A 458,104-nucleotide genomic window follows, 5' to 3' on the forward strand; every position below is an offset into this window, starting at 1 on the left:
CGTTGCTCAGAACAATTGTGATTAATCTGCTGAGATTGAATGGCTTCCAATCGCTCAAAGCCGCTATGACAAAGCTTGCTAATCGGGTTGATGTTATTTTTTCGCTGTTAACTTAAAACAACCCTGTGTCTTCTGGATTGCATCTAGGTTTATTCCCCTCTATATTATGGGGAGTAGACCAGCGCACAACGAGAATTTCCAATTCATTATTTGTATTATGAGTGTTGGTTGCTGTATGCCCTAGGATCTGTCGTGTTCACAGATCTTCAAGTCGATCGCAAAAGTACAGTTTATACAATGTACATCGCACCTCAACCTCATTCCCCTTCAGCCGCACTAATCCCAATAAACCCCTGCTCCGGTTTGATTCGTACCGGCTCTGACGCCTGCGCCACCGTTTTCATTGCGATCGCAAGTTCAGGATGCGCCTGCAAGTGCGACCACAAATCCCGTAGATGCTGGGCATAGTGCCCATCAGCATTAGAACTTCAGCCCTGAATATCCGCAAAGAGATCAAAAGCTATCCCTCATTGCGTCGTCATTGTATTGAAAGCCTTGAAGTGACCTATACGTATGCACAAGAACTCGTGTCACTTGAGTCTCAACTTGACCTCGAAGCCTTCCCTGTGCCATGTCCTGCTGTAAGCAGCAAAGAGATCTAAACCTCTAATAGCGACTACTTTCTGCCCAAGGTGTCAGCCAGTGAGATAAAAGCTTAAAGGAAAAATCCGTCAGCAGCCCAATCAGCCCAATCACCGCGATCGCAAATAAGACTTTATCCGTTTGCAAAAAACGCTGGGCCTGCACGACCCGAAACCCTAAGCCATTGTCCGCCGCAATGAGTTCAGAAATTACCAAAAAGTTCCAGGCACCGGCAACATTGACCCGCAGCGTATCGATAATCCCCGGCACGATGCCCGGTAGAATCACGCGAGAGAGTACATCAACACGATTGGCTCCCAAGGTATAAGCCACGCTAAACAGCTCATTGGGGATGAACTTCACCGTATCCGCCACCATAATCGCGTTGTAGAACACAATGCCCAAAAAGATAATTAAAATCCGGGCTAGCTCTCCCAAGCCTGCCCAGAGAATAATCAACGGTACAAAAGCAGCCACCGGCATATAGCGAACCGTGCCGACAATAGGACTAAAGAGTCTCTCCATGCTTTGAAATGTTCCCATCGCAATTCCCATCGGAACGCCAATGGCGGCAGCCAGTCCAAAACCCAGCAGGACTCGATAGCAGCTACTCCAAATATCGAAGAGCAGATTATCTTCAAACAGCATCGTTCTCCCAGCCTGCAGTACGGCGGTAGGCGTAGGTAAAAAGATGGATTCAACGATGCCGCCATAGCTGAGGGCAGACCAGATCGCCAACGGGAAGGCTAGAGCAAACACCACAAGGGCAACCCCTAACCCGTTGGGAAAAGGTTGACGAATACTCCAAAAGACCGAGGGACGCAGATAGCGCTTGGAGGAATTTGATGGCAGCACGTTGATGCTCCTGAGTGATTGTAAAGAAACTCTGACTCAAAAACCGATTATTCGCGGCCATGGAGCCTGACACTGTATAGAAACGAACATTTATGATGCCTCGCCCCGACTTTAATGAAGGTTGAGAAAAATAGCGATTGTTAGTGTCTGTCTCGCGGGCACCCGTTTTCTCGAAATTGCGGACTGCAGATTATTAGGAATGGTGGTTTCAGGATGCTTCTAAACGCAACCGATATTAGTCGGCCCCTAACCCCGCCCACCCCGATTGCCAAGCTACAGGTGCAGGGAATCACCAAAAGCTTTCGCCGCAGCCGAAAGCCTTTGACCGTCCTTGACGATGTCAATCTACACCTAAGCAAGAGTGAGTTTGTCTGCATCGCTGGAGCCTCAGGCTGCGGCAAGTCAACCTTGCTGAACATTATTGCGGGCCTACTGCCGCCCTGCGAAGGCCAGGTTTTAGTGGATGGTGAACCTGTCCCTGGCCCCGGTGCTGATCGGGGAATGGTGTTCCAGAGCTATACGCTCTATCCCTGGCTCACGGTGGCCAATAATGTCGCCTTTGGCCTCAAGCTCCGTCGTTTACCTAAAGCACAAATGCGGGAGCGCGTGGGGTACTTTCTCAATATTGTCGGCCTGAGTGCTTTTGCTAGTGCCTACCCCAAAGAGCTTTCTGGAGGGATGAAGCAGCGGGTTGCCATAGCACGTGCCCTGATCAACGGGCCAGAAGTCCTGCTGATGGATGAACCCTTTGGTGCCTTAGATGCCCAAACAAAGGAAAAAATGCAGCAGTTCATGCTGGAGCTATGGGAGAAAACCCGCACCTCGATCTTGATGATCACCCACGACCTTGAAGAGGCCATTTATTTGGCCCAGCGCGTCTACGTCATGAGTGCCCACCCCGGCAGGATCCAGCAGGAGATCAAGATTGATCTGCCTCCAGAGCGAGAACTCGATCTCAAGCTCAGCCCTAAATTTATCCAGACCAAGCGTGAGCTGATTGAGAGCTTGCGGGCCGTTGCCTAGCGTTTGATTTTTTCTGCAAGAGTGACCCTAAATTCGATCAAATAGAAGGTTGATATGACTGCCGCTGCCTTAGAGATCAAGCAATTTATACAGAGTAAAAATCGTCTGTGGAATGCGTTTGCGATCGCATATACAGGGTTAACCTACCTAGGCGGCATTGCTCTTTTTTTGCTGCCGCAGGTGGGACTGAACCTACTCGGCGTGGTCGTTTTGACCCATAGCCTGTTGGTTTCGGCCTACTTGGCCCATGAGTTGATGCACAGTAATTTGTTCGAGAGTCGAGCGCTCAATGTGGCCTGGGGCAACGTCATGTTGTGGATCAACGGAGCCATTTATACACCGTTTGATGAGCTGATGCGGCTGCACATTGCCCATCATGTTGATCGGGTTGATTTCTATCGGTTTGATCTAGAGACCTTTTTAAAGGATTTACCCACGCCTCTACGCCAGATTTTGCTAGGACTGGAGTGGCTCTATATTCCGTCCCTGGCTTTTTTGCTGCGCTTCCGGGTGATGCTGGCCCCCTTCTGGAACCCTGAACATAAGGAGGAGCGCCTACGCACGGCTTTGTTAATGTTGGTGCGGGGCAGTCTATTTGCCCTGCTGGGGTTTCTCTCTCCTAAAGCGTTGGGGCTTTACTTTCTTAGTTATGTCGGCATGATCACCGTCCTGCGGTTTATGGATGCCTTTCAGCACACCTATGAGGTTTTTGCCCTGGGTGAACCACTGCCGAAACGCGATCGCATCTACGAGCAGGCGAATACTTTCTCAAACGTGGTTTCCCTGCGTTATCCCTGGCTCAATCTATTGCTACTCAACTTTGGCTACCACAACGCCCATCATGAACTGATGAAATGCCCCTGGCACAGCCTGCCCGAACTGGACAAGACCCTATTCACAGGTGCAGAACCCCACTACATTCCCCTGGGGCGTCTGCTCGGAAACTATCATCGCTATCGTGTCTCACGTATTTTCTCCGGCCAAGGCAGCGCGATCAACGAAACGGGAGAGCCAACGCTGGATCGTTTCTATGGTGGAATTGAGGTCTCATTTCTGCTACCGTCTTAAAGCTCTTTCCCTGGCCTACGCTTGTCCTCTCCCTTGCCCCAATCTCAAAAATCGACGCTCTCTGGGATTGGATTTGCGATCGCAACCGCTCTTCTTTTTGGTTCTGGCACGCCCCTCTCCAAACTACTGCTAGATCAAACAGACCCCTGGATGCTGGCGGGCCTTCTATTTCTGGGGGGCGGCTGTGGCCTCCTGCCTATCGTCCTATTGCGGCACCCATTCCAGAAGCCAGACTATGTTCAATCCGGAGAGTGGCGCTGGGTTTGGAGTTCAACGCTGGCCGGAGGCATCGCGCCTATCCTGTTAATGGTCGGTCTAAGTACAGCATCGGCTTCATCGGTTGCGCTACTGCTGAATTTTGAAGCCGTGTTCACTGCCATTTTGGCCTGGACCGTTTTCCGAGAACGCTGGCAGTGGCCGGTCTTTCTGGGCATTATCCCGATCACGGTGGGGGGCATTCTGCTTTCTCAATCCACTGAGGCTAAAGGAGCCGGATGGAGCTGGGGGTCGCTAGCGGTGCTGGGTACCTGTCTCGCCTGGGCCATCGACAGCAATTTGACGTTCCGAGTGTCTCATCGTGACCCGTTTCAGATTGCCTTGATCAAGAATGGGGTTGCGGGGATAGTGAACGTTGCGATCGCATCCTTGATTGGCCAGCAATTTCCCGACGGGTCTACGCTCATCCAGATCGGTGGCGTCGGCTTTCTTTGCTACGGACTCACCTATTGCTGTTTTGTCCTCGCGCTTCGATGCATTGGTTCCTCACGCACAGCGGCTTTCTTTGCCCTTGCCCCTTTAGTCGGTTCTGCCATCGCCGTTGTTGTGTTGCATGAAACGGTGACAGCAGGAGTTGCGATCGCAGCCCTAATCATGACCGGGGGCGCACTGCTCTGTGCATGGGAGCCGCAAGCACGATGATTAGGGAAGCCAGCGATCTCATGGGTTAGAAAGTTATCGCTTTTTGTATGGCTAACGAAAATTACAGGCGATGCCAGACCACAAATGGGTAATGACACCCTTGGGCTGATTATTAGAAAGCAAGCCAAATAAGCTATCGGAGGCATTAAACTCTGTGCCTAAACTACTTTCGATCACGTCAACGCGATAGCTTGCTTCCAAATCAGTCAGCGTTTTGCCTAAGCCAATACCATCAACGGTTGTCAAATTGGCACTCTCCGCCTCTGGACGCACTGACCAACCCACAAACTGATTCTGCATGGCGTTCATGGTTAAGCCATTCGGCCAACTGATAAAACTCATGGGGCCAGCACCGCACTCATTCTCTTGTGCTATTTCTGTTGGCTGTCCTAGAGTCGCAGAAACAGCAGCTTGGGCAGTGGCCAGATCTGTATCGAAAGAAATGGATCGAGCTTTGCCAGACTGCTCTTCGATGACTAACAAGCCCTCTCCAGACAGGGCGAGAACTAAGTCTGCCGAGCCTTCTGCTGATGCCTCAACTGCGCCATCCGTGGCAGACTCCCTCTCGACAGATGTAGAGTCTGAACGTTCTAACGGCTGCTGAGATAGCTCTGGGATATCATTATCAGCACCTCCAGAGTTCTCATCACTACAGGCCATCATCGGCAACATGAGAAATAGATTCAAGGGCAAGAGCATCAAGAATCTGTTTGGTCTAGGCATAGTCCTTACAAGAGTAAGAGGTTGATCAGAAAGATATTGCAAATCTCATTCAATATGTAGCAGTTTATACGTCTGAGTGAGGACAACCTGACTTTATCGCGGTACACATATTGATTAGGGCATAAAAATGGCTGAGCCCCATCTGTGCTAAAGAAGGGCTGTTCTGACTCCGCCGGGTGCTGCTTGGCATAGTGTTCGGCCTTTGGGTGCCCTTATCAGCTATCTGGCGACAATACTAGCGACACGAGCATGCGCTTGCCCTGTGCCTGCAGCCAAAGAAATTGACGGTACAAAGAGACGCAGGCTAAACTGTGACCCTTCAGTCACATGACTGTTCGGTCACAGCTCTACGCAAGCCATGCCCACCCAAACCTTTTTCAATCTTCCGGACAACAAGCGTCAGAAATTCGTTGAGATTGCGATCTCAGAATTCGCGCGTCATGACTACAACAGTGCTTCGATTACCAAAATTGTGGCGACGGCAAAAATCGCTAAGGGCAGCGTCTATCAATATTTCAAGGACAAAAAGGGACTCTACCTGTATCTGATTGAGTTTGCTACCGAAGAGAAGCTGACCTTCTTGAAAAATACAGAGCAACCCGAATCAGCAAATTTTTTCGACTATCTGCGGTGGCTGTTCCACGCCAGCGTTCTCTTCGATTTTGAACACCCGACGCTGAGTCAGTTGGTCTATCGGGCTAGGTATGGCACGCTGCCGTTTCGAGATCAGGTGCTAGCGCAAACCAAGAAAGCCTCTAGTGGCTATATTGAGCAACTCGTCGAGCGCGGCATTGCCCAGGGCGATATTGACCGCGATATTGAACCGGATCTCGCAACCTACATGGTCAACACGCTGGCCAGTGAGATCGGAAGCCTGATTTTCGACCGTTTAGAGATCGATCCACATCGCCTGGCTGAAGAAGGCCCCCTGGCTGACATTGATATGAAGGTAATTGAACAGATTTTTGATGAGTTGCTTCAAGTTCTCGAGCGAGGGATGGGGCGCAAAACTAAGCCATCAATGAAGCAAGCAAAGGCCCCATCTTCAGCAAAAACCTGAGCGCTTCTGACCCAAAATTCCCTATAGCCTTTCAGCTCTTTTACGGCATGGGCTAGGTCTTTGGTATTCACCGGACTGATTGTCTAATGTTCAGTCTCTTCTTTGCCATGCGTGGTGACTTGATGGCCTTATCCCGCGTGGCGTCGCTGCTGGCTGAGGCCACTAAGCGCACGCGAATGCAATTAAGCATGAATTGGCAAACCTAGGTTCATTCGCTAGAATGTGACCAGCTGGTCACGTGGCTGAAGGGTCATGTCGCCATTTAGCGTTTTAAGTTTCACAAGGTAACGACCATCATGGTTAGCATTAAGCGCTTCATCAAATCAATCCGGGACTACTACGCTGAAGGTCAGGTCGGAGACATTGCATTTTTAAAAATCAAGCTCTTGGGCCTGAGCGCGACGCCTGAACTCTTGGCTCAACTGCAAGACTTGGCAGGCTACGCCCCTGAAATCGATCTCGACGCGCTCAGTCAGCTTCCTAAAGGAACGTTGGGGTACGAGTATGCTCAGCACATGCACAAGAACGGGATCCTCCCTCTTGTCATCAGCCCCGATTTGCAGATAGAAGCTCAGCAAGCCCCCTTTGCGCTGCGCTATACCACTACCCACGATATGTTCCACGTGCTGCTGGGGTTCGATACTAGCTATGCCGGTGAAGTTGGAGTGTTTGCTTTTATGGCTGCTCAAAACTACAGCTCGTTCATCAATGCAGCTCTCCCTATTATGAGTAAGATTTATCCGCTGATCTTTTGGGGGCAGAGACAGTCAATGATTGCCAATATCCAGGCAGGAAAGGCGTTGGGTGAACAGGCCAAATGCCTACTGGCTTACCGCATTGAAGATCACTGGGCACGCCCAATTGCCGATATTCGCTCTGAATTAGGGCTGGTTCTTGAAGGGAGCGACTTGGCTCAGGACATGCAAGACAATCTCTTATACAAAGCGGCAGAAAGTATTGCCTGACATCTCTTCTAATAGATGTTTTCAGCCTAACTGAAGCATCCAAGCTGTTCAAGCACTGAGGAAAACCGCAATGACCAGTATTAAGCGCTTCATCAAAGCCTATAAAGACTACTTAACGGAAGGAGAGACCGGAGACGCTGCACTCCTCGAAAGCCAGCTTTATGGATTCGGCACCCATCCTGATCTGCTGAAACAACTGCAGGGGTTAGCAGACTACTATCCCACGATTGATTTAGAGCAACTCCGTCAACTCCCCAAAGGCACTTTAGGGCATGAATATGCCCAGCACATGCAGGACAACGGAATTCAACCGTTAGAAGTCAGTGATGATCTGAAAGAAGAAGCCAAGCGTCATCCTTTCGCGCTGCGCTACACCGTCACCCACGATATCTTTCACATTTTGCTAGGGTTTGATACCAGCTATTCTGGTGAAGCTGGCGTATTCGGGTTTACCGTGGGGCAGAACTATACAAAAACGCTGAATCTAACCTATCCTCTCATTAAGCTAATTCTCGTACTCATTAAGCCGTGGCAAGCGCAGGACATCTTGGCCAGCGCCCGCAGAGGTAAAAAACTGGGTGAGCAGGCGGACTGCTTGTTGGCCTATCCGTTTGAAGAAAACTGGACACGCTCCATTACCGATATCCGAGCTGAGTTAGGGTTAGTTTCAGGAGGCAAACCGTCAAAGCGATCGGCAAGGGAAATTGCGAATGTTCTGCCTAGCGCCGCAGCTTGATGCCCTAGCCTGAGGCCGTATCACCCAACCAAGGAGACTTCCATGCTTGAGTACCGCAATAACCCCACAGACAATATTGTTGAAATCATCGTTGAAGGCCAGCTGACGGAGGCAGACCTTGACCAGATTATCGCTCAGCTCAAGATTGACCTTGATAAGCACGGCAAGCTCAGGCTACTGGAAGAAATTCGCAGCTTTGAAGGCATCGACCCGATCGCACTCTGGAAAGATGCTCAGTTTGGGTTGACCCACGTGGATGACTTTACCCATGCGGCGGTGGTTGCCGAGGCTGAATGGGTACGGACCATTTCTGCGGCAGCAGACAACATTTTATCGGCTCAGGTAAAAGCCTTCGAACCCTCTCAAATTGAGGCCGCCCGGACCTGGCTGCAGATGGCGCCGGAGTTAGATCAGCTATCGGGCATGGAGTACAGGAGCAACGCTGAAAATAACGTTATCGAGATTATTGTCGAGGGCAAGATTACGGTGGCAGACTTTGATCGAATTGTGCCTTTGATCAAGACTGACTTGGCGAAGCATGGCAAGGTGAAAGTCCTAGAAGAAATCCGCAGCTTTGAGGGCATGGACCCGATGGCGCTGTGGCAAGATTTGCAGCAGGCCTACATGGTCAAAGACATCACCCATATCGCATTGGTGGCCGATGCCCAGTGGATGCGGACCATTGCGGAAGCCGTGAGCGCGATTTTCCCGGCTGAGATTAAGGCGTTTGAGCGATCGCAAATAGAAGCCGCGCGGACGTGGCTCGCAAATGCCTGATTAGAGAGGCGCAATGGTTCGTAGTTGTCAGATTAGAGTCGCCCAGCTGGCGCTCTACTCTCTTGATCTCGAAGCATCAGCAAGCAATCTCTTCCAGCTCAGGTCACCCGTTTTGGGATTTTGATGCCAGCGCAATAGGGCCGATGCAGGTTGCCCTAGTCCAATACCTGGTAGTCCGATGGCTTTGCGGGGGGCTTCCGTGGCTAAAGCAATCGCCTGTTCCACAGAGCAAATGCGCCAGCGGACGAGGTTCTGGACACCCTGCAGTAGCGATAGTGTTGTCCCCGAGAGGGTCCCATCCGGCAGACGAGCGGTCCCATTCTTCACTTCGATCTGCCGCGTATCCCAGGGATAAACGCCATCCGGGAGGCCCAGGGGAGAAAGAGCGTCACTGACTAGGAATAGTCTCTCAGGACTGGCCTGCAGTAAAAGCTTCAGCATTAACGGATCAATATGCTGGCCGTCGGCAATAAACCCGCACCAGACCTTTGGCTTCACTAGAGCTGCCGCTAACAGCCCTGGCTGGCGATGGTGGAGGCTGGGCATCGCGTTAAAGGCGTGGGTGACCATTGTGGCTCCCTTGTGAAACGCAGCCTCTGCCTGCTCTGCTGTTGCTTGAGAATGACCTAGGCTGACGATGATATTGCGATCGCAAAGATATGAAATCGCATCTCCCTCTACATCTAACTCGGGCGCTAACGTCATCACCTTAACGACATCTGCGTGTGGACCCAGCACCTGCTGCAGATCAGAGATTGTTAACGGCCGCAAATATTCTGCGGGATGAGCCCCTCTCTTTTCAAAATTGAGGCAGGGACCTTCGAGGTGGACCCCAAGAATTTTAGCCGTGGGCTGTGTGGATGAAGATGGGCCATGATTCACCACTGCCAGCGCTCGATGAATCTTTTCGACAGCGGTGGTCACAACGGTCGGCAAATAGCCATCGACACCCTGCCGCCAAAGCAATTGTCCAATTTCTTGAAGCTTCGGCTGATCGGCCTCTGTGAGATCAGGGAAGGCTAAACCCAAGGCACCATTGATTTGCAAATCAACGCCGCCCAAAGACAACCAGTCTTCTTCAAGATCAAGGTGGCTAAGGGCTAGGGGAGACTCAATACCAGTCAGCGGGTGGATGGCCTGAATAAGATTTTGCTGATCAACCCAAACCTGCTGCAGTCCTTGACAACCCGGAACCTGCGCTCGGTCAATACAAAGCTTCAGCATTGGTCGTTGATGCTAACTAGTTTGAACCGCTCCTGACGGGGGTGTTGAGTCCGCTGAGGCACCGCTGGCCTTCGTTTCTTCAACCGGTGATAGTTGAATGTGGTTTAACAGGGTGGTGACGAAGGCAAAGAGCAGGAAGGGTAGCGAAAGCACCAGGATCAATCCCCCGGTCAGAAAGGCGTAGACTGGATTTTGGTACATGGCGACGGAGGTTGCTAAGCTCAGGAAGATCACGATTAGCCAAATGATCACCTGCGCGTAGATATCGCCAAAGGTGAGGGTGCAACGAAATTGATACCCTTGTAACGGATTCATTGGAGAGTCCTCAAAAAGAATTAAAATCTTTCAATATCAGCTATGAAAGCATCTGCTGCTGCGTTCTAGCAAAAACTAAAGATCAATGAAGATTTGTTTGTCTAAATTTTAAACAAAATTCCAAGAAAACTTGATGCTTTTACATAAAACGATAGGTCTTGCTCCTGGATGGCTGAGTCTGTGGAGCTGTAGTGCAAGGATAGTGAGTGTATGAGTCAACCCGAAGTTGCCGTGATTATGGGGAGTGACTCCGACCTGCCCACCATGCAGGATGCGATCGCAACCCTAACAGCCTTTGACCTCCCCTGCCACGTTGAAATCATCTCCGCCCACCGCACCCCGGAACGGATGGTGGACTTCGCCAAGACCGCTCACCAGAACAACATTAAAGTCATTATTGCCGGGGCCGGTGGCGCGGCTCATCTGCCGGGGATGGTGGCCGCTCTCTCTCCTCTGCCGGTGATTGGGGTGCCGATCAAAAGCCGCGCCCTACAGGGAATCGATTCGCTATACTCTATCGTCCAAATGCCCGGTGGGATTCCGGTGGCGACGGTTGCGATTGGCAATGCTAAGAATGCGGGACTACTGGCCGTTCAGATTTTGGCCGCTCAGCGTCCTGATTTGTTAGATAAAGTGATGGAATATCGCCAAAATCTAGCAAATTCGGTTCATACTAAGCAAGAGCAGTTAGCTGAGCTAGGTTACGAGAAATATCTCGCAGCGCAGACTTGTTAGCCTTCATTAAGGTCGTTGCTTGAGACTGAGGGACCTATGCCAACACAGCCAATCGGATCTCTATTCTGTGAGCGCGCCTGGATCACAATTGATTTAGATGCATTGGCTCACAACGCTCGGCAGCTCAAAAAGAGCCTGCTGCCGCAGACAGAACTGATGGCGGTGGTCAAGGCTGACGGCTATGGGCATGGGGCCGCAACGGTGGCCCGCACGGTGCTTGAGCAAGGCGTGACGTGGCTGGCGGTCGCCACAATCCTCGAAGGGAAAGAGCTGCGTCAGGCTGGAATTACCGCGCCAATTTTGCTGCTGGGAGCGGTGCAGGCCCCGCAGGAGGTGGATGCGATCGCATCCTGGCAGCTTCAGCCCACGCTGTGCAGTCCGAAGCAAGCGCTGGCGGTGTCTCAATATGCCAAGCAGCCCACTTCCGTACACATCAATATCGACACCGGTATGTCTCGGCTCGGGCCGCTGTGGCAGCAGGGGGCCGCTTTTATTGAGTTTGTGGCAACGCTGCCTAACCTGCAGATCGCCAGCATTTACTCTCACTTTGCAACCGCAGATGATGCCGATTCCAGCTTCATGGAAACGCAGCAAAGCCGTTTTCAGACGCTCACGCAGCAGATTCAAACGGCAGGTATTCTTCAGCCTAAGCTACATTTGGCGAATTCCGCAGGGACACTCAGCGGCCCGCAATACCATTACGATCTGGTGCGGGTTGGCTTAGCGCTCTATGGTTTATACCCCGAGGCAAAATTCCGGCAAGAGATTCACCTGCAGCCGGTCATGCAGCTCAAGGCCAGGGTGACACAGATCAAGACCCTGCTGGCAGGTACTGGCGTTAGCTACGGTCATACCTACGTGACGCCCCAAAAAATGAAGGTGGCCGTCGTGGGGATTGGCTATGCAGATGGGGTGCCTCGACCGTTATCGAATCGAATTACGGCCCTGATTCGGGGGCAGCGGGTGCAGCAAATTGGCTCGATCACAATGGATCAGTTGATGATCGATGTCAGTCAGGTTCCGAATGTGGGTATTGGTGATGTAGTAACGCTGCTGGGGCAAGACGGCGAAGCAAAAATTCCAGTGGAGACTTGGGCCGATCTGTTAGGAACGATTTCCTATGAAATTGTCTGTGGTTTTAAGCCTCGCCTGCCCCGAGTGAGCGTTATGAAGACGCTCTGATCGCAAAGAAATTAAGCAGAATTCTCAAGTTTGCTCTCAGCCACGCCAGTCTACGATCTCTGGCTTGGTAACCAGATTTTTTCTAAAACCGATAGGAATGAAGGATAAAGCGCACGACTCCCATATGAACTCAGGTGGTCCCCATCATAAAATAGAGGTTGATTCCCATCAAATGCGGAGCACTCGTCAGCTTTACACAGGATAGGGAATGGATCCCAGATAAAGACATTACTGGAATGACTCGCTAACTTGTTCAACTTATCCATCACTGGCTTTCTATAGCCTAAAAGAAAGTCACGCTCAGTCGTAAATGCAGAAGAACAAACTGGATTTGATGCATTAAACCAGTCAGAGCAACGAAATGGAGGAGAGGAGAACACTGGCTTGGGCGCATCAATGACAACAGTCATTGAGAGGTCACTAAATTTTTTGACAATCTCTTTGGCTTCAGTCAGGGCTGTTTCTCGATCACTGATAGCTTTTTTTTCTGACTGCTCAGCCATCACATCCTCGATGGGTAAAGGACCATGAAAGTTACTCCCAATGCGATCAATTTTCAGGGCGGCTAGAAACAAAATATCGCCAGGCGAAGCTAGTGTCTCGATTGTAGAGAGAGCGTCTTCAATATGCAGTGAGCAGGAGCGCTCCCCAGACAAAGCAGGTTTTCTTAAACTAAAACCGCACCCCCCCTTTTGATAAATATGAACATCAACACCCTGATCCTTCGACAACTGCCGAAGCATAGGCCGGTAGGCTCCGGCATGTGAATCTCCAAGCACAAACAGCTTGCGATTATTAAAGCCTTTATCTTCATTGTTTATCTGACCCGTATAGGACGAGTAAGGATTCCATACGTCTTGGTTCTGGGATACTACACTAAAACTTAAATATTTTTGACCTCGAAAGGCCAGTCTAGTGAATCCATAGGATAGAGCGACTGTCACAATCCCTGCGACAACCATTTTCCAGTTCGGTAAGCTAGCCGCGTATTTGTTTTTTCTAGCAGGTATTTCAACATAGTAATAAGAAATATTGGCTAACAAAAATGTCAAGACAGTAGCGCTGGCTATTGTAATAGCAGACTCAAAGCCAACCGTCCATCTAAAAAATACGAAGATAGGCCAATGCCATAGATATAGAGAATATGATTTTTTCCCGATGTCTACCATTCGCCCGTCTTCAAGCAGTCTTTGTATAATCGGTTTTTGGCAAACACCATCAAGGATGCCGGAAATCAAAAATAGTGTTCCAAGAACAGATGGGAGTGCCCATGGGAAAGGGAACAGTGTTGAATCAGAGAAGAAGAATGCACCTCCAGCTAGAGCAATCCCGATCAGCAAGCATAAATTCTTGGCTTTGCTTGACTGAGGAATAAGTATATTCCTTGAATGCAAATCAAATAGCAAAGCACCACAGGATAATTCCCAAAAACGACTAGGAAGTAAATAGAACGCATTGTCTGGTGAAGCTGATGTCTCATAAGCTGAATAAGCTAGAGATATGCCTAACAGAGCTGGTAACAGAAAATTAACGATGACTCCAAAAATATCGCTTCTTTTCTTGTGCTTTGCCCAAACAAAAAATAGCAGCGGGAAAATGACGTAAAACTGTTCCTCAATGCCTAAGCTCCAAGTATGAGAAAATGGGTTCAGTTCAGTTCCAGGTGAGAAATATGCGTTGCTATTCCATGCAAGAGAGAAATTACTGATACCCAAAAAGGCTGAAAGCGCAACGTTTGTGTTTGCCCTCGCTATTGGTGATGCTGGGACGAACAATATAGAAAAAATGCTAACTAAAACAAGGCATACAAGTAACGGAGGGAAAATTCTTTTTACCCTCCTTGAATAAAAGCTAACAATAAAGTCTGAAAAGTTCAGCGTAGAGTGTCTGATTAAAGAGCCACAAACGACATATCCTGAGATGACGAAAAATATATCCACTCCAGAAAATCCACCTGGCAGGTATGCAGGAGAAATATGAAAGATAATCACTGCCAAGACGGCTAAGGCTCTTAATCCATCGATTCCTCTGATATAGGTGGTTTTTTTGCTAGCACTATTCTTGACTGAATGGTTCATTCACAATGTTCCTTCTAAGTGCGTAAGACACTCACTTTTTTCTGAACTATCAATTAGCGCTTTGCCAATCTTGATAAATATGGATGCTGGATTAAGCTAGTATCTAACAGAAATAGTTCAAATTTCAACACGCTAAAATCGAGAAAATATTTAGTGATAGTTGGCAGATAGCTTTACCCATATGGGCATATCTTCGCTAGGAATACTGTGGCGTCAAGGAGCGGCTTTAATTGAGTTTGCAGAACAAAAAGCTATCTTATTCGCAAATCCCTAGGGGATCTTCTCTCTTCGTGACAGCAGATGATCCAGATGCAAGCCTTGGTTTTTTATCGAAATACAGCAAGGATGCAACAGTGCCGTAATATATGCCAGTAAGCCCTTTCAAGCCTTTATTTGGCACTGCGTTATGAAACTCTCGTTAGCGACCCTGATTTTTGCCCCCCGACATCAACTGTTGCAAGTCTTTGCGATCGCAACCACAACCCTTCTCGGCACTCTCATGGTTCCCCAGCTTGCCTCTGCCGAAAGTATTCTTGAAAAAGTGAACCGGACCGGCACTTTAACCGCAGGAACCAATGCAGACGCCTTGCCCTTTGCCTTTGCCGATGACCAAGGTGAACTGCAGGGATACTCCATCGACATGCTGAAGCAGATTCAAGCCCAGTTAACCAAGGAGTTGGGTAAAGACATTGAGCTGCAGCTTACGGCCCTGACGCCCGAGCAACGGATTCCGAAGCTAGTGGCGGGTGAAGTGGATATCGTTTGCGATGCCAGTAGCTACACCTGGAAGCGAGAAGAGCAAATTGACTTTTCCGTGAGCTATGGCTTCACCGGTACCCGCCTCCTGACCAAAAGAGGGAGTGAACCGCTGGTGCCTGAAGCCTTTGCCAACAAGCGCATTGCTGCCGTTGCTGGCACCACCAATGAAATCGCAATTCGCCGCACTCAGCCCGAAGCTCAAATTGTGGTCGTAGACAGCCATGACCAGGGGTATGAGGCTTTGAAGCAGGACACCGTTGACGCCTTCGCCGCCGATGGTATTTTGCTAGAGGGCTGGCTACAAACAACGGATAACCGTGACAGTTATGGGGTTGTGGGTTATTTCTCTAGAGAAGGCATTGCCTGTATGGTGCCGGAGAATAATTCTAAGTTTGTCGATCAGGTGAACTATTCGCTCGTGCGGTTCATGGGGGGATATCTAGAGGGTAAAGAACCCTATGTCGCTATCTTTGACCGCTGGTTTGGACCGCAGGCCAATGTTCCCTTATCCAAGGATTTACGAGCTTTAGTGTTAGAAACTATGCAGCTTGTGATTGACTTCAAGCAAGCCGTTCCTGAAAGCGACCTTTAGTAATCTGACGGGAGCGAAGAACGTTCTTCCTCGATCGCTTGCGAATAGCCGACGGCTAGAGCCGCGCTTGCTGGGTTACCTTCGCCACTTGCTGGGGGGCGTTCATCTGCGTAAATAACTTGATGGCCTGATCAAAGCTGTCTTGACTTTGATCAGCACGCTGTTGCAGTTGATGGGTGACCCCAAGCTGGAACCAAGCTTCAGCGAGATCGCACTGGGCGCCGATGGTTTGCAAAAGCTCTAAAGCCTGCTGTTGTTGCCTTAGTGCCGCCGTTAGCTCTCCCTGCCTACGATTAATATCTGCGAGGCCGATGAGCGTTTTGGCCTGTATCTGAGTGTAGCTACTAGATTCTACATGGGTTAGCACTTGCTTAAAGATGAGTCTAGCTTGCTCAAAGCATTCCACATTCACGTAGGTCTGACCCAAGATTTGCATGAAGTAGGCTGAACGCCCTGTAGCTTGAGACATTTGACGGTAGGCAGTGTCAGCCAGCGATTTCGCCTCTTGCAACTGACCCTGGTAGGATTTTGCCAGTGCTAGACATAAAGATGCTTTTTCGGCCCAGCGATGGTGATCGGTATGGGTTGCCGCTAGCGCAGTTCCTTCTGCGGAGGCGGGCCGATCGTAGACCATTGCAACCAGTGCTTCAAACCAACCCGCCGCTGTTTCTAGCTCCCACAGATCAATGTGATAAAGTCCCAGACTGAGCAGTGCATCTACCTCCAGCATTCTCAGGTAATAACGCTGATGGGATGTGAGCGACTCCGCAGCTTGATATTGTTGAATTGCCTGTTCTCTCGCCTGCTTTTGGCAATCAATCGCCGCGTGAATCTTACCTGCTGTCCAGTAGAAATCACCGAGGATATTGTACAGCTCACTAAAGCTAGAATCAGAGCCAATACGCTCTAGAATTACGGGAATTTCAGTGAGCAAAGATTGGTGTAGCCCGAACCGATACAGCGTACTGCCCAAAGACAGATACTGATTCCATTGATTCGTGCGGCTGTTGAGAATCACCTGTGCGGCTGCGGCATAGTCGTCAATCGCGACGTAGTGGTAGTAAGCCTCTAGGGCTTGCAAAGCGTCCTGCGGTTGGGTAATTGTATCCACGCTATCAGTCCAGTAGGCTGCCGCCGCTTGGTTTGTGGCTTGCCATTGATCGCTGTTTCTCAGTCGGGCAATGGCCTCAGCTCGCAGGACTGGATGGAGCCAATATTGTCCTTTGTGATAGTCTGCCAGCGAGCGATTACGGAGAGAAACCATCGCTTGCCGACGATTAGCCTCAGGAACATCCCACAAAAGCGTCGTTAGGGCTGCTGTTGGCACAGTGGCTGGATTCTGATAGCGATAGCACCCCAAACGACAAAACAAGCGATAGGACTCAGGGGCCTGATGCTGCAGTCGGTTGACTTGGTTGGCGACCAGGTTTTTGAGGTCAGCAGCCACCAATAAATCATTCCGATGGTCTCGCCAGTAGGATTTGAGGTCGCCGTCATAGTCTTCTGAGATGGTGCCGCGCAGGACTCGCATGGCTTTGGCGTTGCCGCCGTAGGCGTGGTGCATTTCCTGGAGACTGGCCGTCTCAATTTCAAGCTCACCCATCTCGAAGAACTGTTGCCAAGCCAGATAGCTGAGTCCCGGTAGGCGATAGTGGGTGACGTTGAGGCTGGCTTCAGAGATGCGATCGCAACTCGTCATCAAAATAACCGTCTGCCCCTGGCCTTCTGTGAGGACTCGCAGCAGCTCTACGTAATGGCGGTGAGGTTCAATAAAGCGTCCCTGATGATCTAAAGCAGGTTCTAGATTATCGACCAACACTCCCACCCGCCGCTGCCGCAGATGTCGCCGCAGTCGCCCCAGCGAAATGCCAAGCTCTAGTCCCGGCTCATCATTAAAATCTCGCTGCAGCCATTCTTCAACCACCCGTTCAGCCGAAGTAATGTTGGTCGTTTCCTTGGCCATCAAAAGCTCCAGCACCAGATCGAATCCCTGACTATGGAGATATTTCTGAGCCAGGGCCGTTTTGCCAACGCCCCCTTCTCCCTGCAGAACGATAGCTTTTTGCCCTTTTCCTACCAGAGAATTGAGGCATTCGATGGCTTCGACTCGCCCCACCAATCCCCTGAGCGTTGGACGCTCTACGCTAGGTTTGAAATCTACAGGGATATGGCGGGGCAAAATAATGCCCAAGTTTTTCTTGGTGACTTTTTCACCCAGTAGCTCAGACAGCAGCTTCCATAGAGCAGAGCCGACATCTTTGGCGTGGCCTTCAGTGCAACCGTAGGCATCGGCAATCTCAAGATAGGTCTGGTCGCAGCGCTCTAGGATTAGGAGTTGCAGCTCAGAGATGCGATCGCCTGTCTTGCGGAAAACTAAATCGTCCAGCCAAGCCGTATTTGCAATCATGACTCACCCAGAGCTCCGCCTCACTCTCTAGTCTACCCATCTACATTGATCGTTCCCTCCAGTCCATTTGTTCACGGCGAACGGGTGCAGCTAAGCTTTAATCTGCTGCTGTACCCACTGGCGAAGGCCAATCTCAGCAGCGACTTCATCTAGTAATGCTGCTTCTAGAAACTGATATAAATCTTGCTTTGCAACAGCAGGGAAGGTCGGGGAGCGATCGCACTCAACGTACTTGCCGTCCGTTAATTGCAAGACTTTCCACTCACGCCCATTGAACCGCCAAAATTCAGGCACTCCGAGGCTGGCGTAAAGAGTGTCTTTATTCAAGTCGGTATGGGTAATATCGACCTCTACAACCAGATCAGGGGGGGGATCAACTTCTAAGTTAACTTCGTGATCTGCAACCAGGGCGTAGTTCTGAATGTAGTATTCGTTGTCGGGTTCAGCGCTTTTGAGTAAGTCTTCTCGATCTAGGGTCGTCGAACCCATGGTCTTGATTTTCATTCCCATCTCAACCACCAGAACTCTGATAAAGAGTTCGATCAGGCGGGCAGACCGCTCATGGCCTTCGAGGGGCATGGTGATTTCTAAGACTCCGTTGTCGTAGGTGAAGCGAGCGCGAGTTCTCTCTGTCAGCAACGTCTGAATTTGCTTGAACTCATGCCAATCAAGGTTGCGAAAGGTGAGACGCTTTTCTCCAACGAGTTTGGGGGGTGGCTCTAGTAACATCACAATTGCTGAGCGAATTGATCAAGCACTCATTGTTCATACCTATAGTGATACTAACGTTGAGCATGCTGCTGAGGTCACTGATGACTGTGTTATCTCTGAGGCAACGTCATCCTAAATGTCCTGTAAAAACAGGTTCTGCTGGGCCTGTCATATAGACTGGCTCCTCACCCCCGGCCCAAGCAATCTCTAAAGGACCACCCGGTAATTCAATGGTTGCTGCCGACTGACATCGTGCCGTCAGCACACCCGCCACTAGCACTGCACAGGCTCCTGTGCCGCAAGCCAACGTGCTTCCTGCCCCTCGCTCCCAGACGCGCATTTTTAGGTAGTCTGGGCGTACAACTTCAACGAATTCAGTATTGATGCGCTGTGGAAAAGCGGAGTGGGTTTCAAACTGCGGTCCTAATTTCTCTAGATGGATAGACGCGACATCCTCGACAAAGGTAATGCAGTGCGGGTTGCCCATGCTAACGCAGGTCACGAGCCAGTTCTGATCGTTAACGGCTAAGGGTCTTTGAACAACCTGCTCTTCAGGGCTATTGAGCGTCGTGGGAATCTGTTCTGCTAGCAAACGGGGCTGCCCCATATTCACCTTGACCTGACCATCAGGCAGTAGCTCTGGCACAATCACGCCGGCTAACGTATGAATACGGTAGCTGTGGGATGCACCTGCCGCTTTATCTTCGAGTTCCGCAATAAAACGGGCCAAACAACGAATGCCATTGCCGCACATTTCTGGTTCAGAACCGTCGGAGTTATAGATCCGCATGGTGTAGTCGGTATCGCCCTGACCGGGCAGGACAAAAATCACGCCGTCTGCCCCAACGCCAAAGTTGCGATCGCAAACCTTCTGAGCCTGTTCTGGCGTCAGCAAGGGTTCAGCCTGCTGCCGATTGTCAATCAGGACAAAATCATTGCCCAGACCTTGGTATTTCGTAAATTCGACCGTCATAGTGTGGCTCTATCTTTCCTTCAATATCCCCTACTGTTAGCCTACCGTAGGAATTATCGATTCATCCCAAATTGTCGCTATGATGGCACGGTGAGTATTCTCTCTACATCAGCACGTCTGTACTGAATTAAACTATGTCAACTGAACTTGATGTCGGGCTCCCTAGCGTTCGTCAACTCCAAACGCTCATCCAGGACGGCTCAGAAGTCGAAGTCAAAGTGATCACCAATGATTTGCTAGTGGGTAAAATCCGTTGGCAAGATGCATTCTGCCTTTGCTTGCTTGATCACTACGATCAGCCCACCGTGATCTGGAAGCAGGCCATTGTTTTTCTGAAACCCAAAGCATAGGTCGTTTGGGAACTTTCTTCCCTGAATCATCTGTCTTCAAACGTAGGCTCTCTAAGACTCATCTCGCTATGAGCGACAGGATTGAGATACCCTAGAGCGCAGCTACAGCATCACTCAATTTCACAAGATACGAGACATGATTCAAAAGCCACAGATTGCCTGGGGAATTTTATGGGCAGCCTGCAGCACTCTCCTCGGGAACGCTGCGCAAGCCATTGAAGTTAAAGTTCAACCCACAAAAGTCAGACTCGGAGATACGGTCTCTATTCTGGTGACGCCTGACTCGGGCGAAACTTTGACTGAAGCGCCTACTGTTAAAGTCGCCGATAAAACTTTCCCTGCCTTTCAAGTAGCGCCTAATCGCTGGCGAGCCTTGGTGCCCACGACGCCTCTAGAGAAACACGGTCGCCGCAGCCTCACCGTGACCGGCAACCAGCAAACTCGAAATATGCTCCTATGGGTTGGCAGTCGGCGGTTCCCGACGCAGCGTATCTGGCTGCCCCCCAAGAAGAAAATCACCGTCAAAGACCCAAACTATGAGTTTCGGCAGGCTGATAAGTTCAAGGCAGTGGTGACACCTCAAAAGTACTGGAACGGGACTTTCGTTCGACCGAATGCCGGACGTTCCAGTACCGGCTACGGCGTTCGTCGCTACTACAACGGTGTGTTCGCCAAGGACTACTATCATCGCGGTTTAGACTACGCCAACAGCACAGGTTCGCCAGTTAAAGCGGCGGCGGCAGGAAAAGTCTCCCTGATTGGCCGTGAGTCTGAGGGATTTAGAGTGCATGGCAATGTTGTGGGTCTTGATCATGGACAGGGCGTCGGCACCATCTATCTCCACTTGAGTCGTATTGATGTCCAGCCGGGACAAACGGTGGCCTCTGGTCAGGTGATTGGTGCCGTCGGCTCCACGGGAGCAAGTACGGGACCGCATCTGCACTGGGGCCTGTACGTCAATGGTCAGGCCGTCGATCCTTCGCCGTGGTTGTGGCGTGGGTTTGATTAATTGGTCCTCAGTATTCCTTAGTCGTTGGTAGCCAAGCCGTTGATTTCTGAGTTTTGTTAGTGACAGGTATGTGTTTGCTCGTTCAGGTGGGCAAACTAAGTCAAGTTAGATCTCAAACTGACTGTAGGTAACTGTGACAATGACGATCGAAGAAATTGTAGAACAGGCGTTATCCAATGGATATTTGACGCCGACGATGGAAGCTGAAGTGGGTCGCATTTGCGATCACGCTGCTGACTTAGCGGTACAGGAGTATCAATCCCTAGATCGCTTGATGGGAGCCTTGCTCACCGGTCAGGTTGTGGCGGTGCCCCGCAAGCAATTCATTAATGTAATGGAAGAACTCGTGCTGACCGAGGCGATTACGCGGGTCTCTGAAATCGAAGCATCTAGCGATCAGACACTGGATTTAGGCGATATTGCCGCCTATGCGCTCAACCGCCTGCCGCCCCTCTACGCTACGACCGAAGAAGGAGCGACCTATCAACGTCATCGGGCCATAGAAGAGCTCAGTGATTTGATTGCTCAGCAGGTCATGGCAGCCATCTCTCGGAACCTTGACCAGCCTGAGTTCTTCCCAGAACGTCATGCAATTGGTACCCATGAGCAGGCTGATGTTGTAGGCCAAATGAGTTCTTTGCTGCAGGCGTACGCACCTAAATTTGAAGAACCCGTTAAGGTTTAAGACCAGCGCTCAGCGGACTTTGGCGAAACTGTTACGCTAGGTTGTGCTGCCTTGAGCCACGGCTGAAGGACAGTGCGCTGATTTGCACGGCCTAAAATATGCCTCAATCTGAAAAGGTTTGGATTTACGATACGACGCTGCGCGATGGCGCTCAGACCGAGGGGTTGTCGTTATCCATTGAGGATAAGCTGAAGATCTCGCTTCAGCTTGATCGTTTAGGTGTGCCCTTTATTGAAGGTGGGTGGCCAGGCGCGAATCCAAAGGATATCCAATTCTTTCAGCGACTGCAGGAGAATCCGCTGCAGCAGGCTGAATTGGTGCCTTTCTGTTCGACTCGACGGCCTGGACTGACAGCGGCAGAGGATCCGCTATTGCGTCCTATTTTGGCTGCACAGACCCGCTGGGTTACGCTTTTCGGGAAGTCTTGGGACTTGCACGTCACCACGGGCTTAAAGACGACGCTAGATGAGAATCTAGCGATGATTGCTGATTCAATTAGCTATCTAAGCCGTCAAGATCGCTGCATTATCTACGATGCAGAGCATTGGTTTGATGGCTATAAAAATAATCGAGCCTATGCTCTAGAGACTTTGAGAGTTGCGATCGCATCCGGCACCCAGTGGATTGTCCTTTGCGACACCAACGGCGGTACTCTACCCCATGAGATTTCAAGTATTGTCGATGAAGTGTCCCAAGCCATGCAGCCCTGGCAAGAAAAAGCAGGACACGACGTTCAACTTGGCATTCATACCCATAACGATTCGGGGACTGCGGTAGCCAATGCGATCGCAGCCGTCCAGCAGGGTGCAGCTATGGTGCAGGGCACCATCAACGGCTATGGCGAACGCTGCGGCAACGCCAATCTCTGTACGTTAATCCCCAATCTCCAGCTCAAGCTGGGTTACGACTGTCTGCCACCGGATCAGCTCAGTGGCTTGACGCCCGCCAGTCGATTGATCAGCGAGATTGCCAATTTAGCGCCCGATGAACACGCTCCCTTCGTTGGCCTATCAGCCTTTGCTCATAAAGGCGGCATCCACGTGAGTGCTGTTCAGAAAGATCCGCGCACCTATGAGCACGTCACCCCAGACGTTGTCGGTAACCGCCGTCGCATCGTTATTTCAGATCAGGCCGGGCTGAGCAACGTCCTAGAAAAGGCCAGCCTATTTGGTTTGACCTTAGACAAAGCCCACCCCGCCAGTCGTCAGATTCTTCAAGAACTCAAAACTTTAGAGCATCAAGGTTATCAGTTTGAAGCGGCTGAAGCCAGCTTTGAGTTACTGATTCGTCAAGCTCTTGACCAGCGTCCTTCTTTCTTTGACCTACAGGGCTTTGACGTACTCTGTCGCACCCATGATGTACCCCAAAACTATGCAGCCTGCAGCAATAGTTCAGTGCTGGCCACCGTTAGTGTCAAAGTCGGAGACCAAAGAATTCTGACTGCAGCCGAAGGTAATGGCCCCGTTTCAGCTCTGGATTCTGCGCTCCGAAAAGCCTTGGTGGCGTTTTACCCCGCAATGGTGGAGTTCCATCTCACTGATTACAAGGTGCGGATTTTAGACGGTCATACAGGAACGTCTGCCAAGACCCGAGTACTAGTGGACTTTACCAACGGACATCAGCGTTGGACCACAGTGGGCGTTTCCACTAATATCATTCAGGCTTCTTATCAAGCGGTGACAGAAGGGATTGAGTATGGGCTGCTGCGGCAGAGCCAACAGGCGGAGGCTGAACTCAAATCTACGCCTTTGCCGCTGGCGACATAATATTGGGGCATCCTAAGAGTGAACCGGAGAAAATTCCGTACTGTAAATGTGTCTCTCTTACTCAACTCGCATGTACAAATTTAGTGCGGCTATCAATACTGAACGTTTTGTGTTCGGTTCTGCTCAACCTGGATACACCGAACCCCAGATCGAGCAGTGGATTGAGTTTATGCAAGACCAAAACATTCAACGCGTCTGCTGCCTATTGCCAACAGACCAGCTCAGCAAGTATTCAACAGACTTACTGAACACGTATCGACAGACTTTTGAGCATCGTCAAGTCTGTTGGGCACCGATTAAAGACTTTCGGTATGCTAATCCAGATGTTCTCATCTATCAAATTTTGCCGTTTTTGATGATCGCCAAACAGAAGCAAGAAAAAGTTGTGATTCATTGTTCTGGCGGTATTGGTCGAACAGGACATATCTTAGCGGCTTGGCTCGTGGCTGAGCACGGATTTTCTAGTCAATCTGCGATCTCTGCGATCAAGCAATCTGGTCGAAATCCTCATGAAGCGGTTGTTGCAGCCCCGCTCAAAGGTCGAAGCCCTCGAAAAGTCGCCGCAGAACTCGATATGCTGCTGAACAAGTGTAGTAACTTCCAACACGAATTAAGTTAAATATTGCCATCAATAGTGCCACTCACGCATCTGTCTGTGGCGATGACACTTGCTTTAGTCTAAATCTCAACTATTCTAGCGACCCACATATCGGAGAAATTTGGGTAGTAACTTATCTCAAGGATTTTGTAGTTTATACAGTTATAGGTATGACTGACAATAATAAGATCGTTTACCTTGACTCCAGGCCTTTGAGAAGTCATGCAGAACTCAGTTGAGTTTTCTGAACACTCTTCCAGATAAAAATCCAAACCTGTTCTAGATGCCTGATAGTAGTGACTTCTAACTTGTGTCTGCCAGCTCTGAAGCGAGGACGAAACACGCTTTTTTATTGACTCTACGATGAATTGAAGTGCAGCCCAAATGTAGGGATGATCAGCTTGATTGATGAGGGCAGGCCGTTGCGTAGGCTGCTGCTCTTGATGGGTAAACATAGGGATGCTCTACTTTGCTTTGGCTATAGCCGGTAGAATTCACGTGACTTTGACGGAAATGAAAAAGAGACCATCTGCGGGATGATAGGTCTGCCGTACAATTCACTGTCTAGAAGCAGATCCAATATTGATGATTGGATCTGCTGCCATAGAGGTGTTAAACCACTACGAAATCAGTCGTATCAATAGCACCCGTCTGTACACCTTCTAAAAGCACAGTGTTGTTGGGCGAGAAGGTCAACAAGGTATCGCTCCCAATTTGCTGAGCGCCATCAATGACAGCCTGGAGGTCAGCCGTCCCAAAGTTGAAGGCACCGATGTCTAGCAGATCTGTCCCGTCTTGAAAGTCGGTGATCACATCTGCACCCAGCTCGATCGGTTCAAAGATAAACGTGTCTCGACCGCGTCCCCCCGTCAAGGTATCGTTATTCTCACCTCCGGCTAAAATGTCACCTCTGCGAGTCCCGGTAATGATGTCGTTACCCCCTAGACCCGAGATAGTGCCGTTGTCTGTTCCCCGTGAGGCGTCAAAGACATCATCAAAGTTACTAAGCAAAACATCGCCATTAAGAGCACCGCTGTTGTTGACAGTGATGGCCGCATCCGCTTGACTAGCATCAATGGCATTGAGTCCACCTGAGATAACACCAGCGTTGTTGATGGTGCCTGTAATAGCTCCCGCGACGAGAATGCCATTATCACGACCTGAGATGGTGCTACGCCGTTGGTTGTTGATGTCGCCGGCTAGTGTGACCCCTTCACGAATGTCGATACCGTCATCAGTTGCCAAAATGCGCCCTCGGTTATCGATATCTGACTCTAGGGTCACAGAACCATTCGGAACTTCAGTGAACAGCCGGATGCCATCGCCCTCAAGGTTTTCCTCGCCATTACCGCGACCTTGAATGCGACCGCTATTGCGGAGAGAAGCCGTGACCACGTCACTATCAACATCACCCGTTTGTAGAGAGAGCCCTGCACCTTGATTGCCCACACCTGCATCAATCACCCCACGGCGGCTGTTGAAAATCGAGTAGTTGTCAGCCGTTCCATCCGCGTAGACGTTACCATTGCGTTGGTTACCTGTTCCCAGAATTTGACCAGAGTTTGTCAAAGAGACCCCTGAACCGTCGATGTTAACCGCTCGGCTGCCACTTTGAATCGTGCCCGCATTAACTACTCTGGCTTCATGTTCAGCCTCTCCGAAATACAGGCCATTTTGGGCACCATCAATGAGGCCACCTCGGCCATTGATGAGCGTCCCCTGATAGGCTAGACCGTTAGAAAATCTGACGCCAGCAGTCGGCCCCTGCAGACTTTCTGAAAGAATGCTGCCTCGGTTGAAGATATCACCGCGATAGATAGTGCCGCCGCCTTCAATACCCGAGAAAATTCGGAGTCCGTCTCCCGCAAGCCCGAGGTTGGCTGCTGCCTGACCACGTCCTTGAATGGTGCCAAAGTTCCTCACTGTCGCGTTAACGATATCCCCTGCAGCATCACCTGTTTGCAGCGCAATACCTGCTCCTTGATTGCCGTCGCCGGCATCAATCACACCGCGACGCGTGTTGAGGATGGAGTAGTTATCGGCTGTTGCATCTGAGTAGACGGTGCCGTTTCGCTGATCGCCTGTCCCGAAAATGGTGCCAGAATTAATCAAGTTAACCCCTGTGCCATCAATATTGACGGCACGACTTCCAGATTCAATGCGACCTCGATTAATGATGTCTAAATCATGAGCAGCGTTGCCGATGTATAGACCGTTGCGAGGGCCAGAGATCAGGCCACGGCTATCATTGACAATACGACCGTCGAAGGCAACACCATCTTCGACAACGAGTCCGCCCAAGAAGCCCACGTTTGCCTCTGAGGTAATTGTCCCCCGGTTGACCACTGAGCCGGATACCGATGCTTCCGGTTGGTCTGAGCCGTTGAAAAAGCGTAGACCGCTAGAGCCATTGGCCGCGACCCGAGCACCATCGGCAAAGACCTCAGGACCATCACCCCGTCCTTGAAACAGGCCGCTATTAACGATGTTGATATCCTCATTGCTGGGGTCTCCGGCAGCACCAACCTGCACGGAGACAGCATCCCCTAAGTTACCTTCACCGGCATTAATGACACCGCGACGAGTATTGTTTAGTCTCAAATCATCAACGGTGCCGTCCACATAGAATGTACCGTTGCGTTGGTCGCCAGTGCCTAAGATAGTGCCGGAGTTTGTGGCTCTAATGCCATCGCCATCGCTGAGGTCAACGGCACGGCTATCAGATGAAATTGTGCCGGAATTTGTCAATCTCAAATCATCACTCGTTGAACTGATGCCGTTGAGCGCACCGGAAATCGAGGCGCGGTTAGTAATGCGGGCATCCTCTCCACTCGATATGACGGCGGTATTGTCGGCGTCGGGGGCAGAAATTGAACCTTGACCCAACACGCGTAGGGTCGCATCTTCACCCACGATGTTGACGGCAGGTTCTCCAACGGGAGCGATAACAGCCTCCTGGATTGTGACTCTCTGATTGTCGTTGAGAACAATAGTTTCATTAGGTTGGTTTGCCATGATTCAGTCTCTTGGTTTATGAATTTGAGTAGATTCGAATTTAGAAATTCGGTTTGGCGTTACTTTCTGACCAGCCTCAGTGCGAACAAAATATGAGGGCCGGAATCAGGGTATTTAGACAGATGCTTTCAGTTCCGAAGAACAGGTTTTGCATCTCGTTGGTTGAATCATACGCAGGGCCAACCTTAGAAATCTTGAGGCGTAGGACCCAAATCTTATCTGGGACTTTAGGCCCAAAACATCAAGGAGCAACGACTTTATACAAGTAAATAGAACAGGCAAAACACTGTACCCGTAGATATTCGGCTTGCTTGATAATTGGAGAATCTTGTAGCGAATGGTAGGAAAATATTGGGTTAGAGGGCTAACAACTTAGACTGCCTCGATGAACACGGTTTGTTCACAGCTCTTTCTAAGTCCTCTCTCATGTAAGCTAAGGGACTGCATCCTACTATTTTGAATAGAGAACAGAGTTCCTTCCTGTTCTTCTGCCGGAATATGGGAGCGGGAGCAAGATTATGGCGAAATCTGAGAGTCCAGTTCGAGTTTTATTGGTGGATGATGAAGCAATTGTCCGCTATGGGCTTAAAGCTGTTGCTCGATGTACTGCGGAGATAGAGATCGTTGGGGAGGCTTGCGATGGTGAAGATGCGATCGCAAAAGCTAAATCACTTCAGCCTGACGTCGTTCTCATGGATATCAGTATGCCTTTGATGAATGGTGTTGCGGCAACTGGACACATTTGTCGAGCACTGCCAGGCGTGAAGATTATGATTCTAACGACACATGATGATGTTCAACATTTAACAGAGGCGATGCAGCAGGGCGCAGTGGGATACTTGCTCAAGAATACGCCGCCTGAAGATTTTGTCCAAAGTATCCAAAGTGCTTATAAAGGCTACATGCAGTTTGGCCCTGGTTTAGGTCAAAAGCTCCTGCAGCAACGCCAGCCCGTGACCCGTCAGACACAGCTTGATAAGCTAGTGGATGTAACGCCTCGAGAGCAGGATGTGTTGAAGCTAATTTGCGAGGGGGCGAGCAACCGAGAGATTGCTCAAGCACTTCACATCACTGAAAAGACAGTCAAAAATCATGTCAGCAGTATTTTGAGCCAGGTTGGTGTGAAGTCGCGGACGCAGCTTGCGATTTGGGTTAATAACGGCGGCGCTCACTCTTCTCAGCTTTTATCTGTCTGATGATCGTTGTGCTTGTGACCCGCTCCATATTAGGAAGCAACTTTAAACACCGATAATGATTCGCTGGAAGCTAGGTGCTAAATTCAGTTTGTTTTTGGTCATCATTTTCTTGCTCGGTAGCTGTTTGACCGTTTTCACACTCTCGCAACAGCTCAATCAGCAGGCTGAAGACGTTGTTAAAGAAAGGGCAGAGCTACTGCTAACCGCGATGCAGGCGGCCCGTAACTACACTCAAAACAACATTCAACCGATTCTTGAAAGCGATACAGAAAGAGAGAACGACTTTGTGCAGGAGAGTATCCCCAACTTTGCGGCTCGAACTATTTTCTCTGATTTTCGAGATCAGGACTCTAACTTTCAAAACTTTTCCTATAAAGAAGCAACGCCTAATCCAACTAATTTGGATGACCTTGCTGACTCGCTGGAAGTGGATCTCTTCAACCAATTGACTCAGCTAGCGCCAGAGTCCTCCGACGAAGTTTTATCTGGCTATCGAACACTAGAGGGGCAAAAGCTATTTTACTTGGCGCGGCCTCTGTTCATGAATGATGTTCGTTGCCTAGACTGTCACGGCGATCCTCGCGTAGCACCGAAGTCTTTACTGAAGATGTATGGCAGTCAAAATGGCTTTGGATGGAAGTTAAATGAAGTCGTGGCGACCCAACTTATTTATGTGCCTGCGGACAATATCTTCAGCCAAGGACGCCGGAATTTGTTGTCTGTTACAAAAACGCTAGCGGCCATTTTCGGAGCGCTCTTCTTGGTTATTAATCTGTTGTTATGGAAGACGGTAACGCAGCCTCTTGAGATTTTGACCAAGGTTGCCAAGCAGATTAGCAGTTGCTCTCTCAACCAACAGCCCAGTCACGATTCGCAAAATCTAGAAGCTTTGACGATGCGAAAAGATGAGCCTGGACAACTGGCGCGTGCTTTTCAATATATGGTGACTGTGCTGAGCCAGCGCGAGCAGGATCTCCAGCTGGCTGTTCAAGAACGCACGCTGTCGCTAGAAGAAGAAATGCATGAGCGTCAGACAGCGCAGGAGGCGCTACAAACCTATGCCCATGCTATAAACCATGACCTACGGAATTTGGCTATGGGTATTTCTAGTCTGGTTCAGGGGCTGCTGTCCTACTCGTTTACGGGGCGTTATTCAGAGGGCAAGCAGAATCGACTGGAGCCTTCTGTCATTGAGATAGAGCCGGAGGCATTGACGATGATCAAAAAAAGTTGCGATCGCCAGCTCAATCTGATGAATTCTCTGATGACAGCGGAGTCTTCAAATCTTTGGCAAACGGCCCTAAAACCTGAGTCCGTCAACCTTCGCCAGCTTGCAAAAGAACTGCAGGTCGCTTGTGATTATAGGCTCACAGACTCGGCATCGACTTTAAACAATCAGATTGCAGCTGATTTACCCAACATTTATGCAGACTCTCACCAGTTGAGACGGGTCTTCGAGAACTTAATCGATAATGCACTCAAATATAATCCTGAGGGAATCACGATTTTGCTCCATGCTGTGGTTCAGAGTGATGCGATGATTCGATGCACGGTCAAAGATAACGGCGTTGGCATCGATTCTCAGAGAAGTCAGATGCTCTTCGGAATGTATGCCCGTGGTCAGGGTGATTTTCAGGTCAAGGGATATGGCCTCGGTCTCTATATTTGCCGAAAGATCATAGAGGCCCACGGCGGAGCCATCGGTGTCGAAGCGCCTGTTGGCGGCGGAGCTGAATTTTGGTTCACGCTACCCTGTTGCCAATAATTTATCAGCGTCAGCTTTCCTGTAGTCCCGTCGGTAAACCATCGATACTTGTTTGATTTTTAGTCGTTCGATACTCTTTTAATCCGTCTTCTCCCTTCTTCTCAGCCCACTGCAAAAGCTGATCCCGATGCCCGATGAAGTCATATTGAGGCACGCCGAAGCCGCAGGAGGTCTGAATGGATGCGATCGCAAGTGTAATAATTTGCCTCTGCCCAGGTAACGCCTCAAAATGCCGTAAATAATCAGGCCAGTCTAGATCGCCGACGTGAAGCACCCGTCCTTGACCATAAAGTCTCAAAATGAGTGGCGAACCCGTAAAGCTACAGAACATCATCGTTAGCCGACCGTTCTGCTGCAGATGAGCGCTGGTTTCGTTGCCGCTGCCCGTTAGATCCAGATAGGCCACCTCACGCGAACTCAAGCATCGAAAGGTATCCATCCCCTTGGGAGATAAATTGGCGCGCCCTGATTCAGGTGCAGAAGCAGTGAAAAAAATCTGCTGCTTTCCAATAAATTCTATAAGCTGATCGGTGAGTTCAGAATAAAATTTAGCCATTTTCAAGCAGTCCTTCTGATACCAAAACAATCCCGCTATGTCTAACTTAACTGACAAGAATTCCTAAGAGTTTGGAGTCCACCATGTTTGTTAATGTTCGATGATATTATCGGTAGCGTCCAAGCAACTACAGATATTTAAAACTATGCTGAGACTCACAACATTCTTGACCATTGCCCTGTTAAGCATCCTGCCTCTCACCGGTTGCCAACAAGCTCAAGATGCTGCTGACCAAGCTCAAGATACGGCAGGTACCGCTGTTGATCAAGCCAAAGATGCTGCGACTGACGCAACAGATAAAGTTAAAGAAACGACAGATGGTGCGGTTGACCAAGCTAAAGGGTTTGCCGGAATCAACGAGATGAAAGATGGTGTGACCGAAACGATTTCGTCAGTGCAGGCTGGAGATTTCCCTAAAGCTAAAGAAGACTTTGCCAAAGTCCAGGAGTCTTGGGGAAGCGTCAGTGAGACCATGAAGGATAATAAAAATTACTCCGCGATCAGCGAAGGAGTTACAAACGTCCAAGCTTCTTTAAGCGGCGACAACCCAGACTCCGGTGCAGTTGTGGGCCAGCTGCAGGGGCTGCTGAAAAATTTGGGTGAAGCTGCCAAAGGCTAAATCTTGCTCCTTGCAAGTGTCACTTCTCAGCGCCCGACGTGAAGACGCGGCCCACAGTTCTTATATTGTGAGCCGCCCTCAGTTCTAAGAGGCAAGAACGGCTTCATTTGCTGCTGTGACAACGGGCTCGGCCACAGAGGAACACAGAATCTCACAGGAATTGTTGGGACTTTCTATGAGCTTAATGCGATGAAGTTGGGCACCTAACTGACGAATCGGTTCCTGTAGCAGGTGAGAGATATGCACGGCAATATTCTCGGCTGTGGGCACCACCGTTGCAAAGAACGGAATATCTTTGTTCAAAAAAGTATGGTCAAAAGGCTCAATCACAGCCTCATCTACGGCTTTTTCGAGAGCGACTAAGTCCACAATCATGCCGGTTTTCGGATCAATATCGCCAGTCACCGTAACTTCTAGGTGATAGTTGTGTCCGTGACCATTGGGTCGGGCGCACTTGCCATAGATTTCACAGTTCTCTTCGTAGCTTAAGTCCGGGAGCGCTAGCCGATGTGCTGCGCTGAAGTGAGTGCCCACGGTGAGAGTTGCTTCCATACCAGATCCTTCATAGGTAGCCCAAAGCTTGGGATGTTCAAAAAGTTGAATTTTAAGCAGCGGCAGATGTGGCGCTAATCGCTGCCAGATGACTTTCGCGATGTGTTCAGTGGCGGGTAAGGTCTGCTTAAACTCTGGCCAGACCTCGTTGAGAAAGGCGTAGTTCAGATGGTCGGTTACTTCTTGGGCAATGACCTTCTTAACATCAGACAGGTTTAAGACCATGCCGTACTGATCGAGATCGCCCAGCATTGAGACGTATAGAACGTAGTTATGCCCATGGCCAGGGAACTGACTTCCCTTACCAAATTGCTGCACGTTGCCCAGCTCTGATAATTCAGGCAGCCAGTAACGATGGCTGGCGGAGAATTCGGCACGGCGATTAATAATACACTGCATAGGAATGCAATCTTAGGTCTAAATAACAGGAAAAATTTGAGTTGACGGTAAAAATGCTCAATGTTCCTTAATACTCTAGCTCAATTGTTGCGATCGCGTTTACTAGGCGTCATGTCAGACCTTTCTCCCTACTTTCAGCCGCCCTCGCGCATAGATGCTCTAGTCTAGCTCAGGGCTAAGATTCCCTTGCTCATAATGGCAACACAGCAATTTATTGTGATACGATAAATTGCTGTTGAGAGATAACGTGGGTCGGTGCCCGAGTGGTTAATGGGGGCGGACTGTAAATCCGCTGGCTACGCCTACGCTGGTTCAAATCCAGCCCGGCCCATATCCTCAGCTGCCCGTGTGGCTCAGTGGTAGAGCACACCCTTGGTAAGGGTGAGGTCACGAGTTCAATCCTCGTCACGGGCTTGGTCTAAAACTTAACTTCAGCAAGCGTTCTAGCGGGTTTCCCTAGAGCGATTTTTTCATGTTTGTGCATCTACTGAAAGTAAGGATAAATCGACGATAAGCGTCAGCCTTAGAGGCCATTTATAAAGCAAAGCTGAAGCCAGCGTAATTAATTGTCTATTGAGCATAGATTTCAAGTATCGCTTTGCTTTGAACTCCATGTCTGATAAACCTTATGCCACCGACCTCAGCGATACAGAGTGGGCTATCTTATCGCCTCTGATTCCCAAGGCAAAGCCAGGAGGACATCCTCGTACGGTAGATATGCGCTCGGTTTGTAATGCTATCTACTACCAACTCAAAACGGGCTGTCAATGGCACCTTCTCCCCCATGATTTTCCGCCCAGTTCAACGGTCTACTTCTACTACCGCAAATGGCAGCGTCACGGTCACTGGGAGCACATGAACCATATATTGCGTGAGCAGCTGCGCCGAAAGCTCGGTAGAGCAACCCATCCCAGTGCACTCGCAACGGATAGTCAGTCGTTTTGACCGACTGAAAAAAGCGATTGTCTTAGCTGTCAAGCTCCCCCTGCTATTTCGGGATTCCATCGCTGATTGCTTTTGACCATGGCATTTAAAATCACCAAGAGCTTCCGCATACAGGCTGTCAATGCTACTTTCTTGGGCTTACCTTGTCCAACCAAACGTTCATAGAAAGTTTTGAGAACGGGGTTATAGCGAATAGCAACTAAAGTTGGCATATACAGAGCAGTGCGGACTCGGCTCCGCCCGCCCCAGATCATCCGCTTCCCCCGGGACTTTCCACTGTCTCGATTAAGCGGAGCTAAACCGACTAGACAAGCAATTTTCCTCGAATCAAGCTTTCCAAGTTCGGGCAAATCGGCAAGCAGTACTGAAGACAACACCTCTCCAACACCAGGAACGCTCTTGAGCAACTTTGCCTGCTCACACCATACGGGGGTTTTACGAATCGTTTTCTGAAGCTGCTCATCTAACTCATCAAGTTGCTTCTTGAGCCATTCGATATGCTGCTCAATATGCGCCTTCATAGGACCATGCATGGCCGCTAAGCGATTCTTCTCAGCGGTGATCATATCTACAATTTGATGACGTCGTGTTACCAACTCACCGAGAAGCTGACTCTCTTCACTCGCTAGAGGTCTGGTCTCAGGCTGGATCGCTTCTGCAAAGTGGGCCAGTACTGCCGCATCAATCGTATCTGTCTTGGCAATCTGTCCCGTTGCTTTAGCAAAATCTCTGGTCTGCCGGGGATTAACCACAGCGACAGCTATACCAGATTGGCTCAGTTCCACTGCTGCAGGTAGCTCCATACCACCTGTTGCTTCTAATACAATCCGCTCAATTGAGACAGATTCAAGGGAGGCGACAAGGGCATCAATGCCATCTTTTTCATTAGCGTATTGGAAGATGTGGCCACTAGGACGAATGTGAACATCCAAGGTCTGTTTGGAGACATCAATCCCTACCCAACATTTTGTGTCAATCATCGTTAGTGTCCCGCAATGTTGCTCTAAAAATTCCACTCATCCTTGCCAGATTCGGGTTCTATGACCCAGGCGATTGTTCGAGTTAGATGGAACTTAAGAGTGTGGCGGCCCAAGCTTTTTTACGGTTTTCTCAACCAAGGGGGAGACGGCCTACCACACCTTCCACAATACAAGGGGGAGGTCTATGGCTTTGATGGCGGCAAGAAAGTGAAAGGTAGAAAGCGTCATGTGCTCGTTGATAGTCTCGGTTTACTCTTGAAAGTAGTTGTCACGGCAGCCAATACCAGTGAACGCTTGGCCAGTGCCTATGCCCTGCTGGAGTTATGGGATGAGTACCAACAGTGTCTCAATCGAGTCAAAGTATTGTGGGTTGATGGCGGCTATAGCGGCGATAAGTTTGCACTGGCGGTATGGCTGATGATTCAGGCGCGGGTCGAAGTGATTCAACGCATGGGGCCAGACTTTGAGATTCTACCGAAGCGGTGGGTCGTTGAGCGCACCTTTGGATGGCTCAATTGGTATCGACGTTTGAGCAAGGATTATGAAAGGTTAACCGAAATGAGTGAGGCGGCTATCTACGCCGTAATGACGCGAATCATGTTGAAACGATTAGCAGCCTAAAGATTCACTTTATAAATGCCCTCTTAGAGATCGTGAAGCTCGAAAACATTAAGAAGCACCCACTTACACTCAATAGAAGTCCTGTGCATAAGTGGGTGTTTTCTAGGTGAGAGTATCCGAGGCCTCACCTATCTTTTGACGTCAAATAGCATATTAAGAGAGGTCTGCCAGTTGAGACTCTGCAGCATTCAGACTGCTCTGATTACCAAAAACGTTTACGATATCCTCACCATTGAGATCAAGACGCAGCAAGCCTGGTGTGACTCTGGTGGCTTCAATTGAGCCTCCAGCACCTAGATAGTCCGTGAAATCAAATGAGTCTTGAGTCTGGAAGTTCTCAATCGTGTCAACGTCAGCCTGACCCTCCAGCAACTCTCCCCCAAACCGGAAGATATCAGCGCCTCCGTCGCCTATCAGAACATCACTACCCTGGCCGCCTGTAAGGATGTCCGCACCTCCACCACCGATGAGCGTATCGCTATCAATACCACCGATCAGTTCGTCTCGACCAGCTTCTCCAAACAGCTCATCTTGATCACTGCCGCCGAAAAGAGTATCTCTGCCATTGCCGCCTAAGATAGTGTCATTACCTGCGCCGCTATTAAGACTATTGGCTTGATCGTCACCCAGTAAGCGATCATCTCCACGGCCCGTTTCAATCTGCTCAAAGTTTTCAAAAAGCTGGCCACCACTTCGGCCATCTCCAACAGAGCCTTGCGCGAGGAAGATAGTTAGGTTACGACCGTCAGTCGGCTGGAAGCGAATTAGATCAGTGCCAGCACCACCATCGAAAGAGTCAACTCCGCTGAAATCGTTAACGATTACAGTATCATTGCCACCGCCACCGTTTAAGACGTCATTACCTGCTCCCCCCTGTAATGTGTCATCACCTCGATCCCCGAAGACCTGGTCATTGCCAGAATTTCCATTGAGGGCATCATTCCCGCGATTCCCGAATAGTGCATCATCGTCACTGCCACCATTGATAATGTCGCTACCATTGCGGCCACGAATAATATCATTACCCCCAACACCATTAATGAAGTCAGCTTCAGCCGTTCCATTGAGGATATTGTTGTCGTCATCCCCCGCAACAATGTTGGATGGAACAGACAATGTCCATAATTCTTCCCCCGTTGTTCCATCATTAGCGGTAAAGAATAGTTGGTTACCAACAACGTTGAAGTTGCTTGGGCTAGATCCATCACTCCCAGGATTAATGTCTTGGAACAATTGGGTTCCCTCTGTGGTGCCGTCACTGATCCAAAGCTCACGGCCGGAGGCGCCATCATCAGCCGTAAAGAATAGAAGGCCGCCTACTGCAGTTAAGTTATAGGGTGCTGCATAGCTGTAATAGCCGTCACCGCTGTTGTCTGGATTAATATCTCTGACCAGTTGTGTTCCTTCTGTGGTTCCATCGCTGACCCATAGCTCCCGTCCCGTTGTGCCATCATCAGCCGTGAAGAAGAGCTTTCCATCTACTTCGATGAAATTATAGGGGGCAGGATAACTGTTGCTGCTGGGATTGATGTCTCTGACCAGTTGTGTTCCTTCTGTGGTTCCATCGCTGACCCATAACTCCTGTCCCGTTGTGCCATCGCTGGCCGTGAAGAAGAGCTTTCCATCTACTTCGATGAAGTTATAGGGGGCAGGATAACTGTTGCTGCTGGGATTGATGTCTCTGACTAGTTGCGTTCCTTCTGTGGTTCCATCGCTGACCCATAACTCCCGTCCCGTTGTGCCATCGCTGGCCGTGAAGAAGAGCTTTCCATCTACTTCAATGAAATTATAGGGGGCAGGATAGTTATCACTGCTGGGATTGATGTCTCTGACCAGTTGTGTTCCTTCTGTGGTTCCATCGCTGACCCATAGCTCCTGTCCCGTTGTGCCATCGCTGGCCGTGAAAAAGAGCTTTCCATCTACTTCAATGAAGTTATAGGGGGCAGGATAGTTATCGCTGCTGGGATTGATGTCTCTGACCAGTTGTGTTCCTTCTGTGGTTCCATCGCTGACCCACAGCTCCCGTCCTGTTGCTCCATCGCTGGCCGTGAAAAAGAGCTTTCCACCTACTTCGATAAAATTATTTGGTGTTGGATAGTTATCGCTGCTGGGATTGATGTCTCTGACCAGTTGCGTTCCTTCTGTGGTTCCATCGCTGACCCATAGCTCCCGTCCTGTTGCTCCATCGCTGGCCGTGAAAAAGAGCCTTCCATCCACGTCGATGAAATTATAGGGGGCAGGATAGTTATCGCTGCTGGGATTGATATCTTGGACCAGTTGCGTTCCTTCCGTGGTGCCATCGCTAACCCATAATTCACTTCCTGTTGTGCCATCGTTGGCTGTGAAGAAGAGCGTTCCATTTACTTCTGTGAGATTGGATGGAGAAGGTGAATAGTAGTAATAGTTGTTGCTGCTGTTGTCTGGGTTGATATCTCTGAGAAGCTGAGTGCCTTCGGTTGTCCCGTCACTGACCCATAGTTCGCGTCCCGATGTGCCATCATCAGCCGTGAAAAAGAGCTGCCCGTCAACCTCAACAGCGTTGTATCCGCTTGGATAGCTGCCACCATTCGGGTTGATATCTCGAACGAGTTGAGCACTGGTAAAAATGCCAGAGTAGGAAGCTTTTGCCTTTGCTGTAAAAGGCTGCTGAAATTCTCTGTTTTGACGACCAACTCTAACCTCTAGCTGCCAATTTCCGCCTAATGCACTATTACCTGTCTTTGTGCGAGAAGCTGCGATGGGCATGTGGGCAATATGATGCAGTCTTTCAATAAACTCAGCTCCAGCATCACCGGCTGCGAGATTACAGCCGTATAAATACAGTGCAGAAGCATCGGACAACTCTTTCCAGCCTGAAATTGTTTGAGCATAATGGCTGAGAGTTTCTAGACTTAACTCTGTATTGCCCAGATATAGACAACCAGGTGAACCGTGAGAAACAATGTGAAGTTCGCTGATACCCGATTGCGAACGCAGTGTCTCGGTAATTTGTTCAACTCCATCATGGTCAGAGCGTAATAGAACGACCTTGATGCCAGGTTGGACACCCTCAATTAACGTGTCTACATTGTCTACTGCTGAATCTATAAATAAAATAGGTGATACGGAAGTCTGAAGGCGTTGCATCTTAATAACGTCTGGGCTTTTGATAACTGTTCCATTCTGAGTGGATTGACTGTTATTTCCAGGACCAATACTGGCTTGTGTTGCTGTCAAAAAAGTATCGTTAGATTCCATTTTTCTTATCTCACTTGAGTTTGGTTGAGTAAAAGTTGCATGGATATATCCCATCAATGATGGAAAAACAGTGTTGTGAGGCTGCAAGAAGTCTTTCGCCTACGACTAAGCAAAACAGCAAAAAATGGTAACAACTCATGCCAGTGCTTGCCCTCTGCAAGATGGCCCAAATTGCATTAGATCGCCCAATTGCTACAAGCAGCAACCCCTACTCTGCTTTTTGCTTATGCATACTGATACATACCTTAGGGTTCGTGCCTGCTATTTGCAAGTATTCTGTTGTTCTTATGCAATTCAATGGTGTAGAGATGCTTGAAAGTTAGGTCTTTGCATAGATTTTGGAAATAGAATCTATTCTTACGAAATATATACTGCAATCAAATAAAAAAAATAAGTCTCACAATCTAGATAATTTAGTATTTTTTAGTATGTATTCAGGTGGCGTGAAATGAATGCTTCGGTGACAAAATTACCCATTCAAGAAGAGGCTGCCTCCAGTGATGCTGCACGGCGAGAGGTTCGCTATGAGTATTCAGATAATCTAGTGCCGATCTTAGGGCAGCTGGGAACGTCGCTGATATTGTCTACCTATCAGGCAGGCAAGCTAGTTGTTGTTGGTGTTCATGAAGATGAGCTAAAAATTTCATTCCATAACTTCGAGCGGGCGATGGGCGTTGCTGTGGGGCGTAACCAAATTGCTGTGGGGGGTAAGGATTGGATTTACTTTCTCAAAAGTGCCCCAGAATTAGCGTCCCGGGTTGGAGTGCAGGACACGCATGATGCCTGTTTTTTGGTTCGTGGTGCCCACTATACGGGTGAAATTGCGGTTCATGAATTGGTGTGGGGGCAAGAGCAATTGGTGGTTACCAATACTCGCTTTTCCTGTTTATGTGCTTTGGATAATAATTCTAGTTTTGTCCCTCAATGGAGACCTCCTTTTGTGAGTGCATTGGCTCCTGAGGACCGCTGCCACCTCAACGGGATTGCCTTAGTCGATGGTCAGCCAAGGTACGCCACTGTTTTGGGCCAGGCTGATACCGCCGGAGGCTGGCGACCGGGTAAGTCAACAGATGGTTGTGTTCTTGAGATTCTTACTGGCAAGGTGGTTGCCAACGGCTTTGCGATGCCACATTCTCCCCGCGTAAGTCACGGGCGTCTTTGGGTGCTCAACTCAGGGATGGGAGAATTGACTACGGTGAATTTGTCTTCAGGGCTGGTGGAGTCAGTGATTGAGCTGCCGGGATATCCCAGAGGGTTGGCGTTAGCTGGGCGATTTGCGTTTGTGGGACTTTCGCAGGCCCGTGAAAAAGATACGTTTGGGAATTTGCCGATTTGCGATCGCAACACCTCCCCAAAATGTGGCCTTGCTATTATCGACCTCCAGACCGCAACACAAGTAGGACTTTTAGAATTCCAGAGCGGCGTAGATGAAATCTTTGACGTACAGCTCCTACCCGGAATCCAGAATCCATACTTCTCAGGTCCCTATGCAGCTACAGACGGCAATCCCCCCATCTGGAAAGTACCGGCTCCCAGTCGATGAATTAGGCTCCATCAACCTTAGTAAGTTAGGGTTTATAACCTACATTAATTTGGTGAATCCAGCCCACGTAACGGGTGGGTTGTGTCCGATAGCCAAGAGACTGCATCCAATCTTCTACTGACTCTGCCGCATACAACTTAGAGTAGGGTTCTCGAAAGAGTTGAATCAGCCAATCCAAGCGTCGAAGTTGGGTTTGGTTTCCGTCTAGCGTCAGTACCTGCCCCCCTGGTTTACAAAGACGTAAAGCCTCGCGCAAAACCAATTGAGACTGGCTCGGCGGCAGCTCATGGAACAGCATCGACGCTGTAATCAAATCGAAACGACCTGGTTCTCGGTGGGTTGTCTCTGCCAGTCCCTGCTGCCACTCAATACTGATGCCCGCTGCCTGTGCCTTGCGGCTAGCCATCACGAGCATGTATGGCGATAAATCTACGCCTATCACCGTTGCCGTCGGGAAAGCCTGCTTCAGCTTTACTGTTGTTGAACCTGTTCCACAGCCGAGGTCGAGAATGTGCCGAGGCTGTCCAGCTACCTGTTGAATCAGTTGATGTCTCAATCCCTCTTCGCTGGGAGGAGAGGCTAGCGCCGTTACTGCATCGTAGGTGACCGCCGCCACAGGCGTTAAATAGCCCCCTTTAATGCCGTGAAAATCCTGAGCATAATAATCGGGGTACTGCAGCTCCCTTTGTTGAAATGCTGCACAGGCTTGTGCCCAGTCAAGACTATGGTAGAGGTGCTGATTTTGGTCGCCGATCAGTTGCCGCACAGCGGTTTGCAAAATCTGGCGTTGAAGCTTACCCACTATCCCCCACCTCGTCGGATACTGCCCTTCCTCTAAGATGAGCAATGTACGCCACCCCTATTCCTATGTCTAGCCAATCTTTGACCGTGATCAAGGGCCTTTCTATTATGCTGATTTCCGCTGCCCTGGGCATAACGTTATGGAATCTTGTTGCCCCTGCTCAACTTCCTAGCGCTCTGCACTCAACGCTGCGGTTTGCCTATGGAGCACTTGTCGCTCACGCGATCGAGGGACTCGTTGCCGCTGTCTACGCACCCTCTCGCCAAGAGCCGCCGATCCGCTATGGATTCTACACATTTTTCACCGGTTTCCCTAGCCTCGTCGAGCTTTTCAGTCGCCAGGAGCGCCCGCAGTGAAGATCTGGGTCGATGCTGATGCCTGTCCCAATGCCATTAAAGAGATTCTCTACCGCGCCTCGAACCGAGTCCGGGTGCCGCTCATTTTGGTCGCCAATCACTATTTGCGGCCCCCTGCTTCGGATTACATCAGCGCCATCCAGGTTCCAAAAGGCTTTGATGGGGCAGATAAGCATATCGTCGAACACTTAGAACCTGGTGATCTGGTGATTACAGCCGATATTCCGCTTGCGGCTGATGTGATTGCGAGTCAGGCCCATGCTCTCAACCCTAGAGGCGAATTCTACGACTCCAATAATATTCGGGAACGGCTGGCGCTCCGCAACTTTATGGATGAACTCCGCAGTGGGGGCGTTGATACGGGTGGCCCACCGGCCTTGCACCAGCGAGATCGTCAGGCCTTTGCCAATCAGCTTGATCGATTTCTGGCTAAGCAGAATCTCTCATAAAAGTTGTTTCGATGGGCTGAGAGGTGCGATTGGCGCACCTGCCTTGGCTAGGGCTATTCTCATTGTCCGAGGCTAGTGGGGGACAGGGGGTTTTTAGCGTCACAGAACTGGATCCAGGTCCTTTTCTTGCGGAACTGTTAAAACAGGGACTTCCCTGGTATACCAAGGATTTACAGGAGGGAACCTTTGACTCAGTGGCTTAGTCGGGTACAAACCCCGGCCTATGTAGCCGATATCGAGGCACTTAAGCAGAACCTTGCTGTCGCTGCTCATATTAAGCACGAAACGGGGTGCCGAATTCTACTGGCAACTAAGTCCTTTGCTATGTTCGAGCTGTTCCCGCTTTTCGCACAGGGCTTGGATGGCACCACTGCTAGTGGTCTCTATGAGGCGCGACTAGCTCACGAGCATTTTCACGGTGAAATCCACGCGTATTCTCCGGCCTATAGTGATCAAGAAATCAGGGATCTACTGCCGTTTTGCAACCATCTGTACTTTAACTCTCTGTCTCAGCTTGAGCGCTATGGCCCCCTCTGTCGAGCTGCTCACGGTGAGCGATCACAACTGGGTCTGCGGGTAAATCCACAGCTTTCTCTGGTGAAGAATAATCCTGATCTCTATGACCCTTCTGCTCCGGGTTCTCGCTTTGGTGTCTTCAAGGAGAGTCTGACGCCTGAGGTCTTAGCGACGGTTGACGCGCTGCACGTGCATAATCTATGCGAAAACATGGCTGAAGATTCCGTGCGCCTCATTCATCACCTCATGAACGTGATGCCGGATGCGCTGGAGGCCGTGGAGACGGTTAATCTTGGGGGTGGTCACTATTTTACGCATCCTGACTACGAGGTCATGGCTCTTATTGAAGCAATCAATATGCTGCAGGCCCGCTTTAACGTCAACACTATCTTGGAACCGGGCGGAGCGTTGACCTTTAACGGCGGGTATCTGGTCGCCAGCGTTCTAGATATTGTTGATGATCGAGCAGTGCCCATTGCCATTTTGGATGTCTCTCCGACCTGCCATATGCCGGATGTACTGGAAATGCCGTATCGACCGGAGGTCGTAGGGGATAGTCCGCAGGGACGCCACCGCTACGTGCTAGCAGGGAAAACTTGTTTATCAGGGGATGTGGTGGGTACCTATGCTTTTGATGCTCCGCTGCAGGTGGGCGGGAAGGTGGTGATCAAAGATATGCTGCAGTACACGATCGTTAAGACGACCACGTTCAACGGTATGCCGCTACCCGATTTGGGGGTATTGGAGGAGGATGGTACCTATCGAGTGGTGCATTCCTTTGGGTATGAGGATTTTAAGCATCGGCTGTCTAAGATGCCTATGCCATTGCTTACTGAGAGTACGCTCCAAGAGTTTCAAACTGCTCTGCATTGGCCCCCGTTCGGCTGAGCGCTCGCGTCGAAGCCCGGCCCCCAATTCTAGGGGGAGATGAAATTAAATTATGGTTTAATCTATAAGTCCTGAGCTTTTGGGTTTCGCCAATACTCTCCGATGAATTGGCGACTGCTGCTGGCAACTAGTATTGAGTCAAGTATTGACTGACGAGTTTGTTTATAGAATGGTTCTGATCTCGTCAGCATCAGTGTGCTAGAGCCACCCTCTGACAAAGAAAAGTAGGAGCGGGATCACTTTGAACTGACGTCAAATACACCCTGTCCACGCTGAAATAGCAGGACAGAGATGGCGGCAACCCAGCCAATCATGATCAAGGAAAGGAAGCGCTCGTAGATACCATCCCAGCTCGTTGGAATGAAGAAAAAGATAGGGGAGAGAATACCCCATGCGATCGCAGTTCCTAAACTCAAGCGAAACCACTTGCGGCTGACTTTGCGTAGCCCGAATGCAAGCAGAAGTGGTACCAACGTAAACAAGATACCCAGAGCGTATACACAATAGATATGAATGGCAGCTCCGCTCACATCTTCTCTGCCCGCGTACTTGTTGTGCTCAGCAATGAGCAAGACATCAATGCCTAACAGCGCCAGCATCAACGTTCCTGCTTTCCATTTGGTTTTACCGAGGTGCCAAGCGTAAAGCGCGATCGCACAGGCAATCAGTCCCGCTGCGAATAAGTCTAGACCCGTATCCTGAATCCAGGCGGCTTTCTCAATGGCGAGGCTGCTGATCGTGTCGCTAATCGGATTGTGCTTTTCGACCACGATGATGCCGATGAAGTCAGTTGCGATCGCAGCGATACACCCCACTAATCCAATGCAACCGCAGATTAATGATAGTTTCGAGCTTTGTCGCTGCTCGTACTTTAGAGTCATGCTGACACCTCACCCATCAAGTCTTTTCACTCTAAGTACCAAGCAAGAATCACGAAGATCGTAGTGTAAAGATCGTCAGTTCTGGAGGGCAGAATATCCGTATTGGAACCATGCTCATCCCAATGCCAATATTGACATAGAGATTGTTGCCGGGTTTGCCATATCCCTTGGCCCAACCATCAGCATAGACTTTGTCGTCTTGCGTGAATCTTAGCCACGACCATTGAGGTGAGGCAGGAAGACGCATCTGTCCGCCGTGGGTATGGCCCGCGACCGCAAGGGGGGCTGAGTTGGCCGGAAATAGCTCGAATGTATCGGGATTATGCATCATGACAACTCTAGGACTATTGGCAGGAATTCCCTCTAGAGTCTTGCTGACATCATCCTGCTTGGCCCACAGTGAACCAACCGCGGCTAAATACAACGGCTCATCGCTGTTGGGTAACCGCATTTGAGTCGATTCATTTTTAAGAACAACAATACCAGCCGTTTCTAGCTCCGTTTCTAGATTGCTCGCAAGCTCTGTGTCAGGAGGCGCTTTCTTGCTGCTCATACCGTAGTCATGGTTTCCTAGCACTGCGTAGGTCGGGATGCCCGCTTCGACCAATGGCCTGACAATACTGACTGCTTCTTCAATCTCGGCGGCGGGGTCAGGCTTAGCATGATAGATAAAGTCTCCACTAATGAAAACTGCCGCTGGCTGAACTTCTATGAGCTTCTTGACTCCTCGATGCCCGGTATCAGGGTTGTCAGCCCACAGCCCAACCTGAAAATCCGAAAGCTGACCAATTTTTTGTCCTTCCCATGCCTTTGGTAGATTAGGAATGACGGCTGTCTCTTCTTCCACATTGAGGAAGTGAGGTTCAATCAGGCCCCACAGCACCAATAAACAGAGGAGTCCTAACGGTCCAAGCAAAAACCACTTGAGGCTTTTCATTATAAATATTCCAAATAACGTCGTGAGAGCCTACTCTGTAATCCAGTGCAGTAATCCCAGCGAGTTGAGGCTCCCCAGTAAGTGAGCGCCGAGAATATTGATATTTGCCAGTACCAGCAAGATGTCGAGCGATCGCACAATTGCTTGTGGGGTATACATCGCAACACCCTGGGGCTGAGCCAGCGTTTTACCCAGAACTGCAACAGCCGTTGCTTCAGAGGCCAGAAACGCCAGCAGCATTCCTACAAAACTCATCGCTAGGCCCGTTTGCAGTACCTTTACGATTTCTCCTCGCTGAGGGCGCAGATCAGCATTGGTCGCTCGTAGTTGCTTCGCTAGACGGGTGTATCGAAATGCCCAGTAGGTTCTGAATCCTAGTACTAGCAGCGCACAAACAGCACAGAGAATGCCGACACCAATAAGGGGATTCCGTGTCTGAGCACTAAAGCCACGACTCAGTCCTGCGATCGCCAGCAAAACCACAGAACTACCCCCCAAAACGAGGTGGAACCAAAAGCTAATGCGGCTCAACCATCGAAACGGGCCAGAAAACTGTTTACGGCTGGGGACAGTATTCTGCATGGCTTGCAGAAGGCTCCTGAAAAAAAGAGTAGTAAAACACGATTATCGACAAAGAAGGGTCTTCTGGCCCTTCTTTACTGAGGTCTAGATACTACTGGGCTTTTGGGTATAGAGCATCAGCAACGAAGACGGGTTTGTCAGAGTACTCAGCCTCTAACTTCTCTTTGATATCTAGATCCCAGGTCAAATCGTAATCTCGCTCAAATTCAGCAAGGACAAACTTACGAAGCTGACCTGTGACTGTAACAGTTTCACCATCCAGCGCATCAGTGATAGGGGTATTAATGACGAGCAGATCAGTGGCTCCGAAAAGCTGTTCTTCATCCAGGGTGAATGAAGTACCGTCAATCACATCTTCAACTTCGCCTTCAACTGCGATGGGCAAATCATAAAACCGCGCTGGATTTTGGGTGATCTCGCCTGGATCAGGCGCTAGGGCTAAAGACTGGGCAATGATAGCAGGCTTACTTTCATAATCAACATAGAGATCTGCATCAAGACCCAAGCTATATTCTCGTTCAATATCTGCCAATACGAAATTTGTAACTTCCCCAGTCGCCTGGATCTCATAGTCATCTTCAGCAGGAAGTACGAAGGGCTTGCCAGAAGCATTAACCACAACAATTTCTTCACCCTCATTGTCCAGCGTAAAGGAACTATCACCTATCTTTTGCTGAACTTCGCTGCGTACCGTAACGACCTGACCGTCTACTGCTTCTGTTTGCTCAGCGACCTCTTCAGTCGTGACGTTACTGTCTGCATTAGGGTTTTCCTCTGCAGGTTCACAAGCCGTTACTAATGTTGCCAATGCTAAGAGGACCGACATCATCGAGCCTTTCCCGATAAGGCGCAGGGTAGTAGGGGTGCTCAGGCTGGAGCTGCGATCTCGCTTTTTAATGCTCATATGTAAAGTCCTTTATTTGTTGATTTAACACCTTGGGTAACTTGAATGCTCAGCATTTTGCCCACGGGCCAAAGAGAAAAACTCTGGATTAATGTCAAGTTAAATATGGATTAACCTTTCGTTAGACATGAGCGACATCTTAACAGGGGCCAGATCTGCTCCGCCTCTACCTCAAGTAAGTAGCTTGGTCGTTTAGAAATGAAAAAGATCTGCCTAGAGATAGACTCTGTCCCGACCCAGCAGATATTGTTCCACGATCAGACCGAAGAAACCGATGGCGATCTTGCCCGTTAGCGAGAAGGGTGGCCTGCAGGGAAAAACGGCAACAACTCTAAACCTCGTCGCATTGCCGATTCCCTGGGACAGCTGGCAGCGGCCCGTAGAGGGGCCTCAGAACAGGGGGGGCGCAAAGGGCAGATGGATGGAATCAAGAGGAGTGATGTCATGGGACAAATCTTTGTCATCAATGACATCTTTGAAGTGGTGGTTTAGTAATGATGTTCTATCTTTCCTTCCCAGCAGAATCTGGGGGCTAACCATTGTCCGTCTAGCAGTATAGTCAGTGGTGCCAGAGCAAACAATGCCCAGAAGATAGCGGTGGTGACTGAAAAATAACTCTGTAAAACAAAGGTGAGCAGTGAGATCGCAACGCCCCAAACAACTCTTCCACTCCTGGCATCGGGAATTGAACGCGGGTCGGTCAGCATAAACAGCGCAAACAACAGCAGTGAACCGCTCATAAGCTGATGGGTCAAAACATCCCAGCTCCAGCCCAGCCATAGATTGCGGATTGCTCCTAACAGCGTATAGGTGCTCAGAAACACAGCGGTGGTGTCCCATCTTCCGACGCGCTTTAAGACAATGCCGCCTGCACCTACGAATAATAAACCGTACCAGCCTACTTCACCCCACTGGCCCGGTGACACCCAGGCGTCCTGCGTGAACAGCAGCACGGCAATGATGCCAAAATTGGCCGGGTTGAAGAAATGCTTGTGGTTGACGCGTAGAATGAACTTGCTCAAAATCGCTAGGGTGGCCGCTAGTGCCATGGTGGTCCAGTGGCCCGTCCGTAGTAAGAGACTCAGGCCGAGGGCTGTGATTAAGGCACTCCTGAGAGCAGGGTCAAAGCTGGCTGCTGGTTTTATACGTCGATGTATATAAAGTGAAGCGAGCAGTTGAACCGTGAGAGAGGTTGCGATCGCAACCCCAATGATCAGCGGCTGCAGCGTCCAATCTCTTGTGAAGATTCCCAGGCCCAAGAATAAGGAGAGGAAGAGAATCTGGTAGTCTCGGGCATCCTGCAGCATGGCATGACTGGGGGTAGGGCAGTTCTAGACTAGCTTGCCCCTCCTTTTTACAGGCAACGGTTACCAAAAGCGTTACCGTACCGCATCCAATCTGGAACGTGACTCGTATATAAGACAGGGGTGACTCACAGCGATCGATGTATATTTTTTCGGTACATGCTGCCTCTTTCGATCATGGAAGCTAATCTCTATGGAAAGATTGTAGGGCTTGCCGTCCGGCTGCGATCTCCGCGCCGTGATTGGCCCAGGCAGAGGCAGGAGCAGCTGAATGTGACCGATGCGGACCTAATTGAGAAGCTACAGGCCGGAGACACCGATGCTCTGGGGGATATCTACGATCGCTATTCCCCTTTAGTGTATGGGCTCTCGTTGCGGATGCTAGGCAATCGTCAAGAGGCTGAGGATTTGACCCACGAGATTTTCCTGAAGCTCTACCAAGGGGGTCGCTATAATCACCAGCGCGGAACCTTGGGTAGCTATCTGATGACGTTGACCCGATCTCGAGCGATTGATCGGTTGCGATCGCACAGTAACCGTCGTCAAATCTTGAACCGCTGGCAGCAGGATCTATGCCAGACGCGCATCAAACTTCCTGCTGAGCAGGCCTCTCTACTGGAGCGCCAAGCACAGGTCAGGCTGGCGCTATCGCAGCTTTCTGAGATGCAGCGTCAAGTTTTAGAACTCAGTTACTACGAAGGGCTGAGCCAATCTGAGATTGCTAAACGACTTCAGAAGCCGCTGGGCACCGTGAAGAGCTGGGCTAGGAAAGGGTTATTGCAGTTGCGCAATCAGTTAAAGGATGAGTCCGACGATGTTTGAATCCCTCACGCCAGAGCAACGGGAACTAATGGCTGGATATGTCCTGGGAGAGATAGATCCAGACGAACTGGCGCAAGTTCGGGAACTATTGCGCCAGTATCCCGTCCTAGAACAAGAAGTACTGAGTTTACAGGACGCTCTCGGGGCTGTGCCTCTGGGATTAGAGACAGAAAAGCCGCCCGCAGAGCTAAGGTCTCGTTTGTTAACTTCAGCCACGCCGATCTCAACAGGCGTCAGCAAAAAACGCAGCGTTCCGTGGGGACGGATGGTGGTTGCTTTAGCCGTGGGGGTGTCGGTTTTATTGGGGTTGCAAAACTGGCAGCTCCGACAGCAGTTAGCGACGCGGTCACCCAAGGGTGTCTCAGACAAGTCTCAGGTGTCTGCACTCCGTATTGAAGAGTCGCTCACCTTTGAAGAAATATTGCTTGACCATCAAAACTCCCTGAGCCGCAGTCAGGGGCCAGCGGACTTTGCAACTCAAGATATTGCAGCCGTGCGTTCAAAGTACGCCTCGCGCTTCGAATTGCCGACCCAGTTACCTCAATTGCAGAAAGCGCAGCTTTTAGGCGGCAGCTTTTGTGAGCTGAGCCAGATCAAGGGCATTCGGTTCTCGTATCGGGTCAAAACCGGAGAGACCTTGTCGTTCTACCAGTTGACGAGATCGGAGGGGCTTTTAGAGCGCCTTGATGCTGATTCAGAGCAGCCCGTTTTGGTCTCTGAGGAACCCAATACTTTTATCTGGGATGATCAGAACTATCTCTATATCTTAGTGGGGGATTTGCCCGCATCGGAAATGCGTCAGCTCGCTCCATCGACTCAATCGATCTAGGCTTTGAGATGCCAGTTTTATACGCGGGCAGCAGGACTTACTGCAGGCTGCGGTTGAACATTTTGGGTAAAGCCCACTTTTTCCGCTTGCCCTTCTCTTTTTCTAAGGTGTCTAACATCCGCTCGACATGCTCTGCCCGTAAGTCAGCTTCTTGAAGCTGGATGTCGCTGACTGCTGATGAATCGAATTTAATGAGCTGTGATTCGTTGACGACCTGATGATAGAGATGTGCGATCGCATCATAAAGCCGCTCCAAGTACTTATCGGTAAACCACAGCTCTTGCTGAAGATCATGGGTTAAATCTGCTGAATCCATGCCCGAACTCGAAGACAGATCCTGTTGCGCTTTCAGCTTCTCTCGCTTCGCCAGCAGAGTCACTACAGACTCAATGAGAGGCTTGCCTGTCAAAATTAAGCGGCAAAGTGAACGGGGCAAAGGTCGCTTTTGACCCACTTCAGTAGTATCGGCGTCAAACTCAATTTCCTCTCGACTGAGCACAACCCGCTTCTTGGGAGAGGCGCTAATCACCCCATAGATCAAGACTTGATCACGCTTAGATCGAAGCGCGAAGGCAAAGAAATGCTGCGAGGGTAGCTCGAGATGCGTCACTTCCCAGCACCTAGGAACCTCTGAACGATAGATGGGCGACATGGTTCTTCTTTCGCTCTTCATCAACCCACTGCTGTGACCAATGTCAACGTGATGGAGGTGCCCTCCCTGAGCCAATCATTCCCTCCCTGGGTCAGAAATTGATCAGGGTATGTTCTCTCTATTTGAAGATGCCTAAACCATGGGCTGTTGCTCGTTGCTCTTGCCGTAATCTCTCTCAACCTTTTATTCTCTTGCTTAGTGGACAAGCGCAGGGCCGCCGAAGTTGATGTAGCTGGTTCCCCAGAGCATTTTTATGCTGATGAATAGGAGCAAGCAAGCAAAGATCGTGCGTAATTTATCGGCAGGTACGATGCGAGAGAGCTGAGCGCCGATGGGGGCACCCAGCATTGTTAATGGGGCGATCAGGGCCACGGCTGGCCAATAAATATATCCTGTGGACCAAGGAATTAGCTCTGTGTTACCGCTCAAGAGCATAAACGAGAGCGTCCCGGTGATGGCAATGGGGAGTGTAAAGGAGGCTGAAGTGCCGCTAGCTTTCGGCATTGGTAAGCCACAGTACAGCAAAAACGGGACGCTCAAAGCGCCGCCGCCAATGCCCAGGATGCCTGACTTAAAGCCAATCACCATCCCTATCCCGCTGGTCGCCGCAAAACTTGGGGCCTGAACCGCTTCACTTTCTTCGTTAGACTTCTGCTTGCCTAAGAAAATTTTGAATGCGATCGCAAGTAAAAACACCCCGAAAATCAGCTCAAGCAGATCCGTTGGCAGCCGATTGGACAGCAAATTTCCCACCACGACCCCCAATCCAATCCAGGCAATGACGCTGCGAAAAATGGACCACTGGATATGTCCTTTTGTGTGGTGTGCCCACGTTGAAGACGATGCGGTGAAAATCATGACACACATCGAGGTTCCCGCTGCCATGTGCATGAGGGATGCTTCAGGCAGATGAATCACCCCAAATAAATAAAACAACCCCGGTACAATCAACATCCCGCCCCCAATTCCAAGGAGGCCCGCCATTACGCCTGCGGTAATGCCTAGACCGGCAAATAATCCTAGACTTAAAGGTTCCATATCCCAATCATAGGCTTGATTGGGCCGGTATTCTCTAGAATCAAGCGAGATCGCACACGCGGTTACTCGTCTCTCGCCGCCGTAAAAACTGAGCGGTAAATCAATGAGGGCGAGATTGAACGCTGCCCCAACGATCGTTACGCTGAAGCAAAGTCATGGTGTCTGCAAACGTGTCTTCTAATGAACAAGCCCGCCGTCTGTTAGTTGCAACTGACTTAGATGCGACGTTACTCGATCATCAAACCTACAGCTATCGTGCAGCCCTGCCCGCCATTGAGCAGCTCAAGGCTCAGGACTGTCCCATTATTTTTAACTCCAGTAAGACTCAAGCAGAGCAGGCTGTTCTACGAGATGCTCTCGATATTCAAGATCCATTCATTATTGAAAATGGGTCTGCCGTCGTCATTCCGTCCGGCCAGCTCGAACATCCAGCCCATGCCCTGACGGCCCAGATCAAGGTTTTCGGCCCCCCCTATGCTGAGCTGACGGCGCAACTCGATCGCATACGCCAGCAGCATGGGTTTTGCTTTCGGGGGTTCGCAGACCTGAGTGCAGAGACCATTGCTGAGATGACGGGACTTTCCGTGCCCGAAGCGACAGCGGCCAAGCAACGCTCTGGTTCCGAGCCGCTGTACTGGGACGATAGTGAATCCGCTTATGATGCTTTTGTCGATGCTCTTGCTGAGCTGGGGCTGCAAACAACGCAGGGGGGACGGTTTCGGCACGTTATGGCTAAGACAGATAAGGGAATGGCTTTGAAGTGGCTCTTAGACCGCTATCGGGCTGTTCTCCCGCACCTAGACTGGACTGTGGTGGCCCTGGGCGATAGTCCTAATGATCTGCCGATGCTGCAGGCTGCTGATATTGGCGTCTTGATTCCTAACCCGCATCGCGCGAAGTTCGAGATTCCCAATATCCCCCATTTGGTGACGCCAACGCAGTCGGGGCCGGTGGGCTGGTCAGAGGCGATTTTTTCTATTATTCAAGGGCCGTTGAAAAAAAATATAGATTAGCCTGAAAATCTGTGTGTTAGACATCAATGTTGTGTCCTTGAGTCACGCTACGCTTAGCCCTGGTACCTTGTATAAAAATTATGGCCGACCTCTTTCAGCATGGTGCGATCGCAACCCTTCACAACCTTACCGATCGCCCCACCGAAGCTTTAGAAGCTGACCTACTCAAATTTTCTAAACAGCGTCCTCTGGGTTTGATATTGCCAACCCTATTCTCAGAGCTAGAGTCCGACGCCCTGCAGCATATTGTCGAAGAACTCCGGCAGGTGCCCTATCTGTCTGAGATTATTATTGGCCTAGACTGCGCCAATGCCGAACAGTGGCGCTATGCTCACCAGTACTTTTCCAAACTGCCCCAGCACCATCGAATTTTGTGGCATGATGGTCCCCGCCTGCAGGCCCTTGACCAAGAACTGGCCGTCCAGGAACTTGCGCCCTTGGCCCGAGGTAAAGGCCGTAATGTTTGGTATTGTCTCGGCTATATGATGGCCTCTCAGCGCAGTGGGGCCATTGCCCTGCATGACTGCGACATTACCACCTACGACCGCAGTATGTTGGCCCGCCTCCTGTATCCGGTGGCGAACCCGCAATTCGACTATCGATTCTGTAAAGGCTACTATGCCCGCGTCAGCGAGAATCAGCTCAAGGGGCGAGTGACACGGCTGCTGGTGACCCCGTTATTGCGGGCTCTAAAGCTAACCCTCGGCACCACAGACTATCTCGACTTTCTTGATAGCTTTCGGTATCCACTCTCAGGGGAGTTTGCACTCCGAACTCTGATTGTGCCAGGTTTGCGGATTCCCAGTGATTGGGGTCTAGAAATCGGCATCCTCTCCGAGATTCAGCGGAACCATGCCCACCACCGGGTTTGCCAGAGCGAGATTCTGGATATTTATGATCATAAACACAAAGAACTCTCGGGCGGGGACCGAGCGGCAGGTCTCTCTAAGATGAGCATGGACATCACCAAGGCGCTGTTTCGGAAGCTAGCTATTCACGGCCACATCCTCACAAAAGAGACCTTTCGCACCATTAAGGCAACCTACTATCGCACGGCTCTGGATTTAGTGGCGGTGTATCAAAATGACGCTCTGATTAATGCTCTTGACTTCGATCGCCATGCTGAGGAGCGCGCCGTGGAAGTCTTTGCCGAATGCATCATGGAAGCGGGTGATGTGTATATGTCAAACCCAAAGGAGACCCCATTTATCCACTGTTGGGAACGGATTCAGAGCGCTTTCCCCGACTTCCTCACTAGATTTACGAAAGCTGTCGAACTAGACAATATGGAAACTGAGCTTTGAACGGCAGGCTGAGCAATGTTAGTGAGAACTGCAGTGACAGAAAGTGTTGGTGAGAGTTGCGATGCTTTCTCTCGCAACCGATTTAGATTACAGCAGCCCAATCAGATGCAGGGGGCCGTGGCCACTCACAAGTTCCACGATCAGGCCAATAAAGCCCACCATTGCGACACGGCCGTTCCAGCGTTCGGCAGCTCTTGTCATTCCCCAAGCTCGTTGCTCCTGCGGATAGATCTTGACCTGTTTGGCTGGATGCATCACCTGTGAAAAGTCGAGCGCAGGTTTTGCTAGCGCGTTAAGCACCAAGTTACTGAGTGCACTAATAAATGTAGGTTCAATGTTAGGAGCCGGTACCCGTCTAAATTCTTCAACACCAGATTCTAAAGCTAGCTCCCGGTACTCCATATCAATTTCCTGCAGCGTCTCGATGTGCTCAGAAATAAAGCTGATCGGCACCACTACCATTCGCTTCACGCCCTGCTCTGCGATCTCTACGATCACTTCGTCGGTGTAGGGCTGCAGCCATTCTTTTGGACCGACTCGACTCTGGTAAGCCAACACAGAGGGATTGGGCCGCTGCAGCGTCTGCATAATTAGCTTTGTACTGCTCTCAATCTCTTTCTGATAGGGATCACCATCTTCTTCGACATAGCTTTTTGGGACACCATGGGCGCTAAAAAATACGGTCACATCATCGGGGTTTTCAAACTGATCGAGTTCTTCCTTCAGAAGATTCGACATTGATGCGATATAACCTGGATGGTCATACCAAGATGGAATCACGCTGTATTTGATATTTTGCAGATCTGGATCGTCAGTCCATAGCTTTTCAAGGAGCCGAAAGCTAGACCCGCTAGTGCTAATCGAGAATTGCGGATAGAGCGGCAGAATAATTAGCTCTTCGATGCCATCTTTTTTGATATTTGCGATCGCATCATCTGTAAACGGATGCCAATACCGCATTCCAATATAGATTTTGGCCTCTTGTCCCTTGCTCTTAAGATCGTCCTGCAACGCCTTGGCCTGCGCTTCTGTGATGCGACGCAGCGGTGAACCCCCTCCAATGCGCCGATAGTTCTCTTGGGATGTGCTGGCCCGCAGGGTTGAAATAAACCAAGCAAAAGCCTTCTGCAAACCCTGGACCGGCAGCCTGAGAATTTCGGGGTCAGAGAACAGATTGTAGAGGAATGGACGAACATCCTCTAATTGCTCTGGGCCTCCTAAATTGAGTAGTAAAACCCCGACACGGCTCATAGACTTTAGATTTAGACCTACCTTACGATAACGTAACCAATTGTAACAATATATCTTTTCTTAAGTATTGAAGCGCTTCAATCCCCTCTATTGAGAGGGGCAATTTTTCGTAAACAATTGCAGCTTACACCGCTACAGGTCTTCAGAATTACGTTAAGATCGATACATATCTTAATGATGAACTGCTCTTGGAGGTAGCCGATGGTTGCGCTGAACGAAAATCGCCCTGCAACTCAGAATCGACTCACGACTCAAGCTCAAGAGATTGCGGCTGACACCACGGTGCTGCGCTCGTTAGACTGGGACCGCGATCGCTTCGATATCGAATTTGGCCTCCAGAACGGAACAACATATAACTCGTATCTGATTCGAGGGGAGAAAACTGCACTGGTTGATACCTCTCATGAAAAATTCCGCGATCTGTATCTGAAGCTTCTCAAGCAAGAAATTGATCCGGCTGACATTGACTACCTTGTGATCAGCCACACCGAACCCGATCACAGCGGTCTCGTTCCAGATATTTTGGCGCTGGCTCCCGACGCCACGGTTGTAGGTGCAAAGGTAGCGCTCAAGTTCCTTGAAGACCTCGTGAACCAGCCTTTCCCTCAGCAGGTTGTCAAAAGCGGCGAACAGCTCGATCTTGGCAACGGTCACGTTCTAGAATTCATCAACGCCCCCAACCTCCACTGGCCGGATACCATTTTTACCTACGATCATGCGTCCGGGATTCTATACACCTGTGATGCTTTCGGTGCCCACTACTGCAAAGATGATGTCTTTGATGAAGATTTAGAAGATCTATCGCCGGACTATCGTTTCTACTATGAGTGCCTGATGGCTCCCAATGCTCGCTCGGTGCTGTCTGCCATGAAGCGGATGGACAAGCTAGAGGGAGAAGTTGAAACCATCGCCACAGGACATGGCCCCCTGCTGCGCCACAATCTGACGGAATTAACCGGGCGATATCGTGAGTGGAGTCAGGCTAAAGCCAAGGCCGAAAAGACCGCTGCTGTTTTCTACATTTCAGACTATGGGTATAGCGATCGCATCTCCCAGGCCATCGCTCGAGGGATCTCAAAAACCGGCGTCGCTGTTGAAATGATGGACCTCAAGGCCGCAGATGCGCAGGAGATTCAAGAACTTGCGAGTCACGTTTCTGCGATTGCCATTACGCCACCGCCTGCTTCTGGTCCCCATGCCACAAAGGTGCAAGCTGGCCTTGCCACTATTCTGGCCGCAGCTAACAACAAACAAATCGTCGGCGTCTTTGAATCCTATGGCGGTGATGATCAGCCGATTGATCCGATCGTGACCCAGTTCCGTGACCTGGGCCTTAAAGAAGGATTTCCGAGTGTTCGCGTTAAAGATACGCCCGGTGAAGGTATCTATCAGCAGTGCGAAGAATCAGGGACTGACCTAGGTCAAAAGCTAACGCTCAAGGATAATATCAAGAAGGTCAAGGCCATTGATAACGACCTAGAGAAGGCGCTAGGCCGGATTAGCGGCGGCTTGTATATTATCACCGCCCAGAAAGGCAAGCTGACGGGGGCGATGTTGGCTTCATGGGTGGCTCAGGCCAGCTTTGACCCGCCAGGGTTTACGGTGGCCGTCGCAAAAGATCGCGCCATTGAATCATTGATGCAGGTGGGTGACAGCTTTGTTCTCAATATTTTGGAAGCTGATAATTATTCACACTTGATGAGTCACTTTCTGAAGCGATTTCCGCCCGGTGCCGATCGCTTTGCGGGGGTGAAAACCCGCGAGGCCGAAAATGGGTCTCCGATTTTGGGTGATGCTTTGGCTTACTTAGAATGTGAAGTTGTGAGCCGCATGGAATGTAGCGATCACTGGCTAGTTTACAGTCAGGTCAAAGCGGGCAAGGTCTCTAATCTAGATAGCCTTACGGCTGTACATCACCGACAGGTCGGAACTTACTACTAGTAAGTTGCGATGTCGAATAAAGCCCTTGTGAATCGATTCATTCACAAGGGCAAATAAATTGTACGGAAATTGCGCAGCGTTGAAGCTGGCACTTTCTAACGATAGCTGGTCTATATAAAGCGTAAGTTAAGGTTTTGAGCCAATGCAGTGCTCATGGCGGCAGTCAGACTTTCTGAACACGATAGATTTCATGCCTGTGAAAAAAGTTTGTCCGGTATGTTAGATCGAACAAGGCAGACGGGCATACTTGAGTCGTAACGCAGATTTAAGGACAACTCAATCGCTTTCTAGGGCTTCCAATCTCAAAAAAGCGGCTGAGTGAGAACAACTCTCTGTGTTCCCCAAATAACCAGATGCCCCTAGCTTCACCGCTGGGGGTTTTTATTAGCTTAGCGTCTGCTCAGCCGCTTCCCCTGAGTAGATTTACTGATCTCGATCGATTTACCGTTAGCGCGGCTCTTCTGATGTTTCTCGCCGCTCACAGAGGATTCGTGTTGCTCAACGGCAAGATGACATTCAGTTGCCTCCCTTGAAGCAAAATGCTCTATCGTCGGTAATCTCTTAATCGGGCTTGGACTCCCTCGGGATAATTTTCGCAGTAGACACCACAGGTGTTATCAACTCGGTAGTCACGCAGTCTGGCCCCAGAATAGCCATCTGGATAATTCTCACACATTGCACCACTACAGCTAGTCGCTGCGTTGACGGTTGAGACAAGTAGGGTCGGGAGCGCAATGAGGCTAATCGAAAAGAGGATTTTTTTCATAGGTGATTCTCCGATAGCGGATGAAAGCAGCAGAAACTGATGCCCGTTTGGGCATGGGTCAAAACACAAATTAAGAATCTCTCAACTGTTGTCTCAAGCCATTGCTCTAAGAAGCGATGGAGTCAGGGAAAATTCTTGTGTTCCTTAAACAACAGGCTTCTCTTGCCTGACCGTTCAAAGCTTTTATTAGCCTAACAACTGCCGATCTACATCATCCTGGGTGCTTACACGGAACTTTGAGACGCTATCGATTTGCTGGGCAGAATGTCCCACCAGCTTTATTTATAAAGGCATAGGAGCTTTCTCTCAAAGGCACAAATGATGCCACTCATTCTCTACGGCGCTAAAATCGACGTAAAAATACTGAGTGTCTCAAGTTTGTCAGATTGTTTAATTGATTGTGTCGTCGTTAATCAGCCTGGGTACAACAATTCCCTGTCCCGTTTCGGGACTATGTCGCCACTCCGAAGATTTCATTGATAGAAGAGAGATGTCATAGGACAGCATCCTATCCCTGGCTTCGTCAGGCGTTTTATAAATCGATGATCTTGTATAGAAGTGGTGCCACTTGAATGGTTCAGTCGGATTCATCTCGGAAAAAGCAGGAGACAGGCAGACTCTCTAGATTACAGACCAGTGCTGATTGCACCTATGTTTTGCCGTTTAATTCACCTCAGGCTCTATCGTGGGTGCAATAACATCTGAGATCATTTGTGCCCTACCCGCATGAAGAAAGCAGGCATCTGGACTTGCTCACCGCTGGGCCACATTGTATTGGTGCTGATCGATGTTTCTCCCTGATCTAGAATCCCATAGCGGTTCTCTGGAAAAGCGCTGCGAACATTCTCGGGCGTGATCGCCGCTGGAGCGATTCCATGCTGGAATACCCTGGCAAGCTGGGGCGGTGGAGCGCCTAGTTGTTCTGTCAGGCTCTCAAACAACTGCTTGGCTTTCGGACTCAGCTCTATGAGAAACAGTTGACCGTGATTCCCTAATAAATGCTGTAGCGAGGCGATGACGGGCGGGCGATCCTCTGCCTGAATCTGGTGGAGAACACCTCGAATAAAGATATTCGCATCTCCAATATTTTTGTGTAGGGTTTGAGCCTGCTGTAGATCCGTTGCATCCAGTACTACAAACGTGGGTTGGTTTCCCTGAATACCTGAGCGGGCTTGTTGAATCGCTGCGGCTGAGACATCTAGTCCCAATACCTGCGGAAAATGCTCGGCCAAAAAGAACGTCTGTGTACCGTTGCCACAGCCAAAATCTACTAAAGGGAGCTGTGGGTCAAACTGATCTTTAAAGTACTGTAGCAGTCCAGACAATTCAGTACCTGAGGGGACATCCCAAAAAGCTTGTTCTTGATCATCGGCAAGCGTACGCCAGTAGTTTTCCCAGGCTGTTTGATATTGACTCTCACTCATGGGATGTCTGACTGTTTAACTACTTCTATAGAATAATTGAACACTGATCCAGAGATGTGAAAGGCTTCGTGTTGAACTCTAGAGAGCTAAAGCCGTTTGATGGCTATATCGATAGCACAAAGATTGCTGTGATTGGCTGCTGCGGTGCTGGGAAATCAACCTTAGCGCGACGTCTGGGCAAGACTTTAAGTCTGCCTGTTCTTCATCTAGATGCTTACTACTGGCAGTCTGGCTGGATCGAAACCCCTGAACCCCAGTGGCGAGAGATTGTGACTGATTTAGTCGAGGGCCAAGCCTGGATTATGGATGGCAACTACAGCAGCACCTTTGACATCCGTTTTTCAGCGGTGGAGACGATTATCTGGCTAGACTTTCCGCGTTGGCTTTGTTTGGGGCAGGTACTTAAGCGTATCTGGCGGTATCGAGGTCGGACGAGGGCTGATATGGCTGCGGGATGCCCTGAACGTTTTGATTGGGACTTTCTCCGATGGGTGTGGGATTTTCCGAAAAGGAGCAGGCCGAAGATTTTAGAGGCGTTAGATCGTTATGCTGAAGGGAGGCAGGTAATTGTGCTGCGTCATCCTTCAGATGTACGACGATTCTTGTCCGAGATTCAATAGGCTGTTCTTCGCAGATAGGAGTAAAAGCATGACTTCGACCGTTACTAAGGCTGCGTCAGCAACACAGGCGCGGGATGTACAGGTCTTCCCGATTGGAACTGATACGCTAGCGTTGCGATCGCGAAGCTGGAACCGTCTTCGCTTTGAGGTCGAATATGCTCTAGAGCGGGGCACGACTGCTAATTCCTATATTATTCGCGGTGAGAAAACGGCCCTCATTGATCCGCCTGGAGGTACCTTCACTGAAATTTATCTTGCTAAGCTCAAAGAGCTTTCTACCCCAAATGGTTCTAGCCAGCAGGGTGATTTCTTTGGTCGCCTTTGGGCGCAGGTGCGCTGGGTGACTCAGGAGACAATTGATGTCGATCAGTTTGGCTTCAATCTGAAACAGCTTGACTACCTGATTTTGGGGCACGTTAATCCCAACCGGGCAGAAACGCTGGATGTACTGCTGAAGCTGGTGCCTGACCTAACGATTGTTTGCTCTAATGCTGGGGCTGCGGTTCTGAAAACAAACCTGCCTGACCGAGAGTTGAAGTTAGAAATCATCAAAAATAGTGAGACCCAAACCCTTGATCTGGGTAAGGGACATCAACTCCAGTTTGTGCCGACGCCTACTCCGCGCTGGCCCGGTAGTTTGCTCACCTATGATGCCCGTACTCGAATTTTATTCAGTGATAAATTCTTTGGTGCCCATCGCTGTGGAGAGGCGGGCTTTGACGAAGATGCAGCGGGTCTGCGAGAAGACCGGCGCTACTATTATGATTGTCTGATGGCGGCCCACGTCCGGCAGGTGAATGCTGCCCTTGAGAAGATTAAGCCCTTGGGGGCGCGTATGTATGCTCCTGACCACGGGCCGATTGCCCGCTATGGTGTTCAGGAGCTGATGCAGTCCTATGAAAATTGGGGTAAGCAGCAGCAGACGAATACGGAGATGGTGGCGGTGCTGTACGCTTCGGCCTACGGTAATACGGCGACGATTGGAGATGCGATCGCAAGGGGGATCACCAAAGCTGGAGTTCAGGTTGAGTCGATCAACTGTGAAGCCGCCACAACCGAAGAAATTCAGGCTGCCGCAGACAAGTGCGATGGTTTCATCATTGGTTCTCCCACGCTCGGGGGGCATGCGCCCACTCAGATTCAAGCGGCGCTGGGTCTGATGCTTTCCACCGTGCCCAAAGATAAGCCCGTCGGTGTATTCGGTTCCTTCGGCTGGAGTGGAGAAGCCATTGACTTGCTCCAGGACAAGCTGCGGGATGCAGGCTACAGCTTTGGCTTTGAGCCGATCAAGGTTAAATTCAAGCCCACCGCCGCCACCCTCAAAACCTGTGAAGAGGCCGGAACAGACTTTGCTCAGGGACTGAAAAAGGCGAAGAAGGCCAAAGCCCGTCGTCAGGGCACCACAAAGCTAGGGGGCAGTCAGATTACGCCGACAGAGCAGGCAATGGGACGAATTGTCGGTTCTCTGTGCATCTTGACGGCTCAGCAAGGCGAAGTCAGCAGCGGTATGTTGGCTTCTTGGGTGTCTCAGGCCACGTTTACGCCACCGGGTCTAACGGTGGCAGTGGCAAAGGATCGGGCCGTAGAGTCTCTGCTGTATACGAAAAATTCTTTTGTTCTCAATGTTTTACCAGAAGACAACTATCAGGGGTTGATGAAGCATTTCTTGAAGCCCTTTGGCCCTGGCGAAGATCGGTTTGCAGATGTTGAAACAGAGGAGGCTGACAATGGCGGTCCGATTCTCAAAGATGCGCTGTCCTATCTAGAATGTGAAGTCGAGAACCGCATGGAATGTGGTGACCATTGGGTCATTTATGCCGTTGTGAAGAACGGACAGGTGCTACAGCAGAATGTGAAGACAGCGCTGCACCACCGCAAGTCAGGGCGAACCTATTAGATGTCGTTTTGAGCTAAACGTAATTGAGTAGAACGCGGATGTTGGCTGATCTAAATCGATATCGATCTATGCAATAGACCTCTCGCATATGCCCGCGGGCACCTCTGCATCCGCCCCCCGGTCCCCATGCCACTTGCTCCAAGTCAGGAAACCCGCCCAACGCAGTGGCTCCACTTCTGGGGGGAGAGTCCTTTTGGTCTTGCTACATAGTAGAGGAGTAGTAATCACAGCTAAGGATGCTGGCAATTTCGAAAGTGAGCTTTTTCATTTCAGGGAACCAGGCGAAGGTGCCGAGCTGTTCCCATTGTTTGAAGTAGCGATCGCTAATCTCCACCATCGTCTCTAGATAGCCTGCCAGCGCCCTGCCGTGAAAAGCGGGTCTGAGTAGTTTGCGGTTGCGGCGGTGTTGCTCTCCTTCCTGTAGAAACAGTGATTCCCCGAGCAAGGTTTTGAAGGTGATGGGCCAGCCGTCTTGCCACGAGAAATGATCCATGTGGGAGGAGAGGATAAAGCGATTGGCTTCGGGACCGGCCATGACGACGGTGCGGCGACCAGCGATGTGCGATCGAAAAATGTTACCGTACTTGGCTTGCCGCTTGAGGGCGAAGTTGGGGTCGAACAGGAAGCTGAGGGTTTAGCCTATGAGGGGGAGGCCAAAGTTGCCTGGGGGGAGGGATTGTGAAGACATTGAGGGTATAGGAAAGGTATTGGAATTACTTGCTTTACTATGACTAATATCAAACGGGAATGACGGAGGATTACCTGCGCTTCGTAGTAGATGTATTGTCTACGATATTCATCACCGAAAGGCTGGGTAATTTCCAGTCAATTTAATTCTTTTCTGACCCTTCTTGTGTTGTACATCAATGTCATCGTCACAGCAATCTATTGCAGAACAACGAATCCAGAAGGCTCTTGAAACCAATGCAACTGCACTGGACTTATCAAGATTTGGTTTAACTTGTTTGCCAGCATCAATTGGGCAGTTGGTCAATCTGGCGACGCTTCGCCTCGACAGCAATCAATTGACGACCGTCCCCCCCGAATTGGGACAACTGTTCAATCTGACTGAGCTTGACCTCGGCAAAAATCGACTGACGACGGTCCCCTCTGAATTGGGACAACTGGCCAATCTGACACAGCTTGACCTCTACAACAATCAGCTAACGACCGTCCCCCCTGAATTGGGACAACTGGCCAATCTGACAAGGCTTGACCTTCGCGTAAATCGACTGATCACGCTTCCCCCTAAATTGGGGCAACTGGCCAATCTGACGACGCTCGACCTCTACAGAAATTGGCTAACGACCGTCCCCCCTGAATTGGGACAACTGGCCAATCTGACACAGCTTGACCTCTACAACAATCAGCTAACGACCGTCCCCCCTGAATTGGGACAACTGGCCAATCTGACACAGCTTAACCTCGCCAACAATCAGCTAACGACCGTCCCCCCTGAATTGGGACAACTGGCCAATCTGACACAGCTTAACCTCGCCAACAATCAGCTAACGACCGTCCCCTCTGAATTGGGACAACTGGCCAATTTGACACAGCTTGACCTCGCCAACAGTGGCCATCTGGTGTCTCCACCACCTGAAGTGCTGAGGCAGGGAACTCGGGCAATCTTAACTTACTTACGGGAGCAACAAGAGGCTGGCGAACGCCAGTGGCTATCCAAGTTGCTAGTGGTTGGGGAAGGTGGCGTCGGTAAAACCTCTTTGCTCCGTGCTCTACGGGGCGAATCGTTTCAAGAACAGCAGTCATCTACTCACGGGATTGACATACAAGCTCTTAACCTCGAGCATCCGAATGAAACGGATGTCACCATGACCCTCAACACCTGGGATTTTGGTGGCCAAGAGATCTACCATGCCACCCACCAATTTTTCCTCACCAATCGCTCTTTATTCCTACTCACCTTCAATGCCCGTCTCGGCTACGAGCAAGGGAAGCTAATCTACTGGCTTAAAACCATCCGCGCCAACGCGCCAGAGTCCCCCATCATTCTTGTGGCCACCTGGACGGATGAACGCGACGCCGACTTGCCCCTTTCAGATCTAAAGCAGCAATTTCCCCAAATCCGTGCCCTTCTCGAAGTCAGCAATAAAACTGGCAATGGAGTGCAGGCACTCAAACAGTCCATTACCCAAACCGCAGCCGATTTACCCCTGATGGGCGAACTATGGCCCAAATCCTGGCTTCAACTGGCTCAATCTGTTCGCCAAGAAGAGGGCCAATACACAACCCCCAAGCAGCTATGGGAGCAGATGAAGCAGTGCAATGTCTCTAAAGATAGCCAATCTTTACTGGCCACCTATCTGCATGAGCTAGGCGACATTCTCTTTTTCCAAGATAATCCTGAGCTTAACGACTTGGTCATTTTGAAACCCCAATGGGTAACGCAAAAAATCAGCAAAGTGTTATCAGCCGAGGCGGTGATTGAGGCCAACGGCATTTTTACCCGTCAGTGTATGGAAGAACTCTGGCACGACCTTCACCCCAGCTTGCGCGACCACTTTCTCGAATTAATGGAGCAGTTTGATCTCTCCTACAAAATTCCTGAAGACCCCGACGACAAAAGCCTGGTGGTTGAACGCCTCGAATATGAGCCACCCGAATTCCAAACTCTCTGGCAGCAAAAGCAGCAAGAGCCGAACTGCAAAGAGATTTCCATAAAATTTCAGCTCAGCGAAATCTTAGCAGGCATTCCCACTTGGTTTATCGCCCGTCAACACCGGTTCACTCAAAATCTACACTGGCGCACTGGCGTCCTATTTGGCGATCACCGTGAAAATCCTCGTCATCTTGGACTCCTGCGCGTTGAGCGCGATACCCTCACCAATGCTGACTATGTGCGCCTCACAGTCCGTGGCCCTATGCCTCACAGCTTTTTCGATGTCTTGCGAGAAGGCTTTGAACTCACCCTCAGCCGCTATCCAGGCTTAAAAATTACCCGCCTCATTCCTTGCCCAGACCCGATCCACGAAGAATGTAAACACGAGTTCAACTACGCCAACCTGATTAAGCGTCTAGAACGCACACCCCCTATCGAAACAATCTCTTGTGAGCAATGTCTGGAGAATATTTCAGTCACCCGCCTACTCTTTGGTCTTCACTACACCACCCAAGATGCCGTGATCGCTGAGATCGAAAAACTTCGCGTCTCTAACCAAGGAAGCTTTGATAACCTTCAAAACGCAATAGAAGAAGGGTTTACTGAACTGCGAGAGCTGGTACAACGCGAGCTACTCCGGGAAATTCGTGCCGTGCAAAAGCAGCTTGAGTCCCCCTGTCCCAGCGTATTTGTTCTCCGCCCCGACGATCGCTCCTTCTGGCAAAAAGATATCGGCTCCCAACGCATCAACCTCCAGCTCTACTGCGAACATCCCGGATGTTTCCATCCGGTACAGAACGGCGGCCTCTACGCCATTGATAATCCCAAGAAATGGCTAAAAGCGATGGCCCCCCACCTCAACCGCCTCTTTGGCATTTTGAAATACGTCACCCCCGTCGTCGGCCCCTGGCTCAACATCTCAGCCCCCGTCTACAGCGAACTGATCAAAAATGACCTAGCCCTCAGCAAAGCCTTAATCGATAAGCTACCGGAAATCACCTTCGACGATGACAACCGCAGTTTTATCGACCCTGACGACCCTAGAGCCAATGTACTGGGTGACAGCTTAAAAACTCGCAAGATCAGCGGCGCAGCCCTACGCACCCTAAACGAATTCCTCAAGCGAAAAGATCCCGATCAAGTTTGGGGCGGCCTAACGCGCACCAAAACCCCCGAAGGCGATGTACTGTGGCTTTGCCAAGAGCACATCAAAGAAATTTATCCCTCCTCCAGATGAAAGAGCGGTACGGCTTTCGCGCTGAGCAATAGTCAGCCTTCTGATCTCTGCAACTGCAGCTCAAAACATGAATGCTATGATCTTCTATAACTGCTTATAACTGTTCGCCCATGAACTTTAACGTTTACGTCGAAGATCAGCTCGTAGAACGCCTAGAACTTCTTGCAAAACAACAAGGGAAAAAACGCAACACCATTATTCGAGAAGCGTTAGAAGCGTGGACCACGTTGAATCTACCTGCGGCTTGGCCTGATAACGTTTTGACCTATTCAGGTAGCACCGACGGGATTGTTTATGAGTCCTATCGCAATGAGCTATTGCCGCCCACCGATCCAGAGCTTTGAGGAATGGCCTATTTACTGGATACCTGCGTGATCAGTGACTTTTCCCGAGGTGATCCCAACACGCTACAGAAGTTGAAAACCACGCCACCAATCGAGATCTTCATCTCAGCCGTAACTTGCATGGAAGTGTACTACGGTTTTAAGCTCAACCCCAATCGAGCAGCCAAGATTCAATCAGTGATTAATAGCCTATTGGCCTCTGTGACTGTTCTACCCTTTGACATTAAATCAGCAAAACAGGCCGCACACATTCGGTGTGTACTCAAAACTGCCGGAACGCCAATTGGAGCTTACGATGTTCTGATTGCTGCAACTGCTCTCGTTCATGGATTAACCGCGGTCACATCTAACGTTCGAGAATTTCAGCGGGTTTCAGGTTTAGAAATAGAAAACTGGCGATAGGCTTCAACGTTACCTATCGCCAACGAAACATTAAAGAGCTGATGTTAGGTGGTTACAGAACAGAAGGAGCCTTCAGAGATGAGACGTCGCTGCTGATGATATCATCGCCAGAACTGAGCGATGAATCAGTAGGTCATGATGACAACGATCAAGAACATTACGAATAGCACAACAGCAGCTCGAAGCCGATCAATTGGCATCACTGTGTTATCGACGTCGTAGCTGCTTACTGATCATCTTGCGAGAAAACTGAATATTAATTGAGGCTTCAGTAGACCAGTCCTGAACCATGCGGTAAAACATTCTGCGATCGCAAGCCTGCAGCACTGCCACCTGATCAGCGGTTTCAATCACGTAGGGATACCCGCCACCAATAATGATTTCTCCCCGTATATAGTCTAGTATCCGGTCAAATTTTCCTTCGTCAAAAATCCAGCGGGGAAACTCCAAACGCACGGGGGGATTGTCGTTGGCTTTCATGTATAAAAATGCGATCGCATCTTCTTGTTCCTCGTATAAACTCAAAATTCCCTGCCCCCGCGCATCGCCCGATCTGGCACAGGAGAACACAGGGGTGCGATCACCCCACTTCATCGCTGGTCCTAAAAGCTGAGCATCGTTGAGGAGCGTTGTTTCTGGCAAAACCTCCAGGCACTGCAGCATTTGCAACACATCACAGGCCTGAGACGTATCGATATAGCCCACTACCGGCACCCGATATTGCTCACTGGCCCGCAGCAAATTCACAATCTGTTCGGCATAGAACGCACGACACTCCAGATCAAACGCCTCAGCAAAGGTGACCACCAAAGAGCCATCAAAGAAGACCAGACAGTCATCGCATCGGGGATGAGCCTCCATAAACTCAATGATCCGCTCTACCTCCATCTGGAAGCGCCGCATCCCCACCTGACGATCGAGGGGACGACCGTTTCGTTTAACCTGAAGCTCAGAAGGGGGCATCACCAGTAGGCGAATGTCTTTCTGGTAGTCGCCTGCCGCAGAGTGGGGATTCTCAAACCAGCCCACCTGCACCAGCGCAATGGGTGGAGAAACGTCCTTGCTGGGGAAAATTTGAGAGCCATCCACCGCAAAGGTTGTGACGTCTGCGAGGTGATTGCGGACCCACTCTAGGCTCTGTTCGCGGTTGTCCCACTGCAGGCGTGAGGGAATCAGCCAGTTTGACCAATGCCCCAATGCTTCTAGGGGACGCGCACCCGGATGTTCGTAATCAGAAAGCCGTTCGGTCAGTTCAGCCTCGGCTTGGTTTGAAACCTTCTTAAGCGCTCGGCGATAGTCTTGGTAGACATCGGTGGAGTGATTAGAAAAGTCCGTAAATTCAGTTTCAAGTTGCCCTAGAACCTGCCTCAATTCAGATGGCTTCATCGGCATGATAGAAATCCCCGCGAAGGTCCAAATCTGGCGAAAGCATCACGCTGCGCCCATTGCACCTGATTTCCCCATAAAATAGCGCGTCTTGGGCATTTCTGTACACCAGATGTCAGAAAGAATACAGACAAGCCCACGGATTCAAGGCAAGCTACTCACCAGACATTCTTCACATCCTCAAGCGCAAAGTGTTGCCCCACCGCGTTTTTCCTAGTGTGGCTGTTTGTTGCGCACGCGTGAAGATGCGGTCCAGCGATCCTAACTGATTGAGAATCATGCCTACCCCAATCATTTCAAAATCACCACAGAGAGCAAAATCAAGTAGCCCTCCCCGTCAAAGTGAGCAGCAACGTGCCCAGCAGCATGAGCGACCCATTCGTCCCTACTGGCTGAATATGGCGATTGGCTCAACGCTTCAATATGCACTTGAACGTGAAGCTGAATGGGCTAGAGGCTAGGCGGAGTGGGGACTGCACTATGCTCTCAGGGTCCTCATGAAAAGCTCTCTCAATTCTCAGCAAAGCTGAGATTGTTCCTAGATGCCTTTCATCTGGGACGCTTAGAGAGGAAATATTATAGATAAAGTGAGGTCAGAGCGGGGGCCGGCCTCACTAACAAGAATGGCTCTCTAACAGTATCGTTTGGAGCGATGCTTAACGGCTGCTGACGGTTGGACGACCACTTTGAACCAATTGCAGAGCGTTCATCTGAGCTTGAGCAAACAGCCCCAGGCTTGCACCCGTTAGTAGATAGAGGGCAACGGCTAGGCTGGTTTTTGAACGTAAGCGTGAGGTAAGAGAGTTCATGCGAGCGTAAAACCTTTTCAAAGAGGTTGAAGTGACAGTCGGTTTATTGAATTTTCATATTGATAACGCTAATTATAGATGCGTTGCTCATCATTCTTAAAAAATAATGATCTTCTTGTAAATAAGCTTAAAGAAATATTGATTTATGCCTCTGTTATTGTGTCGGCGAGCATTAGGACTCGCTACTTGTGATCCATGCTCATGGGGCTTTCTGAGGACGGATGTATCGGTAAAGTCTCGCAGAACCTGAGAGCTGAAGTTCATCTAATAGAATAATTCTTTGACGTGAAATAAGTATAAATACTCTGCAAGGGCGTCGAGAGATTTTAATTTTAGCTATCTAGAAAAATGCATCGTTTAACTTGCGACGCTGCTGTTTACGATGCGTCTGCGGCATCTGAATCGGCACTAGAGGAGCGTCGGCGACAGCGTTCAGAGCAGTATTTAACGTCATCCCAGCAGTTGGCCCACTTTTTGCGCCAGGTGAAGGTGCGATCGCAAACCAAGCAAACCTTCTCCGGCTTTGGATTTGATCGACCTTGTCGAGCCATAAAACTATCCCCTTTGAACTGTAAGGTGCTTGGATGAGCGGTAACCGACTGAAGAGGTCGACTGTAATGCTTGGCAAACCACCCTCAGTCCAAAGGAGTTCTGCGAGGAATCGGGTGATGAGCGGTAGCGAAATGCAGAGCGACAGGTGTGTGGGCCTTCATACCAAGATCCGCCTCGCCTGACTCGGCGTGTGTTGGTCTCCCCGCTGTTGATCCAGGCTGTACCGTCGGTGGGGGCACCCTCATAGGTGTCATGCCAGTGGTCTTGGCACCATTCCCAAACTTGGCCGTGGATGTCGTAGAGGCCGAAGGTATTTCCCGCAAATGTTCCGACTTTAGTTGTGGTCTGCCTGAATGTGCCCTTTGCGCCTCGACCATAGGTATAGCGGCCATCATAGTTGGCTAAGGCTGTGGTTAGAGTTTTGCCAATTGTGAACGGTGTGTTGGTGCTGGCCCGAGCCGCATATTCCCATTCTGCCTCGCTCGGTAAGCGATAGGCTTGGCCCGTGGCGGCAGACAGTTTTTGACAAAATTCCACTGCCGCTAGCCAGCTCATCCCTTCTACTGGAAGGTCAGCGCCCTGAAATTGCGAGGGGTTGTCCCCCATTATGATCTGCCATTGGGCTTGGGTAATCGGGTATTTCCCCATAAAAAAGGAAGGGACTGTGACGGTGTGTCGCGGACCTTCATTTTTTTGCCGATGGGCTTCTGTGACGGATGAACCCATGCTAAATTGCCCGCCCGGTACGTAAACCATCTCTAGGTCCACTGTATCCTTGAGGCTCTGGCGATAATATTGGGCTGACTGAATTCGACGTTTTCGCACTTGGCCCTGGTCGTCAACGCCCAAGACCTCAAAGGTAAAGCTGGATAGCTGTGGTGCTGACGGTGTTTCCGGCGCAGCGTCTGGGGGCGGTTCTTCTGCTGCGGCAGCCTGAGCGGGTTCGGCGGGTGGCTCAGTCGGGGGCTGATAGTTTTTTCCTAAACCAAAGGCTGCAATAGCCGTGTCTACGGGAATACCTAGATTAAGGCCATCTTTGATGCGAACGTCCTGGAGACGCTGTCCTGCGGCCCGACCATGAATGCCAATTAACTGACCCCCTTGATCTAGAACAGGGCCACCACTCATGCCTGCTTTGGTCACGGCTGTATAAGAAAAGCCGTAGCCGTCCTCAAAGCTATCAATAGAAGCCACCTCTCCCCGCGTCAAGGTAAGAGTCGAAACGGAGATTGCCTCGTCGGCCAGAGGATAGCCGATCACGTAAACCGCATCTAAGACATCTAGGGATTTAAACTTGCCCACATTGGTCACGCGATAGGATTTGTCGCTGGAGAAGGTTGCGATCGCAATATCTGCTTCAGCCCCCATCTTGACCATCTGGGTGTTGAGAGGGTGAGTTTCGCCATCATAGGTCGTGATATAGGCCTCTTCCTCTGGGTTAGAGTTTTTGACCACATGGGCTGCTGTCAGTACGGTATAAATCGAGCCGTTCTTGTGAATCAAAACGCCAGACCCAGACGGACCTTGGGTAATTACCTTTACCGTAACCTGACGGGCTATTTTGCGGATTTCTCTCACTGATTTAGCTGCAGCCCATCTTGGAGAAGCGATGCTGAGAAATACGGTGCCTCCGAATAGTAAAAACTGTCTACGCTTGATTCCCATACCCGTTGTAATTTGCTTGTGGGTTAACAAAAGCACTCCAATCTGTGGTGCTCTATATTTTGATCGTCATGAAAATCTAAATTGCATGCTCAGAGAAAACGTGAGCATACGTTATCGGCTATAGGAGGAATCCATGAGCCTATCTTTGCCTAAAATCAGTTCATTTGGATGACTGGCATGCGCCAATAGGCTTGTAGGGTCGCGTCTTGAGCTTTAGTGCAACAACCTGATTCAGTGTTAACGGTTAACTAGCTCTCAAGTCAAGTTCTTTGATGCGACTCTAGGGCTTTGAATTATTCTTGAGATTAAAATAATTCTAAAAAAGTAAATTTCTTGAATTAGATTCGAGCCTTTATTATTGATTTGATCTTATCATTTTGTGGCTTTTATTAACTCTATTAAGCCTAAATATTGCTGGTAAGAGTAATTGAATTCCATGCTTTTTTCTCTGGGAATACTAAATAAAATTATTGCAGCCTTCGCCACTGTTGCCCAGGCTGGCTCTGATCTGCAGAGAATTGCGCTCTCCCCTCTTCTGTCATTTCTGTTGTCGGGTATTGAACAGCATATCAATATGGAATTTAGAATCTCAGGCATTCTCGGAGACTCTAGAAGACGTTAGCGGGCCATCAAACTATCCCTGCTGAACGGCAAAACGCTTTTGATTGGCGGCAATCGACTGCTGGAAATCCACCATTGGCTGAGGGTAGTCCTGGCCGAGTCGAAGGTTCAGGCGCGCTTGCTCTTCTGCCGTCAGCCGCCAAGGCTCATGGACCTTGGCGCGAGGCACCTTTGCCAGTTCTGGGAGCCAATGACGAACATAGTCTCCCTTCGCATCATAATCACGGGACTGCTTGAGAATATTGAAATAGCGGAACTCTCGGGCATCGTTGCCCACTCCAGCGGTGTAGTTCCAGTTGCCCCAGTTGCTGCAGACATCGTAGTCAATCAGCTGCGATTCAAACCACTCTGCTCCCCACTGCCAGTTAATGCCCAGATTTTTAGTCAAAAAGCTTGCTACATTTTGACGACCGCGATTGGACATAAAGCCCGTTAGCTTCAGCTCTCGCATATTGGCGTCCACTAGCGGATAGCCCGTTTTTCCCTGCCGCCAGCATTCAAAGGCGTCAGTATCGGTTTGCCAGGGCAGATCAAGTCCCCTCAGCCCGGATTGACGGAATAGGTGAGTGCCGTGCTTTGCCGCGATCAGCCGGAAGAAATCTCGCCACAGCAGCTCAAACACCATCCAGTAAGTCGAGTCATTGCGAACCCGTTCGGTTTCGTAGGATTGGACATGCTCATAAATTAGACGAGGTGAGAGACAGCCTAAGGCCAGCCAGGGCGAAAACTTAGAAGAGTAGTTGGCCCCCAGCATCTCGTTACGGGTTTGCTTATAGCGCCTGAGGCAGTCCTGCCCCCAAATATAGTCATGGAGTCTGGCTCGCCCAGCCGTTTCGCCGCCCTGAAAAGACAGTACGGCGCGTGGATTAGGTTCAACGGGCGATAAATCTAGTGCTGACAGTGTGGGGATTGCGCCTGCATCGATATTGGGCAGCGGTGGCAGATTCTTGGGTGTCGGGAAGCTGGGGCGCACCGTCGATTGCTTTTCCACTTGCTTACGGAAGTGCGTGAAAAGTTCTGGAATTCGTGAGATCTCCACGGGCAAATCATCGGGGTGGTACAGTGTTGCTCCCCAAAAGCGCTGGCAGGGAATCTGGACAGCCGCTTCAACGCCTTTTGCGACCGCCAGTTCCTCAGACGTTGCCTCTCGGTGGAAATAGATAGCAGAGAGATCTAAAGCTTGAACAAGCTGTGGGATGACAATCTCAGGGCGTTCGTGGCGCACGATTAGGTTGCTACCTAGAGCTCGTAGCGAGTTCTGGAGATCGGTCACGCTTTCTGTGAGGAATTGCGATCGCATCGCCCCTGTCTTATCAAAACCAAAAGGCGTCGTCGTAAATTGCCGAGGGTCAAAGCAGTAAAGGGGAATAACCTGTGCCCCCAGCCTCAGCGCCTGCGTCAGCGGCTCATGGTCATGGAGCCGCAGATCGTTCCGAAACCAGATCAGAATTCGGTGAGCACCCATGATTGCTGTCTTGCCCTTTTAAATTTTAGGTGTGTTTACAGAAACACATACTAACCTGAGAATAGGCGTGAGAGCCTTCATGTCAAATGTGCAAAGGATTATCAATTAATGAAAGTCAAGTTCAAGCAATTTTGTAAATCACTCTTGGTCACCGTCTGCATGGCGGGGCTACTGCTACTCACTAGCGTCAATACTTTGACCCCAGCAGCCGTTGCCGCAAGCGACCAGGTGCAGCTCTATACCGATAGTGTGCAGTCCCTTAAAGATCGCGTCCCTGAGCTAGAGCCACTCATTCAATCACAGAACTGGAATGGTATTAAAACCTTCCTCCGTGGTCCGTTGGGTGAGCTAGGGATCCGTCTGAGTCGATTAGAAGGTGCATTGCCAAAATCTGACCTGACCCAGTACAGACGCTCTGTCCAAAATTTGCAGGATCATCTTCAAAAACTAGACGTTGCCGCCAGCAAAAGAAATGTAAAAGTTGCCGCAACGGCCTATCAATCAATACTGAATGACTTTGAGCAGATTCTATAACGCTAATCTTAAACCTGTCTTTCTCAAGACCTGTGCAGAACGTCATAGCTGGTAGCGTCGGTCTGTATTGACACATTCTCAAAGCAGTATTCCCCCGGTCTGCCTTCCGATTTTGGAGGCGCTGGGGGAGTTTTATTATTCTGTCTAGGGAGCTTCATGCCATACCTTTGTTCCGAAGTCCTGTCGCGGTCTGAACTCTGTGTCAAGATTGTCCAGATAACCCGGAACAGAACTGGCTAGTTTTTAAGATTGAGATGACGATTGGTGTTTGGATATTAGGTGATCAGCTCTGGAGTGAACAGGCTGCCCTACGGACTTGTGAAGAAAAAGGACCGGTGCTTTTCATTGAGTCGGCCCAGCAGGGGCAAGAGCGCCCCTACCATCGACAAAAGCTGATTTTAGTTTGGTCAGCCATGCGTCACTTTGCTGAAGAGTTGCGTCAGGCAGAGTGGTTGGTTACCTATGAGATTGCCTCAGATTTTGTGAAACCGCTCACAAATTGGGTCAAGGCTCAGCAGATCACAGAACTGCGGGTAATGGCTCCCAACGATCGCCCGTTTGCAGTATTTCTGCAGTCTTTAGCGTTGCCCTGCTCGCTAACGCTCGTGCTCAATAACCACTTCCTCTGGAGCGATGCTGAGTTCCAAGACTGGGCAGAGGGTCGCAAGACGCTGCGTATGGAAACCTTCTACCGAGAGGGTCGCAAGCGCTTTCAGGTTTTGATGGAAGGCAAGCATCCCGTCGGGGGGCAGTGGAATTTCGATAAGGAAAATCGGAAGCCGCCTTCCAAGCAGCTCCAGCCTCCTGAACCGCTGTGGTTTGAACCAGACACGATTACTCAGGAGGTGATAGACAGGGTTGAATCGGAGGACTTGTCTAATTATGGTGCCGCGCAACCTTTTCGTTGGGCCGTCACTCGGGCACAGGCGCTACAGGTTCTAGATTCTTTCATTGAGCATCGACTTCCGACCTTTGGTGCCTACCAAGATGCAATGGTCACGGGGGAGGACACGCTGTGGCATGCTCTACTGTCGCCTTATCTTAATTTAGGATTGCTGCAGCCCCTTGAGGTGGTTGAGGCTGCTGAGCGGGCCTACCATGAACGCCAAATTGCGCTTAACAATGTTGAGGGTTTTATTCGTCAGGTGCTGGGGTGGCGGGAGTATATGCATGGCCTCTACCACCATGCCGATCATAGCCAGAGTAATTGGTTTGGGCATACGCGTGCGCTACCCGATTTCTATTGGACGGCTCAGACCGAGATGAACTGCCTGCACCAAACTCTATCCCAGGTGGAGCGAACCGGCTATGCTCACCACATTCAGCGCTTGATGCTGCTCAGTAACTTTGCTTTGATTGCGGGGCTATCGCCCCAGGCTGTCGAAGATTGGTTTCATGCAGCCTTTATCGATGCCTATGACTGGGTGATGCAGACTAACGTCATCGGCATGGGACTTTTTGCTGACGGCGGTGTTCTAGCCTCTAAGCCCTATGCGGCGTCGGCTAACTACATTAACCGCATGAGCGACTACTGCAAGGGCTGTCAATATAATCCCAAGGTGCGAATCGGCGAGACGGCCTGCCCATTTAACTTTTTTTACTGGGACTTTTTAGATCGCCATCGAGATAAGCTTCAGTCCCAAGGACGCATGAGCTTTATCTTGGCGAATCTCGACAAAATGGCAGCAGAGGAGCTGGCCGCGATCCGGCAGCAGGCCCAAAACTGGCATCAAAAGCATCAGCCCGTGCAGTCAGATTGAGTGAAACACCATTAAATCGGCCACAAGCGCCATTCAAGCATCTGCGCAGATAGCAAACAGCTACTGCAGAGATGCTGAGGGCAGTTAATCTTCTGTCTCTACTTGCTTGCCGGCTGGAGCGTCATCACAATATCTGTTTTTAGGGTGGAGTTATCCATTTGTGAGGTTGTGGCACCGACAGCCCGAATGGATTTGAGAATGGCCTGTGTTTCGGGCGTGAGCCAACCGCTTTGGGCGATGAGTGGATTGCTGGCTAGGATGCCGGAGGCCTGCTCCATATTGAGGTAGAAGTAGCCTGAGTTCTCTTTAGGGAAAGAGGCTGTTGCTTCTTGAAAGACTTTGCTGCTGCCCAGGGTCCGCTCAGGCTCGGAAACTAAGATATCAGCCATCGGTCCACCCAGCGCCATAAAAGAGGTGTCTTGGTCGAGCCAGCCATGACTGACCAAGGTTCCCTGGACGGGGATTTGCCATTCTGTGACTGAGGTGCTGTCAATGTCGCGTTGCTTGAGCTGTAGTAGGTTTTTCGTGGCTAGGGTATCTAGCTTGCCAAAGGTCTTTTCGGCAGTGTTGCGATCGCTAGTCTCCAGCAGCAGCGCCCCACCAAATCCCACATCGGCGAGCAGACCCTCTTTGGAAGGAATGAGGCCGAGGGCAAATTCGCCATCCATCCATCCCAAAAGATCCTTGTCGAGATCCAGTTGGGTGAACTGTCGTAGTTGCTGCCGTGTTTGATCTAGTCCCTGCTTAAACTCGGGCACTTTATTGAGCTGCTCCACGCTGGTGGCCCAAGACTCACTGATGCCGCTGCCGCTGACCAAGGCCAGCGTATTTTCTGGAAACTCCGCAATCACCTTGCCGGGGATTGGTTTGTAGTTCCACTGCTTTGTCTCGGGATTCATGGCTGTAATTGCCCGCATCTGTAAGCCCTGATCATCAATGCCCATGCCGACAACGACGGACTCAATCTGATCAAGCTGGTCGAGCACCTGAGGCGGTACAGGGGATGCGGATGCTGCGGAAAACTGCTTAAAGAAAGCACTGTAGTTGGGGATGTAGACCTGAGCAACTGGATTATTGAAGTCTTTCAGGGCATCGGCCATTGCCCCCTTCGATTGCGTTGCAAGGGATGGATCACCCTTGGAAGTGTCAATGGCAAGCTCTAGAGTTTTGCGATCGTTGGTAATGAGCAAATGGTTCTCTAGAACGCCCAAAAATGAAGATGATTTGGTATCAGCTAAGACCTTAATGCCTTTGTACTCTTCTTCTTCGATGGTGGATTCAGCATTCTCCTTCATTTTGTTGGCGAATTTGAGGGCTGCCAGTTTGTCTTTGATACCCACAACAAGTAGGGACTGCGGCTCAGCTTCTTTTTCTGATGGCATTAGTGCCACCATGATGCTGCCGAGCCAAGGTCGTACATCTTTCTCGACATCAATCTTCTGGTCCGTGGCAGATTTCTCTAGACTGCCGATGAACTCTTCGTATCCCTTAGAGAAAAGTGCCTGAGCTTCAGGAGTGCCAAATTTTTTCAGCTTGCTCCATGCCTGATCATCTCCGGAAACGAAGCCGGTCATCAATGCTTCATCGGGCACTATGGCGGCGCTGGCGCTGGGGTCAATCCCAACTTGAGCTGGAATGCCTTTGAAGTAGAAGTAGGCTGCTGTTCCACCTGCGACGACGCTCCCTCCGAGAAGAGCGGGAACAATGAGCTTCCACTTTGCCATAAAAATTCTCCATAGTTAGTCTTAAGGGTTCCCCATTGGGAACGGAATTATTCAACGGTGAGCAATCCATGTAGGCCAATGGCGGCTAAAAGGCTGCTCAATAGGGTCCAGGTGCCGTCTGCGAATAGGTTGATGCGCTGAGTCGTTTGGGCTGCATTCGCTTTAAACAGCGTTGACAGGTCTGATGTTGCTACCACCACCCGCTTGAATTCTGCATAGTCTTGCTGGAGCTGATCCCAGTCCTGGAGGGCATAATGGCCGAAAACAGCCATCCCTGCTATTCCGGGCACAATCAAGAGCAAAGCGAGCAGAACTTTCTTCATTCGTGGGTGTATCGGGAGAACATGACACAATAGACGACAGTAATTAAAAACTGTTGCCACTCACGCGGACCATAGCAGAAATGCGGTGGTTTACGGGTCTTTTAGGTTAAGCCGCGATGCCAAACAGCCGTATTTATCACCTTGCTCCTGTCTCTGAGCTGCAGTCTGGGCTAACCGAGGTTTCATACAAGCCCCAAAGATTTGCGCTAGATGGGTTTGTGCACTGCGCGGAGACGCCCGTTACGACTGTGGCAGTGGCAAACGACTACTTTGCAAGTCTCAAGGAGCCGCTGGCTGTTCTTGAGATTGATCCGCTGCGGCTCACTGCTCCTCTAAAGTTTGAGGCTCCTGCGCCGCTGCCGGGTGGCGATGCACACTTGAAGATGGCTTCGCTTTTTCCCCATATCTATGGCCCGATTGATGTGGGGGCCATTCAGTCAGCCGCTTTGCTTGTACGGATGAATAATCATTACGTGTGGCCTTCTGCCTTCCATTCTCTCCCTAACTTTATGGAACAGCATGGGGCGACTGGATAGAGTTGGTTTCAATTGCTCACGCCGGTCTTGCAAAAATACAAGCGTCCCAGTTACGGTAGTGACTATTCTTTGAAGTTTGCCATCTTGACTCCTATGGATAAAGTCGCGTCTGTAGCTCCGTCCGAACGCTTTGTCCTGCGAGTTAAGCCCCTTGTGGAGTCTGTTTATGGGCCGCTGGGGATTGATGTTGATGGGGTTTGCGATCGCATCCAAACTCTCCTTGCCCCACACCTCAGCAACGCAGCGAGAGATCTCAATCCCATCGACCGCTGGAGTCAAGATGATGTCTTACTGATTACCTACGGCGACAGCATCCTCAGATCAGATCAGAAAGAATCTCCCCTTCGTACTCTGCATGACTTTTTGAGTAACTATCTGCGCGACGTGCTCACGGGCGTACATATTCTTCCTTTCTTTCCCTACAGCTCAGACGATGGCTTTGCCGTGATTGATTATCTGCAGGTCAACCCTGAGTTGGGGGACTGGAAGGATGTCGGACGCATCGCTGAGCAGTTCGATCTGATGACTGATTTGGTCATGAATCACGTCTCCAGTCAGAGTCAGTGGTTCCAGCAATTTAAGCAGGGCCAGCCACCGGGCTGCGACTACTTTATCGCCATCGATCCAGAAACAGATGTGTCTGGAGTGGTGCGTCCTCGCAATACCGCTTTACTCTGCCCGGTGGAGACACCGGATGGCACTCAGCACGTTTGGGCTACCTTCGGCCACGACCAGATCGATCTGAACTTTGCTAACCCCGATGTGCTGCTAGAGTTCATTGGTATCATTCTGCATTACCTGAACACGGGGACTAAGCTGCTGCGCTTAGATGCGATTGGTTATCTCTGGAAAACCCTAGGCAGTCCCTGCATTCATCTGCAGGAGACCCATACGCTGATTAAACTCATCCGGGAGATTGTGGCTCTGGTGAAGCCGGACGCAAGCTTGGTGACTGAAACTAATGTCCCCAATCGCGAGAATCTGAGCTACTTTGGCAACCGCAACGAAGCCCACCTGATTTACAACTTTAGCCTGCCGCCATTGGTGGTCAATGCCTTGCTGCAGGAACGCTCTGATCACCTCAAAACCTGGATGATGAGTATGCCGCCCGCTCCTCTGGGCTGCGCCTACTTTAACTTCACGGCCTCCCATGACGGTATGGGAATGCGACCCACAGAGGGGTTATTAGAGGCTGAAGAATATGAGACCTTTTTACGCTGTATGAAAGCGTTTGGCGGCGAGATTAGTATGCGTGCCCAGGCAGATGGCTCCGAAAGCCCCTATGAGGTCAATATCTCTTTATTTGATGCCATGAAAGGCACGGCCCAGGGAGAAGATGAGTGGCAGATCCCTCGCTTTCTCTGCTCTCAAACCATCATGATGTCTTTAGAGGGAATTCCGGCCTTTTATATCCATAGTTTGCTGGCGACCTCCAATGACCATGAAGCAGTACAGCGGACGGGACGGAAGCGATCCATTAATCGCCACCAATGGAATTATGATCACCTGCTGGCCCAGCTCCAGACACCAGACTCGGCTCAGTCCCTTGTGCTTCGCGATCTTTCTCGATTGATTCAACTCCGACGTCAACAGCCCGCTTTTCACCCCAACGCGACCCAATATACGCTGCATTTACAGCCCGCATTGTTTGGCTTTTGGCGACAGAGTATCGGTCGAGATCAGAGTATCTTTTCCATTCACAATTTGACGCCGAGACCCCAAGTCTTGAATCTCAGAGACATTAACCTCATCGGCATCGATCCTTGGTTTGATCTGATTAGCGATACCGTCATCCCAGAGGGAATGTATGAGTTCAGTCTGCCACCTTACCAATCAGCCTGGATTACCAATAAAGTGCAGGCCAAAGCATAGACTTCATGCATCAAAACGCACTATGGGCTTTCGTCGGTTGTTGAAGTCTCGAAGTGCTGAAAGCCTTGACTGAGCGATAGCGTTCGAGGAGCTTCTATGCCTCGCGGGTCAACGAACTGCACATCGCTACCCCTGACAATCTGGCCAATGATTTGAGCGCTGTCTCCGAGGGAATTCACCATCGCTTCTGCAGCGTTTGCAGGCAAACAGAGCACCAGTTCAAAATCTTCACCACCGTAGAGGGCCCAGTCAAGCGCTTGTTCTGGGGCTATCGTTTGTAAACAAGTCGGAATGGGGATACGGTCTAGAATGGCTCCGACGCCGCTAGCCCGACAGATCTGTAAAATTGCATCCGCTAGTCCATCACTGCTGTCCATTCCTGTGACGCACAGCTCAGGGTAATGCTGTCGCAGTAGCGGTGACACGTCCAGTCGGGGCTGAGGTCTTTGATGAATGCGACACAGTGCGGTTCGTTCTGCCTCGCTGAGTGACTGGCCCCACTCAGGTTTAAGTAAAATTTCTAGACCTGCTCGAGAGCCACCGTGTGCCCCTGTGACTAAAATCGCGTCTCCGAGTTGAGCCGTTGTGCGGCGGATTTGTTGCTGGGGGCTGACTTGCCCCAGCGCGGTCATACTCAGCGTTAGGCAATCACTACGGCAAATATCGCCGCCAATGATTGTGGTGCCGTAATGCTGTAGACAGTCGCGAATGCCCTGATAAATCTGTTCGAGCTGGGCAACCAACAGGGCGGGCGGTAGCCCTAGGCTGACCGTTAATCCTAGAGGCGTTGCTCCCATGGCGGCGAGGTCAGAGAGATTGGCCGCAGCCGTACGCCAGCCGATATCGAAGGGAGATGTGGTGCGATCGCTAAAATGCACCCCATCGACTAGCATGTCTGTCGAGATAACCAGCAAAAAACCTGGCTGTGGTTCTAGAACGGCTGCGTCGTCGCCCAGCTTGTCGCGAGAGCAATAGGGTTGCAGTCGCTGCAGAATAGCCTGCTCCCCTAACTCAGCAACCGTTTCTGACATCCTGAGCTAGACCAAGTTCTCTAAACCTTCTACGACTTTTGCTGACTTAATCTTGTCACCTTTCGTCAGCTCTCCTAGGACCTCTTGACCTTCAACGACATAGCCAAACACAGCATAGCGACCATCCAGCAGATTGGCTCCTGCGGGGGTTAGATCAGCTTCAAACGGCAAGAAGAAAAACTGAGAAGAAGCACTATTGGCGTCATCAGGAGACGTTGCCATGGCCATCGTTCCATAGGCGGAGAAAGGCAAGGCGGGTTTGGCAGGGTAGAGACCCAGCTCTTCCGTCGTAAACCCATAGATGGGTTCAGAGTCGCCTTCGATTAAAACTTCTAGGGGAATCGTGCGATCTTTGAAGCCCTGCTCTGGGCCTTCTGGATCACCTGTTTGAATGACGTAAGAAGAATCTGTGCGCGTAAACGGCAAGCCGTCATAGAAGCCGCGCTTGACGAGATCGACAAAATTTCCTGCTGTGACCGGAGCGCTGTAGCCATCTACAATCGCGGTCATTGGTCCCTTTGTGGTGTCAATGACCACCGTTGCTCGACCTTTAAGCTGCGGTAGGTTACTGTACTCTGCTGGCACCTCGAAGGGGTACCCCTGCACCATCATTTCTTCTAAATCGCCTACGTTCCTAAGCACAGGTGCTCTCGCATCTTTGAAGGGCTGCGGATCCTGCTGTGCAGCTAGCGTTTTAAGTTCGCTGATCCCAGTCCCAATCTGCTCGATCAGGGCCTCGGCTTTATCTCGATCTGCCGCAGGTACATCATCGATAATGCCTGCCTTCCTCACTGCCAAAGAAGAAGAAGCTTTGTCGAGATCCTTCGAGATCTCTGTCCAGCGTTTGCCCCGCAGTTGCGGTGACGTTCCCTCTAGATAGAGCTGCACTTTGCGAATATCTTCATTCTCAAGGGGCAAAGAAAGCCGCAGCAAAGCTCTTGGATCGTTGACTGCATTACCGGGGGGCAAAGCAGCGGTTGCGGGTGGAGAAACGGTGGCCCATAGGCTAAAGGACAGCATCAGACCCAACGCAAATGTGAGGGCTTGTCTGAACCGTTGATGAAGCATATGCATGATTTGAGGTGTCACAGAACGTCCAGCTAGAGCTTTGCCTCACGCGAGAACAATGATCGACCACCGCCGATCCCCTAACTCCTTTGCTAATCTTGACAGATTAGCTGCGCGGTTGAGACAGAACTATAAAACTATTTTTTCAGCAGTGGCATCCGCTGTCGAGATCTCTGGGGTCGTTTCTGGCCCGTCGGCAAAAATCACTTGGTCAACCCAAGGACGTCTGCCTAACCATTGTTTTGATAGGTCGGCAAATTGTTTCGGGCAGCCGCTCACAAAAAATCTGGGGCGCTGGGGACGACGACTGGTATGTAGCTGTAAAATGCTCAATTCTTGGGCCGTGGCGGCGGCCATCCGGACGGCTGGATTAACGATATGAACAGACTTTGGCAGCAGTTCTTCGATGACAGGGGCAAGGTGAGGATAGTGGGTACAGCCGTATACAAGGGTATCAATCTGGGCCTCTAGCAAAGGCTGTAAGCGCTGCCGCACAATCTCAAGAGTGGCGGGTTCATGAATCAGGTTGCCTTCGATGAGAGGGACAAATTCAGGGCAGGCCACTTGAAAAACTTCTGCCTGGGGATTTTTTTCTAAAATAGCGCGTTGGTAGCTGTCGCTGGCAACGGTTGCGGGTGTGGCAATGACACCGATACGCTTTCCCTGGACCGCCGCTGCTCGGGCGCCGGGGAGAATAATCCCGAGAATCGGAATGCTGAATTCAGAGCGAACTGCGTCTAGGGCTAGGGCTGAACTGGTATTGCAGGCCATGATTGCCATTTTGACTGGGTACTGCGTCATCCAGTCTAGGATTTGTCGGGAGTAGCCGAGGATATTGGCCTGTGGCTGTGTGCCGTAGGGAACGTTGGCGGTGTCGCCAAAGTAGAGAAAAGATTCGCGGGGCAGTTGGGCCTGAAGTTCTTTAAGGACTGTTAGTCCACCTGAGCCACTGTCAAAAACGCCGATGGGCAACTGCTGGCGTGATTTACGCCCTCGATGAGGCTGGCTCAACCCTTCAGATACACGGGTCGAGCGGCCATCCTTAGATAAAAACGCCACGGGCAACTTTCCTCACACACCAGAACTTTGTCTCCTCAGTACGTATTATTACTCATTGAGCGCCAAAAACGTACTCCAAGCACCAAAAAGCTTGACTTTTCGGTCTGTCTAGAACCTATGTTTTACAGCATAGATATTGATGAATCTTCAGGCTGTGATTTTGGCCGGAGGGTCCGGTGATTTAAATCATTTGCCTTGCAAAATAATCCTGACCATAGACCTGCCCGTAGCGGTTGCATGGAGTAGGTTGCGGCCTGTGATTGGCCTTGAGCATAGCCGACTCAATCCCAAGCTGCAACCCCTAATTTTGAGTTTTAATCTTTGGTTAAGCAGCGGGGGCTGTTTCAACCTGAGTAAGGACTCGTTCTGCGACTTTATCGGGGACGATTTCTAGATGATCATCTTGCCAGTTGAAGAAGCCGACGCCTTGGGTTTGCGATCGCAACTCAATAATCAAAGTCTGCATTTCCGCCATCGGTAGATAGGCCGAAATCTCATCCCAGCCGCTCCAGTCTTTCTTGGGTTCATAGCCCAGAATCTGACCGCGATGATGAGTGATCACGCCCAGTACCTTAGACGTCAAACTTGCCGGGGTCGAGAGCGTTACCCGCTCAATCGGCTCCAGCAAGACCGGATCGCAGTTCGCTAGCCCTGACTGCATGGCAATCCGAGCCGCCTGCTTAAAGGCCTGCTCTGAACTATCGACGGAGTGGTAGGCTCCATCGGTGAGGGTGACCGACACGTCTACGACTGGGAAGCCTAGCGTTCCTTGCCGCAGGAACTCCCGCACGCCGGTCTCGACGCCAGGAATGTACTGCCGAGGCACAGAGCCGCCCACAATCTTTTCCTGAAACCGGAAGCCCTCACCCCGAGACTGGGGCTGGATGTCAAGGTGAACGTCGCCAAACTGTCCGTGGCCCCCGGTCTGGTGCTTGTAGCGACCGTGGCTGTGGGCGGCTTTGCGAATGCTCTCTTTATAGGGGACGTGGGGGGTGTTGGTGCTAACGGGCAGGTTGAACTTGCGGCCCAGGCGATCCTTGGCAATCTGAAGATGGATGTCTCCCTGGCCCCAAAGGATCATTTCGTGGGTGGCGTCCCGATGCTCCCAAGAAAGGCCGGGGTCTTCTTGGATCAACTTTGCGATCGCACCGCTTAGCTTCACCTCATCCTTCCGGTTCTCCGGCTTAATTGCCAAAGAGAACACTGGCTCTAATGGATTGGCCTTCGGCAGCGACAGCGCCTTACCCGCCACTGTCAGCGTATCGCCGGTCTTAATGGGTTCCATCCGGCTGAGAACCACAATCTCGCCCGCCTCAGCCTGAAGCGTGCTTTTTTGCTGCTGACCTGTCAAGTGATAGATGCCACCAATCCGCGCCTCATTGAGTGTCATCCCGTCGTTGAGCTGTCCCTGCCAGATCCGCACCAGCGATAGCTTCCCACCTTGAGAGGACAGGAATGTCTTCAAGACCTGCGCCACAGGGCGCTCTGCTTCTGCATGGAGGCCACGACGGGCTGCGGTCTCACTTGAATCGGGGGCTTCTTTGACGAGGGCATCTAAGAGCGGTCGAACTCCGAACTCCTTGTCCGCTTCGCCGATGAACACCGGCACAATTTGGTCTGCCCCTAGCTCTGCTTTAAAGTCCTGCAGCACTTCTTCCTGGGGTGGCTCTACATCTTCTAGAAGCTCTTCTAGTAAATGATCGTCGAAGTCAGCCAGCGTCTCTAGCATGGCTGCATGGGCCGCTTGCTCCTGCGCCTTCAGCTCTGCCGGGAACGGAATCGGATCGGCGGCGGCATCAGGATGGTACTGGTAGGCTTGCTCACTGACGAGATCGATAAAGCCCGTGAGCGTTTCGCCATTGCCGATTGGATACTGGTGCATCACCAGCGGTCGACCGGAGACTTGCTTGAGCGCCGCTAATACCTCATTGAACTCAGTGTGGGACCGGTCCATTTTGTTGATGAATACTAGGTGCGGAATTTCCCATTCATCTAGCGTTTGAAATAGGGGGGCCAGGGTTAAAACGCGATCGGGTTCGGGTTCGCAAACCACCACGGCGGCGTCCACGCCTACCAAGACGTTCAACGTCTCCTGGAGTAGCTCCACAGAACCGGGACAGTCTAAAAAGTTAAAAGAAAGGCCGCCATGCTCAAGGCTGGCAGCCGTTACTTCTGTACTCATCTGGCGGTCGCGGGCTTCTGCCGCAGCATCACCCACCGTATTTTTGTCTGAGATGGATCCTTTACGGGTAATCACTCCACTAACGTAGAGTAGACTTTCCAACAGGGTAGTTTTACCACTAGAGTAAGGACCCACAATCGCAATATTGCGGAAAGTGGTCATAATTGCCTCGCTGATGGACTATAGATAACCGTCCTGACATCGTATTCAGCGGAAAATCTGCCAAACTTGAAACTAGAACGGCAAGATTTAAGTCTTTATGGGGAGAGACTTAATTTAGATGTACTTCTGGTGTAACCCAAACTTGGGGAATTCTAGTCAAAGGTGCCTTTTGTTTTAAGGACGGGTTAAAAACCATGAAGTATGTTGCTTTTTTATGACTATCTGCGGTTGAGATATAGGAGACATTTGTGCGTTACTCTCGGGTCGTTTTAATGGGGCTATGTTTGGCTTTGAGCGGTGGTATAGTGCTGCCGCTCTCCGCGCCCGTTCAGGCTCAAAGTCAGGCCAACAGTGAACGGCTGTTCAAGCTCTTTCAAGAGGGAAAAAAGCTTGTCGAGCAGAAAGATTTGCCGGCTGCGCTGACGAAATATCAGCAAGCGGCTCAGCTCGATTCTAAAAACGCCCGGATTTTTTCTGCGATTGGCTATATCCAGGCAAAGCTGGGTGAATATGATGAGGCTGCAAAGGCCTATCGTCAGGCCATTGCGATTGATGGCAAAGACGCCAATTTTCATTACGCTCTGGGCTATAGCCTCGGCAACACGGGTGACAACGAAGGGGCTGCCGAGGCCTATCGTCAGGCTGTGCAGCTCAACCCTAAAAACCTGAAGGCGCTGGAGGGACTCGGCGTGATTCAGAGCCGCCAAAAAGACTTTGAGGGGGCCGTTGAAACCTTTAATAAAATTGTTGCGATCGCACCTAAAGACTGGCAAGCCCACGATGCTAAAGGTCGGATTCTGCTGCAGCAGGACCAGCTGCCGGAAGCGATTGCCGCCTTTCAAGAAGCATCGAAGCTTTCACCCAATACGGGCGATATTCAGATCAACATAGCGATGGCCTACCTGCGACAGGGTAAGGTCACTGAAGGCTTAGCAGCCCTTGAATCAGCGGCGAGTCTTGACCCGCGTAACAGTCGCGTTCACTACCGCATCGGGCAGTTACTCAGCCAGCAGAGCCAGCTTGATGAGGCGATGGCCTCCTATCGAAAAGCCCTGCAGTTTGAGCCTCGATATGCTGATGCTCTCATTGGGCAGGGAGATATTGAACGATCTCGTGGCAATGATCTGGCCGCAGTGGTGGCCTATCGTCAAGCTATTAATGCTGATTCCCAAAAGCCCGAAGCACACTACAGTCTTGGGTTAGCTTTAATCGAACGGGATCGCAAAGAAGAGGCCATCAAAGCGCTCAAAATGGCCCGTCAGCTTTATCAAAAGCAGGGCAATCGCGATGCGATTGAAAAAACTGATGAAGCACTAGAGCAGCTGGAGTAAGTTGATTTATCTCGCTTCTGCAACTTGTTGGAGCTTTTGCGCCTCTGAATGAATATTTATTAGAAAATCCTGACTTACAGATTCTCGGCTGTGCGGTCATGCTCTTGCTGTTTAACGAGGTTGTTCTCGAGATCTGTTCTGGGGCCGAATTATTTAACTGCAGCCAACCATTATAAATGTGGTATGAGTTGTGAGCGTTGACCAATTATTATGGGTGTTCCATGCCTTTCCCGAGAGCCAGCGGCCTTCTTCTACACCCCACGTCTCTACCCGGTTCTATGGGAATTGGCGATCTAGGCCAAGCCGCCTATGATTTCGTTGACTTTATGCATCAAAGTGGTCAGCGACTCTGGCAGGTATTGCCGCTAGGGCCCACTGCCTTTGGACATTCTCCCTACATGAGCTATTCGGCGATGGCCGGAAATGTTCTGCTCATTAGCCTTGAACGGCTGCGGGACCAAGGACTGCTGGAATCATCGGATTTAGAGGTGGGAGTCGGCTTTCGTCCGGGTACGGTCTCCTACGAGCTAGTGGATCAGATTAAGCTGCCTTTGCTGTTAAAGGCGTTCCAGAATTTTCGCCGGGTCGCAACCGTTGCGACCCGGCAAGCCTTTGCTGAGTTTTGTCGAACGCGGATCCACTGGCTTGATGATTATGCTCTCTTCATGGCACTCAAGGCTGTGCATCGGGGCATGGCTTGGAACACATGGGAGCCTGGATTAGTTCATCGGGATCCAGAGACCTTGAGGCAGTGGAAGAGTAAGCTGGCTAACGAGATTGAACTGCATAAGTTTCTGCAATTTGAGTTTTTTCGGCAGTGGTCGTCTCTGAGGCAATATGCCAACGAGTGCAGTATTCAGATTATTGGGGATATTCCCATTTACGTCGCCCACAATAGCGCTGATGTCTGGTCGAATCCAGAGCAGTTTCACCTCGATCCGCAAACGGGGGAGCCTGCCTTGATGGCCGGGGTGCCGCCGGATTATTTCAGCGAGACCGGGCAGCTTTGGGGCAACCCTATTTACCGATGGGATCGGATGCAGGCGGATGGTTTCAAATGGTGGCTGCAGCGCTTTCGCACCATGCTTGACTATGTTGATCTCATTCGGGTGGATCACTTCCGAGGCTTTGAATCCTACTGGCAGATCCGGCAGGGGGAAAATACGGCGATTAATGGTGAGTGGGTTCCTGCACCGGGTGTGCAGCTCTTTGAGGCTCTCAACAATGAGTTGGGCCGCTTGCCCATTTTGGCGGAGGATTTGGGCATCATTACGCCAGAGGTTGAGGCACTGCGGGATCGATTTGGCTTCCCGGGCATGAAAATTTTGCACTTCGCCTTTGGCTCTGGTGCAGGCAATCCTTATCTGCCCCATAGCTGCCCGCGTAACTGCTTGATTTATACGGGCACCCACGATAACGACACGACGGCAGGCTGGTTTTCATCGATCTCAGCGGATGAGCAGCAGATCGTTTCTGATTATGTGGGCGGACTCTCTGACGAGGGAGTTCATTGGGATTTAGTCAGGCTAGCCCTGCGTTCTGTTGCCAACCAAGTGATTATTCCGGTACAGGACTTGTTGGGATTGGGCAGCGATGCCAGGATGAATCTCCCGAGTACGGCGGGCGGAAATTGGGTCTGGCGTTATGACACCCACGATTTGACGGATGAGATTCGCGATCGCCTTTTGCACCTGACGCAAATCTATAACCGCGTTTACTGAACTCAAGTCTTTTTTTGATGCTGCTTGATCGCTAAGCTGACCGTCATAACAACTGCTCCTGCTCCAAGAGGAAGAGTAGTGATTGCTGGTTTGTTTTTTGCTGTTTGATTTCGACGCTAGGTCCGGCAATGTTTGCGATCGCATCTTTGGCCTCCGCCAACGAAGACACCGGCTTTCCTTCTCGAATGTGTTTCAGCATACTTTCCTCAGAGACATGCCGATGGTCGTGCTTCAGGAAAAGGTAGGGATATAAACCGGGTAATAAGCGACCCTCTTGCACCGGAAACGCAGCCTCATCGCTAACGCCAATTGGATACCAGAGTTGTGACTGTGGTTCTGAGTCCAAAAACATTAGTATCTGCTGGCCTTGGGAAAAGCGATTCCCCTGTATGGGTGTTAACGGTGTGCAGGAGGGGCCCGTATCGTAAACCTGATTATCAATCAACAGCTTGGGTTCTCGATGCTCGCCTTTGAGATAGGACTCAACAGCTAAAGTTGCTGTCGTTTCGCTGGCTTGGATGACGGTGCCCACCACCACAATTTCACTATTTAATACGTAGCCGACTAGCGGTGGGGCAATCCAGGAACAGGCGACCGCCTTTGTCGATGTCATCAACGAACTAGCGATCAGGACGCCGCAGAAGAGAGACTTAAAATTCATGATCATTGCTCTCCAGATCCATCTGAATATTAGGACTGGCTTGACTGTGACTTAGTTTCTTCTGTTTCTACTATGGCTGCAAATAACTGGGGTATCGTCTATGATTGGAAAGTTCTCTGCAGCCGGTGAGCTGGGTCATTCCGTCGCCACAAGCTGGCCCAGGTATAAGCTCACCCTTCTTAAGGGCCTATCGGTTTAGGTCCTCAACTGTTGCCCGACGCGGCTGTGACGCTGCGGGCTGTTCTTCTATCTCTGTACTTCATGTCTGATACCCCAACAATGCCTCGGTTCGCTGATCTTGCGATCGCACCTCCCCTATTGCAAGCCATCGACGACGCTGGCTATGAAGCTCCGTCTCCTATTCAAGCGCAAAGCATTCCCCCCTTACTGGAAGGGCGCGATCTGCTAGGGCAAGCCCAGACCGGCACGGGCAAAACCGCAGCCTTTGCTCTGCCTTTGCTCAGCCGCGTTGATCTCTCCTGCAAGCAGCCGCAAATCTTAGTTTTGACCCCCACCCGCGAACTGGCAATTCAGGTCGCTGAAGCGATGCAGGGCTATGCTCGCCATCTGAGTGGGTTCCAGATTGCGACCCTCTACGGTGGTCAGAACATCAGCACTCAACTGCGCCAGCTGCGGCGGGGCGTCCATACCGTTGTCGGTACGCCGGGACGTTTGATCGATCACCTGAAGCGCGGCACTCTCAAGCTCGACAGTCTTGCGACTATTGTCCTTGATGAAGCTGACGAAATGCTGCGGATGGGCTTCATTGAAGATGTTGAAACTATTCTAGAGGAGACGCCCAAAGGGCGACAGGTCGCTCTTTTCTCTGCCACGATGCCGTCCGCCATTCGCCGGGTGGCTCAGCATCATCTCAACAATCCAGTAGAGATCAAGATTAAATCCAAGACCGCCACTGTTGCCAGCATTACGCAGCGTTACTGGCAGGTGCAGGGTCTCCAGAAGCTCGATGCCCTCACCCGCATCCTAGAGGTTGAAGACTTCGACGCCATGCTGGTGTTTGTGCGGACCAAAGTGATGGCGGCAGAACTGACCGAGAAGTTAGAGGCGCGGGGCTACTCCAGCGCGGTATTGAGCGGCGATGTCAGTCAGGTGCTGCGGGAGAAAACCGTTGAGCGCCTCAAAAGTGGCCGTCTCGATATTATTGTGGCGACGGATGTGGCGGCGCGGGGCTTAGACGTTGAGCGCATTAGCCACGTTATTAACTACGATATTCCCTACGATACTGAAACCTACGTCCACCGCATTGGTCGTACGGGAAGAGCCGGTCGCACCGGCGATGCGATTCTGTTTGTCTCTGGCCGTGAAAAACGGATGCTGCGCTCCATTGAGAAGGCAACGCGACAGCCTATTCAGCCGATGAAGATTCCTAGTCATGCTGATATTGCCGATCGCCGGATTGTGCAGTTCAAGCAGATGATCACCGATACCATTGAAGATCAGGATCTCGGCTTCTTTGAAGATCTGGTGAGCAACTATCAGCAGGATCAAGACCTCAGCCTGCGCGAGATTGCAGCGGCTTTGGCCTACCTTGTTCAACGAGAGCGGCCTCTCGTTCCTTCTGAAAAGGAGATCCAAAAAGACGGTGCGTTTACGGCCGGGAACTGGGCTGCAGATCTAGGCAAAAGCTCTCAGGTACCGATGCAGCAGTTTCGGATTGAGGTGGGCCGCGAGCATGGCGTGAAGCCGAAGAATATTGTGGGTGCGATCGCAAACGAGATCAACCTTGCACCGTCCTACATCGGTCAAATCAAGTTTTTCGACACCTTCAGCACCGTGTACCTGCCAGAGGACATGCCAGACGCCGCCGTCAAGCATCTCAAGAAGGTGCGGGTCTGCGGGCAGCAGCTCAAGATTAGCGTCGGGGCTGGCGGTGGCGGATATAACGCTGACCATGGTAAGCCTAGCCACAAGTCAGGCAAGCGTAAGCACGTCAAGAAACAGCCTCGCAAGGCTAAAGCCTAAATCATAGGCACGCCTGTATCTGTGTATATGAGCGTGCCCGTTGTTTATACAAGGTTGTCTTTATACAGTCCGCAGCTAGGCCGATGTCTTCGCTGCTCTGGCTGCTGCTGCCTGCTGAAATATTTTGCAGTACTGCAAATGACCGTCAGGGAAGGCCATGTTAAGCTGCAGCGGGTCTTCTGTATCTTGGGGATCGCAGGGTCCTTCGATGACGGTGCCGCCCTCTAGCTTCAGGGGCTTACGGTTTTTGACCTCTCCGGCGCTGCTGTCGATGTAAACCGTGAGGTTGCCGGTGTTGAACTGGCCGCCAATGTCTTGGATCAGCGTTAAGAAGTTGCGATCGCTTCCCCCTCTCCGCACCACGATCTGTCCTGACTCCTCAACGACTTGGCTGTTGACCGTATCGCCCACGCCAATGATTGTTGGCATCTGATCGGGATCAAAATTGGTTTTTACTAGGTCTAGTAAGGCGTTGCGATCACTCGGTGCCTGTCGAGCGTTGAAGCCTTCCCCGAGTGGGTATGTTCCTGTGCGGTTAAAGATATAGCGATTGAGCAGCGCCAGCACTCCTGCTTCTTTGATCGCTCCTTGAACCATGAATTGAAAATCTGTCGTTCCTGAACCCTCTGGACCCGCAAACCAAATGAGCTCTTGCCCCTGCGAATCTTGTCCAAGATTGGGAGCATAGTGAACAAAGAAAGAATCCCCTAAGTCCTTTTCCTGTGCTTCTGCAAGTAGCCGATCAATGAGGGCCTTTATGTTTTTCTGAAGTGCCACGTATACCTCTGGAGCATCTTGGAGATGGGCATAGAACGTATTGAGATTGGCCGTGGGTGACGCTTTGTTATCCAGGACAGAAGCAGCAATACACTCTTCTAGAATGCGTGATTCTAGTATCTCTGGATATTGTTGAAAAAAGTCGTGGAGTTGCCTCGCAATGCGGTCTGGAACGGCTTGGAGAAAGGCGAGCTCTGCCTCACTCACGCCAGGATGTGATACAGCCCCCTCTCGGTCTTGCCACTGGATACCGCCTGCTGCCAGTCCCGGCAGATAATTAGGGACTGAAGAATCTTTGAAGGCTTTCTCAACAATGTGATTAACGCCCCGCTGACCGATATGCTCACCATTGGTTAAGACGTAGAAGTGCTGATCAAAGGCATTCGTCGCCCGAACGTAGTCAGATGTAATCACCCGCGTGAGGGGATCTTTAACCAACCCCATACAAACCCCATCTAGATCTTGAATAATCAACAGATTCTCGGTGGTCGCTAACAAAGCTGCGAATGTCTGATGGTCAAGACTCAGAGATTGATCATGGAGCGGGGTATCAGGCATCGGGAACCTCTCCTCAAAAAGTGGCGGTGGACTTGCTCTCAATAGTCTAAGGGAGTAGGCCGACGGTCTGGAGACCCATGCTCATATTGATGCTTCAGTGCGTCTCTTAACTGACTGCGCCTGAACGATGCCGAAGTTCCTTCGCCTTCAGTGGTTTGCAGTATCTAAAATTCCTGAAAAAATCCGATTGTGGTGACGGCTTGTATGTCGGAGACTTGCGATATAGAAACGCAATCTCCATGGATGGAAACGCTCTATGCGTGGCAGGTCGGGGGGCGACCCTCGCAGCAGCATTAGAGGACAGCGTGTTGCTAAACTAAGTGCCGAAAGGACTTCAAAACTGCCTGAAATGCATTCAACGTCCTCAATCCCTCATTTTGAGGAACTTTGACCTTCAACACCTCCCTCGGGAGCAGGAGGTCAATCCTATAAATAAGCGCTTTTAGCAACGGCTTATTAAATATCAATCGTTTCGCTAAGGTAATGATGAAATTTAACTGGTGTGTAAGGATTTTTCTCGGGATAAGCCTGCTGGGTTTAACCGCCTGTGAGTCCACTGACGACCCCAATAAGAAAACAGTCACGATCTTAGGGGTCGTGGTCGGTGAGCAGCAAGACAAATTAGAAGCAGCCTTGGTGCCCTTTGAAGAGAAGACCGGCATTGAGGTCGAATATGAAGGCACAGACGCCTTTGCCACTCTTCTGCCCGTGCGTGTTGAAGCCGGTGATGCCCCCGATGTTGCCATGTTTCCGCAGCCCGGTTTGATGCAGGACTTTGCCAAGTCTGGCAAGCTGATTCCCGTGACCAACTTTATGGAGCCGTCGGCGCTAGAAGCGGCCTACCCAGAAGACTGGCTGAACTTGGCAACCGTCGATGACAAGCCCTATGGTGTCTGGTACCGAGCCTCTGTGAAAAGCTTGGTGTGGTACAACCCAGAAGCCTTTGCCGCCAAGGGCTATGAAATTCCTAACAACTGGACTGAGCTGATCGCCCTGAGCGACAAGATTGTGGCCGATGGTGAAACCCCCTGGTGTCTCGGCATGGAAAGTGGCGACGCGACCGGCTGGGTCGGTAGCGACTGGGTTGAAGACATTATGTTGCGTACGGCTGGCCCGGAGACCTACGACCAGTGGGTCAGTCACGACATTCCCTTTGATGCGCCCCCTGTGAAGGCGGCCTTTGAAAAGTTTGGTGAAATCGTACGCAATCCGAAATATATTTCGGGTGGTGCCGTCAGCGTTATTAGTACGCCCTTTGGCGATTCTCCGAAGGGGTTATTCAATGACCCACCCCGCTGCTATCTCCATCGGCAGGCTAACTTTGTGTCTAGCTTTTTCGGCGATGACGTCATCCCTGGCGAAAATGTGGATGTCTTTCCCTTCCCGGAGATCGATGCCAAAAATGGTTTGCCGATCTTGGTGGCAGGCGACGTGTTTGGGATGTTCAACGATACCCCAGAGGCCCAGGCGCTGATGGAGTATTTGGCGACCCCTGAACCTCACGTCATTTGGGCTAAGAGCGGTGGCTTTATCTCTCCCCATAAAGAGGTGCCGCTAGAAGCTTATCCCGATGATGTGGCGAAGAAGCAGGCTGAGATTTTAGCCAATGCTGAAGCCATTCGGTTTGACGGTTCAGATCTGATGCCGGGGGCCGTCGGGACGGGGTCTTTCTGGAGTGGGATCGTCGATTATGTCAACGGCGCTCAGGTGGATGCCGTCGTGTCGAAAATTGAGTCGAGTTGGCCAAAGTAAATGCTAGATGCCGAAAATCTCAATCGCATTCTAAATGCACTGGTCGCCATTGTGGTTGGTTCCGGTGGCGTGATTGCGCTGTTCTATGCCATGAATGCGCTGGTGGCTGCGCTGCCCTTCAAGGGGAAGTCGAGGCTGCTGCCCTGGGTTTATATCAGTCCGGCGCTTGTCATTTTGGTAGCTTATCTGGTTCTGCCAACGATCTGGACAGTGTACATCAGCTTTTTTGATCGCCGCTCAGAAGATTTTGTGGGGCTTGATAACTACATCTTTGCGTTTACCGATGCCTCGATGCTGGTGGCGTTCCGTAATAATTTGCTGTGGCTGGTGTTAGTGACCGGCGTGAGCGTGGCCCTGGGGCTGGTGATTGCGGTGCTGGTGGATAAGGTCAAGTATGAAGCCTTTGCCAAGGGACTGATCTTCATGCCCATGGCGATCTCCTTTGTTGGGGCTAGCGTCATCTGGCGGTTTGTCTACGCCTATACACCGCCGGAGTTCGAGCAGATTGGGTTATTGAATGCGATCTTGGTCCAGGTCGGCTTTGAACCCATTGGCTGGCTGGTGAACAAGTCGGTGAATAACTTTGCCCTGATCGCGATTATGATTTGGCTGCAGACCGGCTTCTGTATGGTCCTGCTGTCTTCAGCCGTTAAGGGTATTCCTGGCGATGTGCTAGAGGCGGCCCGCATGGACGGGGCCAATGAGCTGCAGATCTTCTGGCGGATTACGATTCCGATGATTCGCTCCACGATTACGGTGGTGGCGACGACGGTGGTGGTCTTGGTGTTGAAGGTCTTCGATATTGTGTTTGTGATGACGGCAGGGAGGCTGGACACGGATGTGATTGCCAGCCGCATGATTAAAGAGATGTTTAATTCCCGAGATTTTGGCAGAGGAAGTGCGATCGCAGTCATTCTTTTAATCGCAGTTATTCCCGTAATGGCGGCCAATATCCGACGGTTTCGTCAGCAGGAGGTGAGTCGATGACTGCCGCTAAGCCCATTAAAAAGAAGCGTTTCAGCAAGTTTGAGACTTTCGTGAGCCGTGCCCCCGTGCATATCGCAGTGATCGCGATTGCGCTGATCTGGACGTTGCCGACGATTGGACTGCTGGTGAGTTCAATTCGCATGCCCGATGTGCTGCTGGAATCAGGCTGGTGGACGGTCTTTCAGCTCCCCTTTGACTTCACGCAGTTCCAGCTCAAGAACTATGCTGACGTTCTTCAAGGGGAAGATATGGGTCAGGCGTTTCTCAATAGTCTGGCGCTTTCGATTCCGGCGACGGTGATGCCAATTGCGATCGCAACTTTCGCCGCCTACGCCCTCGCCTGGATGGAATTCCCCGGACGGCAGGTTCTGTTTGCCCTAATCGTTGGCTTACTTGTTGTTCCCCTGCAGATGACGTTGATTCCGATTTTGCGGGTCTACAACGAGACCAACCTAGCGGGCACATTCTTGGGCGTCTGGCTCGCTCACACGGGATATGGACTGCCCTTAGGAATCTATCTGCTTCGTAACTACATTGGGTCGCTACCTCGTGATCTAATTGAGGCCGCTTCAATGGATGGCGCTTCGCACCTGAAGATTTTTACGCGACTGGTGGTGCCGCTTTCGACACCTGCGATCGCATCTTTTGCTGTCTTTCAATTCCTGTGGGTGTGGAATGATCTGCTTGTGGCGCTGGTGTACTTAGGAGGCGATCAGAAAGTGGCTCCAGTGACGTTGATTTTAAGAAATCTAGTAGGCGACCGCGGTCAGGATTGGCATCTGCTCACGGCTGGGGCCTTTATCTCTATGATTGTGCCCTTAATTGTGTTCTTCTCTCTGCAGCGCTACTTCGTGCGAGGCTTGTTAGCCGGATCGGTAAAAGGATAGAAATTGGAGCGATAAACATGGCAGGCATTGTTTTTGAGCAGGTCACCAAGCAGTATGAAAACGGGTTTGAAGCGGTCAAGAACTTCAACCTTGAAATTGGCGAGCAAGAATTTTTGGTCTTAGTCGGACCCTCTGGCTGCGGCAAAACCACATCACTCCGGATGCTGGCGGGGCTAGAGTCCATTAGCACGGGCAACATCTACATCAATGACAAGCGCGTTAATGATGTGGCCTCGAAAGATCGAGATATTGCGATGGTGTTTCAGTCCTACGCCCTGTATCCCCACATGACCGTATTTGAAAATATGGCCTTTAGCTTAGATCTGCAGGGCGTTTCTAAGGCTGAGCAGAAAGAACGGGTTCAGAAAACAGCCACACAGCTCGGGATCGAGGCCCTGCTGGACCGGAAACCCAAGCAGCTCTCGGGGGGACAGCGGCAGCGAGTAGCGGTGGGACGCGCCATTATCCGTGACCCTGCGGTATTCCTAATGGATGAACCGCTCTCTAACCTAGATGCCAAGCTCAGAGGACAGGCTCGGACAGAGCTGAGCGACCTGCAAACAAAACTCGGCACCACCTTTGTCTACGTTACCCACGATCAGGTGGAGGCGATGACGATGGGCACCCGGATTGCCGTGATGAATCAGGGCATTTTGCAGCAGGTTGATACGCCCCAAACGCTCTATGAGCGTCCCAATAATATGTTCGTGGCCGGATTTTTAGGCAGCCCGTCCATGAACTTTCTCAAGGCAAAGCTTACGGCAGAGCAAGGGCAGCTTTGGGTCGTCAATCAAGCCGTCAAGCTACCGTTGCCGCCGCAATTACAGGCAAAATACCAGCAATATCAGGGCATGGAGGTTATCTTTGGCCTCCGCCCGGAGCATATTGCGCTGTCTGCCGCTGGCGATTCTGCCACAGATGTTGCGGCTCAGGTTTCTGCCCTAGAGATGATGGGGCATGAGGCTATGGTTTACTTCACGCTATCCGATGGTCAAAACTGCATTGCTCGCGTTCCTCCTCAACTGCAGCTTGTGCCGGGAGATAACTTCACAGCCTATTTCGACATGAATTACTGTCATTTATTCGATCTCGATTCGGAGCATGTCCTGTAGCCCCTATTCTTTACCCATAACTCCTGCAATTCCTGTGAAGACCGGGGTCTAGCCCCCCTTTTTAAGAGGGTGGGTGGGCGAATCTCCCCTTAACTATCGCTATACAACTGACGATTTTGGAAAGCCCGTTGCATAGCGATGATCTAAATCCCCCCAGCCCCCCTTGCAAAAGGGGGGAGAATATAAGCTATAAGTAGACTTCAGGGCTTATGGGCGAATGCGAATGCAGCGCCAGCGGCGATTTGCTTAGCGCTATTTTAAGAGCGCTGGCCCCACTTTTTAAGCAGCTCAGCAGCAACCTCCACCATCCTGGGGTCAAAGGTTTCGATATAGTCGATCATGGGTTGCGGAACAGATGAATCCTGGAGCTGTTCAAGGACTGTCTCCCCATCACTAGAAGTAAAAAGAGTTTCCAACAGATGGTCCTGAAAGGCTGCGAGTTCCCTTTCCTGCATTGTCCTATCCTTCTCTGTCGGCTTGCACAATAGCTTGAATCCGGGCAAAGTCTTGTCGAAATTGGCTTTGTTCAGAGGCGGGTCCCAGCGTATTGCCTAGACGCTCAAAAATCACGAACTGGACATTAAGGCACTGCTGCAAAGCCAAGGTCAGCAGCTCAAAGACCGCTTCTGGAACAGGTTGGTCATGGGTGTCGCGTCGAATTTGCCCCCCTGTCCCTTTGCTCCAAGAGCCACCAGAGATATGGATCTCTCGAACCCGATGGAGGGGGTAGAGTGCCAATAGTTCGGTGGCAGAGATCTGAAAGTTGCAGACTTGGCAGTACAAATTATGGACATCCAGCAGCAGAAAACCATCGACTGACTCTAGGAGCTTCTCTAGAAAGATACCCTGCTCTCGTACGTCCTGCTGGCTGAAGGCGAACGCTAAATTCTCCAGCCCCACCGGCACTTGTGCCACCTCAGCAAGTCGCTGTAATCGTTCACGCCCCAACTGTAGAGTCTCAGGGCATAACGGCATGGGTAAGGGGGCACTTTGACGAAAGGTCTCTGTTGCTAGCCAGCCAAAATGTTCTGAAATATGTTGATAGTGATACTGTCGACGCTCTGCTTCTAAACAGGCTAACCAGTGACTCCGATCGAGTTGGGCCGACAGTAGAGAGTAGCTAACGCCGTGCCCCAGCAAACGATCTTGCTGACTGAACTGATCTAGCAGAGGCGGCACCCACGTTGGCAGGCCAACCTTACCCCATCCCATATCAAAGCTCCATTCCAGGACTTCGACAGCACTAGATTCAAGTAGAGGTTGAGCCGTTTGCCAAAAATCGGCCTGAGGCATCAAAGACAGGCCTAGGCTGGGGCGAGTGGTTGTGGTTGTCGCCACGATTACCCCCGACCACAGGGTGGGCAATAGCCGGCCCGATAGCGAGGGTCTTTGGGATTGAGATGTGTTGGGAGGGTCTGAACAGGTGGCTCGTCCTTGGGCTTTACCTCAATGTTGTTCGACTCAGCTTTGGCCTGTGCTTCCAGGACCTGTGGCTGGGAATCAGATGGCTCAATTTCACCTGAGGGAATTGCTTCGAGCGGTTTTTCGTGACGTTTTGGGCTAGCCCGTACGTTCTCTATACCGCTCAGAAGAAACAATAGGCCGAGCAGAAACGGAAGATAAAGCTTCATAGAACATAGGGGAGTGAGTGAATGGAATGACTTCAGTCGCCTGACTGTTAACCCATGCCGCAGGCGGGACAATTACCGTCGAAGCTGTGGCGAGGATCCTCTAGCTGATAGAGGGGAGTTGTCAGTGGGACTTTAGGCTGTTCTACTTGGGGCGTTGGCTGTTCGGCTCTCGTCGATTCGACCTTGGCTGTGATCGCCTCTATCTCTTCTGAGGTGATTGGCGCTTGCGAGTGGCGTTCGGTGACTTTAGCGGCAGGGGGCTGATGATTTTGAGGTGGCTCACTCAGTCGTGGCTTGGCCTGTGTGCTCCCGACAAAGCTCAATAGAGGCAACAGGCTTAGCAGGGCGGGCAAAGAAAGTGATTTCATGGGCAGCGTCTCTTCAGGAGGGCTTGAGTACTTTTATTCTATGGGGGTGCTTCCATTACTGCTGTTGTGGTTTCACTTTTAGTAACTGCTTTTCTTCTTTGCGATCTCTAAAGGAGATCGTTGAGTAGGAATGCATTAAGGTGAACTGAAGGTAAGCGTCTATCCCCGGCCCACCATGCAAAACTTCAACTGGCATCAGCTTCAAAACGGTTCAGATATTCGTGGGGTTGCCCTCGATGGCGTGGCGGGCGAAGCTATTAATCTGACTCCCGAAGCGACCACCATGCTCGGGAAAGCCTTTGTGAGCTGGTTGGCTGAGCAGGTGAATAAACCGGCTGCTGATTTGGTTATTTCTATTGGTCGAGATAGTCGCCTATCGGGGCCTGACCTAAAGCAGGGACTTATTTCAGGGATTACGGCAATGGGGAGTCGGGGCTATGATTTTGAACTGGCTTCGACGCCCGCGATGTTCATGAGCACGGTGACGGATGGCTTCAACTGTGATGGAGCGATTATGCTGACGGCGAGCCACCTCCCTTTTAACCGCAATGGCCTCAAGTTCTTCACGACTCAGGGGGGCTTAGGCAAGCCTGATATTAGCGCGATTCTTGCTTTGGCCGAGGCCGATGCGTTTACGACGGCGGCTCAGGCTGGAACCGTTGAGCCACGGGATTTTATGGGTGTTTATGCCCAGCAGCTTGTGCAAACGATTCGCAAGGGCGTTGATCATCCTCAGCAGTATGAGCAGCCGCTGCAGGGTCTTAAGATTGTGGTGGATGCAGGGAATGGCGCTGGAGGATTTTTTGCGGAGCACGTCCTGCAGCCGTTGGGGGCTGATACCACCGGTAGCCAATTTTTAGAGCCAGACGGGACGTTCCCGAATCATATTCCCAACCCTGAAGATGGAGATGCGATCGCATCCCTAAAAAAAGCCGTCACCACCCACAACGCCGACTTTGGCATCATTTTCGATACTGATGTTGATCGTTCAGGGGCTGTCGATCATACCGGCCAAGAACTCAACCGCAACCGGTTAATTGCCCTGATGTCCGCCATCGTCTTGAAAGAGCATCCCGGCTCCAGCATCGTCACCGACTCGATCACCTCCGATGGATTGACCCAATTTATCGAGCAACAATTAGGGGGGCAGCATCATCGCTTTAAGCGGGGTTATAAAAACGTAATTAACGAAGCTATCCGACTCAATCAATCAGGCCAAGACGCTTGGCTAGCCATCGAAACTTCAGGCCACGGAGCTATGAAAGCCAACTACTTCCTTGATGATGGTGCCTACCTGATCAGCCAGCTCCTGATTGAACTTGCCAAAGCAAAGCAGTCTGGGCAAGCGCTCTCCGATTTAATTTCTACGCTACAGGAACCGACAGAAAGCCAAGAGCTACGCATCGAAATTACTGCGGATGATTTCAAAGCCTGTGGCAATCAGGTGATCGAAAAACTTCAGGCCTTTGCTGCTCAACAAGCAGACTGGACCTTGGTCCCCAACAACTATGAAGGGGTTCGGATTGCCTGTACATCGCCTTCAGAAGCAGGCTGGTTCCTCCTGCGTCTCTCGCTTCATGATCCGGTTTTGCCGCTCAATATCGAGTCAAATGTCACGGGTGGGGTGGCTCAAATTGCTCTACGACTGATGGCCTGCTTGCAAAAGTTTGAATCTCTAGATATCCCACCCATCACTTAAACCGCAGGTGAACAAGCTAGCGCGGCGCTGCAAAGCAACGGTTGTGTTGAGATTTGATGACATTCCTGACGTTTGATCAGGGGCATGCAGGCTCCTGTTTAGCAATGGGCGCATGGCAGAAAAAATTGGCTTCGATCTGATCACGAACCGGGCTGTGTTTTGAGTGCACCCAGAGTCTAGATCTCTGCTGCTAGAGCCTGTACCGTCCCTGAGGCAATTGTTGACGATAGGGTCTGAGCGATGAGAGAGACTGGGCACAAGATGCTGAGAATCTTATAGCGAGAGATCTCTCGGGGCCAGCCACCCGCTAACTTGAGTGCGTATTTTGTCCCCATCATGATGACGATTGTCAACTAGATTCTGCCAGAGAAAAGTTACACCCCTCACTAAAGGTGGGCACTCTACTAATAGAGAGCTAAAACTCCAGACAGATTATTCAAGTTAGGCGCATACGCACACTGTAGTCAACAAGTGGCTGAATACAGTCGTTCCATTGCAGACGTCTATGTTCTAAGACCCCTGTAGCAGAGTTTAAAGAGTCAATCACAAAGACTTGGGAACCCAAAAAACAGGCTCTTTACGTCCCACTAACTGCTGTCAAGGTATTCCGCGAAGTCAGCCCCTGTAATCGCCCATGATTCAACAAGCACCCACCCAGCAAGAGACCTTTGCCTTCGGTCCTCAAGAGCTTTCCCAAAAGCTCCTGCGGCTGCCCCATACTGAAACATCTGGCTATTGGAAAATTAGCTTTGACCGATTGGCCCATAAAAATCATCACTGGTATATTGGCCTATCTGCCAATCAAGAGGTCTGTTATACAGGGACACAGCCTTTCTCCTGTCAGACGCTGCTCAAGATAATCAAGCGCTATTTACCGCAGTCTCGTCGGGAGCCGACGCGGTCTTTTCTTGCGGGGCTGCACAAGACGAGCAAAGAACAATCATTATCGACTGTAGACACGATTGAAGAGCTGATTCAGATGAATATTCTGGATCTCAAGCAGCTAGCAGACATCCTGCGCTCGAAAATTCTCGCTGATTTTGAGCTGTATCTCTCGATTGGGGCTGGAGGGGCTGTCTTTGTCCCTGACGAGTCTCTATCGACACAGATTCCCGTCCCTGGCTTGCCGATAGAGACGCTTCTCAAACAGACTCAGCAGCGGCAGGTTCAGTGGCAGCGCGTCAAGCAGATTGTGCCGTCTATGAACGTGATTCCGATTTTAGATACAGAGCGCCTAGAGCAGTCTGAGCTACCTGAATCCCAGCGTCAGTGGCTAAAAGGCGTTGTTCGTTCGGGCAAAACCCTCAACGACATTAGCGTACTGGTTGCCAAAGATGTCTTAGAAATTGCCACCGCATTCGCAAAATTTATGCAGGCGGGCGTGATTCGACTGGACTCTGCAACGCAGTCTGAGCCTGGGACGGTGATGATTATTGATGATTCACCGATGGTGCTCATGCAGTTTCAGCGCTTGGTTACGGCGTTGGGGCATCCTGTTGTTGTGAATCAAGAAGTTGAGAAATCAATTCCCATGATTTCTCAGGTTAAGCCTGCCATTATCTTCATCGATATCAATATGCCCGGCATTTCTGGTTTTGAGCTGGTCAAGCAAATTCGGCAGACCCCTGAGATTGCTTCGATTCCACTGGTTATTTTGACGGGCGAGCAAAAGCTGTCCAACAAGTGGCGTGCCCAGTGGAGTGGCTGTGACTTTCTAACGAAGCCACTGTCAATGAACGAAATCAATCAGTTTCAGGTTGCTCTACAGGAAAAACTTGAAACGGTGATGTCGACTGCGTCTGTTTAAGTCTTCCTATCCCTCTACCCCCCTACCCTGGAGAATATTATGCGATTTCTAATCATTGACGATAGCTCTGTTGATCGTCATTTCTTAGCCAAGCTGTTAGAAACAATTGGTCATGATGTTGATCAATGTGATACCCCCAAAGAAGCATTGAGCTTAGTCGAATCGGGTGAGTATGACTTAGTCTTTTTAGACGTTGTGATGCCGGAGCAGGATGGCTACAAGTTTTTGCGAGAGCTTCGGATGAATCCGACAACGGCAAATCAGTATGTTGTCTTCTGCTCTAGCAAGAAAACGCCCCTAGAAATCAACTACGGTCTCAAGCGAGCCGGAGCCAATGACTACTTAACGAAGCCGGTCTCCCGCGAAACGGTTGAGCAGGTACTAGAGCGCGTTGCCGCTTAAAGGAGAATTCTATGTCTGCCGTTGCAGAACGTCCTTCAACAGCGTTGGAACAGCGTTTGGTCTTAGCCCAAGTTGGAGCTTTTACCCTGGCAATTCCCGCATTATGGGTGTCTGAGATTGCTCGCTTTGAGCCATCTCAGATGCTGGAACTTCCCTTTTACCCGTCCCCGCTCATGGGCCTCATGCACCAAGGCGGACAAGTTGTACCTCTTGTGTCGGCGGCTCAACTGCTGCAGCAAGAGCGGCAAATGCGTCAAGAGCGACCCACCGTTATTTGCCTAGGAGAAGCGGCTGAGTCACTGAATCAAGTCGGAATTGTTGTGGATAAGATTCTGGGCAGTACAACCCACTCTGAAGTACCGGCGACGCTCTTCGAGCCGATTGATGTCTCAGCGTTGGGCTCTGAACAGATGGTTCTTCTGAGCCAGGAATGGTTCTCTTCAGATGTCTGGAAGCCCCAGCAGTGGGCGATTTAAATAACTGCAACTGTCCAAACCGTCATTCTAAAATCTTGCCTTTTTACCTACCTGATCGCTGATTCTGTGATCGGGAAACTCATCTAGCCGTTTTCCCTTTGTTTCGCCATGAATACCCTAGAGTCTCAAGATAACCTCCAGCTTACAACTGTTGAGCCGACCACGCCTGTGGGAAAGCTGCGGCAATATGTGCGCTCCCATCTGCTCGGAACGATGGGAGTCACTGTGGCCGGTAGTGTTGTCCTCACCTTTGTCTCCGTTGGGAATATGGTCCGCACCTATCAAGGATTCCAGTCGACGGTTAATAAGCAGTTTGAACTCCAGAAGCAAGCAGATAAAATCACCTATGCTGACGAAGTTCTAACGATGTCGTCTCGGATGGCGGCCAGTACCGGCGATCTGAAGTGGGAAGAGCGCTATAACAATTTTGTGCCGCTGCTAGATGATGCGATCGCAAACACCCTAGATAATGTCACCGACGAGATTCGGGCTGAGGCCAGCAAAACCGACGCTGCCAACCAAGCCCTGATTGAAATGGAAACTCAGGCCTTTGAACTCGTTCGGGCTGGTCGAGCATCTGAAGCTCTTCAGCTTTTGCTGGGACCGGAATACGGTGAGCAGAAAACAATCTATGCCGAAGGGAATGCGCGTGTCCTAGCTGACGTAGAGGCTTTTATTGATGCACAGCTAGAGAGCTATCGCCAGGGCTTCCGGGCCTCCATCGGTTTTTCTGTCGGTACGCTGTCACTGTTAATGATTGCCTGGGTGCTGGTGTTATCTGCCGTTCGAGACTACATTCGAGATCGTATCAGAGCCCAGTCCGCGCTCAAGCAGTCACAGTCTGAACTCTCCGCCATTAACAACGAACTCCGTCAAGAAGCAGAGGCTCGCCGCCAGCAGGAAGAAAAAATCAGAGCTGAAAGTGAGCAACTGCAAGAGGATATCGGTGAACTGCTAGATGTGGTGTGTGACATCGAAGAAGGCGATCTAACCGTTCAAGCCAAAGTGAACGACCGAGCCACCGGGTTGGTTAGCGACACGCTCAATCGTCTGGTTGAATCGCTAGGCAGTATTCTGCAGCAGGTAGATGCTAACACTCAAGAGGTCTCGCTCAGTGGTCAGCGCCATAAGCGGATTGCGGCAGTGGTTGCTGAAAGCACCGAGCAACAGACTCAGGCTGTTAATAAAGCCCTTGAACTGACCACGATCGTACAGAAAGCCGCTAACAGCGCTGCAGATCAGCTCGATACGACGAAGCAATCTCTATTGACGCTCCAGGGAACGGTCGTCAACGGCCAAGCCACAATGCAGCACTTGACCGCAGACATTGATGTTCTTCGGCAGGGAAGCGATCGCATCGTCCAGCAGATGAAGACTTTGGGTGAATTTGTCGGTCAAACCGATCAGTTTGTGCTTGACCAGAGTGAAATTGCCGCAGAAACGCAGGTTCTGGCCCTCAATGCTTCCTTGGTGGCGGCCCGAGCGGCTGAACAGCGTGATCCGCAGCAGTTTGCCCGCGTTGCCCGAGATTTTGAATTAATCGCCAACCAGGTCAGTCAGCTGGCCCAGCAGACGAACGACGGACTGAATACCCTAGAGCAGCGTAGCGCTCAAATTCACCAGGTGGTCTCTGACGTCGATGCCAACGTTCAAAGTCTAGGTGGGCTTGTGGAAGATTTCAATCGAGGCGTACAGCAAACCGACATTGTCTTCCAGGATGTTCAACAGGTTACTGGACAGGCTGTAGAAGCAGGTGATGTGGTAGCTCAGACGAGCCAAACAATTGTGGGATCCGCTGAAATTACGGCCCAAAGGATGCAGGCCATTGCCGATTTCTCGGCGCAAATCGCCCAGCAGTCCCAGCATGCTCGAGAGGTGTCAGACACTATGAACACCTTATCGACCGATCTTCTAGAAAAAGTCCAGGTCTTCAAGTTACCTGCCCAGGCCGAGACTCCAGCTTCTGAGACTCCAGCTTCTGAGGCTGCCGCAACTGAGCTGCCTATCGCTGTCGAAGTCTAACCACATCTAGTCCCCCACTCATCCATTGTTGAAGGTAATAACCATGACCGCTGAACAAATTGCTGTGACGCAAACATCAGGATCCAAAGCTTCGCTTCTCCGACGTCTACAGTCAGGGCTACAGGCTCGCCTCGTCCCTACTATTACGGTCTCGGTACTGTTTAGCTTGGCGTTGACCGGCACCTCTGCCTGGAATATCTGGCGTATTTATCAGGGCCTACAGAGCACGATTACGAAGCAATTTAAACTGCAGGAGCGTAGTGGTCAAGTCATTCACCTTGATGAAGTGTTGACGATGTCCGCTCGGATGGCTGCTAGTACAGGTGATCTACAGTGGGAAGAGCGCTACAACATCAACGTCCCGCCCCTGGATGAAGCGATTGGTGCGGTCTTAAGTGAACTGCCTGAGGCTGAGCAAACGAATCCGGCTAAGACTAATGCTGCCAACCAGCGTCTGATCGAAATGGAAACGCAGGCCTTTGAACTCGTGCGGCAAGGACAGTCTGAGACTGCCCTAGATTTACTGCTCAGCCGTAAGTATAGGATGCAGAAGTTTATCTATAGCCAAGGTATCAATGGCACCCTGCAGACGGTACAGCAAAAGGTTGCAAATCAGCTAGGAGCCTACCAGCAACGTCTTGCTTGGTCTGTAACCTATGCGGTTTCGAGTTTGTTGCTGTTGGCTTTGACTTGGTACATCGTGCTGATGGCAGTACGCGGCTATATTCAAGAACGACGCCAGTCCCAAATTGATCTGGAAGCATCGCAGACGAACCTGCTGTCTCTCAACAGCACTCTAGAGGGTGAGGTTAAGCAGCGAGCCGCGCAAGAGCAAGCGATTCGAGAAGAAAGTGAGCTGTTGCAGATGGATGTGGGGCACATCTTAGACGTGGTATCTGCCCTAGAAGATGGCGATTTGACCGTCGAAGCAGAAGTGAATGAGCGCGCCACAGGTCTTGTGTCTGATACGCTCAACCGACTGATTGAATCTCTGAGTCGAGTGGTTTCTTCGGTTGTTACAACCGCAGAGCAGGTGACAGAGAGCGCCGAACAGCTTGAGGGTATTGCTGTTGAGACCGCAGAGCAGGCTCAGTTCCAGACCGCCTCGGTCCAGGACGTACAGTTGCTGATGGAAGCGGTGAACACACTGACCTCTGACTCGCTGGAGCAGGCGCTCGCAACCGGGCAAGCCGTGGAGAAAGCTAAGACTGCGGTGTTCACCGGTCAGCAGGGGATGGACGCTATGGTCGGTGGCATTGAAACCCTACAGGTCGGAACTGAGCAAATTGTGAAACGAACGCAGCTCTTGGGTGAGTTTGTGGATTTGGCAACTCAGTTCTCTAAAGACCAAAAGCGAGTGGCTTCGCTCACGCGAGTTCTCTCTCTGAACGCTTCTACCGTAGCGTCTCGTGCCCTTAAAGAAGAGGATCCAGAACAGTTTGCCAGCCTTGCCAATGAGTTTGACGTGATTGCTCGCCAAGTTAATGATTTGGCAACTGAAACCAATAATGGTTTGGTCCTTCTGCAGCAGCGCACCAATCAAATCCAGACGGTGTCTTCGGGCCTCAATTACGATGTTTCTGAGATTAGCGAACTGGTGCAGGCCTTTACGCAAGAGGTGGGCCAGGCCCGTCAAGCCTTTAGCAACATTCAGCAGGTGACCGATCAAGTAGAGCAGGTGGGTCAGCAGGTCAGTTTATCTAGTCAAGGCATGGTGAAGGTGACCCAGAATACTCTGGCTGCTACCCAAAAGATCGCAGAGATTGCCCAAGAAACGGATGCTAAAGCAGCCATCACTCGTGTGCAGGTCGAAGCTATGGGTAACGTGGCCCGCACATTGCTAGAGGTTGTGTCATTCTTCCAGGTTCAGGCAGAGGAATCGCCAGAGTCGGTTGCGGTGGCTTCCTCAGAAGAATCTGCTGCAGCTCCCATGACGGAAGAGCCAATTTCTGAATCACAGCAGCTTGTCTCCGCTTAGCGGCCTACCGTAGTTTCTTTCTCCCCTTCAATTGTCTTGTATTGAGTCACAGTGGCACCATGACACTCGAACCTTCATCTTTTCCTTCTCAGACTTCTGTTGATGCAGCGGAAGCACAGCTACAGCAAGAATTGTGTGCCATGTTTGAACTGGACACACAGCAGCACTTTCAGGCTTATGTTGAGGTGGTTCAGCGCCTCGATGCTCAGTCTTGGACTGCCGATATTCAGCACATTTATCGCGCCGTCCATACTGTTAAGGGCGGGGCCGTAACGGTGGAAGCTGAGGCGGTTCTCAGAGCTGCTACTGTCCTTGAGGATTTACTCTCTGACCTTCGCTATCTGGATCAAGCGCCGCCCCTAGAGGACGGACAGCTTGTGCGGATGCTGCAGGAAGCTGGGGAATTACTCAGCAGTACGCTGGAGGTAAAGGGAACTGGGGAAGATGCGATCGCATCTATTCAGCCCACCCTTGATCGCATCCAGGCGCTGCATGCTCAGATCAAGCAGCGCTATATCCCAGACTGGAACGAACTGACCCAGGTCCACCAAGAATTCGCAGAACAGGGCTTTGACCTCGTAATCCTAGATCTTGAGATGGCGGTCAATCAGCTCCCGGTTCAGGGACAGATCTCAGATGCAGCCCTACAGATAGCTCAGCAGACCCTAGCGCAGCTCACCCAAATCGGGGATGACCTCCAGTTGGCTGAAGACTGGACTGCCCTCGTTAACCGGAGCCACGAACTGGCCCAGCACCCCGACAGTGCCGTCTGGAAATATGTCTGGCCGCTTTATTTCGCCGCCCTAAAAGACTGTGCCAAGCACAGTGGTCACTATGCGCTTGAACAGCTAGCCGATCTTAGCGTAATGGCTGCGAATCTCCCTGCGGTTGCGAGTCTAGAAACGCCAGCTGCTTCAGAGGCAGAAATAGAGTTGGTCTCTAGTGATGTGGATCTCATTGCCGACTTCCCTGACGACCTAACTGATATAGATTTGCCGGATCTAGAGCTGTCTAGCCTAGATGAAACTTTGTTCGCAGAGAGCGATGCTGGACTCGGTGGTACCCTCAGTGATGATGTGTTCTCCACAGCGTTCACCGACGACCTTGGGGCCGAAGATCTAGACCTTGCTGCTCTCGAAGAGGATGAGGCCGCTATTCATCAACTCGTCGATGCAGATCCTGAAGATCCAGAGCTAACCTTCGACTCAGGTGACGTTCAGGGACTCTTTCCTACACCCGTTGCTGAGGCTGGCCTCTTCCCCACGACCCTGGCACCCGCAAATGTGCCCGCAAAGGCTGATGCTCCTGAGTCCAGTGTCACCGCCGAGGGTGCCGACGCTGAACTTAGGCGTCGGATTAAAATTCCAGTGCCGCTAGAGCGACTAGATCAATCTGCCCAGCAGGTTGTTGAGACGCTCCTGACCACTCGGTCCACGCTCACCGTCTCCCAATCGCTAGAATTCCAAGTCTCGCAGCTGGCGGCATTGACTCAAGAAAGCTCGCAATATATTACCCGCCTCCGTCAGCTCCAAGATGACTACGCGTTGCTGCGGAGCCTAAGCCATGAACAAGACCCCACTAACGGTACCTCTGTTGAGCAATATCGTCAGGGGTATACAACGATCAATCGCCTGCTGGAAAACATTCTGCGGATGTCGGAGCTGAGCAGAGAAATTGAAGGCATGTCACACCAAGCGGTGGCGGGCATGGGACAGCTCGACCGGGACATGCTGTGCCTCAAGGATGAGATTGAATCTAGCCGTCTAGTCCCGTTCAAAAATCTGACGCTGCGGGCTAAAGCCATTGTGCGAGATCTCAGCAATCGCTACGATAAACCGGCTCAACTGGTGATTCATGGTGAACAGCTAGAGCTGGATGCCGGTGTGATTCAGCAGATCGAGCCAGCCCTACTGCACCTGTTGCGCAATGCCTACGACCATGGTCTCGAATCTGTAGAAGAACGAATGGGCAAGGGTAAGCCTGTGGAGGGCGTGATCCAGCTTGTGCTGCAGCGCCGAGGTAATCTTTATCGTCTGACAATTCAAGATGATGGCCGAGGGATTGATGCTGCTGCCATTCACCAGAAAGCGCAAGAGAAAGGCTTCCCGCTCACCGAGACTCAAACCTCTGCTGATTTGTTGGCCGTGCTCTGTCAGCCGGGCTTCAGCTCTCGCAACGTTGCCGATGATGTCTCCGGTCGGGGCGTGGGTATGGATGTGGTGGCTGGACAAATCGCCAATATGGGCGGACGACTGAGCCTCAATTCACGCCCAGGTGAGGGATCAACGTTTACGATTGAAGTACCTGCGCCCCAGCTATTGGTGCCCTGTGTGCTGCTCCAGGTGGGTAAGCGAACCGTCGCAATTCCCACGGAAGAAATTCGTGAAACAGTCTTGGCTAGCTCGATTCAGGTGCGTGCCAATGCAGAACCTGATGCTCTCTGTCCTTGGACGGTGGAAACGGCTCGGGGAGAAGCCCCCGGCTTTGGTTTAGCCGCCTATTGGCAGCAGTCTCAGACAGAGCTATCTGAAACCGCAGTGTGTTTACGGATTCGCCAGAATTTCGATCGCCTATCTGATGGTTCAGAAATGTGGTTGATTGCCGATGAACTGCTGGGGCAAGAAGCCCTGCTTATTAACCCGATTCCGAGTCCACTAGTGGTACCGGCTGGTTTGTTAGGGGTGAGCCTACGCTCTGATGGCAGGCTGATTTCGGTGATTGACCCCATCGCGCTGATAGAAGCGATTGAGACAGAGACACAGACTCAGCCAAAGATTCAGCCTCAGCAGCCTATAGTTCCTGCCGCTCAACCAGAAGATTCAACGGCTCCTACCCTCCTGATTGTGGATGATGCAGCTTTAATGCGTCGTCGTCTTGAGGGAAGTTTGCGTACCTATGGATTCGTCATACAGGCCTGCGTTGATGGTCTAGAGGCGCTCCAGTGGCTCCAGTCTCATCCGGCTCCAGCTCTGCTGATTACAGATATCGAAATGCCTAACATGGACGGGTTTACGCTTGTAGATCGCTGTCGGGCGCAGGGCTTGGAAATGCCAATCCTGGTGATTTCTTCTCGGATCTCAGAGGAATGGGGGCGAGAGGCCCAGCGATTAGGAGCCAACGCCTATCTCAATAAAGGGTTTGCCACCCCAGAGCTGCTTCAGCAGGTGAACCAACTCTTAGAGGCAAAGCAACCGCAGGCGATCTCCTGAGCGCGCTCATGGAGTCGCTATTCTCTCTTTCTCGGGGGCGTAAAAAAGGAATTGATAGCTAAATTGGCATCAATTGCGTATCCTTGAAAAGATTTTGCAAGGAACCTGCGCCCCTGTTTGAACGTTAACAACGTAGGAGTGGCGTAAGCCCTGCGGTGTGATCTGGGAGAAAGATAATGACGATTCGACGAGTGCTGATGGCTCTGCCGGTGGCGAGCCTATTGTTAATGGGACTGATGGCCCCAGGGCTAACACAGTCAGACGGTGTTGCAGAGTCCGAGAAGTTGGATAAAAAGCTGGAGCAGGCCGAAGGTGAGGTTGAAGAGGCCATTCAGGTCTTTGAAAAAATCATGAGTGATCCCGATAAGCGGATCCCTGCGGAGCTGCTAGCAGAGAGTGAGGGCATTGCCATCATTCCTGATGTCTATCAGGCGGGCTTTATCTTTGGGGGTCGCCGGGGAACCGGGGTGATGATGGTGCGTTATCCCGATGGCACCTGGAGCAACCCGACGTTTGTGAGTTTGACGGGTGGAAGCTTTGGCCTTCAAATTGGTGCTAAGTCTAGCGATATTGTCTTGGTTTTCCCGAGCCGAGAAACGGTGAATGAAGTGCTTTCCCGCGACTATCGGCTGGGGGGTAGCATCTCGGGGACGGCGGGACCTGCTTCTACGAAGGGGGGCTCTGCTGAGCGCTATAGCAAGGACAAAGTCTATACTTACTCTCGTAGTCAGGGGCTGTTTGGTGGGCTGACGCTCAACGGTTCTAAGTTAGGGCTTAAAAAAGATCGGGTGCAATATTTCTACGGAGATGATGCAATCACGACCCGTAAGATTTTCACCGATCCGTTTATCCCAGCTCCGGTGGTGGTGAATTCTCTCCGCGATGTGCTGGAGCAGTCAGAGTTAGGGACGTTCCGTCGCTTCTAAGCAAATTTTGGAGGTGACGATCATGAAGCCGTGGGTGCGCAGTCTGCTTTTGTGGAGCTGTTGTCTCACGGCTTTGGGGTTTCTATTGGTACGACAACGGCAGACGGTGCAGGTACAGGCGCTGCCCACGCTGCCGCAGCATTCTCGGGTTCAGGTGTATATGAATCAGAACCCGACGGCATCCTACCAAGATCCCTATCGTCAGATACTGCGGTCTGGTGATGATCTCGAACAAATCATTGTGGATCAGATTCTCGCGGCTCGGTCGAGCGTTGAGGTGGCGGTGCAGGAGTTGCGATCGCAAAAAATAGCCAAAGCCCTCCGCAATAGACACCAGGCTGGTGTGCAAGTCCGTCTGATTCTAGAAAACATCTACAGCCGACCGTGGAGCAGCTTTACGCCATCAGAAGTGGCCCAATTTACCGAACGTCAGCGAGATCGGTATCAAGATGGATTGGCGCTCATTGATCGAGATAGGGACAATCAGATCAGCCCCAGCGAAAGTGCTCAGTTTGACGCCCTACAAATCATTCAAAATGCAGGCATTCTCTGGCTAGACGACACCGCTGACGGATCGGCAGGCAGTGGTCTCATGCACCATAAGTTTGTCGTTATTGATCAGCAAATCGTCGTTTCCACCACTGCGAATTTCACCCTGTCTGGCCTACATGGTGATCTCCAGAATCCAACCAGCCGGGGAAACGCCAATTCGTTACTGGTGCTTGAAAGCCCTGAGTTAGCGACAGCTTTCCGGGATGAATTCGACGTGATGTGGGGCGACGGTCCCAGTGGTCAAGTTGACAGCATCTTTGGCGTGCGGAAGCCGTTTCGGCCCGTTCAACGGTTTACGCTGGATGATGCCACCATTCAGGTGAAGTTTTCGCCGACCTCTAGCCGTCTGCCCTGGCAGAGCAGCACCAACGGCCTCATTGGTTCCACACTTCAGCAGTCAAAGGATACGGTCGATTTAGCGCTGTTTGTCTTTTCAGAGCAAAATTTGGTGAATCAGTTGGCTACGGAGCATCAGCAAGGCACCGTTGTTCGAGCGCTTGTAGATTCAAGTTTTGCCTATCAAAGCTATAGCGAAGTGTTGGATATGCTGGGGGTGTTCCGGTCTCGGCTGCCAAATACTTGCGCTATTGAGGTGAATAATCAGCCCTGGCAAAGACCGATTGAGACCGTTGGGGTGCCGCGATTGCCTAAAGGCGATCGCCTCCATCACAAATATGGGGTCATAGACCAGCGCACAGTCATTGTCGGCTCACACAACTGGTCGGATGCTGCCAATGAGATTAACGATGAAACGCTTTTGGTGATTGAGCATCCCACAGTAGCGGCTCATTTTCATCGGGAATTCGAGCGACTCTATGCCAGCAGCCGGTTGGGTATTCCCAGCTTTTTGCAGCAAGAATTTGAACGTTGTTCAGGAGTCGAGTCAGGACGTTCAGTCACGCAGCAGGCCGAACCTGTCAACTTGAACACCGCAACGCAGGCAGAGTTAGAGAACCTACCCGGCATCGGGCCTAAATTAGCCGCCAATATCATCACAGCCCGACAGATACAGCCCTTTAACTCACTAGAAGAGATTGATCGCGTTCCCGGTGTGGGGCCGAAATTACTGCAGACGCTACAGGGTCAAATAACGTGGTGAGCTATGGACCCACAACCGATTCGGCAATCCTAGATCCCTTGTCTGGCTGCATTGTGCCGAAACATGATTCCCTCACGAACTTTAGTGTCTCTTGCATTGTTAGAAATATCGACGATTTTCTCAGATCCATCAGGATATTTGAAGACAAATTCTTGAGAGTGCTGATCAATGCTAGCGGGACTGGTATTCACTCCAGAAACGGAACGAATGGCTTCCTTCTCCACCCATGCAGTCCGAGGTGCTTGACTATCAGCGACGCAGCTACGGTTCAGGGTGTAGGCAAGACTGAGAACAGATATGCCCCCAATCATGACCATCACTGAGAACATCTTGTAGTCAAAAATATTGATCTGATTACTCTCGCAAGAGTCATTTTTTCTACGTAGCATGCTATTACCCCGTACCGTCATCACATAATATTTATCCAGCGAATCGTCACCCCTTTATGCGAGAAAATAGAATCCTTTATAGGAACTTAATAATCCTCATTAACGAATAAAGATTTAGGGGCTGTCGGTTGCATACAGACTGTTTTTAATCCTGTTCTGGGGGAGCCTTTGCGTATTGAGCCGAATATCGACAATAAAAAGCAGCCCAAGACTCCCGGTTTAGAGAGATTGTTAGGCTGCTTGATTGCTGACTACAGTGATTAAAGCGTTAGAAAGGAGAGAGCGTGAAAAGTTGATATCTTCAGCATGCCCACTTCGATTAGCAAATTGATCAGGTTCATTCGCCTGAAAGGTGAACCACGACTTCACGGGTCGATCCGCGGGCGCGATGCTCCCAGAGATAAATGCCTTGCCAGGTGCCGAGCGCGAGTCTGCTGTTGCCAATGGGAATGTGTTCTGACGTTTGGGTGAGTGCGGTGCGAATGTGGGCTGGCATGTCGTCTGAGCCTTCAGTGCTGTGGCGATACTGCCGATCTTCTGGTACGAGATCGGCAAAAAACGATTCCATATCGCGCAGAACGTCGGGGTCGGCATTCTCTTGAATCATGAGGCTAGCAGAGGTGTGACGAATGAAAAGCGTACATAACCCTGTTGAGATGCCCGATTCAGACACCAGCGCCTGAACTTGGCCTGTAATGTTCGCGAGCGATTTTCCCTGGGTTGAGATTCTTAACGGACGTTGAACTTGCGGCATGGGTTAAGTCATTGAGGCTGCATGTTCTAGCGTAATCGACCTTGTCCTGATCAGGGGAACGCTACGGCATACAATGGGTGCGCTAGGGCCGGTGTCCAAGGCTAATATCCAAAGAGAGTACTGATGTCCTCGGATCAACGCTATCAAAGTCAGATTTTTAACGTTATTTTGCGTCAGTCACGGGAGCTGACGGATCAATGGCAGCGCAATGTGCGACAGGCGAAGGTGGCGTCGTTCTGGGGGATGCAAATGGCTGTCTACCCGGTTTATTTGCTCTTCCAGGTGACCCGATTGAGTGAACAGGTTCTGCGGCAGGCCGATACCCAAGGGCAGCGATTGCTGAAGGCGGCTCTTGATCCCGATCAGTCGCCGCTGCAAGGCGCTCAGTCTGATCTGCCGATTCGTCGGGTGCTGGAGGCGATTCAGATTGTGACCGCGTCTGTTGAGGCAGAAGACGCTCAGTTTGTCGTTGAAATTACCGCTCCGTCTGCTCAGCGCTCTAGCCTCTTGCAGCGATACCGGCGTTGGTTTAGGCGTCTCAGTCAGCGCCGTTCCCTACACCCTAAGAATCATGATGGCTCAATGCTGCGGGGGCTGGCGACGAATATTGAGAGTCGTCATTTAATTTTGGTGACGCCCGCGAATGAACCGCTAGATGTCTTGACGCCAGCACAGCAGAAAACGCTGCTGCAGCTGATGACCTGGGAGGTGGCGCACTACCAGCGTCAGCAACGGCTCAATCAGCAGCTTTGGAGTGTCACAAAGCTCAAGCAAAAACCGCTCAAGCAGCCGGTGATGCGATCGCAAATGCTGCCCCCTGTCCGTGGCTTCCGTAAAGTGATGGGCTGGTTTCAAACGAGCCCAATGGCGACCACCACCAACTTATTCCAAGAAGCGAAGGCGGCTGATCCCCTGCTCGTGCTGATGGGCGGTCACGAGCATATCCCGCTGCCGGATGATTTAGGTGCTGCTTTGAAACGTTTGTCCCCTCAGGTTACCCCTGAAGCATGGGAGATGATGGATGTTGCGATCGCATCTCTAGAAGCTAAATCACAGCAGCTCATGGGACCGACCACAGAGCGACTTGCCCAGCAAATAACCCAGCAGCTCCGAAACCACAGCCCTCACGTGCGGTCTAGTCCCGATCTCAACCCACCGACCCCTGCTGTGCAGGCAACAGGCTGGCTTCAATCTGCCTTTGCGACTCTCTTCGGCAGCGGTCCCGTGTCGCCGCGTTCATCTGCGACCGTTGCCCCAACCGTATCTGAACCTTCCGTCTTCGAGGCTGGACTGTCATGGAATGAACTCTATGGCGCTAAAGTTCTGCAGACGTCACCGCCTAGCGCTACCAAAGATGCGTCACCAGTTTCGCTTGAGTCATCAGCCGGAGACGTTCTTGTTGCGTCTGACCTAGCCGGACGCGTCACGATAGATGAGCAGGGCATTGAAATTGAAGTAGATGCCGTTTTTGTTGAGTACGAGCAGCATTCCTTAGAGCGAATTTTGAACACTCTAGACCGCGTTGTCTCTTGGCTCGAAAAGCGTCTGATTCCTTGGTTTGAGCAGAGCTGGTCCGTCGTCAAAGTTTACTTTCAAAAGCTTGGACAGCCATAATGCGGCAACATTCCGATATGATGGAGAGAATTAATCTTCGTTAAGCTGTCTACTCTACAGTTGGAATAATCAATCATGTTTGCCCTTAAAGTAGTTGTTTACCTATTCGTCTTTTTCTTTATTGGCCTTTTCTTCTTTGGCTTCATCTCCAGCGACCCCACTCGCAACCCCAAGCGCCAAGACTTCGAATAGGCTCACTGTTCTAGTACAGGAATAACTCATCCTTGGTTATTCAATGAACTGAATAGACATTTTTGAGATGGCTGTGCTCTTGTTCTTATAGAGTGCAGCCGTTTCAGTATTATGATTACGGCTCTGAGCGACAAAACCTTCTGACTGGTTGAAGCCACAAACATCAAAAGAGTATCCAACTCTTGCGCTGGGCCCTCGTCCCCCAGTCTCTTCTCTCACTCGTTGGGAGAAGGGGGCAAGATAAAAGCACTCAAAGTCCCTCGCCCAGAATTGGGAGAGGGATTTAGGGTGAGGGCCGTGCAATACTTTCGCTAAAGTGGGATGCTCCCAACGTAAACCCAGCTTCTGCGGATGGCTCAAAAGCTTGATATATCGCGGTCTATCGATTGATTAAGCGCCTAGGCCGCAACTCATTTACGGTGCAGCAAGGCTGTCCAAACGCAGTCGAGCGCTGCCATACAGTCTGTGGCGGCAAACTGGGTTCTGATCGGCGCGAATGTTACTGGCTGAGCTTGACTTGCCAGCGTCGCAGCATCCCCTTATCCTAGCGATTTGTAGCCCCAGGAACCAATGCCCTATCCCGCTCTCCCGCCAGAGCCGCCCGCACTCGTTTCTGCCCCTGCCGAGGGCCGGTCGTCTCTCTGCCCGGATGTCACCGCTGTAGATGGCTCGAAGCTCCCCCCAGCCGCGACCTTGCCGCGACTCTCTTCAACCCTGTGGCCCACTGCTCCCTGCGCTGCTCAAATAACGGACCAGCAGCAAACAGCTTTACCTTTTTTCGCCGAGCCGATCACCTCCTATTCTGTTGCGCCTCGAGCTTCAGTCCTGCTCTCTCAACTAACCATTGACCCGCAGCCCCCAAGCTCTGATGCTGGCACTGAACGAGATCCGTTAACTGAGATCGATCGCCCTGCAGGCAATCCGCCAGACCTGGAGACCACGCCGGACCTAGCGCCCACACCAGAGACTGCACCCGTCGAACAGCAGCCTGACATTCTCGAGGTGACTGGAGACCGTCAAGACTACGACACTCTTAAGCAGGTGTTGTCTGCTGTCGGCAATGTCCTGCTGCGGTTTCGAGAAGCTGAGCTTACGGCTGACCGCGTGAAAACCACAGTCCAAAATCGTCAGGTGGTCGCCGAAGGGCAGGTGAAGCTAACGCGGGGCAATCAGGTTCTAGAGGGTGAGCGATTAGAGTTCAGCCTCGATCAAAATCGCGGGGTGTTCTTCAAGCCCAGTGGGACAATTTCGTTCCCCACCAGCGATCGTGACTTTTCCCTTGACACCACCAGCACCAATATCACCGGCAGTACGCCCCTTGATCCGCTCAGCGATCCAAGGCAGACCGATCAGACCGTTGAATCCGGTACCGGTATTCAGACGGTACGCTTTGAAGCCGACCGGATCGAATTTATCGATGGCACCTGGACCGCCACCAATATTCGGATCACCAATGATCCGTTCTCGCCACCCGAACTGGAAATTAGAGCGGATGAGGCTCGTCTGACGCGCGTGTCAGAGACCGAAGACGAAGTAAAGCTGAAGCGGCCCCGCTTAGTCTTTGACCAAGATGTCTCGATCCCGCTGTTGCGCTCTAGCATTCGACTCGGGCGAGGGCGTCAAGATCCCTTTGGTTTCCAAGTGGGTTTCGATAATGAAGATCGGGGGGGCTTGTTCGTGGGCGGACGCTTCTCACCGTTTACAGGTGAAAAGCTCAATTTGACCCTGACGCCGCAGCTGTTCCTCGGCCGGCTGATTAACCGTGGGTTTGATGTGACCGATCCTGAGGTCTATGGTTTTACTGCAGCCCTGAGCAGCCAGTTTACCCCGACGACTAGTTTTGATGCCTTTCTGTTTTTCAACACCATTGACATCACCAATGCCGCTGATAACATTCGCGGTCGCCTGCGTCTCCGGCAGCGGCTTGGCGATCATCAGCTCTCTCTCGAATCTGCCTATCGAGAGCGCAGCCTGAATGGTTCTTTGGGCGAGCAGGAAATTCTTAATCGTAACGGTCTGATCTTGACCTCCCCCACGATCCGTCTCGGCAAAACAGGTCTGGATTTGAACTATCGTGTGGCTGCAGAATATGTAATCGCCGTGAGCGATGACCCGAGTCTTGGCGATCCGGCGGACCTGGGCCGCTTTCAAGGGAGTCTCACCCTGGGGCGTTCCTTTACGCTCTGGAAGGGGAAGACGCTGCCAACCACCGCCACAGAAGGGCTGCGCTACACGCCCGAACCAGTTCTTCCGCATTTGCGCTTGGTGACGCGCCTGACGGGAACGGCCACTAACTACACCAGTGGTGATACCCAAACAACCCTGATTGGCTCGGCTCGCCTAGAGGGACAGTTTGGTCATTTTTCTCGACCGTATCTGGACTACACCAGTTTTAATGTGGGTTATGCCCAGGTTCTGCAGGGAGGCAGCTCTCCGTTTCTGTTTGATCGAGTTGTGGATCAGCAGGTGCTATCGGCTGGTATTCTGCAGCATATCTACGGTCCATTTCGGTTGGGCTTCCAGACCTCTGTGAATCTCGAAAACGGCAATTTTTTTAATTCAGATTTTATCCTGGACTACAGCCGCCGCACCTATGGGATTACGCTGCGCTTTAATCCTGAACTAGAGGCGGCCTCGCTGCTGTTCCGTGTAGGTGGCTTTAACTTTGTGGGCAATCGCGGCCCCCTCTCTAGTCCTGAAATTGGTGTGGTGGAGGCAGGGGTGCAGGAGACAAACGATTCCTTCTAGTTAAGAGCTGCATCCTTTATTGTGGCGGAGGTTGCGAGTCGGTTAGCCCCTGCCTGCATGGTTGTGATGTCAGCATCAGTCCAAGGCCGAATTCCTTGGCAGTGGTGGGCTGCTAACAGTCCCCATAGTCCTTGGGAGATTAACACCGGCACCACTAGATTTGACTTCACCTGAATGCTGCGTAAAAAATCGCGATGACAGTCGTGGATGGGTTCTGATTCGATATCTTTTATAGCTCGATATCGACCGTCCTCGTATAGGGCTGCGTATTCATCATTGAAGCAGTCATCGGCTCCAGTTATGCCAAAAATAGAGTAGCTGGGGTGACTGAGGGCTTCGAAGGTCACTTGGCCTTTCCAGCGTCGGTAGAAGTAGTACAGTACGACCCGATCAATCTCTAGGGATAAACGGAGGCCGTGAACAACGTTTTGCACGAGATCATCGCGTTCAATAGACTGAGCGAGTCGTGAAACGACATCCTTTAGTTCAGGTCGAGGGTCGGGATGTGGGGGAAGTTCAAAGGCACCATCTGAGATGCGATCGCTAGGTTTTTCAGACATGGATGACAGACTTTCGAGAGATCTGAGCTATGAATCAGTGAACAGAGAGCGCTATGTCGCACGATATTTTAACCTTACCGCAGATAAATTATTGATATGTGGTTCTTTAGGGCTGACAGAGAAGTCCGCTAGCCTTTGCGAGAAAGGTTCTGGAGGGTTTGCTGACAAAATGCGATCGCAACTCTCAAATCACCCGTCTGCTGCGGATAAGCGAGCTGGGGCCGTTGAATCACCACTAAAGGAATGCCTAAAGCTTCTGCAACCTGACGCTTGACCCCCTCTCCACCGGGCTGTCCTGACGCCTTAGTGACCACCCGCTCAACGTTCCATTGCCGCCACAGCGCCATCTCTAGTTCCATTGAAATGGGGGGCCGTAGCGCGATTAAGCGTTTTTGGGCAAAACCTGCGGCCATTGCCGCCTGTAAAGCCGTCTCTGACGGTAGAATGCGCGCAAACAACGTGCTGCGGGACTGCCAGGGCTGAAACTGATTCAGGGCCTTAGCCCCGAGCGTTAGCAAAACCCGCTGTCCTAACAAATATTCAGGCGTCAGAACCGCCGCCACGTTCTGGACTTCTTGGACCCCACAGGCCATCTCTGTGATCGTTGGACGTTCCACCCGCAGATAGGGAATCTGAAAATCCTGCGCCACCTGGATTGCCAATGTAGAAATTTCAGCAGCATGGGGATGCGAGGCATCCAAGATCACCGCAACATTTTGGACGGTCAAAAACTGAGTCAGCGTTGTGTAGTTGAACTGTCGGATGCAGATCTGCAACAATGGCGAACAGGGATAAGGATATCTAGCAACGTCAGTCGTCACCGAAACAGTACAGCGCAGAGACTGCTGTGCTATGAGTTCTGCGAGTTCAAGACCCTCTGTTGTGCCGCCAATTAACCAGATTTGTGGAGGTGTATCCCTTGATAGCATTGAGACATGGCGCAACATCTGGTGCCTGAAATTGTCAGCCGTACTACGAACTTTGGGCACTCTTTAAGTATGGGCCATATCTTGACGCTATAGCCGCTCACGATTCGAAGTTTGACTTAATGCAGCGCAGGCAATAGCCACTTTGCCCGCCTAGATAGACCGGAGTGTGTCTCAACTGTGGAGATTAATCAGCAAAAACAGGTGCGACACCTGTTAGTTATTGGAGGAGCGGCAGGGTTTAGTCTAGTTCCACTAGAAGCCTCATCCCACTCCATTGGGCGAGACCCCACAAACTCGATTGCCCTAGCTTCTAAGGCCGTTTCTCGCCAGCATGCGCTATTGCTGCGCGTGACCAGCGCTGACGCCAGTAGCTTTGGCTTTTTGCTCATTGATGGTGATCTGCAGGGCAAACGGAGCACCAACGGTATTAAAGTTAACGGCAAAAAGCAATTCTCCCGTCGTCTCAAGGGGGGAGACTGTATCCTATTTGGCAATCAGGTCAAGGCTCGATACTTGAACCTACAGCCGCTGTCTGACGAAGAGTTTGAGCTTTACTGTCAAGACATTAACTACGAAGAGTTACTGGCTGAAGAAAACTTTGTGTTTTCTCCGACAACAGGGGATTCCCTTGAACAAGAGAGCTTTGATGAAGCCTCGTTAATTCGACTCGCTTCCTTCCCAGAGATTATTCCCAGCCCCATGTTTGAGGTTAATCTAGAGGGAGAATTAACCTACCTCAATCCAGCCGCTGCCAGCACCTTCCCTGAACTGCCCGTCGAAAGAATCGAACATCCTGTGCTCCGGGGATTGCTGGAGCTGATCTCGGCCTCTGAGCAAAATATTCTTGTGCGGGAAGTCGAGGTGGCTGGCAACGTCTATGAGCAGTCTATTCACTACATCTCTGAGAGTGATCTGGTCCGCTGCTGTGTTTTTGATATCACTGAGCGCAAGCATGCTGAAGCTGAACTGATAAAGCGAGATCGCCTCCTGCAGAGCGTTGCCCAAGCAACTACGCACCTGCTTGAGAGCACGGGGTACGACCTCGCGATTTTTAAAGCCCTAGAAATCTTAGGGAAAGCAGCAGGAGTCGATCGCATCAGCATCTGCGAAAACCATCCGCTGGCGCAGACCCATGAAGTCGTGACCAGCATGCGCTTTGAATGGACCCGCGATTCTATTGAATCCATTCGTCACAAAACCCACCGCCAAGGTCTGTCCTATCGCAATCCGACCCTTGCCCAGTGGCATCAAACTTTCCAAGCCGCTGATGCTGTGTGTAGTCTCACCCAAGAACTCCCTGATGCTGAACGAACCCTGCTGTTGAGAGATGGCATTCTTTCGATTTTAGTCGTGCCTATCTTTATCAATGGTGCGCTTTGGGGCTTCATTGAGCTTGATAACTGCACTGTTGAATATCGCTGGTCTCCGCAGGAAGAATCGGTGGTGTTCGCAATGGCGGCCAGCATTAGTGCGGCGCTACAGCGTCAAGATAAAGAAGAAATTATTCGCCACCAAGCCTTCCATGATGCCCTCACTGATTTACCCAATCGAGTTCTGTTTAACGATCGTCTCAAGCTAGCGCTGGCGGGTGCCCAGCGAACCAAGCAAGACATTGCCGTCATGTTCTTAGACCTGGATCGCTTCAAGGTTATCAACGACAGCCTCGGCCACTCCGTGGGTGATGAACTGCTGCTAGAGGTGGCGAATCGGCTGCGAGCTTGTCTGAGAGAGGGGGATACCGTTGCTCGTTGGGGCGGGGATGAGTTTACGCTGCTGCTGCCGCAGGCCCAATCGATTGATGATATTACGTTGACGGCCTACCGTATCTTAGAATCTCTCAAGCTCCCCTTTGTGATTCGTGAGCATGAGCTGCACGTGACGGCGAGTATCGGGATTTCGGTCTCTGCTGGCGCAAGCGATAGTGCAGAGACCCTAATGCAAAGTGCTGATGTCGCGCTCTACCGCAGTAAAGAGCACGGTCGGGGTACCTACCAGCTTTACAGTCCGGCCATGAATTCTAAGGCTCCAGACTTACTGGCCCTAGAGAATGGACTACGCTACGCCATTGAGCGTGATGAGCTGCTGCTGTGCTATCAGCCCAAAATCAATATTCAGACCGGAGCCATCATGGGCCTTGAAGCTTTGATTCGGTGGCAGCATCCAGAGCGGGGCTTGGTCTCACCAGCCACTTTTATCCCTCTTGCTGAAGAAACGGGCCTGATTATCGAGATTGGTGAGTGGGTTCTTCGCACGGCCTGTCAACAAACCGTGGAGTGGCATCGTCAGGGACTGCAGCCGCTTTCTGTCGCCGTCAACCTCTCGGCTCGGCAGTTTTTCCAGCCCAACTTGCCCGAGATTGTGGCCCAAGTCTTGCTGCAAACTCAGCTCGATCCCCAGTCTCTGGAGCTAGAAATCACTGAGACAACGGCGGTGAAAAATATGGACTTCACCAAGTCGGTTTTGGCTCAGCTCAAGGATCTTGGGGTCCATATTGCTATGGATGATTTTGGCACCGGCTACTCGTCCCTCAACTATCTCAAGGAGCTACCTTTCAATACCCTGAAAATTGACCAGTCTTTCATCCGCGATCTAAAGCCTAAATCTAAGGATGTTGAAATTATTAATGCCGTTCTGGGTCTGGGGCGAGGCCTGAAGCTAGATATTGTGGCAGAAGGAGTTGATAGCGAAGAGCAGCTCACAGTGCTGCAGTCGCTAGAGTGTGAGATTGTACAGGGCTATTTGTTTAGCCGCCCGCTTCCGGCAGATGAGATCACGAAGCAGTTAGAGGCCAATTGGCTCGATCGCAAAAATCGCAATCTTATCAACCGCCGGTTCAAAACTTCACCCTCCGCAAGCTAAAGAGTTCCCCCGCAGTTGTTTTTGTGATTTTACCGCCCGCACTTTTAATCAGTTGTTGCCAAGCCTCCAGCGGCTCTAGCAGTACTTCCGAACCCAGATAGGTTTCTAAAATAGCCCAGTTTTCGGCCAGGGGACTGTCGGGGATTAAAACATCAAAAATGAAGGTGCCTTGGGGTTTGAGGACTCGCTTTACTTCTGCGATCGCAACTTCCCAATAGTCCAGCGGATAGTAGCAGCTAAACCCGGTGGTAACGACACCATCAAACTGGTTCTCCTTATATCGAAGATGATGCGCCGGTCCCCGCTCTACGCCCCGAAACAGCTTGGAATTGAGCTGGGGGCCGCGCTGATTCACGGCTTCCTGCACCACGGGGCTAAGTTCCTGTCCGTAGAAAAACGCATCCCAATCGCGCCAGGGGTAGACCAAAAAACTAAGGCCGCAGCCGATATCGAGCCAGTGTTCCCCTTTCTTGGGCTTAGCAATTTCCCAGAAGGGCGACGCGATCCGAGCCTGTAGGCGTCCGGTTGCCCAATCTTGAAAGACAGGCATGGCTTCGACTTCAGGGGGAAGCTCCACTGCATCTTGGTGATACTCGCGATCATAGCGATCGGTGACGGCCTGAAGCTGAGTCTGCCATTGGTCAGGAGCCAGACTGAACCAGTCTGACTTCTCAGATGCGTCTGGCTGCTGGCGGCTTTTTTTAGCCATGCTCTACCCGATATTGGTGCATTAGATTTGCTGGTTCATTAGCTTTTGAGGGCTTTCATGAAGTTTTGCCGATAGGATTTGCTGCTGGGCAGCATAATCGGCCACAGCAGCGTCAGTACTGCCCGGTTTTGGCTAAAGTTAGTGCGGTTGAAACCTGACCAAAACTTCCAGCCTCCACCGACATAAATCACGATTAGGAGAAATCCAACTAAACCTGGCATCAGTCCAGTGACTCCGATTACAGAATTCTACGCAGCTTAATTCTAAGCTATGGCCTCTGTCGTTGCTCTGGAATCTTTATATCCCTTTATTAAGACTGCTTCTACGTCTTACGTTGACCGATCCGCTTATTGGAGAATCTTATCCTTTTAAGAGCTGAACTTGCTGTCTTTCAAGGGATGTTCGCTGGAAGCTCCAATCCTACTCAGTAAATACCCAGACAACACCTAGGGACCACTCAGCAGACTTGCAATTTCCATCAAGGAATCGATCATCTTAGACTCATCTCTCCTCGATATATTCAAATTCATCGGCCCAGTTCACAACCATTTCCTTGAGAAGGGATAACGCCATGAATCAGTCTTTCGTTACCGCCTTAGCTTTAGTCAGTGCCTTAGCTGTTTCTTTCCCGGTCAGGGCGGAGCAGCCTGCTCAGGTCCGACAGCTTATAGAAACAAATATCTGTGCAGGCTGCGACTTATCGGGAGCTGATTTAAGTCAAGCTCATCTGATTGGAGCAGATCTCAGAAATGCCAATCTTCGAGATGCCAACCTTGTAGAGGCCAATCTCGAAGGTGCAGACCTAACCGGTGCGAACTTACAAGGCGCTGATTTGACCCAGTCGTTTTTGACGAATGCCGTTCTCACGAAGGTCAACCTCGATAGTGTCAATCTGACGCAGGCTCGTCGTGACAGCATTATTACTGAAGAAGAAACCTCCACACCGAGTGCCGGTCTGGCAGGCATTGAAGGTCAAGAATTGAAGGCCGAACGCATATCTCTCTATTAATCCATTGATGAGTTTTATGTGGGAGATTCTGCAAGCCCTGTTAACCATCCTCAATTTTTTGGAAGGCTCATGATGAAACCTACCTATTCTGAAATTGGTCCAGATATTAAAGAACAAGCTGGAGGTCTGCCTCTATCTATAACGCCTGAGATGCCTCAGCCAGCTCTATCTGCCTTTGATCAGCTCAACTATGTCTATGGAGCCATCGCGGCTAACTGTTTTCTGGAGCTAGAGGCGCTTCGCTAGTTTCTCCCTTGCAGTGATTCCCGGTACTCACAGTCCAAAATCAAAATGGGCATCTGTTGAGCCATCCCGGAGCCTGCGATAGAGTCGTAAGCAGTATCCTTACCTACTCCTTCATGAGCGACGCTGCCAAATCTGATTCCCCGCCCCTCAGAGAAGGGAAAAATCCGGCCCATCATCGGGAACGCTCCCAGATTAACCGCGATGATCTCTCGCCGATGATGCGGCACTACGTCGATCTCAAAGATGAGTATCCCCACACGCTGCTGCTCTATCGGATGGGTGATTTCTATGAAACGTTTTTAGACGATGCGGTCACCATTGCCCAAGCCCTAGAGCTAGTTCTGACCAGTCGCTTGTCAGGAAATAACGTCGGTCGAGTGGCGATGGCGGGTATTCCGCATCATCAGCTCGAACGCTACTGCCGGATGTTGGTGGGGAAAGGCTACGCTGTTGCCATCTGCGATCAGATGGAGGATCCGGCACAGGCCCAAGGGCTTGTCAAACGCGAAGTTACACGGGTGATTACGCCTGGAACAGTGCTCGATGAGGGGATGCTTTCGGCGCGTAGTAATAACTTTCTCGCCGCCTTTGTGCTGGCGGGCAACAACTGGGGGATGGCCTATGCCGATATCTCAACAGGGGAATTTCTGACGACGCAGCACTCAGATCGCGATCAGCTCGCCCAAGAGCTTCTGCGCCTGCAGCCCTCTGAAGTGCTGTTTCCCACCGATGCCCCTGACATCCAGCGACTGCTGCGCCCTGGTGAAACCTCAGAGTATCTGCCGGAGGGTATCCCCAATCAGTTCTGCTTTACGATGCGGACCCAGTCGTCCTTTACGCTGCCGGAGGCCAAACAGCGCATTCAGCAAGTGTTCGGCGTCCGGTCTTTAGAGGGAATGGGCTGTGAGCATCTGCCTCTGGCGATCCGGGCTGCGGGGGGGCTGCTGGTCTATTTGGAAGAAACTCAAAAAGAAAACCACATTCCGCTTCAGCCGTTGTGTACCTATATTCTGAGCGAATATATGGTTCTCGACCATCAATCGCGGCGCAACCTAGAAATCACGAGAACCTCTCGGGATGGAACGTTTCATGGATCTCTACTTTGGGCGCTAGATCAAACTCGCACGGCAATGGGGGGACGCGCCCTGAAGCGCTGGCTGCTGCAGCCACTGCTGAACTCTGAGCAGATTCAAGCGCGGCAGGAGACAATTTCAGAGTTGAGCCAGAATACGGCTTTCCGGGGTGATCTGCAGTCTTTACTGCAGCAGATCTATGATTTAGAGCGTCTGGCTGGGCGGGCCGGTTCTGGGACGGCGAATGCCCGTGATCTGGTTGCTTTGGCTGAATCGCTGGATCGCTTGACCGATCTGGCGAATTTAGTAGCGGATGGCAAGTCTGAGCATTTACAGGCGGTACAGATGGTACCGTCTACGCTTGAGAAGCTAGGAGTGAGGTTGCGATCGCATCTCCACCAAACCCCTCCCATCAGCCTCACTGAAGGCAACCTGATCCGCGACGGCGTCAATGCTGATTTAGATCGCCTACGACAGCAGGCCGTCAGCGACCAGCAGTGGATTGCCAACCTAGAAAAAGATGAGCGAGAACGCACCGGCATCCCCACGCTCAAGGTGGGCTTCAATAAAGCTTTTGGCTACTATATCGGCATCAGTCGCGCCAAATCAGCCCAAGCGCCCGACGACTACATTCGCAAGCAAACCCTCACTAATGAAGAGCGCTACATCACCCCCGAACTGAAGGAACGGGAAGCCCGGATTTTTAACGCTCAAACCGAGCAGTTTCAGCTTGAATACGACATCTTTGTTGATTTGCGGAGCGAAGTCGGCGAATGGGCCGGATTAATCCGCACCGTAGCGGCAAACGTTGCCGCTGTTGATGTACTGGCGGGGCTGGCTGAAGTGGCGATCTATCAGGGCTACTGTCGCCCCAAGATGGCCGAAGGCCGTGAGATCAGCCTTGTGGACGGGCGTCATCCCGTTGTAGAGAAGTCTCTGCCACCGGGTTTCTTCGTCCCTAATGCTGCGCAGTTAGGAACCCCCGGTATTTCGCCTGACTTGATTATTTTGACGGGGCCGAACGCGAGCGGCAAGAGTTGTTATCTGCGGCAGGTGGGTTTAATTCAGCTGATGGCGCAGGTCGGAAGCTTTGTGCCGGCGCAGTCTGCGGGGTTGGGGATTTGCGATCGCATCTTCACCCGCGTCGGAGCTGTAGACGATCTGGCGACAGGCCAATCCACCTTCATGGTGGAAATGAACGAAACCGCCAATATTTTGAACCATGCCACCGAGCGATCTCTGGTGCTGCTAGATGAAATTGGCAGGGGCACTGCCACCTTTGATGGCCTCTCTATTGCCTGGTCCGTTGCTGAATACCTCGCCATCGAGATTCGCGCTCGGACGATCTTTGCCACCCACTACCACGAACTCAATGAGCTAGCGACCTTGGTAGAGAATGTGGCGAACTATCAGGTGCTTGTCAAAGAGCTACCGGACCAAATTATCTTCTTACATCAGGTCCATCCGGGTGGAGCCAGTCGCTCTTACGGTATTGAAGCCGGACGCTTGGCTGGTCTACCGCCTTCTGTAATTAAGCGAGCCAAGCAAGTGATGACGCAAATTGAAAAGCACAGCAAAATTGCGGTGGGGCTACGAAAGGGGAGTCCCCATGCTAAACCTCCCGTTAATTCTGGATCTAAAACTGTCCCTGCAGAAGAATCGCAGCAGTTTGAGTTGCCATTCTAAACTAAGAGGCCATAATGCAGGCTGTCCTGAAAGAGAGGCTTCAATTTGACTTGAAAATTAAGTGAGGGAGACGTTGCGATCGCAGCATTACAACTCCGGCTCAATTCCAGCAGCTCGCAATTGTGCAGCCAATCGCTCAGCACGACCTGACACCTCAGCCACGCGTTCTTCTCCCCACAGCAGCATCTCACCCTGATCATCCCACCAACGCAGCCACCGACCTTCTCTGTTATTAAGACAGCCTTGCCAAGGCCCAAGAAAGAGCGCCATAGTCTCGATCCAATGTCGCCCTTCAGCATCGGGTTTGTGAATCTGATAGCGTCCTGTTTGATCGATCTGATATACCTCTAGCTCACCCGTTTCTAGAGAAAAGAGGGCATAATAGGGCACTTTTAAAATCTGCTCGTAAAAGAACCACTTGCCGGGTGGATAAGTTGGCTTAGTGGAGTATTCGCCTCCATCTGTTTCAGAAAGAAACTCCATCACAATAGATGGCAGATCCCCTTGCAGATGAGGGGTATAGCTGCGGTCTATCTCTATTCGAGACACCTTAGTAGAAGGGACAAAGGCCCAGTCGGGCGCCTTGATCACCATCTTGCCGTTTAGCGTGGCACAAATGCCGTAGTTAGTTGTGGTGAGGGCCGTCTTAGGGAGTCTCCCGGCAAGGCTAAGGCTTTCAGTCAGGGCTGCTGCCAAGGCCGGCTGATTGATATTGTCCACAGGATCATCTTCTAAAACGTAGTCGTCAGGTAGTTTTTCCCACGTAATGTTGAGAGGGGCAGTTGCAATCATGATTCTGATGGCGCTTGTTCGACGATTAGACGAGGCTTGTACCCCCAATCTAGCACCTAGCAATGGTGGACGCTTTATTCTATTCGTTATTGAACAAGAAAAAACCTAGCTGTTAATAACAGCTAGGCACAAGAGAAACTTACTTAATCATTCAATAACGCAGGATATCAGCGAAGCGAAATGTTTATGCCGTGGTAGATGCGATCTCAACTTTAACGACTTTGTTTTTTTCAGCCTCTGCCTTAGGGAGCGTTAGGTGAACAATCCCGTCCTTATATTCAGCCTTGACCTGAGTATTATCCACCCGTGCAGGGAGCGGAACGACGCGCTGAAACTTACCGTAATTGAACTCAGAACGAATTTTACCTTGGGTCTCAGAACTGGTCTCAGATTTGCGCTCGCCACTGATTGAGACCGCTTTCTCGGTGACTTGAATATCTAAATCATTGATATCGATCCCCGGTGCTTCAAGATTGAGATAGACCGCTTCTTCATCCTGTGAAAATTCAGCCGCAGGGACAGAGAATCCACGTAGGCTCGGAGAAATATCCTGATCAAAAAGGCGATTTAAGCGACGCTCTATAGTATCGATCTCTTGCCAAGGGGTCCAGTGAACTAAAGTCATTTGCTTGCCTCCAATTGCGTTGTTCGAGTGTATAAACTCAACTCGATTTGCTTGCATGTTTCAATGGTAGGCACTCTGTTTGAAATTGCCGATACGGTTTCTATCCCTGAATAGATAGGGGTTACCGCAGCCCGTTTCACCGTACGAAGAATGATGGTTTGAGAACTGAAGAAACTGTTCGGTTTCCTCTATCTTGGCTTGCTAGAAAAAGCTTACGACAATCTACTCAGCCGATTGTGCTGCGACTCTAAAGTAAGGATTGGATAGGGAGCATCCCCCTTTCTCACTTGGCCCTCATCCCCCATCCTTTTCTCCCGATCGTGGCAGAAAGAGGGCAAGATAAAAGCATTCAAAGTCCCTCGCCCAGAATTGGGAGAGGAATTTAGGGTGAGGGTCGTGCAATACTTTAGCGAGATGCTCCCGATTGGATATTCTCTTCCGATTTTGCTGAATAGTAGTGCTAAAACAAAGCGCTAAACGGGATATCCCATTTAGCGCTCTGGTTATTGAATGTGTTTTATCTGCCATACGAGCATCAGCCCTGTGTCTGCCAATCAGGGCCTACTGATCTGCTAGAACCGCCAGCTTTGCAACCCACATATCTTCGACATTTGAGTAGAAGTCAATGTCTAGAACCTTGTAGGTTATAGATTCAGAAACATCGTGGATCTTAATCTGGTCATCTTTTTTGACCCCTGGTTTTTGAGAAATCATTTGGATTTCTTTAGGGCCTTCGGTGCTTTCTTCTATACTAAAATCCAGTCCGGCGTTAGAAGATTGATAGTGGTGGGTTTTATTCTTTTGAAGCCAACCCTGCAATAGCTCAGAGATCTTAGGCGACCGTTGCTTTTGCTTCGGTAGTACGCTGGTTTGATTGAACTCGGCAGAGATACTCATTAAACTTCCCCCGTGGACTCAGTGATACTTATTATTAGCGTAATCGTTGATAATTTCCTCTACCTAAATATATAAAAAGTAGAGAGAAGATCTGGTGAAGTCTGCTCTCTGACTGGATTTTTGCTGTTTAAGTGAAGTATTTGCGGTATAAACAAGCGCAGCGATTATTCGTGCGCCTCAACCGTTATTTTCTTGCTGATCCCTGGTGATTTAATGGAATTTCTGTATATCCCGCTCGATGAGCGTCCCTGTAATGTTTACTATCCTCAGATCATTGCTGAACTTCAGGCCGATATTCAGTTGACAGTCCCCCCTCGTGAACTTTTGAGTCAGAAGAAACAGCCTGCAAAAACGAGTCGCTTGTGGGATTGGCTAGAAATAAATATCACGGACTGTCGAGCCGCGCTGCTGTCTATTGAAATGCTGGTTTATGGGGGACTGCTGCCTTCTCGGCTGCACCAGGAGTCTATTTCTACCCTGACGCAAAGGCTTTATCATCTTCGCAAGCTCAAAGCTGAGCATCCCCAGGTGGAGATTTTTGCCAGCAATTTAATTATGCGAACGCCTGCCTACAGCAGTAGCGAAGAGGAGCCAGACTATTACGAGACCTGTGGAGAGCAGATCTTTCAATGGGGCTGGCTGCAAGATAAGTGTCAGCGTGTCGGTCTCACCGCTGCCGAGCAAGCGCAGCTAGACCATATTCAAGCAGAGCTTCCTTCAGAGTATTTGCAAGATTATCAAAAGCGGCGGGCCTGCAACGTCGCCGTGAATTTAGCCGTGATTGAGTTGGTTCAGGCCGGCGTGATCTCTTTTCTCTCTATCCCTCAAGACGATAGTGCGCCCTACGGCTTTACCGCGATTGACCAGCGGCAGGTTGTGGCTCAGGTGACGGCACTTCGTTTGCAGCAGCAGGTCCATCTATACCCAGGAGCCGACGAGGTCGGCTGCACGCTGTTGGCCCGAGCTTACAATCAGGTGCGAGGTCGCTCGCCTCAGATCTACTTGCTATACAGCTCGGTTTGCTCAGAGCAAATTGTGCCGCTATACGAAGATCGGCCTTTGGGAGAAAGCGTTAAGGCCCACGTTCTGGCGGCCGGGGCGCAGGTTGCGACGACGCCTGAGGCCGCAGATGCTGTGTTAGCCGTGAATACAGCAGGCCAGGTGATGCAAGAAGCCTGGGATCAGTCCATGAAAGATATTACCTACACCAGTTTTCGTAACCTGCGCTTTTTTGTTGCTGAGATAGAGCGGCTGCAGAATTTGGGTAAGTCGGTTGCGATCGCAGATGTTGCTTTTGCCAACGGGGGGGAAACGGAGCTAGTTGAAATGCTAGACGACGCCGCTCTTTGGGACTCTCTGCTCGCCTATGCAGGCTGGAACACTAGCTGCAATACCCTCGGGACTGTATTAGCAACCGCCAGTCTTGGCCTCGGGTCTGAGAATAAGCATGCGTTGGCCTTCAACAAGATCTATCACCTGCTAGAAGATTGGGCCTATCAATCCATTGTTCGCAAGTCGATTATTGGGACCTGTCTGCCTCGTTTGGGGGCCTCCTACTACGATTTCAATCGTCAAGAGGCCCTGATTACCCAGACGATTGCTGAGCAGCTTCTAGATGTTTGGTGTGAGACACTGCAGCAGTCGTTCACCTCATGGGACATTCAACAGCTCAGTGTGTTTGCCCCCTGGCAAAGAATGTTTGAAATGGGCCTGAATCTAGAAATTGCGCCGACGGAATAGAGAAAGGATTCTGATCCCCAAAATTTCCAGTGCAGTCTAAAGATGCTGAGTGCTTTCCCTGCTATTCTCAAAAGTTGATCCCCGAAAACGACGCAAATTCGCTACCCTAAAGGGTACGAGCAATCCAGGTTCGAATGGCCGCAGGAGCTGAGACATGACTACGCTTGACTATTTTCAGTGGTGGAAACAGTTGTCTGTGCCCTCACGATTGCTCATGGTGGGTCTCGCTGCCCCGATCTTAGTGCTCAATTTTTGGGCCGTTGCTACCATCGCCAATTTTTTAGGCGTCTTAATTGCGATTATTGTTGTGGCCTCGCTCGTGGCGTTTTTGTTGAACTACCCGGTGAGCTGGTGTATGCAGCGGGGGCTGCGCCGAGAGCCAGCCTCCATCATTGTCTTTCTCTTGACGATTTCACTATTGACCGGGTTGGGCTTGATTCTGTTCCCGGTGGCCTTTACACAGGCTCAGCAGCTCATCAACCGCCTGCCGGAGTGGATGGAGTCAGGGCGTGATCAGTTCATTCTGCTCAGCCAGCAAATGGAGGAACGGGGACTGCCGCTCAATTTAGATGTGCTGACAGTCAAGGCCTTCGACCGGCTTGAAGGGCAGCTGCAGACGTTGACGAAGAGCGTCCTTAATATTGCCGTGGGGACGGTGAGCAGCGTCCTAGATATTTTGATTAGCCTTGTGGTTAGTATTATTCTGACTTTTTATCTGCTGCTACACGGTGATGAGATTTGGCAGAGCTTTATTCGGTGGTTGCCTCGCGATACGCAGCAGCCCGTTTCTCAGACGCTTCGCCTGAGTTTCCAGAATTACTTTATCGGGCAGCTCATTTACGGCATTTGTATGACGGCGGTGCTGATCCCCGCATTTCTGATTCTGAAGGTGCCGTTTGGGGTGTTGTTTGGCTTAACAATTGGCACAATGGCGCTGGTGCCTTTTGGCGGCACGGTGGGCATCATTTTGGTGACGCTGCTGGTGGCGCTGCAGAATATCTGGCTAGGGTTGAAGGTCTTGGCCGTTGCCGTGATTGCGCAGCAAATTCTAGAGAATCTAGTCGCACCCAGAATTTTGGGCAGCATGACGGGGCTGAATCCGGCCTGGATCTTTATCTCGCTGCTGGTGGGGGCTAAAACAGCCGGTTTGATTGGAGTGCTGGTGGCAGTGCCGACGGCGGTGGTGATTAAGACGGCTTTGATGAGTTTGCGATCGCGTATGGGGCTGCCCTATACCCCAACAGCGACTGTGCCCCCACCGGGCAAGAAACTAGAAAAGAAACCGCCTAAAACAATTTCTGAGGTTCCCCAAGCTTAGATTGTCTAACTGACCGCCTTTTTCAGGGCGTTAAAATAAGCTGCCACTCTGAGGTCGGTGATTCCTGCGTGGGTAGCTTGGTTTGGCCCACAACATAGGGGCCCCAGTAACGGCGCGACCCGTCTAAGGCAAAGGCCGTGAGTACGTCACCGTCCTGAAGCTGAAGCTGCCCTGTAGGCCGAGAGAGGACAAGTCCCTCTTGGTTCCCTTCCGCTGGCGCAAAGTCCCAGTGGAAGCGTTTGTCATTAGCTATGCTCTTGCGCGGCAGCAGCACCACTCGAATGGGATAGATACTCCGGTTGCTAACGCGTAGCTGATTGAGTACTGCTGCTGATTTCTCTGGTAAGGGTTGAGTCGCAATGGACGGACGAGGAGCCGGTGGCGGCGTAACATCACGCGATAGTGCTGCACCGGGTGGGTCGATCCCCACAACTAACTGCGACACGAAAAAAGCCGCTGTTCCACCGACGACCGCAGACAAAACTTGGATGGGAATATTTGTCTTGGAAACCATTGCTGATAATGCTGCTCCACCAGCTTGGGGAAGACTCTATCTCCCATAAACCTGATGCTTGAGATCTTTGAAATGGGGTTGAAGAACCAATGTAAACGCTGATGCTTTCCCGCGAGAAATCTCAACAGAATTACAGTAGCTTTTGTGACTGATTGTATGCAGTAACTGTTGCTAGCAGACTTCTCTTAACAAAGTCTGCGCAAATTAGAAATACACCCCGAGTGCTGCCAAAGACCCCAAACCCAAGATAGCACAGCTCCCTAGCTCGTCAGCAAGCCGGCAAAGGCGAGGTAGTGGTTTAGGCTACAGCCTTTGATGCTTTCTGCTGGGATAATTGAAGTGCAAGAATCGTCCACTCCCGCGATAGGCTTTTATGAGGGCTGCAAAGAAATTTAGCTGCCTTAAGAAACGACTCGTTTACGTAACTGTTGGTATATGACTGTACGCACTGAACTGACTCAACCCTACTCTGATCAAAAGCCAGGTACTTCTGGGTTACGTAAGCAAGTTCCGATTTTTCAAAAGATTCACTATCTTGAAAACTTTATTCAGTCTATTTTTGACAGTTTAGAGGGCTGTCAAGGACAAACCCTGGTTGTGGGTGGCGATGGTCGCTACTTTAACCGACCGGCGATTCAAACAATTTTGAAGATGGCGGCAGCCAACGGTATCGGTCGAGTACTGGTAGGGCAGAGTGGCATCCTTTCGACGCCAGCGGTATCCTGCATCATTCGGAAGTACAAGGCCTTTGGGGGGATTGTGCTGTCGGCGAGCCATAATCCTGGTGGGCCTCAGGGAGATTTTGGGGTCAAGTACAACATCGGCAATGGTGGACCTGCGCCGGAAAAGGTGACGGATGCGATCTATGACCGCAGTAAAGTCATTGATCAGTATCAGATTTTAGATAACGAAGATATTGATTTGGATCAGTTGGGTACGGTGCAGCTGGGGTCAATGACGGTGGAGGTCGTGGATTCTGTTGCGGACTATACGGAACTGATGGAGTCACTCTTCGACTTTGGCAAAATCAAGCAGTTGCTTTCCTCTGGAAAATTTCGCATGTGTATGGATTCGATGCATGCGGTGACGGGTCCCTATGCCCATGAAATGTTTGAAGGTCGTTTGGGTGCTCCGGCTGGTACGGTGATCAACGGCAAGCCACTAGAAGACTTCGGTGGCGGTCATCCTGATCCGAATCTGGTCTATGCCCACGAGCTGGTGGAGATTGCCTTTGGTGATGATGCCGTTGATTTTGGGGCCGCTTCTGATGGAGATGGCGATCGCAACATGATCCTGGGCAAAAAGTTCTTCGTCACCCCTAGCGATAGCTTGGCAGTAATGGCGGCGAATGCTCATTTGATCCCTGGTTATAAAGATGGCTTGGCAGGTGTGGCCCGCTCAATGCCCACCAGTCAGGCTGTAGATCGGGTGGCCGAGAAGCTGGGACTAGACTGCTATGAAACGCCTACCGGCTGGAAGTTCTTCGGTAATTTACTGGATGCTGATAAGGCAACCCTTTGCGGTGAAGAGAGCTTTGGCACTAGCTCCAACCACATCCGTGAAAAAGACGGTCTGTGGGCGGTTCTGTTCTGGCTCAACATTGTGGCCGAGCGTCAGCAATCGGTGGAAGAGATTGTGACAGACCACTGGAAGACTTACGGCCAGAACTATTATTCTCGCCATGACTATGAGGGGGTTGCGTCAGATAAGGCCAATACGCTGATGGACAATCTGCGGTCTGCGCTCCCATCGATGCCGGGTAAAAAACTGAAAAGCTATACCGTTGAGTATGCCGATGACTTTAGCTATACCGATCCGGTGGACGGCAGCACTAGTGCCAAGCAGGGGATTCGGATTGGGTTCACAGATGGATCCCGAATTGTCTTCCGGCTGTCAGGGACGGGGACTCAGGGGGCAACGGTGCGGGTCTACATTGAAAGCTATGAGGCGGACGCATCGAAGCATGGGGTTGATCCTCAAGAAGCGCTGGGGGAATTAGTTGCGATCGCAAACCAAGTGGCCCAGATTCGTTCTCTTACCGGCATGGACAAACCAACGGTCATCACCTAAAAGGATGGCGAACAGCAAGCAGAGCTTTCGCTCAAATAGTAAAGTCTGTTTTTGCAAGTGATGTATCAAAGCTTCTAGAAATTCGTGTAGATGAACTATGAGTTAGTTGCAAGTCACTGTTCTGAACTTCAAGTGATCAAATAAAATATGAATGTTTTTCTCAAAGTATCTATTGTCGTAAGTGTCCTCGTTTCTAGTGCTGCTAGTGCGTCTTCCGCTCGAGCCGTAAGTCTCCTTACCAATTCTGGCTTTGAAACTGGGGATCTGACAGGGTGGACAGTTGCAGGGAATATCGTTGACTTTGGGGTCAATAGAGATGGTGCGGACTTAAGTGCCAACACTTTCGACTCATTTAATCCCTCATTTCAGAATGTTCGTTCAGGAAACTTTGCTGCATATGCAGTCGTGAGAACTAATCCTGCTGAAAGAGCTATCTTCTCTCAGGCTGTTACTGTACAACCTGACACTACCTATTCTTTGGGATATTGGCTTAGTGCTGATTCGCGCACCGGAGCATACGGCTTATTTAATAACTTTGGAAATCCAACTATCTCTGTAAACGGCTCAGACATTGAAGCAACTGGACCTAGCCAATTTGATACGGGGGCTTCTCCTTCCGACTTCATATTTGTCTCAGGTGAATATACAACAAGTCAAGAAGAGACATCAGTATTAGTGGATTATTCCATCATCGGAAGTGGTACTGCTCGTGCTGCTTTTTCAGTTGATGACTTTACATTTGAGGCAGTTCCTGAATCTTCATTTATGATGACGATTCCTTTTGTTTTTGGAATGGTTTTGATATTGCGAAGAAAGCTTAATTGATGCTCCGCCTCAAGATGTCTGCAGTCCAAGCAGTAGACATGTCGGGCAGTCTTATCGATAACAACGAGCGAGCAAATCGCTGCTTGTGTCTACGTCGGGAACCGTAAAGTAAATTTGGTGCCTATCAGCTCCATACTCTAGATGCACGCTTGCGGATTCTCGTTGCTTGAAATTGCTAGTCTGAGTTGAACCTTTAGGCTTAAGGCACCTGCCAAATGCGCTGGTGATAGTCTGCCTCAGTCTCAGTACTCATTGCCCCATGATGATGCCCATGCCCGTGCTCGTGTCCATGATCATGACTATGACTGTGGGGTTCTTCTCCATCCAGCGCAGCTAGCCGAAACTTACAGAGTTCGCAGTTCATTTGCACCTGACCCAATTGAGTCTCTAATTCCCGCTGACGCAAAACCTTAAACAACTGCGGATGCATCCCCATTTCTGGTAGGCAGCTAATCTGAGCTTCAGGATGTGCGGCCTGCTGCTGAGCTGAGATATCAAAAATCTTCTCCATTAGCGTGCCTGTGAACAAGAAGTAGGGCAGCACGATGATCCGCTTCGGTTGATAGAGCCGTGCCCGCCGGAAGCCTTCTTCCAAACGAGGATGGGTGATGCCAATAAAGCAGGTTTCCACCGTTTGATAGCCGCTGCCTTCCCAAACAATACGGGCCAGCTTCGACACATCGCTATTGGCATCTGGATCGCTAGATCCCCGCCCGACAAATAGCAGCGTCGTCTCCGAACGCGGAATATTGTGGGGGTTATTCTCTGGTGAATCTAGAGCATCGAGACGAGATTGCCAAAGATCTAAAATATCGGGAGTAATGCCAAAGTGACGTCCGTAGTAGTACTTAAGCTGAGGATGCTCTCGACGAGCCAGATCTAGCTCATTGGTCACATCGAACTTGTTATGGCGAGCCGCAAACAGCAAAATGGGCAACGCCGATAGTTCCGTGTAGCCCTCTGCCGCGCAGTGAGCCACCACCTCCTTAATGCTGGGGCCGGTTAGCTCTAAAAAGCAAGGGAACACCGGACGGGAGGTATCGAGTTTTTGATAAGCAGTAGCGAAGTCTAAAAAGCACTGGCGTCCTGAGTCATTGCGAGTGCCATGACCAATCATCAGCAGCGGACGCTGTAGCGCTAGGGGTGGGAGCTGCAGTGCATTCAAAGATGATTGCAGGTCAGTCGGTGACCATTGCTCCAGTTTAGAAGCGGGTGTCATTATCATGTAGAGTCCTTTCCCGTGCTCGCAGGAGCTTGTAGTTATTGGGGCGGGCTAAAAGCCTCCCCAAGAGGCACGAACGACAGGCATTCCGACTTAACAGATTGAGATGTTCGGCGGTGCTCTCGGCACCCCCTATGGTAGCCCTGATTTCTCTCAATCGCTCACGGCTGCGGCACAGCACCAGAATTCCTTAAGGATTGACTTGCGTAAGCTTGGCGCGAGTCAGCTTGAAGGGCACTGGATTTTCCCTGAACGCTCGAATCTAATTATAGGTCTCTATGGGTAAAGGATTGTGCGTCTTCACCTGCGTAGGTGGCAACAATGTGTCCCTGACCCTGCAGCAGATATTTGTACGTGACCAATCCTTCTAACCCCACGGGTCCGCGAGGGGGCATTCTCTGAGTACTGATGCCAACCTCAGCGCCGAAGCCATAGCGGAAGCCATCGGCAAACCGCGTTGAGCAGTTATGGAAGACTCCGGCAGCATCGACTCTAGAGCAGAAGGTGGCGGCGGCTTGGTCGTCGGTGGTCATGATAGCGTCGGTGTGACCAGAGCCGTAGGTGTTGATATGTGCGATCGCATCTTCCAAACCATCTACAACCTTAATCGACAACACAAGGTCGCTATACTCCGTTGCCCAGTCCGTATCCGTTGCGGAATCCATCTCTATAACGTCTCGAACCGCAGCATCCCCCCGCAGCTCAACGCCCTGATTCTGCAGTGCTTTCACGGCCTTGGGCAAATAGTCCGAAGCGATATCTTTATGCACTAGCAGCGTCTCTAGCGCATTACAGGCCGCAGGATACTGAATTTTGGAGTCTACAGCTACGTCAACTGACTGGGCGATGTTGGCTTGCTGATCGATGTATAAATGACAGATTCCTTCTGCATGGCCCAGCACCGGAATGCGGGTGTTCTCTTGAACAAATCGAACAAAGCTATTAGAGCCGCGAGGAATAATCAGATTGACGTACTGATCAAGATTCAATAGTTCTAGGGTCTCTTCCCGACTGGTCAGTAACGCCACCGCCTCAGGTGCAACGGTCGATGCTGCTAATCCGGTCTGGATTGCTTCAACTAACGCCTGACAAGAATGAATAGCCTCTTGACCGCCCTTGAGCAGCACCCCGTTGCCAGACTTGATGGCTAAAGCTGAAATTTGCATGACAGCGTCGGGTCGAGCTTCAAAAATCACCCCCAGAACACCGAGGGGGCAGCTCACTCGCTTAAGCTCTAGTCCGGTATCTAGCTCTCGATGAAGCTGAATGCTGCCGACCGGATCCGTGAGCGAAGCGACACTGCGGACCCCTGCGATCGCACCGGCTAATTTAGTGGCATCAAGCTTGAGGCGAGCATAGAGTGCTGTGGCTAGGCCAGATTCTTGGGCACGCTGACAGTCCTTTGCATTGGCTTCCAGAATTTTGGGGGTAGCGGCTTCTAGAGCTTGGGCGATGGACTCTAGCGCCTGATTTTTAAGATCGGTGCTCAAACCCGCTAAATCTTGGGCGGCGGCACGGGTTTGTTGGGCAACGTCAGTGAGGGTCGCAGTCAGAACAGTCACGATCTTTCTCTTGCAATAGCTGTTGTTTTTTCGAGTTGGGGTTTGGTCTTCCATTTTTCATTGATGTCCCGAAGGCCATCAGCGCTTTGCTGCATCTTTTGTGCAGCACGCTTAGCTAACTTTAGAAGGTCTTGCATTTCCTGAGCCTCTTTGTGTGGCTGAGTCATTGCAGGTTCTCCAAACGGGTTTGAATGTCAGTCACCATCATCTTAGCTTCTAATACTCGTCCCAACTCTGTTGACACAGCTTCGCCAATCTCTTCGAGGTCAGCATCTACGATGATTTCCGCTGATGAAACTATCTCCGTGATCTCCCGCAACTGATTTCGGTTCATCTCAACCAAGAGCAATATGCTGTTTCAATAAGCAAAACATTGAATCAATATTTCATTGTTCGGGAAGCTTGCCAACGTTTCTTTGGCAAGCTTCAAGCTCTTCGCTGTGTTCTGTTCAACTTGATCCAGCTCAGTACTAAAGCGCTCAAGCAAAACCAATAGTCGTCTGGGAACTGTCATGAAGAGGCATTCTTAGTCATTGCTAGATGAATTCTACTGCTATAACGGTCCAACAGAAGACCGTAAAACTTTCAAGAATCGATAAGTCAAGATGGCCCGATATACTGCTGTCAGTACTTCCTCGATAGATAGAGGCATCCTTTACTAATAGATATGAGATCGCAACTCCAGCTCCACCCCGTCACGTCTGGTCGATGCCATCTGTTGGTGGCCATAGGATACCTGCTCAGCCTATCGCCTGGTCTCAAGAATCCTCAGGGAGCGATCGCACAGCCCGTTCCCAAAAACTGGCGTGCTCTTGATACATCGACAAGAGCCATCAATGAAGTCACCATCCCAACGACCCATAATTCCTACAATTATGGACCTAGATTCTTGCTACCAAACGTCAATGAATCAATACCTGAACAGCTCAAAAACGGCGTTCGAGGGATTGAGCTAGATCCGCATTCCCTAGGTAAAAAGATCCAGCTCTTTCACGGACTGCGAGGGCTGCTCGGTAAACAACCGGCCTCAGAAGTACTGGCAGAAATTTCAGAATTTGTGCAGCAACATCCCTCTGAAGTGGTTGTGATTAAAATCAACTCAAAGGTGCCTGGGCCAGAGCTAAAGGCTCTTGTTGATCGCGCGGGTCTCTCCCCCTACCTCTACGTTCACAAAAAAGGAGAGGCTATTCCCACTTCCGCAGAGCTAGCCACAACCAATCGTCGGGTTTTAATCACCAACGCTCCCGGTAATCTGTCCTCTCGGTTACCCCTCTGTACGACCCGCTGGAATTTACAATCACCCCAGGCGCTGTGGCCCCCTAGAGAGCATCGTGCCCCCTGTTCTGGCGAATTTTTCTCTGTTGTTGCCTTTGCGGTAGAGCCATTTCTGGGCATTGGTTCATCAGATTATGCCACCATCATTAATGACTATAAATCGCTGCTGAACTTAGCAGAAACAGCCTGGAAGCTAAATGGTAAAAAGGTGTGGCGGCTTGAGGTTGATTTCCCCGACATTGGCAATGTATATGGGGTGGCCGAGACGCTCAACCACTGGAATATTCTGAAGGGCGAAGTTCGTAGTCAAAACGAAGTCCTCCCAGAAGTTGTATGGAAGTGTCAGTACTCTATTGGTGAGGAAGAGGTAGAAACAACGACCTATGGGCGCTTTGCTTTCCCGATGAAGCCCAATGAGAAAGTAACGATCACGCCTTCACATCCTGATTATGTGTTTAGTCCGGCTTCTTTGAGCGTTACTAATACAGCGGGGCAAGATATTGAAGAGAACTTTACCGCAACCCGTCGTCGATCAGGCAATCAGAAGAACAAGCGATTGAAATCGCGGCTACAGGAACCAAGTCCGCCTGCGCGGACTGAGTAGAATTGCAGACTGAACTGGAATGAGACGAAATTTTACACAGCTATACGTGCATCTTGTCTGGGCAACCTGGGATCGATTGCCGCTGATTACGCCGACAATCTGCTCGCAGATTTATAGTGTTATGACATACGAATGTCAGCAATTGAAATGCACCGTCGTTGCGGTTGGTGGAGTCGAAGATCACGTCCACTTGCTGACCAGTTTCCCTGCCAATGTCTCGATCTCCAGGCTAGTAAAACAGGTTAAAGGAAGTGTATCCCACTGCGTAACCCGCCAACATCAAGCCCCTAAATTTTTCAAGTGGCAAGGCAGCTATGCGGCATTCACGGTAAATCATCGGGATCTAAATCCAATTGCAGTCTATATCCACAACCAACGAGAGCATCATCAACATCAAACGACAATCTCTAATTGGGAAATCCCGATAAAAGAGCATCCTTAACCCGCGCAGGCGGGTTTTGTTCATATAGCAGCGATTTCAATCGCCTGATTTCTTGTTCTTAGTAATCAGGCTCTCGCTCATACTCAGGAATCTTCTGCCGCTCAGGAATCTTCAGCTCCTGAGGCTCATAGTCATCATCCTTGTCTGCCCAGGGATCATCCTCAGGTTCATAGGGGGCTCTAGCCGCAGGCGCCTCATCATCCCAGTTCTCTTCCTCTTCATAGACGGGCTGCTGCGCCTGCTGAGGAGCCTCATCCCATTCTTCTTCTTCCCAGGCTTGCTCAGCTTTTTCACTGCGGCGGTTAGGGGCATAGGCTGTTGCACTCGTACCCGCACCTAGTTGATTGCTGGTCGAAGCTGTCCGAGGAATGTAGTCTTCTTCTTCGTCCTGTTCCCAGGGCGGAATGCCCAGGCCCAGGCGCTCCATGACGCCTACGGTGAGCTGATTAAGGCGTTCTTCTGCCCCTTCAAACACGACAAGACGATCGGGGCCGCTGCTGGCGATTTCCTCTACCGGTAGCTCATAGGTGCTAAGCAGCTGGGACGGAATTAACGGCACACCAATTGAAGCGATGACTAATCCCGAAATTTCTCCAGAAACGGTGTCAAATCGGTAGCCTCTCACTTTGCCCAGCAATTCTCCGGTTTCGGTGATCACTTCGTTATTGATCAGGGTGCTGTAGTTATAGGTGTTGATTTCTTCAATGGCTGTCTCGTCATCGACCAAAATCACATCGCCAATCTGACGGATGCTGTCGATATCCATGTAGCGCTGCTCGCCTGTGACGAGGGTATTGCGAAGGCCGAGAACGACGACTTCTCGCTGATCGACATCTGCCCAGAGCTGATTGATGACGCCTAGTTTCTTACCCGTGCTGCGGGTAATCACTTGGGTGCCGATAAAATCAGACCGCTGTTGAACCTGATCAGTAATAGCCATGTATAAATCCTGAGTCTTGTTCCTGAGGTCTTAAAGCAACGCTTTAAGGTTTGTCAAGGCTTAAGTTTTCTGAAGTTTACATTATAGCTGACATCCCTTTCCACTTTGGCTACGGCTGAACAGTCCAGACGGCTTGCCCTGATGCCGTCGTAGCTGCTGATATGGGAGGCTTCAGAATATGGCCTGATTGCTCTACGCTAAAGTTTGAGCCACTTAGGGAGTTTTGTCGTGCAGCTATCTCAGTCTGGTTTACAGGAGCGAGGACATCTCTTAACGGAGCAGGCAAATCCCAATAGCCAAGATTTAGACCAAATGACGGCTTTGGGGATTGTTGATGTTTTTAATCAGGAAGACGCCCAGGCTGTGGCTGCGATCGCAACTACCCGAGAATCCCTCGCCGCCACCATCGAAGCGACTGCAGAAGCTTTGCGTCAAGGCGGGCGACTTTTCTATGTGGGCGCGGGTACTAGCGGTCGTTTGGGCGTCCTAGACGCTGCCGAATGTCCGCCCACCTTCTGCACCGAACCCGAAAGGGTACAGGGAATCCTGGCTGGCGGCGCGGCTGCTCTATTAAAAAGTTCTGAAGCCCTTGAAGACTTGGCCGAAGGCGGTGCCGAGGCGATCGCGCAGGCTCAGGTGACGGATGTGGACGTGGTTGTGGGCATCACGGCGGGTGGCACGACTCCCTACGTACACGGGGCTTTGAAAGAAGCTCGCAGTCGCGGCGCAACCACCGTGTTTATGGCCTGTGTACCGGCAGATCAGGTGAGTGCTGAAGTCGATATCGACATTCGTTTGCCCGTGGGCCCCGAAGTACTAGCCGGGTCTACGCGCTTAAAGGCAGGGACGGCGACGAAGCTGGCGCTGAACATTATCTCCACGGGGGCAATGGTGCGCTTGGGTAAGGTGTATGGCAATCGCATGGTGGATGTTTCGGTCACGAATACGAAGCTTTTAGATCGCGCCCTGCGGATTATTTGTGATCTGACGGATTTGAGCCGAGATCAGGCAATGGAGGTTTTGGAGAGATGCGATCGCAACGTCAAACTTTCTCTCCTCGTCCACTGGACCGGACTTTCCCCCGAAGCCGGTACGGAACTATTAGCGCAACACCAAGGGCAACTTCGACAAGCCATCTCAAGTCACGCTGGTTAGGATAAGCTCTGCCCCCGAATATCCGCTGCCATCTAAATTATGCTGAAGCTGATTTCTGTGTCGCACCGCCGCATCTCTTTCCCTCTGGTCAGTACCCTTGCGTTTGTCCTGAGCGCCAGTACGGCCTGCTCTGCACAAGTACCGGACGTCACCGAGCGTCTCGAAACCCTTGGTAATCCGATGGCGAACGACGGCAAGACAGGACGGGCCCTGAATGTCTGGGATCTGCAGCGCTTTGGCGGCAAGCTTTATTTAGCCGGCGGCAGCACCGTCAGCAACGCAGGCCCCATTAACGTATGGGCCTATAGTCCTGCCCAACAGACCTTCGTTAAAGAATTTACCGTTCGAGAAGAAGCCATTGAACAGTTCAAGGTCTTTGGCAAATCCCTCTACATTCCTGCGGCTGACCCCAAATCAGGAGACAAAAACAAGTTTTACCGTCGCACTCTAAAACAGCCTTGGCAGCTCTATAAGTTCAAGACTCCTGCCCTTGCCCACGTTCGTGATTTGTTCAAAACAAAATCAGGCGATATTTTGCTTGTGGGCAATAATCGCCGTGTGTTTAAAAACCCGTCTCGGCCCGCCGCTGCGATTACCCGAGATCAGGGAGCTTCCTTTCAGGGGGCGGGGCTAGAGCAGGCCACTCAGTTTGCTGCCAATTGGTTCTTCTCGGTTTTCCCCTATCGCGGCAAAATTTATGCGCCTTCTTCTTTACTCAGGGATGCCTACAATCAGACGGGTGTCATTGGTGTGTATAACCCCAAACGCAGAAAAATTGAGCTAAGTCAGACGCTTCGCAACGATGAATTTATTCCCCGTACCCTTTTAGGGCCGCAGGTAGGCGCCCAGGGATCTGAAATCATTTACCGACTCTGGAAGCCTACCGCTTACAAAGGCTATTTAGCCTACCCGGTGCGCTCCTATTCCTATACTCAGGCCACCTACCAATCGGCCTACATGAATTCGATTGGCTTTTACGTCAAAGAAAATATTGGTATCACCCCCACCGCTGTCGTGTTTCCTGATGGTCAATCTGTGGGCGAGGATGTCCTGATCCAGGATGACTATCTTTATGCGTTGGCCAATACTAAAGTCTCAGCCGAAGAATTTTGGGTTTATGTTTATAGAACCAAAAATCTGGCTGATGCTCGCAGTTGGCAACCTGTTTTTCGATTTAAGAGCCGCAACAAAGCGCGCTCATTTGAGTATTTAGAGAACGCCTTTTATTTTGGTCTCGGCCAAGATCACAATGATTTGGTCGCAGATTCGGGCGCAATCTTGAGGGTCTCGCTGCCTACTGCAGCCAAGGACGACTAACTCGCTCTAGTTCTGAATGTTCCTGTTCCGTCAGCGACCAGCCCATTGCACCGGCATTATCACGGGCCTGCTTCGCTGTCTTCGCCCCCGGAATTGCAATCACACCCTCTTGGTGAATCAGCCAGTTGAGCGCAACCTGTGCCATGGTGCGTTCATGGCGATCTGCATATTGCTGCAGTAACTGCGTGACCGGCGCTAGTTTTGTCAGCCCCTGAGTACTAAAGCGACTATCAAGCTGACGAGCACCGTCTGGTTTCGCACCTGCAGCATATTTCCCGGTTAGCAATCCCTGCGCGAGGGGGCTATAGGCCAAAATAGTAACCCCTAGCCGGCGAGCAGCTTCTAAAATACCGTTCTGTTCAATTTGACGATTGACGAGGGCGTAGCGAACCTGATTCACCGCCAGCGGTACGCCGTGGCGCGCCAAAATCCGATGAGCTTCCGTCATTTGGGTCGCGCTGTAGTTGCTGACCCCTACCGTCTCAATCCATCCATCGCTCACCGCTTGGGCCAAGGCAGAAAAGAGAGACTCTGAACTCATCAAAAAATTGAAAGGCCAATGGACTTGGTAGAGCGTGATACGACTTGCCTGTAAGCGTTTCAAACTGTCTTGAAGTGCATCTGTGACCGATTGCCCGGTGAGCCGCCAGGGCAGCGGTCCATACTTGGTGGCGATTTGCACCGAATGGGTTTGACTGAAGCGTCCCAACAGCCGCTCTGACTCTCCGAGGCCATAGACCTCAGCGGTATCAAATAAAGTGATGCCTGCCTCAACTGCAGCTAGAAAGGCCGCCTCGACATCTGCCGCATCATATTGGTTACCGTATCCCCAAAAGATGCGATCCCCCCAGGACCATGTGCCAATACCAATTGCGGTGACCTCTGGTCCACTTTTGCCCAGCGTTTTTTGCATCACTGTTGAGCCTTTTGAACGATTATTGTTGTTAAGTGTATCGATTCTTTAACGCTGCATGTATCTCATGGTGAGGGAGATGCGTGCCAATCGACCCAAACAGAAATTCATAATCTCTATAGGCGGACAGAGATCTTCAATCGCTTCGTCAACGACTGCAGAGCTTTAGGCCTTTATCTGGGGTGCCCTCTCAGAAACGGTTGTAGGCAATTGACAATTCCGAGGACATGCGGGTGAAGTTTTCCCCAGCCCATGCGTCTGTGAATGCTGAGATGCTGAATCACAGTTTGACCGCTTCCTGTATCTTGAATAGGCGCTCCAGCCGAAAGCCTCTTTAAGAAGTTGTGCTAGGGAACGTAGCGGTTTAGGGTAAAACCTATAGACTCGCCATAAAAAGTATTGACTTGCGATTTATGCCCAAAAAGTGGGTATATCTTCATTCTTTACCGTATGTATGTGATTGGAAGCATAGAGATCAATGGAAGACTTCATTCAAAATATATCTGGTGAGCTAGGCAAATCGGTGCCCAGCCTCATCAATGCGATTCTGATTCTAGTCGTTGGCTGGATCGTCGCGGTTGTTGCAGCGTGGATTGTCAAAGGACTGCTTTCTAAGACTGACCTCGATAATCGCCTCGCCAGTTGGGTTACGGGTAGCTCTGATTCGAAAGTGGTTGAGGGCGTTGAGAGATGGATCTCAACCGGTGTCTTCTGGATTGTGATGACCTTTGTGGTCATTGCTTTTCTGAATGCGCTGCAGCTCGAAGCTGTGTCAACTCCGCTGCAAAGCTTTCTCGATCAGATTCTCACGGCATTGCCCAAGCTGGCTTATGCCCTAGTGCTGCTTGGGGTCGCTTGGCTGCTGGCAACGCTGTCTCGGCTCCTGCTCGTTCGAGGGCTGAAGTCTTTCTCTCTCGATGATCGGCTTAACGCTTCAGTGACTGACGAAGAAGCAGGTAGTGCCCCTCCCCCAATTCTCGTTAGCGAGACAATGGGAGATATTCTCTACTGGCTGATTTTCCTTTTATTCCTGCCTGCGATTTTGGGCGTTTTGGGTCTGGAAGGGACCTTAGTGCCCGTCCAATCGATGGTGGATCAGTTCCTGGCCTTCTTGCCTAATATTGTGGGTGCTTTGGTCATTGGTCTTGTGGGCTGGTTCCTAGCCCGCATTGTGCGCATGATTGTGACCAAGTTCTTGGCGGCGGCTGGTGCAGATCGCTTGGGTGAACAGTTTGGTCTGAGTCAGGCAACCGGCGGTCAGCGTCTATCAGCGCTCGCTGGCACGGTTGTCTATGTCTTGATTCTGATTCCTGCCATTATCTCGGCGCTACAGCGCTTGAATGTGCGTGCGATCTCTGAGCCTGCGGTTCAGATGCTAGGGCAGGTTTTGAATGCGCTACCAAAGATTTTCACGGCGGCGGTCATTTTGGGCATTGCCTATGTTGTAGGTAAAATCGTTGCCGATCTCGTGACCAGTCTGCTGACTGGGGTCGGCTTCAATAATGTATTCACGTGGTTGGGGCTACAGGCAAGCCAAGACTCACCGGGAACGGCTTCTAGCAGCAGTACTGTTGGATCGACGTCACCTGCTTCTGAGCTGTCTGCAAGCTCTGATTCATCAACGCTGCCACAGAAAACTCCTTCTGAGATTGCGGGCATCGTGGTCCTCGTCGGGTTTATCTTAGTTGCTTTGATTCCAGCAACGGATGTTCTGCAGTTTGCGCCATTAACCTCTGTGGTTACGAGCCTGTTGGCGATTCTAGCCCAAGTGCTTGTTGGGGTCTTTGTGTTTGCGATCGGCCTTTATCTAGCTAATTTGGCCTTCAATCTGATCTCTAGTTCTGGTGGTGGTCAGGCAAGGCTAGTGGCTCAGGCTGCTCGAGTGGCCATCATTGCTTTGGTCTCCGCTATGGCGCTGCAGCAAATGGGCATTGCGACGAATATTGTTAATCTTGCTTTCGGATTAATGTTTGGGTCTGTGGCGGTTGCCCTTGCGGTTGCCTTTGGATTTGGCAGCATGGATGTGGCTGGCGAGCAGGTCCGGCATTGGCTGAACGATTTCAAATCTCGTGATTGAACCTGAGTTCGCTCTGATTCGTTCGATCTAAAGCCAAAATTAAAACGCCACGGTCTCTCTTGGGACCGTGGCGTTTTTTTGAATCATCAAGCTTGTTCCCATCTACTGATCCCCCAGCGTTGAAAACTTGAGTTTGCTATCGCAATTCTTCTAAATGGAACGCCCCTGAGTGCGAATCGTTTGATCGAGCTGATGGAGGGCAGCAGTCAGCTCCACTGTTGGATCTGGCGCTGCAGTTTCTGCTTCTTCAAGGGTTTGTTGCCGCTGCAGTTTCCGTCGTGCTTTTTCAATTGAGCGGATCATCAGAAAAATTACAAATGCAATCACAATGAAGTTAAGGACTGCGGCTAAAAATAAGCCGTACTTAATACCATTGATAGAAAGCTGAGAGAGTTGATCGACGCCAGCCGCTTTCATTGCTGGATTGAGAATTGCGGGCGTAATGATGTCTTCAACCAATGAGGTGACAATTTTACCGAATGCACCGCCGATGATGACGGCAACTGCCAGATCAACAACATTTCCCTTAGATAGAAACTCACCAAATTCTTTCAGAAAGCCACCACTTCCGCCGTTACTATTTGCCATTACCTCAAACACCTTTTCCTTTTTTGGGAGAATTAAAGCTTCAGAATTCTACCATTTCTAGGTCTGTTCGAGGTGTAGGTTTTGTCCTTCTGATTTATGCTGCAGAGAATCAAGCTGGGAAGGTCTATGGCTATTTTAATTGTTTTGCTTGGAATTGAGGCTTTCGATCTGTCTTGAAAGGAGATGAGATCGCATCTCCTTTTAAACAAAAACTCTAAAACTCAGCATTGAGGGGCGTCCGTGGAAAGGGGATCACATCTCGGATATTAGCCATGCCGGTCATAAACTGTACCAGCCGTTCAAAGCCAAGGCCGAATCCTGCATGGGGGACGGTGCCGTACCGCCGCAGGTCGAGGTACCACCAGTAATCTTCTAGTGATAAGCCTTGCGCTAATATACGTTGCTCTAGAACGTCTAGCCGCTCTTCTCTTTGAGCGCCGCCGATGATTTCGCCCAGCTTGGGAACTAGAACGTCCATCGCGGCGACTGTTTTGCCATCATCGTTGAGGCGCATGTAAAAGGCTTTAATCTCTTTGGGGTAGTCGGTGACGATCACGGGCTTTTTGAACAATTCTTCGCAGAGGTATCGCTCGTGCTCTGATTGCAAATCTAGCCCCCATTCAACCGGATATTCAAAGGGATGGTTGGCTTTGGTTAGGGTTGCGATCGCATCTCCATAGCTAATTCGTTCAAACTCTTGATTAACAATCTGTTCAGCCGTCTCCAGCACCGACTGATCAATCCGAAGATTGAAAAATTCCATATCTTCAGCGCAGTGATCTAAGACCGTCTTGAATATATGTTTGAGAAACGCCTCCGCTAAATCCATATCTCCCTGCAGATCGCAGAAAGCCATCTCCGGCTCCACCATCCAAAACTCAGCCAGATGTCGAGACGTATTAGAATTTTCTGCCCGAAACGTTGGACCAAAGGTGTACACATTACTAAAAGCGAGCGCCATTGCCTCCGCCTCTAGCTGTCCACTCACCGTCAGATAAGTTGGTTTTCCGAAAAAGTCCTGCCCATAATCAACGTCTCCAGCCTCCGTCAGCGGAATCTGCTGCGGATTAAAGTGGGTCACCGCTAGCTGTTCACCAGCCCCTTCGCAGTCACTGCCCGTAATGATCGGCGTATGCACCCAGAGAAAATCACGCTCCTGAAAAAACTGGTGAATGGCTTGAGAACAGGTGTTCCTGACTCGAAAAACAGAGCCGAGCGTATTGGTGCGCGATCGCAAGTGAGCAATCGTCCGCAAAAACTCAAAAGAGTGCCTTTTTTTCTGTAACGGATAGGTCTCAGAATCGCTTTCTCCCCAAACCTGCAAAGTCTCTGCATGGAGCTCAATTCGCTGCTTGTTACCCTGCGAAGCAACAAGCACACCCGATACAGATACAGAAGCGCCTGTCGTTAGTGACCGCAGCAGATCTGCATAGTCAGGCAACTTTTGATCCAGAACAACCTGTAGCCCCTGTAGTGAAGACCCATCATTTATTTCTAGAAAAGAAAAATTCTTGAGCTCTCGTTTCGTTCTTACCCAACCTTGGACAGTAGCAGCTTGTTTCGGTTCTCCTGAGCGGAGTAAATCAATCACGCGTCGAACAGACATGCATTAAGATAGCGAATCGCTTTCAAAGTAAATTTTTAAGCACCAGTGTGCGCAACTAAATTATGCGCCAAGCTCATATCAGGATGAATTTGCTCAGAGGTAAAAGGGGAAATATCAGGCGTTGTCAAGATTGTCAAATCATGAAACTTTATGCCACAGTAGAGCTTACAAGAAATACTGCGTTCAGTTCAGAAACATTGCTGAGTTAACGTTCGTCACTGCAGCAGTGATGGCAGACCGCATCGCAACAGTCTTATGGCGTTTCAAACTTCTCCTATCATGTCCCACTCTGTCCGACCCCTCATCATTGCCACCTTAGCAGCCTCCGTAATGGGTGGTGCCCCTGCATGGGCTGCTTCAGGGCAGTCAGAGCAGTCAGTCAATAAGTCTGAGACTCCGCTTTTGGTCGCCGCTGTTAATCCCAACAGCTATATCTTGGGGCCAGGCGATCAGGTTCAGCTGACATTGTTTGGACAGGATAACTTATTCCCTACACCCTATCTTGTCTTAGTTGATGGCACCATTAGCCTTCCCTTCATTGGTAATGTTCCCGTTGCTGGACGCAGTATTGGTCAGGTTGAGCAAGACCTTAACGCCCGCTACAGCCGCTACTATAAGCGACCCCTGGTCACCGTGATTTTAACCAGGCCCCGTTCCTTAAATCTTGCCATTGCAGGCGAAGTTAGACGGCCTGGTACTTATCCCATCGATAGCCCAGAGCAAATTCCCACGGTCACTCAACTCATTCAGCTTGCCGGTGGCACCACCCAGTCTGCCGATTTATCCAGGGTTCAGGTGAAGCGCACCGGCAACGAGGTGGAATCGCTTGATTTATTAAAACTGCTCACTGAAGGCAGCATCAGTGAGAACATCGACTTGAGAGACGGAGACACGGTCATCATCCCGCCCTCAGATAGTCTCAATCTTGCAGACTCAGATCTCATTGCCTCTGCTAGCTTTTCTGCGGCTACCTCAGAACCGCTCAATATTGCTGTGGTTGGCGAAGTTTACCGACCTGGCCCCCATACGATTCGGCCGGGTAGTGCAAACGTTAATGAAGCCGGTGAAGTTGGCCAGAATAGAGGAGGAGGGACCGGACGGGAATTTCCTACAGTCACTCAGGCCATCCAAACTGCCGGAGGAATCAAGCCAGAAGCAAATGTGAGCCAAGTTCAGGTTCGTCGACGCAGCCGTAATGGTTCAGAGCAACTAATTGATGTCGACTTGTGGAAGCTTTTGCAGGAAGGCGATCTCAAGCAGGATATTGCACTTCAACAGGGTGACACTGTTATTGTTCCCAAAGGTGAAGGTTTCACTGCACAGGATCAAGTTACTCTTTCCGCAGCCAGCTTCTCCCCCGCAACGATTGATGTCAATGTCGTGGGTGAGGTGACCCGACCTGGCGTTGTTCAAGTCCCCCCCAACACCCCTTTGAACACAGCAATGCTATCTGCCGGTGGTTTCAACACCAGTCGGGCTAAGAAAAGCTCCGTCCAGCTTATTCGCCTCAATCCTGACGGCACTGTAACCCAGCGCAAAGTTAAAATTGACTTCGATCAGCCCGTGAATGAGGAAACCAACCCAGCTCTTCGTAACAATGATGTGGTGGTGGTTGATCGTTCAGGTCTGACGAAGTTCTCCGATTCAGTAACAAGCGTATTTGCACCTATTAGAGGTGTAGGAGGCGCAACGGGTATCTTTAGAACCTTCTTCTAGAAGACCCGTGGCTGAGACTCGATCCCCGCATAAGGACAGGTTTTAAGGCCAGCTAAGGTGTAGAGTTGAGTCTACAACACTCTAACAATGCATCAAGGGGCAGTATGCGGATTCTTTTTGTCGCTGCAGAGGCATCGCCGCTCGCAAAAGCGGGTGGTATGGGTGTCGTGACAGGATCCTTGTCTAAGGTTCTGCGGGCCATGGGCCACGATGTCCGTATTTTTCTGCCCTACTACGGCTCCCTGCCCAAGACTCTAAAGGTCTCGAGCTGCCCTGTGTGGGATGGCTCGGCTATGTTTGAAAAGTTCTCCGTCTACGAGACCGTTTTACCTGAGACGGATGTACCGCTGTATCTATTTCAGCATTCCTGCTTTGATGGCCCTCACATTTACGGCCTAGAAAATGATGATTGGCGATTTACATTCTTTGCCAATGGTGCGGCAGAGTTTTGCTGGAATCACTGGAAACCTCAAATTATTCACTGCCATGACTGGCATACGGGCATGATCCCGGTCTGGATGCACCAATCGCCAGATATTGCCACCGTTTTTACAATCCATAATTTGGCTTATCAGGGGCCATCTAGAGCGCGCCTCGAACAAATAACCTGGTGTCCCTGGTACATGGAGGGACACAACACAATGGCAGCAGCCTTGCGATACGCCGATCGGGTCACTACGGTCTCCCCGACCTATGCAGAGCAGATCAAGACTCCAGCCTACGGAGAAAATCTGGAAGAACTCCTCGCCTCTATTGGTGATAAAGTCCTTGGCATCATTAATGGCATTGACCCTACCTCCTATGATCCGTCAGTGGACGCTAGCTTGCCTCAAACCTATAGCTCTGCAGAGCTGGATCATCGCAAGATAAACAAAGCCTCGCTACAAAAAGAATTGGGATTACAGGAACGTCCTCAGGCTTGGCTGGTGTCAATGGTCACCCGATTGGTCGAGCAAAAGGGGATCGATCTTGTTCTGCAAGTCTTAGATCGGTTTTTAGCCTACACTGACTCTCAATTTGTTTTGCTGGGTACCGGTGACCGCTACTACGAAACCCAGTTATGGCAACTGGCCGCTCGATATTCGGGACGTATGTCAGTCCAATTGCTCTATGACGATGCACTCTCTCGAAGGATATATGCTGGGTCAGATGTTGCCCTGATGCCGAGTCGATTTGAACCCTGTGGTATCAGTCAACTCATTGCAATGCGCTACGGCTGCGTTCCTATCGTGCGCCGGACTGGCGGTCTTGTTGATACTGTCGCTCACTATAACCCGCGACATCAAACTGGAACAGGTTATTGCTTCGATCGCTATGAACCTCTCGATTTATACACTTGCCTCGTGCGAGCATGGGAGGGATATCATTACGAAGATTCTTGGCAGGCGTTGCAAACAAGAGCAATGGAAACGGATGTCAGTTGGGAGCAGTCTTCTCTGGCCTATAACCGCCTCTATAACTCAGTTTCAAATCTCCCTCTAGAAAGTATTCCGCAGAAGAATCAAGCAACTACCTCAGCCAAAGCTACCTTAGAATAGTCATCTTAGGTAATCTATAGGTCTGTTAAGCGCTGTATTTTTGACTATGACTCTGTATATTGGCAATCTTTCGTATCAGGTGACCGACCAAGATATCCGGGAAGTTTTATCTGAATATGGTCAAATCCAACGGCTGAATTTACCTGTTGACCGTGAAACGGGTCGAATGCGTGGTTTTGCCTTTGTTGAAATGTCTGATGATGGGCAAGAAGATGCTGCTATTGACGATCTCAATGGTGCAGAATGGATGGGGCGTTCGTTAAAGGTCAACAGAGCAAAACCCCGAGACTCTCGTTCGTAAACGCCTGTCTAACGTCGCCAGAGCACCGACTCACTGTTTGCCTAGTTCCTCTGTGCGTATTGCAACTAAAATGGTCTTGAAACGTCATACTAGAGTGAGGTTGCGACTACTTTGGGCCGCCTAAGATGCCCTCAACATAAAAATTCATGAAACGCAGATCGTCTAATAACTCGATAGGTTCAAGACAGCAGGGGCCATTCTCGTCTACGATGCTAGCAATTCTAGGTGGCGTATTCATTTTGGGCGTTGCCCTTGGAGTCACCTTTAGCTCAACGACAAATATTACGCCTGAAAACGTGGCCTCCATTCAGTATATTGATCAGAAAGTGCCCAATGCAGAGATCTGTCAGGCCTATGGTGCGAGTGCCACGGTGATGGATACGCGTACCTTTGTCACCTTCAAGCCCTTCAGTGTATTCATCTCTCAACCCATTATGCAGCCAGGCTGCGTTATCCGGCTTAATAATGTTGGCATTTTGCAGAAGCGCAAGCTTGTTGACAGTGAGCAGGTTCGCGAGTGTCGGCAGCGCCTTAATACCTTTGGTTATACGGGCGATCTCGAGAAGGGCCCTAGTATCAACTGCCTTTATCAAAGTGACAGTGACAAAAATCGTTTCCTTGATCAATCAGGGAGCGGTACCTTACCCCGTGAAGCTGATAACTTTTAGCTAAGACAGCAGTAGACCCGACGAACTCCTCGTCAGGTCTACTGGAAAAGTCTTCTAAACTAACTCAGGTTTGATATAGAACCTGCAGCAAACGTAGATCTAACCTCTATTCACTACCTTCACGACTTGCCGTTTGAGCGTAGAGCAGAACCAAGAAAACTGTGGGCACAAGAATGAACAAAATGGTGACAATGAATCCAAAATCGTTAACTTGCATAATAAACAGGCTTTAATTCAGCTCAGCAATCATCACCCAATAGAATACCATCTTCATTGACGATGCACAGGAAGGCTTACGAGTTGATCCCCGCATTTTGAGCTTGCCGTTTCAGCCGCAAGCATCGTGAAACTAGATGCTCTATAGCTTTAATCATCCCTATATTCAAGAGAGAGGCACAGATGTTTCAGAGATGTACGCGCTAGCTAAAAATATCAAGGCTTTGTTTTGATACTGGCGTTTCCCTGAACCAGCGTTTGGCAGGCTAGACGATAACTGTCGGGCTTGCGCTGCAACTTACGATCTTCGACCTCTGTTCGTGGTGATAGGTTACTCATCCCCTCCACAACCTCGATAACGCAAGTGCCACATTGACCATATCCCCCACAGTTCATAAGCTTCCCCTTGAGCTTATATATGCTGATGCTGTTGTCTAGCGCTTCCTGTCGAAGATTATTACCCCTAGAAACAAAGATTTCTTGACCTTCGTTGACGAAAGTTAGCGTTGGCATCTCTAATACCCTCTCTCACTGCTGTAAAAAGCCAATTTGCTGGACGTGCTATGTATCCTGATGCTTTGAACACTCCCTTTGCCCGTAAACATGCTGAACGTATGGCCAGTGACGCAGGGGCTAAAGCTATCCTTCAGAGTAAATCATAAGTTGGTTACATTTCTTTACTCATTGTAACAGCGCTCTGTCTGGCCGCTGGCAAAGTTGAATCTTTATGTTCATTTTTTCGAGCGGCTATCGAAGATTCGTTTGTGTGAGGGCATCTCAGGATTTTAAAGGAAGTGATGCTGATGCCCTGTGATGCTGCTTTTACAGGGATTTCCCTGTGTCTATGCCGAGTGAGAAGTTATTTGAATCGGCCCCCAAATATGATTCAATGATGCTTATGTAAAGATGTAAAGAATTAGCTAGCTAAGGTTATTGAAGTTGAAAAATAAAGAGTTTCCTGAAGCAAAAGAGCTTAGGGTTACTTATTTAAGATCAGCGCATTAACGAGATGCTGCAATTAAGAGTTTTGACGTTTTAAAGGAGGAGAGTAGTCAATGGGACTACCCTGGTACCGCGTACACTCAGTCGTTTTGAACGACCCAGGGCGACTGCTTGGTGTACACCTGATGCATACGGCTTTGGTTACGGGTTGGGCCGGCTCCATGGCTATCTTTGAGCTAGCCAAGTTTGATCCAAGTGATCCAATTCTCAATCCAATGTGGCGTCAGGGTATGTATGTCATGCCTTTCATGTCGCGCTTAGGCGTCACTCATTCCTGGAGTGGGTGGACTGTTACTGGCGAGACCTATGAGCCTGTTGCTGGCTTTTTGGGTGCTCACTATAACTTTTGGAGCTTTGAGGGCGTTGCTCTCATGCACATTATTATTTCGGGTCTCTATTTCCTGGCTGCGATTTGGCACTGGGTAAATTGGGATTTGGAACTCTTTTTCCCACAGGGCAGTAAAGAGCCTGTAGTTGACTTGCCAAGAGTGTTTGGAGCTCACTTGTTCCTGCTTGGCCTGCTCTGCTTTGGCTTTGGCTCTTTACACCTGACCGGTGTCATGGGGCCTGGAATGTGGGTCTCTGATCCCTATGGTTTGACCGGCCATGTTCAGCCTGTTGCTCCTGATTGGGGTCCGACGGGATTTGATCCATTCAATCCTGGTGGAATTGTTGCTCACCACATTGCTGCGGGTGCTTTGCTTCTGTTAGGCGGTATTTTTCACTTGGTCACCCGTCCTTCAGAGCGTTTGTATAGTGCGCTGCGAATGGGTAATGTTGAAACTGCACTGTCCAGCGCAATTGCTGCGGTTGCTGGTGCTGCTTTCGTCGTTACTGGAACGATGTGGTTTGGTAGTGCAACTACGCCAATTGAACTGTATGGTCCCACTCGTTATCAGTGGGATAGCGGTTACTTCCAGCAAGAAATTCAGCGACGTGTTCAGTCTGGAGAGGACTACTCCTCTATCCCTGAGAAGCTTGCCTTCTATGACTATGTCGGTAACAGTCCTGCGAAAGGCGGGCTGTTCCGCGCTGGAGCCATGAACAGTGGTGATGGTATCGCAGAGGGTTGGCTGGGTCATCCTACGTTCAGAGATGGTGAAGGTAGTGAGTTGTTTGTACGACGCTTACCCAACTTTTTCGAGACGTTCCCAGTTGTTTTGACGGATGCCAACAACGTTGTTAAGGCTGACATTCCTTTCCGACGCTCTGAGTCTCGATACAGCTTTGAGCAGCAAGGCGTAACCGTCAGCTTCTCGGGCGGTAATCTAGATGGGCAGACCTTTTCTGATCCTGCTGTCGTTAAGTCTTATGCTCGTAAGGCTCAACTTGGCGAACCCTTTGAGTTTGATACAGAGACGTTAGAGTCTGACGGTATTTTTCGAACCAGTACTCGTGGCTGGTTTACCTTTGGACATGCCTGTTTCGCTCTCCTCTTCTTCTTTGGCCACTGGTGGCATGGTGCACGGACTCTCTTCCGCGATGTATTCGCTGGGGTTGATCCTAATCTGTCTGAAGAGCAGGTTGAGTGGGGTGTCTTTGAGAAATTTGGAGATCCGACAACTCGCAAATCTTAGTCTGACTGGATAGTAAGTTGAGTGAGATGCTCTCAAGACAATCGGATGTTCCGATGCCTCGTATGAGTGCCTTGCTTCGACTTCATTCCTTAAATATGGAGGTTGCCCGTAAATCTAATCTGCTACCTACGCAGTGAGGCTTTGCGGGTCTCTCTCTCGTTACACTGAAAACATAGGGATTCGAGAAACTCTGATATGTCTACCTTTGCCTATACTCTGATTTTTGCCTGCATTATTGGCTTGTTCTTCTTCGCCATTTTCTTCCGTGAGCCTCCCAAAATTAATAAGTAGGTCTTCGGACTGCGGGTTCAATCCTAAAAAGCCATCCTCTGCAGGATGGCTTTTGTTTTTGGTGAGATTTAGTCTGTTTAAGGGCTACATCGATTAAGTTTGAGGCAGCAAGCCCGCTGGTGGGGAAATCTCAATGGTTTTGTTTGTGAGACTAACGGAGGGCACGATGGCTTTGACGAATGGAATAAGTACTCTCTCTGATGAATCATTTAGCTCTACCTCTAATAGATCATTCCCTGCGGGGATCAGACTGGTCACTTTTCCAATGATTTCTTGGCTGCTTTGCAATATGACGTCTAGCCCTATTAAGTCTGGTAGATAGTATTCATCCTGCGCTAGAGCTGGCCGATCGGTCGCTTGAACGAGTAGGGTTGATTGTTTGAGGCTTTCAGCCTGCTCTCTACTATCGACACCTGCTAGCTGGATGATATACAGACCCTTCTTTGCCAGGTAGCGTCCCTGTAGGAGTTCGATGGGGTTGGGGGTAAGCTGATCGGGCGGGCAAAGCCATCGTGTTCCTGGTGTTTCAAACCGCTCAGGAAAGTCAGTGTCTGGATAGACTCGCACTTCTCCTTTGAGGCCTTGAGGACCAACTATCCAGCCGATCGGGAGCCACTGGTTACGATCAAACTTTGCAAGATTGCTATGATTCATGGGTTGGGGATATGCATTCCTAGAAAGGATTTTATTGTTCAGGCTTCAAGCGTTGCTTATCTGTCTTTTGCTGATTCTTTCGAGCTGTAAACTTTGGGTAAAATGGCTGCAATGGTTTTGATGCCCTCTTCTATTTCTGCGTCGGTGGCTGTCAGGCTAATTCGTATGCACTCATGGATGTGTTGCCAGTCTTGCTGCAGGCCTGGGAAGAAAGGGCTGCCTGGAACAACTAAAACACCGGCTGCCTTGAGTTTTTGGTAAAGGTCCCAGTCGCTTATGGGTAGGTTCTGAAACCATAGCCAGCCAAAGATTGCGCCTTCACCCACATGCAGAAACCAAGGAATATTGTCGGGAAAGTATTGCTCAAGTGCTGTTTCTAAAATATTGAGCTTGGCTTGATAATAGGGCCGAATCACTGTGGTTGAGAGCTGCGCTAGTGCACCAGACTTGATGGCGCGAGTTGCGATCGCTTGTCCGTAGCGTCCAGAGTGAATACAGACATTGGTCTGAAATGCTTCTAACGCTTGAATGATAGCTTGATCACCAATGGCGATGCCTACTCTTTCTCCTGGTAAACCTGCCTTGGATAAACTCATGCAGTGGATAACGTTAGGGGCGAAGACTGGCTGATACTCGGTATAGTTCAAGCCTGGGAAAGGAGGGCCATAGGCAGAGTCTATGAAGACAGGGATATTTAGTGGCTGAGCGAGGTTAACGATTTGCCTGACTTCAGCATCTGTCAGAACGTTACCCGTGGGATTGCAGGGGCGGGAGAAGATAACACAGCCAGTTTGGCTATCGAAACAAAGCTGATCAAAATCAGGACGATATTTGAAGCGGTGTTTGCGATCTTGAAGATCGATGCGAGGCTTGTAGGCTAGCAGTGATGCAGGGGTCAAACTTACACCGCCGTAGCCAGTGTAATCAGGACTGAGGGGTAGAACAACTTTTTTGAGTTTTTCTTCGGTGGTGTATCCGCCAAAAGCGTTGGCCGCCAAGAAGTAGAGGGCCTGACTGCCTGGTGTAATTAGTATTTGGCGAGCGTTAAGGTGCAGATTATAGCGCTGATTGAATTCTTGAATAATCGCCTCAATTAGCGGTTGATACCCTTGGCTCGTGCCGTAGCGACAGACCACTTCACTGTAGTCAGGACTGGATAGTAGGTCCGCTGTACAGTCGCGCCATAGCTGAGCAATGGGTTCAAGAATGACGGGGTTACCGGCACTGAGATTGATAAATGACTGTCCTTGAGTGGTCCCGAGGGTGTCAATAATATCTTTCATGATGGCTCGCACCCCAGTCAGCTTTGACATTTGGGTACCAAACTGGGTCAGCGAAGGGGGCATGGGCAAAGAACCGTGACAACTCAAAACGACGGTAAGTTGAGGATAGTTTAAGCCATTCTCTTGAGAGACTGAAAGGGCTTTATGGATTTGGCTCTATATAAGAGCGGGGAAAAATATATGTACCGCAGCATATAGGCACATACCATAATCCTGGAAACTTGTGTATCGAGTTGCTTGCTGAATGGAGGGTTTCTTGATACAAAGTACTGGTAATAATATAAATACGATAGGAACTTGCACGTGACATACGCTCATCAGCAGTCCGGCACGGTTTTAGAAACGCCTAGGGCTAGGATAGATGCCTCCCATGCACCTATTTTGGCATCCGCCCGTGCGGCTTATCATACTTACCGCAATGCTCATTTAGAGTTTGAGGCGCCCTTGGGGGTTGCTGTCGATCGAAATACGTTCCGCGGTCAACTCATCTTCTCGGCACAGCCTATTCTTTTGCCTCACGAGTGTTTTGTGACTTTGGAGCAGCTAGAGGCGCCTGAGCCAGAGAGTCCGGAGGTCGAGATAGAAGATCTTGAGGAAACAATGGTTTAGGATTGGCCAATAAGCTTTATCTGAGTGGGCTGCAGAAATAAATGCTTCCTATACTTTGGCTCAAATTTGAAAATATTAAACATCCTGTGTGGAGCGCTCAAATCTCTTGCTGGTGGTAGAACTGGGAGATTATAGGGCCGCTGGTATTGGACGTTGAAAGGTGGATGCTGATGTTACCGAAGGGCATCGTCCGCTGAGTCTGACCATGTATTTAGGAACCCTGATTTTCTGCTTGGGCGAATCCTTCTCTCAAAGCTACAGTTTCTCTCTCCACCTAAAAGATATTGCCTATCAATCTGATTTAATCAACATATCTGTTTGAGTCAGCTTAAAGGCTGTACTGAGGGATGTGAGTATGGGATTTGATTGGTCAGTGCTGGTCATTAGCTTTTTAGTTTTTGTTTTAGGAGCTTCTGTCGGCAGCTTCTTAAATGTTGTGGTCTATCGTTTGCCTGCAGGACTCTCGCTGCTGCGACCGCCGTCTCGTTGCCCATCTTGCCTGACGAAGCTGAAGCCCTACGACAATGTACCGGTGCTGGGTTGGTTGTGGCTGCGGGGGAAGTGTCGATATTGCTCGTTGCCAATTGCGCCTCGATATCCCATGGTTGAGTTTTTGGCAGGCTGTCTCTTTTTGTTGGTGTTTGTTGTGTTTGGTGTCTCGTTAAAGACGCCTGGATATTGGGTTTTTATGAGCTGGCTGCTGGCTCTAGCCTTTATCGATCTTGATACGATGACGCTGCCCAATCCGTTGACGCAGTCGGGGGTAATCCTGGGGCTGCTTTTTCAGGTCCTACTGGGCTGGAGCGCAGAAGGGGGAGCTGGTTTGGCCCAAGGACTTATTTCTGGTTTTGGGGCGGCAGTCCTGGGAATTTGGGTGTTTGACCTTGTTCAAATTGTGGGGTCTGTGGTTTTAGGGCAGACGGCGATGGGCGGGGGGGATGCAAAGCTGGCGGCTATGATTGGTGCATGGCTGGGCTGGAAGCTGATGCTCTTAAGTGCTTTTTTGGCCTGTCTTTTTGGTGCTGTGATTGGGGTTGGCGGTATTGCGCTGGGACTGATTGGGCGTCGCCAACATATTCCCTTCGGCCCTTATTTAGTTCTGGGAGCTGGGCTGGCTCTGTTTGTGGGGCCTCAAATACTGGATGTCTATTGGCAGTGGTTGGGATTCTGAGGTCTAGATCCCAAAGCCGAAGACCTCAAAGTCCGGTGGGGAACCGGGGTATACTAAGGTCTATCTTTAAGTGGATTGGCCCTGTGGAGCTTTCCTGTAAAAGTGAATATGCTCTGCTGGCTCTCATTGTGCTGGCGGATTATCACCCTGACGGGGAACCCGTTCAGATTCGTCAGATTGCGGCGCAGCAGAATATTCCTGACCGCTATCTTGAGCAGCTATTGGCGAGCTTGCGTCGCTCTGGGTTGGTGCGATCGCAACGTGGAGCGAAGGGTGGATACCTCTTAACTCGGGAGCCGTGGCAGATCACCCTGTTAGAGGTGATTAACTGCATTGAGGGACGCGATATTACTGCGCCCATTGAAGAGCTGGCTGAAACCACTGAAAGGACCGCCATCCGAGAGGTTTGGCAACGAGCCTGCTCGCAGATGAGTGCGGTGTTTCGAGACTGCACGCTGCAGGAGCTTTGCGATCGCAGGGATGCTAAACAGCCGTCGCAACTGATGTACTACATTTGAAAGAGTCCAACCGGAAGGGGTGTCAAGCATGAATATTGCCCACGATATTACTGAACTGATTGGCCGCACGCCCTTGGTGCAGCTGAACCGTATTCCCCAGGCAGAGGGATGTTTGGCACGAATCTTAGTCAAGCTGGAGAGTCTTAATCCTTCTGCTTCGGTGAAGGATCGGATCGGGATCAGCATGATCCTTAAGGCCGAGGAGCAGGGGACAATTACGCCTGGAAAAACTTTGTTAGTGGAGCCAACTTCAGGAAATACGGGAATCGCCTTAGCGATGGCAGCTGCAGCCCGTGGCTACCGACTGATTCTGACGATGCCTGAGACGATGAGTGCTGAGCGTCGAGCGATGCTGCGTGCCTATGGTGCTGAGCTGGAGCTAACGCCGGGTTCTGAAGGAATGAAGGGCTGTATCCAGCGTGCCCAAGAGATTGTAGAAAAGAACTCTGATGCTCTGATGCTGCAGCAGTTCCAGAATCCCGCTAATCCTCAGGCACACCGGGAGACGACGGCTGAAGAAATTTGGGCTGACACCGATGGTCAGGTGGATATTTTAATCGCGGGGGTTGGAACAGGCGGGACGCTCACTGGAGTGGCCGATGTTCTCAAGCAGCGTAAGGCTGATTTTCAGACCGTTGCAGTGGAGCCAGACAACAGTCCGGTGTTGTCTGGGGGATGCCCCGGTCCTCACAAGATTCAGGGGATTGGAGCCGGGTTTGTGCCGTCGGTGTTAGAAACGGATTTGATTGATGAAGTGGTGCTTGTTAAGGATGAAGATGCGATCGCATATGGTCGGCGCTTAGCTCGAGAAGAAGGACTGCTTTCGGGCATCTCTTCCGGAGCGGCGCTGGCTGCTGCTGTTCAAGTGGCTCAGCGTCCGCAGAATGAAGGCAAGCTGATCGTGATGATTCAGCCCAGCTTTGGCGAACGGTATTTGAGTACCCCACTTTTTCAAGATCCACAGCCTGCTTTTTCTAGTCCTGTAAACCTTTAAGTTCTGTCAAACGCCATCGGGTGAGGGTCTGCTATACTGGCATCGATTTTCGCCTGGGGTCCATCGTGAAGCTGCGTCGTTTAATTCCATTTTTGGATCCATCAGTACAGGACTGGTCCAGTGAGGCGCGCTGGCTCCACTGGCTGACCTTCTTTTGGCTGTCGGCGGGTTTGGTGATCTTGTTCTCCGCCACGCTGCATATGGATCAAGGAGGTGCTAATGAAGGGCTCTCTTATTTTGTGCGCCAGCTTCTGTGGGTCTCGCTGGGTTTGGTGGTCTTCTACTTTGCGGTGCATACGCCACTACAGCGATCTTTAGCGGTGGCGCGCGTCACCTTTTTTGTTTTGCTGGTCCTGATCTTTGCAACCCGTATTCCAGGTGTAGGCGCTTCCGTCAACGGGGCAAGCCGCTGGATCTTGATTGGGCCGGTTCCGCTGCAGCCTTCTGAACTGATGAAGCCGTTTTTGATTTTGCAGGGTGCCTCCATCTTTGGTCGGTGGTCACGGTTGCCGATGCGGGATCGCCTGTCTTGGCTGGGACTGTTTGCCGCGACGCTGTTTGCAATTTTGATACAGCCGAACCTGAGCACTACGGCTCTGTGTGGGATTACGCTGTGGCTTGTGGCACTGGCGGCGGGATTGTCATTACAAAGTTTGGGCTTGACGGCTTTGGCGGGTGCGGGACTAGCTGCCTTGAGCATTTTTCGCAATGAGTATCAGATGCGGCGGATGCTCTCGTTTACGAATCCTTGGGCTGATTCACTGGGAGATGGCTATCAGCTCAGTCAAAGTCTGCTGGCCGTTGGCTCTGGGGGCGTCACGGGGGCCGGTTTTGGTGCGTCTCAGCAAAAGCTATCCTATCTTCCGTTTCAGCACACAGATTTTATCTTCTCTATCTTTGCGGAGGAGTTTGGGCTTTTAGGTGGGCTGTCTTTGCTACTGCTGCTGTTTGCCTATAGCCTGTTGGCGCTGCGGGTGGTTGCTAAAACAATGGATCCGACCCATCGCTTGATCGGTACAGGAGCAATGGTGGTGTTGATTGGGCAGGCTTTGATCAATATCGGGGTGGCGATTGGTGTTTTGCCAACGACGGGTTTGCCTTTTCCGTTACTCAGCTATGGCGGTAGCTCAATGATTGCGAGTTTAGCGATTTCGGGCCTTCTGATTCGGGTGGCCCGTGAGAGCCAAGGAGCCGAAGTTGTGCCTTTACAGGCAGAGCCTGCTTTTGGCGGAGCGCCTCATTTAAAATCTCTGTCCTCCGCTGCAGCTTTGGCGTCTGAGCAGGATATGCTGGCCCAAAAGCGTCAAGCCTGGGCAAAACAAAGAAAAACACGGCGGCGGAAGAGGCGCTAGCAACGAACCGGACTTCGTTAAGATGTAGGTTGAAGCATGCTTAAAAAGGATTACGGCTTACATCCATGATCGATTCGCTGCAGCTGCAGCTTTATCACTTAGAGCAATTCGCAAATCATTTGGTATCCGGCCAGCTTGATCACCTGAGTCTTGTCAGTTTAGGGGTGATTTTTGCGGCGGGTCTACTCACCAGTTTGACGCCCTGTACCCTTTCGATGCTTCCGATTACGGTGGGTTATATTGGCGGCTACGAAGCTGACAGTCGTTGGTTTGCTGTTCGGCAGTCGATTTGGTTCTGTCTGGGATTGGCGTCAACTTTGACTGGATTCGGTATTCTGGCGGCGATGGTGGGCCGTATCTATGGCCAAGTTGGCGGTGGACTTGCGATCGCCGTTAGCCTGCTTGCCATCCTCATGGGTCTCAACCTGCTGCAGGTCTTACCGCTGCGCTTCCCGAGCTTAGATAACGTTGACCTTGATAAGCTGCCGGTGCCGCGTGGGGTGCGAACCTTCCTTGTGGGCCTTACCTTTGGACTGGTGGCCTCTCCCTGCAGTACGCCTGTTTTAGCAACGCTCCTCGCCTGGATCTCAACGACGCAGGATCCTTTGCTGGGCGCAGGGTTGCTCCTGTCCTACACGGCTGGGTACACTGCCCCGTTGTTGATTGCTGGCACCTTCACTGCTGCGATTAAGCGTTTTCTAGAACTGCGCCGCTGGTCTGCTTGGATTACGCCCGCCAGCGGTGTGCTGCTGATTGGGTTTGGAATGTTTTCGCTGCTGACGCGGATGTTCCCATCTGCGATTTAACGATTTAGACTATTTTTGCTCATGACTTTACAACCGTCTGGACCCCAAGCTTACTTTAAGCGTGAACTACTGCCTGTATTGGCCGATCTGCGGCTAGCGATTGTGTTGCTACTTGCGATCGCATTTTTCAGCATCTCGGGCACGGTGATTGAGCAAGGCCAGTCGGTTGCGTTCTATCAGGCCAACTATCCTGAAGATCCGGCTCTGTTCGGGTTTTTAACCTGGAACGTTTTGCTCACCATCGGCTTAGATCACGTCTATCGGACCTGGTGGTTTCTGGCGCTGCTGATCTTATTTGGCAGTAGCCTAACGGCCTGCACCTTTACCCGTCAGCTTCCGGCCCTTAAAGCGGCCCGCTCCTGGAAGTTTTATCAACAGCCGCGCCAGTTTGAAAAATTGGCCCTCAGCACCACAGTGGCACTTCCTTCTTTAGGTGGCGTGGAGGCTGCGCTGGAGCAGCAGAAATTCAAAATTTTTCAGGACGGCGACACTATCTATGCCCGGAAAGGGATTGTGGGCCGCATTGGTCCCATTGTTGTTCACGCTAGTATGCTGCTAATTCTGCTGGGGTCCATTGTGGGGGCAATGACCGGCTTTATGGCTCAGCAGATGATTCCCAGCGGTTCCACAACGAAAATTGACAATATTGTGAAGGCGGGACCTTGGGCGAAATCCCAGATTCCGCAAGACTGGGCGGTGAAAGTCAACCGCTTTTGGATTGACTATACCCCTGACGGCTCTATCGATCAGTTCTATTCCGATCTCTCTGTGGTTGATGAACAGGACCAGGAGCTAGATCGGCAAACGATCCACGTTAATAAGCCCCTCAAGCATAAGGGTGTGACGCTCTATCAGGCGGATTGGTCGATTGCCGGGGTCAAGGTACAGCTCAACAACAGTCCGGTTTTGGGACTGCCGATGCGATCGCTTCCCTCTGTTGCCGAGGGTCGCCTCTGGGGAACCTGGGTGCCCACCAGCCCTGACCTCAGCTCGGGCGTGGCTCTGATTACAGCCGATATGCAGGGGACGCTGGTGATGTATGACCGCGCGGGCCAGATGATTGGCACGGTGCGGTCCGGTAGCTCTGTCGAGGTGAATGGCGTCACGCTCAAGGTGATTGACGTTGTGGGGAGTGCGGGGCTACAGATCAAGGCAGATCCTGGTATCCCGATTGTCTATGCCGGCTACGGATTGCTGATGCTGGGGGTGATCATGAGCTATGTCTCGCATTCGCAAATCTGGGTGCTGCTCAAAGATCAAAAGCTTTATCTGGGCGGACGCACGAATCGAGCCCAGGTCACCTTTGAGCGGGAGTTTATTGACTTCGTTGAGCAGGTGAGTCAGTTGCCAGGTCCAGTCGAAGATTCGCCAGTCGTTGAGGCAGAGCCAGTGGGTTAGAGCATCGCCCCCCAAGCCTGTAAGATAGGGAAGCTGCTTAAAGCTTAAAAAACTGTGAAAAAAATCACTCTTCTTGGCTCAACGGGTTCTATTGGCACCCAAACGCTGGATATTGTGGCCCAGTATCCCGAGCAGTTTCAGATTGTGGGACTGGCTGCAGGTCGCAATCTAGAGCTATTGACGGAGCAGATTAAGCGCTTTCGGCCAGAAATTGTTGCGATCTCAAATCCTGAGCAGCTACCGGAGCTGAGGGATGCGATCTCCGCTCTAGATTCCCCACCTCAACTGCTAGCGGGTGAAGCAGGCGTCTGTGAAGTGGCAGCCTACGGTGATTCTGAATCTGTTGTCACTGGAATTGTAGGTTGTGCGGGCCTGCTGCCGACTATTTCAGCGATTAAAGCTGGCAAAGATATTGCTTTAGCAAATAAAGAAACGCTGATCGCTGGAGCGCCCGTTGTCTTGCCGCTGGTGGAGCAGTACGGCGTCAAGCTCCTGCCTGCCGACTCTGAGCATTCAGCCATCTTTCAGTGTCTCCAAGGCGTTCCCAAAGATAGATTGCGGCGAATCCTACTAACCGCGTCAGGGGGTTCCTTCCGTGACTGGCCGGTGGAAAAATTGAAGGATGTCACCGTAGCAGATGCCCTCAAGCATCCCAATTGGTCGATGGGGCGCAAGATCACCATTGATTCAGCGACCTTGATGAACAAAGGGCTAGAGGTTATTGAAGCCCATTATTTGTTTGACGTTGACTACGACCAAATTGACATCGTTATTCACCCCCAGAGCATTATTCACTCTCTGATTGAGCTGCAGGATACTTCTGTTCTGGCGCAACTGGGTTGGCCAGATATGCGTTTGCCGCTTCTCTATGCGCTCTCTTGGCCGGAGCGAGTCGCAACGGATTGGGAGCCGCTCGATTTAGTGAAGTCCGGTGACCTAACCTTTAGAGAGCCAGATCATCAGAAGTATCCCTGCATGAATCTCGCCTACGCCGTGGGGCGGGCCGGTGGTGCCATGCCTGCTGTCTTGAACGCCGCTAATGAGCAGGCTGTGGCTCTGTTCTTAGACGAAAAAATTACGTTCCTAGAGATTCCGCAGGTGATTGAGAGGGTTTGCAATTGCTTCGATATGCGCAACTTGGCCGCGCCGAACTTAGAAGATATTTTGGCGGCAGATCAGTGGGCTAGACAGGAAGTGCTGACTCAATCTGCGACCCCTACCCTTGTTTGATTAAGATAATAAGAAGAAATGTAACGCTCTTATATGTCCACTGTTCAATCTTCTTCCTCTCTTAGTTCCCAGGGAAAAGCGATTATCAAGCTGCTGCGGTGGGATAAGCCGACGGGGCGCTTAGTTCTAATGATCCCGGCACTGTGGGCTGTGTTCTTGGCAACCCAAGGATCTCCTCCCGCATTATTGGTGCTGGTTATTGTCTTAGGTAGTTTGGCGACCAGTGCTGCCGGATGTGTCGTTAATGATCTGTGGGATCGAGACATTGACCCCCATGTGAATCGGACTAAAAAACGGCCTTTGGCCTCGAAGGCGCTCACCGTGCAGGTGGGGTTGGGCGTGGCTCTCGTGGCCTTTGTCTGTGCCTTTGGCCTGTCCCGTTACTTAAATCCGCTGAGTTTTTGGCTCTGCGTGGGAGCGGTGCCGGTGATTATTGGCTATCCGCTGGCAAAACGCGTGTTCCCTGTGCCGCAATTAGTACTTGCGATCGCATGGGGCTTTGCGGTGTTAATTAGCTGGTCTGCCGCCGCTGCTCGTTTAGAGCCTGCGACTTGGCTTCTGTGGACGGCAACCGTTTTCTGGACCCTCGGTTTTGATACCATCTATGCGATGCCAGATCGTCCCGACGACCGACGCCTGGGCATCAATTCCAGTGCCCTATTCTTTGGACGCTATGTTGTTGCTGCCATTGGTCTTTTCTTCGCCGCAACAGTTGCCGCTTTGGTGGGCCTAGGCTTAATCCTGCAGCTCAAAATAGCGTACTGGCTCACCTTGATCTGTAGCGGCTATTTATGGATTAGACAGGTGTTTTTACTGCGGCACCGGCACGTGCCGACACAGGCCTACGGCCAGCTCTTTCGCCAAAACGTTTGGATTGGCTTTCTCCTATTGGGAGGAATGGTGGCCGGATATCTACTGTAAGGTTGCCCCTAATCTCTTTCTACACCGGTATTAGAAACATTAATGGCTGCAGGAAGCTCCACGGGCGGATGCTCAATTGCAATCATGAGGCCTGAAGGCTCCACCGTCTCTTGCAAAGGGGGCGTGTTCACTGATGCAACGACAGGACTCTCGATGCCGCTATCTTGCGTCTCAGCAAACTGAGGCGATAAAGGTCCACCATTCCAGGCACCCGCAATCGCGCCGACGGTACCGGCTACGGCAGCTGCTGCTAGAGTACTCCACAGCGGCAGGCGGCGACGAGAGTCGATGCGCTCGAAAACGCGATCAATGGTCTGATCGACCGGTGCTGCGCTGGGGGTCGGAAGGGATTGACAGCTACGCTGCAGCGTCAGTAAGCGCTGGTAAAGCGTGTAAAACTCAGAATCATTCGTGAGCCATTGCTCAACCTGTTTGCGCTCCTCTGCCGACACCTCATGATCGAGATAGGCGCTGAGTAATTCAAATCGGTCGTTGTTCAAGGTGTCAATGTTATCCATAGCAGCATCTCACTTGCCCTATTCGGGAAATTATCAAAGATAGACAGACAAAGTTCGAGAAGAGAAGCCCAACAAGGTCTGGTAAAGGTCATAGTCCTGATGGCAGCCTTTGAAATCAGGGTATGGCTGAAAGCAAGTGTCCGAGACAGTCTTACTTTAAATTTAGCGTAAGTTTTGGTCTATACCAAGGGCTGATGGCTGCCCCTAACCCTAGAATGGGCAGAAAACAGAATGATTTAACACTAGTCCTGCAAATAACCCTGAAGTTCTGATTGCAGACGCTGTCTTGCCCGAGCAATTCGCGATTTTACGGTGCCCAACGACACGCCAGTAATCTCGGCAATGTCTTCGTAGGGCATTCCCTCAATCTCGCGCAGGACGATGGTTGTGCGAAAGACTTCTGGCAATTCTGCGATCGCAACGCGAAGCTGCTGGTAGAACTCATGGGTGGTGAGGTTATCCTCTGGCCCTGGATCACCCGAGGCAATCTCCCAATTGAGGTTGCCATCTTCCATAGCAATGGGGGCGTCGAGGGAGAGAGGGCTGCGGTGACGCTTGCGTTTGCGCAGCTCGTCATAAAACAAATTGGTGGCAATGCGGCTCAGCCATCCGCGAAATTTCGCCGGTTCATGGAGGCGGTTAATATTGCGGTAAACCCGAATCCAGACTTCCTGGGCAAGATCGGCTCGATCGTCCCAGTCGGGTGCTAAATGATAGAGAACACGATTGACGTGGGATTGGTACCGACGCAGTAGCTCTGAAAAGGCAGAGCGGTCGGGTCGCAGTCCCTGTTGGCAGAGCTGCACCAAGTCGTTGTTCGCAAGTTTTTCTGCCGGAATTTGCACTTGAGGTTCTATACCCTCAGCCCGAGACCAAGACAAAGGAAGACTGTGTGACATGAGTTGAGTCAACCATAATACACTCTTCCCCTTCAGACGGGAGGTGATATGACAGAGTTCCCTTGATTTTTCTATTGTTACCCTGCCATAGGACTCCAGCTCTAGGGGGATTGTTACATAAACCGATACGTTCCTCTCGAATGTGGCTCAGAAAAAGTTCTAAGCTGGAAGGTGTTAGACCTGCTCGCAGCAGGTCTCGGAATATTTTCACCCCCAAGTTTTCATGCAGACTTTAGACTCTCCAAAATCTTCGGCTCTACCGCAGGCTGCTCTCACCATTGCCGGTCGGTCGTTTAGTTCTCGGCTGATGACGGGGACCGGTAAGTATCGTTCAATCTCTGAGATGTCTGATTGTGTCTCGGCCTCTGGGACTCAAATCGTGACGGTGGCGGTCCGGCGCGTGCAAACCAATGCTCCAGGCCATGAAGGCCTGGTAGAAGCGCTGGACTGGTCAAAAATCTGGATGTTGCCCAACACGGCGGGCTGTCAAACGGCTGAGGATGCCGTGCGCGTGGCGCGTTTAGGCCGCGAAATGGCAAAGCTGCTGGGCCAAGAAGACAACAACTGGGTCAAGCTTGAGGTGATCCCTGACCCTAAATATTTGCTGCCTGACCCCATCGGAACGCTAACGGCGGCGGAGCAACTGGTCAAAGAAGGGTTCGCGGTGCTGCCTTATATCAATGCAGATCCTCTGCTGGCAAAGCATCTGCAGGAGCTGGGGTGCGCCACGGTTATGCCGCTAGGATCGCCCATTGGGTCAGGTCAAGGCATCCAAAATGCGGCTAATATTCAGATCATTATTGAGAACGCCATCGTACCGGTTGTGGTGGATGCCGGGATCGGTACGCCTAGCGAGGCGGTGTGGGCGATGGAGTTGGGAGCGGATGCCCTGCTCGTTAATACTGCGATCGCAAAGGCAGCAAACCCCAAAGCAATGGCTCGGGCGATGGGGCTGGCGACTGAGGCGGGGCGACTGGCCTATCACTCCGGGAGAATTCCGGTTAAAGCCTATGCCAGCGCGAGTTCCCCGACGACGGGAGTCGTGGATTGAAGGGGATGTTAGCCGTGATCCTGAGGGCAATAATCCTAGAAAAGAAGCGAAAAGACTCTGGTATACTTTGCAAAAAGTAATGACATAAGAGCTTTGCCCTATGCGCGTCACGGAAGATGGAGATCGTCTCAACAACTATGCTTCTGAGCCTAAGGCTTACGCGGCAGAGCCGATGACAGAGACGCAGAAGAAAACCTACATCGCCGTTGGCGTGGGTTCATTAGTACTGTTGGCGGGCATGGTTGCGATCGCAACATTCGTCTCCTAAGGCGTTTATTCCCCAGAGTCATCTGTCTCCTAAAGCAATAACCTGAAATTTGGCCAATATCGGCTTAGTAATCAGGCACACTGGCATCAATCTCGCGGCTCCAGGCTTGAATGCCGCCGGTCACGTTGGTGCCCTCAATTCCTGCCGCCTGTAAAATTCCGAGCGCCTTTGCCGATCGTCCCCCCATTTTGCAGTGGGCAATCAGGCGATGACCATTCAAGAGATCCTTTACTTTGGCGACGCCTTCACCACTCTCGATCTCTGAAAGCGGCACCAGCACAGAACCTTCAATGCGAGCAATCTCATACTCATTAGGATTGCGAACGTCAACCAAGACATAGTCCTGCGCGTTGCTCTCCAGCAATGTCTTCAGATCTTGAACCGTCATTTCTTGCATATTGGCCTGCCTTTTTTCTTCCTCTGCTTTGGCTTGGGGAATGCCGCAGAACTCCTCGTAGTCCACCAGCTTTTCAATCACGGGACGCTCGGGGTTCGGACGCAGCTTCAACTCCCTGAAGCTCATGTCAAGGGAGTTATAGAGCAGCAGCCGACCGCTCAAGGTGGTTCCCTGGCCCAGAATAATCTTGACCGTCTCAGTGGCCTGAATGACGCCAATGATCCCTGGCAAAATACCCAGCACGCCTCCCTCCGCACAGGAAGGAACGAGACCCGGTGGGGGTGGCTCGGGATAAAGATCGCGGTAGTTGGGGCCACCTTCGTAGTTGAAGACCGTAGCCTGTCCCTCAAAGCGATAGATCGAACCGTAGACGTTGGGCTTATCTAGTAGAACGCAGGCATCATTGACGAGATATCGGGTGGGGAAATTATCGGTACCATCCACCACAATGTCGTAGGGCTCCAGAATTTCTAAGGCATTGTCGGCACTGAGGGCATCATCATACAGATCAACCTGGCACAGGGGATTAATCTCGTGAATGCGGTGCTTTGCCGACTCAATTTTGAGTTTGCCCACCCAGGATGTCCCGTGAATCACCTGCCGCTGTAAGTTCGACTGATCCACAATGTCAAAGTCTACGATCCCGAGACGACCGACGCCCGCTGCGGCTAGGTAAAGCAGCAGAGGAGAACCTAGGCCGCCGGTGCCAATACAGAGGACGCTGGCTGCCTTGAGTCGCTTTTGGCCCTCTAGACCTACCTCCGGCAGAATCAAATGTCGAGAGTAGCGTTCGTACTCTTCAGGTGTGAGCTGGACCTGATCCAGATTGGGATTAAGCATGGCTGAGAACCTTAGGCAAAAAGAGGGTATAGATAGCGATTGGGAACACAGAGGAATACATTACTGCTGATGACTTTTCACAATAATGGTCTCAGACTGAAACCTCTCATGCTCATCAAGCCTCCAGCTTTGCAAATCACAGGCGATGCCCTGCTGCACAGACACAATAATGTAGGAATACTGCGGCCAGGCCCACTTGCGATCGCACTCTGACGGAACCGCTGACTGATCTGGATGAGAATGGTAGACCCCTATAATATCGCAACCGAGGGCGCGAGCAACCTTCTGAGTGCGCAGCAGATCTTCCGGAGCAATGGCATAGCGTCGAGTGGTGCTGAATCCTTCTGTTTGGGGCCATTCAGTTTGCTTATCCCAAGCATTTGGCGCTGGCTCCACCCCCTGCACTGTTCTGTGCCAAATGCCTTCTTCAAGCACGCTGTGGCCGATCAGTAAGCCACAGCACTCATCGGCATAGGCCCGCTCACCGTGATCTTTAATGGTCTGTAGTTGATCAGGATGAACGGTTAGCACAGGATCTGAGGAACATCCCCTGATAGGGGTTAAGCATGAATGAGTGCCTTGCTCTGGCTAGGATTTGCCACTGCATCATCCTGCGACGGTGAGAGTTCCTGTACCAAGGCTCGGAGCTCATCAGGTCGCACCGGCTTTGAGAGCGTTGTCGTACTGCCGCAGAGGCGATTGCGGAAGTTCCCGATCAGGCTCTCGCGATCCTTAAGAATGACAATGGGCAGAGTACTCAAAAACTCAATTCGACGCAGGAGACGGCAGAGTGCGTACCCGTCTATATCCGGCAGATCGCTACCGAGCAAGATTAAGTTCGGAGGTTGTTCAGCTAGTGTCGTAAAAACCTTTGTGGGGTTCACGATCGGGATCATGCTGTAACCAGCCGGTTCCAACGTTTTGCGGACTAAAGACTGCAGCGCTTGACTGGGATCAATACAGGCGACTCTTGGCTGGTTGAGCGTCTGTACACCTTCGTAAGGGTTGACCCCGACCGCGCCATATTTAATTAAAGGATGAATCGTAATCGCTAAATCTTTAACATCCATTGAAAAACGACTGGCGAGTTCGTATAGGCAAAGATTTTTTTTGAGCGCCACTGTTAAGTGGGAGAGGCGGCAATAGGTACCCTGCATGTATCGCAAAAAGTATACGAGCTTATCCCAGTCTTGGATAAAGGGCCTTTGAAAGGCTGAGCTCATATCGGTATGCATCAGCGACCACTGATCAATGTGGGGTTCTATCGGCCAGATGAGCTTCCAAAGTGGAGAAGAAAGGAGAAGGGGATCAAGCTGCACTTGGGCTTCAAAGTTGACCTTCGGTTTGGGGATTGCTAGCAACTGAATGAGAGCTTCTTGAGTCACAAGGGTCAACAGATCTCGAAACTGAGGGACCGTGAGCTGTTCTGATCGCCAGAGCTGACACAAAAATTCGTAGTCAGAGAACGGCTCCGAGGGCAGCGTCAGCTCACATTGCGGAACATATTGCTGTAGCAGATAGGAGAGTCTTTCCGTTTGTCCTGCAGTACTTTCGGCAAAATGAATCTGCCCATCACCAAAGTAAACGCGCCAGCCCACGGTCTGATCGATCGGGTTATGGAAAGTCACGCGTCCTGAGGGATATTCACCCATCAGATTGCTAAGTACTTGAGAGGAAGATAGCCGAGATCGGCTTAGGCTCTGCGACGGTCTTCCTGGTGCAGCGTAATTCATAATACCCCCGACGACGTTGTGCTGAGAACCCATTTCTTGGATTCCTCGACGGTGGTAGGTTCCGTCAGAATGTAGATTATCTGTTCTAAAACTGATGTCATGTGAGTTCAGCTTGGTCTAGACGTGTCATGCTCCACCCCACTGTCCTAGTAAAACAAACATTCTCTCGTTTGTCGCTAGCACATACAAATAGAAACTACCTCTGTATTCTTACGGAGTGCAACTTAGGCCATGATGCCCAAACCTATCAGAGGGCTAACACCCTTGTAGACGGTCCTGGATACCCTAACTTAAGATTGTCTTTATACTCTAGCGTGTTGACGCTCTGTGAAGAAATGTTGCGTCTCCGGGTATGGCTCCGTGAACTTACGGAAGTTGATAAAACTATGTGAACAGGAGATAGGAGATGCCGTTGTGACTGACGTGATGCCAGAGGCGTTTTGGCGGGGGGTGCGGGAATTTAACCGTGGCGATTACTATGCCTGTCACGACACGCTAGAGGCACTGTGGATGGTCGCCTCTGACCCACCCAAAAGTCTCTATCAGGGAATTTTGCAGATAGCCGTGGCCTGCTATCACTTAGGGAACCAAAATTGGTTAGGGGCGGTCACCCTCTTGGGTGAAGGAACTCGGCGGTTGCAGTCGTACAAACCCACCTATGCCGAGCTTGATATTGAACAGCTAGTTGTTGCTGGAACTGCCCTGCTCACGCAGCTTCAAGAGGCAGGGGCAGAGCAGCTTCACTTGTTCACTGATGCTGAGCAATCATCTGTGAAAGGGTCTGCGAGACTCTATTTGCGGATGATTGCAGACGACTCAGCATCGGACGAGTGTTTTGCAAAGCACAGAGCGTCGGCACATAATTAAAGTGACTCTCGGGTAGGAACATTCATAATGCTGAAATGGGCCAAAATCGGGCTGGTTACACCAGTTGTGCTGAGCTGTTTTTGGCTGGGATCAACCTCGTTAAACTCGGCTCAGGGACAGTCCCGATCGCTGACGCTGCGGGCTGACATTCAGCAGGCAAATGCGAAGACGGGTGTGGTCACGGCCAGCGGCAATGTTCAGCTCAGCTATCCAGCGCGCCAAATTCAGGCGACGTCTGCTCAGGCACAATACTACAGTCGAGAGCGCCGGATTATCCTTAGTGGTAATGTGTATGTCCTGCAGGCCGGTAATAGCTTGCGGGCTGAAACTATTACCTACTTGATTGATGAAGGTCGGTTTGTGGCGGTTAACGATCCAGCCACACAAGTCGAGGCCGTGATCGTCGTTGAGGATCAAGATGTCCCGATTGTCGACAATTAGGAACTTCAGAGTAGCTCGTGCGATTGTTGATCCATGGTGGTTGTCCTTGCTTCAAGGGTGGCGAGCTGGGAGCAAACGACCATGAGACTGTTGCTTCAGGACGTTTGTAAATCCTATCGTCGCCGCAGCATTGTCAATAACATGACGCTTTCGGTGCACCAGGGAGAAATTGTGGGATTGCTCGGTCCCAACGGGGCGGGTAAAACAACAACGTTTTATCTTGCGACGGGTCTAGAGCGTCCTGATCAGGGGCGGGTTTGGCTCGGTAGTCGTGATATTACGCGCTTACCGATGCATCGACGGGCCAGATTGGGGATGAGCTATTTGGCTCAAGAGGCCAGTATCTTTCGTGATTTGACGGTGCGGGACAATTTGCTGCTAGTGATGGAGCAGACGCAGGTTCCTCGGCAACAGTGGCATCAGCGTGTTGAGAATCTGCTCACTGAATTTCAGCTTCATGGTGTGGCTTCGACGCTGGGGCAAGCGGTTTCTGGGGGCGAGCGTCGGCGGACGGAACTAGCGCGGGCGTTGGCTGCTGGCTCTAATGGACCTGATTTTTTGCTGCTGGATGAACCGTTCGCAGGCGTTGACCCGATTGCGGTGGCTGATATTCAGACGGTTATGCGACGGCTACGCGATCGCAACTTGGGCATTTTGATTACCGACCACAACGTCCGTGAAACGTTAGCGATTACAGACCGTGCCTACATCATGCGGGAGGGCTATATTCTCGCCTCGGGAAAACCAGAAGAACTCTACCGCCATCCCCAAGTGCGTCAGTATTACCTGGGGGAAAGCTTTCAGCGATGAGCGATGGCCTTTAGTTTGCATATCAAACATGAGCCCACTCCCTGCAAGACTCCAGAGAGACTGTATTCTAGCCTTCCCCCTGATGAGGGTGACGTGCGTTGCGAGCGATGTAGCCTAGCCACAATCCTGCTCGAATTTCTTGCATAAACCCACTATGCTGATATCAACTTAACCCTTGATTTTGAAATGCTCCCCCAGCCTCGGGCTTCTTCATCTCTGCTGTCTACGCTCTGGAGCAGTGTGAACCCTTTCACTCGGCTGGATCAGTATATCTTTCAGGCTCTATGGCCCACCTTTGGGTTCGGTGTTGCCCTCTTCTCCGCCCTCGGTGTTGCTGCAGGTGTCCTCTTTGATCTGCTGAGGCAGGTGAGTGATATTCAGCTCCCACTGCCCACTGCTCTGCAGATTTTAGGGCTACAGGTGCCCTACTTTATGAGCCTGTCCTTCCCGATGGCGGTGTTGCTGTCGAGCCTGCTTAGCATGTCCCGTCTGGCCACCGATGGAGAGCTGATTGCGCTGCGGTCTGCGGGTGTCAGCCTTTATCGTCTCGTGTGGTCTGTGATTTTGTTTGGCTTACTGGTCACCGGCACCATGTTTATTTTCGAAGAACTGGTGGTTCCTACGACCCAGCAACAGGCTCGATCACTTTTAGAGGCTCCGCTTTCTCAGGGTGTTGCGGCTGGCCAGGACCGCAATATCTTCTATCAGGAATATGGTGCTGATCGAGAAGTAAAACGTTTTTTCTATGCTCAACGCGCTGATGGTAATACCTTCAGAGGGTTGACGATCTTAGACTTTACAAAGCCCGGGGCCAAGCAGGTGATCTCTGCCGAGTCGGCTCGCTGGGATGCCGCTGGCAATACCTGGCGATTTCGTAACGGCACTATCTACGCCGTAACGCCCTCCGGGACTCAGCAGCAAGTCTTAGATTTTGAAGAACAGCAGCTGAGCCTCCCCCGCGATCCACTCGATTTAACGATCCCTGAGCGAGAGCCGGAAGAAATGACGATTGCTCAGGCCCAGCGTTATCGTGCCACGATTGAGCAAACGGGAGACTCAAAACGATTGCGAAAAGTGGAGATTCAGCTTCAGCGAAAAGTTGCGCTACCGTTCACCGCCGTTATTTTTGGCCTCGTGGGTAGCTCCCTGGGGATGCGGAGTCGCCGGTTGGCCGCCAGCACTGGCTTCGGTCTGAGCTTATTAGTGGTTTTGGCCCAGTACTTCGCTATTTTTGCTGCCAATGTTTGGGGTAAGGCGGGTTTGCTCTCTCCTTCAATGGCGGCTTGGCTGCCCAATTTGTTAGGGCTGGCCCTGGGGTTAGGGATTTTGATTAAAGGAATGCGGCCCTGACCGCCTGCTATAGCAGTACACGTATTGATTGGGATATAAAAATGGCTGAAACCCACCTGTGCGAAGGGTCGTCCTAACTCAGCTGGATACTGCGATATTTTGAAGTGTATTGGGTTTGGTGCTCTATGATATCGCTTTGGGATTTAGCCAGTAGATTCGTCGCGGCGTGATGCTCCACGGGGCGAGAGTAGTAGTATCCCTGCCCATATTCACAATTCATTTCCTTGAGAAGCTTCCCCTGGGCCTGCGTTTCGATGCCTTCTGCGACGACGTCGAGCTTGAGATTATGGGCCAGCATCACAATCGTTTTGACAATCTCACGACTGTCGGGGTGCCCCATTTTCATGACAAAGGACCGATCGACCTTTAGAGTATCCACCGGAAAGGTTTGTAGATAGCTCAGCGACGAATAGCCTGTACCGAAGTCATCAATGCTGAGGCGCACACCCATCGCTTTGAGCTGTTTTAGCTTTTCGGCTACTGTCTCTTCTTGCTCCATGATCACCCCCTCCGTAATCTCTAGCTTGAGGCTACTCCTGGCAATCGGAAAATCCGTTAAAGTCTGACGGATATCTGCGACGAAATCGTTTTGGGCAAACTGACGACTAGAGATATTGACGCAGATAGATAGCGGCGTTTCATGGGGAAATTGCTGTTGCCAATGCAGCATTTGGCTACAGGCCTCTTGCAGTAGCCACTGTCCCAGAGGGACAATCATGCCCGTATCTTCTGCCAAAGGAATGAAGTCAGAGGGGGGGACCAACCCGCGTTCTGGATGTTGCCAACGCGTCAGCGCTTCAAACCCGATAATCTTTTGCGTTTGTAGCTGCACAATGGGTTGATAGTGAAGCCGAAATTCCTGACGATCGAGGGCGCGGCGCAGATCGTTCTCAAGCTGCAAAAGAGCCACTGCCTGTGAATGCATCGCACTCTTGAAAACGACGTATCCATCTTTGCCTTGCTGTTTGGCTTGGTACATCGCTGCATCTGCATCACGCAGCAGATCTTCGGCTGATTCATAGTGCGGGTGCCCAAGGGCGATGCCAATGCTGGCTGTGGTAAATATCTCTTGTCCGCCGAGGTTAAAGCCTGCTTTGAGGCTACTTTGGATGCGGCGAACGGCGCTGATCGCAGCCTGAATATCTGGGATGCTGTTGATTAACAACACAAACTCATCGCCGCCAAGACGGGCCACGGTGTCGTCTTGGCGCAGGCAGCTCGACAGACGCTGGGCGACTTCGATGAGGAGGCGATCGCCTAGCATGTGACCGAGACTGTCGTTAATCACCTTGAAGCGGTCGAGATCAAGAAATAGGACTGCGCAGTGTTCTTGCTGCTGCCGCTTACATTTTTTGATAGCTTGACTGATCCGGTCCATTAATAAAACCCGATTGGGTAAGCGGGTCATGGAATCGTAAAATGCATCGTGCAGCAGCTGTTCTCGTGCCAGGTGATACTCTGTAATGTCGGTTTGAGAACCCGCAATGCGGAGAGGCTGCTGTTGTTCGTCTAGGCTGGCAAGACCGCGACTGCGAAACCAGCGATATTCTCCGTTTTTGTGCTTGAGTCGATACTCGCTTTCAAAGTGGGGACTGCGGCCGCTGAGATGGTGCTCTATTTCATCTTTGACGCGGCTCCGATCTTCGGGATGAATACGGGGAAACCATTCGGCAATCTGATCGCTGATTTCATGATCTTCATAACCAATCATGGCTTTCCAGCGCGGTGAGAAGTAAATGGTATTGTTCTTGAGATCCCAGTCCCAAAGGCCGTCGTTAGCACCTCTAGCGGCGGCGGCGTAGCGCTCTTCGCTTTTTCGCAGAATCTGCTCGACCTGTTTTCGTTGGGTAATATCAATCAGGTACGAGCGGATCAGCTGGCTCTGCGGAATACAGTGAATGGATTGTTCGTAAAAATAGTTGCCGATTTCAATCTCTCGAACATAATAATGGTTGAGATTCTTGAGGAATCCCACCGTGAGGCCGGTCTTAATTGGATGCTGGGGATCGGTGCGGAGGTTCGGAAACTGGGCTGTGGCTTTGGGATTGAGGTAGGTGACTCGCCCTTCCATATCCATTTCGATGATGGGATGGGGCATCATTTCTGGCATTGATGATAGCCGCACGAGGGCAGCATCATTGAGCTGCTGACGTTCACTGGCGCTGACGGCAGCCGGACTGCAGGGCTTTAACGGTTCTAATGCGGATGAATAGGTTTGTCTGGGATCAATCTCTTCGTCAGTGACCTGATGGTATGTGGCGTGTATTTTGGCGCTGAAGGCGATAGTGTCCTGATCTTTGAGATCTTGAGAATAGTAGCGCTGGCCGTTAATCCAAAGACCGTTGTGGCTGCGCTTGCCTTGGAGATTGCCATCGACGATCCGGAAAAAGAAGTTGCCGCTTTGCGGATCGGGAATGCGGAGGAGGAGGGCGTGGTGGCGCGAGACTGCTTTGTCTTGAATAACGATGGAGTTGGCCTGATGGCGACCAATGGAGTAGGTAGAAGCGTCTAAAGGAACAACGCGTTCCCCGTTGCTGTCTTGAAGAACCAGGAGGTGACGAACTTGCTGGAGTGATGTCGGGGCCGAATCTGTTGCTGCGGTCTGGCATCTATGGGATGCACTGACCTGAGGTGACAGCGTTGTGGGCATGTCGTCGTCGTTAATCTGGCTGGGATCGTAGGCCATCAATGGTGGGTCCTTTGTTGCTCAACCACCTACATCATCCAGGCGGTTTGAAGTGATTGGAATCTAGATTGCTATAAAAGTTGAATGAGATCTGATGCGTGAAGGCATGGCTGCTTTCCGCACTCTGACGTCAGTGAATGTGACACGTTGAGGCATACCCTATGTAGAAAGTATCGGTGACATCACAGCTTCTGTCTTGAGCAAATTCACGGAAATTCTGGTGTGTCTCAGCGAATACTTAGCCGGGTTATAGTCACGGATAAATTAGCCTTTATCCGTACTAGTACGGATAAAGAAGAGGCCTTTTACCTTGAAGATCACTGGGTCTTATTTGGGTGCTTTTCACGTCTGTATGGGTTTTCTTGCAAGTTCAGTTGCTCTCAGAGAAGGGATGATGGCGGTTCATCTTGGGCTGATTTCTGCGGCTCCTTATGTTCAAATAGCTGGGGGTAGGTGATATTTAAGATTTAGACGACTGCCGATGATCGGACCAGATTTAAAGTGTTGTCGGCTTGAAATGTGACCCATTGCAGAGGTGGAAATTGGCTTAAATCAAAAATAGAACGGCGATTCTGTTTACTATTTGCCTAAGGTGCCTATAATTAAGGAGACGTTATGGATAAAATGGTGCCGTTTTTAGGCATGAATGGATATACAATTCTGGTCTTAAAACTGAAATCATTTAGCGATGCTGATGATGCGATCGCAGCTTTGAAGGCAGGGCATGTTTTGCTCTTGAACCTCTCGCGTCTGCAGCCTCAATCTATCCAGCGGATGACGGACTACATCGCTGGCAGCACCTATGCACTCGCGGGTCAGCAGGTTGAAGTTGGCAGCGGTCTGTTTCTGTTTACGCCTCCGGCCATTGGTCTTTCGGCAGGTTCGACAGAGCAAAAACACAGCCAATTCCAGGCTAATTCTGCTTAGAATAAAACAAGATATTTTGATGGTTTTAAGAGTGTTGCTCAACAATTATTTGTGGGCAACACTTGTTGTTTTGCTCAAGTCAGCCGGTTGTTGGAGCGCTATCTGATGCCTGATCTGTCTTTGGCTGCCGGCACGATGTTGCCTCTCTCTGGTGGCAGGTTGCGGGGCGATGTTGTGTTAAATGTTGAAATGTCTGGGTCCGAGCTGGTGATGATGATGTGATGTCAGGCGTAGACGGCGAGTTTGAATTAGCGTACGTATATACATGGATGTATACATAGATCTCTAGAGGGAGAGCTTGCGGCCGATAGTGCCAGTCTTTAGATTAAATGGAGAGCCTCAATATTTCTGATATGGTCCGAAAGGTGACGGGCCACAGGCACCTAAGACGTTAGGGGCGATCAGTAAGAGGGGCTAGGCTTGTGGAGCCAGATCCTTCGGCGTTCAGAGGGTAATCCGTGTCTGGATCTGAGGGTATCGCCCGCAAAAATATTGGCTACTGTAGCGCTAGTCCGTTCATGAACAGTTCATAATTGGAAAGCACTTTATTGAAGATAACGCTGAGAAGTCCTATGGGTCGAGCCGAAAAAGTTGTTCTTGCCTACTCTGGTGGTGTCGATACCTCCGTTTGCATTCCCTACTTGAAGCATGAATGGGGGGTTGAAGAGGTGATAACCTTGGCTGCTGATCTGGGGCAGGGGGATGAATTAGAACCCATTCGTGTCAAGGCTTTAGATGCCGGTGCCGCTGAGTCGCTGGTGATGGATGCAACGGAACGTTTTGTCACGGACTATGTTTTTCCCGCTATTCAAGCCAATGCGCTGTATGAAGATCGCTATCCTCTCTGTACGGCTTTGGGGCGGCCGCTGATTGCAAAGCTGCTCGTGGAAGCGGCAGAGAAATACGGGGCCGATGCGGTGGTGCATGGCTGTACGGCCAAGGGCAATGATCAGGTGCGGTTTGATGTTGCGATCGCAGCTCTCAATCCAGCTCTCAAAGTCTTGGCCCCTGCCCGCGAATGGGGCATGAGCCGCGAAGAAACGATTGCCTATGGTGAAAAGTACGGTGTGCCTTCCCCGGTGAAAAAATCTTCACCCTACAGCATCGATAAAAATCTGATGGGTCGCAGCGTCGAAGCCGGTCCCCTGGAGGACCCTTGGGTGGAACCGCTGGAAGAAGTCTACGAAATGACGCAGGCCATTGCTGATGCGCCTGATGAACCGGCCTATGTCGAAATTGGCTTTACCCAGGGCAATCCCACGCGCCTTAACGGTGAAGCGCTAGCACCGATTGAGTTAGTGACCCAACTCAATCAGATTGTGGGCCAACACGGTGTTGGTCGTATTGACATGGTTGAGAACCGGCTGGTGGGGATAAAATCCCGTGAGATTTACGAAGCGCCTGGACTGCTGGTTTTGATCCAAGCGCACCAAGATCTAGAGAGTCTCGTCCTGACTAAGGATGTCACCCACTATAAAAAAGGACTAGAGCAGACCTATACGCAACTGGTCTACAACGGTCTTTGGTATAGCCCCCTGAAGGAAGCCATTGACGCTTTCATACAGCAGACGCAGCAGCAGGTGACCGGCACCGTGCGCGTGAAGCTCTTTAAAGGCACTGCCGTTGTTGTCGGTCGAAAGTCTGAGCAGTCTCTCTACACGCCGACTCTGGCAACCTACGGGTCAGATGATACGTTTGATCACAAGGCAGCAGAGGGGTTTATCTATGTCTGGGGCTTGCCCACGCGTGTTTGGTCGCAAAAGACACGGTAGGCGATCTCTCCATCTGAAAGGAGCGTAGTTACCGTTTCTGTAACCTATGCCTGCTTTAAACAAAGCAGGCATAGGATGGTTCTGTGAGGCAATCTTTTAACAATAGTGGGTAATCTTTGGGAAGAGCCTTTCCTCTCCCGTTGCCCAAATTTGTGATGCTTGCTGCCCCACGGGGAAATGCCGAGGTGTTGGCCAAGTACGTCCAGCATGGATGGCCTCGATCGTGATGTAATGCGCCGCTTCTTCAGGGATGGGGAGCGAATGTAAAGGGGCAGAGAGCTTTTCAAGTATCCCTGTGATCTCTTATAGGACCCAGCTCTTGCCCAGTTGAAGGCTTGCCTTCTTTGGGTGGAGTGCCAGGATAAAGATGCGTAACCGTAATATTGGCCCCAGATTTATCGATGCGATCGCAAGTCTTCTCTTAGCACCGGCCATCTTGCCACTGCTCTCTCATCCCTTAATGTTGGAGGCCGCTCTCGCTCAAGGGATATCAAAAAAAACTACAGATACAGTCCTGCATCAGGTTAATAGCTGTCTGCAAAATGTCAAAACTCAGCAGTATTCCACTGCTCTGCAGATCTGTCAGAAAGCTAGACAAAGTGCCCGTGCTGCCGAAAATCAACAGGGTGAAGCGAAGGCACTGCTAAGCCTAGGATTAACCCACTGGTCGCTATCGCAGTATGAACCCGCGATCAGCGCCTTTGAACAAGCATTGCCCCTCTATCAAGCCGTTAACGATCGCAACGAGGAAGCCAAGGTACTCACTAATATTGGACTCGTCTATCGAGATTTATCCAAGTACGAGCAGGCGATTACCTACTACGAGCAAGCACTCCCAATTTTCCGCACCCTTAAAGACCGTAGCGGCGAAGCACATGTATTGGGCAACCTTGCCTCAGCCTACTGGTCTCTCTCAGACTACGAACAGGTGATTGCCATTTACAAGCAAGTGCGATCTGTCTTTCGTGAACTTAAGGACCGCAGCAACGAAGCCAAAGCACTTTGGGGGTTAGGAATTACCCACTGGTCCTTGTCTCAGCATGAGCAGGCTATCTCATTCTATGAGCAAGCCCTGCGCCTCTTCCGCGCAGATAACAATCGCTATGGTGAAGCCACTATGCTGATGGGACTGGGGACTGCCCACGGAGAGCTGGCGCGGCATAAACAGGAAATCTCATTCTATGAACAAGCGCTCCCAATTTTTCAAACGCTTCAAAATCGCAGACAAGAAGCAAGAGTGTTGAACAATCTGGGCACAGCTTATCGTTCTCTTTCTGAGTACAGGCAGGCTATTGCATTTTTTGAAGAGGCGCTCCCCATTTTTCGAGAACTTAAAGGCCGAGATGATGAAGCAAAAGCCTTAACCAACCTGGGGTTAACCTACCGATTCCTCTCTAAACATAAGCGGGCTATCTCACTGTTTGAAGAAGCACTGCCCATTTTCCGCACCATCAAAGATCGAACGGGCGAAGGATGGGTGCTCGGCCATCTCGGCAGTGCTCACGCCCAGCAAAATCGGCCCGAGTTAGCCATCGTTTTTTACAAGCAATCCGTCAACGTCCGTGAGACGATTCGCCAAGGACTGCAGCCTCTCGCCGCTGAGCTACAGGCTTCCTATACCGACTCGATCTCCGGTACCTATCGTCAACTGGCAGATCTCCTGCTAGAGCAGGGACGTATTCTCGAAGCACAACAGGTTTTGGAACTGCTCAAGGTTCAAGAAATTCGTGATTTTAATCAGGACACTCGTGCAGGGGCCGCAGTCCCAGGTATTCCCCTAAGTCCTACAGAAACAGCCATTTTAGATAAATTTGATAGTTTGATTGTCTTCGGTCAGACCCTAGAGGCGTGCCGTCAGAGTAACTGTGCCCAACTTGAAAAATTGAGCAATCAACGAATCGAACTCGCAAGCCAGTATAACGAGACTATCGGACAATTCCGTCCAGAGCTGAGAGGGCGTCCAGGGGATGACAAAGGATTCTTTGACCCAGAACTGCTGGGAGATGCTCAGGAGTTAGTGGAACGAACCCAGGCTAAGACCCAGGCCAAAACGGTTCTAATTTATCCGCTAGTTCTTAATAAAAAGTTGTGGCTGCTGTGGGTGGCTGCTGGTGGGGTAGTCAAGAGTCAGCCCGTCAAGGTTAGTCAAGCCGAACTCAGTCAGACCGTCCTGAGCTTTCGTCAACAGATGAAAGTTTGTGAAGTCCGAACCTGTACGAAGGCTGACACTCAACGGCTTAAGGAGATTAGCCAAGAACTCTATGACTGGCTGATCCGTCCTGTGGAATCTGAGCTGACCCGCAACAAAGTTCAGAATCTGGTCTTTGCCCTCGACCGGACGGTTCGTTATGTACCGATGGCGGCCCTCCATGATGGTCAACGATACCTGGTTGAAAAATATACGCTCTCGACCATTCTCTCAGCAGCATTGACAGATACAAGCGATCGCAAACCCTTCGATGCTGACACCCAAGTTTTAGCCATGGGCGTATCGGATGCCGTGGCTGGCTTTAACCCTCTCCAGTACGTTCCGGCTGAGCTAAACCAGATCGTTCGCCAACAGAATCAAGACTCTCAAGGGATTTATCCAGGGCATGCCCTACTCAACCAAACCTTTGATGCCGCTGCACTGACGGGGCAACTGGAGCGCCGCCAGCACCGGATTGTCCATATTGCTACCCACGGCAAATTTGTTCCAGGGAACTACTTGGACTCTTTCTTGCTATTAGGGGATGGTAAAAAGCTTTCGATTGAGCAGATCCGAACGCTGCCGTTGATGTCTACTGTGGATTTAGTGGTTTTGAGTGCTTGTGAATCGGCATTGGGCGGAACCGATCAGCTTGATGGTGTAGAAATTGCCAGCATGAGCTACTACTTTCTGACGCGTAAAGTTAAGACCGTGCTGGCATCGCTCTGGCAGGTGAATGATGCCAGTACTAGCTTATTAATGCGGTCGTTTTATCAACATCTGGCAAAAGACAAAGCGCAGTCGCCCATTACTAAAGCTCAAGCGCTGCAATCGGCTCAGCTCAGTTTTATCAATCAGACCGTAACCGCTGCAGATCCTACAGCCAGGGCTAGCATTCAGGTTAAATCTTCCCGTCCATCGACGGGCACAATGACCAAAGACCTTTCCCATCCTTACTATTGGGCCCCTTTCATTCTGATTGGGAATGGTCTATAAAGCGTTTGACAATTGCGGCTGACTCTGAGCTTTGAGGCAGGATATTCTGCAATTGAGGGTGAGTTATTCACCTAATCTTAAGGTGAGGTGACCGATAGTCAGATACACTGCTGAAATTGTTGGATATCGTCCGGGTGCGCTCTTGTGAAGTCATTCCTGAAATATTTAGGTCTGATCACCTGGGCGAGACGTTTACTGTCCGCAATTTTGTTGGGGGGACAGGTTTTTATCCACGTGCTACAGGGGAAAATTCATCGTCGAAATACCCTAGAACAGATGGCGATTGTCGGGCCAGAATCTATCTTGGTCGCTCTAATGACCGCTACCTTTGTGGGGATGGTCTTTACCATTCAGGTGGCTCGAGAATTTATTGCTTTTGGTCTCATACAGGCGGTGGGCGGTGTCCTGGCTCTGGCTTTAACACGTGAATTGGCTCCTGTGCTCACGGCCGTCATTATTGCTGGTCGGGTGTGTTCAGCCTTCGCGGCTGAGATTGGTACCATGCGTGTCACTGAGCAAATTGATGCTCTGCAAATGTTAGATACTGACCCCGTTGATTACCTCGTCATTCCTCGATTAATTGCCTGCTGTGTCATGTTGCCTGTTTTGACACTGCTCTCTTTGGTGGCTGGGATCACCGGCGGTCTGGGGGTTGCCATCACCGTCTACAGCGTGCCTCCAACCGTATTCGTTGACTCGGTTAGGGGCTTTTTGAGTTTCTCTGACTTGGGGAACGCCATGATCAAAGCCTCGGTTTTTGGAGCCGTGATTGCGATTGTGGGCTCGAGTTGGGGGCTAACGACCCGTGGAGGAGCCAAGGGAGTGGGGCAGTCCACGACGGCCGCGGTGGTGACGGCCTTGCTTTCTATTTTTGTGGTTAACTTTTTCTTGTCTTTGCTCATGTTTCAGGGAACAAGCAGCAATGCGCTTCAGAATTTATGAAGCCAGACCCTTTAGAATGAAGGTGCTTCACCCAAGGTGCTGATCTTGTGGACGGAGTGCTCACCGAACTTTTTTTTGCAGTATGGGTATTTTTTCCCCGAAGGCCACTCGGTCGAAACGGCAGACCGTCATTCTGACACCTCGCTACTGGGTGCCTTTAGGCGTCGCTATTTTTGCAATTCCGCTTTTTTTCCTGAATCTCTGGGTTGGAGCTGTTGTACTTGTCTTCGCTGGTTTTTTAGCGTTTCAAGCGGCGACGATTCGATTCCATTTTACAAGTGATGCTCTGGAGCTGTATCGCGGTGAAACTCAGCTTCGCAGTTTTCCCTACAAGGACTGGAGCAACTGGGCGATCTTCTGGCCACCGGTTCCCATTCTGTTCTACTTTCGGGAGGTCAACAGCATCCATTTTACTCCGATGTTGTTTGATCCTAAAACGCTCCAGGCTTGCCTAGAAGAACGCTGTCCCCGTAAACTGCCTGAGACGCCCGCTAAAACTGCGAAGCAATAGCTGTTTAACTATCAACGATTGTGGCCAATTCTGATTTCTCTTTAACTGGTTTGCAAACCGAAGCTCAAGCGCTTCGACAGGAGATTTCTGATCTTAAGGGACAGAAGGCACAGCTCCTGCAGCGGCAGTTGCAAGAGATGGAGGTAATTGCGGAGCGATTGACAGCGGGAAATTTAAAAGAGCTAGAGGAACGCAAACAAAAGCTGCAGCTTGCGGTTGATCAGCTAGAGCGTCGTCATGAACGTCTGCAGGCAGAGATGAAGCAAAGCTTTGCCGGCGTTTCGCAGGATATGGCGGTCAGGGTTCAAGGGTTTCGGGACTACCTAACGACGAGCCTGCAGGATCTGGTGACCTCGGTGGAGCAGCTAGAGTTAACGCCTGAGTCTCCGCCGATATCTAGGGAAATACCGTCTAGAGAATCTTCCCGCAGCCGCCGCGAAGAACGACTGGAGGCGCGTTCCCGGCGAGAAGAGGTTCAGGATGATCGTCCGGTTCGGGAGCCGCGTCGCGGTCGGGGTGCGCAATCTGAAGAGGGTGGAACACCTCAGTTTGCATCCCAGAGCTTTCAAGAAGAGATGCGCCAGATTCGTAAGCTGATTGATCAGTACCGGACGAATCCCAATTATTACGGTCCGCCCTGGCAGCTTCGCCGAACCTTTGAACCGATTCATGCAGAGCGAGTCTCGCAGTGGTTTTTTACTTTTGGGGGGCGGGGGGCGCTGAAGGCGCTCAGCAGTCGTCTACAAAATATTTTGGTGGCTTCGGCTACGATCTCGATTCTGCGGAAGCTGCACGGCGACCGGGTGCGAACGCTAATTTTGGCTGACTCACCGGAGCGGCTTGGCGACTGGCGACGGGGCCTGCAGGATTGTTTGGGCATCTCGCGCACTGACTTTGGTCCCGATCGCGGTATTGTGCTGTTCGAGTCGCCGGATTCGCTAGCTCAGAAGGCCGATCGTTTAGTGAAGGCGAATCAGCTTCCGTTGATTTTGCTCGATGATGCCGAGGAGTATGTGAGTCTGACGATTCTGCAGTTTCCGCTCTGGCTGGCCTTCGCGCCGGAGCCGCAGTTGAGACGAGAGCGCAACTCCACTTTCGAGTGGTTTGAGTAATCTTAATTGGCTTGCGCTCCGTTATTAGACATTATTGAGAAGTGACCTCTTAGCGTGAAGCGTCCTGAATCATGGTTCTCTGGATTGTCCTTAATGGCGTCATACTGATTGCAGCCTATTTTCTCGGTTCTTTCCCCACCGGATTTTTGCTGGGAAAGGCGCTGCAGGGCATCGATATTCGGGAGCATGGCTCCAAATCAACAGGGGCGACCAATGTCTTGCGTACTTTGGGTAAAGGGCCAGGGGCGACGGTTTTAATTGTGGATGTTTTGAAGGGCGCAGCGGCTATTGCGGTGGCGCAGTGGGCTTATACCTCGAGCGCAGGGCTACTCGGCTATCAACCTGAAACGGTGAATCCTGGAGCATGGATGCCTTGGACTGTGGTTCTTGCGGGCCTTGCCGTAGTTCTAGGTCACAGCAAGTCAATCTGGCTCAAATTCCAAGGGGGGAAGTCAGTGGCGACGGGCCTCGGCCTGCTTCTGATGCTTAATTGGCAGGTCGGTTTGACCATGCTGGGCATTTTTAGTTTGGTCCTGGCTCTCTCACGCATGGTGTCTCTCAGCTCGATTTCAGCGGTGCTGGCGCTGCCGATTTTAATGGTTCTATTCCATCAGCCGATCGCCTATCTCTGTCTGGGTATTGTGGGAGGGCTATACGTGGTCTGGCGTCACTGGGCCAATATTGAGCGTATTCTAGCTGGCACAGAACCCCGTTTAGGACAGAAATCGACGGCATGACCTGGCTTTTAACGAACGATGACGGTATTGACGCTCCGGGCTTGCAGGCCCTGGCTCAGGCGCTCCCTGCTGACTTAGGTGAAGATGTTGTTGTTGTGGCCCCGATGCAGGAGCAGTCTGGCTGCGGCCATCAGGTGACGACGCATCGCCCAATTCAGATTCGAGAAGCTGATCCCGAGACCTTTGCTCACGTTCAGCGCGCCTACGCCATTGCCGGTACTCCTGCAGACTGTGTGCGAGTGGCTCTGCATCATTTACAGGAAGAGATTACTTTTGTTTGCTCCGGCATTAATGCGGGCGGTAATCTTGGGGTTGATATCTATATGTCGGGGACCGTGGCTGCCGTGCGGGAATCAGCTTTCTACGGCATTCCGGGAATTGCGCTGTCGCAGTACCGACGTGGACCTGTGAGCATTGACTGGGCTAGGGCGGCCCGACTGGGTGGGGGTGCGATCGCAAAGCTCCTGCTTCATCCCCTAGAACGCGGCCAGTTCTGGAACATCAACCTGCCCCACCCCGATCCTGACTGTCTGCACCCTGATCTAGTTTTCGGCACGAGCTGCACACACCCCATGCCCTGCAGCTTCAAACAAGAAAATGACCAGCTTTCCTATCAAGGCAACTACGGAGGCCGTTCTCGACGGGCTGGAGCTGACGTGGCAATCTGCTTTGGAGGGCAAATCGCCGCCACTCAAATCAAAGTCTAAACTGAGTTCTTGGAATGTAACGCAATGTAAATTTTTTGACGTCAAGACGGCATGCTGTCTTGACAGCCTAAAATAGGATCGTTAAGCTAATCAACATACCCGGGTACATCAGTACAAAGTTATATGCACAATAAGCAAGACAAGCAAAAAGTTACGCTCTACCTGCCTCCTGACCTGCACCGTCAGCTCAAGATTCAGGCAGCAGTCGATGCAGAGGCCATGTCTACTCTGGCAGAACAAGCGCTCAGTTTTTACCTTGCTCATTCTGATGTAGTCGCGGCGGTAGAGGACTCGGTTAATGGTGCGACTCATCAGGTTCATGCCTGCCCTGAATGTGGAACGTCTGTGGTTCTGCGCTCCGGTGAGATGGTGGCCCTCAAAGATCAGCCCAGTATGTTAAGTGACGATGGACTCAAGGTTCAGCCTGCAGCGGAAGAGTTAGTGACGGCCGGGGTTTAATCCCCTCAGTCAAGAGCTTGAGTTGTTTGGTCCATGCGCGATTAATTATTCGCACCGCGCTCGGATGAGATGCCATGCAAGAAGAGTTGAGTATTTTAATCAAGGCTCAATACCCCTTGATCTACCTCATCACTCCTGAGGAGGAGCGTGCTGAGCAGGCAATTGATTTGATTGCCAAGACGACGGGGCACCAGCGGCGGCTGTTCGTGTGGACGATGACGCAAGGTACCACTGAGTATGGTCAAGATCGAGGTGCGCCTCATAATACAGTAGCGCCGCAGATGGCGATTCAGGATGCGCTCCGACGGCAGGATGATGCGATCTATGTTTTTAAAGACCTGCATCCGTTTTTGGATAGCCCTGAGGTAGTGCGGTGGTTGCGAGATGCGATCGCAACCTTCAAAGGCACCAACCGCTCCATCATTCTCATGTCTCCTATCCAGCAAGTCCCTGTAGAGCTGGAAAAAGATGTGGTTGTCCTAGATTATCCGCTGCCCACCATGTCAGAGATCGACGACGTTCTGACTGAGCGGCTGGAGGGCTCTCTGATCTCTACTGATACCCGCGAGAAGCTGCTGAAAGCGGCTCTGGGCCTGACTCGGGATGAAGCGGAGAAAGTTTATCGTAAAGCTAACGTCACTGCCGGGAAGCTGACTGAGACAGAAGTAGACATTGTTCTGACTGAGAAAAAGCAGCTGATCCGTCGCAACGGTATTCTGGAGTACATCGACTTTGACGAAACCATCGAATCTATAGGTGGTCTAGAAGAACTCAAGCATTGGCTCCAGCAGCGCTCTAACGCCTTCACCGAGCGTGCGCGCGAATATGGTCTGCCTCAGCCTAAAGGGATGCTGATTTTGGGCGTCCCTGGCTGCGGTAAGTCGCTGATTGCCAAGACTACTTCCCGGCTGTGGGGACTGCCGCTTCTAAGGTTAGATATGGGGCGTGTCTACGATGGCTCAATGGTGGGTCGTTCAGAGGCTAATCTTCGAAGTGCTCTGAAAACAGCCGAATCTATTTCTCCTGCTATTTTGTTCATTGATGAAATGGACAAAGCCTTCGCTGGTGGAACTGGAGGTGCTGATTCCGATGGCGGCACTTCTAGCCGTATCTTTGGCTCTTTCCTCACCTGGATGCAGGAGAAAAGCTCTCCTGTGTTTGTGATGGCTACCGCCAACCGGGTTGATCGGCTGCCCGGCGAGTTTTTGCGCAAGGGGCGCTTTGACGAAATATTTTTTGTGGATCTGCCGACCCCAGAAGAGCGGCAGCAGATTTTTACAATCCATCTATTAAAACGCCGTCAAGATATAGAGCGTTTTGATATTCCCCAGTTGGCAAACGTTTGCGACGGATTCTCCGGTGCAGAAATAGAGCAGGCCATTGTGGCAGCCATGTACGAGGCATTTGCCCAAGACCGCGAGTTTACTCAACTGGATATTATTGCAGCGAGTCGAGCTACCCTACCGCTCTCGAAGACGATGACCGAGCAAGTCACTGCTCTCAGAGACTGGGCCAGACAGAGGGCTAGACCGGCTGCAGCCTCCGTCGCTGAGTACCAGCGACTGGAGTTTTAAAAGATTTCTCCTGCTCCCAACAGGAGAAACGGCTAGCACAGCGCTTGCCACATTAACCAGAGATGCTTTCAGTTATCTATCTCTGTATTGAATCAGTTACGTTACCCATCTCAAATTTTCGGAGGAAAATCCCATGTCTCACTTTAGTACGCTTCGCACCAAAATCTCTGACGCTGAGGTGCTCAAGTCCTCTCTCAAGGATTTGGGTATCGCTACCAAGACTGAAGCTGACGTACGCGGCTACAACGGCCAGCGCGTCCGAGCTGACCTAGTCGCAGTTCTCGAAGGCGAATATGATCTCGGCTGGTCTCGCAACACAGATGGTTCTTTTGACCTGATTGCAGATCTCTGGGGCGTTGCAAAGAAGCACAATCAGACTGAGTTAATCAATTCCATCAACCAGAAGTACGCTGTCAACAAAACATTGGCAGAAGTCAAGCGTCCTGGCCTACAGAACGCAAACGTGAAGCTGATGGTTCACAGCTAGCGCACTTAGTACGCTTCCAAACCTGAGGGCTGGCTGTCTTAGCTGGCCCTTTTTTATTATCTGGGGCATCAATACAATCAACAGTTCTCTTGCGTAAATCTGCAAACACTTCTGCGTTGTCCTCCTCAGTCCCCTAATTTGTGGGGGCAGTGTAATAGGTCTGGAAAATCTCAAGAATACCGCTTGTTCAAGTTTCGATGCCTTACCCATAAGTTGTGAAACTCAGTCCCAGCCTATATTCTCCCCCTTTAAAAAAGGAGGCTAGATCCCAGCCTTCGTATGACTTGTCGAAATTGTGTGTAAGGCACAGGTCTAAAGTCGCACGAAACAACAGATACTCAAAGTAATTGCTGGATTCAATCAAGATGACAGTCGTTCTCGCCACACCTCTAAGCCAAATTGAACTCACGCCAGGGAGCGCCATACGCGTTAGTGACGTTTCTTGGAACGCCTATCTTGCTCTTCTCTCTGAGCTAGGAAACAATCGTGCAACTCGAATTGCCTATGACAATGGAGTTCTGGAAATTAGAATGCCAGGTCCACGACATGAAGTGATCAATCGCGTTTTAGCCGCTATTATCTCTGCACTGGCAGAAGAAATGGATTCAGAGTTCAATAGTTTAGGCTCAGTGACTTTGAACCAACAAAAGTTAGCCAAAGGGATAGAACCCGATAGCTGCTTTTATATTCAAAATGCACGGGCAGGGCAAGGCATCGAGACTGATTTATCTTTAGATCCACCGCCAGATTTAGCTCTAGAAGTAGATATTGCGAACCCTTCAGATAGTAAGCTGCCCGTCTATCTCGCCTTAGGGGTGCCAGAAGTCTGGCTGTATCAACAAGAATCTATTGTGATTAAGTGCCTCCAAAACGGTAAGTATGAAGACCTACAAATGAGTCAAGCCTTCCCTAACGTGAGTGCTGTTCAACTGAATCAGTGGCTGCAGCTACGCACCACAGGAACTGACTTAACGGTTATCAGAGCTATCAGGCAGTTTTGTCAGGAGGCTTAAGGCTGGCTTTTTGCGATGGTCTACAACCGGCCTTCGGCTATCGCATCCCGCAAACGCCCTAAATCAGCCTTGCGCTGATGGAGCAATAGCCACGACTCCATGAGATCTGGTCCTTTTAGAGCACCAGTTAATGCTGCTCGAAGTGACTTCATCACTAACCCCTTCTTTACGCCTTGATCCTTGACGACCTGCTTGATAATAGACTGGGCTGCCTCTGCAGAAAACTCTTCGAGAGCAGAGAGCCCGTCGGCAAGGGACTGTAGGGCTGCTGAGACGCCATCTTGCTGGAGCTGTGTCACCGCCTCTTCACTGAAGTCAACGGACTCCACGAACAAAAACTGGCTCATGTCTACGCAGTCTTTCAGTCGCGTCAGGCTGGGACCAATCAGGGCCGTAAGCTGCTCTAGCCAGGGTCGGTCTGCCACTGGATCGAAGGTAAAGCCAGCGGCTTGCCAATAGGGAATTAAGCGATCCACCAGCTCTGCAGCAGGCATGGGGTGTAGGTACTGGCTGTTAATCCAGTCCAACTTATCCCAGTCGAATTTAGCGCCTGCTTTGTTGACGCGCTCAAAGCTAAACTGCTCAGCAGCGTCTTTTAGTGAGAACAGCTCCTGTGTCGCGTCTGGGGGCGACCACCCGAGTAGGGTCATGTAGTTGGCAAGAGCTTCAGCCGTAAACCCCATGTCTTGGAAGTCAGAAATCGAGGTCACGCCGTCCCGCTTGGAGAGCTTTCGGCCCTCTGGATTGAGAATCAGGGGCGTATGAGAAAAGACGGGGACTGTGCCCCCAAGGGCTTCGTAAAGCAAAATCTGCTTCGCAGTATTTGCAATGTGGTCTTCTCCGCGAATCACGTGAGAGATTTTCATATCCAGGTCATCGACGACCACCGCGAGATTATAGAGCGGCTGGCCAATCTCACCGCTGGCGTTGGCGCGGGCAATCACCATATCGCCGCCGAGGTCGCTGCCTTTCCAGTTCATGGGGCCGCGCACGAGGTCGGTCCAGGCAATGTGGCCATCGTCGTCAATCTTGAATCGAATGACCGGCTGTCGCCCTTCGGCAATGAAGGCGTCCTCTTGCTCCTTGGAGAGGTCACGATGACGGTTGTCATAGCGGGGCGCTTCTTTGCGAGCTTTCTGGCCTTCACGCAGCCCATCAAGCTCTTCTGGGGTTGTATAGCAGCGATAGGCTAAGCCCTGGTCGAGCAGCTTTTGAATAGCCTGGTGGTATTGATCAATGCGCTCAGACTGAAAGATGGGGCCTTCGTCCCAGTTGAGGCCCAGCCAGCTAAGACCGTCGAGGATATTTTGGGTGTATTGGGGTTGCGATCGCACCTCGTCAGTATCTTCAATCCGCAGAATGAACTGACCCTGGTGATGGCGGGCAAACAGCCAGTTGAACACCGCTGTTCGGGCGGTGCCGATGTGCAAATTTCCGGTGGGGCTAGGGGCGATGCGGACTCGAACGGTCACGTTAACTCTCTCATTAAAATGCAGGAACTATCCTTGACTCTAAAGGGCTAGCCTAAAGTTGGTCAACGATATGACACAACAACCTCTGGGGCTGTGTGTAGTTTGCTTATGTAAACTTCTGGAAGCGATAAAAACGGGACTGACGGGATTCGAACCCGCAACTTCCGCCGTGACAGGGCGGTGCTCTAACCAGTTGAACTACAGTCCCCTATTCAGGGCAACCTTCATTGTGCAAATAGAAAGGAAATTTGTCAAACAATTAGTCGTTGACGGGACACCACGGTCAGTGGTTCAGTGGACCCGCTGGGCTAAAAGCTGCTCTTCTAGAACCGCAATGCGATTATAGGCGGCCGTCAATTGGGCGGTTAGCCTTTGAATCTGAACTTCTGGCGTCAGTGGCTTGTCACCACCGTGACGGTCAATGTCAAAGGACTGGGAGTCTAGCAACACATCCTTGTGACTCAGTTCGGCTTCTGAAGCTGTGACTCTCTTGCTGGGTTGGGCAGCTAAAGGAGTCGTCCCTTTATGGTCTTCGGCTTGAGTTAAGAGAACGGTGGTTAGCTTGAGATTTAGCTCTTCAACGACCTGCTGTAGGGCATCAATTTTTGTGTTCACAACCGTAAGTTGCTGCGGATGTGCTTCCATCTGGAGGCCCTCACATTATTTTACTGCTTCCATATTAAGGACATCACTTAGTAAAAGGGGGCGATTTTTCTGCAGGGATTATGAATAAAAACGGAAGTTTTGAAGGTCGCAGATCGGCCTTGATATTTCTCTTTAGAGAGACCAGAGAATTCTCTATAGGTGGAAGCCCTGCTCTCATTTGTTTTCAAGAAAACTATCTTGAATTAAAGACGGGTACTGCAGATTCTTCGAGGTTAGTTGACGATCGAGAATAGTCACAATTCTTAGGAGAAATGTGAGTGCTAGTAGGGATGCGATCGCAACAGCCAAAACAAAACTTCATCTTATGCAGCACACGTATTGAGCAGCACATAAAAATGCCTGAAACACATCTTTGCTAGGGAAGGGTTGCCCTAACTCAGCTAGGTACTGCTCTCTCGAGCGCTAGTTCCCGATTTCTTGAGTGACTTCAACGTTCCGCCGAATGCCAAGTCTTGCACCCTTGAGCTACGGAGCAAATCATGGGGAAACCCGAGTGAAACTTGGCTCACTTGATTGAGCTGCTGGATATGCTTGGGAGCCAGCGTAAAGGCCAAGCAGCCTAGATTATCTAGCAGCTGTTCTGGATTCCGTGCCCCAAGAATAGGAATGATGCCGCTGGGCTGCTGCCGAATCCAGTTGAGGGCAACTTGAGCTGGAGAGCGGTCAATCTCCGCCGCGATCTGGAGAACAAGGGCCGCAATATCTAAGTCTCGTTGTTCAATCTTAACTAAGGCGTCAGGATCGCTGAGGCGGCCAGTAGTAGGCGTTTCCTGGTTGTATTTTCCCGTCAATACTCCGCCGCCCAGAGGACTCCAAGCCGTGATGCCCAGGTGCATGGCTGCAGCCATCGGCAAGAGTTCTCGATCCGGCGTCCGCTGCCTAAGTGAGTATTCAATCTGGAGACCAATAAAAGAGGTCCAGCCCCGCAGGCTAGCTAAGGTGTTGGCTTGGGCAATCACCCAGGCGGGGGTATCTGAGACCCCGATGTAAAGGACTTTCCCGGCGCTCACGAGATCGTCGAAGGCGCGCATGACTTCTGCGACGGGGGTGGTAAAGTCCCAGGCATGGAGCCATAGAATATCGAGGTAGTCGAGCTGTAGGCGTTTGAGGCTGGCTTCGACGGCCTGCACCATATTTTTGCGGTGATTGCCGCCGGTATTGATGTCTCCTGCGGTGTTGAATGTGTATTTTGTGGCGACAACCCAGTGATCTCGTTCTTTTGCCACCAACTGACCGACATATTGTTCGCTGGTGCCGTTGGTGTATAAATTCGCCGTATCAATAAAATTGCCGCCCGCTTCGGCAAAGATCTCAAACATCTGCTGGCAGGTCTCAAAGTCTGCACCCCGGCCTTGGCCAAAGGTCATCGTGCCGAGACACAGCTCAGAGACCCGTAACCCACTGTTGCCCAAAAGCTGATACTGCATGGCCCTAATGGAACGATGTATATATACGCTTATACTCTATACCTTGATCTCTGAGTCCGTAGATGGATAAAGGGTTTAGAATAGCTGCCAGTCTTGGGAGCTGAGCAGCTTGAGCTGAGCGAGTCGGTGGGAAAAATAGCTAGAACTAAGCTGGCTGAAATTGTGGATTTTTGCATGGGTCAAACTAATCGCCCACATCCAAATATGGGCAGTTTGGGTGAAGGCCTGCAGGCCATTCAGCTCTTCTGGCGTAACGGTTTGCACCGTTTGATATCCCTCTAAGAATGCGTCTCGGGCTTTGCGATGCATGCCGGTTCGCAGAGATGTTTGCAGAAACTTGGCAATCTCAAAAGCCCGCCAGCCGTAACCACACTGATCAAAGTCGAACAGGGTAACGTGGTTATCTTCGGTGAAGTGAGCGTTGCCGCTGTGGGGGTCGCCCCAGCAAATACTCCAGTAGGGCTGCTCCTGGGGCATATCCTGAAGCTGAGTTTTGATCTCTTCGATGATGTCGACAAGATAGGTGAGGTCAGAGTTGCGATCGCACAAAAAAGGCGAAATAATCTCAAGAGAGTCATCCAGCAAATAATCCAAGGTTAGAGGCTGACGCTGAGAACGGGGCTGAAAATCGGTCGCCACTTGATGAATCTTGGCCACCGTTTCTCCCAACGTATAGCCCTGATCTTGATCCAAATCGCCCTGGGCAATCTGACCCGGTGCATAGCCAAATAGAGCTGCATATCGCAAACCCTCAGGTGCTTGAATTTCGATACACAGATCTCCTGCTTTGGTAACCAACGGCGAAGCCACTGGAATATGATGCGATCGCAGAAAAACAAGCAGCTCAAGTTCAAAATCGATCTCAGCTTTAGAGCGCCAGTGTGTATGGGAAATGCGCAATACATAGTGAGCCGTTGGCGTCTCAATCAGATAGACATCGCTGAGGCCACGATGCCAGAGCTGACAACTGGTTGCCTCCTCCACACTGTAGGCAGGCATTACCCTGTGCAAAATGGCATTGCAAGCAAGCGTTGAATACGTGACCGGAAATATATGTTCAGCCATATTTTGAAACCCTCCCCTTGCCGCTGAACGATTCCGCAGTGGCATATTCCTTGGAATAGATTCGCTGGGGCATTGAGTATCCGAAACTAGATTAGAAAGCCACTCGATTTCAGCAGCTACCTTTGCTAAGCGTCCTTCTACTCTGAGCTAGCTTTGGGATCGAGAATGTAGCTGTTATTACCAGGCAAGTAAGTCATGTTTATAAATTCTCATTGAGTTGTATCACCTGAGTACGCCGATCAACCATCCACGACCTGCCCCGGAAATCAGTTCTATCGTGAGCACAACTGAGCTTAGGATTAGTCCATTTTGTCGCCCCCTATTGTGTAGTGGCATCGACGCGGAAGCTGCTCTAAATGGCTCTGAAATCTAGTTCTGACTCGCTGCACTTACCCCTAAGTTGCCCAGAAAATTATCGAGATGTGGGCTTAGCGATTGTGCCACTTATGTAACTGCCCATTTATGAGTGAGTCGTCTCTATCAACCCATTTATTGCTTGATCATTAAGCGAATGAATATGGGTACTATTCCAATAGGCGCACTTCCACTACGCAGTATTTTGATACTGTGTTCGGAAACATCGCTAGGCTCAATCCCCAACACAAGTTGAGAAAAGCTTTCTCTTAGTTTTCTTGAAGCGTGTCAGGGAGATCCTTCGAAGGGTTTATCGCCCCATTCGACAAACTGATTTATCAATATTCTTCCTAGCAAGCAAAGCGGGCAAGCTGTGGCATTAACAAGTCTGTTCTCAAAACCGAAACAGGGGTTAGGGATTGAACTGACACCTGACAAAGTCAACTTAGTTCAACTCCGAAAGCAAAAGCAAGGTACAAAAGTGAGTGCATTTGCTTCTCTCGATTTGCCTGAAGGGGCATTCCAAGATGGTCAAATCCACGACCCAGATTTGATCGCAGATACGATTCGTCAGGGATTAGAGACCCACAAAATCAAGGCCAAGCATGCCTCTAGTGCGGTCCCCGTCGGTGAATCTGTCATTCGTTTAATTCGCCTTCCGGCAGAACTAGATGAAGCAGAGCTTCAAGATATGGTGCTCAACCAAGAAGCTGCTCTATATCTGCCGTTCCCACGAGAAGAGGCTGACGTTGACTTTCAGCGGCTAGGGACCGAAATTGACGATGACGGGATTGAGCGAGTTGAAGTGTTGCTCGTCGCTACGCCCAAGACAGTCACAGAGAATTATCTCAGCGTTTTTCAGCAAGCGGGTTTGCAGCTTAAGGTTCTAGAAGTCAGTAGCTTCTCTTTAATTCGTACCTTACGCAATCAGCTCCTGCAGTTTGTCACCGGTGAGGCCGTTGCGCTCGTCAACTTCGATGTTGACGGCACCGAAATTAGCATTGTTATGGACGGTGTGCCTCAGTTCAATCGCAAAGTGCCCATTGGTACCCATCACCTCGAGAGTGCGCTGAGTCGTGCCATGAATTTACCCAGCTCAATGGGAGGGGATCTGCTTCAAGGAATGACGGTCCCCATTGATAGCGGCATGGAAGAGACCTCTGCAAATCCTAGTGCGGCGGCCATGCTGCGGATGCTGGGTGACTTGTCTGATGAACTCCGGCGCTCCATCGATTTCTACTTAAATCAAGGAGAAAACTTGGATATTTCCCAAGTCTTTCTGGCTGGTGCAGGCGCTAGCCTCGGGCAAATAGATGAATTCCTGACCCAGCGCCTTGGTTTGACCACCACATTAGTAGATCCCGTAGAATCTCTAGGGATTCAAGGATTTGAAGATGTTCCTCCACCTCAGCGGCCCTCGTTGGGTGTTGTGATGGGCTTAGGATTACGAGAGGCATAATCCCATGTATTCGATTGAAATTAACTTACTCAACGATCGCCCTGAATATAGTCAGGAAGTCGTGGCTTCACGGGGTGCCGGCTCTGGTGATAGCAAGGTACCGCTTTTATTAGGCGTTGCTGCTGCCGGTAGTGCTTTAGGCTTAGTGCTGGTCTCCTTCGGGATTTTGTCTTTCTTGAATCAGCAACAGACCGCCAAGGAAGAGTCCTTAGATGCTCAGTTGGCTCAACTGTCGCCTCAGGTCAAAGAAGTAGAGGCTCTGCAGGCCCAGAAAAAAATAGTTGAAGATGAAACAGCTGCATTGGCAACAATTTTCAACCAAATTAAGCCTTGGTCGGCAATGCTGCAGGACTTGAGCGATCGCGTTCCACCGACCCTGCAAATCACCAAAATTGAGCAGACGGGAGGGGCGGCTGCACCTGCCGGTAACCAGCCCAACAATGCGGCGAATGCAGATCCAAATGCAGCACCACCGCCACCGCCTGCGAACGGCCTCAAGCTGACTGGTAACGCCATCTCTTTTGGAGACGTCAATGATTTCGTACTGACGCTCCGCAAATCTCCTTTCTTAGAAGATGAGAAGACTCAGTTAACGACCTCAGAGCGTGAACAGAACAGCAACAACGCTGGAGGTGTTGAGCTGGTCAAGCATGAAGTCGAAACTGAAATTAATGCAGTACCTGCCTCTGAACTACTGCAGGCGCTCAACACCACTGGTGCATCCGGGCTAGTGACCAGAATTAATTTGCTGAAGCAAAAAGGAGTGATTCAACCATGACAGTCACTGGCGGATTTCCATCCGAAAACGACTTCGGACCATCCTATCCCACCGCTTTTGGGATTACTTTTACACCGACGATCCAGGGACTCCTAGTTGCTGTGGCAGGTATTGGCCTTGCGGGTTACCTCGGTAGTCTATTGATTGGTCCGGCCATCGGCGAGTTTCAAGAGGTCAGCCAACAGGTTGAAGAAAAGGAACTGGCCCTGCAGCAGAGCGCAGAAACGGCTCGCAGAGTGAATGAAATTGTTGCAAGTCTCAACGAAGCTAAGGCCGAGAATGCTGAAGTCAGAGGGTTGTTCTCTTCTCAGCAGGCACTTGATACGCTGCTACTCGACCTCAATCAGCTGATTGTGGGTACAAATGCCCAGCTTCTCAAATTTACGCCAGAATATGCTCAATCTGGAGTGATAACCGATAGCTCAGTTGGGGAACCCTTAAATAACAAGCTCAAGCGCTCCGTCACCTCAGTTTCATTCGAGGGCAACTTTAACCAAACGCTGACTGTTATGCAGGCGATTGATAAGTTACAGACGGTGTTGGTTGTTCGAGATTTATCAGTCGAGCTACCCGGCAATAACCAGTCTGAGTTAGGCGCGCCCAACAATCTTGTCAAGTCCACATTTAAGCTCTATGCCTATGTGCCTTTGACACCAGAAGAGGCGGCAGCGGCAGCTCAGGCGGCAGCGGAAGCTCAGGCTGCCCAGCAGGCAGAGCAGCAGAAGTAAGAGTTTAATGCTGGTGTTATTTAACGCTGGCAGACAAAATCAAGAGTTTTTAATTAATCAGCATTCAATTATTACTGAACAGGAGTCTAGGGTGAACGGTTATAAAGGACGCTACGGAGCCATTTTGGGCTGCACAGTTGCAGCGTTAGGGGCTATTAGCCAGCCAGCAATGGCGGCGGAGACAGAAATCACTGGCGTGCAGTTGAATCCAACTTCGGGTGGTTTTCAGCTAGTACTGAACACGCAGGGCAACCAGCGCCCTCCAGTCTTTACGGTCAACCGAGGCAACAGTTCCGTTGCTGACATCAACAACACACAGCTTCGCTTACCAGAAGGTGGCGAGTTCCAAGAGACTGATTCCAACGTTCTACCTGAAGGAATCACTGGTGTTTCGGTTCGCCAACTTGATAGCAACACTATTCGCATTCAGGTTGATGGCGTTAATGCCGCACCGGTTGCTGATATCGTTCGCCGCGATGGCAGTAAAGGCTTACTGGTCATGCAGTTTGAACCTAGTGCTGCTGCCTCTAGCGGTGCCACGACGTCGAGTCAAGCATCTAGTGGTTCTCGGCCTAGCTCCACACCACCATTCCGACAGCGGGCGAGTGCGCCACCTATTGGTGATGTAGCCGTTGCGCCTGTTAATGTAGACCCCGATCGGATTGAGCTGGGTAGTGGTCGGGTTATTCCTAAGCTTCTGCTCCGGGATGCGCCTGTGCGTGAGGTTGTCACACTGCTGGGCCGTGCTGCGGGTGTTAATGTTGCCTTTGCTGAAGACGGTGAAGAGGGGGCTGGTTCTACTGTTTCTCTTGATATTGAGAACGAGTCTGTTGATGATGTCTTTAACTACGTGATTCGCTTGGCGGGTTTGCAGGCTAATCGAGTCGGACAGACGGTATTTGTGGGTACAGAACTCCCTGGAGCAGCTCAGAATCGAGTGGTTCGCAACGTTCGATTGAACCAGATGAAAGCTACTGCGATTGTTGAAACGGTCAAAACCTTAGAAACGAATGTGACAACTGGTGGAGATGCCGGATCTAGCGGTGACGACGGTGGGTCTTCCAGCTTGGGAGGTACTGCTATTGGACGAGCGACAGATATTGATGAAACGGTTGAGGGCAGAGGTGCTAAAGAGATCTTAGAGTCCTATGGTGCCAATGAGAGCGGAGACGCTGTTACTACGCTGCTCAGGGGGCTATCTGCTGTTGCTGATTCTCGGACGAATACAGTTACTCTCATTGGAACGCCACGTCAGGTTGAAGTTGCGACATCTTTACTCACGCAGCTTGATGTTCGCCAACGTCAAGTTGCCGTCAAGGTGACATTCATTGATGTGGATCTAGATAAGAGTAAAATTTCGAATGCTGACATTAGTTTCCAGGCAAATGATGGTTTGGGCATCGGGGTCATTGACCCGGCTGGAGGTACCAATGTAGGTCTAGGGATTGAATTGGGAAATGCTGTTGATGCTGTGACTGGTGGTCTAGGTGGCTCAATTTTGGGGCTAACCAATAACTTCCTTGCCAGTATCTTTGTCCAAATCCGCAATGAGAATGCGAAGATTCTGACGAATCCGACCCTTTTGATTCAAGAAGGGAGTGCGGCTCAGGTTAACCTTACGGAGCAGGTCTTCTCTGGGACTGTTACGAGGGTTAGCAACGTTGATCGTGCCTCTGGCGCAGGATCGACGGCAGAAAGTAGTGAACCCAATATTCAAAATGCTGGAGTTATTATGAATGTCGAGGTTGATCGAATTGACGATAATGGCTTTGTGACACTGAGTGTGACGCCAGAAGTGAGTTCAGTTAACCCTGATAATTCTTTCAATGACGGTACCGCAGTGGGGCAACTTCTATCTCAGCGCCGCGTAGAGTCGGGTAAGATTCGGCTGCGTGATGGTCAGACGTTAGTTATGGCGGGTATCATCCAAGACGAGGACCGCGCTTCTGTTAGTAAGGTACCCATTTTAGGTGATATCCCACTACTGGGGCGATTGTTCCGCAGCTCTAGCAATTCTCGTCGCCGAAGTGAGTTGGTGGTCATGGTGACGCCTCAGATCTTGAATGATTCTGATCAATCTACCTATGGCTACAACTTTCAGCCCGGCCCAGATGCCGCAGAATTTCTGAGACGCTAATCTCGAGATGCCTATCAGTTCATAGACCCAATATTGCCTTTTGCACCCTTTCTAAATAGAGAGGGTGCATTTCTGATATTCAAGTCTCTTAAAGCTAAAATCTCCAGATTTGATTGAGGAACAACAAAGCTATGGACAGCTCTATTCTTCGCTGTTCTCTCTAGCTTTCACCAGCTAGACCATCGCAAACTGAGCTGCGACTTCATCCCAGCCTAAGCCTTCTCGAATGACAGTGGGTTCAGAGCCACACAGATCCAAAATGGTGGAGCAAAGTTCTGCAGGCTCCTGGCCATTATCGACAATTAAGTCAACGTGCTTATCTAAGCAGTCAAAAAGCTCTGCCTGCGATAAGCCCTGAAAAGTGTCTGATGAGCCGCCCAGTGCTTCAGGCAAGTGCGCCGAGGTTGAAATCACGGGCGTCTCCAGAGAAGATAGAATCGCCTGACACACTGGATGCTCGGGTACCCGAATTCCGGTTGTTTTGCGTTTGGGATTTTGCACGAGCTTGGGCACGAGCTTCGTTGCTGGGAGAATAAAGGTATAAGGACCGGGTACTAGACGCCGCATAATTCGATAGGCCGGGTCTTGAACGTAGGCGTATTGGGCAATATTTGACAGAGACGAACACAAGAACGTGAGCGGTTTGTCGTTAGAAATCTGCTTGAGCTGCCGCACGCGCTGCAGTGCCGCTTTAGAATTGAGATCGCAGCCGATTGCGTAGACCGTATCTGTGGGGTAGAGCATGACGGCTCCTGACAGTAGCGCGTCTCGAATTTGGTCAATGATGCGCGTCTGTGGGTCGTCTGGATGCACCGTATAAATCTGAGCCATGCCCTTCACTTTGCCTTAACTGTATGCCCAAGCTAGCCTACCTTGATTGCCCGACAGGGATTGCAGGCAATATGTGCCTAGGTGCCCTGATCGATGCTGGTGTTCCCCCTACCTATTTGCAAGATCAGTTGGCATTGCTTGGGATTAATCAGGAGTATCAGTTGCGAGTCGAGTCCGTGAATCATCAGGGGCAGCGAGCTACTCAGGTTCGGGTGAACCTGATCGCAGAGAAGTCCTCTGTTAATAATGATCCCACAGAGAATAAACGCCATCAACTGGGACATCGGCATTTGCCCACGATTGAAAAACTGATTAAACAGGCGCAACTTCCCACCAGGCCGACTCAGTGGAGCTTAGAGATTTTCCGTAATTTGGCGGTGGCTGAGGGGGCGGTCCACGGCATTCCTCCGGAGCAGGTTCACTTTCATGAAGTGGGGGCAACAGATGCCATTGTTGATATTGTAGGCACCTGTCTGGGACTAAATTGGCTGGGCATTGACCAGCTCTATTGCTCGGCTCTGCCGACGGGGGGCGGAATGGTTAAGGCTGCTCATGGGATATTATCAGTACCGGTGCCTGCAGTGCTCAAGCTTTGGGAACAGCGTCAGGTGCCGGTGTACCACAATGGAATTGATCGAGAGCTGGTGACGCCGACGGGGGTTGCGATCGCAACAACCCTCGTTCAAACCTTTGGTCCCCCTCCTGCTATGACGCTGCAGCAGATTGGCCTAGGGGCAGGCACCCATCAGCTTCCGATCCCGAACATCCTGCGTCTTTGGATTGGTGAAGCCGTTGGCTCTCCCGATGCAGCCGATGTTCCAGAGCTAGAGACTGTTATTGTTCTCGAGACTCAAATCGACGATCTTAACCCCCAAGCCATTGGTTACACCTACGATCGCTTGTTTGAAGTGGGGGCACTGGACGTTTTTACCCAGGCGATTGGCATGAAAAAATCTCGTCCCGGCATATTGTTGACGGTCATCTGCCATCCTGAGGCCGTGGATGGCTGTGAAACCATTCTTTTTCAGGAAACCAGTACCCTGGGAATTCGGCGATCGCAACAGCAGCGTCATGCTCTAGCACGCGAAATCCGAACCATCGAAACGCCCCATGGTCCCGTACGCATTAAAGTTGCGTGGCATCAAGGCCGGGTTATTAATGCACAGCCAGAGTACGAAGACTGTGCTCGTCTAGCCCAGCAGCAAGAGCGTCCCTGGCAAGAAATTCATCAGAGTGCGATCCAGAGTTGGCAACAGCAAGCCACCTGATCATTCCATCCTGTCGTGGCATTTGCCCCCTAAAGCAAAAGAGCCGCACCGCAGCTCTTTGCTTCAATCTATTTCAATGTCAGAAACGCGAACGCTATGCTGTTGCTGTCTCAGGCGCATAAACGCTTACTTTCTTGCCTGAGCGACCTTTGCGCTCAAAGGTGACCACGCCATCGGTCAAGGCATAGAGTGTGTAGTCGTTACCGCAGCCGACATTATTGCCGGGGTGATACTTGGTACCCCGCTGACGGATGAGAATATTACCTGCTTTGACCGCCTGACCGCCGTAGCGCTTGACGCCTAAGCGCTGCGCATTGGAGTCGCGTCCATTTCTTGTACTGCCGGTACCTTTCTTATGAGCCATATCAACCTCAAGACATCAATACGTTATTGCTGGACTGCTATAGAACAATGAGGTTCTATGCTTCTGTGGGGGCCTCTTCCTTCTTGGCCTTTGCTTTTTTGGCGGGAGCCTTCTCTGAAGCCTCTTCTTCCACTTTAGCTGATTTAGCGGGTGCTTTCTTCTTGGCCTCACCGCCCACGGCGCTGCCGTTCATCTGAATGGAGTCCACCATAAACCGCGTCAGTTCCTGACGGTGACCGCGCTTTTTGCGGGTCTTCTTTTTGGGCTGCATTTTATACACAATGATCTTGCGATCGCGCATGTGTCTCAAAACAGTCACTTCAACCGTAGCTCCCTTTACGAGGGGCTGTCCCACAGAGACCTCTGTGCCATCGTGCACCAACAGCACTTTATCGATGGACATCTTTGCATCAACATCGTGGTGGAGACGATTGACGTCATAAAAACGACCGGGTTCAACCCAGAGCTGCGTCCCGCCAATTTCAACAATCGCGTATGCCATTAACTTAATTTTGCCTCTATCTATTCGCCGTACAGGTTCCTGGCTTTAGCTTCAACAGGATTCTAACCACCTGGTCCGAACGATAACAAGTGTGCCAGTCTAACATCATCCTAGATCCTCCATCAGCCTGTCAAGTCTCTATTTTTCGAAAGAGTGGTTGATTCTCGACTCAGATGTTTAAGCTGACGACCAATGATTTGAGATCAAGTCTGTCGCTTAGGATTTAGCGATCAGGGTTTGTAGTGTTTCTAAGAATTGAGCCTGGTCGTAGGGCTTCGAGAAGTAGGCATTGGCGCCTAGGGTGCTCGATAGCTGACGATGCTCTTCTCCTGAATGGGTGCTGAGCATCACCACGGGTAGAGTGGTCATCTTCGGATCGCGGCGACAGTGACTGAGAAAGTCAAATCCGTTCATCTGGGGCATCTCAACATCGCAAATTACGAGCCGAACCTCTTGATGTTTCTGCAGTTGCTCCAGCGCTTCAGTGCCATGCTGAGCCTGCAGTACCCTGTAGCCTATACCCTCTAAGGTAATGGTTAAGATATGGCGCAATGTGTGCGAGTCATCTACCACTAACACCACTGGCTCTGCGTCTCGGGCTGCTGCGGGCGGTGCCGTTTCCTCAGTTCGAGGTGCCGTAGGCAGCCGCAGCTTTTGATCGAGGAGCAGCGCAATATTGATCACTGGCGCGGCTCGATCATCTGAACGGATGGTATAGCCATGACAGTAGCTCGGGGCACGAAGCCGAGAAGCGTAGGGAATGATTTTTAGCTCTGATTCAGTGACGAGCAACTTGATGTCGATATCCAGCGCGAGTCTGTTCGAACCCTGCTGGATTACCAAAATAGTGCCCGATCTCAAGGTCGTCCCGCGCGCGCTGCTTAACCCGATCTCTGGAAAAGGCTGGGCGGTGGAGGGCTGGATGAGCTGATAAAGGGGAATGAGCTGATCGCGCCAGCGCAGACTCTTGCCTAAGCCCGTTTGCACCAACTGCTCGGGTTTAGATATTAAGATCTCGACGACTTGATGAGAGGGAAGTACAAAAATACTGCCGTCCATCTGCCAAAGGAACAGATTGGCCGTGGGCAGTCTCTGCTCTAGGATTAGCTCCGAGCTGATCTCCGTCGGTCCCGGCCTGGAAGGGGAGGGGGCTGGTGCCGCTTGAATTCTGGTAGCTGCAGGCAGCGGGGCTGTGGCTTCCTGGGTTTGCAAAAGCTCTAGCCGATAAATCGCCCGGAATCCCTCTAGGGCAAGCTGGGCAATCATGGAATGGTTGTCGGGGGCCGCTCGCATCAGCAGCACCGTTGTCTGGGCGAGAGAAACTAAGCCCTCAATCTCTAGAACCTCACCCCAGCTCAATAGAGCGGCGACTTGGGTTTTCAATGCCGTCGCAAATTCAGGGGTTTCAGGCGTGGCCAGCAGCGCTTCTAGTCGCTTCAGGGTCTGGGCAATATCGCTATCAAAAATCGACTGGATCCGGTATGCGTTGCTCATGGTCTCATCCTCCGGGCCAGATAGCTAGGGGTCATTTATTTAACCTTCTTGAGCGAGGGTCGGCAACTGCTCAATCGACTCGGCCAGCAGAGCGGCTTGCTCCGTAATTTGGCTTGTCAGGGTCGCGACTTCCACCATCGTTTGGCTGGCGGTTGTGGAGGTCTGAGTTTGCTGGGTTGCGGTTTCTAGGGCTTGCTCAGAGACCGTTTCTAGCTGCTGTGACAGCATGACAATCTGGCTGAGCTGCTGCTGGGCCACAACCATTAAAGGCTTGCCTGAGCTGGCTTGCTGCTGGCCCAGAGTCATCTTGGCTGCGGCTGTCTGAACATCGGTTTTCAGATCGATTAGGAGTGAATCGACTTCTGTAATGCCTTCATCAAGCTGCCGGACTAGGGCGTGGAGGCCTTCGCCGATGTTAGCAAATCCTTCGCCCGCCTCACCGATGCGGGCGGCCTCTAGAGCTGCGTTCATGGCCTTTAACTTGATGTTGGAGGAGAGATTGCCGATATGGTTCAGCAGCTGGTCGAGCCGCTCCATGGGCTGGTTTAAGTTCTGAACTTTGGTAGCGGCCTCAATGAGTGAGACCCACATGGAGGCGTGGTGATCTTTAATTTGCGTCACCGTTTGTTCTCCGACTTGAGCGGCCTGGCTGACGGACTGCCCGTGCTGAATATATTGGTGTACGCTCGATAGCGTTTCTTGGGCCGTGTGGGTTAATTCAGTGAGGTGACGATAGACGGTATCGACGGATTTGGTTTGATCAAAGGCTGTGGTCGATAGATTCTGAACGGTCAGGCGGCTGGTCTCTGCGAGTTGAACAACAGCGTCAGAGAGAGCCGGGGGAGGGGCTTCGTCAGAGACGATATCGGAGTCAGGCGAGGCTGTGGATGTTCGATTGACGGTAAGGGCCTGTTGCGATCGCACCTTCAAGCTATGCACTGCGATCAGGTTCAGATTTGATTCTAAAACCGTGAGTTCATCTTCACCTTTTTCGGGTGCAGAGAGCTGTTCTCCTCGTCCTAACTGCTGGACGACGCGGTTTGTGGTCAGCGTCGCCAGCCGCAGGGGTCGCATTGATCGATAGGCTAAGAGGGTTGCGATCGCACCTGCCATCACCGCAACGGCACCGGTCCCTGTATAGAGCGCTGACTGTTGTTTCTTCAAAACGGCTTGCGCTTGAACTGTGTCCGATGAAGCAACCTGACTCAATTGCTGATAGCCTGTCGTTGCAATGGCACCAACCACAAGGGTGGGTAAGACACTGATAGCCAGTGCACTGAAGATAATTTTGTACTTGAAACTCAGTCTGCCGAGAGGCCCATGGGTCCTTTGATTGAGGCTGCTGGACGAGCGGCCAGAAAGTGCCGCTTCCCGGCGTGGATTAGCAATATCAGCCACAATCTGCAGCGATGGGGTCTCAGATTGATTATTGGGCTCAGAAGACGAAGATAGCTGACGCATATCGAGCTGCATTAAATATTAATCGAACGGAACGACCGCTATCCCAAAAACAGCCGCTTTTATCGGGATAAAGCATCAAATATTATGAAGCTATACCAAACATGATTAACTCATCCCCCCGTATTCTGCCAGCCACTGCTTGGCGTAGACAGAAAACGTCATGAGCGATATTTCTTACGGAATTACCAAGATATCCAAAGCATAAAACCGTATCTGCAGATTAACACAGGAACATAGTGAAAGAAACAGGTTATAAGCTATGTTTCAAGGCGACGAGACAGAGTAGGATGTGAAAACGGATAGTCTATTGCGATACACAGGTCCAAGGGGGAGGATCTGAATCTTTAGGACACAGTATTGATGGATCAAGAACAGGCGCATGACTCGCGTTCAGCTTTGCTGCAGCGTTGGCTCGATGTATTACATCGCTGGGAAGAAAAGCGATCACAGTACCAAATTGAACTCGATAAAACTACTGATGTTGCCCAGCAAGAAGAGTTAAGGCAAGGTATCGAGTCCTGCGAGCAGGTTATTCAGACAAGCCAAGGATTGATTCAGGCCCTCAGCGATCGATACCCACAGTCCTCTGTTTCCGGTATCGAACCCCCCACTGAATCATGGCTGCTACCGAGTGTCTCTACATCTACGCCCGCTCCGTCATCAGAATTGCCTGTCTCTCCTCCCGCGGCTTTTCCGGGCCTTGCCCTGCCTGCACCTGCCTCCCTGATAGAGGCTCAGACTCTACGACCAGCCAGTGAAGAGGCCGCAACCGCAACGAATTCCCTATCTATTCAGCCGTGGCAGATGCCCCCGCCTGTGACGGCTCACCCGCCCTCAATGGCCAAACGTCTGCTGAAGATCGGTCTACCTTTGCTGATTCTGGTGGCTGGTGGGTTGGCGATATTTCGGCCTAAAAACGTTTGTAAATTAGCGCCCAACGGTGCCTACAACAGTGCAGGCTTGGCTCTATGGGTGGAGCAAGCCTTGGCCGAAAGTGAGTATGCCGAGAGTGCTCGCACGGTCTCCATTGCTCAGTTCGGATGCACCATTATTCTGAAAGGGACAGTACCCAGCGTCGAAGTTAAGCACAATGTGGGTGCTCTAGCTGAGGGGGTCAAGCTGCCGAGTCAAGCGCCCCTCGATCAGATCAAGCGTGCTTTAGGAATGGATGCTGCAGAGGTCTGGCCGGTTAAGGGGGTGGTGTCGGAATTGAAGGTTGAACGTGCGCCCGATATTGAACCCTGAATGGCCGACATTGAGAGGATGGCGTAGAAGTGCATCCTTGACTTTTGCAGGTGCGTTCGCTCATTCCATATTTAAATATTTATCCCCGACAATCAATATGTTGAGACCTCAAGTGAGTCACCCTCTATTCCGCTACCGTTACTGGGCTATCGCATTTTTGACGCTGCTGCTTTGTTGTCTCGGCACGCTAGATGCTGACCGGCTGGCCGCCATTGCTCAAGAGCCGGGATTCGCTCAGCGTTTGCGATCGCTTGAGATCGCTCAACAGACCTATCAGGTTAACTTAAATACGGTTTGGGTCTTGCTGACGGGTGCGCTCGTTTTCTTCATGAACGCGGGATTTGCAATTTTAGAATCTGGACTTTGCCGGAGTAAGAATTCAATTAGTTTGCTGGCCAAGAACCTCATCATATTTTGCTTTTCCACCGTTGCTTTTTGGGCGATTGGCTTTGGCATTATGTTCGGAGACGGCAACGACTGGATTGGGTTGACCGGCTCTTTTTTGCAAAGCCCTGCAGAGAACAGCCCGACGGTCGGCCTCAACTATCGCGGAGCCTTCGATTCCCTTAGCGATGCTCAACTGCCTCTGAGCGCCAAGTTCTTCTTTCAGCTTACCTTTGCTGGCGTTGCAGCCACAATCGTTTCGGGTATTGTGGCGGAGCGGGTCAAGTTTTCGGCCTTTCTCATTTTTGCCTCGTTTCTGGTCAGCTTCTCTTACCCGATCACGGGCCACTGGGTCTGGGGGAACGGCTGGCTCGCCAAGCTAGGATTTTGGGACTTTGCGGGTTCCACGGTTGTTCATGCTGTCGGGGGCTGTGCCGGCTTTGTCGGCACACTGATGTTAGGTCCCCGAGTCGGAAAATACAAAGAGATTTCGCAGGCGGAATTTGATGTCTTGCCCCCTCGGATTAAGATGTTGCCCTGGTTTCGAGAAGCTGATGAGTCCCTCAAGCAAATTTTGCCAGTACCGGCACAAAACTTAGGGTTTGCCACCTTAGGATGCTTCATTCTCTGGCTGGGTTGGTTTGGCTTCAATGCGGGTTCAACCCTAGAGGCCAACGGGGGGGCAGTCGCCCATATTGTTGTCAATACAATGATGGCTGGAGCTGCAGGCGGTCTAGGCGCCATGCTGACCAGCGCACTTTACCTCTCAAAGCCCAGTCTAGCTTTTATGATTAACGGCATCTTGGGAGGGTGCGTGAGCATTACTGCGGGTTGTGCCTATGTCGCAATTGAGTTCGCAGCCATTATTGGATTTTGTGGTGGCATTATCACGATCCTAACGATGGTTTGGCTTGACAGGCTCTGTGTTGACGATCCGGTTGGGGGTATACCGGTTCACCTGTGTGGCGGAGTTTGGGGCACTTTGGCGGTGGGACTTTTTAGTGAGGGGCCTTTGGCCTATCCTGAATACGGTATTACGGAAGGGCCAGGGCTGGGATTATTACTGGGGGGTGGATTTGCGTCCTTCGGTGCTCAGTGTCTGGGTGTTGTGGCCATCTGCGGATTTACTCTGTTATCTAGCTGGATTGCCTGGAGCCTAGTGGCTAAGCTGCTCAATAATACGCTCCGGGTCTCAATGACTCAGGAACTGAAGGGGCTAGATGATGCCTTTGATGATCCGCTCTAGAGTGTTTGGCCGGCGCTAGATTCGGTCGATAGAGTAATGTTGAGCCGCTCAGCATGGCCCCAAAATGCCTCGAGGTCATAATAGTCTCGCTGCTCTGGCATCAGAATGTGGGCAATGACATCGCCGTAGTCCAGCACAATCCAGGTGGCCTCTGACTGGCCTTCTTTGCGTAGGGGTTGGCGCTGACACTGCTCTTCTGCTGCATGCCCCATGGCGGTTGCGATCGCACGGACCTGTGTCCGCGAGAAGCCAGTCACAATCACAAAGTAATCGGCTAAAAAGGAGACTTCATCCACCTTCAGAATTTGAATATCTCCGCCTTTGCGATCGTCAGCCGCTTGGGCAATCACCACGGCGAGCAACTGACTGACGTCGGCTGAGGCCTGAATTGACGAAACTGAAGGTTGATTCGGTGACAAATTATGCTCCTTGGCTTTCTTCTTACACTGTAGTCCAGAGTTTAAAATCTGACTGTCAAGATTGGTGACCCGCTAGCCATTGGCTATTCTGTGGTTTGCTGTAGCGCCCAATTGCGCGTCAGCACCATCTGGGGATGGACAAGCTGTTTGTTCTTGAGTAGTCGTCGCAGTTTGCGATCGCAAAGTAATGCTACAGCCCGATGTAAATTGTTCTGGCTCACCTCTCGAATCTCTTTGAGCTTGGGATGGTCGCCTCGTCCTGGCTCAGTGCCGTCGGCTAGAAAGATCACGCAGCTTAACGGACTCATGTCCGGCGAGCCGAGGGTGTGATTTGCGATCGCATCAAGCACCTCAAGATCTTGAACCCGAAACTGTTCGCGGGCCACAATTGCTCCCACTGGACCGTGCAGCAAATGGGGATTTTCTTCAACGATCGGATCAAGGCTGAGGGCCTCTGCTCGAGCCATTCTTAGCAGTCGTGCTGCCTTGAAATATTTTGCTAAATCATGAAGCAGCCCCGCTTGTCCCGCCTTCATTGGATCAAGATCATGCCTTTGTGCCAAGCTCACGGCTGTTTCCTCGACGCGTAAAATATGATTAACGCGAGGCTTGGGTACGTGATCAGCCAGCCAATTCAGTACAACTGTTCGATTCATGTCATCCTCTTCGTTATCGCCCGCTCACTTCCTCGCGGCCCATTTCATTAAACGTTGAATACGGGTGTTGGGAGAGACTTAAAATGCTGCTGAGTCTCATCCCTTTTGATAAAGCTGCCCCACTGCCCGTATAAATACTTAGAGATCTGCTACACCAATCTTAGATTTATTAAGAAATTAAGTATTTTTACGCATATGCGTAAAGACTCTAGCTGTCCATCCTAAGAACATAAGAATAATAGAGAAGGCTCTCTTTCATCATTGTTAATGCTGGGGGACATCCACCCAGAGGTTAGGTTCTCTGACCTCAGAGCATTTTTCTCTCTATGACGTATTCTCTGAGTCTATAGTCAATGCCTGCTCAACAAAATACACCTTTGGTTTCCCCCGCGAAGGCTTTGCAAAAAGTCATTGCCGAACAGCGATCGGGTCGCCTGCAGATTCAAGACATTAATGATCCCTCCATCGGCTGGCGCGTTTATTTCGGCGCTGGACAAATTCATTTTGCCGAAAGCACGATGGGCTGTGGCGATCGTCTGCGGTATATTCTGCGTAAGCACTCACTGGGCTTAGAAGGGCTCCCCACCCCTGCCGACGCGACTTCTGATTATCCGCTTCTATGTCAGTACTGGCAGGCCCATAATCTGCCCCTCAACAATTTTCGTAAGCTCCTAGCGATCTGTACCCAAGAAGCCCTGATTCAATTCTTGGCGATTGCCCAGAGCCACATTGCCTTTGAAGCCACTATTGGTCTTGATCCACTGCTGCTGTCGGTGCCGTTTCGGCAATTGATTTTGCCGGTCCGTGATCATATTGGCCAGTGGGCGCAGATCCGAGCTGATCTCACCTCCCCTTTTCAACGCATTTTTATCCACGACCGTGAGCAGTTTCTTAAATTCGTGTGGCAAGAAGCCGAAAAATGGCAGCAGCTTCAGGGCATTAGTCACGACCCTGCAGAAGCAACTTGCCTCTATGACCTTGCCCACCAGCTCGGTATCGATGTTCTCGAGCTAGCTGCCGGTCTCCAGCCCCTCTGTCGCAGCGGCGTACTGGGTGTTCAGCCCTATCAGGTGATTACACAAGAAGCGCAGCCCGTGATTGCCTGCGTTGACGACAGCGCCACGATCCAGCAGTTTGTCAAACTCTCCCTAGAGTCGTCTGGGTATGAAGTGCTATCGCTGCAGGACCCCACTGAGGCCATTCCTCACCTAGTTGAGCGTCAGCCGCTCGTGATTTTAATGGACATTGAGATGCCTAAAATTGACGGCTATGAGCTTTGTCGCATGGTTCGTCAAGTGGATGAACTCAAAGAGGTGCCCGTGGTCATGCTCACGGGACGCGACGGCATTATTGACCGCGTACGCGCTCGAATGTCCGGCTGCACAGCTTACTTAACCAAGCCTTTCAATCCCCAGGATTTGCTGGCGCAGGTGCAAAAACTGGCGACTGAGCCTGTGGTTAGCGTCTAGTTTCTCTGTTTGTTCAGAGACTCGATGGGTGGTCTTCAGATTTAGGGGCGCGCTGGTGCAATGTCGCGCATTGTTCCCTCATCATTGGGCTCATCGGCTTGATCACTCAGCAGTGCGGTGCCAGAAACTCGGCTGGGGCTGAAGTCCTCCGCCGAAGATAACTGCGGATACTGCTTCCCGGTATACCGCAGCATTTGGTATTTCGAATTACCCGATGCATCCACATCAGTAAAGACGAGATCGCTCCAGCCCCAGGTTTTGCTATCGTTCACAATCACTGGGGGAGCTACCAGTGATTGCTTTGTCAGCAATCTGTAGCTTGAGGGCTGGGTCTCAAAAATCAGGAGTGGGCAGCGCTGCCCCTCGCAGAAAGAAGAGTTCTCCAGATAGGCAAATATCTCGTCTTTGCCGTCGCTGTTGAGGTCGGCACGATTATAGACATACCGAAAGGTTTGAGAGGTTTGCTCTTGTTCAGAAAACTGGGCTAGAATCGCTTGCTCCAGCGCTTGATCAGGGGTCGTCTCGGGCGCAATGTTTTTAACGACGCCTGTTGCTGCGGCTGCTGTCGGATCTGTGTTGCGCCGGACTCGGCGCTCTGTTGGGCCAAAGTAAAGCTGTCCCTGACTCACGAGCTGCCCGTTCAATAGGGGACCATTATCAGAGAGTTGGCAAGCGGCGCTGCCTGATGCCCGCGTTTGACAGACCATCTGTAGCTGGTAAGAAGTTGGTTCTACGCGACCGTAGTTGTAGGTTGCTAGCAGATACTTGTATCCACTTTTACCTACGTACAGCCTGGACTGGTCGTCGATGGCCCATTGATAGCCATCTAGATTTAGGCTGCGGCCACTGGCCTGTGTTAACTGCAATATGCCGATTTGTGCGCCTTGGGCGAGTGTTGCTTTGCGATCCGTTGTGGTGTCAGGTTCGCGTACGTTGATGTCAAAGGCGATTCTGTTTTCAGTGTTGGTGTCGGCATCAAAGCTGAGGGTCCAGCCTGCCGTCGGCTGAGCTGCAAAGCGCGGTTCTGCTTTGGCTGCTGGGGCGAGGGCTGGAGATGCCGAAGGGGCTAGGACTGATTCCTGTACGAGGGTTTGACCGTTTTGGGTAATCCGTAACTCTTGGTCGTTAATACTGTAGATTCCTGCCTCAGTAATGGCGCTGTAGCCGCGACCGTTTCGATAGGCCGGTAGGGTGATGTCATTGATGACCTGGTTCGTGCCGGGTTTGGGAATGCCGTGATAGTAAGGGTCGCCCTCTGCCGTGCGACAAATGGCAACTGCATGATTTTGGGTTTCATACCAAGCCACCTGAATGGTGGGCTCACCAATCGTAGCTTCTGCTTTGTCAGGGCAGTTTGCCTCTCCCTTCGCATCCGTTCTCTGTTGGGCAACAATCGGGTTCGCTGCTGGCCTCTGAGCTTTTAAGTCCTGCCGGGGGAGGGCTGTGTCTGGGCCGCTGGGCGGTGTCTCTGTGGCGATGGCCCCTCCGGCAGATAAAAGCAGTAACGATAGGGTTACCTGTGTGTTGCGCCGCCATTTTGAAGAGAGTCTTGCCATATCGTCACCTTGAACCTGATGTACGGGTTGCTCCTGCTGAGCCGATGCCTCAGTGTACTGCCCTAAGTTAAAGCACGTGCACCTTAGAATATAGCGGTACGCGTATTGATTAGGACATCAACACGGTTGAAAGTCATGTCCGCTGAAGAAAGGCTGTCCTAACTCAGCCGAGTACTGCTATACGAAGCAAATTCGATTCAGGCAACCTGACGCAGGCCGGTGAAATAAGTGCCGCAGCGCCGCGCTAGAAAAGTACCTGAATTCGTTAGGCTAGAGAGGGTCTAAATCTAGGTCAACATGAGACGACGTGAGCTGCTTCAGGGCTTGAGTACCCTTGCCCTGAGCCAAATGGTTTTAGGGTGCCAGTCCGGTAGTCCCAATGCTTTGCAGGTTTATTTGCTCAGAAATGCACTGCCCCCTCAGCTTTTGCGGCAGGCGCGTCGTGCGATGTCTGATTCGCCCAACCTCAAGGTCAAGGCAGATTTATCCGATCTTTTTCAGCAGCTAGAGTCTTGGCAACAGCAGGCCGCTTCTGCGTCCCCGCCCCGCCTCGTAAGTCTCGGGGACTATTGGTTGGCTCCCGCCATTCAACAAAAGTTGATTCAGCCGCTTGATCTAGAGCGAAGCCCTCGCTGGTCTACTCTGCCTTCGCGCTGGCAGGATTTAGTCCGACGCGATCGCAACGGCTCCTTGACTGATACTGGTGATCTTTGGGGGGCACCCTACCGTTGGGGCATGACGCTGCTAGCCTACCGTCGTGACAAATTTAAGTTTCTGGGCTGGACACCGACGGACTGGTCAGATCTATGGCGTCCCGAACTCAAGAACCGATTTAGTCTTCCTGATCAGGCTCGAGAAGTGATTGGTTTGACTCTCAAGACCCTACAGCAGTCCTATAACGCTGAAAATCCTGCTGATCTAGAGGCGCTGCTGCCCAAGCTTAAAAGCCTAGATCAGCAGGTAAAGTTCTATGACTCTACTCATTACCTAGAGCCACTCATTATGGGCGATGCCTGGGCTGCTGTCGGTTGGTCTGCGGATATTTTGCCGATTTTGAAGCGAGAGCCTGAAATTCGCGTCGTTGCCCCAGCCTCGGGCACGGCGCTGTGGGCCGATCTGTGGGTGCAGTCCAGTCAAAGTGATTCCGGCGCTATTAATGATTGGGTTGATTTCTGGTGGAAACCAGAGGTTGCTGAGGCCCTCTCTCAATTTACCGCTGCTCTCTCGCCGCTGCTCCAGGATTTTTCGCTGCCGAAAAGCCAGTTAGCGCCTTTGCTGGTCGATAACGCCATCTTTGAAAACAGTGAGTTTCTGACGCCACTGTCTGAAGAAACGCGGCGACAGTTTCAAAATCTTTGGCAGCAGATGCGATTACCGTAATTGGGCCGTAGGCCATCGCAACCTACTTAGAACCCGCTCTGTGTCGCGATGGGACTCAGCCAAAGCTGACAGTCAGATCGGCTGGGGGAACTCGTGAGGGGATATTCAGGAATGGCCTGACTCTGGAAGTCTAGAGCGCCCTCGACAAAGGTGGGCGGTGTCTTTGCAAGATCGCAGACATAGGCTGCGAGGGTGGTGCCTTGGCGGTTGAGAACGACAAGCTGGTGACCGTACTGATTGGCAAAGGTGCCGAAGTGATTGATGACGGCGTATCGTTCGGAGTAGGTATACCGCGACCAGATATCGGAGCGAATGATCAAATTGACCTGTTTTTGTCCGGCCGTGTTAGGGGGATAAACCAGCCAGTTGACGACGAGCTTCTGGCCATACTGTCGATCGGTCCACCAAAGGCTAGGGACTGTTAAGCCCTGCTGGGAAGGGGTCAAGGCCGTTGCGATAGGCTGCGTCGGACGATCTTGAACAAGCTGCTGAATTTCAGGGGGAGCGGTGCGGAGGAAAGGTTGCGATCGCAACCCCAACGGCACCCCAAACGACATCACTAGCGTCAGCAGTCCTAACTGAAATTTGCGCATTGCAGCCTACCCGCCCCATTAACAATTTAGTAGTTCTAGTATCAATCGCGCTGATCAAGTACCGTTACATTATTAAACATCGATAGTGAATTGTTGGGTTGTGTTCCCCATGATCTTGGGACGTTCAGTGTGTGGCAAAGGAGTTGTTTGAGAGATGAATGCGGCGGAGCGAGCCACCAGTCCTGAGACAGCGGCAAAAATTGCTGCGATTGTTAACCTTTTTAAGCAGCAATTTCCTAAGGTCAAGGCTAACCTAAAACCCTGGACGAGCGATCCCGACACGCAGGAATGGGTTGATCCTGATTCCATAGATATGGGCTTCAACTTACCGGCGGGCCATACTTTGATTCAGCTTCGTCTTCAGGAGCATCGTTTACTGGGAATTGAGGCGGCCTGTTTTGGTCCCTTCGGCAGCGAACGCTGGAAATTTTCCACCATAGGCGACTGGACATTTTTAGGCACAACGCCGCCGCCACCAGGTTTTCAGGAGCAGCTTAAACAGGTGTGTAAAGAGATTTTTGCCCTCTTCAATCAAGAACAGACGTGAACGGCCAGCCAGCCCAGGAGCCTACGCCAATTGAGCAACCCCTGCGCGATCATCCATCTGGTTTAGGATGCTAACGGTGCGCCAACCGATAAATTAAACATGATCGATCACAAGCCGCAGGATCATCAGCCTGCAGAGGCTCAAGCAAAATCTAGAATGCCAATGGGACGGCCTGCTGGGCAGCCTCGATGGTGGCAGCGCATCCCCATGCAGACGCTGACGCCCTATTTATTTCTGTTCCCAGCCCTATTTATTTTGACGCTAGTGGTCTTTTGGCCCGCTGCTCAAGCCTTCTACTTCAGCTTTACGCGCTACGAAGATTTGAATAAAGCGCCCGAGTGGATTGGCCTCGGTAACTTCCAAAAACTCTGGCAAGATGAAATCTTCTGGAAGACCCTCGGAAACACAGTTATTTACCTCATCGGCGTTGTCCCCATTTTGGTGATTGTGCCCCTGGGACTGGCGATTCTCGTCAACCAGAAACTTAAAGGCGTGACCTGGTTCCGCACCGCCTACTACACCCCCGTTGTGATCTCAATGGTGGTCGCCGGTATCGCCTGGAAGTGGCTCTACGCTGAAACCGGCCTCCTCAATCAAGCTATCAAGCTGCTGGGCTTTTCTGATACCGGCGTTCGCTGGCTCACGGATCCGAGTCTCGCCATCTTTTGCGTCATGTCCGTCACCGTCTGGAAGGGCTTGGGCTACTACATGGTGATTTACCTGGCTGGACTGCAGGCTATTCCGGCCGATCTCTACGAAGCTGCAGCCATTGATGGGTCTGACGGCATTCAAAAGCATTGGGATATTACAATTCCGCTGATGCGACCCTATCTCGCTTTGGTGGGCGTGATCTCAGCGATCTCGGCCACCAAGGTGTTTGAAGAAGTTTTTGTCATGACCCGAGGGAACCCCCTCAACAGCTCTAAAACGATTGTCTATTATCTTTACGAAAAAGCGTTCACCATCCCAGACTTGGAATATAGTTATGGATGCGCCATTGGACTCGTTCTATTCCTGGGTATCTTTGGCCTTTCAATTCTCAATCTTAAGCTTGGACAGTTGCGGGGGTAGCTTCACAAACTCTGCATTGCTGGACGCAGGACACAAAACATAATAGAATCCAGCTCGACTACCTGTTGTTTTCACGCCAGTCGGTCGTTTTCTCGTAGACATCACTTAACTTTGCAAAGGTAGGATCTAGTGGGCCTGTTTAGTCGATTATCACGGGATATTGGTATTGATCTCGGGACAGCCAATACGCTTGCATACGTCTCTGGTAAGGGCATTGTCCTGCAAGAGCCATCAGTGGTAGCTGTTGATCAGATCACAAATCAAGCGCTGGCGGTGGGGGCTGATGCAAAGCAAATGCTGGGGCGAACCCCTGGTAATGTGGTTGCCATTCGGCCGCTGCGCGATGGTGTCATCGCTGACTTCGAGAAGGCCGAGCTGATGCTGCAGCACTTTATTCGACGGGTGCATGGGGGCAAAAATCTGGTGGCTCCCCGCGTCATTGTGGGCATTCCCAGTGGTGTGACGGGCGTAGAGCGTCGGGCTGTGATTGAGGCCGCAACCCAGGCTGGTGCACGGGAAGTCCATCTTCTAGACGAACCGGTAGCGGCTGCGATTGGGGCGGGTCTCCCGGTGGAAGAGCCGACCGGCAACATGATTATTGATATTGGCGGCGGCACCACCGAGGTGGCGGTGCTGAGTCTGCAGGGCAGCGTGATTAGTGAGTCTGTCCGGGTTGCGGGGGATGAACTCACAGAATCGATCACGCAGTATATGAAAAAGGTTCATAATCTGGTCATCGGAGAACGAACGGCAGAAGATATTAAAATCAGAATTGGCTCTGCTTATCCCAGCAACAGCAATGATGATGCCTCTATTGATGTGCGCGGCCTTCACCTGCTGTCGGGTCTTCCCCGTACTGTCTTAGTGAAGGGACCCGAAATTCGGGAAAGCATGACCGAGCCGCTCTCTGCCATTGTGGAATCTGTGAAACGCACGCTGGAGCGAATGCCGCCGGAGCTGGCTGCAGATATTGTCGATCGCGGCATTATGCTGGCGGGCGGGGGGGCCTTGCTCAAGGGCATGGATACGCTTGTGAGCCATGAAACCGGCATTGTTGTTCATGTCGCGGAAGATCCTCTGAGCTGCGTGGTTTTAGGAACCGGTAGAGTGCTGGAGAATTTTGATCAACTATCCCGCGTTTTCAATAATGGCAGCCGTTTTTAGGCATGGTGGGGTCTAGCCTCTCTCGTAACATCAGTTATAAGAGGAACAGAGTTTAGCAGACGTTCATCGGGTACCCATGTCTTTTTTATCTCGCTGGTGGGGGCAGTATCGCGGCATTCTATTTCTGGGTGTGGTGAGCATCAGTACTGCCTGGGTGGTGCGCCAAACGCAGGGAGAGCTGCTCTCTGAACTCTATCGGGTGATCACGCTGCCGTTTCAGGGGAATCCTGCCCAGCAGCAGCAGCTCATTGCGGCTAAAACCTGGGAGCAGCAGCAAATGATTGCTGATCTGAAAGCCCAAAACCAAAATCTGAAAAAGCTGCTGGATCAGCCTGCGGTGAAGCAAGATGTTGCGATCGCAACCCCTGTCATTGGTCGTGGAGCCGATCACTGGTGGCAGCAGATCATGGTGGGTCAGGGTTCCAGAGCAGGCATTGCAGAAGGGGCCGTCGTTCAGGCCCCCGGCGGCTTAGTCGGTCGGGTCACCAAAGTGACAGAAAACACCAGCCGCGTCTTGCTCATTACCGATCCCAGCAGCCGCTTGGGTGCCACCATCAGCCGCAGTAGGGATATGGGAATCTTGAGGGGGCAATCTAACAAATTCGCCATTATTGAATTTTTTGAGAAAGACCCCGACGTGCGCGTAGGTGACTCCGTGGTGACCTCATCCCTCAGTCGCCTCTTTCCGGCGGGCGTTGCCATTGGCACAGTACAATCCCTTAAGCTAGAGCAGGTCTCCAAGCCCCAAGCAATCGTTGAACTCTCCGTTCCCATTGCTAACCTCGAATGGGTAAGCGTCTCCTTTGATGGTCAGAACTCGACAAAAAAAAGCGCCCTTAACCCTTAATCTCCTCAATGGGCTGGTGACGGTTGCTTCCGTGACGCTCTGTGCTTTAGCCCTACCGCTGCAGTTACCCGGTATGGACCTTGCGGGCGTTGGTCCACACTGGCTCCTTGCCTGGGTGGTGACTTGGAGCATTAAGCGAGATATGCTCCAGGGGCTCTTCGGTGGCATTGCTGCCGGTTTCTTACAGGATAGTCTCACTGCATCTCAGCCCACTCACGTGATTGGCTTGGCGCTTGTGGGTTTGATAATCGGGCGGATCAATAAAAAACGCCTGATCGCAGAAGAATTTGTCTCAGTGGCCCTGATTGTCTTTGGGATGGCGGCTTTTGTTGAAGTTATCCTAGCCCTGCAGTGGAGCTGGGTTAGCGATCGCCCTCTGCTCGCAATTTGGGAGCGTCTGCCCCAGACCGCTTTGAGTTCTGCTATCCTCAGCAGCCTATGGACCCCCGTTGTTTACTACCCCCTAAATCTTTGGTGGGATCGCGTTCAAGCGTTGAGTAAATCTGACTGAACAGCGTTTATAAAAATCCCGGCGTCGGGGGCTGAAATCGACTACAGTTAAGGGTAGTTAAGCGCAGTTTTGACGCGAGCATGAGGTCTCTATGCATCTGAGCGAGGTTGTTCACCCTAACCAGCTTCACGGGTTGTCCGTTCATCAGTTAGAACAGATTGCTCGCCAGATTCGTGATAAACATCTGGATACTGTTGCTGCAAGTGGGGGGCATTTGGCACCCGGCTTGGGCGTTGTTGAACTCACCCTAGCGCTGTATCAAACCCTCGATCTCGATCAAGATAAAGTGATTTGGGACGTGGGGCATCAGGCCTATCCACACAAGCTGATCACGGGGCGCTACGATCGTTTTCATACGCTCAGGCAAAAAGACGGTATTGCAGGCTATCTGAACCGTAAAGAAAGCCGGTTTGACCACTTTGGTGCGGGTCATGCCTCTACCAGCATCTCTGCGGCTTTAGGGATGGCCATGGCTCGGGACCGCCGAGGCGAAAAATTTAAGTCTGTCGCCGTCATTGGTGATGGTGCTCTCACTGGGGGTATGGCTCTAGAAGCGATTAACCATGCGGGTCATTTGCCCCACACAAATGTAATGGTGGTGCTCAATGACAACGATATGTCTATCTCACCCAATGTTGGGGCGCTCTCACGCTACCTCAATAAGATTCGTCTGAGTCCCCCACTCCAGTTTCTTTCTGACAATCTTGAAGAACAGCTCAGACAGCTCCCCTTCAACGAAAACATTACGCCTGAACTGATGCGGCTCAAGGGTGGCATGAAGCGTCTGGCTGTTTCCAAGGTAGGGGCCGTTTTTGAAGAGCTGGGCTTTACCTATATGGGGCCGGTGGATGGCCACAATATTGAAGAGTTAATCGCGACCTTTCAAGAAGGCCACCAGCATCAGGGTCCGGTATTGGTCCACGTTGCTACGATCAAAGGCAAAGGCTACGAAATTGCTGAGCAGGATCAGGTGGGCTACCACGCTCAAACGCCTTTCAACATTGAGACGGGTAAAGCGATTCCTTCAAGTAAGCCCAAGCCACCCAAGTATTCAAAGGTTTTTGCCGAAACTCTAATCACCATCGCTGAGAACGATCCCTACGTGATTGGCGTAACGGCGGCGATGGCAACCGGTACCGGTCTTGATAAGCTACAGGCAAAACTGCCGAAGCAGTATGTCGACGTCGGTATTGCTGAGCAGCATGCGGTGACGCTGGCGGCGGGGATGGCCTGTGAGGGTATGAAGCCAGTGGTGGCTATTTATTCCACCTTTCTGCAGCGTGCCTATGACCAGATTATTCACGACATCTGTATTCAAAAGTTGCCGGTTTTCTTTTGCTTGGATCGGGCAGGTATTGTTGGGGCTGACGGACCGACTCATCAGGGCATGTATGACATTGCCTATCTGCGTTGTCTGCCGAATATGGTGATGATGGCTCCTAAAGACGAAGCTGAACTACAGCGGATGTTAGTCACCGGAATTAACTATACAGACGGTCCGATTGCGATGCGCTATCCGCGTGGCACTGGTTATGGTGTTGGCACCCTGGAAGATGGGTGGGAATCATTGCCGATTGGTAAGGCAGAGACGCTGCGCCAAGGGGATGATTTGCTTATTTTGGCTTATGGGTCGATGGTGTATCCCGCTGTGCAAACGGCTGATGTTCTCAGTGAACATGGTATCCGGGCGACCGTGGTCAATGCTCGCTTTGCCAAGCCGCTAGATACCGAGCTGATTTTGCCGTTGGCCCGTGAGATTGGGCAGGTGGTGACTCTGGAAGAGGGCTGTGTTACGGGCGGTTTTGGTACTGCAGTGGTTGAGGCCCTAATGGATGCCCAACTGATGGTACCTGTGACTCGCATCGGTGTACCTGATGAGCTTGTGGAGCATGCAACGGCAGATGAGTCTAAGGCGGCTGTGGGGCTGACCATCCCTCAGATCGTAGATCGTATCCTACAGGCTGCTAAGAAACCCGCTTTGGCCTAGAGTGATGCTCTATTTCTTCTTTAACGTTCATTCATTGTTCTCTTGATCTATGGCTCCCAAGTTGAATAGTCCGGTGTATCCCGTTGTCTGGTGTGATGACCACGTGCAGCTTATCGATCAAACGAGACTACCGGGTGAACATACGGTGGTTGAGATTCGTCGCTCAGGCGATATGGCAACGGCGATTCAAACGATGATTGTGCGGGGCGCTCCTGCGATTGGGGTGGCTGCTGCTTTTGGTATGTACCTTGGGAGTCGCGAGATTTCGACTTCGGACCGAGAAGCTTTTCTGCAGCAGCTTGAAGGCATTGGTAAGACCTTGGGGGCAACACGACCCACGGCGGTGAATTTATTCTGGGCCGTTTCTCGCATGCTGAAGGTGGCGCAGGGGAATCCCGGCAGCGTTGGTGACATTCAGGCGCAGCTCTTACAAACGGCAGTTGCGATCGCATCTGAAGATGTTCAGACTTGCAAAGCCATCGGTGAACACGGACTCTCAATCTTGCCGCAATCCCCTGAAAAACTGTGTTTGCTGACCCACTGCAACGCAGGCGCTTTAGCCACCGCAGGATACGGCACTGCCCTGGGCGTGGTGCGCTCAGCCTGGACTGCGGGGCGTCTAGCTCAGGTCTATGCAGACGAAACCCGCCCTAGACTTCAGGGTGCCAAGCTGACCGCCTGGGAATGTGTCCAAGAGGGTATTCCCGTAACCGTGATTGCCGATGGTATGGCGGCCCACTGTATGCAGCAGGGCATGATTGACCTCGTCGTCGTTGGAGCTGACCGCATTGCCGCCAACGGTGACGCCGCTAACAAAATCGGCACCTACAGCGTTGCCCTCTGTGCCCAAGCTCATAAAATTCCCTTTTACGTTGCTGCGCCACTGTCCACAATTGACTTTGACCTCACGGACGGCAGCAAAATACCCATCGAAGAGCGCCATCCTTCAGAGCTTTACCAGTTGGGCGACCTCAATATCTGTCCTCCTGGCGTTGAGTTCTATAACCCTGCCTTTGACGTGACGCCTGCAGCCTTGATTGCAGGCATTATCACCGAACACGGCGTCTTCAAGCCAGAGGACGTTCAGAGCCAACTTCAGCATCTCGCTCACGCATAGGCGTTCCTGATATGTCTATTTGAGAGCAAACCTTTGGACTGCAAATAGACTGCCGACTAAGCCCACTAGGCTGCCGAACCCAATCAGAATTAAAGGCAGCAAGATGAGCTGGCCGCTATTGAGGCGGACACCGTCGCTCACCACCTGTAAGAAATTGGGTTGCTCGGTCAATAGATGCTGCATAAACCGCCGAGTCGCACTCAAAAATCCCCAGGAAACGATCGCCCCGATCACACCAAAGGTAATGCCCTGCAGAATAAAGGGCAGATAAATCCAGAGTCGAGTTGCCCCCACCAGCTGCATGACCTCAATCTCCTGATGTCGCGAGATTACAATGAGTCGAATTGTCGTTGTGATCACGGCAATGGCCGTTAGCGTCAAAAGGCCAATCACCAATACACTCAGACGGCTGAAGCCCTGATTAATCTGAATGAGATTCTGCAGCGCTTCGTCGAGATACGTCACCTCATCAACACCGGGAACCTTAGCGAGCTTCTGCGCCACGGGAGGCACCAGGGCTGCAGAGCGAACGCTCACCTTCAGCTCATCCACTAACGGATTTTGCCCCAAATCTTCGGTGGCTCCATCAATGTCTGTTTGCCCTAGATCCTGAAGTAGCTCCTGCCACGCCTGATCTTTGGGTACCACCTCCACCGCCGTTATCTCTGGATACTGTTCGATTGTGGGGCGTAACACCTGTCCAGAAACGCCTGACTCTAAATACAAAGAGATCTCCAGACGTGACCCCATTTGGTTCAGCAGGCCGCTGACCTGCCAAGAGGTTTGTAGACTGACCCCAAACAGAAATAGCAAAACCGTCACTGTACTGATGGCAGCCCAGTTCATCCATCCACCGCGGCGCAGGCCCCGTAAAGTTTCTTGCCCTAAGTAGCCCAGCTTTGTGAGCCAAAGTTTAAACATGGTGAAATCTTACACTTGTTCTTAGGCTGTTTTATCAGCATTCACCATATGCAGCCGCCCATTGTAGATGCGGGCAACAGGTGCCTGAGCTACTTGAATCAAGTGCATGTCGTGGGTCGTAATCACAACGGTAATCCCCAGGTTGTTCAGCTTCTTCAAAATACTGAGAACCTGTAGCGCATTTTCCTGATCGAGATTGCCCGTAGGCTCATCCGCCAGTAGTAATTTTGGGGATCCCACAATCGCGCGGGCAATACTGGCGCGCTGCTGCTCACCCCCCGACAGTTGGCTAGGGAAGCAGTCGGCTCGCTTCTGCAGCCCCACTAGCTTGAGGGTCGGACGCAGGCGACGCTCAATTTCATCGCGGGGGATGCCTTGGGACTTAAGGACAAAGGCAATATTTTCTGTAATCGTCCAGCGTGGAATCAGCTTATAGTCTTGAAACACGACGCCTAGCTGCCGCCTCAGATGCGATAGCCGATTGCCTCTTAGAACGCCAACATTAGTTCCAGCGACTAAGACTTCACCATGATCGGGGCGCTCAGCGCCGTAGACTAGCTTCATCAAAGTTGTTTTCCCAGCCCCAGACGGGCCAGTGACGAACAAAAAGCTGCCTTGCTTGAGGCGCAAATTGACATCAACAAGACCAAACTTTGTTTGAGGATAAACCTTTGTGACTCCTTTGAGATGAACAGTATAGTCCAGTGGAGTTGCCTGAGAGCGAGGGTGTAGAGGCTGCTCTAAGGGTTGAGGGAAGAGGTCAGATCCAGGTAGCAGTGCTCGGGTCATAATTCCTTATCTTAGCTTGACCAATAAAGAACGCCAGGCGAATCGAGGTAGGGCCAGCATCCTGCGCCATCGCCACGGCTCTTGATAGAGACGGTATACCCACTCCAAATTATTGTTGCATAACCAGGCGGGAGCCCGTTGACTGCGCTCAGCCCAGATGTCAAAACTGCCGCCAATGCCCATCCATACCGCGTTGGGGCAGAGATGACGGTGTTGGGCAATCCAGTATTCTTGGCGAGGGACGCCGAGGCCGACAAAAATAAGCTGGGGCTGCAGCTCCTGCAGTTTGTGTAAAAATGGCTCTGTGTCTTCAGGCGTTAAAAAACCATTCTGCGTGCCTAAAATTTGCAGGTTGGGTAATTTCTGCTGCCATTTTTCAGCGGCTTCGCTGGCAACACTAGGTTCGCCCCCGAAGAAAAAGACGGACCACGAAGATTGGGCGGCTTCTTCTAGCATTTGAGCGGCTAACTCAATGCCTGGGCAGCGCTGGATTTGTTCACCGAATAGCTTGAGATAGAGGACGACCCCCGCGCCATCGGGAATCACGAACTCGGCAGCTCGAATAACATCTGCAAGCTGTGGCGTTTCTTGGGCCAGCATCGTCATTTCTGCATTGAGGGTGACCACGTGGGTGCTTTGGCCCTCCGCGATCCGGTTTGCCAGCCATGGCTGATACTCGGGTAAACAATCCACAGGAAAACCTAGGACCGGAAACTTTTTGGGTGGGTCAATGGTAAGCATATAAACGCTTTTACAATACAAACCTGCGGTTGAATTGTGCTGTCAGCGATCGTTAGACCGTAACAGTAGGTTACCCCAGCAAATGATTGCTTCTGTCAGGAACCCTCAACCAGATGTTTAATCGTTCATCTTAATCTAGATAGTCTGTGAAAGAAAGTTGTCGATTACAAAAAGTTTTATCTCATTCTGTGCTCTAAACCACAAAAAGCCCCCTTCTATTGATTAGAATTAGTTATGGGTAATCGTGGAGTGAGATTAAAGTTTAGTGGGTGAATCAACATTGAAGCTTATGACCGTTTTTTGTCATGCAGTTGCCGTTACGTTGCTGTTGACTGGGTGGTTATGGTTCTCAGATTTTCTCTCTATTAAAGGCCCTCAACCTGCCTCAAATAGCAAGACTGAGCAGGTAAATCCCCTGCGTATTGGGATTGCATTTTAAGTTTCAAGCTGGACTGTCATTGTCGAATCGAGCGGATAGGAGCACCAGTCACTCCAGCTCCCGGCGTAAAGTTTACCCTTAATGCCTGTTGCTTCAAGGGCCATGAGGTTGACGCAGGCGGTGACGCCTGAGCCGCAGTAAACAATGACTTCTGAAGTGTCGAGCGTTCCCCAGTGGTGGCGCAGTTCTGACGGAGCTTTTAGGTATCCGCGTTCATTTGTGACGGCTTTCCAGGGATAGTTGATGGCCCCAGGGATGTGGCCTGCAATCGGATCAATGGGTTCTCGCTCTCCACGGTAGCGATCGCTATCCCGTGAGTCTACTAGCGTTTTATCCCGTCTGTGGGCGACGGCTTGGATCTCTGTGACCATGTGGGATTGAATTATGGGTTTCAAGTTTCCTGCTCGAGGCGGAGGAATCTCGTCGGTGACCGGATAGCCTGCTGCTTGATAGGCTGAGAAGCCACCGTCTAAGACGGCTGACCGTGGATGTCCTAAATAGCGTAGGAGCCACCATAGGCGAGCGGCGAAGGCGAACCGGCTGTCATCGTAGCTGACGACTAACGTTTCGGCGGTGACGCCCATATTGGAGAGCTTGGTGGCGAGCTGTTGTGGATCGGGCAGCGGATGTCGCCCTCCGTGGGTCTGGACGGGAGCAGCAAGATCTCGATTGAGATCTAAGTAATAGGCCCCTGGGATATGGTTATGCTCATATTGCTGCCGTCCCAGGTCTGGTTCCTGCAGCGAAAATCGGCAGTCAATGACGACGATTGATTGACGATACTCGGCAAGCCACTGGGGGGATACTGTTACTGTCTCTATTGCTGAACTCATGTCCGATATTCAGGCGCAACATCTTATCCCCAGGCTAACGGCTGATGGGTCCTATACGTTTTTCTCGAGTGAGTTTGGCGAATGCTTCCATAGCCATCATGGGGCTGAGCAGGAGGCTAGGGGAAAGTTTGTGATCCCGACGGGTATCCCGGAACGGGCGCAGCAAGGCCAGCTGACGATCTTGGATATTTGTTATGGCTTGGGCTATAACAGTGCGGCGGCGCTGGAGTGCATCTGGCAGGTTAATCCCAACTGTCGGGTGACGCTAGTAGCCTTGGAGAGCGATGGGGTGGTGGGTAAGGTTGCTGCTGCAAATAACTATCTTCAGCATTGGTCCCCAAAAATTCAGAACGATCTATTACAGCTTTGCACCGATCATCAGACTAACTCTTCTACTCTTGACGCACAGCTCCTCATTGGAGATGCCCGCCAAACCATTCAATCCTTGGCACAAGGGGACTTTATGGCAGATGCAATCTTCCTTGATCCCTTTTCTCCGCCTCACTGCCCGCAGTTGTGGACCGTGGAATTTTTGACCCAGGTCCGTCATTGTCTGCATTCCAACGGAAGACTCGCAACCTATTCATGCTCGGCAGCTGTGAGGACAGGACTGATTACTGCAGGTTTTCAAATTGGCTCTAGTTCCCCTGTGGGTCGCCGCACACCCGGAACGATCGCTGCTCTCGCTGCTGATTCCAATTTGCCTTCCCTTGCCGCTCAAGAATTAGAGCATCTGCAAACCCGTGCTGCCGTTTCTTATCGAGATCCCATGCTGCAAGATGGTACGGATACTATTCGTGAGCGCCGACGCCAGATGCAGCAGTGCTCTGAGTTAGAGCCGACGCGTCAATGGAAAAATCGATGGCTGTCGGTGTGATTGGGAGTTGAAGCTGGCGAATAAAATTCGCGCTCACAAGAACGAGGTCTGCCTCCGCAAGCTATACGAATCAAGGCTTCTGATAATCTGTGCAGGCGGATTTTGTCTTTGTAGCTGCGGTGCCCACCGCCAAGTGAGAAAGTTTTGTCAGTCAACTCATCAAATATTAGAAAATCCTATGTTGGCAGAGACGTCCTTAAGAAACATGACGCTTTTAGTGAACTAATGATAATTCTCATCAATGCAATGACGGATTTGTCTTCGTCAGTGCCCATACTGGAAGTTGTTTTGGGGTCTGTTAGTCATCCGGCTTATGGATGATGCACTGTCACTGTATAAGCTGCGATGTTCTAGCTATTTTTGAAATTGCTAATAATCGTTGTGGATGAGGTTTTCAATGACTAATACTAATGCTGAAGCCAACAGCAAAAAAATGGTAGCGGGTATCTGCGGCATTCTTCTCGGAGCGCTTGGTGTTCATAAGTTTGTGCTGGGCTACACCAAAGAAGGACTGATTATGCTGCTTGTCTCAGTTCTGACCTGTGGTTTTGCCTCTCCTGTTATGGGAGTTATTGGCTTAGTTGAAGGGATTATGTACCTTACGAAGTCGGACGAAGAATTTTATACAACGTATATGGCAGCTGAAAAGGGCTGGTTCTAGTATTGCGGTGGGTGGGGCCTTGTGGTGTCTGTATTGAAACATTCTTTGTCTAGACAAGGTTGTCGTAGACGTTGGGGATTTTTAGGACTCTTCTCAACACCGTTGTTAGGAGCTGTTACCTATGGCCAGGGATATAAGCTGTCATTTTTAGCCTGTCCTATCCGGCATTTCACAGGGGTTCCCTGCCCGACCTGCGGGATGACGCGATCATTTACGGCAGTTGCCCAAGGTCACTGGGGGCCAGCCATCAATTTCCATTTGTTTGGCCCTGCCTTATTTGTTGTCTTGAGCGGGACTGTTCTGCACCTCGCTGTCGAGCTAGCAACTCGACAAAGATATTCCACGGTTTATACCCAATTAATCAACCGCAGAAGTTTTCAGATTGTGAGTCTCTGCATATATTTAGGGTATTACTGGGTGCGTTTGGTCTGGCTTGGCTATCCTGATGAATTTTGAACAGAATAGCCCTGTGCCTTCCGCTCTGTCTTACGCAAATCTTGAAATCAATCTTGATCATTTGAATAGCCTGATGATATCCCCTCAAACTCGGAAACGGTCTCTATTACTCGGAATTACCTTGCTCTCTCTTGGTAGCTTTAGCACGGTTTATAGCTTAGATATCAATCTCCTGTTCAAGCTCTATGGACTCCTCTTCACTTGCCAAATTGGCTTTCTGCTATTTTTCTTGAGTCGCATGCGGTTTAGCAATCGCCGATGCTGACGCACACTTTTCTTTAGGTATCGGGGTAAATATGAATAATCCGAATCAAAATGATCTTAATGCTGTAATGCAGAGAGGCTATACCGTTGATATTGGCGGCTTTATCACCCGGGGCTGGGAAATTCTGCAAGAAGACATGGGAAACTTTATTGGCTTCACTTTGCTGATGGCGGGCCTTTTAGTCGCTGTCGGTATTGTTGTTCTCGTCATGTTTATTACAATCATTGGCATCCCGTTTGCCATTCTGCTGGCGCTGCTAGCCGGTCCACTTGTGATTGCTCCCCTCTCCGCAGGTTTTTTCGTCTTTGCATTCAAAAAGATAAAGCGACAACCAACTGAGTTCTCGGACTTCTTTAAAGGATTTCAGAATAACAACTTTCTGCCAATTTTTCTGTCTTCACTTGTGATCAGTCTGATTACTGCTGTTTGTAGTGCGCCAGGACAGATTGTGAACTACATTGCAGTATTTAGTTCTATTGGTTCTGAAAGCTATGAGCCGAGTGTTGTCTTGCAAGCTATATCTGGGCTCTTAAGCCTTGTTGGTTCTATCGCGGGTGCTTGTATCACCGCTTTCTACTGTTTTAGTGTTCCATTTATTGTGGCGCGCAAAATGCCTTTCTGGACCGCGATGGAAGCTAGCCGAAAATTAGTCATGCGGCAATGGTTTGGTATATTCCTGCTCCTGATTGTGCTGACTCTGATCAATATTGCAGGTCTAATACCCTGTGGCTTGGGCTTAATACTCACCGTCCCATTGACGTCGTGTGTGATTGCCGCAGCCTATGAAAGCATCGTAGGCTTACCTACCTCTGATCTCTCGCAGACATAAACCGGTATTAAGTTGACTGAGTATCTTTAACAACAAAAGCTGCTGATGAGGCCTAAAATTCTCTTGGTCAGCAGCTTTTATTTTTCTGTCTTGTGTGAATGCCGAGACTGTTACTACGGAGACTGCCTCAGTCTTCAGGATCAGGAATTAGACTTCTCTAGTTGCTTCGCAATGAGGCTATCAATAGAAAATAAACCACCGCCGTTGAATACGCAGAACAAGTACATCCCTGCGTAGAGTGCTGCTGTTTCAAAGGACGCGATCACGAACCCGTCTTCGCAAATGTGGAAGTAAACTGCCATCACCATTGTGAAGAGCAAGCCGATAGCCGCAGGGCGGGTCAGTAAGCCCAGAATCAGCAGGACTGCCCCGATGATTTCGGTGTAGGCGGCGCAGTAAGTCAAGAAGGTCGGGAACGGTAGCCCCATTGTTTGTGACACAACGTAGGATGCAAACCCCTGCACGTCTAATAGCTTACCGACGCCGTTGTGGATCATCATGCCTCCTGCGATCACTCGTAGGGCAGTCCACGCCAGTTGAAATAAGAGATTGGAATCTTGGTTGGAGCTGAAGAGCAGTGAGAGTAGGCTCGGTGACTCTTCGACTGCTGTTACAGATGCTGTTTTTGCCATAGTTTTAAGTCCGTTGGTGTGATGGGGGCTTTAACTCTGGTTCATAATCTTTTGGACAATCTCCATGCCTGTGAAAGCTTCCCAGCCAAAGAGACCGAGAATGATTGCGCTCACGGCCAGGTGGAAGTTGCGGGCCATGAGGCTGCCCCTTTGCATAAACGGAGATAGGCTAGCTGCGATCGCAACTAACCCTGTCATTCCCAGACCCGCGATCAAATGTGGTCCGACAAATAGCTTGCCGTTATTAACGTAGGTCACCCCAATGCCGCCAATGGATCCCAAAACCATCAGGGACAGCAAAATGGCGCCGACTTGATGATGCTTGATATGGAATCGGCCCTTGATTAACTGCTTGCGCTCCTCTCCCGCCACGGCTCTGATCTTTCGAACTTTGAGACCCAAATACATGGCATAGATGCAGAGCGCGAACACCGTCCACATCAGCACCGGATGGAAATAGGTAAATAGGGCCTTGAGAAGAGCAGAGAGGCTCATAGAGATGATAAAGATCCAGAGTTGCTTAACTAATCTTTATAAAAACTAGCATATCCTTAATAAAGACCAATTGATTGATTGAGATTGCTGATATGCAACACAACGCTCATGATGCAGCGACAGAGGGCGCTGTGTCGCGCGATTTAGAAGCACTGATCTTTGATATGGACGGGGTTCTCTGTGACACGATGCCGTTCCATTTAGCTGCTTGGCTGCAGTACAGCTCCACCGTTCCTGAGCTAGCTGGGGCCAGTCAAGAGCGGCTAGAGCAGATGGGAGGTAAGCGCAATCAAGAGCTTTTGCCTGAGCTGCTTGGTCGCCCTGTTCCTAAAGCGGATGTTCGGCGCTGGGGAGCTGAGAAAGAGGCTGTTTATCGAGATATGATTCGAGGCCGCATTGAGTGGTTACCTGGCCTCGTCGAGTTTTTAACTCAGGCCCAGGCTAAGGGACTGCGGCTGGGTCTAGGAACCTCTGCTTGCCGAGAAAATGTAGAGCTATTGCTTGCCCATGAAAACCTGGGTGATTTCTTTGAGGTGCGGGTCATTGATGCTGATGTTGAGCGGGGTAAGCCGGACCCGCAATGTTACTCGCTAGTGGCTGAACGGCTTGGGATCGCGCCAGAAAAGTGCCTGGTGTTTGAAGATGCAACGGCGGGCGTGCAGGCGGCTCGCAATGCGGGGATGGCCTGTTGGGGAGTGCTGACCACCTGTTCTGCGGTCGCGCTCCATGATGCTGGAGCTGAATACTGCATCAAAAACTTTCAAGATTCTTGTTTGCCCGTTATCATGCCTCAAGCATCGGTTTAAGGTCAGGGCAAGAAAAAATAGGAGGCGCTCGGCTGATACCTCGATAATCAGCCGAGCGCCTCCATCGTTTGGCGATGGGATGGAACCCTTGTATTTACCAGTAGCCTACGCAGCGGCTCTGAATGAGTGATTTTGGTGTAGGCTCTGTAGTGCTTGATGGGTGCTGGGTAGCTGCTGAGCCAGAGCGTTGGTTCTCAGACGAATATCGGCAAAGATCTGCTCAGCTTTCTCAACAGCTTGCGGGTTGTGCTCTAAAATCGGTGGACTTTGGTCTGGATAGACGCCCATTCCGGCTAGAACGCAGTAGTAGTTAGAGTTAGACCAAAAATTCTCGAATTCAAAATCGAAGGCGCTATAGTAGTCGGCGGAATTGGAGACCACGGCACCCACGGGTAAACCAGCCTTGTAAAGATCAAGTTTTTCTTGAATCGAGTCAGACTTTTTCAGGTCATAGCGATTAGTCTGCCAAAAGACAGTATCTTCGCGTCCCGTGGTGAAGTAGTGCATCTGTACGAAGTCGCGGCAGTCGTCAAACATCCAGGTGACTTTGCGGTTGAACTGTTTTTGGAGCTGTGGCTCCAGTGCTTGAGATGGCCAATGCTTCACGAGCTGGTAAAGGGTGGCATAGATAAAGTAAATTCCGGTGGACTCCAGGGGTTCTAAGAAGCTTGATGCTAAGCCAATGCCGACGCAGTTCTTGACCCAGGCGCGCTCAGTACGGCCCACGCGGAACTTAAGATGCTTGAGGGGCTGTCGTTCATCTAAGTTCCAAAGTTGCTGAAACTCTTGGGTGGCTTCGTCTTGGGAGCAGCTCTGGCTGGAATATACGTATCCGGTGCCGAAGCGTCCCTGCATTGGGGTTTTCCAGGTCCAGCCGTGCTTCATGGCGATGGCTGAGGTATAAGGTTCGATGCCGTGCTGATCGTCGTCATGGGGAACGGGTGTGGCGACGGCGGAATCACACAGGAGGGCGTCGTTCATTTCTATAAATGGCTCGCTGAGTGCCTTACCCAGCAGTAGGGAACGGAAGCCAGAGCAGTCAATGAAGAGATCGGCAGTTAGCTGTTGGCCGGTTTTGGTTAGTACCGACTGGATATTGCCAGTTTCGGGGGATAGAGCAACCTCAACGACGTCATCGACGATCCGGTTGACGCCTCTTTCTGTTGACCATTTTGTGAGATATTCGGCGACCAGATGAGCGTCAAAGTGCCAGGCGTAGTACATGGCAGGGTTGCGATCGCAAAACACCGGACTCAGCTTCTGATCCAGTAGCGCTGCCTCAGAATAGCAAGCATACTGCATGGCCCCTGCCGTCTCACCTGCGAGGTGCTTCCGCAGCCAATATTGCTGGAGTGGAATGCCCTCACAGGTCGGCATCCCGCCAAAAATATGATAGAAGGATTTATCAGGCCGTCCAGGCGATGGGGTTTGGCTCCAGTTAACAAACTTGACCCCAACCTTGTAAGAACCATTGACCTGCTGCATCCACTCTTCTTCAGGAATACCTAGAAAGTTAAAGAAGACCTGCTGCAGGCTGGGCAAGGTGGCCTCGCCGACGCCAATTTTCTTGACGACATCTGACTCAATGAGAGAAATCTCTACATCGTTGCCCAGCGCCTTGGTCAGATAAGAAGCTGTCATCCAGCCCGCAGTGCCGCCGCCGACAATCAAGATTTTTTGGATGGGTTGGTTCATGATAATTCTCGCTTCGTTGTAAAAATATTGGCATCACAATCTCTCTGCACTCTGCAAGCAGGCTGCCCCGGCTTTTTACCTTCGCTGCTTGATCGTGCCGCTAGGATTGTCTATTCAGGAGTTCTGTACGCAATACTTGAGTCGTTCTAATTCATTCGTGCTAGTGCTGGTGACTCTACGAGTCGATGATGCGGCTCTGGAGACACAACGCTAGACATCAGATATTCAATTGTTTGCTGCTTGACCCACCCGTGGCCGGACAGTATTTCTCCGAGGCGCTGATGTCGGCTCTGCTGTTCTAAAAGGGCTAGATCCAACTGCTCTAAAGTAATGAGACCGGCCTCTAGGAGATGGGTGCCCAGGCGAATGGGCTGCTGGACCGGGATGGAGACAGGGTGTTTTTTCGCGTAGGCCAGCATTTCGTCGGTAAATGCAGTAAAGACTTCAAAGATGCGATCGACGATCGCGAGCTTCTCAGCCCGATCTTCATTGGTTAACTCAAGCTCTTCGATGATGGGGACAACATCGTCTGAACTGTAGGTGTGGGCTGAATCAACCTCAAGGTGACCACTGCCAAAGTATCGATACCTCTGATGCGTTTTTGCTTCCAGGGACTGAATGATTTTTGCTGAAGCCGTTAGCAACACATTTCCGGTTGACTCCACCACTTCAATCACAACTAGCTTCTGGGCGGGAGAACATTGGTGGGTGTAGTGGTACAGCTCCTGGGTTACGCGCTGGGCGCAGACTGTTTCTTCATTCCAGAGGATTGCTAAGGCTTCTCGAAAGCTGAGATCTGGATTAAGACCTAATTTTTCTAAGTCCTCTAAAAACCAAACCCAGTGGTAATCGTCTTCATAGGTGTGCTGATTTATAATCGCCTGCAGCGGATCATCGCTGCTTTCATCTCGTAATACGTTCTTGTTGAGTTCTCCAAAACTCATCACGAAAGGGGCTGCACAGGGTGCAAACGCGAATCGCTGCCTGGGAGAAATACTGTCGTCTCTGAGATAGTCAAAAAATGGAAGCTGAGAAAAGTCTTTTTTCCTCTGCTCAATATATTGAAGGATAGGCTTCATCTATATAATTCCTCGTGTGAATGCCTCCGAGCCTTGATTTAAAAGCTCAGTAAAAACTAGTGATCTAACTAAGGTGAAATATATGAGGATTCTCAATCTAAAAAAATCAACCTAAGGATATATATTTGGATGATCTTATCTAGATTTTGAAGAAGAATATGATTCCTGATCCTCATATTATTTCTGGTATTTCTTGAGCAGTAACTCAAGAAATACCGATGCAGAAATAAAGAGTTAGCGCATTGCAGAAACGACTGTGCGCTGACAAGATATAAATCTCTAAAGGGCTATAAGTAGCTCATGATACCAATCCGTTGGTCATGAGCTAGTCTGCTTCAATAGCTGCCCTGTAAGGTTCCCCAAAAAACTAATGCCTTCACCGTCATTCCCATGCAAAGTAGGGAAGCCGGCTGGCATTCAATTCTAAACTTGTGATGTTCAAACTATCTTTAGATGGTTCTTTCTTGATAGATATTCAATAAATATATCCATCAAGCCATGAAAATGATAGTCAGCATTGCTTGGAAATAGAATATCTGAGTTCATTTTCTTTAGCAATGATTGAATGAGTGAAACTTTTGATCACTAAGCGATCCCCCCGGCATCTCAACTTTTCACATGATACATTATATTTTTTTTTAATCAAGTATTTAATATTGCTATGCAAAAAAATATGATTTTCTAAATTAATTTATTTGTTTTCTGTTGGTTTTTAGGTTCAATTTAAAACTTATTTTGTTTGATTTAAGACGTGATTCGTATGCCTTGGTTGATTTATGCTGGGCTCGGTTGATTTGTTTTTGTTCTGTCTAACTTACGCAATATTTTGTTTGACTTTGGCAATAAAGAATCCGTCCATTGCTCGTTGGTGAGGCCAGATTTTCATCCATCCTGATGACTCTTGCCAGGTGGTGTGAGCCGCTGCAATGTCGGGTGGCTCAATGCTCCAGCCGGGATGGTTGTTGAGGAAGGCCTCAATGACGCATTCATTCTCGTCAGGGTGTAGGGTGCAGGTGGCGTAGACGATTGTGCCGCCAGGTTTTACCTGTTGAGCACTGGCCGCCAGTAGTTCGCTCTGTAATTGATTGAGTTGCTTCACTGTTTGGGGTGTTTGCTGCCAGCGGGCGTCTGCGTGTCGATGCAAGGTGCCGAGGCCAGAGCAGGGGGCATCAATTAATAGGGAGTCTGCCGGTGGGATCTGTTCAGGAAGGCTGCGACTGTCTCCGGTCCACTGCTGGACGTTATGGATGTCGAGGCGGGTCAGGTTCTGCTGCAGTTTGCGGAGACGAGAAGAGGTGCGATCGCAAGCCCAAATGTCTCCTTGTCCCTGCATCAGCTCAGCCATGTGGGTGGTTTTTCCGCCCGGAGCAGCACAGATATCGACCACCACCGAATTGGGCTGCGGATCTAGAACATGGCTCACAAGCTGAGCGCTGGCATCCTGTACGGTCCACCAACCCTCTTTAAACCCTGGGATCTGGGGAATGGGTCCGGCGTTGTCTTGAATACGGAGCGCTTGGGGAAGGTGAGCGATCTGCTCCACTTCAATCCCCACCGCTTCAAGCTGCTCCTGGACCGCTGCGCGCGTCGTTTTTAGCGTATTAACCCGAATGTCGAGAGCTGGGGGCTGATTGAGATAAATGCACAGCAGCTCCGTTTCCGCCGCACCAAGCTGAGAGAGCCACACCTCAATAATCCAGTCAGGATAGCTGTGCTGTACTCCGAGGTGCTGCACGGGATCGGTCGGTAAAGTGAGTGGATCGTCCGTTTGTCTGGCGTACCGACGTAGCAGACCGTTGACGAAGCCCGAGAGTCCTGACAGTCGATTTTGCTTAGCGAGTTCTACTGTTGTGTTGACCGCCGCCGAGACTGGGATTTGTTCTAGGTATCGAAGCTGGTAGAGTCCCAGATGCAGCAGGGTGCGTAAATCAGGGGGCTGTTGGTGGGCAGGCTTTTTTGCAAACTGATCGATCAGAGCATCTAAGGTTCGCTGGCGACGGGTGCAGCCATACAGAAGCTCAGTGGCGAGCCGCCGCTCAACATCAGAGGTGGGATGCTGGAGTACTCTGTTGAGGGCAACATCGGCGTAGGTCCCCTCATGAACGGCTTTCAAAGCCCAAAAGGCAAGTTGTCGAGAAGAATGCTGACTCAAAATTTAAAGACCCGTACAGTTGCGTAGGGGCTTGATCATAGCTTTATTGCCGAAGGAGTCAAACTATCATGGCTGTCTAAAGGCGGTGTACTGTCCTCCGGGACTCTGGACAATGGTCTGTGTGTTGCGAACATATTCTGGTAGGTGTTCCCTGCGGTACCTGATGCTGCCAGACTATGACTGTTTTAGAAAGAACCATAGTGACTGTGCCAGAGTCGTGAGCCTGCTGCCGTGCTTTGATTTGAGCGTAAGTCTGATCTAGGTTTAGTTCCAGTTGCCGACAACGGTGTACCCAGACCAGAAGTAGGGATGGGTGAAGTTGCGATCGCCCCGTTGAGCCAGCGCTGGCGGCAAGGCCATCTGTACCTGATCTGAGAGCTGCAGCATTTCATTCGTGATCTGTACTTTCCCCTGCAGCATGGCAAGCTGCGCCTGCCGCATTGCCTCTGTTCTTGTCGGGGCACTGCGGAGATGTTCATAGAATTTTGACATCACGCCCAAGGTCCCTTCATCGCTGATCATCCACAGACTGGCTACGGTGGATTTGACGCCAGCATTGAGGGCCGAACCTGCGAACCCTAGTTCAGCTTCTTCGCTACCAACGGCAGTTTGGCAAGCGCTGAGCACTAGCAGATCCACCGATGGATTGGACTGCCAGCGAAGCGATTGCGATAGGCCCCGCAGTTGGTTCAGATTGAGCTTGCCGTTCCAGAACTGAATGAAGGAATTTTGCGGTGCGCCCGACTTGAACTGGGCGTGGGTTGCGAGGTGAATGATGCCGTACCGATTTTGTTGATGGAACGTCTGTAGATTCGAGAGCGTAGAGTCTTGATTAAGGGTGGCATGACTTTTGCCTTGCCAAAAGTGGTTCGCAAGCGCAGCCAGCTCCACCGGAACGGCCGGTAAAGGGGATAGACCCTGAGTGCTTTCAGAAACGCCCATTGCTAAAACGGTCTGCTTCCGTAGATCGCCGTAGCTCGATTCTGTGAGCTGAAAGCTAGGGATTAAAGCTACCTGATGCTTTTCAATTAGAAACTGTTGGCCGTCGTGGAGAGCGGCAATGGGAAGCGATCGCAACTTGTCATCCATAGAAAACAAGAGCGTCTCAATTCCGTGGGCTTGGAGCTGTGGCACAAGGGGCTGCACAATCCACTGGTACAGCTTCTGTGATGATTTGAGATAGCTGGCGGTGTTGACCTTACTGGGATCGCTAACCTCGCGCCGGAACTTCTTGGCTTCCTTGAGCAAATCCCTTCGATCCACTTTACCGAGTACCTCTCGCACCACGGTTGGCGACGCTTGAGCTAGCTGTCCAGGGTGGCTAGAGGCAATCTGGAACGGCTGCTGGGCCACCGGACTATCGCTAGGGGGAATGAACAAAAGCTGTAGCTCATCTTCTAATGCCACCACATACAGCAGCCCTGAGCGTTGCCCTGTGAGCCGAGAGAGCTGACCGAGACGCTGAGAAATCTGTGCGGCATCGACTGGAGTCCCTGGGGCTGGCATTTCTAAATACTGGCTGAACTTCTGTGCCTGCCAAGCTTCAACTAGCTGCACAGCCTCTGCCGGTCTGACGTCCTTAAGCTGGTCTTCCAAAATATCCCGAGGTGACTGGGGCCTGGGGGCCGTCGGGCGGTTGCGAAAGATTTGGAATAGATCTGGTAGGCCAATGCCGCCGCGATTGGGGCGATCGTTCTGATTGTCTGGAAAGGTTCTCTCGTTCTGGCTAATCAAGTCACGGGTTTGCTTTCCCGCCGCAGGGTTAATGCGCTGGGCTTGGGCCGCTGCAGGGAGCAGCATGAGTCCTAGGCAAAGACCGACGGATCGAGCGTAACGCTTCATGGAAAACCTCGCCACAGAAAAGAACTGCAAAAGCATCTGCTTTGCTTTCTAGTCTAGGTCGGCAAGACCGGATCGTCGATGATGTCGATCGCCTGAAGTCGTGACGGTATTTGCTCTTGGGAGTGATGTGGGTCACCCGGTCGTTGACTGCTTTTTTCCGTTAGGATGAACCTCTGCGATAGCTGTGGGAGAAAAAGCAAATGTCAGATTCGCAACCTTGGGTGGATGATGGTAAGTCTCGTCCCCCAGTCTGGGTGGGTCATATTGCTCTAGGAACTCGCAATTTTGACGCCTCAGAATCATTCATGCGTCAAATCGGGATGCGGTCCATTGTGAAGCGTGAGAATATTGCTGTTCTAGAAATGCGTGGCGGAACGCATCTGGTCCTCAGAGCAAATCCAGAGGCAGTGCCCAACATAGCTCCCTTCGATCTAATGGTGGAAGATTTAGAGGCAGCTCACCAAGCGTTAACCCAAATGGGGCTGCAGCCCTCACCTATCCAACCGGGCAAAATTCACCAGTCGTTTACGGTGCGAGAACCCTCCGGCCATCAGATTAAATTTAATTCCAGCCATGTGGTGGGTCTGGTCTAGGACGATAATGTGGACCTGCACACTGAACCCATTAGATTAAGCTCAGCTCCTGTAAGAGGTCTAAGTCATTGTCCGCTGACAGTTCTGAGAAATCGGGTAGCTCTTTAATGGCGACGATCTCTTCATCGAAGGTGTCCTGCAGTAGCTCAAGACAGCTATTGCGATAGACGCCAGGGGGAATATTGATCAGTAGCTTAATGGCTTTACTGAGCTTCGGCGCAGCGCCTTGCAGACGCTGCTCTAGATCTTTGACTTTATTTTCTTGGCCTTGCTGCAGTTCTTGAACTTGCTGCTGTAAAGATGCAGCACGCTCATGGGCCTTCTGGTATCGACGTTCGTGACTCTGATGTTTCTGCAGTCTGGCCTCAACGGTTTCTAGCAGCTCTTGGCGAGAAAAGGGCTTTGTCAGATAGTCATCTGCCCCTAGATTCATTCCCACTCGGATATCGCTCTTGTCTGCTCTGGCAGTTAAAAAGATAAACGGGATGGATTCAGTGATGGAATCTTCACGTAGGGCCTTTAATACATCACGGCCATCGAGGGCGGGCATCATCATGTCGCAGATGATTAGGTCTGGCAAGTGCTCCTGTGCCCACAGAATGCCAACGAAACCATTCTCTGCCGTAATCACCTGATACTCTTCTTCATGAAGTAGCTCTGCGATATTGGCGCGCACTGCAACTTCGTCTTCAATAACAAGAATCTTGATCATCATCTTTCCCTAATTGACTGGAATTTCTACTGTAAAAGTTGTGCCTTCGCCTTCTTGACTTTCAAAACCGATCTTGCCGCAGTGAAGATCAATTGACTTACTCACAATTGCAAGTCCTAAGCCTGTCCCTGATATTGTGCCCACATTGCTAGCTCTATTGAACGAGTTAAATACATTTTCTTGCTCTGATTTTGGTATTCCTAATCCATTGTCTCTGACCTTGAAAATGATGTTGTTTTCTAGAGACTGAATGTCAAAATAAACATTGCCCCCCAGTGGAGAGTATTTAACGGCATTCCCGAGTAAATTCCCCAATATATGCCTTAATAATTTCTCGTCCATCTTTACGTCAGTAAAATCACCTGAATGCGTGAAATGAATCTCATGATTCTCGGTGGTGATCTGAATGGATTCCACAAGATCTTCGCAAAATTCGATCAGCTGTATCGGAATTGGCTGAAACTGAAGCTGACCCGCATCTGCTTTTCCTAAGAGCAGTACGTCATTCAAGAGGCCCGTCATGTGATGTACTGAAACCTGGATGCGACGAAGATGTTTTTTCTTCTTATCTTCTGGCCATTTATGGCTATAGTGCTCGATTAGCTCTGATGATGAAAGAATGGTCGCTAAAGGTGTTCTAAACTCATGGGATGTCATCGCTACAAACCGTGACTTAAGTTCGTTCAGTTCTCGTTCTTTTTCGAGGGAGTTGCGAATGTCTTGCTCAGCCTTTTTCCGTTCGGTAATATCCCTGATGATTGCCATGATCTCGTTCTCCGCGCTGAGGGCAATGCGAGCTTCAAAGTCTGTTTGCGAACCATTGCGTTGAAGCTGGTATTCAAAGATTTTTACTTCTTGCTCAAGCAGCACTTCGTTGATGCATTTCATTAAAGGTTTGGCGACTTCAGAAGGTAGAACTTCGTAGACTGTGCGCCCTAAAAAATCATCTGTCGGTAATGGAATAGTCTCTTGATTGGCGGCTTTGTAGTTAACGAAAGTGCCATCCACACTAATGCGAAACATCCAGTCTGGGATGGCGTTAAGTAGGGCGCGATTGGTGGCATAACTGGACCGCAATGCTTCTTCAGCACGCTGCCGCTCATCAATTTCACTAATCAGTCGTTTGTTCGCCTGCTCAAGTTCGGTTGTTCTTTCTTGAACGCGTACTTCTAGGTCGTCATGGGCTTTTTGTAGGACTTCGCGAAATCTTCGCTCGCTGTTGTGCAGTGCTGCTTGGGTTTGCTTCTTCTCGGTGATGTCAATGAGATAGATCCGAATGAGTTCACTGGTTTCTAGGCAGTGAACGGATTGGTTATAGATACAGTCTCGGTGGGTGATCTCACGCTCAAAGAAAGCATCTTCGTTCTGTTGAACCCGCTCAATAAGGCCGGCGAGCACAGGATGCTGTTGTTGTTGGCGGGGTAAGTCTGGGAACTGCCGGGTGGCGGCTGGATTGAGGTAGGTAATCTGTCCGGTGCTGTCAACTTCGATGATCGGGTTGATAATTAGCTCGGGAAAGGAGGCTAAACGGACAAGGGAAGCTTCATTATCTTCAACCTGTCCGCTGATGGTTTCGAAGGGGTTATGAAGGCCGGACAGAAAACCGGACATATCGTCGGTTTCGCAGGAGGTGAGAAAGTCGATGTCGGCGGGGTCTGAGGTGGCGAAGTAGCGGGCCATGACGTTGCCCCCAAAGATAATCACGTCTCCGTGGACGAGGTTATGGGAATAGCAGCGCTTGCTGTTGATTGAGATGCCGTTGGTGCTGCGCTGGCCCTGGAGGTTGCCGTCTACGATTCGAAACTGGTGGGTGACGGCTTGAGGGGTGGTCACTCGTAAAAGGATGGCGTGGTGGCGCGAGATGGTTTCTGAGACTAAGACGATGGTGTTGCTCTCGCCTCGGCCAATGGTGCAGGTTGCGGCTTCTAGGGCAACGGTTCGCTTTCCCTTTTGGTCTTCGATCAGGAGTAAGTGGTGAATGGGGCGCTGTTGCTCTCGCTCTTGAACGTTACTTGAGCGGGTTTTTTCGCGGGGGCGACCGCCGATGATTTGGGTATGCAATGGAGTCCTCTACAGAGCGCGAAAGAGCGCAAACACGATTCTGGGTACACTAACCCGCAATATGCCGGTGGATTTTTAGTATCGGCTCTGGAAATTTGCGATCGCGTCCAAAATCAAGCACAACCCTGTATAACTTGTGCGTTGTCTGTATACGTTAATGAATCAAGAGAGATTACGGATTAAGATAATCGGTTCGAGTTCCCTTGGCGGTGACGGCGGCTCCAATTCGGTTGAGGGCATGAACATAGGCGGCGGTTCGCACTGAAATGCCTTGCTGCTGAGAAATCTGCCAAATTGCCTGGGTCTCAGCGACCATTTTCTCCTGAAGCTGCCCTTGCACCTGCGCTTCTTCCCAATAGAGGCCGCTGCGGTTTTGCACCCATTCAAAGTAGCTGACGGTGACGCCCCCGGCATTGACCAAGATATCTGGAAAGACCAGAATATTGTTCTGCTCCAGAATGGCGTCGGCGGCAGAGGTGATCGGGCCGTTTGCCACTTCAAAGATGTAGCGAGCCTCAATCTGATCGGCGTTCTCTGCGGTGATCTGGCGCTCTAAAGCGGCTGGAATCAAAATATCCACCTCTAGCTTTAGCAGATCTTCATTGGTGATCACCTGATGCTCAACTAGGCTACAGACCGTTCCTTCGCAATACACCGCCTGGATTCCACGACTGGCCTCTTTCTGCTGGCGAATACTAGGAATGTCTAATCCCTGTGGTGCATAGATGCCGCCTCTAGAATCGCTGACCGCCACAATTCGATAGCCTGCGGCAGCAAGCTGGGAGGCGACGACTGCGCCCGCATTGCCAAAGCCCTGAACGGCAACGGTGGTCTCAGAAGGTACCAAGTCTAACTGGGACTGCAGGGTCTCAATGACATAAAACGCGCCGGTGCCGGTGGCGCTATTGCGTCCCTGGCTGCCCCCAAGGGCCAGGGGTTTGCCCGTGACGACACCTCGGCAAACTTGTCGCTGAATGATGCTGTACTGATCCATCATCCAGCCCATGATCATAGGGTTGGTGTAGACATCTGGAGCCAGAATGTCGATGTCGGGACCGATAAAATCTGCGATCGCATCTACATATCCACGGCTTAACCGCTCTAGCTCCATCTTCGAGAGCGCCTTGGGATCGACGGTGATCCCGCCCTTGCCACCGCCGAAGGGCAGATTCAGTGCCGCACACTTAAAGGTCATCCAGAATGCGAGGGATTGCACTTCATCGGGAGAGACATTGGGGTGGTAGCGCACGCCCCCCTTAGCAGGACCACGGGTATTGTCGTAGCGCACCCGATAGCCCTGAAAAATTTGCAGCGACCCGTCATCCATCCGCACCGGTATTGAGATGCTGAGGCTGGCTTTTGGATAGCTCAAAGAGGTGAGAACATCGTCAGGCAGATCAACGTACTTCAACGCCAACTGCAGGCGCTGGCTAGCATCGTCAAAAAGGCGATTGTTGGTCATGGGACTGAACCTTGTATAAAAAAGGCTAGCTGGGCGCGATACTCACTTTGACCAGCTCAACGTCGTATACGAGGGTTGAGTTCTCGGCGACCGTAACCTCAGGTAAAAAGAATGGCTGATCGCCAAACCCCAGCTCTGGCGGAATAATCAGACGACGCTTGCCGCCCTTGTGCATGGTGCTAATGCCTTCCAGCAGTCCCGGCAAGATGAATTTGGAGAGTTCGATGTCGTTGCCAAAGGTGAATCCTAGAGCTTTTTGGTTGCGATCGCGACTCGACACCACCTGGGTACCATCCAGCAGCGAAAGCGTATACTCCAGCAGCAGCAGATCGCCGCGCTGGGGAATAGGACCCGCCCCCAGCTTGATCTCGGTGTATTTCAATCCGCTTTCCGTCGTGACTTCTTTGCGTTCGTCAGCCGCTAACTCCTGGGTCTGCTGATTTTTACGCTCAACCGTGAAGTATTCCCAGCGGGTTTTGAGCTGCTCAAAGGTGAAGGCCAAGGCAATCAAGGCGATCCAGACGAGGGCGAACAAGAAATTGCGACGGCCTAAGGCTTCAGCGACTGTTCCGGTATCGTTACTTGAATTCAATAGCTTGGATCGCAGGGCCGCAAACTTTTCTGATTCAGCCGGTGCAACAGGCTCAGCCTGTTCGGTGGGTTCCGTCGATTCAGGTTCTGGAGATGGAGGGGCGGATGGCTCTTCAGTCATAGCTTATCCTTTGCACTGATAATTGAGAGGTATGGAATAGCTCTTTCCAATCGTAATAGTAAAGCCTGATGACTGCTGTTTTGATTGGCAGTGCCCGAGAATAAATAAAGGTGAAGCACTATTGCTCTTACGACAGAGTCTTGGGATGGGGCTTGCCATTAATTAGCCGTCTCGTTCTCCTTCTTAAGGAAATGTTTACCCTAATCTGTAGCCTAGATCCATTGACAAAAGAACGCGAAACGCTATAATTCACTTCAATTCGCATGTCTGAGTGGAACCTCGCGTTCTCCTACTGCGTCAAACTATGGGGCAGGTCGTTTAAAAATTGATGATCGCGGAAGGACAGTTAAACCAGTGTCCTAGGGCGTTAATCGAATGTTGATTGGCTGAGGATATCCTTGAGCTAGCGAATTGCGAACATTAGTCAACCTATTTGAAAGGGAGCATCAGCAACTATGAACCGATTAATGCATTGGAGCCTCATTGCCACATTAGCCGGAAGCGGAGTTGTGGTGCCTTCTGTGACTCGCAATATGACTGCGATCGCAATTCCCGAAGCTGATGTTCTCAAGCGTCTAGAGCGCGTCCCTGTTTTCACCGTCACCGATCCGAAAGGGACCCCTGTCTTGGCCTCTCTGCCCAACCCGCAGGATAAGAGCAAGCAAATTCAAGTGGCCTATTTCTTCATGGGCCAAACCGATGCTCAGGCTCTGGTGACAAAGCTGAAGGCCGATAAGCCAGAGATTGGTAAAGATGCCAAAGTTGTCACGCTTTCTTTGAAGGAAGCCTACAACATCCAGAACGAGAACAAAGACAAGAAAGATCAGCTTGCTTTCCAGTTTTTGCCGACCCAGCAGCAGCTAGAGTCTGCTCAAGCTGTGTTGACCAAAAACGGTCTAGATCCAAAGAAGTTTACGGGTATTCCGCTGTTCTACGCCGTTGGTGGCAAAGATAAGGGACTTTTGACCCTACAGCAGGGTGAAGAGAAAGTGATTCCTTTCTACTTCAGTCAGAAGGATCTGGAGGGGATGTTGGCGCAGCTTAAGAAGCAGGACGCGAAGCTGAGCGAAAGCACGACGGTTTCGGTGACTTCCCTCGATCGAGTGGTGGGGTCGCTGTTCAAAGAGAAAGGCGGTGAAATTGAGCAGATTGCCCTGATTCCTTCTCAAGAATCGCTCAAGTACGTGGTGGAGCAGAATAAGGCCAATGGTGGTGCTGCACCGGGCGCGGCGGCTCCTGAAAAGAAAGAAGAAGAGAAAAAGTAATAGGCCTTGCACACGGCGTCGGGTTCTGAAATATGGCACTGGCAGCAGTGGGCGAAAGAGCAGCTACGGCCTCTTGAGTCTGAGTTTCGCTCAGACCTTGAGGCTGAGTTAGTCTGGCTGCTTCAAGAAGTTGCGGGTCTAGAGCGCCTAGCGCTGCGCCTAGAGACCTATCGAACGCAAAAAGAAATTGTGCTTGAGCGATCGTTGGCGTCGCTGACACAACTTTGGAAGCAGCGACTGCAGCAGCGACAGCCTCTGCAGCAGCTGCTTGGTCTTGCCCCTTGGCGGCATTTTGTGCTGCAGGTAACGCCAGATGTTCTAATTCCGCGCCCCGAAACGGAGCTTTTGATCGATCTTGCGATTACCGCTACGCGAGACCACGAAATCCTGCAGAGAGGCCACTGGGCTGATTTAGGGACGGGCAGTGGTGCTATTGCTTTGGGGCTGGCAATGGCGTTCCCGCAGGCGCAGGTGCATGCGGTGGATTGGAGTCGAGAGGCAGTTGCGATCGCAACCCAAAACACTCAAACCCTTCATCTACAGAACCGCATCCAGTTCTATCAAGGCTCCTGGCTCGCGCCCCTAGACTCGCTCGAAGACCAGCTCAGCGGCATTATCAGCAATCCCCCCTATATCCCATCGACAATGGTGCCAGAGCTACAGCCAGAAGTGGCTTGGCATGAGCCTCACCTCGCCCTAGACGGCGGCGAAGATGGGCTCGATGCTCTGCGTCACATTATTGCCGAAGCACCGCAGTATCTCTGCTCGGGCGGGATTCTGCTACTAGAGATGATGGCCGGACAGGATCAGTTGGTCAACGATCTCCTCCATCAGCAGGCGCAGTACTGCGACATCCAAATTCATTCTGACTTCGCTGGAATTGCCAGATTTGCCCAAGCCTACCGACAATAGAGTCAGGAGGTCGCCCCATGACTATGATTGATGCCTTGAAAGAGGATTATGCAAGATTCCCGAAGCAGCAAAGTTACGACTTATACGCCGAAGATGTTTACTTTGAGGATCCGCTCAATAAATTTCGAGGTGTACAGCGCTACCGCAAGATGATCCAGTTTATTCAAACCTGGTTTATTGACACCCAAATGGAGGTCCACGATATTCAGCAACAGGGTGACGAAATTACGACCCGTTGGACGCTGCGCTGGCAGGCTCCTTTCCCTTGGAAACCCAAGATGGAAATTCCTGGGCGGAGCGAACTGCAGCTCAACGAGGCCGGACTGATCTGTTCTCACATCGATTATTGGGACTGCTCTCGACTAGATGTGCTGAAGCAGGCCTTATCGTTTAGGTCGTCTAACATCTAGGAATAAATCGATCTCTGAATTGCGAATAGCCGAGGCGAAGCAATGGAAGTTGGTGTTCCGAAAGAAATTAAAGACCAGGAATACCGGGTGGGACTGACGCCCGGTAGCGTTCGTGTTCTGAGCGAAGCAGGGCATCGGGTTTTTGTTGAAACGTTAGCCGGTGACGGTTCTGGTTTTGACGATCAGGATTATATAGAGGCGGGAGCCAAGATTGTGGCCACGGCATCCGAAGCCTGGAGTCGAGAGCTTGTGATTAAGGTCAAGGAGCCACTCACTGCAGAATACGGATTTCTCCGTGCGAACCAGATTCTGTTTACCTATCTCCATTTGGCGGCCAATCGAGAGCTAACGGAGGCGTTGCTAGAAGCGGGAGGCGTTGCGATCGCATATGAATCCGTAGAACTCCCCTCGGGAGCCTTTCCTTTACTTAGCCCTATGAGCGTGATCGCGGGTCGGCTTTCCATTCAGTTTGGGGCTCACTTTCTAGAGCGACAGCAGGGTGGACGCGGTGTGCTGTTGAGCGGTATTCCTGGCGTCAAATCGGGTCACGTCGTTATTCTTGGTGGTGGGGTGGTGGGCACAGAAGCCGCCCGTATTGCCCTGGGTATGGGCGCACAGGTCACAATTCTCGACATCAACGTCGAGCGATTAGCTTACCTAGAGACCTTATTTGGTTCCCAAGTAGAACTGCTTTACAGCACGTCACAGTCCATTGCTGAAGCGGTACCCGCAGCAGACCTTGTGGTGGGTGCCGTCCTTGTCCCTGGGAAAAAGCCGCCGACGCTTGTATCACGCCAGCTAGTTGAGAGAATGCGACCCGGTTCAGTGATTGTCGATGTTGCGGTTGATCAGGGGGGCTGCATTGAAACCCTCAAGGTTACATCCCACAGCAGCCCCACCTATACCAAAGCGGGCGTCGTTCATTACGGCGTTCCTAATATGCCGGGGGCTGTTCCGTGGACGGCAACGCAAGCTCTGAATCACAGTACGCTGCCCTATATACTTCAGCTAGCGAACCAGGGGCTGACGGCATTGGAGAAAAATGCCTCGCTTGCGAAGGGACTCAACGTCAAAAATCATCAGCTTCTGCATCCAGCCGTACAGGAAGTTTTTCCTGATTTATAGCGAGAGAGGTGCGGTATTTCCCCAGTCCGCAGCGGCGGACTTTGTTCTTGTAGACGCGAATTCATTCGCTGGTCTTTAAGTCAGCTTCAACGATCTGTGAAAAATCCTGCAGAGCTTGGCGATAGCTCGCTCCGGCAACGGCCTGTACATTATTGTGGTGGGCCTCTGGAACCCAGAAGAATTGTTTGGGGTTTGGCGCAGCTTCAAACAGTTCTTGACCGTGCTTAAAAGCGATAATGTGATCGGTCTGACCGTGAATGATCAGCACTGGACAGTTGACCTTGGCAAGGCGATCAATATTCGGAAATTTCTCAAAGGGCAGGATCGGGAACGGTAGCAGAACTCTGAAAATCTTGGTAAAACTGCTTTCCAGAATCAGGCCCGCCACCGGCTCTTGAGCCGCAAGGTAAGCGCTGGGTCCCCCGCCAACAGATTGGCCCTGCACAATAATCTGACTGGGGGACAGTGCCAGCTCATCAACCAGATAGTCATAGGCTGCCTCGATATCTCGATAGACCCCTTTCTCTGATGGCGTGCCGCTATTAGTGCCGTAGCCGCGATAGTCGTAGGCAAACACAGAGAATCCCGCCTGTTTGATATCTTCTAAAGCAAAGCGAATGGTCCCTAGATCGGAGGCGTTGCCGTGGCTGTAGAGAATCGTATATTTGGCCTCAGGATTCTTGAGATGCAGCGCTGAAAGCTGTTGCCCGTCTTCCGCTGCGATTTTGAGGATTTCGTCCGTATCTTGATAGCTGCTGGGTGGGGGCTGAAAAATCAGGCGATCGCCAAAAAAGTAAATTCCCACCGCAAAGAGCGCATAAATGATCAAAGTGGAGCGGACCAACCGCAGCACAGAAAACTTCCCGACTAACAGGTTCATTAGCGTGTGTTTGTCCATTTAGGCTGATCTCCTCCTTACTGTGCTTCACCCATCAGCATAAAGGCCGCCCAGTCTTTGGGATTGGGGTGCTGCTGACGCGTGATCAGCATGGCTTGGCGTAGAGCCTGGGCTTTATTGAGAGTAGATTTCTGGCGATAAAATTCCGTCATCAGTGCTGCGGTGGGGGCATCAGGAACTGACCATAGCGAAACGACGATGCTTGGGGTGCCTGCTGCCATAAACGCCCTGGCTAAACCGACGACGCCATCGCCCGTAATGGTTCCGATTCCAGTGTTACAGGCACTGAGAACAACGAGGTTGGCCTGGAGTCTGAGATTGATGATTTCGGCGGTGGTGAGGAAGCCATCGGTGCTGGAAAGGGGAGCCGAAGGGGATGAGGGAGCCATGCTGGCAGAAGAGGGGGTGAGGGCAATCGCGCCGGGGGTATCTAGGCTGAGTTCATCTAGGAGGCCGTGGGTTGCCAGGTGGATGGTGCTGGCAGTGGTCATCTGTTGAACGACAGCGGTTTCTGTCGCTGCAGGGCCAATGAGGGCTTGCGTGTTGAGGAGAGTTGCGATCGCAACTGCTTCCTGCTCAGCTCCGGGCAATGGTGTGAGGGGCTGCCGTCTTGAACCCACTTGAATGGAAGGCATCTGGGGATTGCCAACCACGAGGCTTTCGCCAGGACCGGACGGAGCTTTGCGCTGTTCTCGCGTGAAGGCTAGCAGTTGAATCGAGGGCGAACTGACCAGCGTGTGCTTTAGAATCAATGGCCCCTCATCACTCTGGAGCGCGGGGAAGGGCACCAGAAAGAGTTCTCGATGGGGAATGATCACAACATGCTGTTCAGGATCGGTGGGCAGCAAATCGGCAATGGGTTCAATCAAAAGTTGATGCAGTTGGCGTAAAGGCGGCGTGCCCGTCTTGTCCGTAGAGAGATTGGTGGCGACGATAGCAATTCCGCCTCTGTCCTTGATGCCTATTGCTTCCTGAGTTGCCTCAATTAAATCCGGTAGGGACTGATCCGTCAGATCCACCGTTCGGAGTTGAATCGCTCCACTGGGAGCAATCACCCAAATCAAAAGCTGATCTTCAAGTAGCGAATACTCGACGAGTGTAGAATCCTGGGCACGGGCGATGTCTCGTAGTTCCTGGACTGTCAGGGGTGCTTTTGGGGGCCGAGGGTGAGTCGTCTGTGCTTCGAAGCGGGAGGCGAGCAGCTCGATGAAGGCGCGGGCGCGGCTCCGTTCGGAAACCTCCAAGGCTGCAATATCCTGGCCCTGAGCAATCAGAGCAGATTGCAGGTGCTGATACGTGGCCGCTTGGGTCTCAAAGAGGGCCACCTGATGCTCATCTGAGAGTCCTGGCCGCAGCGACTCCCAAATCTCAATAGCCTCTAAGAGGTTCGCAGCCGCCTTAGGATACTGCTGAGCTTGCAAAAGGGCTTGCCCCATATTGTGAAGCGTTAGGCCCATACCGGGCTGATCTGCGGTCCGGCGTTGGATCTCTAGGGCTTGTTCGAAGGTCTGCAGTGCCCGCTGCATTTGCTCTTGGTCAAGGTAGACCTCTCCCAGATGGTTAAGCGTTGCCCCAATCCCGACCTGATCGTCATGCGTCCGGGCGAGGCTGAGGGCTGTTGTCAAAGCCTCAATTGCGTTGGAGAGCTTCCCTTGCCTGAAATAGGCCACCCCCCGCGCATCCAGGATCAGGCGTTCACCCCCTGCTTTCCCCGGATAGCTGGGCGGGAGATATTGGAAGAGCCGCCAGGCTTGTTCGAGGGAGGCCAGCGCCTGAGGTGATCTCCCTTGCTGGATTTGAATCCGAGCAAGGCGATGGTGCAATAATCCTTCTTCTTTGGGGTGTTCATACAGCCCTCCATCAAATCGGAGTGGGTTTTGGGTCTGGAGGGTTGCGATCGCATCCTCTAAAACTCGTCCTGCCTTGTCATATTGCCCCAAGCGCTCGTAGGCAGAAGCCAAGCTAGTTAGCGAGATCCCAATCCCTTCTTGATCCTCAATCTCACGCTGCAGCGTCAATGCGCGTTGGTAATAAGTGAGCGCCTGAGGATACTGACCGAGCTGTAAATAGAGAGTCCCTAACTGATGCAGACAGTCCCCTTGGCGCTGTAGGTCGCTATCTTGCTGATAGATTGCGAGTGCCTGCTGAAAGAGAGACAAAGCCGTCTGAAGATTTCCCCGCTGGCTCTGCTGCTCTGCCCTCGTGTAGATCTCTTGCCCCGCATCAGAGAAAAGACAGACTGTCGCAGGCTTCACCGGACAGACCTTCGGGTTGATCGGATTCGTGAGGAGATTTAGCAACCGGAGATGCTTAAGACTTGCCAGTTTACTCACCTCTCGAACCTGATTTTGCTCAAGCACCACATATTCCAGATTCGTTAGCTTCGCTAAGGGACGGATATCCTGAATCTGATTGAAGGCCAGATTGAGATGTTTCAGTTGCGGGAGCGTCACTAGGGGAGTGATGTCTGTGAGTTCTTGATTAATCAAATCTAGGCTGAGTTGAGTCTCAAGAACTTGCTCCGCCTGCCGACAATCTGTTGTCGCTGCGACCTGGAGCATTGCCATGATCGTCCGCTGCTGAGCAATTGAAAACTGATCTTGCTCTCTACACCAATCGGTAAAACGATTTGACTGCGAAGGGGCTGCATTTAGCTTCTCGAGACCTAGTCCTGATCCCATCGCCAACAGCAGTATTCCAGCCCACTGAGCAACCAACATTGCCGCACAGCGACTGCGCCTTCCCCTCTTCATTGATTTCCCCCGTGGTCTGCTGGCCGCCTACGCGACTAGCTATAGGGTGCCCATTCTGCGGAAATCTCAGAGCAATTGCCGATTGACGGTGAGACAGATGCTTTCGCCCTGCTGCAAGCTTTTAGGAGCCACACCATGTTGCAGAGCAAGCCGCCACCGTTTGCCACTCTTCAATGGTGTCAGGCGAGATGGCGAGTCTTAGCGTTTGGTGATCTGCGGTGGAGATCGATAAATCAAGGAACATTGTATTCCCCAGCTCAATTAAAACCGGCTGCAGATTCCACTGGCCGACGTGGGGTTCAGTGGGATTCGTTTTGGACACCTGATCTGAAACGTTATCTACCGTTAACTTTTGGCCCAGAGACGTGAGCAACATCAGCGGCTGTTCATGGTCAAGCTCCACCGTGCCCGGAAAGCCTACTAATCGGAGTTGAAGAGGGCCAGAGCTGCCTGAACGTGCAAACTTAAAAGCGACAGCCTGCCAAGTATAGCCTCGCTGATCTTGAAGGGTTCGGCGGGTTTGGTACAGCATCTGACCGTCGTTATCAGGATGGATATATACCTCTGCGGCAGCAGATCCAGCCGTCCCTCCCAAAAAAAGGCTCATAAACAGTATGAGCGCGCATACTCTGTAGCCGATTGTTTGTCGCTGCTTTCTAAACATAGCGGCTCCGTCAGTTTTCCTTTGCCTGAACTGGCTAGAACTTCAAGATCTGATCCATCATTCGCTCTGCCTGGGAGCCATAGCTGCCGCCAAACAGGTTGAAGTGGTTCAGGATGTGATACAGGTTGTACAAAATTTTGCGCTGCTGATAGGCATCGTCCAAAGGCCAAGCTTCATGGTAGCCCTGATAAAAGGCTCGCGGGAAGCCGCCAAATAGCTCCGTCATTGCCACATCGACCTCGCGATCGCCATAGTAAACGGCCGGGTCTAAAATCACCGGCTCACCTTGAGTAAATGCTGCATTGCCAGACCATAAATCACCATGCACCAGCGATGGTTGCGGTCTGTGAGCCGCCAGAATCTCAGGAATGGCCTTCAGGAGTGCTGCTTCTTGCAGAAAGTAAGCTCCACGCCGCTGAGCCAAGCGGAGCTGGTAGCCAATCCGATGTTTGGCAAAGAACGCTCCCCAGTCAGTTGTCCAGGGATTTTGTTGGGGTGTATCGCCAATGGTGTTGCTCTGGCGCCAGCCAAAGTGTTCGTTCACTTGGTGGTGCATGGTGGCCAACTGCTGGCCCATTTTGGCCCAGTTTGCCTTGGGACCAGATCCTAGCTCCAACCACTCCAGCACAATGTAACTCTGCCCCTCTGCTGTTCCCCAGCAGAGCGCCTGCGGGACTCGAATGGCCTGCGCCTGACCCATCTCTCGCAGACCCAGCGCTTCGGCCTCAAACATCGCCACCTTACTTGCTTGGTTGAGCTTTACGAAGTAGGGCTGACTGCCGTCGCTGATTTGGTATGCCTGATTAATACTGCCGCCCCCAACAGAACGGCGGTCTTGGATAGAAAAAGAGGTCTGAGTGACCTGCTGAATGTGATCTTGAATTGTCTGCCACATAAATAGACTCAAAGCAACCTGGAAATACAGTGGGTATTACCGGGTTGCTTTAGAACAGAAACATCGTCTATCGATAGACTGTTGACGGTGTTGTGTCTAGTCGTCGTAGATTCGGCACTCTGCTGCTTCAGGATTGTCGTCGCAGTACTGCTCTAGAGAGCTTTTCTTTTTCTCAGGCTTGCTGCGCTGGTGTGAAGCTTCTGCTTGCAATTCCTCGACGGCATCCCAAGCTGCCGCGCATTCGCCAGACTGGGCACCTTTGGTATCACAAGCCTCTCGGGCTTGCTCGAGTTCTTGTTCAATTTTTTCTTTAAGGTCAGCCATATCGTGTCTTTTTATTCCTTGTTCAGAGGTGTTCCGTTCACTGATTTAGTTTAGCCTGAGTCCACCGTAGTCGACATCCATCTGAAGAAAGGCCCTTTTCATACTGTTTTAGGGATCTTGGCTGACGGGTAGGTCTTTAAATCTAAAATCTGTGCCCGTTTATGGAACCTTGACCTCCAAAAGTGGAAAAAAGTGTAATCCTGGGCACATTGAAGGTGTATTTACAACGTCTTTGTCCATTTACAGAACCTTAACCCCGAAAAATTAAGGAATTGTAAGCTTGGACACATTCATTGCCAATCTGTGTTCATATACTAATTTCCCATAAGCCATAGATAGGGAAAGACGAAATGTTCACGATTTGCGATGACGTCAACCAAACTGATTTGCTTCGGTCTTGGGTTGAAGAACTGACGGCATTCACACCACAGCAGGTTGAGAATGTTGTTCAACAGATTCAAGAGAGTGATGATGAGCGTTTTGTCTCAGTTGCCTAAGTTTGTGATGGGCTTGGTTTGTTAAACTGCGATGGCTATCCAGAGCAGGTTGACCGAGCTGAATGACTTTGCGTTTGCTATTCGTTTCTACATCCGTTGGACCGCTGGGGTCCGGGATGGGCGGGGGAGTTGAGCTAACAATTAATAATTTGGCGCACAGTTTGCTCCAGCGGGGGCATCAGGTGCAGGTTGTCGCGCCAGATGGGTCGCAGTTTTCAGCAGCACCCATCATAAATATAGAGGGGCAACTGCAGGTCTCGGCACAGCATCAGAGTCGGGGGACTCCGATCGAGATGCCTGGGGACTCAGTTCTTGGCAATATGTGGGCCTACGCCCGTCGAGTTCAGGCAGACTTCGACTTGATCGTCAATTTTGCCTACGACTGGTTGCCTCTCTACCTAACTCAGTTTTTTCAGACGCCTGTGGCCCATCTCATCAGTATGGGATCTTTAACGGAGGCGATAGATCAGGTTATATCTCGGGCGATTGCCTATTCTCCGCAGTGCATTGCTGTGCATACGCGCAGTCAAGCGGAGACCTTTGATTTTGCGGATCGATGCCATGTTTTAGGCAATGGCTTTGACCTGTCGCTCTATAAGTATTGTGCTGAGCCATCGGCAGGGCTAGCGTGGCTGGGGCGAATTGCGCCGGAGAAGGCGCTTGAGGATGCGGTGAGAGCTTCGGAGCAGGCAGGGCTACCTCTACAGGTGCTAGGTCATCTACAGGATCAAGATTATTTCGACCAAACGTTATCCCAGTTCCCTGGGGCACAGGTTGATTATTTGGGTTTTCTGCCTACGGATAAGATGCAGCAGGTGTTACGCCGGTGTCGCGCGCTACTGGTGACGCCACGCTGGGTAGAGGCTTTTGGCAATGTTGTGATTGAGGCTTTGGCCTGTGGGGTGCCGGTGATTGCCTATCGGCGAGGCGGTCCGGCTGAGATTGTGCGCGATGGCGAGACGGGCTGGCTGGTGGAGCCAGATAGTGTTGAAGGGTTAGTGGATGCGATCGCAAACCTTTCCCAAATAAACCGCCATGCCTGCCGCCAGCAAGCCGAACAGGATTATTCACTTGCGGCATTGGGGGAACGGGCCGAACAGTGGTTTGACAAAATTCTGCGGCAGCCTTGAAACGTGGGTCTAGCCTCTGTAGTCTCGTTTCAGTTCGTGTAGAGCTTTGTCTGCACACCAAGCCCGCGATCTATCGGGGTGCTTCTGGGCAGCATGATTAATCAGACGTTCAGCCGTTGATGGCCCCACTCGCTTTCTGAGTTGTCTTTCACTGGCGCTCGTTCCTGAGGTCGATCGCTTTCCTGGCCGATGGCGGGACTGATTTTGCCCCGAGGTGTAGGTTGCCAGCATCCATCCAATGACGATGAATGCTAACAAAATGACCCACAACATGGCTTGATTTATCCCTAATAAGTTCAATAAATGCCGATCTCAGCACCGGTAAAGGGGAACTGAGTCACTGATCTTAGGGTGGACGGCTTCCCTTTAGATTCCGACACTTTGACTGGAGTTGAAATAAAACCTTTGCTCAAACATAACGGTGTAGTAAGAATGGATCGGTCAAGCTTTGCTGGATCCTGTCCCCTTTACCGAGATTGCGAGAAGCGCTAATGTCTCTAACTGTTTACGGCATTCCTACCTGTGGCACCTGCAAAAAGGCGATCCAGTGGCTAGAGGCTCATAACGTGGCCTACGAGTTTATTAATACTAAGGATCACCCGCCGTCAAAGCAGCAGATTCAGGACTGGGTGAGCGCACTGGGTTCCAAGCCCATGCGGAATACTTCTGGCAAGTCCTATCGAGAGATCGGAGAAGAGAAAAAAGACTGGACTGATGCCCAGTGGGTGGATGCCTTTGCCCAAGATGCGATGCTGCTCAAGCGTCCGCTGTTTGTTAAAGATGGCACCGCTGTCCTCGTTGGTTTCCGGGCTTCAGAAGATATGATTCAGCAAGCGTTAGGATTATAGGCGACTGTTCATTTGATGTGGACACAGCGAATAGGGAAACTCCTGCTGTGTCCTGTTCATCGCATGGAGTCTGCACACCTTCTTTGGAGTTTCCTGTATGACCTATTGCCTCGGAATCAAGACCCATTTTGGCTTGGTGATGGCTGCTGACTCATTAACCAATGCCGGAGTGGATTACGTTTCAAAGGTACAAAAGCTGTTTGACTTTTCTCGACCTGGAGAGCGGGTCATTTTGATTAGCAACGCTGGTAATCTGTCCATGACCCAGAACGTTTTAACGCTGGTGCGGCGGGATATCAAGAATCAGGCAGAAAATGACATCTACGATCTGCCGACGATGTTTGAAGTGGCTCAGTACCTGGGCAAGAGAGTCCGTGACGTCGCCGATCAGAATCGAAACTGGATGCAGCAGGACAAGATTGACTTCTCCTGTAGCTTTTTGTTGGGGGGACAAATCAAGGGAGAAGCGCCAGAGCTATACATGATTTACAGTCAAGGGAACTTCTTGCGGGCGACCAAGGAGACACCCTATTTGCAAATTGGCGAAATTAAATACGGCAAGCCGATTCTAGATCGCACCATTAGCTATGAGACTCAGTTGGACGATGCTGCTAAGTGCGCCCTTCTCTCGCTAGATTCCACTATGAAATCGAATATTTCTGTTGGCCCCCCCATTAATATGGTGATGTACGAGACCGATAGCCTTGAGATTGTCCATCAGGTCAAATTCTTTGACGCTGATCCCTATTTAAATAAGATTCGCCAATCTTGGGAGCAATCCGTCAAGCAGGCTTTTCAGCAGTTGCCGAGTCCAGATTGGCAACGGGTCGATACCCGCGAGCAAGAAGATAACTGGCTATCTCCCAGCAATATTATTCCTGATTAGATGCCCCTGAGCACCGCAGTATCTGCAGAGAGGAATGAGGAATGCCAACAGGAATAGTCGCTTTCTTGCTTGTCTTCCTTCTAGTAGCTGGGATCTGTTACTTCACACTGTTTTACCCCCAAGCGAAAGTGAAGAGGATCAAGAAGAATCTGGTTCTCAGGGTTAAGGGAGCAGATGCTCGCTACTCTGATCTCCCTCTGGGAGATTTAGGTCTGTTTTATGAAGTCAAAGATAGGAGTAGGGTTCGTGTCGTACTGCCAAGGCTAACTCCAGACGGAGATGTTCAATATATTTACTCTTGGCACAACCTCAAATCGATAAGTATTCCGACTCTAAGCAATACAAAAGCTCAGACAGCAGGAAACTTTGGGGCATTGCTGGGCCTCGCGCACATGATTGATGAGCATATAAGATTTGTTGAGCCAGAGATTTTAAGCCTTAGAAGCCAGTGGCAAGAGATCAATGAATTGCTCGGCTTGGTCACTACATCAGATCTTTATGCTAGCCAACAGGGAATTTATGAGCGTGCGCTTGTACAAGTTGAGAATTTACTCGATAAAGCAGAAGAACTAGAGCAAGTCTATATCCGCTTCATTCGAGAAGCTTTGATTAGCAGAAAGCTGGGCAACTACGATCCAGGCTCACTTCCAAGCAATAGCCTAATGATAGATACGAAGTATCAAAAAATTAAGGAGGAATATCAATATATGAAGGATATGGCAACCGCCTATGCTGAACTACGAGACATGCATCGTCTCTAGACTATGAGCTTAATGGATACTTCTGTTGTGAGTGTGGTGGCGCAACCAGAACGATGGGTACCTGACACTGGCACGGTACTGCGAGGCTGATAGCTGGTTACTAAAGCAACATGGCGATCGCAAGTCACAAGTCCCAACGTCGGGTCATACCCTCGCCAACCGGCACCGGGTAAATAAACCTCAGCCCAAGCATGGAGCGTTTGCTCGCAGGCCGGATCTCCCTGCTCATAGCCGCTGACAAAACGGGCGGCTAAACCCGCGGCTCGACACGCGGCCATAAATAGGACCACAAAATCACGACAGGATCCCGTTTTTCGACCCCAGGTGATCTCAGGAGGCCAGGGTGGACCTGTGGGACGTTCTTGATAGTCACACTGATCATAGATGCGCTGATTTAAGGTCGAGAGAAACTCTACTGTATTCCAGTCAACGGCCACTGCGATCTCGTGGGCCAGTTGAGTGGCAGCCGGAGCGCTGGTGTGGTCTAGATAAGGTGCAAGTGCGGTTCTGATGGAGCTGGGGTAGTCGATGGGGCCTTCGGTGGCCCAGGGCTCCAACAGATAATTGAAGGGGTTGGTGATGTGAGTCGTAACGGTTGAGATGGCTGTAATGCTCAGGGTTGCCGTCGATTGAGGGGACCACCAACACTTTGCGATCGCATCTCCCTCGGCATCCAATAACTGCGTTATCTCCAGCGGATTGGGTTCCACCTGTAGCTGATATGAATCTAGGCTTTGAAAGCCATCTGACCGAGGACGCAGGCGCAAAACATGAGGTTCTAAGATTGCCGGTTGCGCGTAGGTGTACCGAGTGACGTGACTAATTTGATACCGCACGCCTAATAACTCTGTGGGGTAGCGAAGGTTTGGCTTTGGTTCTGGCCCTGGCCTTGGCTCTGGCTTTGACTCTGAGGCGCAGCCGTGGTCTCTAGCGGCGGCAGGGCAAAAAATGTTTCATAGATGCCATTATTGACCTCGTTCATGGACTGCTGCAGTTGATCCAAAAACTCATGGATACCCCGATCGATAATCTCATCGATCATCAAGTATTCCATTTCAGAACGGAGGCGACCCAGCGAGCGCTCAATGGGGATATGCCAAGACCCTAGGGGCGTACCGGTGATCCGATGGAGAGACTGCTCGGCCTGCCAGAGGCAAAACTGAACCGACCGTGGAAATTCTGGATCGAGGATCAGAAAACCTGAAACCCCCGCCGGAGTGATGCGATGTTGCTGGCTGCTCTGACGGTACATTTCATAGGCACTGGCCGATTTTAAGAGGGCCATCCATCCGAGTTCGTCGAGGAGTGTCCCGACATCGGTGGCAGAAGGAAGCAACACATAGTATTTGACATCTAGAATGCGGGAGGTTTTATCGGCCCGCTCTAAAAAGCGACCCATGCGGCCAAAATGCCAAGCTTCGTTGCGGCTGAGAGTGGCATCCGTGGTGCCGACAAAGGAATGACTGGCCTGTTTGACCTGCTCTAAAAAATCACTGAGATCGGATATCGATAAATCCTTAGACGCTTTTGACACCATTTGGTGAGCGGCATTCACCTCACTCCACATTTCGGACGAAATAATTTCGCGTACGGAACGGGCATTCTCTCGGGCCATCTGCCAGCAGGAGAAAATCGAGTTGGGATATTGCTGATCAAAGGTGAGAAACTGAATGACGTTCTCTGCGGTCGCTTCGCCGTAATGCTGTTCAAAGAAAGCGCGATCGCCTGTTGTGGTTACTAATGGCTGCCACTGCTGCTCAATTCCGGTGGGAATATCCAGCATCAGATTGATGTTGACTTCTAGAAATCGAGCGACGTTTTCAGCGCGCTCAATATAGCGATTGAGCCAGTAAATTGAATTGGCAACGCGACTAAGCATTTTGGATCGAACTCTCTTATGGGCGTAAATTAGGCATCTTGCACTAGTCCCTCGGCCTGTGAGAATCGGGGGGCTGGCTTCGACGTGAGCGGAGTCGAATGGGGGGCCAAGTGCAGAAACTTTCGCCCATCCATGCAGGAATAGTTCTTTACTCGCACAGAACCCAGGTATCTTTGCTACCGCCCCCTTGAGAGGAGTTTACGACTAGAGACCCTTTTTTCAATGCCACCCGCGTCAGTCCCCCTGGATGAACGTAAATATCTTGGCCGTAGAGAATGTAGGGGCGCAAATCGACGTGACAGCCGACGAACTCCTGTTCCAGAATGGTGGGGACGCGAGAGAGACAGAGAGTGGGCTGGGCGATATACTTTCGCGGATTGGCTTTAATCTTTTGGGCAAATTCTTCCCGTTCAGCTTGGGTTGACTGGGTACCCACCAGCATTCCGTAGCCACCGGATTCATCGGCAGATTTGACCACGAGCTGATCGAGGTTTCCTAAAACATGGTCTAACTGTTTAGGTTCCCAGCAGAGATAGGTGGGGACGTTGGCTAAAATCGGGTCTTCACCCAGGTAATAGCGAATCATGTTAGGGACGAAAGCGTAGATCACCTTGTCGTCAGCGATGCCGGTGCCGAGAGCATTTGCGATCGCAACTCTCCCTTCTCGATACACCTGCATTAACCCCGGCACCCCCAGCAGCGAATCTGCCTGAAACTCTAGGGGGTCAATAAAGGTGTCGTCAATGCGGCGATAAATCACGTCAACCCGCTGCAGTCCTTGGGTGGTCCGCATTTGCAGGTGTCCATCTGCCACTACTAGATCGCGACCCTCTACCAGCTCCACGCCCATCTGTTGCGCCAGATAGGAATGCTCAAAATAGGCCGAGTTATAGATCCCCGGCGTCAGGACCACCACGGTTGGGTGAGCAATATTTTCGGGGACCAGATGCAGCAGCGTATTGAGTAGTTGGCTGGGGTATCCATCCACTGGCTGAATCGGGATCTCTTCAAATACCTGCGGGAAGGTGCTTTTCATCACCCGTCGGTTTTCCAGCACGTAGGAAACCCCTGAAGGGCAGCGCAAATTATCTTCAAGAACATACCACTGGCCGTTGCGATCTCGGACTAGATCAGACCCCGTGATGTGGCACCAAACGCCCTCAGGTGGATTCAAGCCCATGCAGGGCTTCTGAAACCCCGTTGCCGAGAGAATCAGCTCCGCCGGAATCTTGCCATCTTTGATGATTTTTTGATCGTGATAGATGTCGTCAATAAAGAGGTTTAGGGCATGAATCCGCTGCTTTAGCCCTGTTTCTAAATGACGCCACTCCTGAGCCGAGATGATGCGGGGGATGACGTCGAAGGGAAAGATGCGATCGCTTCCTTGATTGTCGCCGTAGACTCCAAACGTCGCCCCGAGTTTGAAGAGTGCCTGCTGAGCCGCCTGCTGTCGCTGTAGCAGCTCCCCTGGGCCAAGCTGATGGATACGGTCTACGAGAGCAGCTCCTGCCGGTCTTGGCTGATCGGCTGATTGAAACAGTTCATCGTAGAAGTTATCTAATTCATAATTGTCAAATCGCAAAACTCACGCTCTTCATTGATATGCAGCACTTTGCCTAGATCTATTACAGAGGCCACTGTCCACCCTATCTGTATTGATAGATACGGATGTTAGACAACTCATGTGCCAGAACGAGAGACCGAATTGTGATCGGTCAGCTCAAGTCTTCTTCTGAGATCCCTTCAGATCGTAACCGTGCTAATAGCTTTTCTACATGCTGTTGAGCGTCATCAGCACGCTGCCGCTCTGCTTCAGCTCTTTCATCATCTGACAGATAACGGTCACCTTGACTGTCATACCAAGCCAAAAGTTCTTGCTTGATGCCACCCATCACCTGCTCCGATCTGCCGATGCCTAGGCCCACTTCCGGCATCCAGTAGGGTTCGCCAATTTGAAGTTTGTAGCTGCCGTTCACCAGCTTGTAGACTTCGAAAGGCTGATGCCGATCCCGCTGCCAAAATTCAGGGTTATAGATGATGTAATACAGCACGCCCAGATTGGCATAGAGAGACTGTTTTGCCTCGTATTCGCCACCGGGTTGGTGAGACACCATTTCTAACGCCAAAATGGGGACTGTGCCCTCCTCTTCCCAGACGGCATAGCTTTTGCGAGATTTACCTCCCTTCTTTCGCTCAACACCTAAACTCAAAAAGGCGTCGGGTACCACAGGAACTCTGGGATTAATGCCAGTGGTGTGATAAATCGCCATATCTACGCCGAAGTACCAGTCCATGCGCTCGGACCAAATACTGCACAGCAGAAAAAGCAGCAGGTTCGGCAGTAAATTCTGATCTTCGTTGTCCACTGGGGTGTCGTCAGAGCAGGGTAGTTCGTCGGTGCTGGGCAATTGATTTAGGTCAATCTGAAGCATGGAACCAACCTCAAATGTCTTGACTGTATTGTAAGCGATTGATTTATCGCGGTAGCCAGCCGGTTGCGATCGCACCTAAAATTGCAGCCCCAAACGCCAGCCGATACCAAACAAACACCCAGGTGCTCTGCTGCCGCAGAAACTTGAGCAGCCAGGCAATAGCCAGATAAGAAAAAATAAACGCTGAGAGAATACCAAACAACAGGGGAATGGCTGCGTCGAGATTCCCTATGACTTTACGAGATTGGAACAGCGTTGCCAGCCCTAGAGTTGGCAACCCCAACAAAAAAGAAAAGCGAGCGGCTGTGTCTCTTTTCAGGCCCAGCAGCAACCCTGTGGTCAGCGTGGAGCCAGAGCGAGAAGCGCCAGGGATGAGGGCCAGCATCTGACCCAAGCCCACGAGTAGACCATCCTTAATCTCTAACTTGTTAAAGTCCCGTAGGCGACGACCGGCTTTTTCGGCGATGCCCAGCAAGATCGACATTAGGATAGATGCGATCGCAATGACAAAAGCGCTTTCAGGAATCGAATCCCGGAAAATATATCCAATCGTCAGAGCGGGCAGCGTCCCTATTGCGATTCCCAGCAGGATTTTCCATTCCTCACGCTGCCAATCTTTTTGCTGGTAGGCGGCCCAAGACCCAGAAATAATTTGCTTCAAATCTGCGCGGAAATAGAGCAGCACTGCAATGACGCTGCCAAACTGAATCGCATCAACAAAATACTTCTCACCTAAGTCTTCCCAACCTAGCACCTGCGTCACAATTAGAAGGTGGGCCGTACTGCTGATGGGTAAAAATTCCGTAATCCCCTGGACAAGGCCCAATAGGATTGCCTCTAGTGAAGCTTGAACAACGCCTCTGGAGGCATCCGTAGCTGCCGTGTCTACGGCTAGAGAGAGGGGTGCTTTGGCTAAATTCCAAGTACTACTGATTATTGCGTTTGACAGGTTTAGCCCTAACCCAATCATGAATATGTCCTATTGTTCTTTGTTGTGAGTTGTCTGTGGTCATTTAAGCATCTAGAGCTGCATCTGTCTCAGGGATAAAAAAGGCTCCTTTTTCTGCTTTATTCCGTTGTTGTATCGAGGTATCGCAACACTCGGCTGAGCTTGGACAGCCTTTCTCTAGCAGACTATAGTTCGCAGCTATTTTAGACTCCTCGTCAATGCGTGTATCGCTAGAAGGACGGGTTTGTTAAAAATAAACGGGTGCTGCATGGCAATTCCATTGATGTATAAATGACCCGTTATCGTTAAAGATGCCAGAAGAGCTTATGACTTTGGATACGATCGAAACAGATGTGGTAGTAATCGGTAGCGGTATCGGTGGTCTCTGCTGCGCTGCATTGCTGGCTCGCTATGGATTTGATGTAACGGTGTGCGAGAGTCATACGATTCCGGGGGGCGCAGCCCATGCCTTTGAACGAGATGGGTTCAAGTTCGATTCGGGGCCGTCGCTTTATTCTGGCCTGTCCTATAGTCCTTCCTCCAGTCCGCTGCGGCAGGTGCTCGACGCCATTGGCGAAGATCTAGAGTGGAAAACCTATGATGTGTGGGGCTGTCATCTCCCAGAGGGAAGTTTTAACAATCCCATCGGCACCGACCAGTTTGATGAAGTCTTGGAGCAGTTTCAAGGTCCACAGGCTGTCGCGGAATGGCACCGATTTAAGAAGGTAATGGCTCCGCTGGCAGAGGCTGCGATCGCAATTCCCCCCGCCGCCTTTCGAGCCGATTTGGGCGTCGTCAGAACCCTAGGACGCTATCTACCGGCGATGTTGAAGCAAACGAAGTATATTCGTCAGCTCACCGGTCCCTTTAGCCGTATATTAGGCCGCGAAATTAGCGACCCTTTTATACACCGTTGGATGGATATGCTCTGTTTCTTGCTGTCGGGGTTGCCTGCCGACGGCACCATTGCGGCTGAAATGGCCTTTATGTTTGCCGAGTGGTATCAGCCCAACATGGTCCTTGACTATCCTGTTGGGGGAGCCGGTACCTTTGTCGATGCCCTCGTGCGCGGTTTAGAAAAACGGGGTGGAACCCTGATGCTAGGTGCCCATGTTGAGCAGGTACTGATAGAGAATAAACGGGCCGTAGGTGTCCAGCTCCGCAATGGTAAAACCTTGCGGGCAAAACGAGCCGTCGTCTCTAACGCCTCTGTTTGGGACACCCTAAAGCTATTGCCAGAGGGTGCCGTCCCGAAAAAATTTGTGACTGAGCGGCAGGCCACGCCGGAGTGCGAAAGCTTTATGCACTTGCATTTGGGCATTGATGCCGCCAATTTGCCCGAGGATTTAGAGTGTCATTACATTGTCGTTAAAGATTGGGAACTAGGAATCACGGCCCCTCAGAATATTGTGCTGTTGTCGATCCCCTCTGTTTTAGATCCGTCGCTGGCCCCACCGGGTAAGCATGTGATTCATGCCTATACGCCAGGGAATGAGCCCTATGAGGTCTGGCAGGGAATGGATAGACGGAGTGATGCCTATCAACAGCTAAAGCAAGAACGTTCAGAAATTATGTGGCAGGCGATTAAGCGGGTGATGCCTGATATTTGCGATCGCACCGAACTCACCCTTGTTGGTACCCCTCTTACCCATGCGCGCTTTCTACGGCGACATCACGGCTCCTATGGTCCCGCCATTCGAGCCGGACAATCCATTTTCCCAGGACCGGGAACGCCTTTGTCGGGTTTACTTTGCTGTGGCGACTCCACCTTTCCTGGTATCGGTCTTCCCGCCGTCGCCGCCAGCGGCATGATTGCCGCGAACACCTTAGCCACCGTACCCCAGCACTTAAAAATGCTAAAAGAGATTGGTTGTCTGGGGTGAAATTCTTAGAACGCCTTCGAGATAGAAGAAACCGGTTAAATTTCTTCCCATTCTCAACGCTACAATCAGTAAAAAGAACAAAGGACTTCAATGCTTTGAAGTCTGCCAGCAGCCCTTAAGAAATATAGGCAATTCCATAGTGACTAATCCCGAGGAGAATCAACGTCAGCGTTTTCGACATTTGTTTATTGTTGATGACGCTGAGGGACGACGCACCATTTCCCTCGAAGCCGCTACCTATTCCATTGGCCGGGATGTCACCAACTCCATCGTGCTGCACTCTAAAATGGTGTCGCGGCAGCACGCTATCTTGCTGCGGGTTACAGCTCCCGAAACCTCTAATTACTTGTTTCGGATCATTGATGGTGATCTCCAGGGTAAAAGAAGCACCAATGGCCTAATCGTGAATGGTCGCCGTCTCTTTTCCCATGACCTTAAACATGGTGATGTTGTCGTTTTCGGCGGAGATGTAAAGGCACAGTATTTTGTGGCTTCCAACCTCTCAGATGAAGCCTTCGACGAGTTCCGCGACACCAGCGACCTCTCCACCATTCTCAAAAATTCCGTCAACCCCTTTCAAACCCTCGTCCCCACAGACGCTGACTTCCAAGATATGAGCGAAGCCGCCCTCGTCCGGCTGGCCTCTTTCCCCGAACTGACCCCCACTCCGATTCTCGAAATTGATTTGTCCGGCACCGTCACCTATATGAATCCCTCTGCCGTCATGCAATTTGAGAATTTATCCGAAGCCGGTTTAGCGCACCCTCTCCTAGAAGGACTGCTGACCATGGTGAAAGTGGACAGTCCTGAACAGGGTAATTTCTTTGTCCGTGAGGTCAGCATCAAGGATTTGGTCTTTGAGCAGTCCGTTCACTACATTTCTGAAAGTGACTTAATTCGCAGCTATATCACCGATATTACCGAGCGAAAGCGCGCTGAAGAGCAGTTGCGTCACCAGGCTCAGCGAGAAGCAATCATTAACCGGATTGTGCAGGCTATGCGTGGCACAATGGTCACCGCAGAGGTCTTAGATATTACCGTGGGCTTATTGCTAGAAGCCTTGGGGGCCAGTCACTGCCTCATTGTTCCGATTGAATCAGAGAGCGACTCCCCCGTCTTCTACGCTAGTGACCGATCCGTTGAGCGCCCTGACCTTGTACAGGCAAACGAGCGATTTTTGCGCAATTCTCAAGACTCTCTTGCTCAGGGGCAGCAGGTGGTGTTTGAAAGCGGCGATACGTCACTTGCGCTAGAGCTGCAGGCTATCTGCGATCAGTGTCAGATTCAAACCCTCCTGTTAACGCCGCTTCTCTATATGCAGCGGTATCTGGGCAGCATTAGTCTCTATCAATGTGGGCCATCAACCAAAGAAGCCCGCCAGTGGAATCTAGATGAGCTCAACCTCGTTGAAACCATTGCCAATCAGTGTGCGATTGCGGTTCATCAGGCCCAGCTTTATCGTCAAGTCCAAGATCTCAACACTGACCTAGAGCGGCAGGTCGAAGAGCGCACCGCTCAGCTGCAGCAAAAAATGCAGGAGCTTGAACGCCTGAACATTCTTAAAGACGACTTTCTCAGCACTGTCTCCCATGAGCTGCGAACGCCCATGTCTAATATCAAAATGGCGATCCATATGCTCAATCAGTTTCCTCTCGAAGATCGACAAACCCGTTACGTCAAGATTTTAGAAGCTGAATGTAGCCGCGAAACTGAACTCATCAACGACCTCCTAGATCTGCAGCGCTTAGAAGCAGATACCGAACCGATGCCTTTAGAAATGTTGGTGTTGTCCGAGTGGTTAGCCGGTGTGCTAGAGCCCTTTCAATCTAGGGCCCGCGATCGCAAGCAACATCTAAACATTCACTGCGATCCCGAAGCCGTGGCGGTGCAGTCCAATCGCGTTAGCCTGGAACGAATTTTAGCTGAGCTGCTCAATAATGCCTGCAAATATACCCCTGATGGTGGCGATGTGTACTTCAATATTGAACGTTTGCAGAACCCTGACCCCTTTGTCCGTTTTCAGGTGACCAACCAGGCGGAAATTCCTGCCTCTGAGCTGCCTCGCATTTTCGATAAATTTTATCGAGTGCCCAACGCCGACCCCTGGAAGCAGGGTGGAACAGGTCTCGGGCTGGCTCTTGTTGAAAAGCTAGTCGAACAGCTCCAGGGCAATATCAACGTCACCAGTTCCCAAGGACAGACGACGTTCACTATCGAGCTACCCCAGCCAGAAACGGTCTCGGTTGAGGTGTAATCGATGAGACCCAGGCTGTGATTTTGGCTTGCCTCAGTAACTCACTGCTAGAGCCATTGGTTTTATCGAGGTAAAAGGGCTGCCTTGTAATTTGACCACAAGCGAAGGCCCGTCTTATGCAAAGATAGAACAGGTGCGGTTACGACGCGGTTCGGGCAGCATCGTTGATGATTAAGGACGAAAAGTAGGGTTATGCAAATCGGTGATCGGGTTCGAGTGAAATCAGCTGTCATTGTTTATACCCACCCTGATCATCGTAATCAGCCCTTTGACATCTGCGGCACCGAGGGAGAGGTTATTGATATCCTCAAAGATTGGAAGGGACGTGTGATTAGCCCTAACTACCCCTATGTCGTCAAATTTGATAAGAAGTTTCGCGTGCACATGCAAGACGCTGAACTAGAGCAGGCATAGTGCTTCATACAGCATCACTGTTTTGATCAATCAGCAATGCTGTATCCACAACTGTATAGAGCTGACTGTCTTCTAAAAACGTCGAGCCACGGTTATACTCTGGCTCAGCGCTGCCTGTCCTACTTTGTAGCTCGAGGGTTGAAGCGGTAATTAGACGCTCAATCTCGATCTTCAAAGCAAAAATTTGATTAGGGTGCTGAACGAGCAGCAATGTTGACGACTGCCTATGGCTACCGGGCGACGGTGTCAATAGAAGGCTAGAGTTTTGCCCCCTGAAAAACTGTGTCAACGGATAAACCGGCAGTGTGCGTCCCTGCCACTTCAATTTTGCAGGGACGATGGTTTCATCAATCTGATCGTGATTAGGGATCAAAATTTCAAGTACTTGACTAGAGGGCAGCAAGAAAACAGTGCCGCCTGTTTGCCAAACGAAGGCATCAGATATATCCAGGCTGATGACTTTGGCAACGTCTTCGTCCGAGGCTTCATCTGATTCTATGGAGGAGCTCTCCGCCCATTGGCTGTTTCCTGCAGCCTGTGGTTGGGTCTCCCGATATCCAGCTAGGGCAATTCGGCCAATTATTGCGGCTGTCCGTGGACTGGCCCGCAGGCTGGCCACGGCTGTTTGAGAAATTGCCACTAGCTCCGAAAGATTCGACATCTCTCCCAGATCGCGTAGGCTCTCAAAGAGCTGCAAGAGTTCTGTTGCGAGTGTCTCTGAGGGGGGCGACGCGAGCTGCGATTCGAGCTGCATCAACCTTTCTTCTACCTCGGCGGTGATGGCAAGAGCTGTGAGTTTGTCTTCTGATGGGGGAACAGACACGCTTGAAGAGCTCTTCAGGACTGGAGCCTGATGCTGCTTCTTCTGGAGCTGCTCTTCTAACTGAACGAGAATAACCTGAGCTGCAGTGCAGTCAATCTCCTTTGCTCCGGAGGTTTGCTGTACATGAGCCAACAGGGAGAGTTTGAGTGTTTGACTAACCTGGCAGAGCCTTTCTAGCTCGGTCGTCCGCGGATGCGGCTGCGATAGAGAACAGAGCCGTTCTACACGATGCATTGAATATTGAAGCGTTGTGAGGCCCAGTTGAGCGGCCCCGCTTTCGATAATCTGTACGGCCTGAACAATGGATTGTCGCTGATCAGCAGAGCTGGGATTTTGTGCTGCTTGACGGAGATCGGCTTCGATTTCCTGAAATAACTCCACTGCTTCTTGGACAAAGAGTTGATAGGCTGAATCTCGGTCTTCTAGGGGAAGGGAGGTAAAGGATGAAGATGGGGAGCTGCCGTTATCATGCATGAGTTCGTCTAACCTTCTATGGCCTCTACAGAACTCGTTAAACGGTTAAAAGACTCTACCACCGTCGCGGATGTCTCGGCGGTGTGATTGGTAAGATTGGCAACTTCCACGGCTGAATGATTTGCGGCTTCTGATTGATGGGCTTGATGGGTCGCGGCTTGGGTCATCTGTCCCAACAGGGAGAGGAGTTGATAGCTAGAGGCTGCGACTTGTCCGAGTTGCTGCTGGATCTCAACGACAGCCTGGGTACTGGTCAACGTTTGCTGCTGACCGTTAATGAATAGATTAGAAGTGTTTTGAACATTTGCACGGATAGTTTGTACTAGGGGCTTGACTTCAGTGAGGCCGCTGTCTAACTCACGGGCAAGGGCATGGATTTTCTCGCCGATATCGGCAAATTCCTGGCCTGCGCTTCCCTTGCGGGCCGACTCTAGGGTCACGTTCATGGCCTGGAGCTTGACTTCTGCAGCTAGGGCATTCACTTGAGTGATCAGGGCATCAAGCTGCTGCGCAGGTTGTCCCAGGACTTGAATTTGCTCCGCCGCGCTGGTGAAGATGGTCTCTAGGGCTGTGATGCTGTCTCGCATTTGCTCTACCACTGCCTGGTTGGTCTGGATGCCTTGATTGACTCGCTGGCTATGCTGTTCTCCCTGCTCGAAGGCTCGAACCATCCCCTGTGTGGAGTCTGCTAACGCTTTGATGTGATTGTAGAGTGTGCTCACCGACACCATCTGCTGACGACTTTGATCCGCTAAATGCTGAATGGCACCTTTGCTCTGTGAAAGAAAGGTGCTGATTTGCCGCTGTAGGTTTTCTCTCTGCTGCTGATTCTGTGTAGAGGTTCCCTGTGCCAGTTGATACGCTTGGTCCATCTGAGCCAGTAGGCGGGCATGATCGAGGGCATATCCTACCTGCTGGGCGACTTGAGTCATCAATGTGATGTCGGTGGTCTGCCAATGACGAGGGCCAGAGCATTGGTGGGCGATCAGAAGGCCAAAGAGCTGTTGGTCTTTCAGGATCGGAACAACCAAGTTGGCTCGGATTCCAAACTGCTCGAGCTGCTGCCGATAACATTCTCCGATGCCTGCAGATTGCACATCAGCAATGCTGTGGGCGCGACCCGACTGATATTGCTTTACGAAACCTTCGGCAAAGCAGGGATCTTTGATCTCAGCCCATAGTGTCTTTGGAAAGCCGGGTAAGACAGCTTCAGCCACGACGGTGCCATACCAATCAGCATCGAAGCCATATATAATCACGCGGTCTGCTTTGAGGGCTTTACGCATTTCTGTGACGGTGGTGCTGAGGATATCTTCTTCAATTAGAGAAGCACGAATACTTTGGGTCAGACTTTTGATCAGACGCGCTTTTTGATCTTCGGCATCTAAGCGAGCTGCAAAACGAGCGTGTTCGAGGGCATATCCTACTTGGAGGGCGATCTGGCCAATGAAGTTTTGCTCGGTCTGTTGCCACTGGCGCGGTCCTGAGCATTGATGGGCGATTAGAAGGCCAAATAATTGATTGTCCTTGAGGATGGGCGCAACTAAGTTGGCCTTGACTTCAAAGGCTTCTAACTGTTGAAGATAGCAGTCCCCAAGATCTGCGGATTGAATATTGTCAATAGCGTGAATGCGACCTGCTTGGTATTTCTCAACAAATCCTTCAGCGAAGCAGGGATCGTGAATCTCAGCCCACAGAGCCTTAGAAAAACCGGGTAGTACAGACTCGGCTACGACTGTTCCGTACCAGTCAGTGTCGAAGGTATAGACGACGACCCGGTCTGCCTTCAGTGCTTTGCGGACTTCTGTTGTTGTGGTGCTCAAGACATCCTCTTCGTCTAGAGAGGATCGAATGCTGCGCGAGACGGTTAGAAGTTGATGGGTCTGTTCGGCTTGTTCGTTGAGTCTCTGGATCAGGTGGGCGCTGTGGAGCGCTGCGCTAATTTGGGCTGCTACCTGGGTGACAACTTCGATCTCTGCTGTTTGCCAAGGGCGCGGCCCTGAGCATTGATGGGCGATCAGTAGCCCAAACAATTGACCCTCTTTGATGATGGGGGCAATTAGGTTTGCTTTGACCCCAAACTGCTCTAGTAAACCAATGTGGCAGTCAGAGAGGTTGGCAGCGTAGATGTTGTCAATGGCTTTGACGCGACCTTCTTGATATAGGGCACTATAGCCACTATCGAAGCAGGGATCGTGAATGGTTGACCATAGTAGTTTGGCCCATCCCGGTCCGACATCTTCGGCGACAAAGGTTCCTTCGCCACTGGCGTTGAAGCGAAATACGCTGACCCTGTCTGTTCTTAGCAGCTTTCGGGTTGAGATGACGGCAGTGCTTAAAAGATTTTCTTCTGTTTGACTGTTCTGGAGATGGTCGGTGATCTCCATGAGGACCTGAAATTTTTGGGTCTCTTCTTGCTGTGTTGCCAGTAGGCTTGGGAGCTGTTGGCCGATCAGGCTGACATTAGCTTCTAAGGCTTTCAGTTCGTCTTTCTGCCTGTTCTGAAGCTGGGTCTCAGCGTCTGATCTCTGGAGCCGATTCACGAGTGTTGTCGAGGTTTGCGAGGCCTGTAGGGCGGGTTGGATTGTGCGTCGAGCCAATAGGGTTGCGATCGCACCTGCCATCACGGCCATTAATCCGGTTCCCATTGCTAGGGGCGGCAGTATTTCATCAAGACGGGCCTCTATCTGTGGTCCACTGGGCTGCCCCTCTGCTTGCTGTCGTAAAGACTGATACGTCGTATAGGAACCCAAGCCGACCAGAAGCGTGGGCAGCACACTAACGCCCAGTGCCCAAAGGGTTACTTTTGCCTTCATGCTCGGGCCAGTAGAAGGCGGCACCGATGGTCGTGTTCGCTGTGCCTCTTTTTGGGGTGGGGTGGGGAGCGACACTTCGGTCGGCGTCGACTGAGAATTTTGTGAAGAAGGAAGCTGACGCATTGCTAAAGCCCTAAGTTGACGAAACTGCAGCTGATGAAAGGGAAGCTCAACGATAGGCTGTAACTGCCTCGTCTTTAGGACAGCAATAGGAGCCGATGCCACTACCTTAGCCGGTTGATCTTGAACAGATTGCTCGTCTGTATTGGCTTGTGAATTGAGTCTCTGAGCCATAGTGATTGATGCACTCAAAGGTCGAAAATGGTAGAAGATGCCCCCCTTTTCCAAGAGTCCCACCTCAAGGTTACCAAGATCATCCGTCCTCAGGAGAAAATTCCGTCTAGAGCCAAGTCTCTGCCTGATGTCCTGGATGGCCTAAGCGTTCTATTAAAGTGACGAAGCCCACTCGCCACCATCCACAGGCACCGCGGGCAAAGCCTGTGCGGTTGAGGGGATCGGCAAAGCAAGCCGGGAAGCTGCCCCGTGGCGCTTGGGTGCTGAAGCCTAAGTGACTGTAATTAATCCACTGGCGATCAACACACCAACCCACCTGCTGTCCGAAGGCCGTCCATAGAGGATAGTCAAAGGCCGTTTTCCCTCCCAGCCCTTGGTAAATCTGTTTTTGTACTGTAAAACCAAACTGACCGTGACTAAAGGTCTGCCAAAGCTGATCTAATGTTTCTAGATCTGGCTGGGGAATTTTACGAAGCGATCCGAGGCTAAGACTTCCTTCCGCCTGCCGATCCGCTGCCTGCAGCAGTAAATGCCAAGTTTCTTGGTCTGCTTCTCGGTAATTCTCGGCCGCCAGTAGGTTGCGTAACGGACGATAATCAAGACCAGCAGCACTCCTTAATAGAACTCGGTCACGCTGAGTTGTGACAGGGCCGCTTGGCGTACTCTTGGGTGCTGGAGTCTCTGGGGCTAAATCTTCAAGAACATGTGCTGCTGACGAATAGCGTTCCTCTACGTTTTGCTGCAGGAGCTTTGATAAAATCTGCTGAAACTCGGGGCTAATGTGGGTGGGAAGCGGACACCATTGCTGGCGCTGTGGGTCAAATAGGGGGTCAGAACCATCATCTTGTGGCAAACTTGCCATCAACAATCGTAGACCAATGACGCCTAAACTATAGAGGTCGCTTGCGGGACAAACCCGCCCTTGGAGCTGCTCAGGGGCCGCATAGCCCGGGGTGCCGGTAATCGAGCGAAAGTCTGCGCTAGCGGCCATCGAACCGCCAAAGTCGATCAGGACTAGGCTGCTGTCGGGTTGCCGAATAATATTGCTGAGCTTAATGTCGCGGTGAATCACCTGCCGCTCATGTACAAATTGAAGCAGGGGCAGAAGTTGACCGAAAACAGAGCGAACCTGCTGTTCGCTGAAGGCACCCTGAGTGGCCAGGACCTCAAACAGACTGAGTCCATCAATAAACTCTTGGACGAGATAGAATCGCTGTTCTTGCTCAAAAAAAGCTAGGAGTGCGGGGATCTGGGGATGATTCCCCAGATCCCTGAGAATATGTGCCTCCTGCTTGAACAGATTCATGGAGGTTTGCAAGATTTCGTGATTTTGCTGGCGTGGCAAGAACTGCTTGATCACGCAGGGAGTGCGCAGCCGGTGTTCGTCAACGGCTGCGAAAGCACAGGCAAAACCACCGGAGCCGATGGTCCGAACGGCTCGATAACGATCGCTGAGCAGCAGCTTAGATTGGCAGCGCTGACAACGTTCAACGGTGTTGGGGTTGGAATGTAGGCAGTCGGGATTCAGGCATTGTGTCATCTTCCAAGACACCACCCGCTCCTTAGGTTGAGGTGAGGATGGAGCCGATGAAGAACGGATCTGTTGTTGAGACATTGTTGTTGCAGATCAGAAGGCAGACATGAGCCTGTATAAATACTGAGTGTACCGATAGGCTTGAGCAAAGATATCCGTAAAACTACCGAAATACCTGTTCTCTCAATCATAGAAGTCGAAATTGTCTTCATGGTCAACTCTGGTCAGATTTTAGAGCCATCCTCGTAGGTGATAGATCCACCCACCCAGGTATTCTTTGCAGGCGCGCGTCGTCATCTCAAGGGCTTCTACGCTGGGGACCATTTCTAGCAGGCTGGTCATGATGCTTGGGCGCTGGCCGAGATCTGCGACTAAAAAGTCAGTGGGAGTTGCGATCGCATCTATCTCTAAATGCCGAAAGATAGCAATAGACCTCGGCATGTGGATCGCTGATGTGACCAAAAGAACGTGCCCTTGAAGCTGATTGGCCTCCAGAATTTTTTTGACATTGACTGCATTCTCTCGAGTATTGAGTGCTAAAGGATCTTGCAAGATGGCAGAACGGGGCACCCCCATTGTCTCAATCAATTCCGCCATATCCATTGATTCTGCTTCCCCTGGCCGCTGCCACTCGATCCGACCGCCGGTCAGAATGAGCCGAGGAGCCCGCCCTTCTCGGTAGAGTTTGGCACCATACAGCAGTCGATCCCCTGATTCTGGGATCTCTATCCAGGGACGCGGTGAGAGCCTAGATCGCGTACAGCCGCCCAAGACAACGATCGCCTCCGCTCGGGGAACAGCCGCAGGCGGCAAAAACTGACGCTCCAGCGACCGCACCAGCCCGCGTGCCAAAAACGTATTGGATGCCAATAGCAAAATCGAGAGCGCTAGTGCTACTGCCCCCGCCGCAAATCGAGGCCGACGCCAAAACGTAAACGCTGCGATCCCCAAACACAGGCAGCTCAGCCCCAGGGGGTAAAAGAATAGAGGTAAAAGCTTAGATAGGAATAGAAACATCACCTGCCGTGTCTGGCGCAATTAAAATCGAACCCCACGCGCGTGACCTGAGCCAGCCGCTGCAGAGATCGCAGGTTGACCTACTCGGTAATGGCGTCCAAATCACCAGACGCTTCTGTCTCTAAAGGTGTTGTTGTGACCCGTTCTGGAAGGCTGTCAGGTTTTTCAGGCGGTGTGACCTCAGGAGGCGTGGCTTCCTGTTCATCTATCTCAACAACGCTGGCGGGCAGGTCCGGCTGCTCTGGGGTCAATGCTGGCGTCTTCTCAGAAGGCTCTGCAGCGCCAGACTCTATTGAATCAAGTTCAGGTAATTCATCAACGGTCGGTTCGGGCGCTGCTACCTCCACAATGGGGGCCGGTCGATAGTCTGGATCAACGATGCCCTGGGCCTGGGATGTGGTTAAGTCTCCTCGCACGATCTGAGCCAAGCTGTCTTGGCCGTCAGACTGCAGATCCACTAGGCGGACCGTCTCGTTATAGGTGTTTGCGATCGCAACGCCCTTCTCATCCAAAAGCTCTAGGCGAACCCAGTTTGTCCCTGAGTGCAACCCTTCTAAATACAGCGACTTCCAGCCCGGTATTAAAAAGCTATTATCGTTGACGGTTACCCGTACCTGCCCAGGGAAAACGTCTGATTGGCGGTCAGAGCCTGTCTCACTCTTCGGTAGGCCACTTACGTAAAAATCCAGCAGTACAGGTTCTGCACCCAAAAAATCTTGAGGTTGGTTATAGGTTAGTAGGGGGTGGGTAGACGTTGGTTGGTTGTCACGCGTTTTAGTGAAAACGTGAAACGTCACCTCAGCATAGGCTCCCTGATTTTTAAAGCTCTCAAACCAGGGATAAACTGCCAACACTCGCAACGTATGTGTCCCAGGCTTCAACTTCCCCAAAGTCACCGGCTCCAGCAAATCGTAGATAGCCTGACCCGGCTGGTCATCTACAAAAAGACGTAGATGAGGTCCAAGACCCAGTTCCGCATTCTTAAAGATGGGCAAACCCTCCACCTGCAGATCTACGCTAACAGTCCTATCTTCAACCACCTGATCAGCCCTTGGACTTAAAATTTCGACCTGTGGTTGGCGCGATGACAACAGCGAACGCAACTCTTGAATCACCTCCGGCGGTGAAACCTCAAAAATTTCAACATTGCGACTTGCTTGAAGCTTCGAGAAAATGCCTACTCCTGCATCTTCTGCAGCCATTGCCTCAATCGATACACCCGTGACGAACGCAAAAATGATTGCAACAAGCATCAGTTGCCTGATCCAAGCCCACCGCGTTTCTCTACCGCCGCTACGATACACGCCCTGCACACTCCCGGTATTTAGAATCCAAAGTATTGCTCTAGAGGCACTATACCGGAAAAAACTCTTCCTCTAGCCAGGAATCCATCGCCACCAATCTTTTCCATTGCAGCTAAGTCTCAACCCATAAATTCAAGCAGAATGGGGGCAAGATCGGCAGACGACCGCCTCTGAGCAAAACTGGAATTTCACGCCGCCCAGTACTAAGAGATGCCGCCCACCCCCCTCGTAAAGCACTCCCGTCCTTATGCGAGGTCCATTTGTGGAGTAACTACACTTGCACAAGACACCAACACCAAAGCAAAGTTAACAATCAATGCCTTTGTTCTCTTTATGTAAAGATTGCTGGATTTTTTGTTAACCTTTGTTATTCACGAGTGAATCAGGGTTTGACCGTCGAAGCACCTTAATTAATGTTAATTCCCTCGAAAAAATCTACTGGACTCCTATAATTTCTTAGAGAGAACCCTTCCCGTACAGTTCTCTTGGCTGTCATCAGCGCTCTGTCTCGCAGATTGACTCGTTTCATTCTTTGCGGAATGTAAAGCCATGATGACGTTATATATGGATAAGTTCATGCACTTAAACTTTTTACGTCTGTCATCGGTCGTCTGTTTTACAGCAGCTGAATTCAGCTCTGAGATTGTCCGGGACGGTACGTCTTCGTTCCTTGCTTGTCTAAAGAGAGGAGAGTCTCAATGACAACTAGCCCAGGGGGGCGAGAGACTAGAGCGGCAGTGCCAGCTGATCTTGACGTCATGTCAAAAGCTGGTCATTTTCATCAGACTCTAGAGAAGGGGCCCAAAACCACCACGTGGATTTGGAACCTCCATGCTCTTGCTCACGACTTTGATACACATAAAAATTCCAATCTAGAAGATATATCACGCAAAGTTTTTAGTGCCCATTTTGGCCACTTGGCGATTATCTTTGTTTGGTTGAGCGGCTCCTTCTATCACGGGGCACGCTTTTCTAACTACGAGGCTTGGTTGGCCAATCCCACTGGCATTAAGCCTGGTGCCCAAGTCGTCTGGCCCATCGTGGGTCAAGATATCTTAAACGCGGATTTGGGTGGTGGTTACCACGGAATCCAGATCACCTCTGGATTCTTTCAAATCTGGCGTGCGTGGGGCGTTTCATCGTCCTACGAGCTAACCTGCCTGGCCATTGGGGCCCTTGTAATGGCTGGCTTAGTCTTTCACGGTGGCTTTTTCCACTACCACAAGGCAGCTCCCTCTCTGGAATGGTTCCAGAATGTAGAGGCCATGATGAACCACCACCTAGCCGTTTTGCTCGGCTGTGGTTCTTTAGGATGGGCTGGCCACCTGATTCACGTTTCGTTGCCTGTCAACACCATGTTGGATTCGGGTGTAACGGATATTCCGTTGGCTCGCTCCTACGTCATGGATAAGGCGTTTATGGCCGATATGTACCCTAGCTTTGCCCAGGGTATTGGTCCATTCTTCAGCCTTAACTGGGGTGTTTACTCCGACTTCCTCACCTTCAAAGGTGGTCTTAACCCGACCACAGGAAGTCTTTGGCTAACTGACGTGATTCACCATCACCTTGCCTTAGGTGTGCTCTTGATTGTTGCGGGTCACATGTACCGCACCAACTGGGGTATTGGTCACAGCATGAAGGAAATCCTAGAAGGCCATAAGGGCCCCTTCACAGGTGACGGCCACAAAGGGCTTTACGAAATCATGACGACGTCCTGGCACGCACAGCTTGCTGTGAACCTTGCATTGCTTGGTTCCCTCAGCATTGTGGTGGCCCAGCATATGTACGCCATGCCGCCCTACCCTTACCTGGCAACAGATTACGCCACTCAGCTATCTATCTACACCCATCACATGTGGATTGGTGGATTGATTATCTGTGGTGCAGCTGCTCACGCCGGCATTTTCATGGTTCGTGACTACGATCCTGCCGTAAGTCAGAATAATCTGCTTGACCGAGTTCTAAGGCACCGAGATGCTATTATTTCGCATCTCAACTGGGTTTGTATTTGGCTGGGCTTTCACAGCTTCGGTCTCTACATTCATAACGACACCATGAGAGCCTTGGGTCGCCCTCAAGATATGTTCTCTGATACGGCGATTCAGATTCAACCTATTTTCGCCCAGTGGGTTCAGTCCATCAACGCTTCTGCCGCGGGTTCCGTTCGGGCACCATTGGCTGAAGCTGCCACCAGCGTTGTCTGGGGTGGCGACACTGTTGCCGTGGGTGGAAAAGTTGCCATGAGTGCTATTCCTTTAGGAACAGCGGACTTCATGGTTCACCACATTCACGCCTTTACAATTCACGTGACTGTGCTGATTCTGCTCAAGGGTGTTCTCTATGCCCGCAGCTCTCGTCTGATTCCAGATAAGGGTAGCCTTGGCTTTAGATTCCCTTGTGATGGCCCCGGTCGCGGTGGCACATGTCAGGTCTCTGCTTGGGACCATGTATTCCTTGGTCTGTTCTGGATGTACAACTCCATCTCAGTCACGATTTTCCACTTCAGCTGGAAGATGCAGTCTGACGTCTGGGGTACTGTCTCAGATAATGGTGCTGTTTCCCACATTACGGGCGGAAATTTCGCTCAGAGTGCGATCTGCATCAATGGTTGGCTAAGAGATTTCCTTTGGTCACAAACGCCTCAGGTCATCAATTCCTACGGGACAGCTTTGTCAGCCTATGGTCTGATGTTCCTGGCTGCTCACTTCCTGTGGGCATTCAGTCTGATGTTCTTGTTCAGTGGCCGTGGTTATTGGCAAGAGCTGATTGAATCAATCGTTTGGGCTCACAATAAGCTTAAAGTTGCTCCCGCTATTCAGCCTCGTGCTTTGAGCATTATTCAGGGTCGAGCAGTAGGGGTTACCCACTATCTCGTCGGTGGAATTGCCACAACTTGGGCATTCTTCCTGGCTCGAATGATTGCAGTAGGATAGGAGCGAGGAGGACTCTAAAACAGTTATGGCAACTAAATTTCCTAAATTTAGCCAAGATCTCGCTCAAGATCCGACTACTCGTCGGATTTGGTACGGGATTGCCACAGCCCACGACTTTGAAACTCATGATGGGATGACAGAGGAGAACCTTTATCAAAAGGTTTTCGCAACTCATTTTGGTCATCTCGCCATTATTTTCCTGTGGGCCTCAGGCACAATCTTTCATGTAGCTTGGCAAGGCAACTTTGAACAGTGGATCCAAGATCCGCTGAACGTACGTCCCATCGCCCACGCGATTTGGGATCCTCATTTTGGTCAACCCGCTGTTGATGCGTTTACGCAGGCGGGTGCCTCTGGTCCTGTAGATGTCGCCTATTCGGGCGTTTACCACTGGTGGTACACCATTGGTATGCGAACCAATGCTGACCTTTACATGGGCTGCATCTTTCTGATGGTGCTTTCCTGCTTCTATCTGTTCGCAGGTTGGCTTCATCTACAGCCCAAGTACCGTCCCAGCTTGTCTTGGTTCAGAAATGCTGAATCACAGATGAACCATCACTTAGCCGGTCTATTTGGTGTGAGTTCTCTCGCTTGGACTGGTCACTTGATTCACGTTGCGATTCCCGAATCTCGCGGGCAGCATGTGGGTTGGGATAACTTCCTATCCACCTTGCCTCACCCTGCAGGTTTGTCGCCTTTCTTTACGGGTCGCTGGGGAGTCTATGCCCAGAACCCAGATACCGCTGGCCATTTATTTGGTACCAGTGAAGGTGCGGGAACTGCGATCTTGACGTTTGTGGGTGGTTTTCATCCTCAAACTGAGTCTCTGTGGTTAACAGACATTGCCCATCACCATTTGGCGATTGCGGCTCTGTTCATCATTGCGGGTCATATGTATAAGACCCAATTTGGTATTGGCCACAGCATGAAGGACATCCTTGAGACTCACAATCCTCCCAAAGGATGGCTCGGCAATGCCCATAAAGGTATCTACGATACCTACAATGAGTCTCTCCACTTTCAGTTGGCTTGGCACCTTGCTTGTCTCGGTGTGATCACCTCTGTTGTGGCTCAGCATATGTACGCTCTGCCGTCCTACGCTTTCATCGCGCAGGACTATACGACACAGGCTGCGTTATTTACGCACCATGAGTATATTGCGGGTTTCTTGATGGTGGGTGCATTTGCCCACGGCGCGATTTTCTTCGTCCGTGATTATGATCCAGAAGCGAACAAGAATAACGTCTTGGCTCGTGCGCTTGATCATAAAGAGGCAATCATCTCTCACCTGAGCTGGGTTTCCCTGCTGCTCGGTTTCCATACCTTAGGCATCTACTGCCATAACGACGTTGTCGTTGCCTTTGGGACACCTGAGAAGCAGATTTTAGTGGAGCCTGTATTTGCGCAGTGGGTACAAGCTGCTCACGGTAAATTGCTTTACGGGTTTGATACGCTGCTCTCTAATACAGGTAGCGTTGCTTATACAGCATGGCCCAATAATGGTGACGTTTGGTTGCCAGGTTGGCTAGAGGCTGTCAACGGTGGTGGCAATGCTTTGTCTCCATTCCTAACGATCGGTCCTGGTGACTTCTTGGTTCACCACGCAATTGCTCTGGGTCTCCACACCACTACTTTGATCTTGGTCAAAGGTGCATTGGATGCCAGAGGTTCTAAGCTAATGCCGGACAAAAAAGACTTCGGCTACGCTTTCCCTTGTGATGGTCCTGGTCGTGGTGGCACTTGCGATATCTCGGGTTGGGATTCCTTCTATCTGTCAATGTTCTGGATGCTCAATACACTTGGGTGGATAACGTTCTATTGGCATTGGAAGCACCTTGCTGTTTGGCAAGGTAATGTGGCTCGTTTTAACGAAAGTTCCACCTACCTGATGGGCTGGTTCCGAGATTACCTGTGGGCAAACTCTTCGCAGTTAATCAATGGTTATAACCCCTTCGGCATGAATAGTCTTGCGGTTTGGGCTTGGATGTTCCTGTTCGGCCACCTTGTGTGGGCTACAGGCTTCATGTTCCTGATCTCTTGGCGTGGTTATTGGCAAGAGCTGATTGAAACCCTCGTTTGGGCACATCAGCGTACGCCACTAGCCAACCTAATTCAGTGGAAGGATAAGCCAGTTGCACTATCTATCGTTCAAGCTCGTCTTGTTGGCTTAGTGCACTTTTCCGTTGGTTATGTTCTGACCTATGCGGCCTTCATCATTGCATCAACCTCTAGCCAATTTGGCTAGCTTTGATTGATATCATTGCTTGAAGTTTCTTCTTCGTCAGCCAGTTCTGAAAGTCCCCTCCCTGTTTTTAGGGAGGGGACTTTTGATATCCTTGCTACTGGCTTTTTCTTGAGGAGTCGACACATATAAAAATCGGCCTCTGCTTTGCAAAGACCGATATTTCAAGAAAACAATCTTGTCGAGACTGCTCTCAATTACTATGAGGCTTGATGAATAGCAACGCCTGGTGATGCTGCCTCACCTTCTTGATAATTCTGTGATTGGATAAACTGACTGGAAGCAGAGACACTTTGTTCGACTCTAAGCCGATAGCAAGGAATGGTATCCGATAGAATTGCGCTTGCCATCATACCTGTGTGGATCTCTAACTGCGCCTCAGGTGTTGACTCAAATACTAAGTGTTGCCCCGGAAAAATAACACGCTCAAAATACCAGTTGGGGATGTTAGTGATTCGGGCTACTTGAATTTTGCTGGTAACGTTGCGATAGCAGCAAACGATGCTATCACTGCTATCAGAAGGGAGGGGATCAATAATTTGAGCCATAATAAATAGTGAATCTTATGAGTGATGTTGATATACATATATCTAATTTTGAAAGTAGCACTCTGAGATTGGAAGGGCTGTAAAACGGACTACCGTTCATTGATTTTGGCACTACCCGTGATTATATGATGGCGCTTCTACTGAGAAATCTCAAGGCTACATCTCAGAATAAATACGAGGTAGCAGCTCTTGCAGAGCATTAATCGGCCAATTTTTTGCCAGTCTTTGGGCCGTTGGCTTAGATTATGCAGCTCCTCCTCTGTCTATCAGTTTGCCTTATCATTAAGCATAGAGGTGCGGAATAATCGTTTATATGTTCCTATACTCTAGCCCTTCAACTTCTTATAGGCTTATTCGATGCTAGCTCGAATTCTGTATGTTCGTCTTCCCTGCAATCCAATCTTCCCAATTGGTGTTGTGTACTTAGCGGATCATATTCAGAAACGTTTCCCTGAAACTGAACAACGAATTTTTGATTTAGGTACAGTGCCCCCGCTAGATTTCAAAGCTGCACTAGAGCGCTGTATTGATGAATTTCGTCCCAGTCTATTGGTTTTCTCTTGGCGGGATATTCAAATTTATGCGCCGGTAGGTGGACGCGGCGGTAATCCTCTTCAGAATGCTTTCGAATTTTACTATGCTCGCAATCCTTTAAAGCGCGTAAGAGGTGCTCTAGGAGGCTTGCGGATGGCCGTAACCTACCTCAAAGAGCTGTGGCAGAATTTAGGTCTTATTAAGCGTGGGCTGATGCGGGCGCGAATCCACAATCCTGATGTTGAAGTTGTTGTGGGTGGCGGTGCAGTTAGCGTTTTCTATGAACAGCTTGGTTCAATGCTGCCGCAGGGAGCAATTATTTCAGTGGGTGAGGGGGAAGCTCTAATAGAGAAAATGCTTCAGGGTCATGATTTTCGCGATGAGCGCTGCTATATCGTAGGTGAAGAGCAGCCGCGAGACCGTATGATTCATGAATGGCCGACTCCGATCGAAAAAACGGCCTGTGATTATGACTATATTCAACGTATCTGGCCTGAATTTGAGTACTATTTACAGGAACAAGATTTTTACGTTGGTGTACAGACGAAGCGTGGCTGTCCTCATAACTGTTGTTACTGTATATACACTGTAGTCGAAGGGAAGCAGGTTCGGATTAATCCTGCGAATGAAGTGGTTGCAGAAATGCAGCAGCTTTACAATCGTGGTATTCGTAACTTTTGGTTTACTGATGCTCAATTCATTCCGGCCCGTCGCTTTATTCCCGATGCCGTGGAATTGTTAGAGAAAATTTTGGAAACAGGCATGACGGATATCCATTGGGCCGCTTATATCCGTGCTGATAATTTGACGCCAGAGTTGTGTGACCTAATGGTTAAGACTGGCATGAATTATTTTGAGATTGGGATCACGAGTGGTTCGCAAGAGCTAGTTCGCAAAATGCGAATGGGGTATAACCTCCGCACGGTTCTAAATAACTGTCGTGACTTGAAAGCTGCAGGGTTCAATGATTTAGTCTCAGTGAACTATTCTTTCAATGTGATTGATGAACGCCCTGAAACGATTCGGCAGACGATTGCTTATCATAGAGAGCTAGAGAGAATTTTTGGTGCTGACAAGGTCGAGCCAGCTATCTTCTTCATTGGCTTACAGCCCCACACTCATCTTGAAAAGTATGCGTTTGAGCAGGGAATGCTCAAGCCTGGTTATGATCCATTGAGTATTCATCTTCCGTGGGTTGCAAAGAAGTTGCTATGGAATCCTGAGCCGTTGGGATCTATGTTTGCGGAAGTCTGCTTGCACGCCTGGAATCGTAATCCCAATGATTTTGGTCGTGAAGTGATGGCAATTTTAGAAGAACGATTTGGCTGCGCGCCCTTAGAGTCATCATTGACAGCTCCTCTGCGTCCCAAGCTCCGCGAACCTGCCAGCGTTGTTCGCTAAGATTCTAGATCGTGCGGAAACCCGTTGGACATGATTGTGCTTGGAGAAATGGATGCGTTTGTCAAGTCGGCTCCGCGGGCACGGAACAGATCAGTATCTATAAGTTGGGCTTGCGTAAAGTTAGTATCGATGAGGTTTGCATTTCTAAGGTTTACTGCTTGAAGAACTGCTTGAGTTAGATTTGCTTGCCGAAGATCAGCGCTACGGAGGTCAATCTGTATTAACCTGGCCTTGAAGAGGTTGGCATTGTAAAAACTTGCACGGAATAAATTTATTCCGTGCAGCACCGTGTCTTGAAAGTTTGCACTATTTAGGTTGGCTTGCTCAAGCTGTATATTCTTTAAAACTGCACCTTGAAAAATTGTATTGCTGAGATTGGAATAGGCTAAATAAGCTTGGCTGAGGTTACTGCCGCTGAAATCAATATCTTTGAGGTTTTTCCCGAATAACTGAATGTTACTGAGATCAAGATTCTGGAAGTTGCGCTTACCCTGAGCGTAGTCTGCCAGCAGTTGTTCTTCGTCAATCTGGTGCATAAATTAATTTACTGTGGATGTGGGAGTAGTCCTACAGATGACTTGCAAATTGAGCATTTGTACTCATTTTCTTTTCGTTAACATAAATTAACATCTCAGGGCTGTGAGATTATTCTGGTTAAGGTTTTTTTTAGGATGTTAGGCTTGATCTCATGGTGGAAGAGTGCCGCTTCACTCTCGAATATCACTCTCTCGCCATGGGTTATTTTGTTGAAGTGAGCAGGGATGGCTGATGCGGGTGACTCTGGCTGCCGGGTTTCAATCCCTTCTATGGTTAATCTTAAGCGTGAGTTTTTCTGCGCCTGTACGTGGAGAGTTCCGTCGAATGCCAATTGTTGGCCGCCAGCGATGTAATTTGGTGTTAGCTGCTGCTTCAGATATTCCTCACACCTGTTGGAAGCTGCAGGCTCATCCAGTGAAGTTGTCGGTGTGGCAATCTGCTCTCAACTTTGAGTTTGGGCAACTAACTAAAGCGCAGTGGCGCCAGCTTCAGAAGGCTTATGCTATTGGGCAGCATCGCTCTAGCCCTCATGATCCCCTGCGACACTATACCCTTATGGACTTCATGCCACCATTGATGCAGGCGTTGAATACGCATCAGTTTCATGCAGAGAAAGCTCCTTTGCCCCAGTCTTTAAAGGGTTTGCTGCCTGCTAGTAAAGGAATGCCTCTTGAAGCCAGCATCATCGCCAACTGCTGGGGAACGCTCTATGAGATTTTGAGAACATCTCGGTCTGTTAACCGTATGCCAGTCACTTTCATGACGGGGCCAGAACAGATGGCGGAATGGTTGCAGCAGCAGACAGTGTCAGTGATGGGTCGGCCAGAGTCTGGCGACATTTTGCTGATTCATCATCAACTAGGTGAACGTACCTATCTTGATCATGTAGCACTGGTAATTGATGAACAGATCTTCTTTGAAAAAGCAGGCACTGGGAACGATACGCCCTATCGGCTTATCGATAGAGCCACGCTCGAACAAAGCTGGCGACCTGAGGTTTTTACCTTTGAGTTCCGCCGTCTGAGCCCTAAACCTCTGCTTCCTCCTTACAAGCAGTTTGGGCTTCATGGTCAGAGCACGACATCACGTTTCCCTTTATTGGCTACTGTCTCGCGCCCATTGGCTGAGAACTTCTCAGTAGTGTGGTTTCGTGAGCAGGAAGCTTTAACTCACTACTATTACCAGATTCAGCCAATTCACCTTACTGAGGTTGCAAGAGGACGATTTATGCTTTCACCCGCCAACTGGTAGTCTGACCGCTTTTGTGAATTTGACTTTCACTAAGGTAATGAGTGAAAAAATAGAGGAGAGGTTTCGGTCGATCATCTTCGCTTTCTCTGGCTTGATTTTCCGCGACCTATGTCAAACCGCTAATATTTTCAGTGGCTAAATCATAGACAGTTCGCCTAGAACCTCTAAACGTTTGCAGTTGCTGAGAATGAGATACTGCTCCGCTAATGTATCTGCAACTGTCGGCGTGATCCATCCCAGTTCTTTGAGGACATGAATAGCTGCCGCATACTTGGCGCGCTTCGCACCATCTTTTACTTTGATAGCTAGTCCCATTCCTTCACTAACGCGGCCAATGCATTGAATCCCCTCAGCCCCAGATTTACTGACGATCTCACCGGCGGTCAAATCCATTAAGTCGGTATCGAAATGCTCGGCACCTGAGACCAGTGTGGGATGGTGAGTCATTGCTCGCACAATCCGTTCAAGATCTAGATTATCTCCGGCTGCGAGTTTTGCGTACAGAGCGGCCATTTGGGCCAGCTCCATGCAGTAGGTTGGTACGCCACAGTCGTCGCGAGCAGCAATGAATTCGGCCGCTGGCATCTGCAGCATTTCTGCTAGCTTAGCTAAGATGAGCTGCTGAAGTGGGTGGCGGTTCTGATGATAAGTTTGTAGTGGCCAGTTGCACTGTTGACAGACGGCTAGCATTCCAGCATGTTTGCCAGAACAGGTATGCTGAAGTGGACTGCTGCTGCCCTTTGGAATTGGGCATTTTAGTAAGCTAGGATCAACATCACAGCGCCACAAAACATTGAAGACTTGGCGTACCTGATCTAAATTACCCTGATGGGAACCGCAAACAATGGCAAGGTCGCGATCGCTCAGCTCAAACTGTCCCATTGTGCCTGTCGTTGTTACCGCAAGTGCTTGGAACGGCTTCAGCGCTGACCGCACAAAATAGCTTGTTTCGACATTCCCAGCTGTAGACAGAACCCGTCCCCGCTGATCGCAGACGACAACTTCAGCATGGTGTTTTGACTCAATAATGCCTTCCCGCAACAGGTGGATATCCAATGCTGCTGTTGACTTTCGCTTTCCCATATTCATGGGTAAAACTCTAGCATTTGCTGCGAGTAAATGTGACGCTATTTTGTGAATTAAGCTCTCTGTTCGACTGTCGTTAGCTTGAGAGCCTCACGTCACTGAGCTACGTTAGCGTCAATAAACTCACTTCAGCCCCCAAGGTTAGACATAGGATGACAAAGCTATACCGCAAGCGTAGTAAAAATGGTCGGAGTTCATAAGTGACAATCAACCGTTCCTGTGTCAAAGAGGCTGTTGGCTTCGCCCAAGCTTGGCAGTCATACCAACCCGTTTCTTCATAAACAATAGTGGGGCTGTAGAGTCGGTCGCAAATATATCCCCATCCCAGGTACAGGCGCAATAGGAGCAACATTAGTAATCCTGTTGCGCCTGCTGTTGTTGCCAATAAACATTTTGCGAGCGCAGATGTCCATGTGAAACTTTCAGCTGCAATCGGTAAACAAAAGAGGCAGCCGAGGCTCCAAATGAGAAATGTTCTGATCAAAAAAGTTTGGCGATCTAATGTTGCCCAGCGGAAAAAGCAGGATTCTTGTAAACTCCGATATTCATTCATGGGCTGCTGCTCAACTGGGACTGGGCAACCGGGTGCAGAGACATTCATGACGAAGCTATTTAGGCCGTAAATGATTAAAACGTCAGATCGCGAAGAGATCGTCTATCTCCGTTTATAACACCTTCCTTACGGTACAGAACAAGAAACTCAACTCACTCAGAGCACCTTCCCTCCTGCGGTTGTGGGTTTCAGCCTCTCTGAATGCAAGGCTCTGGACTCATTTGAGGTATGCCAGACTGCTGTAAAGGTGAAATGCCTGATCCCAGTAACTTTCAGCTCGTCGAAATAGATTGATGTGGGCATCAATACGATCGAGTGTATCGGTTTGTTCGATTATCGTATCGGCAAACGTTGAAAACTCGTTCCAGCTCCGCACATCGGGTAAATTTTCCTGCCACAAAGCTGTGAGATTGCGCCAATTCGACCAAGATGTCCCAGGCTCAGAGGAATCAGCAGCTAAGGGCACTCCTTGATTGAATTGGTATGCTGCATCATAAAAGCGCAGAATGCCGCTTGGCAAATGTAAATCACGGAATTGGGCATAGTCCTGGGTTTTTTCTTTCCGCTGCAGAACGCCTCGTGCATCTAAATCCACAACCTCTTCAAAAATAGGAAGCTGCCCTGTTACGGATTGCACAACCTCTGACCACTTGAATGATAAAACACGAGGAGACTTGCTGGAATGAGCCTCTGTGACTACTACCTGCACTGGATCTTGGACGGTTTTGAAATAACAAGCTTGATGTACCTTGACCTGCCGAACTTGCTCTAAAGATTTCCAGAACGAGGGCACTCTAGAGTCCTGTAGCTCTTGACCGTAGACCTGTAGTTCGCCAATAGCTCCCGTTCGATAAAACCGCCACCCGCGACTGGGAAGTAGTAATCGGGCAGAGTAAAGATCGAGCCGCATGATGTGAGCAAAGGCGGGTGCCACTTCAGCTTTAACCTCTGGCGATAGAGCTTCTAGAATCAAGACGCCCAACCCGCCTTGTCCTGATTGAGCGACTGTTCGGGCGATCTGAACTTGTCGTTGTGCCGTCTGATCTCGCTGTTCCTCCTGCTGACGTTGCGCTAATCTCTGCAGTCCTTGTCGGGCCTCTAGCGCGAGTTTCGGCACATGCCCCTGACGCAGCAGTTCTCGATAAAGTGATTCTGCTGATTCCCACTCTGTCTGAGCTTCGTGGAGTTGAGCTTGGTACAGCTGCCCCCAGGGATCGTCTGGGGGCAGGTTAGCAATCAACAGAGCCACCTCTTGATAATTGCCGTGCTTGAGTGCAGCTGCAATTTCTAAGTCCACTAGGTTACTCCTTCTTGCTGTTCGGAAACACTGTGCTGCTCTAGGTGGGCGGCAATGACGGATAGTGCTGTTATAGGAGCCGTTGTAGCTTTGAGAATACGCCGCCCCAAAGAAACAGGCCGATAACCGGCTAGGATAGCTTGCTTCTGTTCTGTCGTTGTCCACCCTCCCTCAGGCCCTGTCATGAGGATGATGCCTTGCGTGGGGGCTAGTTTGCTTAGGAGTCCAGACACCGCCGAATCTGTTACGCAAATATATTGGGCTGTTGTTTGGCCTCGCTGCTGCGACCACCTTAGAGCCGCAGTGAGTGACATGGGATCAAGAACTTCAGGAATGACCTGACGGCAGGATTGCTCCGCTGCTTCAATGGCGATTCGCCGCCACCGAAGACATTTGTGCGGACTGGGTTTCAGGAGGGTGCGCTCGCTGAGCAAAGGAACTAAGCGGCTGATCCCGAGCTCTGTTGTACAACGCACCACTTGATCAAAAGCATTTCCCTTTGCTGGAGCGACCATTAAAGTAACGGGGATTGTTAACTCCGTTGTGATGTTGAGCGATTCGAGGATGTGTGCTGATTTTGGTGAGTCAAGTTTCGCTAGCCACCACTGCCCTTTGCCGTTCATGGCAATGAAGCGACTTCCTGTTTGCTGCCTCAGCACTCGGCCCAAGTAGTGCTGCTGCTCCTGCGTCAGGGCAATTTGTTCTCCCTGCAGTTGTTCAGAGGTAATCACCAATCGCTGCAGTTGGGGCACCTTGTACTCCTAAGAGGCTGACAAACATACGTTAGATCTTAATGTTGACAAAATTGTAATCTCTAATATGTTCCCTTTGATGCTTCTAGCATTTTGAGTTTTGGCTCGCTTTAATGCATCGATTTAAGAAGAGCAGGACTTTTTGGTTCAAAGACCAATTCGGTATGCTAAGTTCTAAAGGTTGTCTAAATTCGCACACCTAAGAATTCGGGTGTCTTAACGGCGTAGCGCGCTGGACAAGATGCACTTAGGTGGAGGATAAACCCGGATAGGAGAAAATTATGCCAGTTGTTAGTTTGGCTCAAATGCTTGAGTCAGGAGTTCACTTCGGTCATCAAGCCCGACGTTGGAACCCCAAGATGGCTCCGTATATTTTTACTGAGCGTAACGGTGTTCATATCATCGACCTCGTGCAAACAGCTCAGCTTGTTGATGAAGCCTATAGCTACATGCGTTCAGCTTCTGCCGCAGGTAAAAAGTTCTTGTTCGTAGGGACAAAGCGTCAAGCTGCTGGAATCGTTGCAGAAGAAGCGGCTCGCTGTGGTGGTTACTACGTTAACCAACGTTGGCTCGGCGGGATGCTGACGAACTGGACCACCATCAAGACGAGGATTGAACGGCTTAAAGATCTAGAGCGTCGCTATGAGAGTGGCGTCTTTGACCTGCTGCCTAAGCAAGAAGCTTCGTCACTACGGCGGGAGCTTGATAAGCTTCAGAAATACCTGGGTGGTCTTAAGCTGATGAATAAGATTCCAGATGTGGTGGTGATTGTTGATATCAAGCGAGAGTACAACGCCGTTCAGGAGTGCCAAAAGCTAGGATTACCCATCGTTTCTTTGTTAGATACGAACTGTGATCCTGATTGGGTTGACATTCCTATCCCTGGAAATGATGATGCGATTCGAGCTATTAAATTGATCGTGGGCCGTTTGGCCGATGCGATTCAAGAAGGACGTAATGGTGGTCAAGAGCAGGTCAGTCAAAGTGACTTTGATGATGCGCCTGATGCTGTAGAAGATGTCGCCAGTGCCCCTCCTGTGCCTGAAGCGGTTCCTGAGGCTACTGTCGAGGCAGAGCCTGAAGCGGTTCCTGAGGCTACTGTTGAGGCCGAGACTGAAGCTGCGCCTGAAGCCGTAGCCGAAGTTGCCGCACCTAGCGATAATGACAAAAGCGACGCGTAACTTTTTTACAGACTGAGGCAGCACAATGGCAGGAATTTCCGCACAACAGGTTAAAGAACTGCGCGAAAAAACCGGCGCAGGGATGATGGATTGTAAAAAAGCCCTTAAGGAGACAAAGGGTGATGTAGAACAGGCGATCGCCTACCTTCGTAAGAAGGGCTTGGCATCAGCAGGCAAAAAGTCAGGACGTGTCACTGCTGAAGGGTTAGTGGATAGCTACATTCACTTTGGCGGCCAAATTGGCGTTATGGTGGAGGTCAATTGTGAGACCGACTTTGTGGCTCGCAATGATGCCTTCAAAGAGCTGGTTCAAGATATTGCGAAGCAAATCGCGGCTTGTCCTAACGTTGTCTATGTGCAGGTTGACGATGTCCCTGCTGAGATTGTTGAGAACGAAAAGTCTGTTGCAATGGGATCTGATGCCCTGAAAGGCAAGCCTGATAACGTTAAGGAAAAAATCGTTCAAGGAAAACTGGACAAGACCTTGCGTGAACTTTGCCTGCTCGATCAGCCTTTTATTAAAGATCAGAGTATGACAGTGGATGAGCTTGTCAAGCAGTCTATCTCCAAGCTGGGCGAAAATATACAAGTGCGCCGATTCAGCCGCTTTGTTCTGGGCGAGGGGATGGATGTCTCTGAGTCAGGATCAGAAGATTAAGCCATTCTCTTTGTTGTTAGTGATCCTGTTGGATCAGTGACGGATGGTTGTAAGAGAGTCGGGGTGAGCCATGTTGTTTGCCTCGACCTTTGTGCGTTCATCCTTTTGATGAGTGTTGAGGGATATGTGTGTTTGAAAGCCTCAGGCTACTGACGTTCAGAACAGGGAGAATGCTTTTTCTAAAGCTAAAGGTAGCTTGAAGGGAATGTGCAGGTTATGGGTGCAAATATTCATCAACTTCAACAATCATTGGAGGCACTTGAGGCTCAGGCTGCTCAGCTTGTGCATCATTTTTCTTCCCTCTATCAAGATTATCTCCGAGAGCTAGGGGCGTCAGTTTCAAAGCAGCTTATGCGTGCTGCCTATCATTTGTGTACGCAAACTGAACCTCAGGCTTTTGTGGGGCTATCGCTTAGCCAACAGCAATCTTTACAGCAAGGGTTACAACGATTAGGCTGGCAACTACAGCAATCTTTATTGCAGACGCTGCGAGACACTCTTGTGGCAGATGCTCAGCGGATGGTTCCTGAACATTTAGTACTGGCGATTCACTCGATTGAGGACACAATTGTCGCGGTTCTGCAGCAAACGTCTCGGGATGCCAATTATTTACTGCAGGATCATCAAATCCTAGAGATTCAGTCGATGGATGCCCTGTTCAAGATTGCGGCACAAGCAGATGAAGCAGGACGTCCCATCACGAGCCCTCCCCATTTACTGAAAGCTTTAGTGGAAGCTAAGGAATCTGAGCTAGAGGAAGATAACGTGCCTGTTGTCGCAATTTATCTCCAGATTACGGATATTGAGTTAGCTGATTCGGAATTGATGGCTTGGCGCCATCAACTTCGTCAGGCTACGCAGCAGTTAATGGCCCTCAATAAAGATTTTGTACAGAAGCAGAAAGCGCGAACTACTGCGGAGGCAGAGGCGGCCTGGAGAGCAAGCTGGTTCCCCTATTCTCCAGAGAAGACCCCCACTATTAGCGATGAAAATGAATGCGTAGAGTCGGACGATAAGGAGGAAGGCCGTGAACCTTAGTGATGCTCTAGAGAATTCCCTCTTGCCAGATAAGCTGGTCTCCACCAGCCCGTTGGGCCTGTCGTAGTGAAGCCTCTGTGCCTGCAACTAAGTTCGCAGGTGTCAATGCGTGACTGGGGGTAATACTGGTGATGCCGAGACTCATGGTGAAGTGATGGGGAGTTTGCACTTCATCGCTTTCGATCGCTAGAGACTTGATCCGCCAGCGAATTTTTTTTGCTAAGCAAATCGCATCATCGAGAGAGGTGTTTGGCAGGAGGATCGCGAGCGTTGATTCCTGATATTGGGCTACTAGATCTCCTGAGCGGCGTGCGCTGGAGTTTACAGCTTTCGTGAGCTGCCTGAGGCAGTCATTGTAAGCTTGCTTTCCATAGGTCTTGCGATAAGCTTCTTGCTGATCGAATTCTCCTAAAATCAGCGCTAGGGGCATTTGATTGCTTCTCATGCGTCGCCACTCTTGTTCAAGGCGCACGTTGAGCCTTGAACGGCCTGCGATGTTGGTGATCGGATCGATGGAGCGAGAATGCTCGAGCTGCTGAAATAGACTGTGCTGAATGGCTGTGCCGATCTGCTGGACCATCTGGCGTAAAAGCTGAGGAGGGGCAGCAGCAGAGATAACTTTGGTTGAGACGGGTGCTAAGAAAGAAATGTGGGCTTTCCAGGTTGCAGCCTGCTCGACAAGACTCTCCACTTCATCGACGCGACATCGAAGACAGAGAATGACCTCATCGCCTGCGTTCATTGGGGTTTGTGCTGTGATGGTTCCCTGAATTTCCCGTAGGGGGGCATCTAGTGTGGCGTCGTCGTCCCAGTTCCTCTGGGTGTAGTCATGCACTTGAGCCATACTGCTTCCTGATGACGAGTCGTCTTCACTGTTTTAAGGCTCCCCCATTCATAAAGTAGCGTAATTCTTGATATATCACACTCAAGCGATGTCTGAATGTCAAGTTTAAGATACTTTGCTAAGGCTTGAATACGCTACACTAGTGAGCTGGACTGTAAATCCTACGGTCTGAGATTACTCAAAGGATTCAATAATGGGCTTACCCGTTGTAGCCATTGTGGGCCGTCCCAATGTCGGCAAATCAACACTGGTCAATCGCCTGACAGGGATGATGGCTGCGATTGTTCATGACTCGCCGGGGGTGACACGCGATCGCACCTATCGTCGTGCGCTATGGCAGGGCCGAGATTTCTTGGTAGTGGATACGGGTGGCCTTGTTTTTGAAGATGATTCAGAATTTTTGCCCCACATTCGCCAGCAGGTGATGACAGCTCTTTCTGAAGCTGATGTTGTGGTGATGGTCGTAGATGGTCAGGCGGGACCCACTGCTGCCGATGAGTCTATTGCTCAGTGGCTGCGTCAGCAGCCCACCCCGATTGTTCTGGCTGTCAATAAGTGTGAGTCACCCCAGCAAGGGATTGTGCAGGCAGCTCAATTCTGGGAGCTGTCTGTCGGAGAGCCGGTTCCGCTTTCTAGTATCCACGGCAGCGGTACAGGGGATCTGCTGGATCTGGTGGCGGAGGAGCTACCGGATCTCGATCAGGTCGATGATGCGGAGGAAATTAAGGTTGCGATTGTTGGACGGCCCAACGTCGGTAAGTCTAGCCTGCTGAATGCTTTTGTCGGTGAGACTCGCTCAATTGTTAGCCCTATTTCGGGGACAACGCGAGATGCCATTGATATGCTGGCAGTCCGGGGAGAGCAGACCTATCGATTTATTGATACGGCGGGCATTCGTAAAAAGAAAAATGTCCAGTATGGGCCTGAGTTTTTTAGCATTAACCGGGCTTTTAAGGCGATCCGCAGATCGGATGTGGTGTTGTTGGTGCTAGATGCCTCCGATGGGATTACGGAGCAAGATCAAAAGCTGGCGGGTCGAATTGCAGATGAGGGTCGAGCCTGTGTGGTGGTGATTAATAAATGGGACACCATTGCGAAGGATAACTATACTATCTATGAGTTTGAGAAGAAGCTGCAGGCGCGGCTCAACTTTTTAGACTGGACTGAGATGATCTTTGTCAGTGCCAAGACTGGGCAGAGGATTGAAAAAATTATCAATCTAGTGGATCATGCGGCGGAACAGCACCAGCGTAGAGTTACGACTTCGGTAATTAACGAAGTGATTGAAGAGGCGGTGAGCTGGCATTCGCCGCCGACGTCGCGTCAGGGGCGTCAGGGAAAAATTTACTACGGTACTCAGGTTAGTAGTCAGCCTCCTGCGATCGCACTTTTTGTCAATAGCCCTGACCTGTTCAAAGACAACTACCGACGCTATATTGAGGGCCAGTTCAGAAAGAATCTTGGGTTTACGGGAACTCCTATTCGCCTTTTCTGGCGGGGCAAACGCGCCCGTGAAGTCGAGCGCACGGTTAACCGTGCAACGCGTGTCAAAAGCAGTTAGTGTATAGCGCGATGTACAACGGTGGCTGATGTACAACGATGGCAGCCGCGGGCATGAGCTAAACTCTCTAATCTATGGCTGGCCTCAAGTGAATGCTGTTTCAATTCCCGAACCGTGCCGAGTAGTACGTGTGAGTCAGTCTATAGTGAAGCAATACCGGCTTGCCTCTTTGCAGATTGCCTCAGGTCTGGCCCAGCCACTTCACTGAGTTGAACGTTTTTGGGTTGTCCTTGAAGGTGCCTATCATACAGTCTGAGGCCGGACAAAAAGCTGTGTTCGTATCTCTTGCCGTTTGACCTTTTTTCATGGCCGTCATCACTCGACAATACGCTCCTCCCACCTGCACGCTAGAGGTAACGGCCCAAACTTCGGCCCTGTCTCGATGGACGCGCCAGCCGGTTCTCAAGTCCTTAGATTTTTTGCTGAGTTTTAAGGGAGTTTGCGATCGCAACCAGCAACCCCTCGAAGTTCAGGGCGATCGCAAGCAGCTTGAGTCTTTATCAGAGGCCGTTTCAACCTATACCCAAGAGCTACTGGGGCACAGCGTAGTGCCTCTACCTGCAGGACTGTCAGGTTCAGAGAACCCCCAAACAGAGCTGCAAACCCAGAGCGCAACGGCGCTCGAAACATCCCCGGCTCCCCCTCTTACCTTGCCTGTGGTTCATCTGCGCCCGCAAAACTTGCTGCGCCATGAACTTGTGCTGGGGCCATTGGCCACCGACACCTCTGGCTCCGTGATTCAACTCAAGGCTTCCCAGCTCTTCGATCTCGCGACAGCACTGGATGAATATGCTGCCGAAGTTGAGACCCTCCCGACCCAGGTGCCCCAGACGGTTAGACCTGCTGTTCCTGTTTGGGCACGCGCCGCTGGCGTTATCTTGCTGGTGGGCGGGAGCACTGTTGCTCTGACCCAGTTTCTATATTCTGGCTTCGGAGGACCCACCTCAACGATCTCATCCGACAGTCGCAATGAGAAGGAAACTTTAACGGAGTCAGCACCCACTCCAGTGGCAAAGTTGCCCACTCCTCAGCGCGATCAGGCTTCTCCTCCCACCCCGCCAACCCAAAAATTACCGCAGGTGCAGCTCCCAAAGCGTGGTGGGGACTCAGGATCCGATCTGTTCTCTGGGCCTGCGCCCAGTCAATCAGAAAGCCAGACCGAATCGTCAACGTCAGCCTTCAGACAAACACCCCGGCAGCAGGCTCCCCCAGCAAAGCTGCCGTCGCTCCCTGATGCCCCCGCTCCGGCGGATCTAGACCTAGATTCGGAAAAATTTAAGGTGCCCGATGCTGCTGAAGCCCCTACTGCGATCGCGGGTCGCTCACCGACAGAGCTGGGTCAAACAAACCTTGGGCGCTCCGGTGTTTCTGCCTCTCAACCAGAGACATTTACCTCTCGCGCTAAGGCACGCGTCAGCGCTGAAAGTGATGTGATTTCCTCGGCTGATCAAGAAAATAGTCTGCGGCAGGATAAGGCCGTTAGCCCTGCCCCTGCCGCGGGCGTGAGTGGAGCCTCAGTCCCCCCCCCGACGCCGGAAGCTCTTCGTGAGACGGCCTTTGATGTCTCACCGCAGATTGTTGAGGTACGTCAGTATCTGGCTCGACGTTGGCAAGCGCCAGCTAATCTGAAACAGACGCTGCAGTATACGCTGGTACTCAACGCTAACGGCACAATTGGACAAATCAAGCCCCGAGGGCAGGCCGCAACTCAGTATTTAGGGCAAACGCCGATTCCAAGTACAAATCAACCTTTTGTTTCACCGTCGAAGGTGCCTGGAAGTGCAGTGATTCGCGTTGTTTTGGGAGCTGACGGCAGCGTTCAAACTTTTCCTGAGAGTCCGTCCAATTAATGAACATGAACTCCGTACCCTCCCGAATTAGTGTTGCGCCGATGATGGACCGGACGGACCGCCATTTCCGGTATTTTATGCGCCTGATCACGCGATATACATTGTTGTATACAGAGATGGTGACCAGCGCGGCAATTTTATACGGTGATCGCAACCATCTCCTCGGCTTCAGCCCCGAAGAAAAGCCGTTGGCTCTCCAGGTGGGGGGCGATCAGCCCCAAGATCTCGCCACCTGCGCTCAGATTGCCGAGGAGATGGGCTACGACGAAATTAACCTCAATGTGGGTTGCCCCAGCGGTCGGGTCCAGGCCGGAAATTTTGGGGCTTGCTTGATGCTCCAGCCCCAGCGCGTTGCTGATTGTGTTGCTGCCATGCGTCAGGCCACTAAGCTGCCCGTGACGGTCAAGCATCGGATTGGTGTAGATAGTTGCGATCGCTACGAAGATCTTGCCCATTTTGTACAGGTTGTCGCCGAGGCTGGCTGCCAGCGATTTACCGTGCACGCACGCAAAGCATGGCTACAGGGACTCAGCCCTAAAGAAAATCGCAATGTCCCCCCGCTCCGCTATGAAGACGTTTACCGTCTCAAACGTGACTGTCCGCACCTATGGATTGAGATCAATGGCGGCATTACGACATCCGATCAAGCACAAGGCCATCTGCAGGTCGTTGATGCCGTCATGATTGGGCGGGCTGCCTATGACACCCCCTATTTATTGGCCACAGTTGATCGAGAGATCGGGCATCAATCAGTCTCTCCGCCAGAACGACACAACATCGCAATGGCGATGCTGCCCTACATTGAACATTGGACCTGCAAGGGGCTAAAGCTCAACGCCATCACTCGTCATATGCTACAGCTCTATCATGGCCAGCCCGGAAGTCGTATCTGGAAACGCTATTTAACAGAGAACTCTCGTGCAGGCGCAGGGCCGGAAGTTGTTGAAACCGCTCTAGTTAAACTTGCCGATGTAAGCCTCGGATGTGCCGTCTAAGGCAAACAGATCGCGGGGCTGAAATGCCGTCAACAACCGCCACACCATCTTAGGCCAAGTAAACCAGGCAATAGCCGCACCGCTGCGCTTATTCTCTAACACTCGATCCGCGAGCCATGGTGCCACCGTTTCCACATTATCCCCGAATAAATTAAAAATTGTTTTGACCCGCTCTAAGCCGGCCGGATCTTCATGGAACTGATCTGCAACTAACTTTGTGACCACCATCCCTGGAGACAGTGTACTGACCTTCACTGGCGTTCCCTGCGTTTCCCGGATGAGGGCCTTCGTTAGGTACCGGACGCCAGATTTGCTAGTTCCATAGCCTGTCATACCCTGCAAAATCTGTCCGCTCGATCCGTGGCCTTCCATATTGTAGATGTGGCCGTGACCCTGTTTCAGCATGCCTTTGATTGCAACCTGTGAGCAGTAGGCCAGCCCCAATAAATTGGTCGAAATTACGGTTTGTAGCGTTTGTGCCGTCAGCTCCCACAGTGCCTTCATCGGATGATTAATACCGGCATTGTTGATCCATACATCTACTATCCCCAGGCTTGAATGGCCTCATTCCAGAGGCACTGAACCTGCTCAGCATTGGAGACATCGCAGCGGCACCCCGATACTCGCTCCTCACCATATTTGGCCGAAAGTGACGTGACTGCCCGATCAATGCGCTTCTGAGAGCGCCCGCTAACCATGACCCGACATCCTCGAGATAGGAAAGCATCTGCTAATCCGTATCCAATACCCCGAGAACTGCCGGTAATCACAATGTTCTTCACGAACGCTCCATTTATTACGACTTGTTAAGGTAATTGTAATAAAAATTAATAAAAATGTCACCTCCCGATTGTGGCTAGCGCAAGAGTTGGGGGTGTTCCTCTGTGACGGATTGTTCTGATGCAGGGATATTTCTACGGCCCTAATGTTTCTGTGTCCTAGCTGTGAGGCGAACCACAGAGTTTGAGAAGGTGTAATGCTCTTCAGCAGACCTTGGGTCACTGCAAATCCGTAAGGTGCTCAGATTGCACAAAAGAGTTCAAATAGCGCTTGTTGTGAAGTTCGCAGCGGCGTAACATTGTATTTCATGGATCTGTATTGAGAGTGCGTTAGCTTGCTCTGACAAGAATATCCTCAATAGATACAGGTAAATATATAGAGTAGTTTTTCCTAAAGCGTTTTTGGAATAAACACAATGACTAGTGCAAATGCAAACGGTGACTATGGAGCTTTTGCTGGCAACGGCCGCTTAATCGACATGTCCGGTAAATGGCTTGCTGCTCATATTGGGCAGTACTCTCTTATCTGCCTATGGGCTTCATTAATTACATTTTTAGAGGTTGCGGTTTATAACCCTGACCTGCCAATGGGTGAACAAGGGTTAATTTTGATCCCTCACCTTGCGGCCTTTGGCATGGGTGTTGAACCCGGTGGCATAATTGACACCAGCACTTATACCTTATCTGCGTTCGGTCACCTTTTTGGTGCAGCTGTTTTTGCCTTCGGCGCGTTCTTTCATACTCGCGTTGCCCCCGGGGAACTGGGTGAAATTGAGGGTCGAGGATCCAAATGGGAATTTGAATGGGATGATCCTGAAAAACTAGGCTTTATTCTTGGCCACCACCTTCTACTTTTAGGTTTTACAGCCCTCCTTTTTGTCGGTTGGATTCGATTCCACGGCATTTACGATCCTGCGATTGGCGACATACGCACCGTTAGTAATCCAGGGGCAACCATTCGGAGCGTTGTTTTTGAGTATGGCTTGTTTACACCCGGTCACAACCCCTACTTTGTCGATAATCTAGAAGATATTGCCTCTGGCCATGCCTTCATTGGTGTCGTTGAAATTTGCGGCGGTATTTGGCACATCACACAAAAGCCTTATGAGTGGTCAACTCGCCTTCTGAGTTCTCTTTACTCGGCAGATGGTCAACTGGCAGCTTCCCTCGCCGGTCTCTCTGTCCTGGGTTTTGCCGCCGCGTACTTCTCTGCGGTCAATACCGTTGCCTATCCTGTGGAGTTCTTTGGTGCACCTTTGGAGCTAGAGTTCACGCTGTTTCCGCGGTTCGTCGACACGGTTGATTTGCCGAGTGGGGCCTTCTCCGCTCGCGCTTGGCTTTCTAACGTCCATTTCTTGCTGGCGTTCTTCATTCTTCAGGGACACCTCTACCATGCGCTGAAAGCCTGTGGCTTTGAGTTTGAGCGTATTCCCTCCGCGCTGGGTTCTATCTCAGAGTAAGACCCCACGCTTTTATGGCTTAAGACTGCTGATAAACATCAGCAGTCTTTTTTATTTATGTCTTTGCTTGTCTGCGGCTCGTAGGTCTTGACCCTCTGTGCTTGTCGCAACCAGCTATGGGCATAACGCCTAATCATACCCAGCCATCTGTATTTAATACTCATGGTTTTGATAATTTCTGAATCTCCCGCGGTGACAAAAAAGTTTCAAATGCTTTAGTTTTGGAACAGAGTATCCATTATCCGGTTCTTGAGCCACAGAGAACGAGTGAGTTATGTCTATGACATTGGCCCCTTCAGCCATGCGCAATGCCTTCAAAATTATTTTTGCGCCGCTTTCGTTAGAGCAGGTTTATCAGTTAGCTAATGATGCTCAAAATGGTGCGGTCGTCGTCATGAGCGGCACCGTCCGCGATAACACAGAGGGCCGACCGGTAGAATCATTGGAATATCAAGCCTATGAACCTATGGCAATCCAAGTTTTTCAACAAATCGCCTCTCAGATTCAGGCCCAGTGGCCTGGGGTTAAGCGCGTTATCATTCACCATCGCATTGGTCAGTTGCGCGTGGGCGAGATGAGTGTGCTAGTGGCCGTTGGCAGTCCTCACCGAGCAGAGGCATTTGCTGCCTGTCAGTACGGTATTGACACACTGAAGCATAACGCTCCTATCTGGAAGAAAGAACATTGGGCTGACGGAAGCAGTAGCTGGGTCAGTATTGCCGCTTGTGAGGATCAGCACTGAGAATGTCATGTCTCTTGCTGCCAAAGGAATATTGGGTTGATGAGCGCCATAATTGGACGCTAAGAACTGAGGCTTTCGCCGACCAGCCTTAATGCTTTTACCCAATTATTTGTTTATGCATCTCTTCAAGATCTTAAAGCTCGCAGCGTAGGGTAAAAGAATAGTCTCCCCCTGGTTCTAGCTGATAGTCTTGTTGCTCAAGGAACCGTCCCAAAGGCTCTTGAATCAATGCCCGGCCTAGGGACGGTGAAACAGATAGTTCGCCCTGCTTGAACTGCCATTGAAATAGCCATGTATATTGACCGGCAGAAACTTCGCCCTCAAGCAACCCTTGATACCAGCATTGGCCTGTAATGCGAACATTGGCTGTTGTGTGTGGAAGGCGGCGAGAACTCACGACGATAATGAAGATAGTTTTCTACCGATTAGTGTAGTTCTTTCCCGCTAATGCGAGCTTCCTCCTGTGTCTCTACGTCCTATTAGCGAGGTGAATAGCCTATTTCAGTGCTTGAGAAGGGGCACATAATTGATGGAGAAAAGCATGGAGCTGCTGATTTGCCCTTGGACTTGCGCTGGTCTCACCGGCTATTTTGTCAGTTTGCAACATTTCCAACAGGGGTAAAAGTTCTGTATCTAGTGCAGCCCTTAGCTGTGTTTGGGGCCAGAGCAGATCGGAGCAGTCACGGAGGTCATAGATCTGTTGGGTGTAAGATTCGTGATGGTCGCTTGTTGCTGTCCGATTGCACCCTAGCGAAAGGGCTAATGGACGTAACCAGCACCGCTGCTGCTTTTCAATGATCTGTATCATCTCTGCATAAAGACAATCACTCTGATACTCTAGGCAGACAATCTCGTACGTCCGTGCCTCTTGACGCTGGCCCATGGCTTACCTGAAGGGAAGAATGTGTTTACTTCATTCTAAAGTGCCTTTCGAGAGCTGCAAGTCCGATCTATGATTGACATTGATGCGAGGGTTGCTAGACTTCGTGCGTATGGCTACTTAAGAAGTTACATTGTTTGAAGTTTCCTATGTTTTTTGTAGAAGCGGTAAAAGCCCTGCTGTAAACTAGGGATCGTTATAGCATTCTTGGCTTCGGTCACGTTTTGATAAAGCCCCTGACGGTAAAGATTGGCCGTTAGCATCCTCTAAAATTTGGAGCTTTGATTCAATGTCTCATACAGTCAAAATTTACGACACCTGTATCGGGTGTACCCAGTGTGTTCGAGCTTGTCCTACTGATGTTCTCGAGATGGTTCCCTGGGATGGTTGTAGAGCAGGTCAAATCGCGGCCTCGCCTCGCACGGAAGATTGTGTCGGCTGTAAGCGATGTGAAACCGCCTGTCCTACTGATTTCTTAAGTATTCGAGTTTACCTGGGTGCAGAGACAACGCGCAGTATGGGCTTAGCCTACTAGTCGTTCTGTAACAACGTCTTTGATTCCAGTGATTCTTTGCTGTGTTGCATTTAAGCAAGGAGGGAGTGTTTTATGCTCCCTCCTTTTGTTTGTTATATATGCAGAAGTCTTGTAAAAGCTGAAAATGAGTTATGACGGCAACAACAATCTGGGTGAATGAGCAGCTTGATCCCAATGGGCTGCTCTATGCGTGCATTGCTTGTTGCGATGAGCAACAGGCCCAAGACTGCCACACGTCATTTTTGCAGAATCTAACTGATGTACAGCAGCGTGAGGGCTGGGTTGCTAGGCTGCGAACGGTGCAGACTTGGGATGAAGTGCCTGCAAGTGCTTTGAAGCTAAGCTAGTCGCATTGGACTCTGGCTAACGAAGAGTGAGTTCGTCCGGATCGACGCGCAATGGCTGATTGATGGCGCTATCGGGCGCCTGCTTCTCTTCCCTGGCGTCTGTAATGAGCCAGTCTAGCGCTGCTGCTTTCACATCAATAGTGGCTCCGGTTTTATCAACGCAATAGCGCCCAAAGACAAGTTTGTCGACTAGGCGTACATCCGGGCCAAGACAGGAATACTCAAAGATGACGCTGTTGTCGACGGTGGCTCCACCACAGATGCGGCAGTTGGGTCCAATCATGGTGGGACCGATAATCTTAGCTCCGTCTTCAATGCGGGTCATCGCCCCGATGTACACAGGGCCGTGGACTTCGACTTTATCCCAGTTGACGGCAACATTCAGTCCTGTATAGACGCCAGGGGCGACTTCTCGGCCGGGGACGTCGACGTTTTTAATGTCTCCTTTCAGGACGCTGCGAATGGCGTGCCAGTAGTCAGGGACTTTGCCGATGTCAACCCACTCAAAGTCCATGGCTGTTCCGTAGAAGGGAGCGCCCATTTCAACGAGCTTAGGAAAAAGTTCGCCGCCGATGTCGAAGGTTTGACCTGAGGGAATCAGGTCTAGGATTTCTGGCTCAAAAATGTAGATGCCGGTGTTGATGTTGTTGCTGAGGGCTTCCTCCACGCTGGGTTTTTCCTGAAAGGACTTCACCCTGCCCTCGTCGTCTGTGACGACGACGCCGTAGCTGGGGACTTCGCTGGGATCAACGGTCTTCATGACGATGGTTGCGATCGCACCTTTTTTGCGATGCCACTCCACCGCCGCCGTTAAATCTAGATCGATGAGCGCATCTCCACAGAGAACTACAAACGTATCGTCAAAGAAAGGCGAAAAATCTTGAATGCGCCGCATGCCCCCAGCAGAACCGAGAGCTGCCCCTACGAGCGTTCCATCTGGCTCAATACTGCCTTCAAAGGAATAGGCGATCTCAACGCCGAAGCGCTGACCATCTCGGAAATAGCTTTCAATTTCGTTCGCCAAATGACTGACGTTTACCATGATTTGGTCAAACTGATGCCGCCGCAGTAGCTCCACCAAAAACTCCATCACCGGCTTCTGCAGGATGGGAATCATGGGCTTAGGCGTTGTGAACGTAATCGGGCGAACGCGGGTACCTTTCCCGGCTGCCAAAATCATAGCTTTCATAGACGAGATCTAAATGTGGTAGGTCAGTCCCATGCTCAGCACGCAAATCTGCGAGAACTCAGAGCAATAAAAGTCTTAGCAGTTCATCAATCGGTCAATGCGCTGAGACTAGTGTAGCTAAACCAGAGACATCATAGGGTATAAACGCGGCCATTAATGAGTAATCGAGTGATTCCCTTAGCAGACAAATGTGTCCCCGTTTTTTGGAGTAAATCTCCACTCGGAACCTTGATTACGCGCTGTGATCGCTGGGAGAATCGGCGAGCAACGCGGTGATTCTCGAAGATAGGGAGCGTTTTTGACTGGCTTTCAGCCTTTGGAATATGACCGAGATCTCCAAATTCTTGGAGTGGACGGGTAATGAGCTCAGCCGTATGGTCAACCACGAGGTAGCAAGGCTGAGGAATCACAGCTTCAGTCAATGGACTAATCTCGACGACGGCCTCTGGCTGCAGCGAGACCGACTCGCTTTCATCCTCGCCGCCCTCCTCATCAAATGTGGCCTCATCATCGTCATCCGTCTCAAGATCGGCTTCGTGGGCTCGATCTTCTCCAAGATCCTGTTCAATCTCAGCCAGCAGATCTTCTAACTCTGGCTCGGCAACCGATGAGGCGGATTCTGTTTTCGCCTGCGAACTCTGCTGAGCCGTCTTTGATTTCAAAATGGGCGGTGCAGGAGACGATGCCTCAAGCTCTGAGCTGGACGGGCTTTTCTTCGCAGGACCTTGTTTGCCACTTTTCGCCGCCACGAGAGTCTCATACTCCGAATCTGGGAGCTGCCGCTTTAAAAGCCGTCTAATCGTCGAGCTACTGACTTCATACTGACGCGCCAAATCTGCAATTGTTGAGTCCGACTCACAAAAAAGTTGAATAATTGCTTGTTTGTCTGCATCAGAGAGCTTACTTCGAGTCATATCAGCAAAGGGGGGCCAAAATAAAATCGATATCTGAGACCACATCTGCAGATGCCGCTCTTCCTTATCCTATTACGTCGTTAGCGCTGACCCGAATATTTATGGGCGTTTTCGTTCGTCCATGGGAGCCACGGCATTAAAACCGCATCGCGATCGGAGCGCAGACCTGATGCTGCAATTCGACTCAGAACGTTACCACTGACCGCGCTGTTTGAGATAATAACAATGATTCAGCGATTCAGCGATGTTCCTTCCTGCCCATGCCTTTGCCGCGAACGCCCAGCCAGAATAAGATCTTACAGCTTTTGAAACAGCTTAATCAAGAGATGTCGGCCCAAGCTCTCTATATTGCCCTGCGTGAAGCTCAGGCTCCTCTGGGGCTTGCAACCGTCTATCGCTCTTTAGAAGCACTCAAGCTCAGCGGCGCTGTGCAGGCGCGACTGCTGAATACGGGCGAGACACTCTATAGCCTGACGAAAACTGACCGGCATCATCTTACTTGTCTGCAGTGTGGCACCTCAGTGGCGATTCGTGACGATGAATGCCCGGTGCATGAACTTGAGTCTCAACTGCGGGCTTCGGCCCAATTTGAGATTTACTATCACACGCTGGAATTTTTCGGCCTCTGTTCCCCCTGCCAGCTTCAGCAACCGCACTCTGGTTCCTAGGCGAGGTCTCTATACCTCAACTTTGACACCTCGCCAAAAGGCAATGTGTCCTTCAATATTCTTCGCCGCCTCCTTGGGCTCAGGATAGAACCAGGCCGCATCCTTGTTGACCTCGCCATTCACCTCAAGGCTGTAGTAGCTTGCTGCCCCTTTCCAGGGACAGGTTGTCTGGGTGTCACTGGCTTTGAAATACTCTGAATTGATAGCGTCTGGGGGGAAATATTGATTCCCTTCTACCACCTGACATTGATCACTTTCGGCCAGGGTGACGCCGTTCCATGTTGCTTTTGGCATGATTGTTCTCCCTATCTTTTGAACTGTCTTGCGAGTGAATACAGCGCTGCGGCTGATTTCTGTCCCCGATTAATGAGATGTAGTAGGAGGCCACACCCAAACGGACAGCAGTTTCTCTTCAACAATAGTGGATTTACGGTACCCATCAGGGAAACCTATAGGTAAGCAACAGTGCTTGCTGCTTCTAACCTGATCGAAATGACCTTGCGCCTATGTCTGCCCTTAAATCTAAATTTTCGTTTGAGGATGTTGACCTCTTTTTAACGCAGCAAGATACGTTGAGCGCTCTGATTGTCTGGCTGGTCTTAGAGGGACTGAGCTTCATCCTCCTGCCCAGCTTTCAGCTTATTCCGGGCGAGCATAAGCATCTGACCTGGATTCTAATCAGTGGTTCTTTGGGTGTCACTGGGGCGGTGTTGATTGGCCTCAGCTCGGGCATTATCCAGTATTGTCACGATAACTTGCCCCGACGAGGCACGAACAAGCAATCACTCATCAATGTCGCCCAGGTGATGAGCTGGATGGGTTTGGCAGGGGTTGGATTCCCTTTAGTTTTTGTTGCCCTTGAGTTCTGGGTGATTCTAACCCAAGGCACTCTCGATTAATGTCGGATAAGTACTTCTACTTAAGATTTTGAAAAGTTGTATTTATATATACTATATTTAAGGAACGTAAATAATTTTCAGGCAATCAGATTTTATGGCCTGAGTGGGTTGTCTTAGTCCCGGTGTAGGGGTTTAGGGTCTTTACTTGGCCGCTTCTGTTGTCTGTCGTATCCTACAGGAGGTAGGTGGTCACGTGGTTCAGTCCGTGTCACACCCGAGGCAATCGATGGTCGCGACAACATCTAGCTCACCGAGTTCGCCAGCAATGCCTTATGATCCCCAGGCAATTGCTCGGTATTATCGTTGGCGCCCCTGGCTGCTGCTGTGGCGAACCTTTCAGATCTTGAGCTCGCTGGGTCGTTTTGTTTGGGGGCTGAAGTGGGATCAGTGGACGCGCCAGACCGAGCGCAATCGGTTCCGAAGAGCAATTCAGCTGCGGCGGGTGTTGACGGGTTTAGGGCCCACGTTCATTAAAATTGGTCAAGCGCTGTCCACTCGACCTGATCTGGTCCGTAAAGAGTTTCTAGAAGAGCTAATTCTGCTTCAAGATCAGCTGCCGCCTTTCCCTAACAAAAAAGCGCTGGCGCTGATTGAGCGGGAGCTAGGACGACCAGTCTCAGAACTTTATCGCTCGATGTCACCCCAGCCGGTGGCGGCGGCTAGTCTTGGACAGGTCTATCGCGGTGAGTTGTGGGATGGAGATGCGATCGCAATTAAAGTTCAGCGCCCAAAGTTAGTTCCCAAGATTTCTCTTGACTTGGCCGTAATCCGAAAAGCTGTTGTTTGGTTTGGCCCCTTTTTGCCTCTTAACCTGGGCCACAACCTCTCCGTGATCGTTGATGAATTTGGCACCAAGCTATTTGAGGAAATCGATTATCTCAACGAAGGCCGCAACGCCGAGCGCTTTGCCGATAACTTTGCCGCATACCCTGATGTCAAAGTGCCCAAAATCTATTGGGAGTACACTAGCCAGAGGGTGCTGACCTTAGAGTGGATCGAAGGCACAAAACTAACGGCCTCTCAGTGCATGGTCAATGGTAAGCGTGATCCAGATGCCCTTGTTCGAACCGGTGTTGTTTCTAGCCTACGGCAGCTTCTGGAGTTCGGATTCTTCCATGCTGATCCGCACCCCGGCAATTTATTTGCCATGCCAGATGGGCGGATGGCCTACATCGATTTTGGCATGATGGATCAGCTGGACCAAGTTGCGAAAGAAACGCTAGTCGATTCCGTGGTCCATCTGATTAATCAGGATTATCGGCTTCTGGCTCAGGATTTTGTTAAATTAGGGTTCTTAACCCCTGAAACTGATATCCGACCAATCGTTCCGGCTCTAGAGTCAGTCTTTTCTGAGATTATTGACGTCAGCGTCAAGGACTTCAACTTTCAGACGATCACCGACCAGTTCTCAGGACTGATGTACGAGTATCCGTTTCGCTTGCCCGCCAAATTTGCTCTGATCATTCGTTCTTTGGTGACTCAAGAGGGCGTTGCACTGTGTCTCAATCCCGACTTTAAAATTGTTGAAGTGGCTTATCCCTACGTTGCGCGCCGATTATTGGCTGGAGAAACACCCGAATTTCAGCGACGATTACTGGAAGTGCTGTTCAAAGATGGTAAGTTCCAGTGGCAGCGGCTTGAAAACCTGATTGAAATTGCGCGGACAGATGACTCTTTTGATCTGATTCCCACGGCTCAGTTTGGGCTTCAGTATCTCTTTTCTGGCGATGGCGGCTTCTTCTTGAAGCAAATTGTCTTGGCCCTCACAGAAGATGAACGCCTCCATACAGAAGAAGTGAGTCGTTTGTGGGATCTTGTTAAAGAGGACTTTCAGCCTCAGCGCCTGCTAGGTGCAGCCTTCGGTGCCTTGGCGAGCTTCTCAGAAGAAGCTGTGGCTAACTGGCCACCCGTCGTTGCCATAACAACAGCTCAAAAAGAATTGCAAAACGTAGCTTAACCGCCAGCTTCTGAATCTTAGTCATCAAGCTTCAATTTAGTAAAATCCTCGTTATTTAAGGACGCGACTGAATCTATGTACTATGTTCCTCCCTACATCTTGACGGTGGCAGGCTTTGTTGTTTCTCTTCTCTGTGGCAAGGCCTTTGAGATGGTACTCAAGGAGCAGGTGACAAAGTGGTCGCAGGACCGTTCCGGCAGTATTTTGAGCGAGATGCAGAGTTTGTCGTTGGTGCTGCCTTATGTTGGAATCAGCATGGGTATCTTAATCTTTCTCGGGAGTGGATTAATGCTGTTTGGGTTCACCATTGGGCTGAGCTTCTTGATTGCCCTGCCTATGACCCTTGTAACCGCTGTTCTAATTTGGTCCCAACTGCGAAAATTGTTGATCCAGCTAGAAGAGGGTGGATCCAAGGCTCTAGAATATAAGTAGCGCCCTCCAGTAGAGATATTGTTCAATGCAAACTCAAGATCGTCCGGCTGTAGACCGTTCTAGCCTTCAGGATTCGTTGTCTGCCAACCGTACCGCAACGGTTAAGAGAACGACGAAAGAAACGGATATCGCCGTCACTCTGAACTTGGATGGTCAGGGTCAAGCGAATAACCAGACAGGTGTTCCGTTCTTAGATCATATGCTTGACCAGATCAGCTCTCACAGCTTGATCGATCTGAACATTCGGGCAACTGGAGATCATGAGATTGATGATCACCATACCAATGAAGACGTCGGAATTACGCTAGGACAGTCGCTGGGAGAAGCACTAGGCGATCGCAAAGGCATTCATCGCTTCGGCCATTTCTTGGCTCCTTTGGATGAAGCGCTTGTTCAGGTCACCCTTGATTTTTCGGGGCGTCCTCATTTGAGCTATGGCCTAGAAATTCCCACGCAGCGGGTTGGCACCTATGACACTCAGCTTGTGCGTGAGTTTTTTGTGGCGGTGGTGAATCATAGTCAGATGACACTCCATATTCGTCAGCTTGACGGCATTAACTCCCACCATATTATTGAAGCCACCTTTAAAGCTTTTGCTCGTGCCCTGCGGATGGCGATCGCAATTGATCCGCGACGATCACAGGCGATTCCTAGCTCCAAAGGTGTGCTTTAGCTGTTGTTACTTTTACTCTTCTTCTTCTCCGGCAAGCATGAGTGGCTCAAGTAAGTCATCTTCATCTTGAGACCAAGCGAAGTTGTCGTCTTCGCCTTGAATAAATCGGCCTGTCTGCTCAATCCAGTTGAAAATTGAAACATCGGCATTGGATGCGAGCATGGGGCTCACCTGATGGCGAGGTTGAGAATGCAAAGAGGGGTTGGAAATCATAGCAACACATGTCTAGGACGTTATAAAGGGGGTTAAATAAAATTTGCCCCGATTCGTTGCTTGATTTATCAGTGCTTCTACCCAACTTTTAGCAAAAATAGCTTGAATCCCGGCTTGGCTGTATCAAATCAATAGAGACAGCTCTGTAGATACAGAATAGCTCCAGGCGATGCATCATCCTTGAGTGTGAACATTCAAGGATGATGCATCGCCTGGAGCTATTCTTTTTTGATTTCGAACGTAAGGTAGACGCTGAGGGCGGCTTCTCTCTTAATTCAGTGCTTCTGCACCGCCTACAACTTCAAGCAACTCTTGGGTAATCGCTGCCTGACGAGCCTTGTTATAGGTCAATGTCAACGTTCCAATTAATTCGCTGGCGTTTTCGCTAGCGTTGTTCATTGCCGTCATCCGAGCTGCTAATTCGCTAGCGGCAGATTCCTGCAGTGAACGGAGCAGTTGGTTGTTGAGATATAGAGGCAGCAGGGCATCTAAGATTTGAACTGGATTCTGCTCAAAAATCATATCAGAAGCCATGGCCTGCGGCGTGCGGGTGACCTGCTCGCGCTCGACTTCAAACTGGCCGCCCCGAGTAGTGAGCCGGAAGATCTCATCATCAGAAACCTCTAGACCCTGAGGGTCGAGGGGTAATAACGTCTGAATAACAGGCCGTGAGCTGACAAGGGATAGAAATCGAGTGTAAATTAACTCAACGCGGTCCACTGTGTCTGACAGAAAAAGAGACAGCAGTTCATCACCGATGTTTGAAGCCTCTTCTGCTGTAGGAATTTGCTCTAGGTTGCTATAGGTTGCGTCAATGGGTTGCTCTCGCCGCTGGAAATATTGAATTGCCTTGCGGCCCACTAGCACGAAGGTGTAATCAATGCCCGTGGCTTGCAGCTCCTTAGAGCGCTCTTCAGCGCGCCGGATGACGTTGGAGTTATAGGCACCACAGAGGCCACGATCTCCGGTGACGACCAGCAGCGCTACCTTCTTAACTTCACGCTGTCTCAGCAGCGGTAAGTCTGCTTCTTCAAAGCGAAGACGAGCCTGGAGGCCATAGAGAACCTGAGCTAGGCGGTCGGCAAAGGGGCGGGTCGAAAGAACCTGCTCTTGGGCGCGACGTACTTTAGCTGCAGCCACTAGCCGCATCGCTTCAGTAATCTTCTTGGTATTTTTGACCGTGGAGATGCGATCGCGAATCGCTTTTAGATTTGCCATCTATATCCCCCTAGGCCGAAGCCGCGAAGGTTTTCTTGAAGTCAGCAATTGCCGACTTCAAAATCCCTTCGGCTTCATCGCCCATTTTCTTCTCAGAGCGCACCAGTTCACCAAATTTAGGCTGACTATTTTTGAGATAGTCACGCATTCCCGAAATGAACGCTGTTACTTTATCCACATCGACATCGTCGAGGTAGCCGTTGGTGCCCGCATAGATAAGCGCTACTTGCTCCTCAACGGGGATTGGAGAATACTGCGATTGCTTCAGCAATTCCCGCAGTCTCTGTCCTCGAGCCAGTTGATTCTGAGTGGCTTTATCCAAGTCAGAAGCAAACTGCGAGAAGGCCTCTAGCTCAGCGAACTGTGCTAGGTCTAGCTTCAGCTTACCGGCGACCTGCTTCATCGCCTTAATCTGGGCTGCAGATCCCACGCGAGAAACGGAGACACCCGCGTTGATCGCCGGTCGAAGGCCAGAGTTGAACAGGTCAGAGGACAGGAAGATCTGCCCGTCCGTAATCGAAATAACGTTGGTGGGAATGTAAGCTGATACGTCACCGGCCTGTGTTTCCACGATGGGAAGTGCGGTCATGCTGCCCTCACCCAACTCGGGGCTGAGCTTGGCGGCTCGCTCTAGCAGGCGAGAGTGGAGATAGAAAACGTCTCCAGGATAGGCTTCACGACCTGGCGGACGGCGGAGGAGCAGCGACATCTGACGGTAAGCCTGTGCTTGCTTAGATAGGTCATCGTAGACCACTAGGGTGTGCTTGCCCTTGTACATAAAGTACTCAGCAATAGCGGCACCCGTATAGGGCGCTAGATATTGCAGCGTTGCGGGGTCATTGGCGTTGGCTGCGACCACGACCGTATAGTCAAGCGCTCCGTTTTCGCGGAACACGTCTACGACCTGCGCGACGGTGGATGCCTTTTGTCCCACAGCCACGTAGACGCAAATGACGTCGCCGCCTTTCTGGTTGAGGATCGTGTCGATGGCCACGGCGGTCTTGCCGGTTTGGCGGTCACCAATAATCAGTTCTCGCTGACCACGACCAATAGGAACCATGGAGTCAATGGCTGTAATGCCTGTCTGCATGGGCTCATATACAGATTTCCGCTCAATGATGCCAGGGGCCATTGATTCAATCAGGCGGGACTCTGTGGTGTTCAAATCGCCTTTGCCATCAAGGGGACGCGCTAGGGCATCCAGCACTCGACCAATGGAAGCATCACCCACAGGAATCTGAGCAATTTTGCCGGTGGACTTAACGGAACTGCCTTCTTGCAGACCCCGTCCGTCTCCCATCAGCACCGCACCCACGTTGTCCTCTTCTAGGTTGAGGGCAATACCGACAGTGCCGTCTTCAAATTCTAGTAGCTCACCGGCCATGGCCTTTTCGAGACCGTAGACGCGGGCAATACCGTCACCCACTTGGAGAACGGTACCAACGTTATCAACTTTTACTTTCTGATCGTATTGTTCGATCTGCTGGCGAATGATATTGCTAATTTCGTCAGGTCTGATGCTTACCATGGGACTTGCTCTGAATTAGGGTTTGCGATTATAGGACAGGGGCGAGCGGCTAGGCACTCATAAGGGATGTTGTCATACGACGAAGCTGGCCACGAATGCTAGCATCTAGCACTTCGGAACCAATCTTAATAATGACGCCTCCAATCAAATCTTTATCAATGCTGGCGGCTAGCTCAACTTGATTGGCTTCGGTCATCTGCTGAACCTTCGCGATAATCTGCTGCCGCTGGGACTCATTCAGTTCAATGGCTGAAATGACTTCCGCTAAGATCGTATTGTTGAGTTTACGCAACAGAGACTGGTAGTGCCTGCAGATGGCTTCTAACAGAAAAGTCCGGCGGCGATCGACCAGCAGCATTAGAAAATTAAACAGGTAGGGCTGGATTTTAGATTGTAAAAGCTGCTCTAAAACGCCCTTCTTCGCCTCTGCTTTGGTCAAAGGATTCGTCAAAAATTCCTTCAAATCGTCCGAAGACTGCAGCATCTCAAGGATGCCTCTGACGTCTTCGCCCACTTCATTGGTGATGTTGTTCGACTGAGCGACGGACATGAGAGCTTCGGCGTAAGGCTCTACAATGGCTGCACTCACGGCATTCTGGGTCATTAGCTACCTCCCAATAAGGAAATACTGCGGTCGATTAACTTGCTCTGGGCGTCAGAGTCGTTACCCAATCGGGACTCTAATTCGCCTTCTACCTTCTTCAGAGCTAGCTCAGCCACCCGCTGCCGTAGCTCGGCCATCGCTCGCTCTTCGCTGCTGGTGGTGTCTTGAGAGGCTGAAGCCTTCATCCGCTCAATCTCTTGCTTGCCCTGGGCTAAAATCTGCTCTTTGGTTGTCTTAGCGCTCTCTGCGGCGTTGGCCAAAATTCGCTTGGCCTCTTCTTGGGCTTGGGCCAGCTTCTCTTTCTCTTGAGCGAGCTGTGCAGACGCTTTCTTCTGTCGCTCTTCAGCTTCTTTGATTTCAGATGCGATCGCATCTTTCCTCTTCTCTAAAATGCCGCCCAAAAAGCCGCGACCAAAGTAGACCACCAAAGCGACCACAATCGCCAGGTTAATAACATTGGTTTCCAAAATATCTAGATTAAGGCCAAAGCCTTCAGCTTCAGCTAGCCTTATGCCAGCCGCTCCGGCCAGCCCATTCAACATCCCCATGATTTATCCTTAACTGCGATGCGGGTTGTGGCTTTACATGCCGTGTTCCTAAACGAGAAGCTTATCGAGAATCTGATTGCTGAGCGTATCGACCTGACCCTCTAGGGTCTGGAATGCGCTCTGCTTCTGCTGCTCTAGCTCTTGCTGAGCCTGCTGCAGTTCAGCCTGAATTTGCTTTTGGACTTCAGCAATTTCCTGCTGCGCTATCTTCTGAGCTTCTTCCTGGGCAGACGCGATTGTTGATTGCGACTGACGACGGGTATCGGCGAGTTCTTGTTCATATTGCTCGGCAAGCTTATTCGCCTGATCGAGCTGCTCCTGTGCCCCACTGGTATTCGAGCGAACGTAGTCTTCTCGATCCGTGATTACCTTCGTCAACGGCTTATAGAAGACGAGGTTCATCACGTACACGAGGGCAAGAAACTGCGCCATCATTAATGGCAACGTGAGATCAAAATCAAACATGGTCTCGGTGGGTGAACGCTGGGTCAGAATCCAGCAGGAGTTAAATAAGCCTGCCGGTTACGAAAATACTGTCGGGGAAGCGCTGAGCCTCCCCGACAGTTGCTATGCCTAGGAAAAAGGGTTGGCAAACAAGAGCACTAGGGCGATTACCAAGCCGTAGATTGTCAGGGATTCCATGAACGCCAGCGTTAGAAGCAGTGTTCCACGAATCTTGCCTTCTGCCTCAGGCTGACGGGCAATCCCCTCAACAGCTGATCCAGAAGCATTACCTTGACCAATACCAGGGCCAATCGCAGCGAGGCCAATGGCTAGAGCAGCAGCTACGACGGATGCAGCCTGAACTAAAGGATCCATAATGTCTTTCCTTACTTTGAAATACAGAACAGTGGACGGTTAACAGCAGCGAGCGCTGAAATTTAGCCTGCCAAATCAGGCAGGGAGGCACTAGTGGGCCTCTTCTTCCCCGTGGCCTTCTAATGCCTCATGGATGTAGGCTGCGGCCAAGGTCGCAAACACAAGCGCCTGAATTGCACTCGTAAACAGACCCAACATCATCACCGGCAAAGGGACGAACAGGGGAACCAGTAACACCAAAACAGCGACCACAAGCTCATCTGCAAGGATATTTCCAAACAGACGGAAGCTTAGGGAGAGCGGCTTGGTGAAATCTTCAAGAATCGCAATGGGCAGCAGGATTGGGGTCGGCTCAATGTACTTGGCAAAGTAGCCTAACCCTTTCTTCCTGAACCCAGCGAAGAAATAGGCGAGGGAGACCAGCAGCGCCAGGGCAACGGTCGTATTGATGTCGTTGGTGGGAGCTGCTAGCTCACCTTCTGGAATCTCAATGAGCTTCCAGGGCACCAAGGCACCGGACCAATTTGCCACAAAGATAAACAGAAAGAGTGTCCCGACGAAGGGCACCCAGGGGCGATACTCTTTCTCGCCAATCTGCGCTTTGGTTAAATCCCGCACATATTCCAGTGCGTATTCCATGAGATTTTGGATGCCACTGGGAATTCTCTGGATATTCCGAGTCGCGGCAATGGAGGCAATCAGCAACAGACCAATCACAATCCAAGTATTGATAAATACCTGACCATGAACGGTTTTATCACCAATGTGCCAGTAAAAATGATGCCCGACCTCTAGCTTGGCTAAAGGTAGTGAATCAAAGAAACCGATGGAATCGAGCAGAAGGCTGCCGTAGTGCATGATGTGCACAACCTCGTTGGAACTTCAAAAAAATTTTGTAGGATCGGCTCAATCTGAAATGATCAGGCGCGATCGCTTGGCCTAAATACAGTCCGCAGCGTGTACACGATGATGGCGGCTTTGTAAGTTAAAAAACCTAGAAAGACGGGCAACACCTGCAAATTATCCCATTGACTGGCCACAATAATGACCCCAACGAAAACCGCCAGTTGGCTTTTGCCCACCGACCCTTGCTCTGTACCAAGCCGCTCGACATTCCGGGCCAGCAATCCCATGTAGGTCACTCCTGTTAAAGCACCCACCAAAAAGTTGAATGCGATGTCGAGAGAGTAAGCCCACCAAACCGGTCCAATAAAAAGTCCCGTTAAGATTAGCGTGGTCACCAACAGCTCTTGTTTGAGCTGATAGAACTCATTCATTGAGTTACTGGCTTCAGACACCGTCACTGTTTCAGACTCATCTTCCGTAGAAGATAGCGTTGATTGATCTGGCAAATCTAAAGGGTCCACTGGCTGAGAAATGAGTTCGGATGCGTAACTGCAAGCCAAGGCCGATCATATCACGGTCGGGTAACATTACTTAACGAAGAAAAGCAATGATTTTAAAGATCTTTTTATGTGGATCCATTCCCGTGGCTGGCTCCCGTTGCGATCTGTGAGTCTGTCGTTGCTGATGCCTGAGTGCTGACTATGTGGCGATTAGGGCTGAATGGATGGAACGCTTTGGAAGCCTGAAAGCTTCGCAATGGATTGCGCTAGTTTAGAGATGTCAATGTAGAGACGGAGGCGCAGGATCATGGAGATTTCCCTCCCCTCACTTGTTCAGCAAATGCTGCAGCCGGAGTTTTATCCCCATCCGGTGGCTGAGCCGATTAAGCTGCTGCAGACTCATATCTCCTATGTATTTTTGACGGGAGACCATGTCTACAAGGTCAAGAAGTCCATTAAGTTTGGGTTTTTGGATTTCTCGACGCTGGCGTTGCGATCGCACTTTTGCCAAGAAGAGCTACGCCTCAACCGCCGCCTTGCCCCCGATCTTTACCTCTCGGTTCTTCCGATCACTCAGGATCCCAGTACTGCTGAGTTCCATCTCAACGCCTCAGGCTCTGCGGTGGAATACGCTGTCCAGATGCGGCAGTTTCAGCAGAGTGGTCTAGAGCTGTTTGAGCGGGGCCAGCTCACGGCGGCAACGATGCAGGCTTTGGGTAAGCAGATTGCACACTTTCATCAGATGGCAGCAACCAATGCCGAGATTTGCGCTAATGGGAGCGTCGCGTCTGTCTGCGAGATAGACGAAAATAACTTTCAGCTCAGTCTGCCGTTTGTCGGACGAACCCAGACCGAAAGGCAATTTGAGCAGACCTATGATTTTATTAAGCGGTTTGTCCATGAACACGAGGATTGGTATGTTCAAAGGCAAGCCGAGGGCAAGATTAGAGACTGTCATGGGGACTTGCATCTGAATAATCTGTGTCTGTTTCAGGACAGAATTCAGGTGTTCGACTGCATTGAGTTCAATACAGAGTTCCGTCATATTGACTGCATTTATGACGTGGCCTTTTTGGTCATGGATCTGGAGTTCCGCAAACGGCCTGATCTCGCTAATGCTTTTTTGAATACCTACCTAGAGCGCACTGGGGATTATTGGGGCGTTGTGATGCTTCCCCCCTATTTGGCAATGCGGGCCTATATTCGCGGCAATGTGAACTCTTTAGGATTGAATGATTTAGCCATCTCTGCGGAGCAAAAGCAGAGTCTTGAAGACGAGGCTCGGGCTTACTACCGCTTGGCTTGGCAATATACGCAGCGCTCCCAGGGAAGATTGTTCTTGATGTCTGGGCTATCAGGCTCTGGCAAGAGTACTGTGGCTCGTCAGCTTGCGGCTCAGATTAACGCGATTCAGATTCGGTCCGATGCCGTTCGGAAGCATTTAGCAGGTCTTCCGCTAGAGCAAAAGGGGACAGATGAGATCTACACGCCTGAGATGACTGAGAAAACCTACGGTCGATTGCTGGAGCTAGGGATGTTTTTGGCTCGGCAGGGATGGTCGGTGATCTTGGATGCTAAGTATGACCGGCAGGGGTTTAGAGGAGATGCGATCGCATCTGCAAATCAATATAAAATCCCGCTCCAGATTTTGCACTGCACTGCACCGATGGAGGTGATTTGCGATCGCCTTCGCCACCGTCGAGGCGATATTGCAGATGCGACAGTGGATTTACTCGCTCAGCAACAACAGCAGGCAGAAATGTTCTCTGAAGAAGAGCAGAAGTATGTAAATACAATTGCCACGCAAAATGAAATCTCGTTTCCAGAGAAATTTTTTGCGGCAGACAAAGCATAGGTCCACTGCAATATGGAGGGCAGAAGCATTAGATCGCTAGTCGCTTGAGACACTCAAGGCACTTGTACTCCGTACTCAATGAAATAATACGAAGAGCAATGTCTGAAAGATCGGTTGGAATCAGCTTATGAACTCGATATTTTCGCTCTGTTTGGCTTCTGCTTTTCTACCTGTGGCCTTAAGTAGTGCTGCTATTGCAGAAAACATTGACCCTATTGAAGTAGTCACCAGCGGCGAACATTGCTCGAAGTCGAAGGAAGTCTTCTACCGTTCTCAAGAATTAAGGTCTCCATCATCTGAGTTTTCTGTTTACTTCAATACTGTTCTTCGTCGTACTAGCGGAAGTAAGGTACTTCAGGGTAACAGTCGGGAACTTTGCTTCGGAGGAATTGATACGCCGATTAGCGATTTGATTGAGGTTGAAGATACGACTCGGACCGTATACAAGCGCCCTCCCGGCGACTGCCATAGCGTGATTTCGCCCAAGTCTTTTTCTGCAGATGGCCGTTACTTAGTAAGTGAGTACTACGCGAACTGTTCGGGTGATGGTGAAACAGGAATTTCTATTTTCGCGGTTGATACCAACTACAGCCCCATTGATCTCGAGATTGAGTACTGTCGTCAGTCTGAGTCAAGCCAATATCCAGCAAGCCACATCACATTCAAAGGGTTTATCTCAGCTCTTCAGTTTGTAGTGGAATGTAATGCTCTTTACGGTGACTCAGGGGATGGACCTAGTTTATGGAACGAGACTATTGATTTACCCACGAGAGATGTACGTCGGAGGTTGTCACAAGAATTGACGTCTCCCAAGAATTTGAGGTCCTACGGCACTGTTGTTTCTGAGGGAGAGATTTTCAAAGTGCAGACTTTTCCTGAGCGCTAAATACAAACTGCACTGTTTTCATTTGTGGTTGCAAGTGAGTCCGCTAGAGAACAACCTCTCTCACTATGACTCAACACAAACTAGCTCACGCACATTGAGCCAATTGTGGCGATGCATTAGCCAGGGAATGCTTACAAAAGCCACTGTGAAAAGAACTGCTAACCCAACCCCTAACTCTGGGCCAATGGTCAGTGTTGCACCCATATAGGTCAATAGAAACGTTGAAGGAATCATGCCGAATAGAGTTGCGCTGGCGTAAATAGGTAAAGACAGTCCAGAAACTCCAGCTCCGTAGCTGATGAGATCAAAGGAGAAGATGGGTAAAAGGCGCGTTAGGAAAATCAGGCCACCAATGTAGAGTTCGCCGCGCTCAGTAGAAAAAGAAATACTCTTACCCGTTAGTTTTTTAATCGCTGTCCTGCCTAAGCTATGGCCTAATCCGTAGGCGACCAAGCCGCCCAGGAAGGCTCCTAAAACGCTATAAACTCCTGCCAGTAGCGGTCCCCAAATCGCTCCCGCAGCCAATGCCAGGGGTACCCCAGGAATTTGGCTGACCACCACTGAAATTGCTAAAACGCCGACGTATAGTACTGGCCCCCAAGCACCCGATTGAGCAACAGCTTGCTGCAAGCCATTTGGCGTCAAGATTTCAAGATCAGATTGCCAGCCCCAATACAGACCCAGGCCGCCCATGAACAAGCCGACCCAAGGCAAAACCTGCTGCCATGTGGAAGAATCTCTATTCTCTGACCAGGCTGTGACCGTCGCCGTTATTGTCGTTTCAGAATGCTGTGGGTGCGTGGACATGATTCCCCTCCGGGCTGAGCCATTGAGACCATCATGTCTGTAGTCCCTGAAGGGAGGCCCGTGGAAAACTGAGAAGCGCCTGAATTGAGATAAAAATCAGCTTATAAAGCCGTCACGAACGAAAAGTCAAAGCGGCCAAAATTTGCGCTCCAGGCAAGATTTAGCTTTTCTAGGCAAGCCACCAGCCATTTGACGGCCCCTTGCTGCTTCGCCTCATAGTGGTTAAACAGCAGAGCAAATCGATTCTCTAGATAGGGCTTAATCTTTTTGCATAACAGCACAACCTTGAGCAGCAGGCCCACTGTTGCTGTGGAGCCGACATTATTGATTAAGTCCATAAACACAATGTGGTTGGGACGCTGGCGACTCTCGACCACCAAAAAGTTAAGGAGTCGATTGCAGGTTCTAACCAAGAGAAAATCGCTCATGGGCCGGTCATTACATTCTGGCAGCAGTGCATCAAACTGCTTTTGGAGTTGCTGATTGAATCGGCACCGACCAAACTTGGTATCCACAGAGGCCACCAGATAGTCATACAGGTTTTTCTTGAACCCCAAATAGGTCTGACTGGCTTGATTGCGCAAGATAAAGTGCTTCGCTCCATCCCGATAAGACCCCTGGTGGTCAACACGACCCACATACTGCTTCAGCGTTTTGCACAGCTCGTTATCCCCAAGCAACGTTGGATTCTGAGAGCGTATCAATGGTCCAGAATCGGGCAAAATGAGCTGCGTTCGCCCCGCCGGTTGAATAATCTGGCCCGGTGCAGCAGGACGCTTGAAAATGCCGGTTAGATAATGTGAGAGATCTAGCTCAAACTGCTCCTGAGCATGCTGCTGAACCTGACGAACGCTAGACTGATGTTCCTGGCTATCTTCTTTTGAAATGAGACAGTGCTGATATAGGTAGGGATAGCGTCGCAGAATGGTGCTTAACGGTCTGCTAGAGGAAGCGCTCGTTTGGGGCGTAATGAATTCAGAAAATCGGCGAAGGCGCTGGTAATAGGAACTTTGGGCGAACTGTTGCATTAGCGATCGCAACCGTGTTTTAGAGCGACTTCGGCCTAAGGTGGCGGGGGCTGCACTCATTCGACCGAGCACCGCCACCAATTCTGGAATCATGCTGCGGCAGTCCGGCTGATTTTGCCACGAGTTCACTAAGATGTAGCAACAACGGTTGAAGAATAGGGCAAAATCTTCCTTCCCCTTAATCGAGACCACGATCTGGTTGAGGGCTGCCTTGACTTCTGGTTCTGGGTAGTGCAGTCCGGCAATGAATAGCGTGTGAAAGCGCTTCAGTACAGCATTGGCAGACTCAGTCCGCACACACTGAAGCAAATGGTCATAAATGGTTTGCTTATGGGCCTCAATATTGACCGTTTTATACTGATGCGTACAGGCGTTCACTTATTCTTATTCTCGCGTTTCTAGAAGAATCTTGACTCGAAAGGAACACTAGCTAATCGACTCAGAGAATGGGAGAGGTGTCATCGTCACCGATAGTCGCCCACGATCCAATCGCTTTGTAACTGAAGATATGTTGACCTCAACGGCTATCCTGATGCCTGATTTATGAGGCAGCAATTAGCGGTTCTGTTGAGACTCAACAAGAGGGGCAAAACGGAACTGAGCTTGCTATTCCTTTACTAATTTAAAGGTACCCAGACCTTCTACCAGAGTAGGCAGTTCTCAATCGTCTTGGTGTGATAAAAAACACAAGTTAGAGTGATCTAGATCACTCTTTAAATATTGGTGCTAGATCGTTCGTCTTTTGGCTCAGCCATTGTGCTATTCGACGGGCTTAACAAGGCTGCAACGGCCTGCTGCATCTGAGCTGGCAACTGACGGATGATGCGACCCTCTGGGCGATGGACAGGCACAAGCGTGACTTGAGCTGTAACTAGGGGCTTTGGATGGTGTGCAGTATAAATATGCTGCTCCCAGTACAGCTTCACTCTTTTGACCTGAGAAAGACAGCTTTTGACAACGGCTATATCTCCCATCCTGAGAGGCTGGTGGTAGCGAAGTGAGAGTTCAATGACGGGTAGGTCACATCCAAGCTGTACGAGATCTGTAAACTCAATACCGACCCGTCTGAGGGCATCAATGCGGGCTGCCTCCATCCAGCTAATGTAGGTGCCGTGCCAGACGACTGCGGCATAGTCAGTATGCTGAGGCTGGACTCGAACCGAATATTCAAACCATTGGGAAGCTTGCAAAACCGCTACTTTCCTAGTCCTGCATGGGCACAGCGTCAACGTCTACCGTTGCCTGTGATTCGCTAGCTGTAGAAGGACCAGGACTGTCTTGGCGTGATTTGAGACGACCCGCTAACATTTGAGAAAGTTCTGCCACCAGTAGCGTGAGGACCGCTAAATCATCAATTTGTCCCACGATGGGAATCAGATCTGGGGCGATGTCGATTGGACTGAAGAGATAAACGCAGGTTCCGAGAATAATCCACCAACGGTACTTCGGATTACGAAGCGTTTCGCGGTACCACTGGTAAATTGAATTAATCGAAAAGTTCATGGTTAAAGCTCCTAGCTTTCTCAATCATGCCAGGACAATGTCTGAATGTCTGGTGTGGATTCCCGTCAAGTATTGCCTATAATGAGGCGACATTTTGGCTGTTGAAAGATATCGTATCGGTGGTCAGATTTTTTAGACTGCAGATTGAACGGTAAACTATCTCTCAACCAACCCACTTTCAATAATGTCTTTTGTACCCTGCCCATTGATCTAAGGAACATTCGTGAATATCGTTGATCTTGTCCAGAAAGGTGGTTTAGCGATTTGGCCTCTGATGGTCTTATCGGTTCTTGCCATCGGCACAATTTTTGAGCGACTCTGGTTCTGGAGCAGCATTCTCAAGGATGAGCGGAAAACAGCGGGTCAAGTTTTGGAAGCCTCACGCCGCGACTGGGATGAGGCAACCCACCTCGCAAGACAGGTGAGTAATCGGCCCATTGGTCGGTTTTTACACACGCCGCTGCGGCTGGCGAACAAGGAACCAGAAGTTTTTCGTTTAGCTCTGGAAGCTTCCGCCGACGAAGAACTCAATGCCATGCGGCGGGGAGACAAGCTTCTGGAGGCCGTGATCGCTCTTTCGCCGCTGTTAGGCCTGTTGGGCACGGTTCTTGGCTTGATTGGTTCTCTTAGCTCTATTCGGCTGGGTGATATTGGTTCCTCTTCAACCAGCACTGTGACCTTGGGAATTAGTGAAGCCTTGATTAGTACGGCGTTTGGACTGGTTGTTGCGATTGTTTCCCTGGCTTTTTATCGGCTGTTTCAAGGGTTGGTGACGAACCAAGCGCGCATTTTTCGGCGGACTGGCAATGAGTTAGAGCTGAACTACCGCCAGTTTTGGATGCAGTCACAGGAGAGAAAGCAGGAATCGACGCCTGCATCTACTTCGATGCCCAGCTTGTTTGATGAATGATGTATTGCTTATTTTTAGGTCAGCGATAAACCTATGAGAACCTATATAGATTCAGAAGAACCAGAGGTTCGCATTGAGATTTTGCCGCTGATCGATGTGATCTTCTGTATTTTGACTTTTTTCATTCTGGCGGCGGTGGGCCTCACTCGTCCTGAGGGAATTGATCTAGATTTACCTCAGGCTGAAACGAGCACGGCTCAACTGGGGGCCACTCTTCCGGTGCGTCTAGACGTACTGGGGCAGCTCTACGTTGATAAGCAGCCGGTCTCACAGGAGCAGCTAACCCAAACGCTGGAGAGCTACATCAAGGCTCAACCGCAGGGTGTTGTTGTTCTCAATGCCGATAAGTTGGTGAGCTATGACCAGGTGATCCAGGTTTTAGACTTGCTGCAGTCAATTGGTGGCAATCGAGTGGCTTTAGGGACGACAACGCCGACTTCAGGTACGACTCAATCTCCCGCGCCACCGGGAGGAACAACAATCCCTGCGCCGCCGGTTAATCCTGGGGCAGTAACCCCCCTCAATCCTGGGCAGCTCCCGTCTCTACCGGGACAGCCAGCACCTGACGCGCTTTCTCCGGCTCCACCGACGCCGGGGAGTACGGTTCAGCCCAATAATGCTCAGCCAAGCCCTCAACCCAGCGCGGCCCCACCCCCGACGGGTGCAACGGGGTCTGAATCTTTGAACCCTGCTGAATAAGGGCTACGGCGCTTTGTAAAGAAGACGGTTGATGGCCTGGAGCTGTTTGTCTGTGCCGAGACAAATCAGGAGGTCCTGCTGTTGGAGGGATGTTTGTCCCGTTGGCCCAGTAATGAGGGTGCCGTCGGTTCTACAGATAGCGAGGATGGATGCACCGGTTTGCGATCGCAACCCCATCTCTCCCACGGTCTGCCCCCCATCAAAGCCATCGGTCAGCAATATCTCCTCAATGTAAACGGCAGGATTATTGCCCCCGATCGCTACGTCCATAAAGTTAAGAACCTGGGGCCGCAGGGCTGCAAAGGCCATCCGCTTCCCCACTGCCATGTAGGGCGACACCACAGCATCTGCGCCCACCTGATTGAGCTTCTCGGTCGCTTCCTCAGAATTGGCCCGCACCACCACTCGCACCTCTGGATTAAGCGTCTTCGTAGACAACACGGTATAAAGATTTTCTGCATCAGAAGGCAGGGCGGAAATCACGCAGTATGCCTGCCCAACCCCCGCTTGCTGTAGCGTTTCGTCCCGCGTAGCACGTCCCAAGAGAGCAGGGCAGCCTAGAGATTGGGCGCTTTCTACGATGGCTGGATCTGTATCAATCACGATTACATCCTTCTGCTCTGCCTTCAGTGAGAGTGCCACCTGACGCCCCGTGCGTCCAAAGCCACAGAGAATATAGTGATTGCTCAGCTTCCCCATCTGCTGTTGGCGCTGCTGAATCTTGAAGCCATTGCGGAAATAGCCCTGGATCACGGCTTCGGTGAAGCGGTTGACCACATAGCCGAGCCAGACGACGCCCAAGATAATCAAGACGATGGTAAATAAGCGACCGCGATCGCCGAGAGGATTCACCTCTAAAAAACCTACCGTTGAGAGGGTAATCACCGTCATGTAAAGGGCATCTGACCAGCGCCAGCCCTCTACTAGCCAGTACCACAGCGTTCCCAGCAGGATGACAGCAGTGAAGGCACCGATACCTAAAAATAAATCCCGCTGAATGCGGCGATATTTATCGGCGCTCATACCTTCTCTTTCGGCGGTGGGGTAATGCGGCCCTTAATCAATACCTCATCAAAACGGTTCAAGAATCCAAAGTCTTCGATCGGGAGGTCGGGCTGACGATCTCTCTTTTTCTGAATCGGCTGCTGCTCTAAGAACCTAAAGGCTGCTCGAAACTGCTGAGGCGTTGTCTTGACGGGCGCATCCAAATGACAGGGAATAATCTGCTGAAACTTCCACTCGGCAACTTGATTGGCCCAGTCTATGACAATTTTTGGTCCCCGATTGAGAACGAGCTTCTGCAGAATAGGTGCGACAAACAGCCGTCCACCGCCGCGCAATGCGTCAAAGGAATCCTTCCAGTCGGATCGCCACCGCACCGGGAAGAGGCCGAAATAGGCTTTAGATGATCGATCGGGCGCTTGCCAAGCATCTCGGAAGCTTTGCCCCCAGCCGGTCACTTCTAACGCGCTAGGGCGGAAGAAGAAGGCAAACAAGGCAATTCGCTGCCAGCCTTTACGTCGAGTCGCGGGCGTATCTTCCACCACTTCGCTGGCGTCGTCTTTCGCGTGGTAGAGCATCGGATAAGGTTCCTGCTCTAGAATCTCTGGGGGTTTGTCAGAGACAGATACGACGACATCGGTGACTAATAACGTTTGCGTGCGTTTATGGAGAAAGGCGACTTCGGCAAAGGGGCCGGGGCCAAGATCGACAGGGCCGAGAATTTTGTAATCAAACTCGTCTGCGAAGGGCGTCTGTGAACCATCGACCGGCAGAATTTGAGTGCGCCGACCGGGAAGGCCCAGCCAGCTCAACGGCAGCTTGACCGGGAAGCTCCACTGTCCGGGTACGACGAAAATTTGAGCTGTAGGGAACTTGCGGGCAAAGGGGCCAGCAAAGGCTTTATGTTCGATGCCGGATGCGGTGGGCATGATGATGTACTTGACCGAACCGTGTTTATCCACCAGCTCTTGCATGAGGCGCAGACATTCTTTTGTGGGGGCCACGGGCGCATAAACCAACAAACCGCCCTCCTTGAGCTTAATCACCGTCATCCGCACCGGGACGATCACATAGAGAATGCCCTGAAGCTGCTCGAAGGTCCAGATTTGGTTTTTAATGATCTCCTTGCGGAGTGTGCGGCGCTTGCTGTAGGGATAGATAGGCACTAAGGGCCATAGGGGCCAGAATCTGTCTTGCCACCTTCCCGATTGGGTTTCTGGTTCAGGGTTGATGTCTGCTTGATTCCCTCTACCCATTGCTGCTTCTAACTCAGCTCACTATGTTTACCACCCTGATTGTGATTGATGATGCCCAATCTCACAAACCCAAGTTTTCAGGACTCAGGTTTGCAATCGCAGGCGGTCATTGCCTTAGGTGAGGTGATTTAGGAATGACCAGAGGCTTTGGGCGGTTGACCTGTCAGTCTGGCTGTAAGCTTCGCTTCCCAGTTAGGATCGTCAGGCTTAATAGGAGATTGAGTGGAACGACTCGCTAGCTCTCGGTAAAGGGGTTGTGCTTGAGGCGTGCCTTTTAATGTCCAAAGTAAGTCAGTCAATTGCTTGGCCGTTAGATTTGATAAATCTATTTGATTGTTCATAGGTCTAGATTTGACTGTTGACTTCGCCATTCGGTGTGATGGATACGATGATGCTGCTCTCAGCTTCATCGTAGCGCCCGATATAGACAAAAAGATTGCCATCTTCCGTCAATTCGGTGAAGGCGATATAGGAGGATAAGAGTACGGCTTGACGCACAACTCGATAAAAAGAGCGTAACTGGTCAATTGTCGGATCTGCCAAGCTCATAAAGCGTTGAGAACTTTTATTCTCTTAGATATTGATGGTGATTGTCACTGCATGTTCTGTTGACGACTACCCTCTCATGATTTGAGGCGTGCTGTAATGTTGAATGATTTTTGCAATGACAGCGATTGAACTTCAATTAATTCTGGTAGATCCTGTTGCAGAGCTTTGCCAAGAACTGCAGCATCGATTTGATGGCATGAACTCTGTCTCAGTGGTGAATGGCTACTTTGAAGATCTAGATCGATATGACTGCATGGTTAGTGCAGGCAACTCCTTTGGACTCATGGATGGGGGTGTGGATTTGGCCATCATTCGATACTTCGGGCTGGATTTGATGGATACGGTGCAAAGGCATATCCTTAAGGATTTTCGTGGTGAACAGCCGGTAGGAACTTCATTCATTGTCAACACTGAACATCCACAGCATCCTTTTTTGGCACATACGCCAACGATGCGTATTCCGATGTCAATTGCCCAGACCGATAATGTTTATCAAGCGATGTGGGCTGCGCTATTGGCGGTTTGGCATCACAATCAACAGCATGAACGAAAGATTTACTCTGTTGCTTGTCCAGGTTTGGGAACTGCGACAGGCCGTATGCCTTTTAAGCAAGCAGCGAAGCAAATGATGCTGGCCTACAAGCATTTCTTGAATCCACCAGAATACATAAGCTGGCCCTACGCAACGATTCGGCAGAATGCGATTGGTGCAGGTGGTGATCTATCCTAAGCTGGGTCGCACAATTTGCCCAATGTCGTCTCCTTAAAGTGATAGATGATGCCCAACCTCATAGACTCAGAACGTCAAGAGCAGGCATTATCTCAACCGCTGAACCTCAAAACTAAGCTCACCTATGGGGTGGGAGAAATGTCCAACGAGGTTCCGGGCAGCATTCTGGTTTTCTTTCTGCTTTTCTTTCTCACCAATAGAGCGGGACTGAATCCAGGATTGGCAGGCAGTGTGCTGCTGGTGGCAAAAATCTGGGACGCGATTAACGATCCGCTGGTGGGGTGGCTGAGCGATCGCACCTCTTCTCGCTGGGGCCGCCGCTATCCTTGGATGCTTTGTGGAGCTATTCCGCTGGGTGTCTGCTTTTGCTTGCTATGGTGGGTGCCGCCTTTCGCCAGTCAGGGTTTGCTGTTTGGCTATTATGTCGCCGTTACGATTCTTTTTTATACAGCGTTAACCGCCGTTGCGATTCCGTATACAACGTTGGCGTCTGAGCTGACCCAAACCTACGACGAACGGACGGTGCTGGTGAGCTTCAAGGCGATATTTAGCATTGCCAGCAGCATTTTGGCGCTCGTTGTTGCTCGCATTATTATTGGAGCCATTGCTGATCCGAAGCTGCAGTATTTGATTTTAGGTGCGATCGCAGGCACCGTTGCCTGTCTTGCCACTGTCTGTTGTGTCTGGGGCACTCGTCAGCGATTTAGGCTAATTCAAGCTCAACGCCAATCGGCCCCACCGGCTGCAATCTTGCCGATTTTACAGCAGTTTAAAGTAGCCCTCAGTAACCGTCCCTTTTTGTTCGTTGCCGGTATTTATCTCTGCTCTTGGCTTGGCGTTCAGGTGACCGCCGCTATGCTGCCCTACTACGTTGTCAACTGGATGGGGCTACCCGAACAACACTTTACCCAAATGGCCTTGACGGTGCAGGGTACAGCACTGGTGATGATGTTTGTCTGGAGTTATTTAGGGCAGCGTATTGGTAAGCACGCCGTTTACTGTTGCGGGGTGCCGCTGACGCTGTTGGCGCAGGTGAGCTTGTTCCTGCTGCAGCCGGGACAGGTGGGACTGATGTATGCCGGAGGTGTGTTGGCAGGGCTGGGGCTATCGGTTGCCTATTTAGTGCCTTGGTCGCTGTTGCCTGACGTGGTGGACTTGGATGAGCTGAAAACCGGGGAACGCCGCGAAGGAATTTTCTTTGGGCTGGTGGTGCAGTTGCAGAAAGTTGCGATCGCACTGTCAATCTTCATGGTCGGCAAAATTTTAGATGGGTCTGGCTTTATTGCTGCAGGCGCGGATCAGGCTGCGCCGATTCAGCCTGAGAGTGCGCTGTGGGCGATTCGGTGGCTGATTGGTCCCGTGCCCAGCGTTGTGTTGATTGGGGGATGGCTGCTGGCGTACTTCTATCCCCTGACTCGTCAGGTGCACGGGGAAATTCTGCTGAAGCTCAACGAGCAGCGTCAAAGCTAGAACAACGGGACGTGGCGATATGTACAGCATAATCTCGGGCAAAGAAAATGTGAAAAATTTCTACTAAATCTATGATTCAGAAAATTACTTTCTTGAAAGCACAGAATTGGTATTCTCTGAGATCTTCTTCCCTGCATTAAGTCAACTTGCATGCCTCGTGTGAGAACTAACTCTTCTTGATAAACTCTAACTCGTTACCTCTGAATAAAAGATAGCTGTATAACGGCAGACTGCACTACTTCTCACTGATATTTACTGTGATCTTTTGGAGGCATATAGATATGTTGCCGCAGATATAAGAAGGAATAAGCAGGCACAAAGTGCGACAGACATATAGATAATATTGAAGCCGGTCTCTATATATTGAGCAACGGCCACCCCAACAATGGTGGAAAACCCCAGAAACAATACATTGCTGATACTTTTGTATGTCCATCTGCTGGAATACTTAGTGAGCTTTCTTTGTCTCAAAATCCCAAACTTGATACTCTCTAGCTGTATGTTTTCGAGCTTTATCTCAGTGAAAGTTATAAGAAAGAAAAGTAAGATACTAGCTATAAACAGTAGATCGCGAATACTTCCTGGAATTTTGAGATCACCTGCACAGAAAAAAGATACGCCATAGAAAACATAAGATAGCTTCTGTAAAAATGTAAAAAAAATATAAGCCGCAGTTCTTCTGCCAGTAATAGAGCCTAATCCTAAATTCATCGTTTATCCTTTGTTCGTCAACCGGATAAAGTCTTGTTTTTTCAAAACTTGCTTTGTGGCCAAGTCTGCCCTATTTATACCGCAGCCCACTTTTGCAGCAGTTTCTCACGCACTTGCTTTGGATCGCCCTGTTCTGTCACGCGGCCATGCTCCAGCAAAACAGCGCCATCACAGTACTCCAGTTCCTCGAGTCGATGCGTGACCCATAGGGCCGATAAGCCTCTGCGTTTAACAATGCTTTGCACCTGCCGCACTAGCTCTATTTGACTATCAGGGTCGAGTAGAGCAGTTGGTTCATCTAACAATAAAAGTTCGCAGTGACGTGCGATCGCACCGGCAATGGCAATTCGTTGCTTTTGCCCGCCGCTGAGGGCATAAATCGGACGGTTACGCAGATGCCATAGATTGACGGCGGTGAGCGCTTCTTCAACCCGCTTTCGCACCTCGGGCAAAGAGAGTTTTTCCTCCACGAGCCCAAAGGCGACATCGGCCCCCACCGTCGGCATCACAAGCTGATGATCGGGGTTCTGGAACACGAAGCCCACAGGATTAGCCACTTCTAGCAAACCTGACTGAGGGACGAGCAAACTGACTAGCAGCTTTAGGAGCGTAGATTTACCGCTGCCGTTGGTGCCCAAGAGCATCCAAAACTCACCCTTGGGCATCGTCAGAGAACAGCGATCTAGAACAGGTTTATCTGCTGACCACCCAAAACATAAATCTTCGAGGGTGATAGCGTTGGTCATGAATTGATGGCTGCAAAAAAGCCAGGGACATTAGCCCCGCCGCCTCCGCTCGATTTATCTGAGATCTGAACTGCAGAAATCTCGCTGCTGAGGACGCCGATCTTCTTGTCAGTGTCGCGATCGCACGTCAGCTCCAGCAATTGAGAACTTGAGGATTGAACCGCCGTCAAAATCTTTTGGTAGAGCGCCTCAGCATCATCCGTCTCTTTCCGTTGGACGGCCAAAGCGAGGGGAGTGCCGCGTAAGGTTACTTCAATGGTGTACATAAATCATGTTCTTGGGTGAGTCGTTTATACATAGTCACCAGCGGTTGGCTGGGAGACTACGCTATGCTCCAGTATTGCAAATTTCGCCAGCGGCAGGGCAGATTTCCGCCCTAATTTTCGCCACTTCCCATCAGGTACAGCAGCGCCATCCTTACCGCTACGCCGCTGGTGACCTGTTGACTCACTAAGCTGAGGGCCGGATCATCCATCAAGTCTGAGCTAATTTCTACCCCGCGATTAGTGGGGCCGGGGTGCAGAATTTTGACGCTGGGCTGGCAGAGTTGGATGCGATCGCGCGTAATCCCATAGCGTTGGTAATACTCTCGAATGCTGGGAATTAAATGCTGGGCCATCCGCTCATGCTGCAGGCGCAGCGTCATTACAAAATCAGCCTCTCGAAGGGCTGGCTCCAGCTCCCAGTGAACGGTGGCACCGTAGTCTGAGAACGCTTCGGGTGCCAGCGTTGGCGGACCGGCAATGTGGACCTCTGCACCACAGGTGACCAGGCTGGCAAGATTAGAGCGGGCAACCCGTGAATGGAGAATATCGCCCACAATCGCAATTTTTTTGCCCTTCAGCAGTTCGGTGTTGGGATTGTGAGCGTCCAGCGTACAGCATAGGGTAAACAAATCCAGCAGCCCCTGGGACGGATGCTCATGGAAGCCGTCACCTGCATTGAGGACGCCTACTTTCCCCCCCAGCCGATCCATTGCGGTGGCAATCATCTGCGGTACTCCGGCCTCTTGGTGACGAATCACCATCAAATCGGTCCCCATGGCCAGGAACGTTTTCGCCGTGTCCAGAATTGTTTCCCCTTTACTGAGGGAAGAGGTTCCGGGCGAGAAATTGAGGACATCGGCAGAGAGTCGCTTCGCCGCCAGCTCAAAACTGCTGCGGGTCCGGGTTGAAGGTTCAAAAAATAGGTTGGTTACTAAGCGGGCCTGCAGCGTCGGGACTTTCTTGGCGCGGCGTTTTAGCACCCCACTAAAGCTGTGGGCGGTCTGCAAAACAATATCGAGTTCCTGGGCCGTGAAGTCAGCCAGTGAGAGGACGTGGTGACGATTCCAGGTAGCAGCGGCCATAGGCAGAGAAGTCAGGGGACAGTGGCACAGACCAAAATTGAAACGTGGTCTCCGGTATGATGATATCTCGCAGCTTGCATCCAAGTCAGGGGGAGATCAGGCATGGGCTATCCGGTCACGTTAATTCGGGGTGATGGCATTGGGCCAGAGGTAACAGAAGCTGTCCGCATTGCGATCGATGCGACAGGCGTTGCTGTTGATTGGAACATTGTCGATACGGGACGTGAAGCGACGGAGGCCGATTCGATTGCGTCCCAAGTTCTGGGAGCCATGCGAGAAACAAAAGTGGCGATCGCTGGCCCCTTCGCAGCGGCCGCAAATCAGAGGTCTCAGCCTGCGATGGCTAAGATTCGCAAGCAGCTACAGCTCTATGCCCATCTGCAACCCGCAAAATCGATGGTGGGGAGCAACTTCAGTGACATCAATCTGCTGCTCGTGTACGAAAGCGCGAATGTCTCTGCTGGGTTTGGGTTTGATCGCACGACAAATGAAGCGGCTGATGTGCGCGATTATCTAGCGAGGATGTCGGGTATCCCTATTTATGAAGATGCGGCCTTAGATATTCGTTTAGTGTCGGTGTTGGGCTGCCGCCGCCTGATGGAATGCGCCTTTGAGCAAGCTCGGACGCATGATCGACACAAAGTGACAGCGGTTCACAGAAGCGATACTCAACCCTTTACCGATGGCCTGTTCCTAGAGATCGCCCGCGAAATAGCGAAGGACTATCTCAAGATTGAGTTTGAAGACTGTCTGGCTGACACGCTCTGTACGCAACTCATCCAGACGCCTCAAAACTACGATGTACTGGTCATGCCCCACCTGTATGGCCAGATGATCTCTGATCTGTGTACAGGAATGAATGGGGGTGCCAGCGTGACGCCGCGCGCCACCTTGGGTGATGAATATGCTATTTTCGACGCCGTTCATGGACCTGTGCCTCAGCTTGCGGGCCAGAACAAGGTAAACCCCACTGCGCTGATTTTGTCCGGCGTTATGCTGCTGCGGCACCTGGGTGAGTATGCGGCTGCCCAGCAGCTTCAGGCGGCGGTGGAAACCGTCATTGCCCAACAGAAAGCCGTGACTGATGATTTAGTACCAGAGGGCACTCAACCCGTCGGAACCCGAGAGATGGCAGATGCGATCGCATCTGCCATCTAAGCCACACTCTGCACCTGAAGCGGCGCTAAAGGCTAGACGAGCAGTAGGCTTGTCTACTGGATCGCACAGCGCTAGGGGCGTCGGAACTGCTGCATGCGCTGCAGAAATATCAAGAGACAATAGATCGAGAGAATGTACCCGGTGGCAATCGCCGGGATCATCAGGGGAACGTTGAAGGCAATCATGATGGAGGAGTGAGTGAGTGGAGTAAGGCCCAGAATATAAGGCTCAAGCAAACTTCATGCGCAAGCGTACCCAATCATTGCGCTATCGCTGCCTCAATAATCGATTGGTTCGCCTAACAGCCTTGACTGAGAGTGGTGTCTCAAAACCTGACAGCCTCAGGGCTGCTGTTTGTGACTCTGAAGTGAAGATCAACTTCAGGAAGCTGAAATAATTAAACCCAGCAAGCTGAACTGATTAAACTCAGTAATTAAAGAAAGAGGCTCAAGGTCGCCTATCTCTTTTCTTCTACAAGGCAATGAAACTCAACTAGTTTTAGGATGCCCTCACACCGGATAGAAACTTGCTAAGCCCATGAGTTTTTCTAAACCCTTGCTTCTAAGATAGCATTAGATTCTGAGAATCGTCACGATCAAGACTGAATAAAAGATACATTTCTTATTGATGTCCGAGGGCTTTGAAGAAATATACCTTTAGCTATTTTGAATTGATCGATATGCGTAGAAAATGGGCACTCATTTTAGTTGCCTCGCTTGTTTTTGTTAAGAAATGTTAGTAGAAACAGGCGATAAGGGGAACTTATCTTTGTCTTTTTGATCATATTTCTCCCAAGTTGCTGCAGCGTAAGGGATATCACTGTTCAGATGTTGTGCTGTAGCCTGAGTTCCGTCTTGGGGGTCGAAGCAGATCAGAGTTTACTTGGTTGCGGTGCCGATGATGTGGGGTTTGACGATTGCGATCGGTACCGGACCCTCAAAAGCTTCGTGACTGATGTTGCTGAATCCAGCCTCTGCTAATGCCTTCTCAATGTTGCGATCAGGGCAGCAGCCGTCGCCAATGATCTGCCAGAGCGGACGAATACCGACTTGAGCTTGGCGTAGTAGAGTGCCGGCTGGCGCGGCCACATGCTCAATAAATAAGAACCGACCACCGGGCTTCAGGACGCGCAAAATCTCTTGAAGCGTTGCCGCTAGGTCTGGGACAGAACAAAGCACTAAGGTGCTAATCACCGTGTCAATACTGCCGTCGGTAATGCCTGAATTCCCTGCCGTTTCTGTGCGGAGATCAATATTTTTAAGGCCCAGCTGCTCTGCTTCTTGGTGCAGGTAAGAATGCATGTATTGGTTTGGTTCGAGGCCGATCCAGTGGGTATTGGGCTGCAGATAGCGAAGGTTGACGCCTGCTCCAGGACCGATTTCTAAGACCTCTCCCTGCAGGTTGGCAAAAAGGGTGTGTTTACGGGTTGCGATCTCACCTTCATAATCTGCCGCCGCTGTTGCCATTGCCCAGGCAAAAAAGCGCTTGTACCATTGCGGACCGTCATAAACATCATTATTAGATTTCGCCATTGACCGACTCCAGATTGCTTGTTCCCCTGCCATAGATCTGTCCTCAACTTGTCAGACAAATCCTTGCCGCAATCGTAGCGGATCGTAACCTTTGATCTCCAATGTTCAAAGATAGTCTATGCTAAACGCCATTAGATTTTGTCGCCAAAGCAAAATCATTGCCCTAGGAGAAAGAGCACCATGAAAAAGGCGTCATCGCCCCTCAACGTGATTTGGCTGTTTATGATTGTCTTTGCCACAATCATTGCCGGCTATACCGGTCAAATGGCCGCCGTCACCGCAGCCACTTTCGAATCTGCGGAAACCGCTGTCGAGCTAGCGATTGGCCTTGTGGGCGCGATGGCTCTGTGGCTCGGGATTCTCAAGGTGATTGAAGCCGCAGGTCTTATGGCTCTGATTGCGCGCTGGATTCGTCCACTAATGGTGCGGCTCTTTCCGGAGGTGCCTGCAGATCACCCGGCGATGTCCGCCATGCTGATGAACATCGCAGCCAACGGCCTCGGCCTCGGGAATGCCGCGACGCCTTTGGGGCTGAAGGCGATGACTGAACTTAATAAGCTCAACGCTAACCCCGGGACGGCCACCAATGCTATGTGTTTGTTTCTTGCCATCAACACTTCCTCGGTGACCCTGCTGCCCATCGAAGTGATTGCGTTGCGCTCGAGCGCGGGGGCTGACAATCCCGGCAGCATTATTATTCCGACCTTGGTCGCAACGCTTTGCTCTACGGCGGTGGCGATTACCATGGCCAAACTGCTGGCCGCTAGAGGCACCAAATTAGAGGCAAAGTCTGTCCCAACCGTTGAACATGAACCCCTAGATTCTGCTATTGAGAATGATTTAGCCGCCAGCGACTCACCGACAGATGAACCGGCGGACCTTTCACCCCCTGGAACTATTGGTAACGTTGTCTTTGGAGGCTTGGCGCTGGTCTTAAGCGCCGCCATTCTCTACAAGTTGGTAACTAGTTTGACGACGGCGGTCAACGGCGTACCCTACTTTCTCACGACTGACTTTGTCAGCGTTGCCTCCCATTGGCTATTACCGACGGTGATCTGCCTATTTTTATTGGTGAGTTACTTTCGTGGCGTCAAAGTCTATGAAGTTATGACTGAAGGGGCAAAAGAAGGCTTCGAGATTGCCATCCGCATTATTCCCTTTTTGGTTGCCATTTTGGTTGCGATCGGGATGTTCCGGGCCAGTGGTGCTTTAGACCTAATGGCTACCGCGCTGCTGCCCGTTACCTCCCTGATTGGGCTGCCGCCGGAAGCGCTACCGATGGCTCTAATCCGTCCACTTTCTGGCGGCGGTGCCTATGGTCTCATGTCTGATATTGTCTCCAACGACCCCAATAGCTTTTTGGCCGACTTAGTTTCAACCATGCAGGGATCTACAGAAACCACTTTCTATGTTCTGGCGGTTTACTTTGGCAGTATTGGTATTTCTCGTTCTCGCCATGCGGTACCCGCCGCTCTCTGTGCCGACGCTACAGGTTTGCTGGCCTCTCTCGCGGTGTGTCGTTTCCTGTTCTAGGCGGCTTCAACTTGTGGCCCTAATCAGAACTTCAGGCTACCCTTGATGTCTGAAGTTCTGAAGCGTTAGAGACTAGAAGTCATGCTCAAATCCGCCGTTAATATTATCTGTCTGGCCTGTCTTTTTGGTGTTCCTAGTACTCTCACGGCGAGTGCTCAGTCATCTCCTGCATCTATCTCAACGGATGCGCCCACCGTTTCGCCGGAGCGGCAAGCTCTGGTAGAAGAATTGTTGGTATTGACCAAGCAGGAAGAGAGCGCGAATCGGATGCTAGATTCAATGCTGATGCAAATTGAGACGACGTTGCCTCAGTTTTTGAGCGATACGCTATCTAAGACCACCAATCTCAAAGATCAGGCGCTGCAGGAGCAGGTCACTGCTCTCTCTGCCCGCATGGCGAAACGCTATCGAGAGCTATTGCTCCAGCGAATTGATATTGGCCAAATCACAACGCAAATCAATTCGTCGCTTTATGCGAAGTACTACACTGAAGGCGAATTACAGGGGTTGATTGATTTTTATCGCACGCCGTTGGGTCAAAAGACCATTGAGATTACGCCGCAGCTCTCAGAAGAGGCGCTGCAGCAGTCTAATAAACTGTTGCTACCTAAGGTGATGGAGGTGGTGCAGGAAATCATTGCTGAAGAGTTCGGTCAGCTCCAGTCTCCTGAACAATAAGGATGCGTCGCCTTTCGAGGCTCCTGATGCTGGGCCGCAGCCTGAATCTAAAAAATAAATTGGAGTGTGAGGGACCAGTCTTTACCCTCGCGGATAATCTCAATCTGACGGATAAATTCTCGAAAGTAAAAGCGACGTTCAGATTCTGACAAATCAAGCCAGAACTGCTCAATCGAGACAGTTTTGGCGATCTCTTTAAGATTGACAGGGGGCAACTGGGCTAGACGCTCTGTGAGGGCCGATATTTCGGTTTTGACGGTATAGGCTCTCAACTCGGCTGTTGCTAGGTCTAATACCTCAGTGTCGATGAGTTCCTGTAGCTGTCCCAGTACTTCTTGCTTCGCTGAGATTTGGGCTTCAACGCTTTGTTTGAGCTGGTTCATGATCGGGATATCGACGCCTTCCACTGCTTTCGGCAAGTTTGTACAAATCTGGCGGATGGTTTGTTCAAGGACTGAGGGATATGCGATCGCACCACACTTCTTCTTCAAAGGGCAGGCAATGGGCCGTAAATAAAGATATTCCTTCGTTTGCCGCCGAGCCGTCACCCGCGAAACCGTCATCGCCGACTTGCAATTAGCGCAGCTCACGATACCGGACAGCGATCTGGGTGCACTGGCGGAGCGAGGTGCTAGACGACGATTACGGCGCAGTAGCCGATCCACCTGTGCTGCTTCTTCTCGAGGTAGTAAGGCCGGATGAGCGTCAGGGATCGTATCTTGCCCCTGATAGAGCAAATCTCCACGATAGACCGGGCTGGTGAGCCAGCGTTGCCCAGTCGATACAGACACCTTTTTGCCGTGCCGTTTCGCAATGTGGCGTACCGCACCGCGCAGTGAACCATAGAGTAAAAAATGATTAAAGAAGTCTCGAACCACGGGGGCCACGCTGCGATCAATCACGTAGCGCTCTTTGCCCCGACGGTAGCCATAGGGTGCTCGACCGGGCGGTGGCTTGCCCTTCAGTCGATTTTGGGCATGACCATGCCGAATTTTGCGACTACGCTGCTGCGTCTGGACGGCCTCTAACAAGGCGAATAGCTGCAGAGCATCAGGAAATTCAGGTCGCGCCCCTTCAATCGGAGACTGGTAGTTTTGCTCAATGGCGAGAACCTCAGTGCCACCTGCTTCTAGGGCCGTGAGCTGCTCCATGACTGTAGAGAGAGAATCACCTAGTTCTTCCAATCGTCGAAATAAAAGATAGTCAGGGGGTGGAGTTTGGGTTCTCAACTTCTGAAGTTGGGGGCGACTAGGATCAAAGTCTTGGTAGACCTGATCGACTTCCCAGCCCCACACCTCGATACTAAGAGGGGCCTCCCAGGTGATGTCTTGGTAGAGGTAGGCAACGATCTGCATAGAGAGGTGCGGGTTTCTCCTGAATATGCTTGCCTATTTTATGCAGTGCACTGCCATACCGCATAGGATGAGAATGTCTTCTCTCCATCTGTGGACATCTTAGAGACCTTAAGCTCATGCAAATTCAAGCAGAACCACGGTCTTATACGCCTGAAGAATATCTAGAGCTAGAAGCCCAAGCAGACTATAAGAGCGAGTATCGAGATGGCAAGATTGTCCCGATGACCGGCGGCACGACTGATCATAACGAGATAACCCTAAATTTGGCGGCAGCTCTCAAGTTCGCATTACGAGGCAGAGCCTACAAAGTCTACATAGGTGATGTGAAACTATGGATTCCTCGATATCGCTTGTATGCATACCCTGATGTCATGGTGATCAAGGGCGACCCTATCTATGCTGAACCCGGCACCACTACCGTTATGAATCCAATGCTGATTGTGGAAGTGCTTTCTAAGTCCACGCGTAACTATGACCTAGGGGAAAAGTTTCAAGCCTATCGCTCTGTCCCAGATTTACAGGAATACTGCGTAGTGGACCAAAGCCAATACTCTGCCATTCAGCACAGCAAAACGGACTCAGGACAGTGGCTGCTTACCGAATACGAAGCTCAAGCTTCTGTTTTGAAGTTCAGCTCAGTTGCCTTTCAGATTCCCTTCAACGATCTCTACGCTGGCGTCAGTTTTACAGAACAGCGCTAGCTTCCTTGATTGAGCTGCTGTAGTTGCTTTTCTAGATCTTGCTGGTGGCGACCATACTCTGCCCAGTTGCCGTTTTGGAGCGCACTCTTGGCTTTTCGGTAGGTCTCTAGGGCATTCTTCGCTAAGGATTTAGATGGAGCGCTCGGTTCCGCGGCTGGAGCCTGCTCTGGTGGGGGTTGTTTGGCTTGTTGTTGCGCGGCTGATTTCTGAGCCTGCCCTTTGCCAAACAAGGTTGCTAGTGCTTTATCCAGCGTATCCTCCATAACGATTGCATTATCGTAGGAGACGATCACCCGCTTCAGTTCCGGAAGCTGTCCCTGTTCAGCGCGCAAATAGATCGGCTCCACATAGAGCAGCGACTCCTCAATCGGAATCACTAATAGATCGCCGCGAATGACTTTAGACCCAGCTTGGCTCCAGAGGGTGAGCTGCTGAGAGATGGATGGGGTCTGATCAATCCGGGCTTCAATCTGACGGGGACCGTAGACGAGTTTTTGCTTGGGAAACTCGTACAGCAATAGTTCTTCTATATCGTCTGAGCGAGCTGCCATCCAGGCGATCATGTTGTCTTTGTTGGTGGGGGTAAACGGCAGAATCAGCATGAATTCAGTTTTGCTCTGCCCCGGTAGCCGCATGGTGACGTAGTACGGTTCCATCGTCATCTGCTGCTCTGAGCCTTCAAAGGACTGCTTGGGAAACGCCCACAGATCTTCTCGGTTGTAGAAGACCTCGGGGGTTTCCATATGGTAGGCGCGATACATTTGGGCCTGAATCTTAAACAGATCGAGCGGATATCGAAAATGGTCTTGGACCTCTTTTGGAATCTCGGTCTTGAATAAGTTGGGGAATATTTTGCGATAGGTCTCGAGAACCGGATCTGCTTGATCTACTGCATAGAACTGCATGGTGCCGTCGTAAGCATCGATCTGTACTTTGACGGAGTTGCGAATGTAGTTGACTTCATCGCGGACCAGTTCGTAGTCGCTTTGGTTCCGAATCACGTCCCCGGCACCGGGACTGAAAACAACCGGTTCTGCGTAGGGATAGCGGTTACTGGTGGTGTAGGCGTCCACGAGCCACTGAAGACGACCGTCGATGACCACTAGGTAAGGATCGTGATCAAATCTCAAGAAGGGGGCGACCCGCTGGATGCGATCGCGAATCTGTCGATGATAGTGAATGCGCGATCCATCCTGAAAGTAGTTTGAAATCAAAAGCTGCAGGCTGCTGAACTTCAGGGAGTAGGCCGTCCGCTGCCAGACATTTGCCATTGGGACGCCGCCCTTGCCGCTGTAGTTTGTGGTGGCGTTTTCGTTACCCACCGGGTAGTCGAATTCTTTGGTGGTTGTGCCTGTGAAAATATAGTTGTCCGTCGCTTCGCCATAGTAGATAGCAGGCTGCTTGATGGGTAGATCAACTGCAGATTCGGGGGGGATATTTTTAACATAAAACTCGGGTAAGCCATCAGTCGTGGCCTGATTCACGGGACTCATTGCCAAGCCGTAGCCGTGGGTATATTTAAGACGCTGGTTAACCCAGGTTTTCGCTTTAGCCGCCAGCTCATCAATATCTAGCTCTCGGGCGGAAAGCATTACCTGTTGGCTCTCGCCGTTGAGGGTGTAGCGATCAACATCCACATCTTTGAAAGAATAATACAGCCGAATTTCCTGGAGCTGCCGGTAGGTACTGAGGAGGGAATTTGCACCCCACAGGCGAATATTGCTGAGGGTGGGCTGATGCTGCTGTAGCGTTTGGGGGCTGAGTTCGGCTTTGGCGGCGTAGTTCTGTCGCTGCACGTCACTGAGCTGATAGGCTGCCTGCGTTAATTTAATACTGTTGGCGATGTAGGGCGTTTCTTTTTCCAGTTCGTTCGGTTCGACCACCAAGGTTTGCTGTGCCCAGGGGTAGATGCCGTTGAAGATGATTAATGCGGCAATGAAGACGCCAATTCCAATTGCAGGCAGAACCACTTGGTTTTTGCGGATAGAAATTAAGACGAGAATCGCCAGCACAAGAGAAATGCCAGTCAAAATGCTGTAGGCCTGCAGTCGAGCATGGACATCGGTATAGCCAGCCCCGAATACGACGCCTGTGGGCGAATACATGAGCTGGTAGCGCTCTAGCCAGAAGCCGAGGGCTGTGAAAAGTGCGATCGCAACCACCAATAAACTCACGTGCCGTTTCGGCGCACCGATCAGAGCACGACGCCACCCTGAATCAAGACTGATCGAACCTTTAAGCGTATAGACAAACAGAGCTACAACTAGACTCCAGATCAGCAGCAGCATCACCCAGGCCCGCAGCGTTTCGTAAAGGGGCAAGCTAAACAAATAAAACCCGATGTCGTGGCTAAAGATCGGATCTTGAATCCCAAATGAACTGCGATTTAAAAACTTGAGGATCTTTTCCCATTCAGTCACGCTAGCGACTGCCGCGCCCCAGGCAATGACGCCAATCAATCCTATTGCCAAACACCGCGTAATCAGATTGGTGTATCCAGAGTATTGCGTGTTGTCGAGATAGTGGAACGCCCGGTCGCGGCTCCCTCGCATGGCCACCCAATAGTTGCCCCACATAAACAGCGCGTACAGTGCAAAGGTCACCACACCCATCAGAACCTGCCAGCTCAGTCGAGTCCAAAAGACATCGGCATAGCCCACCGCCTCGTACCACCAAGATTCAGTCAGCATCCCCACCAGCAAACGGATACAGGGAATGCTCACAATCAAAACGATGAGCAAAATCAGATAAACACGGACGCGCCGGTTATTCATGCGTTAGCCAACCTTAACAGTGCGGAGATCGTCGCTTTGCTGTCATTCTCCCAGAGGATGCCGACTTCGCGTGATGGACGTGGAGGTGAACAGACTCTAGGCCGCGACCTTAATCGGAGCAACATTAGCATTGGAAATTGCAAAATTTTCTTCCCAGCCCTTACGATTAGATAGACCAAAATAACCCGGGTCATTAATGGCTAAGCCCACCAAGTTCAGATGAGCAGGTGTCAGAAGCTGCAGCGTATCTTGAACGGAGAAACGGGTGCTTTTCCCTGGGCGAACAACCAGCAGTACATTGTCAACCACCATAGATATCAAGGTTGCTGTACTCCCTGACTGGACAGGAGGCGTATCGAGAATCACGAAATCATAGCGCTGAGAGTCCATAATCCTTTCGACTTCTGCCTCAAATTCAGATCGACCTGAAAATTCAAGGTGCCCTACCTGCATCCCCTCTGGCTTAGTTTCATCGATCTGACATCTTGAAGAACCCCGACGCTGAACTGAATGACTGAATCTGGACTCCAGCGGTGGGGGGGGCGTCTCTGATTCTACGCTTGCCGAAGTATCTATATGCACAACCAGTACCTTAAGACCTAAAGCCTCTAATGCCTTTGCTAAATGGAGGGCAATGGTTGTTTTGCCTTCTCCTGAGATGGCGCTGGTGACCATGAGGCAACGGTTAGGAATTTCTTGAATGAGAAGACCATAGGCCATTTTCAAAAAAGCAGCTTCCCCGCCACTGAGAGGTAGCAGTGTCTCGGCGGCGCTGCTGGACTGCTGAAGTTTGGGAATTCGCGTTGCCACTGGGAAAGAGGTCTCTGCTAAATCTTGGGGCCTTAGAAGAGGATTACGTCGCTCTAATATCAACAAAAGAATGAGACTGCCAAAACCTGCTGCGAAAAGCGAATGAACAGCAATCCAGAATCGGTTAGAGGTGGGAATTGGGTTGAGCGTTGGGGTGTTTAAGAGTTGAACATTGGGATAGCTTTGCAGTGCATCGGCTCGGCTTCTTTCTACCTGAGAAATTAATTCGTTGAAGGTTCTTTTACTCACGTTTAACCTGCGCTTTAAAGTATCTAAACGTGACTGCTGGCGAGGGAGAGACCTCAGATTAGCTTCGAGCAAGCTAATGCGTAATTCAATGTTTTGAGCCTGTTTTCGTTTGCTGCTGGCGCTGTTTTCTAAAAGCGTAATTTGCTCGGTAATTTCTTTTTGTCCCTCTACTCCTATACCTGTTAGAGGCGCGGCTGTATTCTGAGCAAAAGCCTGAACTTTATACTGCTCTAGCTGTTGTCTTAAGTTGTCGCGCTTAGACCGCAAAGCTTTGATATAGGGATGGCTTTCTGTTAACTCGGTCCGCTTTTCTCTGAGCTCGGTGGTGACGACTGTCAACTCCTGAAGAACCAGTTGATATTCGGTATCTTCTGCTGAATCTGACTCTGAAACTGGAATGGTTGCTTGAGTCAAGAGGTTTAGGCGGCTTGACAATACCTGGCTCTGGCTCGCATCTCTGTTGGCCTCAAGTAGTGCCAGTTCTTGAATTTTTTTGAGATCAGAAATGAGGGAAATAATGGCTTCTGCTTGCCTTTGAGTGTCCACTAAGCCCGCAGCTTTGCGATAGCGTGCTAGCTCATGTTCTGCATCCGACAGATCTCGACTGGCCTGTTTAAGATCGGCTTGATAAAAGGCTTGTCTGCTCGCAACATCTGCGCTGCGAAGATCGCTCAGATGCTCTTGATAGGTTTGTGTGACAATCTGGGCTCTTTGCAAGACAACCTCTGGCGTCAATCCTTTCGCGCTGATTGAAAATACATTTGAATTCTCAATTAAATCAACATCAAAAAAATTTCTGTATTTGTGTACATCAGAGATTTTCTCAAGCTCAGGATCTCGCTCTAATACTTTCTGAAGTAGGTTGTCGCTAGATAGTATTTCAACTTGAGCATTGAGAGGGTTAACGACGAGTAATGAAGAGATAGGGCGATCCCCTTGAGAATCAGCATCAAAAAGCTCTTCGTTCGTCTTTGCTGCCGTCTCCATCTGGGGAACAGACAGTTTAGATGTTGCTGTCCAGAATTGAGTGTCTCGTTGCCAGGCAACACAAAAACATGAAAATACTAGAAAATTCCAGAGTGCTATAGACTTCCCGTGCCTAAAAATCGTAATTAGTATAGTCATCTTTTTAGATTTGAGCCGCTGAACTTGAGTCGGTAACAGCGATATAGCTAAACGGTCTAAGATGACTAATTTTAGCTTACTCTAGCTCCTTCACAGATGCTGTTACTGCTGTCAACTGTCAAAAGCAGAGCAGAACTCTGGTGTGCGCGAGCAGAATAGAGCTCTGCTCTGGGAGAGCGATTCGCGTGCAGCATGAGTTTGGAACCCTCGAATTTCAGCACCCAAAAGGCAAGCCTTAGGTTCAGGAAGACGTAAGATATGAAGGTGAATTGCGTGCAGACAGGTAACGATGACGGTAAATAAATTGCCAATCCCAGTAGTTGTGAATGGGGCTGCAGGCAAGATGGGACGTGAGGTTATCGAAGCTGTGGCGGCGGCGGATGATATGACGCTATATGGTGCGATTGACCGCAATCCTGAAGTTTTTGGTTTGGATGCAGGGGAGCTAATCGGCGGCGAAGCGCTACAGGTTACGATCACCAACGAAATGGAGCCTTTGCTAGCGGCAGCTTCCCAGGAAAAAGAGCCGGGGGTGATGGTGGATTTTACCCATCCGAGTTCGGTGTATACAAATGTAAGAGCTGCGATCGCATACGGCATCCGTCCCGTCGTCGGTACCACTGGGCTCAGCCCCAAGCAGCTTCAAGACCTTGCTGAATTTGCAGACAAAGCCAGCACTGGATGCTTAGTAATTCCTAACTTTTCCATTGGAATGGTGCTGCTTCAGCAGGCGGCAGTGCAGGCCTCTCAGTACTTTGAGCATGTAGAGATTATTGAGCTGCACCATAATCAAAAGGCCGATGCCCCCAGCGGTACGGCGCTCAAAACGGCTGAACTGTTGGCGGAAATGGGTAAGACGTATAATCCGCCTTCTGTCGAAGAAAAGGAGCATCTCCAGGGCGCTAGAGGCAGTCTCGCGGAGGAGAATATTCGTATACATAGTATACGGCTGCCAGGGCTGATCGCCCATCAAGAGGTGATTTTCGGGGCCGAAGGGCAAGTTTATACGTTGAGGCACGATACGAGCGATCGCAAGTGCTACATGCCCGGTGTTTTGCTCTCAATCCGAAAAGTTCTTCAGCTTCAGACCCTCATCTACGGCCTAGAAAAAATCCTCTAGTGAAAGCCACTCATCTGTCCGTAAGACACCCCGTACTAACTGCGAACTTCTAATTCTGAACTCTCTTCACCGTGACCTCAACCTCCCTTAACCTTAAAAACGTCAACGTTTACCTCATCGGCATGATGGGGGCAGGGAAATCGACTACCGGTCAGCTTTTGGCGCAGAAATTAGGCTATCAGCTCTTCGATTCTGATACCTTAATTACCCAGCTTGCAGACACCTCTATCAATCAGATTTTTGCCGAGCAAGGAGAGGATGCATTCCGTAAGCTAGAGACGCAGGTCTTGAGTGAGCTATCAGCCTATACCCGCCTAGTCGTTGCCACCGGAGGCGGCATCGTCACACAGCCGAGCAACTGGAGCCATCTACAGCAGGGACTCGTGGTGTGGCTTGATGTCCCTTTAGAGCACCTATGGAAGCGGATTCAAGTGGATGCCTCTCGTCCCCTGTTGCAAACAGAACGGCCCTACGAGACCCTCGAACAGCTTATGCAGCAGCGCCGCCATCTCTACGCCCAAGCCGATGTTCACACCGTGATCAAGCCAGACTGGAGCACGGAACAAGTCGCTGACCAAATTATTGAAGGCATTTCAAAGGTCATCAAGGTGGAAGACACCTAGAAGTCTGCTATACAATAGTGACTGAAGCCGCGTATCCCATCAGGAGTCCGACAATCATGACGCAAGCGACAGCTACACAGACTCAGGAAAAAGGCATTTTGATGACTGATACTGCGCTCAAGCACGTGCTAGAACTGCGCGAGAAGCAGGGTAAAGATCTGTGCCTACGAGTGGGTGTTAGAGGCGGCGGCTGCTCTGGAATGTCCTACACCATGGACTTTGAAGACCCCAACAATATTCAAGAGTCTGATCAGGTGTTTGACTACGACGAAGGTTTCAAGGTCGTATCTGACCCTAAAAGCATGCTCTATATCTACGGTCTTGTGCTTGACTATAGTGAAGACCTAATTGGCGGTGGCTTTCAGTTCACCAACCCCAATGCCACCCAAACCTGTGGGTGTGGGACATCGTTCTCTGCTTAATTAATTGACTATGAGTGAAACCGCAACACCCGAAGCTCTATTCGATCAGGCTCTAGAGCGATATCAGGCTGGGGAATCACCTGAAACGTTGATCCCTGTATTTAAAGAGATTTGCGATCGCGCCAAAAAGAACAGTCCCGCCTGGACCTGTCTCTCCTGGCTCTATCTGCTTGCCGATAAGCCCAAATCAGCCTACAAAGCTGCCCAGAAAGCTGTCAAGCTCAATCCTGAAGATCCGCAGGCGCGCGTCAATCTTTCCATTGCCATGCTCGAAAACGATCAGAAAGGCGTGCGTGCTCACGTCGAGATCGTGCAGCAGCTTGCCATGATTCCCGAGCTGAGAACAGAGCTTGAAGAAAGCTTTGCCGATGGTCTAAAGCGCAAGCCTGACTGGCCGAGTCTGCAGCGCGTCCAATCCTGGGTGTTTAATTAGTCCATGAAAGATACGCTGCTCAATGGTCTTAATACTCTACTGATGCTAAACGTCTTTTTCGTGATGTTTAGCTTTGTTTGGTTCGTTGCCGCCTTACTGGGTGAAAGCTTTGGTGTTTCCCTTGGGTTTCAGCTATGGCTGAGCCTCTGGGAACCCGTCTTTACGCCTGCCATTGGTGTCTTGATGGGAGGGGCCGTACTAACGGGTATTCTCGGTCAGATTTTTAAGCGCCTGCAATCTTCTTAAGTAATAGACTGTCGGACATGAAAAATAGCATTTCTGCCTCAGCTATAGAGCTAGAGGAATGCTTTTGATATTCTCGTGTTGTCAGTAAGCTGCTACCTCTTGACTGGCTCCCCATCATTAACCCGCCGCTACTGAACTCACTGATCTGCTGAATAGGTATAAATCCTTAAGGCTGGCTTTAGGTTTGTTATGGATTTCTTTTAAGAAAAATGTTAAGCAAATGTACTTAGCGTGACTGACCCCTAAATACCCTTGAAATGCTTGAGATGCCTGTGGTGAAAGTATTTCAGGAAATACAGGACTTAGAAAAGATAAACAACACTTATCAAAAGTTCGAATATATTCAATGTCTTGCTTATTGATTTAGTGCACGTAGAGCGATAAATTCAGTATTAAGATTACATAAACCAATCGCTGGTGCAGCAGTTAGGTCATACTGCCGTGCGTTAGGTCATCGCATTATCGCGTAAGTCAGCTTTTAGCAAATTGATGCTGATCCTGAGTTTGTCTTCTAGTCAAGCTTGGTTGCTGCTTGCGCAAAGATTCAGTCTTTCACAGGAAGAGACCCAATGGTATATTCACAAACTCAAACTTCTTCGTCGGGTGGTTACAAGGCCGGTGTACAGGATTACCGACTGACGTATTACACGCCGGATTATACGCCAAAGGATACAGATATCTTGGCCGCGTTCCGGATGACACCCCAGCCCGGTGTGCCTCCTGAAGAGGCCGGTGCTGCGGTTGCCGCTGAGTCTTCAACAGGTACTTGGACGACAGTTTGGACTGACCTCCTCACTGACCTAGACCGCTACAAGGGTCGTTGCTACGACATCGAATCCGTTCCTAACGAAGATAACCAGTACATTTGCTACATTGCTTATCCTCTCGATCTGTTTGAAGAGGGTTCGGTTACTAACGTTCTGACCTCCATCGTCGGTAACGTGTTTGGTTTTAAGGCACTTAAAGCGCTTCGCCTAGAAGACCTGCGTATGCCAGTTGCTTACCTGAAGACATTCCAGGGTCCGCCTCACGGAATTCAGGTTGAGCGTGACAAAATTAACAAGTATGGTCGTCCGCTACTTGGCTGTACCATTAAGCCCAAGCTAGGCCTCTCCGCTAAGAACTACGGTCGTGCGGTTTACGAATGTCTTCGTGGGGGTCTTGACTTCACGAAAGATGACGAGAACATCAACTCTGCTCCGTTCCAGAGATGGCGCGATCGCTTCTTGTTCGTTGCTGATGCGATTAAGAAGTCCCAGGCTGAGACAGGCGAAGTTAAGGGTCACTACCTCAACGTCACGGCTCCGACCTGTGAGCAAATGCTCCAGCGGGCTGAGTTCGCGAAAGAACTCGAAATGCCGATTGTTATGCATGACTTCCTGACTGCGGGATTCACTGCTAACACCACTCTGTCTCACTGGTGTCGTGATAACGGCCTGTTGCTTCACATTCACCGTGCCATGCACGCGGTTATTGACCGCCAGAAGAACCACGGTATTCACTTCCGTGTGCTCGCCAAGTGCCTCAGAATGTCTGGTGGTGACCACATTCACACCGGTACGGTTGTGGGTAAGCTCGAAGGTGAGAAAGGCATCACCATGGGCTTTGTTGACCTATTGCGTGAAAACTACATTGAGCAAGACCGCTCTCGTGGTATCTACTTCACCCAAGACTGGGCTTCTATGCCAGGTGTAATGGCTGTGGCTTCCGGTGGTATTCACGTGTGGCACATGCCTGCTCTCGTTGAAATCTTCGGCGATGACTCTGTCCTCCAGTTTGGTGGTGGTACTTTGGGTCACCCTTGGGGTAATGCTCCGGGTGCAACGGCTAACCGTGTTGCCCTAGAAGCTTGTATCCAGGCTCGTAACGAAGGCCGTGACATGATGCGCGAGGGTGCTGATGTCATCCGTGAAGCTTGTAAGTGGTCTCCTGATCTGGCTGCTGCTTGCGAACTATGGAAGGAAATCAAGTTTGAGTACGACGCTGTCGATACCATCTAATCGGACCTGAAGACTGAATCGTCCCTGCGGGTGTTTCTTCTATCTTGTATAGAGAGGCACCCAAGGGTTCCTAGCCGTTTTCGAACAGGCCGAGATGGAAATCAATCGCATTGCCAAAGAGACAACCAAGGTGATGATTAGTTATCTCACCTACCAGGCAGTTCGCACCGTTATCAATCAACTCGGTGAGACCAATAAGCCCTTGGGGTTTTGGCTGCACAATTTTTCTACTTCAGAGCGCATTAAAGATGGCGAAGCCTACTTGAAAGACCTCTTAGAGGAACATCAAGAGCTCGCCTTTCGGATAATGACAGTTCGAGAACATTTAGCGGAGGAAGTGACCGAGTATTTGCCCGAGATGGTTTGTACCGGCATTAAGCAGGCGAATATTGAGACCCGCTGTCGCCACCTAGAGCGGATGACTCAGGTTTCTAGTTCTGCGCCTGAAGCTAACGATTCAAATCAACCGACTGAGGATGATGAACCCGACGATATACCTGCCGAGTAGTCATCTTAAGCCTAGACCTATTGCTGTTGTAATCTACCGAATACTATGAAGACTTTACCTAAAGAGCGCCGTTTCGAGAATCTGTCTTATCTGCCCCCGTTGACGGATCAGCAGATTGCTCGTCAGCTACAGTACATCATTGATAACGGGTTCTTCCCGGCGATCGAGTTCAACGAAGATTCTGAGCCTACCCAGTTTTACTGGACAATGTGGAAGCTTCCTCTTTTCAGCGCTAGGAATGCTGATGAGGTTCTTCGTGAAGTGCAAGAGTGCCGCTCTGCTTACCCTGATTGCTATATCCGGGTTGTTGGCTTTGACAACATTAAGCAGTGCCAAGTTCAGAGTTTCATCGTTCACAAGCCTGGCAGTGGCAGCAGCTACCGCTACTAATCCCCGATAACTGACCCACCTGGGGTCTTCGGTTATCACTGAAAAATGCACCTACGGCCCTGAGGCTGTTAGGTGCATTTTGCTGATTAGGAGATAGTTTCTAAACACGCTGTCATCTAAGAAATTTCTCTACCACGGTAAAAACGAAGTGATTTTTTGCCTTTGTACCAAACCTCTTCAAATTCAACCTGGTAGCCCTCATATGCTTGATTTTGTATAAATCCTAATGCATCATCTTCTGTCATTTCACTCCAGTCAAATGCAAGAAAGAGTAGCTCTGGTTCTTGCTCAACCTTTTCATACAAGGTATTCCACCCTTCCACCCAAGTCTCTTCGTGTTTTAATCCCATTAGATTTATGCAGATTTTTCCCTAGAGTTATAAACAGAGGGAAGAAGCACATTGTAATGAAACGGAAGTCAGGTTGTGCCACTCCGTATTTTTATTCGACGACCAACTACCGAAGATTGCTCAGCGTTACTGTCTCTCCACCGTAGAAGTCGAGACTTCTGTGCTCCGTGGATTGTACCGCTGTTGACTGAAGCGGACTGCATGGCTTACATCAACCGCTGTCAACGAGAAGATGTTGAGGGTTCACTGATTTGTTGTGCGACAACTCAACAAATTGTTGGGGTTGCCAATCTTAGCCAAATTTTCTACGGTCCCTTTCAGAATGCCTATCTTGGCTACTATGCCGGTGTCGATTTTGCTGGCAAAGGGCTGATGACAGAGGGAATACGGCTCGTCATCGATCATGCATTTAAGAAGCTGAGGCTACATCGAGTTGAAGCGAATATCCAGACCGGAAACACGGCTTCAATCAACTTGGTCAAGCGACTGAATTTTACGAAAGAGGGCTTTTCTGAAAGATATCTGAAGGTCAATGGCAAATGGCGCGATCATGAACGCTGGGCCTTGACGGTGGAAAACTGGGATATGACTCTATGAAGAATGTTGACCTTGTAATCTTTGACTGTGATGGTGTGCTCGTTGATAGCGAACGCATTACCAATACAGTATTCGCTGAAATGCTCAATGAGCTGGGCCTTTCCCTTACGTTAGAGGATATGTTTGAGCAGTTTGTAGGACATTCGATGTCCTATTGTCTTGAGCTATCAGAAAAGCTATTGCAGCGACCCGTGCCGAATAACTTTGAAAAGGAATTTCATGAGAGAAGTGCGATCGCATACCAAACCTCACTCCAGCCCGTTCCCGGCATTGTGGATCTATTGCAGGGGTTAGAAATCCCCTACTGTGTGGCTTCTAACTCAACCCATCAAGAGATGCAGGTCACTCTCGGAATCACACAGCTGCTCAACTACTTCGAGGGCAAACGCTTTAGCGTTGCCGATGTAGCCCGAGGCAAGCCATACCCCGATGTATATCTATACGCCGCTAAACAGATGAGTGTTGTTCCTAATCGATGTGTCGTCATAGAAGATACTGCAATTGGTGTCAGAGCTGCGGTTAGTGCTGGGATGCGAGTCTTTGGCTATGCAAAGCTAACACCTGCTCATCAGTTAGAAGAGGAAGGTGCGATCTCGTTTACAGATATGCAGCGATTTATAGAGCTGCTCAGCAACCTATCCTTATCCTGACTGACTTTCGGAGAGACCTGCAGGCAGAGCAGCGTTAATCAGCAGCCGCCGCTGAAGGGTAGGCTGGGGGGGAGTTTCCCCTGCTGACATAATTGTTTGAGTGTGTTGGGGCTCATCGTGGTTGCGATATAGAAGCGCCATGTTGGTCGAACGATGCGTGCTCTACCGTGGGTGATTGCAGGTAGAACGCCTTTCTGCGAGGGATTGCGTTTATCCGCGCCCACCCGATATTGGTAATGATCGCCATTCAAGTCTGCAGGCTTGCTGGGGTCTTGGGGGACGGCTCTTGCAGTTCCCCAAGCGATGACATATTCAATCTTGCCAGAGCTATGGTCGAAATGGGGGGTTGGAGACCAGCCGTGGATATGGTGCTTTGGATTGGTCCAGTTATTGAAGCCAATGCCTGCAAAGGCGCTACCGTCCTGACACAGTCCCCTGTTACCAAATCTTCGGCTTGGATTACCAAAGGGATGTTCAGCTGCTGTGCATGGAGGGCCAAAGTTCTGCTCATGCCACTCACCTTCTATGTAGGCGGCGAAATGCAGGTCGCCCATTTCTACCATGACGTTGTCAGGAGTTATACCGCGAACGCTATCAATATGGTTCCACGGGTTATAACGCTTAAATTTCTTGCCCAGTGGATGATCTAATCGATGAGTTTCAGCCTTTGTCGATGGGATGGGGTATTTTGCAAACCGCCAGTTACTGGGAACGCTGGGCAGTGGAGAAACTTCATGGGGCTCGGTTACTGCTTCTACGAGGTCTTGGATGGTGATGGATTGCTCGTCATCAGGGTGAATCTGCTTAGCGACTATCGTCGTAGAGGGGGAGGGGGAGCTGCTAGAAATCTTCTCGACCTGAGGATTAATCGGTAGGTTTGCATAGCTTTGCTGTCCTGCTCTCTCAGAAAGCAAAGCGGCTATACAGGCTAGGGAGACTAGACCCATACTGATGACTGCTAAACGGAGAAAGTGAGCGGTTGGCTTCATTTTTTTTTGCCTTTGCTATCTCGCTTGAAAGAGTTAGAACCCATCAGTGAAGGTGTCACGGCAATATTTTGCTGAGTTAGGACCGCCGTTCTATGCCGCAGATGGATTTCAGTAGCTTAAATATCCTGATCAATGCGTATACTGCCGCCTTTGGTGCCAATGTATATGAAGTTATGACGAGAGAGTCAGCGCCTTGTTTCCTACTATTTATTATGATTCTGTTACCAGGATTTGGGAAGTGTAGAAACGAGAGGTGGCCTCCGTTCTTAGGCAGCGCCTCAATATGCTTCATAAATAAATCAACAAGTGTTCGATACCATTGCGATTGATAAAGCGTCTGAGTGCCTTAGTAATTAGGGAAGGCACGAGAGCCGTTAACGCTAGACGGACTTGATGTGTTGTTTCTCAGCCTGCAGCAGTTCCTTGCTCTGCTTGGACAAGCCTCTTTATTGTGATGGAGAGGCAAGCTGGAGCGGAATATCTGCAAGCTGTACAAACTCAGAGTTAGAGAGTGATTGCCACTCTTGTTCTAGTCTTTGCTTTTTAGGATGACTTCGATGGAGGGTTGTCAACTGCGTGAGTGCGTCATACCATAGCCCCGCTTCAGCAAAGATATCAATCTGGGCAATCGGCTTGGCCTTGGCGATCTTTTTCGTCAGTTCAGGACTGGGCTTGATTCGCGTAATCCAACCTTCAACATATTGGTTCGTCACGTATTCATCATCTTCATCAAGACAGAGAAGCTTAACTTGCCAACGATAGTCTGTGTCGACTTCAAGAGCTGTAGCCATTGTGCCTGCTGGTATTTTTAAGCTCGCAATCCCTTCTTCATTGCGAATTTGAAACCGAGTGCTGAAGACCTCAATCTCTTCAACGACAGGTTCTATATTGCTGACTTTGTACAGTACAAATTGAGCGGCGGGATGAGGATTGTTGTTCGGCATATACCAGTGAAAGGTCGGATATGCGGCTGTCGTAAATTCCCTGGACAGGTGATGCTCATTTTCCGGGACTAATGCTTTGAGGGGAGGCCCTTCTGGTGCTCTTGTTGTTCCTGGAGGATTGTCATTAGTGCGACAAATGGGGCGTGTTGCGGCTGCCTGTCGGTTACCAGGACGACGCAATCTTTTACCTCTGGGGTTGAAGCCAGCCCAGCTTGGCATGCCCTGTAGCAGTACTGCGACAGTGATAACGAGAGCCGTTATGTCTGTAACCCGTCGAGCTTGAGTTTTTATATTGCTATGCATTGCTATATTCAACCTTGTCTATAAACCATCTAGGAGACCGAAGATAATGGGTTAATGCCTTATCTTGGTACTAAACGACGGTTCTACTTTGTGGACCCCATACCAATGTATGTTGCTGTGCTGCGCTTGGCTGTGATCACGGCAGATTCAATGTGTGAGTTAGATCTCACCCAAATATTCTCTCTGCTTTTGTTGGAAATGAAAGTCTTCTGTTCAGGTTGTTCTCAGAGATGTTAAGGCGTTTCTCAGAAGAAGCTGGAACAATGTTGCCAAGAATAATTCTGTGGCGGTATGTTGAGGTTTGCTGCATACCCTGCTGTGGGAATGGGGTATCTCCATATATAAGCCTGTCGCTCATTCACGCTACTAAGTATGCAAGTTCAAACTGGGATCAAGACAACCGAGTGGATGGATAGGGTCGAAGATGCGATCGCATCTTCCCAGAACTATCTCCTTTCAAAGCAGGATCCCAAAGGCTACTGGTGGGCCGAATTAGAATCGAACGTCTCAATTACCTCAGAAGCCGTTCTCATCCATAAAATCTGGGGGACTGACGGGACTCGCCCTCTAGCCAAAGCGGAAACCTATCTCCGTAACCAGCAGCGCGATCACGGCGGCTGGGAACTCTACTACGACGATGGCGGTGAACTCAGCGTTACCATCGAAGCCTATATGGCTCTGCGGCTGTTGGGTGTCCCTGCTACTGACCCGGCGTTGGTGTCAGCCCGTGCCTTTATTTTGGGGCGGGGTGGCATCAGCAAAAGTCGCATTTTCACGAAGCTGCATCTCGCCCTGATTGGCTGCTACGAATGGAAAGGTATCCCATCGCTCCCGGCTTGGGTCATGCTAGTGCCGGAGTCGGCCCCCTTCACTATTTATGAAATGTCGAGTTGGGCCAGAGGCAGCACCGTGCCGCTGCTTCTCGTAATGGACCGGGAGCCAGTCTACGACCTAGGCATTACCTTAGATGAGCTGTACCCAGAGGGACGGATTCACGCCACCTTCGAGCTGCCTCGCAACAGTGACTGGACTGACGTGTTCGTTGGCTTAGACGGCATCTTCAAGTTTGCAGAAGCTAACAAATTTGTCCCGCTGCGTGAAGAGGGCCTTAAAGCTGCAGAACGCTGGGTACTAGAGCGGCAGGAAGCGACTGGTGACTGGGGTGGCATTATTCCGGCGATGCTCAATTCGCTGTTGGGCTTGAAAGCGCTGGACTATGATGTCCATGATCCCATCATTGAGCGGGGATTAGCTGCCGTTGATAATTTTGCGATTGAAACCGAGACTGAATATCGGATACAGCCCTGTATCTCTCCCGTGTGGGACACCGCCCTAGTGATCCGGGCTTTAGCAGAGTCAGGCTTAGACCGAGACCATCCGGCCCTGGTTCAGGGGGGACAGTGGCTACTCGAAAAGCAGATTCTTGATTACGGTGACTGGAAAGTCAAGAATAAAGAAGGCGAACCGGGTGGCTGGGCCTTTGAGTTTGAAAATCGTTTTTATCCCGATGTAGATGATACGGCTGTCGTGGTGATGGCCCTTAATGAAGTGACGCTACCGGATGAGAATGCGAAGCAGGCTGCGGTGACGCGCGCCTTTAACTGGATTGCCACCATGCAGTGCAAGCCGGGGGGCTGGGCTGCCTTTGACATTGATAACGATCAGGACTGGCTAAACTGGCTTCCCTATGGGGATCTTAAGGCCATGATTGATCCCAACACCGCTGATGTGACGGCGCGGGTGTTAGAGATGCTGGGTCGCGCGCCGGATCCGGCCAGTCGCAATGCTTCCTCCGCAGGCCATTTGCTGATAGACAGCAGAGTGAACCGAGGGCTAGCTTATCTCAAATCTGAACAAGAGTCTGATGGGAGCTGGTTTGGACGCTGGGGCGTGAACTACATCTACGGTACCAGCGGTGTTTTAGCTGCCTTGGCTCTGGTGGAACCCCGCAAGTTCCAGCTAGAAATTCAGAAAGGGGCGCAGTGGTTAGTAAGCTGTCAGAATGCGGATGGTGGCTGGGGTGAAACCTGCAAGAGCTATAACGATTCTAGCCTAAAGGGACAAGGACCCAGTACTGCATCTCAGACGGCTTGGGCACTGATGGGGCTTTTGGCTGCAGATGATGCGGTGGGCACTTACCATCAACCTGCGATTGAGCGTGGCGTTGACTATTTGGTGACCACACAGAAAGACGGAGCCTGGGATGAAGATCACTTCACAGGAACGGGTTTCCCCTGTCATTTTTATCTGAAATATCATCTTTATCAGCAACACTTTTCGCTCACTGCCTTAGCTCGATATCAGACGATGTTGAACAAGAAAAATAGACCTTGATCATGTCTAGAAGTATGCTTTTTCCCTTGTCTTTCTTATCACTGCAATCATCGATATAGACTGCAGATTCTTTGCCGCAGGAGTTGAGTCAGCAGATGTCGCGTCGGCGAGTTTGGTCGCCAGACTTGCGTGCTTATTCTAAGATTAAGAAATGAAACACTTACTGGTAAGCCTCGTTCGGTTGTATCAGCGATTTATTTCGCCGCTGTTTCCGCCTACCTGTCGATTTCAGCCAAGCTGTTCGCACTATGCGATCGCATCTCTAACTCGCTTCGGCTTCCTGCGGGGGAGTGGGCTAGCCCTCTGGCGAATCCTACGCTGCCATCCCTGGAATAAAGGGGGGTACGATCCAGTCCCTGATGTGTTTTGGACAACGGACAAGACCTCGCTGGCCGATGTCGTTCATCGTCAATCAAGCCCTCAGAAGCCCCAAGATTATTAAATAGCCCCTGTTTATACAACGTGATTACCCAAGCCCCCACCATTGATCAAATCCTGACGCAGGCCTTATCCGGCCAAGCACTGACGCCGGATGCTGGGGTGCTGCTGCTAGAGCAAACCGATCCGTCCGCCTGGAGCGATATCCAGCAGGCGGCTGACCAGATGCGGCAGGATCTGGTGGGCGATACCGTTACCTATGTGGTGAACCGCAACATTAATTTCACCAATATCTGTGAGCAGCATTGTAACTTCTGTGCCTTCCGTCGAGATGCCGACCAGGAAGGTGCCTACTGGTTAACAGAGGCCCAAATCTTAGAAAAGGCCGCCGATGCCCGTCAGCGGGGCGCGACTGAAATCTGCATGCAGGGGGGACTCAATCTTGAAGCAAAGCTTGAGGGGCAGTCCTTGCCCTACTATGTGCGATTGGTGAAGACCTTGAAGGCGTCCTTCCCAGAGATTCATCTCCATGCGTTTTCGCCCCAAGAGATTGAGTTTATTGCCCGCGAAGATCGGCGCTCTTTTACTGACGTGATCTCGGCCCTCAGCGAAGCTGGCGTTGATTCAATGCCGGGGACCGCCGCTGAGATTCTCGACGATCAGGTGCGGCGGGTACTGTGTCCGGAGAAAATCGATACGGCCACTTGGCTAGAGGTGGTGTCAGCCGCCCATCAGCTTGGCGTGCCTACCACCAGCACGATGCTGTCGGGGCATATCGAGACCCCCGCACAGCAAATTGGGCATTTAGAAAGGTTGCGATCGCATCAACAAAAAATGCAGTCCCAAGGCAACATTGGCTTTAGTGAATTTGTGCTGCTGCCCTACGTGGGTCAAGATGCCCCACCTGCCCTGCGTCGCCGCGTCGGACGCGATCAGCCCACCCTAGAAGAAGTCCTACATCTGACCGCCGTGGCGCGCTTATTCTTGGGGCGCTGGATGGTCAACCATCAGCCGAGCTGGGTGAAGTTGGGGGTGCAGGGGGCCGCTCAAGCCCTGCAGTGGGGCTGTAACGACATTGGCGGTACCTTAATGGAAGAACATATCACCACCATGGCCGGTGCTCAGGGGGGGACCTGCTTATCAGAGTCTGAGCTGCAAAACGCCATTAAAGCTATCGATCGTCCCTATCGGCAGCGGACGACGCTGTATGGTTGGGTTGCCTAATTTCAGCGTCATCTCGGAGCGGCGGTAGCCGTACTCATGTCAACATTAGCCAACTCTGTATCCCATAAATCTGTGACGAGGCCTTTACCAATGTCTCTGCCATTGTGCATACTGGCCTCTGAGGTTTGGATGGGACAGCTATGAGAGGTCAGCAACAACCGCGAAAACGCACTAAAGCGAATTCTTCCCGGTTATCGCCGCAGAGACGTCGCCAAAATCATAAGTCTCGTTCGCTTGCTATCACCGTCGGGGGTGCGCTGCTCCTGATCGTCGGCGGAGCCATTGCCTTTGCCCTACTCCAGGGACGGAGCGGTGGACGCAAAGCCTTTGGTCCCACGGCTCTTCTACCTCAGGACACCCTACTCTCCGTCACTGTTTCCACCAACATAGGTCAATGGAAGGCACTGACAAAGTTAGGAACAGAGCAGTCTCAGAAAAACCTGCAAACGAATCTGCAGGACATCGAAAAAACGGTCCTCACCCAAGGACTGAGTTATGAAGAGAATATTGCCCCCTGGGTTGGCGATCAAATCACAATGGCCTTTTTGCCCCCTACGGCTGAGTCTGGTCCCGAATTTGAAGATCAGGCAACTATTTGGATCCTGCCGGTCCGCAATTCAGGTCGAGCCAAAAAGCTTTTTATCGAGAAGTTAGCCACCTCTGGCAATCAAGCGCAAAGCCGAACCTACCAAGATGTCGAGATCCAAGAGTTTCAGCTTGAAGACCAGCAATATGCGATCGCAACCCCCGACAAGCGCAATCTCGTCTTTACTGCCGCAGGCGCACCCATCGATCAGGTGATCGATACCCTCAAAGGTAAGCCCTCTATTTCTGCAACGCCACGCTTTACAGAAGCCATCTCTGAAATTGGGGCCAGCAGCCCCCTTGCCCAGATATATATCAACATGCCCTTAGCGACGGCACAGCTAGCCGCCGGGTCAAATCAGCCGATCTCTGAAGCCTCTCTGGCGCGTATCCAAGAAGTGCGAGGTTTAGGCTCCACCGTGACTCTAGACGCAGACGATACTCTTAATTTCAAAACCATTACTTGGCTAGATCCAGAGGCCAAGTATCCCCTAGTAGTCAAAAACGACGCTGCAGGGATGGCAAAGCGCCTGCCCGCCAACACCCTGATGATGGCTTCCGGCGGAAACTTCCAGGAGCTGTGGCAGGCTTATGCCAAAGGCACAAGTGCCAAACTGATTGTGCCCTTTAACCCTAAGTCCTGGACGGACAGCTTTGTTGAACTCACCGGCATCGACTTCAACACGACCTTCATTCCCTGGCTCGATCGCAAATTTGCAGGGGCCATCGTGCCTGCTCAAGATAACAACGATCAAAATATTGGCCTCGTTGCCCTAGCCCAGACCAGTGACAGCACCGCAGCGCTTCAGGCCTTCAAGCAGCTCGATGATGCCGTGCGCGAACAGCGCGATTTTCAGATTGCCGAATCCAAAATCGACAAATCGTCCGTGATTACCTGGAAGGTTCCGCCCGGATTGCCGATTGCGAGTCACGGTTCGCTCAGTGACAAAACGATGTTCTTTACCATTGGTGCCCCGGTCCCCATTGCCAAGCAGCTCGTGGAGTCTCAGTCCAGCCTCAATCAGGCCGAACTCTTTAAAGATGCGACCCAATCTTCCCTGAAGTCCCATAACGGCCAGTTCTTCGTTCATGTGCCTCGGATGCTGAAGGTGATGGATACGAATCCCCTCTTTCCTAAAATTGCCCCAGGTACGCAAGAATATGCCCAGGGTATTGAAGCGATTGGCATGACCACGGCCATCAGCAGCCCCTGGAGTGCTCGCTATGATATTCGCGTCAAGTTAAAAAACTAACGGCCAAAATGTCGGTGCCCAAAAATAGCGGGAATGTTGGATGAAGACTGTTTTAGTGACGGGTGGATCTGGATTTATCGGCGCTAATTTTATCCTTAAAGCTCGCCATGATCACTGGTTCAATGTTGTTAATCTCGACAAATTGACCTATGCCAGCAACCCTCACACGCTAGATGCTGTAGCGGGCGATCCAGGCTACTGCTTTTGTCGGGGTGATATTTCTGACTCTCAACAGGTTAAGGCGCTGCTAGACAAGCATCAGCCTGAGGCCGTCATCAACTTCGCGGCTGAAAGTCATGTCGATCGCTCCATTCTCCGTCCTGAAGCCTTTATTCAGACGAACATTCTGGGCACCTTTCGGCTTCTAGAATCTTGCAAGATCTACTGGGAACATCTGCCTCCAGAGAAGCAGGCGAATTTCAGATTCTTACACATCTCAACCGATGAGGTTTTTGGCTCCTTAGGGCCCGATGACCCTGCCTTTCGAGAAGAAACGCCCTATGCGCCCAACAGCCCCTACTCAGCTTCTAAAGCCAGCTCAGATCACCTTGTCCGGTCTTATCATCACACCTATGGCCTGCCGATTCTGACGACCAACTGCTCAAATAATTATGGTCCGTACCAGTTCCCAGAGAAGCTGATCCCGCTGATGATTCTGAACGCTAGGGAGGGGCAACCGCTACCCATCTATGGCGATGGTCAAAATATTCGAGATTGGCTCTACGTTGAAGACCATTGTGAGGCTATTTGGCTGGTGCTGCAGCGGGGCCGCTTGGGAGAGTCTTACAATGTGGGTGGCAATAACGAAGTGACGAATCTAGAGGTTGTGCAGCAGATTTGTGCGAGACTCAACCAGTTATCGCCAAAAGAAAACTTCGACTATGCGTCTTTGGTAACGTTCGTGAAAGATCGGCCAGGGCACGATCGCCGCTATGCGATTGACAGCACTAAGATTCAGCGTGAACTGGGCTGGGTGCCTCAAGAAAGTTTCGAAAGTGGCCTGTCGAAAACGATTCAGTGGTACCTAGACCATCCAGACTGGATTGAACAGGTGCGATCTGGCGCTTATCAAGCTTGGATTCAGCAAAACTATGATCATGCACGTTCTTCCGCAGCTCCTGACTCTTGACTCGGCCCTAAACCCATGAAAGGTATTGTTCTCGCCGGAGGCTCGGGCACTCGACTAGCTCCCCTCACTGAGGTGGTCAGTAAGCAATTAATGCCGGTTTATGACAAGCCGATGATTTATTATCCCCTGTCAACCCTGATGCTGGCCGGGATTCGGGACATTTTGATTATCTCTACGCCCCGTCATTTACCGTTATTTCAGCAACTGCTGGGTGATGGTCACCAGTGGGGGCTAGATCTGAGCTATGTTGAGCAACCCCGCCCCGAAGGACTGGCCCAGGCTTTTATTCTGGGACGAGACTTCATTGGCGGGGAGCCGGTTTGTTTGGTGCTGGGTGACAACTTGTTTTATGGTCACGGCCTGCCAGAGGTTTTAGGTCAAGGCGCTCAGCTACAGTCAGGAGCCTTAATCTTTGGCTATCGCGTGCTGGAACCGCAGCATTACGGCGTTGTGGAGTTTGACCAGGCTGGCTATGTGGTGGGTTTAGAAGAAAAGCCCCAGCAGCCAAAGTCTAAATATGCGGTGCCGGGGATTTATTTCTACGACTCTAGGGTTGTTGAGTTTGCCGCTAAATTGAAGCCTTCGGCACGGGGTGAACTAGAAATTACGGATCTGAGTCGGGAGTACCTGAAGCGCGGCGAGTTGAAAGTGGAGCTTTTGGGCCGAGGCTATGCTTGGCTCGATACTGGGACGCATGACACCTTGCATCAGGCGGGCAGCTTCATCCAGACGCTGGAGCAGCGCCAAGGGTTCAAGGTTGCCTGTGTTGAAGAGATTGCCTACCGGCAAGGCTATATCGATGCGGCTCAACTTAGCCAATTGGCACAGCCGCTGGCGAAAAGCGGCTACGGAAAGTATTTACTCACTCTCCTGGAGAGTGATCTCATCTAGGTTCAATCTCATGCAATAGGATGCTTCTAGGTTCCTATGCAATACTGCAAATAATTATTTTTATTCTCTATCGTCATGGCTCAGCCTCCGAAAGCCAAACTTGGACAACCTGACCAACAGCATCCTCAGTGGTATCGCGATCGCCAAGTTGCAGACCGATTGATGCGCGAAGAACCCACGAATCTCAACCTTGCTGAGCTGGCCCGCCTCCGGATTCGCTATACCGGTTTTCCGGGGGGCTGGGATATTCAGACGGATCTCGATACGGTCCTGAAAAAATGGGAACTGACCGAAGAATCGCTGTTTGAAAAGACGCGGTTGATTCATGAGACCGAGCAGCTCTACAGCATCAAAACTAGCAAGAAAGAAGACTGGACCTAGGGTCGAGCTTTGCGGATGGGTCGATAATCGCTATATCAGACACAGACTGGATTTGAGGCAGACTGGTATGATTGATCTACCGCTTCATATAGAAGTGCTTAGGTCCTTTTCTGTAGACCTGCAGCGACTGCACCTCAGCGGCCTTTGTTCTGCGTGCAGACATTGGACTCTACGCGTCTACGCTACTGCCGTGATGAAAACGCTGAGGCTATGACAATACCCAACATTGAGTTGCCCTATGACAGCATGTGAGTATCAGATTGGTTTGGAAGGTATTCCTGCCGCCCAGTCAAGAATTAGCTACGTCGATGGCAAGATTGGCCGATTAGAATATCGCGGCGTCCCAATTGAGCAGCTCGCGGAGCATGGAAGTTTTTTAGAAACCGCGTATCTATTGATTTGGGGCAAGTTTCCCACGGCAGATGATCTGTCAGCTTTCCAGTACGAGATTACCCATCACCGTCGGGCCAAGTACCGGATCCGAGACATGATGAAGTGCTTTCCTGAAAGCGGTCACCCGATGGACGCTTTGCAGGCTTCAGCGGCGGCGCTGGGGCTGTTCTATTCCAAGCGGGCGCTAGATGACCCGACCTATATTCGGCGGGCTGTGGTGCGGCTGCTGGCGAAAATCCCGACGATGGTGGCGGCGTTTGAGCATATCCGCAAGGGGAATGACCCCATTCAGCCCCGTGATGATTTGAGCTATGCGGCGAATTTTCTTTACATGCTCAATGAGCAGGAACCCGATCCGATACAGGCTCATATTTTTGATACCTGTCTGACGCTCCATGCCGAGCATACGATGAATGCCTCGACCTTCTCTGCGCGGGTGACGGCTTCAACGCTGACGGATCCCTATGCGATTGTGGCGTCTGCGGTCGGCACTCTGGGCGGGCCGCTCCACGGGGGGGCCAATGAAGAAGTCATTGAGATGCTGGAGCAGATTGGCTCTGTGGAAAATGTCCGACCCTTCTTGGAAGAGAAGTTCGCGACCAAATCTAAGATTATGGGCTTTGGGCATCGCGTCTATAAGGTAAAAGATCCTCGGGCTAAGATTTTGCAAAAGCTGGTGGAGGAGCTGTTCGGTGAGCTAGGGAGCGATAAGTATTACGAAATCGCTCTGGAGCTGGAGAAGATTGTTACCGACAAGCTAGGGGACAAAGGTATTCATCCCAACGTTGATTTTTATTCTGGGCTGGTCTACAAGCGGCTGGGGATTCCGACGGATTTGTTTACACCGATATTTGCGATCGCAAGGGTTGCTGGCTGGCTTGCCCACTGGCGGGAACAGCTCGAAGCCAACCGTATCTATCGGCCTACCCAGATTTATATTGGTGAGCATAACCAGCCTTATCTACCAATTGCCGAGCGCTAAGTCCCTGAAAAAGCGCAGGGGCACTATACTGAGTAAGGTCAAAAAAAACATCACAAACATCAGAGCAGGACATGAACCCAGGCATTGATCTGCAGCAACGCTTCATCGAGACCTTAATGGGCTACGGCCTTTCACCGGGTGCAGCCAAAGCTGTCTGGCTTCCCCTTCCCCTTTTACTGATGCTCATTGGAGCCACGGTCGGTGTCCTCGTCGCCGTTTGGCTAGAGCGGAAGATCTCCGCCGCCGCTCAGCAACGTATCGGTCCCGAATTTATTGGCCCACTGGGCATTCTGGCCCCAGTCGCTGACGGTATCAAGCTCGTCTTTAAAGAAGATATTGTCCCCGCAGAAGCCGATCCCTGGCTCTTTCTTCTAGGACCGGTGATTGTCGTCATCCCCGTTTTCCTGTCCTACCTAATCGTGCCCTTCGGTCAAAATCTGATGATTACCGACTTGGGCCTCGGTATTTTCCTCTGGATTGCCCTCTCTAGCATTGTTCCCATCGGCTTGCTGATGGCGGGCTACGCCTCTAACAACAAGTACGCCCTGATCGGTGGTCTGAGAGCTGCAGCACAGTCAATTAGCTATGAAATTCCGCTCGCGCTGGCCGTACTCGCCGTCGTGATGATGTCTAACAGCCTTAGTACTGTCGATATCGTCAACCAGCAGTCCGGTTATGGAATTCTGGGATGGAACGTCTGGCGACAGCCTGCCGGTCTACTCCTGTTCTGGATCTCCGCCCTCGCAGAATGTGAACGGATGCCCTTTGACCTTCCTGAAGCAGAAGAAGAAATTGTTGCCGGTTACCAAACAGAATATTCCGGCATGAAATTTGCCCTGTTCTATCTGGGGTCTTACGTTAACTTAGTACTATCGGCCCTGCTTGTTTCAGTTCTTTACCTGGGTGGCTGGGATTTTCCTATACCCATTGGTTTGCTAGCGAACTGGATCCACATCAGCCCCGATAATGCTGTTCTGCAGATTGTAACGGGTGGCCTCGGGATTGTAATGACCCTGCTGAAGGCATATGTCTTCGTCTTCATCGCCATCTTGCTGCGCTGGACTGTACCCAGGGTTCGTATTGATCAGCTCCTTGACCTAGGCTGGAAGTTCTTGTTGCCCATTGGCCTTGTGAATTTGCTGATGACCGCAGGACTCAAGCTAGCCTTCCCTTTTGCCTTTGGCGGCTAGTCTTTGCCTGAAACCGTGCCCATACCTTCAACCTTTTTTAGAGAATGACCTCACCATGCTGAAATTTCTGAAGCAAGTCGGTGGCTACGCCAAGGAAACTCTTCAGTCTGCCCGCTACATTGGGCAGGGCCTGTCAGTGACCTTTGACCATATGAGCCGCCGCCCGGTTACGGTTCAATACCCCTACGAGAAGCTGATTCCTTCCGAGCGATTCCGAGGGCGAATTCACTTTGAATTTGATAAGTGTATTTCCTGTGAAGTTTGTGTCCGGGTCTGCCCCATCAACCTGCCGGTCGTCGATTGGGAATTCAACAAAGCGCTCAAGAAAAAGCAGCTTAAGCATTACAGTATTGACTTCGGCGTCTGTATTTTTTGCGCTAACTGTGTCGAGTACTGCCCGACCAACTGTCTATCGGTTACAGAAGAGTACGAACTCTCAACCTTTGACCGTCACGAGCTCAACTACGACAACGTTGCCATGGGGCGTCTGCCCTATAAAGTCACAGAAGATCCGATGGTGACCCCCATTCGGGAGTTTGCATATCTGCCCGAAAAAGTGCTGAGTGGGCATGATGCCCCTGCCAATGCCGCCCGTGCCGGACAGCGCCCTGAAGAGATTGTGGCCGCGGCCCCCCCGAAACAGGAAGAAAAGGAGACTGAAGCTCAGTGAATTTAGCAGAAGGGATTCGATTTGTTTGTTCGATCTTGCTAGCCGCCATGATGATTGGCGCAGCGCTGGGCGTTGTTCTGTTTGAGAACATTGTCTATTCCGCCTTTACCCTAGCGGGCGTCTTTATGAGCATTGCAGGTTTGTATATCCTGCTGAATGCTGATTTTGTATCTGCTGCCCAAGTTCTGGTTTATGTAGGGGCCGTCAATGTTCTTATTTTGTTCGCAATCATGCTCGTGAACAAGCGGGAAGATTTCAAGCCTGTTCCTCGTCGCTGGATTCGCCAAGGCGCTGCGGCAGTGGTCTGTGCGGGGGTTTTTGCCCTGCTCGCCACAATGGTTGTACAGACAAGCTGGGGCACGAATCTTGCGCTAATTCCGCCGGAGTCGACCTCGCTTCTGATTGGCGAACATTTTTTCAGCGACTACTTGCTTCCCTTCGAGCTGGCTTCGATTCTGCTGCTGATGGCGTTGGTCGGAGCGATTGTCATTGCTCGTCGAGAGTCAATTATGGGTGAAGAGACCGCCATCGTTGGCGAGACCCCTCCTCCAGTTTTGGAGCTGCCTGAGCGTCCTCGAGAGCCTGTTGCTCGATAAAGGTAAGCTCAACTAGTGCTTAAGCCTCTTGATAAGCTCTGCTTAACCGTCCTTTGTAAATGAGTCCCATGCCTTTAGAGTTCTTTCTTTTACTTGCTGCCGCCCTCTTTTGTATCGGGATTTACGGCCTCGTGACCAGTCGGAATGCTGTGCGGGTACTGATGTCTGTTGAACTGCTGCTGAACGCAGTCAATTTGAACTTGGTTTCGTTCTCGAATTATCTCGATGGAGCCAATATTAGAGGACAGGTCTTCACTGTTTTTGTGATTACGGTTGCTGCCGCTGAGGCCGCTGTCGGGCTGGCCATTATCCTAGCGATCTATCGCAGCCGCGACACGATCGATATGGAGCAGTTTAATCTACTGAAGTGGTAGGTCATGACTCAGGCGCTCAAAATACAGGTCCAGATCCTGGGGAGTATGGTGGCCCTGATGTGGGCTTCAGCGCTCCTGAACCTCTTCCTATTTCGTGGTTCCCTCGTTGAGTTTGGAATCATTCCGCGTGCCGTGGTTGGGCTGCGGGGAATTTTGTTTGCTCCTTTTCTCCATGCGGGATTAGGGCATTTGATGGCCAATACAGTCCCCTTTATTGTTTTGGGCTGGCTGGTTCTGATTCGCTCGACGGAAGATTTTTTCATGGTGACTGCGATCGCAATGGGCGTTGGCGGTTTGGGCACATGGTTCTTTGCAGGCTCTAGAACAGTCCACGTTGGCGCAAGTGGACTGATTTTTGGTTACCTTGGTTACTTGCTGCTGCGCGGGTACTTTGAGCGCAGCTTTGCCGCCAGCTTTCTATCGATTCTGGTCGCGGTTCTTTACGGCAGTTTGGTCTTCGGGGTTCTGCCCTCTGTCCCTGGTATCTCTTGGCAGGGGCATCTATTTGGATTCTTGGGCGGCGGAGTCGCGGCTCGATTTTTGGCTAAACCCTAGATTCTTTTGCCACAATTGAGGGAAGGAGGTTCGTCTCTCCACTCATATTCCCTAGATTCTGGCTATGTTCAAGCATCTTGTGCGTTTTGTCTCTTCCGGTTTGTTTGTTTCCCTGTGGGCGATTTCTCCTCTGGCTGCAGCTCAGGAGCCAGCCGATTGTCGTCCGTCGGTTGTCGATAGCTTGAAGCAGTACACCATCACCTCGGGAGAAACGCTCACCACTGTATCGGCAAAGTTTCAGCTTTTACCCACAACCCTCATGGGGTTAAATCCTTCGCTGAGACAGGGGCAGGCTCCTGCGGGCACGAAAATTGCGGTACCTCCCTACAACGGCATTTTAGTGTCGGTTCCTCGCGGTAAAACAATTCACGATTTAGCTAAGGCCTACCGAGTGCGCCCTGATGTTTTATTTGAACTCAACGGATGCCAGAAAACGCCAGAAGTGGCGTTTGTTCCTGGTGTCAATTGGTCGCCGCTGCTCCATAATCAGCCCACTGGGATTGCACCCTTTCAGGATCTATTCAAAACGCAGCAGATTGCCACTGCCTATGAGCGAGATCGCTACCCTCTACCTAAACCCGCAAAAACATTGGGAGCCTACGGCTGGCGCGTCAACCCTAAGACCCAAGCGGCTGAGTTCTATACCAGCGTAGACTTAGCTGCAGCCCCTGCTATGCCTGTGTATGCCGTTGCTGATGGAACGGTGGCCTTTGCTGGAGAAGAGGAAGGTGGCTCCATTGTTGTCATCAACCACAGTCAGGGCCGCCAGACTCGCTATCTGCAGCTTTCTGATTTGGCCGTGCAGACGGGGCAAACCGTTCAGCGTGGGACTCAGCTTGGAGCCGTTGCAGCCGCAACCGAGACCAATGCTTTCCTTCGTTTTGAAGTGCGCTCTCGTTCAAGCTTGGGCTGGGTCGCTCAAGATCCGCAGCCTTATCTAGAACTTCTGAGTCAACAGCTTTAGGGGCCAAATGCTAGAATTTGACCGTCAAAGTTTCTGATTTATGAGCTATGGCGATTTGATGATTGAGTGACTCCATGACTGCTGACGATGACTACTACCCCAAACGTTTACCTCCCCGCCTGACGAAGGCGCAGATGTGGGTGCGGGTCGCTGCTTCAGCAATTGATTTTTCTTTAGCGTGGCTGCTGAGTACTGTCGCGATCACGGGTGATGCACAGCTCCAGCTAGGACAGTGGGTGATTTTTGCCGTGCTTTGGCTGCTGTTGCGGGTCGCGGTGGTGATCAATAATCAAGGTCAAAGTCCGGGGCACTGGGCGATGGATCTTAAGGTCGTTGATGCCCGTTCGGCCAAACTGCCTAGAATTGAAGACTTACTCAAGCGAGAGGCGATCGCGGGGGGAGGCTGTCTGCTGCTGCTGATCGGCTTCAGTACGGGCGGGTTTGCACTGCTGGCGTTTATTGTGCCTTTAGCGATTGATAACGGCATTGGGCTGGCTGATCCGGTTCGCCTACAGACTTTCCATGATCGATGGGTTGATACCGTCGTTATTTATACGACCCGCGGCTACTCATTAGATCTGAAGCTGAAGAAAGTTCTGACACAAGCTCAACAACGTGTGCGATAATTGGGGCTTGTGTTTAATTTATGTTTAGCGTCTAGAGAAGACCATGGCTAAAGGCGTCCGTGTCATTATTACTCTCGAGTGCACCGAGTGTCGCTCGAATTCAACTCCCCGTTCACCGGGTGTATCTCGATACACCACGACTAAAAATCGTCGGAATACAACGGGGCGCTTAGAACTTAAAAAGTTCTGTACCCACTGCAACAAGCATACTCCTCACAAAGAAATCAAATAGTGCGTTTTGCACATCGTCCACAGTTTCAATTCAGATAGAGCAACGTTATGGCCTATTTCCGCCGCCGCATTTCTCCGATCAAGCCCGGTGAGCCCATCGACTACAAGGATGTAGATTTACTGCGCCGATTTATTACTGAGCGAGGTAAGATCTTGCCCCAGCGCATTACGGGTTTAACGTCCCGGCAGCAGAGAGATCTGACGCGGGCCATTAAGCGGGCAAGAACTCTGGCTTTGCTGCCCTTCATTAACCGAGAAAGCTAGTCACGTCCGTATCTCATGCGTTCAAGAAAGTGAGAGCCTGCCGCCCTATTTGACGAGCTACCGTGGAGAAAGGAACATTAGTCGAGTTTCGACGCCAAGGCGATAGCGATAGCCTGTGGCAGAGTCGTGTTGGCCTGCTAGAGCGACCTGAGGGTAAAAAAAACTGGGTTGTCGTCGACGCGAAGGGGCATTCCCACACGATTCATCCTCGGCAAATGACTTACGTTGTCGAGGATGAAAGATATGAGCCCAAAGAGCTTGCAGAGTTCTTTGCTGCGGTGGAATCTGTTTATGATCCCGATAGCTTAGAGGTTGCTTGGGAACTTTTGGTGGATGATAAGCAGGCCACGACGCCTGCTGAGATGGCGCTGCTGCTGTTCTCAGATCAAGAACCACCGTTCTGCTATGCGGCGCATCGGTTGCTTAGTGAAGACAAGCTTTATTTTAAGCAGAAGGGCAATGTATATGAGCCTCGGCCTTCATCCCAGGTGGAGGAGCTGAGGCATCAGGTTGAGAAGCAGGCCCAAAGGCTGCAGGAGCAGGAAGCTTTTCAAGCGTCTTTGCGAAAAGCCGTGGCGGGTGAGGATGTGGAGTGGGAAAGTTGCGATCGCATCTACTTACAATCCCTAGAAAAGTTTGCCTTGATGGGCGAGAGCGCTTCTAACCGCGCCGACGCCATTGAAATATTGTCTGCTGTAAAGCGACAGGGGAGTCCAGAAGCTGCCCTCCAGCTTCTGGTTGATCTAAGGCTATGGAATCCCCACGAAAATCTATTCTTGCGCCGGAGTCAGATCTCTACAGAATTCTCGACGCCGGTTCAAGCTACCGTTGCTGATCGGCTGTCGCATATGCCCCCTGACCCCGACCCGACCCGGACTGATCTGACCCACTTGAAGGTCTATACCATTGATGATGAAGGCACCCGCGAAATTGATGACGGCTTGAGCCTTGAAACCCTAGCAAACGGTCAGCAGCGCCTGTGGATCCACATTGCTGACCCTAGCCGCTGGATTTTGCTGGGGGATGCACTCGATCAAGAGGCGAAGCGACGGGGCACCACCATTTATCTGCCCACCGGTATGATTCCGATGTTCCCTGCAGAGTTGTCCACAGGGCCGATGAGTTTAGTGCAGGGGGACGTATGCTGCGCCCTCAGCTTTGGCGTCACGCTCACGGAAGAGGGGGGCATCGACAGCTATGAGATCTGTCCTAGCCAAGTCCGACCCACCTACCGGTTGACCTATGAAGATGTAGACGAAATGCTGGATTTAGCGGTTCAGGCTGAACCCGAGCTGCTGAGCTTAGCAAAATGGTCAAAGTGCCGTCAGGACTGGCGACGGCAGCAGGGCGCGATCAATATCAACCTCCCGGAATCCTCAATTAAAGTAGAGGGCGATCAGATTAGGATCGAAGTCCTAGATGATTCTGAAGCCCGCACCCTCGTCGCTGAAATGATGATTTTGACTGGTGAGGTCGCTGCAAGCTATGGCGAGACCCATAATCTGCCGCTTCCCTTTCGGGGACAGCCGCAGCCAGAACTTCCACCGGTCGAAGAACTTGATCAGCTTCCGTCTGAGTGGGTGCGCGCCTGTGCGATTCGAGGGTGCATGACTCGCAGTGAAGTCGGAACAACTCCCATCCGCCACGCTAGCTTGGGATTAGATAGCTATTGCCAGGTCACCTCGCCTATTCGTCGCTATGCTGATCTACTGGCCCACTTCCAGATTAAGGCGCATCTGCGGGGCGATCCGCTGCCCTTTAGTGACGTGGAGCTATCGCCTCTGATCGTCAGCGTTACCACTACAGCCCAAGAGGCCACTTTGATCGAGCGGCAGACTAATCGGTATTGGTGTTTAGAGTATTTGCGGCAGCATGCCGATGCCATCTGGCAGGCCGAGGTGCTGCGCTGGCTGCGAGAGCATGAGAACCTGGCGCTGGTGCTTCTCGAAGATTTGGGGGTAGAGCTGGCTGTCCGCCTGGATTTCTCGGTGGCGTTGGGCGATCGGCTAGAGGTGAAGGTCAGCTCCGTTGACCCTCGTTTGGATCGGATTAAGCTCAAGGCTTATGCCTCTTCTACAGAGGCTTCTTCGCCTTCTTAGCGTAAATTTTTCAAGGCGTGGCCTGTCTCCAACTTGACAGGCACAATGCAGTCCTATGCAGATTCGTCCTTTTCAAAACTTTGATGAAGAGTCTGTTGTTGATCTCTGGGCACGTTGCGGCCTTCTGAGGTCGTGGAATGATCCGCATAAAGATATCGCTCGTAAACTCTTAGTTCAGCCAGAGCTGTTCTTGGTCGGTGTAATTGATGAACAGGTTATGGCTACGATCATGGCCGGGTTTGAGGGGCACCGAGGTTGGATCAACTATCTTGCTGTTGATCCACGTTGGCAGCGGCAAGGCTATGGACGTCGGCTGATGGATGAAGTCGAGCGTTGTCTTTGCGATCGCAACTGTCCTAAAATCAACCTCCAAATTCGCCATGATAATCTTGACGCGATCAAGTTCTACAAACGATTAGGATTTATTCAAGATGCGGCAGTAAGCTTTGGCAAACGACTCGTGCAAGATGATTAACGTATCCCATTGTTTATCGGCTTCCAGTCATCGGTGATGAACGTCAAATAAGTAGCCGTCAATGTATTTGAGTGGGCCGTTTGGTTTTATACGTAAATAGTGCTTATGCAGAGTTGCAATCTCATTTGCAAAAGCGAAGTATAGACAATGCCAACGCGCTGGAATTTTCAACGTAGCTTTGGTCAGACTCTTGGAGCGAACTGAAAATATTTGAATCAGAGAGCATAAGAACAAATGTATTCGAAAAGGCTTGCCAGTAGCTAGCTGTCCCTGAAACCCCCCTTCCACTCTGAAGATGCTTTGGCTACAGCCCTTATATATCAAGAATTCTATAGGTCAAGTCTGGGGCATATAGATTTGAACAAATACAAACATTGAGGGCTTCAAGCGATTTAGAGAAGCGCTGTTTCATCAGTTTTTGCAAGGATCAGCGAATTGACTTGTGCTTTAAAGCCGTATGTTAGCGATTAAAAGGCTTGTGATATATAGACTGATGAGATTTTCAGAGACGACTAGCTATAGACGACTTCTGCTACTTACTTCCTCGTTTTTTCAGCAGGAAGCCTCCGAAACATCATTTAGATATATACACCAGAATAGAACTAGTAATTTTTGAGAATAATATGCGGTAATCTTGATCTTGGGTTCGTTCGACTACTCGAATATTCTGAGCAAAGCCCCTGCCAACTGCCTTACTTTGAAGAGCCTTTATGCAAAATCCTATGCAGCAAGCTGAGCAGCCAACCATAGATCTCGATTTGCCAGAACTCAAAGCAAGGCTATATTACGTTTTTTGCCCAGCCTTCCATGGCGCAACCTTGTTTTCGGCATTGTTAAATAATCACTCAAAAATCACGAGTTTGGGAGAGACAATCCCTCGAAGGAGGTTTGAGAATGGGATGTGTTCATGTAAGAAAAAAATAAAAAATTGCGAGTTTTGGCAGTCGGCCTACCGTACATCTGATCTAGATAAGTTTGTACAAGAAGATTCTTGGATTCCATACTACCCTCGGATTATTCAGCCCGTTAGCGCAAATCTGGCCAATCAGATCCTCAATCTAGTAATGTTAGGGATGACAATTCCTTTCAAACATTATATTTGGAATCTATCCTATAAAGTTTATCGAGAATATTACGAGTCATACGTTGATTTTGTAAACTTTATCGTCAGTAGAAATCAGTCTTCAGTCTTTATTGATGGAGGTAAACAAGGCTTTAGGCCTATCTTTATTCAATCTTTTTCCCGATCACAAATTCCCGCAAAACTTATTCATTTGACTAGAAGGCCGCACGACTATGTCTATTCATACGCCAAGGTATACCCATATCTAAGTAAGGCCTTCAGCATGAAAATGCGATCCCGCAATGATATCATTGCGTTTGCTGCAAAAAAATGGCTTTCGGTCCATCGAAAAGTTTTAAACTTAAAAAAATTCATTTTGGATGAAAATTATTATTCAATGAGATATGAGGATCTGTGTCAAGATCCCAACCATTTTTTGGCAAAGACTCTTCGATTTTTAGACGTAGAATATGAAAATCTCCAACAGCCAGTTATTTATCCTGAGAAGTTTCACCTCATTGGTAGCCAATCTATTCAAAAGCATGGTTTCGATGGAGTGATCAAGCTCAGCACACACACTGCCGATTTGTCGACTGAGGAGATCAAGATAATCGATAGAATTACTCAGCCATTCTCAGCTCGGTTCGGTTATGTCTAACTTTTTCAAGAGAACTTTAGTTCAGTCCATAATAGAGACGTTTTTAGCTAACTTTTACATTGGTTAATGGAAAGTATCTTTCATCTGTCATTATGAATACTATATATACCAACAGTTTCCTGTCCTACCTGAAGCGCCACTGGTTAGCGTCTGTCCAGTTTTTAACTCCGCTGAAACTGATAAATGCTGCGATCGCATTTACCGAAATGAAACTAGGTAGACTTCGCTGCAAATCTGTGCCAATCACCTACCGTATTGACCCATCTACTGCCTGTAATATTCGCTGCCCAGGTTGCTCAGCTCATACGGAAACAACGACAGAGAAGCGTTTGCTCAGCCTGGATGACTTTAAAAAAATTGTCAATAAAATTAAGCGGTTCAGCATTCGTACAGCCCTCTATGATAGTGGTGAACCCCTTCTTAATAAAGATATTTATAAGATGATCGCTTACGCTAGTGATCAAGGTATTGGTACTTCTATTAGCACGAACTTTACGCTCTTCAACCCTGAGCGAGATCTCGATCAACTTCTAGAGAGTCGTTTAACGGTTTTACAGCCTGATCTTGATGGCATTACCCAAGAAACTTACGGTCAGTACCGAATTGGGGGTGAGGTGGATGCCGTCAAGACTAATATTGAAGCCGTCGTTCAAGGTAAAAAAGAAGCTGGAACGAAGTACCCAATCGTTGAACCTCAGATGATTATGTTTGAACATCTGATGGCAGAGAAGGAGGAGATTGAAACCTATCTTGAGGAGATTGGGGTCGATAAGTTTACCTGGAAGCCTGATGATTGGGGATTTAATCCTGCCCAGATAGAGGATGCTCAGAATGATAAGAGTTCAGGACGCTGCCTCTGGGTCTATTTGTCCATGATGGTCCGTCCCGACGGCAATGTCTATCCCTGCTGCGGTCGGGGCCTAAACCGATTTTCCTATGGCAATATTCTCGAAGAATCCATCGACGAGATTTGGAATAACAAGTACTATCAATTTTCGCGTAAGCTTTTCACGACAGGGCCAGATCTTGAATTTGACCCTGAGATGGAAGACTTACCCTGCCACCAATGTACGATGTTTTCAAAAACAAGAGTCATGAAGCCCAACCCAACTAAAGATGGTGGGGCCTAATAGTTTTCTGTTTCTTTAAGGTGTGTAGGGTCGAGACTCCTTGACTGTTTCTTTAATAGTCTCTTTGATTGGAGGACGTTCTTTGCTCTGGGGACGTTCTTTGCCCTGAGATCGGCCTTCTCGCTCTGTGCGCATGGCTTTGCTGCGAGCCTTTGCCTCTGCTGCACCTGTTTTTAATGCCTGCAGACGCGCTTCAAACTGTTTGCGTTTGCGACGATTAGGTGTTTGATCAATCAGCACCTTCAAGGCGCTGCCGAGGCTTTTATAGGCGTTGGGCAGAGAATAGCCGAAACGAGTCGCAAGTGCGATCGCTTTTTCATCCGCAGCCGTTACATTATCCAGGCTCTGCTGTGAATTATTACGCTTGTAGAGTCGCCATCCTGACACGCCGCAAAGGGCCATTGCCAAGATTAGCAATAGGCCATCCTGGACCCATAGCTCTCCTACGGCACCACCTAAGCCGATCGCCAGCGCCGCCATTTCCCAGCCGTCTCTTGGAATTGTGTCGTTCTGAATTCGGGCAACCTCGTGCCAGAACAGGAGATTCCGCTGATCTTTGGCAAACTCTTCCCAGCGAATCAGATCAACCTGTACCTCGACCTGATCTTGCCCCAGTTCTTCTGAAGTAATCAAAGGTGGGTTAATCGCGGTCGTCGCCTCTACCGTAACCCAGCTCTGTAGTTCAGGGGGCAGCAAAGAGCGCAGACGCCGCAGTTCATTCATCTCAGTTCGTACACTGGAATTTGAAGAAGATACCATGCCGGTCAGGGAGTTTAAGTAATGTCTCTATATGAAGTATAGCGGTCTAGCTCCGGCGATCGCTGCCATCTCAGATGTACTTCATGCAGATTTAGGGCGTAGGCTATTCAGATCGGGCTATTCATTTCTGCCACAATGTTAGATATTGCTGCCTTGGCGAGGTAAAGAGGATGACAGCGTACACCGTTAACTTTGATACCATCTGCAAGCTGACGGATGACCAGTTTTTCCAGCTGTGTCAGGCAAACCCTGAGCTTAAGTTTGAACGCAACAGCAAAAGAGACTTAATCATCATGCCCCCGACTGGCGGAGAAGCAGGTCACCGCAATTTTGAATTAGCTACTGAAGTTGCGATTTGGAACCGCAAAGCCAATTTAGGTATCGGCTTCGACTCTTCAACCTGCTTCAAATTACCCAACGGTGCAAATCGATCTCCAGATGTTGCCTGGATCCGTCTAGAACGGTGGAACGCTCTGACAACTGAGCAACGAACTAAGTTCCCGCCCATTGCGCCCGATTTTGTTCTAGAGCTGATGTCTGCAACCGACTCTTTGCCAGCACTACAGTCGAAAATGCGGGAGTATAGAGACTGTCAGGTGCAGCTAGGCTGGTTAATTGTTCCTCGGAGCCGCCAAGTTGAAATTTATCGGCAGGGGGAAGCTGTTGAAGTTTTACCATCTCCTCGCACCCTGGCAGGGGAAGGTATTTTACCTGGATTTGTTCTAGATCTGAGTTTGCTCTGGTCTTAGAACAGCGTTGCTGATTTTATAGCGCCTGGATCCATTCTTTGACTTCGTACTCAGTCCAGACTCCGCCTTTCCAGTAGGGGTCTGACTCAATGAGCTGGCGGACTGTGGCTTCGTCGGCAGCTTCGTAGATGCCAAAGACTTTCGTAATATCTTTTGTGGGGCCAATGGTGATTAAAGTGCCAGATTCTTTTTGGGCAGCTAAACCATCGAGGTGATCCTGACGGTAGGGCGTTCGCTTTTCGAGAACATCTTCGCAATAGCTGCCCCACATTACGTATTTCGTCATGATTGGTTCCTGTCGTTCAAGTTCTGCGATCTCAAAACAAGGGGTGACTGCTGCCTAGCAATCACCCTCTCAAAATTCAGTTTTTTTGCTAGGAGGCTAAGGCGACTTCGACCATTTCTTGCAAGTCCCCCTGCTGGTATAGCTCAATCAAAACATCGGACCCACCCACAAATTCGCCATTGATGTACACCTGTGGAATTGTAGGCCAGTTGGAATATTCTTTAATGCCTTGACGAATATCAGGATCTGAAAGTACATCCACGGTCTCGTAAGGTGCACCCAGACTATTCAACAGCTGGACGGCGTTGTTAGAAAATCCACATTGGGGCATTAGTTTTGACCCCTTCATGAATACAACAATTTTGTTTTTCTGAACGATGTCATCAAGGCGAGTTTTGACTTCGGGTGTCATAGTTATTTTCCTGAAATGAGTGTGGGTATGACTTACGGATTGGGGCTGGTGACCACCTCAGGATTGAGGGTGGCCCACTTCTCTGGCGTATAAGTTTTGAGGGCTAGGGCATGAAGTTCTTCAGTTGCCATGACTTGATTGACGGTTGCATAAACCATCTGGTGCTGCTGAACTAAGTTTTTGTCGGCAAAGGCGGAGGACACGACTGTTGCTTGATAGTGATCGCCGCCACCCGTGAGATCCTGAGCATGGACTTCGGCCCCAGGTAAACCCGCTTGAATCATGGCTTCAAGATTGTCTGGGCTAATCATTCAGCTACCTCATGGCAATGTTCTAGAACAGTCATTAGTTTAACTTTAAACATAGCGGTTCAAGGTATCTAACATACCGGTTCAAGGTCTCTTCGCCGGACATGAAATAGACAGGTGGTGACCTATCGCGCCACTCCCTGTCTATCAGCCTTTATTCAATTGCAGTCGAGATCAATGGCGACTGTCTCAGAAGCAATTTGAGAATCTCGTCACTTGAACTTTAGTTGATGTCAGCGCCTTGAGGCACGACGGACGGTGGTGCAGATGGGGTAGGGGCCGAAGGGGCTGCTTCCTCTGGTTTCACAACCGGTTTTGATTTCTTGTTCTCTTTTGTTTGAGTTTTGGGAAGGGGGGCATCGACAAAACCTAGCTCAACGAGCTGCTGGTAAGACTTTTTGCCGAGGTCGCGGGTCGGATTTTGGCTGCGAATAATCTCAATCAAGAGCGGAATCGATTTCTCTGGCTTGCTTTGAGAACGGTAGACAAGGGCGAGCTGATACGTTGCCTGATCTCTAAGCTGAGCCGTTTCTAGCGCTTTCCGTCGGTGGCTATCGGCTGCGACGCGGCTGACGCCTTGAAAGCTAGAGGTCAGAGCCTGATAAAAGTTAGAAAGCTGGTTGAAAATGCTGCGGGAGTCCTGCAGTTTTTTGGCGGCTAAGTCATAGTTTTGAGATGCGACTGCGCTCTCGGACTCGGCCATTAGGTTTTTGCCTGCGGCAATGCTGAACAGGCCACTGCGGGCAACGTCTGGACTTAATGGCTCAACGTTGGTGGGGGTTACTTGCTGACCTTCGCCCAAGCCATCTAGGCTTTGAGCTTGAGCTGGTACTGCGAGGAAGGCCGAGCTGATAATGACTGCGGGCAGGGTTGCGATCGCAACTCTCCAAGATGGGCGATGCCCTATGAAACGTGTGGCGAATTTTGTAGACACTGTGGATCAACCCTCAAACAACGCGACTGTAGAATAATAGGCTTTAAGTTCTGGTCATCTTACCATTATGTTTTGATCTGACTGACCCGAATTTATGGCGGTACACGCATCGAGTAGGACCATAAAGCCAATGGTTGAAATCTATATAGATCTGCCAAAAAGTGGCTGTCCTAACTTCGTTGGCTACTGCTGTAGACCTTTGCGTTTGATTGACGTTGAGCACCTGTGCAAAAGTTCCGGCTACTTCCGGTTGTGGAGCATTGATGGCGCTAACTAAACTTCGCTGCTGTCCCTACTGCTGCTTCATGCTTGTATGAATATTGCTCTTTTTGGTACTAGCGCAGATCCACCGACGATCGGTCATCAGGTGGTTCTAGAATGGTTGGTGCAACGCTTTGACCTTGTGGCTGTTTGGGCATCAGATAATCCATTTAAAGGGAATCAAACGCCCCTTGAACATCGTCAGCAAATGCTGCGGCGCTTGGTAGACCAGGTGCAAGTACCTCAGATTCAGCACGATCCCAATCTGAGCGATCCGAGGACGCTGAATACGGTGAATACGGCCCGTCTACGCTGGCCTGCGGCTCAGTTTACGCTAGTAGTGGGCTCTGACGTGCTACCAACTCTTTTGCACTGGCATCGCGTTGCAGAACTTTTGAGGCTCGTAAAGATTTTGGTAGTGCCGCGCTCCGGTGCGCCGCTGATGGAGGCGACGCTGCAGGCGTTGCGATCGCAACAGGCAGAAGTTGCGATTGCAGACTTTCTCGGCCCCGATATTTCTTCGAGCGCTTACCGCAACACCGGCAATTCGGCTGGACTGCCCGAGACCATCTCAACCTATATTCAAGAGCATGATTTATACCCCAAACCTACAGACTCCCTTGAACTCCCGTCGGATCTGCCCCTAGCGGGTTTCAATGTGGGCGTCGATAACGTCATCTTTTCCGTTGATACCAACCATAATCAGCTTCTGGTGCTGTTGGCGGTGCGTCAGACGCCGCCCTACGTGGGGCAGTGGGCCTTGCCGGGAACACTTGTCCGGCAAGGCGAGGCCCTAGAAAATGCTGCCTATCGCATTTTATCTGAGAAGATTCGGGTTCAGAACCTTTACCTAGAGCAGCTCTATACCTTTGGCGGCCCTAACCGAGATCCGCGAGAATCAGCAGAAAGCTCCCGCTACCTGTCCGTGAGCTACTTTGCCGTCGTGCGCTATGAAGAAGCTATTTTGATGAGCGATGAGCGACATCTGATCTCGTGGCACCCCATTGGACAGATTCCCCCGCTGGCCTTCGATCACGCACAAATTTTGGCCTACGGTCATAACCGACTCCGCAACAAGCTAGAGTACAGCCCTGTGGCCTTCGACGTTTTGCCCGACTTGTTTACCCTCAGCGATCTCTATCAGCTCTACCGCACGGTACTGGGCGACCAATTTTCAGACTATTCTAACTTCCGCGCTCGGATTCTAAAGCTGGGTTTTTTGGCGGCGACCGGCCAAAAAGTGGGTCGAGGTGCCGGTCGCCCTGCCTCGCTTTATCGATTTGATGCGGAGGCCTTTGCGCCCCTCAAGGATAAGCCGATGGTGTTTATTTAGTCGTCTTTTACTGGCCCAAAGAACCCACCGAACTTAGCTCACGCCCTTGTTCTGTTAGGCCCACCAATTTAGCGCTCAATTCCCACAGGCGCACTGACTTCTGATCGTCGCTGGCTTCGTCTGAAACTTCCTGTACGAAGGATTCCCGACCACTTTTCTGGCGATTGCCCCAGCTCCAGTAGACGCCGGATTTGCTAAACAGCGGATCGGCAACGACCTGCGCGACCCGAATGCCTGCCGTGTCTTCGGTGACAAAGCCGCCGGTAATAAACCGCTGGAATTTAGGAAACAAAAATCTGAACAGCCAAAAGTGATTGCGGAACAGACCGGTGGTGGCGACACAGCCCGGATAAAGGGCGCTGAAGGTAATACCTGTTGACTGATGATAGCGACGGTGCAGCTCTCGCATGGTCAGCATGTTGCACAGCTTGCTGTCTTTGTAGGCTTTACCCGGCTTGTACTTTTTGCCGTTGATCATTGTCACTGGGTCTTGAAAGCCCGCCTCTAGACCTCTGAGATCGCCCAGATCTGGCGGGGCTGGAATGGGGATTTTGCCACCCAACTCTTTGGGGTTGGCGGTGACGGTGCCCAGAATCACCATCCGTCGCTGCGGATGGGATGACTTTTTCAGATCTTCGAGGAGCAGATTGCAGAGCAAAAAATGCCCGAGGTGGTTGGTACCGACGTTAAGTTCGTAGCCCTCAGGGGTTCGCTGCGGCTTTTTCTGTAGAGGAGTATAGATGGCTGCATTGCAGACAAGTGCATCCAGGGGGCGACCCATTTGCCGGAAGTTCCTGACGAACTGATGCACGCTTTCTTGACAGGCGAGATCGAGGTGAATGACGGAGTAGCTGTCCCGAGGCATACCCTCAGCTCGGGCTGCGGTCTCGGTCTTGAGAAAATTGCGGCAGGCCATAATCACGTGCCACTTGCCGGAGAGGGCTAGTGCTTTAGCTGCAAATAAACCGACCCCTGAAGATGCCCCTGTGATAATGACCGTTGACCGTTGCTGCTGTTCCATCGCACTCGATTGCTTAACGTTTGTTGATGAGTATTTATGCTCCTTAAGAATCGCATATGGAGGAGTTGCGATCGCAATTCTGCAACAAACCTTAAACCGAACTCTAACCTAAGCAATGCAATGCTTCTGTAGATTCAGATTTTCGATAAGAAAGATGATCTTTTGTTCGTTTCTCGTAATGAATTCAAGGACAGGCGTCCCTTGCATAGAGAGATAATTCGGCCCCTCAATTTTGCGAAGGGCCGAATTTTAATCGTTATCTAAAACCTCAATAAAATCTAAATCTTCAGAGGCCAGTACAAATAAAGTCGTCGGTAAGCCTGCTGTCCGTTCCTGCAGCTTGGTGTAGTACTGGCTGTAGTTTTCGTGTGGCGTTGCCATGCCTAAAACCACTAGGTCCGCTGTTTTCGACGATAGCTGCAGAATTTTATCAAAGGGCTGTCCGTCAGAAATCAAGACTTCAGCAACGGCATCCACCCGTAGTCGTTTCAGAACCGCTTTGATATTCATGCGAGCAGCTTCTGCTGCGGCCTGATTGGGCACCACCAGCTTGAGCCAGACAACCGCATTGCGCCATTCCCGGCTGGTCCGCAGGAGATCGGCCACAATCAGCATCAGACCCCCGTTATTTTTGAGTCCTCCCCACCACACATCGATGCGAGACCGCAATCGCAGGCTCCGAGGCTGGGGCGTCTGGTAGCGCAAGATCACAACGTTCCGCTGCACCTGATGGAAGTTCGCAATCATTTGGCAGTAGCGATCTTGGCTCTCTGACTCTCCGGTTGCCCCCAGCACAATCGTATTGGGGACCAGCGTCCCTAAGCCATAGGCTTCTACTAACCGCTCTGCCCCTTCAAAAAAGTCCTGTCCCTGGACGAGGCGTACTAATGCCTGCGTCCCACGACGCTCTAAATAGTCCTGGATCATCGCCTCCATGGTCACCTGCTGATGGGTGTCCCGTGCCCCACTGGGCAAAACGCTGGCAATCGTAACCAGGCCGCGATTGTGGGAAAGGGCAGAGGCGAACTCCACGAGGTGCCAGCGCCGCGACGGTACGCCTGACAGCACTAGAATGTGGGGCCGCCAATTCTTGACGTCAGGAACGCGAGCTAGATTGAACAAACCCATTCGTACCAAGGTCATCCACATCCCCTGGCGCACATCTCCCCAAGTGCTCTCGATCTCTTGCCGCTCTAGCCAGAGATAAATAGCGAGCGAAACGACGGCGGCGACAATGGTGGCAAATCCATTGATCAAAAACATGACGGCAATGCAGCCGACTGCCCCTGCCAAAGAGAAGATCCAATGCACTTTGAACGTGGGTCGAAAGGAGGGACTACGGACGAATCCCTCAATGGCTGCTGCCACATTGAGCACCATATAGGTGGTCAAGAAAAACATGCTCAAAATGGGAGCGATCAGGTTGATATCTCCCAGCAGCACTAGCGTCAGGGCTAGTGCCAGAGTTAACAGGGTTCCCCATTTGGGTGTGTCGCTCGGACCGCTGCCTTGTCCTAACCAGCGTAGTGAACGGGGCAAAACACCATCTCTCGCCAGTGCCTGCAAAACGCGTGGGGCACCTAAAATACTGCCGATAGCGCTTGATAGGGTGGCTCCCCAAACCCCGAGAAAGATCGCATTGCCCCATAGAGAAATGCGGCGCATTACGAGGGGATCCTGGACAAGGCTTGGGAAGTCGGCTCGAAACGCCAGCAAAATCGGCAGCAGCATATAGACGAGATAGCCGGTTCCCACTGCGGCGAGCGTGCCTTTGGGAATGGATCGCTTGGGATCTTTGAGGTCGCCGGAGAGATTGACGCCTGCCATAATCCCGGTGACGGCAGGGAAGAAAACAGCAAAGACGGCCCAAAAATCGGCGGCTTCAGCAATGGGCAGGGCGACTGGAGCCCCAAGAGGATTGATGTCTACCCCCGCTAATGGCTTGCCGAAGACCAGTGAGGCCAACGACAGAATGATGGCGCCCATGATGATGTACTGGGCTTTCATTGCGATATCAAGGGACCGCAGCGCCAGGAGGCCAATGATGGCTGTAGTGATTAAGGCCACTAGGGTTTGGTTGAGATTTGGAAACGCCTGCACTAAGCTTTCGGCGAATCCTAAGGTATACAGCGCCACAGAAAAGGCTTGGGCAAAAAAGAGCGGGATGCCGACGGCTCCGCCGGTTTCAATGCCGAGGGATCGGCTAATCATGTAATAAGCGCCGCCTGCTCGGACCGTTTGATCAGTTGCGATCGCAGCTATGGAGAGTGCCGTCAGAAACGTAATAGAGGTCGACAGCGTCACGATTAGTAACGTATTGAAGAGCCCCACATTACCCAGCACCCAGCCGAAGCGCAGGTACATGATGACTCCTAAGATCGTTAAAACCGAAGGCGTATAAACGCCAGCGAACGTCCCCAGACCTTGCGGAGTTTCTGGACTAGCCTCATCACCCTTCTGATCGGTTTTTGCGAAGCGGTTTAGCGGAAAAAAGGGCATCGGCAATTGTATGGCATTGACAACAGGTGAAGACTACGGCCCGGGTCTAGAGAATCCCTTTACCTGTAGAGATAATCAGGTATTGAGACATTCTTAGTTTTAGCACCCCAACTCGATCCTTGAACTCCGTATCTCGCACTGCCCGGTTTTGGGGTAACTCGCACTGCTCGTTTTCTGGTCATTTATCTATTGGGTAGAAGAGCTAGGTCTCATTCAGACCCGCTATGCAGAGCGACCAATCATCCGCTAGATTGTGAGGATAATATTAGAGATATGGGTGTTGGCGAAAAGCCTAGGCGCTACCATTTCTAATCCGTTGAGTGATCTTTATCGTCTCAGTACCATTGGGCCGCAATTTTGAGTTCTTTCCTGGGTAAACTTCGCAACCTATTCACCGATCAGCCCTCGCTGCCTGTCTCTCACGCCGGGGCGCTGGCCAAGGTTTATGGTGACGATCTCGATAGCCCAGAAGCGTTTATCAATCGAGCTAATAAACGAGCCGTCAATGGTGATGTCGACGGTGCCCTGGACGACTTCAACGAAGCGATCCAGCTTAACCCAGCTAAGGCTACAGCCTACTTTAACCGCGGATTTCTACATAATACTGTCGGTCGATTTGAACAGGCGATCTTAGACTTCAGTGAAGCGATTCAGTTGCTTCCAGATTACGATGAAGCCTATTTTCATCGCGGGATTGGGCGTGCCCAATCGAATGATTTGCAGGGAGCCGTCGGTGACTTCAGTCAGGCTTTGCAGATTAATTCTTTATGCGTCAAGGCTTACTATAGGCGTGCTGAAGCCCTTGCTGAATTAGGTGATGAGAAAGGCGCTTTAGCTGACTATTCGCAGGCGATTCTCAACGTACCGAGAGACGCCAATGCTTACTATCGTCGGGGACTGTTTTTGGCGAGACTCGGAGAACAGCCCACCGCCATTAACGACTTTACCCAGGCCATTGAGCGTAAGTCAGACCATGCCGATGCTTATTTTCATCGTGGCTATTGCTATGCCCAATTGGGCGATGAGGCCAGGGCCACTCAAGACTTTAGCCAAGCATTGCTCTATGACCCCAGCCACGAGGCCGCTCAATATAATCGCACCTATTCTCTAGAAGCGCTTAAGGGTGCCAGTGATCCTCCGCCTCTTTTGCCGTCAGCTCAGGAACCTGTTTGTGCGCCAGAACGGCAGCTTGAAGCCGCAACGGATCCACTCCCAGGTGAGGCTCAATTTGCCCCCTCTTCGACATCCAGCATTGAGGTTTCTTGGTCTGAGTCAGTTCCTCCAGAGGTAGAACTATCCTCCTCCTCCTCTCCGCCGCCAGCGGTTATGCCGCCTGAGTCTGTGGAAAGCTATTTTGACCGCGCTCAAGCTCGGGCCGTCCAAGGCGATTTATTGGGTGCGATCTCAGATTACACCGAAATTATTGAGCGAGATCCCCACAACACGCAGGCCTACTATCAGCGCGGTCAAAGTCGCAATGCTCTTGGGGATGCTGATGCCGCGATGCAGGATCTAGAACAAGCCATTCATTGGACCCGTCTTCAGTCGTTGAGTCTTCTTAAGGACTTCAGTGGTGAACTGGCAGATACCATCGCCACGCTCAAAAGTGATCTGCCCGCCAACCCGCAGCCATCTGATAAGACTCTGCCGCCGATAGAATCGGCTATTGAAGCGACTTCCCAAGCCATTCGTGATAACCCTAACGATGCTCATGCCTTCTTTGAACGGGGTAAAAGTCGGGCCTTACTCGGTGATTTAGACGGAGCGATCGCAGACTATACCGAGTCGATTCGCCTTGACCCGACCCAAAGTGAGGTCTACTACAAGCGTGGGCGCAGTCGTGCTGCTCTGGGAGATAGTCAAGGAGCCACTGAGGATCTCAATCATGCGATTCGGCAAAAACCCCTAGCAAAAACACCGCGGCCTTCAAAAAAGAGCGAAGGGCCGCTACCCTTTGCGAATCGAATGTCTCCTAGTCAGTGCGATCATCAAGGCAACCTGCCTCACAATCGATTTTGCATTCACTGTGGTATCCCTTTGGCGTTAGATGTTCAGCCACAGCCACCTTCGGAGGCCGAGACCTTGTTTGAGCAGGGGGTTACCTCAGCCAAGACTGGAGATAAAGTCAGCGGTATCAAAGCACTGGCAAGCGCTCTACCTCTTTTTCTAGAGCAGCAGAATATGGACCGTTACCAAGAGACGATGAAGATGATCCAGCACTACTCCAATGATCTGCCGTCATGATTCAGCTCATTCTCTACAGCAAGCCGGGCTGTCACCTCTGTGAGGGACTTCAAGAAAAACTGGAGCAGATTCAGGAGCCACCGCTGCAGTTAGAAGTTAGAGACATCACGATCAATGATGCTTGGTTCCAGGCCTATCAGTACGAAGTTCCCGTCCTGTTCCAAATGGCAGCAGATGCGACGGAGAAACAACTTCCTCGTCCCTCTCCTCGCCTCTCGGTTGAACAGCTCCAAAAGTTCCTCCATAAATCCTTGAAAGCTTAGAGAGCAGCTTCTCGAAAGTTGGAGTTGGTCGCAAATCGTTCCTAAGCTCCCTGATCTCAAATGAAGAGCTTGTGTTCTTGACAGCAAGGAATCTTGGGAGAAGATGATGTTGATAATCGGGTTTTAGGGAATACTCTCTGTATAGTAAAAATATTAAAATTGTGCCTGAATATTCTTCGCAACAGCAGTCTCCGAAAAATTATCAGCCTCAAGAAGCCCAGCTCATCATGGGTCTCAAGCATCATTTCTCAAAAACGTTGAGTGAGGTTCCTTTAGATGTCGCGATACAGGCGGTCTCCAAAGTATGGCAGTCCTGCCAAATTGAGCAAGATAAAAAAGATATGGAGCGCGGCAAAAGGGAAGATGACGTCATCCATCTCTAGTCCACGTTTGTGATGGTTTCTGACCGGCTTGCCGACAGAGGAAGAGCTAAGTCTCTGCGGACAATCGAACGGTACTACTGGCTATCACCAATCATCGGTCTCAGCGCTTCAATATATCTGTGGCGCGGGGTGATAATCGCCAGCAAAATTCCCAAGCCGTCATTAACAATCGTTTTCTGAGGGGTCCGAACTGAAAACGGAATCAGATTCATAATCCCTGCGCAGCAGCTTGTGACTGCCAATGTTTGGAGGGCGATCATTCCCACCTGATCTGAGTTGCGTAATAGGTGATTGGGGCCCACGACCACAAGGATGAAGACCGCAAGTATGATCTCGATCCCCGGTCCTGCCAGATAGATCAAAGCGTTTTTCACGCGCGGTAGTTCTAGGTTCGTGGGGCGACAACGGGTAAAGCCCTCCAGTGGCAGCAATCGCCACTCCACTGCAATGGAGCCGATGTGGAAAGAACGCAAAGGTCGCCCAATTCCGATCACAACTTTATCGACAGACCACCCTAGAACACTTGCCATCGCTGCATGTGCCGCTTCATGCAAAACCAGCAGCGGAAACCAGAAGAAGACAAAAAAGAAAAAGCTGAACTTGGCGGGCTGGAAATCCTGGGCAAACTCCAATGCCAGTAGGCTGGCTGCCAGGGTAATGAGCAGCCCCACCAAGAGCTGCTCATTTGGCGTTTGTGGTCCTCGCTGCGGTGAGGGATCGAACATCTCGGCGATTGTGAATAGAGTACATTCAGTCTACCCATATCCCTCATGCCGGGGCTGTCTTACTTGCTCGATTCCCCGACTCAATTGATGCGTTGCAAAAGTCTCTGGAAAAGCTGCATGATCTATCCTAATTTTGGGCATGGTTTTTAGACACTGGAGCAGCTTAGAATAAGCTCTGCAGCAGCTCATAGGTCAACAATGGTCAAATTGCGTGCCTTACTTGCCCAACTTCCCGCTGAACTCAGTGCGGAGTCAACCTGGAACAGCTCAACACATTCGGCTCTGGAAACAGAGATTACGGGGCTGGCAACCAATTCTTGGACCTGCAAGCCTGGCGATTTATTTATGGGTATGCCGGGTACCCGTGTTGATGGCGGCGATTTTTGGGCAAGCGCCATTGAGTCAGGAGCCGTGGCAGCTTTAGTCTCTGCCCAGGTCCCGCGCCCTGAAGAGGGGACTGCCTGCGTCATCCCCATGACGGATATGAATCGCGTCTGTGCTGAAGTGGCGGCTGCTTTCTATGACTATCCCAGCCAAAAGATGCAGATGGTGGGTGTGACCGGCACCAATGGTAAAACCACTACCACCCATCTAATTGAATATCTATTTAATCACTGTCAGAAGGCGACTGCCCTCCTTGGGACGCTCTATGCCCGTTGGCCGGGGCATGAACAAACGGCTACTCACACAACACCTTTTGCGGTGGACCTGCAGCAGCAGCTATCGGCTGCCCAGAAAGCTGGTTCTGAGTACGGCGTTATGGAAATCAGTTCTCATGCCCTGGCGCAGCAGCGGGTTCTGGGCTGTAAGTTCAGCGTGGCGGTCTTTTCTAATCTGACGCAGGATCATCTGGACTACCACAAAGATTTAGACGACTACTTTGAAGCGAAGGCGCTCTTGTTTAGTCCCACTTACCTACAGGGACGGGCCATTGTTAACCTCGATGACTCCTACGGTCGTCGCCTGATCGAACGCGTTGACAGCGTATGGACCTACAGCACAGAAAACTCTGATGCTGATCTGTGGACCAGCGATCTGGTCTATGCCCCGGGTGGTGTACAGGGACAACTGCATACGCCCTCAGGCACAGTTCCGTTTCAGTCACCGCTGGTGGGACAGTTCAACGTTGCTAATCTGTTGGCGGCGGTGGGGGCAGGCTTAGCTCTTGAGCTTGATCTCGAGATGATGGTCCAAGCTCTATCTCAGTTCTTGGGTGTGCCAGGGCGGATGGAGCAGGTTGCCGTTGTACCAAGCCAAGATATTAGCGTCATCGTTGACTATGCCCATACGCCTGACAGTTTAGAAAATATGCTGAAGGCTGCACGCCCCTTTGTGAAGGGCCAGATGATTTGTGTGTTTGGCTGTGGTGGCGATCGCGATCGCACCAAGCGTCCGCTGATGGGTGGCATTGCCGCTAGTTTCGCCGATCAGGTAGTTGTGACTTCAGATAACCCCCGTACTGAAGATCCCCAGCAAATTCTGCAGGATGTTTTGGCGGGTATCGATGATAGCGTTCAGCCGGTTGTGGAAGTCGATCGCCATGCTGCTATTCAGGCGGCAATTCTCAAGGCTCAGCCAGGAGATTTTGTCTTAATCGCGGGTAAAGGCCACGAAGACTATCAGATTCTAGGCACGGAGAAGATTCACTTCGATGACCGCGAAGAAGCCCAAGCCGCTCTAAAGCAAAGACTCAATTCCTGAACGATAGATTTTTGACAACACATTTCTTAATATTTGTGCAATCATGGTTACCTGACGTAATGATAGGGACTTCAAGGCCATGAATTCTGATGCACTTCGCAAAGCTTCCACAGCAATACTTTTGCTTACAGGTGCTTTTATTTTTCTTGCCAATGTAGGCGCGATCGGTTCTATCTAGTGGTCTCTGCGTCAACGAAGTAAGAGGAGGCTGGTAACCGCTGGTCTCCCCGCTCTTAATTGAGAGATGTCAGACGCTTAGAACCCCTCACAAGAAGAGGTAGGGGGATGCAGAATGCTAAATTCCGGTTCCCCTTTGCTCTGTGTGGTTTACCTCTGCTCGTGATGTTTTGCTGGACTTGCGATCGCATCATTCTCCGCAGCTACAGACAGATCAATAAACCATGACGACTTAGCTTAGTGGAGACGACTACAGCTCAAAATTATGAGCAAGTTCTCGCCCAGCTTATCCCCCTCCAGGTTTGGCTAGATTGAAAAACCGCGTTAACTTCGGTTCGAAGAGCAGCTTCACCGTCCCGACGGGACCGTTTCTATGCTTGGCAATATTCAGCTCACAGATGCCGCGCTCAGGACTATCAGGATTGTAGTAATCATCCCGATATAGCAAAACGATTAAGTCAGCATCCTGCTCAATCGACCCAGACTCTCTGAGGTCAGACATTAGGGGGCGCTTGTTCGTTCGAGATTCAACGCCACGACTGAGCTGAGATAATACAATCACCGGCACATTTAATTCACGCGCTAAACCCTTGAGCGCCCGCGTAATTTTAGAAATTTCCTGCACTCGGCCTTCTGAATCACCGGACCCCATGAGCTGCAGGTAGTCGATCATCACCAGACCCAGCCCTTCAGGACGCTCTGCCTGTAGACGGCGAGCATTGGATCGTAGCTCATTCACAGACGGGTTCGGTGAATCATCAATATAGATGCCAAGCTGAGAGAGCGTGCCAATCGCGCGACTGAGGGGTTCCCATTGGTTTTGCTGGATGCGTCCGGCCCGCAAATAGTTGCTATCGATGCCTGCCTCGCAGGATAGCAAGCGCTGAACAAGCTGCTCCTTTGACATCTCTAGGCTAAAGACTGCAACGCCAAGCTGATGGATTTCAGCGACCTGTCGAGCAATCTGCAGCGTTAGAGCTGTTTTCCCCATCGAAGGACGACCGGCAACGATAATCAGGTCAGAGCGCTGAAAGCCCTGGGTCATTGCATCAAGATCGTAAAAGTTGCAGGAGAGGCCGGGGAGTACTTGGCCCAGCGATCGCTGTTCAATTTCAGCAAAGGTGCTGGCCAGAATATCCTCTGTTGCCACTAGCCCCTGACTGGCTCGGTCTTGGGTGACGCTAAAAATCTGCTGCTCAGCTTCATCCAAAATCACCTCTAGAGATTTAGAGGTGTCATAGGCCATTTGATTAACTTCACCCGTCGCTTTAATCAGCTGACGGCGTAGATTCTTCTCTTTAATAAGGGCCGCGTACTGGTCAATATTGACAGCGCTGACGATGGAGTCGACGAGCTGCGTCAGCTTACTTTGACCGCCGACTTTCTCTAGCAGTCCCTGATCCTGCAGCCAAGCGGTCACGCACATCAAATCTGTGGGGCTTCCCTGGGCGTGAAGTGCCAGAGCCGCACGGTAAATCTCTTGATGGGCGCTGATATAGAACGTATCTGGCGTCAGGAGCTCTGCGACGCGTCCGATGGCCTCGGGGTCCAGCAAAATACCGCCCAGAATCGATTCTTCAGCTTCGATATTCTGAGGCGGTAAGCGGTCTTCGCTCGGTGCCTGGAAGTCAAGTTGATAAACCACGAGTCAGCCCGCCGATCCTGTCATGCACAACATGGGAACACTATTGTACATGAGTATATGAGTACTAGTCGGGCAGCACCTCGATCTTAACTGTGGCGGTGACTTCTGGGTGTAGCTTCAGGTCAACGTTATAGGTGCCTAGCTTGCGAATCTCAGGGATGTCTAGCTCACGTCGGTCGAGTTCGATGCCGCTGGTGTTTTGAACAAGATCAGCGATATCGATGGCTGTGACACGGCCAAAGAGCATGTCTTCTTCGCCCGCTTTCTCTTTAATGCTGAAGACGCCAATGGTCTCTAGGGCTGTTTTTTGCTTCTCGGCACCGGCTTTAAGGGCGGCAATGCGCTTCACTTCTTCGGCTTTGCGGAATTCGATTTGCTTGAGGACACCCTTGGTGACACGAACCCCCATCCCCTGAGGAATCAGGTAGTTGCGGGCATAACCGGGGGCTACCTCGACCAGTTGACCGGATGTGCCAAGTTTTTTGACATCTTGATTGAGGAGGAGCTGTATTCGTTTTGCCATGGCTGTAGGGGTGGGAATTATTTTGCAGTAACGATCCATATTACCCAAGAGTCTTTACCCTTTGCAATAATTGTGACGGATTTAGTTGTTAGTTAAAAGATTCGCTGTAGCTTTAGAACAAAGCCGTGCAGGATATTCTCTCCGTCAAGCTGATGTGGCGAAGACAGCACTTCTTTCTGTTGCCCCTGTCTAAAAATCTCTACTTGTCGATCTTGAGGGTTGAGGAGCCAGCCGAGGCGGGTGCCGTTATCGATATATTCCTGCATTTTGTCTTGCAGGGGGCGGAGTGTGTCGCTAGGTGATCTCAGTTCAATAACAAAGTCTGGGCATAGGGGCGGGAAGGTTCTGCGTTCTTCAAGTGTCAGGACATTCCACTTTGCCAGTGGAATCCAGGCGGCATCAGGTGAACGAAAGGCTCCATTGGGCAAACGAAACATAGTGCTGGAATCGAAGGACTCCCCGGTGCCGTCTTGGTCAGTCCAGTTGCCGAGCTGCTGAGTTAGTCTGCGATTGCGATGTCCGCTTTCTCCGCCTGTGGGTGGCATAACAACTAATTCACCACTGGCAGTGCGTTCAAGTTTGGCGTCTGGATTGGCATGACAAAGCTTGAGGAATTGTTGGTCAGTCAGTTGGACAAGTGGTTCTAGGGTCAGTGTGACTGTGTTCATTATGCTGCACCTCTAATGTCGAAATTGGGGCATTAGAACATTTTCTCTAGTCTAGTCGCTATGGTCTCTGATATTTGTTGCCTGGACTTTGATGAGATCGCAACCCTGCACAATACTGTTTATTCTCATCACAAATTTTGCTGGCAAAACAAGATGCTAAAGATAGCGCCGCTGAAATTGTGGGTCGATGCGATCGCATTTCTTACGGTTGCAGCGCTGACAAAGCGTATGCAGATTGCTGATATCGTTGGGGCCACCCTTCGCCAACGGAATGATGTGATCCACTTCTAAGGGAACGTGTGATTGGCTGCAGCTCTGACATTGGTGACCATCTCTAGCCAGGACATAACTTCTGACACCTACAGGGATAGGAATGCGAGGTGTTTTATCCATGTCTACCCGTGACCATTTACTTGAGTCGTTTCTTGCCTCAGTGCATCTAAAGGAGATTCTGTGCTTGATGCTTGTTCCGCAGCTGGTTCGTCAGTTGCCTCTTCTGGTGAATCTGGACAAAACTCGATGACAACCCGAAATTTGCCAGTTTGCCAACCTTCACCATTTGGTCTTAATACATGACAGCTAAATCCTTCGCTGAATACTAGCTTCTCTTGATTACTTCTGGCCCATCCATCTTTCAAGTCAATCAATAGTTCCTTCGCTTTAAAGGTGTAAGGTAGACTCTTTGTTTCTCCGATGGGCGAAATTACATCACAGCTAGAAAGAATGACAGAATTTTTTTGCATGGTATACCTCGAAGGAAAATTACTGGTTCTGATAGCTGCTAGGTTCTCTAAGAGCGTCTAGTCCTGATTCATTCATTTCTGGCTCGTCTGGATAAAACTCAAGCGTAACTTTGAATCTCACCTTGCCTTTCTGCCAGCCCTGAGAACTCGGTTCAAGAATTTCGCAGTCTAAACCATCGGTAAACCATGCTTCACGATAATTTTCTGGTTTGTCAATCGGGAACTTGCCACGGCCCTCATCCCAGATCATTTTGCCTAGTTGATTCAATCCGTGGTCTTGGAAAGCCGTTAACGCATATTGCATTAGCTCTTTTTGCTTGAACATATTAGAGCTAATCGAAACGGCTGTACCCTCGTCATTAAAGGGTTTAAATTTTGGATTGGAGTAGTTCATCGTTAATATTTTCAGTATGAGCAGTGGTTGATTCGATTTTGGGGGCCAAGATGCGGCTGCCAAGAGCAGCTGAAATTACCAAGATCTTCTTATCTCAGGGCATCTAGCTCTGATTCATTCATTTCTGGCTTGTCTGGACAAAAGTCAAGAATGACTCTGAATCTCACCTTCCCTTTTGCTAGCCCTGAGAGTTAGCGCTTAGAAGCTCGCACTCAAGACCTTTCTCAAACCAAGTCTTACCTGCATTAGCGGGAAATTTTCCCTGCCCTCTTTCTTCAACAATTTGCCCTAATCTTTCCAGCCCTTTAGTTCTAAAAGCTTCTAGGGTAAATTCCTTGAGTTCTGTCGGTTTCAACAGATTTGATTGCATCGAGATAACGGTTGTATCGCTATCGTTTAGGGATTCAAATTGAATGTCTGAGTTGTTCATTGCCGATGTTGTTGAAGTGAGCTGTGGTGGAATCTAGTGCTATCTTGAGTTCTGCCAGCCGTTTTGTCCCGTAGTCACCAACTCTGAAATGACAGCCGGTGAGGCTTCTACGCCATTGAGTGATAGTTCCGGCTCGATGTCACCTAAAGAAGCAGTCATTGCAGGAACTAACGCTAAATCTGACTCCTGAATTTCGGGCAGCTTTTGGCTTTGTTCTCCGAGCGGCATGATTCCCAGAGACTGTTTAACGCTGGTGATGGACTGGTTGTAGACCTCAATCTTTTGACGGACCGCCTCTTGCCTCCGCTGATTTTCTTTGAGTGTTTCTTCAGCTTCTGCCGCCAACGTTTTTGCCAAATAAAGACGGGCCTTTTGTTGCTGCTGCAGAATACTATCGGCCAGTTCCTGAGCAACTGGTAACAGATGATTGATCAAGGTCGTATTCACCGTTGGCCGAAAAGCGGTCATCACTGTTTTTTGTACCTTTTGCTCAAAATCTAGCTTCAGTAGTTGTCGAATGGCAGGCTCAGCATCTACCATGCTTTGGTAGTCATAGCCACCGCAGGCTTGCTGCAGGGTTTGCCGAAGCTGCCAAACTGAAACGGTACCCTCAGCATAGAAATCGGGCTGTTCACGGACATAGCGATCGCACTCCACCTTCGCTTCATTGCGAATGGCATGGCAGGCTTGTTCCTGCAGTTTTGTGAGTTGTTGCTCAATGCCGCTATCGCTGCCTAGCACTCTTAGCAGTTCACTGTAATAGTCCTGCTGCTGAATCTTTTCCTTCAGATGCTGGAAAAAACAGACGACCAGCTCTTGCGATGCATCAACTAAAGTTTCTTCTAGACCATCCGCTAGATAATAAAAGGCTTCTGCCAAGATGCCCAGCAACGGCACCACAGCATGGCGCTTGTGGGTCGCTTGGGCCTGTTCATGAACACTGGCAACCAAAAAGCTGCTTAGTAACTCATCTAGCTGCTTCACCATGCGGCTTTGAAGCTTGATGAAGCTGCCTTCAAAAGCCTGATTATTTTTGCTGGCTGCGATCTGGGTGAGTTCTTGCTCAAGATGCGTTTGCAGAGCATCGCCAATCTTTTTAAGGATTGGATTAATTTGACGGAGTTCTTTTTCTTGAATCGCTTCCACATTACGGGGCTGGCTATCGAAGTGCTGCCAAGTCTCGATATAGGTTTGGCGCAAACCTTGGCAAAGCGGTGAAAGATCATCAACCAGCGCTGCAAACAGTTGAGGTCGCTTCTCTTCCGTTAGATAGCGGGTGATCGCGCTGCGGAAGTTTTCGACGCCGCTGTCTTTAACCAATTGCTCAATCAGCGGGGTGCCGTTCTCTGTGAGAATCCGTACGTAATTTTCATTCGGGCGCTCGTAGCCTCTCGCTTCTGGCCGGAAGGGACTGCCGATCAGCTTGCCAGAAGTGGCACAGTAGTTATTGAATTCAGTGACGAACAGGGGCGCTTCCTCTTGAGCGCTACTTCCTTTAATCTCTTCTGCAAATAGCGTGTCGAGGCCAAAGCGATTGCTCCGATCTGTCTTTCTAATCTGGCTACCGTAAAATCCTAAGAGACCACTGGTTTGATAAACGCGATCGCTATTCTGGAACTGTTTGTGCAGAATCGATTCTAGGCGCTGGCGCAGTTGAGGGTTGTACCAAGTCTTATCGATGCGGTTGAAGGTGTAGAAAACGCGATTGCGAATCCCAGGATTAGAGCGAACCGTTTCCAGTAGCTCTGTCTCTTCTGTGGTGAGTTCCCCTGTTTCAGCAGGCTTCAAGACACAGACTACAGCAGACGTATCTGGATCTCTGATCCTGTCATAGGTCAGTTCAGCATCTTTTTTGACCGGAGCATCAATTCCAGGCGTGTCAATCAGAACGTTGCCGTCTTTCAGTAATTCGTCATGGCAGTAGTACTCAATTCGCTTAAGAACTGCACTGTTAGCTCCTCTACGGGCATAGCCAGCTGCCTCCTGAAGCGTTGAGAAACTGAAATGTTCCATCGGATAGGTCGCATTCGCTTCTGGCTGGATATAGTTTTCGTTATGCATATATCCCTCAATTAAGAGGTCTAAAGCAGAAGCGCGTTTCGCTCTGTCTGAACGACTTTCTCCGCCTTCTTCTTGAATGACTTGTTGGCAGGTTGCTTGTACGCTTTTGAGATCTCCTACAACGGTGCCATCGATCATAAAGCCTAGACTCTGAATGAGGAGTCGAGCCTGTTCAAAGATTTCAACGTGACTCAGAAAAGTAAGGATTACTCGCTCTTGTCCCTGCTCAGCGTAGGCAATCTGGCATTCTGTCCCCGTTGCGTGCCCTTCCGCGCTGTAGAGCAACTTGCGCTCTAGCAAAGCGTTGATTAGCATTGACTTCCCAGCACTAAAAGCGCCTGCAAACACAATCTCAAAGGTGGGCGACACAGCTTTGCGGAGTGAGCTTTGAATTGCGGAAACATCCTGTGAGTGTAAATCTGGCTCTTGATAGGCTAGCTCTAAAAGCTGATGGACTTGATCTTGGAGGTTCAGATTCGTATCAACAGATTGAGTCATAGGAATAGAGGCAAGAACGCGAGGAGGTCTAAGTTGCCTTTAGGGTGCCCCTACACTTCTGATAATCAGACAGTAATCTGTGCTGTATCCATTAGTCGTTATACTTGTCATACAAGTAGTGCAAGGGGTGCTCTATGCTTACGGTCAGACTCAATGAAGAAACTGAACGACAGCTTGCTGAGCTGTTAGCTCATGAGACGAATGCTAATCGCAGCGACCTGATTAAACGGCTCATTCGTGAGCGCTGGCTGAGCTTGCAACTGGGTAAGACAATCGTGGAGCGGCGAGGTGGACATCCTCAGCATCTCTTAACGGATGCGTCGCCAGATCGCTCTGAACGCTCCAATCGAAAGCAAGCGATCGCAAACTATTTACAAAATCGCCATTCGTGACCTATCACCCGGTCATCTTGATCGACAGCGGTATTTTGTTCGCGTACTATAGCGCCAGCGATCATCATCATGTGTCTGTGTGTACCTTTTTTGAGCAATGCACTAGCCGGTTACTGACAACGCCAAGCTACATCACTGAAGTGATGTGGCTGCTGAGTGCCCAGTGGCAAACCCAGAATGAATTCTTGCTCGATGTTGCGAAGGAAATTTATGAGTGTGCAACGCTACTCCCCCAGGACTTCTGTCGGATTGCGGAGCTGAATGCTCAGTATGCAGATCTACCGGGTGACTTTGCAGATTTAACTCTCGTTGCACTTTCTGAGCGCCTAGATATCTCTGCCATTGCAACGCTAGATAGCGATTTTAATCTGTACCGACGGTATCGAAAGCAGCCCTTCGATCGCGTATTTTTGCCAGAGTACTCATAGATGCATCTGGAACCCACGCATTCATTTCACACTCACTACGACAATTCCAGTCACCACAACGAACCTGCTATGAAGCGGTTTGATCGATTACGGAGCGATAGAGAGGGGCAAGTACAGCCTTTGTTTGAGATTATTACCCTACAAAGTTTAGAACATCCATCTCAACACACTTTGGGAATACTGGAGTCAACACTGATTCTGCGAAGGCATGGCAATACTGCTACTGGTAGGAATTTGGATGATTGTCCTTGCAACCGTCGGGCTGCGAGAGCTGATGCTCTCGATTCAGTCAGGCGTTTTGAAAGGTAAGCATAACTTCAGAACCTATCGAGCGACAGCGCCCGGCAGCTTCTGGTATGGCATTTGCATCCTGGGGGTGGTGATTTTTGTGATGTATTATTTTGGTCTCTGCTTCTTACGCTCGGCACTGATGCCTTAGCACAATGTCACTCTCCACACTTTGCCCCTTTATTTAATGGCTGAAATAGGTTTTAGTGGAGGCGATCGCAACTCTCAAAACCCCTATGGTCGCCCAAACATCCAAAAACACCGGCTTTGACCAGCTCCACGAACAGGTTCAGCGCTGGATTTATGCCCAAGGCTGGCCGGGACTTCGACCGATCCAAGACGCCGCCGTCTCCCCGATTCTATCTCGCAAATCTGATGTAATCATCACCGCCGCTACCGCAGGGGGTAAAACTGAAGCCGCTTTTCTACCCGTCTTTTCTCAACTCGTCACCCATCCCGGTAAAAGTATCCAGGTCATTGGCCTAAGTCCCCTCAAGGCCCTCATCAACGACCAGCATCGACGGCTGGCAGAAATCGGAGAAGGCTTAAGGATTCCAGTCAACGCTTGGCATGGTGACATCGCCTCTGGGAAAAAGAAGCGCGTCCTAGAAAACCCTGCTGGAGTGGTTCTGATTACCCCTGAATCGTTAGAAGCTCTATTTGTACTCAGAGGCACGCAGCTTGCCGAGCTATTTAAAGATCTGCAGTACATCGTCATTGATGAAATGCATTCCTTCATTGGCTCTGAGCGAGGCCGACAGATGCAGTCCTTGATGCATCGGGTGGAGCTTGTTGTGGGTAAGCGGGTCATGCGCGTGGGCCTGAGTGCAACGCTGGGCGATATGTCCCTGGCTGCTGAGTTCTTACGGCCCGGTCATGGTGATGGCGTACAGCTCATTCAGTCAGGCGGCAAAGATCAGGACATCAAGCTACAGATCCGAGGGTATGTAAAGCCTGCGTTTGAAGATGACGACGATGTAGATGAAGTACCCAAGGATGAAATGGATCTGCAGCCTTCTGCGGATGCGATCGCAATTGCGGGTGATTTGTTCAAAGCTTTGCGGGGCGATAAAAACCTGATCTTCATCAACAGCCGTCGTCAGGTGGAGCGGTATGCCGATCTGCTGCGATATATGTCCATTGAGCGGCGGGTGCCCAATGAGTTTTTGCCCCACCACGGCAGTCTTGCTAAGGAGCTACGCCAAGAAGCGGAAGATGCCCTCAAAGCAGAAGATCGACCGTCCAATGTCATTTGTACAATGACGCTGGAAATGGGCATTGATGTGGGTTCGGTGAAGTCTATTGCTCAGGTGGGTCCGCCTAGCTCAGTGGCGAGTACCTGTCAGCGCTTGGGACGCTCAGGCCGACGGGCGGGGGAGTCTGCCATTATGCGGGTGTACATTTCAGAACCGGAGGTAACGCCCAGTACGCCGATTACGAACAGCCTGTATTTTGATTTGGTGCAGGCGATCGCAATCTTCACACTTTTGCTAGAAGGCTGGTTCGAGCCCCCCATCATCGGACGCCTGCAGCTCTCGACCCTCATTCAGCAGCTTCTGTCTTTGATTGCTCAGCAAAGCGGCGTCAGACCGGACCAGGCTTGGGACTTCCTCTGTCGTACAGGCCCCTTTGCCGCCGTCGATCAAGATATCTTTATGGAGCTGCTGCGGACCCTCGGCCACCACGATCTGATCCAGCAAAGTCAGGATGGCTTGCTTCTACTCGGTATAAAAGGCGAAAAACAGGTTAATCACTATACGTTTTATACAGCGTTCGCCACCCAAGACGAATACCACCTAGTCTCAGATGGCCGAACTCTAGGTTCCTTGCCGGTTCGGTCGCCTTTGGTCGAGGGAATGTTTCTGATTTTTGCCGGTCGCCGTTGGGAAGTGATGAGCGTCGATGAACACCGAGGCAAAGTTGAAGTGATCGGAGCCTCCTCCGGTAAAGCCCCAGATTTTGGAGGTTCTAGCGGTTTTGTACATGATAGATTGCGTCAAACCATGTATAAAATCTATCTCTCGGATCAGATTCCAGGGTTTCTAGATGAAACGGCCCGTGATTTGCTGCAGACGGCGCGGCAGCAGTTTCGCGACCAGGGCCTGCATCAGACTCAGGCCCTGGAAGATGGCCGTAGTACTTTGCTATTCCCTTGGCGGGGGAGCGTGATTACGAACACGTTGTTTGTACAGCTATTGGATCGAGGATTGAAGGTGCAGAACCAAGGGGTGACGCTGAAGGTAAATGGTCTGGATGGGGAAGGGTTGCGATCTCATCTCTTAGAGCTCCTCAACCAAGGCCCCGCTGATCCAGTGGAGCTAGCGGCAGCCGTCAAAAACAAACGCAACGATAAGTACGACCGCTTTCTCAGTGACGACCTGCTCTGTCGCAACTACGCCGCCAGCCACCTCGATGCCCAAGGGGCCTGGAGTGTGCTAGAGGAATTATTGGAATCGATCTAACGCTTTTGAGCAATGTGGAAAGCAGACAGATGTGATAGTGGCAAGCGGCCATCCAAATGCCTTTCTATGTAGCCTCGCAATTCTTGGAATAAGGCGTCCCGCCGCTGCGACTCTAACTTGAGGTAAGGCGAATAGGTTTGCAAGAGCGTTAAATATTGTTCGGCTGTATGGATTACAGAAACTTCGACATACCCAGGACTTATCTTGTCAAAGTGGCCTGAATCAAGTGCGATTTGTCCCAAGTTGTCTAAAATTTTGAGCTGCGTGGGTTTATCCTCGTAACGATCGAGCTCTGGCGCATGAGCTGCGTAGATTCTAGAGAAGTGTTGGTGGACAGCTTGACTGGGCTGAAGTTCCTTATTCCACAGCAGAATCAGAGAGCCACCGGGTTTGAGGGCCTGGGCCGCCTTCTGATAACCCACCTCTGCCGGAATCCAGTGAAAGGAGCTAGCGGCCACAACCGCGTCGAACTGCTCTGCTTGTAAATCCCATTCCTCAAATGATGTGTTCTGAAGCTCGATTTGCGAATAGTTCTGGCAGTTATTGACTGCCAGCCGATAGAAGTCAGGATTCGGCTCCAAGCAGAGCATCGGACATTTCAGGGCTGCAAAACTCAACGTGGCGGTGCCGGGGCCACAGCCTACTTCTAGAAGCTTAGACTCTCTAGACAACTGGGCGATCTCAATGACCTGCTCAATTACAGCCTGCGGATAGCTGGGCCTTGCTTGGTTATAAGCCTCTGCCGCCGGAGAATACCAGCTCTTTCGCTGCTCTAATTCTCTACCCGAGTAGCTGCTGATCAGGCCCATCAGTTTTTCTTTATCCATACTGATGGCTCTGAGTAGAAACGCGCTGTGGTCTAGTGCCAGAGAATCTTTTGGATAACTTTTCGCCTGCTATACATCCGCTTATAGCAGTACCCGGCTGAGTTGGGACAGCCCTTCTTTCGCATAGATGGGGGTCAGCCATTTTTATATCCTAATCAATACGTGTAATGCTGTATTTCAATGTTTCAAGTGCAGATACGACAAGCGACAAGAAAACAGATATTGCACCTTATAAATTAAGGAAAGTTTTTCTCAGACTCATTTCATATTTCTTTTAGAACGGGTCTCTAGTATATGAAATACCGATACCTCACATACCACAACATGATCAAGCCCAGGGGTAATTTTCCCTGGGCTTTTTTGCTTCTAAAGTCTTTCCCTCTTATTTCTAGAGAAATTTGTGCAGCTCTCATATGCCGTTCATGTCGTCCTCAGGAGCTGCCCCTAATCTATAAGGTACCGATACCTCACATACCACAACATGATCAAGCCCAGGGAAACTCACCCCTGGGCTTTTTTTGTCTGCTACAGTCTCCCCTTTTTTGTTTTTGGAGAAATTCGTGCAGCTCTCATGTGTCGTTCATGTCGTCCTCAGGAGCTGCCCCTAATCTATAAGGTACCGATACCTCACATACCACAACATGATCAAGCCCAGGGAAACTCACCCCTGGGCTTTTTTTCCGCAAGCTGGGGCGGCAGGCCAAACCTAAACGGCCTTTAGAACCATCGGCAGCCCATTTTGGGGACGGGTATTGAAATTGAAAATAGGCTTAAACACGTAATCTGACGGCAGGCTCAGGCGATAGCGCTGCAAAATCATGGCTAAGTTAATTCGCATCTGCATCATGGCGAAGCCTTGACCAATGCAGGCTCTTGGCCCACCTGAGAAGGGTAAATAAGCTGATTTAGAGATGTTGCCGTCAGCAAAGCGGTCAGGGTTGAACGTCAATGGCTCTGGGTAAATATCAGCACGGCGATGCAGTGTCCAAGGTGCGACAACGATCATACTTCTGCTCGGCAGGTGGTGTCCCTGAATAGTCACAGGTTCAATGGATTGACGGCCTACAAACGCGATTACTGGAAGCAAGCGCATTGATTCTTGTAGCACTTGCTCCAGATAAGGCATCTGCTCTAAATCTTCTGCAGTAATTTCGCGTGTACCCAGGACGCGAGCAATTTCGTCACGTAGACGTGCCTCTATATCTGGGTGTTGAGCCAGTAGATAGAGCGTAAACGCTAGGCTGTAGGCCGTGACTTCATACCCCGCTGCAAATAGATTGCTGACTTCGTTACACACCTGCATGTCGGTGATGTATCCCGTTGTGTCAGCCTTCTGGCCCTGAACTAACATTGAGAGAATATCGCCTTTGTCTTCACCTGAGGTGCGGCGCTCTTCGATGATGGGCAGGAAAAAATCGTTTCTATCTTTGAGCAACTTCTTCAGCTCTCGGTTGCTAGGTATAGGAACCCAGGCAGGGGTTGGAACGGAGCTAATCCGCTTGAAAAAAAGTTCAATAAAGCGGAGCAGGTTTTCTCCCGACTTGCTGCTGTAGAGGTCCATGCCGAAGAAACACTGGGTTGTGGTGCGAAGCGTTAGCTCCATCATGTTGTCGGTGATTTCTACTGTTTCACCCGGTTGCCAGCGATCTACGATCTGTCGGGTGTAGCCAATTGCTGTTTTGGCGTAGTTCTGGAGACGTGGAACGCTAAAACCAGGCTGAAGGGTCGATCTCAATATTTTCCAGAGTTCACCGTCGCTGGTGAATAGATTGTCGCCAAAGAGCTGATTGGCTGTGTATTTAATGCCGAAGGGTTTATGAAAGCTGCGGGACTGTTTGACCATCACCTCCTGAATCAGATCAGGATGGTTGACGAAATAGGTGGGTACTAGGGGGAACGGAATTTTCAGGAAATCGCCCTGGCCTGCGATGTATTCGATGTATCCCAAAGCGTCTTGGCGGAGCGCCTTCGTATGGTTCCGTTGAGGGTAGCCGCTGGGAGCGATGGCGGCGGGGAGTGTTGAAGGCATAGATTAAACGCCCGGTAAGGATGGATTCAGTGTATCGAAGTCTAGAGCGATCGCTCAAAAGATCGATAGGCTGCACTGGGGGAGTTAACGATGTTAGACTGTTTGGTGACTCGGACCCATGCGATCGCAACGCCTCAATCTTGTCAGGACCGGAAGGTAGCAGCAATACGGGATGCTTGTGATAGGCGTGGACTCCGGGTCACCTTGGTTTAAGGTCCGTTCTCACCACATCGCCACATAGAGTTTTGAGCATGGCTGACTTTCAAGATCTTGTTAAAAAAGCATTCTATCTGGGCGTTGGAGCTATCTCCTATGCCGGAGAGCAGGCCACCGATCAGATCTCGGACCTGCAGAAGCGGGCGCAAGAACTTGCTGACGAAATGATCCGTCGGGGTGAAATGACCACCGAAGAATCACGGCAGTGGCTCGATAGTCTGACAAATCAAGGCCAAGGTGGCTCTTCTAGTGCGCCAAAAGATACCTATTCAGGCAAGCCCCAGGTCATTGATGTTCAGGTCGAAGATGAGCCAGAGCAGAATGTAAATGATCTGCATCAGCAAGTGCAAAATCTAGAAGACGAATTCCGCCGCCTGCAGGACGATAAATAGTAATTCTTCCAGGGTTGATATTCGAGAGGGATGGCTTTATACCAGCGCATCCAAAAGCGTATGGAGCTTGAGCTGGATTTCGGCTAGTTCTCGCTGCGGATCAGAGCCGGCAACAATCCCCGCACCTGCGTAGAGTCGGGTTAAACAGCCGTCAATGAGCGCGGACCGAATCCCCACCGTGAATTCTCCGTTCCCCTGGTGATCGACCCAGCCAATGGGGGCCGCATAGAGATGGCGCTCAAAGGTCTCATGCTTGCGGATTTGCTGCTGGGCAATTTTCTGGGGTGCGCCTGCCACGGCTGGGGTGGGATGCAGCGCCTCTAAAATCTCTAGCAGGTGCAAATTCTGCGGGATTTTGGCCGTGACCAATGTGCGTAAGTGCTGGATGTTGGGGAGCTGTAGCAAATGGGGCGGAGAAGAGACCTGCGACTGAATGCCCAATTCCCAAAGGCAGTTTTGGATAAAGTCAAGAACCACCTGATGCTCATGATTATCTTTAGGGTTGCCCAGCAGTTGAGTGCCTAAGTGCGTATCTTCTGTTAGATTTTGGCCGCGCGGGGCGGATCCGGCGAGGGCGTCGGTGACTAAGTTGCGATCGCAAAGTTCAATCAACCGCTCAGGACTAGCCCCCATAAACGCCTGCCCCTTGCCGTTGCTCACCGAGAACACATAGCAGTCGGGGTAGCGATCGCGCAGAGTCGCTAGAGCATGACCCAACGGCGGTGGTTCAGGAACCGTCACATCTAGAGTGTGGGCCAGGACTAGCTTTTGCAAACCCTGCGCTTCAATATCCTGCAAGATGTTTTTCACAGCAGTCGTAAACCGCTCGGTCTCGGTCAGGACTGGATAATCTGCAGCTACAGGCGAACTTAACTTTGCAGACTGCAGCGTCCCTCTTCCGTTGGTTTGAGGAGAGCGCAACTGCTGCCACTGTCGCCAAACTTCGTCTGTTAGCTGCACCAGATTGGTTTGAGCGTCCACCAAAAGATTGGCAACCAATACCGCCTGGTCCCGGACCCGTGCCACCTGCCAACGGGGCAAAAACACCGTCGCCGCCGGAAATAGCCGCGTCTCTCGCTGCGTCTCGTCAAAAAAAGTAAAGCTACAGAAAAAGTGCGGACCCGCACAGGGCAAATCCAAAGCTCCTGCTGTGACCGTATCCACTAATGATGTACAAATAAACCGCTGTGCCTGCGTAAACCGCTGCGGGCCGTCTATCTGTAGTTGCAGAACCGGTTCCGTTGCGGCGATGGCGATTTGTTGCGATCGCTGCTCCCAGTAAAAGTGCAGATGCTCTGGCTGCCGCAATCGTTCCAGGACCGCCAGTGGGTCAACCGCAGGAATGGCTAGAGACAAGCTAACAACCTGGGCATGTTCCTTGCGCCGAGCCGTCGCTTGACAGGCTACAAACAGCTCATGCAGTGACTTGCGGTCCTGAAGCAGCTTTGCCGGAAACGGGGTAACGGTCATGAAAGAGAGCTTGACAACGGTTTGTTAAAACAGCGGGATCAAGAGGATGCTCGTACAGGTTGCTGAACAATATCCGAGACCGACCTGTAACGGCCACAGTCTAACCCCAGGGAAATATACTTACTCTATCCATCTAACCATTGAAAGGGGCATCCCCGCATGGCAGCGGGCGGATGGCATACATAACGCCACAATCACGACTCAATCTCAGCACCGATTATGTTTCGGCTTTCCTTCCAACCCTATCAAAGACGTTTTAAGCAGGCCCTACGGACCCACCATGGCCTTTGGTCTCAGCGAGACGGAATCCTGCTGCAGCTTGAAGATGAGCGAGGACGTATGGGAAAAGGGGAGATTGCGCCCCTGCCCTGGTTTGGTTCAGAGACTTTGGAAGAAGCCCTGTATTTCTGTCGTCACCTCCCGGCTCGCTTTTCCCTGCATGAACTAGAGGCTATCTCCGAAGCGTTACCGGCCTGCCAATTTGGCTTTGGTTCAGCCCTGGAGTCCCTCAGTCATCGGCCAGCAGCATCTGAGAACAAAGAGGCTTTACTCCACAGCGCTCTCCTGCCGACAGGAAAAGCTGCACTAACGGCTTGGCCTGCTTTGTGGAAGCGGGGCTATCGCACCTACAAGTTGAAAATTGGCGTTAGCAGCCTTGCAACCGAACAAGATCTATGCCGAACTTTGCTATCAGAACTCCCTCCGTCTGCTCAGCTTCGCCTAGATGCCAACGGAGGATTAGATGCTCAAACCGCACAACAGTGGTTAGAGATATGTGACGGTTCCCGACCCACTTCTGATATTGAGTACCTAGAGCAGCCCCTGCCGGTTAACCAGTTTGAAGATATGCTCCGGTTGAGCAAGCAGTACACCACTCCCATTGCTTTAGATGAGTCCGTTGCCACCCTACCGCAGCTCATCCACTGCTATGAAAAAGGCTGGCCGGGGATTTTTGTAATTAAGCCTGCGATCTCAGGATATCCACAGCAACTGCGGCAGTTTTGCCAAACCCACGCCATTGATGCCGTTTTTTCTTCAGTTTTTGAAACGGAAATCGGTCGTCACGCTTGTCTCCAGTTAGCTGCGACCCTCTCAACCCGAGCGGTCGGCTTTGGTCTTGACCACTGGTTCGCAGATTAACGGCTCTGATACGCCTGAAGTTTTGACCGCCTGCAACGTTCCAAAGTCTTTTACAATCCAAGAAAGATTTGCAGAGTATTCCATGAACTATCGAGCATTGCTGGCGTTAACCCTGTTTCCGTTGCTGTTGGGTTCAGTGGCCCAAGCTGAGAATCCTGATCATGTGAAAAAGCTTCTGAAATCGGGACGTTGCTCAAAGTGCGATCTAACGGGTGCTGATTTAGCTGCTGCGAATTTAAGGAAGGCTAATTTGCAGGGAGCCGATCTTACGAATGCTAATCTCAATTTGGCTGATTTAACGGGTGCTAATCTCTCTGATGCTAATCTCACGGGTGCCAGTTTAGTCTTTGTTGATTTTACAGGTGCTACTTTGAATGGCGCTCAGCTTACCGATGCAGTGATTGAAGGTGGCGATCAGTTTGGTCGTGCTGGGAGTTTTGACAAGGCAACGCTCCCGAATGGAATTGAGGCACGCCCCTAGCATAAACCCTGGTTGCTTGTCATCCCTTTCAGTCAAGATATGTTGAGCAAAGTTGCATGAACGAGGCCCCTGCGGAATATTGAAGGCATCTGTTCAAGTTCTTTGACAGTCAGCAATCTTTAGGTTGTGGGGAGGCAAAATTATGAAACCGTTTTATCTGCTGGGGCTATTGGGCCTATTGCTGCCGCTGGCGATCCAGCCTGCCGAAGCTAAGAGCTGCAGTCCCTACCGTATTAACTATGAAGGAGCGATTACGCAGGGCATTATCCGGCGACCTTCACTCGTGAGCAATGCGAATCAATCTTGGCGCTTGTTCCATGTGGCAATGGATCGCAACGACCGTATGGAAGCGGCATCACGAGCGGCCCAATATCTGGTTATTGTTTCTGAACGCAATGGTACAGCTCAAGCCCATCGAGCACGGCAGCTTGTGGAGTCAGAGTTTACCCGCCGTTACGATCAGCCAGTTGAAGTAGCAATGCCTATCTTTGAGATCATTCTCGCCAATAGCGAGGTTGACTGCGAGACTAATTTGGCGCGCCGGATTCGATAGGGAGCGGCGTCAAGTTCTGCCGCAGTCGGTAGAGAAGCATGTCTGGCTTGAGGGCTTGGAGCATCTGATAAATGATTGTGCTGGGTCCGATAGGCCCCCAGGTTGCACCTTGGATTAGGTAGGTTTGAGTTGCCTGCCCGATTTTTTGAGCGCCGTAGGCGGCGACGCCAGCCTGGGCAATCGCACCGCTCACGAGCGGCAGTAGGTTTCCTGCATTATCTATAATGGCGGCATCGCCCCCGAGGCCAAAAAGAATGCCGCTCACTATTTCTATGAGTAGAATACTGCCTATATTTGAGAAGAGTCGTTGCCAAATCTGATCGACGCGATAGCGACTGGTGGGTAGGCCGTAGTGCCTTACTAATGCACCCACTAGTAAGAGATCAAAGAGGCCGCATCCGAGTAGGTCGAGAAAGAGGAAGGGGAGAAGTGCGATCGCAACTCCCTTAACCACCAAAAATTTTCCAATCAGCGCCTCAGCCGACTTAGAATAATTCTCCGCAAGCCGCTGAGAAATCTCCTGCTCAATACCTTCTGCCTGGAGTAGGGCGTTCACCGTCAGCAATCCACGTCCTTCTTGATTGAGCAGTTTCAACAAACGCTGGCGCAGAGATTCCACATTGGGGGGCGGCACCTCCCAGTCTTCTTTAGAGCGACCATCGGGCCATTCTGAACGTACTGGAACGGGGGCTGGGGCTGCTGCTGTGAGCAGAATTTCGTTGGACGTTAGCACCTGCTGTAGGTTCGCCAGTTTTTCGTAGATTGTCTCTGGCTGCAGATTCGGGTACAGATCAGCCTTATTGACCACCATTAATATGGGCCGCTGAACCTGTCGAAGTTCTCCGAGCGCCGCTAATTCCTCTGGGGTGGGTGCTCCGGCCACGATAAACAGAATCAAATCAGCAGTACTGGCAATATCACGGGCCATCTGCGCTCGGCCCTGGCCTTCGATTTCATCAAGGCCGGGGGTATCGATTAGCTCAATCTGGAGGCTGGCATTCTCTATCTCAGCCAGGGTTGGGGACCAGCGCACCGAGCGAGGCCACTGAGTTTCGCCATTAAGTGGTCCGACCGGGAAGATAGGTTCGGCAAAGAGGGCATTGAGGACAGCGGATTTCCCGCGACTGACAAAGCCAAAGGCCGCAATTTGGATTAGATTTTGACTGAGCTTGTTCTGTAGACCTGTGAGTACCCCAAGCTGATTTTGCAGCTCTGACTGTAGCTCTAGTGGCAGTTGCCCATGATCTTGAATCATCTGCTGGAGGCTTTGTGTCGCGCGATCTTGCAGGGCTGTTTGCCAGTCTGTAGCTTGATTGGCGATTGGCATTGATTTGGATCAGTTAGAGGCTAGCTTGATGGTCTTATTCTGCAGACTGTTGACGTTGAGCTGATGATCTACACTGTGATTGAGTTCAGTCGTTGTGGTCATGGTAGAGCATAGACGATCTGACACTTTCCATTATTTAGAATGTTATGTCTAATTACTGGCCGAGTCTGACCCTGGATGCTTGGCAAGCGACCTACGCTACCTTGCACATGTGGACTCAGATTGTGGGCAAAGTCCGATTGGTACAGACCCCTTGGATTAATCACTCCTGGCATGTACCGCTATATCTTACGGCGCGGGGGCTAACCACTGGCACGATTCCCTATGGTAGCCGTGTCTTTCAGATAGACTTTGACTTTATCGATCACCAGCTACAAATAGCAACTATCGAGGGGCAGACGCAGAGCCTTGAGCTGCGACCTTGCTCGGTCGCAGATTTTTATCAAGCCCTGATGGCGAGCCTTGCGGCTCTTGATATCAACATCAAGATTAATACGACTCCCAACGAAGTTGCCGACCCCATTCCTTTTGAGCAGGATGATACCCACAGCGCCTATGATGCCGAATATGCTAATCGGTGCTGGCGAGTACTGCTCCAGAGTGAGCGGGTCTTTCGTGAATTCCGCTCCTACTTCAGTGGCAAGGTCAGTCCAGTGCATTTTTTCTGGGGCAGCTTTGACCTTGCGGTGACGCGGTTCTCAGGAAAATCAGCGCCAGAACATCCCGGCGGCGTTCCTAATCTGCCTGATGCGGTTGCTAAAGAAGCCTATTCGCAAGAGGTGAGCAGCGCTGGTTTCTGGCCGGGGCTGGGGTTAGGCTATCCTGCCTTTTATTCCTATGCTTATCCCACTCCAGAAGGTTTCGGTGAGGTCTCGGTTCAGCCTAAAGCAGCCTTCTTCCATGAATCCCTAGGAGAGTTCATTCTTCCCTATGATTCGGTGTGTGAGGCGGAAGAACCCGAGCAGATGTTGCTAGCGTTTCTCCAGAGCACCTATGAGGCAGCAGCGAGTCTAGCGAACTGGGATCAGACAGCCTTACGGCAAACTTGCTTTAAGTAGACAGAGGTTCCATACGTAAAGTTTGGACGCGCTTAGGCTAAGTCAAACAGCAAAACTTCCGCTCCAATCTGAGTCTGAATCTCCAAAGATTTGCTGGCTGTCAGTTGAAGGCCAGCGCCCTCTCGAAGTTCCTCCCCGTTAAGAGAAATAATGCCTCGTACAACTTGCACCCAGGCATACCGCTCGGGAGAAATTTGGTAGCCAATTCTGTCTTCTGGTTCGAGTATGGCGGTGTATAGATCGACATCCTGAGAAATTTTGACGGCGCCGTGGCGGCCATCGTGAGCACCAATGAGGCGAAGTTGACCGTACTTCTCGCCAATCGGGACTTCTTTTTGATCATAAAGCCTCCCAAGTCTTTGATAGGAGGCTCAATAAGCTGATGGATTGGGCTAGATATGTTCGCTGGATTATGTTGCCGATTCTAATAACCCACCCTGACGGCGGAATCTTCCAATTGCCTTCTGGGAGAAATCTTTGAGTCCCTCAAGCTGCTGTTGCGCGACAAATACTCTTTCCATCGTTTTCTTCAGCTTCTCTGGCTGCCAGTTGCTCTCTGGTGATACTAATTCCAGCGCATTTAGCTCCTGAAAATGCTCTGTTAGGCTGAGACCCGCTACGTGGGTTAAATGAGCTGCACTAACGCCCTGGAGCAAGCCGCCCGCGACGAAGGTGAAGGCATGTCCCTTTAGTAAAGCGCTCAATGCTTGGGTTGAAATTTCTACTAAACCGAGCTTCAGCATGGCGCTAGCCATTGTGCTGGCGATCGCTTGGGCCTGATTGACCGAAAACTTGAGCCGGTAAAGACTACCTAAATCCATTACCATTTTGCCGGAGATAGCAGCAGCGGCTAACAGATCCAATGTCGGAACGGGGTTGGCAAAGGCGGTAGCTCCCGTAATCCACTGGTAGCGCTCAATGATTGGCTGCGCTAATTCGTGACGAGTTTGGTTGAGCTGAACTTGAATTTCAGATTGGAGGCTCAGGGTCTGCTGGTATGTTTGCTGCAGAATGAGCTGTTCGGTATCTTCAGCGATGATCTGATTGAGTCGCTGCGTTAGAGCTTTGATATCTGGCTCGGGAGCTTCCAGGATTTCGTGATAGGAACCGTCTTCTTGGTAGCGGCGGACTTTTATGGGGTTGGGCTGGGATGCGATCGCAACCACATCAACAACAGATTCTTCACCCTGCAACTGCTGCTTAATCTTTTCCTGTAAGACTGTCCGCTGAGCAGGCAAATACTGGTCCTGCTTATTGAACAACACCAGCATCTGCTTTTGGTATGCGTCTAAAGCCTGCAAACATTGGAACTCTGACTGTGTCAGATCGCCCTGAGTCACAAACAGGACCACGTCCGCCGTTGAGAGGGGCTGCGGAAGCTGCTTAAACGTTCCCAATGTTTCTAGAGCATTGGCAGGGGGCACTGCTTCAGTCAGTAACTGGCTGCTTTCGCTAAAGCCACAATTGAACTGCCCTTTAAGCAGATCCAAAACAGTGGATTTGCCCACACCGCTGTTGCCCATCACCGTGAGCTGGAGCGTCTCGCGTTCCAGACCTGTCTTTACCTCTGTCAACTGTGGCTTCCAGGATTCTGCTGCTTCACCCACCATCTCTTCTAGATGATCAATCAGCGTCTCAGTCTTGGCAAACGTTTTCTGGACCGTCTGACGCGTTACCGCCGCCGTCTCCAGAGGCGCAATCTCTTTGCGACCGACCTTCAGCCACACCGCCAGAATGCCCAGCCCCAAGACAAGGCCCGTGACCATAAAGTCAGAGAAGCCGCGCTCATCTGGTATTAAGAAGTACAGGGCAAAGATAATGGCCCCCGCTCCCCACATCAGACGCTGTTTTGTTTGGGCAGACATACCTGGACCCCTCTCGTATGGGTATATTCTCATCGCCATTCTCGCAGAAATTAGCCCGAAATCGCAGGGTTTGTCACAAAAGAACAGCCCCAGGAAAGTTAGCTTTCCTGGGGCTGTTCGTGCTTGGTGGCGGGGCACGGATTTGAACCATGGACCTTCGGGTTATGAGCCCGACGAGCTACCAGACTGCTCTACCCCGCGTCGTCGCTTAAACAGTATAGCCACAAAGTTGCAAATTTGCCCACTTGTTTTTTTGTGCCTATCTGAATATCAGGAACCCTAAGAATTTTCTAGCGTTCCGAGCCGCCCGTAGATTTCTTCAATCTGACCATTCTGCAACCCCAGGGCTTCTGTCACCAGTGACAGCCGCTGCCCTTGAATAGTCATGAGCTGAACCAATTGCATAATTTGTCCATTCGTTTGAACACTGACGTTCTTTGAGCGCCTCTATTTGCTCAGCTCGTCTGAGATCTGATTCTTGCAAGCTGCGCTGCACAGCTGCACGGATAGCATTTGCTCTATCTGTCGCTGAAATTCTTCTTTGGTCATTGCTCTTTCGCCCTGTTCGAAAAGGGACCGGGATGATCGTACCTAAATTATAGAAACAGTAGGCCACCTATCCTTTCCTTGCTGAGCAGGCAGGATGCCGAAGACAAGTTCCTCTTGAGGAAGATGCAAAAGCGCAAAAGCGAGTGAGCTTTCCTATCCCGGCCAACGGAGAACAACAACTTCTTCACGCATGTGCTGCTCTGTTCTACTGGAGCGGCGGGTACGAAAGAGATCAATGCTTTCCACTTGGTAGCCCAAACCTTCTGCGACCTCTGCAAGGAGCTGGCCTGTACGAATCATGATTTGTAAAAAGGAGGCTTGATCACCGACCACGTAACCCAGCCTCGCTCCCGGTTTTAGATAAGGCCGTAGTGAAGCAAGGTGGCGCGCCATGCCGCCAAAATAGAGCCGAGTTACCTGCGGATATTTTTTTTCAAATCCTGAGGTTTTGCCGAGCTCAATGCGACGAGCTTCAATGCGGTCGGCCAGCTCAAGAATGCTGGGATGATTTTGAATCCACACATCATCTTGATCTTCTTTATAGACATTGCGGCTGTTGGATCGCAGCAACCCCTTTTTTAGGTTTCTGAGATCCTCTCCATCCTTAATGAAGCCGAGCAGAACCGTTTCTAGACGAGTCGTGCGGGTGTAGTCCTTTTCATTGGGATAGGGCGGTGAGGTGAAGACTGCATCAATCGATTGGGGCTGCAAATATTGAGCAACGTCCCGAGCATCGGCGTGATAGACAGTCGTTTGAGCGTTTGATTCAGGTGCCATTTGTAGATTCTCTGAGATCGCGGCGACCTCAGCTAGCCAGTGCTTGATCACGGGTGCATCTTCGCGCTTTTTGCGTTTGACGCCCACCTCTGGCCCGAAATGAAGATTACTGCAGTGCTTGACAATGGCTTTGGCAAACGCAACTCGCCAGTGATCAAAATATGGACTCTCGACCTGCTGTTCGAGACTTCCTAGCAGCACCAGCGCCCGGTGGAGTGGTCGAGGGCTAATAGAGTTATTCAGCAGCAGCTTTAGGGTCTCAGCAGGCAGTGTACGCAGCGCCGTCTCTGATTGGTACACTGGCGTTTCCGCCGTCATCATTGCGACTTGCTGGGCTTGAACCATGAGCTGATGCGGGTCAATATCCCAGGTTGTTTTGACAACGCTCGCTAGATGGGCGACAGGATTGGCCTCAATGCCTACCCCACTAATGCCTCTGAGTTTTGCTTCGACAATTGTTGTTCCGGTACCGCAAAACGGATCTAGAAGGATGCTTTGGGACTCTAAACCAAACTTTTCTAGATACTCATTTACTAGATGGGGCGGAAAGGACAGCACAAACCGATACCAAGCGTGAAACGCGCGGTCTTCGGCAGCAACCATGTTGGCGATTTTACTCAAGGGTTATTTCAGGTGACGATTGTGGAATCTATTGGCTGTCTCTGTGGCATATAAAAAGCGTTGGACCGTGACTATAGCAGAGCGGCTTTCAACGGCTGGGTGCTGGTAGCCTCTGTGAAAAGTTATCTGCAATAGCTCTGGTGACGCCCCGCTGTGGGCCTATCGCAGACAGAGACTCCGGGTGGGTGACTGTTGCCAAAGCCCGCAAAGAAAGTTTACGTTGTACCGGTTAAATGATAATTTGGATAGTGGCGTTTTTATCCGCAAAGCTGCTTGTTGTGGCAGCTCTATCGATACATCCACTTAGTAGGCGCGAGCATGGTCAGCACCACAGAAAAGACAAATATTGGTTACATCTCACAAGTTATTGGGCCAGTTATAGACGTTGAATATCCAAGCGGCACGATGCCTCGGATCTACAACGCAATTAAGGTTAGCGGCAAGAACTCCGCAGGCAATGACGTTTCCGTTACCTGTGAAGTCCAGCAGCTCTTGGGTGATAACCAAGTGCGAGCGGTTTCAATGAGCGCCACTGATGGCCTTGTTCGCGGTATGGAAGTTGTTGATACCGGCGCGCCTATCAGTGTTCCTGTGGGCAAAGCTACGCTGGGTCGAATCTTTAATGTGCTTGGCGAACCTGTTGATGAGAAAGGTGATGTTGGCACAGACGAGACATCTCCGATTCACCGTCCCGCGCCGAAGCTAACAGAGCTTGAAACCAAGCCTTCTGTCTTTGAGACCGGCATCAAGGTGATTGACCTGCTGACCCCCTATCGTCGCGGCGGCAAGATTGGTCTCTTCGGCGGTGCTGGCGTGGGCAAGACCGTCATCATGATGGAGCTGATTAACAATATTGCGACGAATCACGGTGGAGTGTCGGTGTTCGGCGGCGTGGGCGAGCGCACCCGTGAAGGAAATGACCTCTACAACGAAATGATGGAGTCTGGCGTTATCAACCCAGATAATCTCAACGACTCTAAGATTGCGCTGTGCTACGGCCAGATGAACGAGCCGCCCGGAGCCAGAATGCGCGTCGGTCTTTCTGCTCTAACCATGGCTGAATACTTCCGTGACGTGAGCAAGCAGGACGTACTGCTGTTCATTGACAACATTTTCCGCTTTGTACAGGCGGGTTCAGAAGTCTCTGCGCTCTTGGGTCGGATGCCCTCTGCGGTGGGCTACCAGCCTACTCTTGGTACTGACGTGGGTGACCTGCAGGAGCGGATTACCTCGACAAAAGAAGGATCTATTACTTCTATTCAAGCCGTCTACGTGCCTGCGGATGACTTAACTGACCCGGCACCGGCCACTACCTTTGCTCACCTTGATGGAACTACGGTACTGTCTCGTGGCTTAGCCTCTAAGGGTATTTACCCTGCGGTGGATCCATTGGATTCAGCTTCTACGATGCTTCAGCCTTCAATTGTGGGTGGCGAGCATTACGATACGGCGCGGGCGGTTCAGTCTACGCTGCAGCGTTATAAAGAGCTGCAGGATATCATTGCCATTTTGGGCCTTGATGAACTGTCTGAAGATGACCGTACGGTTGTGGCCCGGGCTCGTAAGATTGAGCGATTCCTCTCACAGCCTTTCTTCGTGGCTGAGGTGTTCACCGGTTCTCCGGGTAAGTACGTGTCTCTCGAAAAGACCATCGCTGGCTTCCAGAAGATTTTGGCCGGTGACTTGGATGAGCTGCCTGAACAGGCTTTCTACCTCGTCGGCGACATTGACGAAGCGATCGCCAAGGGCGAGAAAATGAACGCCGAAGCCAACTAGGAGAAAGCGAATGACACTTACTGTCCGGGTTGTTTCACCCGATAAAACCGTTTGGGATTCTTCCGCCGAGGAAGTGATTCTCCCCAGTACAACGGGTCAGCTAGGCATTCTCTCGGGTCACGCACCGCTGCTATCGGCGCTAGAGATTGGCGTCATGCGGGTGCGACCGGGGAAAGATTGGGTTGCGATCGCACTCATGGGCGGCTTTGCTGAAGTTGAAAATAACGAGGTCACCATCCTCGTTAACGGAGCAGAGCGTGGCGATACTATTGACCGCGACGATGCTCGCAAGGCCATGTCAGAGGCAGATGCGCGTCTGAAAAAGTCTGAGCAAGGCGAAGATCGTCAAGAGCAGTTCAACGCTAAGCAGGCATTCAAGCGTGCCCGTGCCCGTCTGCAAGCTTCAGGAGAAGTTGTACAAATCTAGTTAGGTTTGAGAACTGGTCTCATTTTATAGCCCCGCCAATGGCGGGGCTTTTTGTGAAATGTTGCCTTCCACTGTTTACAGCATGATGCTTCACGACTGTGCTGATTCTCCTGAGTAAGCAGGAGAATTTAAGACGTACTGATTGAGGCTGTCGGGCACAAAAGAAGTCGCCAATGCCCCGACGTATCCTGCCGTTGGCTTGAGGTCCTGGAGGATCAGCGCTTTGGGCAGGTTCCCACCCTCTGTAGTGGGGACTGTATTGCGGGTCTGATCTAAGCCCATCGATACATCAAATTGCTCTAAGCCCTGTGCAATGCTGCCTCCCAACGCCTTGATGCAGGCTTCTTTGCGGGTCCAGAGCTGAAAAAAAACTGCGCATCGTTCTGTCTCTGGTCGATTGAAGAGGGCCTTTTGCTCTCCACAAGTCAAAAATCGCTGCGTAATCCCTTCGAAGTCTATCCGAGTGCTGATCTGTTCGAGATCAACCCCAATTTCCTGGCCGACCGTCACTGCAATCAACGCTATCCCATGAGAATGAGAAAGATTGAATCTGAGATCTAGGGCTTGTCTGCTGTCCGCTGCGAGTCTTGGTTTACCCTTGTCGCCATAACTGAACTGCACGGCGGCGGGCTCAATCTCCAGATGCTTTGCCAGCAGCCAGCGAAGCTGTCCTCGTACCACCACGAATCCCTGTTGATCGTGGACGTGGATAAATCGTTTGGCTCGCTCTTGCTCGTCTAGGGAAAGGGTTGACCATAGCTCAGCGCGCTTTGATGCAGAGGTCTCTAATGACAGCTTCCAGACTTGAACTTCCTGGGCTTTTAGTGGGGGAACACCCGTCGTGAGTTGCCATTCCTGTCTCTGCACCATGATTCTCCTGACCGCGCCCCTTGGTTATCTTTTATCGTCCGCAGCCTGATGGGGCGCTATATTCCCAAAAAATCATCGCAGCCAGTTCCAGAATAGCCCCCATCTTGGGAAAACTAAACACAGTTGTCCCCCAATCTCTGTGCTATGGCATCAGCTCCTTTGCGAGAAAGCCGATTAGGTCAAACCCTGACGCGAATCTTTTATCGGTATATTATTCTCATTCTGCTGGGCTGTCTGTGCCTGGGGGCCAGCATTGCTTTAGCCGGAACTGCCTATCTTTCGACCCAGCTTATTGAGTCACAGGCGATGCTGCAGGCTCAAGCGACGATCCAGACTGTGCAGCAGGCAGAACAACTCGTGCGCACCTCAAAGCTTCAATCTGCTCAAGAAGGTGAGTTGGCAGGCATCACGTCCCTCTCGACCTCGCAAAGTAATCGTCCGCGGCTATTCTCCTACTGGAATAAATTGGAGCAGCAGTCACGGGGGCAGAGCGGTCGCTTCTTTCTCACCTATAGCCCCCAAATCGTCCGCGATTCTCAGAGGGATCAACCCCGAGATCGCTTTGGTACAGAAGCCCAAAAGTTTCTGCAGACAAATCCTCAGCAGGCTTATTATCGCCAAGATAAGGTGGGCGACCGGCGCTATTTTCGCTACGCTACAACGGTGCAAAATGCCGATAGCTCACCGCAGATTTTAGAAGTTAATCAGTCCATCGAATCATTGCTGCAGACCAGACAGCAAGGGCTGTTGTGGATGGGGCTAGGCTTGATGGGGGTTTCAAGCCTCATTCTCGGCAGCATCACTTTTCTGCTGCGGGGGCTGCGCCAGCTTAACCAAACGCTGAGGCTGCGGGTCAATGAGCAAGCCCAGGAGCACAGCAAGCTGGCAATAGTGGATGGGCTAACCAAACTGGCAACCCGGCGCCAGTTTGATAAAAGCCTAGAGGCTGAATGGCGGCGGATGCAGCGTCGTACGCAGGATTTATCGTTGATTCTTTGCAATATTGACTTTTTTGAAGAATTTCAAGAGAACTATGGTCAAGAGGCTGGAGAGATTTGCTTGCGGGTGGTGGCGCAATCTATTCAAGGCAATATTCACCGCGTGGGTGATTTAGTGGCTCGCTATGATCAATCGTCGTTTGCTATTTTGCTGCCCCATACCAATGAGGTGCAGGCGGTGCAGATCGTGGCTAAGATTTCTGACGCGGTTTACGGTCTGAAGATTAAGCATTTGCCTTCTCCAGTGAATGCGCGGGTGACGGTGAGTTTAGGGGTTGCAACGCTGATTCCCAGTGCCCACCGTCAGCCAGAACAGTTGCTGAAGATGGCTAAGATGGCGCTGGTTGCAGCAGAGAAGAAGGGCCACAACTGTTTTGTGGTGCATACGCCTTCATCAACTCAGGCCTAGCTTGCGGCTTCAGACTCTGGGTCGTCGTCTAGAGATTGGGGGGTGATGGCAACCGTGAGGCGGTGGAGGGCGGCAATATTTGCGATCGCACCGACCAAAATCAGCAGCGGCAATATCTGCCCAGTGAGTAAGCCCAAAATCACCAAAACCATCCGCACGGCTCGACTGCCAATACTGGCGACCGAGCTTTTGCCCGCCGCTTCGCTTCTGGCCCGAATATAGGGCACCATGGCTGTCCCCAAGAGCGCGAGTAAACCTGCGGCCAAATGAGCACGTGGCGAGATCCAGATCAGGGCTGCGAGGATCAAGAAATCGACGTACCGATCTAAAACGCTGTCTAGGATTGCCCCCTCCGTGGAGGTTGTTCCCCGCTCGCGAGCCAGATCGCCATCAAGGCCATCTAAAAGACCGCTGATAATCACGGCCAGCGCTGCCCACCGAAGCTGTCCTTGAAGAATTAAGCCTCCGGCCAGCACCCCCCCCACCGCGGCAGAGAACCAGGTGATTCGATTCGGAGTAATCCAGGCCCAGCCTGCAAGCAGGCGGGCCAGTCTGATCGTTAGGATTTGAACGGTTTGGTCCAGCCATGAAGTCGGAGCGGTGGGCATGGGGCAGACCTTCTCAATGGATGATCTATCCTATCGCCTAGAACCGGAACTTCCTTCTCTTCTGCCGATGCTTCGCTAACATTTTTCGCTTCCGTTTCTCGATCGGTGTTTCAAAGTGACGATGCTTCCGCATATCCGGGAAAATCCCTGCTTTGGAAACCTCTCGTTTAAATCGACGCAAGGCTGATTCGATGCCTTCGCCTTCGCCAGGAGTAATCTGGGCCATCGAATCTCCTCACTCATGGAACAGCATGTGCAATGGCTATTTCTAACCTTCCCAAAAAACAATAGAGGCGGCAGACACCGCCTCTATTATTGGGTTTATTTGATTTGGCGCAAGAAGATATTGTCTACTGGCGAGGCTTAGCCTTGTTAACTCTCAGATCGCGTCCCATCCACTCAGCGCCGTCGAGGGCATCGATGGCGGCGGTCTCTTCCGCCTCAGAACTCATCTCTACAAAACCAAACCCACGAACCCGGCCTGTTTCACGATCGGTGGGAAGCTTAACGCTTTTGACGGTTCCGTACTCTGCAAAAGCAGTGGTTAGATCTGCGTCTGTAACGTCATAGGACAGGTTGCCTACATAGATTGACATTGTTTATCTCCAAAAGTTAGGGGTTGTGGAGAGTGAAAATTCGGAGAGAAGTCTGTCAATCGAAAAACGTGAAGACCCGTTGATACTAGAAACAAATGCTACACCGATATTTAATTCTCTGCGGTTACTTTAGCACTTTGCTAAAGCTTTGGGCCTGGAAAGGAGATAAAAGCAATAATCACTCAGGCGACTGTGAACGGTTCAATGTCTTTCTGTGTTGTTGCTACTATATGTATAGAGAACAGGCTTTTGAATAGGCCCGTTGTCTGTAACTAGGGAGAACCCCTATGGTGACTCAAAATCAAGACGTCAGTATGCAAAGGGCTTATCTCCTTTGCGGTCTGGGCGTATTTGGCCTATGTGGCCTGCATCGTTTCTATTTGGGTAAGCCCGTCAGCGGTGCCGTTTGGCTTCTCACCTTCGGCCTGTTCGGCATGGGGCAATGGGTTGATTTAGCGTTGATTCCGTCGATTACAAGTGAGCGACGGCGGACCCTCGGTCCACGGTCTGAAACAGACTACAGTGGGCTGCTGCAAAAGGTATGGCAGCAGGTCAGCCAGAAGAAAGTCGACCCTATGCAGGCATTGCTGAATGTTGCGATCGCAAACAACAACGAACTCTCCCTCGGCAGGGCTATCTTGGAAACGGGTCTGACCGCTGATGAAGCTGAAGCACTGTTGCTAGAAGCAGCCCGTCGTGGTCTCGCCCACGTGGGAAACGATCCTGATTCCGGCGCGGTCCGCTACTATTTTGACCTCTAAATAATCCATCCTGAGTCAGAGTCGATTGGTGGTACAGTTGCTGCTGATCCCTACCCTAGGCTGACTCTTGCGTAAGTGGCGACTCTCTGTGATTAGTGTATGCCTGCTTGCATTCCTGACCGGCTGCGGCCTGCTGACCGGGGCTTTGAGTCCTCGCATTGATCATCTCGCGTTGGGGAACCCCAGCAATGCGACACCAACAGGTCTGACGCCCAATAATTATTTGATGACTAAGCCGCAGTTTGCGCTCTCCTATAACCGGAAGCGAGGCATTCCTAACTGGGTGAGTTGGCAACTCGATTCAGGCTGGTTAGGAGATGTGGAGCGCCAAAATGATTTTCGCCCCGATTCGGCGCTGCCAGAACAGTGGGAACGGGTAACGCCAACGGATTACCGCCGCAGTGGTTACGATCGCGGTCACTTGGCGCCATCGGGAGATCGCACTAATACTCAGGTCAATAACTCTGCGACGTTTTTAATGACCAATATTATCCCGCAGGCGGCGGATATCAATCGGGGGCCGTGGGTTGATTTGGAGCAGTATTGTCGCTATCTCGTAGATCGAGGCAAGGAGCTTTACATTGTGGCCGGTGGGTATGGAAAAAGGGATGCCATTGCAACCGGCAAAATCATCCCCCCCAATCGCGTCTGGAAAGTTGTGGTTGTTCTCGATGCTCCGGGGCAGGGGCCTGAGGGCATCAGCCCTCAGACCCGAGTGATCGCCGTGGATATGCCCAATCAAAATGGTGACTCTGACGCGCCCTGGACTGCCTTCACCGTCTCTGTTGACAGCTTAGAGCACCAAACTGGCTATGACTTCCTGCGCAAGGTTCCTAAGTCAGTGCAAGACAGCATCGAAGTTCGAGTTGACCGAGGCAAGCAAAAGATTCGGCGGTAGCGACGTGAGATATCAGGCTGGTGAATAGAAGTTGCGCCTATCAGAGCAAGGTCTGTTTGCACAGACGAAATACCAAGACTTGCGACAATCTGCATCGACAGATTTAACGTTGGATTAAACTCCGCTACTGATTCGGTACTGAAGAGGGTAAATATCCCGTGAGCCATAGGGCACCATCCTCTAAATAAGCGAGGTAACTGTCTTCGGTGGGGAACCACACAGAAGGCTTCCAGCTTGCCGGATCGGCCTCCTGCTGGGGGCGAATGATGCGTCTGTTGCTGATCTTCTCCAAGCCCGCTTGAGCTAGTAAATCTACCCATTGAGTGGCTGAAAGGCTAGTAATCTCAAATCCTAAACCCTCTGGCCACGATGACGTTCCGCTAGAGTCTTGATAATAATCAATGACCAAATCAAAGCGCCCACCTGTCTTTAAAACCCTGGCGACTTCTTTAAGAGCCGCCAACGGTTCAGGGCAATAGTAAATGGCCTCCATCGTGGTCACATTGTCGAAACTCGCCGCAGGCCACGGCAGATGTGCAAAATTGCCAACCTGTAGCTCTGCCTCCGGCGCAGTGTTTTGAGCGGTCTCAACCATTTTGGGAGAGGCATCAATGCCGCAGGTCCGAGAGAACCCTGAAGCTGCTGCCTGCGCCAAAAACGACCCAGTCCCGCAGCCCAAATCCAAGAGAGCCGACTTGTTCGTTTCTCCCGCTAGCTCTGCTAACAAAGCCGTCATCAGAGGCTGATGTCCGGTAGCCATCCGCTGAGCACGGTCAGTACTCGCCCACTGATCAAAAAGGCTGCTGACCTGGGCCGTGGGCAATGATGAAGTTTTTTGACTCGATTCCATAAGAATTAATGCCGAAGTGTAAGTTGCTGAAGTTGCCTAGCAGAGCACCAGTCTGAGATACATGACGGATTTGGGGGGACCCTGATACCTTGCATACAGTTCATGCCGATCTATAACTTAACTAGAGAATTAACAGTGCTCAAAGAAAAACATGATTAGTCTGCGAGACTATACCAGCACCGATGTCGAACGGCTGCTAGAGCTAGCCAATAATAAACGAGTGTCACAATATTTGGTTGACACCTTTCCTTATCCCCGTGCTGACGCAGCCTGGTGGATCAATATCGGCTGTAGAGAGAAAAGCACCATTACGAAAGTAATTGAATATAAGGGCGAGTTTGTGGGCAGCATTGGCCTGACGTCGCAGACTGGCTGGCGACAGCATCTGGCTGAAATGGGTTACTGGCTTGGTGAAGCTTACTGGGGTCAGGGAATTGCCACGGCGGCGCTGCAAGAAATGACAGATACTGCATTTACACTCGGCTACCGAAAGCTCTATGCGCCAGTCTTGGCAACCAATACCGCATCAATGCGTGTGTTAGAGAAGTGTTCTTATCGGCTGGAAGGCATTCTCAAAAGTGAAGTCTTGAAAAATGATCAATACTTTGACATCCATCACTATGCGAGATGCTGCTCAGGGCTAATAGGCTGCGTTTCTGAGACTGGTCCTTAGGATGTCTGTCTGAGTAAGATGTAATCGGTGATACGATTCTTGGCGATGACCGTTGGCACGGCTCATCAATTATGTTGGCGGTCAACCGCGACTTCTCTCAATCCGTACGATGACGTCAAAGATAACGCTCTTATGATTCAGCAACCTGTACAGCGCCTTGCTATTGTTCTTGGAGCCTTGCTGGTGGGTGCCTGTGCACCAAGTTCGGATGTGTCTGATGGTGGCTCCTCCGGGCGAGGGTTTCCGGTCAAGATGCTGTTGGGGAGTGCGTTGGGTGAATTCTGTGATCAGGCGGCGACCCAGTTCAATCAGACGCAGCCAAAGTTGAGCAACGGTGAAGCGTTCCATTTAGCTTGTGAAGCTCAGGGAAGCGGTGATGTCGTTAATACACTTGTGACTCAGGCTGCTCAATTTCAGTCAGGAGCTTTGCCTGCAGAAGCCCCTGAGTTCCCGACGCTGGTATCGGTTGACGGTGAGATTTACCACAGTCAGCTTATTTATCAGATAGAGCAGCTTTTCCCAGGGCAAAACTATATCCCTGCGATTACTGACGCGCCACTATTGGCTTCAAGTCCGATGGTGTTTATGACCTCTGAAGATCTGGCCCCTGGCTTGCAGAAAACGGACGACTTGTTTAAGGCGCTCGTGACGGCGACCACCCATCGAGATTTAGACGCGGCCAGTTCACCGCAGACCATTAACTATGTCCATACGGCTCCGACGCGCTCGAATTCTGGCCTGCAGACATTGGTGTCTCAGTTTGCCTCCGTTTCAGGAAAGGCGCCTCAAGATTTATCGGCGGCTGATGTGACGGCGAATCAAGCCCAAATTCAGAAGATTCAGCAGAAGATTACGCGCTATGGGGTTTCTACTAGCTCTTTATCTGAGGCGATGGTGCAAAATGGTTTGTTTTGGGCTTCGATTGGCTCAGTCTATGAATCGTCAGTCATTGCGGCCAATAGCAATCAGCAAGCGAATCAGTCTAAGTACGTTGCGGTTTATCCTAAGGCGACCTTTACTTCGAGCATGCGCGGGATTTTGCCGACGGCTCCCTGGGTCAGTGCGGAAGAGAAAGAAGCAGCGACGCAGGTACTTGAGTATTTGCAGTCAACTGAGGCTCAAAAGCTGGCGACAAATTTAGGACTGCGGCCTGGAACGCCGGGAGTTCCGCTCGGACCTAAATTTACGGCTCAATACGGTGTCAATCCGCAGGCGAAGTATGATTCACTTCGACCCCCGCAGCCGCAGGTGGTGGAGGCGATGCTCAAGGTTTGGGCAACCGAGGCGAAGAAGTCTTCATTAGTCGTGGTCGTGATTGATTCTTCAGGGTCTATGTCTGGCAATAAGCTGCCTGCTGTGCAAAGTACGCTGCAGACTTATCTCAAGAGCTTAGGGCCGAAGGACAGGATTGCTTTGATTGATTTTGATAGTCAGATTCAGGCTCCGGTGCTGGTGGATGGAACACCAGAGGGACGCGATCGCGGCATTGAGTTTATCAGCGGCTTGCAGGCTGATGGCGGCACTCGTCTTTACGACGCCACTTTAACGGCCCGGGACTGGCTGCAGCAGAATCTACGGCCAGATGCCATCAACGCCATTTTGGTCTTAACGGATGGCGCTGATTCTGGGTCTTCAACTTCCCTTAGCCAGCTAGAGCAGGAGTTAGGCAAGAGCGGATTTGCCAGCGATCAGCGAATCGCGCTGTTTACGATTGGCTATGGCCGGGAAGGGGAATTCAATGCCGATATCTTAGAAAAAATTGCTAGTCTCAACGGTGGATACTATAAGAAGGGTGATCCGGCGACGATTCAGCGCCTGATGGCTGATCTGCAACTGGAGTTTTAGGGAGATGGCGTCTATCAAACTGGCGAACCCACTGCACTATCCGCTGGCCGCTTTAGCGGGTGGCCTGGTCCTAATCGTCGGCGTACGGTTTTTGCGGTTACCGAATGTGGTGATTTTGCCGGTGGCGGCTGTGACCACGGTGGGGGGAGCGGCCTTGTTGAAAGGATCGCGGCCTGACCCGATCTCAACGAAGAATTCCGTACTCGATCGAGAGCTGCAGGCGATTCAGCAGCAGGCTTTGAAGCTGAGGCAGCAGGCGGAGAATCTGCGAATAGAGGCGGCGGGGGTCTTGACGGCATCTCATCAGGTGGAGCTGTTAGGGGCGGTGGAATATGCTTGCGATCGCACCACCGAACTCCCGCAGAAAATCAACGATCTGTCCCAGCGACTCTCGGGGAGCAACTCGCTCCTGTCTGTGCAAGATCTCCAGCAGCAGCTTGCCAAAGTAGAGCACAAGCAGGCCAACAGCTCTGGGGCCGCACAACAGCAGTGGAACCGCCTTTCGCAGAGCCTCGACCGCAATATTCAGCTGGCTCAGCAGGGAGAAGATGCGCGTCAGGCCCAGGTGATTAGCCTCTCGACGCTGATTTTAGATGCGGCGGGGGTACTGCAGCAGCTTCAGAACAAGTTACGGACGGCGAACCTCGAGAGCAATACCGAGGCGATGAAGTTGCGATCGCTCAGCGAAGAATTCACCCGCTATCAAGAAAATGTCGATCTTTTATTGTCCTAACCTATGGCTGCGCCGCAAAATCCATTGACCCGAACCTTTGCCTCTGTGGCTATTTTGCTAGCCTCTTTAGGTATCGCTTACATTCCTATTCCGGGGCTGCAGCAGACGATTGTGGTGGTTAGCGGTACTGAGCTGCAGGAGCCGTTGCAGAAGCTGCAAGAACGCTTTCAGCAAGCCAATCCTTCGATTCAGATTGATCTCAAGTTTCAGGGATCTCAAGATCTGGTTAATAACTATGTTGATGACAAAAATGACTTTAAGCCCACGGTCCTGATTCCTGCTAATGGTGAGCTGCTGGCAGAGCTGGAGTCTCGCTGGCAGTCGCAGCAGGGGGGGACAGCGTTCCAGGATAAGCCCCAGCCGATTGCTAAAACTCGATTAGTTGCGATCGCATGGCCCCAACGCGGTAAAGCTCTGTTCCCTAACGGCACCTTTCAGTGGTCGCGTCTAGAGGTTGCTCTGCAGAAACGCAACTGGTCTGAGATTGGCGGTTCGCAGGACTGGGGTAGCTTTGACTTCATCACCACTGACCCAACCCGCTCCAATAGTGGGCAGCTAACGCTCAGTCTCTGGGCACAGGACAAAGTTGGCACTTCAAACCTCAATCCCGCTAACCTGTCTAGCCCGACGGTACAAACCCTGGTGAATGAGATTAAGCGCTCGGTTTATCAGCCGCCCAGATCGACAGACGTGCTGCTGCGGGAGTTTATTACCCGTGGTCCCAACGATGCTGATATCGCCACCGTTTATGAAAGCATTGCCCTCTATCGCTGGAGTCAGTCTAAGACTTCGCGGGGCGAAGCCTACCAAATCTACTATCTCAACCCCACGATTGAGACCGTCGCTACTGCAGCGATTGTGCGGCGAGAGGTAGGCGATGGTGAAAAGAAAGCTGCTCGAACTTGGCTCAAGTTTTTGGCTGAGCCAGATCAGCAGGCTGTCTTTGTTGAGTATGGTTTTCGGCCTACAACGCCAGGTGTCAAGATCGAGGCGATTCCGAATAACCCTTGGCAGCAAGACATTCCAGGAGCCAAAGTGGATTTCAACGGGCAGGTTACGCCGCCGCCCGATCGACCCACTGTGACAGAGTTGATTCGACTGTGGCAGCGCGGCAGCTAAAAAGTTTCCTCTCTCCTGATACCGAACACGCGATATCTGCATACCTGGTGGCGTATCTGGACACTGCTGAATGGCACGGTTGGTTGCTTAGGATTTTGCCGCCAGACGTTATCACTGATCTCTAACGAGCCTGGAATATCCCTCAAGCGATTGTCATAAATATATTTTGAGTTGTTTCAGCATCATAAATAGGGTTTTTAGCAACTAACTGCTTTTATGAATTCCTTAAAATATAGACAGACAGCAGAGTAAGAGAGTTCTGAATAAGTTGAGCTCTCTTTGAAGGAGAAGCGTGATGCAAGAGCATGTATTGCCAACCCAGCCATCAATGTCGCGGCGGCAGCTTCTAAATTTTCTGGCCGGGACAACCGTGGCGGCGGCAGCGGGTGCAATCCTGTATCCAGCCGCAAAGTTTTTCGTACCGCAGGCAGAGGAAGATGCTGATGGGAGCAGGGTTGCCAAAGATATATTGGGTAACCCCATCCCTGTCAGCCAGTTGCTTGCTGAGCCGCCCGGAACCCGTGCCCTTGTTGCAGGCTTGGCCGGAGAACCCACCTACCTCACGGTGTTGGATAATGACCAACTTGATGATCGGGGTATTGTCGATAACTGTACCCATCTGGGCTGCACCTTTCCTTGGAACGGGATAGACCAACAGTTTCAATGTCCGTGTCATGGCTCTCGATTTGCGGCTGACGGTTCTGTTGAGCGGGGGCCTGCCGATCGTCCGCTCAAGCTGGTCCATATTCAAGTTGAGGATGAGCACATCAAAATCGTTCCCTGGACCGAAGCTGATCCTCGGACAGGGCGGCGTCCCTGGTGGGTTGCGTGAATTAACTAAAGAGACTTGATTGATTCGTCCTTAATAAAGGACTGAATGCTGAAGTGCAATAGACATTTACGTGCAATGTTGCGATCTCCACATTCCTGGCGGAATGTCTAGGTGTCGTTTAAAGGCACGGCTGAAGGCCGCTAGGTTCTCATAGCCGACCTCTGAGGCAATCTCGCTGATATTTTTTTCAGTGCTATTTAGAAGGCGACTGGCGACGTGAATTCTCCACTTTGAGACATAGCTCATCGGGCTTTCGCCGAGCGTATCTTTGAAGCGAGCCGCGAATCGAGAAGGAGACAGCGCTACCTGTTGAGCGAGCGTATCCACTGACCAATCTCCGCCGGGTTGAGCGTGAATGAGGGCCAAGGCACGGCTAATGATTGGATCTCGAACACCCTTTAGCCAACTGGGTTCTTGGGGCTGCAGTCTAGCCATATAAGATCGGACAGCCCCTGCACAGAGTAGTTCTAACAGTCGCTCAACCATAAAGTTGCTTCCGGGTGCGCGTTGCTCCAGTTCTTGAACAATTAAGTTGGCGACGCCCGATAAATTCTGGAAGGTCTCGGCTTGGGAGATGGGGGCGTGGAGAACGGATGGAAGGGACGCAAACAGAGGGTTGAGATGGGTATCATGCAGGTAAAATACGCCACACAAGCAGACGAGAGAGCCTCGGGTACCTGTTGAGCAACGAAATGGAATCGGTTCGCCCAATAAAATGTTCTCTACCGGCAGCCTGGGTGGATTGACGCCCTGGGAAATTTGGTGGGCAGTGCCGCTAAAGCAAATCACCATTTCTCCGGCTTCAACCACCAGTGGAGACTGCTCGTGAGATGCATCTGCCGAGACTAGCTCAAGGTGCCCTCGCTCAACTAGATGAAAAGCGACGGCTCGTGTGCCCCTTTCAACATTCAGCAGCTGTCCCAGCTCGCCAGCATCTGGGAGCGTGATTGCCCAAGGCGCGGTGTACGACTCGTGGAGCAGTAGGCTGCCACAAATGTGGAGGGAGTCTAGAACATCGCTTAAAATATCGAGCTCGGAATTCATTGCAGTTGTTTCGGCAAAATAAACAGTCTTTTTAATGATTTATTCTCTTGCCTGCCTCCATTAAACTGCGTGGGTGGTGCAAAGGTGTCGGTGTACTGTCTAATCTTTTGAGGAGAATCGCAACATGACAACTGAAATCTTTTGGCTAACCCTGACCGTGACGATGACGGCTCTCTTTTGGATGCCCTACGTTGTCAACCGGATGCTAGAGATGGGGGTGATGGGTGTTGTGGGTAATCCTGCATCTGATACGGTCCCGAAGGCGGCATGGGCGGAGCGCATGACCCATGCCCATGCTAATGCAGTCGAAAATCTTGTGGTTTTCGCACCATTGGTTTTGGGGGTTGCGATCGCAAACCTTTCCACGCCCACCACCATTGCTGCCTGCCAGCTTTACTTCTTTGCGCGGGCCGCTCACTACGTTATCTATACTCTAGGCATTCCCTTCCTACGCACGGTTGCATTTGCTGCCGGATTTGTAGCTCAGATAACCCTTGCTGTAAACATACTCGGAGCTGCCTAGCAATGAGAATGAAGACCTTGTCCCACGAGATTGATCTCCGCACCCGTTCAGAATCTTTTTAAGGTATGGCTTGGGCAGAGATCTTTTTGTCGGCGGTTGGCTGGCTGATCCTTCTCTGCTGGCTTGCCTGCTTCAAGTTAACGGAGGCTGTGGCTAGTTTGGGTGGCTGTCTTGAAGGTGCGCTTGAAACGTCTGAGAATGTCCTATAGAAACCATTTTAGATCTCTACGCATTAGCTGCAAGCCTCTTGAGCATTAGCCTAATGAAGCAAAGGTTGAGCTGCTCGGTTGCGTGAGGCAAGGTTCTTTCAAAGTTCTTCACCAAGCTCTTACATCTTTCCATCCAAGCATTAGAGCGTTCAATGACCCACCGAGTCGCCGCCGGGACAAATCCAGTTTTCCCTTGAGCAGCTTTCTGTGCTTTAGACGGCTTGGGCGATAGCTCAAACCTGATTTTGCGCATGATTTGGGGATACACTTTCTCTAGCGCGTCGGTTAACGTCTGCAGATGATGGCCGTTGTCTAGCAAGAGCGTTATTTTAGGAATGTTCACTGGCTTAGCGCGAAAATAATCGATGTTTTCAATCAACATCTCCAGCAAGCCAGCATCATCTGAGAGGTTTGCAGCCGTGCAGTGGGTAAAGAAGGGTATCAACCACTAGATGCCGCTTTATCCCATCGGTGGCCTTGTAGAAACAGAAGCCTTTGGAATCAATAGAGGCATTGCAGGTGTTTTTGACCGCTCGGGAGTCAGCCATCATCAATGTCGTCCATTTAGGCTTTTTTTACCTGTACTCGGACCTGCTCATGGAGCAACGTCGTCAACTTTTCAATGGCGCCTGCCTGACGCCACTGATTGTAATGCCAGAATACCGTTGAATAAGGCGGCAAGTCTTTGGGTAAGTCTTGCCAATTACAACCATTCTTGAGTCGATAGAGCACCCCATCAATGAGGTCACGATAGGTCCAACTGAGCGGACGAGTCGTTTGCTTAAGAGGCAGAACTTCTGGCAACAGCGGTTCTAGGATTTCCCATTCTGCATCGGTCAGACTGCTCAAATAGGCCATGATACTTGCCGGAGACGACATCCATCATTCCTGCGGATATATCGAAAGATCTCAAATGGATTCTATATCCTCTGGCTTCAAACCCGGATCACCAAAAGAGGACAAGATCCCGAAAATGTGAGTCCAACTAAGCTCAAATGTTTTGTTGAACTTGCCTGCAGATGTGAAACAAAACAACTCAGGTACATTTAGTGCTGGATCAGAATGACCGCAGCTTGTTTTGCACGCACAGCTGGATCTGAATTCCCTTGCATCACTGTCTCTACAACTGCGCCTTTAAGTAGAATCATCAACTGAGAGGTGAGAATATCAGGCTCAGGAAGCTGGGCATCTCTTACCAAAGTCGACAGAAAATCAGCAACCGCTTGCATGTGGTCAAGGCAAACCTGATAGGCGGGATGCCCAGAGTCAAAAAGTTCAATAGAGGTGTTGATAAAAGCGCAACCGTGAAAATCTGGCTGCTCGAACCATTCTTTGTAAACATCGAAGACGGCCAGGATGCGATCGCAAGGTTCTGTCGCCAATTCCTCCACCCTTGTATGCAGCCAGGCTAGCCAATTTTCAGTCCGCTCTTCCAGATAGGTGGCAATCAGCACATCCTTCGATTTGAAGTGCTTGTAAAGCGACATTTTGGCAACACCGGATTCGGCAATAATGCGATCAATACCAACGCCACGAACACCCTCCTGATAAAACAGCTCAGAGGCGGTTGACAGGATGCGATCGCGAACAGATGGCCGCGCAGATTTTGTAGTTGCCATGGGCTCTTTTGATAGACAGACTTGTCTGTATCCTAGCATGGCCCCCACTAAAAACGTCTGCTATCTACAGGCGCGCAGCGGAATGAGAACCATAAACCAATAGAGATTTCCGCAAAATATTGACAGTAGACAGACTTGTCTGTATGTTTTAACTATACAAACCTGTCTGTCTAATCAATTGCATGGAGATATCGCAATGATCAAGAAGAACAGATTACGACTTCTGATCAGCTTTGGTGCAGGCTTTATATCGGTCTTGCTTTTGCATCAGGGTGTACTGGCCCTGCTGAACAGAGTGGAGTTTATCCCGGTATCACCCTACTCATTGAAGTCAACCCAACCTCTGGGCATTCCACAGGTCTTTTCATCCGCTTTTTGGGGAGGTCTATGGGGAATTGCGCTGAGCCTATTTGGCTCCCGAATTAAGGGCAATACTCGTTATTGGGTCACTACTTTACTGTTTGGGGCATTCGCACCCACCGCCGTTTTTCTATTTGTTGTCCTGCCTCTCAAAGGTCTACCCATTGCGGGGGGATGGCAGCCTAACCTGATCGCCACTGGTTTGATGGTCAATGGTGCTTGGGGATTGGGTGTTGCCTCGGTTATCCGGTGGCTTTCTAGAGAAGGCGGCAGGGACAAAGAGGCGAGAAGCGTGTAAGTCGGCAACTGCTCTAGTGACCTGCATTATTCGTTATCAATTGCCGCTCAGTGGAGATATACCCAAATGTCCAACCCCAAAGTCATTATCTTTGACGTTAATGAAACACTTTTAGATCTGAAACCTTTGCGGACCTCAGTCGGTGCCGTTCTAAAGGGTCGGGAAGATCTGCTTCCTTTGTGGTTCTCAACCATGCTGCACTATTCGCTGGTAGAGACCCTAGTAGGCGACTATCACGACTTTGGAGAGATCGGGACTGCGGCCCTCATCATGGTTGCCAAACAACAGGGTTTCGATCTCGAACACTCGACAGCACGGCAGGCAATTGTCGGCTCAATTACAAACTTGCCGCCCCATCCAGACGTTAAGGAAGGACTTGCAGCCCTCTCTCAATCTGGGTTTCGCCTCATCAGCCTCACGAATTCCTCGAATAAAGGGGTGGCGACCCAATTTCAGAACGCAGGGCTAACCGACTATTTCGAACGACGGTTCAGCGTGGAAGATGTCCGCACCTACAAGCCCGATCCTCGTCCATACCGTTGGGCTTTGAAAGAGATCGGTGTGCAGCCAGAAGAAGCCCTAATGGTTGCAGCTCATGCCTGGGATCTCGCCGGTGCAAAAGCGGTAGGGCTGCAAACGGCCTTTATTCAAAGACCGGGGACAACGCTGTACCCAAACACAACGCCTCCTGACTCCGTTGTCGCTGACTTAAACCAACTCGTACAACAACTCATTTCACAGCAATAGCTCACAGACGTGGCAACTCAATGCCTATTGCGCTGATGAGCGCTTTACGGCTCCAAGTCTATTTCGATATCGAGCAACGCTCTCTCAATTCTCAACCACCTGTATATTTCTAAAGGATTTACAACCATGTCTAAAGTAAACACAGTGCGTTACGGCACAGAAAAAGTTGACGGTCTAGATATTTTTTATCGCGAGGCCGGAGATCCTTCCAAAAAAGCTGTTGTATTGCTGCACGGCTTTCCTCACTCTTCGCATATGTACCGGGATGTCTTGGCCGCGTTGGGAGATGAATATTATCTAATTGCCCCTGACTATCCAGGCTTTGGCGATAGTAGTTTCCCTAGCGTGCAGGAGTACACCTACACCTTCGACAATTTCGCTGAAACCATCGATAAATTTCTGATTCAGCGGGGTTTGAACAGCTACGTGCTGATGATTCAAGATTACGGCGCACCCGTTGGCTATCGAATTGCCACCAAGCACCCTGAAAAAGTGAAGGGCTTCGTGGTCATGAACGGCAATGCCTACGAAGAAGGACTCTCTCCTGAAGGCTGGGGACCGATTTTTCAGTACTGGAAAGGCAAAACGCCAGAACTAGAAGCAGGAATCGCAGGACAGGTCTTTAGCCCTGACGGTTTGAAGTGGCAGTATACGCACGGCACCCGTAATCCCGACGGCATTTCACCCGATAGCTGGAATCTCGATATCACTAAATTCGCCCGCGAAGGACAGCACCAGATGCAGTTGGAGCTGTTTTACGACTACCAAAACAACGTTAAGCTCTATCCTGCTTGGCAACAATATCTACGTGATCAACAGCCGCCGATGCTGCTGGTTTGGGGCAAAAATGATGCCTTTTTCCCGGAACCTGGTGCTGAGGCGTACAAGCGCGATGTCCAAAATATCGATTACAACATCTTGGATACAGGCCATTTCGCTCTGGAAGAGGAAGGTGAGTTCATCATCACAAAAATGCGTTCTTTCCTAAGCGATCGCGTTCACTAAGCATGCATTTTTTCGCGGCGTTGGAATCACCCACTCTAACTGCCGCGAACTCACCCACATCAGCTATGAGACATGGACGATGCTAAACCCTAATCTGGAAGAAATTGAACTCAGTCGAGGAGAATACGAGCACTTCTCTCGCCATATCATCCTGCCGGAGGTGGGCCTCAACGGCCAAAAGCGCCTCAAAGCAGCTAGCGTTTGCTGCATTGGCACTGGCGGTCTCGGCTCTCCCCTGCTGCTATACCTAGCAGCGGCTGGTATCGGTCGAATTGGGATCGTCGATTTTGATGTCGTCGATCGCTCTAACCTACAGCGCCAGATTATTCACGGTACTGCTTGGGTGGGGAAGCCCAAAATCGCATCGGCCAAGGCCCGCATTCACGAGATCAACCCCTTCTGCCAAGTTGATCTTTACGAGGCGCGACTCTCGTCGGACAATGTCCTCGATATTCTTGCACCCTACGATGTCGTGATCGATGGTACCGATAACTTCCCCACGCGCTACCTGACTAATGATGCCTGTGTCTTGCTGAATAAACCCAACGTTTACGGATCAATCTTCCGCTTTGAAGGCCAAGCGACGGTCTTCAACTATGAAGGGGGACCGAACTACCGCGATTTGTATCCTGAGCCCCCGCCTCCAGGGATGGTGCCTTCCTGTGCTGAGGGCGGTGTCTTGGGTGTTCTCTGCGGAATGATCGGTTCGATTCAGGCCACCGAGACCATCAAAATTATTCTAGGTCTGTCGAATACTCTCAGTGGTCGCCTGCTGCTCTACGATTCTCTAAAGATGAAGTTTCGGGAGCTGACTCTGCGGCCTAACCCCATCCGTCCAGTGATCGAGGAATTAGTAGACTACGAGCAGTTTTGTGGTATCCCGCAGGCTCGTGCTCAGGAGGAACAGCAGCGTCAGCAACTAGCTGAAATGGATGTACAGGAACTCAAGTTACTTCTCGACTCGGACATCAATGATTACGTGCTCATTGATGTCCGAGATCCCAATGAGTTCGAGATTGCTAAAATTCCGGGTGCAACGCTAATCCCCTTGTCGGAGATTGAAGAAGGTCTTGGGATCGAAAAGGTGACATCTCTTGCCAACGGCCATCGCATCATTGCTCATTGCAAACTGGGTGGACGCTCGGCCAAAGCCCTCAGCATTCTCAAAGGAGTGGGTATTGATGGAGTCAATGTAAAGGGTGGCATTCTAGCCTGGAGTCAAGAAGTGGACTCTTCCGTTCCTCAGTACTAGATGGCTTAGCTCGTCAGCGGCAGCACTCAACTTGTCGCAGTTTCAATGATCAACATCCAGATTTTAAGGAGGAAACAGCCATTGATTAGGAACATCTATCGATACCCTGTCAAAGGTCTTTCTGGCGAAGAATTGGCAACTGTCACTTTGCTGGAGGGGCGGGGGATGCCGCTGGATCGACGGTTTGCGATCGCACGCAGTCCAGACGTATTTGACCCAGATCATCCAGTCGCGAAACCAAAAGGGCAATTTTTGATGTTGATGCGTGATGAAGGGTTGGCGCTTTTAAATACGCGCTTTGATGATGCTAGCGGTCGCCTTTCTATTGAGCAAGATGGCATTGAGAAACTCAACGTATCTCTTGATGACGCCAATGATCGCAGCCGGCTTGCTCAATTTTTGAAGATACATCTCAGGGTCGACAAGATTGAACCCGTAGTTGTCTCTGCCACAGACCACAAATTTACAGACATCAGCGTCGTCTCCCCTCAGAAGATGAATGCCGTTTCACTGATCAATCTCTCCTCGGTAAAGGCTCTGGGCGCCGCGATCGGTCAAGACATTGATCACCGTCGATTTCGAGCCAACTTCTACTTTGACGGCGTTGAACCCTGGTCCGAGTTTGACTGGATGGATAAGGACATCACTCTCGGTGGGACTCGCTTGCGGGTGACCATGCGTACGAAGCGATGTCCGGCAACCCAGGTTAATCCTGAAACCGCTCAACGCGATATCGATGTTCCCAGAGAACTGAAACATCACTTCGGCCATTCAGACATAGGCGTATACGCAGAAGTTATTGAAGGGGGAGAGGTATCAGTAGGTGCACCGCTGAGCTTCTGATATCCCACAACTTGTTGGGGTTGATTCAAGACGGGCGAACAAACGAGAAAAACGTCCGTAACTACTCCACAGAAAGACTTGTAGAAATTTTTGTTATTTACTCTAGCTGACTTGTACACTTTCCCACAATAAGGACAAAACCTATATTTAAGGGATGTTATAGCCCTCATTGCAACCACAGCAATGGGATCTCAACTCCATGGCATAAGCAAAGCAGCACTTAGAGCGGGCATTCATCTATCGCGGACCAGGAGTTAGGGTACCCAGCAGGTGGGACAGAACTTCAACGCAGCAGTTGCCTCTACTGAATGCCCTTGCAATCCTTGGGCAACTGAACTTTTCAAGCGGATGTGTAGTGGACAAAAAACGCGTAGGAAAACTGCCATTGTTGCGGTTGCGAGAAAATTACTGGTGCGCTGCTGGGCCATGCTACGGCACAATCAACCTTGGAACCCAGAGCTTGTACAACCACTGTCTGTTTGAAAGAGAGAGTTTCAACATACCTGACTCAAATCGTTAGCTGAGAAATATTGTTCAATTGGATTTCCTGAATGTGAGCTTGTGGCTATGCCTAATCTCGCAGAGAAGATTGCTACCTTGAGTGAGCTACGTTCCATCTTGTGAATACTCTTGAGACTCTGCATTACAGGCTTTCCAGAACTCAGAAGATTCGGAAGCATTGATACCTCGGATAGTCGGCTAGAAACCAATCTGATCATTTATCCAAGCAAGCGCAATACACCGCTTCGTCCTGTTTTAAGAGGAATGGGAAGTCTGGCCTGTCAAGCATTACGGAAAGTCAGGAAGAAAAACGCTCAAACTATATTGATACATTTACGGCTTCATAGCCGGAATGACCCCTCTGGGGGGTGATCAACTCATGTTTGCTGATTATGTTCTGTTTGGAATCCTCAAGTGGCTAGATATCGTGAGTGCTTACAAGCCTATCGATGATGCCAGTTCGGTGGGTCAGTGGTTTGATCGCTTAGAGGGTCTATATGGCGAACATGCGGCGAGGGTTCCCACTGTCCGTACCAGAATCAGTTGACAGCACTCAGACAGCCACTGACAATAAATTTGTCTCCATTGCCCGTCATCACCATGTCTCCCACTTGGATTAATCAGCCTGACCGCAGCGACCCCAGATATCGTCGCTATGGCGATCGCATCAATTTCGCCTTCAACATTATTATGTTCCTCTTTATCATGTCTGGGGTTTGGTTCTTTAAGCTGCTTAAGCATGCAGATTGGGGCTGGACTGCAAACCTAACGTGGGGCTGGCTAGCGACGATTGTGCTGCAGGGGGTTTATGTGTTTGCGATCGCAAACTACGACGGCTTTGAAAACTCTCCGCCAATTCAGAGCTCCTCAAAGAAGAAAGAATAGCTGCAGCTTTCCTGATTTCACGATTTGGAACTCTAGGTATAACTGTATTGTGTCGAATCTGACGCTAAGGCTGAGCGGGTGCGTCGCAAGTTTTGGGTGGCTGTCCCCAAATTCAGCGGGTATCCTAGATTGAGGGGATGTTGATATCCTCTGCGGTGTATTGTGTTCACGGTTAAGCCCATGACGTCTCAAGAGATCGAAGATTTAGCTGCCGAAATTGGTGAAAACGTCTATATCGACGTTGCGAAATGGCACCTTTTTTTGGCGGAAGCGCATCTGCATACGGTTTTAGCAGAACAGTTTGCACCCATGCTCCAGGACGGGACCGTGACCGCAACACAGGTTTCTCAAGTCCTGGCAAATATCTCTGTGCCTGTCGGGGGTGGGCAACAGGAGCTACCGCTGCAGTCGCTGGTGCCTAAAGCCTGCCAGTCTTCACTGGTTGATCTGCTGGAAGACTTCCAACGCCGTCTATAAATCTATCTCTGCTGCCCGCTAGCCCCACGCCCAACTCCAGTGAGTGACCAACCTAAATTTTTGCGCCGCGTTCAGAACGGCAAAGTGGTCTATGTGCCACAACCGTCAGCATCCGGTGCTCTCAATCCGCGTGCCAACTCTCCCGTACGTCGGCCTGTTCGCCGCCCTCGTCAACCGCTTACCTTAACCTTTGGACCTTGGCTGGCAACGGGATTACTGTTGAGTGTGGGGACCGCCTTGGCAGCCATCATTTGGCTGAGCTGGCTGGCACTGTCAAATCCTGATGCCGCCTTCTGGCTCAGTCGGTTTTTGCCCGCTAGTGAGGCTACAGACACACCGCAAACCGAGCAGCCCCGCACGCTAGAGCAAATTCAGCGGCACCTCAATACCGCCGATCGGCTACCCGGAACCCCGATTATTTTGACCGCCGACTTCAGTCTGCGTTCTCCGCTCAAGGCCGCTAATGATTTTCTGATTCCGATCTCTAGCCAGTCCTGTAAAGGAATCCCTTGTCCAAAATTAGCTGAGCTGCGCGTTTATCGCTCCCTAAAGCTTCCCTATCCCCTGCGGCTGTTTCAGGGCGAGCGCTACTACCATCTTTTAGATCGGGTCACGGTTGAAGGGCCTACAGAAGCAGAGCTCATTAAGCTCGTGCAGCACTCTGATCTGGTCTCGCGTTCGTATTCTCTGCCGTTGACGAACCTGCAGCAGTACACATCGGCACCTCAGTCTGGGGTGTGGCTGCGACTCTCGGGCCTCAAGACTTCAGGCAGCTCCACCTCAGCTTACGGACAGGTTTTTTACTTTCACCCTGAGAAAGGCTACTTGGGCCTGATGCTGAACTGGGCGAGTCCTAAGGGAGCCTTCCCGGTGTGGCAGCAGGTGATTGAGGGGGGAGAACCTGAGCTACTGATTGATCAATCCGTTGGACTGGAACCCCAGTTTGCCGTCTATCAAGTTCAGGCGGCACCCACAGGAACGCTGCAGCTTCGTCCGATTCAGCTTAGTCAGCCTGCCTTTAAGCATCCGGTTTATACGCAAAGTCTTGCTCTTGCGCGGCAAGGTCTCTGGAAGCCCGCGCTCAATTTGCTGTTGACAGTGAAGAAGGCCCAGCCCCAGAAGTGGTCTCCACAGGCGCAGGCACAGCTAACGTTAATAGAGCGTCACGCTCAGGTGACCGAGGCCCGAGCGCGGGAGTCTTCCGCGAGTCCGATGCAGAGAATTTTAGCCTATACCGTCAATGGTTCTTGGCAGGCGGCACTGGCGGTTTTTGAAGATCAGAAAACGCGGCCCGAAGACGTACGCGCCATGCTGAGGTCTGATGCTGGGCGACTCAAAGGACGGGTCAATGCGACGTTGGCCGTGCAGCCTCGCCAGAAAGATGCTATTGCCTGGGGGGCGATGCTGACTCATGTTCAGCGAGGCCCCAGTGCTGCGATTGGCTGGACTCGGCAAAAGGCTCCAGGCGATCAGGCTTTGCTGAAGAAAGTCCAGACTTTGTTAGAGCGATTAGAAACGCGATCGATTCCTCAAACCCCTTCTCCCTTTGATGCGGCTAAACGAAAGCCCAAGCCTCAGCTTTCTGCACCTGCTCCCCCTCAAGCGGAGCGTTCACCGCTGCCTAAAGCCACGCCCGAACTGGAAACGGTTCCCGAGACACCGCAGCCGAGTACCTCTCCTAGTTCTAATGTTGGGGAGCTTGAGGAGCCGCTAAATCGCGTTGAGGGCAATACTCCTGTGCCTGTCTCAGAACCATCTGAAAACCCAAGGAACCCAGAGGAGTCGGTCGCGCTTTAGGGTTAAGAGGATGTTTGAGAATTCCAATATAGCTCTCCCCAGCCCCCCAATTCTGGAGGGAGAACGCCTACCTTTCCTTCGGAGGAGAGATAGAAAGTGTAAAAGTTCCCAAGCAACTGTTCAATGTCTGGTCTGAACTACTTTTCTATGCCGCTTGATAGATAAAGTCGAGCTAAGAGCTGGTCTTACATCTGGTCGTACATCTGGTCCACAAACCGGCCTATTTCTCTGTCAAAAAGGGCTATGCTAAGTCTTTAAGAAAGCGAAGGGAAGCACCTATGGAGGCACTCGTCGGCAGGGATCTCTTGAGTTTGGCGGACTTGAGTGCGACTGAGCTACAGGGCGTGTTAACCCTGGCGACCCAGATGAAGCAGGGGACTGTGACGCCGGTCTCGAAAAAGGTTTTGGGGCTTTTGTTTACGAAGGCTTCGACCCGTACGAGGGTGAGTTTCTCTGTTGCCATGTATCAGCTTGGGGGGCAGGTGATTGACCTCAATCCCAGCGTGACGCAGGTGGGACGCGGGGAGCCGCTAGAAGATACGGCGCGAGTCCTAGATCGATATTTGGATGCGATCGCAATTCGGACCTATGAGCAGCAAGACCTAGAAACCTTTGCCCATAACGCTCAGATGCCGGTGATCAACGCTCTCACGGATCTTGCCCACCCCTGCCAGGTGCTGGCTGACTTGCAGACCATTCAAGAGAACTTTGAGCAGCTCTCAGGTCTGACCCTCACGTACTTTGGTGACGGCAACAACATGGCCCATTCGCTGTTGCTGGGCTGTGCGCTCACGGGAGTTAATATTCAGATTGCTGCGCCACCGGACTATCAACCGCTTGCCAACGTTGTACAAAAAGCTCGGCAGATTGCTTGTGATCGCAGTGAAATCACTATCACCACAGACGCTAAGGCTGCTGCGGAAGGGGCACATATTTTATACACCGATGTATGGGCCAGCATGGGTCAAGAGGATTCTGCTGAGAGCCGTATCCCTCTGTTTGAGCCGTATCAGGTGAATTCAGAGCTTTTGGGTTTGGCGGATAGAGATGCGATCGTGCTGCACTGTTTACCTGCACATCGGGGTGAAGAGATTACCCATGAGGTGATGGAAGGATCTCAGTCCCGCATTTGGGATCAGGCTGAGAATCGACTTCATGCTCAGAAGGCTTTATTGGCCTGCTTACTTGGCGCGAGTTGAAGGTGTGGCTTGCTTCCAGTTGTCTCAGCTTGGTTTTTCAATTAAAGCGAATTCTTCGTCAACATCACCTGGCTGAATGACCGTAATTTCTTGGAATCGCTTGAAGTCATTCACGTTATAGGTCAGCACGTAAGTTGAGTCTTGGACCAGCATGGCAGCAACAAGCCTAGCATCGTGAACATTTTTGCCTTTGACCTCGTAGCGAGAGACCAGATCAAGCCACTGATCATAATTCTGGGGCTGATCATGCTGTAGCGTAAAGATCTCTCTCAACTGCTTAATTTTGCTAGCCGTCCAACCACAGGACATGCCTAAACCATTTTTATCACTGGGTCTGGTTGCGACGTTCCAGAATTCCGCAAAAATCTGCGGCACGACAAACAGCTCACAATCGTTTTTGATCAGATTTTCTGTTGCTTGAAAGGCTTGAGCTGATTGTGGATGATTTTTTTGTTCTATGCGTAGCAGAATGTTGGTGTCAACGAGAATCATCAGCCCTGCTCGGCATAGATGCTTTCCCGGCTCATGGCTTCATCAGATAGTGGCGGCACGTCAGATAAAGGATCAGAGGCAAAGGTGCGAAGTGCTTTCAGCTTTTTAGCCTTTAGAGCGTCTGAGATACTCTGCTCATGTTCGGAGACATCATCCAATAAGATCACACGCAACCTGTGCCCCTCCAGATCAGGAGCGTGAGTCAGAATTTCTTCCCAGGTGCCTTCAATTTGGTCAAATGTCATTTCAACTCACTTCAAAGTCTTTCTAAAGTCTATCAATTGTGCATCTCTGTCAGAATATACCCGAGTGCAACGCGAATTTTCATTACGGCTATCTCTGACAAGCTTCTGAGTGCCTGGATAGGTCCCAACTCCATCTCTAAGATGTGTCAGGTGAATTTAGCAGTTTTGGCGTTGGTGAATAGAGATGAGATCGTACTGCACTGTTTGCCTGCTCATCGGGGTGAAGAGATTACCCATGAAGTGATGGAGGGGGCGCAGTCTCGCATTTGGGATCAGGCCGAGAATCGGCTTCATGCTCAGAAAGCTTTGTTGGCTGGCTTGCTCGGAGCGAGTTGAGAGTGATTACACTAAGTTTTTATTCTGTCGCGTGGAAACTTAGTGAAATATGATTTAGGTCGTGAGTAGAAGAGAACCATAAATCAACTGCAGTGCTGAAGTGGCGGGTGTTTTAGATTTTTGATGATTCCATTAACTTTTAGAGAAAAGTTAATGGAACTCCAAATATATTGTCCTGTAGTTGGTTGGGCATAACACTATGCACATTATTATCGACTTGGTTCTGTCGCATTAGGCCACAATGAGGAAAATACAACGAGTGAAAGATAATCCAACGATAAGGGTTGTTATGCAACAGACTGCCATATAATCATTCGTTAGTTGGGGATAAATTCATTAATTGATCCAAATGGATTCAATAATCAAACTCATTGAAGCATTAGCAACTTCGGCATGGCCTGCCATTGTATTTTACATAGTTTTCTCTTACCGTCGTCAGGTCGCGGCCCTAATTGAATCTGCAAAAGATCGGGGATTCACAATCGAGGTCGGTGGACAAAAGCTTTCAATGAAAGAAGTTAACCAGCAACAGCAAAATTTCATTGACGACCTGCAAAAACAACTGAATGAATTACGCAAAACAGTAGATGGATTAGGGATAAATCCTGAAATTGAAGCTATAGAACCAAAAGTTATTTCATTAGAATCAGTAGAGACTGCAGGCTTAGCACAATCGAATGCAATTTTGTGGGTTGATGACAATCCAAAAAATAATAGCTACTTCATCGAGCTACTTCAAAGTAGAGGTTATCGAGTAGATTTAGCTTTAAGCACCTCGGATGGTCTGGCAAAGCTTAGCAAGAATAACTACCGGTTAATTCTATCTGACATGGGACGCACTGAAAGTGGTCAATATATTGAGAATGCGGGTGTCAATTTACTTGAAGAAGTCAGGCAAAAAAATATAACTAATCCTTATCTCTTTTATTGCTCCACTCAAAAGGCAAAGAAGTATAAAAAACGAGTTAATGAGTTAGGTGGAGATGCCATCACTTCATCACCCACAGACCTTCGAGCAATTCTTGATGAGCTAGCTCCTGATAGCACTCGCTAATTTTATTTCAACGGAGCAGGGTGTTAATCAATGGTTATGACACAGCAGGAATCTTCATCTGTTGAATACAAACATTAGACTTATACCCAATTCACAAATATTGCTACTTTTTCTCACGCTGATAATTTTCACCGTTCAAAGCTACGAAATACATTAACTTTTTACAATAAGTTAGTGTAATTTTCTCGCTATTCACCTTCTCTAGCTAATTAGTCCCTTGCATCACCAATGTTGTCAGATATGACGACTAAATACCCATCTGGGTCACGGAACCAGATCTCATGCTGGCGAGCATTTTGATTGACGTGTGGTTCTGCAACTATCTCTGGATCAAGCTTTCGCACTTTAGAGACACTTTCCTCAAAATTATCAGTGCGAAACCACAAAATTACCCCATTCCCAACCGGTATTTCAGAAGCACACATCCCAGGATGCTCCAGTGCATTCCGACAATGAAGCTGCAACAGCAATTTCCCCTCATGAGTCAACATCTCATACTCATCTCCACCATGAGCGCTCTCGCATCCTAAAAGGGTCTGATAAAAAAGACTGCTAGCTTCAACGTCCCTGACAGAAATTAATGGTTCTACCTTCACTGACCTAAGCTTTCTGCTCCTCAAGGTAGGTAAAGACGCTTTTATCTCCAATATCAGGAGGAATAGGCTGCACCACTTTCCGCAGGGCAAAAATCAGGAACAGGACAGCCCATGCTCCCAAGAGCGATCGCTCTGCTGCGATGGGTAACAACTGAAGCCAGTGCCCTAGTAGTAATACAGGCGCAATAAAGGTCAAAAACTTAGTCTCTAGGCGATTAAAGCAGAACGCCTCCTTAAAAAACAAACCCGTGAGCGCCACAAAAATCCAGCCCACCGCCATCAGATTGACGGGATGATTGTAAATAGCTGCTGCCAAAGGTTCAGCACTCCGAACACAGAGCCACAGAGCTGCGCCGGTCCCAATCGCCCAAAAGACCTGCAGCGTTCGATGCAGAGAAACCATGTAGATATGAATAGTGGCAAGGCTAACGCCCATCGCGGCGCAAAAGCCTAAAAAGAGTGCCGTAAGACTGTTGAGAACTGAAGCTTGCGGTCCCCATCGCAAAATGAGGATTGCACCCACCGCAAAGGCAAGAGCTGCGACCAACAATGCACCGCGATAGACGACCACGCCGATGCGATCGTGTTTAGTCACTTCAAATTCACCGAAGTGACCCTGGTAAACTTCACCCGTTTCTTCAAGGGCTTGCAAAAACATGCTCCGATTCCTCGCGTTACCCGTCTTGAACTTCTCCATTGTACTGAGCAATCAGGAGACGAAATTAGTTTGTAATTAACATAAGGATGCGATCTCCAACCTGACTTTGCAGCTGAGCCTGGGCATTGCCACCATTAACCGCAACCTCTAGCCAGCCGTGGCTACCCACTAAACTAACCGCCTGTCCCGGCAAGACACTGCCATAGGTTGTGCCCTCTGGGACAAGATGTTCCCCGATCTTAACTGTCCAGTCTGAAGGAATCGCAGCAGCAGGAATATTGGTGATCAGATTGCCGAAATAATCGATGGCTTGGATCGTTCCCATCACCCACTGTTCAGATTGCTGTGGCGGAATATGGTTGAGCTGCACAAGCTGCTGTGGATCAAGGGCCGCTCCCATCGCCACCAGCGGAAACCCTGTCGCGAGATGGGCTGCCACAGGCGCAAAAATATCGCGTCCGTGAAAAGTTGCGCTAGGGTTGCCGGTCCGCCAATATTGAGGCTGGTTCAGCTCCACCGCCGTTACCGTATGGGCTGTCTGCAGTGCACTACTAAAAACACCATTATCCGGCCCAACGAAAAAACCTGCATCGGTCTGGAAAGCAATGGCGCGCCGCGAGCTGCCTACGCCCGGATCCACCACCACCACATGCACCGTATTGGCAGAGAAATAGGGATAGGCATTTCCGAGCTGAAAACTAGCAAGGGCAATGTTCTGGGGCGGAATAGCATGATTGAGGTCAATCACCGACAGCTCTGGATTGACCTGAGCAATGACGCCTTTCATGACGCCGACATAAACATCCGTGAGGCCAAAGTCAGTCGTTAATGTGATTAGGGGGCTGCTCATGGAGGGTGCGCCTAGTCGATATTTACCTCAGTTACGGGGCACAATGAATCTATGATTAATGAAAAGTTCAGCGAGGCTCTTGCTTGGGCAGCCACTCTGCACCACAGCCAACGCCGTAAAATTAATGACACACCCTATCTGGCCCACCTTATTAGTGTAGCGGCTCTGGTGCTCGAAAATAACGGTACTGAAGAGCAGGCTATCGCTGCACTACTGCATGATGCAGTCGAAGATCAGGGCGTCACTGTCACCGAAATTGAGCAGCGGTTTGGGGCAACCGTGGCGGCTTACGTTGCGGCGGTCACTGAAACTGAGCTGACAACGGAACCTCAGCCCCCTTGGCAAGAGCGCAAGCTGCGCTATCTCACGCAGCTCAGAGCCGCGCCCGCTGAAGCGGTTTTTATCTCTCTGGCTGACAAGCTGCATAATGCGCGGTCTCTAGAGGCCGGTCTCCATAGTCACGGAGAAAGTCTCTGGGAGGACTACTTTAAGTCTCGCCGTCAAGAAACCCGCTGGTTCTATGAGCAGTTGGTAATTGAGTATCGTGCCAAGGGTTTTACCGATCACTGGTTGCTAGAGGAATTGTTGCGATCGCTAGCCAATATCTTCCCAGAACGGCAGCTTCATCTTCAGGCTAGCTAAAAGGTTTGATCTCTACAGAGGAAGAGGATTCCGCTGCTGATTAGGGCGCGGAAGGAGTCAAAGGAACCTCAACATCTTCGTGCTGGGCTGATTGGCTAGTCTGGGCAAGGGCAAGGCCGGTCAAGACTACTACAAAGCATAGCCAAGTGCTGATTTTGAGATGCTCCAAAAAAATGAACCAGGCTAGGACTGCGCTGATAATAGGTTCCAAGAGCAGGAACAATGAGACAAAACTAGAAGATAGCTGATCCATGCAGGCGGCAATCAGTCGCTGACCCAGCCCTTCACTAATCAGGCCCAAACCCAGTACCGCCAAGATAGCGACGCGGGTAGTGGGAAATAATTGACCTTCTGTCCACCAGACAAGCGGTAGCAAGAGAGTGCTGCCAATAGCGCAGCGCCACAGCAAGATGGTTGTGGCTGAAAAGCGCTGTCTGAGCTGTTCAACTAATAAGAAGTAAATGCCTAAGAATACGGCTGATAGTAGAGCGTATAGGTCGCCCGCTAGGAAGCCATTTGCACTTTTGAGATCCGCAAGACCCAAAAAAATTGCTCCCGAGAGTGCGATCGCCATCCCGGCTAAAAAACGTGTGTCGAAGCGCTTCCCAAAACAAAGCCAAGCGCCCAAACTGGTAAAAATTGGCGTTAGGTTACTCAGCAACATACACTTTGCCACGCTGGTGTATTCCAGTGATAAAGCCCACAGCCCCAGCGAAATGACAGAAACAAACCCCACGCTGACAAGCAAGCACCATTGTTGCCAGGTGATGGGTGCTTCGGGTTCGAGCTTTTTGGGGCTGGCCTGTACTTGAGCGATATATCGACCGGTCCCAAACACCGCTGCAAAAATCAAGAGGCGATTCAGAACGGTTCCGTTGGCTCCTAATTCCGTCTCACTGAGACGAATAAAGATAGGTGCAAAGGAGACGGATAAGAGTGCGATGCAGAGCGTTGCCAGGGTCAGTAGTTGGGCGGAATTCTGTCCCTGAATGGAACGCTGCCAGTATGACCGTACAAAGTTGACCATCGCAAACGCCTCCTCACAAGCGAATTAGCCTCTGAGCCTATCATTTTCGAGGATGCTGTGATGTATCGTTCTGATACCGATTAACGCTTCGCTAGTTTCTTTTTCGAGAGCTTCCGCAGACGCACGGATTCAGGAGTAACCTCGACTAGTTCGTCGGGACCGATGTACTCTAAGGAGCGCTCTAAGCTCATGTCGGCTGGAGCCTGAAGCTGAACGAGTTCATCGCCAGAAGCGGCGCGGTGGTTCGTGAGCTGCTTGGTTTTACATACGTTGAGATCAATATCTTGAGGGCGATTGTGTTCGCCGACGATCATGCCCTTGTAGACCTTTGCGCCTGGTTCAATAAAGAAGGTTCCCCGGTCCTCAGCATTTTTGAGGGCATAGAAGGTGGCTTTACCTTCTTCAAAGGAAATAATGACGCCATTGCGACGCGCTGCGATATCACCGGCAATCGGTCGGTAGTCTAAAAAGCTGTGGTTCATAATCCCGTCGCCTCGGGTGAGCCGCATGAAGTCACCCCGGAAGCCAATTAGGCCCCGAGCTGGGATCACAAACTCAAGCTGACTGCGGCCATTACTCATTTGCATATCTTGCATTTCGCCTTTGCGGGTGCCCAGTCGCTCAATGCAACCCCCAACACCCTCTTCAGGAATATCTAGAACAAGGTATTCGTAAGGCTCGCAAGGTTGGCCCTTCACTTCGCGGTAGATGACCTGAGGTTGCGAGACTTGGAATTCATACCCTTCACGGCGCATGGTCTCAATTAAAATGCCTAGGTGCAGTTCTCCACGCCCTGAGACGGCGAACCGGTCGGGAGAGTCTGTTTCTTCTACGCGCAGTGCTACATTTGTCTCCAGCTCTCGCATTAGGCGATCTCGAATCTGTCGAGAGGTGACGAACTTGCCCTCTTTGCCTGCAAAGGGCGAGTCATTGACGCAGAAGGTCATTTGCAATGTGGGTTCATCTACTTTGATCAATGGCAAAGCTTGGGGTTCGTTGGGGCAGGTGATGGTTTCGCCGATGTTGGCTTTTGCAAAACCTGCGATCGCAACTATATTTCCTGCCGAAGCCGACTCTAGCTCCACGCGGCTGAGGCCCTTAAAACCCATCAGCTTCGAGATTTTTCCCTTTACAATCGACCCATCTTCGGTCACCAAAGCCGCCTGCTGACCCGCATTGACGGTGCCGTTATGAAGCCGCCCAATCACAATACGGCCCAAGTAATCAGAATAGTCAAGCGTCGTCACCTGAAGCTGTAGCGGCTTCTCAGGGTCGCCTGCTGGAGGTGGAACATGGTGCAAAAAGGATTCAAACAGCGGACGCATATCTTCGTTGTCGTCCTCCATCTCTTCCTTGGCAAACCCATCCAGACCCGACGCAAACAAATAAGGGAAATCGCACTGATCGTCATCGGCCCCTAACTCAAGAAAGAGATCTAAAACCTTATCAACTGCGCCGTGGGGATCTGCTTGAGGTCTATCAATCTTATTCACTAAGACAATGGGGCGCAGCCCTTTTTCCAAAGCCTTTTTGAGCACAAATCGAGTTTGGGGCATTGGTCCTTCATTCGCGTCCACAATCAGCAGACAGCCATCTACCATCCCCAAAACGCGCTCAACCTCACCCCCAAAATCGGCGTGACCCGGCGTATCGACAATATTAATCAGCGTGTCTTCATAGTTCACCGCCGTATTTTTGGACAGAATCGTGATCCCTCGCTCCCGCTCCAGATCGTTGGAGTCCATAACGCAATCTGGAACCTCTTCCCCGTCACGAAAAGTACCCGACTGCTTCAAGAGTGCATCAACCAGCGTGGTCTTACCGTGGTCAACGTGGGCGATGATGGCAACATTGCGAATGGGAAGTGTCATAAGACGGTCCAGGCAGGTACGTTAAAAGTGAGGAACAAGCGAAAGGTCTAAAATTGCCGAGGGCAATCGTAAAGTTTTTTTAATATTCTAAACCAAGTCAGCCCCGAGCGACGGTCAGTTTGTTGACTAAGATCAATGGATGGCGGTTCTGAATCCCCATCAGACAGACATTTAACAACGAAAACATCGGGGTTATGGCTTTGTGGATCGTTTGTGAGCATGACGACATTAGATCTGGCACCTTTTAACTTACTCAAAACCCCCATCTTTATCTTTGACCCCGATCGGATGCAGATTTGGTGGGCCAATCAGGCTGGATTGACGGTTTGGCAAGCGACTAGCCTAGATGAGCTGCGCGATCGGGATCACCCTAACGTAGAACCCTCAGACCTTCGAACCTATCAACAGCAAATTCAGCAGGGAGCAACCGTTATTGCTCAGTGGAGGATCGGCTCCGTCGCAGGCAGTACTGTGGCTCGCTGTCTTCTTTCTCCGATCGAGATCGAGGCTGGGCGCATCGCTTTACTGGTCGAGGTGATGCCTGTGCTATCCAATCTACTGTCCCAGCGCTCTTCCCCTCAGCCATCACAACCTCTTGAGCTAAGCTCTGCACAGATAAATTTGCTAGAGCATATCACTGAAGATGTTCACAGCAGTCTGAAGACTCAACAGCTTGTACAAACTCAGCACAGTCTGCAAAACATTGCCGAACGTCTAGGAGATGGGTTTCGGGTTAGTCGTTGCCATATCTATCTTTACAGCGATGAATCAGAACCCCATCTAGCTGCGGTGGCCGAGTATCAAACCTCAAACTTTCTGTCTTTGGTCGGCCTTAAATTTCCTGTCGCCTCTAATCCCTGCGCTCAGAAACTGCTGGCGGTAGATCAGCCCATTGCGATTAAAGATGTTCCTGAGAATTCTCAGCTTGATTCCCTCTGTTCACAGATTTTGACCCCAGCTTTGAGGTCGATGGTGACCGTACGGACATCCCATCAGCAACAGCCCAACGGCGCTATTATTCTCAGTCAGTGTAATGCCCTTCGTGAGTGGACTCCAGATGAGCTGCAAACATTGGAGTTGATTGCCCATCAGGTTGGTCTAGCTCTGGCGCAAGTTCAACACCTAGAGCGAGACCAACCCTTTCTCCCACAGTACAAAGTTCTATCTGCCCAAGATGACGGGACGGCGGAGAGGCAGCTCCGTGAAGCGAGGGCCCAGGCCACATTTCAGCAAGCTGCTGTAGGGCTAGCAGAAAGTGATACGCGGACGGGCTGTTTGACCCACGTCAATCATCGTTTTTGCGAAATGGTGGGCTATACCGAAGCCGAACTCTGTGGTGGTATGCGGATTACCGACATAACCCACCCTGAAGATCTAGAATCCTCGCTCGAAAGTATTAAGGCAATTGTCTCAGGTCAAGTTCCTCACCTGAGGTTGCAAAAGCGCTACTTGTGCAAAGATGCCTCTATTCTCAAGGCTGAAACGACCGTGTCAGTCATACACTCTCCGGTCAGTGATGCTAGTTATTGTCTAGCCGTCGTTCAAGATATGACTGAGCAGGCACAGGTCGAGCAAGCTTTAGAGCAACAGGTCCAGCGAGAATTGCTGTTGCGAGATATCACCCAAGAGATTCGTCAGAGCCTAGATGCCCAACAGATTTTTCAAACGACTGTCAAGCGTATTGGTGAGGCGTTCCAAGTCAGTCGCTGTCATATTCACTATTATTTTTCTGAAACTCAGGCGTTTCCCATTGTGGGAGAGTACCTGTCAGAAGGGTATGGATCGACATTGGGGGTGAATATTTCTGTGGAGGAAACACCCTGCGTTCAGGAAGTTCTAGCTCAAGAGCAAGCGCTTGGTGTCACCAATGTTTATCATGATCCAGGCCTGCAGCGTGCTATCCCAGTCGACCGGGAGCTAGAGCTGAAGTCCGCACTGATGGTTCGAACCTCATACCAGGGACAGCCAAATGGGGCCATTGTGCTGCACCATTGTGGCCCCCCTCTTTCTCGGCCCGACTTTATGGCGCTGCCCGCTGCCGAGCAAGAGCAGCTGACACGCCAGTGGACTTCAGAAGAGATCGCGCTCCTAGAAGCCGTCGCTAGCCAGGTCGGTATTGCTCTTGCTCATGCTCAGCTGCTTGAGCAAGAGAAGCTGCAGCGGCAGGAACTCACTCAGAAGAATGCAGCACTTGCTCAGGCGAAAAGAGAAGCCGATCTGGCTAACCGAGCGAAAAGTAATTTCTTGGCGAATATGAGTCATGAACTCCGAACGCCGCTGAACGGAATTTTAGGCTATGGCCAGATCTTGCGCCGTTCAAATGCACTGTCATCGCAGGAGCAAAAAGGTATCCGTGTCATTTTGGAGTGTGGCGAGCATCTTCTCAACCTGATCGATGATTTGCTCGATCTCTCCAAAATTGAAGTTGAGCGCATGGAGCTACAGGCGGCAGATATCCATTTCCCTGATTTCTTGATGGAATTGGTGAATATTTCTCAGATGAAGGCCAAGCAGAAGGGACTCAACTTTTTTTATCACCTTTCTCCAGCTTTGCCGAGCGCGATTCACGCGGATGAAAAACGACTCCGGCAGGTGCTGATGAATCTTCTAGATAACGCGCTGAAGTTCACCCTCCAGGGAAGTGTGACCTTCTCCGTTGACTGCGATCAGTATGCGCAGCCCCTGCACCAAGCCCCGCAGCATCAGAGTTTTTCTCAAGTTCAGCGTCTTCGCTTTAAAGTCGTCGATACGGGGGTGGGTATCCCGCCTGATGATCTGACTCGCATCTTTTTGCCTTTCGAGCAGGCTGCAGAAGGGGATTTTCGGCGTAGAGGGACTGGGCTTGGATTAGCCGTGAGCCAAAAAATAATGATACTGCTGGGGGGTGAAATTCAGGTCCGGAGCCGCTTACAAGAGGGTAGTATCTTTTCTGTTATTGTAGATTTGCCAGTTGTTCCAGCTCGAGAAAACGCGACTGCCCGCTTCAAAGACACCAGCACCGTGGTCAGCTATCAGGGAGAATCTAAAACGCTCTTAATTGTTGATGATCAGACTAGCAATAGAGAAATGTTCAGTGATGTATTGGGTCGGCTCGGCTTCAAGGTGCTGAAGGCTAGCAATGGTCAGGAGGGCTTAGAGACGGCGATTGAATGCCAACCAGATTTGATTCTTGTAGATTTGGTCATGCCTGTGATGGACGGTTTAGAGATGAGTCGCGCATTGCGCAATGTACCTGAGCTGCAGCATGTACCGGTGATTGCGTCTTCTGCTAGTGTTTCGCCGCTCGATCGGCAGCGCAGTCGAGACGCGGGCTGTAATGCCTTTATTCCTAAACCTGTCCAGGTTGATCAGTTACTACATCTGCTACAGCAATACCTGCATCTGCAATGGGTTAAGCAGCATGTTCCCAACATCCAAGTTGATGAACGACCCTCTGAGCAGAAGCTGAAGCTGCCGCCAATCGATCGGTTAGAGGCTTTCTATTACTTGGCCCAGAAGGGCAGTATTTACGAAATTCTAGATGAATTAGAACCGTTAGAGCAGGCTGATGAAGCTCTGCAGCCCTTTTGCTGTTATCTCGCTCATCTCATTGATGATTTGCAGGTTAATCAACTGAAAGCGTTCCTCACTACTGCTCTCAAGTCCCCCAGGCACTAGTTCCGTTATTTGGGCGTTAATTCAGTAATTTTGGTCGTTTTCGGTAATCTCCCGGAGGTAATCGCCCCAAATTATGCTCCACAATAGATAATGAACTAAGTCAAGTGCTGCCTCGTTGAGGCTCTTGTTAGACTCAATCAATACATACTGGCGAGGTTTCACGTGCAGGCTGCACCAACGTCACAAGCGAATATTCTCATCGTTGACGATGTGCCGACTAACTTGCATGTGCTTGCACAAACGCTCAGGACGGCTGGGTTTATGGTCTGGCTGGCGACCGATGGCCATAATGCCCTTGGGCAGGTTGCTCATGAGCAACCTGATCTGATTTTGCTCGATATTCGCATGCCTGATCTTGACGGCTTTGAGGTTTGTAAAAGGCTCCAAGCTAATCCTGAAACCAGTGAGATCCCGATCATTTTTATGACGGCTCACAAGGATGCTGTAGATAAGGTGAAGGGACTATCCTTAGGGGGCGTAGATTATGTCACTAAGCCGTTCCAAGATGAAGAAGTCCTCGCTCGTATCAAGGTCCATCTAAGGCTGCGTTCTTTGCGAGCATCGCTTCAGAAAGAAATTGAGCAGCGCAAGCAAACGGAGGTTCAACTAGCGCAAGCGAATGACAGGTTGCGACGGCTGGCTAATCTTGATGCTCTGACGCAGGTTGCTAACCGCTACCGTTTTGATGACTATCTCAATCAAACCTGGAAGCGACTACAGCGTGAACAGCTCTGTCTCTCTTTGGTCCTATGTGATGTGGACTATTTCAAGAATTTCAATGATCGCTATGGGCATCAGGTTGGAGATGATTGCCTGCGTCAGGTGGCTCAGGCGATTGAGCAGGGAACGAGACGTCCTGCGGACCTTGTGGCGCGTTACGGAGGCGAAGAGTTTGCGGTTATTTTACCGACGACAACGTTGGAGGGAGCGCTGCAGCTTTGCGATAATATGCGTGCTAACATCCAGCGGTTGCAGATTCCCCACGCAACGTCGCAGGTCAGTCCTGTTGTGACCGTGAGTTTTGGGCTGGTCAGTGCGGTTCCCACATCTAATATTACGCCTGAGCTATTAATCCAGGCTGCTGACAAAGCGCTCTATCGAGCAAAGTCTGAGGGGCGAGATACGTCTGTCTCTTGGCGCTTGGCTGATTATATAGCGTGGCAGCAAGAGCCGTGATGGCTCATTCCTGGTGACGGCAGTTCTCTAAAGCGTTGCCAGAGCCCTGCTGCATGATACTTTGAAAACTTGGCGTTGATCTCTCTATGATGGAGCACCAAAAGATTCAGCCACGTCAGGGGACGACTTTTGTTGCGATGCTTGAAGGTCAGCCTTTGGCTATCGCATCTCTCTTAACTGGCATTATGGCCATTGCCTGTGCCGCTATTTTTATTAAGATCAGTACCACTGAGATTGGTCCGATTGCTACGATTAGCCATCGCTTCTGGATTGCGATTGTCCCACTGAGTCTATGGGCTGGAGTGGAGCGGCTGTTGCGGCCGTCGGAAACGTCGTCAAACCCCCTCGCAGTCGATGAATGGGCCTTATTATTGCTGGCGGGCGTTATTGCGGCCGTCGATTTACCCCTCTGGGCGTTCTCGCTGACGCGTACCAGCGTGGCGAACGCAATGGTGCTCAGCGATCTAGCTCCACTGTTTACAACGCTGGGCGCTTGGCTGCTGTGGCGTCAACGGTTTGACACTCGTTTTTTAGTAGGGTTAGCTATCAGTCTCGGGGGGGCAGTTGCCATTGGCTTTGGAGACGTTCAGTTAGACGCCCAACAAGCTTGGGGAGATGGAGCCGCGCTGCTGTCGGCCCTGTTTTTAAGTGTCTATTTACTGACGCTAGAACGATTGCGAACGCGGCTGTCGGCCCCTGTCATTCTTTTGAGTACTTCGACGATTGGCGCTTTGATTACGGGTGTGATTGCCCTTGTCGTGGAGCATCAATTTTTCCCGATTTCAAGTCAGGGGTGGGCTGCTGTAATTGGCTTGGCCCTGGTCAGTCAGGTTCTAGGACAAGGGTTGATTACCTATAGCCTGAGTCGATTATCGTCAGGGGTGGTGGCGCTCTCCTATCTGCTGGAGCCAGTGCTGTCGGCATTGGGGGCTTGGATTCTATTCTCAGAGACGTTGAGCTTATTCAACGAGGTCGCTTTTGCTCTCGTTATTTTGGGTGTCTATATTGCCATTTCTAGTCAGTCTGCGGTGAAAGACTAAAGGACACTGCAATCTCTGATCTATTTTTGGGCGCGGGCTGCTAACGATCGAGTCCCTGTTTCACCCAGTGGATGCAGTCCTGCTCGCTGGCAAAGATTTTGGGGGCTGCAATATTGTTGAGATGGCTAGGGGGATAGTGATCGTAAAAGATTTTGCCACCGATCGCTGAAATGATGATCAGGTTATGGCGATAGACGTAATGCTGTTGATAATAGCCGAGGGGCTGTTCTTCTTGAAGTTCTCTATCTAAATGGTCTTTGGCAATTTCAATGATGCTTTCCAGCCTCTCTGTATATCGATCTGCTGGATTTTCTATCTTATGTAATGGTGCTTGATTTGTAACTAACGACAGTAAACAGTAGGAGTAAACAACCACGCCTGCTACAGTTCCGTAAGCAAATGGAACAATTAGATAGCTTTGGTGGATAACCGAGCGCTCGTAAAGAAATTGAATAGTGCTAGGCATTGATCATCGAGACAGAAAATTTGTCTCAATATCGGCAGGTGAGAGGGGTTTTGAAAATAAATAGCCTTGACCGAATCGACATCCAAGCTGCTTCAATTTCTGCAGCTGTTGTGGCCTCTCAATTCCTTCAGCTACAGAGGTTAACTCTAGCTGACTGCTGAGTGCAATAATCGTATTGACAACTTGGCAGTTGCGGTTTTCTTCTTGTATCTGGGTCACAAAAGAGCGATCGATTTTGAGATTGTTAACGGGCAGGCGATGTAGATAGTTGAGAGAGGAATAGCCTGTGCCAAAATCATCAATACTGATCTGGATATTTCTAGATTCTATTTGAGCTAAGATGTCGACCGTTTTTTCAATGTCTTCAATGAGCATGCTCTCAGTAATTTCTATGATGATCGAGCGTCCTTCTAAGCCTGTTTGAGTAAGGATGGTATCAATATTGTCAATCAGGTCATAGGTTTGTAGATCTTGGGCAGAAAGATTAATACTAATTTTTAGGTCAGAGCAGTTTGGAAAATTCTGTTGCCAATGTGCCATCTGTTGACAGGCTTGTCTAAAGACCCAATTGTCGAGACGTGTGATTAATCGCGTGTCTTCTGCGATCGGAATAAATGTGTCTGGGAAGACAAGACCATGGGTTGGGTGCTGCCAACGGACTAAAGCTTCGAATCCAACCAATGCATCATCAATTAAATCGAAAACAGGTTGATAATGAATAATAAATTCTTCTTGCTCAAGGGCTTTATAGAGATCTGTCTCTAACGTGAGGCGATTAAGCATTTGGGTATGCATCATCGCATTGAAAAATTTATATGAGTTATGCTCTTTCTCTTTAGCGCGATACATGGCAATGTCAGCGTCGCGGAGTAGATCTGAGGCATGGTGGTAGTCTCGATTTCCGATCACGATTCCAATGCTGATGCTGGTAAAAATTCTGTGGCCTTCAATGGTGAGAGGTGTTTTGCAGCCCTCTAGAATTCGTTCGGTAATTTGAGTAACGGTTTCCACTCCGTCGATTTTTTCGAGCAAAATGACAAATTCATCACCGCCGAGACGGGAGACGAGATCAATTTTGCGGACATGCGTTTGCAACCGCTCGGCAATTTCTAGCAGTAGCTGATCTCCTATCCCATGCCCCAAGCTATCGTTGATCACTTTGAAACGATCTAAATCTAGGAACAAGACGGCATAATGGTAGTCCTCATCCCGGAGGGCTTGGTTGATGGCTAGCTCTAGCCGTTCTAAAAATAGAATGCGATTGGGTAACCCTGTGAGGGCATCGTGTAGGGCGTTGTGGATAATCTGTTCTTGGGCTTGCTTGAGGTCGCTAATGTCACGGCTGACAGAAATCAGCAGTCCGTCTTCTGCGAGCGTGAGCGAAAGACCCTGGATAAAGGTTGACCCGTCCTTGCGGGTTGCGATCGCATCTCCCTGCCAAGCTCCATTCCGCTTTAATGCGGGGCAAATTTCGTTTTCAACGCGCTCCATCTCTGTTGACGGGTAGAGAATTTTCCAATTCTGTCCCGTCAGTTCTTGCGCGCAATCGTAACCGAACAATCTTAGATGGGCCTGGTTGACATAGAGGTAAACGCCATCCTGAACAATGGCAATGCCGTCGATAGCCGCCTCCATTGCGGCAAGCTGCTGCTTCAAGAGAACCTCGGCCCGCTGTCGTTCTGCCCGAATGTGAGCATCCCGTCTTTCGCGTCGCACTGCCTCTGGCAAACGGATCAGACTACTCTTCATCAAATAATCATGGGCGCCAGCCTTCATCATTTCCACCGCCAAATGCTCTCCGACAGTGCCCGAAATGACAATAAACGGAATATCGAGGCCGCTTTGTTGAACAATCTTGAGCGCTGCAGGGGCGTCAAAACCAGGCATGCGGTAGTCTGAAATGATTATGTCCCAATTTTTGTGGGTGAGCTGTTCTTGCAGCGTTGTAGCCGTTTGTACGCGTTCCCAACTGGGAGTGAAGTTACCCTGGCGTAGTTCTCGCAGCAGCAGTAGTGCATCATCTTCAGAATCTTCAACTAGTAATATCTTGAGCGGTTCCCCCATTGTTGCCATTAATCCTCATGCAAGGCTTCGTTAATTAAGACCCAGTACAGCCCGAGCTGAGCGACTGCGTCAATAAATTGCTCAAAATTGACTGGTTTGCGCACATAGCTGTTCGCACCCAAGCTATAGCTTTCGACAATGTCTCGCTCTTCGCTAGATGACGTAAAAACAACCACGGGCAGCAGACGAGTCTGTTCGTGCGCTCGAATACGCTGTAAAACTTCTAGACCTTCGATTTTAGGAAGCTTTAAATCTAGCAAAACCACGCTAGGCAAGGGATCTGCGGCGAATATGGCCTCTAAAGCTTCTTCTCCATCTCGAGCAACCTGAATCGGATTTGTAATCTTACCTTTTCGCAGGGCTCGAATCGTTAGTTTTTCATCATCGGGATTATCTTCAACCAGCAGGATTGGACGGGGGGACGCCATTATTGACTTTATGCTCCTAGAACAAGAGAAGGGTTGGGAACGGTGAAAGAGATAGTTGCGCCCTTATTAACGGCTCCTTCTGCCCATACGGTGCCGCCGTGGCGATGAATAGTACGCTGCACCGTGGCTAAGCCAATTCCCGTACCTGGAAATTCGTGGGCGCTGTGTAAGCGCTGAAAAACACCAAAGAGCATCTTAGCGTAGGCCATGTCAAAGCCTGCTCCATTATCTCTGATAAAGTAAACCGTCTTGTCCTTGAAGCGATTGAAACCAAATTCGATCTGGGCTACGGATCTATGGCTCGTAAATTTCCAGGCATTCTGAAGCAGATTGGTCAGTACGATCCGCATGAGTGTGGCGTCGGCAGAGACTTGGGCATTGGGAGCAATCACGACATTAACCCGCCTCTCTGGTTCTAAGGTGTGCAGCTCATGCACGATTTCCTGTGCCAAGTGGCTGAGGTTGACGGTTGCATAGCGGATCTCAGAGCGAGAGACGCGTGATAGTCGCAGTAAGTCATCAATGAGCGTTCCCATCCTATCGATGTTTTTGCGGATTCGACCGAGGTAGTCTTGGCCGTCTTGATCAAGTTGATCCCCACAATCTTCGAGGAGGGCTTGGCTGAAGCCATCAATCGCTCGCAGTGGACCCCGCAGATCATGGGACACCGAATAGGAAAAAGACTCTAATTCTCGATTGGAGGCTTCGAGCTGAGTGGTGTACCGTCGGATTTGTTCTTCGGCACGTTGGCGATCGGTAATGTCGTAGTTAATGCCGATCATGCGTTGGGCTTCACCCTGGCTGTTGTGTTGTACAAGGGCATTGGCTTTGATGCAGCGGACCGCACCATCGGTATGAACCACTCGAAATTCTGTATCGTATTCTTTTTCGCCTTGCAGTGCCTGCTGGGAGACGGTCTCTGCGAGCGCGAGATCGTCGGGGTGTAGCCGGTTGACCCATGCGTCGTAGACGTTACTAAAAGCGTCTAAAGGAGTGTCGTATAGTTCATGCATCCGCGCATCCCAGATGAGGTGGTTGTGGGTGATATCCCATTCCCAGATGCCGATATTGGCAGATTCTACGGCCAGATTGAGACGGGTCGAGAGCTGCCGCAGATGATCCTCTGCCTGTTTGCGATCGCTAATATCAACGCAGGAGCCGATGTAGCCCAAAAACTCTCCAGCAACGTCAAAACGCGGAACACCTGCATTCAGTAGCCATCGATATTCACCATCAAATCGTTGCAGGCGATGCTCAATTTCAAAACCTTGGCGGGCTTCGAAGGCGCTTAGATAGGTCTCTAGGCAAAGCGGCTTTTCGTCAGGGTGTACCCTCTGTAACCAACAGACGCCGATCTGTTCCTCCATTAGCTGTCCGGTAAAGTCTAGCCACCGTTGGTTAACGTGGGAGCACATCTTGTCGGGACCCGCCATCCAAATGAGGACGGGAGCATTGTCGGTTAAATAGCGAAACCTGGCTTCACTCTCCTGTAGGGCTGCTTCAGCACGCTTGCGATCGCTGATATCTCGACAGACGCAAATTAGCAGCCCGTCATCGGTGAGCGTTAAGGACAGTCCTTCGGCAAAGGTTAAACCATTTTTACGAAGCGCCGTTACCTCGCCCTGCCAAGCACGGTCTCGCTCCAAAATCGGAAAGACCTTCTGCTCAAATCGTGCCAGTTCTTCTGGAGGGTATAAGCTTTTCCAGGTTTGGCCTAGTAAGTCTTCTAGGCGTTCATAGCCGAACAGTTCTAAATGGGCTCGATTGGCATAGAGATAGTTGTCGCTCTCTAAAATTGCAATGCCGTCAACTGCTGCTTCGATGGCGGCTAGCTGCTGCTTCATGGCCTGTTCGGCCTGCTTACGAGGCGTAATATCTTGGTAGGTACCCAAAACGCCTACCACTCCTCCTCTAAGATTATGGAGCGGTATCTTATTAACTTCTAGCCAGCGTTGGCGACCATCGGCCTGAATTTGGGTTTCGACGATTCCCAGTTTTGGGGTGTCAGAATCCATAACCTCCTGATCAGCGACCCGATAGGCGCTTGCTTCAGCGCGGCTCCAGGGCATGTCGTAGTCTGTCTTGCCCAGAATGTCGGTCATTGATGACAGTCCTGCATCGCTGAGGAAATTGTGGTTGCAGCCCACAAAAACTGAGTTTCGATCCTTCCAGAAAACAGAGAGTGGGAAGGTATCTAGGACCGTTTGTAAAAACTTCTCGCGCACCTGTAGTTCGGCGGTGCGCTCTTCAATAATGTGCTCTTTCTCTGTCTGCAGGCGTGCCACCTCTTGCTCTAGACTCTCGACACGCTGGTGAAGCTTTGCCGCGTTCAGGATCTGCGACAGGCTAGCGTGGGTAACCAGGCCCACTAAGCCATGATGCTCGTTGAGAATGGGAAGGTGGTGGATTTGATGCTGCTCAAGTAGACTGAGAATCGCTTGTAGATCGTGTCCGGCACGTTCCTGTAGGGTTACGAGCGGCTGTGTCATGACTTCTTGCACCCTCTGCGTGAGCGGCTGTTGCTGAACGCTTAGGCGCACCACGTCCTGTTGTGTCAGGATGCCGACGACCTGCTCATTGTCTATAGCTAAGACGCAGCTTGAGCGGGTTCTCTGATCGCAAGATTGTAGATTAGCTGCAGAGCGGGTACTGTGCATCAGAGTGATTGCGTCCAGCGTCGACGCTTGGGGCGAGACCACGAGGGGATCACGAATCATCGCTGATGCTAGGTCAAAGGGAACCTGAGGAAGCATGGAAGGCCGGGAAACATGCTGATGAACAAAGGATAGTCCACCTTAAACCCTAATACCTGGAAAAGGTTGATTATTTTATAGATTAACTAGACTTCTCCTGTGCTTCGTTTTGCTTTTGAGAGTCTTGTTCCTCTGAATCATTTCTCGATAGGAGCATTGGGTAGACGGCTCCATTCATTTCAGGAGCCGTCGTAGTTGCGCACATGAGGGTAGCCCAGCAAATATTTCAAGACAAACTAAGTACAGGCCGAACGTCCACCAATAGCACAGTAGGGAAATATCTCTTGGTTTGCTGCAATACCTCGACTTTCGTAGAGAGATCTCAACTCCTTTACTGACTTGAAGGTCCCGTCTTCATTGAGGGTCGATGCATGCTCAAGATACACTGCACCGGAGATATGTCCAGCCTGTTCTTGTCTTTGCGGCGACCCCATAAGAAAGACTTCGCCTCGATATTCTTCTGGCGTTTGCACATCAAGTAGAGTCTGCTCGCTTTGCTCGATGGCTGCTTGAACTTCTGGATGTGTAACCCGTAGAGCGAAGTTAGGTGTTGGCTTAGGATATTTTGTCTCCGGAAAGTTCGATAGCTTTGCTGCTAGGGGGCGACCCTCTGCAACCCACTTTTGATAGCCACCGTTGAGAACAAGAACGTTCTGATGGCCCAGTGTTCTCAGCAGCCAGAAAATCCAGGCTCCGGTGCCGGGATAGCTGCCGTAAGCAATCACGATGGTGTCCTCAGTGAT

Annotated in this window: 436 protein-coding genes, 4 tRNA genes, 1 other RNA gene and 11 pseudogenes (1 of these 452 cut by a window edge); 250 read left to right on the forward strand and 202 right to left on the reverse strand. The window is 50.7% G+C overall.

Annotated features, from left to right (window positions below):
- A pseudogene (locus C1752_RS02920) lies at positions 1–116 on the forward strand (ISAs1-like element ISAcma12 family transposase); the annotation flags it as partial.
- A 201-nt stretch (positions 117–317) separates the two neighbouring features.
- Here the strand turns inward: C1752_RS02920 and C1752_RS02925 are convergent.
- Positions 318–470, reverse strand: a pseudogene (locus tag C1752_RS02925) (AAA-like domain-containing protein); the annotation flags it as partial.
- Here C1752_RS02925 and C1752_RS30450 point away from each other — a divergent pair.
- Positions 456–662 carry a DUF29 family protein gene (locus C1752_RS30450; RefSeq protein WP_110984569.1) on the forward strand — a complete coding sequence of 69 codons (207 nt, stop codon included), beginning with the start codon at positions 456–458 and terminating at the stop codon, positions 660–662. The pseudogene C1752_RS02925 and the gene C1752_RS30450 sit on opposite strands and share 15 nt — an antisense overlap.
- A gap of 4 nt (positions 663–666) precedes the next feature.
- On the opposite strand, the gene C1752_RS02935 is transcribed toward C1752_RS30450, so the two are convergent.
- Positions 667–1,494 carry an ABC transporter permease gene (locus tag C1752_RS02935; protein WP_110985043.1) on the reverse strand — a complete coding sequence of 276 codons (828 nt, stop codon included), beginning with the start codon at positions 1,492–1,494 and terminating at the stop codon, positions 667–669.
- Positions 1,495–1,710: 216 nt separating this feature from the next.
- On the opposite strand from C1752_RS02935, the gene C1752_RS02940 reads away from it, so the two are divergent.
- Genes C1752_RS02940 through C1752_RS02950 form a run of 3 tightly spaced genes read left to right on the forward strand, consistent with a single transcriptional unit; the run spans position 1,711 to position 4,506 of the window.
- Positions 1,711–2,520: an ABC transporter ATP-binding protein gene (locus C1752_RS02940; protein WP_110984570.1), complete on the forward strand. Its 810-nt coding sequence runs from the start codon at positions 1,711–1,713 to the stop codon at positions 2,518–2,520.
- Between the two features lie 54 nt (positions 2,521–2,574).
- Complete coding sequence (locus tag C1752_RS02945; protein ID WP_110984571.1) at positions 2,575–3,588, forward strand: fatty acid desaturase family protein; 1,014 nt, start codon at positions 2,575–2,577, stop codon at positions 3,586–3,588.
- A gap of 33 nt (positions 3,589–3,621) precedes the next feature.
- The gene (locus C1752_RS02950) at positions 3,622–4,506 is read left to right on the forward strand and encodes a DMT family transporter (RefSeq protein ID WP_158534998.1); all 885 of its coding nucleotides are present in this window, start codon (positions 3,622–3,624) and stop codon (positions 4,504–4,506) included.
- Positions 4,507–4,557: 51 nt separating this feature from the next.
- Here C1752_RS02950 and C1752_RS02955 read toward each other — a convergent pair whose 3' ends face one another.
- Positions 4,558–5,229 carry a hypothetical protein gene (locus C1752_RS02955; RefSeq protein ID WP_146242263.1) on the reverse strand — a complete coding sequence of 224 codons (672 nt, stop codon included), beginning with the start codon at positions 5,227–5,229 and terminating at the stop codon, positions 4,558–4,560.
- Between the two features lie 358 nt (positions 5,230–5,587).
- Here C1752_RS02955 and C1752_RS02960 point away from each other — a divergent pair, with 358 nt between their 5' ends.
- From C1752_RS02960 to C1752_RS02975, 4 genes are all read left to right on the forward strand, one after another.
- A complete protein-coding gene (locus C1752_RS02960) occupies positions 5,588–6,289 on the forward strand; it encodes a TetR/AcrR family transcriptional regulator (RefSeq protein ID WP_110984574.1) in 702 nt (233 codons plus the stop codon).
- A 296-nt stretch (positions 6,290–6,585) separates the two neighbouring features.
- Positions 6,586–7,254, forward strand: a complete 669-nt coding sequence (locus C1752_RS02965) for a Coq4 family protein (protein WP_110984575.1) — start codon at positions 6,586–6,588, stop codon at positions 7,252–7,254.
- A 70-nt stretch (positions 7,255–7,324) separates the two neighbouring features.
- On the forward strand, positions 7,325–7,990 hold the full coding sequence (locus C1752_RS02970) for a Coq4 family protein (RefSeq protein ID WP_110984576.1): 666 nt from the start codon (positions 7,325–7,327) through the stop codon (positions 7,988–7,990).
- Positions 7,991–8,032: 42 nt separating this feature from the next.
- Positions 8,033–8,767 (forward strand): SpoIIAA family protein, encoded by a 735-nt coding sequence (locus C1752_RS02975; RefSeq protein WP_110984577.1) that lies wholly within the window; start codon positions 8,033–8,035, stop codon positions 8,765–8,767.
- A gap of 54 nt (positions 8,768–8,821) precedes the next feature.
- Here C1752_RS02975 and nagA read toward each other — a convergent pair whose 3' ends face one another.
- Together nagA and C1752_RS02985 are read right to left on the reverse strand one after the other, a co-directional pair.
- A complete protein-coding gene (gene nagA / locus C1752_RS02980; protein WP_110984578.1) occupies positions 8,822–9,991 on the reverse strand; it encodes an N-acetylglucosamine-6-phosphate deacetylase in 1,170 nt (389 codons plus the stop codon).
- A 12-nt stretch (positions 9,992–10,003) separates the two neighbouring features.
- Positions 10,004–10,306, reverse strand: a complete 303-nt coding sequence (locus C1752_RS02985; protein WP_110984579.1) for a hypothetical protein — start codon at positions 10,304–10,306, stop codon at positions 10,004–10,006.
- Positions 10,307–10,516: 210 nt separating this feature from the next.
- Between C1752_RS02985 and purE the strand changes: the two genes are divergently transcribed.
- A complete protein-coding gene (gene purE, locus C1752_RS02990) occupies positions 10,517–11,041 on the forward strand; it encodes a 5-(carboxyamino)imidazole ribonucleotide mutase (RefSeq protein ID WP_110984580.1) in 525 nt (174 codons plus the stop codon).
- 36 nt (positions 11,042–11,077) lie between these two features.
- Complete coding sequence (gene alr / locus C1752_RS02995; RefSeq protein WP_110984581.1) at positions 11,078–12,223, forward strand: alanine racemase; 1,146 nt, start codon at positions 11,078–11,080, stop codon at positions 12,221–12,223.
- Positions 12,224–12,273: 50 nt separating this feature from the next.
- On the opposite strand, the gene C1752_RS03000 is transcribed toward alr, so the two are convergent.
- Positions 12,274–14,301 carry an acyltransferase family protein gene (locus tag C1752_RS03000; protein ID WP_110984582.1) on the reverse strand — a complete coding sequence of 676 codons (2,028 nt, stop codon included), beginning with the start codon at positions 14,299–14,301 and terminating at the stop codon, positions 12,274–12,276.
- A gap of 406 nt (positions 14,302–14,707) precedes the next feature.
- Here C1752_RS03000 and C1752_RS03005 point away from each other — a divergent pair, with 406 nt between their 5' ends.
- Complete coding sequence (locus C1752_RS03005; RefSeq protein ID WP_110984583.1) at positions 14,708–15,652, forward strand: amino acid ABC transporter substrate-binding protein; 945 nt, start codon at positions 14,708–14,710, stop codon at positions 15,650–15,652.
- A 55-nt stretch (positions 15,653–15,707) separates the two neighbouring features.
- On the opposite strand, the gene C1752_RS03010 is transcribed toward C1752_RS03005, so the two are convergent.
- The 3 genes from C1752_RS03010 to dapF form a co-directional block, all read right to left on the reverse strand.
- The gene (locus tag C1752_RS03010) at positions 15,708–18,059 is read right to left on the reverse strand and encodes a helix-turn-helix domain-containing protein (protein WP_110984584.1); all 2,352 of its coding nucleotides are present in this window, start codon (positions 18,057–18,059) and stop codon (positions 15,708–15,710) included.
- A 90-nt stretch (positions 18,060–18,149) separates the two neighbouring features.
- Positions 18,150–18,788, reverse strand: a complete 639-nt coding sequence (locus C1752_RS03015) for a Uma2 family endonuclease (RefSeq protein ID WP_110984585.1) — start codon at positions 18,786–18,788, stop codon at positions 18,150–18,152.
- A 109-nt stretch (positions 18,789–18,897) separates the two neighbouring features.
- On the reverse strand, positions 18,898–19,743 hold the full coding sequence (gene dapF, locus C1752_RS03020) for a diaminopimelate epimerase (protein WP_110984586.1): 846 nt from the start codon (positions 19,741–19,743) through the stop codon (positions 18,898–18,900).
- 134 nt (positions 19,744–19,877) lie between these two features.
- On the opposite strand from dapF, the gene C1752_RS03025 reads away from it, so the two are divergent.
- The 5 genes from C1752_RS03025 to C1752_RS03045 all read left to right on the forward strand — a co-directional run bounded on the left by C1752_RS03025 (position 19,878) and on the right by C1752_RS03045 (position 24,172).
- Positions 19,878–20,093 carry an Hfq-related RNA-binding protein gene (locus C1752_RS03025; protein ID WP_110984587.1) on the forward strand — a complete coding sequence of 72 codons (216 nt, stop codon included), beginning with the start codon at positions 19,878–19,880 and terminating at the stop codon, positions 20,091–20,093.
- Between the two features lie 136 nt (positions 20,094–20,229).
- Positions 20,230–21,102: a M23 family metallopeptidase gene (locus C1752_RS03030; RefSeq protein WP_110984588.1), complete on the forward strand. Its 873-nt coding sequence runs from the start codon at positions 20,230–20,232 to the stop codon at positions 21,100–21,102.
- A 139-nt stretch (positions 21,103–21,241) separates the two neighbouring features.
- Positions 21,242–21,787, forward strand: a complete 546-nt coding sequence (locus C1752_RS03035; protein WP_110984589.1) for a late competence development ComFB family protein — start codon at positions 21,242–21,244, stop codon at positions 21,785–21,787.
- Between the two features lie 98 nt (positions 21,788–21,885).
- A complete protein-coding gene (gene cimA / locus C1752_RS03040; protein ID WP_110984590.1) occupies positions 21,886–23,553 on the forward strand; it encodes a citramalate synthase in 1,668 nt (555 codons plus the stop codon).
- Positions 23,554–23,623: 70 nt separating this feature from the next.
- The gene (locus C1752_RS03045) at positions 23,624–24,172 is read left to right on the forward strand and encodes a protein-tyrosine phosphatase family protein (protein WP_110984591.1); all 549 of its coding nucleotides are present in this window, start codon (positions 23,624–23,626) and stop codon (positions 24,170–24,172) included.
- A 591-nt stretch (positions 24,173–24,763) separates the two neighbouring features.
- Here C1752_RS03045 and C1752_RS03055 read toward each other — a convergent pair.
- Positions 24,764–27,166, reverse strand: a complete 2,403-nt coding sequence (locus C1752_RS03055; protein WP_110984593.1) for a beta strand repeat-containing protein — start codon at positions 27,164–27,166, stop codon at positions 24,764–24,766.
- 518 nt (positions 27,167–27,684) lie between these two features.
- Here C1752_RS03055 and C1752_RS03060 point away from each other — a divergent pair.
- Both C1752_RS03060 and C1752_RS03065 read left to right on the forward strand, forming a co-directional pair.
- Complete coding sequence (locus C1752_RS03060) at positions 27,685–28,362, forward strand: response regulator (protein ID WP_110984594.1); 678 nt, start codon at positions 27,685–27,687, stop codon at positions 28,360–28,362.
- Positions 28,363–28,417: 55 nt separating this feature from the next.
- The gene (locus tag C1752_RS03065) at positions 28,418–30,127 is read left to right on the forward strand and encodes a sensor histidine kinase (protein ID WP_110984595.1); all 1,710 of its coding nucleotides are present in this window, start codon (positions 28,418–28,420) and stop codon (positions 30,125–30,127) included.
- A 10-nt stretch (positions 30,128–30,137) separates the two neighbouring features.
- Here C1752_RS03065 and C1752_RS03070 read toward each other — a convergent pair whose 3' ends face one another.
- Positions 30,138–30,683, reverse strand: a complete 546-nt coding sequence (locus C1752_RS03070; protein ID WP_110984596.1) for a pyridoxamine 5'-phosphate oxidase family protein — start codon at positions 30,681–30,683, stop codon at positions 30,138–30,140.
- A gap of 145 nt (positions 30,684–30,828) precedes the next feature.
- Here C1752_RS03070 and C1752_RS03075 point away from each other — a divergent pair, with 145 nt between their 5' ends.
- Complete coding sequence (locus tag C1752_RS03075) at positions 30,829–31,302, forward strand: hypothetical protein (protein WP_110984597.1); 474 nt, start codon at positions 30,829–30,831, stop codon at positions 31,300–31,302.
- Between the two features lie 84 nt (positions 31,303–31,386).
- Here C1752_RS03075 and C1752_RS03080 read toward each other — a convergent pair whose 3' ends face one another.
- Positions 31,387–32,253, reverse strand: a complete 867-nt coding sequence (locus C1752_RS03080; protein WP_110984598.1) for a 6-pyruvoyl trahydropterin synthase family protein — start codon at positions 32,251–32,253, stop codon at positions 31,387–31,389.
- A 249-nt stretch (positions 32,254–32,502) separates the two neighbouring features.
- On the opposite strand from C1752_RS03080, the gene C1752_RS03085 reads away from it, so the two are divergent.
- The 3 genes and pseudogenes from C1752_RS03085 to C1752_RS03095 all read left to right on the forward strand — a co-directional run.
- Positions 32,503–32,584 (forward strand) — tRNA-Tyr (locus tag C1752_RS03085).
- 11 nt (positions 32,585–32,595) lie between these two features.
- A tRNA-Thr gene (locus C1752_RS03090) sits at positions 32,596–32,667 on the forward strand.
- 198 nt (positions 32,668–32,865) lie between these two features.
- Positions 32,866–33,192 (forward strand): annotated as a pseudogene (locus tag C1752_RS03095) (IS5 family transposase); the annotation flags it as partial.
- 35 nt (positions 33,193–33,227) lie between these two features.
- On the opposite strand, the gene C1752_RS03100 reads toward C1752_RS03095, so the two are convergent.
- The gene (locus C1752_RS03100) at positions 33,228–34,178 is read right to left on the reverse strand and encodes an IS110 family RNA-guided transposase (RefSeq protein ID WP_110984599.1); all 951 of its coding nucleotides are present in this window, start codon (positions 34,176–34,178) and stop codon (positions 33,228–33,230) included.
- 171 nt (positions 34,179–34,349) lie between these two features.
- Here C1752_RS03100 and C1752_RS03105 point away from each other — a divergent pair.
- Positions 34,350–34,799: pseudogene (locus C1752_RS03105) on the forward strand (transposase); the annotation flags it as partial.
- A gap of 153 nt (positions 34,800–34,952) precedes the next feature.
- On the opposite strand, the gene C1752_RS03110 reads toward C1752_RS03105, so the two are convergent.
- Entirely contained in the window at positions 34,953–38,036 is a 3,084-nt protein-coding gene (locus C1752_RS03110; protein WP_158534999.1) for an ELWxxDGT repeat protein, read from the reverse strand.
- 448 nt (positions 38,037–38,484) lie between these two features.
- On the opposite strand from C1752_RS03110, the gene C1752_RS03115 reads away from it, so the two are divergent.
- A complete protein-coding gene (locus C1752_RS03115; protein WP_110984601.1) occupies positions 38,485–39,579 on the forward strand; it encodes a TIGR03032 family protein in 1,095 nt (364 codons plus the stop codon).
- A 25-nt stretch (positions 39,580–39,604) separates the two neighbouring features.
- Here the strand turns inward: C1752_RS03115 and C1752_RS03120 are convergent, their stop codons facing one another.
- A complete protein-coding gene (locus tag C1752_RS03120; protein ID WP_110984602.1) occupies positions 39,605–40,381 on the reverse strand; it encodes a class I SAM-dependent methyltransferase in 777 nt (258 codons plus the stop codon).
- Between the two features lie 65 nt (positions 40,382–40,446).
- Between C1752_RS03120 and C1752_RS03125 the strand changes: the two genes are divergently transcribed.
- The 3 genes from C1752_RS03125 to C1752_RS03135 all read left to right on the forward strand — a co-directional run bounded on the left by C1752_RS03125 (position 40,447) and on the right by C1752_RS03135 (position 42,590).
- Positions 40,447–40,737: a hypothetical protein gene (locus C1752_RS03125; RefSeq protein WP_110984603.1), complete on the forward strand. Its 291-nt coding sequence runs from the start codon at positions 40,447–40,449 to the stop codon at positions 40,735–40,737.
- Positions 40,734–41,186, forward strand: coding sequence for a YaiI/YqxD family protein (locus C1752_RS03130; protein WP_110984604.1), 453 nt, complete (start codon positions 40,734–40,736; stop codon positions 41,184–41,186). The genes C1752_RS03125 and C1752_RS03130 overlap by 4 nt, the downstream gene beginning before the upstream one ends.
- 186 nt (positions 41,187–41,372) lie before the next feature.
- Positions 41,373–42,590 (forward strand): carboxynorspermidine decarboxylase, encoded by a 1,218-nt coding sequence (locus C1752_RS03135; protein WP_199464270.1) that lies wholly within the window; start codon positions 41,373–41,375, stop codon positions 42,588–42,590.
- A gap of 236 nt (positions 42,591–42,826) precedes the next feature.
- Here the strand turns inward: C1752_RS03135 and C1752_RS03140 are convergent, their stop codons facing one another.
- The 4 genes from C1752_RS03140 to C1752_RS03155 form a co-directional block, all read right to left on the reverse strand.
- A complete protein-coding gene (locus tag C1752_RS03140) occupies positions 42,827–43,471 on the reverse strand; it encodes a DUF998 domain-containing protein (RefSeq protein ID WP_110984606.1) in 645 nt (214 codons plus the stop codon).
- 49 nt (positions 43,472–43,520) lie between these two features.
- Positions 43,521–44,408 (reverse strand): metallophosphoesterase, encoded by an 888-nt coding sequence (locus tag C1752_RS03145; protein WP_110984607.1) that lies wholly within the window; start codon positions 44,406–44,408, stop codon positions 43,521–43,523.
- A gap of 30 nt (positions 44,409–44,438) precedes the next feature.
- Positions 44,439–44,990 carry a DUF3611 family protein gene (locus C1752_RS03150; protein ID WP_110984608.1) on the reverse strand — a complete coding sequence of 184 codons (552 nt, stop codon included), beginning with the start codon at positions 44,988–44,990 and terminating at the stop codon, positions 44,439–44,441.
- Positions 44,991–45,081: 91 nt separating this feature from the next.
- Positions 45,082–45,894, reverse strand: a complete 813-nt coding sequence (locus tag C1752_RS03155; protein ID WP_233501306.1) for a hypothetical protein — start codon at positions 45,892–45,894, stop codon at positions 45,082–45,084.
- A 231-nt stretch (positions 45,895–46,125) separates the two neighbouring features.
- On the opposite strand from C1752_RS03155, the pseudogene C1752_RS30175 reads away from it, so the two are divergent.
- Positions 46,126–46,386 (forward strand): annotated as a pseudogene (locus tag C1752_RS30175) (hypothetical protein); the annotation flags it as partial.
- On the opposite strand, the gene C1752_RS03165 reads toward C1752_RS30175, so the two are convergent.
- Positions 46,383–47,201 carry an RnfABCDGE type electron transport complex subunit D gene (locus C1752_RS03165; RefSeq protein WP_110984609.1) on the reverse strand — a complete coding sequence of 273 codons (819 nt, stop codon included), beginning with the start codon at positions 47,199–47,201 and terminating at the stop codon, positions 46,383–46,385. The pseudogene C1752_RS30175 and the gene C1752_RS03165 sit on opposite strands and share 4 nt — an antisense overlap.
- A 174-nt stretch (positions 47,202–47,375) precedes the next feature.
- Between C1752_RS03165 and C1752_RS03170 the strand changes: the two genes are divergently transcribed.
- Positions 47,376–48,020, forward strand: coding sequence for a sigma-70 family RNA polymerase sigma factor (locus C1752_RS03170; RefSeq protein ID WP_110985045.1), 645 nt, complete (start codon positions 47,376–47,378; stop codon positions 48,018–48,020).
- Complete coding sequence (locus C1752_RS03175; RefSeq protein WP_110984610.1) at positions 48,013–48,849, forward strand: hypothetical protein; 837 nt, start codon at positions 48,013–48,015, stop codon at positions 48,847–48,849. The genes C1752_RS03170 and C1752_RS03175 overlap by 8 nt, the downstream gene beginning before the upstream one ends.
- A gap of 37 nt (positions 48,850–48,886) precedes the next feature.
- Here C1752_RS03175 and C1752_RS03180 read toward each other — a convergent pair whose 3' ends face one another.
- Positions 48,887–49,501, reverse strand: a complete 615-nt coding sequence (locus tag C1752_RS03180) for a hypothetical protein (RefSeq protein WP_110984611.1) — start codon at positions 49,499–49,501, stop codon at positions 48,887–48,889.
- Between the two features lie 195 nt (positions 49,502–49,696).
- Positions 49,697–50,539, reverse strand: coding sequence for a sulfite exporter TauE/SafE family protein (locus tag C1752_RS03185; RefSeq protein WP_110984612.1), 843 nt, complete (start codon positions 50,537–50,539; stop codon positions 49,697–49,699).
- Positions 50,540–50,694: 155 nt separating this feature from the next.
- Here C1752_RS03185 and C1752_RS03190 point away from each other — a divergent pair, with 155 nt between their 5' ends.
- Together C1752_RS03190 and C1752_RS03195 are read left to right on the forward strand one after the other, a co-directional pair.
- Positions 50,695–51,552, forward strand: coding sequence for an HAD-IIB family hydrolase (locus tag C1752_RS03190; protein ID WP_110984613.1), 858 nt, complete (start codon positions 50,695–50,697; stop codon positions 51,550–51,552).
- Positions 51,553–51,632: 80 nt separating this feature from the next.
- Positions 51,633–52,856 carry a glycosyltransferase family protein gene (locus C1752_RS03195; RefSeq protein ID WP_110984614.1) on the forward strand — a complete coding sequence of 408 codons (1,224 nt, stop codon included), beginning with the start codon at positions 51,633–51,635 and terminating at the stop codon, positions 52,854–52,856.
- 87 nt (positions 52,857–52,943) lie between these two features.
- Here C1752_RS03195 and hemH read toward each other — a convergent pair whose 3' ends face one another.
- Positions 52,944–54,107 (reverse strand): ferrochelatase, encoded by a 1,164-nt coding sequence (gene hemH, locus C1752_RS03200; RefSeq protein ID WP_110984615.1) that lies wholly within the window; start codon positions 54,105–54,107, stop codon positions 52,944–52,946.
- 201 nt (positions 54,108–54,308) lie between these two features.
- Between hemH and C1752_RS03205 the strand changes: the two genes are divergently transcribed.
- Positions 54,309–56,048: a diflavin flavoprotein gene (locus C1752_RS03205; RefSeq protein ID WP_110984616.1), complete on the forward strand. Its 1,740-nt coding sequence runs from the start codon at positions 54,309–54,311 to the stop codon at positions 56,046–56,048.
- A gap of 544 nt (positions 56,049–56,592) precedes the next feature.
- Here C1752_RS03205 and C1752_RS27990 read toward each other — a convergent pair.
- Complete coding sequence (locus C1752_RS27990) at positions 56,593–56,814, reverse strand: hypothetical protein (protein WP_146242265.1); 222 nt, start codon at positions 56,812–56,814, stop codon at positions 56,593–56,595.
- Between the two features lie 707 nt (positions 56,815–57,521).
- Positions 57,522–58,238 (reverse strand): class I SAM-dependent methyltransferase, encoded by a 717-nt coding sequence (locus C1752_RS03210; RefSeq protein WP_110984617.1) that lies wholly within the window; start codon positions 58,236–58,238, stop codon positions 57,522–57,524.
- A gap of 68 nt (positions 58,239–58,306) precedes the next feature.
- On the opposite strand from C1752_RS03210, the gene C1752_RS03215 reads away from it, so the two are divergent.
- On the forward strand, positions 58,307–58,858 hold the full coding sequence (locus C1752_RS03215; protein WP_199464271.1) for a DNA topology modulation protein: 552 nt from the start codon (positions 58,307–58,309) through the stop codon (positions 58,856–58,858).
- Between the two features lie 28 nt (positions 58,859–58,886).
- Entirely contained in the window at positions 58,887–60,755 is a 1,869-nt protein-coding gene (locus C1752_RS03220) for a diflavin flavoprotein (protein ID WP_110984618.1), read from the forward strand.
- 232 nt (positions 60,756–60,987) lie between these two features.
- On the opposite strand, the pseudogene C1752_RS03225 reads toward C1752_RS03220, so the two are convergent.
- Positions 60,988–61,443 (reverse strand): annotated as a pseudogene (locus C1752_RS03225) (cytochrome P450); the annotation flags it as partial.
- 277 nt (positions 61,444–61,720) lie between these two features.
- Here C1752_RS03225 and C1752_RS03230 point away from each other — a divergent pair.
- The 3 genes from C1752_RS03230 (at position 61,721) to C1752_RS03240 (ending at position 65,355) form a co-directional block, all read left to right on the forward strand.
- Complete coding sequence (locus C1752_RS03230) at positions 61,721–64,609, forward strand: COR domain-containing protein (RefSeq protein WP_199464272.1); 2,889 nt, start codon at positions 61,721–61,723, stop codon at positions 64,607–64,609.
- A 110-nt stretch (positions 64,610–64,719) separates the two neighbouring features.
- Positions 64,720–64,953 (forward strand): ribbon-helix-helix domain-containing protein, encoded by a 234-nt coding sequence (locus C1752_RS03235; RefSeq protein ID WP_110984620.1) that lies wholly within the window; start codon positions 64,720–64,722, stop codon positions 64,951–64,953.
- 3 nt (positions 64,954–64,956) lie between these two features.
- A complete protein-coding gene (locus C1752_RS03240) occupies positions 64,957–65,355 on the forward strand; it encodes a type II toxin-antitoxin system VapC family toxin (RefSeq protein ID WP_110984621.1) in 399 nt (132 codons plus the stop codon).
- 207 nt (positions 65,356–65,562) lie between these two features.
- Here C1752_RS03240 and C1752_RS03245 read toward each other — a convergent pair whose 3' ends face one another.
- Positions 65,563–66,747 carry a DNA double-strand break repair nuclease NurA gene (locus C1752_RS03245; RefSeq protein ID WP_110984622.1) on the reverse strand — a complete coding sequence of 395 codons (1,185 nt, stop codon included), beginning with the start codon at positions 66,745–66,747 and terminating at the stop codon, positions 65,563–65,565.
- A gap of 272 nt (positions 66,748–67,019) precedes the next feature.
- Between C1752_RS03245 and C1752_RS03250 the strand changes: the two genes are divergently transcribed.
- Entirely contained in the window at positions 67,020–67,202 is a 183-nt protein-coding gene (locus tag C1752_RS03250; protein ID WP_110984623.1) for a hypothetical protein, read from the forward strand.
- 725 nt (positions 67,203–67,927) lie between these two features.
- Here the strand turns inward: C1752_RS03250 and C1752_RS03255 are convergent.
- Both C1752_RS03255 and C1752_RS03260 read right to left on the reverse strand, forming a co-directional pair.
- Entirely contained in the window at positions 67,928–68,101 is a 174-nt protein-coding gene (locus C1752_RS03255; RefSeq protein ID WP_110984624.1) for a DUF2256 domain-containing protein, read from the reverse strand.
- Positions 68,102–68,105: 4 nt separating this feature from the next.
- Positions 68,106–69,803, reverse strand: a complete 1,698-nt coding sequence (locus tag C1752_RS03260; RefSeq protein ID WP_233501309.1) for an SUMF1/EgtB/PvdO family nonheme iron enzyme — start codon at positions 69,801–69,803, stop codon at positions 68,106–68,108.
- Positions 69,804–70,203: 400 nt separating this feature from the next.
- Here C1752_RS03260 and C1752_RS28275 point away from each other — a divergent pair, with 400 nt between their 5' ends.
- A complete protein-coding gene (locus C1752_RS28275; RefSeq protein ID WP_158535001.1) occupies positions 70,204–70,389 on the forward strand; it encodes a hypothetical protein in 186 nt (61 codons plus the stop codon).
- Positions 70,390–70,401: 12 nt separating this feature from the next.
- Here the strand turns inward: C1752_RS28275 and C1752_RS03265 are convergent, their stop codons facing one another.
- Positions 70,402–71,853 carry a DASH family cryptochrome gene (locus tag C1752_RS03265; RefSeq protein ID WP_110984625.1) on the reverse strand — a complete coding sequence of 484 codons (1,452 nt, stop codon included), beginning with the start codon at positions 71,851–71,853 and terminating at the stop codon, positions 70,402–70,404.
- 108 nt (positions 71,854–71,961) lie between these two features.
- Here C1752_RS03265 and psbQ point away from each other — a divergent pair, with 108 nt between their 5' ends.
- Together psbQ and C1752_RS03275 are read left to right on the forward strand one after the other, a co-directional pair.
- The gene (gene psbQ / locus C1752_RS03270) at positions 71,962–72,387 is read left to right on the forward strand and encodes a photosystem II protein PsbQ (RefSeq protein WP_110984626.1); all 426 of its coding nucleotides are present in this window, start codon (positions 71,962–71,964) and stop codon (positions 72,385–72,387) included.
- 254 nt (positions 72,388–72,641) lie between these two features.
- Positions 72,642–74,147 (forward strand): cryptochrome/photolyase family protein, encoded by a 1,506-nt coding sequence (locus C1752_RS03275; protein WP_110984627.1) that lies wholly within the window; start codon positions 72,642–72,644, stop codon positions 74,145–74,147.
- 98 nt (positions 74,148–74,245) lie between these two features.
- Here the strand turns inward: C1752_RS03275 and C1752_RS03280 are convergent, their stop codons facing one another.
- Entirely contained in the window at positions 74,246–75,871 is a 1,626-nt protein-coding gene (locus C1752_RS03280) for a DUF3352 domain-containing protein (protein ID WP_110984628.1), read from the reverse strand.
- 47 nt (positions 75,872–75,918) lie between these two features.
- Entirely contained in the window at positions 75,919–76,194 is a 276-nt protein-coding gene (locus C1752_RS03285; protein WP_110984629.1) for a hypothetical protein, read from the reverse strand.
- A gap of 116 nt (positions 76,195–76,310) precedes the next feature.
- On the opposite strand from C1752_RS03285, the gene C1752_RS03290 reads away from it, so the two are divergent.
- Both C1752_RS03290 and C1752_RS03295 read left to right on the forward strand, forming a co-directional pair.
- On the forward strand, positions 76,311–76,730 hold the full coding sequence (locus tag C1752_RS03290; protein ID WP_110984630.1) for a DUF952 domain-containing protein: 420 nt from the start codon (positions 76,311–76,313) through the stop codon (positions 76,728–76,730).
- Positions 76,731–76,823: 93 nt separating this feature from the next.
- Entirely contained in the window at positions 76,824–78,602 is a 1,779-nt protein-coding gene (locus C1752_RS03295) for an alpha-amylase family glycosyl hydrolase (protein WP_110984631.1), read from the forward strand.
- Between the two features lie 20 nt (positions 78,603–78,622).
- On the opposite strand, the gene thiL is transcribed toward C1752_RS03295, so the two are convergent.
- From thiL to C1752_RS03315, 4 genes are all read right to left on the reverse strand, one after another.
- Positions 78,623–79,633: a thiamine-phosphate kinase gene (gene thiL, locus C1752_RS03300; RefSeq protein WP_110984632.1), complete on the reverse strand. Its 1,011-nt coding sequence runs from the start codon at positions 79,631–79,633 to the stop codon at positions 78,623–78,625.
- A 6-nt stretch (positions 79,634–79,639) separates the two neighbouring features.
- Positions 79,640–80,707 carry a peptidylprolyl isomerase gene (locus tag C1752_RS03305; protein WP_110984633.1) on the reverse strand — a complete coding sequence of 356 codons (1,068 nt, stop codon included), beginning with the start codon at positions 80,705–80,707 and terminating at the stop codon, positions 79,640–79,642.
- A 123-nt stretch (positions 80,708–80,830) separates the two neighbouring features.
- A complete protein-coding gene (gene murI, locus C1752_RS03310; protein ID WP_110985048.1) occupies positions 80,831–81,712 on the reverse strand; it encodes a glutamate racemase in 882 nt (293 codons plus the stop codon).
- 373 nt (positions 81,713–82,085) lie between these two features.
- Positions 82,086–84,104 (reverse strand): elongation factor G, encoded by a 2,019-nt coding sequence (locus C1752_RS03315; protein WP_199464274.1) that lies wholly within the window; start codon positions 84,102–84,104, stop codon positions 82,086–82,088.
- Positions 84,105–84,352: 248 nt separating this feature from the next.
- On the opposite strand from C1752_RS03315, the gene C1752_RS03320 reads away from it, so the two are divergent.
- Together C1752_RS03320 and malQ are read left to right on the forward strand one after the other, a co-directional pair.
- Positions 84,353–85,435: a tetratricopeptide repeat protein gene (locus C1752_RS03320; protein WP_146242266.1), complete on the forward strand. Its 1,083-nt coding sequence runs from the start codon at positions 84,353–84,355 to the stop codon at positions 85,433–85,435.
- A 221-nt stretch (positions 85,436–85,656) separates the two neighbouring features.
- Positions 85,657–87,156 (forward strand): 4-alpha-glucanotransferase, encoded by a 1,500-nt coding sequence (gene malQ, locus C1752_RS03325; protein ID WP_110984636.1) that lies wholly within the window; start codon positions 85,657–85,659, stop codon positions 87,154–87,156.
- Between the two features lie 43 nt (positions 87,157–87,199).
- On the opposite strand, the gene C1752_RS03330 is transcribed toward malQ, so the two are convergent.
- Complete coding sequence (locus tag C1752_RS03330; protein ID WP_146242267.1) at positions 87,200–87,817, reverse strand: hypothetical protein; 618 nt, start codon at positions 87,815–87,817, stop codon at positions 87,200–87,202.
- A gap of 261 nt (positions 87,818–88,078) precedes the next feature.
- Between C1752_RS03330 and C1752_RS03335 the strand changes: the two genes are divergently transcribed.
- On the forward strand, positions 88,079–89,800 hold the full coding sequence (locus C1752_RS03335; protein ID WP_110985049.1) for a DEAD/DEAH box helicase: 1,722 nt from the start codon (positions 88,079–88,081) through the stop codon (positions 89,798–89,800).
- 75 nt (positions 89,801–89,875) lie between these two features.
- Here C1752_RS03335 and stpA read toward each other — a convergent pair whose 3' ends face one another.
- The gene (stpA, locus tag C1752_RS03340) at positions 89,876–91,135 is read right to left on the reverse strand and encodes a glucosylglycerol 3-phosphatase (protein ID WP_110984638.1); all 1,260 of its coding nucleotides are present in this window, start codon (positions 91,133–91,135) and stop codon (positions 89,876–89,878) included.
- Between the two features lie 486 nt (positions 91,136–91,621).
- Between stpA and C1752_RS03345 the strand changes: the two genes are divergently transcribed.
- The 4 genes from C1752_RS03345 to C1752_RS03360 are packed head-to-tail and all read left to right on the forward strand — an operon-like array spanning position 91,622 to position 95,873.
- Positions 91,622–92,887, forward strand: coding sequence for an ABC transporter substrate-binding protein (locus C1752_RS03345; protein WP_110985050.1), 1,266 nt, complete (start codon positions 91,622–91,624; stop codon positions 92,885–92,887).
- A complete protein-coding gene (locus C1752_RS03350; protein ID WP_110984639.1) occupies positions 92,888–93,874 on the forward strand; it encodes a carbohydrate ABC transporter permease in 987 nt (328 codons plus the stop codon). It abuts the gene before it with no gap.
- On the forward strand, positions 93,871–94,761 hold the full coding sequence (locus tag C1752_RS03355; protein WP_110984640.1) for a carbohydrate ABC transporter permease: 891 nt from the start codon (positions 93,871–93,873) through the stop codon (positions 94,759–94,761). Before C1752_RS03350 ends, C1752_RS03355 begins: the two co-directional genes overlap by 4 nt.
- Positions 94,762–94,778: 17 nt before the next feature.
- Complete coding sequence (locus C1752_RS03360) at positions 94,779–95,873, forward strand: ABC transporter ATP-binding protein (protein WP_110984641.1); 1,095 nt, start codon at positions 94,779–94,781, stop codon at positions 95,871–95,873.
- A gap of 257 nt (positions 95,874–96,130) precedes the next feature.
- Here the strand turns inward: C1752_RS03360 and C1752_RS28280 are convergent, their stop codons facing one another.
- The 4 genes from C1752_RS28280 to C1752_RS03380 are packed head-to-tail and all read right to left on the reverse strand — an operon-like array spanning position 96,131 to position 97,872.
- Complete coding sequence (locus C1752_RS28280; RefSeq protein ID WP_110984642.1) at positions 96,131–96,328, reverse strand: hypothetical protein; 198 nt, start codon at positions 96,326–96,328, stop codon at positions 96,131–96,133.
- A gap of 4 nt (positions 96,329–96,332) precedes the next feature.
- Positions 96,333–97,211 carry a multinuclear nonheme iron-dependent oxidase gene (locus C1752_RS03370; protein WP_110984643.1) on the reverse strand — a complete coding sequence of 293 codons (879 nt, stop codon included), beginning with the start codon at positions 97,209–97,211 and terminating at the stop codon, positions 96,333–96,335.
- 2 nt (positions 97,212–97,213) lie between these two features.
- Positions 97,214–97,504, reverse strand: coding sequence for a hypothetical protein (locus C1752_RS03375; RefSeq protein WP_110984644.1), 291 nt, complete (start codon positions 97,502–97,504; stop codon positions 97,214–97,216).
- Positions 97,505–97,551: 47 nt separating this feature from the next.
- Positions 97,552–97,872, reverse strand: coding sequence for a hypothetical protein (locus C1752_RS03380; RefSeq protein WP_110984645.1), 321 nt, complete (start codon positions 97,870–97,872; stop codon positions 97,552–97,554).
- Positions 97,873–98,047: 175 nt separating this feature from the next.
- Here C1752_RS03380 and C1752_RS03385 point away from each other — a divergent pair, with 175 nt between their 5' ends.
- Complete coding sequence (locus C1752_RS03385) at positions 98,048–99,571, forward strand: phosphomannomutase/phosphoglucomutase (protein ID WP_110984646.1); 1,524 nt, start codon at positions 98,048–98,050, stop codon at positions 99,569–99,571.
- A 176-nt stretch (positions 99,572–99,747) separates the two neighbouring features.
- Here the strand turns inward: C1752_RS03385 and C1752_RS28285 are convergent, their stop codons facing one another.
- Positions 99,748–99,924, reverse strand: a complete 177-nt coding sequence (locus tag C1752_RS28285; RefSeq protein ID WP_158535002.1) for a hypothetical protein — start codon at positions 99,922–99,924, stop codon at positions 99,748–99,750.
- A 281-nt stretch (positions 99,925–100,205) separates the two neighbouring features.
- On the opposite strand from C1752_RS28285, the gene C1752_RS03390 reads away from it, so the two are divergent.
- The 8 genes from C1752_RS03390 (at position 100,206) to C1752_RS03425 (ending at position 112,042) form a co-directional block, all read left to right on the forward strand.
- A complete protein-coding gene (locus tag C1752_RS03390) occupies positions 100,206–101,378 on the forward strand; it encodes a response regulator (RefSeq protein WP_110984647.1) in 1,173 nt (390 codons plus the stop codon).
- Positions 101,379–101,417: 39 nt separating this feature from the next.
- Positions 101,418–101,780 carry a response regulator gene (locus C1752_RS03395; RefSeq protein WP_110984648.1) on the forward strand — a complete coding sequence of 121 codons (363 nt, stop codon included), beginning with the start codon at positions 101,418–101,420 and terminating at the stop codon, positions 101,778–101,780.
- 11 nt (positions 101,781–101,791) lie between these two features.
- Complete coding sequence (locus C1752_RS03400) at positions 101,792–102,256, forward strand: chemotaxis protein CheW (RefSeq protein ID WP_110984649.1); 465 nt, start codon at positions 101,792–101,794, stop codon at positions 102,254–102,256.
- Positions 102,257–102,364: 108 nt separating this feature from the next.
- Complete coding sequence (locus tag C1752_RS03405) at positions 102,365–104,278, forward strand: methyl-accepting chemotaxis protein (RefSeq protein WP_110984650.1); 1,914 nt, start codon at positions 102,365–102,367, stop codon at positions 104,276–104,278.
- Positions 104,279–104,321: 43 nt separating this feature from the next.
- Positions 104,322–106,256 carry a methyl-accepting chemotaxis protein gene (locus C1752_RS03410; RefSeq protein ID WP_110984651.1) on the forward strand — a complete coding sequence of 645 codons (1,935 nt, stop codon included), beginning with the start codon at positions 104,322–104,324 and terminating at the stop codon, positions 106,254–106,256.
- 59 nt (positions 106,257–106,315) lie between these two features.
- Entirely contained in the window at positions 106,316–109,465 is a 3,150-nt protein-coding gene (locus C1752_RS03415; protein WP_110984652.1) for a response regulator, read from the forward strand.
- Between the two features lie 176 nt (positions 109,466–109,641).
- Positions 109,642–110,391, forward strand: a complete 750-nt coding sequence (locus tag C1752_RS03420; RefSeq protein WP_233501311.1) for a lipid-binding SYLF domain-containing protein — start codon at positions 109,642–109,644, stop codon at positions 110,389–110,391.
- Positions 110,392–110,413: 22 nt separating this feature from the next.
- Positions 110,414–112,042 carry a phospholipase D-like domain-containing protein gene (locus C1752_RS03425; protein ID WP_110984653.1) on the forward strand — a complete coding sequence of 543 codons (1,629 nt, stop codon included), beginning with the start codon at positions 110,414–110,416 and terminating at the stop codon, positions 112,040–112,042.
- A 29-nt stretch (positions 112,043–112,071) separates the two neighbouring features.
- Here C1752_RS03425 and C1752_RS03430 read toward each other — a convergent pair whose 3' ends face one another.
- Together C1752_RS03430 and C1752_RS03435 are read right to left on the reverse strand one after the other, a co-directional pair.
- Complete coding sequence (locus C1752_RS03430; RefSeq protein ID WP_146242268.1) at positions 112,072–112,431, reverse strand: hypothetical protein; 360 nt, start codon at positions 112,429–112,431, stop codon at positions 112,072–112,074.
- Between the two features lie 337 nt (positions 112,432–112,768).
- Positions 112,769–113,185: a secondary thiamine-phosphate synthase enzyme YjbQ gene (locus tag C1752_RS03435; protein ID WP_110984655.1), complete on the reverse strand. Its 417-nt coding sequence runs from the start codon at positions 113,183–113,185 to the stop codon at positions 112,769–112,771.
- Positions 113,186–113,308: 123 nt separating this feature from the next.
- Here C1752_RS03435 and C1752_RS03440 point away from each other — a divergent pair, with 123 nt between their 5' ends.
- From C1752_RS03440 to C1752_RS03455, 3 genes are all read left to right on the forward strand, one after another.
- Positions 113,309–114,799 carry a hypothetical protein gene (locus C1752_RS03440; protein WP_110984656.1) on the forward strand — a complete coding sequence of 497 codons (1,491 nt, stop codon included), beginning with the start codon at positions 113,309–113,311 and terminating at the stop codon, positions 114,797–114,799.
- A 75-nt stretch (positions 114,800–114,874) separates the two neighbouring features.
- The gene (gene psbI / locus C1752_RS03445) at positions 114,875–114,991 is read left to right on the forward strand and encodes a photosystem II reaction center protein I (protein WP_110984657.1); all 117 of its coding nucleotides are present in this window, start codon (positions 114,875–114,877) and stop codon (positions 114,989–114,991) included.
- A gap of 570 nt (positions 114,992–115,561) precedes the next feature.
- Positions 115,562–117,739, forward strand: a complete 2,178-nt coding sequence (locus C1752_RS03455; RefSeq protein WP_110984659.1) for a DUF3769 domain-containing protein — start codon at positions 115,562–115,564, stop codon at positions 117,737–117,739.
- Here the strand turns inward: C1752_RS03455 and C1752_RS03460 are convergent.
- Together C1752_RS03460 and C1752_RS03465 are read right to left on the reverse strand one after the other, a co-directional pair.
- Entirely contained in the window at positions 117,736–118,299 is a 564-nt protein-coding gene (locus C1752_RS03460; protein ID WP_110984660.1) for a GAF domain-containing protein, read from the reverse strand. The genes C1752_RS03455 and C1752_RS03460 overlap by 4 nt on opposite strands.
- A 128-nt stretch (positions 118,300–118,427) precedes the next feature.
- Positions 118,428–119,246, reverse strand: coding sequence for a cobalt-precorrin-6A reductase (locus tag C1752_RS03465; protein ID WP_233501313.1), 819 nt, complete (start codon positions 119,244–119,246; stop codon positions 118,428–118,430).
- Between the two features lie 159 nt (positions 119,247–119,405).
- Between C1752_RS03465 and C1752_RS03470 the strand changes: the two genes are divergently transcribed.
- The gene (locus C1752_RS03470) at positions 119,406–122,087 is read left to right on the forward strand and encodes an EAL domain-containing protein (protein WP_110984661.1); all 2,682 of its coding nucleotides are present in this window, start codon (positions 119,406–119,408) and stop codon (positions 122,085–122,087) included.
- Here C1752_RS03470 and C1752_RS03475 read toward each other — a convergent pair.
- Together C1752_RS03475 and C1752_RS03480 are read right to left on the reverse strand one after the other, a co-directional pair.
- Positions 122,062–122,796, reverse strand: coding sequence for a class I SAM-dependent methyltransferase (locus tag C1752_RS03475; RefSeq protein WP_110984662.1), 735 nt, complete (start codon positions 122,794–122,796; stop codon positions 122,062–122,064). The genes C1752_RS03470 and C1752_RS03475 overlap by 26 nt on opposite strands.
- A 38-nt stretch (positions 122,797–122,834) precedes the next feature.
- On the reverse strand, positions 122,835–123,017 hold the full coding sequence (locus C1752_RS03480) for a hypothetical protein (RefSeq protein ID WP_110984663.1): 183 nt from the start codon (positions 123,015–123,017) through the stop codon (positions 122,835–122,837).
- A gap of 350 nt (positions 123,018–123,367) precedes the next feature.
- Here C1752_RS03480 and C1752_RS03485 point away from each other — a divergent pair, with 350 nt between their 5' ends.
- From C1752_RS03485 to mutS, 3 genes are all read left to right on the forward strand, one after another.
- Positions 123,368–123,805 carry a pentapeptide repeat-containing protein gene (locus C1752_RS03485; protein ID WP_110984664.1) on the forward strand — a complete coding sequence of 146 codons (438 nt, stop codon included), beginning with the start codon at positions 123,368–123,370 and terminating at the stop codon, positions 123,803–123,805.
- Positions 123,806–123,877: 72 nt separating this feature from the next.
- On the forward strand, positions 123,878–124,051 hold the full coding sequence (locus tag C1752_RS28290) for a hypothetical protein (protein ID WP_158535003.1): 174 nt from the start codon (positions 123,878–123,880) through the stop codon (positions 124,049–124,051).
- A gap of 113 nt (positions 124,052–124,164) precedes the next feature.
- Positions 124,165–126,810 (forward strand): DNA mismatch repair protein MutS, encoded by a 2,646-nt coding sequence (gene mutS, locus C1752_RS03490; protein ID WP_110984665.1) that lies wholly within the window; start codon positions 124,165–124,167, stop codon positions 126,808–126,810.
- Positions 126,811–126,897: 87 nt separating this feature from the next.
- Here mutS and C1752_RS03495 read toward each other — a convergent pair whose 3' ends face one another.
- The 3 genes from C1752_RS03495 to C1752_RS03505 form a co-directional block, all read right to left on the reverse strand.
- Positions 126,898–127,602 carry a Uma2 family endonuclease gene (locus C1752_RS03495; RefSeq protein WP_110984666.1) on the reverse strand — a complete coding sequence of 235 codons (705 nt, stop codon included), beginning with the start codon at positions 127,600–127,602 and terminating at the stop codon, positions 126,898–126,900.
- 184 nt (positions 127,603–127,786) lie between these two features.
- Entirely contained in the window at positions 127,787–128,227 is a 441-nt protein-coding gene (locus tag C1752_RS03500; protein WP_110985053.1) for an Hsp20/alpha crystallin family protein, read from the reverse strand.
- Between the two features lie 561 nt (positions 128,228–128,788).
- Positions 128,789–129,124, reverse strand: a complete 336-nt coding sequence (locus C1752_RS03505) for a hypothetical protein (protein ID WP_110984667.1) — start codon at positions 129,122–129,124, stop codon at positions 128,789–128,791.
- Between the two features lie 213 nt (positions 129,125–129,337).
- Between C1752_RS03505 and C1752_RS03510 the strand changes: the two genes are divergently transcribed.
- Together C1752_RS03510 and C1752_RS03515 are read left to right on the forward strand one after the other, a co-directional pair.
- Complete coding sequence (locus C1752_RS03510) at positions 129,338–130,864, forward strand: DUF4127 family protein (protein ID WP_110984668.1); 1,527 nt, start codon at positions 129,338–129,340, stop codon at positions 130,862–130,864.
- Between the two features lie 154 nt (positions 130,865–131,018).
- On the forward strand, positions 131,019–132,182 hold the full coding sequence (locus tag C1752_RS03515; protein WP_110984669.1) for an AI-2E family transporter: 1,164 nt from the start codon (positions 131,019–131,021) through the stop codon (positions 132,180–132,182).
- 22 nt (positions 132,183–132,204) lie between these two features.
- Here C1752_RS03515 and C1752_RS03520 read toward each other — a convergent pair whose 3' ends face one another.
- On the reverse strand, positions 132,205–132,696 hold the full coding sequence (locus C1752_RS03520) for a hypothetical protein (protein WP_110984670.1): 492 nt from the start codon (positions 132,694–132,696) through the stop codon (positions 132,205–132,207).
- A 435-nt stretch (positions 132,697–133,131) separates the two neighbouring features.
- On the opposite strand from C1752_RS03520, the gene C1752_RS03525 reads away from it, so the two are divergent.
- Together C1752_RS03525 and C1752_RS03530 are read left to right on the forward strand one after the other, a co-directional pair.
- Entirely contained in the window at positions 133,132–134,766 is a 1,635-nt protein-coding gene (locus tag C1752_RS03525; RefSeq protein ID WP_110984671.1) for an alpha-D-glucose phosphate-specific phosphoglucomutase, read from the forward strand.
- Positions 134,767–134,913: 147 nt separating this feature from the next.
- Positions 134,914–135,591, forward strand: coding sequence for a hypothetical protein (locus C1752_RS03530; protein ID WP_110984672.1), 678 nt, complete (start codon positions 134,914–134,916; stop codon positions 135,589–135,591).
- Between the two features lie 199 nt (positions 135,592–135,790).
- Here the strand turns inward: C1752_RS03530 and C1752_RS03535 are convergent, their stop codons facing one another.
- Positions 135,791–136,810 (reverse strand): sirohydrochlorin chelatase, encoded by a 1,020-nt coding sequence (locus tag C1752_RS03535; protein WP_110984673.1) that lies wholly within the window; start codon positions 136,808–136,810, stop codon positions 135,791–135,793.
- Positions 136,811–136,919: 109 nt separating this feature from the next.
- On the opposite strand from C1752_RS03535, the gene C1752_RS28295 reads away from it, so the two are divergent.
- Entirely contained in the window at positions 136,920–137,099 is a 180-nt protein-coding gene (locus C1752_RS28295) for a hypothetical protein (protein WP_110984674.1), read from the forward strand.
- On the opposite strand, the gene C1752_RS03545 is transcribed toward C1752_RS28295, so the two are convergent.
- From C1752_RS03545 to C1752_RS28305, 3 genes are read right to left on the reverse strand one after another with little or no spacing between them, the layout of a single operon-like run.
- Positions 137,080–138,375: a glutamate-5-semialdehyde dehydrogenase gene (locus C1752_RS03545; protein ID WP_233501314.1), complete on the reverse strand. Its 1,296-nt coding sequence runs from the start codon at positions 138,373–138,375 to the stop codon at positions 137,080–137,082. The two genes, C1752_RS28295 and C1752_RS03545, sit on opposite strands and share 20 nt — an antisense overlap.
- Positions 138,372–138,542 carry a hypothetical protein gene (locus C1752_RS28300; RefSeq protein WP_158535004.1) on the reverse strand — a complete coding sequence of 57 codons (171 nt, stop codon included), beginning with the start codon at positions 138,540–138,542 and terminating at the stop codon, positions 138,372–138,374. The genes C1752_RS03545 and C1752_RS28300 overlap by 4 nt, the downstream gene beginning before the upstream one ends.
- On the reverse strand, positions 138,539–138,709 hold the full coding sequence (locus C1752_RS28305; RefSeq protein ID WP_158535005.1) for a hypothetical protein: 171 nt from the start codon (positions 138,707–138,709) through the stop codon (positions 138,539–138,541). The genes C1752_RS28300 and C1752_RS28305 overlap by 4 nt, the downstream gene beginning before the upstream one ends.
- A gap of 333 nt (positions 138,710–139,042) precedes the next feature.
- On the opposite strand from C1752_RS28305, the gene C1752_RS03555 reads away from it, so the two are divergent.
- Positions 139,043–140,254, forward strand: coding sequence for a phosphatidylinositol-specific phospholipase C domain-containing protein (locus tag C1752_RS03555; RefSeq protein WP_110984677.1), 1,212 nt, complete (start codon positions 139,043–139,045; stop codon positions 140,252–140,254).
- A 19-nt stretch (positions 140,255–140,273) separates the two neighbouring features.
- Positions 140,274–140,696, forward strand: coding sequence for an IS200/IS605 family transposase (gene tnpA / locus C1752_RS03560; RefSeq protein WP_110984678.1), 423 nt, complete (start codon positions 140,274–140,276; stop codon positions 140,694–140,696).
- A 58-nt stretch (positions 140,697–140,754) separates the two neighbouring features.
- Here tnpA and C1752_RS03565 read toward each other — a convergent pair whose 3' ends face one another.
- On the reverse strand, positions 140,755–141,636 hold the full coding sequence (locus C1752_RS03565; RefSeq protein ID WP_110984679.1) for a PRC-barrel domain-containing protein: 882 nt from the start codon (positions 141,634–141,636) through the stop codon (positions 140,755–140,757).
- Between the two features lie 228 nt (positions 141,637–141,864).
- Between C1752_RS03565 and murQ the strand changes: the two genes are divergently transcribed.
- Together murQ and C1752_RS03575 are read left to right on the forward strand one after the other, a co-directional pair.
- Positions 141,865–142,791 carry an N-acetylmuramic acid 6-phosphate etherase gene (murQ, locus tag C1752_RS03570; RefSeq protein ID WP_110984680.1) on the forward strand — a complete coding sequence of 309 codons (927 nt, stop codon included), beginning with the start codon at positions 141,865–141,867 and terminating at the stop codon, positions 142,789–142,791.
- A gap of 39 nt (positions 142,792–142,830) precedes the next feature.
- Positions 142,831–144,108, forward strand: coding sequence for a hypothetical protein (locus tag C1752_RS03575; RefSeq protein WP_110984681.1), 1,278 nt, complete (start codon positions 142,831–142,833; stop codon positions 144,106–144,108).
- Here the strand turns inward: C1752_RS03575 and C1752_RS03580 are convergent.
- On the reverse strand, positions 144,086–145,021 hold the full coding sequence (locus C1752_RS03580) for an aldo/keto reductase (RefSeq protein ID WP_199464275.1): 936 nt from the start codon (positions 145,019–145,021) through the stop codon (positions 144,086–144,088). The genes C1752_RS03575 and C1752_RS03580 overlap by 23 nt on opposite strands.
- 478 nt (positions 145,022–145,499) lie before the next feature.
- Between C1752_RS03580 and C1752_RS03585 the strand changes: the two genes are divergently transcribed.
- Positions 145,500–147,098 carry a mechanosensitive ion channel gene (locus C1752_RS03585; protein ID WP_110984683.1) on the forward strand — a complete coding sequence of 533 codons (1,599 nt, stop codon included), beginning with the start codon at positions 145,500–145,502 and terminating at the stop codon, positions 147,096–147,098.
- 150 nt (positions 147,099–147,248) lie between these two features.
- Here the strand turns inward: C1752_RS03585 and mscL are convergent, their stop codons facing one another.
- Together mscL and asnS are read right to left on the reverse strand one after the other, a co-directional pair.
- Positions 147,249–147,686: a large conductance mechanosensitive channel protein MscL gene (gene mscL / locus C1752_RS03590; protein WP_110984684.1), complete on the reverse strand. Its 438-nt coding sequence runs from the start codon at positions 147,684–147,686 to the stop codon at positions 147,249–147,251.
- Positions 147,687–147,900: 214 nt separating this feature from the next.
- Positions 147,901–149,292, reverse strand: a complete 1,392-nt coding sequence (asnS, locus tag C1752_RS03595) for an asparagine--tRNA ligase (RefSeq protein ID WP_110984685.1) — start codon at positions 149,290–149,292, stop codon at positions 147,901–147,903.
- 279 nt (positions 149,293–149,571) lie between these two features.
- Between asnS and C1752_RS03600 the strand changes: the two genes are divergently transcribed.
- The 4 genes from C1752_RS03600 to C1752_RS03615 all read left to right on the forward strand — a co-directional run bounded on the left by C1752_RS03600 (position 149,572) and on the right by C1752_RS03615 (position 153,515).
- On the forward strand, positions 149,572–151,008 hold the full coding sequence (locus C1752_RS03600; RefSeq protein ID WP_110985054.1) for a polysaccharide biosynthesis/export family protein: 1,437 nt from the start codon (positions 149,572–149,574) through the stop codon (positions 151,006–151,008).
- Between the two features lie 104 nt (positions 151,009–151,112).
- A complete protein-coding gene (gene glgA, locus C1752_RS03605) occupies positions 151,113–152,546 on the forward strand; it encodes a glycogen synthase GlgA (RefSeq protein ID WP_110984686.1) in 1,434 nt (477 codons plus the stop codon).
- A 46-nt stretch (positions 152,547–152,592) separates the two neighbouring features.
- Entirely contained in the window at positions 152,593–152,847 is a 255-nt protein-coding gene (gene rbp, locus C1752_RS03610; protein WP_110984687.1) for an RNA-binding regulator, read from the forward strand.
- 146 nt (positions 152,848–152,993) lie between these two features.
- The gene (locus C1752_RS03615) at positions 152,994–153,515 is read left to right on the forward strand and encodes a DUF3172 domain-containing protein (protein WP_110984688.1); all 522 of its coding nucleotides are present in this window, start codon (positions 152,994–152,996) and stop codon (positions 153,513–153,515) included.
- 106 nt (positions 153,516–153,621) lie between these two features.
- Here the strand turns inward: C1752_RS03615 and psbM are convergent, their stop codons facing one another.
- Entirely contained in the window at positions 153,622–153,732 is a 111-nt protein-coding gene (gene psbM, locus C1752_RS03620) for a photosystem II reaction center protein PsbM (protein WP_110984689.1), read from the reverse strand.
- Positions 153,733–153,947: 215 nt separating this feature from the next.
- Positions 153,948–154,244 (reverse strand): 2Fe-2S iron-sulfur cluster-binding protein, encoded by a 297-nt coding sequence (locus tag C1752_RS03625; RefSeq protein ID WP_110984690.1) that lies wholly within the window; start codon positions 154,242–154,244, stop codon positions 153,948–153,950.
- Between the two features lie 542 nt (positions 154,245–154,786).
- Between C1752_RS03625 and psbB the strand changes: the two genes are divergently transcribed.
- Together psbB and C1752_RS03635 are read left to right on the forward strand one after the other, a co-directional pair.
- Positions 154,787–156,310 (forward strand): photosystem II chlorophyll-binding protein CP47, encoded by a 1,524-nt coding sequence (gene psbB, locus C1752_RS03630; protein WP_110984691.1) that lies wholly within the window; start codon positions 154,787–154,789, stop codon positions 156,308–156,310.
- Between the two features lie 195 nt (positions 156,311–156,505).
- On the forward strand, positions 156,506–156,601 hold the full coding sequence (locus C1752_RS03635; protein WP_110984692.1) for a photosystem II reaction center protein T: 96 nt from the start codon (positions 156,506–156,508) through the stop codon (positions 156,599–156,601).
- 93 nt (positions 156,602–156,694) lie between these two features.
- On the opposite strand, the gene rimM is transcribed toward C1752_RS03635, so the two are convergent.
- Positions 156,695–157,255 carry a ribosome maturation factor RimM gene (rimM, locus tag C1752_RS03640; protein WP_110984693.1) on the reverse strand — a complete coding sequence of 187 codons (561 nt, stop codon included), beginning with the start codon at positions 157,253–157,255 and terminating at the stop codon, positions 156,695–156,697.
- A 56-nt stretch (positions 157,256–157,311) separates the two neighbouring features.
- Complete coding sequence (locus C1752_RS03645; RefSeq protein WP_110984694.1) at positions 157,312–158,601, reverse strand: valine--pyruvate transaminase; 1,290 nt, start codon at positions 158,599–158,601, stop codon at positions 157,312–157,314.
- Positions 158,602–158,841: 240 nt separating this feature from the next.
- Between C1752_RS03645 and C1752_RS03650 the strand changes: the two genes are divergently transcribed.
- From C1752_RS03650 to C1752_RS03690, 9 genes are all read left to right on the forward strand, one after another.
- The gene (locus C1752_RS03650) at positions 158,842–159,147 is read left to right on the forward strand and encodes a hypothetical protein (RefSeq protein ID WP_233501315.1); all 306 of its coding nucleotides are present in this window, start codon (positions 158,842–158,844) and stop codon (positions 159,145–159,147) included.
- A gap of 355 nt (positions 159,148–159,502) precedes the next feature.
- On the forward strand, positions 159,503–160,318 hold the full coding sequence (locus tag C1752_RS03655; protein ID WP_110984696.1) for a prepilin peptidase: 816 nt from the start codon (positions 159,503–159,505) through the stop codon (positions 160,316–160,318).
- Between the two features lie 83 nt (positions 160,319–160,401).
- A complete protein-coding gene (locus C1752_RS03660; RefSeq protein ID WP_110984697.1) occupies positions 160,402–160,836 on the forward strand; it encodes an RrF2 family transcriptional regulator in 435 nt (144 codons plus the stop codon).
- 28 nt (positions 160,837–160,864) lie between these two features.
- On the forward strand, positions 160,865–161,830 hold the full coding sequence (cysK, locus tag C1752_RS03665; RefSeq protein ID WP_110984698.1) for a cysteine synthase A: 966 nt from the start codon (positions 160,865–160,867) through the stop codon (positions 161,828–161,830).
- Positions 161,831–161,895: 65 nt separating this feature from the next.
- The gene (locus tag C1752_RS03670) at positions 161,896–163,182 is read left to right on the forward strand and encodes an FtsW/RodA/SpoVE family cell cycle protein (protein ID WP_110985055.1); all 1,287 of its coding nucleotides are present in this window, start codon (positions 161,896–161,898) and stop codon (positions 163,180–163,182) included.
- A 65-nt stretch (positions 163,183–163,247) separates the two neighbouring features.
- On the forward strand, positions 163,248–163,988 hold the full coding sequence (locus C1752_RS03675; RefSeq protein ID WP_110984699.1) for a cytochrome c biogenesis protein CcdA: 741 nt from the start codon (positions 163,248–163,250) through the stop codon (positions 163,986–163,988).
- A 21-nt stretch (positions 163,989–164,009) separates the two neighbouring features.
- Complete coding sequence (locus C1752_RS03680; protein ID WP_110984700.1) at positions 164,010–165,386, forward strand: cytochrome c biogenesis protein; 1,377 nt, start codon at positions 164,010–164,012, stop codon at positions 165,384–165,386.
- A gap of 54 nt (positions 165,387–165,440) precedes the next feature.
- On the forward strand, positions 165,441–166,616 hold the full coding sequence (gene dxr / locus C1752_RS03685; protein WP_110984701.1) for a 1-deoxy-D-xylulose-5-phosphate reductoisomerase: 1,176 nt from the start codon (positions 165,441–165,443) through the stop codon (positions 166,614–166,616).
- Between the two features lie 33 nt (positions 166,617–166,649).
- Entirely contained in the window at positions 166,650–167,537 is an 888-nt protein-coding gene (locus tag C1752_RS03690) for a 4-hydroxybenzoate solanesyltransferase (protein WP_110984702.1), read from the forward strand.
- A gap of 8 nt (positions 167,538–167,545) precedes the next feature.
- Here C1752_RS03690 and C1752_RS03695 read toward each other — a convergent pair whose 3' ends face one another.
- Together C1752_RS03695 and C1752_RS03700 are read right to left on the reverse strand one after the other, a co-directional pair.
- Positions 167,546–168,055 carry an anti-sigma factor family protein gene (locus tag C1752_RS03695; RefSeq protein ID WP_110984703.1) on the reverse strand — a complete coding sequence of 170 codons (510 nt, stop codon included), beginning with the start codon at positions 168,053–168,055 and terminating at the stop codon, positions 167,546–167,548.
- A 242-nt stretch (positions 168,056–168,297) separates the two neighbouring features.
- Positions 168,298–168,954, reverse strand: a complete 657-nt coding sequence (locus C1752_RS03700; protein WP_110984704.1) for a sigma-70 family RNA polymerase sigma factor — start codon at positions 168,952–168,954, stop codon at positions 168,298–168,300.
- A 223-nt stretch (positions 168,955–169,177) separates the two neighbouring features.
- On the opposite strand from C1752_RS03700, the gene C1752_RS03705 reads away from it, so the two are divergent.
- A complete protein-coding gene (locus tag C1752_RS03705) occupies positions 169,178–170,005 on the forward strand; it encodes a thiazole synthase (RefSeq protein ID WP_110984705.1) in 828 nt (275 codons plus the stop codon).
- A gap of 100 nt (positions 170,006–170,105) precedes the next feature.
- Complete coding sequence (psb34, locus tag C1752_RS03710) at positions 170,106–170,273, forward strand: photosystem II assembly protein Psb34 (protein WP_110984706.1); 168 nt, start codon at positions 170,106–170,108, stop codon at positions 170,271–170,273.
- A 64-nt stretch (positions 170,274–170,337) separates the two neighbouring features.
- On the opposite strand, the gene moeB (C1752_RS03715) is transcribed toward psb34, so the two are convergent.
- From moeB (C1752_RS03715) to C1752_RS03725, 3 genes are read right to left on the reverse strand one after another with little or no spacing between them, the layout of a single operon-like run.
- Positions 170,338–171,510 carry a molybdopterin-synthase adenylyltransferase MoeB gene (gene moeB / locus C1752_RS03715; protein ID WP_110984707.1) on the reverse strand — a complete coding sequence of 391 codons (1,173 nt, stop codon included), beginning with the start codon at positions 171,508–171,510 and terminating at the stop codon, positions 170,338–170,340.
- Between the two features lie 60 nt (positions 171,511–171,570).
- A complete protein-coding gene (locus C1752_RS03720) occupies positions 171,571–172,041 on the reverse strand; it encodes a M67 family metallopeptidase (protein WP_110984708.1) in 471 nt (156 codons plus the stop codon).
- A gap of 29 nt (positions 172,042–172,070) precedes the next feature.
- Positions 172,071–173,162, reverse strand: coding sequence for a response regulator (locus tag C1752_RS03725; protein ID WP_158535006.1), 1,092 nt, complete (start codon positions 173,160–173,162; stop codon positions 172,071–172,073).
- A gap of 441 nt (positions 173,163–173,603) precedes the next feature.
- Here C1752_RS03725 and C1752_RS03730 point away from each other — a divergent pair, with 441 nt between their 5' ends.
- The 4 genes from C1752_RS03730 to C1752_RS03745 all read left to right on the forward strand — a co-directional run bounded on the left by C1752_RS03730 (position 173,604) and on the right by C1752_RS03745 (position 176,711).
- Positions 173,604–174,110 (forward strand): DUF309 domain-containing protein, encoded by a 507-nt coding sequence (locus C1752_RS03730; protein WP_233501316.1) that lies wholly within the window; start codon positions 173,604–173,606, stop codon positions 174,108–174,110.
- Positions 174,111–174,137: 27 nt separating this feature from the next.
- Positions 174,138–174,551 (forward strand): LptA/OstA family protein, encoded by a 414-nt coding sequence (locus C1752_RS03735; RefSeq protein WP_110984711.1) that lies wholly within the window; start codon positions 174,138–174,140, stop codon positions 174,549–174,551.
- A gap of 81 nt (positions 174,552–174,632) precedes the next feature.
- Positions 174,633–175,361, forward strand: coding sequence for an LPS export ABC transporter ATP-binding protein (lptB, locus tag C1752_RS03740; RefSeq protein WP_110985056.1), 729 nt, complete (start codon positions 174,633–174,635; stop codon positions 175,359–175,361).
- A 240-nt stretch (positions 175,362–175,601) separates the two neighbouring features.
- Positions 175,602–176,711, forward strand: a complete 1,110-nt coding sequence (locus tag C1752_RS03745; protein ID WP_158535007.1) for an LptF/LptG family permease — start codon at positions 175,602–175,604, stop codon at positions 176,709–176,711.
- Between the two features lie 73 nt (positions 176,712–176,784).
- On the opposite strand, the gene C1752_RS03750 is transcribed toward C1752_RS03745, so the two are convergent.
- Positions 176,785–179,397, reverse strand: a complete 2,613-nt coding sequence (locus C1752_RS03750; RefSeq protein ID WP_110984713.1) for an EAL domain-containing protein — start codon at positions 179,395–179,397, stop codon at positions 176,785–176,787.
- Between the two features lie 615 nt (positions 179,398–180,012).
- Here C1752_RS03750 and C1752_RS03755 point away from each other — a divergent pair.
- The 12 genes from C1752_RS03755 (at position 180,013) to C1752_RS03810 (ending at position 192,822) form a co-directional block, all read left to right on the forward strand.
- Complete coding sequence (locus tag C1752_RS03755; RefSeq protein ID WP_110984714.1) at positions 180,013–180,324, forward strand: cell division protein SepF; 312 nt, start codon at positions 180,013–180,015, stop codon at positions 180,322–180,324.
- A 572-nt stretch (positions 180,325–180,896) separates the two neighbouring features.
- Positions 180,897–182,096: an argininosuccinate synthase gene (locus tag C1752_RS03760; protein ID WP_110984715.1), complete on the forward strand. Its 1,200-nt coding sequence runs from the start codon at positions 180,897–180,899 to the stop codon at positions 182,094–182,096.
- A gap of 367 nt (positions 182,097–182,463) precedes the next feature.
- Positions 182,464–185,280 (forward strand): CHAT domain-containing protein, encoded by a 2,817-nt coding sequence (locus C1752_RS03765; RefSeq protein WP_110984716.1) that lies wholly within the window; start codon positions 182,464–182,466, stop codon positions 185,278–185,280.
- A gap of 144 nt (positions 185,281–185,424) precedes the next feature.
- On the forward strand, positions 185,425–186,222 hold the full coding sequence (locus C1752_RS03770) for an MlaE family lipid ABC transporter permease subunit (RefSeq protein ID WP_110984717.1): 798 nt from the start codon (positions 185,425–185,427) through the stop codon (positions 186,220–186,222).
- A gap of 82 nt (positions 186,223–186,304) precedes the next feature.
- The gene (locus C1752_RS03775) at positions 186,305–186,733 is read left to right on the forward strand and encodes a DUF3119 family protein (RefSeq protein WP_110984718.1); all 429 of its coding nucleotides are present in this window, start codon (positions 186,305–186,307) and stop codon (positions 186,731–186,733) included.
- A gap of 20 nt (positions 186,734–186,753) precedes the next feature.
- The gene (locus C1752_RS03780) at positions 186,754–187,845 is read left to right on the forward strand and encodes a DUF3086 domain-containing protein (protein ID WP_233501318.1); all 1,092 of its coding nucleotides are present in this window, start codon (positions 186,754–186,756) and stop codon (positions 187,843–187,845) included.
- Between the two features lie 71 nt (positions 187,846–187,916).
- Positions 187,917–188,582, forward strand: a complete 666-nt coding sequence (gene plsY / locus C1752_RS03785) for a glycerol-3-phosphate 1-O-acyltransferase PlsY (RefSeq protein WP_110984720.1) — start codon at positions 187,917–187,919, stop codon at positions 188,580–188,582.
- The gene (surE, locus tag C1752_RS03790) at positions 188,579–189,289 is read left to right on the forward strand and encodes a 5'/3'-nucleotidase SurE (RefSeq protein ID WP_110984721.1); all 711 of its coding nucleotides are present in this window, start codon (positions 188,579–188,581) and stop codon (positions 189,287–189,289) included. Before plsY ends, surE begins: the two co-directional genes overlap by 4 nt.
- A gap of 123 nt (positions 189,290–189,412) precedes the next feature.
- The gene (locus tag C1752_RS03795) at positions 189,413–189,748 is read left to right on the forward strand and encodes a slr0373 family blue light stress response protein (protein WP_110984722.1); all 336 of its coding nucleotides are present in this window, start codon (positions 189,413–189,415) and stop codon (positions 189,746–189,748) included.
- A gap of 74 nt (positions 189,749–189,822) precedes the next feature.
- Positions 189,823–191,322, forward strand: a complete 1,500-nt coding sequence (ycf46, locus tag C1752_RS03800) for a stress-responsive protein Ycf46 (RefSeq protein ID WP_110984723.1) — start codon at positions 189,823–189,825, stop codon at positions 191,320–191,322.
- Between the two features lie 133 nt (positions 191,323–191,455).
- Entirely contained in the window at positions 191,456–191,809 is a 354-nt protein-coding gene (locus C1752_RS03805) for a DUF1257 domain-containing protein (protein ID WP_110984724.1), read from the forward strand.
- Positions 191,810–192,174: 365 nt separating this feature from the next.
- Positions 192,175–192,822, forward strand: coding sequence for a Uma2 family endonuclease (locus tag C1752_RS03810; RefSeq protein WP_110984725.1), 648 nt, complete (start codon positions 192,175–192,177; stop codon positions 192,820–192,822).
- Positions 192,823–192,842: 20 nt separating this feature from the next.
- Here the strand turns inward: C1752_RS03810 and gltX are convergent, their stop codons facing one another.
- The 5 genes from gltX to C1752_RS03835 form a co-directional block, all read right to left on the reverse strand.
- On the reverse strand, positions 192,843–194,294 hold the full coding sequence (gene gltX / locus C1752_RS03815; protein ID WP_110984726.1) for a glutamate--tRNA ligase: 1,452 nt from the start codon (positions 194,292–194,294) through the stop codon (positions 192,843–192,845).
- Positions 194,295–194,428: 134 nt separating this feature from the next.
- Positions 194,429–194,502 (reverse strand) — tRNA-Asp (locus tag C1752_RS03820).
- Positions 194,503–194,585: 83 nt separating this feature from the next.
- Positions 194,586–194,939: a hypothetical protein gene (locus C1752_RS03825; RefSeq protein WP_110984727.1), complete on the reverse strand. Its 354-nt coding sequence runs from the start codon at positions 194,937–194,939 to the stop codon at positions 194,586–194,588.
- A 401-nt stretch (positions 194,940–195,340) separates the two neighbouring features.
- Entirely contained in the window at positions 195,341–196,387 is a 1,047-nt protein-coding gene (locus C1752_RS03830) for an aldo/keto reductase (protein WP_110984728.1), read from the reverse strand.
- 75 nt (positions 196,388–196,462) lie between these two features.
- Positions 196,463–197,452, reverse strand: a complete 990-nt coding sequence (locus tag C1752_RS03835; RefSeq protein WP_199464276.1) for a phosphotransferase enzyme family protein — start codon at positions 197,450–197,452, stop codon at positions 196,463–196,465.
- A gap of 727 nt (positions 197,453–198,179) precedes the next feature.
- Between C1752_RS03835 and pilM the strand changes: the two genes are divergently transcribed.
- The 4 genes from pilM (at position 198,180) to C1752_RS03855 (ending at position 202,908) form a co-directional block, all read left to right on the forward strand.
- Positions 198,180–199,265 (forward strand): type IV pilus assembly protein PilM, encoded by a 1,086-nt coding sequence (gene pilM, locus C1752_RS03840; protein WP_110984730.1) that lies wholly within the window; start codon positions 198,180–198,182, stop codon positions 199,263–199,265.
- Positions 199,266–199,269: 4 nt separating this feature from the next.
- The gene (locus tag C1752_RS03845) at positions 199,270–200,043 is read left to right on the forward strand and encodes a PilN domain-containing protein (protein WP_110984731.1); all 774 of its coding nucleotides are present in this window, start codon (positions 199,270–199,272) and stop codon (positions 200,041–200,043) included.
- Positions 200,040–200,771, forward strand: a complete 732-nt coding sequence (locus tag C1752_RS03850) for a YlbF family regulator (RefSeq protein ID WP_110984732.1) — start codon at positions 200,040–200,042, stop codon at positions 200,769–200,771. The genes C1752_RS03845 and C1752_RS03850 overlap by 4 nt, the downstream gene beginning before the upstream one ends.
- A 91-nt stretch (positions 200,772–200,862) precedes the next feature.
- Positions 200,863–202,908, forward strand: coding sequence for a secretin GspD/PilQ domain-containing protein (locus C1752_RS03855; RefSeq protein ID WP_110985057.1), 2,046 nt, complete (start codon positions 200,863–200,865; stop codon positions 202,906–202,908).
- 174 nt (positions 202,909–203,082) lie between these two features.
- Here C1752_RS03855 and C1752_RS03860 read toward each other — a convergent pair whose 3' ends face one another.
- Entirely contained in the window at positions 203,083–203,739 is a 657-nt protein-coding gene (locus C1752_RS03860; protein ID WP_110984733.1) for an L-threonylcarbamoyladenylate synthase, read from the reverse strand.
- A gap of 23 nt (positions 203,740–203,762) precedes the next feature.
- On the opposite strand from C1752_RS03860, the gene larC reads away from it, so the two are divergent.
- Positions 203,763–205,007, forward strand: coding sequence for a nickel pincer cofactor biosynthesis protein LarC (gene larC / locus C1752_RS03865; RefSeq protein WP_110984734.1), 1,245 nt, complete (start codon positions 203,763–203,765; stop codon positions 205,005–205,007).
- A gap of 94 nt (positions 205,008–205,101) precedes the next feature.
- On the opposite strand, the gene rpmA is transcribed toward larC, so the two are convergent.
- The 4 genes from rpmA to C1752_RS03885 form a co-directional block, all read right to left on the reverse strand.
- Positions 205,102–205,371, reverse strand: coding sequence for a 50S ribosomal protein L27 (gene rpmA, locus C1752_RS03870; RefSeq protein ID WP_110984735.1), 270 nt, complete (start codon positions 205,369–205,371; stop codon positions 205,102–205,104).
- Positions 205,372–205,426: 55 nt separating this feature from the next.
- A complete protein-coding gene (gene rplU / locus C1752_RS03875) occupies positions 205,427–205,873 on the reverse strand; it encodes a 50S ribosomal protein L21 (RefSeq protein WP_110984736.1) in 447 nt (148 codons plus the stop codon).
- A 216-nt stretch (positions 205,874–206,089) separates the two neighbouring features.
- A complete protein-coding gene (locus C1752_RS03880) occupies positions 206,090–207,367 on the reverse strand; it encodes an ATP-binding response regulator (protein ID WP_110984737.1) in 1,278 nt (425 codons plus the stop codon).
- Positions 207,368–207,406: 39 nt separating this feature from the next.
- Positions 207,407–208,828, reverse strand: a complete 1,422-nt coding sequence (locus C1752_RS03885) for a methyl-accepting chemotaxis protein (RefSeq protein ID WP_158535008.1) — start codon at positions 208,826–208,828, stop codon at positions 207,407–207,409.
- Between the two features lie 360 nt (positions 208,829–209,188).
- Between C1752_RS03885 and C1752_RS03890 the strand changes: the two genes are divergently transcribed.
- Entirely contained in the window at positions 209,189–210,073 is an 885-nt protein-coding gene (locus C1752_RS03890; protein ID WP_110984739.1) for a hypothetical protein, read from the forward strand.
- Positions 210,074–210,185: 112 nt separating this feature from the next.
- Complete coding sequence (locus tag C1752_RS03895) at positions 210,186–211,703, forward strand: ammonium transporter (protein WP_158535009.1); 1,518 nt, start codon at positions 210,186–210,188, stop codon at positions 211,701–211,703.
- Here the strand turns inward: C1752_RS03895 and rsfS are convergent.
- Both rsfS and yqeK read right to left on the reverse strand, forming a co-directional pair.
- The gene (rsfS, locus tag C1752_RS03900) at positions 211,700–212,122 is read right to left on the reverse strand and encodes a ribosome silencing factor (protein ID WP_110984741.1); all 423 of its coding nucleotides are present in this window, start codon (positions 212,120–212,122) and stop codon (positions 211,700–211,702) included. The genes C1752_RS03895 and rsfS overlap by 4 nt on opposite strands.
- Before the next feature lie 83 nt (positions 212,123–212,205).
- Positions 212,206–212,778 carry a bis(5'-nucleosyl)-tetraphosphatase (symmetrical) YqeK gene (gene yqeK / locus C1752_RS03905; RefSeq protein WP_110984742.1) on the reverse strand — a complete coding sequence of 191 codons (573 nt, stop codon included), beginning with the start codon at positions 212,776–212,778 and terminating at the stop codon, positions 212,206–212,208.
- Between the two features lie 353 nt (positions 212,779–213,131).
- Between yqeK and C1752_RS03910 the strand changes: the two genes are divergently transcribed.
- Positions 213,132–214,247 (forward strand): response regulator, encoded by a 1,116-nt coding sequence (locus C1752_RS03910; RefSeq protein WP_233501319.1) that lies wholly within the window; start codon positions 213,132–213,134, stop codon positions 214,245–214,247.
- A gap of 41 nt (positions 214,248–214,288) precedes the next feature.
- On the opposite strand, the gene C1752_RS03915 is transcribed toward C1752_RS03910, so the two are convergent.
- Positions 214,289–215,803 carry a COG3650 family protein gene (locus C1752_RS03915; RefSeq protein WP_110984743.1) on the reverse strand — a complete coding sequence of 505 codons (1,515 nt, stop codon included), beginning with the start codon at positions 215,801–215,803 and terminating at the stop codon, positions 214,289–214,291.
- Between the two features lie 297 nt (positions 215,804–216,100).
- Here C1752_RS03915 and C1752_RS03920 point away from each other — a divergent pair, with 297 nt between their 5' ends.
- Positions 216,101–217,183, forward strand: a complete 1,083-nt coding sequence (locus tag C1752_RS03920) for an extracellular solute-binding protein (protein ID WP_110984744.1) — start codon at positions 216,101–216,103, stop codon at positions 217,181–217,183.
- Positions 217,184–217,209: 26 nt separating this feature from the next.
- Here C1752_RS03920 and C1752_RS03925 read toward each other — a convergent pair whose 3' ends face one another.
- Positions 217,210–217,776: a hypothetical protein gene (locus C1752_RS03925; RefSeq protein ID WP_110984745.1), complete on the reverse strand. Its 567-nt coding sequence runs from the start codon at positions 217,774–217,776 to the stop codon at positions 217,210–217,212.
- Positions 217,777–217,930: 154 nt separating this feature from the next.
- On the opposite strand from C1752_RS03925, the gene C1752_RS03930 reads away from it, so the two are divergent.
- The 7 genes from C1752_RS03930 to mtnA all read left to right on the forward strand — a co-directional run bounded on the left by C1752_RS03930 (position 217,931) and on the right by mtnA (position 225,020).
- Positions 217,931–218,323, forward strand: coding sequence for a Tery_1686 family protein (locus tag C1752_RS03930; protein WP_110984746.1), 393 nt, complete (start codon positions 217,931–217,933; stop codon positions 218,321–218,323).
- 162 nt (positions 218,324–218,485) lie between these two features.
- Positions 218,486–219,394, forward strand: a complete 909-nt coding sequence (locus C1752_RS03935) for a carbohydrate ABC transporter permease (RefSeq protein ID WP_110985058.1) — start codon at positions 218,486–218,488, stop codon at positions 219,392–219,394.
- 129 nt (positions 219,395–219,523) lie between these two features.
- Positions 219,524–220,558 (forward strand): rod shape-determining protein, encoded by a 1,035-nt coding sequence (locus C1752_RS03940; protein ID WP_110984747.1) that lies wholly within the window; start codon positions 219,524–219,526, stop codon positions 220,556–220,558.
- A 76-nt stretch (positions 220,559–220,634) separates the two neighbouring features.
- On the forward strand, positions 220,635–221,405 hold the full coding sequence (gene mreC, locus C1752_RS03945) for a rod shape-determining protein MreC (protein ID WP_110984748.1): 771 nt from the start codon (positions 220,635–220,637) through the stop codon (positions 221,403–221,405).
- Positions 221,365–221,916 (forward strand): rod shape-determining protein MreD, encoded by a 552-nt coding sequence (mreD, locus tag C1752_RS03950; RefSeq protein WP_110984749.1) that lies wholly within the window; start codon positions 221,365–221,367, stop codon positions 221,914–221,916. The genes mreC and mreD overlap by 41 nt, the downstream gene beginning before the upstream one ends.
- A gap of 91 nt (positions 221,917–222,007) precedes the next feature.
- On the forward strand, positions 222,008–223,903 hold the full coding sequence (gene dxs, locus C1752_RS03955) for a 1-deoxy-D-xylulose-5-phosphate synthase (protein ID WP_110984750.1): 1,896 nt from the start codon (positions 222,008–222,010) through the stop codon (positions 223,901–223,903).
- 49 nt (positions 223,904–223,952) lie between these two features.
- Entirely contained in the window at positions 223,953–225,020 is a 1,068-nt protein-coding gene (gene mtnA / locus C1752_RS03960; protein WP_110984751.1) for an S-methyl-5-thioribose-1-phosphate isomerase, read from the forward strand.
- A 15-nt stretch (positions 225,021–225,035) separates the two neighbouring features.
- Here mtnA and C1752_RS03965 read toward each other — a convergent pair whose 3' ends face one another.
- The 4 genes from C1752_RS03965 to C1752_RS03980 form a co-directional block, all read right to left on the reverse strand.
- The gene (locus C1752_RS03965; protein WP_110984752.1) at positions 225,036–225,941 is read right to left on the reverse strand and encodes a cell division protein FtsX; all 906 of its coding nucleotides are present in this window, start codon (positions 225,939–225,941) and stop codon (positions 225,036–225,038) included.
- Between the two features lie 21 nt (positions 225,942–225,962).
- Positions 225,963–226,730: a cell division ATP-binding protein FtsE gene (gene ftsE / locus C1752_RS03970; protein ID WP_110984753.1), complete on the reverse strand. Its 768-nt coding sequence runs from the start codon at positions 226,728–226,730 to the stop codon at positions 225,963–225,965.
- Positions 226,731–226,736: 6 nt separating this feature from the next.
- Positions 226,737–227,471 carry a WecB/TagA/CpsF family glycosyltransferase gene (locus C1752_RS03975; RefSeq protein WP_110984754.1) on the reverse strand — a complete coding sequence of 245 codons (735 nt, stop codon included), beginning with the start codon at positions 227,469–227,471 and terminating at the stop codon, positions 226,737–226,739.
- Positions 227,472–227,906: 435 nt separating this feature from the next.
- Positions 227,907–228,743: a sulfurtransferase gene (locus C1752_RS03980; protein WP_110984755.1), complete on the reverse strand. Its 837-nt coding sequence runs from the start codon at positions 228,741–228,743 to the stop codon at positions 227,907–227,909.
- Between C1752_RS03980 and C1752_RS03985 the strand changes: the two genes are divergently transcribed.
- The 4 genes from C1752_RS03985 (at position 228,742) to C1752_RS04005 (ending at position 231,831) form a co-directional block, all read left to right on the forward strand.
- Positions 228,742–229,620 carry a tRNA (5-methylaminomethyl-2-thiouridine)(34)-methyltransferase MnmD gene (locus C1752_RS03985; protein WP_110984756.1) on the forward strand — a complete coding sequence of 293 codons (879 nt, stop codon included), beginning with the start codon at positions 228,742–228,744 and terminating at the stop codon, positions 229,618–229,620. The two genes, C1752_RS03980 and C1752_RS03985, sit on opposite strands and share 2 nt — an antisense overlap.
- A gap of 397 nt (positions 229,621–230,017) precedes the next feature.
- A complete protein-coding gene (locus C1752_RS03990) occupies positions 230,018–230,281 on the forward strand; it encodes a TM2 domain-containing protein (protein ID WP_110984757.1) in 264 nt (87 codons plus the stop codon).
- Positions 230,282–230,326: 45 nt separating this feature from the next.
- The gene (locus C1752_RS03995) at positions 230,327–230,737 is read left to right on the forward strand and encodes a DUF2752 domain-containing protein (protein WP_233501322.1); all 411 of its coding nucleotides are present in this window, start codon (positions 230,327–230,329) and stop codon (positions 230,735–230,737) included.
- 296 nt (positions 230,738–231,033) lie between these two features.
- Positions 231,034–231,831 (forward strand): DUF2189 domain-containing protein, encoded by a 798-nt coding sequence (locus C1752_RS04005; protein WP_110984760.1) that lies wholly within the window; start codon positions 231,034–231,036, stop codon positions 231,829–231,831.
- Positions 231,832–231,971: 140 nt separating this feature from the next.
- On the opposite strand, the gene C1752_RS04010 is transcribed toward C1752_RS04005, so the two are convergent.
- Positions 231,972–232,463, reverse strand: a complete 492-nt coding sequence (locus C1752_RS04010) for a DoxX family protein (RefSeq protein ID WP_110984761.1) — start codon at positions 232,461–232,463, stop codon at positions 231,972–231,974.
- A 30-nt stretch (positions 232,464–232,493) separates the two neighbouring features.
- Positions 232,494–232,958 carry a DUF4079 domain-containing protein gene (locus C1752_RS04015; protein WP_110984762.1) on the reverse strand — a complete coding sequence of 155 codons (465 nt, stop codon included), beginning with the start codon at positions 232,956–232,958 and terminating at the stop codon, positions 232,494–232,496.
- A 92-nt stretch (positions 232,959–233,050) separates the two neighbouring features.
- Here C1752_RS04015 and C1752_RS04020 point away from each other — a divergent pair, with 92 nt between their 5' ends.
- Positions 233,051–233,764: an HAD family hydrolase gene (locus tag C1752_RS04020; RefSeq protein ID WP_110984763.1), complete on the forward strand. Its 714-nt coding sequence runs from the start codon at positions 233,051–233,053 to the stop codon at positions 233,762–233,764.
- A 105-nt stretch (positions 233,765–233,869) separates the two neighbouring features.
- Here C1752_RS04020 and C1752_RS04025 read toward each other — a convergent pair whose 3' ends face one another.
- The 4 genes from C1752_RS04025 to C1752_RS04040 form a co-directional block, all read right to left on the reverse strand.
- Entirely contained in the window at positions 233,870–235,459 is a 1,590-nt protein-coding gene (locus C1752_RS04025) for a tryptophan halogenase family protein (protein WP_110984764.1), read from the reverse strand.
- Between the two features lie 146 nt (positions 235,460–235,605).
- The gene (locus C1752_RS04030) at positions 235,606–236,538 is read right to left on the reverse strand and encodes a cyclic di-GMP-binding domain-containing protein, MshE-related (protein WP_110984765.1); all 933 of its coding nucleotides are present in this window, start codon (positions 236,536–236,538) and stop codon (positions 235,606–235,608) included.
- Positions 236,539–237,352: 814 nt separating this feature from the next.
- Positions 237,353–238,690, reverse strand: coding sequence for a 16S rRNA (cytosine(967)-C(5))-methyltransferase (locus tag C1752_RS04035; protein ID WP_199464277.1), 1,338 nt, complete (start codon positions 238,688–238,690; stop codon positions 237,353–237,355).
- 264 nt (positions 238,691–238,954) lie between these two features.
- Positions 238,955–240,532 (reverse strand): CHAT domain-containing protein, encoded by a 1,578-nt coding sequence (locus C1752_RS04040; protein ID WP_158535011.1) that lies wholly within the window; start codon positions 240,530–240,532, stop codon positions 238,955–238,957.
- 200 nt (positions 240,533–240,732) lie between these two features.
- On the opposite strand from C1752_RS04040, the gene C1752_RS04045 reads away from it, so the two are divergent.
- The gene (locus C1752_RS04045; protein ID WP_110984768.1) at positions 240,733–241,125 is read left to right on the forward strand and encodes a VOC family protein; all 393 of its coding nucleotides are present in this window, start codon (positions 240,733–240,735) and stop codon (positions 241,123–241,125) included.
- A 31-nt stretch (positions 241,126–241,156) separates the two neighbouring features.
- Here the strand turns inward: C1752_RS04045 and C1752_RS04050 are convergent, their stop codons facing one another.
- From C1752_RS04050 to C1752_RS04065, 4 genes are all read right to left on the reverse strand, one after another.
- Positions 241,157–241,837 carry a response regulator transcription factor gene (locus tag C1752_RS04050; RefSeq protein WP_110985059.1) on the reverse strand — a complete coding sequence of 227 codons (681 nt, stop codon included), beginning with the start codon at positions 241,835–241,837 and terminating at the stop codon, positions 241,157–241,159.
- Positions 241,838–241,846: 9 nt separating this feature from the next.
- Positions 241,847–243,898: an ATP-binding protein gene (locus C1752_RS04055; RefSeq protein WP_233501323.1), complete on the reverse strand. Its 2,052-nt coding sequence runs from the start codon at positions 243,896–243,898 to the stop codon at positions 241,847–241,849.
- 172 nt (positions 243,899–244,070) lie between these two features.
- Positions 244,071–245,360, reverse strand: coding sequence for a Glu/Leu/Phe/Val family dehydrogenase (locus C1752_RS04060; protein ID WP_110984769.1), 1,290 nt, complete (start codon positions 245,358–245,360; stop codon positions 244,071–244,073).
- 25 nt (positions 245,361–245,385) lie between these two features.
- Positions 245,386–246,072 carry an FKBP-type peptidyl-prolyl cis-trans isomerase gene (locus tag C1752_RS04065; protein ID WP_110984770.1) on the reverse strand — a complete coding sequence of 229 codons (687 nt, stop codon included), beginning with the start codon at positions 246,070–246,072 and terminating at the stop codon, positions 245,386–245,388.
- A gap of 455 nt (positions 246,073–246,527) precedes the next feature.
- Between C1752_RS04065 and C1752_RS04070 the strand changes: the two genes are divergently transcribed.
- The 4 genes from C1752_RS04070 to ald are packed head-to-tail and all read left to right on the forward strand — an operon-like array spanning position 246,528 to position 249,784.
- On the forward strand, positions 246,528–247,337 hold the full coding sequence (locus tag C1752_RS04070; protein ID WP_110984771.1) for a Tic22 family protein: 810 nt from the start codon (positions 246,528–246,530) through the stop codon (positions 247,335–247,337).
- 6 nt (positions 247,338–247,343) lie between these two features.
- Positions 247,344–248,249 carry a peptide chain release factor N(5)-glutamine methyltransferase gene (prmC, locus tag C1752_RS04075; protein ID WP_110984772.1) on the forward strand — a complete coding sequence of 302 codons (906 nt, stop codon included), beginning with the start codon at positions 247,344–247,346 and terminating at the stop codon, positions 248,247–248,249.
- Positions 248,250–248,266: 17 nt separating this feature from the next.
- Positions 248,267–248,659: a C6orf136 family protein gene (locus C1752_RS04080; protein ID WP_110984773.1), complete on the forward strand. Its 393-nt coding sequence runs from the start codon at positions 248,267–248,269 to the stop codon at positions 248,657–248,659.
- A 42-nt stretch (positions 248,660–248,701) separates the two neighbouring features.
- Positions 248,702–249,784: an alanine dehydrogenase gene (gene ald, locus C1752_RS04085; protein WP_110984774.1), complete on the forward strand. Its 1,083-nt coding sequence runs from the start codon at positions 248,702–248,704 to the stop codon at positions 249,782–249,784.
- A 61-nt stretch (positions 249,785–249,845) separates the two neighbouring features.
- Here the strand turns inward: ald and C1752_RS04090 are convergent, their stop codons facing one another.
- The 5 genes from C1752_RS04090 to C1752_RS04110 all read right to left on the reverse strand — a co-directional run bounded on the left by C1752_RS04090 (position 249,846) and on the right by C1752_RS04110 (position 255,318).
- On the reverse strand, positions 249,846–250,682 hold the full coding sequence (locus C1752_RS04090) for an alpha/beta hydrolase (RefSeq protein WP_110984775.1): 837 nt from the start codon (positions 250,680–250,682) through the stop codon (positions 249,846–249,848).
- A gap of 17 nt (positions 250,683–250,699) precedes the next feature.
- Positions 250,700–253,435: a CHAT domain-containing protein gene (locus C1752_RS04095; protein WP_233501324.1), complete on the reverse strand. Its 2,736-nt coding sequence runs from the start codon at positions 253,433–253,435 to the stop codon at positions 250,700–250,702.
- A gap of 121 nt (positions 253,436–253,556) precedes the next feature.
- A complete protein-coding gene (locus C1752_RS04100) occupies positions 253,557–254,042 on the reverse strand; it encodes a DUF3122 domain-containing protein (RefSeq protein ID WP_158535012.1) in 486 nt (161 codons plus the stop codon).
- A gap of 91 nt (positions 254,043–254,133) precedes the next feature.
- Positions 254,134–254,994, reverse strand: coding sequence for a fructosamine kinase family protein (locus C1752_RS04105; protein WP_110984777.1), 861 nt, complete (start codon positions 254,992–254,994; stop codon positions 254,134–254,136).
- Positions 254,995–255,090: 96 nt separating this feature from the next.
- Positions 255,091–255,318: a Calvin cycle protein CP12 gene (locus C1752_RS04110; RefSeq protein ID WP_110984778.1), complete on the reverse strand. Its 228-nt coding sequence runs from the start codon at positions 255,316–255,318 to the stop codon at positions 255,091–255,093.
- A gap of 350 nt (positions 255,319–255,668) precedes the next feature.
- Between C1752_RS04110 and C1752_RS28860 the strand changes: the two genes are divergently transcribed.
- Positions 255,669–255,815, forward strand: coding sequence for a hypothetical protein (locus C1752_RS28860; protein ID WP_199464278.1), 147 nt, complete (start codon positions 255,669–255,671; stop codon positions 255,813–255,815).
- A gap of 62 nt (positions 255,816–255,877) precedes the next feature.
- The gene (locus tag C1752_RS04115; RefSeq protein ID WP_110984779.1) at positions 255,878–256,945 is read left to right on the forward strand and encodes a glycosyltransferase family 4 protein; all 1,068 of its coding nucleotides are present in this window, start codon (positions 255,878–255,880) and stop codon (positions 256,943–256,945) included.
- A gap of 9 nt (positions 256,946–256,954) precedes the next feature.
- Here C1752_RS04115 and C1752_RS04120 read toward each other — a convergent pair whose 3' ends face one another.
- On the reverse strand, positions 256,955–257,218 hold the full coding sequence (locus C1752_RS04120; protein WP_110984780.1) for a hypothetical protein: 264 nt from the start codon (positions 257,216–257,218) through the stop codon (positions 256,955–256,957).
- A gap of 218 nt (positions 257,219–257,436) precedes the next feature.
- Between C1752_RS04120 and C1752_RS04125 the strand changes: the two genes are divergently transcribed.
- The 3 genes from C1752_RS04125 to C1752_RS04135 all read left to right on the forward strand — a co-directional run bounded on the left by C1752_RS04125 (position 257,437) and on the right by C1752_RS04135 (position 259,440).
- Complete coding sequence (locus tag C1752_RS04125; protein WP_110984781.1) at positions 257,437–257,793, forward strand: Spx/MgsR family RNA polymerase-binding regulatory protein; 357 nt, start codon at positions 257,437–257,439, stop codon at positions 257,791–257,793.
- Between the two features lie 97 nt (positions 257,794–257,890).
- Positions 257,891–258,679, forward strand: a complete 789-nt coding sequence (locus C1752_RS04130; RefSeq protein ID WP_110984782.1) for a proteasome-type protease — start codon at positions 257,891–257,893, stop codon at positions 258,677–258,679.
- A gap of 41 nt (positions 258,680–258,720) precedes the next feature.
- Positions 258,721–259,440 carry a hypothetical protein gene (locus C1752_RS04135; protein WP_110984783.1) on the forward strand — a complete coding sequence of 240 codons (720 nt, stop codon included), beginning with the start codon at positions 258,721–258,723 and terminating at the stop codon, positions 259,438–259,440.
- On the opposite strand, the gene C1752_RS04140 is transcribed toward C1752_RS04135, so the two are convergent.
- From C1752_RS04140 to C1752_RS04160, 5 genes are all read right to left on the reverse strand, one after another.
- The gene (locus C1752_RS04140; RefSeq protein WP_110984784.1) at positions 259,437–260,276 is read right to left on the reverse strand and encodes a transglutaminase family protein; all 840 of its coding nucleotides are present in this window, start codon (positions 260,274–260,276) and stop codon (positions 259,437–259,439) included. The genes C1752_RS04135 and C1752_RS04140 overlap by 4 nt on opposite strands.
- Positions 260,277–260,278: 2 nt before the next feature.
- Complete coding sequence (locus tag C1752_RS04145; RefSeq protein ID WP_110984785.1) at positions 260,279–261,319, reverse strand: alpha-E domain-containing protein; 1,041 nt, start codon at positions 261,317–261,319, stop codon at positions 260,279–260,281.
- Positions 261,320–261,467: 148 nt separating this feature from the next.
- Entirely contained in the window at positions 261,468–262,901 is a 1,434-nt protein-coding gene (locus tag C1752_RS04150; RefSeq protein ID WP_110984786.1) for a circularly permuted type 2 ATP-grasp protein, read from the reverse strand.
- A gap of 133 nt (positions 262,902–263,034) precedes the next feature.
- The gene (locus tag C1752_RS04155; RefSeq protein WP_110984787.1) at positions 263,035–263,751 is read right to left on the reverse strand and encodes a Uma2 family endonuclease; all 717 of its coding nucleotides are present in this window, start codon (positions 263,749–263,751) and stop codon (positions 263,035–263,037) included.
- A gap of 43 nt (positions 263,752–263,794) precedes the next feature.
- Complete coding sequence (locus C1752_RS04160) at positions 263,795–264,721, reverse strand: undecaprenyl-diphosphate phosphatase (protein WP_110984788.1); 927 nt, start codon at positions 264,719–264,721, stop codon at positions 263,795–263,797.
- A gap of 305 nt (positions 264,722–265,026) precedes the next feature.
- On the opposite strand from C1752_RS04160, the gene C1752_RS04165 reads away from it, so the two are divergent.
- The 3 genes from C1752_RS04165 to C1752_RS04175 all read left to right on the forward strand — a co-directional run bounded on the left by C1752_RS04165 (position 265,027) and on the right by C1752_RS04175 (position 269,251).
- The gene (locus tag C1752_RS04165) at positions 265,027–266,583 is read left to right on the forward strand and encodes a phytoene desaturase family protein (RefSeq protein WP_110985062.1); all 1,557 of its coding nucleotides are present in this window, start codon (positions 265,027–265,029) and stop codon (positions 266,581–266,583) included.
- Between the two features lie 139 nt (positions 266,584–266,722).
- Positions 266,723–268,837, forward strand: coding sequence for an ATP-binding protein (locus C1752_RS04170; RefSeq protein WP_110984789.1), 2,115 nt, complete (start codon positions 266,723–266,725; stop codon positions 268,835–268,837).
- A 192-nt stretch (positions 268,838–269,029) separates the two neighbouring features.
- Entirely contained in the window at positions 269,030–269,251 is a 222-nt protein-coding gene (locus C1752_RS04175) for a ferredoxin-thioredoxin reductase variable chain (protein ID WP_110984790.1), read from the forward strand.
- A gap of 4 nt (positions 269,252–269,255) precedes the next feature.
- Here C1752_RS04175 and C1752_RS04180 read toward each other — a convergent pair whose 3' ends face one another.
- From C1752_RS04180 to C1752_RS04200, 5 genes are all read right to left on the reverse strand, one after another.
- Positions 269,256–270,548, reverse strand: coding sequence for a chemotaxis protein CheW (locus tag C1752_RS04180; protein WP_110984791.1), 1,293 nt, complete (start codon positions 270,546–270,548; stop codon positions 269,256–269,258).
- A gap of 8 nt (positions 270,549–270,556) precedes the next feature.
- Entirely contained in the window at positions 270,557–273,658 is a 3,102-nt protein-coding gene (locus tag C1752_RS04185; RefSeq protein WP_146242269.1) for a GAF domain-containing protein, read from the reverse strand.
- Positions 273,659–273,764: 106 nt separating this feature from the next.
- Entirely contained in the window at positions 273,765–275,273 is a 1,509-nt protein-coding gene (locus C1752_RS04190) for a serine/threonine-protein kinase (RefSeq protein ID WP_233501326.1), read from the reverse strand.
- A 150-nt stretch (positions 275,274–275,423) separates the two neighbouring features.
- Complete coding sequence (locus tag C1752_RS04195; protein ID WP_110984794.1) at positions 275,424–276,209, reverse strand: YdcF family protein; 786 nt, start codon at positions 276,207–276,209, stop codon at positions 275,424–275,426.
- An 80-nt stretch (positions 276,210–276,289) separates the two neighbouring features.
- Positions 276,290–277,462, reverse strand: coding sequence for a hypothetical protein (locus tag C1752_RS04200; RefSeq protein ID WP_110984795.1), 1,173 nt, complete (start codon positions 277,460–277,462; stop codon positions 276,290–276,292).
- An 809-nt stretch (positions 277,463–278,271) separates the two neighbouring features.
- On the opposite strand from C1752_RS04200, the gene psaA reads away from it, so the two are divergent.
- Positions 278,272–280,446, forward strand: a complete 2,175-nt coding sequence (gene psaA / locus C1752_RS04205; protein WP_370664146.1) for a photosystem I core protein PsaA — start codon at positions 278,272–278,274, stop codon at positions 280,444–280,446.
- Between the two features lie 25 nt (positions 280,447–280,471).
- Positions 280,472–282,691 carry a photosystem I core protein PsaB gene (gene psaB / locus C1752_RS04210; protein ID WP_110984797.1) on the forward strand — a complete coding sequence of 740 codons (2,220 nt, stop codon included), beginning with the start codon at positions 280,472–280,474 and terminating at the stop codon, positions 282,689–282,691.
- Between the two features lie 197 nt (positions 282,692–282,888).
- Here the strand turns inward: psaB and C1752_RS04215 are convergent, their stop codons facing one another.
- Positions 282,889–283,236, reverse strand: coding sequence for a DUF1830 domain-containing protein (locus C1752_RS04215; protein ID WP_110984798.1), 348 nt, complete (start codon positions 283,234–283,236; stop codon positions 282,889–282,891).
- Between the two features lie 357 nt (positions 283,237–283,593).
- On the opposite strand from C1752_RS04215, the gene C1752_RS04220 reads away from it, so the two are divergent.
- Positions 283,594–285,171, forward strand: a complete 1,578-nt coding sequence (locus tag C1752_RS04220) for a photosystem II high light acclimation radical SAM protein (RefSeq protein WP_110984799.1) — start codon at positions 283,594–283,596, stop codon at positions 285,169–285,171.
- Here the strand turns inward: C1752_RS04220 and C1752_RS04225 are convergent.
- Complete coding sequence (locus C1752_RS04225) at positions 285,168–285,707, reverse strand: pentapeptide repeat-containing protein (protein WP_110984800.1); 540 nt, start codon at positions 285,705–285,707, stop codon at positions 285,168–285,170. The genes C1752_RS04220 and C1752_RS04225 overlap by 4 nt on opposite strands.
- 325 nt (positions 285,708–286,032) lie before the next feature.
- On the opposite strand from C1752_RS04225, the gene C1752_RS04230 reads away from it, so the two are divergent.
- The gene (locus C1752_RS04230; RefSeq protein ID WP_146242270.1) at positions 286,033–286,959 is read left to right on the forward strand and encodes a hypothetical protein; all 927 of its coding nucleotides are present in this window, start codon (positions 286,033–286,035) and stop codon (positions 286,957–286,959) included.
- A 135-nt stretch (positions 286,960–287,094) separates the two neighbouring features.
- Here the strand turns inward: C1752_RS04230 and C1752_RS04235 are convergent, their stop codons facing one another.
- The 4 genes from C1752_RS04235 to C1752_RS04250 form a co-directional block, all read right to left on the reverse strand.
- Positions 287,095–288,048, reverse strand: a complete 954-nt coding sequence (locus tag C1752_RS04235; RefSeq protein ID WP_110984802.1) for an asparaginase — start codon at positions 288,046–288,048, stop codon at positions 287,095–287,097.
- A gap of 100 nt (positions 288,049–288,148) precedes the next feature.
- On the reverse strand, positions 288,149–288,646 hold the full coding sequence (locus C1752_RS04240; RefSeq protein ID WP_110984803.1) for a CGLD27 family protein: 498 nt from the start codon (positions 288,644–288,646) through the stop codon (positions 288,149–288,151).
- A 169-nt stretch (positions 288,647–288,815) separates the two neighbouring features.
- The gene (locus tag C1752_RS04245) at positions 288,816–289,895 is read right to left on the reverse strand and encodes a hypothetical protein (protein WP_110984804.1); all 1,080 of its coding nucleotides are present in this window, start codon (positions 289,893–289,895) and stop codon (positions 288,816–288,818) included.
- A complete protein-coding gene (locus C1752_RS04250; protein ID WP_110984805.1) occupies positions 289,895–290,647 on the reverse strand; it encodes a 16S rRNA (uracil(1498)-N(3))-methyltransferase in 753 nt (250 codons plus the stop codon). Before C1752_RS04250 ends, C1752_RS04245 begins: the two co-directional genes overlap by 1 nt.
- Positions 290,648–290,928: 281 nt before the next feature.
- Here C1752_RS04250 and rpsB point away from each other — a divergent pair, with 281 nt between their 5' ends.
- The 3 genes from rpsB (at position 290,929) to C1752_RS04265 (ending at position 293,524) form a co-directional block, all read left to right on the forward strand.
- Positions 290,929–291,828, forward strand: a complete 900-nt coding sequence (rpsB, locus tag C1752_RS04255; RefSeq protein ID WP_110984806.1) for a 30S ribosomal protein S2 — start codon at positions 290,929–290,931, stop codon at positions 291,826–291,828.
- 25 nt (positions 291,829–291,853) lie between these two features.
- Positions 291,854–292,486, forward strand: coding sequence for a translation elongation factor Ts (gene tsf, locus C1752_RS04260; RefSeq protein ID WP_110984807.1), 633 nt, complete (start codon positions 291,854–291,856; stop codon positions 292,484–292,486).
- A 216-nt stretch (positions 292,487–292,702) separates the two neighbouring features.
- On the forward strand, positions 292,703–293,524 hold the full coding sequence (locus C1752_RS04265; RefSeq protein WP_110984808.1) for a hypothetical protein: 822 nt from the start codon (positions 292,703–292,705) through the stop codon (positions 293,522–293,524).
- Positions 293,525–293,531: 7 nt separating this feature from the next.
- On the opposite strand, the gene C1752_RS04270 is transcribed toward C1752_RS04265, so the two are convergent.
- Positions 293,532–294,368: a diguanylate cyclase domain-containing protein gene (locus C1752_RS04270; RefSeq protein ID WP_110984809.1), complete on the reverse strand. Its 837-nt coding sequence runs from the start codon at positions 294,366–294,368 to the stop codon at positions 293,532–293,534.
- 193 nt (positions 294,369–294,561) lie between these two features.
- Here C1752_RS04270 and der point away from each other — a divergent pair, with 193 nt between their 5' ends.
- The 3 genes from der (at position 294,562) to dusA (ending at position 298,774) form a co-directional block, all read left to right on the forward strand.
- Positions 294,562–295,929, forward strand: a complete 1,368-nt coding sequence (gene der, locus C1752_RS04275) for a ribosome biogenesis GTPase Der (RefSeq protein WP_110984810.1) — start codon at positions 294,562–294,564, stop codon at positions 295,927–295,929.
- A 305-nt stretch (positions 295,930–296,234) separates the two neighbouring features.
- Entirely contained in the window at positions 296,235–297,779 is a 1,545-nt protein-coding gene (locus C1752_RS04280) for a DUF4335 domain-containing protein (RefSeq protein WP_110984811.1), read from the forward strand.
- 5 nt (positions 297,780–297,784) lie between these two features.
- A complete protein-coding gene (gene dusA, locus C1752_RS04285; protein WP_233501327.1) occupies positions 297,785–298,774 on the forward strand; it encodes a tRNA dihydrouridine(20/20a) synthase DusA in 990 nt (329 codons plus the stop codon).
- On the opposite strand, the pseudogene C1752_RS04290 reads toward dusA, so the two are convergent.
- Positions 298,733–299,556: pseudogene (locus C1752_RS04290) on the reverse strand (SDR family NAD(P)-dependent oxidoreductase). The gene dusA and the pseudogene C1752_RS04290 overlap by 42 nt on opposite strands.
- Positions 299,557–299,969: 413 nt before the next feature.
- Here C1752_RS04290 and C1752_RS04300 point away from each other — a divergent pair.
- Together C1752_RS04300 and C1752_RS04305 are read left to right on the forward strand one after the other, a co-directional pair.
- Entirely contained in the window at positions 299,970–301,013 is a 1,044-nt protein-coding gene (locus C1752_RS04300) for a chlorophyll a/b binding light-harvesting protein (protein WP_110984815.1), read from the forward strand.
- Between the two features lie 280 nt (positions 301,014–301,293).
- Positions 301,294–301,755, forward strand: a complete 462-nt coding sequence (locus C1752_RS04305) for a molybdenum cofactor biosynthesis protein MoaE (RefSeq protein ID WP_199464279.1) — start codon at positions 301,294–301,296, stop codon at positions 301,753–301,755.
- Positions 301,756–301,888: 133 nt separating this feature from the next.
- Here C1752_RS04305 and C1752_RS04310 read toward each other — a convergent pair whose 3' ends face one another.
- A complete protein-coding gene (locus tag C1752_RS04310) occupies positions 301,889–302,152 on the reverse strand; it encodes a DUF3146 family protein (RefSeq protein WP_110984817.1) in 264 nt (87 codons plus the stop codon).
- A 99-nt stretch (positions 302,153–302,251) separates the two neighbouring features.
- Entirely contained in the window at positions 302,252–302,638 is a 387-nt protein-coding gene (locus C1752_RS04315) for a hypothetical protein (RefSeq protein WP_110984818.1), read from the reverse strand.
- Positions 302,639–302,924: 286 nt separating this feature from the next.
- Here C1752_RS04315 and psaC point away from each other — a divergent pair, with 286 nt between their 5' ends.
- Positions 302,925–303,170: a photosystem I iron-sulfur center protein PsaC gene (gene psaC / locus C1752_RS04320; protein ID WP_110985063.1), complete on the forward strand. Its 246-nt coding sequence runs from the start codon at positions 302,925–302,927 to the stop codon at positions 303,168–303,170.
- A 131-nt stretch (positions 303,171–303,301) separates the two neighbouring features.
- Positions 303,302–303,517, forward strand: coding sequence for a glycogen debranching protein (locus C1752_RS04325; protein ID WP_110984819.1), 216 nt, complete (start codon positions 303,302–303,304; stop codon positions 303,515–303,517).
- A 16-nt stretch (positions 303,518–303,533) separates the two neighbouring features.
- On the opposite strand, the gene C1752_RS04330 is transcribed toward C1752_RS04325, so the two are convergent.
- Together C1752_RS04330 and C1752_RS04335 are read right to left on the reverse strand one after the other, a co-directional pair.
- The gene (locus tag C1752_RS04330; RefSeq protein WP_110984820.1) at positions 303,534–304,706 is read right to left on the reverse strand and encodes a nucleotidyltransferase family protein; all 1,173 of its coding nucleotides are present in this window, start codon (positions 304,704–304,706) and stop codon (positions 303,534–303,536) included.
- A gap of 131 nt (positions 304,707–304,837) precedes the next feature.
- Positions 304,838–305,620, reverse strand: a complete 783-nt coding sequence (locus C1752_RS04335; protein WP_110985064.1) for a hypothetical protein — start codon at positions 305,618–305,620, stop codon at positions 304,838–304,840.
- Positions 305,621–305,880: 260 nt separating this feature from the next.
- Between C1752_RS04335 and C1752_RS04340 the strand changes: the two genes are divergently transcribed.
- Entirely contained in the window at positions 305,881–306,288 is a 408-nt protein-coding gene (locus tag C1752_RS04340; protein ID WP_110984821.1) for a Fur family transcriptional regulator, read from the forward strand.
- Positions 306,289–306,297: 9 nt separating this feature from the next.
- Here the strand turns inward: C1752_RS04340 and C1752_RS04345 are convergent, their stop codons facing one another.
- Positions 306,298–306,582 (reverse strand): DUF427 domain-containing protein, encoded by a 285-nt coding sequence (locus C1752_RS04345; protein ID WP_110984822.1) that lies wholly within the window; start codon positions 306,580–306,582, stop codon positions 306,298–306,300.
- Positions 306,583–306,794: 212 nt separating this feature from the next.
- Here C1752_RS04345 and C1752_RS04350 point away from each other — a divergent pair, with 212 nt between their 5' ends.
- The 4 genes from C1752_RS04350 to hisB all read left to right on the forward strand — a co-directional run bounded on the left by C1752_RS04350 (position 306,795) and on the right by hisB (position 310,249).
- Entirely contained in the window at positions 306,795–307,187 is a 393-nt protein-coding gene (locus C1752_RS04350) for a hypothetical protein (RefSeq protein ID WP_110984823.1), read from the forward strand.
- A 265-nt stretch (positions 307,188–307,452) separates the two neighbouring features.
- Complete coding sequence (locus C1752_RS04355; RefSeq protein ID WP_233501329.1) at positions 307,453–309,144, forward strand: ABC1 kinase family protein; 1,692 nt, start codon at positions 307,453–307,455, stop codon at positions 309,142–309,144.
- Positions 309,145–309,219: 75 nt separating this feature from the next.
- Positions 309,220–309,576: a hypothetical protein gene (locus C1752_RS04360; RefSeq protein ID WP_110984825.1), complete on the forward strand. Its 357-nt coding sequence runs from the start codon at positions 309,220–309,222 to the stop codon at positions 309,574–309,576.
- Positions 309,577–309,601: 25 nt separating this feature from the next.
- Complete coding sequence (hisB, locus tag C1752_RS04365; RefSeq protein ID WP_110984826.1) at positions 309,602–310,249, forward strand: imidazoleglycerol-phosphate dehydratase HisB; 648 nt, start codon at positions 309,602–309,604, stop codon at positions 310,247–310,249.
- Positions 310,250–310,261: 12 nt separating this feature from the next.
- On the opposite strand, the gene C1752_RS04370 is transcribed toward hisB, so the two are convergent.
- From C1752_RS04370 to C1752_RS04410, 9 genes are all read right to left on the reverse strand, one after another.
- Positions 310,262–310,462, reverse strand: a complete 201-nt coding sequence (locus tag C1752_RS04370) for a DUF3134 family protein (RefSeq protein WP_110984827.1) — start codon at positions 310,460–310,462, stop codon at positions 310,262–310,264.
- A 270-nt stretch (positions 310,463–310,732) separates the two neighbouring features.
- On the reverse strand, positions 310,733–311,680 hold the full coding sequence (locus C1752_RS04375) for a F0F1 ATP synthase subunit gamma (protein ID WP_110984828.1): 948 nt from the start codon (positions 311,678–311,680) through the stop codon (positions 310,733–310,735).
- 10 nt (positions 311,681–311,690) lie between these two features.
- On the reverse strand, positions 311,691–313,208 hold the full coding sequence (atpA, locus tag C1752_RS04380) for a F0F1 ATP synthase subunit alpha (protein WP_110984829.1): 1,518 nt from the start codon (positions 313,206–313,208) through the stop codon (positions 311,691–311,693).
- Positions 313,209–313,257: 49 nt separating this feature from the next.
- Complete coding sequence (gene atpH / locus C1752_RS04385) at positions 313,258–313,812, reverse strand: ATP synthase F1 subunit delta (protein ID WP_110984830.1); 555 nt, start codon at positions 313,810–313,812, stop codon at positions 313,258–313,260.
- Complete coding sequence (locus C1752_RS04390) at positions 313,812–314,360, reverse strand: F0F1 ATP synthase subunit B (protein ID WP_110984831.1); 549 nt, start codon at positions 314,358–314,360, stop codon at positions 313,812–313,814. Before C1752_RS04390 ends, atpH begins: the two co-directional genes overlap by 1 nt.
- Positions 314,361–314,408: 48 nt before the next feature.
- Entirely contained in the window at positions 314,409–314,852 is a 444-nt protein-coding gene (locus tag C1752_RS04395; protein ID WP_274704500.1) for a F0F1 ATP synthase subunit B', read from the reverse strand.
- 81 nt (positions 314,853–314,933) lie between these two features.
- On the reverse strand, positions 314,934–315,179 hold the full coding sequence (atpE, locus tag C1752_RS04400; RefSeq protein ID WP_110984833.1) for an ATP synthase F0 subunit C: 246 nt from the start codon (positions 315,177–315,179) through the stop codon (positions 314,934–314,936).
- A gap of 90 nt (positions 315,180–315,269) precedes the next feature.
- Entirely contained in the window at positions 315,270–316,037 is a 768-nt protein-coding gene (gene atpB, locus C1752_RS04405) for a F0F1 ATP synthase subunit A (RefSeq protein ID WP_199464280.1), read from the reverse strand.
- A 62-nt stretch (positions 316,038–316,099) separates the two neighbouring features.
- Entirely contained in the window at positions 316,100–316,531 is a 432-nt protein-coding gene (locus C1752_RS04410) for an ATP synthase subunit I (RefSeq protein WP_233501330.1), read from the reverse strand.
- Between the two features lie 301 nt (positions 316,532–316,832).
- On the opposite strand from C1752_RS04410, the gene C1752_RS04415 reads away from it, so the two are divergent.
- Both C1752_RS04415 and C1752_RS04420 read left to right on the forward strand, forming a co-directional pair.
- Entirely contained in the window at positions 316,833–318,380 is a 1,548-nt protein-coding gene (locus tag C1752_RS04415; protein ID WP_110984834.1) for a bifunctional aminoglycoside phosphotransferase/ATP-binding protein, read from the forward strand.
- 127 nt (positions 318,381–318,507) lie between these two features.
- Positions 318,508–319,266 carry a hypothetical protein gene (locus C1752_RS04420; RefSeq protein ID WP_110984835.1) on the forward strand — a complete coding sequence of 253 codons (759 nt, stop codon included), beginning with the start codon at positions 318,508–318,510 and terminating at the stop codon, positions 319,264–319,266.
- 63 nt (positions 319,267–319,329) lie between these two features.
- Here the strand turns inward: C1752_RS04420 and C1752_RS04425 are convergent, their stop codons facing one another.
- From C1752_RS04425 to C1752_RS04440, 4 genes are all read right to left on the reverse strand, one after another.
- Complete coding sequence (locus C1752_RS04425; RefSeq protein WP_233501331.1) at positions 319,330–320,073, reverse strand: TVP38/TMEM64 family protein; 744 nt, start codon at positions 320,071–320,073, stop codon at positions 319,330–319,332.
- Between the two features lie 101 nt (positions 320,074–320,174).
- Positions 320,175–321,479 carry a Sll1247 family protein gene (locus tag C1752_RS04430; RefSeq protein ID WP_110984836.1) on the reverse strand — a complete coding sequence of 435 codons (1,305 nt, stop codon included), beginning with the start codon at positions 321,477–321,479 and terminating at the stop codon, positions 320,175–320,177.
- Positions 321,480–321,814: 335 nt separating this feature from the next.
- A complete protein-coding gene (locus C1752_RS04435) occupies positions 321,815–322,291 on the reverse strand; it encodes an acyl-CoA thioesterase (protein WP_233501332.1) in 477 nt (158 codons plus the stop codon).
- 13 nt (positions 322,292–322,304) lie between these two features.
- The gene (locus tag C1752_RS04440) at positions 322,305–322,604 is read right to left on the reverse strand and encodes a YkvA family protein (protein WP_110984837.1); all 300 of its coding nucleotides are present in this window, start codon (positions 322,602–322,604) and stop codon (positions 322,305–322,307) included.
- A gap of 223 nt (positions 322,605–322,827) precedes the next feature.
- Between C1752_RS04440 and C1752_RS04445 the strand changes: the two genes are divergently transcribed.
- Together C1752_RS04445 and C1752_RS04450 are read left to right on the forward strand one after the other, a co-directional pair.
- Positions 322,828–323,514, forward strand: a complete 687-nt coding sequence (locus C1752_RS04445; RefSeq protein ID WP_110984838.1) for a MotA/TolQ/ExbB proton channel family protein — start codon at positions 322,828–322,830, stop codon at positions 323,512–323,514.
- Positions 323,515–323,547: 33 nt separating this feature from the next.
- The gene (locus C1752_RS04450; protein ID WP_110984839.1) at positions 323,548–324,213 is read left to right on the forward strand and encodes a biopolymer transporter ExbD; all 666 of its coding nucleotides are present in this window, start codon (positions 323,548–323,550) and stop codon (positions 324,211–324,213) included.
- 3 nt (positions 324,214–324,216) lie between these two features.
- Here C1752_RS04450 and C1752_RS04455 read toward each other — a convergent pair whose 3' ends face one another.
- The 4 genes from C1752_RS04455 to C1752_RS04470 form a co-directional block, all read right to left on the reverse strand.
- Positions 324,217–325,236, reverse strand: a complete 1,020-nt coding sequence (locus C1752_RS04455; RefSeq protein ID WP_110984840.1) for a potassium channel family protein — start codon at positions 325,234–325,236, stop codon at positions 324,217–324,219.
- Positions 325,233–326,471, reverse strand: a complete 1,239-nt coding sequence (locus tag C1752_RS04460) for a DUF4336 domain-containing protein (protein WP_110984841.1) — start codon at positions 326,469–326,471, stop codon at positions 325,233–325,235. Before C1752_RS04460 ends, C1752_RS04455 begins: the two co-directional genes overlap by 4 nt.
- 128 nt (positions 326,472–326,599) lie before the next feature.
- Positions 326,600–326,812, reverse strand: a complete 213-nt coding sequence (locus tag C1752_RS04465; RefSeq protein WP_110984842.1) for a hypothetical protein — start codon at positions 326,810–326,812, stop codon at positions 326,600–326,602.
- 4 nt (positions 326,813–326,816) lie between these two features.
- Positions 326,817–327,020: a hypothetical protein gene (locus C1752_RS04470; RefSeq protein WP_110984843.1), complete on the reverse strand. Its 204-nt coding sequence runs from the start codon at positions 327,018–327,020 to the stop codon at positions 326,817–326,819.
- A 115-nt stretch (positions 327,021–327,135) separates the two neighbouring features.
- Between C1752_RS04470 and C1752_RS04475 the strand changes: the two genes are divergently transcribed.
- Both C1752_RS04475 and C1752_RS04480 read left to right on the forward strand, forming a co-directional pair.
- Positions 327,136–327,750, forward strand: a complete 615-nt coding sequence (locus C1752_RS04475; protein WP_110985069.1) for a macro domain-containing protein — start codon at positions 327,136–327,138, stop codon at positions 327,748–327,750.
- Positions 327,751–327,798: 48 nt separating this feature from the next.
- The gene (locus C1752_RS04480) at positions 327,799–329,220 is read left to right on the forward strand and encodes an MFS transporter (RefSeq protein ID WP_110985070.1); all 1,422 of its coding nucleotides are present in this window, start codon (positions 327,799–327,801) and stop codon (positions 329,218–329,220) included.
- Positions 329,221–329,472: 252 nt separating this feature from the next.
- Here the strand turns inward: C1752_RS04480 and C1752_RS04485 are convergent, their stop codons facing one another.
- From C1752_RS04485 to C1752_RS04500, 4 genes are all read right to left on the reverse strand, one after another.
- A complete protein-coding gene (locus tag C1752_RS04485; RefSeq protein ID WP_110984844.1) occupies positions 329,473–329,931 on the reverse strand; it encodes a hypothetical protein in 459 nt (152 codons plus the stop codon).
- 74 nt (positions 329,932–330,005) lie between these two features.
- Positions 330,006–330,677, reverse strand: a complete 672-nt coding sequence (locus C1752_RS04490) for an energy-coupling factor ABC transporter ATP-binding protein (protein WP_110984845.1) — start codon at positions 330,675–330,677, stop codon at positions 330,006–330,008.
- On the reverse strand, positions 330,674–330,943 hold the full coding sequence (locus tag C1752_RS04495) for a UPF0367 protein family (protein WP_110984846.1): 270 nt from the start codon (positions 330,941–330,943) through the stop codon (positions 330,674–330,676). The genes C1752_RS04490 and C1752_RS04495 overlap by 4 nt, the downstream gene beginning before the upstream one ends.
- A 110-nt stretch (positions 330,944–331,053) precedes the next feature.
- Positions 331,054–332,025, reverse strand: a complete 972-nt coding sequence (locus tag C1752_RS04500; RefSeq protein WP_110984847.1) for an aspartate carbamoyltransferase catalytic subunit — start codon at positions 332,023–332,025, stop codon at positions 331,054–331,056.
- A 102-nt stretch (positions 332,026–332,127) separates the two neighbouring features.
- Between C1752_RS04500 and C1752_RS04505 the strand changes: the two genes are divergently transcribed.
- Positions 332,128–333,183, forward strand: a complete 1,056-nt coding sequence (locus C1752_RS04505) for an isocitrate/isopropylmalate family dehydrogenase (RefSeq protein WP_110984848.1) — start codon at positions 332,128–332,130, stop codon at positions 333,181–333,183.
- A gap of 878 nt (positions 333,184–334,061) precedes the next feature.
- Here the strand turns inward: C1752_RS04505 and C1752_RS04510 are convergent.
- On the reverse strand, positions 334,062–334,715 hold the full coding sequence (locus C1752_RS04510; protein WP_110985071.1) for a class I SAM-dependent methyltransferase: 654 nt from the start codon (positions 334,713–334,715) through the stop codon (positions 334,062–334,064).
- Positions 334,716–334,895: 180 nt separating this feature from the next.
- Between C1752_RS04510 and C1752_RS04515 the strand changes: the two genes are divergently transcribed.
- Both C1752_RS04515 and C1752_RS04520 read left to right on the forward strand, forming a co-directional pair.
- A complete protein-coding gene (locus tag C1752_RS04515) occupies positions 334,896–336,248 on the forward strand; it encodes a spore maturation protein (RefSeq protein ID WP_110984849.1) in 1,353 nt (450 codons plus the stop codon).
- Between the two features lie 81 nt (positions 336,249–336,329).
- Entirely contained in the window at positions 336,330–336,926 is a 597-nt protein-coding gene (locus C1752_RS04520) for a DUF2059 domain-containing protein (RefSeq protein ID WP_110984850.1), read from the forward strand.
- A 47-nt stretch (positions 336,927–336,973) separates the two neighbouring features.
- Here the strand turns inward: C1752_RS04520 and C1752_RS04525 are convergent, their stop codons facing one another.
- Positions 336,974–338,281: a recombinase family protein gene (locus C1752_RS04525; protein WP_110984851.1), complete on the reverse strand. Its 1,308-nt coding sequence runs from the start codon at positions 338,279–338,281 to the stop codon at positions 336,974–336,976.
- A gap of 116 nt (positions 338,282–338,397) precedes the next feature.
- On the opposite strand from C1752_RS04525, the gene C1752_RS04530 reads away from it, so the two are divergent.
- Entirely contained in the window at positions 338,398–338,982 is a 585-nt protein-coding gene (locus C1752_RS04530) for a Uma2 family endonuclease (RefSeq protein WP_110984852.1), read from the forward strand.
- On the opposite strand, the gene C1752_RS04535 is transcribed toward C1752_RS04530, so the two are convergent.
- Positions 338,979–341,756, reverse strand: coding sequence for a UPF0182 family membrane protein (locus C1752_RS04535; RefSeq protein ID WP_110984853.1), 2,778 nt, complete (start codon positions 341,754–341,756; stop codon positions 338,979–338,981). The two genes, C1752_RS04530 and C1752_RS04535, sit on opposite strands and share 4 nt — an antisense overlap.
- Before the next feature lie 96 nt (positions 341,757–341,852).
- Positions 341,853–343,802 carry a GumC family protein gene (locus C1752_RS04540; RefSeq protein ID WP_158535014.1) on the reverse strand — a complete coding sequence of 650 codons (1,950 nt, stop codon included), beginning with the start codon at positions 343,800–343,802 and terminating at the stop codon, positions 341,853–341,855.
- Positions 343,803–344,229: 427 nt separating this feature from the next.
- On the opposite strand from C1752_RS04540, the gene dapB reads away from it, so the two are divergent.
- The 8 genes from dapB (at position 344,230) to C1752_RS04580 (ending at position 349,682) form a co-directional block, all read left to right on the forward strand.
- On the forward strand, positions 344,230–345,060 hold the full coding sequence (gene dapB, locus C1752_RS04545; protein WP_110984855.1) for a 4-hydroxy-tetrahydrodipicolinate reductase: 831 nt from the start codon (positions 344,230–344,232) through the stop codon (positions 345,058–345,060).
- 71 nt (positions 345,061–345,131) lie between these two features.
- Positions 345,132–345,683, forward strand: coding sequence for a shikimate kinase (locus C1752_RS04550; RefSeq protein ID WP_233501335.1), 552 nt, complete (start codon positions 345,132–345,134; stop codon positions 345,681–345,683).
- Between the two features lie 56 nt (positions 345,684–345,739).
- A complete protein-coding gene (locus C1752_RS04555) occupies positions 345,740–346,105 on the forward strand; it encodes a HesB/IscA family protein (protein ID WP_199464282.1) in 366 nt (121 codons plus the stop codon).
- A gap of 10 nt (positions 346,106–346,115) precedes the next feature.
- On the forward strand, positions 346,116–346,538 hold the full coding sequence (locus C1752_RS04560) for a tetratricopeptide repeat protein (RefSeq protein WP_110984856.1): 423 nt from the start codon (positions 346,116–346,118) through the stop codon (positions 346,536–346,538).
- Positions 346,539–346,541: 3 nt separating this feature from the next.
- The gene (locus tag C1752_RS04565) at positions 346,542–346,784 is read left to right on the forward strand and encodes a DUF8620 family protein (RefSeq protein ID WP_110984857.1); all 243 of its coding nucleotides are present in this window, start codon (positions 346,542–346,544) and stop codon (positions 346,782–346,784) included.
- A gap of 569 nt (positions 346,785–347,353) precedes the next feature.
- Positions 347,354–348,784, forward strand: coding sequence for a form I ribulose bisphosphate carboxylase large subunit (locus C1752_RS04570; RefSeq protein WP_110984858.1), 1,431 nt, complete (start codon positions 347,354–347,356; stop codon positions 348,782–348,784).
- 94 nt (positions 348,785–348,878) lie between these two features.
- Positions 348,879–349,292 carry a RuBisCO chaperone RbcX gene (rcbX, locus tag C1752_RS04575; protein WP_110984859.1) on the forward strand — a complete coding sequence of 138 codons (414 nt, stop codon included), beginning with the start codon at positions 348,879–348,881 and terminating at the stop codon, positions 349,290–349,292.
- Positions 349,293–349,337: 45 nt separating this feature from the next.
- Positions 349,338–349,682 carry a ribulose bisphosphate carboxylase small subunit gene (locus tag C1752_RS04580; protein WP_110984860.1) on the forward strand — a complete coding sequence of 115 codons (345 nt, stop codon included), beginning with the start codon at positions 349,338–349,340 and terminating at the stop codon, positions 349,680–349,682.
- A 116-nt stretch (positions 349,683–349,798) separates the two neighbouring features.
- On the opposite strand, the gene C1752_RS04585 is transcribed toward C1752_RS04580, so the two are convergent.
- Positions 349,799–350,032 (reverse strand): hypothetical protein, encoded by a 234-nt coding sequence (locus C1752_RS04585; RefSeq protein ID WP_110984861.1) that lies wholly within the window; start codon positions 350,030–350,032, stop codon positions 349,799–349,801.
- Positions 350,033–350,107: 75 nt separating this feature from the next.
- Here C1752_RS04585 and C1752_RS04590 point away from each other — a divergent pair, with 75 nt between their 5' ends.
- Both C1752_RS04590 and C1752_RS04595 read left to right on the forward strand, forming a co-directional pair.
- Positions 350,108–350,629: a GNAT family N-acetyltransferase gene (locus C1752_RS04590; protein ID WP_110984862.1), complete on the forward strand. Its 522-nt coding sequence runs from the start codon at positions 350,108–350,110 to the stop codon at positions 350,627–350,629.
- Entirely contained in the window at positions 350,626–351,279 is a 654-nt protein-coding gene (locus tag C1752_RS04595; protein ID WP_110984863.1) for an HAD family hydrolase, read from the forward strand. Before C1752_RS04590 ends, C1752_RS04595 begins: the two co-directional genes overlap by 4 nt.
- Positions 351,280–351,317: 38 nt before the next feature.
- On the opposite strand, the gene C1752_RS04600 is transcribed toward C1752_RS04595, so the two are convergent.
- Together C1752_RS04600 and C1752_RS04605 are read right to left on the reverse strand one after the other, a co-directional pair.
- The gene (locus C1752_RS04600) at positions 351,318–352,268 is read right to left on the reverse strand and encodes a hypothetical protein (RefSeq protein WP_110984864.1); all 951 of its coding nucleotides are present in this window, start codon (positions 352,266–352,268) and stop codon (positions 351,318–351,320) included.
- A 446-nt stretch (positions 352,269–352,714) separates the two neighbouring features.
- On the reverse strand, positions 352,715–353,515 hold the full coding sequence (locus tag C1752_RS04605) for a DUF928 domain-containing protein (protein WP_110984865.1): 801 nt from the start codon (positions 353,513–353,515) through the stop codon (positions 352,715–352,717).
- 372 nt (positions 353,516–353,887) lie between these two features.
- Here C1752_RS04605 and shc point away from each other — a divergent pair, with 372 nt between their 5' ends.
- The 21 genes from shc (at position 353,888) to C1752_RS04710 (ending at position 373,960) form a co-directional block, all read left to right on the forward strand.
- Positions 353,888–355,849 (forward strand): squalene--hopene cyclase, encoded by a 1,962-nt coding sequence (gene shc, locus C1752_RS04610; protein ID WP_110984866.1) that lies wholly within the window; start codon positions 353,888–353,890, stop codon positions 355,847–355,849.
- Between the two features lie 151 nt (positions 355,850–356,000).
- Positions 356,001–356,291, forward strand: coding sequence for a membrane protein insertion efficiency factor YidD (gene yidD, locus C1752_RS04615; protein WP_110984867.1), 291 nt, complete (start codon positions 356,001–356,003; stop codon positions 356,289–356,291).
- 20 nt (positions 356,292–356,311) lie between these two features.
- Positions 356,312–357,451 carry a 7,8-didemethyl-8-hydroxy-5-deazariboflavin synthase subunit CofH gene (gene cofH / locus C1752_RS04620; protein WP_110984868.1) on the forward strand — a complete coding sequence of 380 codons (1,140 nt, stop codon included), beginning with the start codon at positions 356,312–356,314 and terminating at the stop codon, positions 357,449–357,451.
- A 140-nt stretch (positions 357,452–357,591) separates the two neighbouring features.
- Positions 357,592–359,289, forward strand: coding sequence for a DUF3352 domain-containing protein (locus C1752_RS04625; protein ID WP_110984869.1), 1,698 nt, complete (start codon positions 357,592–357,594; stop codon positions 359,287–359,289).
- Positions 359,290–359,329: 40 nt separating this feature from the next.
- Positions 359,330–360,418, forward strand: coding sequence for a dTDP-glucose 4,6-dehydratase (gene rfbB / locus C1752_RS04630; RefSeq protein ID WP_110984870.1), 1,089 nt, complete (start codon positions 359,330–359,332; stop codon positions 360,416–360,418).
- 15 nt (positions 360,419–360,433) lie between these two features.
- Positions 360,434–361,309: a glucose-1-phosphate thymidylyltransferase RfbA gene (rfbA, locus tag C1752_RS04635; protein ID WP_110984871.1), complete on the forward strand. Its 876-nt coding sequence runs from the start codon at positions 360,434–360,436 to the stop codon at positions 361,307–361,309.
- Positions 361,310–361,384: 75 nt separating this feature from the next.
- A complete protein-coding gene (locus C1752_RS04640) occupies positions 361,385–361,690 on the forward strand; it encodes a DUF3288 family protein (RefSeq protein WP_110984872.1) in 306 nt (101 codons plus the stop codon).
- Between the two features lie 238 nt (positions 361,691–361,928).
- Complete coding sequence (locus C1752_RS04645) at positions 361,929–363,065, forward strand: citrate synthase (protein ID WP_110984873.1); 1,137 nt, start codon at positions 361,929–361,931, stop codon at positions 363,063–363,065.
- 71 nt (positions 363,066–363,136) lie between these two features.
- Positions 363,137–364,255, forward strand: a complete 1,119-nt coding sequence (gene nuoH, locus C1752_RS04650) for an NADH-quinone oxidoreductase subunit NuoH (protein ID WP_110984874.1) — start codon at positions 363,137–363,139, stop codon at positions 364,253–364,255.
- 58 nt (positions 364,256–364,313) lie between these two features.
- A complete protein-coding gene (gene ndhI, locus C1752_RS04655; RefSeq protein WP_110985074.1) occupies positions 364,314–364,925 on the forward strand; it encodes an NAD(P)H-quinone oxidoreductase subunit I in 612 nt (203 codons plus the stop codon).
- Complete coding sequence (locus C1752_RS04660) at positions 364,922–365,521, forward strand: NADH-quinone oxidoreductase subunit J (protein ID WP_110984875.1); 600 nt, start codon at positions 364,922–364,924, stop codon at positions 365,519–365,521. The genes ndhI and C1752_RS04660 overlap by 4 nt, the downstream gene beginning before the upstream one ends.
- Before the next feature lie 68 nt (positions 365,522–365,589).
- Positions 365,590–365,895 (forward strand): NADH-quinone oxidoreductase subunit NuoK, encoded by a 306-nt coding sequence (gene nuoK / locus C1752_RS04665; RefSeq protein WP_110984876.1) that lies wholly within the window; start codon positions 365,590–365,592, stop codon positions 365,893–365,895.
- A 3-nt stretch (positions 365,896–365,898) separates the two neighbouring features.
- On the forward strand, positions 365,899–366,450 hold the full coding sequence (locus C1752_RS04670; protein WP_110984877.1) for a rhomboid family intramembrane serine protease: 552 nt from the start codon (positions 365,899–365,901) through the stop codon (positions 366,448–366,450).
- Positions 366,451–366,514: 64 nt separating this feature from the next.
- The gene (locus tag C1752_RS04675) at positions 366,515–367,414 is read left to right on the forward strand and encodes a peptidoglycan DD-metalloendopeptidase family protein (RefSeq protein ID WP_110984878.1); all 900 of its coding nucleotides are present in this window, start codon (positions 366,515–366,517) and stop codon (positions 367,412–367,414) included.
- Positions 367,415–367,488: 74 nt separating this feature from the next.
- Entirely contained in the window at positions 367,489–368,040 is a 552-nt protein-coding gene (locus C1752_RS04680; RefSeq protein WP_110984879.1) for an RDD family protein, read from the forward strand.
- Positions 368,041–368,083: 43 nt separating this feature from the next.
- Positions 368,084–368,272: a 50S ribosomal protein L33 gene (rpmG, locus tag C1752_RS04685; RefSeq protein WP_110984880.1), complete on the forward strand. Its 189-nt coding sequence runs from the start codon at positions 368,084–368,086 to the stop codon at positions 368,270–368,272.
- 47 nt (positions 368,273–368,319) lie between these two features.
- Entirely contained in the window at positions 368,320–368,535 is a 216-nt protein-coding gene (rpsR, locus tag C1752_RS04690) for a 30S ribosomal protein S18 (RefSeq protein ID WP_110984881.1), read from the forward strand.
- Between the two features lie 62 nt (positions 368,536–368,597).
- The gene (locus tag C1752_RS04695) at positions 368,598–370,634 is read left to right on the forward strand and encodes a ribonuclease catalytic domain-containing protein (protein ID WP_110984882.1); all 2,037 of its coding nucleotides are present in this window, start codon (positions 368,598–368,600) and stop codon (positions 370,632–370,634) included.
- Between the two features lie 55 nt (positions 370,635–370,689).
- Positions 370,690–371,109 (forward strand): GNAT family acetyltransferase, encoded by a 420-nt coding sequence (locus C1752_RS04700; protein ID WP_110984883.1) that lies wholly within the window; start codon positions 370,690–370,692, stop codon positions 371,107–371,109.
- A 710-nt stretch (positions 371,110–371,819) separates the two neighbouring features.
- Complete coding sequence (locus C1752_RS04705; RefSeq protein ID WP_110984884.1) at positions 371,820–372,830, forward strand: sulfotransferase; 1,011 nt, start codon at positions 371,820–371,822, stop codon at positions 372,828–372,830.
- A gap of 92 nt (positions 372,831–372,922) precedes the next feature.
- Positions 372,923–373,960, forward strand: coding sequence for a radical SAM/SPASM domain-containing protein (locus C1752_RS04710; RefSeq protein WP_110984885.1), 1,038 nt, complete (start codon positions 372,923–372,925; stop codon positions 373,958–373,960).
- A 15-nt stretch (positions 373,961–373,975) separates the two neighbouring features.
- Here the strand turns inward: C1752_RS04710 and C1752_RS04715 are convergent, their stop codons facing one another.
- Positions 373,976–374,719, reverse strand: coding sequence for a DUF3318 domain-containing protein (locus tag C1752_RS04715; RefSeq protein WP_110984886.1), 744 nt, complete (start codon positions 374,717–374,719; stop codon positions 373,976–373,978).
- A gap of 170 nt (positions 374,720–374,889) precedes the next feature.
- On the opposite strand from C1752_RS04715, the gene C1752_RS04720 reads away from it, so the two are divergent.
- Entirely contained in the window at positions 374,890–375,468 is a 579-nt protein-coding gene (locus tag C1752_RS04720) for a Uma2 family endonuclease (protein WP_110984887.1), read from the forward strand.
- Between the two features lie 16 nt (positions 375,469–375,484).
- On the opposite strand, the gene C1752_RS04725 is transcribed toward C1752_RS04720, so the two are convergent.
- The 4 genes from C1752_RS04725 to C1752_RS04740 form a co-directional block, all read right to left on the reverse strand.
- A complete protein-coding gene (locus C1752_RS04725) occupies positions 375,485–375,754 on the reverse strand; it encodes a YciI family protein (protein ID WP_110984888.1) in 270 nt (89 codons plus the stop codon).
- A gap of 88 nt (positions 375,755–375,842) precedes the next feature.
- Positions 375,843–376,166 carry a Grx4 family monothiol glutaredoxin gene (gene grxD / locus C1752_RS04730; protein ID WP_110984889.1) on the reverse strand — a complete coding sequence of 108 codons (324 nt, stop codon included), beginning with the start codon at positions 376,164–376,166 and terminating at the stop codon, positions 375,843–375,845.
- Between the two features lie 32 nt (positions 376,167–376,198).
- Positions 376,199–376,477 (reverse strand): BolA family protein, encoded by a 279-nt coding sequence (locus C1752_RS04735; protein WP_110984890.1) that lies wholly within the window; start codon positions 376,475–376,477, stop codon positions 376,199–376,201.
- Positions 376,478–376,697: 220 nt separating this feature from the next.
- Complete coding sequence (locus C1752_RS04740) at positions 376,698–377,408, reverse strand: hypothetical protein (protein WP_199464283.1); 711 nt, start codon at positions 377,406–377,408, stop codon at positions 376,698–376,700.
- Positions 377,409–377,721: 313 nt separating this feature from the next.
- Between C1752_RS04740 and C1752_RS30180 the strand changes: the two are divergent.
- Positions 377,722–378,261, forward strand: a pseudogene (locus C1752_RS30180) (nicotinate-nucleotide adenylyltransferase); the annotation flags it as partial.
- A gap of 45 nt (positions 378,262–378,306) precedes the next feature.
- Complete coding sequence (locus tag C1752_RS30185) at positions 378,307–379,002, forward strand: NUDIX hydrolase (RefSeq protein ID WP_199464296.1); 696 nt, start codon at positions 378,307–378,309, stop codon at positions 379,000–379,002.
- Between the two features lie 7 nt (positions 379,003–379,009).
- On the opposite strand, the gene C1752_RS04750 is transcribed toward C1752_RS30185, so the two are convergent.
- Both C1752_RS04750 and C1752_RS04755 read right to left on the reverse strand, forming a co-directional pair.
- Positions 379,010–380,023: a protochlorophyllide reductase gene (locus tag C1752_RS04750; RefSeq protein WP_110984892.1), complete on the reverse strand. Its 1,014-nt coding sequence runs from the start codon at positions 380,021–380,023 to the stop codon at positions 379,010–379,012.
- Positions 380,024–380,272: 249 nt separating this feature from the next.
- Entirely contained in the window at positions 380,273–382,522 is a 2,250-nt protein-coding gene (locus tag C1752_RS04755; protein WP_110984893.1) for an amino acid permease, read from the reverse strand.
- A gap of 357 nt (positions 382,523–382,879) precedes the next feature.
- On the opposite strand from C1752_RS04755, the gene C1752_RS04760 reads away from it, so the two are divergent.
- From C1752_RS04760 to C1752_RS04770, 3 genes are all read left to right on the forward strand, one after another.
- A complete protein-coding gene (locus tag C1752_RS04760; protein WP_233501339.1) occupies positions 382,880–384,766 on the forward strand; it encodes a tetratricopeptide repeat protein in 1,887 nt (628 codons plus the stop codon).
- Positions 384,763–385,029, forward strand: a complete 267-nt coding sequence (locus tag C1752_RS04765; protein ID WP_110984894.1) for a glutaredoxin family protein — start codon at positions 384,763–384,765, stop codon at positions 385,027–385,029. Before C1752_RS04760 ends, C1752_RS04765 begins: the two co-directional genes overlap by 4 nt.
- A gap of 161 nt (positions 385,030–385,190) precedes the next feature.
- Complete coding sequence (locus C1752_RS04770) at positions 385,191–385,412, forward strand: hypothetical protein (protein WP_110984895.1); 222 nt, start codon at positions 385,191–385,193, stop codon at positions 385,410–385,412.
- A 74-nt stretch (positions 385,413–385,486) separates the two neighbouring features.
- Here the strand turns inward: C1752_RS04770 and C1752_RS04775 are convergent, their stop codons facing one another.
- Entirely contained in the window at positions 385,487–386,137 is a 651-nt protein-coding gene (locus C1752_RS04775; protein WP_110984896.1) for a M50 family metallopeptidase, read from the reverse strand.
- Between the two features lie 198 nt (positions 386,138–386,335).
- Between C1752_RS04775 and C1752_RS04780 the strand changes: the two genes are divergently transcribed.
- Positions 386,336–387,838, forward strand: coding sequence for a UDP-N-acetylmuramoyl-L-alanyl-D-glutamate--2,6-diaminopimelate ligase (locus C1752_RS04780; protein ID WP_110984897.1), 1,503 nt, complete (start codon positions 386,336–386,338; stop codon positions 387,836–387,838).
- A 463-nt stretch (positions 387,839–388,301) separates the two neighbouring features.
- On the opposite strand, the gene dnaB is transcribed toward C1752_RS04780, so the two are convergent.
- The 8 genes from dnaB to C1752_RS04825 all read right to left on the reverse strand — a co-directional run bounded on the left by dnaB (position 388,302) and on the right by C1752_RS04825 (position 394,977).
- Complete coding sequence (gene dnaB, locus C1752_RS04785) at positions 388,302–389,660, reverse strand: replicative DNA helicase (RefSeq protein ID WP_110984898.1); 1,359 nt, start codon at positions 389,658–389,660, stop codon at positions 388,302–388,304.
- A gap of 64 nt (positions 389,661–389,724) precedes the next feature.
- On the reverse strand, positions 389,725–390,183 hold the full coding sequence (gene rplI, locus C1752_RS04790; RefSeq protein ID WP_110984899.1) for a 50S ribosomal protein L9: 459 nt from the start codon (positions 390,181–390,183) through the stop codon (positions 389,725–389,727).
- 92 nt (positions 390,184–390,275) lie between these two features.
- Complete coding sequence (locus C1752_RS04795) at positions 390,276–390,851, reverse strand: Uma2 family endonuclease (RefSeq protein ID WP_110984900.1); 576 nt, start codon at positions 390,849–390,851, stop codon at positions 390,276–390,278.
- A 156-nt stretch (positions 390,852–391,007) separates the two neighbouring features.
- Positions 391,008–391,244: an HNH endonuclease gene (locus C1752_RS04800; protein ID WP_110984901.1), complete on the reverse strand. Its 237-nt coding sequence runs from the start codon at positions 391,242–391,244 to the stop codon at positions 391,008–391,010.
- Between the two features lie 2 nt (positions 391,245–391,246).
- The gene (locus C1752_RS04805; protein ID WP_110984902.1) at positions 391,247–391,594 is read right to left on the reverse strand and encodes a KGK domain-containing protein; all 348 of its coding nucleotides are present in this window, start codon (positions 391,592–391,594) and stop codon (positions 391,247–391,249) included.
- A gap of 19 nt (positions 391,595–391,613) precedes the next feature.
- Complete coding sequence (locus tag C1752_RS04810; RefSeq protein WP_110984903.1) at positions 391,614–391,988, reverse strand: KGK domain-containing protein; 375 nt, start codon at positions 391,986–391,988, stop codon at positions 391,614–391,616.
- Between the two features lie 178 nt (positions 391,989–392,166).
- Positions 392,167–392,418, reverse strand: a complete 252-nt coding sequence (locus tag C1752_RS29200) for a KGK domain-containing protein (RefSeq protein WP_110984904.1) — start codon at positions 392,416–392,418, stop codon at positions 392,167–392,169.
- A gap of 39 nt (positions 392,419–392,457) precedes the next feature.
- On the reverse strand, positions 392,458–394,977 hold the full coding sequence (locus tag C1752_RS04825; RefSeq protein WP_110984905.1) for a dynamin family protein: 2,520 nt from the start codon (positions 394,975–394,977) through the stop codon (positions 392,458–392,460).
- A 134-nt stretch (positions 394,978–395,111) separates the two neighbouring features.
- On the opposite strand from C1752_RS04825, the gene C1752_RS04830 reads away from it, so the two are divergent.
- From C1752_RS04830 to C1752_RS04845, 4 genes are all read left to right on the forward strand, one after another.
- Positions 395,112–395,369, forward strand: coding sequence for a YlcI/YnfO family protein (locus C1752_RS04830; protein ID WP_110984906.1), 258 nt, complete (start codon positions 395,112–395,114; stop codon positions 395,367–395,369).
- A complete protein-coding gene (locus tag C1752_RS04835) occupies positions 395,366–395,797 on the forward strand; it encodes a type II toxin-antitoxin system VapC family toxin (RefSeq protein WP_110984907.1) in 432 nt (143 codons plus the stop codon). Before C1752_RS04830 ends, C1752_RS04835 begins: the two co-directional genes overlap by 4 nt.
- 238 nt (positions 395,798–396,035) lie before the next feature.
- Positions 396,036–396,236 (forward strand): hypothetical protein, encoded by a 201-nt coding sequence (locus C1752_RS04840; protein WP_146242271.1) that lies wholly within the window; start codon positions 396,036–396,038, stop codon positions 396,234–396,236.
- A gap of 85 nt (positions 396,237–396,321) precedes the next feature.
- On the forward strand, positions 396,322–398,547 hold the full coding sequence (locus tag C1752_RS04845; protein WP_110985077.1) for a DEAD/DEAH box helicase: 2,226 nt from the start codon (positions 396,322–396,324) through the stop codon (positions 398,545–398,547).
- Here C1752_RS04845 and C1752_RS04850 read toward each other — a convergent pair.
- Together C1752_RS04850 and C1752_RS04855 are read right to left on the reverse strand one after the other, a co-directional pair.
- Positions 398,544–399,374 carry a class I SAM-dependent methyltransferase gene (locus tag C1752_RS04850; protein WP_233501341.1) on the reverse strand — a complete coding sequence of 277 codons (831 nt, stop codon included), beginning with the start codon at positions 399,372–399,374 and terminating at the stop codon, positions 398,544–398,546. The genes C1752_RS04845 and C1752_RS04850 overlap by 4 nt on opposite strands.
- 706 nt (positions 399,375–400,080) lie before the next feature.
- Positions 400,081–401,403 carry a cytochrome P450 gene (locus C1752_RS04855; protein WP_110984909.1) on the reverse strand — a complete coding sequence of 441 codons (1,323 nt, stop codon included), beginning with the start codon at positions 401,401–401,403 and terminating at the stop codon, positions 400,081–400,083.
- Between the two features lie 107 nt (positions 401,404–401,510).
- Here C1752_RS04855 and ffs point away from each other — a divergent pair.
- Both ffs and C1752_RS04865 read left to right on the forward strand, forming a co-directional pair.
- An RNA gene (gene ffs / locus C1752_RS04860) (signal recognition particle sRNA small type) lies at positions 401,511–401,607 on the forward strand.
- Between the two features lie 47 nt (positions 401,608–401,654).
- The gene (locus C1752_RS04865) at positions 401,655–402,011 is read left to right on the forward strand and encodes a phasin family protein (protein ID WP_110984910.1); all 357 of its coding nucleotides are present in this window, start codon (positions 401,655–401,657) and stop codon (positions 402,009–402,011) included.
- 36 nt (positions 402,012–402,047) lie between these two features.
- Here C1752_RS04865 and C1752_RS04870 read toward each other — a convergent pair whose 3' ends face one another.
- A complete protein-coding gene (locus tag C1752_RS04870) occupies positions 402,048–403,481 on the reverse strand; it encodes an isochorismate synthase (RefSeq protein ID WP_110984911.1) in 1,434 nt (477 codons plus the stop codon).
- Positions 403,482–403,700: 219 nt separating this feature from the next.
- Between C1752_RS04870 and C1752_RS04875 the strand changes: the two genes are divergently transcribed.
- The 3 genes from C1752_RS04875 to C1752_RS04885 all read left to right on the forward strand — a co-directional run bounded on the left by C1752_RS04875 (position 403,701) and on the right by C1752_RS04885 (position 405,655).
- Positions 403,701–404,621 (forward strand): o-succinylbenzoate synthase, encoded by a 921-nt coding sequence (locus C1752_RS04875; RefSeq protein ID WP_110984912.1) that lies wholly within the window; start codon positions 403,701–403,703, stop codon positions 404,619–404,621.
- Complete coding sequence (locus tag C1752_RS04880; protein WP_233501342.1) at positions 404,599–405,102, forward strand: pentapeptide repeat-containing protein; 504 nt, start codon at positions 404,599–404,601, stop codon at positions 405,100–405,102. Before C1752_RS04875 ends, C1752_RS04880 begins: the two co-directional genes overlap by 23 nt.
- Positions 405,103–405,244: 142 nt before the next feature.
- A complete protein-coding gene (locus tag C1752_RS04885) occupies positions 405,245–405,655 on the forward strand; it encodes a hypothetical protein (RefSeq protein WP_110984913.1) in 411 nt (136 codons plus the stop codon).
- Here C1752_RS04885 and C1752_RS04890 read toward each other — a convergent pair.
- A complete protein-coding gene (locus tag C1752_RS04890) occupies positions 405,630–406,982 on the reverse strand; it encodes a GTP-binding protein (protein WP_110984914.1) in 1,353 nt (450 codons plus the stop codon). The genes C1752_RS04885 and C1752_RS04890 overlap by 26 nt on opposite strands.
- A 146-nt stretch (positions 406,983–407,128) precedes the next feature.
- Between C1752_RS04890 and C1752_RS04895 the strand changes: the two genes are divergently transcribed.
- Positions 407,129–408,040, forward strand: a complete 912-nt coding sequence (locus tag C1752_RS04895) for a DUF5996 family protein (RefSeq protein ID WP_110984915.1) — start codon at positions 407,129–407,131, stop codon at positions 408,038–408,040.
- Positions 408,041–408,072: 32 nt separating this feature from the next.
- Here the strand turns inward: C1752_RS04895 and C1752_RS30190 are convergent, their stop codons facing one another.
- The 5 genes from C1752_RS30190 to C1752_RS04915 form a co-directional block, all read right to left on the reverse strand.
- Positions 408,073–408,363 carry a pirin family protein gene (locus tag C1752_RS30190; RefSeq protein WP_158535022.1) on the reverse strand — a complete coding sequence of 97 codons (291 nt, stop codon included), beginning with the start codon at positions 408,361–408,363 and terminating at the stop codon, positions 408,073–408,075.
- Positions 408,364–408,450: 87 nt separating this feature from the next.
- Positions 408,451–409,905 carry a YcjF family protein gene (locus C1752_RS04905; RefSeq protein WP_110984917.1) on the reverse strand — a complete coding sequence of 485 codons (1,455 nt, stop codon included), beginning with the start codon at positions 409,903–409,905 and terminating at the stop codon, positions 408,451–408,453.
- Between the two features lie 124 nt (positions 409,906–410,029).
- A tRNA-Met gene (locus C1752_RS04910) sits at positions 410,030–410,106 on the reverse strand.
- A 78-nt stretch (positions 410,107–410,184) separates the two neighbouring features.
- Entirely contained in the window at positions 410,185–410,310 is a 126-nt protein-coding gene (locus C1752_RS29660) for a hypothetical protein (protein WP_274704474.1), read from the reverse strand.
- A gap of 297 nt (positions 410,311–410,607) precedes the next feature.
- Positions 410,608–411,834, reverse strand: a complete 1,227-nt coding sequence (locus C1752_RS04915) for a DNA methyltransferase (protein ID WP_110984918.1) — start codon at positions 411,832–411,834, stop codon at positions 410,608–410,610.
- Positions 411,835–412,170: 336 nt separating this feature from the next.
- Between C1752_RS04915 and atpD the strand changes: the two genes are divergently transcribed.
- Together atpD and atpC are read left to right on the forward strand one after the other, a co-directional pair.
- A complete protein-coding gene (gene atpD, locus C1752_RS04920) occupies positions 412,171–413,628 on the forward strand; it encodes a F0F1 ATP synthase subunit beta (RefSeq protein ID WP_110984919.1) in 1,458 nt (485 codons plus the stop codon).
- Positions 413,629–413,638: 10 nt separating this feature from the next.
- Complete coding sequence (gene atpC, locus C1752_RS04925; RefSeq protein ID WP_110984920.1) at positions 413,639–414,055, forward strand: ATP synthase F1 subunit epsilon; 417 nt, start codon at positions 413,639–413,641, stop codon at positions 414,053–414,055.
- 90 nt (positions 414,056–414,145) lie between these two features.
- Here the strand turns inward: atpC and C1752_RS04930 are convergent, their stop codons facing one another.
- Complete coding sequence (locus C1752_RS04930) at positions 414,146–414,925, reverse strand: 4'-phosphopantetheinyl transferase family protein (protein ID WP_110984921.1); 780 nt, start codon at positions 414,923–414,925, stop codon at positions 414,146–414,148.
- A 144-nt stretch (positions 414,926–415,069) separates the two neighbouring features.
- Here C1752_RS04930 and C1752_RS04935 point away from each other — a divergent pair, with 144 nt between their 5' ends.
- The gene (locus C1752_RS04935; RefSeq protein WP_110984922.1) at positions 415,070–416,332 is read left to right on the forward strand and encodes a GGDEF domain-containing protein; all 1,263 of its coding nucleotides are present in this window, start codon (positions 415,070–415,072) and stop codon (positions 416,330–416,332) included.
- On the opposite strand, the gene C1752_RS04940 is transcribed toward C1752_RS04935, so the two are convergent.
- The 3 genes from C1752_RS04940 to rbp (C1752_RS04950) form a co-directional block, all read right to left on the reverse strand.
- Entirely contained in the window at positions 416,329–416,940 is a 612-nt protein-coding gene (locus C1752_RS04940; protein WP_110984923.1) for a CDP-alcohol phosphatidyltransferase family protein, read from the reverse strand. The two genes, C1752_RS04935 and C1752_RS04940, sit on opposite strands and share 4 nt — an antisense overlap.
- Before the next feature lie 37 nt (positions 416,941–416,977).
- Positions 416,978–417,166, reverse strand: a complete 189-nt coding sequence (gene rpsU, locus C1752_RS04945) for a 30S ribosomal protein S21 (protein ID WP_110984924.1) — start codon at positions 417,164–417,166, stop codon at positions 416,978–416,980.
- 124 nt (positions 417,167–417,290) lie between these two features.
- Positions 417,291–417,536: an RNA-binding regulator gene (rbp, locus tag C1752_RS04950; protein ID WP_110984925.1), complete on the reverse strand. Its 246-nt coding sequence runs from the start codon at positions 417,534–417,536 to the stop codon at positions 417,291–417,293.
- A gap of 287 nt (positions 417,537–417,823) precedes the next feature.
- Here rbp (C1752_RS04950) and C1752_RS04955 point away from each other — a divergent pair, with 287 nt between their 5' ends.
- On the forward strand, positions 417,824–418,297 hold the full coding sequence (locus C1752_RS04955) for a TM2 domain-containing protein (protein ID WP_110984926.1): 474 nt from the start codon (positions 417,824–417,826) through the stop codon (positions 418,295–418,297).
- Between the two features lie 88 nt (positions 418,298–418,385).
- The gene (locus C1752_RS04960; RefSeq protein WP_233501345.1) at positions 418,386–419,195 is read left to right on the forward strand and encodes a DNA/RNA non-specific endonuclease; all 810 of its coding nucleotides are present in this window, start codon (positions 418,386–418,388) and stop codon (positions 419,193–419,195) included.
- Positions 419,196–419,319: 124 nt separating this feature from the next.
- On the opposite strand, the gene C1752_RS04965 is transcribed toward C1752_RS04960, so the two are convergent.
- Positions 419,320–420,045, reverse strand: coding sequence for a class I SAM-dependent methyltransferase (locus C1752_RS04965; RefSeq protein ID WP_110984928.1), 726 nt, complete (start codon positions 420,043–420,045; stop codon positions 419,320–419,322).
- Positions 420,046–420,196: 151 nt separating this feature from the next.
- Between C1752_RS04965 and C1752_RS04970 the strand changes: the two genes are divergently transcribed.
- The 5 genes from C1752_RS04970 (at position 420,197) to petC (ending at position 425,247) form a co-directional block, all read left to right on the forward strand.
- The gene (locus tag C1752_RS04970) at positions 420,197–420,718 is read left to right on the forward strand and encodes a GNAT family N-acetyltransferase (protein WP_110984929.1); all 522 of its coding nucleotides are present in this window, start codon (positions 420,197–420,199) and stop codon (positions 420,716–420,718) included.
- Positions 420,719–420,850: 132 nt separating this feature from the next.
- A complete protein-coding gene (locus C1752_RS04975; protein WP_110985080.1) occupies positions 420,851–422,563 on the forward strand; it encodes an extracellular solute-binding protein in 1,713 nt (570 codons plus the stop codon).
- A gap of 4 nt (positions 422,564–422,567) precedes the next feature.
- Entirely contained in the window at positions 422,568–423,296 is a 729-nt protein-coding gene (locus C1752_RS04980) for a hypothetical protein (protein WP_233501346.1), read from the forward strand.
- Positions 423,297–423,299: 3 nt separating this feature from the next.
- Positions 423,300–424,415, forward strand: coding sequence for a substrate-binding domain-containing protein (locus C1752_RS04985; protein WP_110984930.1), 1,116 nt, complete (start codon positions 423,300–423,302; stop codon positions 424,413–424,415).
- Positions 424,416–424,710: 295 nt separating this feature from the next.
- Positions 424,711–425,247, forward strand: coding sequence for a cytochrome b6-f complex iron-sulfur subunit (gene petC, locus C1752_RS04990; protein WP_110984931.1), 537 nt, complete (start codon positions 424,711–424,713; stop codon positions 425,245–425,247).
- A 66-nt stretch (positions 425,248–425,313) separates the two neighbouring features.
- Here the strand turns inward: petC and C1752_RS04995 are convergent, their stop codons facing one another.
- Positions 425,314–426,291 carry an AraC family transcriptional regulator gene (locus C1752_RS04995; RefSeq protein ID WP_110984932.1) on the reverse strand — a complete coding sequence of 326 codons (978 nt, stop codon included), beginning with the start codon at positions 426,289–426,291 and terminating at the stop codon, positions 425,314–425,316.
- Between the two features lie 124 nt (positions 426,292–426,415).
- Between C1752_RS04995 and C1752_RS05000 the strand changes: the two genes are divergently transcribed.
- Positions 426,416–426,814: an MAPEG family protein gene (locus tag C1752_RS05000; RefSeq protein WP_110984933.1), complete on the forward strand. Its 399-nt coding sequence runs from the start codon at positions 426,416–426,418 to the stop codon at positions 426,812–426,814.
- A gap of 225 nt (positions 426,815–427,039) precedes the next feature.
- Here C1752_RS05000 and C1752_RS05005 read toward each other — a convergent pair.
- From C1752_RS05005 to C1752_RS05015, 3 genes and pseudogenes are all read right to left on the reverse strand, one after another.
- Positions 427,040–427,571 (reverse strand): annotated as a pseudogene (locus tag C1752_RS05005) (transposase family protein).
- 16 nt (positions 427,572–427,587) lie between these two features.
- Positions 427,588–427,902: a transposase gene (locus C1752_RS05010; protein ID WP_199464284.1), complete on the reverse strand. Its 315-nt coding sequence runs from the start codon at positions 427,900–427,902 to the stop codon at positions 427,588–427,590.
- A 167-nt stretch (positions 427,903–428,069) separates the two neighbouring features.
- Complete coding sequence (locus C1752_RS05015; protein ID WP_110984935.1) at positions 428,070–428,642, reverse strand: TetR/AcrR family transcriptional regulator; 573 nt, start codon at positions 428,640–428,642, stop codon at positions 428,070–428,072.
- A gap of 196 nt (positions 428,643–428,838) precedes the next feature.
- Here C1752_RS05015 and C1752_RS05020 point away from each other — a divergent pair, with 196 nt between their 5' ends.
- From C1752_RS05020 to argF, 11 genes and pseudogenes are all read left to right on the forward strand, one after another.
- Complete coding sequence (locus C1752_RS05020) at positions 428,839–429,300, forward strand: hypothetical protein (protein WP_110984936.1); 462 nt, start codon at positions 428,839–428,841, stop codon at positions 429,298–429,300.
- Positions 429,301–429,366: 66 nt separating this feature from the next.
- A complete protein-coding gene (locus C1752_RS05025; protein WP_110984937.1) occupies positions 429,367–430,047 on the forward strand; it encodes a haloacid dehalogenase type II in 681 nt (226 codons plus the stop codon).
- A gap of 126 nt (positions 430,048–430,173) precedes the next feature.
- Positions 430,174–431,052, forward strand: a complete 879-nt coding sequence (locus tag C1752_RS05030) for an alpha/beta fold hydrolase (RefSeq protein ID WP_110984938.1) — start codon at positions 430,174–430,176, stop codon at positions 431,050–431,052.
- A 79-nt stretch (positions 431,053–431,131) separates the two neighbouring features.
- Entirely contained in the window at positions 431,132–432,304 is a 1,173-nt protein-coding gene (gene moeB, locus C1752_RS05035; RefSeq protein WP_110984939.1) for a molybdopterin-synthase adenylyltransferase MoeB, read from the forward strand.
- An 81-nt stretch (positions 432,305–432,385) separates the two neighbouring features.
- The gene (locus C1752_RS05040; RefSeq protein WP_158535015.1) at positions 432,386–433,147 is read left to right on the forward strand and encodes an MOSC domain-containing protein; all 762 of its coding nucleotides are present in this window, start codon (positions 432,386–432,388) and stop codon (positions 433,145–433,147) included.
- A 351-nt stretch (positions 433,148–433,498) separates the two neighbouring features.
- A pseudogene (locus C1752_RS30605) lies at positions 433,499–433,630 on the forward strand (IS110 family RNA-guided transposase); the annotation flags it as partial.
- 397 nt (positions 433,631–434,027) lie between these two features.
- Positions 434,028–434,195 (forward strand): glutathione S-transferase family protein, encoded by a 168-nt coding sequence (locus C1752_RS28315; RefSeq protein WP_233501350.1) that lies wholly within the window; start codon positions 434,028–434,030, stop codon positions 434,193–434,195.
- Between the two features lie 53 nt (positions 434,196–434,248).
- Positions 434,249–434,533, forward strand: a complete 285-nt coding sequence (locus C1752_RS05055; protein ID WP_110985082.1) for a hypothetical protein — start codon at positions 434,249–434,251, stop codon at positions 434,531–434,533.
- A gap of 180 nt (positions 434,534–434,713) precedes the next feature.
- Positions 434,714–435,010 (forward strand): DUF3181 family protein, encoded by a 297-nt coding sequence (locus C1752_RS05060; RefSeq protein ID WP_110985083.1) that lies wholly within the window; start codon positions 434,714–434,716, stop codon positions 435,008–435,010.
- 39 nt (positions 435,011–435,049) lie between these two features.
- Entirely contained in the window at positions 435,050–436,807 is a 1,758-nt protein-coding gene (locus C1752_RS05065) for a hypothetical protein (RefSeq protein WP_146242272.1), read from the forward strand.
- Positions 436,808–437,085: 278 nt separating this feature from the next.
- Positions 437,086–438,006: an ornithine carbamoyltransferase gene (gene argF, locus C1752_RS05070; RefSeq protein WP_110984943.1), complete on the forward strand. Its 921-nt coding sequence runs from the start codon at positions 437,086–437,088 to the stop codon at positions 438,004–438,006.
- 24 nt (positions 438,007–438,030) lie between these two features.
- On the opposite strand, the gene C1752_RS05075 is transcribed toward argF, so the two are convergent.
- Both C1752_RS05075 and C1752_RS05080 read right to left on the reverse strand, forming a co-directional pair.
- Positions 438,031–438,498 (reverse strand): type II toxin-antitoxin system VapC family toxin, encoded by a 468-nt coding sequence (locus C1752_RS05075; protein WP_110984944.1) that lies wholly within the window; start codon positions 438,496–438,498, stop codon positions 438,031–438,033.
- A complete protein-coding gene (locus C1752_RS05080) occupies positions 438,498–438,743 on the reverse strand; it encodes a hypothetical protein (RefSeq protein ID WP_110984945.1) in 246 nt (81 codons plus the stop codon). Before C1752_RS05080 ends, C1752_RS05075 begins: the two co-directional genes overlap by 1 nt.
- A 147-nt stretch (positions 438,744–438,890) precedes the next feature.
- Between C1752_RS05080 and C1752_RS05085 the strand changes: the two are divergent.
- Both C1752_RS05085 and C1752_RS05090 read left to right on the forward strand, forming a co-directional pair.
- A pseudogene (locus C1752_RS05085) lies at positions 438,891–439,079 on the forward strand (ornithine carbamoyltransferase); the annotation flags it as partial.
- A gap of 349 nt (positions 439,080–439,428) precedes the next feature.
- Positions 439,429–440,133 carry a response regulator gene (locus C1752_RS05090; protein ID WP_110984946.1) on the forward strand — a complete coding sequence of 235 codons (705 nt, stop codon included), beginning with the start codon at positions 439,429–439,431 and terminating at the stop codon, positions 440,131–440,133.
- A gap of 209 nt (positions 440,134–440,342) precedes the next feature.
- Here the strand turns inward: C1752_RS05090 and C1752_RS05095 are convergent, their stop codons facing one another.
- The 3 genes from C1752_RS05095 to C1752_RS05105 form a co-directional block, all read right to left on the reverse strand.
- The gene (locus tag C1752_RS05095) at positions 440,343–440,729 is read right to left on the reverse strand and encodes a VOC family protein (protein WP_110984947.1); all 387 of its coding nucleotides are present in this window, start codon (positions 440,727–440,729) and stop codon (positions 440,343–440,345) included.
- Between the two features lie 4 nt (positions 440,730–440,733).
- Complete coding sequence (locus C1752_RS05100) at positions 440,734–441,387, reverse strand: DUF2301 domain-containing membrane protein (RefSeq protein ID WP_110984948.1); 654 nt, start codon at positions 441,385–441,387, stop codon at positions 440,734–440,736.
- Positions 441,388–441,451: 64 nt separating this feature from the next.
- Positions 441,452–442,237, reverse strand: coding sequence for an SAM hydrolase/SAM-dependent halogenase family protein (locus C1752_RS05105; protein WP_110984949.1), 786 nt, complete (start codon positions 442,235–442,237; stop codon positions 441,452–441,454).
- Positions 442,238–442,288: 51 nt separating this feature from the next.
- Between C1752_RS05105 and C1752_RS05110 the strand changes: the two genes are divergently transcribed.
- Positions 442,289–442,879: an HD domain-containing protein gene (locus C1752_RS05110; protein ID WP_110984950.1), complete on the forward strand. Its 591-nt coding sequence runs from the start codon at positions 442,289–442,291 to the stop codon at positions 442,877–442,879.
- Positions 442,880–442,919: 40 nt separating this feature from the next.
- Here C1752_RS05110 and C1752_RS05115 read toward each other — a convergent pair whose 3' ends face one another.
- Positions 442,920–443,906 (reverse strand): DMT family transporter, encoded by a 987-nt coding sequence (locus tag C1752_RS05115; RefSeq protein WP_110984951.1) that lies wholly within the window; start codon positions 443,904–443,906, stop codon positions 442,920–442,922.
- Positions 443,907–443,986: 80 nt separating this feature from the next.
- Positions 443,987–445,777, reverse strand: coding sequence for a translational GTPase TypA (typA, locus tag C1752_RS05120; protein WP_110984952.1), 1,791 nt, complete (start codon positions 445,775–445,777; stop codon positions 443,987–443,989).
- Positions 445,778–445,996: 219 nt separating this feature from the next.
- On the opposite strand from typA, the gene C1752_RS05125 reads away from it, so the two are divergent.
- From C1752_RS05125 to C1752_RS05135, 3 genes are all read left to right on the forward strand, one after another.
- Entirely contained in the window at positions 445,997–449,434 is a 3,438-nt protein-coding gene (locus C1752_RS05125; RefSeq protein WP_158535016.1) for a GAF domain-containing hybrid sensor histidine kinase/response regulator, read from the forward strand.
- 162 nt (positions 449,435–449,596) lie between these two features.
- Positions 449,597–450,610, forward strand: coding sequence for a diguanylate cyclase domain-containing protein (locus C1752_RS05130; protein WP_233501351.1), 1,014 nt, complete (start codon positions 449,597–449,599; stop codon positions 450,608–450,610).
- 89 nt (positions 450,611–450,699) lie between these two features.
- Positions 450,700–451,650 (forward strand): DMT family transporter, encoded by a 951-nt coding sequence (locus tag C1752_RS05135; RefSeq protein ID WP_158535017.1) that lies wholly within the window; start codon positions 450,700–450,702, stop codon positions 451,648–451,650.
- A gap of 40 nt (positions 451,651–451,690) precedes the next feature.
- Here the strand turns inward: C1752_RS05135 and C1752_RS05140 are convergent, their stop codons facing one another.
- The 5 genes from C1752_RS05140 to C1752_RS05160 all read right to left on the reverse strand — a co-directional run.
- Entirely contained in the window at positions 451,691–452,116 is a 426-nt protein-coding gene (locus C1752_RS05140; RefSeq protein ID WP_110984955.1) for a hypothetical protein, read from the reverse strand.
- 3 nt (positions 452,117–452,119) lie between these two features.
- Positions 452,120–454,189, reverse strand: a complete 2,070-nt coding sequence (locus C1752_RS05145) for an EAL domain-containing protein (RefSeq protein WP_199464285.1) — start codon at positions 454,187–454,189, stop codon at positions 452,120–452,122.
- Complete coding sequence (locus C1752_RS05150) at positions 454,189–454,608, reverse strand: response regulator (protein WP_110984956.1); 420 nt, start codon at positions 454,606–454,608, stop codon at positions 454,189–454,191. Before C1752_RS05150 ends, C1752_RS05145 begins: the two co-directional genes overlap by 1 nt.
- Positions 454,609–454,616: 8 nt before the next feature.
- A complete protein-coding gene (locus C1752_RS05155) occupies positions 454,617–457,361 on the reverse strand; it encodes a PAS domain S-box protein (protein ID WP_110984957.1) in 2,745 nt (914 codons plus the stop codon).
- Between the two features lie 236 nt (positions 457,362–457,597).
- On the reverse strand, positions 457,598–458,104 hold the 3' portion of the coding sequence (locus C1752_RS05160; RefSeq protein ID WP_233501353.1) for a sulfurtransferase. 228 nt of this gene lie beyond the right edge of the window; only the last 507 of its 735 coding nucleotides appear in the window; its start codon lies beyond the right edge, outside the window; the stop codon is at positions 457,598–457,600.

The organism is Acaryochloris thomasi RCC1774, assembly GCF_003231495.1.
Taxonomy (GTDB): Bacteria; Cyanobacteriota; Cyanobacteriia; order Thermosynechococcales; family Thermosynechococcaceae; genus RCC1774.

Excerpts from the sequence above, each read along its gene's own strand:
- C1752_RS04515 (WP_110984849.1), top strand. The coding sequence starts at position 334,896 with ATGAAAAAGGCGTCATCGCCCCTCAACGTGATTTGGCTGTTTATGATT.
- C1752_RS03305 (WP_110984633.1), bottom strand. The coding sequence starts at position 80,707 with ATGCATATGCTTCATCAACGGTTCAGACAAGCCCTCACATTTGCGTTG.
- C1752_RS03965 (WP_110984752.1), bottom strand. The coding sequence starts at position 225,941 with ATGTTTAAACTTTGGCTCACAAAGCTGGGCTACTTAGGGCAAGAAACT.
- psbQ (WP_110984626.1), top strand. The coding sequence starts at position 71,962 with ATGAAAGTCAAGTTCAAGCAATTTTGTAAATCACTCTTGGTCACCGTC.
- C1752_RS03000 (WP_110984582.1), bottom strand. The coding sequence starts at position 14,301 with ATGAACCATTCAGTCAAGAATAGTGCTAGCAAAAAAACCACCTATATC.
- C1752_RS03765 (WP_110984716.1), top strand. The coding sequence starts at position 182,464 with ATGCGTAACCGTAATATTGGCCCCAGATTTATCGATGCGATCGCAAGT.
- C1752_RS04985 (WP_110984930.1), top strand. The coding sequence starts at position 423,300 with ATGGCTGCGCCGCAAAATCCATTGACCCGAACCTTTGCCTCTGTGGCT.
- C1752_RS03410 (WP_110984651.1), top strand. The coding sequence starts at position 104,322 with ATGACCGCTGAACAAATTGCTGTGACGCAAACATCAGGATCCAAAGCT.
- C1752_RS03975 (WP_110984754.1), bottom strand. The coding sequence starts at position 227,471 with ATGCTTACCATTGACCCACCCAAAAAGTTTCCGGTCCTAGGTTTTCCT.
- C1752_RS04355 (WP_233501329.1), top strand. The coding sequence starts at position 307,453 with ATGCCTTATGATCCCCAGGCAATTGCTCGGTATTATCGTTGGCGCCCC.
- C1752_RS04890 (WP_110984914.1), bottom strand. The coding sequence starts at position 406,982 with ATGCCAATCGCCAATCAAGCTACAGACTGGCAAACAGCCCTGCAAGAT.
- C1752_RS03150 (WP_110984608.1), bottom strand. The coding sequence starts at position 44,990 with ATGCAGAATACTGTCCCCAGCCGTAAACAGTTTTCTGGCCCGTTTCGA.
- C1752_RS03455 (WP_110984659.1), top strand. The coding sequence starts at position 115,562 with ATGCCCTATCCCGCTCTCCCGCCAGAGCCGCCCGCACTCGTTTCTGCC.
- C1752_RS03925 (WP_110984745.1), bottom strand. The coding sequence starts at position 217,776 with ATGCGCAAATTTCAGTTAGGACTGCTGACGCTAGTGATGTCGTTTGGG.
- atpE (WP_110984833.1), bottom strand. The coding sequence starts at position 315,179 with ATGGATCCTTTAGTTCAGGCTGCATCCGTCGTAGCTGCTGCTCTAGCC.
- mreC (WP_110984748.1), top strand. The coding sequence starts at position 220,635 with ATGTCTTTTTTATCTCGCTGGTGGGGGCAGTATCGCGGCATTCTATTT.
- C1752_RS03755 (WP_110984714.1), top strand. The coding sequence starts at position 180,013 with ATGGATAAAATGGTGCCGTTTTTAGGCATGAATGGATATACAATTCTG.
- C1752_RS04805 (WP_110984902.1), bottom strand. The coding sequence starts at position 391,594 with ATGCAAAAAAATTCTGTCATTCTTTCTAGCTGTGATGTAATTTCGCCC.
- C1752_RS04715 (WP_110984886.1), bottom strand. The coding sequence starts at position 374,719 with ATGGTATCTTCTTCAAATTCCAGTGTACGAACTGAGATGAATGAACTG.
- C1752_RS03760 (WP_110984715.1), top strand. The coding sequence starts at position 180,897 with ATGGGTCGAGCCGAAAAAGTTGTTCTTGCCTACTCTGGTGGTGTCGAT.
- C1752_RS04030 (WP_110984765.1), bottom strand. The coding sequence starts at position 236,538 with ATGAAGCCTATCCTTCAATATATTGAGCAGAGGAAAAAAGACTTTTCT.
- C1752_RS02985 (WP_110984579.1), bottom strand. The coding sequence starts at position 10,306 with ATGAATCCGTTACAAGGGTATCAATTTCGTTGCACCCTCACCTTTGGC.
- C1752_RS04270 (WP_110984809.1), bottom strand. The coding sequence starts at position 294,368 with ATGGCTCAAGTGCATGACTACACCCAGAGGAACTGGGACGACGACGCC.
- C1752_RS28280 (WP_110984642.1), bottom strand. The coding sequence starts at position 96,328 with ATGCAGGAAAGGGAACTCGCAGCCTTTCAGGACCATCTGTTGGAAACT.
- C1752_RS04135 (WP_110984783.1), top strand. The coding sequence starts at position 258,721 with ATGCCAACAGGAATAGTCGCTTTCTTGCTTGTCTTCCTTCTAGTAGCT.
- C1752_RS04870 (WP_110984911.1), bottom strand. The coding sequence starts at position 403,481 with ATGACCGTTACCCCGTTTCCGGCAAAGCTGCTTCAGGACCGCAAGTCA.
- C1752_RS03180 (WP_110984611.1), bottom strand. The coding sequence starts at position 49,501 with ATGTCGCCCATCTATCGTTCAGAGGTTCCTAGGTGCTGGGAAGTGACG.
- C1752_RS03750 (WP_110984713.1), bottom strand. The coding sequence starts at position 179,397 with ATGGCCTACGATCCCAGCCAGATTAACGACGACGACATGCCCACAACG.
- C1752_RS02975 (WP_110984577.1), top strand. The coding sequence starts at position 8,033 with ATGCTTGAGTACCGCAATAACCCCACAGACAATATTGTTGAAATCATC.
- nuoK (WP_110984876.1), top strand. The coding sequence starts at position 365,590 with ATGCCTTTAGAGTTCTTTCTTTTACTTGCTGCCGCCCTCTTTTGTATC.
- C1752_RS03465 (WP_233501313.1), bottom strand. The coding sequence starts at position 119,246 with ATGTTGCGCCATGTCTCAATGCTATCAAGGGATACACCTCCACAAATC.
- C1752_RS03280 (WP_110984628.1), bottom strand. The coding sequence starts at position 75,871 with ATGGCAAAGTGGAAGCTCATTGTTCCCGCTCTTCTCGGAGGGAGCGTC.
- C1752_RS28315 (WP_233501350.1), top strand. The coding sequence starts at position 434,028 with ATGTTTGCTGATTATGTTCTGTTTGGAATCCTCAAGTGGCTAGATATC.
- C1752_RS04825 (WP_110984905.1), bottom strand. The coding sequence starts at position 394,977 with ATGACTCAATCTGTTGATACGAATCTGAACCTCCAAGATCAAGTCCAT.
- purE (WP_110984580.1), top strand. The coding sequence starts at position 10,517 with ATGAGTCAACCCGAAGTTGCCGTGATTATGGGGAGTGACTCCGACCTG.
- C1752_RS04185 (WP_146242269.1), bottom strand. The coding sequence starts at position 273,658 with ATGGCTCAGAGACTCAATTCACAAGCCAATACAGACGAGCAATCTGTT.
- C1752_RS04625 (WP_110984869.1), top strand. The coding sequence starts at position 357,592 with ATGAGAGGTCAGCAACAACCGCGAAAACGCACTAAAGCGAATTCTTCC.
- C1752_RS03060 (WP_110984594.1), top strand. The coding sequence starts at position 27,685 with ATGGCGAAATCTGAGAGTCCAGTTCGAGTTTTATTGGTGGATGATGAA.
- C1752_RS04895 (WP_110984915.1), top strand. The coding sequence starts at position 407,129 with ATGTCTAATTACTGGCCGAGTCTGACCCTGGATGCTTGGCAAGCGACC.
- C1752_RS03245 (WP_110984622.1), bottom strand. The coding sequence starts at position 66,747 with ATGCCGATGAAGCCATCTGAATTGAGGCAGGTTCTAGGGCAACTTGAA.
- C1752_RS04425 (WP_233501331.1), bottom strand. The coding sequence starts at position 320,073 with ATGTCCACGCACCCACAGCATTCTGAAACGACAATAACGGCGACGGTC.
- C1752_RS03415 (WP_110984652.1), top strand. The coding sequence starts at position 106,316 with ATGACACTCGAACCTTCATCTTTTCCTTCTCAGACTTCTGTTGATGCA.
- C1752_RS04100 (WP_158535012.1), bottom strand. The coding sequence starts at position 254,042 with ATGAGCCTTTTTTTGGGAGGGACGGCTGGATCTGCTGCCGCAGAGGTA.
- C1752_RS03240 (WP_110984621.1), top strand. The coding sequence starts at position 64,957 with ATGGCCTATTTACTGGATACCTGCGTGATCAGTGACTTTTCCCGAGGT.
- C1752_RS03585 (WP_110984683.1), top strand. The coding sequence starts at position 145,500 with ATGGAAGACTTCATTCAAAATATATCTGGTGAGCTAGGCAAATCGGTG.
- hemH (WP_110984615.1), bottom strand. The coding sequence starts at position 54,107 with ATGAGCCGTGTCGGGGTTTTACTACTCAATTTAGGAGGCCCAGAGCAA.
- C1752_RS03835 (WP_199464276.1), bottom strand. The coding sequence starts at position 197,452 with ATGGCTGAACATATATTTCCGGTCACGTATTCAACGCTTGCTTGCAAT.
- C1752_RS04455 (WP_110984840.1), bottom strand. The coding sequence starts at position 325,236 with ATGAGCGCCGATAAATATCGCCGCATTCAGCGGGATTTATTTTTAGGT.
- C1752_RS04195 (WP_110984794.1), bottom strand. The coding sequence starts at position 276,209 with ATGTTTCTATTCCTATCTAAGCTTTTACCTCTATTCTTTTACCCCCTG.
- C1752_RS04280 (WP_110984811.1), top strand. The coding sequence starts at position 296,235 with ATGGCCGTCATCACTCGACAATACGCTCCTCCCACCTGCACGCTAGAG.
- C1752_RS03065 (WP_110984595.1), top strand. The coding sequence starts at position 28,418 with ATGATTCGCTGGAAGCTAGGTGCTAAATTCAGTTTGTTTTTGGTCATC.
- C1752_RS05145 (WP_199464285.1), bottom strand. The coding sequence starts at position 454,189 with ATGGCAACAATGGGGGAACCGCTCAAGATATTACTAGTTGAAGATTCT.
- C1752_RS04415 (WP_110984834.1), top strand. The coding sequence starts at position 316,833 with ATGGAGATTTCCCTCCCCTCACTTGTTCAGCAAATGCTGCAGCCGGAG.
- C1752_RS03910 (WP_233501319.1), top strand. The coding sequence starts at position 213,132 with ATGCCTGCTCAACAAAATACACCTTTGGTTTCCCCCGCGAAGGCTTTG.
- C1752_RS03475 (WP_110984662.1), bottom strand. The coding sequence starts at position 122,796 with ATGGCTAAAAAAAGCCGCCAGCAGCCAGACGCATCTGAGAAGTCAGAC.
- larC (WP_110984734.1), top strand. The coding sequence starts at position 203,763 with ATGCCCAAGCTAGCCTACCTTGATTGCCCGACAGGGATTGCAGGCAAT.
- C1752_RS04165 (WP_110985062.1), top strand. The coding sequence starts at position 265,027 with ATGACTTTGGATACGATCGAAACAGATGTGGTAGTAATCGGTAGCGGT.
- C1752_RS04980 (WP_233501346.1), top strand. The coding sequence starts at position 422,568 with ATGGCGTCTATCAAACTGGCGAACCCACTGCACTATCCGCTGGCCGCT.
- C1752_RS05080 (WP_110984945.1), bottom strand. The coding sequence starts at position 438,743 with ATGACATTTGACCAAATTGAAGGCACCTGGGAAGAAATTCTGACTCAC.
- ftsE (WP_110984753.1), bottom strand. The coding sequence starts at position 226,730 with ATGACCCGAGCACTGCTACCTGGATCTGACCTCTTCCCTCAACCCTTA.
- ald (WP_110984774.1), top strand. The coding sequence starts at position 248,702 with ATGGAAGTTGGTGTTCCGAAAGAAATTAAAGACCAGGAATACCGGGTG.
- C1752_RS04500 (WP_110984847.1), bottom strand. The coding sequence starts at position 332,025 with ATGGCCGCTGCTACCTGGAATCGTCACCACGTCCTCTCACTGGCTGAC.
- C1752_RS04855 (WP_110984909.1), bottom strand. The coding sequence starts at position 401,403 with ATGCCTTCAACACTCCCCGCCGCCATCGCTCCCAGCGGCTACCCTCAA.
- C1752_RS05125 (WP_158535016.1), top strand. The coding sequence starts at position 445,997 with ATGACGACATTAGATCTGGCACCTTTTAACTTACTCAAAACCCCCATC.
- C1752_RS02970 (WP_110984576.1), top strand. The coding sequence starts at position 7,325 with ATGACCAGTATTAAGCGCTTCATCAAAGCCTATAAAGACTACTTAACG.
- yidD (WP_110984867.1), top strand. The coding sequence starts at position 356,001 with ATGAAACACTTACTGGTAAGCCTCGTTCGGTTGTATCAGCGATTTATT.
- rplU (WP_110984736.1), bottom strand. The coding sequence starts at position 205,873 with ATGGCATACGCGATTGTTGAAATTGGCGGGACGCAGCTCTGGGTTGAA.
- rfbB (WP_110984870.1), top strand. The coding sequence starts at position 359,330 with ATGAAGACTGTTTTAGTGACGGGTGGATCTGGATTTATCGGCGCTAAT.
- C1752_RS04160 (WP_110984788.1), bottom strand. The coding sequence starts at position 264,721 with ATGATTGGGTTAGGGCTAAACCTGTCAAACGCAATAATCAGTAGTACT.
- C1752_RS03330 (WP_146242267.1), bottom strand. The coding sequence starts at position 87,817 with ATGAATTTTAAGTCTCTCTTCTGCGGCGTCCTGATCGCTAGTTCGTTG.
- C1752_RS03580 (WP_199464275.1), bottom strand. The coding sequence starts at position 145,021 with ATGCAAAAAACGCTGGGCAAAAGTGGACCAGAGGTCACCGCAATTGGT.
- C1752_RS04010 (WP_110984761.1), bottom strand. The coding sequence starts at position 232,463 with ATGGCAAAAACAGCATCTGTAACAGCAGTCGAAGAGTCACCGAGCCTA.
- mtnA (WP_110984751.1), top strand. The coding sequence starts at position 223,953 with ATGGCTCCCAAGTTGAATAGTCCGGTGTATCCCGTTGTCTGGTGTGAT.
- C1752_RS04105 (WP_110984777.1), bottom strand. The coding sequence starts at position 254,994 with ATGTGGCAGACAATTCAAGATCACATTCAGCAGGTCACTCAGACCTCT.
- C1752_RS04955 (WP_110984926.1), top strand. The coding sequence starts at position 417,824 with ATGGTGACTCAAAATCAAGACGTCAGTATGCAAAGGGCTTATCTCCTT.
- argF (WP_110984943.1), top strand. The coding sequence starts at position 437,086 with ATGGAGGCACTCGTCGGCAGGGATCTCTTGAGTTTGGCGGACTTGAGT.
- C1752_RS04705 (WP_110984884.1), top strand. The coding sequence starts at position 371,820 with ATGCAAAATCCTATGCAGCAAGCTGAGCAGCCAACCATAGATCTCGAT.
- C1752_RS03235 (WP_110984620.1), top strand. The coding sequence starts at position 64,720 with ATGAACTTTAACGTTTACGTCGAAGATCAGCTCGTAGAACGCCTAGAA.
- C1752_RS03575 (WP_110984681.1), top strand. The coding sequence starts at position 142,831 with ATGCTGAAGCTGATTTCTGTGTCGCACCGCCGCATCTCTTTCCCTCTG.
- C1752_RS03055 (WP_110984593.1), bottom strand. The coding sequence starts at position 27,166 with ATGGCAAACCAACCTAATGAAACTATTGTTCTCAACGACAATCAGAGA.
- rpsR (WP_110984881.1), top strand. The coding sequence starts at position 368,320 with ATGGCCTATTTCCGCCGCCGCATTTCTCCGATCAAGCCCGGTGAGCCC.
- C1752_RS03735 (WP_110984711.1), top strand. The coding sequence starts at position 174,138 with ATGCTGAAATGGGCCAAAATCGGGCTGGTTACACCAGTTGTGCTGAGC.
- C1752_RS04885 (WP_110984913.1), top strand. The coding sequence starts at position 405,245 with ATGAAACCGTTTTATCTGCTGGGGCTATTGGGCCTATTGCTGCCGCTG.
- C1752_RS03290 (WP_110984630.1), top strand. The coding sequence starts at position 76,311 with ATGCCAAACAGCCGTATTTATCACCTTGCTCCTGTCTCTGAGCTGCAG.
- rpmG (WP_110984880.1), top strand. The coding sequence starts at position 368,084 with ATGGCTAAAGGCGTCCGTGTCATTATTACTCTCGAGTGCACCGAGTGT.
- C1752_RS03830 (WP_110984728.1), bottom strand. The coding sequence starts at position 196,387 with ATGCAGTATCAGCTTTTGGGCAACAGTGGGTTACGGGTCTCTGAGCTG.
- C1752_RS03920 (WP_110984744.1), top strand. The coding sequence starts at position 216,101 with ATGAGACGACGTGAGCTGCTTCAGGGCTTGAGTACCCTTGCCCTGAGC.
- C1752_RS30450 (WP_110984569.1), top strand. The coding sequence starts at position 456 with ATGCTGGGCATAGTGCCCATCAGCATTAGAACTTCAGCCCTGAATATC.
- C1752_RS03175 (WP_110984610.1), top strand. The coding sequence starts at position 48,013 with ATGTTTGAATCCCTCACGCCAGAGCAACGGGAACTAATGGCTGGATAT.
- C1752_RS04795 (WP_110984900.1), bottom strand. The coding sequence starts at position 390,851 with ATGAACACAGTCACACTGACCCTAGAACCACTTGTCCAACTGACTGAC.
- C1752_RS04020 (WP_110984763.1), top strand. The coding sequence starts at position 233,051 with ATGCAACACAACGCTCATGATGCAGCGACAGAGGGCGCTGTGTCGCGC.
- C1752_RS05075 (WP_110984944.1), bottom strand. The coding sequence starts at position 438,498 with ATGATTCTCGTTGACACCAACATTCTGCTACGCATAGAACAAAAAAAT.
- C1752_RS05015 (WP_110984935.1), bottom strand. The coding sequence starts at position 428,642 with ATGGCAACTACAAAATCTGCGCGGCCATCTGTTCGCGATCGCATCCTG.
- C1752_RS03460 (WP_110984660.1), bottom strand. The coding sequence starts at position 118,299 with ATGTCTGAAAAACCTAGCGATCGCATCTCAGATGGTGCCTTTGAACTT.
- C1752_RS03385 (WP_110984646.1), top strand. The coding sequence starts at position 98,048 with ATGCAAAACTTCAACTGGCATCAGCTTCAAAACGGTTCAGATATTCGT.
- psaC (WP_110985063.1), top strand. The coding sequence starts at position 302,925 with ATGTCTCATACAGTCAAAATTTACGACACCTGTATCGGGTGTACCCAG.
- C1752_RS03420 (WP_233501311.1), top strand. The coding sequence starts at position 109,642 with ATGACGATTCGACGAGTGCTGATGGCTCTGCCGGTGGCGAGCCTATTG.
- C1752_RS03195 (WP_110984614.1), top strand. The coding sequence starts at position 51,633 with ATGGCCGACCTCTTTCAGCATGGTGCGATCGCAACCCTTCACAACCTT.
- tnpA (WP_110984678.1), top strand. The coding sequence starts at position 140,274 with ATGAGACGAAATTTTACACAGCTATACGTGCATCTTGTCTGGGCAACC.
- C1752_RS03725 (WP_158535006.1), bottom strand. The coding sequence starts at position 173,162 with ATGGGTGAATATCCCTCAGGACGCGTGACTTTCCATAACCCGATCGAT.
- C1752_RS03810 (WP_110984725.1), top strand. The coding sequence starts at position 192,175 with ATGACAGTCGTTCTCGCCACACCTCTAAGCCAAATTGAACTCACGCCA.
- C1752_RS29200 (WP_110984904.1), bottom strand. The coding sequence starts at position 392,418 with ATGAACAACTCAGACATTCAATTTGAATCCCTAAACGATAGCGATACA.
- mreD (WP_110984749.1), top strand. The coding sequence starts at position 221,365 with ATGGTCAGAACTCGACAAAAAAAAGCGCCCTTAACCCTTAATCTCCTC.
- C1752_RS02960 (WP_110984574.1), top strand. The coding sequence starts at position 5,588 with ATGCCCACCCAAACCTTTTTCAATCTTCCGGACAACAAGCGTCAGAAA.
- C1752_RS04225 (WP_110984800.1), bottom strand. The coding sequence starts at position 285,707 with ATGCACCAGATTGACGAAGAACAACTGCTGGCAGACTACGCTCAGGGT.
- C1752_RS03360 (WP_110984641.1), top strand. The coding sequence starts at position 94,779 with ATGGCAGGCATTGTTTTTGAGCAGGTCACCAAGCAGTATGAAAACGGG.
- alr (WP_110984581.1), top strand. The coding sequence starts at position 11,078 with ATGCCAACACAGCCAATCGGATCTCTATTCTGTGAGCGCGCCTGGATC.
- ycf46 (WP_110984723.1), top strand. The coding sequence starts at position 189,823 with ATGCAAGAAGAGTTGAGTATTTTAATCAAGGCTCAATACCCCTTGATC.
- C1752_RS03110 (WP_158534999.1), bottom strand. The coding sequence starts at position 38,036 with ATGGAATCTAACGATACTTTTTTGACAGCAACACAAGCCAGTATTGGT.
- shc (WP_110984866.1), top strand. The coding sequence starts at position 353,888 with ATGCAAGTTCAAACTGGGATCAAGACAACCGAGTGGATGGATAGGGTC.
- C1752_RS03005 (WP_110984583.1), top strand. The coding sequence starts at position 14,708 with ATGAAACTCTCGTTAGCGACCCTGATTTTTGCCCCCCGACATCAACTG.
- C1752_RS04335 (WP_110985064.1), bottom strand. The coding sequence starts at position 305,620 with ATGACTCGAAGTAAGCTCTCTGATGCAGACAAACAAGCAATTATTCAA.
- C1752_RS04095 (WP_233501324.1), bottom strand. The coding sequence starts at position 253,435 with ATGAAGAGGGGAAGGCGCAGTCGCTGTGCGGCAATGTTGGTTGCTCAG.
- C1752_RS03850 (WP_110984732.1), top strand. The coding sequence starts at position 200,040 with ATGACAGTCACTGGCGGATTTCCATCCGAAAACGACTTCGGACCATCC.
- C1752_RS04240 (WP_110984803.1), bottom strand. The coding sequence starts at position 288,646 with ATGAATGTCTCTGCACCCGGTTGCCCAGTCCCAGTTGAGCAGCAGCCC.
- psaB (WP_110984797.1), top strand. The coding sequence starts at position 280,472 with ATGGCAACTAAATTTCCTAAATTTAGCCAAGATCTCGCTCAAGATCCG.
- C1752_RS03275 (WP_110984627.1), top strand. The coding sequence starts at position 72,642 with ATGACGATTGGTGTTTGGATATTAGGTGATCAGCTCTGGAGTGAACAG.
- C1752_RS03860 (WP_110984733.1), bottom strand. The coding sequence starts at position 203,739 with ATGGCTCAGATTTATACGGTGCATCCAGACGACCCACAGACGCGCATC.
- atpA (WP_110984829.1), bottom strand. The coding sequence starts at position 313,208 with ATGGTAAGCATCAGACCTGACGAAATTAGCAATATCATTCGCCAGCAG.
- C1752_RS03915 (WP_110984743.1), bottom strand. The coding sequence starts at position 215,803 with ATGGCAAGACTCTCTTCAAAATGGCGGCGCAACACACAGGTAACCCTA.
- dusA (WP_233501327.1), top strand. The coding sequence starts at position 297,785 with ATGAACTCCGTACCCTCCCGAATTAGTGTTGCGCCGATGATGGACCGG.
- C1752_RS03645 (WP_110984694.1), bottom strand. The coding sequence starts at position 158,601 with ATGCCCCCTTCGCTGACCCAGTTTGGTACCCAAATGTCAAAGCTGACT.
- C1752_RS03525 (WP_110984671.1), top strand. The coding sequence starts at position 133,132 with ATGACTGTACGCACTGAACTGACTCAACCCTACTCTGATCAAAAGCCA.
- lptB (WP_110985056.1), top strand. The coding sequence starts at position 174,633 with ATGAGACTGTTGCTTCAGGACGTTTGTAAATCCTATCGTCGCCGCAGC.
- C1752_RS28275 (WP_158535001.1), top strand. The coding sequence starts at position 70,204 with ATGCTTTTTTCTCTGGGAATACTAAATAAAATTATTGCAGCCTTCGCC.
- C1752_RS04350 (WP_110984823.1), top strand. The coding sequence starts at position 306,795 with ATGTCTGCCCTTAAATCTAAATTTTCGTTTGAGGATGTTGACCTCTTT.
- C1752_RS04670 (WP_110984877.1), top strand. The coding sequence starts at position 365,899 with ATGACTCAGGCGCTCAAAATACAGGTCCAGATCCTGGGGAGTATGGTG.
- C1752_RS04645 (WP_110984873.1), top strand. The coding sequence starts at position 361,929 with ATGACAGCATGTGAGTATCAGATTGGTTTGGAAGGTATTCCTGCCGCC.
- C1752_RS03505 (WP_110984667.1), bottom strand. The coding sequence starts at position 129,124 with ATGAGTATCTCTGCCGAGTTCAATCAAACCAGCGTACTACCGAAGCAA.
- malQ (WP_110984636.1), top strand. The coding sequence starts at position 85,657 with ATGCCTTTCCCGAGAGCCAGCGGCCTTCTTCTACACCCCACGTCTCTA.
- C1752_RS04755 (WP_110984893.1), bottom strand. The coding sequence starts at position 382,522 with ATGCCCTTTTTTCCGCTAAACCGCTTCGCAAAAACCGATCAGAAGGGT.
- C1752_RS04585 (WP_110984861.1), bottom strand. The coding sequence starts at position 350,032 with ATGGGATTAAAACACGAAGAGACTTGGGTGGAAGGGTGGAATACCTTG.
- C1752_RS04080 (WP_110984773.1), top strand. The coding sequence starts at position 248,267 with ATGACTATGATTGATGCCTTGAAAGAGGATTATGCAAGATTCCCGAAG.
- C1752_RS03295 (WP_110984631.1), top strand. The coding sequence starts at position 76,824 with ATGGATAAAGTCGCGTCTGTAGCTCCGTCCGAACGCTTTGTCCTGCGA.
- C1752_RS27990 (WP_146242265.1), bottom strand. The coding sequence starts at position 56,814 with ATGAAAAAAATCCTCTTTTCGATTAGCCTCATTGCGCTCCCGACCCTA.
- C1752_RS04060 (WP_110984769.1), bottom strand. The coding sequence starts at position 245,360 with ATGACCAACAATCGCCTTTTTGACGATGCTAGCCAGCGCCTGCAGTTG.
- hisB (WP_110984826.1), top strand. The coding sequence starts at position 309,602 with ATGCAAACTCAAGATCGTCCGGCTGTAGACCGTTCTAGCCTTCAGGAT.
- moeB (WP_110984707.1), bottom strand. The coding sequence starts at position 171,510 with ATGCTTAATCCCAATCTGGATCAGGTCCAGCTCACACCTGAAGAGTAC.
- atpC (WP_110984920.1), top strand. The coding sequence starts at position 413,639 with ATGACACTTACTGTCCGGGTTGTTTCACCCGATAAAACCGTTTGGGAT.
- atpH (WP_110984830.1), bottom strand. The coding sequence starts at position 313,812 with ATGACCCAGAATGCCGTGAGTGCAGCCATTGTAGAGCCTTACGCCGAA.
- C1752_RS03695 (WP_110984703.1), bottom strand. The coding sequence starts at position 168,055 with ATGGATAACATTGACACCTTGAACAACGACCGATTTGAATTACTCAGC.
- C1752_RS03555 (WP_110984677.1), top strand. The coding sequence starts at position 139,043 with ATGAGATCGCAACTCCAGCTCCACCCCGTCACGTCTGGTCGATGCCAT.
- C1752_RS04265 (WP_110984808.1), top strand. The coding sequence starts at position 292,703 with ATGGGTGCAAATATTCATCAACTTCAACAATCATTGGAGGCACTTGAG.
- plsY (WP_110984720.1), top strand. The coding sequence starts at position 187,917 with ATGGTTCTCTGGATTGTCCTTAATGGCGTCATACTGATTGCAGCCTAT.
- C1752_RS05000 (WP_110984933.1), top strand. The coding sequence starts at position 426,416 with ATGACAACTGAAATCTTTTGGCTAACCCTGACCGTGACGATGACGGCT.
- C1752_RS03345 (WP_110985050.1), top strand. The coding sequence starts at position 91,622 with ATGAAATTTAACTGGTGTGTAAGGATTTTTCTCGGGATAAGCCTGCTG.
- C1752_RS03335 (WP_110985049.1), top strand. The coding sequence starts at position 88,079 with ATGTCTGATACCCCAACAATGCCTCGGTTCGCTGATCTTGCGATCGCA.
- C1752_RS04215 (WP_110984798.1), bottom strand. The coding sequence starts at position 283,236 with ATGGCTCAAATTATTGATCCCCTCCCTTCTGATAGCAGTGATAGCATC.
- C1752_RS03145 (WP_110984607.1), bottom strand. The coding sequence starts at position 44,408 with ATGAAAAGCCTCAAGTGGTTTTTGCTTGGACCGTTAGGACTCCTCTGT.
- C1752_RS04450 (WP_110984839.1), top strand. The coding sequence starts at position 323,548 with ATGAGAACCTATATAGATTCAGAAGAACCAGAGGTTCGCATTGAGATT.
- C1752_RS04940 (WP_110984923.1), bottom strand. The coding sequence starts at position 416,940 with ATGCCCACCGCTCCGACTTCATGGCTGGACCAAACCGTTCAAATCCTA.
- C1752_RS04580 (WP_110984860.1), top strand. The coding sequence starts at position 349,338 with ATGAAGACTTTACCTAAAGAGCGCCGTTTCGAGAATCTGTCTTATCTG.
- C1752_RS04640 (WP_110984872.1), top strand. The coding sequence starts at position 361,385 with ATGGCTCAGCCTCCGAAAGCCAAACTTGGACAACCTGACCAACAGCAT.
- C1752_RS02955 (WP_146242263.1), bottom strand. The coding sequence starts at position 5,229 with ATGCCTAGACCAAACAGATTCTTGATGCTCTTGCCCTTGAATCTATTT.
- C1752_RS04710 (WP_110984885.1), top strand. The coding sequence starts at position 372,923 with ATGAATACTATATATACCAACAGTTTCCTGTCCTACCTGAAGCGCCAC.
- C1752_RS03190 (WP_110984613.1), top strand. The coding sequence starts at position 50,695 with ATGGTGTCTGCAAACGTGTCTTCTAATGAACAAGCCCGCCGTCTGTTA.
- C1752_RS04315 (WP_110984818.1), bottom strand. The coding sequence starts at position 302,638 with ATGGGCCAGCGTCAAGAGGCACGGACGTACGAGATTGTCTGCCTAGAG.
- C1752_RS03400 (WP_110984649.1), top strand. The coding sequence starts at position 101,792 with ATGTCTGCCGTTGCAGAACGTCCTTCAACAGCGTTGGAACAGCGTTTG.
- C1752_RS04725 (WP_110984888.1), bottom strand. The coding sequence starts at position 375,754 with ATGACGAAATACGTAATGTGGGGCAGCTATTGCGAAGATGTTCTCGAA.
- C1752_RS04460 (WP_110984841.1), bottom strand. The coding sequence starts at position 326,471 with ATGGGTAGAGGGAATCAAGCAGACATCAACCCTGAACCAGAAACCCAA.
- C1752_RS04155 (WP_110984787.1), bottom strand. The coding sequence starts at position 263,751 with ATGCTTCAGATTGACCTAAATCAATTGCCCAGCACCGACGAACTACCC.
- C1752_RS03775 (WP_110984718.1), top strand. The coding sequence starts at position 186,305 with ATGGGTATTTTTTCCCCGAAGGCCACTCGGTCGAAACGGCAGACCGTC.
- C1752_RS04765 (WP_110984894.1), top strand. The coding sequence starts at position 384,763 with ATGATTCAGCTCATTCTCTACAGCAAGCCGGGCTGTCACCTCTGTGAG.
- C1752_RS03075 (WP_110984597.1), top strand. The coding sequence starts at position 30,829 with ATGCTGAGACTCACAACATTCTTGACCATTGCCCTGTTAAGCATCCTG.
- C1752_RS05140 (WP_110984955.1), bottom strand. The coding sequence starts at position 452,116 with ATGCCTAGCACTATTCAATTTCTTTACGAGCGCTCGGTTATCCACCAA.
- C1752_RS04340 (WP_110984821.1), top strand. The coding sequence starts at position 305,881 with ATGCCTTTGCCGCGAACGCCCAGCCAGAATAAGATCTTACAGCTTTTG.
- C1752_RS03805 (WP_110984724.1), top strand. The coding sequence starts at position 191,456 with ATGTCTCACTTTAGTACGCTTCGCACCAAAATCTCTGACGCTGAGGTG.
- C1752_RS03140 (WP_110984606.1), bottom strand. The coding sequence starts at position 43,471 with ATGACTCTAAAGTACGAGCAGCGACAAAGCTCGAAACTATCATTAATC.
- C1752_RS03565 (WP_110984679.1), bottom strand. The coding sequence starts at position 141,636 with ATGGCTATTACTGATCAGGTTCAACAGCGGTCTGATTTTATCGGCACC.
- C1752_RS03520 (WP_110984670.1), bottom strand. The coding sequence starts at position 132,696 with ATGGTTTCCAAGACAAATATTCCCATCCAAGTTTTGTCTGCGGTCGTC.
- C1752_RS04475 (WP_110985069.1), top strand. The coding sequence starts at position 327,136 with ATGACAGCGATTGAACTTCAATTAATTCTGGTAGATCCTGTTGCAGAG.
- C1752_RS04750 (WP_110984892.1), bottom strand. The coding sequence starts at position 380,023 with ATGGAACAGCAGCAACGGTCAACGGTCATTATCACAGGGGCATCTTCA.
- C1752_RS02940 (WP_110984570.1), top strand. The coding sequence starts at position 1,711 with ATGCTTCTAAACGCAACCGATATTAGTCGGCCCCTAACCCCGCCCACC.
- C1752_RS05060 (WP_110985083.1), top strand. The coding sequence starts at position 434,714 with ATGACGTCTCAAGAGATCGAAGATTTAGCTGCCGAAATTGGTGAAAAC.
- C1752_RS28305 (WP_158535005.1), bottom strand. The coding sequence starts at position 138,709 with ATGAACCGAAATCAGTTGCGGGAGATCACGGAGATAGTTTCATCAGCG.
- C1752_RS03205 (WP_110984616.1), top strand. The coding sequence starts at position 54,309 with ATGGTTGCGCTGAACGAAAATCGCCCTGCAACTCAGAATCGACTCACG.
- rplI (WP_110984899.1), bottom strand. The coding sequence starts at position 390,183 with ATGGCAAAACGAATACAGCTCCTCCTCAATCAAGATGTCAAAAAACTT.
- moeB (WP_110984939.1), top strand. The coding sequence starts at position 431,132 with ATGCTAAACCCTAATCTGGAAGAAATTGAACTCAGTCGAGGAGAATAC.
- C1752_RS03155 (WP_233501306.1), bottom strand. The coding sequence starts at position 45,894 with ATGAGCATTAAAAAGCGAGATCGCAGCTCCAGCCTGAGCACCCCTACT.
- C1752_RS03625 (WP_110984690.1), bottom strand. The coding sequence starts at position 154,244 with ATGCCAACGCTAACTTTCGTCAACGAAGGTCAAGAAATCTTTGTTTCT.
- C1752_RS04360 (WP_110984825.1), top strand. The coding sequence starts at position 309,220 with ATGTACTATGTTCCTCCCTACATCTTGACGGTGGCAGGCTTTGTTGTT.
- C1752_RS04490 (WP_110984845.1), bottom strand. The coding sequence starts at position 330,677 with ATGACCAACGCTATCACCCTCGAAGATTTATGTTTTGGGTGGTCAGCA.
- rpsB (WP_110984806.1), top strand. The coding sequence starts at position 290,929 with ATGCCAGTTGTTAGTTTGGCTCAAATGCTTGAGTCAGGAGTTCACTTC.
- C1752_RS04680 (WP_110984879.1), top strand. The coding sequence starts at position 367,489 with ATGACTGCTGACGATGACTACTACCCCAAACGTTTACCTCCCCGCCTG.
- mscL (WP_110984684.1), bottom strand. The coding sequence starts at position 147,686 with ATGGCAAATAGTAACGGCGGAAGTGGTGGCTTTCTGAAAGAATTTGGT.
- C1752_RS03430 (WP_146242268.1), bottom strand. The coding sequence starts at position 112,431 with ATGCTACGTAGAAAAAATGACTCTTGCGAGAGTAATCAGATCAATATT.
- C1752_RS03535 (WP_110984673.1), bottom strand. The coding sequence starts at position 136,810 with ATGACACCCGCTTCTAAACTGGAGCAATGGTCACCGACTGACCTGCAA.
- C1752_RS03825 (WP_110984727.1), bottom strand. The coding sequence starts at position 194,939 with ATGGAAGCACATCCGCAGCAACTTACGGTTGTGAACACAAAAATTGAT.
- C1752_RS29660 (WP_274704474.1), bottom strand. The coding sequence starts at position 410,310 with ATGCAATTGGTTCAGCTCATGACTATTCAAGGGCAGCGGCTGTCACTG.
- rbp (WP_110984925.1), bottom strand. The coding sequence starts at position 417,536 with ATGTCAATCTATGTAGGCAACCTGTCCTATGACGTTACAGACGCAGAT.
- C1752_RS03705 (WP_110984705.1), top strand. The coding sequence starts at position 169,178 with ATGCAGACTTTAGACTCTCCAAAATCTTCGGCTCTACCGCAGGCTGCT.
- C1752_RS04125 (WP_110984781.1), top strand. The coding sequence starts at position 257,437 with ATGTCTCTAACTGTTTACGGCATTCCTACCTGTGGCACCTGCAAAAAG.
- C1752_RS04775 (WP_110984896.1), bottom strand. The coding sequence starts at position 386,137 with ATGTTCGATCCCTCACCGCAGCGAGGACCACAAACGCCAAATGAGCAG.
- C1752_RS04025 (WP_110984764.1), bottom strand. The coding sequence starts at position 235,459 with ATGAACCAACCCATCCAAAAAATCTTGATTGTCGGCGGCGGCACTGCG.
- tsf (WP_110984807.1), top strand. The coding sequence starts at position 291,854 with ATGGCAGGAATTTCCGCACAACAGGTTAAAGAACTGCGCGAAAAAACC.
- C1752_RS05100 (WP_110984948.1), bottom strand. The coding sequence starts at position 441,387 with ATGTTTTTGCAAGCCCTTGAAGAAACGGGTGAAGTTTACCAGGGTCAC.
- C1752_RS04510 (WP_110985071.1), bottom strand. The coding sequence starts at position 334,715 with ATGGCGAAATCTAATAATGATGTTTATGACGGTCCGCAATGGTACAAG.
- C1752_RS03510 (WP_110984668.1), top strand. The coding sequence starts at position 129,338 with ATGGAATTTCTGTATATCCCGCTCGATGAGCGTCCCTGTAATGTTTAC.
- C1752_RS03690 (WP_110984702.1), top strand. The coding sequence starts at position 166,650 with ATGTCCACTGTTCAATCTTCTTCCTCTCTTAGTTCCCAGGGAAAAGCG.
- surE (WP_110984721.1), top strand. The coding sequence starts at position 188,579 with ATGACCTGGCTTTTAACGAACGATGACGGTATTGACGCTCCGGGCTTG.
- C1752_RS05115 (WP_110984951.1), bottom strand. The coding sequence starts at position 443,906 with ATGGTCAACTTTGTACGGTCATACTGGCAGCGTTCCATTCAGGGACAG.
- C1752_RS04555 (WP_199464282.1), top strand. The coding sequence starts at position 345,740 with ATGACGCAAGCGACAGCTACACAGACTCAGGAAAAAGGCATTTTGATG.
- C1752_RS04375 (WP_110984828.1), bottom strand. The coding sequence starts at position 311,680 with ATGGCAAATCTAAAAGCGATTCGCGATCGCATCTCCACGGTCAAAAAT.
- C1752_RS03250 (WP_110984623.1), top strand. The coding sequence starts at position 67,020 with ATGCCTACCCCAATCATTTCAAAATCACCACAGAGAGCAAAATCAAGT.
- C1752_RS02965 (WP_110984575.1), top strand. The coding sequence starts at position 6,586 with ATGGTTAGCATTAAGCGCTTCATCAAATCAATCCGGGACTACTACGCT.
- psaA (WP_370664146.1), top strand. The coding sequence starts at position 278,272 with ATGTCAAAAGCTGGTCATTTTCATCAGACTCTAGAGAAGGGGCCCAAA.
- C1752_RS04050 (WP_110985059.1), bottom strand. The coding sequence starts at position 241,837 with ATGATCAAGATTCTTGTTATTGAAGACGAAGTTGCAGTGCGCGCCAAT.
- C1752_RS03990 (WP_110984757.1), top strand. The coding sequence starts at position 230,018 with ATGACTAATACTAATGCTGAAGCCAACAGCAAAAAAATGGTAGCGGGT.
- C1752_RS04325 (WP_110984819.1), top strand. The coding sequence starts at position 303,302 with ATGACGGCAACAACAATCTGGGTGAATGAGCAGCTTGATCCCAATGGG.
- C1752_RS03015 (WP_110984585.1), bottom strand. The coding sequence starts at position 18,788 with ATGTTACTAGAGCCACCCCCCAAACTCGTTGGAGAAAAGCGTCTCACC.
- C1752_RS03425 (WP_110984653.1), top strand. The coding sequence starts at position 110,414 with ATGAAGCCGTGGGTGCGCAGTCTGCTTTTGTGGAGCTGTTGTCTCACG.
- C1752_RS04965 (WP_110984928.1), bottom strand. The coding sequence starts at position 420,045 with ATGGAATCGAGTCAAAAAACTTCATCATTGCCCACGGCCCAGGTCAGC.
- C1752_RS04015 (WP_110984762.1), bottom strand. The coding sequence starts at position 232,958 with ATGAGCCTCTCTGCTCTTCTCAAGGCCCTATTTACCTATTTCCATCCG.
- C1752_RS03185 (WP_110984612.1), bottom strand. The coding sequence starts at position 50,539 with ATGGAACCTTTAAGTCTAGGATTATTTGCCGGTCTAGGCATTACCGCA.
- C1752_RS04130 (WP_110984782.1), top strand. The coding sequence starts at position 257,891 with ATGACCTATTGCCTCGGAATCAAGACCCATTTTGGCTTGGTGATGGCT.
- C1752_RS04800 (WP_110984901.1), bottom strand. The coding sequence starts at position 391,244 with ATGGATAAAACACCTCGCATTCCTATCCCTGTAGGTGTCAGAAGTTAT.
- C1752_RS05030 (WP_110984938.1), top strand. The coding sequence starts at position 430,174 with ATGTCTAAAGTAAACACAGTGCGTTACGGCACAGAAAAAGTTGACGGT.
- C1752_RS04235 (WP_110984802.1), bottom strand. The coding sequence starts at position 288,048 with ATGAATATGGGAAAGCGAAAGTCAACAGCAGCATTGGATATCCACCTG.
- C1752_RS03100 (WP_110984599.1), bottom strand. The coding sequence starts at position 34,178 with ATGATTGACACAAAATGTTGGGTAGGGATTGATGTCTCCAAACAGACC.
- C1752_RS04830 (WP_110984906.1), top strand. The coding sequence starts at position 395,112 with ATGCTTACGGTCAGACTCAATGAAGAAACTGAACGACAGCTTGCTGAG.
- glgA (WP_110984686.1), top strand. The coding sequence starts at position 151,113 with ATGCGGATTCTTTTTGTCGCTGCAGAGGCATCGCCGCTCGCAAAAGCG.
- C1752_RS03080 (WP_110984598.1), bottom strand. The coding sequence starts at position 32,253 with ATGCAGTGTATTATTAATCGCCGTGCCGAATTCTCCGCCAGCCATCGT.
- rpsU (WP_110984924.1), bottom strand. The coding sequence starts at position 417,166 with ATGGCCCAGATTACTCCTGGCGAAGGCGAAGGCATCGAATCAGCCTTG.
- C1752_RS03405 (WP_110984650.1), top strand. The coding sequence starts at position 102,365 with ATGAATACCCTAGAGTCTCAAGATAACCTCCAGCTTACAACTGTTGAG.
- C1752_RS03255 (WP_110984624.1), bottom strand. The coding sequence starts at position 68,101 with ATGGCTCGACAAGGTCGATCAAATCCAAAGCCGGAGAAGGTTTGCTTG.
- C1752_RS03485 (WP_110984664.1), top strand. The coding sequence starts at position 123,368 with ATGAATCAGTCTTTCGTTACCGCCTTAGCTTTAGTCAGTGCCTTAGCT.
- C1752_RS04305 (WP_199464279.1), top strand. The coding sequence starts at position 301,294 with ATGACATTGGCCCCTTCAGCCATGCGCAATGCCTTCAAAATTATTTTT.
- C1752_RS04200 (WP_110984795.1), bottom strand. The coding sequence starts at position 277,462 with ATGCTTGTTGCAATCATTTTTGCGTTCGTCACGGGTGTATCGATTGAG.
- C1752_RS03375 (WP_110984644.1), bottom strand. The coding sequence starts at position 97,504 with ATGAAGCTTTATCTTCCGTTTCTGCTCGGCCTATTGTTTCTTCTGAGC.
- C1752_RS03890 (WP_110984739.1), top strand. The coding sequence starts at position 209,189 with ATGGATCAAGAACAGGCGCATGACTCGCGTTCAGCTTTGCTGCAGCGT.
- yqeK (WP_110984742.1), bottom strand. The coding sequence starts at position 212,778 with ATGAATCGAACAGTTGTACTGAATTGGCTGGCTGATCACGTACCCAAG.
- C1752_RS03010 (WP_110984584.1), bottom strand. The coding sequence starts at position 18,059 with ATGATTGCAAATACGGCTTGGCTGGACGATTTAGTTTTCCGCAAGACA.
- C1752_RS04700 (WP_110984883.1), top strand. The coding sequence starts at position 370,690 with ATGCAGATTCGTCCTTTTCAAAACTTTGATGAAGAGTCTGTTGTTGAT.
- C1752_RS04065 (WP_110984770.1), bottom strand. The coding sequence starts at position 246,072 with ATGACTGAAGAGCCATCCGCCCCTCCATCTCCAGAACCTGAATCGACG.
- nuoH (WP_110984874.1), top strand. The coding sequence starts at position 363,137 with ATGAACCCAGGCATTGATCTGCAGCAACGCTTCATCGAGACCTTAATG.
- mutS (WP_110984665.1), top strand. The coding sequence starts at position 124,165 with ATGAGCGACGCTGCCAAATCTGATTCCCCGCCCCTCAGAGAAGGGAAA.
- C1752_RS04570 (WP_110984858.1), top strand. The coding sequence starts at position 347,354 with ATGGTATATTCACAAACTCAAACTTCTTCGTCGGGTGGTTACAAGGCC.
- C1752_RS04370 (WP_110984827.1), bottom strand. The coding sequence starts at position 310,462 with ATGATTTCCAACCCCTCTTTGCATTCTCAACCTCGCCATCAGGTGAGC.
- C1752_RS04675 (WP_110984878.1), top strand. The coding sequence starts at position 366,515 with ATGTTCAAGCATCTTGTGCGTTTTGTCTCTTCCGGTTTGTTTGTTTCC.
- C1752_RS04970 (WP_110984929.1), top strand. The coding sequence starts at position 420,197 with ATGATTAGTCTGCGAGACTATACCAGCACCGATGTCGAACGGCTGCTA.
- C1752_RS04300 (WP_110984815.1), top strand. The coding sequence starts at position 299,970 with ATGACTAGTGCAAATGCAAACGGTGACTATGGAGCTTTTGCTGGCAAC.
- C1752_RS03985 (WP_110984756.1), top strand. The coding sequence starts at position 228,742 with ATGTCCGATATTCAGGCGCAACATCTTATCCCCAGGCTAACGGCTGAT.
- C1752_RS03935 (WP_110985058.1), top strand. The coding sequence starts at position 218,486 with ATGGGACGGCCTGCTGGGCAGCCTCGATGGTGGCAGCGCATCCCCATG.
- thiL (WP_110984632.1), bottom strand. The coding sequence starts at position 79,633 with ATGTCAGAAACGGTTGCTGAGTTAGGGGAGCAGGCTATTCTGCAGCGA.
- C1752_RS03380 (WP_110984645.1), bottom strand. The coding sequence starts at position 97,872 with ATGAAATCACTTTCTTTGCCCGCCCTGCTAAGCCTGTTGCCTCTATTG.
- C1752_RS04190 (WP_233501326.1), bottom strand. The coding sequence starts at position 275,273 with ATGTCTCAACAACAGATCCGTTCTTCATCGGCTCCATCCTCACCTCAA.
- C1752_RS03030 (WP_110984588.1), top strand. The coding sequence starts at position 20,230 with ATGATTCAAAAGCCACAGATTGCCTGGGGAATTTTATGGGCAGCCTGC.
- C1752_RS04905 (WP_110984917.1), bottom strand. The coding sequence starts at position 409,905 with ATGTCTGCCCAAACAAAACAGCGTCTGATGTGGGGAGCGGGGGCCATT.
- psbI (WP_110984657.1), top strand. The coding sequence starts at position 114,875 with ATGTTTGCCCTTAAAGTAGTTGTTTACCTATTCGTCTTTTTCTTTATT.
- rpmA (WP_110984735.1), bottom strand. The coding sequence starts at position 205,371 with ATGGCTCATAAGAAAGGTACCGGCAGTACAAGAAATGGACGCGACTCC.
- C1752_RS28860 (WP_199464278.1), top strand. The coding sequence starts at position 255,669 with ATGTTCACGATTTGCGATGACGTCAACCAAACTGATTTGCTTCGGTCT.
- C1752_RS03500 (WP_110985053.1), bottom strand. The coding sequence starts at position 128,227 with ATGACTTTAGTTCACTGGACCCCTTGGCAAGAGATCGATACTATAGAG.
- C1752_RS04330 (WP_110984820.1), bottom strand. The coding sequence starts at position 304,706 with ATGAAAGCTATGATTTTGGCAGCCGGGAAAGGTACCCGCGTTCGCCCG.
- C1752_RS04495 (WP_110984846.1), bottom strand. The coding sequence starts at position 330,943 with ATGTACACCATTGAAGTAACCTTACGCGGCACTCCCCTCGCTTTGGCC.
- C1752_RS04735 (WP_110984890.1), bottom strand. The coding sequence starts at position 376,477 with ATGATTAGCCCAGACAATCTTGAAGCCATGATTCAAGCGGGTTTACCT.
- C1752_RS04180 (WP_110984791.1), bottom strand. The coding sequence starts at position 270,548 with ATGCATGATAACGGCAGCTCCCCATCTTCATCCTTTACCTCCCTTCCC.
- C1752_RS04390 (WP_110984831.1), bottom strand. The coding sequence starts at position 314,360 with ATGGGGATGTTGAATGGGCTGGCCGGAGCGGCTGGCATAAGGCTAGCT.
- C1752_RS03170 (WP_110985045.1), top strand. The coding sequence starts at position 47,376 with ATGGAAGCTAATCTCTATGGAAAGATTGTAGGGCTTGCCGTCCGGCTG.
- C1752_RS04845 (WP_110985077.1), top strand. The coding sequence starts at position 396,322 with ATGGTCGCCCAAACATCCAAAAACACCGGCTTTGACCAGCTCCACGAA.
- C1752_RS03930 (WP_110984746.1), top strand. The coding sequence starts at position 217,931 with ATGAATGCGGCGGAGCGAGCCACCAGTCCTGAGACAGCGGCAAAAATT.
- C1752_RS04505 (WP_110984848.1), top strand. The coding sequence starts at position 332,128 with ATGGGCTATCCGGTCACGTTAATTCGGGGTGATGGCATTGGGCCAGAG.
- C1752_RS04090 (WP_110984775.1), bottom strand. The coding sequence starts at position 250,682 with ATGGACAAACACACGCTAATGAACCTGTTAGTCGGGAAGTTTTCTGTG.
- C1752_RS03440 (WP_110984656.1), top strand. The coding sequence starts at position 113,309 with ATGTCCTCGGATCAACGCTATCAAAGTCAGATTTTTAACGTTATTTTG.
- C1752_RS03980 (WP_110984755.1), bottom strand. The coding sequence starts at position 228,743 with ATGAGTTCAGCAATAGAGACAGTAACAGTATCCCCCCAGTGGCTTGCC.
- C1752_RS28295 (WP_110984674.1), top strand. The coding sequence starts at position 136,920 with ATGTTCGGCGGTGCTCTCGGCACCCCCTATGGTAGCCCTGATTTCTCT.
- C1752_RS28300 (WP_158535004.1), bottom strand. The coding sequence starts at position 138,542 with ATGACTCAGCCACACAAAGAGGCTCAGGAAATGCAAGACCTTCTAAAG.
- C1752_RS03390 (WP_110984647.1), top strand. The coding sequence starts at position 100,206 with ATGATTCAACAAGCACCCACCCAGCAAGAGACCTTTGCCTTCGGTCCT.
- C1752_RS03885 (WP_158535008.1), bottom strand. The coding sequence starts at position 208,828 with ATGCGTCAGCTATCTTCGTCTTCTGAGCCCAATAATCAATCTGAGACC.
- petC (WP_110984931.1), top strand. The coding sequence starts at position 424,711 with ATGCAAGAGCATGTATTGCCAACCCAGCCATCAATGTCGCGGCGGCAG.
- grxD (WP_110984889.1), bottom strand. The coding sequence starts at position 376,166 with ATGACACCCGAAGTCAAAACTCGCCTTGATGACATCGTTCAGAAAAAC.
- C1752_RS03600 (WP_110985054.1), top strand. The coding sequence starts at position 149,572 with ATGTCCCACTCTGTCCGACCCCTCATCATTGCCACCTTAGCAGCCTCC.
- C1752_RS03210 (WP_110984617.1), bottom strand. The coding sequence starts at position 58,238 with ATGAGTGAGAGTCAATATCAAACAGCCTGGGAAAACTACTGGCGTACG.
- C1752_RS05090 (WP_110984946.1), top strand. The coding sequence starts at position 439,429 with ATGGATTCAATAATCAAACTCATTGAAGCATTAGCAACTTCGGCATGG.
- dapF (WP_110984586.1), bottom strand. The coding sequence starts at position 19,743 with ATGACGGTCGAATTTACGAAATACCAAGGTCTGGGCAATGATTTTGTC.
- C1752_RS28290 (WP_158535003.1), top strand. The coding sequence starts at position 123,878 with ATGAAACCTACCTATTCTGAAATTGGTCCAGATATTAAAGAACAAGCT.
- C1752_RS05020 (WP_110984936.1), top strand. The coding sequence starts at position 428,839 with ATGATCAAGAAGAACAGATTACGACTTCTGATCAGCTTTGGTGCAGGC.
- C1752_RS03655 (WP_110984696.1), top strand. The coding sequence starts at position 159,503 with ATGGGATTTGATTGGTCAGTGCTGGTCATTAGCTTTTTAGTTTTTGTT.
- rbp (WP_110984687.1), top strand. The coding sequence starts at position 152,593 with ATGACTCTGTATATTGGCAATCTTTCGTATCAGGTGACCGACCAAGAT.
- C1752_RS03035 (WP_110984589.1), top strand. The coding sequence starts at position 21,242 with ATGACGATCGAAGAAATTGTAGAACAGGCGTTATCCAATGGATATTTG.
- C1752_RS03680 (WP_110984700.1), top strand. The coding sequence starts at position 164,010 with ATGACTTTACAACCGTCTGGACCCCAAGCTTACTTTAAGCGTGAACTA.
- psbM (WP_110984689.1), bottom strand. The coding sequence starts at position 153,732 with ATGCAAGTTAACGATTTTGGATTCATTGTCACCATTTTGTTCATTCTT.
- C1752_RS03515 (WP_110984669.1), top strand. The coding sequence starts at position 131,019 with ATGACTACGCTTGACTATTTTCAGTGGTGGAAACAGTTGTCTGTGCCC.
- C1752_RS03635 (WP_110984692.1), top strand. The coding sequence starts at position 156,506 with ATGTCTACCTTTGCCTATACTCTGATTTTTGCCTGCATTATTGGCTTG.
- C1752_RS03125 (WP_110984603.1), top strand. The coding sequence starts at position 40,447 with ATGTCTAGCCAATCTTTGACCGTGATCAAGGGCCTTTCTATTATGCTG.
- der (WP_110984810.1), top strand. The coding sequence starts at position 294,562 with ATGGGCTTACCCGTTGTAGCCATTGTGGGCCGTCCCAATGTCGGCAAA.
- C1752_RS04810 (WP_110984903.1), bottom strand. The coding sequence starts at position 391,988 with ATGAACTACTCCAATCCAAAATTTAAACCCTTTAATGACGAGGGTACA.
- C1752_RS04975 (WP_110985080.1), top strand. The coding sequence starts at position 420,851 with ATGATTCAGCAACCTGTACAGCGCCTTGCTATTGTTCTTGGAGCCTTG.
- nagA (WP_110984578.1), bottom strand. The coding sequence starts at position 9,991 with ATGCTGAAGCTTTGTATTGACCGAGCGCAGGTTCCGGGTTGTCAAGGA.
- C1752_RS04005 (WP_110984760.1), top strand. The coding sequence starts at position 231,034 with ATGAATAATCCGAATCAAAATGATCTTAATGCTGTAATGCAGAGAGGC.
- typA (WP_110984952.1), bottom strand. The coding sequence starts at position 445,777 with ATGACACTTCCCATTCGCAATGTTGCCATCATCGCCCACGTTGACCAC.
- C1752_RS04840 (WP_146242271.1), top strand. The coding sequence starts at position 396,036 with ATGATTGTCCTTGCAACCGTCGGGCTGCGAGAGCTGATGCTCTCGATT.
- C1752_RS04440 (WP_110984837.1), bottom strand. The coding sequence starts at position 322,604 with ATGAACTTTTCGATTAATTCAATTTACCAGTGGTACCGCGAAACGCTT.
- stpA (WP_110984638.1), bottom strand. The coding sequence starts at position 91,135 with ATGCCTGATACCCCGCTCCATGATCAATCTCTGAGTCTTGACCATCAG.
- C1752_RS04720 (WP_110984887.1), top strand. The coding sequence starts at position 374,890 with ATGACAGCGTACACCGTTAACTTTGATACCATCTGCAAGCTGACGGAT.
- C1752_RS05055 (WP_110985082.1), top strand. The coding sequence starts at position 434,249 with ATGTCTCCCACTTGGATTAATCAGCCTGACCGCAGCGACCCCAGATAT.
- C1752_RS03480 (WP_110984663.1), bottom strand. The coding sequence starts at position 123,017 with ATGCCAGGTTTAGTTGGATTTCTCCTAATCGTGATTTATGTCGGTGGA.
- C1752_RS04605 (WP_110984865.1), bottom strand. The coding sequence starts at position 353,515 with ATGCATAGCAATATAAAAACTCAAGCTCGACGGGTTACAGACATAACG.
- C1752_RS03795 (WP_110984722.1), top strand. The coding sequence starts at position 189,413 with ATGCACAATAAGCAAGACAAGCAAAAAGTTACGCTCTACCTGCCTCCT.
- C1752_RS05150 (WP_110984956.1), bottom strand. The coding sequence starts at position 454,608 with ATGGCGTCCCCCCGTCCAATCCTGCTGGTTGAAGATAATCCCGATGAT.
- C1752_RS03435 (WP_110984655.1), bottom strand. The coding sequence starts at position 113,185 with ATGCCGCAAGTTCAACGTCCGTTAAGAATCTCAACCCAGGGAAAATCG.
- C1752_RS04145 (WP_110984785.1), bottom strand. The coding sequence starts at position 261,319 with ATGCTTAGTCGCGTTGCCAATTCAATTTACTGGCTCAATCGCTATATT.
- C1752_RS04520 (WP_110984850.1), top strand. The coding sequence starts at position 336,330 with ATGCTCAAATCCGCCGTTAATATTATCTGTCTGGCCTGTCTTTTTGGT.
- C1752_RS04530 (WP_110984852.1), top strand. The coding sequence starts at position 338,398 with ATGCAAATTCAAGCAGAACCACGGTCTTATACGCCTGAAGAATATCTA.
- C1752_RS04070 (WP_110984771.1), top strand. The coding sequence starts at position 246,528 with ATGAACCGATTAATGCATTGGAGCCTCATTGCCACATTAGCCGGAAGC.
- C1752_RS04525 (WP_110984851.1), bottom strand. The coding sequence starts at position 338,281 with ATGCAGATCGTTGCCTACCTCTACCAAGACATCACCTGGGAGGCCCCT.
- C1752_RS04535 (WP_110984853.1), bottom strand. The coding sequence starts at position 341,756 with ATGAATAACCGGCGCGTCCGTGTTTATCTGATTTTGCTCATCGTTTTG.
- C1752_RS03220 (WP_110984618.1), top strand. The coding sequence starts at position 58,887 with ATGACTTCGACCGTTACTAAGGCTGCGTCAGCAACACAGGCGCGGGAT.
- C1752_RS03315 (WP_199464274.1), bottom strand. The coding sequence starts at position 84,104 with ATGACCACTTTCCGCAATATTGCGATTGTGGGTCCTTACTCTAGTGGT.
- C1752_RS03165 (WP_110984609.1), bottom strand. The coding sequence starts at position 47,201 with ATGCTGCAGGATGCCCGAGACTACCAGATTCTCTTCCTCTCCTTATTC.
- C1752_RS04230 (WP_146242270.1), top strand. The coding sequence starts at position 286,033 with ATGCCAATTGTTGGCCGCCAGCGATGTAATTTGGTGTTAGCTGCTGCT.
- psb34 (WP_110984706.1), top strand. The coding sequence starts at position 170,106 with ATGCGCGTCACGGAAGATGGAGATCGTCTCAACAACTATGCTTCTGAG.
- C1752_RS03350 (WP_110984639.1), top strand. The coding sequence starts at position 92,888 with ATGCTAGATGCCGAAAATCTCAATCGCATTCTAAATGCACTGGTCGCC.
- C1752_RS04045 (WP_110984768.1), top strand. The coding sequence starts at position 240,733 with ATGTCAGATTCGCAACCTTGGGTGGATGATGGTAAGTCTCGTCCCCCA.
- C1752_RS02945 (WP_110984571.1), top strand. The coding sequence starts at position 2,575 with ATGACTGCCGCTGCCTTAGAGATCAAGCAATTTATACAGAGTAAAAAT.
- psbB (WP_110984691.1), top strand. The coding sequence starts at position 154,787 with ATGGGACTACCCTGGTACCGCGTACACTCAGTCGTTTTGAACGACCCA.
- C1752_RS03845 (WP_110984731.1), top strand. The coding sequence starts at position 199,270 with ATGTATTCGATTGAAATTAACTTACTCAACGATCGCCCTGAATATAGT.
- cimA (WP_110984590.1), top strand. The coding sequence starts at position 21,886 with ATGCCTCAATCTGAAAAGGTTTGGATTTACGATACGACGCTGCGCGAT.
- C1752_RS04565 (WP_110984857.1), top strand. The coding sequence starts at position 346,542 with ATGAAAGATACGCTGCTCAATGGTCTTAATACTCTACTGATGCTAAAC.
- C1752_RS04175 (WP_110984790.1), top strand. The coding sequence starts at position 269,030 with ATGCAAATCGGTGATCGGGTTCGAGTGAAATCAGCTGTCATTGTTTAT.
- C1752_RS03070 (WP_110984596.1), bottom strand. The coding sequence starts at position 30,683 with ATGGCTAAATTTTATTCTGAACTCACCGATCAGCTTATAGAATTTATT.
- C1752_RS03265 (WP_110984625.1), bottom strand. The coding sequence starts at position 71,853 with ATGGGTGCTCACCGAATTCTGATCTGGTTTCGGAACGATCTGCGGCTC.
- C1752_RS04485 (WP_110984844.1), bottom strand. The coding sequence starts at position 329,931 with ATGAATTTAGGATTAGGCTCTATTACTGGCAGAAGAACTGCGGCTTAT.
- C1752_RS03675 (WP_110984699.1), top strand. The coding sequence starts at position 163,248 with ATGATCGATTCGCTGCAGCTGCAGCTTTATCACTTAGAGCAATTCGCA.
- rimM (WP_110984693.1), bottom strand. The coding sequence starts at position 157,255 with ATGAATCATAGCAATCTTGCAAAGTTTGATCGTAACCAGTGGCTCCCG.
- rcbX (WP_110984859.1), top strand. The coding sequence starts at position 348,879 with ATGGAAATCAATCGCATTGCCAAAGAGACAACCAAGGTGATGATTAGT.
- C1752_RS04465 (WP_110984842.1), bottom strand. The coding sequence starts at position 326,812 with ATGAACAATCAAATAGATTTATCAAATCTAACGGCCAAGCAATTGACT.
- C1752_RS03355 (WP_110984640.1), top strand. The coding sequence starts at position 93,871 with ATGACTGCCGCTAAGCCCATTAAAAAGAAGCGTTTCAGCAAGTTTGAG.
- C1752_RS04420 (WP_110984835.1), top strand. The coding sequence starts at position 318,508 with ATGAACTCGATATTTTCGCTCTGTTTGGCTTCTGCTTTTCTACCTGTG.
- C1752_RS04865 (WP_110984910.1), top strand. The coding sequence starts at position 401,655 with ATGGCTGACTTTCAAGATCTTGTTAAAAAAGCATTCTATCTGGGCGTT.
- C1752_RS04995 (WP_110984932.1), bottom strand. The coding sequence starts at position 426,291 with ATGAATTCCGAGCTCGATATTTTAAGCGATGTTCTAGACTCCCTCCAC.
- C1752_RS03285 (WP_110984629.1), bottom strand. The coding sequence starts at position 76,194 with ATGAAGAAAGTTCTGCTCGCTTTGCTCTTGATTGTGCCCGGAATAGCA.
- C1752_RS03615 (WP_110984688.1), top strand. The coding sequence starts at position 152,994 with ATGAAACGCAGATCGTCTAATAACTCGATAGGTTCAAGACAGCAGGGG.
- C1752_RS03530 (WP_110984672.1), top strand. The coding sequence starts at position 134,914 with ATGAATGTTTTTCTCAAAGTATCTATTGTCGTAAGTGTCCTCGTTTCT.
- dapB (WP_110984855.1), top strand. The coding sequence starts at position 344,230 with ATGACGGTAAATAAATTGCCAATCCCAGTAGTTGTGAATGGGGCTGCA.
- C1752_RS03395 (WP_110984648.1), top strand. The coding sequence starts at position 101,418 with ATGCGATTTCTAATCATTGACGATAGCTCTGTTGATCGTCATTTCTTA.
- C1752_RS03045 (WP_110984591.1), top strand. The coding sequence starts at position 23,624 with ATGTACAAATTTAGTGCGGCTATCAATACTGAACGTTTTGTGTTCGGT.
- C1752_RS04915 (WP_110984918.1), bottom strand. The coding sequence starts at position 411,834 with ATGGTTGCTGCCGAAGACCGCGCGTTTCACGCTTGGTATCGGTTTGTG.
- C1752_RS04040 (WP_158535011.1), bottom strand. The coding sequence starts at position 240,532 with ATGAAGCGTTACGCTCGATCCGTCGGTCTTTGCCTAGGACTCATGCTG.
- C1752_RS05110 (WP_110984950.1), top strand. The coding sequence starts at position 442,289 with ATGATTAATGAAAAGTTCAGCGAGGCTCTTGCTTGGGCAGCCACTCTG.
- C1752_RS04600 (WP_110984864.1), bottom strand. The coding sequence starts at position 352,268 with ATGAAGCCAACCGCTCACTTTCTCCGTTTAGCAGTCATCAGTATGGGT.
- C1752_RS04935 (WP_110984922.1), top strand. The coding sequence starts at position 415,070 with ATGGCATCAGCTCCTTTGCGAGAAAGCCGATTAGGTCAAACCCTGACG.
- cysK (WP_110984698.1), top strand. The coding sequence starts at position 160,865 with ATGAATATTGCCCACGATATTACTGAACTGATTGGCCGCACGCCCTTG.
- C1752_RS04470 (WP_110984843.1), bottom strand. The coding sequence starts at position 327,020 with ATGAGCTTGGCAGATCCGACAATTGACCAGTTACGCTCTTTTTATCGA.
- C1752_RS03880 (WP_110984737.1), bottom strand. The coding sequence starts at position 207,367 with ATGAGCAACGCATACCGGATCCAGTCGATTTTTGATAGCGATATTGCC.
- C1752_RS04120 (WP_110984780.1), bottom strand. The coding sequence starts at position 257,218 with ATGTTGTGGGTCATTTTGTTAGCATTCATCGTCATTGGATGGATGCTG.
- C1752_RS03115 (WP_110984601.1), top strand. The coding sequence starts at position 38,485 with ATGAATGCTTCGGTGACAAAATTACCCATTCAAGAAGAGGCTGCCTCC.
- rfbA (WP_110984871.1), top strand. The coding sequence starts at position 360,434 with ATGAAAGGTATTGTTCTCGCCGGAGGCTCGGGCACTCGACTAGCTCCC.
- C1752_RS05025 (WP_110984937.1), top strand. The coding sequence starts at position 429,367 with ATGTCCAACCCCAAAGTCATTATCTTTGACGTTAATGAAACACTTTTA.
- C1752_RS04850 (WP_233501341.1), bottom strand. The coding sequence starts at position 399,374 with ATGGATAAAGAAAAACTGATGGGCCTGATCAGCAGCTACTCGGGTAGA.
- C1752_RS04540 (WP_158535014.1), bottom strand. The coding sequence starts at position 343,802 with ATGGAGACGGCAGCAAAGACGAACGAAGAGCTTTTTGATGCTGATTCT.
- C1752_RS04115 (WP_110984779.1), top strand. The coding sequence starts at position 255,878 with ATGACTTTGCGTTTGCTATTCGTTTCTACATCCGTTGGACCGCTGGGG.
- C1752_RS04875 (WP_110984912.1), top strand. The coding sequence starts at position 403,701 with ATGTTTCGGCTTTCCTTCCAACCCTATCAAAGACGTTTTAAGCAGGCC.
- C1752_RS03700 (WP_110984704.1), bottom strand. The coding sequence starts at position 168,954 with ATGTCACACAGTCTTCCTTTGTCTTGGTCTCGGGCTGAGGGTATAGAA.
- C1752_RS04220 (WP_110984799.1), top strand. The coding sequence starts at position 283,594 with ATGCTAGCTCGAATTCTGTATGTTCGTCTTCCCTGCAATCCAATCTTC.
- C1752_RS04110 (WP_110984778.1), bottom strand. The coding sequence starts at position 255,318 with ATGGCTGACCTTAAAGAAAAAATTGAACAAGAACTCGAGCAAGCCCGA.
- C1752_RS05105 (WP_110984949.1), bottom strand. The coding sequence starts at position 442,237 with ATGAGCAGCCCCCTAATCACATTAACGACTGACTTTGGCCTCACGGAT.
- dxs (WP_110984750.1), top strand. The coding sequence starts at position 222,008 with ATGCATCTGAGCGAGGTTGTTCACCCTAACCAGCTTCACGGGTTGTCC.
- C1752_RS04595 (WP_110984863.1), top strand. The coding sequence starts at position 350,626 with ATGAAGAATGTTGACCTTGTAATCTTTGACTGTGATGGTGTGCTCGTT.
- C1752_RS05135 (WP_158535017.1), top strand. The coding sequence starts at position 450,700 with ATGGAGCACCAAAAGATTCAGCCACGTCAGGGGACGACTTTTGTTGCG.
- C1752_RS04930 (WP_110984921.1), bottom strand. The coding sequence starts at position 414,925 with ATGGTGCAGAGACAGGAATGGCAACTCACGACGGGTGTTCCCCCACTA.
- C1752_RS03495 (WP_110984666.1), bottom strand. The coding sequence starts at position 127,602 with ATGATTGCAACTGCCCCTCTCAACATTACGTGGGAAAAACTACCTGAC.
- C1752_RS04560 (WP_110984856.1), top strand. The coding sequence starts at position 346,116 with ATGAGTGAAACCGCAACACCCGAAGCTCTATTCGATCAGGCTCTAGAG.
- asnS (WP_110984685.1), bottom strand. The coding sequence starts at position 149,292 with ATGTCTGTTCGACGCGTGATTGATTTACTCCGCTCAGGAGAACCGAAA.
- C1752_RS03025 (WP_110984587.1), top strand. The coding sequence starts at position 19,878 with ATGTCAACTGAACTTGATGTCGGGCTCCCTAGCGTTCGTCAACTCCAA.
- C1752_RS04780 (WP_110984897.1), top strand. The coding sequence starts at position 386,336 with ATGGTCAAATTGCGTGCCTTACTTGCCCAACTTCCCGCTGAACTCAGT.
- atpD (WP_110984919.1), top strand. The coding sequence starts at position 412,171 with ATGGTCAGCACCACAGAAAAGACAAATATTGGTTACATCTCACAAGTT.
- C1752_RS04480 (WP_110985070.1), top strand. The coding sequence starts at position 327,799 with ATGCCCAACCTCATAGACTCAGAACGTCAAGAGCAGGCATTATCTCAA.
- C1752_RS05010 (WP_199464284.1), bottom strand. The coding sequence starts at position 427,902 with ATGTCGTCTCCGGCAAGTATCATGGCCTATTTGAGCAGTCTGACCGAT.
- C1752_RS04345 (WP_110984822.1), bottom strand. The coding sequence starts at position 306,582 with ATGCCAAAAGCAACATGGAACGGCGTCACCCTGGCCGAAAGTGATCAA.
- atpB (WP_199464280.1), bottom strand. The coding sequence starts at position 316,037 with ATGCACTACGGCAGCCTTCTGCTCGATTCCATCGGTTTCTTTGATTCA.
- C1752_RS05155 (WP_110984957.1), bottom strand. The coding sequence starts at position 457,361 with ATGCTTCCTCAGGTTCCCTTTGACCTAGCATCAGCGATGATTCGTGAT.